This window comes from Actinocrispum wychmicini (assembly GCF_004345645.1).
GTDB lineage: Bacteria > Actinomycetota > Actinomycetes > Mycobacteriales > Pseudonocardiaceae > Kibdelosporangium > Kibdelosporangium wychmicini.
The window spans coordinates 344,991-806,363 of record NZ_SLWS01000004.1 but is presented as its reverse complement, the minus strand read 5'-3'; the positions used below and the strand labels follow the sequence as shown (position 1 = coordinate 806,363).

The window sequence follows — 461,373 nt, the reverse complement described above, 5'->3', positions numbered from 1 at the left end:
CCACCCGGTGCCGCAGATCGGCGAGGCGTGGACCGAACTGTGCGACGCGGTGTTGGCCGGGCAGATCTTCGACCCCGCCGACTACGCGAGCGTTGTCCGCACGTCGGGCCAGCGGGCGGCGTGGGCGGTGGTGGAACCGTTACTGGCCGACCTGCTGACCGCGGACGTCGTGCTGATCGGCACGCCGATGTACAACTTCTCGGTGCCCGCGTCGCTCAAGGCGTGGATCGACCAGGTCACGTTCCCCCGGATGTCCCTGGCCGGGCGGTCGTTCGTGGTCACCGGCGCGCGCGGCGGCAGCTACCAGCCGGGCACGCCACGGGCGCCCTACGACCACGAAGAACGCTACCTGCGGGACTTCTTCGCCGGCCACTTCGACGTCAAGGACGTCACGTTCGTCCACACCGAACTGTCCAACACCCTCCTCGACCCCAAGCTCGCGCACCGCGAAGGGGAGCACCACCAATCGCGGGAGGCGGCACTGCACGCGGTCGACGCCCTGGTCGCCGACCTGTCAACACGTCGGAGGACATGATGGGATGGCTCATCCTCCTGCTCGCCGGGGTCGTCGAGATCGCCTGGGCGCAGAGCATCAAACCGACCGAGAACTTCACCAGGCCGCTGCCGACCTTGATCTGCCTTGTGCTCTGCCTCGGTGCCGTCTACCTGCTGTCGCGCGCGCTCAACACCCTTCCGGTCGGCACCGCGTACGCGGTCTTCACCGGGATGGGCGCCGCGGGCACGATCCTGATCGGCGTGATCGTGAACCACGAGCCGGTCAGCTTCGGCCGGATCGCCGCGCTCGGCCTGATCATCGGCGGGGTCGTCCTCGCCAGGACCACCAGTGCCTAGGTCCGGTGGAGTCCTTGCCGGAGATCGTTCGTCCGGCCGCGGACAGGCTTTCCCCCGTGCCAGTCCCGAACTCGACCCGCTGGTCCGGCGGGCTCAGACCGCCCGTCACCGGAGCGTCCACAGAGGACTGAGAGGAGCAACCGGCGACCAGCACAGCGATCAGAAACACCGCAACCGAACGCACGTGACCCCTGTTCCCCATGGACACACTGCTTCCAGGCTAACGGTTCGACAGGCGCGTCGAACACGGGCACTCTGGTGACATGGACAGTGCGCAGTGTGCCGACGACGGCACCCATGGCCTCGCGGCGGAGCTGTACCGGATCATCCGGGCCACCAACGAGATGGCCGGTGTGCCGCAGGCGAACGTGCTGTCCGACCGGGTCACCGGGCATCTCGGTGTGCCGGTGTCCGAAGTGGTCGTCGTCAGTCGCGGCTGGCCGGGCTGGGAACACGCGAACCTGCAGCGCGGAATCGACGCCTATCTCGCCAGGTACGGCAAGGCGATGGACTGGTTCGGTGTGGTCGGCTCGCACCGGAACTTCGAGGACCTGATCAGCATGCTGGCCGCCGCCGGCACGCAGAACACGTACCAGCTCGGCTCGGTGGACTACACCACCGCCTGGTCGGGCCCGACCAGGCGATCGACGTGGTGCAGCTCGGTCTGGTCGGCACGGTCGCGCCGGACGGCTCCCCGGTGGTCCTCGGGGTCCGTGGCGCGGCCCCGCAGTTCGCCGAACCCGTGTGCCGGGTCGAGGTGCTGGCGACCTCGCAGGTGACTGCGACCGCCGTGCGCGCCGAGATCGAGTCCCTGGTCGCCGAGCACGACGTCCTGCGCGGCCAGGTGCTGGCGTTCGGGGTCAGCGAGCATTTCGGCAACGAGCTGCTGACCTTCCTGCCCCGGCCCGACATCGGCGGCGACGAGGTGGTCCTGCCGGCCGGCGTGTTGGAGTCGATCGAGGCACACGTGGTGGGAATCGCGCGGCACGGCGAACGTCTGCTCGCCGCAGGCCAGCACCTCAAGCGCGGACTTCTGCTGTACGGCCCGCCCGGCACGGGCAAGACGCACACCATGCGGTACTTGATGGGACGGCTGCCCGGCAGCACGATCATCATTCTGACCGGCGCGGCCATGCGGTTCATCGAGAAGGCCGCGATGCTCGCCCGACGCCTGCAGCCCAGCGTCGTCGTGCTGGAGGACGTCGACCTGATCGCGCAGGACCGCGGCTACGACCCGATGGGCACCGGCCAGCCGCTGCTGTTCAGCCTGCTCGACGCCATGGACGGGGTCGGCGGCGACGCGGACGTCACGTTCCTGCTGACCACCAACCGCGCCAGCGAGCTGGAACGGGCCCTGGCCGACCGCCCCGGCCGGGTCGATCTGGCCGTCGAACTCCCGTTGCCGGACGCCGCCGGCCGCGAAACGCTGCTCCAGCTCTACGCGCGCGGCCTGAGACTGACCGCCGATCTCGCGCCTGTCGTCGAAGCGACGGAAGGCGCCCCGGCGTCGTTCATCAAGGAACTCCTGCGGCGGGCCGCGCTACGCTCGCTCGCCGAGAACTCGGACGCCGACGTCCATGTCGGCGACGCGGAACTGACCGGAGCACTGAACGAGATGTATGCCGCACGGAACAACCTGACCAGGGCGCTTCTAGGCAATCCGACAAGTTGATCAGCCGTATCCTCCTGGTAGTGGCCGTCCTGGTCGCCGGCTGCTCGGGCACCAACGTGCCGGTGCCGGACAGGCCCGCGAACGGCTGGTGGCGGCCGCATCCCGGGGTGCGCTGGCAGTACCAGCTGGTGCCGACCACCCGGACCGGGCCGGGGATCGTGAACGGGATCAACCTGCGTCCGGACGAGGTGTGCACACCGCCGCCGAAGGGCGCCGGCCCGGTGTGCCCGGACGTGTACGGCATCGACCTGTGGGTGGATTCGCAGGTCACCGGCTCCGCCACCGACGTCGTCAACACCGAGGCGGTCAAAGCGATCCACAGTTTGTCCGCGCACGCGATCTGCTACTTCTCCGGTGGCACACTCGAAGCGTGGCGGCCGGACGCACGGAAGATCCTCGACTGGGACGCCGCACACCCGGAAGCGCACCTGGTCAGCAAGGCGCTCGCACCGCCGTACGACAACGAACGCTGGTTCAACGTCAAACCCGGCGCCGGGCGTCTCGAGTTCCTGACGGAGATCATGGCCGCGCGGATGAAACTGTGCGCGGACAACGGTTTCGACGCGGTCGACCCGGACTGGCCGGACGCGTGGCTGCACAACTCCGAAGCCGGCTGGTCCGAGCCGGTCACCGCGGCCGACCAACTCGGCTACAACCGGATGCTCGCCGGCGCCGCCCACCGGCTCGGGCTGGGCATCGTGCTGAAGAACGACAGCAAACAGGCCCCTGACCTGGTCGGCGACTTCGACCTGGCGGTGATCGAGGACTGCCAGTGGACCGGCGCGGACATCCAACCGTGCGACCCGCTGACCGCTTTCACCGCCGCCGGCAAACCAGTGCTGCACGTCGAATACCTGGAATCCGACGAGGACCCACCGGAGCGCAACCCGTTGGGCACACCGGCCGCGATCTGCGCCGCGGCCACCCCAGGGTTCGACACCATCGTCAAGAAAGCCAGCAAGACCCTGAACGACCTGCCGTGGACGCCGTGCCGGTGATCACCAGACGGGCCGGAGGGGCGGCAGGGCGTCGCCGGCCATCGTGCGGATCAACCGGGTCAGTTCCGCCCGCAACGCCGCCAGCTCGGCCCCGCCGAACTTCGCGGCCAGGTCGCCCTCCAACCTGGCCAGCACCTGACCGGCCACGGACATGTGCTGCATCGCCTTGTCCGTGAGGATGACGAGCCGACGACGTCCCCCATCGGGGTGCGGGACGCGTCGGACATAGCCGCGGCTCTCCAGGTCGCCGACCATCTGCCCGGACGCCTGCTTGGTCACCCCGAGCCGCTCGGCCAACTCGGTGCTCGTCGCGCCGGCACCCCGCAACGCCTGGAAGACAGCGCCGTGCGCGGGCCGAAGATCGCGGTAGCCCGCCGCCTCGACCTCCTGGACGAAGTCGGCCACCACGAGCTGGAACGCCAACCCGAGCAGGAACGTCAACTCGGTGCGGGCAAGGGGATCCGTCACAAGGCCCACGGTAGAGACTGCCGCCCGTCGGTGCCCGGAACCCCCGCCCGACCCGCGGCCGCCATGCACACCAACGCCTCAGCCGGCCCGCCCACCGGGCGGAACTGCCGAACCTCGTTGGCCCTGAGCAGCACAGCCTGCCCAGCGGAGGCCGTGCTGGTCTCGTCGCCGACAGTGAACGAGAACGTGCCCGAGATCGGCATCCACACCTGGTCGTGGTCGATCAGGTGCACCGGAGACTCCGCCTCGGCCGCCAGCCGAACCCGCCAGGTGCTCACCTGGTCACTCCCCTGGCTGGGCCCGGCGAGCGCGGTCATCACACCGGTCGGGGTCGTGGTGGTCCGCTCTTCGGTCTCGTTGATCACTCGCATGAACACTCCTAAGTCAAGGGGCTTTACTTGTCATGAGTAAAGCCGCCTGACTCGCGCGTGTCAAGGCGCTTTACTCCGACCGCTGGGCACGCCACCGCTCGATCAACGGCTCGACATCGGCCTTGGTCGAGCACCTCACCAGCGTCGAAAACCCCCGGTCGACGACGTCGTACAGGTACGTCGGCCGGGCGGCCAGACGGTCGTTGGCCTGCCACAGAGCCCAGACCAGTTGGCGTACCGCCGCGTCCACGCCTGGCTCTCGGGATACGGCCATCGAGTCAAGCCCGAGCAGCGGCTGGTCCTGCTGGATCGGCGCGGCGGTCACCGAGTCCAGTATGCCCACCCAGTCACTGTGAGCGATCTCGTCGAAGAGTTCGGCAAGCCTCGGCACCACCGCGTCCATGTGCCCCAGAGCGAGCGTGTGGTAAAGCTCGCCTGGTACGTCGTCCCGCCTGGCACAGTCCTCCTGCAGCCAGGAGTGCACCTGTTGCCAGTTCAACGGGTGTTCCGGGGAGCGCGCGGCCAGCCGACGCAGCAACAGCCGACGCAGCATCGGATGCAACGTCGCCGAATCCGACCACCCGATCGGGGTCCACAGATAGGACGGCAAGGCGGACGCGGTCTCTCGCAAGCCCCAACCATGTTCGGCGAACCGCAGAACCTCTCCCCTGTTGCGGGCCGCGGCGCACGTCACCAACTCGTTCACCATGGGCTCTGGTAGGTCGCGGATGAAGGGATGCAGGAGCTTGCCTTCGATGGACGGCTCCTCGACCAGCGGCCACGGGGCCTTCAGGCCAGTGACCTCCGAGCGCATGATCGTGACGACAGACGCGGCGTGTCCGTTGGTGAACCCGTGCAGGATGCTCGATATCGGGAGGCCCTCCATCGCCGCCACGTCCTTCTTGGTGAGATCGGGCAGCGACACCGGGATCATCCGGGTGGCCGCCTGCCTGAAGGTGTTCGTGCGGAGCAACTCCTTCGCGGTGACAACTGTTTCCTTGTGGACTTCCAGCGCGCCGCTGCTGGCGACCAGCACGGTCAGCGGGTCCGGACCGCCCGATCGGCGGACACTCTCCTGGCGTGCGTCGATCAGCTCCTCCAGGACGTGCCGGCCGATCGAGGTGTCCACGTTGTCGATCATGACCACGCAGTTCCACCCCGCCTTCGCCAGACGGCCGCTCCTGAACGTGTCCCGCAGGTCCGCCAAGAACGCCGCCAACAGGGGCCTGGTCACCAGTCCATGGTCCGATGAGTGGTGCGCCCTTCGGCACAGCTCGATCAGCGAGTCGACAGCGCCGCTGTCCGACTCCTGGTTCTGGCCCCACCATTGGACACCCCTGCGGAACACCGCGGCGCGGCTTCGTGGGAACACACTGAGACCTCTGAGGACCAGATCCGGGACGTAGACGTATGTGCGGCGGAACGCCGGATTGGTGACATCCATCAGGACGGACGGGGACGCCGGCCGTTTGCCCACTCGCACCAGTTCGATGAACTGTTCGCGGGCACGTGCGGGATCGTCGGAGGGCGGGGGCTGGCTGATCGCCAGCAAGCCCGTGGCCAGCCGAGGAAAGATCAACCCGCCATCCCTGCTGAGCTCATATGCCAAAGCGGACAGCACTTCGCCCGTGGTCTGCGCAGTCGTTTGCGCACAGTCGAAGTACGCGTAGGGCACTTTCAGCCGGCCGATTCGCCTGGCGAACTCGGTGAGCAATGCCGTCTTTCCGCTGCCTGGCGCGCCGATGAAGGCGAGAACGGGGGCAGTCCAGTCGGGTGGCACGGCGTCCAGGATCGGCCACCTGGCGAACGCCGTCATCAGTTCGAGCTCGGCGTGCCGGCCGACCAGTCTGTCCCCTCGGTCCGACACTGGCCGGAGCCGGAGCTCGGCCACCGACGCCGCCATGTCCACAAAGGAGTCTTGCTGAGTCTCCGACTCGTCGGCGGTTCCTCGGACCGGCAGCTCGAGGGTACGGAACGGGACTCCACCGGCGGTGACCAGGGTCAACGACAGCAGGCACTGGCCGGTCAGCTCTTCCTGCGCCTGAGCCACGAACTTCGCTGGTCCGTACGTGCCGCCGAACCGGTGCACGACGATCGTGGTGTCGCCCACCGACTGGACGTCCAGGGCCGGCCTGCCGTCCAGGACGCAGCCGATCGGGTACTCCTCCTGGTCGTACGGCCAGTCGTCGGCGGTTTCGTCCTGTTCGACGTCCACAGTGATCAGGTAACGTTGGCCTGGCGTGACCTGTCGGGGCCAGCTCACCACCGGGCGCAGGCGGACAACGGATTCGTTCATGGTGTGTCCCCGGTGCGCAGGATGGTGTCCGGGTGTCCGAAGTAGAGATACATGAAGCTGGCGAAGAAGTCCTTGAACTGCTGCTCGGTCCGGTTGTCGGCGGCGCCGGGCCGGTACCGCACCCGGTTGGCGTAGTGTTTCCGGTGTTCTCGCAGGGCTTCGGCCACGTTCACCGGACGACTGTTCGCGTCGCTGAGGAGTCGGACCGCGAAGTCGTGGGAGTGGTTCAGGTCGACGTCGCCGGCCGTGGCGATCACGCCGCCCGCGCCGTACCTGAGGAACACCTCGGCAAAGCTGCGGGTCGCCGTGCTGGGGTGGCGTTCGTCGACGACCGGTCTGCCGGACACGCACGCGTTGAGCAGGACGAGCGCGCCGGACTGCTGGAGCGCGTGCATGGTGAACTCGGTGTACGCGTTCAGCGGCAGGCCGCCGAGTTTGAACTTCCTGGTGTCCCGGGAATACTCCCCGTGGCAGCGGATCACCAGCAGCCCGAACGGCTGGCACGGCCGGTCGAGCCGGCGCATCAACTCCCGCATCGTCCGGGCCCTGGCCTCCAGTTCGTACCGTGCGAAGCCATCCGGCTCGACCCCCATCTTGGGGTCCTCGAACATCAGCAGGCCGCCGACACATTCGCGCTTCCGCGCCGAGAACTGCCACGCCCGTGCGCCATCATGGACCGCCGTCCAACGGATCACCGGGATCAGCTCACCGAGCCAGCCCGCTCCTTCGGCGCCGCCGGAAGGCCGGTGATAGTACAGTTCCCAGGGGATCTCGTAGTCGGTGTTGTCCCACACCACCAGGCGCGGCGCGTCCGGCGCGGCCAACAGGTCACGGATCCACGTCACGAGTTTGTGCTTGGTGTCCGCCCAGTTCATGCATTCCCAGTACGCGTCCTGCCACGGTGTGCCTTGCCCGCGGGTGCGTTCGGCGAGCGTGGCCAGCGCCAGATCCGGCGGGCGTTGGTCGGCGAGGTCGCTTGGTCGCGCGGCTGTCCGCACGCCGCCTCGGTAGTGGAAGTTCAGCACGAAGCTGGGCTGACCGTCCACACTGGTGCCGGTCACGCACAGCATGGCCACGTTGGCGGGCAACGCTTTGGTGAGCTTGACGTCACCTGGGTCGAACTCGGTCGGCTCGGTCTCGACCACGTCGTCGATTGCCGGGCTCGACGGTCGGACCGCGCCTGTGGGTGTCGTGCCCTGGTCGGCGGTGAGGTAGCCACGCAGGCTTTCCGGCTCGGCGCTCATCGGTCCGGCTCCGGCTGGATCACCTTGCCGCCCATGGCGTCGGCGAGGTCGTACGGCAGTTCAGGGTACTGATCGACTCCGGGCGTGATCACCACAGGACGGACACGCGCCAGCGTGCGCACCTTCGCGGCGACCGTGAGGGCGTCGGTGATTCCCAGACGCCCTGTCCGGCCGGCGATCCGTCCGCGCAGACTGGCGTCGAGCGGAACGTTGCCTCGGCCGTCGGTGACGACCACCAGGACGGCTTCGTCGATCGACATCCGGCCCCGCAGGGTGAACCCACGTAGCTCGTGCAGCGCGAGATCCAGGGCATGCGCCAGTGGACTGGCCAGGCCGGGCAGCCGGTTGAGCGCCCCGAGCAGCCGGGGATCCAGCAGGGACGCCGCCCGGAAACGTTCGGCGTTGAGTTCCGCGGCGGTGGCGCGATGTCCGAACTCGATCACCGACACGGCCGCGTTCTGTTCGTACGCCCAACGCAGGTACGGCGCGATCGCCGGACTCCAGTCCCAGCCTTGACGGCAGGAATGGTCCAGTACCAACACAAGCACGCCACCGGACTGCGGCCGGCGGCGGTGCCGTCGTAGGTCGGCCGGACTGATGATGAGCCTGTTCCGCGGACCTGTCGCGTGCCGTCGGCGGACTGCCTGGTACTTCGCCGCCTCGAGCACGGTCGCCACGATGGCGAGGTCGTGCAGTCGCGTCGCGGTCCGCACACCGATCGCGTGCCCTTGTTGGCGCTTGGCGGACGCACGCCGTTGCCCAGGTGCGCGCAGCGAGTGGACTTTCGGCGTGGACTGCGGATCGTCCTCCGGATACAGCGACCGGTCGGGCTCCTCGGCGAACGCCGCTGTCGCCGCCAGGACCTCGGCTGGACCGGAGTACCGCGCGGGCACTATGGCTGGCTCGTCGAGCGCCGGAATGTCCACTATGGACCCGAGTGATTCCTGGCCGTCCGCCGGCTCGACCGGTGGGTCGATCTGTTCTGCGACAACGTCATCAGGGACGTCCGACCGGGGTGTGACGCCCAGCAGATCAGCGGCTTGCGCCACGTGTTCCGGCTGTACCGTGTCCGCGCCGTCGAAGGCGGCAAGCGCACGGGCCACCCGAGCCAGGGTGAGTTCCCTGCGCGGGCTGAGGCCTGGCTCCATGGTCGCCACCACGGCGGCCACAGCTGCCGGAGTCATCGGGAGCGGTCTTGCCGGCAGTATCTGGCTGGTAGCCGGCGGGCATTCGCGCAGGTCAGCCGCGTCCACCCGGATCGGGAACCGGTCGAGCAGATGCGGCGAGAGGTGGCCGACCTCGCCGCGGTCCGCCGCCGCGAGCCACCGGGTCCTCGGGCGCCACCGAATGCTGTGCCCGAGGACTTCCGCGGACGCGCAGTCGGCACCCACCAAGGTCACCGCGGCCCGGGTCACCGGGAGCCCGGCGCGGCACAGGTCGGGGACGACCACCACAGCCGGATCCTCCGCGAGCAGCCCCGGCGACGTGCTGAACTCGTTGCCCGCCAACCGTGTCCGCAGCCACAGGTCCTCCTCGGTGGTCGACGAACCGAGCAGCACCACGTTCCCGGCCAGGCTGTCCGCCAACCAGCGCCCCAGCGGCAGCAGCAGGGACGGGTCGAGGTCCAGCAGGAGCACCCCGCCCAGCCCGGGTTCGGCCGCCACACACCGGAGCACGGTGAGTGCCCTGGTGAGCGGATCGGCGGCGGACCCCATGGTTCAGTCCGCGGTGGCCAGGATCAGGGCGTCCACCCGCGTGTCGTCGTCCGCGGTCCACTCCGGCAAGGTGCCGGAGTCGCCGCGTGCCCGCCGGTGCAGCAACGCGAGTTTCGCGACCTTGCGGACGTGGTCCGGCAGGATCTCGGTGGCCTCCTCGATCGCCGCGCACGCCTGGGCGGCCTGGATCAGCACGAGTTCGCCGCGATGACCGACCAGCTGGAAACCCACGGCGAGCCGGGCGCAGGCGGCGATCGCGTCCGAGGTGCGTTTGACGGTGCCGAGCCGGGCTTTGGCTTGGCTGAGCCGCATCCGTTGCTCGGTGTCCCGGGCGCGCGCCTCGGCCATGAACGGCGAGTTCGGGTCCGCTCGTTCCGCCTCGAACTGCAGGACGCTTTCCACGATCCGCTGCCTGTGCTCGACGTCGTCCAGCTGTGTCACCGGCGCGACCAGGCCGAACCGGTCCAGCAGCTGTGGGCGCAGGCCGCCTTCGTCCGGGTTCATCGTGCCGACGAGCGTGAACCGGACCTCGCGCGGGCCTTCCGCGCGGTGGTCGCGCTGGACGCTGAGGATGCCGGTCGACACCACGTCCAGGATGATGTTCACCAGGTAGTCGTCCAGCAGGTTGATCTCGTCGACGTAGAGCATCCGCGCGGCGGAGGCGGCCGCCTCGACGAGCATGCCGTCCGCTGGCTCGGCCGCGCCCGCCATCAGCTTGTCGATCCGCCAGCCGCCGAGGACCCGGTCGTCCGTGGCGCCGATCGGCAAGGTGACCGGCAGTTCGCCGGCGATCATGTTCGTGAAGGCCCGGACCGTGGTGGTCTTCGCGGTGCCGCGTTGGCCGGCCGCCAGAACGCCGCCGACACTCTCGTTCACGTAGGCGATCTCCAGCGCGGTCCGCAGCTCCTCCTGGCCGACGACAAGGGAGTACGGCAGAACCGACGCGATCGGGTCGGGCACGGTCACGGCTCCTTCTTGTCGGTCACGTAGACGAAGTCAGTCGACAGTGGCACGCCCTGACGCCACAGGTCACACCACCGTTCGTTCGTCTGCCGCTCGGTCTTCGTATTCTCCGGCAACTTCGTCCGCAACGCGGTCAACATGTCGAAGCGGTGCAGGTCGAACGCCACGTGCACGGCCTCGCTGTACGCCAACGCGGCCTGGACCGTGCCCCGGAACGCGACGATCGAGACGACAAGGGGCGCGAGGGCAAGCAGCAACCACCATCCCTGCCAGCCCAGCAGCACCGCGGCCGCCACCGTGGTGATCATCATCGTGACCGCCAACCTCGCGGCCGCGTCCAGCGCGTCGCGGCGGTCGTCAACGATCGCCTTGACCTGCTCGCCGAGCACGGGATACAGCCTCGGCCACGCGGCGACCGCGTCCAGCCCGTAGGCGCGGCCGGCGCTGTCTTCCATTGCCGCAAGGACATTCCCCAACGCGGTCGGTCGCAGCAGGTGATCGGGCAGCGGAAACCGGCGGCGCAGTTCGTCGCCCGCAGCGCCGGCCTTCTGGACAGTGTCGTCGGGCAGCTTCTCCACGCCCTGCGGCAGTTCGGCGGCGGCCACCAGGCGTTCCTTCCGGCACCGCTGAATCCGCAGGCCCAGACCCGCACCCAGCCACTTCGGCCAGGCCCCTTCGAGCACCCGCATCATGGCGAGTTGGAACGGCTGCACCATGAGCGCCACCACCGTGACGGCCACGACGATCGCCACCACTTCGCCCACGCCCAGACCGGTGATCGTCCGCCAGGCCGCGGCGAAGCTCATCGCGTGGTCCAGCCAACCCCACGCGCCCGCCCACACCAGCAACAGCAGATAAAGCAATCCGGCACAGGTGGGCAAATAGCTCACCAGGAAGAACCGGCGGCCTTCCGACAACGGCTTGAGCAACCCGTCCAGTTTCATCGCTGAAGCTCCATCGGGCCGTGTCCGTTCGGGCAGGTAGGTAATTGCCGCTCGTCATAGAAGGAACGAATCGCTGTGCTGTCGTTGTTCCCGCACGAGAACTGGATCGTCCGGTAACGGGTCGAACTGCCCAGCGGACTGGCCCCGTCGCCGGCACCGATCTCGCCGCCGGCCACACCTTCGGCCTCGCGCACCCTGGCCAGGGTGCTCACGCCGACGTGCCGCCCGCGCACCCTGATCATGACCGCGTCCGGCGGCTTTCGAAACCTCTCCGCCAGCCGTGTGCTCACCTCGTCCGCGCGGTCCTCCGGCTCGACGTCCAGAAAGTCGTCGAATTCGACCCTGTCATGGTCGATCAGCCTGCCGTACGCCTCTCGCGCACGGTCAACATCCGCTTCGGCCACGGCACTCCAATCCGAACATCGACGGACCGTACATCGCGCGAATCGAACCGGCGTTAGCGGACGAAAGCGAATTCAGGGTCTGTCCGTTACCAATCGGTGCGCAACTGAAAGAGGTCGGGGCGCGCGTAGTGACCCACCACGTCGAGATCCAGGTACGCGCCGTCGAGGACGTCCAGGTCGATGTCGGCGAACAGCACCTCGCCGCGGTCGAACACCGGACCGGCGACGAACCGGCCGAACGGGTCGACGACACAGCTCCCACCGCGGATCACCGGCCCACCCGCGTCCGCCACGAAACCGGCAGGGTAGTCGTCGGACACCGCGAACTGGTTGGCGGACAACACAAAGCAGCGTCCCTCGACCCCGATGTGCCGCATGGTCGCGGTCCACGAGTCACGCATGTCGACCGTGGGCGCGCAGTAGATCTGCACGCCCTGCTCATACAGCCAGGTCCGGTAGAGCGGCATGTAGTTCTCCCAGCAGATCGCCAAGCCGATCCGGCCCAGATCGGTGTCCACGACCGCCAGGTCATCAGCGCCACCGCGGCCCCAGATGATCCGTTCCATCCCGGTCGGCACAAGCTTGCGATGCCGCGCCAACAGCGTGCCGTCCGGCGCGATCACCAACGCCGTGCAGTACAACGTGTGCCCACCACGCTCGATAACGCCCACAACGACATGGACCTGATGCCGGGCGACGGCGGCACTGATCGCCTCGAACGTCTCGCCCGGGATCTCCACGGCCGACCGCCGATACCGCGCGTACAACGCCCGCCCCTCATCGGTGCGCTCGCCAACGGTCGCCCCAAAAGTCGCCCCCTTCGGATACCCACCAAGGAAAGCCTCCGGGAACACCACCAACTTCGCGCCGTCCGCACAGGCCTTCGCGAGCAGCGTCTCGAACCGGCCGACAGTCGCCTCGACATCGAACAGGACAGGTGCGGCCTGAACCACGGCCACGCGACAAGGTGACATCTCACAACTCCATCCGGTCGGCAACTTCCACCTGCCGGTATACGCGGAAGGGCGGCCGATATCCATGTCATGGTCAGCGACTTCGTCGCACGTCGGCGGTACAGGTGTTCGCGTCGGATCTCCCGGATGATCAGCGCGAACGACGCGGACGCCAGCACCTGCACGATCGCGTACAGCTGAACCGGGATGGGAGGGCGCCGTCGGCGGTGATCACCCGGGTCGCGAACGGCATCAGGACCTGCATGAACAGCCAGACCAGGGTGAGGCCGGTCAGGCGTCCGCTCACCGTGTGCACATAGCGGAAGATCTCGTGGTGGGCCCGCCAGTGGAAGGGTGTCCGGTCGAAGCCGATCGCCGTGGCCATGGCGTCCGGGAAGGCGAGGAACGCGACACCCTTCGACTGGCCGAACTCCTGGAATCCGTGTAGGCGTGGCGCCGGTCAGACTCGCGTGTGGGCCTGGGTCGGGCTGGGCGTTTCGCCGAGTTGTTGGAGGGCGGACTGGGCAGCGGCGATTCCGACTTCGGCGAGCAGTCCGGGCGCGGCGGACTGGTCTGTGGCCACGGCGAGAGTGTTGCCGCGGCGGACGGGTGGGCGGTCGTGCCATGTTGTTCCGGGCAGGTCGATGGCTCCGGTGCAGTTCGTGCGCAGGGCGCTGCGGTGCCACTGCACGGCAGCACGCCAGCCGGGCCAGGTCTGGTCGAGAAGTTGCTGCACTCGGTGTTCGGCGTCGGTTTTTCGCTCGTGGGGGGCGCATGCGGCGGCGACCTGGATGAGGTCGTGCCCGGGCGGGGCCAAGCTGGGGTCGGCGAGGCTGTAGCGGGCGGCGTAGATCCGGTCATCCAGGTCCATGACCCGAAACCAGTCCGGGCCGCTGTCCACCCGCAGGCCCAGGTCGACCGTCGCCACGCGCGTGCCGGGCCAGACGAGCGATCGGTCGCCGGTCAACTGGCGTGCCGTGGCGAGGCTGGTGGCCAGGATCGTCGGGCCCGTGGGCAGGGCGAATATCCGTGTCTGGGCGTGTATCCGCACGCCGAGGCCGGCGGCTCGCTCGGCAAGAAGATCGACCAGGGTGGACCACCCGCCGGCCACGTACCGGGAGCCGCCGGCAAGCGACCGGCGAAGGCGCTGGTGGGTGAACGCGGCCGAAAGCCGCCCAGGGTCGCGGTCGAAGGTGAAGATGAAAGCCACTCCGACGATCGCCTCAGCCATCGCCGCGTCGACGTGCCGAAGCAGCCAGCGGCGGAACGATTCCGCTGTCGGCGCCTCGGCGGGCAGCGCGGCGATGGCCTTGCTGAGTTCGGCCGGCCAGGGACCGAACCGGCCGCCGGCCCGGACGAGGTCGGCTTTGCGCGGCGCCGCCACGATGGGCGGCGTGAGACCGCGGCGCTCCAACCACGCCCACCACGGCCCGTCTGTGTAGATCGCGTGTGGACCGTCGTTGGCCAGGTAGGGAGCCGCCAGCGAGCGTCCCCGCCCGCCCGGCCGGGAATGCGCTTCGGTGACGGTTACCCGCCAGCCACGTTCGGCTGCCTCGATGGCGGCGGTGAGCCCGGTGACGCCCGCGCCGACGATGGTCAGATCTGGTTCCACTGGACATGTCCCTCCGTGTGGTGTCCTTCCGTTCGGAAAGGGGCGGGGAACCTTTGGAAGGTTCCCCGCTACCTTCTTGGTGTGGATCCGGAGATCGTCTCGGCCGCTCAGCACGGGGACGCGCTCGCGTTGGACAGGCTTCTCGACGAACTGGCCCCGTATGTCCGCCGGTTGTGCGCGCGCATCGCCCCGGCGGCGGTCGACGATGCCACACAGGAGGCCCTGCTGGCGATCTTCCGGGGCCTGCCTTCGCTGCGCGCTCCCGAGGCGATCGTGACCTGGATACGGTCGGTCACCGTCCGGACGGCGATCAGCCTCGCCCGCAGGCACGACATGGAGGTCGCCACCGAGGAAACGCGCATGGACCACCACGCCGCTTCGCTCGAAGGGCTGGTGGACATCGATGACGCCCTGGCGCGTCTGCCGGTCCCCCAGCGCGTCGTGCTGGTCCTGCGGACCCGGGAAGGACTCAGCGAGCACGAGATCGCCACCACGTTGGGGATCCCGATAGGGACCGTGAAATCCCGGCTGCATCGAGCCAGGGCCGCGTTCCGGGAGGTGTGGGAATCGTGAACGATCCAGTGGGGCTCCCCGACATCGACCCGATCGACCGCCTCGCCGTTCTCGCGGCCGCCCTGCCCGGCGCCGTCGTTCGGCAGCGGCGCGTCGCCGTGCCCTTCGACGCCGTGTGGCAGGTCATCGCGGACCTGGAGAACGCCACCCCCCGCTACGAACCCGGCGTCGCCCAGGTACGCATCGTCGAGCGGCGGGGCGAGCATCTGCGACTGCTGGTGCAGGACGCTTCCGGCCTCGAGGACACGATGGACGCCAGGCTCCGACCAGGCTGGTGCCTGATGCAGTCCGCCACGATTGTCGTCGCCTTCGCTGCCCGCCCCCTGGGCAACGAAACCCTACTGGCGCATCTTGAACACCGCCGCGGCCAGACCCCGACGCCCGGTCCGGGCGGATCGCACCGCCGCCACGCCGCCTACGCGAAAATCGACCAGGAACTCCGCACCATCGAAAGGCTCGCCACCCACCACGGGCATCAGTGAGCACGCTTCGCGGTCCGTGTGCCCGCTGTGTCAGGGGCCGCGTGCCGTGGCGACAAGATCAGCCCCAGCGCGAGCATCACCAGGTTGACGACCGTGCCGAGCAGGTGTCCGTCCTGGAAGAACATCGGCGTGACCACCCGCCACCACTCGCCGGCGGCCAGTGCGGCCGGGTCGCGGCGGAACTGCTCCAGCAACTGCGGACGCGCCATCTGCGCCACGCCGCCCGCAGTACTGGCCGCAACTACGCATCATCCCCTCCACTTGACCTTCTCAAGCGTGCGTGACAATCTCAAGTTCACCGCACTGCCGAGACAGAGGGGCCGCCATGGCCGATGCCACCGAGAGCGCGCGGCCCGACTGGGTCGACGACGCCCTGTTCCCGTTCGAGAGCCGCTTCGTCGATATCGACGGGCACACCGTGCACTACGTCGACGAGGGGTCAGGTCCCACCCTGCTGCTCCTGCACGGCAACCCGACCTGGTCGTTCCTCTGGCGCGACGTGATCCGCGCGCTGCGCGACGACTTCCGGTGCGTCGCCCTCGACTACCCGGGCTTCGGACTGTCCACACCGAAGCCCGGCTACCGGTACCTGCCCGAGGAGCACGCGGACGTGGTCACCGGGTTTGTCGACGCGCTCGGCCTCACTAGGGTCACTCTGGTCGGGCAGGACTGGGGCGGCCCGATCGGCCTGGCCGCCGCACGTCGTCGGCCTGGCGTCTTCGATCGGCTGGTCCTCGCCAACGCCTGGGCTTGGCCGGTCAACGGCGACCTCTACTTCGAGGCCTTCGCTCGCATCGCCGGCGGACCCCCGATCCGCTTCCTGGCCCGGCGGCTCAACCTCGTCGTCAAGGCGTTCATCCCGATGGGCCACCGCAGGCGCAAGCCGACCGCGGCCGAGATGACCCACTACCGCCGGGCGCTGGACACCCCCGAGCGCCGCCAGGCCTCCGCCGTACTCCCCGGCCGGATCACCGCCAGCCGGGCCTTCTTCACCGAGGTCGAAGCCGGCCTCGCCGACCTCGCCCAACTGCCGACACTGATCGTGTGGGGCAACGCCCAAATCGGCTTCCGTCCCCGGGAGCGCGAACGCCTGGAAGCGACCTTCCCCGACCACAAGACCGTGATCGTCGAGGACGCCGGCCTGTACGTGGAGTCCGACGCGCCCGAGGAGTTCGTCGCCGCCATCCGCGACTGGGCAGCGACGCAGCGCGGAGACGCGAGTCGTGCGGGTGAGAGGGACCGGTAGACCACTCAGTTGGTCCGCTCGGCCAGCGCGACGATGATGCCTGCGGGGCCGCGGAGGTAGCAGAGCCGGTAGCTGTTCTCATACCGCACCAGCTCGCCGAGGAGTTCGGCTCCGTGGGGCCGCAGGCGGTCGAGGATGTCTTCGATGTCTTCGACGGCGAACATGACGCGATGGCCGCCCAGCGTGTTCGCCGGAGCGCGCGGGTCGCCGTTTCGGCTCGACGGCGTGTGGTACTTGGTCAGCTCCAGCCGTCCGTGGCCGTCCGGGGTGCGCATCATCGCGATGTCCGATCGGACTCCCTCAAGCCCGACGAGGCGATCCACCACGCTGCCCTCGACAGTCGCCTCGCCTTCCAGCTCCAGTCCGAGTTCGGCGAAGAACGCCTTGGCGGCCGCGAGGTCGTCGACGACGATGGCGATGTTGTCCATCCGCTGGATCGTCCCGCGCCCAGGGCCTCGCTGGTCGGTGTCGTTCATGATGAACTCCTCAAGTACTCCAATGGGAACCCCTCAGTTGTAGAACCGGCGGGCGCTGGATCCGACGCGGGTGATGTCGGTGCCGTAGATGTGCACGCTGATGGCGATCTCGTCGCCGACGTTGCGGATGCGGTGGATGTCGCCGGGCGGCGCGAAACCGCTGACTTCGCCGGGAGGGTTGTCCCGCGTGCCCGTGGGGTTGAGCGCTTCGTCGAACAGTTCCTCGTGCTCGATGCCCGACAGCACGCCCACGACGCACCAGGTGATGTGGTCGTGGATCCGGGTGGTCTGCCCGGGGCGCCAGACCAGGCCGAGGATGGAGAACGTCCCGTCGGGCTCGGCGTGCAGCAGGTGGCCCGCGACCCGGTCGGGCTGACCGAGACGCTGTTCGGGCGTCAGGATCTCGGGGCCGGGCAGGTGCGCGCGAAGCTGGTCGGCGACCAGTTCCGCGGTGTCCGTCCAGCCGGTCCGCACGTCGATCGCCTGGCGCACCGCCGCGACGAGATCGGTGAGCGTGGTCAGTGAGCGGGTCATGGTCGGGTCCTCCTTGTGTCCCGTTCAGCCTCTAGTCGACGGACTCATTCGTCCAATGACAATACTTGGGCAAACACATGCGTACTATTTATGTATGCTGGATATCCTGCGGTTACGGGTTCTCGCGGCGATCGCCGCGCACGGCTCGGTCACCAAGGCCGCCAAGCACCTGAACTACTCCCAGCCCGCCGTCAGCCACCATCTGGCCAGGCTGGAGGCCGAGACCGGGGCCAGGCTCGTCCAGCGGGTCGGCCGGGGCATCCGGCTCACCCCGGAGGGCGAACACCTGGCCCGCCGCGCCGCCGAGATCGTCGGCCGGGTCGACACCGCCGCCGCGGAACTGTCCGCGATGGTGGGCCTGCGCACCGGCCGCGTCCGGGTCGCCGGCTTCCAGTCGGCGCTCGCCGCGCTGGTGCCGCACGCCGCCGGCACCCTGCGCCGCGAGCACCCCGGCATCGAACTGCAACTGATCGAGGCCCACCCGCGCGTGGCACTCGATCTGCTCCGGGCCGGGCAGGTCGACGTCGCGGTCGTCTTCCGCTACAACGACACGACCCCGGACGACATCCGCGCCACGCACCTGTTCGACGACCCGATGTACCTGCTCAGCCTCGAACCCGGCCAGACACTGGCCGGCAACCGCGACTCCGCCTGGATCGCGGGCTGCGAGAACTGCCGCCGCGAGTTCCTCGACGCCTGCGACAAGGCGGGCTTCGTCCCGCCCATCGCGTACACCAGCGACGACATCATCGTCCAGCAGGCACTGGTCGCCGCCGGCATGGGCGTGACCACCATGCCGGGGCTGGCACTGCGCACCCACCACGCGCCCGGAATCGAGGCCAGCGTCCTTCGCGACTTCCGGCGGCACGTCTACCTGGCCAGCTACGGCGACCCGCCGGACCCGCCCGCGACCACCGCCTTCATCAGCGCACTGCACCACGCCGTCCAGCAGACCCGCCCCGGCGAGCCGACCCCACCCGCAACCTGTCTGTCTCAAGTGGATTGACGCAACTATGTCCAGTTGACGAACGTCGTGGCCGCATCGGCATGTGACGGCGTTGACAACGCGTCCTGTTTCGTTCCCACGATGCATCGTGCCACGCCCGGAACCCGGACCTTGCCGCCCTTCTCGAACGCGCTCGCCTTCGAGATGGCGTGTGCCCGAATTCGCTCCCGCGCCGGTTCGTCGACCTGCGCAAGCGCCGCAACTGCCAGCGAAACGTGCTCGCTGATCATCTCCCAATACTGCTCAGGCGATTCCGTCCTGAGTTCGACGTGGACGTCCCACTCCGCAATGTCGTGCAGCCCCGCGCCTTCGTACAGGGCACTGACATATCCCGGGGCGGCGCACCGAAACATGTTCGGTCCGTCCCGGTCGGGTGCCGTCACCACCGCCTCGGTCGCGATCGCCTGCGTAGCGATCGTCGTCCACGGGTTTGCCTCGGGCCCGACCCAAACCGACGAGCAGAGGCGTCCGCCCGGCTTGAGCACTCGTGCGAACTCGGCCGTCGCCTTGGCCACATCAGGGAAGAACATGTACCCGAAACGCACGGAGACGCTGTCGAATGTGGCGTCGTCGAACGGCAGATCATCGGCGCTACACACCATCGTCTCGATATTTGTGACCCCGCGCGCCCCGGCTCGTCGCACGGCTATGTCCAGCATCTCCGCTACCAGGTCGGTCAGCACGACCCGACCCTTCGGCGACCGTCTCGCGATGCTCAAACCCGGCTCACCCGTGCCCGAAGCGATGTCGAGATGGTGACGACCGTCAGCGATGTCGAGACCCTCGATCATCGCCTCGCTGACCGGGCCCAACTGATCCGTGATGACCGCGTCCCACTTCTCCCAGCCCGCGGAAAGCCCCGCCCACGTCACTCGCTGACCGTCTCGGATCTCATCGGGGCTCGGCATCGGCCCTCCCTGTCCAGCATCCACCGAACACGAAAGCACTCCTGGCAGGAGCCTATAACCCCGTTCGGGGGTCGGACACCGAACGGTTCGGAGTAGTTCACTCTGCTCGTAGTGACTCCACCTTTGTCACCTGTCTCAGCAATGGGAGGGTGCAGGCCGTCACTATGAGGACGGCAAGGAGGGCCGCGCCCGCGAGGGCCCCGATCATGGGTGGGTCTATGTCGATTTTGGCTTCGGCCAGGGTGAGGATCGGGGCGGACAGGCCGATGCCGGCGCCGATCGCGAGGACCACGCCGATCAGGACAGGTAAAGCCGTCTGCCACAGGGAACTGCGGGCCATCACTCCGAGGGGCACACCGGCGGCCGAGAGCGCGGCGAGCGCGCGGCGGCGGTCGGTGATCTGTTCGATGGACAGGATCAGCAGGCTCAACGCGGCCACCATGAGCACGAACATGGACGCTGCCAGCAGGACCGCGCGGAACTGCTGCATCGGTCTCTGGCTGAGAGCGTCGAAGTCCGATGTGGGGTCGGCCAGGGACACCTGGCCCAGCCACGCCAGGCCGCTGACCGCTGTCGCGACCCGGAGGGACAGGGCTTCGGTGGTGCCGGACCCGCCGACGTACACGTCGACCGGCCCTGGCAACGACGGCACCGCGGCCCCTGTGGTGACCAGATAGTCCTGGACGCCCCACGCGGCCTGCGTCACGTCGACGTCCCGGACCCCGGCCGGAACCGTCCATAGTGGACCATTTCGGTCGCCGTCGCTCGAATAGTAGACACCGAGACGGAGCTTGCCCGGCCGCTCGCTGGCCAGAGTGTGGACGGCGAACACGTCCCCGTCGACGCAGGAGCCCAGATTCGCGCGGAGTGCGAGCGCCGCGCATGAGCCGACCTCGATCTGGACATACGTGCCGTCCTCGGCCGTGCCGTGGAGCTTGCGCACCGCTTCGGCCCGGTCGATCCCGGGCAACGCCTTGACTCTGGTCAGCACGTCGTCCTGGTGGCCGAGGTCGGTCTCCACCATGACCGGCGCCGACGGCAGTGCCGGCGGTTGCTGGCGCGCCTGTGCCGCCGGCATGGTGGAGGTCAGCAGGACCTGGGTCATGATCGCGCCGGCCAGCACCACGACCAGCCCAGACACCACCCGGCTGGCCGTGCCGCTGTCCACCTGGAGCCGGCTGATGGCGAACTGCCAGGACGGCGGCCCGCCGCGCAGCCGGCCGGCGACCCGTTCGACCATCCACGGCAGCAGGACGGCCACTCCGACCAACACCAGCGCACTGCCCGCGGTCAACGCGACCATCGAGCTGTATTCGCGCTCGCCGACCAAGGACGCACCCGTGACCAGCAGCGCGCCAATGCCGGTGACCGTCCAGCGCCACCACATCAGCCGGCGTGCCGGGCGGCCCTGCCGCACCACCCCGAGCGGTTCGACGATGATGTTGCGCAGGCCAAAGATCGCCGCCCCGACAGCCAACGCCGGTACCAGCAACACGATCAGCACCACAAGTGGCCACGGCGGCAGGAAGTCCTCACCGAAGACTCGGAACCCGAACAGGTCCGGGGAACCGAGCCACTGCCGCGTCAGGAAGAACAACACGCCACCCACCACCACGCCGGCCGCCGCACCGAGCAGCGATTCAGCCGCCGCCACCCGCCGGATCTGCCGCGCGTCCAGGCCGATCAGCCGCACCGCGGCCAGCCGGCGCTCCCGCTGGGCGGCGCCCATCCGGGACGCCGTGGTGACGAACACCAACAGTGGCAACAACAACGCGACCAGGATCGGCAACAGGACGACGAGCAGCACCATGTTCGCATCGCCCTTCCAGGGCGTTCGGCCGAACCCGCCGACCTTCTCGGCCAGTCTGGCCGCACGCGTCTCCTCCGGCGGCGCCCCGGCCCACACCTTCCGGTCGCTCGCGTCGACCAGGCCCGGCTTGCCGATCACCCCGACCACCCGGCCGGGCAGCCGGGCCCGCAGCGGCGCGCCGTCCGGCGACGCCAGCAGTTCGGCCACCGCCGGCGAGACCACGAGATCACCTGGGCCGGGCAGGGCGGTCAGGCCGGGTGGCATCGGGGCGTTCGGGCCACCGGACACCGAGTGGACCTCGACGTACCCGTCGGGCAGGCGCACGCTCCACCTCACCTGGTACAGCGGGTCCGGATCGGACGGATCGGCGCTGATCGCCTGGTTGGCGGCGGACCGGTCGGTCCGGGCGTTGACGACTGACCCGATCGACACGGCCGGCAGCAACACCGACACCACCAACGCGATCCCGATCGTGGTCATCGCCAGCCGCAGCAGCGCCTGCCCGGAGCTCCGGCTGCCCCCGACAGCCAGCCGGAGCCCCAGGGCGAAGTCCGAGATCATGGGACCAGCTCCCTGCTGATCGCCTTGCCGTCCCGCACGACGACCTCGCGGTCGGCGTACGCGGCGACGCGCGCCTCATGCGTCACCAGCACCACAGCGGTGTCGTTCTGCCGGGCCGTTTCGGTGAGCATCCGCATCACCTTCTCGCCGTTGTACGAGTCCAGCGCGCCGGTCGGCTCGTCCGCGAACACCACCCGTGGCCGGGCGACGAGCGCACGCGCCACGGCCACCCGCTGCGCCTGCCCGCCGGACACGTCCCCCGGCCGGTTGCGCGCCACGTCCTCGACCTCAAGCCGGGCAAGCCAGTCCAGGGCCTCGACGTCCGCCTTGGACCGCTTGACCTTGGCCAGCCGCAACGGCAACGCCACATTGTCCAGACAGGTCAGTTCCGGCACCAGCTGGCCGAACTGGAACACGAACCCGAACTCGGTCCGCCGCAACAGGCTGCGCGCCTTGTCCGACATGGCCGTCAAGTCCCTGCCGTCGTACGTGATCGCGCCGGAGTCCGGCCGCACGATCCCGGCCAGGCAGTGCAGCAGCGTGGACTTGCCCGACCCGGACGGCCCCATGATCGCCAGGACCTCACCGGCTCCCAGCCGGACACTCGCCCCCTGCAACGCCTCGGTCGGCCCGAACGACTTCACCAGGTCCTCGGCCACGAGCAGCGCCTGGCTCATGTCACCACCTCGGCCAGGTCGTCCAGCCGCACCGCGGTCAGTTCGAGCCAGCGCAGGTCCGCCTCCAGGTGGAACAACGCGTGGTCGCAGATCAGCTGCGTGGCCAGGTCCCCGCCGTTCTTGCGGCGGGTCAACGTGCGCATCACGTCCAGGTGTGCGAACCGCTGCGTGTCGAGTAAGGCCGACGCGTCTCGCCCGGACAGCAGCGCGAGCACGACCTTGGTGTACAACGTGTTCTGCAGGTACGGCTCCGGGTTCTCCGGTGTGGCGAGCCAGTTCTCGAAGTCGGTCACGCCGGCGTCGGTGATCATGTACCGCTTGCGTTCCGGGCCTTCGCCGTGCTCGACGCCGGCCACTTCGATCATGCCGTTGCCCAGCAACCGCGACAAAGTGGCGTACACCTGCCCGTACGACAACTGTCGATCACGGCCGAACTGCTCGTCGTACGCCCGTTTCAGGTCGTAGCCGTGCCGCGGCCCGGACTCCAGCAATCCGAGCAGCGTGGTGCCCACCGACATGGGTCCCCCGTCCTGACGAGGCGACCCTCCCCGAGAGGGCCGCTATACGCACGTAGTATACGCACAGAGAATAGTTGTCCGCCAGAGGACCAGCGTGGCGTCGGGACTTGTCCGACCGCGTTCGCGGACACCGAGTGCGTCGCGTTACCGGCCTTGGCGGACGAGCCACCGCCGGTAGACCGGGTTTCGGTCACAGGCCTGGCGATACTCCTCGGTGACCTGCCGGCCGACCGTGTCGCCGGCGGTCGCGAGTGGGCCTTCCCGGTGCCACGCCAGGATCTGCCGGTACTGGATCGGGTTGCCGGCGATGGGGCGGACCGCGATGCCGGGGACCTCGTCGAAGGTCGGTTGGACGAGGCTCACCGCGTGGCCGTGCCGCACGATCTCCACCAGCAGCCTGCCTTCGGCCTCGTACCGGACGCGCATCCGCCTGCCGGTGCCCATCCCGGCCCGCGCCCAGTATTCGGGGGTGCGGTCCTCCGGCCGGGGCACCGCCCAGTCCTGGTCCATCAGGTCGGCGAGGTCCACTTCTTCCTTTGCCGCCAACGGATGCGCTTCGGGCAGCAACGCGAACACCGGCTCGGTCACGACCGGCCAGAGCACTACCCCGGTGGGCGCGGGCAGTTCGTAGCCGGGGCTGTCGCCGACCACGGCCACCTCCAGGCGGCCGTTGGCCACGTCGTCCACCAGCGGCTGGGGCGTGTGGTGGCCGCGTGACGTGATGTCGGCCGCCGGGTACACCGCACGGATCGAGCTGATCAGCCCGCCCAGCAACGGCGAGGACACCGAGCCCAGCCGGAACCGGTGCGGCATCGCGGCCGACCGCTGGGCGACGGCGGCGGTGTTCATCAGATCGTCGAGGGTCGGCAGCACGGCCAGGGCACGGGTCAGGACCAGTTCGCCGAGCGGTGTCGGGACGACGCCGTTCTGTCCTCGTTCGAACAGCCGGCCGCCGAGCATGGTCTCGATCCGGCGCAGTTGCGCGCTCAGCCCTGGCTGGGTCTGGTGCAGCGCCGCCGCCGCGCGGGTCAGGCTGCCGGTCTCCGCGATCGCGCAGATCACGCGCAGGTGCCGGACCTCGAGTTCCATAACCCGATGTTAGGAGAAGCTGGGGGCTCCCCCGCCCGCACCGCACCGACCACTCTGGACAGCATGACCAGACCTGCCCGCCGGGACCCGAGCAACCTGATGAACGCCAAGGGATTCCGGGATTTCGTCCGGTCCGGCTGGGGTGCGGCGGACCGGGCCGTACGGCTGGTCGACGGGGCCGCCGAGGCTGCTGCCCGGCATCGCGACCTGTTGCGGTCCGTGTTGCCGGGTGTGCGCGTCGCGGTCGCGTCCGGCTGGGCACCGGTCCGGTCCAACGACACCGACCACGGCTTCCGGCCGGACAGTGATTTCTCCTGGCTGACCGGGTGTTCCGCGGAGGGCGCGGTGCTGGTGCTCGGCCCGGACGGCGACGCGGAACTGTTCGTGCGCGCCCCCGCCGAACCGGATGAATCGGACTTCTTCGCGAACGCTCGGGACGGCGAGCTGTGGATCGGTCCGACCGCCGGCCCCGCCGAATGGGCCGCCGCGACGGGGTTGCGCTGCCGTCCCATCCACGACCTGCCGTTCGCGTTGCGCGGCAGGCAACCCGCCGTGTACGCCACGTTCGGTGTGGACCCGCTGCTGGACGCGCTGTCCGGCCCGGACCACACCGCTGAGCTGCGGCGCGTGCTGGCCGAGCTGCGGCGGGTCAAGGACGACTGGGAGGTCGGGCAGCTCCAGTCCGCGGTGGACGCGACCGTGCAGGGCTTCGCTGATGTGGCAGCCGAGTTGAAGAACGCCGTCGAGTCCGGTGGGGAACGGTGGCTGCAGGGCACGTTCGACCGCCGTGCTCGCACTGCCGGCAACGGCCCCGGTTACGCGTCGATCGTGGCCGCCGGCCCGCACGCGCCGGTGCTGCACTGGGTGCGCAACGACGGCCCAGTGCCTGAGGACGCCGTGCTGCTGCTTGACGCCGGCGTGGAGATGGACACGCTGTACACCGCGGACATCACCCGGACGCTGCCGGTGTCCGGCCGGTTCACCGACGTCCAACGACAGGTGTACGACCTGGTGCAGCAGGCCATCGAGGCGGCGTTGGCGGAGGTACGGCCGGGTGCGCCGTACCGCGGGTTCCACCGGGCGACGATGCGGGTGCTCGCGACCGGCCTGCACGACTGGGGCCTGTTGCCGGTGCCGGTCGACCAGGCGCTCGACGACGACGGCCAGCAGCACCGCCGTTACATCGTCTGCGGTGTCGGCCATTTCCTGGGGCTGGACGTGCACGACTGCGCCAGTTCGTCGCCTGAGGCGTACCACGACGGGTCGCTCGTGGAGGGCATGACGCTCGCGGTCGAGCCTGGCCTGTACTTCCACCCGCATGACGAGACAGTGCCACCTGAGCTGCGGGGGATCGGGGTCCGGATCGAGGAGAACGTCGTCGTGACCGCGTCGGGCAACCGGGTGCTGTCCGCTGCGCTTCCTCGTGACCCGTCCGGCCTGGAGGGGTGGGTGTCGACCAAGCACTGAATGCTCAAACTTGCAACTTTGGTGCCTTTATCAAACACATTCGATCATCTACCCTCGGGCTGCACACCCCTGCGACCATGGTGGTGATCGTGTGACCCTTTCCCGCCGACTAGCCATCCTCCCGCTCGTCGCGGCCAGCCTGCTGGTGGCACCCGCGGCGCAGGCCGCCGACAACGGCGACAACCTGGCCGTCACCCCGCCGATGGGCTTCAACAACTGGGCGCGGTACGAATGCGGCCTCTCCGAATCCGTCCTGACCCGCAACGCGGACGCCCTGGTCAGCACCGGGCTCGCGGCCAAGGGCTACCGCACGGTGACCGTCGACGACTGCTGGATGACCCACTCCCGGGACGCCGCCGGCAACCTCGTCGCCGACCCGGCCAAGTTCCCGCACGGCATGAAGTGGCTCGGCGACTACCTGCACACCAGGAACCTCAAGTTCGGCATCTACGAGGACGCGGGCACCAGCACGTGCGGTGGGTTCCCGGGCAGTCTCGGCCACTTCACCGCCGACGCGAAGCTGTTCGCCTCGTGGGGAGTCGACTACCTCAAGCTCGACGGCTGCAACGTGCCGGTCCCCCAGGGCAGAACCAAGGAGCAGGCGTACCGCGACCTGTATGCCCAGCAAAGCGCCGCGCTTGGCGCCAGCGGTCGAAGGATCGTGTTCTCCGAGTCCGCGCCGGCCTACTTCTGCTGCCAGAACGCCGACTGGTACCGCACGCTGAGCTGGCTTCCGCAGTACGGCCAACTGTGGCGCGAAGGCTGGGACGTCGCCGTGCACGGCAGCGCCAACAAGTGGGCCAGCCTGATGACCAACTACTCGTACAACGTGCCGCTGCAGCGCTACGCCGGCCCGAACCACTGGAACGACCCGGACTTCCTGATCACCGGCGACGAGATCACCGCTGAGGAGTCCCGCACCCAGGTGGCGCTCTGGTCGATGATGGCCGCGCCGCTCATCCTGTCCACCGACGTCGCCGCGCTGTCCTCGGAATCCGTTGCCGCCGCCGGCAACACTGGCCTGATCGCGATCGACCAGGACTCGCTGGGCCGGCAGGCCGCCCGGGTCGCCACCAGCGGAACAAGCGAGGTGCTCGTCAAACCGCTGGCGAACGGCGACCGCGCAGTCGCCTTCCTCAACCGTGGCTCCGCCTCGGCGACCGTCTCGACCAGCACGCTCGGCTTCACCGGAACCTGTTCGCTGTCCGTCACCAACGTCTGGACGGGCACGACATCGCAGAGCACCGGAACGATCACCGCGTCAGTGCCCGCGCACGGCACCGCCGTCTTCCGGATCACGCCCGGCGCGGGGTGTTCGGTCGTCCCGACCGGCCAGATCGACGGCATCGGCGGCAAATGCGTCGACGACACCAACAGCGGCACCGCGGACGGCACCCAGATCGCCCTCTTCTCCTGTAGCGGCAACGCCAACCAACGCTGGGCGCTGTCCACCGACGGCACGATCCGCACCCTCGGCAAGTGCCTCACCGCCGCGGGAACGGCCGATGGCAGCGCTGTCCAACTTGGCACGTGCTCCGGCTCATCGGCGCAACGCTGGACGTATCAGCAGGCCGGCAACCTCGTGAACACGGCGTCCGGCAAGTGCCTTGACGCGTCCGGTGGCTCGTCGGCCGACCTCACGAAGCTGATCGTCTGGCCGTGCGGGCAGTTCCAGGTCAACCAGACCTGGTCGCTGCCGGTCTGACGTGGAACGTGACCGTGCCCTGGGCGATGAGCATCGCGACCTGCCATGGTTGCCGGAAGAACGTGCGATGCAAGGCGCGGTCGGCAGGCGACAGCGTGGCGGGCGCGTCCGTCGGATGGGTGTGGAACCAGCCGACCACGTCTCCAGTGCGGTCGTCCAGCTCACGGAACGACTCCTCGGTCAGCGTCCAGGTGGTTCTCGTCCCCTGGGCGCTCCGCGGGGTCATCAGCCCGGTGATCTCGACCACGTACCGGTCCTGCTCGGTGATCACGTTGCCCAGCAGGAAACCACCGGTTTCGACGTCGCCGGTCCGGGTCGGCACCTCGGTGCTGACCCGGATGGTGACCGGCAGCGGCGGGGCGGGCTCGTCCATCCGCTGGACATCGAGGCGGACGCGGCCCGGTCGGGCGGAGAACCACGGGATGCCGCCTCGGTCGACGATCCGTTCCTGGCCTTCCGGGGACAACGCCCACGCGGCCGCGGCCAGATCCAGGAAGCCTTCGCCGCCGAAGTCCTCCGGCCGCACGTCGTACGTTCGGTAGCCGGCGAGATCGATGAGGGCCTGGCACAGTGCGGCCAGGTCCGGGCCGTTCGTCCGCAGGCACACCCGGCCGTCGACGACGTTGGGATGGAAGATCGGCGTGAGCCACTCGACCGTGGGATGGGTGACGGGATAGCCAGCGGGAAGGCTGATTCGGACAGTGTGGTCCTGGTGGTCGGGCGGGGACAACGGCCGGGCGGTTCGGTCTGGCGGGCCGAAACTGTTGGCGGTGAAGGCGATCTCGAACCGGGTGGGAAAGTCCGGGTCGTCCACGGCCGCGACGGCGACCCGCGGGAAGTCCTGAAGCTGTTGTCCGGCAAGGGATATCGCCGCCAGCCTGGTCGCGTACAGGCTCGCGCCGGCGGTGGCCCACACGCCGATCCTGAGCCGGTCACCGTCCCTGACTCCCACCTCGTGCAGGCTCTGGTCCGGGTCAAGCCGCCGGCTCCCGCCCTCGTCCGACACCTGGTCGACCACGGTTCGCATGCGGTCGACCTGGGAACTCGAGTTCTCCAGGACCGCGGCGACGACGTCACGCACTCGCGTGACCGACGGCACTCCCTGCAGCACGAAAGGAGTGTCGTCCGGGCCGTCGACCATCAGCTGTCCCAGTAGGGTCGGGCGATAGGAGACCCGTTCGGCCCGCACGTCGATGCCCCGGCCGGTCAGTTCGCCGACCGCGGCGGCGACTTCGCTGTCCGAGAGGTCCCGTGTCAGGATCCCGACGGTGGTCTCGGTGGCGAAGACGATCTGCGCCTCGCTGTCCACAGTAGACGCAACTCGCTGGAGCAGCTGAACGTAACGGTCACTGTGCGGATCGACGGGCGTAGAGGTCCCAACGAACACGACCCAACGCTCTGTTGTCACCGCAGCCTCCCCAGTTCAAGATACCTGGTCACAGTACGTTCACCTCGCCGCGCGACGGGTAGGATCTCATCGCCTGCCACGCCCAGATCCACCAGTTGAGCGGACGGATCCGCCGTGCGCACCAGCGTCGTGCCGCCGGGGAGACTGGTCCAGGTGAACGCCTCCTCCTCGGGGGCGAGCCGCTTCACCACGTCTCCGGCGGTCTCGACCTCGCCGAGCGGTTCCACGTCGTCCGGGTCCAGCCACTCGTGCAGCGGACACTCCGGGTCCTGTGACCGTGTCACGGGCTCGACCACTCCGGTCGACTCGACGCGCAACGTGTTGCCGGCCAAGCGTAGTCCAAAAAGGACTCTCAGGGCCACGGTGGTCTGCCAGGCTCCGAGCAACGCGGAAATCGGTGCCGACGCCCCCGCCGCCACATCCGCGACCGGCTCGTCGCAGCTCCACGGATCGTCGACCACGGCACGTTCACGATCGGTCAGCCCACAAGCCAGGCACGCTCCCCCAGGCGCCACGTAAGTGACCTGACCGCCCCACGGGTGGGTACCGGCGTCGACCAGTCGCGTTCGGACCGCGTTGCAGCGGGCCGTGAGAGCGATCCGCGCGGCCATGCTGTCCAGGCAGCTGACCACCAGGTCCGCGTCCCGCAATCCGGCCAGCCCGAGGCCGTTGAGGTGCGGCGCGGCGACTGTCCGCACCTTGACGGCGGGCGCGAGGTCCGCGAGCGCCTCAGCTGCCGCGTCGACCTTGTTCCGGCCGATGTCCCTGGCGCGGAACAGGACTGTCCGGCTCAGGTTCGACTCGGCCACCACGTCCGGGTCGCACAGCACCAGGTGACCGATGCCCGCCATGGCAAGCGTTCGCGCGACCTCGTTGCCCAGCGCGCCGACGCCGACGATCACCGCGGTCGTCGAGCCGAGCCGGTCCTGGCGCCAGCCGGGAACCAGGTCGTGCCTGGCGAACCGCTCACTCATCGTCGCCCAGGTCGGTCACGACCGCGGCCAGAAGTTCTTGACTGGTCAAGGTGTCCGGGTCGCCGGGGCCGAGTATCCGGGCGCGCTGGGCGACAACCTCGTCGAACACCGCCCTGGCCGACCCGAGGTCACCGAGCGCGGCGAGGGTCACCGCCAGGTTGTGCTGGTTGGTCAACGTGTCCGGGTGATCGGGGCCAAGCGTCCGCGCCCGGATTGTCAACGCCTCCCGGCAGGCGAAAAGCGCTCCCCGCAGGTCTCCCCCGGCGAACATCGCCTGTGCCACGCCCGACAGCAGAACCGCCCGGTCGGGCGAATCGGGCGCGGTCATCGCGACGGCGCGCAGCAGGAGATCGATGGCCTCGGTCCGGTCGCCGTCCCCGCCCCGGACCTGGTAACGGGTCAGCAAAGCCGCGCCCAGGTTCGACAGGGCGACCACGTGCGGTTCCGGTACGGCCACCGCGTCCCGGAACGAGCTGACGGCCTTGTCGAGATCCGCGATGTCACCCGTGTGGTTGAACCGGGTCCGCAGGGCGGCTCCCTGGTTGGACAGCAGTCCGGGCCGGTCGTGGTGATCGTCGGGGATCTCGCGCACCGCCTGGGTGAGCAGGGTGATCCCGCTGTCCAGTTCGCTGGGGTCGCCGGTGGTCTCGAACCGGGACAGCGCCCGTTCGCCCAACCTCGACTTCACGGCGGCCCGCAGCGCGTGCCCGGCCGGCAGGATGTCCGAGGCGTCCAGCAGGAGGTCGACGGCCTTCGCCGAAGCTCCCTGCTTGACCAGTTTGGGCTTGCGGATCGACCTGGTCTTCGAGACTCCGGGCTTCAGGAGGCTGGTGTAGTGGTCGGCCTCGTCGAGGAAGCCGAGTGACTCCTCCCAGCGGCCCGAATCCAGCAGATTCAGGCCGGCGTCCGCGAGGAGGACGGCGAACTCCGCGCCATGGCGCTGCGGGTCGTCGGTGGCCAGCTGGCGGAACCGCGCCAGGGCGGGGTGGTTCTCAGGCATCGCCGAGCCCCCTGCGCCGCAACATCCCTTCGAGCAAGTCCGGGGTCAGCAGTCCGTCGTTGAAGTCCAGCCGGATCGTCTGCGTGCCGTCCAGGGTGGTGGTCAGTTCGTACCGGGACACCGACAGACCCTGGCCCTGGCCGCGTTCCACTGCCAGGGACCAGGTCACGGCCACCGTGGAACGCTGCAGGTCAGCGGGTGCGCCATCGCCGCGCAACAGTCTCGGCAGGCGGCGGCGACGCTCGTCGAACCGCTCCTTGTACTGGGCGTAGTCCAGGCTGTGCGCCCGGATGTACGACACAGCCTGGTCGAGGGCCAGGGGTTGGAAATCGAGATGGCACGCGAACTCGTCGGCCTGCTCGGATGTGACACCCAACTGGGAGACCAGGTAGGCCTGAGCGTCCTCCGGCGAGAACGGGCCGACCTCGATCACTTCGACGTCGTCCCGATCGGCCAGGGCGCCCCAGTGGCTGGTGGTGACGACGACCTTGCCGTTCGGCGGCGGCCACAGCCCGGCCATGTGGCGTTCGTCGGCGAGGTCGTCGATGACCACGAGCCAGCGGTGGTCGGCCGCCGCCAGCCACCGGGAGAACGAGTCGGTCCGCAGCTTCCCCGCGGCCGCCACGTAGCCGTCCTGGACGGATTCCCGGTCCGTGGCCGTGATCCACACGACCAGGTCGATTTCCGAGGCGTCCCACAACATCCGGGCGTACGACGCGGCGAGCTGTGTCTTGCCGACTCCGCCGAGCCCGTGTCGCTGCGGGCTCAGGACGACCGTGCCCGCGCGCTTCATCGCCTCGGCCAGTTCGGTGGCGTACGCCCGATGTTGGTGGTGCGCCGGGACATCCGGAATGGTGCCGATCCGCAGCGGTGCCGGCCGGGGCAACACCGGCAGCTGTGTCCCGTCCACATTCAGTGCCCGCCACCAGTCCGTGGCGTCGGCCAGCCGGCTCACGTGGGTGATCGGCGTCAAGGTGAGTGCGGACTGCCCGGCCCGCACGGGATGAGCCGTCAACACGCCCACGATCCGGCCGTCCGCCACCACGGCCGCCCCGGAGACACCGGACCATGGTGACCCTTGGGCCATCTCCTTCGGCATGTTCGACACGTGCAGGGTCAGCAGATCCGAGTGCAGGTCCTCGGCCGTCCGGATCTCGCCGGAGAGGTGCACGGTCTCCCGGACCGGGGCACCGCCGCCCACGTCGATGGTCTTGAACTCCGGGAAACCCACCGCCCAGCAGCCGTCCACGACCTCGGCACCAGTCCGTCCTATTCGGACGAACTCGATCGGCGGCACCGCGTCGGGACCGCCGTCCACGTCCAGCAGCGCGAGGTCCGCCTGGTCACCCAGCAACCGGATACGGGCCGGCCACAACACTTTCCCACCGTCGTGCAGCCCGCGGACGGCGAGAGTTCCGTCGGCCACCACATGGGCCGCGGTGAGGACCACCCGGTCCCGGATCAGGAACCCGGAACCCACGTTCCACCGCCGCGCGGCGGCCGGCCCACGGTCCGCCAGTACCTCGACAACCCGGTCACGCAGCGGAATCACGGCCTACCCCGGCAGGTCCGCGGACTCGGCCGAGACCGTGATCGGACGCCCCTGGGCGTCAACCGGCGGTTCGAGAACGACCGAAATGGTCTGCACCGACTGCTCCGCGTACTTCTCCGCCGAGCCGAGCTCCAGGATCCACAGCTTGAGCTTCCCGTCCGTGTCGTCCGACCTGGTCAGTCCGACCTGGAACTGCAGCGTCACCTGCCCGACGGGGAACTGGATGTCCGCACCTCGCCCAGCGGCGACCGCGTCGACCAGCTCAGCACGAACCTGCTCGATCGCCTCGACCAACCCGATCTGCGCCACATCCCGGATCATACGGGACCCGGACAGCGCAACGGGATTCCACCGGTCGGACCGACTGGCGGTCGCTCACAGTTCGTCCGGATCGGCGAGGGCGAGGACGGTCCGGGCCTGTTCGACCATGGCGACGTCGAGGAATGTACCGTCGGCCAACGCGATCGCGCCGACGCCGGCCGTGATCGCGTTGTCCAGGCGGGCCATCACCTCCCGGGCACGTTCGATCTCGTCGGCCGTCGGGAGGAAGGCGGCTCGGATCGTGTCCAGTTGTGCGGGGTGGATCGCGGTACGGCCACGGAAGCCGAGCGCGCGGCCGGCCCGGCAGGAGGCCGCCAGCCCGTCGAGATCGCGCACGTTCGGGTAGGCGGACATGACGGGCGGTGGCAGGCGGGCGGCCCGCGCCGCGACGATGATCCGGCTTCGTGCCCAGGTCAGCCCGGTGTCGTCGGCCACCCGAAGATCCGACCGCAGGTCGGCCTCGCCCAACCCGATCGACGTGACCTGCGGCGACGCCGTGGCGATCGCCAACGCCCGTTCGACACCCAGTGCCGATTCGATCAGCAGGTGCAACGCGCGCCCCGGCAACGCGTCGGCCAGCGCGTGCACCTCGTCAGGTGACTCGACCTTCGGAATCCGCGCACCCACCGCGAGCGGCAATCGGGCGATGGCGGCGATGTCGTCGCTGTGCCATGGAGTGCTCGCGTGATTGATGCGGACCTGCACTGGGCGCGATGTCTCAGTGAGCAGTCGCAGGGTTGCTCGTGCCTCGTCTTTCCGCGAAGGCGCCACGGCGTCCTCAAGATCCACGAGGACGACGTCGGCTTCGGAGGTCAACGCCTTGGCCACCCGGTCGGGCCGGTCGGCGGGGACGTAAAGCAGGGTGAGCGGAGGCGCGGTGCTCATATCGCACCCTGCTCGCGGAGTTCGGCGACCCGCGTGGCCGAGAAGCCCAGTTCGTCCAGGATCGCGTCGGTGTCTACGCCGTGCGGCCGTCCGGCGAACTGGATGACGCCGTCGTTGTCCGACAGCCGGAAGAACGGGCTCTGCATCAGTGTCGGGCCTAGTTCGGGGTCTTCGATCTCATGCATCGTGCCGATCGCTTGGAACTGCGGATCCGCGACGATGTCGGACGCGTCGTAGATCGGCGCGACCGCCGCCTGCGCTTCCTCGAAGGCCTCGACGACCTCGGCGCGGGTGCGCTGCGCGATCCAGCCGCCGACGGCTTCGTCGAGTTCGTCGGCGTGCCGCGCCCGGTCGGCGCCGCTCGCGAACCACGGCTCGGCAACGAGATCCGGCCGGCCGACGAGCCGGACGACGCGCTCGGCGATCGACTGGGCCGAAGTGGACACCGCGACCCACTGTCCGTCCCGGGTGCGATAAGTGTTGCGTGGTGCGTTGTTCGTGGAGCGGTTGCCTGTGCGCGGCTCCACGGTACGCAGCTGGTCCCAGCGCGTGATCTGCGGGCCGAGCATCGCCAGGATCGGCTCGATGATCGCGATGTCGACGACCTGGCCATGCCCTGACCGTTCACGTGCCGCGAGCGCGACCATGATCGCGTACGCGGTGGCGAGCGACGCGATGCCGTCCGCGAGCGCGAACGGCGGCAGGGTCGGCGGTCCGTCCGGGTCCCCGGTCATCGCCGCGAACCCGCTCATCGCCTCGGCCAGGGTGCCGAAACCGGGCCGTGACCGGTACGGCCCGACCTGCCCGAAACCTGTGACACGAGCCAGCACGAGCCCTGGGTTGTGGGCCGACAGCTCGTCGTAGCCCAGTCCCCATCGCTCCAACGTGCCCGGCCGGAAGTTCTCAATGACGATGTCCGCTTCGGCGGCGAGAGCGAGGAACACCTCACGTCCGCCGGGATGGCCGAGGTTCGCCGTGACCGTGCGCTTGTTCCGGCCGAGCGTCTTCCACCACAGGTTGACACCGTCCTTCGCCGCGCCATGGGTACGCGACGGGTCAGGCTTGTCGGGATGCTCCACTTTGATCACGTCCGCACCCATGTCACCGAGGTGCATCGCGGTCATCGGGCCGGCGAAAAGCGTTGACGCGTCGACGACACGAAGCCCGGCGAGCGCGCCCACAGCGGGATCACGGGACACCGTCATGAGCGCACCTCCCACGCACACCGGAAACCGACGGTCGCGCTACGCGCCAAACCCAACCCCGGCAGGAGCAGTTTGACCGTGTAGTCAGGATCCTGACGCCCGCCTTCGACGTACCAGTCCGAGCCCTCGGACCGGTGATCGCTGCCGCCCTTCAGCATCACGAACCGCGTCCGCCCGTCGGAATGCTCGCTCTCCGTCCAGTTCCACACGGCCGGCTCGCCGCGGCGCAGGCGACCGGTTTCGCCCGCGAGCTGCCATTCGTCCTCAGTCGGCAACCGCCCGCCTCGCCACGCACAGTAGGCCCGAGCATCCTCGATGTCCACAAAGGTCACCGGCTCGTTTGCGCGGCGGTTCGCCCAGTGCGCGAGAAACCGGTGTGGATATTCAGGTTGGTAGCCTGTGGTGTCAAGGAACTCGGCGAACTCGGCGTTCGTGACCTCGCTCGCGCCAACGGCCACAGCGGAGGTGAGTACACCGTCGCGTTGCAGAGTTCGCGCGTCGTGCAGCCTGGGCGGCAACGGCTTCCACTCGTCGACATAGGGCGCGCCCTGGTACATGCCGGTTTCCCGAGCCCGATACCGCACTGTGAGCACGTAGGGCCCGGCGGGAACGACCACGGCATCCGGCTCGGGCTCGCCAGTCGTCGCTCTGTGCGACTTACGGGCCGCGAGTCGATGCGGGAAACGGGCATCAGGATTGTGTGGCACGCTACGGAATCCGTCCAGCCTGTCGGAGACGAACGCGCCGATCCCACGCGCCGGAACACCGTCGAGGAGGTCGATCGCCTTTGCTACCACAGGTCCGTGATAGTCCGTCTCACCACGGTTCACGACCGTCCACAGTGTCACCCCGTCAAGTTCCCAGCTTGACGCGTAGACGCCGGCTGCTTCGGCTTCTGGGGAAAGCTCGGCGAGGGGTGTCCATGTGCCGTGCAGCAACAGGTCGGCGGCGGCGCGTTGGACGGCGACCATCCGCCGCACGGTCGCGGCGTCACGCAACGACCAGCCGACCCACACGCCGAAAACGACCTCCCACACCATGACGCCGACTCCATTGAGCCAGGCCGATTGCAGTTCCTCGGAGTGATCGCGGTGCCAGCGCCGGACGTGGTGCTGCATGTGCCGCCGCTCGTACCAGTGGGCACGCAGCACGCCCGGCACCGGGGAATCGGCGAAGAACTGGGCCCACGAACACGCGTGGTCCTCGATGCGTTCGACCGCCAGCTTGGACTCGCCTTCGAGCACGATCCCCGGCCGCGCCCGCTCCAGCCGTTCGACGAACGCCGGCTCGGCCTTCTTCAGGGTGTCCAAGAAAACCCCGTCCGCACCAAGGTCAGCGACGAGCGAGGCGAGTTCGGTGAGGTCGTCCTCGCCGGCGTCCCAGGGGTTGTAGTCGACGAACACGTGCAGACCCGCGTCATGCAGTGTGTCCACAAGATCCGTCAGACCCGGGACGTCACGGTAGAAATCCCACTGGTTGCGGTCGTCCAGACCGATCACGGGATACGCGTGCCACAGCACGACCGCGTCCAGCCCGCCGAATCGCTCTTGTGCGTCGGCGAGGAAGCGTTCGGGAGTGAATCGATGTTGCTCAAAGGAATACAGCAGTTCGTCCCACAGCCACACCTGCGCAACCGTGTGACAACGCGCCGCCCAGGCCGCACCTGGGCGGTCGTACGCGGCTCCTGTGTACGCGTGGCGATTCCGCGCGTCCTCCCGCCACAAGCGCAAACGCTCGCGCCACGCGGGCCTGTCGGCTGGGTCGCGTGGTCCGGCGAAGATCTTCGCCTCGTCCAGCAGGACCAGCTGCTCGGGCGTGAGCGGGCCCAGCGGCACCTCGGTCGGGTCGTCGATCGGACGCGGCACGAGCGGGTCGAACGTGTAGATCATGTTTCCTTTCCTCGCGCGAACTCCGCGACTTCCGCCGCGGTCGGGACCGCGTCCTGCGCGCCCGGCCGCGTCACGGCCAAGGCACCCGCCGCGCACGCCAACCGCGCGGCTTCGGAGAGGGGTAACCCACGGGCCAGAGCCGCGGCGAGCACACCGCAGAACGTGTCGCCGGCGCCAGTGGTGTCGACGGCGTTCACCGGGATACCCGGGACATGGACCGGTTCACGGTTCCGTTCGGCGACAACGCAACCATCGCCGCCGAGCGTGACGACAACCGCTGGAACCCGGCCCAGGAGCTTCGAGGCGAGAATCTCCGCCGGACCCGACGTGAGCGCGTAGTCGGCTGCCTCATGTTCGTTGACGATGAGCAGGTCGATCGCTTCCCAGATCGGTTCGGGCAGATCGCGCGCCGGCGCCGCGTTGAGCGCCATGACGGCACCGGCTCGCCGGGCGGAAGCGGCCGCGCGCACCACACCGAGCGGAATCTCCAACTGGGCGAGCACGACATCGGCCTCGGCGATCCGCTCGACCTGCGGAGCGCTCAACGTCAGGTAGGCGTTGGCGCCGGGCGCGACCGTGATCGCGTTCTCACCATCCGGGGAGACTGTGATGAGCGCGGTCCCTGTCGGCGCACCGACCCGGCCGACAAGGTCGGTACGAACCCCGGCGCATTCGAGCGAGAGCAGGAGCAGATCGGCGGAATCGTCATCGCCCAGCGCGCCGATGAACGTCGTGTCCGCGCCTCCCGCCAGCGCGGCGGCCACGGCCTGGTTCGCGCCCTTGCCACCGGGGTTGCGGCGCAAGTCCCCGCCGAGGACCGTCTCCCCGGCCCGGGGCGGCCGGGCCACGTCCACGACGAGGTCGACGTTCGCCGAGCCGACCACCACGACACGACCGTTCACGTGTCCCTCCGCGACACGAGAGCGGCGGTCCGGGCCGCGAGATCGACTATCCGCTGTTCCCCGCCGGGCAACGATGTCGCTATCCGGCCGTCAAGCGGCTTCGTCCACTGTGTACCCATTTCGTCGACGCCAAGAAGCGCGCCCACGACCCCACCGACCGTCGCGGCGGCGGAATCCGTGTCCCATCCTGCCGTCACCGCGATGGACACGCTCGGCCCGAACTCTCCGCCGCCCTTCGCCAGCGCGTACGCGATGACCGCGGCGTTGTTGAGAACGTGCACCCAGTGCAGGTCGCCGTACTCGCCATGCAGGCGGTCCAGGGCGGCGGGCACGTCGTATCTGGCCGCCTCCCGTCCGAACCGGACAGCCCGAGCCAGCCGACTGCGTGGCGGGATCACGGTCTCGGCCGCGTCCAGGACCTCTTCGACGGTGCCGCACACCATCGCGGCCGACGCGAGCGCAGCCGCCCACATGGCGCCGTAGACGCCGTTGCGCGTATGGCTCAGCCGTGCGTCCGTCCACGCCAGACGAGCCGCGGCCCGCACGTCCCCCGGCGACACCCAGCCGAACACGTCAGTGCGGATCAACGCGCCGATCCACTCGCGAAACGGATTGTGGTGCGTGGCTGTCTCGGGGACAGGACGGGCGTCGAGCAGGTTGCGGTAGGCGACGCGCTCGGCCGTGAACACCCGCCCGGCGGGCAGATTGTCCAGCCACAGCTGGGCGACGTCCTCCGTGGTGAAGCCGCGGTCGTGCGTCTCCAACAACGTGAGCGCGAGCATCGCGTAGTTGAGGTCGTCGTCTTCGGGCATCCCGTTGATGTTCTCCGCCAACGAGGTCGCGGCGGACCGACGGTTCCACGGCCAGCGCGCGGCCACGTCGTCGGGCAGGCCGACCGCGGTGAACCACTGGTCCAGCGGCCAACGTCCGGTCGCGCGGAGGATCTCCTCGATGCCCTCACGCGGGATCTTCTCCACCGGCTTGCCGAGCAGACACCCGGCGGCACGGCCGGTCCATGCCCCCAGTATCCGGTCCTTATCGGACAGTCGCAAGTCAGGCGCGGGTGGCAGGAGGGCGAGAATCGCGTCCCAGTCGTCCGGTTCGTCCGGGTCGTCCGGCGTGGGCAGGGCGGCCAGTTCGTCGAGCAACTCACGGGCGAGCGCGCGCAGGGCCGGCGGCGCGGGGTGCGGTCCGGCACCGCTCACCGCCGGGTTGGGGTCGCCACCCGCCGCCGACCAGCGCGCCCACGTCCGGTCGATGTCCCTGCCCTCCACAGCGGACTGGACGAACTCGTGCGCCAGCAGGTCTTCGGGCTGCGCCCAGGTGAGCCTCACACCGACACCCCTTCGAGCGCGTCGAGAGAACGCAGCCGCGTGTGCACCCGCTCCCGGTCGCCCCGGAGGATGTCGGCCGCCGCCGAGGCCATCAGCAGTCCCGTCTCGCGGATGTCCATGCGGCTGGCCGCGCTGACAGCGTCGAGCCACTCGGCGGGCACGACGGCCGACCCGCCGAGCCCGGCGCAGATCGCGGCCGCCATGGTCGCGATCGAGTCGGCATCCCGACCGTAGTTGACCGCGGCGAGGACCGCACCACGGAAGTCACCCTGGTGCCCGAGCACGAGTCCGAGCGCCGCTGGCAACTCCTCGATCGACTTCGTCCGCGACGGCCGCCGCGCGTCCAGCGACATCTCCCGGTAGTGCGGCCCGACCGAGTCGAAGGGAGCGACCGTCTCCCGGACAAGGCGCATGAGAGCCCGCTCGTCGTCCTCGGTCCGTGGCGGCGACCATCCATCCAGGGCCTCGATAACGGCGTGGATCGCCGCCGCTGTCCCGTCGTGCGCGACGTCCACAGCGGACGTGACCACTTCGTCGAGATGAGCGCCGGGCGTGACCGCGGCGGCCACCATCGCCGCGAACACCCCCGCCGCCTCACGCCCGTAACTCGACTGGTGCGCGCCGGTAAGATCGATCGCCTCCGCGTACGCGCCACGCGGATCCCCGGCGTTGGCGAGCCCGACCGGCGCGACGTACATCGCCGCCCCGCAGTTGACCACGTTGCCCACACCGGCTTCGCGTGGATCGACGTGTCCATAGTGGAGCCGGGCGACGATCCACTTCTCCGCGAGGAAGACCCGCTGCAGCAACAACGCGGTCGACTCCAGTTCGGGCACCCACCGCGGCTCGCCGATCATGAGCGGCACCAGGTCCTCGGCCATCGCGTACGCGTCGAGATGCGCCCGGCGTTTGGCGTACACCTCCACCAACGCGCGCGTCATGAGAGTGTCGTCGGTGACATGCCCGTCGCCCTTGTGGTACGGCGCGATGGGACGCGCGTCCCGCCAGTCCGGGTACCACGGCCCGACGATGCCGGTCACCCGGCCGCCGTGCCGTTCCTCGATCTGCTCGGGCGTCCATCCCTCGGTGGCGCCGCCGAGCGCGTCCCCCACGGCCGCCCCCGTGATCACCGCCACCGCTCGGTCTTCCAGCCAGGTCACCGGTTTCCCCTCCCCTTCGCTAGTGCTCGACTACCTTGAAATGGACTGCCAGCCGTCCTGCAGCGCACGGGCCAGACCGGCGGCGTCCAGTTCCTTCCCCAGGAACTTCTGGTACGCCGGCGTCGCCACGGTGTCCTTCCATTGCGCGTACTTGTCCACGAACAGGTACGGCGCCGAGGTGAGGTACTTGCCGGAGGACAGGATGACGTTCCAGCCGTTCTTCGAGCCCAGCTTGGCCATCAGGACGTCCCGCGCGGACGTGGTCCCCGGGATCAGGGCGTCGGCCTCGTTCAGCGCGGCCAGGTTCTCGGTGTTGGTGAAGAAGTCCAGGAAGTCGGCCGCTTCCTTGACGTGCTTGGAGTCCTTGTTCACCGACACGGTCTGCGGGTTGGCGGCCTGGGCCGGGCCGGCGGACCCGCCGGGCGCGGGCAGCACGACCCAGTCGAAGCCGGCGGGCGCGTCCTTGGCGATGTTCGCGGCCTGGAAGGAACCCTGGACGGTCATCGCGACCTGGCCGGCGTAGAACGGCGCCAACGCCTTGGTGCCGGCCTGGGTCAGGGTCACCGGCAGGATCGACTTGTCCTGCTGCGCCATGGTGTCGACGAGCTTGGGCAGCGCCATCTCACCGGCGCCGACGTTGATCTTCGCGTCCTTGCCGGTGCCCTGGAAGTACGTCCCGCCGAAGCCGGGGGCCAGCGCGACGAACGCGGCCGTCGGGCTCTTCAGTCCCCAGCCGAGGCCGTACACGCCGTCCTTGGTGGTGGCCTTGGCGATCTCCCGCACCTGGTCCCAGGTCATCGAGTCGCCGGTGGGGACGGTGACCCCGGCCTTCTGCAGCAGCGCGCGGTTCGCGAAGACCACATAGGACTGGATCTCGGTCGGGTAGGCGATCACCTTGCCGCCCACGGTCACCGAGTCGAGCACGCCCTTGGGGATGTCCGCCCGCTTCTTGTCGGACACGTACGGGGTCAGGTCCGCCAGGTAGCCGTCCGTCGCGAACGGCACGACACCAGCTGCCTCGTAGTGGATGATGTCCGGCGCGGTGTCCGCGTTGAACTGCGTGATGAGCTTGTCGTAGACGCCGTCCCAGCCCGCCTGCACGACCTTCACCTGGATGTCGGCGTGGGCCTTGTTCCAGTCGTCGACGATCTTGTTGGTGGCCGCGATGGCCGCCGGCTGGTCGGACAGGGACTGGAAGGTCAGGGTCACCGGACCACTGGACCCGCCACTGCCGCCACCGCCACCGCAGGCGGTGAGGACCAGGCTCGTGATCGCGATCAGCGCGGCGGTCAGCACACGTCGAGACTTCATTGGGTCGACCTTTCGTGATACGGCAGTCCATGCAAGGACCGGCACGGGGTTCATCCCTTCACCGCGCCGGCCATCAGCCCACCGGTGAGCTTGCGCCGCAAGAGCGTGAAGAAGACGATGCTGGGAATGGCGGCGAGCACGGCGCCCGCGGCGAGCGGACCGAGCGCGACCTTGCCCTCGCCGCCGATGAACATCTTCAGCGTGATGGGCAACGTGTAGTTCTCCGGCGACTGCAACAGAACGAGCGCGAAGAAGAACTCGTTCCACGACGACACGAAGCTGAACATCGCGGTCGCGACGACACCGGGAGCCAACAGCGGGAACACGATCCGGAGCAACACCGTGAACCTGCTGGCGCCGTCCATGGCGCCGGCTTCTTCGAGTTCCACCGGGATCGCGGCGACGTACCCCTGCAGCATCCACAACGCGAACGGCAGCATGTACGTCACGTGTACGAGGGTGAGCCCGGCCAGGCTGTCGGCCAACCCGATCGTCCGCAGGATCAGGAACAGCGGCAGGATCACCAGAACCACCGGGAACACCTGGCTGACCAGGATCCAGCCGACCCCGGCCGCCCGGATCTTGCCGCGCAGCCGGGCGAGCACATAGGCGGCCGGCAACGCGATCACGATCACCAGGGCGGTGGCGGCCAGCGCCACCATCAGGCTGTTCCACGCGGAGTGCACGAGTCCCTGCCGGGACAGCGCCTCGGAGTAGTTCGACCACTGCCACTGCTCCGGGAGCAGGCTCACGTGCAGCGAGTTGAGTTCCCGGGAGGACTTCACCGACGCCGAGATCAGCCACACCAACGGGAACCCGAGGAACAACAGGTACCCGAGCAGTGCCACGTACTGGGCTGCGCGCTTCACGGTTCAGCCCTTCCGCTCGTGCCGGAACTGTGCCCGCAGGTACAGCGCCAGCAGGAACACGACGACGATCACCAGCACGACTCCCATCGCCGCCGCGTAGCCGATGTTGCGGTTCTTGAACGCCTCCAGGTACGTGAACAGCACCGGGACCATGGTCCGGCCGCCCGGCCCGCCCTCGGTGAGTACGTAGACCAGGGCGAACGAGTTGAAGTTCCAGATGAAGTTCAACGACGTGATCGAGCCGACGATCGGCCGCAGGCTCGGCCACGTCACGGCGGTGAACCGCCGCCACGCGCCGGCGCCGTCCATCGACGCGGCCTCGTGCAGCTCGGCCGGGATCTGCTGCAGTCCGGCCAGCAGCGTGACGGTCGTCTGCGGCATCCCGACCCAGATCCCGACCAGGATCACCGCGGGCAGCGCGGTCGAGAAGTCGCCGAGCCAGTTCGTGTCGTCCGGCAGGCCGACGCTGCCGAGGAAGGCGTTGAGCGGGCCGCCGTTGGCCGAGTAGATCATCTGCCACATGATCGCCACGACCACGGGCGGCATCGCCCACGGGATCAGCGCGAGCACCCGCGTCAACCCTTGCAGCCGCAGGCCCGAGTTGAGCAGCAGCGCGAGCCCCATCGACGCGGCGAGTTGCAGGATCGTGACGCCGACCGTCCAGATGAGACCGATCTTCACGGACTCCCAGAACAGACTGTTGTCCGCCAGGCGCACGAAGTTGTCCACGCCGACGAAGTTGTAGTCCGGGTTACGCACCAGCCGGGCGTCGGTGAACGCGAGCGCCAACGCGATGACGAGCGGCGCGACGCTGAGGACCAGGATCGGGATCAGCGACGGCATCACCAGCGCGATCGCCTCACGCCGCCTGGCCCGCACCATCGTGCCCTTGCGACGCGGGGCCGGTCTTGCCACTTCGGGCTTCTTGAGCACGGTCGTCATTGTCCACTCCGGACTGTGGACTCGCGAACGATCAGGGTCGGGCCGACAACGACCTGCTGGGCCTCCTGCTCGGCGCCCTCGGCGAGCCTGAGCATCAGGTCCGCGGCGGCCCGCCCGCGCTCGGTCGACCCGAGGGACACACTGGTCAGGCTCGGATAGAACACGCGCCCGATCTCGGTGTCGTCCATCCCGGTCACGGCGACGTCTTCCGGCACCCGGAGCCCCAGTTCCCGCGCGGCATGGATCACCCCGATGGCCAGCAGGTCGTTGGCGGCGACGACAGCGTCCAGTTCCCGGGTGAGCAGCCTGCGGGCCGCCACCAGCCCGGCCGCGACCGTGAAGTCCTCGGCGACTTCGGCACCCACACCCCGCACCGCCGCGTCGAAACCACGCTGACGGGCTTCACCTGGTGTGGTGTCGAGCGGACCGTTGACGAAGCCGATCCGGCCGCGGCCGATCGCCCGCAGATGACCCACCGCCTGCCCGATCCCGCCCGCGGAGTCGGTGGAGACCGAACTGATGCCGTGGTCGTCCAAGGCCCGGCCGATCACGACCACGGGCACCGGCGCCTGCTGGATCTCCCGAATCAGCCAGTCGTCGGTCCGCAGTGGACTGATCACCATGCCGTCGACGAAGCCACTGTTCAGGCTGTGCACCAACTCGACGGTCGACGTGGTGGTGTCACCGGTCGTCATGACCACCACCCGGTAGCCGTGCGGCGCCAGCACCTCGTGAATCGCTCGCATCATCTCGACGTACACCGGGTTGCCGATGTCCGCCACCGCGAACGCGACCTGAAAGGTCTTCTTCATCCGCAGCGACCGGCCGACCGCGTCCACGCTGTACCCCAACTCGGCCGCGGCGGCCCGGACCCGCTCGACCATCTCCCTGCTGGCCCCGGTGCCGTGCAAGGCCCGGGAGGTCGACGCCAGCGACACCCCGGCCCGCTCCGCCACCTGGGACAACGTGGCACGTGTCGACGTCATCGTCGCGGCTCCGCATCGGTCGTGATCAAGCTGGAAACGATTCCAACGTACCCCTAGCGACACTGGAAACGATTCCAACGGTTGTGTCCGCGGATCATGACACCACTGGGCCGAGCATGTCAACATCGCCGCAGGTCACACGGTGTGTAACCACCCGAACACGCCGTTACCCGAGCCTCGACCCGAGGTCTGCTGCCCCCAATCCCCCCCCCCCCCGGCGACCTGCGCGACCGACTTTCCGGTCTCGGCCACGATGCGCACCGCACCCGCCGGAAACTCCCGGTCAAAACCAGCGTCTTGTCTCTCCCACGACCTGATCATCTCGCTTAATTCAGGTCTGCACGCGACAAGGAGAAGCACAAACCCACATCACACCTAACCTCGTCACCCCACACATCCCACCTCGCCGCGCTCGTTGCGCGAACAACTCCAGCTTCGGCCTTGGACTGCAACGCTGCACAATGGAGTGCACCTCTTGCCCTGAATGATATTCTCGCCTTGATGGGGCCGACCTAGCCCATGAGATCTGCAATGCGTAGACTGAATCTGGGATTTACTTCTGGCGATTCATGTGAAAAGTGGTCAGGGCGCACCCCCAGCGCGCCCTGACCAGGAGAAGTATCTGAACTACCTACGCCTCATGCCCCTCACACTCCCCACACTCCATCATCTTGCCGCCCATGGCCATCGCTGCCAACCGAAGCAGGGCATTCCCCAGATGCATTGCTTCGGTTGGCGCGCACTGCAGCAAGACGTCGCCTGAAGGCCGCTTTCCAATGACCATCCGCGGAACATTGTCTCCCACCTGCTGTTCCAAGTAGACCTCCAGCTCCTTGGGAAGCACGATCGGTACGGTCGTGCCATTGCCTCCGTCCATCATCACCACCACTGGCACCTCCATCGACAATCGCACAAAACACATCCACGCACTGGACAGGTGTTCCGGACAATCTGGATGATCGCCGTCACACCAAACTGGACACGGTTCCTCGGCCCAAGACACCAGAACCTTGGTGTCCGCAACAGGCGGTTCGACAACGGGCAAGGTCAAGGTCTCCGTCATTGTACTTCTGCCTCTCATGTCACTGTTTCAACATCTTGCATCTGCCAGCAATCCTGAGCCAGATCCGCAACCACTCACTGGCCCGTACCCATGCCAGGTCGGCCAGCTCCAGATTGTGTTCGTAGCCGCCTGCCGACACTTCCGCCCACCGGCATGCCCGGAACAACGCCACCCGGCACAGTTGCTCAGCACCAACCGCTGCCAACACTTCGGCAGCCCGCACCCGCACCTCATAGGCTTCCTGGATGTAGGCCGCTTCACGGTTTGGCTGGGAACCGACCGACAGCATGGCAACCTCACCGCCGCCGAGCTCGGCCCTGACGCCGCCACCGCCACACTGCGAACCGCTGACCAATCCCAGATTTCGCCCACAGCCAGCGGACCAGGACAGCGGACCACAACCCCACGGCCAAGGAGATCAGGAGGCAGAAGGGGAGGTCAGACAAGGGCGACGAGACACTCGTTGGCGTCAGCTGGCCAGCGAACACACTTGGCATGACGGCAGCTCCTACGCGCGGACGACAGGTGGGTTGACGGCACCCGCCCCGAACTGACAGGCAGCCAGATTGAGGCTGCGGACGTCAGCGCTTTCTGGCCTGCTCATCCAGAGCATTCCCGCGGCGAGCGCTTGGCTTTGAGCTTTGCCAGCCGGTTGGTTGCGGGGAATGACCTGGCGTTGGCGCGAAAGGACGTAGTGTTGACCTTGCTTCAGCGCGTTACGCTCCAAGTACCTGCTTCGCAGCCCGAGGGGATGGTGATGTTGATGGCCGCCGTTGGTCAATGGACGGGCGCTGAAACCAAGGCGCTACGCCTGGCTATGCGCCTCAGCATCCGCGACTTCGCCCACCGACTCGACGTCGCGCCGCGGACGGTGGCTCGCTGGGAGGCCCGGGGCACCACCCTGATCTTGTCGCATGATAGCCAGGGGCTGGTCGATACCGTATTCGCCCGAGTATCGGCCGAGGTACAGGAGCGCTTCTCCGTCGAGTTGGAAGCAGCGAACCCTGTTGCAAGTGAGGCTCTTGTCCCGGTCTCTACTGACGCGGATGCCACGGTCCAGCTGCCAGTAGTCATCGATGGCCGCTTCCTGCTCGTACCCCTTGATGACGTCGACATGACGGCCGGTGGACTTGAGGCCTTACTTGGCGACGCTACGGGCATGAGGCTGGTGGAGCATTCCATTGCTGCCGAGGCGGACACCATGAACCCACTGGATCGCCGGGCCTTCTTGAAGGCTGGCTTTGGGTTTGCTGCGTGGTCCGCCCTGAACCCGGACGAGCAGGCACATGTCGCTGCGGCACTCGAAACACCCAGTCGGAGCGTTGATCACTCAGTGATCGGCTACTTCGAGCGACAGCTCCATACCTACATGGCCGATGACGGCACGCAGGGACCAGCCAAGACGCTGCCGGCTGCGCTGGGGTTGGTGGCAGCAGTCGAACAGAGCGCACGGGACGTTGACCCAGAGCTGCGCCGCCAACTGCTGGCCGTTGGGTCACGCATCGCCGAGTTCGTCGGCTGGTTGTACCGGGATGTGCACGATCCCTTGAAAGCTGGCTTCTGGCGAGACCAGGCAACTGAGTGGGCACAGGAAGCCGGTGACCCAGCCATGCAGGGCTACATCCTGCTCAAGAAGGCCCAGGCCGCCTACGACGAACGCGACGCCTTGCGCATGCTGACTTTGGCCCAAGCCGTACGCACCGGGCCATGGCGGTTGCCAATGCGCGTTCAGGCTGATGCTGCGCAGCAAGAAGCTCGCGGCTATGCCATGCTCGGCCAGAACCAAGCGCTTGTTGAGCGAACCCTGGATCAAGCCCAGCAGCTGCTTGCTGACGCTCCGGATGCAGCCGACGACGAGGGCGAGCAGCTCGGTGCGCACTACAACGCCACGCTGCTTCGAATGCAGATGGCCATCTGCCATACCGAAGCGGGCCAGCCGCAGCGTGCTGCTGAGCTGTACCAGCAGTGGCTCCAGAACGAGCAGTTCTCGACTCGCGACTACGGCTACTTCTCAGCACTCATGGCCTCGGCGTTGGCATTGGGCGGCGAACCGGACGAAGCGGCACGTGTCGGTCTGGTTGCTTGGCCGCTGGCAGCGGAGACTAACTCCGGACGCACCACGGCAGAACTACAGAAAGTGCTGGAGACCTTGCAGCCATGGCAAGGGCGGGTGGCTGTGCGGGAGTTGCGGGAAGTCATGTCCACACAACAGTCTCAAAGACCAAGCTGCCAACGAATGCCGCACTAAGGCCTTAAGTACGTGTCTTGCTGGTGATCCACTCCGCGACGGTGCGGATCACAAACGCTTGCCACGCCTGGCTTTGCGGGTCCACATAGGTCGGATCGTTACGGATGGCGAAGCCATGTTGGGCTCCTTTGATCTCGACCAGCTTGTGCTCGCACCTCAACTGAGAAGCAGCTGCGCGTGAAGAGTCCACGGGGATGAAGGTGTCCTTGGTGCCGTGGATGATCAAAGTCCGCGCCTGGATCTCGCCGAGCACCGTATCCGGCTGGAGCCAGAAGACCTCGTTGAGGAGCGCTCGGCCAAGCTTGAACGTCGGCGAGTGCGCCACATACCCCTGCTCAGCCAGCTCCTTGCCTGCGGCTTGGTCGATCCGGTTGTCGTGCCAATACGGCTTGTCGTCAATGAAGCGCTTCTTGTAGTTCAACAGCGGGTTGCCCAGCACCAAGTGGTCGACCAACTCCGGACGCTTCGCCGCGAAGTAGCCACAGATGCCGCCAGCGAAGCTGACACCGAAGAGACTGACAGCGGTGGCACCGGTCGTTTCCCGCACGTGCTCGATGGCGGCCTGGATGTCGTTGAGGACCGCCGAGAGCGTCAGGTCCTCCTGGCGGCCCTCACTTTCACCGTGTCCGCGAAGGTCGAAGCGTAGCGAGGCTACACCTGCCTCGCCCACACCATCGGCTAGACGACGGAAGAAGCCGGCTTCCTCACGAGTCACGCCCCCGCCGTGCACGAGGACCAGGGCCTGATCCGTCCTGTTCTCCGGACTGGTGACCGTGCCGACGAGCTGCAAGCCATCGTAGGTGCGGAAGACTGTGGTGGTGCTTCGAAGGGGCACTGGTGCTCCTGTCATCAGCTGGGGAGTTCGGAATCAAGATGTCAGATAGCCGAGTAGCTGCGTATCTATCCCAATCGACGGAAAGAATCTGCTGAGCCGGACTTTAGCTCAACCCGCCGGTTGACACCATTGACACCGACACAGAAGCGTCTGAACCTGGTTCCAAATCGATCGAAACCTCAGTGTCTGGCGTCGCATTTTCTGGAATCTTGGGCCACCTCTTGACGCACACACTCGCCATCACACGTCGAACTACCCCGAGCGTGTACGCTTCATTGCCCAGTGTTACCACCAGGGGTGACTGGAGCCACATATTTCGTACTTCTCTCTCCATGCCGAGCCGACGAATATTCGGTGACGAGAGACCTTCGACCGTCGTATGAAAGCTGGTCTCAGACCATTGGTGCGTGACTACCTTGTTGGTGAGGTACGCGTGGGCAACGTTAAGGGATCGCATTTCTTCGCTGGAGAGTCCTTGCGGGACCGCGAAGTAGACACCACTAACGTGCTGAATGTCGGCGAGTAGGCGCAAGAGACTGGCCATGTCGGAGAACTCATCAGCCTCAGACGCTGGGATCTCAATAGGTGGCCCGGCCTCATGCCCGTTCAATACGATGGTCATGTGCCGCCCGGGCCGCATCTGTCCGAGAAAATGCACTGTTGGCAACAGCACGCCAGGCAGACAGTTTTCCGGCTGATGAAAATTGTAGTGTACGTTGAGGCGCCTTGTGGGAACGTCGAAGCGAGTTGTCACGTTCATGACGCACGTAAGGTCGACAAACTTCAGCTCTCCGCCGCGAAGTCCAGCAGTGCTCTCCGTGCTCCTCAGTGGAATCTGTGCAATTACCAATCCATCTGCATCTTGGATGCGGAGCACTGCATGGAGCTGTTCCGCGGCCATGTTGATGGCGGCACCAAGTTGTAGCCCACCCGTTTCGTAATTGCTGCTGACCGCCAGCGGCACGTCGAACTTGAGGTCCTTTATGTATCCGCCGGGTACAGTTGCTGGCGTACCATAGTTGAAGGCATCTTCAAACGTCTGGGCAGCTTTCTTACCTTCCTCGGTATCGGGAAATTCGAACGCACCACCCAGAGTGATAGCGCGATCCTTTTCGACTCCGCGATAGAACGGCGTAACCGTTATATTTACCGAGCCGTCCGGATGGATACCGAAGCCGAACTCATAGTGCGGATCGAGTTCGTTCAACTGATCTTTAAGCGCCCGCACTCGCTCCACGAGTTCGGGCACGCCCCTCGTCAGTGCAGCTTTCTCATCGTTAACTTGCTTGAGCAGGTCGTAGATAACCTCTTTACTACCCTCCAAATAGTAGCGCGGGAGGTTGGGGTGTGCGGCCATGTGGTCGTCAAGCCAAGTCTTACCTCGCCAAATACACGGGAACGAGTACTCGGCCTTGAGGTCGTTGAACCATTGCAGTTCACCGTCGGTATGGTCAATCGGGACGACCAGATACCAGGCGACCGGATTGCGAGCTGCCGCCCGCTTGAGTGAACGTGCAATTTGGGCGCGCTGACTCCTTCCAACACGCCCGACGAAACGCTTGAGCTCAAAGATCTCAAGTCCGGTTGGCAGCGGAAGCTGCACGTCCCTGCCGCCGTCGCCGCCAGCACCGTCAATTCGCTGCGCCTCTGGGTGAAGGCGGCTGATGAGCACACTGATCATGTCTTCATAGACAGATGACCCGAGGCGCTCGTCTGTCCAGTCAACCCTGTTCTTCATTGGCTCCTCGAGTGTTACTGGCAAAACTTGACGTTTGTCCTACAATCGGCTCATACTCTGTCACACCCGATGCGCGGCACTATCAACTGTGGAGTAGTATGCATGCTTCCTGCATGTGACGATGCATCGCGTGGTCTGAAAACGAGCCGGAGGCGCCTGAAGCGCCGAGCAGCACTCAGCCCGGTCACCATGACAGTAACCGTGCTGATACCAGCTGAACGGCTATGACGTCTCAGGCAACCTGAACGTCTGGTGGATGAAGCGGGCGAGGCGTGGGTTCAAACTGAATCCGCTCACCCCGGGTTCCGGAGATCTTCAAGACCTACCAACCTGGGCTTGGGGTCTTTAAGACCAGCCGCCTGGATGGCTCGGTCGCTGGTGAGGTCGATCGCGATCCGCACCAGGCGGGCTATCGACGGGTCGTTGACGCCGGATCGCCAGGCGATCGCGAGGGTGTACGGGCTGGCGTCGCGCACTGGGCGGTAGGCGATGTCGGGGCGGCGGTTGCGGTCGGCGAGGGAGGTGGGGATGAGGGCGACCGCCTGGCCGAGTGCGACGGTTTCCAGGAGCTGTGCGCTGTCGCGGACCAGGGGTCCATTGGGGACGATCGTCGGCGACAGCACCCGGTCCATTCCCGCCCAGTAGTCGCGCATTGCCGCAGGAGTGCCGGGTGGGCATTGCGGGGTGGGTAGGCCGATGAGGTCCTGGCAGATCAGGGTGGTCCGGCGGGCGAGGGGGTGATCCGCGGGGAGGGCGGCGACCCGGGGTTCGGTGATCATTGGTTCGAGATCCAGTCCGGTGTGGTCGTCGGGTGAGCCGACCAGGGCCACGTCAGACCGGCCGGTGCGCACCAGGTTCGCCTGTTCTCCGTAGCCGCTGACCACGGTTTCGATGGTCAGCGGTTCGGGCAACTCGGCACAGGCGGCGGTGATCTGGCGCAGCAGGTCCGTGGCCACGCCCGGTTTCGCGGTCACGACCAGAGTGGGAGTCGGTTGGGCTGCTCGACGGGTGCGTAGTGCGGCGGCGGACACCGCGTCGAGCACGCGGTCGGCTTCCTGGAGCAGGACCTGGCCGGCGGTGGTCAACGTCACGCGCCCGCCGTCACGGTCGAAGAGTTGGGCGTCGAGCCGTCGTTCGAGTTGCCTGATCGCCCGGGACAGGGGTGGCTGGGCCATCCCCAGGACCTCGGCGGCTCGGGTGAAGTTGAGCTGCTCGGCGACCGCGTGGAAATACCGCAGTTCCCGCACCTCGATATCGGCCATACCCGCAGGGTATCGGGCCGGACCGGATCGATCCTTCTCCAGCGGCGGATCCGGGCGGTTCAGTGGCGGTGTGAAACGCGGGCGTCAGACCGAGCGAGTACTGAAAGGACAATCACCTTGAGCCACAAGCAGACCGTCCAGGACTTTCTCCATCTGGCCTTCAACGAGAAGCAGCCGGAGGCCGCGGTCGAGAAGTATCTGGGCGAGCCCTACACCCAACACAACCCCAGCGTGCCCGACGGCCGGGCAGGCGCAGTCGTCGCGCTGACTGGATTCGTCCGGCAGTTCCCCGAGCTCAGTCTCGAAATTCGTCGGGTCGTCGCGGAGGGGGACCTGGTTGTCACGCACAGCCTGATGAAGCTCTCGCCGACCGACCGCGGCAGTGCCGTCGCCGACGTCTTCCGCCTCGACGGCGACCGGATCGTCGAACACTGGGACGTGCTGCAGCAGGTCCCGGAGTCGTCGGCGAACGGCAACGCGATGGTCTGAGCGCGGAACGATGTGGACACGGTGTCCACATCGTTCTATCCTTCCGCCATGCCCGACACACAACCGCCCTTGGCGCCCGGCCGGTTTCCGGTGACGGCCAAGTGGTCGTACCTGAACAACGCCGGTATGGGCCCCATTGCCACCCCCACAATGGAAGCCGTCACCCAACGGTCGCGGGAACTGGCTGACGACGGCGAACTCGCTTGGGGAGTACACAGCGAGGCCGTCGAACAGGCGCGCGTTCGAGGCGCACAGTTGATGGGCGTGCCCAGTCGGGACGTCGCTTTCGTCAAGAACACGACCGAAGGCGTCGCTTTCGTGGCGAACGGGTTGGCGTGGCGGCCAGGTGACCGCGTCGTGGTGGTGAACCGTGACTTCCCGTCAACGTTGTATCCGTGGACCGCGTTACAGGCCAAGGGGGTTCAGGTCGATCTGGTCGAACCCGTCGGGGTCGAGGAACGGGTGTCCATCGACTCGTTGGCCGAGGTGATCAGGACCGGACCCGCGCCGAAAGTCGTCGCGGTCAGCTGGATCCAGTTCCGGCGGGGATGGCGGATCGACCTGCCGGCGCTGGCGGAGCTGTGCCGTGACGTGGGGGCGTTGTTGTGCGCGGACGTGATTCAGGGGTTGGGTGTCCTGCCGGTGGAGCTGGACCGGTGGGGTATCGACTTCGCCATGGCGGACGGGCACAAATGGCTGCTCGGCCCGCAGGGAAGTGGATTGTTCTACGTCCGCGCGGACCGCCGGGATCTGCTGACGCCGCTGGAGCCGGGGTGGAACTCCATGCGGCACCGCGAGGAATGGGACAACCTCACGTTCGACTACGACGACAGCGCCCGCAGGTTCGAAGGCGGAATGCCCAACATCGCCGGCATCAGCGGCCTGGGCACGTCCATCGGCATGCTCCTGGAAGCCGGCCCCGAGGCCATTTGGGCGCACGTGCGGAACCTGCTGGACCACGCCTGCGAAGGCCTGGAACGACTCGGCGCGGAACTCATCTCGGATCGTTCCGCCGGGCACCGCTCCCCCATCCTGAGCTTCCGGATCCCCGGCCAGGACCCGAACCGGCTGTACGAGACGCTCAAAACCCGGAGCATCGTCTGCGGATCCCGGGGCAACGCCCTACGGATCTCCCCGCACGGATACAACTCGGTGGAGGAGATCGACAACCTGCTGGACGCACTGCGGGATGTGACGCCCCAAGAGGCGATCCCAGCCGCCTCTTAGGGCAGTGCATTGTGACGGGCCGACAGATTTGGGACGAACCTATGCTCAAGGACGGAGGCCACGATGCGATCACTCGACAACCGAGACACCGACACTGACCTGGCCGGCGAGCCGTCCGCCGGGCAGGCCGGACCGCCGGTCCGTGATCACACCGGACTGCTCGCCCTGCAGACCACCGCGGGCAACCAGGCGGTCGGGCGGGCGCTCATGGTGCGACGCGAGCCGAACCAGTCGACCGTGCCGGCCGATCCCAACGCCGATCCGCCGCAGCTGGCCCGGGTGAAGAAGCTCAACGAGTACATCAAGTACGACCCGAGCGGGCCCCGCGAGCCGGGCGCGGGCGGCGAACGGCTGTTCGACTTCATCCACCAGAACCGCTCGCACACCGCCGAGATGGAGGCGGACTACCAGAAGGAGTTCAGCACCACGGTCAAGGCGGACCTGTTCGGCCGTGGAGTGCCGGACGGGGTGCGGGGCTGGGCGTACTGGCGGTTCGGCGAGCTGCGGCCGGCCGACAAGCTGTTCTTCACGCTCTACGGCACCGACTTCGACCTGGAGACGATGCGTCGGGTGCTGCTGGGGATGAAGGACAAGACCGAGGAGGCCGACGCGATCTTCGTGTCGGAGTACCAGGAGCACTTCGCCGGGATCACCGCGATCACGTTGCCCAACAAGAAGACCTCGCTGATCGCCGGCATCCTGGACAGCAAGTGGCTGAAGAAGAAGGCCACCAGTATCGAGATCAACGCGCTGCTGGCGTTCGGCGAGTTCCGGCCGGTGGACCAGATGGACGCGGCCATGCACACCGGGACCGTCTCGGCGGACTGGGAAGGGGTCCTCGGGGTGGTGCAGAAGACGTCCGACAAACCCGGGCTGTGCAAGGACTTCGAGACCTACTACCCAGGCGACTACGCGTTCTGGCTGGGGATGTCGTTCCCCGGCGACGCCACCGACGTGACCGACCTCAGCCTGCTGAACAACAAGCACGAGTTCCTCGCCCGGATGCTGCTGACCAAGGGCGAGATCGGCCTGAACGAGCGGGTCAAGCTGGCGCTCAAGTTCAAGGACGACATGTCGATCGTCTACAACTGGATCATGGGGATGTCCCCGGAGGAGAAGAAGACCGTCCGAGTGACCCAGATCAACAACGAGTACCTGCAGGAGATGGACGCGGACGACCGGGAACGGCTCAGGGCGCTGCTCGCCGAGAACCCGACCGCGGTCCAGCGCCTGCAGGCGGCCGGCGCCGACGACAGCACCAAGATCCTGAAAGTGCTGCACGAGGCCGTCGGTGACGACCGGAAGATGTTCGCCGACGCGTACACCGCCGGGCTCCAGGCCGTCGGCGACCCGTTCATCGACCTGCTGGTCAGGAAACTCGGCGGCGACTTCGGCGGCGTGCAGACCATCCTGACCGGCACCCTGGACCAGCGGCTGCGGCTGGCCATGCAGGGCATGACCGACGACGAGGACTACGTGTTCAACCTGCTCGAGAAGCACGCCACCACGCCGGAGCGGGTGGACATCCTCAAGCAGGACCCGAAGGACGCGGCCACCCTGAACGGCTTGATGCGCAACAAGCTCAGCGCCAAGGAGTACGCGAAGGCGCTGCGGATGCTGCTGACCGGCGCCGAAGGCATGGACCCGGTCGAACGCGCGAAGCTGACGCTCAACTACTCCAAGGAGGAGCAAGAGGCGACGGGCATGCTCGACGGCAGCCTGAACGTGTACGACGCGTTCAAGGACGAGCAGCGCGAACTGCGTTGGGCGGTCCAGGACGCGCCGACGAACATGTCACCCGGCCCAGAGGACGCGGCGAAGCTGAACGCGCTGAGCAGCGGCGTGGTCGCGTCGGCCGAGTCGATGATCAGGACCAGGGACACCCTGAACGACTACGCCGCCCAGGCCATCGGCCTGGCGGTCGGCTCGATCATCGCGTACTTCACCGCGGGTGCCGGCGTGGCCGCGATCGCCGAGCTGCTGCCGATCTTCGAGAGCGTGGCGGTGCGGGTCGGCGTGTCCGCGGTCGCCCGTGGCATGGCCAGGGTCGGCGTGCAGCGGTTCACGAAGGGCTCCAGCTTCGACGTCTTCGGCAACGACGGCGCGAACGCCTTCGCGGTGGGTGCGATCGACGGGATCGTCGAAGTGGTCGCGCCGTCGGTGATCAGGGGTCTGGTCTCCAAGGAGTACCAGGACGCGATGGTGATGCAGGGACGCAAGGCGGCCGAGGCGGTCTGGGAGGGCCAGAAGGCCCTGCACATCAAGACGGCGCTGATCGAAGGCGCGTCCACCGAGGGGTTCTCCAGCATGGTCGAAGCGGTCGGCTCGGACGACACCTGGCGCAACGGCCTCTCCGACGGCGTGATGACCACGCTGGCGAAGGGCGCGCAGGGTGGTGCAATCGCCGCGGTCGGGTTCGCCGGGATCGAGGTGGCGTCCCCGTATCTCACGAAAGCGATCGCCAAGGTCCAGAAACTGGTCAGCTCCGGCGTCCCCGCCGACGTGGCCAAGGGCCTGATCGAGAAGGAGGGCACCTGGGTCGCCGCCCGCACCGGCCGGAAGTCCGTGGTGCCGGACGTGAACACCCAGGCGCTGGACGAAGCCGACATCATCGCCGAACTGAAGGCGAAGAACGTCCCCGACGTCGACCACGCGATGCGCCTGATCCGCGACGAACGGAAGTTCATCAAGGAGTACAACGAGATGCGCAAGGCCCACAACTTCCCGGTCTGGGACAACATGTACGCCCAGCCGCCGGGTGAGCTGCTGGTCGACTCGCTACCGACCGAGGCACCCAGCCACTGACATGCGCTCTCGTGTCCGACGCGGCGGACACGAGAGCGCACAGTCGCTAGAACAGGGTCGCTAGAACAGGAACGCCTGGAACTCGGCGATCCGGACGGTCTGCGCCACGGTGGGGTTGCCTGTGGTGCAGTCGCTGTTCGACCGTGGGTCGTTGTGCTGTTGACCGGCGTACGCGGGCGTGCCCGTGCACTGGTTGCTCAGCACGCGGACCATCAGGTTTGTCGCGAATGTCGGCGGGATCCGGAACGACCGCATGGTCAGGTCCGGTGCGACCGGCCGCGGTATGTCCGCGGGGAACGCGTCGGCCGGACTGGTGTAGACGTGCCGGTACTCCGCCGGATCCTCGCACTTCTTGCCGAACGCCGTGTTGCAGGACAGGATCTCGAACTGCCGCAGCGCGGTGAACCTGTTCTGCCCGCCGACGTCGGCGTCGCCGGCGATCGCGGGCCGCAGCAAGGCACTCACCTGCACCCGGTTCACCAGGTGGGGCCGGTCGCCGGCGAGTTGGATCCGGACGTTCTTCCCGGCGACAGGCGAGCCGACGGACGCCCAGTCGGTCGCCTCGGTGCCGTCGATCAGCTTGTCCAGGTTGACGCCGTCACCTGTGGCCGTGGCACCCATACTCTTCGCCGCGAAGTTGCGGAACATCAACGGCTGCAACCGTTCCCTGTCGCCCGCGTGGATCGTGCGCCGGATCCGGACGCTGCCGAAGCCGTCCGAGGCGACCGTGAAGTCGTATGTTCCCGGCGCGATCTGCAGGGTGTCGGGCAGTGGCGTGGCCGGATCGGTGTCGGCCACCGCACGGGATCTGGCCTCGTAGTCGCCCACGTACAGCCGGGCCGGGCCGGGGGTGACCAGCCGGACGGTCACGTTCTTGGCGAACGGGGACGCGAAGCTCGGGATCGGCGCGAGGTCGTTCGTCCCCTTGCTCGTGGCATCCTTGCCCAGGCCGTGCTGGGCGAAGGCGTTCCACAGCTCGGGCACGTCCGCGCCGCCGAACCGGACGTCGTTGGCCGCGAGGATGGCGTCCCGCATGTCGACGAAGCTGACCGCGCCGGCCGCGTTCAGCAGCAACGCGTCGAACGTCTGCTGCACCCAGCGCCGGTTGCCCGGACAGCGGTCGACCGGCCGCTGGCCGTCGGCGCACTGCCGCTGGATCGCCGGGGTGGCGAGGCCGTACTTGTCGACCATCGCCTGGCGCACGGCGAAGCTGGTGGCGTTCCAGATCTCGCCGTCCGCGTGCACTTCCGGCCCGGTCAGGTCGAACGAGAAGTCGCTGTAGTTGAGCGGGTTGCGGCTGATGTCGTAGTCACGGATGCCCACACGCTTGTTGCCCGTGACGTACCCGCCGGTGACGAACGGTGTGTCGCCGGCCGCGCGGAAGCCGTACTCGTACAGGTACTCCATGGAGAACAGGTCGGACGTCGACTCGTTCATCGAGTTCGCCTGCTGGCCGACCCACCCGCTGTTCGGGCCGGCGATCATCCGGCCGCTGATCGCGTGGCTGTACTCGTGCGCGATGACGGACATGTCGTAGTCGCCGTCCACACAAGGCGCGTAGAAACCGCCGGGTGTGGGCTCCCACAGGTACATGTTCGTGGTCGGCGGGACGCCGTCGGGCGGCGTGGCCTGGTTGGCGTTGTTGCGTGACGGGAACGCCGGCGGCGCCCCACCGGCGCGGCCACCGGACTGGGCCTGGCCGCGTTCGGCGTCGCCGCCCAGCCCGCTGTGGGTGCCGTTGGCGACCTGCATGTTCCAGGTCTCCTCGGTGAACCCGAGGCGGTACGACCAGTCGTGCATCCGGTTGTGCATGGCGAACAGGTTCGCCAGGGCCGCGTCGATGTCGTTCTGCTGCGGGCTGGCGAACACCGCCGGGTCGCACTTCGAGTTGAACCACTGGTTGGTCCACGGGTACACGTAGTCACGCGTCGGCGAGGTGGTCGACGTACGCGTCCCCGCGGTGCCGCCGGCCAGGTCGTCCCACTTCTCGGTGCCGCGCTCGGAATTGCCGGCCGACGTCAGGCTTGGCACCCCTGCGACGGTGTCCCACGCGGAGCCGTCATTGGCGGCGCTGACCGCGCGCTCGCATCCGGGCGCCTGGACGAAGCACCACTTCACCCGGGTGTCGCGGGACGAATGGTTGGTGGGCGGGTTCGACGGGAACGCGGCCCAGTCCGGGTTGGCGGTCTTGCCAGGGTCGCTGTCATTGTCCACGATGCTTTCGCGATACAGCAGCTTGCCCGTCCGGGCGTCCACATAGCTGGTGTATCCCTCGGTGTCGCCGACCGTGACCACCTGGTACGCCGCTCGCGGCGCCGCGTCGGGCATCGGCACCGCGCCCAACTGCACGTTCGTGGTCGTCAACGCCTGCACGGACAGGTTGGCGTCGGACGCGGCCGAGGCCAGGGCGTCGTTCGGGGAGATCGTCGCCGGCTGTGGCTCGCTGTGCTGCGGGCTGAGGGTGGAGGTCAGGAACCGGACGGCGCCGTCGCGGATGCCGAACGCGGCCAGCCCGTCGAGAACGGGCGGCATCGACCCGAACCGCTGCCGCAGCATCACGTACGAGCCCTGCCCCATCGGGCGGCTGACCAGCACGTCCATGCCGTCGATGGCGGCCTGGTCGAGGCCGAACGTGTCCTTGTTGTCGCTCAGGAAACCGCGGGCGGTCGCCACCGGATCGGCCGCGGCCAGGCGGCGCTGTGCGTCTGCCCGAGGCACAAGCGTCGCGGGTGTGCCGTACCGGTTCCATCGGACGGTCGTGCTGCCCCCGTCGGCGAGCGTCCGTTGCCGGTCGGTGGGTTGTGCTGTCGCGCCTCGGTTGTCGACGCTGTGGTTGTCAACATCGGCCTGGACCTCGGGCTGCGCCGACGCCGTGGCTGCGGTTGTCCATTGTAGACCGAACATCAGGGCCGCGGCCGCCCCGAGGGCCGCGGCTCTTCGGAGAGCTAGTCTGCGCATCTGGCGCACCTCTCTCGAATCCGTATCAGACGCAGCCCAGCCTTCCCGTCCGGGTAGTCCCCAGGTAGGTCCGTTCGTCGTCCAGAACCCCTAGGGATCCTCAGCCGGGATGTCGATGAAGGTGTGCCAGGGAGTGACCTTGTCGATGTGCACGACGGCGTCGAACGCCGTCAAGGGACTCACCAGCTGTTTGTACGGGCCCTGCACAGTGCAGTCGATCTCGGCGAACCGGTCGGCGACCGGGCCGTGATCCGGAACCTTGCGCAGGTCGAGCATTGTCAGCGGGTCACCGGTGGTGGCGAGCAGCACGTCCAGACTGTCGGGTTCGGTGAACGGGCCGGTGTCCTCGAAGAACACCTCGGTGTGTCCCGGCCGGCCACCGGGAATCAGGCGGTGCGTGAACATCCGGCCGCCGTTGTAGGTGGTCGCGATGACCACCATCTCGTCGCCGAGCGAGCGGGCCAGGTGTTGACCGAGCACGACTTGGTCCTCGTTGATGATCGGCGGCACGCGGTAGGGCCAGCGTTGCAGATGCCCGTTGGCGGCCCCGATGACGACGCGTGCTTCCCGTTCGAGGATCCATTCGACGTTGTCCGCCATGGCCGCGTCCCGGACGTTCGCGCCGCGGTAGGTGCGTTCCGCGCCCGTGGCCATGTTGGCCAGGAAAGCGTCCGCGTGCCTCGCGGTGACCGCGCACTGCAACGCGATGTCGGCCCGATCTGGGTCGACCGTCGAATAAGGGACGCGCAGAGCCTGCAGCCGTTCGGTCAACTCGCTGATCCGAGCGGTCAGTTCGTATCGATGCGCGACACCGAGGGCCATATACGCCTGCAGCGCGGGCGCGGACCAGGCCAATCCCGTCCGGTCGGTCGGCAGATAGTCGAACAAAGGCAGCAAACGTTCACGGACCGCGGCCGCGTACGCCGGATCCGCGTCGTCCAAGAACGACAACGCGGCCCGAACCCCGGGCAACGCGGACGCACTGGAATCCGGCACATCCATGCCATAGAAATGGATCTTCTCCGCATGCGTGCGATTGTGATCACGCATCCACCGGAGCTGATCCCGCATTTCCGCGCATTTCCCCATGTGATACGTGACTCCGGTGCCGAGCAGATGGTCGAGATCCCCGTCGCCGCCCAGCACCCAGTCGTTCACCGCCCAACCTTCCGGAAACCCGGATTCCATCACGAACGCGGTGAATCCCATCTCGTCGACCAGGAATCGGGTCACCAGGTGGCGGATCTGGTAGAACTCGTGCACCCTGTGCGTGCTCTCGCCGATGGCCACCACCCGGGCGTCGCCGACGATGTCCCGCAACGGCTCCAGGTCGGCGTAGTCGGCGGTCTCCGGGTCGATCGACCGTAGCGGGTCGGTGTTCTCCCTGAGCCAGTTGTCGACGTCCATTCAGGTCCCCTCGTTGTCGCGGGCGGCGCGCGCCCGGCGTAGGTAGTCGATGACCTCGGCGGTGCCACCGGGACCGGACCAGCCGACGCGCCGGTCGAGCTGCGCACCGATCTCGGCCCGGTTGTCCTGCCACAGCGCGCTGATCGCCGTCTCGAACCGCGGGTCGTCGGTGTGGAACGCGGCCGCGATCTTCTGCCATCGCGCCACCAACGCCCGCACCTCGGCGTCCTCGACAGGCGTCCCGTCGAGCACGTGTCGCCGCAGCCTCGTGAACACGTCGACCCAGTCGGCCTTCAACGACTCGGTCGCGTCCCTGCCCAACTCCTCGGCCCGCTCGGCGACGGTCGCCAACTGCGCCTGGGTCAGGTACCGGCCGACGTCCACCGGCATCGGCTCCAAAGTGGCCAGGAACTGTTCCGGCGCCGGCAGTTCGGCCTCGGCCAGCCGGTCGAGCAGGCTCTGGACGCGCTGCGCGGACTCCTTGATCCGGCCGGCCTGGATCTCCAGGTCCGCGAGCTGGGCGGACAGCAGGTCACGCAGCGAGCCGAGATCCTCCGCCCCGTCCCGCAGCACGGCGGCCACTTCCTCCAGCGTCAGCCCCAGCCCGTGCAGGGCCCGCACCCGGTACAGCCGGCGGACGTCCGCCTCGACGTACCGCCGGTGTCCGGACGCGGTCCGTTCGCCCGCCGACACCAGCCCGATCTGGTCGTAGTAGTGCAAGGCGCGCACCGTGACACCGCTGGCCTTGGCCAACTCCCCGATGCTCCACCGACGGTCGCTCACGCCACGACCGTAGAACCTGACGCGGCGTCAGGTTCAACCAGCGCGTCGCCGGGTGACGGTGATGAGGAGCACGCCGGCCAGGATCAAAGCCGCCGCCACATCGAGGAACGGCATGACCGAGACACCCGTCCACGCCATGGCCTCGGGTGTGTCCGGCGCTGGTCCCGGGTTCGGTCCGGGTCCTGGGGGGACCGAGGTGTCCGGGGTGGTGGTGCCGCACCCGGGGTCGGTGGACCCCGGCGGGCAGGTGGGCGGGGTGGTCGGGGTGGTCGTCGGATCCACCACCGGCACGTCGGTCGTGCAGTTCGGCTCACAGGGGCCTGGAACGTCCGACGAGACACCGTTGCGCAGGTGACGGTCGCCCGGATCCGGACTCTTGGTTTTTACACTGTAAAACAACGTCGTCGACGCGCCGACCGGCAGGTTTCCCGTCCACGTCAACTTCGGCGAGGCGAACGAGAACGACCCGGCGATCGGTTTCGCCGAGGCGTCGTTCAGATAGTCGGCGTCGTCCAGCACACCGGACAGGTCGTCGGTCACCTTGACGCCGGTCAGATCCGTCTGGCCGGTGTTGGTCAGCACCACGCTGTACTTGACGGTGTCACCCGGGTTCGCGGTCTGCTTGTCCGCCGACTTCTTGATCGACATCCCGGGCTTGCCGCAGCCGGGCAGGTCGCCGTTGAAGGGGTACGCGTGGAACTCCTGCCCGTTCGACCCGGACGCGCCGTGGGTCAGGCCGCCGGTGGTGAAGAACCGGCCGCCCATCCCGGCCGTCGACACGGTGGTCTGACTGGCCGGATTGCCGACCAGCACGCTGCCCTCGAACTGCGCCGTACCGCCGATGGAGACGTCCGTCGCGTCCGCGAAGTTCCACAGTAGACGGTCCTGGAACGGGACGGTCATCGAGTTCACGCTGATCTTCCGGCTCGCGCCGGTCAGGTTCACCAGCACGGTCGCCCCGGCCGGGATGCCGGTGAACGAAAGGCTTTGCTGCCCGCCGGAGTTGCTCACGAGGTCGAAGTCCACAGTGAACACTTGGAGCTTCGAGGTGCCGTCGCCGGTGAACGTGGTCGCGTACCCCAGGTTCTTCACCGTGCCTGTGGCCGGGCGGTTATCGGCGTAACACTGGCTGGCGTCATGCAAAGCCGGGCTCAGGGACGCGTACGGCTCGGTTGCCTTCGGGTCCTGGACGACCTGCTTCGCGATGATCTCGCCGCTGGTCGTGCCGCCGTACCGGACCACCCCGCCCTGCGCCGAGTCGCCGCGCGCGTCCAGCGCCTGCCCGGCCGCAACAGTCACGTTCCCGCCCGCCACCAACCAGTCGGCGCCGTCGTCCGGCGGCACCCGCGACCCGACCCCGGCCACCCCCACGTTGTAGAGCCGGGACACGCCCTGGGCCTTGTTCTGGTCGAAGTTCCCCAGCACGACCACGCGCCCCTCGGCCTCCGCGGCCGCGTTGCGAACCAGGAAGTCCTTGCCGACGAACACGCTGATGCCGTTGTCCCGGCCCGCGAACGGCCCATTGCCCAGACCGGGGTACGGATCCGGGCACTTGCCAGGCACGCACGGCCCCAGCCCACCCGGCAGCGGGTCGGCCGCGCCCAGCGACCCGGACGCCACAGTCAGCCCGGCGACCAGCAGGGCGACGACGGACTTCCGGTTCGCCAACACGAACCAAGCGTAAGAAGACCTCGATCATCCGACCTGCCGAAACCGACGATCACACCCGATCAGGTATCACCGGCCGAGCAGGCCCGACTCGTAGGCGATGATCACCAACTGGGCCCGGTCGCGGGCGTGCAGTTTGGCGAGCAGCCGGCCGACGTACGTCTTCACGGTGGCCAGCGACAGCCGCAGCCGCTCCGCCAGTTCGGTGTTGGACAGGCCGCGAGCGATGAGCGTCAGCACCTCGCGTTCCCGGTCGGTCAGCACCCGCAGCTCACGGGCCAGCGACGGCGGCTGTTCGGGCTGGCGGGCGAACTCGGCGATCAGCCTGCGGGTGATGCTCGGCCCCAGCAACGCCTCGCCCCGCGCGACCACGTGGATGCCGTGGCACAGCTCGGCCGGCTGGGTGTCCTTGAGCAGGAACCCGACCGCGCCGGCGCGCAACGCCTCGTAGACATGGGCGTCCAGGTCGAACATGGTGAGGATCAGCACGCGGGTGCCCTTGGTCGCCTCCGCGGCGCAGATCTGCCTGGTCGCCTCGATGCCGTCCATCTCCGGCATCCGCACGTCCATCAGCACCACGTCCGGCAGTTTCGCGACCGCCAGGTCAACCGCCTCCTGGCCGGTCGCCGCCTCGCCGACGACCGTCATTCCGGGCTCGTTGTCGATCAGCGCGCGGAAACTGGCCCGCAGCAACGCCTGGTCGTCCGCGATGAGCACCCGGATCGGCTCACTCACGCCGGTCCCCCAAAGCGCAGTGTCGCGGTCACCTTGAACCCGCCGTCCGGGTCCGGTCCCGCGGCGAACTCGCCGTCGTACATCGCCACCCGCTCCTGCATCCCGGTGAGACCGTGGCCCCTCGTGGGAACGCTCGCATGGCGACCGTCGTCGGTCACCTCGATGGACACTATGGCTCGCTCCGCCCGCACGGTGACCCAGCAGCGAGCGGGGGCCGCGTGTTTGATCACGTTCGTCACGGCTTCCTGCACGATCCGATACGCCGCCAGCTGCACGGGCTCCGGCACGTCCCGCGGGTCACCCATGGTCAGCTCGACGTCGACACCCGCCGTGGCCGCTCGCGCGGCCAGCTCGGGCAGACCGTCCAGAGTGGGCGTCGGCGCGAGTTCGACGTCCTGCCGCAGCACGCCGAGCAGCCTACGCATCTCGGTCAGCGCCTCCCGGCTGGTCGCCTCGATGACGCGCAACGCGTCGCGGGCCTCCTCCGGCCGGTCTTTCGCGATGTGGTTCGCGATGCCCGCCTTGACCGCGATCAACCCCATCCCGTGCGTCACCACGTCGTGCAGTTCGCGGGCGATCCGCAGCCGCTCGTCGACCAGAACCTGGTGCTCACGCTGCCGTTCCAGCCGATTCGCCAGCTCGTCACGGTCACTCGCGCTACGTCCCCAACGCCACGCGCACGCCAGCAGCGGCACGCCGAACGCGTACCACCATGCCTCGCCGGGCCGGAGCAGCTCGCCCACGCCGAGCGCGACGACCACCACTCCGGCGCAGGTCATCGCCATCTGACGGGACCGCCGCCACGGCGTGGTCAAGGAGTATGTGTACAGCGTAAACACGGTGGCCAGGAACGGATCCCACAGCACACCCAGCAAGGCCGCCGGCAGCGATATCGAAACAGTGACCACAAGAACACTCAAGGGCCACCGGCGGCGCAGCATGAACCCCAGCGTGAGCACACCCGCGACCGCGATCGACGCGACGAGCCGCCAGGACTCGTCCGGCCGGTCCTTGAGCAGATTGCCCGCGACACCGATGTCCACGGCCAGCAGAACGGCGGCGACCAGCACGTCGTCGACGACCTGCCATCGGGTGAAGGACATGCCTCTTACGGTATCCGTGCAGGTCGGCGGGCCGCGTCCGGCCAGGGTGGATCATCCCCAGGTCTGACCGTGCCCGCAGCAAGTGTCCACAGCGGGCTGATCCGCACCGAGGCCCGGACTGACAGCGTCGGTGGCATGGCACGCGATTACTGGTTCCCGGGGCGTTGGGTCGGCGGAACCTCGATGATTCTCGGTCCGTTGCTCCTGCTCACCGGGACACTGCTGCGGTCACCGTTCCACTTCTTCTATCCACAACAGCTCGCCGCGGCCGTCGAGCACCCGGGCCTGCTGACCGCCGCGTACACCTGTTTCCTGGCTGGGAACGTCCTGATGTGGCCGGCCGTGATCACGTTGGCCGGGAAGATCGGTCAGACGAGACCAGCCTGGGCGGGGTGGGCGGGCACCCTGGTGGTCATCGGCCTGTTCGAACGTACGTTCCACGCCGGAGTCGACCAGGCCGCGGTCAACGTGGCACGACACCAGGGCCTGGCGGCGGCGGCGAAGTTCGTCAGCGACTTCTACCCGGACCTGCATCTCTTCAGCTACCTGTCGTTCACGATCATGTTCGGCTGGTACGTCCTGGCGGTCGCGGCGTATCTCAGCCGGGCGATGGGACTCATCCGCTCGCTCGCCCTCGCCGCGATGGGCCTGTTGCCGCTCGGCGTGCTGAAAGGCACCGAAGTGGTCTCCGTCATCGGGACCGTGGGACTGTGCGTCGCGTTCCTGCCGATGGGCGTCCACCTGCTGCGTACGGCGCCACGACCGACACGTCGGTCAGTTCTGCTCGCGCTACCCGTGACTGTGGGTCTCGCGGCGCTCGCCTATGTCAGCACACTCGGTTGAGCGACCCTGAAGTTACGATGAATATCGTACAATGGCGCCATGACCCAGACGAAGGAGCTCCCGCATCCCACCCGGGAGGAGATCCGCATCGAGGCGGTCCTGCACGCCCTGGCCGACCCGGTCCGCCTGCAGTTCGTCCGGGAACTCAACCGGCTCGGCATCCCGGTCGCCTGCGGCGCGATCCCGCTGCCGGTCAACAAGTCCACCCGAACCCACCACATGCGCGTCCTGCGTGAGGCCGGCGTGACCCATGTCCACCCCGAGGGCACCGCACGAATCACCGCGCTGCGCAAGGAAGACCTGGACGCGTTGTACCCGGGAATGCTCGACGGCATCCTCGGCGCCAAACGCTGAGAAGGCTTGTGCCGCGCCGGGGGGCTGACGCGGCACAAGGGGTCTCCTCAGGTCACGGGGCGATGCCGGTGGTGACGTAGACCCAGCCGCCGTAACGGGTCAGGGTGTGGGTCTTGTCGGCGCCCTGCTCGATCGCCTTCCAAGGGTGGCGGTTGACCAGCATGTCCGGCTTGCCGCCGAAGGGGGCGATGACCGGGCCGAGAGCGGGCACCAGACCACGCGGCCACCAGTCCGGCAGGCGGTAGTCCAGGGCCACCCAACGCCCGCCCGACGCGAGCGCCTTGTAGCCGTTCTTCACGACTGTCTCGTAGCCCTCGATCAGGGTCAGCGCGAAGCAGGCGATGATCGCGTTGACGTTCTGCGGGAACTCGAACGTGGTCAGGTCGGCCTGCTGCAGGGTGACGTTCGTCAGCTCGTGCTCGCGGACCCGGTCCTCGGCCAGGTTCAGCATCGAGTCGGTGAAGTCGACCCCGATCACCTTCCCGTTGGGGCCCACCGCCTTCGACAGGTACGGCAGGTTGTGGCCGGTGCCGCAGCCGGCGTCGACCACGGTGTCGCCCGGCTTCAGCGCCAGCTGGTCGATCGCCAGGTGCTTGTAGTGCATGGTCCGCTGGCCGATGATGTACAGCCGGTTGGACATGATGTCGTAGTTCTTGGCGCGCTTGCGGTACAGGTTCACCAGGCGGGTGGTCTCGCCATTGCCGCTCACTGCGGTCTCCTTGGATTTCGGGCCACGCAGCACGTCAAGGACGACGCTCGGGCGGAAGACGGCTTCGGGTGGGGCCAGCAGGTGGTACGTGTCGAGCAGGGCCATCGCCGCGGGCCCCTTGGTGACGGCCGTCTGCACCAGGCGGCCCATGTAACGCCCGACGAGCCGCGCGGGCAGCGGCAGCGGTCCGGGCGCGGCGCCCGGGTACACCAGGTCGGAGTTGGCGGAGAGCATCCACGCGCCGTCCACCCGGCGGGCGATCGGCTTGCGGAGATCGGCCGCCAGGCCGGCCGGGATCCGCCCGGTGTCCCGGGTGCCGGCCGCCTCGAACGCGTCGTCCATGTCGACGGCACAGGTCGACGCCACCGAAATGCCCTGCCCGTAGGCGGGGTTGAAGCAGCCGACCGCGTCGCCGGTGACCACGAACCGGTCCGGCCACCGGCCGAACCGCTCGTAGTGCCTGCGCCTGTTCTCGGTCCGGCCCGAGCCGTACACCTCGGTGAGCGGTTCGGCGTTCCGGATGTGGTCGTAGATCTCGCTGCTGCGCAAGGACTTGGCGAACTCGATCATGCCTTTGTGGTCGAGTGGCGGACGTTCGCCGCCGACCCCGGACACCGAGACCATCCAGCGGTCGCCCTCGATCGGGTTGAGAATGCCCTGCCGCGGAACGTCCGGAGTGGACTGCAGGACGATGCACTTCCAGTCGGCCTCGTGGTCCGGCGGGATGGCGAAGATGCAGGTGGCGTAGGCGCACTGGGCGTCGACGACACTCTCCTCAACCGTGCCGTAGCCCAACTCCTCCAGCCAACTCGCCGACTTGGAGTTGCGTCCGGTCGTGTCCACGACGAAGTCGGCGGCGAAGTTGTACGGCTCGCCCCAGCCCGTCTTGGCGCTGGAATCGCGGTCCCGCAGCTTCACCCCTACGACCGTGTCCCCTTCCGACAGCAGGCTCAACGCCTCGCATTCCTGCCGGATCTCGACGTTCGGCACCTTGATCAGGTGGTTGCGTACCCGCCAGTCGATCAGGTCGCGGGTGCCGGACAACACCACGTGCTTGCTGGCGAACCGTTCCATCCAGCCGCCCGGGATCATCGCCAGCATGTCCTTGGGCATCCGGACGTCGACGATGCCCTGCTCCCGGAAGTCCGCCAGCAGACCGGGGAACAGTCGATCCAGGGCGCGCTGGCCGGCGCCCAGTAAATTGTGTGTGTGCCGGGCTTGCGGCACGCCACGGCGCCAGTGCGGACCGTCGGGGTAGAGGTCGCGCTCGATCACTGTCACTTTGGCCATGTGCCGGGCGAGCGCGGCCGCCACGCACATTCCCGCGATGCCGCCGCCGAGAACCACGGCGTGGAGGCTGTTTTTGGGGTCCGGCATCTGAATTCCTCCTTCAGGCCGACGGGGTGTAGGGGGATGCTGTGTGAGGTGACTCCGCAGCCCACTTGGCGAGCTGCCGGGACGCCGCCGCGAACCACAGGTGGGCACTGCGGTGGACGTTGATCGAGTGCGCGGCGTCCGGGACGACGAAGAGCTCGACGTCCGGCGCGCCCGGGTAGTAGTCACGTTCCTTCTCGGCGCCGACGAAAAGCTTGTCCTGGGCGCCGACCACCAGCAGCACGGGCACGTCCACGGCAGCCGCGTAGTCCTGCCGGTAGATCTCGTCCACGGTCGCGCCCTCACCGATGGTCACGGTGGACTTGGTGGCCTCGTGGTACTCGGCCGCCGGCTCGTCCACCCCGCCCTCGGCCTCGTAGATCACGCTTCGCTTGCCCGGCTGCGTGGTCAGGTACCCCTCGGGCTCCCCCGCGGCCGGCTGCAGCGACTGCACGGCGTCCGGGTACAGCGGGCCGAGGGTGTGCGACAGGCCGGTCAGAATGAGACTGTTGAAGTCGCGGTACTGGGCCGCGCCGATGATGGCGATGCCCGTGCCGAGCGAATGCCCGACCGCGATCACCTGGGAGAACGGGCGGATGCCGGGAATGCCGGCCCGCAGCGCCTGGACGAGCTCATGCAGGGTGTCCACATTGGCCTGCACGGTGACCTGGTCGGCTGGCGGGCGGCCACTGTGCCCGGTGCCGATCCGGTCAAGTGCGAGCACGGCGTGCCCGTCGTCGACCATGTGCCGTACGTAGTCGCTCGTGCCCGGCACACGCCAGTACCGCCGGTCGTAGGTCAAGCCGGACAACAACACCTGCACGGTGTCCGGCTGCTCACCGGACGGCAGGTACAGCTCGCCTGCGAGCTGCCAGGGTCCGCCGCGACCGTCAGGGCCGGTCACGTCCAGGCGGATGGGGACACTGTCCATCGGTTACACCTTCTTTTGCTTCAACTGACGGTGACTTGCGGTTCGCCGGACACGACGCCTTCGTCCTGCATCCGCTCGGCGATCTTCATCGCCTCCTCGATCAGGGTCTCCACGATCTGGTGCTCCGGCACGGTCTTGATCACCTCGCCCTTGACGAAGATCTGGCCCTTGCCGTTGCCGGACGCCACCCCCAGATCCGCCTCCCTGGCCTCGCCGGGACCGTTGACCACGCAGCCCATCACGGCCACCCGCAGCGGGACCTCCATCCCGTCCAGGCCGGTCATCACTTCCTCGGCCAGCCGGTAGACGTCCACCTGCGCCCGGCCGCACGACGGGCAGGACACGATCTCCAGCCGCCGTTCCCGCAGGCCCAACGACTCCAGGATCTGGGTGCCCACCTTGACTTCCTCGACCGGCGGCGCGGACAGCGACACCCGGATGGTGTCGCCGATCCCCTCGGCCAGCAGCGCGCCGAACGCCACCGCGGACTTGATCGTGCCCTGGAACGCCGGGCCGGCTTCAGTGACGCCGAGGTGCAGCGGGTAGTCGCACTGCGCGGCCAACTGCCGGTACGCGTTGACCATCACGACCGGGTCGTGGTGCTTCACCGAGATCTTGATGTCGGAGAAACCGTGCTCCTCGAACAACGAGCACTCCCACAACGCCGACTCGACCAACGCCTCCGGGGTTGCCTTGCCGTACTTGGCCAGCAGGCGCGGATCAAGTGAACCAGCGTTAACCCCGATCCGGATCGGGGTGCCGTGGTCCTTGGCCGCGGCCGCGATCTCGCGAACCTTGTCGTCGAACTTCTTGATGTTGCCCGGGTTCACCCGCACGGCCGCGCAGCCGGCCTCGATCGCGGCGAACACGTACTTCGGCTGGAAGTGGATGTCGGCGATCACCGGGATCTGCGACTTACGCGCGATCGCCGGCAGCGCTTCGGCGTCGTCCTGGGACGGGACCGCGACCCGGACGATCTGGCAGCCCGACGCGGTCAGCTCCGCGATCTGCTGCAGTGTCTTGTCGACGTCCGCGGTGAGCGTCGTGGTCATCGACTGGACCGAGACCGGCGCGTCGCCGCCGACCGGCACGTCCCGCACCATCAGCTGACGGGACCGGCGCCGCGGCGACAGCGATGTCGCGGCCGGGGTGGGAGTTCCCAAGTTGATAGCTGTCATCCCAGAACTTCCTTCTCCAGCATGGCGTCCAGTGACCCTTGGACCGCGTGCGCGGTGACCGCCTCGGCGATCTGGTCGGCGATCCGACCGGCGGTCAGCCCGCATTCGTCGAGCAGCTCCGCGCGGGAGCCGTGCGCCAGGAACCGCGTGGGCACGCCGAGAACCCGCAGCTCGGCGGGCACGACCCCGGCGTCGCGCATGCTCGCGGCAGTGGCCTCACCGATGCCGCCCGCCCGGATCCCGTCCTCCACGGTCACCACCACGTCGAACCGCTCGGCGAGTTCGACGAGCGCCGGGTTGACCGGCTTGACCCAGCCCGGATCGACCACAGTGCAGGCGATGCCACGCGCCTCCAGCTGCATCGCCGCGTCCAGGCACGGCCCGGCCATCGCGCCGACCGCGATCACCAGCGCGTCATCGCCTTGCGCCACAAGCACATCGACCGGGTCGTTCGAACCCTCAGCGACGATCCGGTCGACCGCGTGGATGTCAGCGCCGAGCGTGCCCTTCGGGAACCGCAGCATCGTCGGCCCGTTCTCGACGTCCAACGCCTCGGTCAGCAGCCGGTTCAGCGTCACCCGGTCGCGCGGTGCCGCGATGCGCATCCCCGGGATGGCCTGGAACACCGCGAGATCCCACACACCGTTGTGGGACGACCCGTCGTCACCGGTGATCCCGGCGCGGTCGAGCACGAACGTCATCGCCAGCCGGTGCAGCGCCACGTCCATCAGGACCTGGTCGAAAGCCCGGTTGAGGAAGGTCGCGTACACGCAGAAGACCGGGTGCAGGCCGCCCATGGCCATGCCGGCGGCCGACGTGACCGCGTGCTGCTCGGCCATCCCGACGTCGACCACCCGGTCCGGGAACTTGTCCTGCAACGGTTGCAGGCCGGTGGGTTCGAGCATCGCCGCGGTCAGCGCGACCAACTTCGGCCGTTCACTCGCCGCGGCAAGCAGTTCCTCGCCGAACACACTTGTCCAACTTGGACCGGAGCTCTTGGCGGACGACGCCCGCACGGCGTGGAAGCAGTCCCGCTCGTCCTGCTCGGCCGGCTCGTGGCCGCGGCCCTTCTGCGTAACGCAGTGCACCACCACGGTTTCACCACGATCCCGGGCATCGTGCAGCGCCGCTTCCACCGCGACGCGGTCGTGACCGTCGACCGGTCCGATGTACGACAGGCCGACGTTCTCGTACATCGACAGCGCGGCTTCGCTTCGACGCAGGTCCCGCAGGTGGTCCGCGAGGCCACCGATGGTCGGCGCGTAGGAACGGCCGTTGTCGTTCACGACCACGATCAGCGGGCGGTCCGGTTCGACCGCGATGTTGTTGATCGCCTCCCACGTCATACCGCCGGTCAGCGCGCCGTCACCGATGACCGCGACCACGTGGGCTTGCTTGTCGCTCAACTGGTTCGCCCGCGCGAGTCCGTCCGCATAGGACAGTGCGGTGGACGCGTGCGAGTTCTCCACCAGGTCGTGCTCGGACTCCTGCCGGCTGGGATAGCCGGACAGTCCGCCTTTGCGGCGCAGGCCGTCGAAGTCCCCGGCCCGGCCGGTGAGCATCTTGTGCACGTACGTCTGGTGCCCGGTGTCCCACACAATGCTGTCGTGCGGCGAGTCGAACACGCGGTGCAGCGCGATCGTCAGCTCGACCACGCCGAGGTTGGGGCCGAGGTGGCCGCCGTTGCGGGACACGTCCACCACGAGCCGGTCACGGATCTCCGCGGCGAGCGCGTCCAGGTCCGGGCCGCTGAGGCCACGCAGGTCGGCGGGCCGCTGGATCTCGTCGAGCATCTCATCCCCCGATCTGGGCCGGTTGCTTTTGTTGGAACACCACGTCCGCCTCGGGCGCGAGCCCCAGCTGCGGCCCGGTCACCAGCTGGGCGGTGGTGACCAGCACGTTGTAGTGGTTGGGGAAGTGGCACGAGTCGAAGCCCAGCACGGTGCCCACCAGCTGCCCGCCGATCCACAGCTCGTCGCCGCGGTCGATCACCCCGGCCCGGTCCACCTCCACGAAGCCCAGGAACCCCACCCGGTCGATCCGGGCGCCCGCCTCGTCGTCGGTCTGGTCGGTGGTGACGAGCTCGTGCACCTCGCCCTGCCGGACGCACCTGCTCGCGAACTCCTCCATCCGCATGCCGCGGTCGACCCGGCTGTGCGTCAGCACTTTGACCAGGGTGCCGCGCACGGCCCGCTTCCCGCCGTCCTCGTTCAGGTTCATCGCGCCACGCTCACTTCCCTGCGGTACACCGCGTCCACGAGTTCCAACGCGGCCAGCCCGTCGGCGGACGAGTCGCAGGTGGCCGACAGGATCTGGTTGAAGTGGTCCAGGACGCCGACGTACTCGTGCACCAGCGACTCCTTGAAGTCGGGGTAGCCGGCGAGCATGTCGGCCCGCAGCCGGGTGCCGTCGGCGAGTTCCACGCTGACGTCCTTGACCTCACCGGGATAACTCCAGTCGAGCTCGACCTCCACCGCGGCCCCGCTGTTGGCCCGCAGGAAGACCCGGGCGCTGCGGTCCACACCGTCCGCGTCCCGCAAGACCTGCGCGTCCTGCAACGTGACGTCACCGAGGAACAGCCGCACGAGGTCGAACGCGTTGGGACCGTTGTCCGCGACGCATCCGCCGCCGCAGCGCGCGGGATCCAGGTACCAGCGGTCCGCGCCGGCGTGCTCCTCGATCTGTTCCAGGTACCGGACGGTCAACGAGGTCACCGGCTGGTCGGACGGCAGGGAGTTGAGCAGCGTCAGGACGTTCGAGTTGTACCGGCGGTGGAACGAGGTGAACAACGGCACACCGCGCCGGGCGGCCAACTCCACCAGCTCACGACCTTCGTCCAGGTCGATCGCCAGGGGTTTCTCGACGCAGACCGCGAGTCCGGCCTCGATGATGTCCCGGCACACCGGCACGTGCACGTCGTTGGGGACGTTCACCACGACCGCGTCAAGCACGGCGTGTTCCAGCATCTCCTGGTGCGACCGGTAGCACTCGACCTTGCCGCTGAACGGTTCCAGGGCCTCCTGCCGCAGGTCGCAGACGGCCGCCAGGTTCAACGACGGCAGTTCGCCGAACGCCTGCACGTAGAACTTGGAGATCACGCCGAGGCCGACGATTCCGATGTGGGTCTGCGTCACTGCACGCCTCCGGTGCGAGGAAGGTCAAGACCGCGCTGCGCGGCCAGGTCACGGAGTTCCCGGTATCGCTCGACCGGCAGGTCCACCCCGTCCGCCGCGGACCGCGCGGCCTGCTCGGCCTCGTGCCAGCCGGGGTAGCTGACCGCCCGGTCCTCGTCCTGCCGCGGGCAGTCCAGCAACGTGCTGAACATGCCGTCCGCCTGGTCCAGGAAGTCGCCGATCGGCCGGAGCGCGCCGGGCGCCACGACCAGCGCGACGAACCCGATGTCGTCGTCGCTGCCGGTCGGCCCGCCGTCGCCGGTCAACGCGGCCGGCTCCGGACCGAGACCCGCGCCGGGCACCAGCGCCGCGAGCACCTCGACGAGCAACCCGAGCCCGTAACCCTTGTACGCGCCGGTCGCCGGGTCGCCGCCGAGCCACCGCAGGTAGCCCTCCCTGCGGTCGAGTGCGCCGGGATCGGTGACCGCGCGGCCGTCGGCGTCCTCCAGCCAACCCTCCGGAATGGCTTGTCCGGCGCGGTGTGCCGCCCGGATCCGTCCAGTGGGGACGACGGTCGTGCTCATGTCGAGGACGTACGGATGGTGCCTGCCCGTGGGAGACGCGACGCTGAGCGGATTCGTGCCGAGGACCGCCGGCCGTCCGCCCGGTGCGCGGGCAATGCGCTGTCGCCCACAGTTCGACGCGAGCAGTGAGACGAAGTGCCGCTGCGCCAACCGTCCAGTGTGGAATCCGGCGCAGCCGAAGTGCGTGGCGTTGCGCACGGACACCATGGCGATCCCGGTTTCCCTGGCGCGGTTCGCGGCTAGGTCCAGCGCGTCCGTGGCCGACCACAGGCCCAACGCCCGCTTGCCGTCGAGCAGCACGGCGGCGCCGGTGTCGGCCAGGACCTCCGGGGTCGCGGCCGGGTCGATCCGGCCCTCGTCGATGGCGGGCAGGTACAGCCGGGTCAGATTGGCCGTGCCGTGCGACGCCATTCCGGCGAGATCGCCGTAGCACAACGCCTCGGCGGCGATGTGCGCCCGTTCGGTCGGGACACCACGGTCCGCGAACACCGCCGCGGCGAACGTCACAAGGTCCCTGTGCGCCATCCGCACAGTCGTGACGCTGTCTGTAAGGTCCGTCACCGCGCCCTCCCCTCCAGTGGTCGGTTTGCTTTCTGATGTGCGAAATGCCGGAGGATCTTGGCGACCGCGGCGGCGAACTCCGCCAGCTCGGCCTCCTCGGCGTACTCCCCTTCGGCGTGCGCGTGGTTGCGGTCGAGCTGTCCCGGCCCGAGGACCGCCGTGTACGCGCCGGGCAGGCCGGCCATCCACAGGGCGTCACAGGTGAACGCGGGCTCGTCATCCGGCCACCGGGTCAGCCCGACGTCCAGCAGGTCCGTGTCCTCGCCGGGCGCGAGCGCGGGCAGACCACGCTTGTGCCATTCGACTTTGGTGATCGCCTGAGCGTCCGCGGCCGTCCGGGCCAGATCCCGGTGGTCGCGGTGGCAGGCGGTGAACTCGCGCAGCGCGGACTCGACCTCGGACTCCAGCACCTTGGCCAGCCGCTCGCCGGTCTCCTGCCGGCCGTACGACAGGTTCAGCATCAACCGGCCGGTGCCGTAGACACGGTTGTGCAAGTGTCCGGTGTGGATACCGGCGACACAGACCCGGCCGTCGACGGCGTGCTCGGGAAGAGTATCGGCGAGGCGTTGGCTGATGTGTCCAAGAAGGACGGTCGCGTTGTGACCAGCGTCGGGGTTGTCGTCGATCGCGTCCTCGCCGTCCACCCGCACACACGCGGTCATCGCCGCAGTGCACCTGGTCAGCAGGCGCATCCCGGTAGGCTCGCAGAAGATGTTGAGCCGGCCGTAGTATCCCTGGCGCACCAGCGGGCGGGTGCCGAAGACACCCATGGCGCCGCCCTCTTCGCCGGCCACCGCCTGGATCAGGATCCTGGTGTCGTCCCGCAACGACGGCTCGGCGACCAACGCGGCACGGATGCCAGCCAGCAGCGCGACCGCAGGGCCTTTCGCGTCGATCGCGCCCCGGCCGTGGAAGACCATGCCGTCGTAGCCGACTGCCTCCAGCCCTGCCACCGTGTCCAGGTGGACGTTGAACATGACCGTGTCCGCCTGCGGCAGGTCCGGCCCGAGCTGAAGCACCAGACTGGGTTGGTCGGCGAGAAACGCGGGATCGTCCGCGGCGGCGAGGCGAACCGACAGCGGAACGTGTTCGCCGACAAGCGTTTCCGGTCCTGGCGCCGCGTGTTGTACGACGGTGAAACCCACCTTGGCCGCGGCTTCGGCGTACGCCCGCTGCGCCGCCCATAACTCGGGACGGGCACCCTCCAGCGGGCCGGCGGTGGGCAGTTCCAGCAAGTGCAGCAACAGGTTCCGGTCGGACTGGGTCAGCACGGAACCCCCTGCGACCCGACGACAAGGCGTTCCATCGCGCGGCCGTACTCGACGAATCTCGTCACCCCGTCCGGACTGGCGTCCGAGCGCCCTTCGTGCGGACGGACTTGCAGGTGCGGCTCCATCGTCCAAGTGCCCGTGTATCCGGCGTCCAGCAACATCCGCACACAGTCCGAGACCCTGCAGATGCCTTCGCCGGGCAACGTGTAGACGACCTCGTCGCCGTCCTTGCGGGCGTCCTTCACGTGGACGTGCTCAACCCACGGTAGCAACGGACCGAGCATCTCGTACGCCTCGTAGCCGTACGCGACGCCGTTGCCGATGTCGAACAACAGGCGCAGCGCGGGGCTGTCGACCTCTTCGATCAGCCGCCGGGCCTTGTACGGATCCGTTCCCGCCCAGCCCGCGCAGTTCTCGTGCAGCAGCACCAGTCCCGCGGCTTCGGCGCGTTCGGCCAGCATCCGCAGCCGCAGCCGGACCTGCGCGCCCCACTCGACGTCGTCCATCCCGTCGTTCGGGTACGACATCACCCGGACATAGCGGGTATCCAGTGCGGCACAACGCTTTGCCAGCCGGTCCAGTTCGATCAGGTCGAGCGCGAAGTCGCCGGTGATCGGCCGCGCCCAGTTGGCGATCTGCGAGTCGACGCACACCACGCGCAGGCCCACCCGGTCGAGCGTGGCCGCGACCTCGTCGAACGCGGTGTCGCTGAGCTCGGCCAACGGCGTGCCGTCCACGTTGCGCAGTTCGATCGTGGACCAGCCGAGCTGCCGGTGCGCCTCGATCTGTTCGGCGAGCGACCGGCCGGCCTCGTCCCCGATGCCGGCGAAGGTGAACGCGCGGTCAGCCGACACTGGCCGCCTCCGTCCCGGTCAGGCACAGGTCCTTGGCCTCGGCGATGAGTTCGACCACCTGGCAGCCGATCGCCAGCTCCGACCGGAAGTCGTCGCCCAGCAGGAAACCCCGGTACGTGTCGCCGACGTACGCCGTCAGCGCGTCGTCCGGGAAGACCTCCCGGGTCGGCGGCCGTCCCTCACCGGCGACGTGCAGGTGCGCGTAGTGGTCGTCCTCGCTGCCCGGGTAGTGGCCGATCACGTGGCCGCCGTCGAAGTCCAGCTCGATCCGGCGTTCCCGGACCGGCGACTCGAGGTCCGAGACGATCCGGGTGGTCGCGCTGTCGTGCTGGAGCATCAGCTCGGCCGAGCCCATGTTGGGGATCACGACCGAGCCGATGGTCATGTCGGACAGGCGCGCGTCGACCAGCCGCGCCGGGCCGGCCAGCCGGAGGCACACGCCGAGCGAGTGCGGCGGCTCGATGTCGAACGCGGTCGGATGCCCGGCGGTCGCCAGCGACCGGTTCAGCCGCGGCTTGCTCTGGTGGATCTCGATGCTGCGCAAGGCACCTAGGGCCTGTATCGAGGTCCCCGTTCGATGAGAGTCGGGATCGGTGCGGTTCCTGGCGTCGCCGCCGGTACGCCGCGAATACTGGTTGTCTTTGGGTGTGCCGGCGGTGGCGTCAGGGACCGCATCCGGCCCGGCTATCGCGGACGGGGACCTCGATACAGGCCCTGGATCCCGTTTGGCCACCAGGTCGGACAGCCGGGCGGTGAGCGCGCTGGCCAGCCAGGGCGCCACCACGGCGAGCTTCAACGCCTCGGCGTCGGCCAGGTTCAGGATGGCCGCCAGCGTCGCCCGGTCGGTGGTGATCGGCTTCTCCATGATGATGTTCCGGAAGCCGAGCTCGGCCAGTTCCCGCAGCAGCTCCAGCCGGACGATCGGCGGCGTGCACACGTGCACCACGGTCCTGGCCGGGTCCAGCAGCCGCGCGGCCTCGGCGAGGGACGCGGTGACACGCACGTCCGGCCCGACCGAAAGGGCGTGCGCCCGCGGATCGACCGCGATGACCGGCGCCGGGTCGAACACGACGTCCTCTTCCCACGCCGGCCGGAGCTTGCGCAGCACGGTCAGGTGCAGGCCGGCACCGGCCCGCCCCAGTCCGATGATCAATGTGCGCAGCACGTCAGTTCGACTCCTTTGACTCCGGTGCGCCGACCGCGGCGGACGGCAGCCCGAAGGTGATGTCCGCCTCCGAGCCGGTGGTCTCCACCTGGATCCGGTCGAAACCGAGCTCGGCCAACCGGTCAAGCAACTGGTCCACCAGGAACTCCGGCGCGCTGGCGCCCGCGCTGACTCCGACCGAGGTGGCACCCGCAAGCCAGCTCTCGTCCAGGTCCGTGATGTCGGGTACGAGGTATGACCGCACCCCCGCGAGCTGCGCGACCTCCACCATCCGCACGGTGTTGCTCGAGTTCGCCGAGCCACAGACCAACACCACGTCCGTGCGCTTGGCGAGCGCCTTCACCCCGTTCTGCCGGTTCTGGCTGGCGAAACAGATGTCGTCGGTCCCTGGGCCGGTCAGGTCGGGGAAACGGGCGGCGATCGCGTCGACGACCTCGCGGGTGTCGTCGATCGACAGCGTGGTCTGCGTGACGTACGTGACCGGCGTGTCCGACGGCAGGTCCAACTGGCGCACCTCGTCCACGGTGGCGACGACATGCGTCCGCTCCGGGGCCTCGCCGTAGGTGCCTTCGACCTCCTCGTGCTCCATGTGGCCGACGAGCAGGACCGTGCGGTCGTCGCGGGCCGCCCGGACCACCTGTTGGTGCACTTTGGACACCAGCGGGCAGGTCGCGTCGATCACCCTGAGATCGCGGGCCTCGGCGGCCTCGCGCACCGCGGGCGCGGTGCCATGCGCGGACAACACGCACACTGACCCGCGTGGGACCTCGTCGGTGGAGCTGACGAAGCGGACATCACGCTGTTCCAGGGCACGGACCACGTGTTGGTTGTGCACGATCTGATTTCGGACATAGATGGGCGGGCCGAACCGCTCCAACGCCACCTCGACAATTTCGATGGCCCGCCGGACACCGGCGCAGAAGCTTCGCGGTTCGGCCAGAACCACTGTTTTCCCGGCAGGACCGGGTTCATTCGCAGAGTCCATCGCATTCCCCGATGAGGTGGGACGGTGTTTTCGGCAAAAACTTCGACAAACCTCGACAAACGCTGTATCCGCGGTCTTCGGCCGACCGGCAAGGCCCCCTCGCTGAACTGACCCAAGGCTCACGTGACCGAACACGGTCCGTCAAGTCCATACCACCGGCCGGACACTGGCCGGAGTGGACAGCCATCCCCGAAGGACCGCGCTGACCAGCGGATATAGGGGTGCAAGTAGGGGGCATGGCTGATGGTTGTCATATCGGTGCCACCGCGCACTCAGGGTATTGCTATTGCCTGACCCGAAAAGCTCCTCATACGTTTCCATCGGACCGCGGCGCACGCCTACCAGGACATTTGGAGGACGACACTTGTGAACTCACCGTCCGCGCCACCCATTCCTTTCTTTACCCAGGCTTCATCTTTCGACCGCCGCTGGCCGCAGATCAGCGGGCACCTCAATGCCCTGTTCGACCGGGGCAAGTACTCGCACGGCCGCCAGGTGGTGGAACTGGAGCGGATGCTGGCCGCCTACACCGGCGCCGAGCACGTGCTGGCGGTCAACAGCGGTACCGACGCGCTGGTCCTGCTGCTGCGCGCGGCCGGCGTGCAGCGCGGCGACGAGGTGGTGGTGCCCGCGTTCAGCTTCGCCGCCACCGCGACCTCGGTCTCGCTCGCCCTGGCCAAGCCGGTGTTCGCCGACATCGACCCGGAAAGCTATTCGCTGGACCCGGATTCGGCCGAGGCCGCGGTCACCGACCGGACCACCGCGATCATGCCCACCCACCTGTTCTGGCAGATGGCCGACATGACCAGGATCGGCCAGGTGGCCGCGCGGCGCGACTTGATCATGGTCGAGGACAGTGCCGAGTCGATCGGCATGCGGTGGGACGGCACGCACGCGGGGCTGTTGGGCAAGGGCGGCGTGCTGTCGTTCTTCCCCACCAAGACCCTCGGCGCGCTCGGTGACGCCGGCGCGATCCTGACCAACGACCCGGACGTGGCCGAACTGGCCGGCATCCTGCGCCACCACGGCCGGATGGGCCGGACCACCGACCACATCGCCGGCATCTCCAACCTGTCCGGCGCGTCCGGCACCAACAGCAAGATGGACGACATCCAGGCGTGTGTCCTGATGGGCAAGTTGCCGCACCTGGACGACGACATCGCCCGCCGGGCCGTGCTCGCCGACGCGTACACCGAGCGCCTGCAAGGCGTTCCCGGTGTGCTGCGGCTGCCGACGCTCGCCAAGCGTGAGGTGCCGGCCGACCCTGTGTACTACGTATACCTCATCGAGGTGGAACGCCGCGACGAGCTGGTCGAACACCTGACGCGGCAAGGCATCGGGACCGAGGTGTACTACCCGACACCGCTGCACCTGCAACCCTGCTTCGCCGATCTGGGCTACCGCCGCGGCGACTTCCCGAACGCCGAGGCCGCGTGCGAGCGCGCCGTCGCGCTGCCGTTCCACCACGACCTCGACGAGGACACCGTCGACCGGGTCTGCGACGTGATCCGCACCTTCTACGCCGGGAGCCGGCCATGACAAGGCTTGTGAAACGCGGGGAGGCGGAACCGTCATGACCACGTTGCCGTTCTTCCCGCCGGACCTGTTCGAGCAGGACCGCGAGGCCCTGCTGGACATCGTGTACCAGCACGGCACCGGGCCGTCGCAGAAGTTCATCCTCGGCGAGCAGACCGCCGCCCTGGAGGAGGCGCTGAAGGCCGACACCGGCGCGCAGCACGTGATCGCGTGCGGCAGCGCCACCGGGGCGTTGGAGCTGTGCGTGCGGGCACTGGGCATCGGGCCGGGCGACGAGGTGATCGTGCCCGCGTTCTGCTGCCAACCGGTGGCCAGCTCGGTCATCAACATCGGGGCGACCCCGGTGTTCGCCGACGTCGACCCGTGGACCATGGTGCTGGACCCGGAGCAGGTGCCGGCGCTGGTCACCGAACGGACCAAGGCGCTGATGCCCGCGCACATCTTCTCGATCATGGCCGAGATGCCGAAGTTCAAGGAACTCGGCAGGCAGTACGGGATCCCGGTGATCGAGGACGCGGCGGTCGCCGAAGGCGCGGTGCTCGACGGCGTCCCCGCCGGCCGGTGGGGCGACCTGGGCGTGTTCTCGTTCTTCCAGGTCAAGGCGTTCGGCACGGCCGGCGAGGGCGGCATGGTCCTCACCGACGACGACCAGCTGGCCACGACCGTCCGGATGCTGCGCAACCACGGACAGGACGGCAAAACCCGCTTCACGCACCACCTGATCGGCCAGAACAGCCGGTTCGACGAGATCCTCGCGTCGTTCCAGCTGCACCGGCTGCCCACGTTCGCGGATCGCTTGGAGCGTCGGGCGAAGATCGCCGACTACTACTCCGAGCGGTTCGCGCCGCTGGCGGACCGCGGCGTGCTGGCCCCGCCCGCAGGCCGAAACGGCCGTTGCTACTACGTCTACTCGCTGCTGGTGAACCGGCGTGAGGACCTGCGCGCGTACCTCAGCGAACGGCAGATCGGCACGCACGTGTACTACCCGGTGCCCCTGCCGTCGCAACCCGCGTTCTCGCCGTGGGCGCCGGAAGGCCAGAGCTGGCCCAACGCCCAGCAGGTGAGCGCGCGCAACCTCGGCATCCCGATCTGGCCACACCTGACCGACCAGAACGTGGAGTTCATCGCGGACTCGGTGTGCGAATTCTTCGAATGAAGGACAGATGACCACCATTTCTGAAAAGGAATACGTCTTCGACCCGACCTGGGTCAAAGAGACCGAACGGCTGCGCACCAACGAGGCGATCTGGGACCCGGGCACGGTCGAGCGGCTGGACCGGCTCGGCGTCACCGCCGGCTGGCGGTGCCTGGAGATCGGCGCCGGATCCGGTTCGGTGGCCCGCTGGCTGGCCGACCGGGTCGGTCCGACCGGCCACGTGCTGGTCACCGACCTGGAGGTGCGTCGGCTGGTGGAGCGCCGGGAGACCGACCTGGCCCTGGCCGAACTGCCGCAGGTGGAGGTCCGCCGCCAGGACGTGCGGACCGACGAGTTCCCCGAGGGTGCGTTCGACCTGGTGCACGCCAGGATGCTCGTCCAGCACCTGCCCGACCGTGCGGACGTCGTCGCCCGAATGGTCCGCGCACTGCGGCCAGGGGGCGTGCTTTTCCTGGAGGACACGGATTCCTCCACACTGTTCCGGAGTTTCCACTCCGAGGACTTCCTGCAGGACATCCGGGCGGCCGGCTACGGCCTGATGCGCCAGTCCGGCCACGACCCGCGGGGCGGCCACGTCGACCTGCGGCTGATGACGGACGCCGGGCTGGACACCTCCGCGGAAGGCCGGGCCGTGATGGTCCAGGGCGGGTCGGACCAGGCCAGGCACTACATGTTGTGGCTGGAGTTCATGCGGCCGCAGATCACCGCCGCCGGACTGCTCGGTGACACCCGGATCGAACTCGCCCTTGAGGAGATGGCCGACCCGGCCAACCACTGGCTCAGCCAGGTGATGATCAGCACCGTGGGCCGCAAGCCCGTACTGGAGGGGGACTCAGTGCGATGACATCGACCACAAGCCCGTCCGGGGAACGGTTACGGGCATACGTCAAGCTCGCCAAACTCTCGTTCTGGGACTACTACACCTGCATCTTCGTGGTGTTCACGCTGCTGGCCCCGGTGGTCCAGAAGGACCCGCGGATCTGGCTCGTGCTGGTGTTGTTCAACCTGGGCTGGGTCGGCGTGGTCGCGGCGACCGTGGCGTTCGACGACGTCACCGGCTTCCGGGACGGCAGCGACGCCCGCAACTACGCGCCCTCCCAGTCCGCGCTGCGGGCCAGGGATCGCAAACCGTTGCTGGACGGCAGGCTCACCGTGACGCAGGCACTGCGGTTCGGCTGGGCCTGCACGTTGGCCGGCCTCGGACTGTGGGCGATCGCGTTCGCCATCGCACCGTATGCGTCCACTTTGGGCCTCATCGCGGCCGCGGTGTGCGCGTTCTGCTTCATCCAGTACTCGTACGGCCTGAAGCTCAGCTACTACGGCGGCCAGGAACTGGCGCTCTGGCTGTGCACCGGCCTGTGCGTCCTGGTGCCGTTCACCATGGTCAGCCCCCAGGTGACCGGGCTGATGTGGCTGGAGTCGTTCCTGTTCGGCCTGTGGAGCCTGATGGTCTCGGTGTACTCCAACATCAACGACGTCGACGGCGACCGGGAGGCCGGCCGGATCAACCTGGCCACTCGGATCTCGCCGGCCGCGTACCGCGGTTTCATCGGCGGGCTGAGCCTGCTGGAGCTCGTGGTCATCGTCGGCGCGCTCGCTTTCGGTGCCGCACCGCTGTGGTTCGGCCTGTTCCTGGTCCCGACGGTCGTGATGCGGGCCAGGCAGGCGCACAACGGCCTGATCGCGGGCCGGCCCCTGGTCGCTCGGAAGGCCGGCGTCACCATCCACCGATGGGGTGTGGTGGCGCTGATGGCCGGAAATCTCGTGGTGGTCCATGTCGGCTGAGGGGGGAGTCATCGAGTCACGACTGGTGGTCGTCGGCCAGGGGTACGTCGGCCTGCCGCTCGCGGTGCGGGCGGCCGAGGTCGGGCACTCGGTGGTCGGATACGACGTGGACACCGGACGGATCGGCCGCCTGGCGTCCGGTACGTCCTATGTGGAGGACATCTCCGACGAACGGCTGGCCGAGGTGCTGGCGGGCGGGCGGTACGTGCCCACGACGGACCCGGGCCAACTGGCCGGGTTCGACGTGGCCGTGGTGACCGTGCCGACACCGCTGCTTGACGACGTGCCCGACCTGTCCTTTGTGGAGAGTGCGGCACTGGCCCTGGCGCCGCACCTGACCCGCGGCGCGCTGGTCGTCCTGGAGTCGACCACGTATCCGGGCACCACCGAGGACGTGTTCGGGGCGTTGCTGGAGAAGGAGAGCGGCCTGGCGCCGGGGACCGACTTCCACCTCGGGTACAGCCCGGAGCGGATCGACCCGGGCAACCAGTACTGGACCTTCGAACGCACCCCGAAGCTCGTGTCCGGAGTGGACGAGGAGTCGCTGCGGCGGGTCCGTGAGTTCTACGACACCGTCGTGGAATCGACCGTGCCGGTGTCCTCGCTCAAAACGGCCGAACTGGCCAAACTGATCGAGAACACCTACCGGCACGTGAACGTCGCGCTCGTGAACGAGATGGCCGTGGTCGCGCACGAGCTCGGGGTGGACATCTGGGACGCGATCGGCGCGGCGTCGTCCAAGCCGTTCGGGTTCATGCGGTTCACCCCGGGTCCCGGGGTCGGTGGCCACTGCCTGCCGGTCGACCCGCGGTACCTGTCGTGGCGGGTGGAACGCCAGCTCGGCCGCCGGTTCCGGTTCGTCGACCTGGCCAACGACGTGAACAACCAGATGCCGCGATACGTCGTGCAGCGGCTGACCGAGGCGCTCAACCAGCGCCAGCGGTCCGCCAACGGCTCCCGGGTGCTGGTGCTCGGCCTGGCGTACAAGCGCAACAGCGGCGACGCCCGCGAGTCCCCCGCGGTTCGCACGGCGGAACTCCTGATCCGCACCGGCGCCGAAGTCCACGCCGCGGACCCGCACGTCCGGGAGACCATGCCGATCGACCCCGCGGTCGTACGCGTGGAGCTGACCAAGGAGGAGATCGTCGCCGCGGACGCCGTCGTGATCGTCACCGACCATGACGAGTTCGACTACGACATGGTCCGCGCGCACGCCCGGTACGTCCTCGACTGCCGCAACCGGTTGGCCCTGGCCGCGCACATCGAACGCCTGTAACCGCTGGTGAGCACTTTTACGAGCATCGACTCGTAAAAGTGCTCACCATGCGATGTCACAGTCGTGGGGTACGCGTGCGTCGGTAAGGGGGAGGTATCGGCGAGCGAGGAGGAACCAAAGGTGGAGAAGCGGGAACGCAGCCCGTGGGTGGTACTGAGCGTGCTGCTCGTGGGCTTCTTCATGACGTTGCTGGACACCACGATCGTGAACATCGCCATCCCGGACATGGTGACCGGGCTGCACGCGTCACTGGACCAGGTGCTCTGGTTCGTCAACGCGTACGTCCTGATGTTCGCCGCGCTGCAACTGCTGTCCGGCCGGCTCGGCGACCGGCTCGGATCCCGGACGATGTTCATCACCGGACTCATCGTGTTCACCGTCGCGTCGGCCGCCTGCGGCCTGGCGGACACGGCCGCGCAGATGATCGTCACCCGGACCGTCCAGGGCATCGGCGCCGCCGTGATGATGCCCCAGACCCTCGCGCTGATCAGCATGGTGTTCCCGCCGGAGAAGCGCGGTGCCGCGTTCGGCGTGTGGTCGTCGGTCGCCGGACTCGCCATCATCGCCGGGCCCACCCTGGGCGGTCTGCTGGTCAGCTCGGTCGGCTGGCGCTGGATCTTCTTCATCAACGTGCCGCTCGGCATCGGCGCCGCGGTGGCCGCGCTGCTGGTGGTGCCGAACGTGAACACCGGCCGGCGGCCCCGGCTGGACGTGCCGGGGGTGCTGCTGTCCACGGTCGGGCTGTTCCTGGTGATCTTCGGGTTGATCGAGGGTCAGCGCTTCAAGTGGGGCACGGTGTTCCCGGGCACTGCGTTCTCGTTCGTCACCATCCCGCTCATCCTCGTCGCCGGGGTCGTGGTGTTCGTCGCCTTCCTCGTCCTGCAGGGCCGCAGGCAGGAACGGGACCCGCTGCTGCCGTTCCAGCTGTTCCGCAACCGGGCGTTCTCGATCCCGGTGACGCTGTCGTCAGTGGTCCTGTTCGCGTCGGTCGGCCTGTTCCTGCCGCTGACCATCTATCTGCAGTCCATCCTCGGGCTGTCCGCGATCGTCGCCGGCCTGGTGCTCGTCCCACCCTCGGTGATCACGCTGTTCCTGTCGCCGTTCGCGGGCAAGCTGGTGGCCAGGTTCGGCGGCCGGGCGGTCCTGTGCACCTTCCTGCTGTTCTACGGCGGCGGCATGGCACTCGCCGGGCTGATGGCGCAGCCCCACGCCAACCCGTGGGTCCTGCTGCCCGGAATGATCCTGTTCGGCATCGGCATGGGTGTCGTGTTCCCCACGATCAACACACTCGCCATGCGGGACGTCCCACAGCAGCTGGCCGGCGCGGCGTCCGGCGTCCTGGCCACGACTCGGCAGATCGGCACTGTGCTGGGCGCCGCCGTGACCGGCGCGCTGTTGCAGAGCCGCCTGGCCGTCGAGGTGACCGACCAGGCCGCCCAACGGCTCGGTGACGTCCCGCCGGAAGCGCGGACCGGCTTCCAGAACAGCATCGCCACCGCCGTCGACCGTGGCCTTGACGTCGGCGCGGGGCAGAGCGGCGGCATCGCGGCGCCGGGCGGCCTGTCCGACCAGGCGACACGGGCGACGGCACGGGTCACGCAGGAGGTGTTCGGCGCCGGCTTCACCACGGCCGCGACCTGGGCACTGGTGCTGACCGGCCTGGTGCAGGTGGTGGGCGCGCTGCTCGCGCTGGGGCTCCCCGGCCGGGCCAAAGCGACGGCGCGGCAGCCGGTGGACGCGCCCGCGCCCGCCGTGGCCACAGGGGAAAGGCAATCGTGAGGCCCGAGCCGTTCGACCTACGGCCGCCGTCGTGGATGGCGGCGCACTATCGGCGTGAAGGGTGGTGGCGCGACCGGTCGATCCTGCATGACCTGGTCAGTGCCGCCGCCACCTGCCCGGACCGGCCCGCGATCATCGCGCACCGCGCGGCCGCGGGCCGGGTCATCACCGTGCGGTACGGCGAACTCCTGCGCTACGTCCGCCGGTTCGCCGGCGGGCTGACCGCACTCGGCATCCGCCGCGGCGACGCGGTGGCGTGGCAGCTGCCGAACTGGTGGGAGACGACCGCGCTCACCTTGGCCTGTATGTGGATCGGCGCGGTGGCCGTGCCGATCCAGACCAGCATCGGGCCACGGGAAGTGGAACTCATCCTCACCGACGCGCAGGCGCGGCTCTGCGTCACGCCGCAGGCGTGGCAGGGTGCCGAACTGGCGTGGGAACTGGAGCGGATGGCGTCCCGGCTGCCCCGGCTGCGCTACCGCGTGGTGTACGGCGACCAGCCCGGCAACGGCGCCATCGACTTCGCCGACCACTTCCTCAACACGCCGCACGAGGACCTGGCCCGGATGCCGCCGCCGCTGCCGGCCGGGCCGGCCATGGACGAGGCCCGGATGCTGATCTTCACGTCCGGCACCACCGGACAGCGGAAGTCCGTGCTGCACACCGAGAACTCGATCTACGCGGGCATCGCCGGGCACGCCACGCCGATCGAACGCGGCTGGGACCACCGCGAGATCTTCTGCACACCGCATCCCATCACCGGGCTCGCCGGCGTGCTGTACAACATCTGGGGGCCGGTCCTGGCCCAGGGAACCGCCGTGTACCAGGACGTCTGGGACGCCGACCGGCAACTCGACCTGATGGCCGCGGCCGGGGTGACCCAGCTGTTCGCGGCCCCGATCTTCTACACCCAGATGGTCGAGGCGCAGCGGCAGCGGCCCCGGCACCTGCCGGCGCTGCGGCTGCTGAAAGCCGGCGCCACCCCCGTCCCCAGCGATCTCGTGCACCAGCTGGCCGACGAGTTCCGGGTGCCGATCCGGGCCTGCTGGGCGATGACCGAGGTCTGCATGGGCATCCGGATCCGGGAGGACGACCCGGACCGGTGGGCGGCGCACAGCGACGGACGGCCGTTGCCCGGCCTGTCCATGGACCTGCGCCCGGTGCCCGGTGTCGCCGGCCTGAACCGGCTGTGGGTCCGTGGACCTTCGCTGTGCACCGCGGTGTGGCAGACCAACGAGGCCGGTGAACGGGACGTGCGCACGCTGTGGGACGCCGACGACGGCTGGTTCGACACCGGCGACCTCGTCCGCGACGACGGCCGCGGCGGGATCCGGTTCGCCGGACGGGCCAGCCGGCGGATCGGCGGCATGTTCATGATCCCGGTCGAGGAAGTCGAGAAGGAACTGCAACAGCACCCGGCGGTCAAGGAGGTGGCGGTGATCGGCTACCCGGCGGCCGACTGCGACGAGCAGCCGTGTGCCGTGGTGGCGTCCCGTGGCCGCTGTCCCTCCTTGACCGACCTGCGTGACTTCCTTGCCTGGCGCGGGATGACCGAGTGGTACCTGCCGACCAAACTGGTGCAGGTGGACACGCTGCCCCGGGACGCCTGCGGCAAGGTCGACTACGACCGGCTACCCACCGTGCTCACCCCGGCGAGCGTGTCCTAGGCCGTCGCCCAGCTTCATCACCCACTGCGCCACGTGGATCCGGGACGGCAGGCCGAGCCGGTGCATGATCTGCCGGACGTGGTTGACCGCCGTCCATTCGGAGATCTGCAGCTGGTGGGCGATCTGCCGGTTCGTCAGGCCCTGGCTGACCAGGGACGCGATCTGGTACTGCCGCGGGGTGAGCTTCGCCTCCTGTTGGGTGGCGGGCGTCCGCCCGCCCCCGGCCCCGGCCAACGTCGGCGCCGACAGCATCTCCGCGACCGTGGCGGCGGAGTCAAGCAGCCGGCCCTCGTGCCACAGCGCCTCGAACTGTGGGCTGCCGAGGTTGCGGCGTAACTGGCGTAACGGCCCGGCGGGCATGGACCGTCTGATCCTCAGCGGCGATGCGTTCGTGGTCTTGCGTAACGCGGAACTCGCCGCCATCACCCGGACCACGCGGTCCTCCTGACCCGGAACCTGTTGCCATAACAGGAATGCGTACGCGTCGAGGACGGTCGGCAGCATCGTGCGCTCGCCGACCGAACGTAACTTCTCCAGACTCAGCCGGAACAACCGCTCGGCCAGGTCGAACTGGCCACGGGCGACCGCGACCTCACCTTGCTCGGCGAGCACGAGGCCGAAGCCGCGGACATCCTGGTGGCGCGCGTAGACAGTCCGTGCGGCCTCAAGCAGTTCCTCGCAGCGGTCCAGATCCTGGGCGGACGCCGTAGCGAGCGCCAGCGCCGCGTCACCGATCTCGATCGGCGCCTCGGCCCGGCCCGCGGACCGGATCACGTAGTCCGTCGACCGGACGTGCAGCCGTTCGCCCGCGTGCTGCAGAGCCGCGTGGCGCTGGGCCAACATGGCCTGCTCCCGGTCCTGGTCGCCGTGCCCCCGGTACGCCGTGCTGGCCCGGTGGAACGTCTCCGCCGCGCGCAGCACGTCACCCATGGCGGCGGCCATCGCGCCCCGGGCCGCGTCCAGCGCGCCGTCGGCCTGCGGCAGCGTCGCGAGGTGCCGGTTCCCGACCTCCAAAGTGCCGTGGACCAACCAGAACCGGTGGATCGCGACCGCCGTTCGCGCGGCCTCGGCCGGCCACCCTTCGTCCCGCAGGAAGTCCAGTGCCTGCTGGAGGTTGTCATGCGCGGCCGACAGTTCGCCCAGCCACTGCGCCTGGTCCGGCCCGGTCAGGTGGGGCTGGGCGCGCTCGGCCAGGGCCTGGAAGTGTTCGGCGTGCCGGGACCGCGCCTCCTTCAGTTCGCCGCGTTCCCTGAGCCGGTCCATGCAGAACACCCGGACCGTCTCCAGCACGGCGAACCGCGGATCGCCCGCGCCGTGCCGGACCGAGACGAGATTGAGGTCCACCAACGGTTCCAGCACCGACTCCGTCTGGTGTGGCGCCAACCCACCGAGATCTTCGACCGTGTGCAGCCCCACGTCCTTCGCGCACACCGCGACCCGCATCAGCATCCGCCGCTGATCTTCGTCCAGCAGCCGGAAACTGGCCTCGGTGAGCGCGTGCACCGACCGGTGCCGGTGCGGTGCGCCCATGTTGCGGCCCACCCCGCCGTAACTTCCCTCGCGCAACCGGGCGACCAGGGTGCCGACCGGGAACAGCCGCAGCCGGGCCGCGGTCAGCTCGATCGCCAGCGGCAGGCCGTCCATCCGGCCGCAGATCTCGGCCACCGGTCCGGCGTTCTCCGCCGTCAGGGCGAACGACGGGTCCACCGCCCGCGCCCGGTCCACAAAGAGCGCCACCGACGGGTATTCCTGCAAGTGGGCCACGTCCTCAGTGAGCGGACACTGTGGCGTCGGCAGCGGTTGCAGCGGAAACAAGCGTTCTCCGTACAGGGTCAACGGCCGGCGGCTGGTGATCAGCACCCGCAGGCGGTTGCGTCGGGAAAGCAGGTCGCGCACGATCACCGCCGCGGTCTCGGTCACCTGTTCGCAACCGTCCAGGACGAGCAGCACATCCCGGTCCGGGATGATCGCCGCGATGTCCCCCCGGGTCACCGGATCCGCCACCGCACCGCCGAAATCGTCGCCGACCGCGCCGGCGATCGACCGCAGCACACCGTCCTCGGTGTCGACGTCGTGCAGGTCAACGAGGACAACGGCGAACGGGCCCAGCCTGGTCAGCTCGTCGGCCGCCGCGGCCGCGAGCCTGCTCTTGCCGACCCCGCCGGGTCCGGTCAACGTGGACAGGTGGCTGTCCGCCCGGCACAGGTGCGCGGTCAAGGTCAACAAATCGGTGTCCCTGCCCAGCAGCGGCGGTAACTGGCCGGAGAATCTCGCCGGCTGGCTCCCGCCGTCCCCCCGCAGCCCGTCCAGCGACGCGCACATATCCGTCATACTTCTGGGTCCCCCCCATTCGGTCCCACCCCAGGATAGTGATCTACCTTTCTACCGAAATCGCCAAGCCACCCGGTCCAGTTGGGTGACATCCGACGCGTCCACTTCGACCATCGGCGTGAAACTGTTGCGTCACTTGCCCTACGGCCGTCCGGCCGGCTGGTTCACGACGAACTCCGCTGCTCCGATTCTCGTTTGTTTCTCCCCATATGTCCACTCTCCCACCCCCCTAGCCCGGACCGGCGATGCGAAACGTCGTCACGGTGCCCGCCGCGACCCGATGTCACAGTCCGGCGCTCTCGTGCGTCGGTCAGGGTACCCACCCAACGGCAGGAGAGAGAACCATGAGTTCGCTGGGAGAGAAGTTCGTCGTGGCATGGGCCACCCAGGACTGGGAGTCCTTCGCCCGTCTTTACGATGAGGACGTCATCCTTTACGCCCCCTTCGCGTGGAAGATCGCGGGCCTGCCGGCGATCCTCAAGGTCGCCGCCGAGTTCCACGAGACGTACCCGGGGTTTCGGGCGGCCCTGCACGACGAGTTCCACAGTGCGGACAACACCCGCGCCGTCTTCCGTTACGCCTGGGACTGGCACAACACTGGCGAGTTTCACGGGCAGCCGCCGACCGACGCACGGGGCACCACGATCGAGACGCACACAGTGCGGCTGCGGGACGGCCGGATCACCGAGCAGATCATCTCCACGAACAACCTGCGGCTGATCAGCCTGCAACTGGAGCGTGGCCTGGAATTCCCGTTGGTCACCCCGGATCCGGCGCTCCAGATCGTTTCCGCGACCAGCTGACCGCCCTGTTTTCCCCGGAGAAAGGCACAGGACACATCTTGAACAGACGGAGTTTCATCACGGGCGTGGCCGGCGCGACCTTCGTGGCCGGGTTTGATCCCATCACCCGACGATGGGTGGAGGCCGACGCCGAGACCGCTGCGACGGAACCGATTCCAGCGCTCGACGGCGCCCTGGTCAGGGCCGACAGCCGAACCGACGAGGGGTTCATCGTCCAGCGGCATCCGTGGGTGGTGCTGCGGCCGGGCTCGGTCGACGACATCGCCCGGATGGTGCGCTTCTGCCGGCGGCACAGCATCCCGGTCGCGGCGCACGGCGCGGGCCACTCGATGTTCGGTCAGTCCCTTGTGGACTCCGGGGTGATCGTCGAGACGCAGGGCATCGCCACCATCCACGCCATCCACGCCGACCACGCCGACGTCGACGCCGGTGTGCTGTGGAAGGACCTGATCACAGCGGCGTTCGCGCAGGGCGTCACACCTCCGGTGTACACCGGGTACACGGCACTGACCGTGGGTGGCACGCTTTCCGTTGGGGGCGTTGGTGTCACGCCACGCAAGGGCGTACAGGTCCAGTGGGTACGCAGGCTGCAGGTGGTGACCGGCGAGGGGCACGTGGTGTGGTGTTCGCCGAGCTCCAACAGCGAACTGTTCGAAGGTGCGCTGGCCGGCGTGGGTCAGCTCGGGATCATCACCCGGGCGGTGGTCGACCTCGAACCCGCGCGGCCGAGGGTGACACAGTGGACACTGGAGTACGCCGACCCGACCGTGTTCTTCCGGGATTTCGAGACCGTGCTGGACCGCGGCGAACTGGAGGTGTCGTACGGCCAGGTGATCACGACCCCGACGGGCGGCCCGGCGCCGTGGATCTTCCAGGTGCAGCTGGCCAAATACCACGGTCAGGACGAAGTGCCGGACGCCGGGCATCTGCTGCGGGGCCTGTCGGACACCCGTGACCACCTGAAAACCGTCGAATGGGCCTATTTGGACTTCGTGCTGCGGATCGACGCGAAGATCGAGGGCCTGAAGGCGTTGGGCAGGTGGACCGGCGTGCCGCACCCGTGGGTCGACGTGTTCCTGCCCGGCCAGAAAGCCGCCGGCTTCTTCACCGACACGTTCTCCCGACTGGCGTACGACGACCTCGGCGCGGTCGGCTACTCGGTCGTGTTCGCGGTCAAGAGAAGCCTGCTGACCAGGCAGTACTTCGCGGTGCCTGAGTCCACAACCGACTGGATCTTCCTGTTCGACCTGCTGACCGCCGCGCCGGCAGCGGGCCCGAACACCGAGTTCGTCGCCGCCAAACTCGCCCGGAACCGGGGGATCTACGAACGGGCCCGTGACATCGGCGGCACGCTCTACCCGATCAGCGCGGTGGAGATGCGCCCGCCCGACTGGGCCCACCAGTACGGCCCGCGATACCAGGACTTCGCGGCCCTCAAGAAGAAGCACGACCCAGCGAGCATCCTGACCCCTTCGCTGCACATGTTCTGACCCGCCCACCCCCACCCCTCGCCGGATCAGGCGGGGGGCACGGGGATGCGGGACAGCTTGTTCTCCTCGCGGATGATCCAGATGGCTTCCACCCGGTCGGCCGGTTCCGGCGCGAAGTCGAGCACGAAGGCCGCGTACACCTCGTCGTCCACAATGAACAGGCCGCTGCCGCTGCCGTTGAGTTCGACGTAGCGCGACCGGATGCCCGCCGGGAACCGGTCGGCGACCCACGCGAAGTACTCGGCGACCGCCCGCGCGCCGTGCAGTGGTTGCCGTGGGCCGCCTTCGGAGCGGCCGTTGGAGTCGACGCACATGGTCACGTCCGGGGCGAGCAGCTCCATCAGCCCGCCGAGGTCGCCGCCGAGGCAGGCGGCCAGGAACCGCTCGGTGATCTGCTTGGTCTCCTTGCCGCCGGCGGAGAACCGGCGGCGGCCCTGCACGTTCGCCCTGGCCCGGCGGCCGAGCTGGCGCACCGCCGCCTCCGTCCGGTCGACCACGGCGGCGACCTCGGGAAAGCTGAACCCGAACACCTCGTTCAGCACGAAGACCGCCCGCTCCAACGGGGACAGTCGCTCCAGCATCACCAGGATGGCCATGGAGACCGAATCGGCCCGCGCCGCGCTCTCCGCCGAATCCGGCCCGGTCAGCAGCGGCTCCGGCAGCCATGAGCCGATGTATTGTTCCCGCCTGGCTTTGGCCCGCCGGAGTTGGTCGATGGAGGTGCGGGTGACCGCGCGGACGAGGTAGCCACGGGGGTCGACGACCGAGTCACGGTCGATCCTGTTCCACCGCAGCCACGTCTCCTGGATGGTGTCCTCGGCGTCCGCGACACTGCCGAGCATTCGGTAGGATATGCCGAACATCAATTCCCGGTATTGCTCGAACACCGTCGTGGACACATCGGTCCCCACATCGGCCTTCATGCCGGTCCCAGTCGGCTCAGCCTGCATATATCCGATAGTACCAGCCGGGACCGCGGCCACCCGCCGGTCATTGTCGCCGTAGCACGGACCGTCACTTTTGTGGCGGGTGATCGACGCCGTCACCTGAACGGCGGCACCGGACCTGTACGCAGCGTCATAAGCGGACGTCCGTCCAGCGCCCCGACCATCCGGTGGCGGCCGCCGCACGACAATTCCCTGAACGATGACTAACAAAGTGAACCGCGCTCCGCCCACGAATCCACTCAAACCTGACGAATCGATCGACCCAAAGTGGGCATTGCACTCAAGCACCGCGAATATGCCCGTCCACGGCTCCTAACAAAATGACCTCGGTCGCCTGTATTAAATGGATCCGGCATGTCACAGAATCGCGCGCCGCTGCGTCGGAACTGGTGAGCGGGAAAGATCCCGCCGTTACCAGCAAACGGTTGGAGCAGATTTGACGACTGAGGCCGAGACGCGATCATTCCCGTTCTCGTGGACCAATCTGGGCGATCCGGCGCCGGAGTACGCCGAGCTGCGGGAGCGGGAACCGGTCGCCCCCATCGTCCTACCCACCGGCCACCGCGGCTGGGTGGTCTCCCGGTACGAGACCGTCCGGTTCGTGGTGTCCGACCTGAGATTCAGCAAGGAAGCCGCGACCCTGCCCGGCGCGCCGCTGCTGGTGCCGGTGTTCGAGGGGTTGCGGTCGATGATCGTGCTCGATCCACCGAACCACACCAGGTTGCGCAAACTCGTGGTGCGCGCGTTCAGTGCCAGCCGGGTCGAACGGCTGCGCACGTGGATCAGGGATCGCTGCGAACTGTTGGTCGGTGAACTGCTCGCCGGCCCCAACCCGGCCGACGTGGTCGAGAAGGTGGCGCTGCCGCTGCCGATCGTGACCATCTGCGAGCTGCTCGGCGTGCCCGAGCCGGACTGGGACCAGTTCCGGGAGTGGGGCGACCTGGCCATCGGCGTGGTCAACAAGTCCGGCGGCGGCGCCGAGGAGCCGAAGGCGGCCGGTCGGGCGCTGATGGCGTACCTCGGCGAGTTGATGCACCTCAAACAGGCCGAGCCCCGCGACGACCTGCTCACCGCGTTGACGCAGGTGCACGACGAGGGCGACCGGCTGAGCACCGAGGAGTTCTGCGGTGTCGGCATGACCCTGCTGCTGGGCGGCTACCACACCACGTCCAGCGGGATCGCGCAGATGATCACGCACCTGCTGCGGGCCAGGGAGCGGTTCGAGGCGGTGATCGCCGACCACGGGCTGATCAACTCCACAGTGGAGGAGATGCTCCGCTACGCCCAGGTCTCCAACGGGCTCGGCGCGCTGCGGGTCGCGTTGGAGGACGTCGAAGTGGAGGGTGTGCTCATCCGCAAGGGTGAACCGGTGATCCCGGCGTTCGGTTCGGCCAACCGGGACTGGCGGGCGTTCGACGAGCCGGACTCGATCGATCTCGCCCGCGCCGACAACAAGCACCTGTCGTTCGGCGCCGGCATCCACTACTGCGTGGGCGGCCAACTGGCCCGCGCCGAGATGCAGGAACTGCTCGGCGTGATCGTCCGCATGGCGCCGGAGCTGAACCTGGCGGCCCCGGAGACCGAGCCGGCCTGGCTGTTCCCGTTCTTCCCGCGACCGGCCGACCTGTACGTCACCTGGTGACCCAGGTCGTGTCTCGGAGTCCCCGTTCGATGAGAGTCGGGATCGAGGTGGTTCCTGGCGTCGCCGCAGGAGCGCCCTAATACCGGGTTGTATTCGGGCGTTTCGGCGGTGGCGCCAGGGACCACCTCGGCCCGGCTATCGCGGACGGGGACTCCGAGACACGGCCTCCCGTCCCGGGGTGCCCGCTTGCCGGGGCATCCCGGGGCTTCGCGGATCGTCCGAGTGTTCGATCTCCGTCCGCGACCAGTCCACCGTGTCCGCGCCGCGCAACTCGGTCGTCAGCCGTTCGCGCAACCGTTGCCACACCCCGGCCCGGTTCCAGTCCCGCAGCCGCCGCCAGCACGTCATCCCGGACCCGTAGCCCAGCTCCTGCGGCAGGAACTCCCACTGGATGCCGGTGTAGAGCACGAACAGGATGCCGCACAGGACTTTCCGGTCGTCCAGACGCTTACGTCCCGGGTGGTCGGGACGTCGCGGCACGACCGGCAACAGCGGTTCGATCCGTGCCCACAGCTCGTCGGGCACCACCCACGGAGGCTGCTCCCCCTTCCGCACACCGGGAGCAACACCGCTGGGGGCTGTCATATTCCGACGATCGCGGATGTTCGTGAGAAGTTCTCCGCCGGGTGGATTCAGCCTCACGTGAATCCGGTTGCCGGGTGAATACCACGCGTCCCAGCATCAGATCGTTGGTTAATCGCCAACATACCCTGCACTGGAGGAGTCGGCAGATGAGACTCAAAGCGTTGGTCCTGACCGCGGTGACCCTGTCCGGCCTGGTCTGCGCACCCCTGACGGCCGGCGCGGCGCCGGCGAAGAACCTGGTCACGCCGCCGGACTGGACTCGGTCGATGCCAGCGCCCGCGAAGGTCGAGGGTGTCCGGGCGATGGCGGTGCTGAACATCCAGTACCAGGTGCAGCAGACCGGGTACTGGTGTGGCCCGGCGGCCACCCGGATCGCGATCTCGGCCCGCGACGGCAACCCGCCGAGCCAGGGGACGCTCGCCGACCAGCTGCCGACCACGACCAACGGCACGGACTGGATCGGCCAGGTCACCCGGGTGCTCAACCAGGACCTCGGCACCGGCTGGTACGAGACCAAGGAGATGCCGAACGACCCGCCCACCCAGGCCCAGCGTGACCTGCTGTGGCGGGACATCGTGCTGGACGTCGACAACGGCTACGCGATCGTGGCGAACATCGTGGCCCCGGCCAGCAACCACCCGCCCGGCTACCCGAACTACACGATCTACCACTACTTCACCGTGATCGGCTACGACAGCTCCGACATGACCGTGGAGATCGCCGACCCGGCCAGCTTCGGCGGTAACCAGATCTACTGGCTGACGTTCAACCAGCTGGCGACGCTCATCCCGCCGAAGGGCTACTCCGCCTGACGGTCCGGTCCTCCGGCGGCGTCCGACGCGCCGGAGGACCAGCGCACGTCCCGCGCCAGCTCGGCCGGACCCCCGGACCGGCCGAGCAACACGGCACCCCGTTGGGACAGTGTGTGCACAGCGGAACCGTTGCGCCGCTGGGTGATCACCAGGCCGGCCTCACGGAGCACGGTGGCGTGCTGGGAAGCGCCCGCGGGTGACGTGCCGGCCGCACGCGCGAGTTCGGTCGTGTTCAGGTACGGCCGGTCCGCGATGGTCAGCAACACCAGGGCTCTCGTCCGGCCGATCAGGGCGACCAGCGAGTCACGGTCGGTCCTGCTGACATCGTGGCGTTTCGCGGTCCAGCCCGGGACCGGGTCCACCGGGTACACCAGCACCGGCTGCAACGCCGGATCCGCCACCGTCATCGACATCCGCCAGCAGAAGAACGACGGGACCAGCACCAGGCCCCGGCCGGCCAGGTACAGGTCCTGGTCGACCGGGTAGCCCACTTCCAGCACGGGTGACCGCCACCGGATCGTCGGGTGCAATGTGGACAGTACGTGCCCGAGGCCGTACGTCATGGCCAGTTCCGCCCGCCTGGCCCAGTCCGCGCGGACATACGCCTGGAGCACCTGCGCGTAGGGCTGCAACGCTTTCGCGTGGTACTGCCGGATGCAGTCGGCGAGCCGGCGCATCATGTCCGCGTCGCCGGCCGCGAGCCGGTTCGCCCAGCTCGGCAACGTGGTCTGGGACGCCAGCCGGGACATGTCGGTGGACAGCGTGTCACTTCCGGTGCGGAGCACGACTTCGAGGCCGGCTTCCAGGTCCGGACTGTCCACGAGCGGGGTGAGGAAGTCCGGCGAGTAGCCCTTCGGCGGCGCGAGCGTGGTGAGGATGTCGTCGGTCGGGCGCAGCGCCGTCCGGACGTCCCGCCGCCAGGCGCCGAACATCAGCACCGCGTGCCGGGTCTGCAGCAGGTGCAGGCTGAGCAGCACCTCCCACAGCGGGTGTGGATCCGAGCGGATCCGGATCCTCGCGAGGTCGTCGTCGGTGAAGTGGATACGCAACATCCGCACCCCCAGCTTGGGCCCCCCTTGCCCAGTACCTTCCAACCCCGGACCGCCATGGTCAACAGCTCGGCGACCACTAAGGCTTGCGGGCCACCCCCGCGTAGGGCAGCGCGTTGATCTCGGGGCTGTCGGAGACGTCGCCGGTGCCCGCCGGGCGCCACTCGGCGCAGCCCACCAGCCCGGGTTCGACCAGGTCGAATCCGGCGAAGAACGGCAGCAGCTGCTCTCTGGTGCGGGGCGTCGGCAGGGTCTGGGTGCTCTTGTACGCCTCGATCGCCTCGGTCAGGCCGGGGGTGCCGCTGTCCGCGGCGACGTGCGAGATCGCGATGTAGCTGCCGGACGCCAACGCGTCCCGGTAGCCGGCGACGATGCCGGCGGGATCCCACTCGTCCGGCACGAAGTGCAGGAGCAGCAGCATGAACAGGCCGACCGGCTGGCTGAGGTCCAGCAGCGGCCGGGCGGCGTCGGCGTTCAGAATGCCGTCGCGGTCCCGCAGGTCGGCCTGGACGACGGCGGCGTTCTTGTTGTGTCCCAACATGAGTTCGCTGTGCGAGACGGCGATGGAGTCGCGGTCGACGTACACCACCCGGCACTCGGGGTCCATCCGCTGGACGATCTCGTGCAGGTTGCCGACCGTGGGGATGCCGGAGCCGACGTCGAGGAACTGCCGGATGCCGGACTGGACCATGAACCGGGCGGCGCGGGCGAGGAACGCCCGGTTGAGCCGGACCGCGTCCCGGATGCCCGGCATGATGGTGAGGACCTGTTCAGCCAGCGTCCGGTCTGGTCCGAAGTTGTGGCTGCCGCCCAGCCAGTAGTCGTAGATCCGGGCCGCGTTCGGCAGGTTCACGTCGACGTCGGTCGGTACCCACGATGAAGTATCGGACACAGCAAACCACCTTACGGTGTCGGTGAAGTCCGGTATGTGTCACCCGATCGTGTATAGATCGGGGACACCACCCTCACCCGTTGCTAGGTTGCTCAGCGTCATCAGTGCACGAGGTGGTGAACGTGACAGCCGCGCGGGGGCTCGCCCCGATCGTTCCTGGCCGTTGGCCCTTGCTGGGCCATACCGTCTCACTCTTACGGGATCCGTTGCGGTTGTTGACGTCCGTGCGCGAGCACGGCGAGGTGGTCCGGCTCTTCCTCGGCCCGATGCCGGTGTATCTGGCGACCACGCCCGAGTTGGCGTGGCAGCTGCTGGTCACCGACGCGGCCAAGTACGACAAGGGCATCGCGTTCGACAAGATGCGCCCGCTGTTCGGCGACGGGTTGGCGACGTCCAACGGCGAGGTCAACCAACGCCACCGACGGATGGTCATGCCGGCGTTCCACCAGGACAGGATCGCGCGGTACGCACGGACCATCACCCGGCTGGCGACCGAACTGGCGGACGGCTGGCAGCCGGACGAGGTCGTCGCCGTGGACGAACGGATGCAGGACCTGGTGTTGTCCGTCGCCGGACAGACCCTGTTCGCCACCGCGCTCGGCCCGGACGTGCTCGCCGAGATCCAGCGCTCCATCCCGATCATGCTGGACACCGTGCTGGTCCGCGCGTTCTCGCCGCGCGTGGTGGAACGGCTGCCGATTCCGGCCAACCGCCGGTTCGACCGGGCGGCCGCCCGGCTGCGGCAGGTGATCCCGGCGGCGATCGTCGCCGCCCGCGCCGACGAGCAGGACCGCGGCGACCTGCTCTCGATGCTGCTGGCGGCGCGGGACGAGGACACCGGCGAAGGCCTGACCGACACGGAGATCCACGACGAGGTCATCACCTTGCTGACCACCGGCGCGGAGACCACCGCGGTGGCGCTGGCCTGGTTCTTCCACGAGATCGCCCAGCGGCGCGAGATCGAACGCCGGTTCCACGCCGAACTCGATCGCGTGCTCGCCGGCCGCCCGGCCGGGTACGACGACCTGCCGCGGCTGGTCTACACCAGGCAGATCCTCAGCGAGGTGGTCCGCCGCAGCTCGCCGCTGATCCTGATGCGCCGGGCCCGGACCGACGTCGTGCTCGGCGGGGTGCCGATCCCGGCCGGCGCGGAGGTCGCGGTCAGCCAGCACACCCTGCACCAGGATCCGCGCTGGTTCCCCGATCCGGCCCGGTTCGACCCGGACCGCTGGACCGCCGACCGGGCCGCGGCGTTACCTCGCGGCGCGTACATCCCGTTCGGCGCCGGTGCCCGGTACTGCCCAGGCGCGACCTTGGCCCAGGCGGAGGTCGCGATCGTCGCGGCGACCATCGGCGCCCGCTGGCGGCTCACCCCGGTGCCGGGCATCCACGTGCACGCCAAGCTGGCCGCGACCATGCAACCCAATCAGCTCCCCATGATCGTCACGTCCCGTTGAAAGGCGCTGTGGTGAAACTCCTGGCCCCTGTGGTGCTGGCCTGTGCCCTCCTGCTCTCCGGCGTCGCCGCCGCGACACCGGACGCAGCCACCTGTTCGGTCACCGAGCTCCCGGTCACCGGCCCCACCGGGCCGGCCACGGTGAGCGGCCAACTGTGCCTGCCCGCCGGCCCGGCACCGAACCTGGTGCAGTTCCTGGTGCACGGCGGCACCTACAACCGCGCCTACTGGGACATCCCCGGCGCGTCGTACCAACGGGACATGGCCGACCACGGCCAGGCCACGTTCGCGGTGGACCGCCTCGGCACCGGCGCGAGCACGCATCCCTTGAGCATCCCGCTGCTGATCAACGTGGAATCCGCCTCGATGCACGAAGTCATCGGCCACCTGCGCGCCGGACACGTCGGCGGCGTCCAGTTCAACCGGGTCGTCATCGTCGGCCACTCGGTCGGCTCCGGAATCGTCGCCGCCGAAGCCGCCACCTACCACGACGTGGACGGCGTGGTCCTCAGCGGCATGACCCACATGCCGTCCGTACCGGCCCTCGTCCTCGGCGCCGCGCTCGGCCTGCAACCCGCCTTCATCGACCCCACCCTGGCCAGCCTGGGCACGGATCCGTTGTACTTCACCACCAAACCCGGCGCGCGAGCTCCCCTGTTCTACAACACCTCCGACGCGGACCCGAGCGTCATCGCGGCCGACGAAGCGACGAAGGACGAGGTCTCGGTGCCCGGGATGGGCACGGTCGCGGTGTTCGGCATCGTGCTGCCCACCACGCTGGGCATCAACGTGCCGGTGTTCCAGGCGGTCGGAAGCAAGGACGTGCTGTTCTGCGGCCTGCTCGCTTTGCGGGACTGCAGCAGCGCGGCCTCGCTGCGCGCACAGGAGGCTCCTTACTACAGCGCGGCGGCTGACCTGACCACGTACGTTCTGCCGGGGGCGGGGCATTCGCTTGCTCTGCACCGGAACGCCAGCGACTACCGGGATGCCACCCGCGCCTGGCTGACCGGGCACTTCGGCGCCTGACACGGCACAGATCACACCGGCGACCGCCAGGCCCTTTGTAGGAACCCCACAACGTGGGGGCGTGGGCATGCGCGAGCGCGACCATTGGTGGATCGAGCAGAATCGATCAGGCTAGTCATGAGGTGGAGGCGACGCTCCGTGACCCGGACGTCGCCTTCTTCGGGTAGGGGACTGTGGGAGGCTCTGCCGGTGTTCAGTCGTGTCGCCATCGTCAATCGTGGAGAGGCCGCGATGCGGCTCATCCACGCTGTCCGGGACCTTTCGGCGGAGACAGGGACGCGGATCGAGACGGTCGCGCTCTACACCGACGCCGACCGGACCGCGACCTTCGTCCGGGAGGCCGACGTCGCGTACTCGTTGGGTCCCGCGTCGGCTCGTCCGTACCTTGACCACGCGGTGCTGGAGCGGGCGCTGGTGGCTACCGGTGCTGATGCCGCGTGGGTCGGGTGGGGGTTTGTCGCCGAGGACCCGGCGTTCGCCGAGCTGTGCGCGAAGATCGGGGTCACCTTCATCGGGCCGAGCGCGGACGCCATGCGCAAGCTGGGTGACAAGATCGGCGCCAAGCTCATCGCCGAGGAGGTGGGTGTCCCGGTCGCGCCGTGGAGTCGCGGCGAGGTGGCCACCCTTGAGGACGCGTTGCGGGCCGGCGACGAGATCGGCTACCCGCTGATGCTCAAGGCCACGGCGGGTGGTGGTGGGCGCGGTATCCGGATGGTCGCCACGCCCGAGGAGCTGGCTGACGCCTATGAACGCACCAGCCAGGAGGCGTTGCGTGCGTTCGGCTCCGGCGTGGTGTTCCTGGAGCGGCTGGTCAGTGGCGCCCGGCACGTTGAGGTGCAGGTCATCGCGGACGGGCAGGGGACCGCGTGGGCCCTCGGCGTCCGGGACTGCTCGGTGCAGCGGCGTAACCAGAAGATCATCGAGGAGTCCGCGTCGCCGGTGTTGACCGTCGAGCAGACCGCCGAGCTGAAGGCGTCCGCCGAGCGGCTGGCGCTGGCCGTGGACTACCGCGGCGCCGGGACCGTCGAGTTCCTGTACCACCCCGGCTGGAAGATGTTCGCGTTCCTCGAAGTCAACACGCGGTTGCAGGTCGAGCACCCGATCACCGAGATCACCACCGGCACCGACCTGGTCCGGCTGCAGCTGCACGTGGCGAACGGCGGGAAACTCGAAGGCACCCGGCCGCCGGAGGCGGGTCACGCCATCGAGGCGCGGCTCAACGCCGAGGACCCGGACCGGGACTTCGCGCCCGCCCCCGGCCGGATCACCCGCCTCGCGCTGCCCACCGGGCCGGGCATCCGCGTGGACACCGGGGTCAGCGAGGGCGACACCATCCCGGCCGACTTCGACTCGATGATCGCCAAGATCATCGCCTACGGCCAGGACCGCGACCAGGCGCTCGGCCGGCTGCGCCGCGCGATGGCCGAGACCATCGTGATCATCGAGGGCGGCGCCACCAACAAGAGCTTCGTCCTCGACCTGCTCGACCAGCCCGAGGTGATCGACGCGAGCGCCGACACCGGCTGGATCGACCGCGTCCGCGGCGAGGGCCGGCTGGTCACCCACCGGCATTCGGCGATCGCCCTGGCGGCCGCCGCGATCGAGGCGTACCAGGACGAGGAACTGGTCAGCCGCCAGCGGCTGCTGGTCACCGCGCACGGCGGGCGCCCGCAGGTGCAGCACGAGAGCGGCCGGCCGCTGGACCTGAAGCTCCGCGGCGTCGGCTACCGGGTGGCCGTGGCCCGGATCGGGCAGAAACGGTTCCGGGTCGCCATCTCCGGCGGCAGCGAGGCGTACCCGGCCGACGTCGACGTCGAGCGGTTCGACGCGCACACCGGCCAGGTCGTGGTCAACGGCCGCAGGTTCCGGCTGGTGTCGGCCACGCACGGCCCGATCCACCTGGTCGAGGTCGACGGCGTCACGCACCGGATCAGCCGGGACGAGGGCGGTGTCGTCCGCTCCCCCGCGCCCGCGCTGGTGGTGGCGACGCCGTTGTCGGTCGGCGACGAGGTCGAGTCGGGCGCGCCGATCCTGGTGCTGGAAAGCATGAAGATGGAGACGGTGTTGCGCGCGCCGTTCCGGGCCCGGGTCCGTGAGTGCCCGGTGTCGGTGGGCAGCCAGGTCGAGACCGGCGCGCCGTTGATGCGTCTGGAGCCGCTCGCCGACGAAGACGCCGAGGAGGAGACGGCGGAGGCTGCGACCGTCGAGATCGACCTGCCCGCCGAACCGTCGGACGTGTCCGCGGCCGACCGCGTCGAGCGCGGCCTGCAGGACCTGCGCAGCCTGTTGTTGGGCTTCGACGTCGACCCGCACGACCGCGAGCGGGTGCTCTCCCGGTATCTGGCCGCACGCGCCGAGTTGGACGGCCGGCCGTTGCCGGGCGAACTGGACCTGCTGACGGTGTTCGCGGACCTGTCGGAGCTGAGCCGCAACACGCCGGCCGGTGAGACGGAAGTCGTGCCGGGCAGCCCGGTGCACAGCCCGCGCGAGTACTTCCACAGCTACCTGCAGAGCCTGGACGTCGAACGCGCCGGCCTGCCCGAGGGATTCCAGGCGAAGCTGAAGCTCGTCCTGCGGCACTACGGCGTGGCCGACCTGGACCGCACACCCGAGCTCGAGTCCGCTGTCTTCCGGATTTTCCTCGCGCAGCAACGGATGTCGACGGACGTCGCGGTCGTGTCGGAGCTGCTGCGGCAGTGGCTGGCCGGGGCGCCGCCGCTGGAGTCGATCAGCGAGCGCGCCGGCCTGACCCTGGAGCACCTGGTGGAGGCCACCCAGATCCGTTTCCCGGTGGTGTCGGACCTGGCCCGCGGTGTGGTGTTCCGTTGGTTCGCCCAGCCGCTGCTGCGTCGCAACCGCGCGCGTGTGTACGCCGACGTCCGCAAGCACCTGCGTTACCTGGAACAGCACCCGGACGCGCCGGACCGCGCCGAGCGGATCGGCGAGATGGTGCGCAGTACCGAGCCGTTGGTGCGGCTGCTCGGCCAGCGACTGGTCCGTGACGACCCGGACAATGCGATCATGCTGGAAGTGCTGACCCGGCGGTACTACGGCAACAAGGGCCTGACCGGCGTCCTCACCAGCGAGGTGGCGGGCTGCACGTTCGTGGTCGCCGAGCGCGCGGGGGCCTGGATCGTCTCCGCCGCCGTCAGCTTCGAAGCGTTGGGCAACGCGCTGCACGGGCTGGCCGCGCTGGCGAGAGGCGACGAGCCCATCGACGCGGACATCTACCTCGCTTGGGAGAACCAACCGGCGGATTCCGACGCGTTGGTGGCCGCGCTGCACGAGGTCATCAGCGCGCACCCGCTGCCGCCGCAGGTGCGCAGGCTCACCACCACCATCGCCGGCCGGAGCGGCGCGGTGATGCACCACCACGTCACGTTCCGCCGGTCAGGCTCCGCGATGGCCGAGGACCGGCTGATCCGTGGCCTGCACCCGTACATCGCGGAGCGGATGCAGCTGGAGCGCCTGGAGAAGTTCGACCTCACCCGGCTGCCGTCGCTGGACGAGGAGGTCTACCTCTTCCGGTGCGTGGCCCGGGAGAACCAGTCGGACGAACGCCTGGTCGCGTTCGCCCAGGTGCGTGACCTGACCGAGCTGCGTGAGCACGACGGCAGGCTGGTCGCGTTGCCGACGGCCGAGGACACCATCAACGCCTGCCTCGACTCGATCCGCCGCGCGCAGGCACAGCGGTCGCCGAGATCACGCGCCAACACCAACCGGATCGTGGTCTACGTCTGGCCGCCGAGCGACCTCAGCCGAACCGAGCTGGAGATGATCGTCGGGCGCGTGCTGCCGACGACCACGGGCGCCGGGCTGGAGGAGATCCTGTTCATCGCGCGGCAACGCGACCAGGAGACCGGCGAGCTGGAGAAGACCGCCGTGCGGATCTCCTTCGACGCGCACGGCACGGTCGAGGTGACCGTCGGCGAGCCGTCGGCCGAGGTGGTCGAGCCGATCGACGACTACCGCCAGCAGGTGCTGCGCGCGAGCGCCCGCAACGCGGTGTACCCGTACGAGCTGACGGGCATGCTGTCCGGACCTGAAGGCACCTTCGTCGAGCACGATCTCGACGACAACGGCTCCCTGGTGCCGGTCGAAAGGCCGAAGGGCAGGAACACCGCCGGAATCGTCGTCGGCGTGGTCACGACACCCACCGGGCGTCACCCCGAAGGCGTCACCCGGGTAGTACTGCTGGGTGACCCGACGAAGGCGCTCGGCGCGTTGGCGGAGCCGGAGTGCACGCGGGTGATCGCCGCGCTCGACTTGGCCGAGCGGATGCGGGTGCCGCTGGAGTGGTTCGCGTTGTCGGCGGGCGCGAAGATCTCGATGTCCTCGGGCACCGAGAACATGGACTGGGTCGCGGCCGCGCTGAAGCGGATCGTGACGTTCACCCAGGACGGCGGCGAGATCAACATCGTGATCGCCGGGATCACCGTCGGCGCCCAGCCGTACTGGAACGCCGAGGCCACGATGCTCATGCACACCAAGGGAATCCTGGTGATGACGCCGGACTCGGCGATGGTGCTGACCGGCAAGCAGGCACTGGACTTCTCCGGGGGCGTCTCGGCCGAGGACAACTTCGGCATCGGCGGGTACGACCGGGTGATGGGCCCGAACGGCCAGGCGCAGTACTGGGCGCCGACCCTGCCGGCCGCCCTGGACGTGCTGATGGCCCACTACGACCACACCTATGTCGTGCCCGGCGAGAAGGCGCCGCGGCAGGCGGCCACGAGCGACCCGGCCGACCGGGACGTCTCCGACTTCCCGCACGTGATCGACGGCAGCGACTTCGCCACGGTCGGCCAGATCTTCTCGGCCGCGCACAACCCCGACCGCAAGAAGCCGTTCGACATCCGCACGGTGATGCGCGCACTGTCCGATCAGGACCATCCGGTGCTGGAACGCTGGGCGGGCATGGCCGACGCGGACACTTCGGCGGTGCAGGACGTGCACATCGGCGGCTGGCCGGTGTGCCTGATCGGGATCGAGTCCCGTGCGGTGCCGCGGCGCGGTTTCCCGCCCACGGACGGGCCGGACACGTACACGGCGGGCACGCTGTTCCCGTTGTCGTCGAAGAAGACCGCGCGGGCGATCAACTCGGCGTCCGGCAACCGGCCGCTGGTGGTGCTGGCGAACCTGTCCGGGTTCGACGGCTCGCCGGAGTCGATGCGCCGGCTGCAGCTGGAGTACGGCGCGGAGATCGGCCGGGCGGTCGTCAACTTCGACGGGCCGATCGTGTTCTGTGTGATCTCCCGCTACCACGGCGGCGCGTTCGTGGTGTTCTCCAAGGCGCTCAACCCGAACATGACTGTGCTGGCGCTGGCGGGTTCGTTCGCCTCGGTGCTCGGCGGCGCCCCGGCGGCGGCCGCGGTGTTCGCCGGCGACGTGAACAAGCGCACCACGACCGACCCCCGGGTGACCGGGTTGCAGGCGCAGCTCGCCACGGCCGGCGGCGCCGAGCGGGCGGCGCTGAACGCCCAGCTCGCCGAGGTGCGGTCGGCGGTCCGGGCGGAGAAGCTCGGCGAGGTCGCCGCAGAGTTCGACCGGGTGCACAGCATCCAACGCGCGGTCGAAGTTGGCTCGGTGGACGCGATCATCAGCACCGCCGAGTTGCGGCCCCGGATCATCGAGGCGATCGAGCACGGCATGAAGGACTGACTCAGAGCGTGGTGCCGAGCGGCGTGATTTTAAGAACTGTGCCGGCACAGACCGGGACCTGCCCGGCCGGCGCGACGATGGGCGTCGCGTCGCCGGGCACCACGACCTGGATCTCGTAGCCCCGCATCGGACAGTGCGGCCATGCCACGGTGGCGGCGGTCTGCTGGCCGGGGGCCAGGGTGACCGTCGCCGCGTTGCCGGGCAGCCTGGTGGTGGGCACGTTCTTGACCGACGTCGTGTCGATCAGCTGGCCGCATGTGGGATCGGGGTCGCTGATCGCGCACCCCTTGATGGTGGCCTCACCGATCACCTTGATGGTCAGCCAGCCCTGGAGCGTGCAGGGTGTGGCACCGGTGTTGGTGAACTGGAAGTCCATACCCGCGGTCACCAGGGACCCGTCTCCGCCGAACTCGATCTGCCGGAACGGGCCGCGATCGAACCGCAGGTCGGTGTGCCGGCACGGGTGAGCCGGTGGCCGCTGCGGCGGTGGCGTCGTCGACTTGGGCGCCGAGCTCGTGGGCGGCTTCCGCGCGGACGGTTGGACCGAGCTGGTCGAGACCGGGGTGTCCACTGTGCTTTCAGCGGCGGCCACGGGTTCGTCGACGACGCCGCGGGGCGGTCGTGCCGCACAGCCGACGACCACGAGCAGCAACAGCGCACAGGAGATCAAGCGATACACCCCCGGCACCCTGACGCCGGGATATTGCGCCCTGTCAACGATCCGGCGAACTACGGACTGCCAGGCAGCGGCGAGGAGGTCCGGGCACCAAGGATGGCGATCGACGCCTGCACCGCGATCTCGGTGATGTCGCCGACCTGTCCGCCGTCTTCGACCGTGGTCGCGATCAGTTCGCGCAGCCCACCCAGCAACATGACCAACAGTTGCCGGGACGGTTGGCCGGCGCCGGAGGACCGCCATTCGTCGGTGTCGCACAGGGCCAGGATCATCGTGACGAACGCCGCCATCCCTTCGCGTTGCAACTCGCGGGCGGCGGCGCCAAGAGATGGCACGTCACGGATCCAGCTGAGGGTGAGGCACTGCTGGGACTCGGCGCAGCCGATCCACGCCTCCACCGCCTGGCGGACCTGGGTCGCCCAGGGCGCGCTCTGGTCGACCGACGCGGCGATCTGGCGGATCATCTCGGCGTTCGCGTCGGTGAGCAGTGCGACGAAACACGTTTCCTTGCTGGAGAAGTGCTCGTAGAAGGTGCGTCGGGAGGTGCGCGCGAGGCGGACGATGTCGGCGACCGTCGTGTTGCGGTAGCCGTTCTGCTCGATCGACGCGGTGAGGCCGTCGAGCAGCCGCTGACGGAACGAGGCCACGTCGACCGACGGTGTCTCCGTCTGGTCGGCCTGGGTTCGAGTCACCGTGGTCACGCTATACCTCTCGGTCGGTCCGCCCTTGAACAGTGATGGTACGCCGGCGTACCGTGCGGGTGGTACGATTGCGTACCACGCCGGGAAGGTAGTGCTCAATGACGACTGCGAAACTTCCTCCGGGGCCGTCGGCGCCGCGCTTCGTGCAGCTCGCGTACGCGCTGACCATGCCCCGACGTGGGATGGGGCAACTGCGCGACCGCTACGGCGACGCCTTCACCGTCAACCTGCCGATCTTCGGCCGCGCGGTGGTCATCAGCGACCCCGCCGAGATCAAACAGCTGTTCCAGGCCGGTCCGGACGCCGCCGACAACCTCGAACGCAACCTCGGGCGGGTGCTCGGTCCCGGCTCGCTGTTCGCGCTGCGTGGCGAGGAGCACCACACGAAGCGCAAGCTCCTGGTGCCGCCGTTCCACGGCCGCCGCCTGGTCGCCTACGAGCAGATCTTCGAAGAGGAGACCGTGCGTGAACTGGCGTCCTGGCCGGAAGGCCGGGCGTTCGCGACGATGCCGTCGATGATGCGGATCACGCTCAACATCATCCTGCGCGCGGTGTTCGGCGCGGAGGGCGCCGAGTTCGCCGAACTGCGGGCCCTGCTGCCGAAGTTCGTCGAACTCGGCTCGCGGCTGGCCGTGCTGCCCATCCCGGACGTCCGCTGGCGGTGGAGCCCATGGGGCCGGTTCCGCGCGATGCGCCGGGACTACGACCTGATCGTGGAGCGGCTGATCGCCAAGGCGCAACGGGACGGGAACCTGGCCGAACGCGACGACATCCTCGCCATGATGCTGCAGAGCCGTTATGAGGACGGCGGGCGGATGAGTCACAGCGAGATCGCCGACCAGCTGCTCACCCTGCTGTCCGCCGGACACGAGACCACCGCGACCACGCTGGCCTGGGCGATCGAGCGGCTCCAACGGCATCCGGCGGTCCTGTACGACCTCGTCGACGAGGTGGACGCGGGCGGCAAAGCCCTGCGGGACGCCACGATCGTCGAGGTGCAGCGGGTTCGGCCGGTGATCGACATGGTGGGCCGGCAGGTGAAGACCGACGGCTTCCAGCTCGGCCGGTGGACCTTGCCCCGGCGGTGCTCGGTGCTGGTGAGCATCATCCTGATCCACGACGACGAGAAACTCTTCCCGAACCCGCGGAAGTTCGACCCGTCGCGGTTCCTGGACGCGAAACCGGATCTGTACCAGTGGATTCCGTTCGGCGGCGGGACCAGGCGCTGTCTCGGCGCGGCGTTCGCGAATATGGAGATGAACGTCGTCCTGCGCACCCTGCTGCGTGACTTCTCTTTGCTGCCAACGAACGAACGCGACGAGCAATGGCATTCGCGCGGGGTCGCCAACGCCCCCGCGAAAGGCGCCTTGGCGGTCGTTCACCGGCGGACCAGGCACGCGGCGACTCCCATTGCGGCGACGACCACCGGAGCGCGCTCATGACCGAGCAGACTGTCGACATCGGACGCGACATTTCCTTGGCGTACGAACAGATCGGCGACCCTGGCGCCGAGCCGCTGGTCCTTGTCGCCGGGCTGGGCCAGCAGATGTACTCGTGGCCCACGGCGTTCTGCGAACAACTCGCCGGGCGCGGCTACCAGGTCACCCGGTTCGACAACCGGGACGTCGGCCGGTCGACGCACATGCGTTTCCGGCCGCCGAACCCGGCCGCGATCCTGCGCAGGCGTTGGCCCGAAGGGCAGTACGACCTCACTGACATGGCCCGGGACACCGTCGGGCTGCTCGACGCGCTCGGCCACGACGACGCCCATCTCGTCGGCGCGTCCATGGGCGGCATGATCGCGCAGACCGTGGCCACGGTGTTCCCGCAGCGGGTGCGGACGCTCGTGTCGATCATGTCCACGACCGGGGCGCGGCGAGTGGGCCGGCCCGCGTTGTCCACGTGGCGGCGGATGATTGCCCGCCCGCCGCGCAACCGGCAGGAGGCCGTGGACCGGGCCGTGCGGATGTTCCGGCACATCGGCTCGCACGGCTTCCCGTTCGACGAGACATGGGTGCGTGCGCAGGCCGGGCTCGCCTGGGACCGGGACCCGTCGACCGGCGGGGTGGCCCGGCAGTTGGCGGCGATCTTCCGGTCCGGCGACCGGACGTCCCGGCTGCGGGCGGTCACCGCGCCGACGTTGGTCCTGCACGGCGACCGCGACCGGATGGTCAACCCGACCGGCGCCGTCGCGACCGTACGGGCGATCGGGGGCGCCACGCTGACGGTCGTGCCCGGCATGGGACACGATCTGCCCAAAGACGCGTGGCCGACCCTGCTCGACCTCATCTCCCAGCACGCGCGGGCAAGGAGCACCGATGCCACGTCCTAGGATCACCGGCCGGCCGGTCATGATCACCGGCGCGGCGTCCGGGATCGGCCGCGGCCTCGCCCACCGGTTGGCGCGGCTGGGTTCGCCGGTGGCCATCGCGGACGTGGACGAGGCCGGGTTGAAGGCGACCGCGGCCGCGCTGCCCGGCCGGGTGCTCACCCGGGTGATGGACGTCCGGGACGCCGCCGACCAGCTCCGGTTCGCCGACGAGGTACGCGAGTGGCTGCCGGCCCCGCTGGCCGCGGTGTTCAACAACGCCGGGGTCGCGGTGGCCTCGTCCGTCCTGGACGCCTCGGTCGAGGACGACGACTGGCTGCACGACATCAACTTCCACGGGGTGGTCAACGGCACCAGGGCGTTCCTGCCGATCCTGGTGGCGCAGGACGACGGCGTCATCGTGAACACGTCGAGCGTGTTCGGGCTGGTCGGCATGCCGTTCCAAAGTGCTTACTGCGCCTCGAAGTTCGCGGTCCGCGGCTTCACCGACGCGCTGCGCCAGGAACTGCGCGGCACCGGCGTCCGGGCGGTCAACGTGCATCCCGGCGGTATCACCACGAACATCGCCCGCAACGCCCGTGTCCGCAAGGACCCGCTGGGGCTCGGGCGGACCCGGGACGAGATGGCCGCGCAGTTCGAGGCGGTGACCATGACGTCGCCGGAGAAGGCCGCCGCGATCATCCACCGCGGCGTTGAAAGCGGCAAGGCCCGTGTCCTGGTCGGGCCGGACGCGTACATGTTCGACGCGCTCGCCCGGATCGCCCCCACGCGCTACTACGACGTGATCGCCCGTATCCAGTCCCGTCTGCCGGCCCGGCCGAAGGAGTCCGCGTGACCACAGAATCAGGCCGTGTCTCGGAGTCCCCGTCCGCGATAGCCGGGCCGGATGCGGTTCCTGGCGCCACCGCCGGAACACCCAAAGACAACCAGTATTCGCGGCGTCCCGGCGGCGACGCCAGGAACCGCACCGATCCCGACTCTCATCGAACGGGGACTCCGAAACACGACCTCGATATCCTGATCGTCGGTGCCGGCCTGTCCGGGATCGGCGCGGCGCACCACATCCAGTCCGCGTTCCCGAACCGGACGTACGCGATCCTGGAGGCACGGGACGCCATCGGCGGCACGTGGGACCTGTTCCGGTACCCGGGTGTGCGGTCCGACTCGGACATGCACACCCTCGGCTACCGGTTCCGGCCGTGGACTCAGGCGAAGGCGATCGCGGACGGCCCGTCGATCCTGCAGTACGTCCGGGACACCGCCACCGACGCCGGCATCGACCGGCACATCCGGTTCGGCCACCGGGTGACCGCGGCCTCATGGTCCACTGAGGACACCCGGTGGACGGTCGAGGCGGTGCACAACGGCTCACCTGTCCGCCTGACCGCCCGGTTCCTGTACGGGTGCACCGGTTACTACGACTACGACAACGGTCACGCCCCGGAGTTCCCTGGCGTCGAACAGTTCGAGGGAACTGTCGTGCACCCGCAGCACTGGCCGGCCGACCTTGACCACACCGGCAAGAAGGTGGTCGTGATCGGCAGTGGCGCGACCGCGGTCACGCTTGTGCCCGCCATGGCCGAGCAGGCCGGTCACGTGACCATGCTGCAACGCTCCCCCACCTACATCATCGCCATCCCGGGCGAGGACGCGATCGCGAACACCCTGCGCCGCGTGCTGGGCCCGCGCCGCGCGTACGCCATCACCCGGTGGAAGAACGTCGCCCTGGCCACCCTGATCTACCAACTCAGCCGGCGCCGGCCGCGTGCGGTCAAGTCGTTCATCCGCAAGGCCACGGCCAGCCAGCTGCCGCCCGGCTACGACCTGGACACCCATTTCAAGCCGCGATACCAGCCGTGGGACCAACGCCTGTGCCTCGTCCCGGACGGCGACCTGTTCCGATCGATCCGCCACGGGAAGTCGTCCGTGGTGACCGACACCATCGACCACTTCACCAGGACGGGTGTGCGCCTGGCCTCCGGCGCCGAACTGGACGCGGACATCGTGGTCACCGCCACCGGCCTGCGCCTGCTGGCCTTCGGCGGCATCCAGGTGACCGTGGACGACCAGCCGGTGAAACTCCCGGAAACCATGGCCTACAAGGGAATGATGCTCAGCGACATCCCGAACTTCGTGTTCACCATCGGCTACACCAACGCCTCGTGGACCCTGAAAGCCGACCTGGTGAGCGAGTACTTCGTCCGGATCCTGCGGCATCTGGACGCCCATGGCTACGACGAGTTCGTCCCTACCAACAACGACCCGACCGTCACCGACCAGCCACTGATGGACTTCCAGGCGGGGTACGTGCTGCGCGCCATCCACGACTTCCCGCGAGCGGGCTCCCGCGCCCCCTGGCGACTCGGCATGAGCTACGCGAACGACGTGGTGAACCTGCGATACGGCAGGGTCGACGACGGCGTCATGCGCTTCTCCCGCCGACCCGCCGTGGTCAGCTCGCCAGCAGTTCCTTGAGGGCCTGGTCGACGAAGCGGGTGTCGTCCGGGTTGCTGCCGCCGCCCGCGAAGTGTCCCCAGATGCCCGGGATCACCCGGAGTTCGGCGTCGGGGATGTGTTCGCACGCCCACGCCTCGTCCTCCGGCGGGAAGTAGAGGTCCTTCTCGGCCGGCATCACGACGGCCTTCGCGGTGATCGACCGCAGGGCCTTCACGGTGTCGCCGTCGAACCCCGGCGTGTTTCCGACGTCGGCGTTCTGCCATGTCCACAACATGGTCAGCAGGTTGTTGGCGTCCCGGTCGTCGAGGAAGAACCCCTCCCAGAAGCCGACCAGGAAGTCCTCCAGCGAGGAGTACCCCATCTGCCGGTAGACCCGGTTCCAGTAGAACGCCTGGGAGAAGCCCCAGCCGGCGTAGACCCGGGCCGCCGCCCGCAGTCCCGTGGTCGGCGGCCGCTCGTACCAGCCGCCCCGGAACGCCTCGTCGGCCGTCAGCGCGGCCTTCACGCCCTCCAGGAACACCTTGTTGTGCTCGCTGGTGACCGACGAGCCGCAGAACGGCGCGATCCGGGCGACCATCTCCGGGTACGACACGGCCCACTGGTAGGTCTGGCCGGCCCCCATCGACCAGCCGGTGACCAACGCCAGCCGGGTCACCCCGAACCGCTCGGTCATCAACTGGTGCTGGGCGCGGACGTTGTCGTACATCGTGACGGCCGGAAACCGGGCCCGGTCGTAGGGCGGTGGCGTGTTGCTCGGCGAACTGGACAGGCCGTTGCCCACCATGTTGGGCACCACGATGAAGTACTTGGCGGGGTCCAACGCCATCCCCTCGCCGATCAGCCACTCGTTGTCCCAGTGCCGACCGGAGTACCAAGTGGGATAGACGATCGCGTTGCTGGCGTCGCCGTTGATCGTGCCGTAGGTCTGGTAGGCGAGATGTGCTCCACGCAGGGTCGCGCCGTGCTGCAGAGTGAAGTCACCTAGCTCGTATGTGCTGTAGTCACTCACAACTTCACTTTGGCACGGCTGCGGCCTTTCACTTAGGTGCGAAGGTCGTGCGGGTGGGGTCGTCGACGGTGGGCATGGTGCCGGTGCGGTGGGCGTGCCGTAAGTCCTCCAGGTAGGCACGGGAGGCCATCGCGGACAGGATCGCGACGCCGCCGCGGTGCACGCGGATCTCGCCGCGGTGGACCCGGCCGACGATCTTGATGACCCGGCCGTCCGGCGACTGGGTGCCGTAGCTGTCCTTGACCCGGCCGCGGCCGGTCCATTCGAGGTGTCCGAAGTGTTCGACGCGGGCGCCGTCGGGCACGAGCAGTTTGAGCATGCCGCGGTCGAGGTCGACGCGGATCTCGATGTCGCCGTCGGGGATGTCCGGCGAACGCAGGTCCACCACGGCGGCGCCGGCGCGGGCGCGGACCTCGAAGACCTGCGAGGTGGTCCAGTTTCCCAGGTGCTTGGTCATGGTGTGGTCGGCGTCGACGCGGACCGGGCTGGTGTTCTCGGTGATGTCCATGGCTCAATAGTGACACATCCTCTAGATGCAATGCAACTAGTTTCTGCGAAGTTAGTGGCGATGTACGATGGGGTGTGCCTCCTCAGTTCCGCCCCTCCCCGCTCGCCCTCGCGGTGCTCGGCCTGCTGGAAGCCGGCCCGTTGCACCCGTACGGCATGCAGCGCCTGATCAAGCAGTGGGGCAAGGACCAGGTCATCAACGTCGGGCAACGCACCAGCCTCTACCGGACGATCGCCCGCCTGGAACAGGCCGGGCTGATCGCCGCGGTGGGCACGGACCGGGACGAGCGCTATCCCGAGCGGACGACGTACGAGGTCACCGACACCGGCCGAGTCACCACCCGGCTGTGGCTGGCCGAGATGGTCGCCACCCCACGCAACGAGTTCCCCGAGTTCCCCGCCGCCCTGTCGTTCCTGATGCTGCTCAGCCCCGACGAGGTCCGCCTGCTGCTGGCCGAACGGCGCCAGAGCCTCACCCAGCGCCTGGCCGAGCTCGACGTGGACCTGGCCACCGAGATCGAGGGCTACCAGCTGCCCCGCGTCACGCTCGTGGAAACCGAGTACCTGCGCGCCGTCACCGACGCGGAACTGCGGTGGACCACCGAAATCCTCGCCGCCCTGGACGACGGTTCGCTGACGTGGAGCCGCGAGGAGCTCGAAGCCCTGGCCGCGATCGACCAAAGCTGAGCATTCTTCGTATCCTGTCGGCGTTCTGCGTCGTTGAACCACGGGCAACCCTCGACGTGGAGGACGTGGCAATGGCGATGCGACAGTGGATCCGGCTCATGGTGGCGGTCGGCACGGTGGCCGGAACCGTCCTGGTCAGCCCCGCGGCTCAGGCATCCGGTCCGCGGTACCGGGAATACGTGGCGATGGGCGACTCGTGGACCGCGGACGTGGTGGTGGCCAGTACCGCCGGCCTGCCGACGAACAAGTACGTGCCGTTGGGGTGCGCGCAGGCCACCTTCGACTATCCCAAGCAGGTCGCGGCCGCGCTCAACGTGCCGAAGTTCTTCGACGCCAGCTGCGGCGGCGCCACCACCGACAACTTCACCAAGCCGCAGTCGCCGCCGCTGCCGATCGGCGGCGACAACCCGCCGCAGTTCGCCCACCTGACGCCGACCACCGACCTGGTGACGGTCGGCATGGGCGGCAACGACGCCGGGCTGGCCGGCGCGGTGGTCGACTGTCTCGACCTGAGCGGCGGGCACGCGCCGTGGCTGCCGTACCCGTTCGGCGGCGCCGGCTGCAAGGCGAAGTGGACCCAGGGCGGGGTGGACCGGATGTCCCAGAACATCGACGCCAGCCAGGCGAAGCTGGTCGCCGGCCTCAACCAGATCCGGCAGATCTCCCCCAGGGCCAAGGTGTTCCTGGTCAACTACCTGGCCGCGGGGCCGACCAAGGGCTGCTACCCGCAGCAGCCGGCCAGTGCCGTCGACCTGGTCTGGATCACGGAGAAGCTCCGCGACCTCAACGCCATGCTGGCCCGTGCCGCCCAAGCCGCCGGCGCGACACTGGTCGACACCTACACGCCGACCGTCGGCCACGACGTCTGCCAGGCGCCGAACGTCCGGTACGCCGAGGGTTTCCTGCCGGTCTCGCTCAACCAGCCGGCGCTCGCCGTGCCGTTCCATCCGAACTCAGCCGGTGCCAACGCCCAGGCCGCCATCGTGACCTCGGTCCTCACCAGGACATCCGTCACACCGGCGACACGGTACTGACCATGTGCTGGTAGACCGCCGCCATCGCCGGCCAACTGTCCACACTGGACGACGCGTAGACGACATAGTCGACTTGGCCGAGCCGCCAGAAACGGCCGATGGCGTGCCGGTTCATGCCGTCCTTGGCCGTGAACACGAACTCCCACACCACCGCGTCGGCACTGTTGTCCACGACGCCGAGTTGCAGGCGCTCGTAGCCGTCGCGGATGGTGGGGGTGTTCGCCTCACTGTCCATCACCGACGCCAGCAGTGTCTTCGACGGGGACGTGCTGCCGCCGAACCGGATCAGGTCACCGACGACCTGGGTGCTGTCGGCCTGCACGTTGGAGGGCACCGCGCCGGGCTTGGTCGGCCAGTCGGCAGGGATCTCCACCGAGATCCCCGCCGGTCCGCTGACCCGTCGCCAGGTCAGTCCGGCCACCGTGGAAGACGGTGTTGACGACGGCACCGATGACGACGTGACGACCGAGGTGGACGTCGTCGTGGCGTACGTCTGCTGCCAACTGGTGGTCGGAACCGACGCGGGCAGCAGGTCGGCGGTCGGCGTCGTGCCACTGCCGCGTACCGCCAGCACCACCACGACGGTCGACACGGCAAGGAACACCGCGGCGCCCGCGATGATCGCCACCAGCGCACCCTGGTTGCGTTTCGGCGGGGCCGGGGCAGGTGCGCCGGCGAAGTTCGGCGGTTCACGGAAAGCCCTGTTCGGAGCCGGGAACAGGTTGCGCTCGGTCGGTTCCGTCATCGCTTCTGCCTCCACCGTTCGTGTCGCTCTTCTCTGTCGGACGGCTAGCCGTCCGACAGTAAGTAGGCGTGGAGGTGCTGTGCAGTTCGTGTGCGAAACCGCTGTCCGAGGGGGGCGGCGGTTGCCCGTCGTGCGGCGTGGCCCGGCCGGAGCGGCCCGTCCCGGGGCGGGTCGCTGTGGGCACGGTCGTGGCGGTCAGTCATCCGCGGGCGGAACCCGTTGTGGATCAACACATTGTCGCGGCGACCAGGGTGCTGGCGGTGCTGACCTGTGTGGGTCTGGTCGCGACCGTCCCGGTCGGCGGAGGCGCCATGTTCGGCCGCGCGCTGCTCGTCGTCGCGGTCGGCCTGGTGTTGTTGCTGGTCACGGGATGCGTGCTGGTGATGGCTGTTCGTCCGGCCGCGGAGGCCGGTGGCACGACGTTCGGGGCGATCACGCGGCCGTTGACCCTGCCCATGCGGTCCGTCGTGCGAGAACGAACCGTTGACGTCTCGTCGTTCTCGATCAAGGAAGTGAGCGGCGCGACCGTGAACTGCGATGTCCGCGGCGCCGTGCGGGCAGCCGCGCCGTCGCGGGGCGACATGGTCGAGGTCTACGGCAAACGCTTGCGAACCGGGGCCGTCCTGGTTCACCAGTTCGTCGACAGGACAAGCGGAACCACGTTGCCGGTGCGGATGCCGGTCGCGTGCGTGACCGCGCGGCTGGCATCGGTCGCCGTCGCCGCGTTGTGGGCGCTGGCCACGCTCGGCATGGCCGTCCTCCTGGTTTTCGGCTGACACCCAACAGAAAGAGCTGCTGACGAATGCCCCGACCGCTGATGAACACCGACGCCGACGCCGCGTCCTCGGGACAGCTGCGGCCGCGACCGACGAAGTCGGTCGCCCGCGATCGGCTACTGACCACGCGCAGGTCAGCGACCTATCTGCGCGCGATCCGCGAGCTGGACGCCGCCGGGCACGTCGCCGCCGTGGACCTGGCCCGGATCGTCGACGACTTCCGCAGGGAGTTCGAGGACGCGAACTGTTCCACGCCGGTCGGCATCGTGTCCCGCTGCTACCTCGGCGCGCCCTACGAGGTGCACACCCTCGCGCTCGATGGTTCGATCGTCGAGCACTACGAGACCGGCAAGCAGCTGCCGGGTGGGCTGGAACGGGCTCGTTCCTACGCCATGTCGGTGGCGTTCGACGCCATCGAGGTCTATCCCGACCGGCTGGTCTGCGTCCGCGTGGACGGCTCGGTGGTCGCGTTGGAGGGTGCCGAGTGAACTCCCCGATCAACCTCAAGCCGCTGGTGAACGCGGTCCAGGCCGTGCAGGACGCGCAGGTGGCCCTCATGCGCCAGCAGGCGGTGATGCAGGACTCGATCGCCCAGGTCGCGGCCACCGGCGACCAGACACAGAACGACCTGCAGTCGCTGTCCGCGCGGTTCGACGAGTTCACCCGCCGCGAGGAGCTGCGGCACAACCTCCAGGTCGCGCACACCGAGATCGTGCAGGTCCGGCAGCAACTGGCCGCCGAGTTCGGGCATTTCGGCGACGTCCGCAGGCTCGCCACGGGAACGCTGCAGGCCCTCGATTCCGGCATCGTGTCGCAGGCGTCGATCCGTCAGCTGTCCGAGGAGCTGATGCTGCTCACGCCGCGCTACTGGCTGGCCCCCGCGCTGGTGGCGCTCGCCGCGTGGATTCGGAACGACCCAGACCTGGCCTACCGGGCGTTGAACGAGGCCGTCCGCCGGGACAACGACAAGGCGGCCCTGTTCTTCGCGATGGTGCTTCGGCGGCACCAACGTGACGAGGCCGCCGTACGCTGGATACGGCAGTACGTGGTGCGTCAGGACCCGGCCAACCTGTCGCGGGAGTTCATGGTCGTGCTCGACGCGGTGAGCTGCGGCGTGTTCGGCGTCGCCGCGAAGCCGCTCGTGCTGACCGAGACGTCCGAGTGGATCAGCCGGTTGTCGGACGATCAGGCCACAGTGGACCGGCAGGTGACCCGCTGGCAGGAGGAACTGGACGCGCTGCGGCGGCCGGTCGACCCGCGCTACCAGATCCTGCCCGCGATCAGCCCGACCTGGCCCCAGCTCAAGGAACTCTACGAGGGCGCGACCGTGCACCAGGCCGCGTTGGAGATGTTCCAGGGTGTGTTCACCGGGCCGGTTCCGCTGGAAGCCGGCCTGCGGGACCGCGTCGACAACATCCTCGACGGGCTGGTGACCAACTACGACATCGAGGAAGCCCCACTGCGGCTCAGGGAAGCCGGCCTGCAGGCGATCATCGACGCCCTGGGCGACCGGACAGCCGCGGACAAGGCGATGCGGACGCGGGAAGCCCTGCACGAGACCACAGTGGACTTCCTGACGTTGATCAGCAACGCGGCGCTGTACCCCGAGCAGGCCGGCGCCTCGCTCGGCACCCGCCGGTTCGCCACCGCGCTGGCCAAGGACTGGATCGTGCAGGCGGCCGGCCGGCTGGAGGCCAGGAACGTGGCGTCGGTGCCACGGTCGGTGGCGGTGGCGATCGAGGGCTGGCAGGCTGAGGTCGACAACAACACGAACCAGGAGGACCTGGCCCGCGATCTGGCCAGGCACATCGACACGGAGACCGAGCGGGCGGTCGCCCAGGTGCGGTTCGTGGGCAAGCCGCTGGGCGCGTCGATCGGCGCGGGGGTGTGCCTGGTGATCGCGTTGACGAGCGCCCTCGGCGGAAGCACTGGCGCCGGGGTGTTCTTCCTGCTCGCGGCGCTGGGTTTGGCGTTGTGGACGTTCCAGATGGCCCGTGGCCTGCCCGCCCGCCGCGCGGAACTGCGCAGGCAGGGCGAGCAGCGCAAAGCCGTCGCGGTGTCGCAGCTGTACGGCGGGATCGCCGAACTCGTGGACTTGAACAAGGAATGGCAGCAGGCGTGCGCGTCCGCCGGAGTGTTGCGCGAGTACGTGGAAAGCTTGCAGTCCAGAGGGTTCATCGCGGACTCGCCGGACCAGAGACGAGGAATGTGATGCCGGGACCGATGATGGAGCCGCAGCAGCCGGTCGGCCGGCACGAACCGGCCCAGTCCACTATGGACACAGAACTGGCGATCGCCCTGCCCGAGTGGAACCTGTTGCCGCCCGCGGAGTTCCTCGACCGGCACCCCAGGCGGTGAGCGGCGTGCTCGGTGCCCCAGGGGCCTACGCGGCGTGGGTGGAGTGGCTGGACGCCTTCGGCCGCGGCGAGGACCGACCGGCCGACCACCTGCGGCCGGTCGACGCCGGGATGGGCCCGCAGATGCTGGACCGGCTGCTCGGTCACGTCCAACGGGTGTTCCGCGAACGACAGCACCGGTGGAACGACGTCCTGCTGCGCGACCTCAGGGCACTCAACGCGCAGTCCACGAGCGCGATCGAGGTCATGCTGACCAGCGCACGGACCCGGCTGGCGCCGTTGCGTGCCTTCGCCGACCATCCAGGCTTCCCGGAGGATCTGCGCGCGCTGTTGCGCGACGGGCTCGCCGAGACCGTGCGCTCGGCGCAGAGCAGCCTGGAGGACTCGACCCGGCGGGCACCGTTCGAGGTCCAGTCGGCCGTGCGCCGCAACAAGATGACTGTCCCTCTCGCTCCCCCACCCACTTCACCGGCGCCAGCACCCGCTCCCGGCCGCCGCGTCATCCTCTGAAGGGACAGCAATGCCCAACGGCCCGGAGACCAAGCAGCTCCTGGAGTCCTATCTGCTCGCGCGGATTCCGTTCGTCTCCGTGCGCACGGTGGAGCGCGGCCGGACCCTGGAGATCCTCGGCGCTCTGGCGGACGAGAAACAGCTCGACGTCAAGGTGCACACGCTCAGCCAGGGCCTGCGGGACGTCCGGACGAAACAGACGGTGTCCGAGGACAAGTCGCTGTTCGGCGCGTTGGAGATGGCCGGGGAGATGTTCCAGTCCCGGTCGAACGTCACGGTCGTGTTCACCGACGTGCAGCATCTCGACGAGGACAACGAGGTGGCCCGCAGGTTCGCCGACCTGGCGACGCTGGCCGAGGAACGCGGCGGCTGCATCGTCGTGATCACCGCGGAGCCGGTGTGGAAGTCGTTGCAGCGCATGGGCATGGCCGTCACGCTCGACCTGCCGGACGTGGACGAGATGCGGTACGAGATCGACGCCTTCCTGCGGCCGTACCGGGGTGCGATCCGGATCGAGTGGGGCCCGGAGGAGTACGACCAGGCCGCGTCCATCCTGGCCGGGGTGACCAAGATCGAGGCGCTGAACATCCTGGCCACCTTCGTGGTGCGGAAGTCGATCGTCAAGGACGACCTGATCGCACTGACCAAGGCGAAGGACTCGATCTTCAGTGAGCTGTCCGGCATCGAACGCGTCCAGCTGACCGCCGGGGAGAACCGGGTCGGCGGGTTGGAGGGGCTGCGCAAGTGGCTGGACCGGAAACGGCCGTTGCTGACCATGGACCTGCGGGACCGCGGCATGCGCCCGCCGCGCGGAGTGCTGCTGATCGGCGTGCCCGGCTGCGGGAAGTCGTTGTCGGCCAAGGCGATCGCGTCGGACTGGCAACTGCCGCTGTACCGGTTGGACATGGCGTCGGTCCTCGGCTCGTACGTCGGCCAGTCGGAGGGCCGCCTGCGGGAGGCCCTGGCCACCGCGGACTCGGTCTCGCCGTGCGTGCTGTGGATCGACGAGATCGAGAAGGGACTCGCCGGCTCCGGCACCGACAGCACCGGCATCACCACCCGTCTGGTCGGCCAGTTCCTGTACTGGCTGCAGGAGTCCCGCGCCCGCGTCTTCGTCGTGGCCACCGCCAACGACGTGCGCAGCCTGCCGCAGGAACTGCTGCGCACCGGCCGGTTCGACGACATGTTCTTCGTCGACCTGCCGGAACCGGACGAGCGCCGCGAGATCATCCAGATCTACGTGCGCAAGTACCTGCGGGTGCCGGTGCCGGACGAACTCGTGGCCGAACTGGTCGACATGAGTGAGGGCTTCGCGGGCTCGGACCTGCACGCCGCGGTGACCGAGATCGGCTACGAGGCGATCCGCGTCGGCGACGAGAACGTGCCGTTCGACTTCTACCGGCGTGCGTTCGACAACATCGTGCCGTTGCTGCGGTCCGCGCCGGAACGCGTCGAGGAGATCCGCCAGTTGCGTGACCGCGCGATCCCGGCCTCCGGACGGGCGCGTGTGCGGGAGAAGGTCGGCGGCCCCCGCCGAGTCGTCCTCGGCTAGGCCGTGTTTCAGGTGTCCCGATCGCGATAGCCGGGCCGGATGCGGTCCCTGGCGCCACCGGCGGAACGCCCAAAGACAACCAGTATTCGCGGCGTCCCGCCGGCGACGCCAGGAACCGCCCCGCGGAAGCCCGATTTCGGCCTCCGGCCGGGGCAGGCTCTCATCGACCGGGACACCTGAAACACGACCTAACCAGCCCGCTGATGGAGATCACGGGCGCCCTCGGTGACGATGTCCATGACCGCCACCGTGATCCGACCGGCTGTCATCTCGTTGGCCAGCCGGTCGGCCAGCCACTCGTCCTCCCACGGCGCGTCGTGCGGTGCCCGGTCGAACCACGTGCCCGCTTGGTCGCCGCAGAACACCAGCCGGAGGACGGACGGCACGACCGAGCGGGGATCCTGGCCGTGCCGCAGCCGGGTCTTGATCACCCTGATGGCCACCCTGGCCAACGCCATCAGCCGCGCGTCGTCGATCTCGTGCTGTCCCACCAGGGCGAGCGGGGTGTCGTCGGGCTGACCGGCCGTCGGCACCTGTTTGCGGCTCAGTGGCCGTTCGACGTGCGCCGCGAACCATTCGGGCCGGGTCCGCATCCGGTCGAGCACGTGATCGACTTCGTCCCGGACGGTTTCCGGCGTGCTGTGCGTCCAGTCGCGGGTCATTGTCACCCGTTGTTCGGCCCAACTGTCCCACGGCCACAAATCGGTGCCGGCGGTGCCGGGCAGGCCGACCCAGACCAGGATCCGGACCGCCAGGTCGAGCAGCCACTGGTCCCCGGCGAGTTCGCTGGCCAGCCATTTCGGCACCCGCGGCCGCTGCAACGCACCTCGTTCACCGCGACGCCGTCGATGGCCGTCAACAGTCGCGGAATTCGTGATGGTTACTATCCACGCCTCCAGGCTCTGAACTTTTGTCGTACCACGACGGATCGCGCCGTCCACCACCGCTACCACGTCGTCGTGAAATCTGTCCAGGCATTCCGCTTTCAAACAGGGCAGACCTCGCGCACAGTCGGTGTGACCGCGGCGCAGTTCCATGCCACGGGTCGTCATGTCGAACACAATCGGCCAGGCGACCTGGTAAAGAGCCTGGTAGACGCCGGCCCGGTCGGCCGGCGCCGCCGTCGCCATCCAGTCGGCGAGCAGCCCTCTCCCGGTGAGTTCCCGTAGTCGCGCCACTGCCTCGGACCGACCACGATTGCTGAACACTCTGATGACACCTCGACATTCGCGCCGAATTCACGCGAGCCCGCTCGCGTGCGTTTCTCCCGATGAGACATGTGCGGTTTCCCGGGATGGTATGGCACGAACACCGACAATTGTCACTCAGCGCAACATGGTTCACCTACTCGGCCTAATCAACCTCACTGGAGGCTAACCATGCGAATCGTTACCGACATTTCTGTAACAGTTGCGCGATCCCGCACTTACACGGGATTGTGTCTCTGTTGAGACGGTTCCACGATCCAGGACTAGGACAGTTGGCGAATCCGCCGGAAGCAGAACACGGTCAGCAGCGCCGACAACAGGAGGAGCAGCGCCGTCTCGATCCACTGTAGCGGCCAGAAATGGCTGCCCGGCTGATAGATCAGGCGTTGGCGGTAGCCGAGGTCGGACAATTGCCCCATGCACTGGGTGACGCTCTGCCGGCTCGGCATGGGATCCTTCGAACCTGGTTTCGGCAGACAGTTCTGCACCACCGCGGGCAGCGGGGTCACCACGTTTCCGGCGGCGTCCAGGGTCTCGTTGGCCAGCACCCACGCACCCGCGGGCCTGGCCACTCCCAGCGACTCCACCACGCCCGCCCTGTTCCCGGTGATCTGGACGATGTTCGAGTCCTTGATCGCGACCAGGTCCGTTGTCGCGGGCACGATGTAGGGGCGGATCAGGAGCGGGACCGCCACCATGACAGCGGCGAGCAGCACCAGGGTGACGGCCATGGCGGCGACTGTGCGACGCAACACGATCCCGACCGCGACCCCGAGGACGAACGCGAAGGCGGCGTATCCGATGGGGACGATCCCCCGCGCGACGAACACCACCGGCGACATGCGCGTCAGCATGCCGCTTCCCGACTGTTGAGCCGCCAACGCGTCGATCGGACTGGCCCACCAGCCGACCGCCAGGCTCAGCAGTCCCGCCGCGACCATCGCGGTCAGCCCGCCGAAGCCCAGCTTCGTCCTGAGCCAACGCTGACGGGTGACGCTCTGGTTCCAGATCAGGCTGTGTGTGCCGGTCTCCAGCTCACGCGTGATCATGGGGACGCCCCAGAAGACGCCGACGACGGCCAGCAACAACAACACTGCCAGGATCGTGCCGCCGTACATGGTCTCGTCGTCGGAGAAGTCCGTGCGGCCCACCAGGTTCGGGCCGGTGATCGCCAGGATCACGCCGATCACGGCCAGGCCGGCGTACACCGACACCGCCGGGATACGGAACTGGCGCCAGGTCAACCACGTCATCGGAGCACCTCCAGGGCGGGGCGGACGGTCACCGGGTTGCTCATGTACTCCAGGACCAGGTCCTCCAGGGTGAGCTCACCGACGGTCCACACGGGATCGAGGATCGGCGCGTCGCTGCGCACCACGACCGTGGTCTGCCGGTCGGTGTGGCGCGCGGAGACGACCTGCTGGTCCGCGGGCAAGGTGTCCAGGTCGCGGCGCGGGCCGCTCAGCCGGTGGTGGGTGGCGAGCAGGTGCTCGACGTCGTCGGCGACCCGGACCTGGGAGTCCACCAGGACGACCAGGTGGTCACAGACCCGTTCCAGGTCGGCAACCAGGTGCGAGGACAGCACGACCGACAGCCCGTGCTCCGCGACCGCCTCCATGAGGTCCTGCAAGAACTCCCTGCGCGCCAACGGGTCGAGCGCGGCGACCGGTTCGTCGAGCAACAGCAGCTCGGGACGCTTCGCGATGCCGAGGGTGAGCGCCAACTGCGCGCGCTGGCCACCCGACAGTTTGCCCGCCTGCTGCTTCGGGTCCAGCCCGATCCGCTCGACGCGCTTGGCGGCCAGGTCGTGGTCCCATCCCGGGTTGAGCCGGGCGCCGAGCCGTAAGTGCTCGTCGACGGTCAGGCCCGAGTAGACGGGCGTGTTCTGGGCGACGTAACCGACCTTGGCCAGTTGCGCCGGACCGCTGCCCGGCACGCCGCCGCACACCTCGATCGTGCCGGTGGTCGGCCTGAGCATGCCGGACGCGATGTTCAGCAGCGTCGACTTGCCGGCGCCGTTCGGGCCGACAAGACCGGTCACGTGCCCGGCGTCGATCTCCAACGTGCAGCCGGCCAAGGCCCACTTGCGGTTGTACTTCTTGCCCACACCCTGGGCACGCAGCACGGTCACGCTATGTCCTCCCTGGCCGCGGCACGAAAGGTGGTCATGAACAACGCCTCGATGCTCTCCTCGTCGAGGCCGGTCCGGCGGGCCTTGGCCAGCCAGCGCCGCAGATCTTGGCGCAGCGGGCCGAACTCGGCCGGCGACGTGCCCGGCAGCGTCGCGGTCACGAACGTGCCGACCCCGGGCCGGGCGGTGACCAGCCCGTCGTGCTCCAGCTCGCGATACGCCTTGAGCACAGTGTTCGGGTTGATCGCCAGGTCCGCCACCACGTCCTTGACCTTCGGCAACTGGTCGCCGGTATGCAGCAGCCCCAACCGCAGCGCGTGCCGCACCTGCCGGACCAGTTGCTGGTACGGCGAAAGACCCGACTTGCCGTCCAGATGAAACTCGATCACGACTTCCTCCATTTATCTATCTAACTAGTACTATAGGGTCATAGTCAGACAGACGGCAAGGAGGCTACGAAACGACGATGGTCAGTGCGATCACGGCGAAGACGACGCTCTGCGCGGAATGCACGGTGATCCCCAGCCACGCGCTGCGGAAGCGTCGAGAGGGATAGGCGAAGAGCAGCCCGGCCAACACGCTCACCAGGATGGACCACGGTTGGTGCACATGGTAAAGACCGAAGATGACACTGTTGACGATCCAGTCGGCCCGGCCGAACGCGCCGCGCATCCGTGGCAGCAACAACCCGCGGAACAGCAGTTCCTCACCCAGCACGGTGTTGAACAGGAACAAGACCAGGATCAGGACGTACAGACCCCAGTTGCCCCGCAGGGCGTCATGACCTTCGGCTGACGACAGGAACTTGCCGAAGTCGTGAGTGGACGGTCCGGACAGTTCTAACGGGACGAACTGGAGCGCGGCGAAGCCGACGACGAACGGCACCGTCCACAGCCACAGCCGGCCGCCACGCCGACCGGTCGAATTCGACGGCGGCGTCAGCCAGAGCGCGTCACGTAACACCGGCCAACGCAGGCTGCGCTGCTCGCGCGCCACAAGCGCGACGACCAGGACGCACTGCCAGATCAACCCCACGGTCAGGGCGACGATCAGCGTCACCGCGGACCGCCGGTCGGTGGCGCCGGGACCGGCCACCGCCGGCGTCACGATCCAGGCGAGCACCCCCATCGGCGCCGCCGCCGCGAGCCACACCGCCAACACCGCCGCACGGGAGTACTGCCGGACTTCCGTGCCGATAGCCGACTTCACCTGGGTCTCCTAGTGGCTCGAACGCTCTCTGTCGGCGTCGAGAATGCTCGCGCGGATCGCTCGATTCGATCCGGCGGACCACCGGAACCCAGGTGAGGCCAGCCATAGGTGGTGCGTCAGTGGTGCGCCGACGCCTCCGCGCCGTCGGTGTGCGGGAGGCGGTTCGGCAGCTTCACCGCGATGAAGACCGTCACCAGGGCGATGACCGCTGCGACGAGGAAGGCCAGACTCAGCCCGCTGATCTGGGCCGGGACGGGGGCGGCCCCGTCGGCGACCAGATGGGTGGCCCGGCTCGACATGACGGTGACTGTGAGCGCGGTGCCGAATGCCGCCGCGACCTGCTGGAACGTGCCGAGCATCGAGCTGCCGTGCGAGTACAGGTGCGGCGGAAGCGCGCCCATGCCGAGGGTGAAGACCGGCGTGAACATCGCCGCCAGGCTCAGCATCAGCAGTACGTGCAGGCCGAGCACCTGCCAGTACGGCATGGTCGCCGAAACCTGGGTCAGGCCGAGCAGGGCGAGCACCATGCCGATCGCGCTGGGCAGCACCAGCGGCCGGCTGCCGAACCGGTCATAGATCTTGCCAGCGGTCGGTCCGAGCAGGCCCATGGCCAGACCGCCCGGCATCACCAGCAGGCCGGTCTCCAACGGGCTGAGGCCACGCAGGTTCTGCAGGTACAGCGGCAGCAGGATCATCGAGCCCATCATCGCCAGGAACCCGATCGCCATGATGGCCAGGGACAGCGTGTACGTGCGCTGCCTGAGGGTGCGCAGGTCCAGCAGGGGCGCGCCGTCGCGTTGCAGCTTGAGCTGGCGGATCACGAACACGGTGATGGCCACGGCACCGGCGACGACGATGCCGATGTTCACCCCGGTGTTGCTGGTGACGTCACCGAACAGGCTCAGGCCGTACACCAGGCCACCGAAGCCGAGCGCGGCCACCACGACGCTGAACCAGTCGATGGAACTCACCTGCGGCTCGCCGATGTTCTCCACCTTGCGCAGCCCGAAGAAGCCCACCAGGCCAGCGATCGGCAGGACGGCCACGAACAGCAGCCGCCAGGAGCCGGCCTGCAGGATCAGCCCGGACACCGTGGGGCCGAGTGCGGGCGCCACCGAGATGGCCAGGGTGACGTTGCCCATCACACGTCCCCGGTCCTGCTCCGGCACCACGGTCATCAACGTGGTCATCAGCAGCGGCATCATCACCGCGGTGCCCGACGCCTGGACGATCCGGCCGAACAGCAGCACCTCGAAGACCGGGGCGACGGCCGAGATGGCGGTGCCGATCAGGAACACGCTCATCGCGATCGCGTAGGCCTGGCGGGTGGTGACTCTTTGCAGGAACCAGCCGGTGACCGGGATCACGGCCGCCATGGTGAGCATGAACGCGGTGGACACCCACTGCGCCGCCTGCTCGGTGATCTTCAACGAATCCATCAGCCGCGGGATCGCGTTGATCATCAGGGTCTCGTTGAGGATCACCACGAAGGTGGCCAGCACGAGCAGCCGCACCACAGTGGGCGTCCGACCGGCCCGCACGGCTGGTCGTTCCGGGGTTACAGCTGACATGGAGAGCACCTCGCTGGTCTTTGGGTGAGCGTCGCCTGGCGGCACGGTCGTGGACACCTATTAAGACCTAGGGGTCCGACAAAACTCATCGATCTGGCGAGTCTTGCGCACTCCAGTGCCGATCTCACCTGAATTTCGGATGCCACCCCAAGCCCCCTGACCTGGACATTCTACCAGGTCAGGGGGCTCGCACCCCGGTGGTGGTCAGCTGGTGACCGGGGTGAGCAGGACGGCCAGCCGCTGGCGGTGGTTGCCCACCGGGGAGGCGGACGCCACGATCTGGCCGGCGTCGTTGATGCCGTACGCGGCCGTGATGGTCAGGCCGCTGGCCGCCGGGATCAGCGTGGTGAGGTCGGTGCGGACACCGTTGCTGTACACCCAGCCGGCGCGGCCGTCACCGACGATCGTGCCGGCCCGGTTGATCGCGTTGGCCGTGCCGGACGTGCTGCCGCCGAGGTCCGGCCACAGGTCGGTCACCGTGCCGCCGGCGAAGACCACCGGGTGCCGCGGCGCGAACTCGCCGCCGCCGACCCCGGCCGCGCCGACCACGGTCCCGGCCGGGTTCATGGCGTGCGCCTCCGACCACGTGCTGCCGGGCAGCGAGCCGAGGTCGCGTGGGGTGCCGCCGCGCCACACGGTGGCCTCGGCCTTGCTCAGGTCGTTGGAGGTCGAGGACAGGCCGAGCACCTGGCCGTCCGCTGAGATGCCGAACGCCTCGGCGGCCTGGCCGCCGGGCAGCGCCGGCAGGACAGTGGTCGTGCCGTTCTGGTACAGCCAGGCGGAACCGGTGTCGAACCCGGTGCCGGCGATCTGGCCGGCGTCGTTGACCGCCCGCGCCTGTACCTGGCCGTCCGCGGGCAGGATGTGCAGGTCGGTCGGCACGCCGTTGTGCCAGACCACCGCGGTCTGCCGGACAGGCAGGGTCTCGTAAGCGGTGCCGACGACGGTGTCGGACGAGTTGATGCCGAACGCCTCGCTGGCGTGGGCCAGGGTCGGGTCGTTGGGCGCGACGCCGGGCAGTTCGGTCAGGTGCGCCGGGTCGGTGCTGACGTACCCGGTCTGGGCGCCGAGACCGGGGAACGAGCCGATGCCAGCGGTGTGGCCAGCGGCGTTGAGCGCGAACGGCAGGTTGCCAAACGCACCGTTCGCGGCTCTGATCATGGTCACCTGGTAGTGGACGGGAGTCGCCGCGGCCGCGTGCGCGGCGGTGGTGGCGGTGGTCGCGAGCATGAGTGGCGCCCCCAGCAGGGCAAGGGCGTGCGTGAGTCGTTTTCGCACGTGTCTCCTCTTTCGAAAAGTGGATCGACACAAGCGAATACACGCCCGGGTTACGCCGACACGAACGCGCGGACCACCGCCTTGTGCCCGTCGAGGGTGAGGTGCACGCCGTCCTCGAGGAGGAACTCCGGGTGGCCGCCGAACCTGGTGTCCACGGTGGGATCAGGCAGTGCACGCAGGAATTCGGCGGTGGCGTCGATGTCCTTGTTGGTCCAGCCGATCCCGGCGCGTTGGAAGTGCGGGTACGCGCGCACCCGCTCTTCGTCCACAGCGGACGGTGTCAGCCAGGTCCACGCCACCGGTCCGGCAAGGTCCCGCAACGTCCGCAGGTTGCGTTCGGTCTCGTCCCGGCTGACCAGCGTCGGCCCGGCCGGGCTCAGCAGCTGGGCGTCGTTGGAGCCGAGCATGCACAGCACCCAGTCGGGGCGCAGGAACCCCAGCGCGGGCACCTGGGCCAGCGCCTGGGTGGTGGTGGATCCGGACACACCCAGGTTGGTCACCCGGACATCGGGGCGGTGCACGGCCAGCACCTGGCGCAGGATCTCGACCCACGACAGCCGGTCAGCGGTCGTGCTCTCGCCCAGGGCGACGATGTGCCGACTGTCCGGCAACCGGTCCACCGCGTTGGCGAAGTCGGGCTCGCCGAGCAGGTCCTCGGCGGCCTGCCGGACCTGGTCGGCGAAATCCGACAGCAGGGCCTGGTACTCGTCCAGGGTGAGGCCGAACAACGCGGCGATCCGGGCCTCGTCCAGCCCTTGGAGGTACGGCATCGACCGATCGGGCCGTTGGAACCGGACCAGTCGGGCGGTGAGTGCGGCGGTCATGAGCGTTCCTTTCGGGTGCGGGGAAGCAGGAAACCGGCGATGACCAGCCACGCGAGGCCGGTGAACCGGGCGATCGGGAGCAGGAACGCCGCGTCGGAGACCAGCAGGGTGAGCGTGGCCAACTCGGCCAGGGCGGCGATGACCAACCCCGCCACGGTGAGCCACCGCGGCAGCAGCCGCGCGAGCATGCCGGGAACCGCGATGCCGGCGACAAGCAGCCCGAGCGGCACGACATGGCCGGGTCCGCCGGTGGCGAAGGCCAGATCCTGCAACGCCCGCACGAGCGCGGGTTCGCCCGCGACCTCAGGGCGGGACAACACCCAGGTGACCAGCCCCGAGCCGGCCAGGAACGCCGCGGCCAGCAGCCCGCCCGCCAGCGTGATGAACGCTCCGGGGGCGCGGACACCGAGCCGGTGCAGACGCGCGGTCGCGGTGGCCGCGTAGATCGCCAACGGGATCGCGGCGGCGAACTGGAACAGCGCGCTGACCTGCACGGCGGACTGGTGGTCGCGGAAGTAGGCGAGGGTGTCGGCGACCGGGCCGAACGGCGACGGGAACGTCGCCCCGCCAGCGAGCACAACGCTGAGCACGAGCCCGGCCACGAACAACGCCGTGAACACGACGGCAAGCACGCCCAGAGGTGGGCCACCTTGCCCACGCGGGCCGCTCGGCCTGGAATCACCTGCCCGTGGATCTGGTCCGGCGTCGCGCCGGTAGTCCAACTGGTCCGTCATCACTTCTCCTCGATGAATCATTCATAGCGATGAATCGTTCTCTATGCAGTACGGTAACCGCCGTGACCGGTTCTCGCAAACAGCTTGGGGGTGTCGCGTTCCTGCTCGCCCAGCTCGGCGCGCACGCCGCTAACCGCTTCGCCGAACGAATCGGTGAGCTTGGACTGACCCCGGTGGATGTCGGACTGCTGCGGATGATCGCCGTCGAACCCGGCCGCAGCCAGCAGTCGCTGGCCGCGGAACTGGGTGTGGTGCCCAGCCGGGTGACCGCGTTGATCGACCCGCTGGACCGGGCCGGGCTGGTGGAACGGCGCCGCAGCAAGGAGGACCGCCGCAACTATGAACTACACCTCACCGACAAGGCGGGCGAGGTCATGGCCGGCATCCGGCAGGTCGCGACCGCCCACGAAGGCGAAATCTGCACGGCGCTGACCGACCTCCAGCGCACCCACCTGATGGGCCTGCTCGAACTCATCGCCGACCAGCAGGGACTCACCCCAGGAGTGCACCCCGGATACCGCCGCCCCTGACCGCCGGTGGGATGTTCATGTTGCGGTGGAACACGTTCGACGGGTCGTACGCGGCCTTGACCGCGCGCAGGCGCTGGTAGTCGGCGGCCGTGTAGGCCGTCTCCACCGCGTGCGGGTCGTGCAGGAAGTTCAGGAACGAGCCGCCCGTGGCGTATGGCCGCAGGCATTCGGCCGCGCCGTCCACCGCGATGGAGAACGGCACGCCACGGTGTCCGGCCGGACCCTCGAAGCGACCGATCGCGCCGCCCCAGTAGCGGACTTCGACCGCGCCGGGAACGTCCACAAGGGACTCGATGAGGCCGTCCGGGATCGCCGCGAACAAGTCGAACTGGCGGGGAGCGGTGCCGGGCACACTCGCCTGCGGGACCGTCACCTCGGCGAAGGTGTCGTGCACGGGGATCCCGGCGCTCAACGGCCGCAGGGCCCGCCGGGCGGTGGCGGCGTCGCCCGCGTACGTCGCCCGGACCGCCACGTGCCCGCCGACCAGGGCGATCGTGCAGGTCAGCTCGTCCGGCATGACCGGCGCGTAGTCGCGGTACCGAGCCAGCAGGTCCGCCGCGCGGTCGATCGGGAACAACGCCTGGCCCGCGTACACCTTGGTCACCGGGTGCAGCCGGATCTCCATCGACGTGACCACCCCGAAGTTGCCGCCGCCACCGCGCACCGCCCAGAACAGCTCGGGCCGGTCGTCCGGGGTCGCCGTGACCGGCTCGCCGTCCGCGGTAACCAGGTCGATCCGCACCAGATTGTCCGCGCCGAGGCCGTACGCGCGCGACAGCGGCCCGAGCCCGCCGCCCAGGGTGAAGCCGGCCACGCCGACCGTCGGCGACGACCCGGACACCGGCGCCAGGCCGTACGGGGCCGCCGCCGCGAGCACGTCACCCCACACCGCACCGGCGCCGACCCTGGCGATCCGCCGGTCCGGGTCGATCTGGACGGTCGCCATCCGAGCGGTCTTCAGCAACAGGCCGCCGTCGGACGCGACCCGCGTGCCGTGCCCGGTCGACTGCACCGCGATCGGCAGGTCGTTCGCCCGCGCCCAGGTCACCGCCGCCCGCACATCGGCCGGCCCGGTCGCCTCGACGATCACGGCTGGCCGGGCGTCGAACGTCGGGTCGAGCGACGCCCGCTGGGTGTCGTAGGCCGCGTCCCCGGGGCGATGCACGGGGCCACGGAACAGGTCTGCACGGCGGGCGGCCAGCTGCTGGGTCATCGGGATGTCCTTTCCGGTCAGGTCACCCCTAAGTCGAACGGCCGCACAGCGGATCGACACACTGCCCGAAATACTTCGGGAAGGTGTCACGAACAACATCCGGGGTACAGTCCAGGGTGCCGAGACAGTGCGACGCCGATGCTGGCGAGAGTGGCCGACGCGACGGTGAACATCGTTCACCCCTGGTCCACCTTCTCGGTTCTTCAGCACGGAACAATGCCGATCTGCGGGCAGACCGAAGCCACTATCTCGGGCAGCCAGTAGCGATACCGAGATGAGCACCGCATGACCACCACGTCTCCCAGTCCTGTCCGGCCACCGGGCAAACCCATGTTCGCCGGCCGGAGCACGCTGGCCGAAACGTTGACCATCAGGACGTTCCTGGTGGTGCCGTTCCTCGTCCTGCTCGCCGCGGTCCCGCTGATGTGGGGCTGGGGTGTCAGCTGGCTGGACCTCACCATGGCCGCGACGCTCTACGTGGTGTCCTGTTTGGGCATCACCGTCGGTTACCACCGGTACTTCACCCACGCCGCCTTCAAGGCGCGCCGGCCCCTGCGGATCGCCCTGGCGATCGCGGGCGGCCTGGCCATGCAGGGACCGGTCACCATCTGGGTCGCCGACCACAGGCGGCATCACGCGTTCGCCGACCGCGAGGGCGACCCGCACTCGCCGTGGCTGTTCGGCACGTCACCGGTCGCCGTCGCCAGGGGCTTCTGGCACGCCCACATGGGCTGGCTGCTGGAACGGGACAAGACCAACATCGAACGGTTCGCCCCCGACCTCGCCGCCGACCGCGACATCCGCGCGGTCGACCGGCTGTTCCCGCTGTGGGCGGCGGTCAGCCTGCTCTCCCCCGCGCTGCTCGGTGGCCTGATCACCATGTCGTGGTGGGGTGTGCTGACCGGATTCCTGTGGGCCGGCCTGGCCAGGATGGCGTTCCAGCACCACGTGACGTGGTCGGTGAACTCGATCTGCCACATGATCGGCGACCGCCCGTTCGCCAGCCGCGACCGCTCGGCCAACTTCTGGCCGCTGGCCATCCTGTCGATGGGCGAGTCCTGGCACAACACCCACCACGCCGACCCCACCTCCGCCCGGCACGGCGTCCTGCGCGGCCAGATCGACATCTCCGCCCGCACCATCTGGCTGTTCGAGAAGCTCGGCTGGGTGTGGAACGTCCGCTGGCCCACGCCGCAGCGCCTGGCCAAACTCGCCCGGCAGCACTAAGTCCCAAGGAGAGCTGCCGATGACCGCACACGAGGGACCGAACACCACCGTCAGCGACTTCGCCCAGAGCCGCCTGGACGCCGCGGCCGAGGAGGATCGCCAACGCGACATGGCGACGCGAACCGTCACCAGCCACGCCATCGACGCGGCCGACTGCCGGACACTACTGGCGATGCTCGGCCTGAGCCCCACCCACCGAACGCCAGCCGGTGGGCCGCAGCCGCGTCTGAGACAACCAGACTGACGTCGCCGGACATGACGAACCCACCGAGATCATCACGGCTCAACCTCAGGGCCGACACGGCGCCGCCCAGCCGGTTCGACGGCGGCTGGTGGCCCCGTTCGACGGACCTGGCGGCCGAGCTGCCTGGGCTCGCCCGCGACCTGGCCGTCCGAACAGGTGGGGTGACGAGAATCCGGTACAACCCCGACAACTGGGGTCTGCTGGCCAGGCACATGACCGTCGACGGCCGCGTCGTCCGGCTTGAGGGATTCACCCGCCTGGACCCGTACAGTCTTCGGATCACCGGCACGGCACCGGGTGTGCTGTGCCTGCTGGTCGTGCCGCCGGACGCCATCGAGCACACCGGGTACGCCGCGTTGGCCGCGGCGGTCACCCAGAACGGACTCTCCCGCGACATCCTCGCGGCCTGCGGGGCGATCCGAACCGCGGACGAGCCCGCCACCTTCACCGGACACTGGTGGCGCGCGTCCCGTTAGGACACTTCGCCCGCGTGGACGGTGGCCCTAGGATTTGGGGATGGACTACGACGACGTCGAGGCTGAACTTCGCCGGCATCCGAAAGTGCGGGAGTGTGTGGTCACCAGGATTCCGACCGGGCCACGGAAGAACACCCTCGTCGCGTACGTCGTCGCCGACGGGAGAGTCCTTCCGGCCGAGATCAGGGCGTTCCTGTCGGCTCCCCGAATGCGGTCCAGCCGGATCCCGCAGGCCGTGATCCCGGTGGACAGCCTGCCCCGCACCGGTTCCGGGGAGGTGGACCGCGACGGCTTACCCCTGCCCGTGCTGCCGGGACAGGCGGCTGGCGGGAAGATGGCGTGGTCCGATCTCGGCGACGGGCAGCTGTGGGTGGTCACGGTGGTCGTCGCGCTGATCTTCGCGTTGTTGGCGTTTCTGCTGACCGACGGGCTGTGGCCGGGGTCCACCGACCTGTCGTTGGTGCCGCAACCGTATGCCGCCCTGTTCAGTGGGCTCTACCTGGCCGAATGGTTGGCGTTCGGGGTGGGGATCGCGTTTCTGTTCATGGGGCGCAGGCGGTTGCGGCGGTTGGGCCGGCCGCAGTGGCTGACCACGCTCGCTCATCTGTCGGTGGTCTGGTTGCTGATCTCCTGGTGGCCGCAGGACAACTTCTACCGGCTCGCCAGCAAGACCGACTGGGGCCGGCAGGCCGCCCTCGTCTACGGCTTCAACATCACCCTGATGATCGCCGCGGTCATCCTGGTCGCCTTCGTGATCCGCGAGCGCCGCGTGGACTGACCGGCAGATCGCCGAACATCTCACCCAGGGCCGCGTTCGCGTCGCGGACAGCGGTCTCCGCCTCGTCGACGGACTGCGTGGTGCGGGCCGCGATCGCCACACCCAGGTACGGGACGGGATCGAACGCGGCGGTGGGGATGGTGACCAGCAAGGTCGCACCGAGCACTCGACATCGCTCGACGATACCGGCGAGGTGGTCACGCAACGCCCCCTCGGGCAGGCGTGCGCCGAGTAGCAGCCGGTCGAGCGTACGGACGACGTGCCGCCCGCCTCGCAACCGGTCCAGCCCAGCCTGGATGTGGAAGGCGACCGCCGGCCCGGTGAGCCGCAGGTTGATCTCCACGGGCGCGAGGCGACCGGACCGGTCGGTGACGAAATCGACGTCGTACCAACCCCTGTAGCCTTCTGCGGCCAACGCCTCGCCCACCGCCACCCCGAACCCGGTGGCCGTGGCGGCGAGTGAATCGGGCACAGCGCCGACGGTGACTCCTTGATAGCTCGTCTCGTCGATGTCCATCAGCCCGACACCGACGGGGTGCACCGCGCCATCAGGGCCGATGACGGCGTCGAAGGTAGGATTACGGTGCGGGCCTGCTCCTTCCACGTACTCCTCCACCAGCAGCACGCCACCCCATCGCCGCGTCACGGCCCGGAGCCCTGGCGTCTCAGGGGACACGATCAGCGTGCCGGACCCGCCGACGCCGTACTCCTTCTTCAACACCGCCCGTCCGGTCAACTCCCGGGCGAACGCGCGACGTGAGGCGACCAGCCGTTGCTCGGGCACGACAATTCCCGGATGGCCAGCCAGGTCACGGAACAACGCGTGCGCGTGCCTCTTGGACTCGTACCGGCTGATGGCCGCAAGTACACCGTCTGGGGTGGGGGCGATCGGGTCGAACACCGCCGTCCGCCCCCACGGCAGCACCGGCGCCCCCTGCGAAGTGAGTCGTTCCACCAGGTCCGGCCGGGTCAGGATGGCCTCCGACACCCGGCCGTCACCGGCGACCCCACTGTGCACCTCCACCTCGCCCCAGCCCAGTACGGCACCGACTTCCCGCACCCACCACTGGCCGACCTGTTCCGGCAGGACGATCATCGCCGGGCGCGGACCGCAGAACGCGGTCAGACAGGAATAGTGGTCAGGACCCCGCACACCGCCGGCGAACTGGCCGTTGAACTCCGCGACGTTCCCGACCAGAACCGTCTGCCCGCCCGCGCTCCACACCACTGACCACGACGGCTCCGGCCGAACTGGCCAGGCCACCAGCACAGGCAAGCCGCTCTCGGCGACGCCGACGCGCTCCGCCCCCATCGCCAGATAGAACCCCTCGGCGTGCGGGTCGGACTCGATCGTCAGCCGACTGAACCCCAGCCGTCCTACCTCCGCCAAGACGTGCCGGTACAGCACGCGCCCCACGCTGCCGCCGATCGCGTCCGGCTCCACGAACAAGAGGCCGAGTTCACCATCCGGCGGCTGACCGTCCAATGTGGCCACACCAACGACCGTTCCGGCCTGCTCAGCGACCACCGTGCGCCGTTCGACGATCTCCGCGCGGCGCAACCGAAGCTGGTCCCGGCAGCCGGCCAGGAACGCCGCGTCATAGCCCCAGTGCGCCTTGGAACGCAGGGTCAGCTCGCTGAGCGCGTCGGCCTCGTCCGGCCGCGCCGCCCTCAGCGTCAGATCTCTCACGTCGGGATGCTCTCACGGCCGCCCCACGGTCAGGTCCATCCGGAGGAACTCGGTGATGCGGAGCATCTTCGGTGGGCGTGCCACGTCGTCGGCGAGGGCCTGGAACGCCTCGTCCTTCCCGACGAGACGGGGCGCGGCCAGTTCCATGTCCTTCCCGTTGACCCGGAGCCGCGCGCTGCCCGCCGCCAGGATGTTGCGCACCCAGTCCGAGCCCGATCCGTACACCAGGATGAACAAGTAGCCGCTGTCGACCGGATGCGCGTCCAGCGGCGTGCGGTACGTCTGGCCTGAGGTGCGGCCGACGTGCGTCAGCACCGGCCACTTCCCGCTCGCGATCGCGCGCGGGTTGAACACCCGCTTGTTGATGTGCCCCCACCATCTCGGCATCGGCATCAGGAACCCTCCCTTGAGTCGCCTTACACTTGTAAGGATGCCTTACAGGTGTAAGATCGTCAACACGTCGACCCCTTGGAGCCCGCATGTCACGGCAACCGCTCAGCAAAGGCCGTGTCCTGGAGGCCGCGATCCGGGTCGCGGACCGCGGCGGCGTGGCAGCGATAACGATGCGAAAGGTGGCGCAGGAACTCGGCGTGGAAGCGATGTCGCTCTACCACCATGTGCCGAACAAGGACGCGATCCTCGACGGCGTGATCGACACGGTGTTCGCGGCGATCGAACTCCCCAAACCCGAGTGCGACTGGCGCGACGCGATCCGTGAACGCGCCTGCTCCGCGCGTTCGGTGCTGTCGCGGCACAGTTGGGCTCTTGGGCTGATGGACTCCCGTCGCACCCCAGGACCGGCGACGCTCCTCCACCACAACGCCGTGCTCGGCGTCCTGCGAGAGGCGGGATTCACGCTCCCGTTGGCCGTGCACGCGGTCTCGCTCATCGACAGCTACATCAGCGGGTTCGTTCTCCAGGAGACGAACCTGCCTGTAGCGACGCCGAACGACATCGAGCAGGTGGCCGGCGGCATCCTCGAACACCTGCCCGCGAACGAGTTGCCATACCTCACCGAGGTGATCGTCGACTACGCGCTGCGGCCCGGCTACGACCACACGAACGAGTTCGGCTACGGCCTGGACCTGATTCTGGACGCGCTCGAAGCCCGCCGGCAGCGGTGAACTCATCGGTGGCCGGCGGCGTATTGACTGCGTCCCCACTGTCGAAAGCCCTTGCCAGGAGGCGTTACGGGCATGGACATTCCAGCTTTTACCAGACGTATCACGCTTTTCGCCGCCGTGGTCCTCGCGGTTCCGGTGCTGGCCGCCGTGCCGGCGGTCGCGCAGCCGGAATCGGCCCATTCGGCGTTCGCCGAACTGGATCTGATCTCCGACCTGCCGGGCCGGGCGCCGTTGGTGGACGCGTCCCTGGTCAACCCGTGGGGGCTGGCGTTGTCCCCGACCGGCCCGCTCTGGGTGGCCAACAACGGGACCAACACGGCCACCATCTACCCCGGCGGTGCCGGTGGGACACCGGTCACCAAGGCCGGACTGACCGTGTCCGTCCCGGGTGGCGCGCCGACCGGCCAGGTGTTCAACGACACCACCGACTTCGTGGTGACCGGACCGGGCGGCGCGGGCCCCGCCGCGTTCATGTTCGTCAGCGAAGCCGGTGACCTGACCGCGTGGAACCCGACCGCGTCCCGGACCGCCGCGATCACCGAGGCGCACGTGCCCGGCGCGGTCTACAAAGGACTCGCGTTGCTGCACACCAAGATCGGACCGTTCCTGCTGGCCGCGGACTTCCACCACGGCCGGATCGACGTGTTCGACAAGGCCTTCCACCGCGTCGCCCTGCCCGACGTGTTCTACCGCGACCGCTCCCTGCCCCGGGGCTACGCCCCGTTCAACGTGGCCGCGCTCGGTGACGTGGTCTACGTGGCGTACGCCAAACAGGACGCCGACCGCCAGGACGAGGTCGACGGCCGCGGACTGGGCTTCGTCGACCGGTTCGACGTGTTCGGCCTTGTGCACCACCGAGTCGCGAGCCGTGGCGCACTGAACGCCCCGTGGGGTCTGGCCATCGCGCCGGCGAGTTTCGGTCGGCTCGCGGGCGACCTGCTGGTCGGAAACTTCGGCGACGGCCGGATCAACGCCTTCGACGCGCGCTCCGGCCACTTCCACGGATCGCTGCGGGACGCCAAGCACAAGCCGATCGCCATCGCCGGCCTGTGGGACCTCAAACCCGGCACCGCCGCGTCCGGCGGCGCCGACAGCCTGTGGTTCAGCGCCGGCACCGACCACGAGGCACACGGCCTGGTCGGCCTGATCCAGCCGGCCCACTGAGCAATTTCGCCGGAAATCGACACACCGCGATTCGTTCGCGAACGAATATGTTGTTCGTCATTGCGACAGGTGAGTGAGAATAACTCACCTGTCGCCGCCGTTGGAGTGAAGCCGACACACGGCTGGAACGAAATCGTCGCCCCTCGCGAATCCGCCTCTGGTCAGGTATTCGCCTGCCGGTGATCCCTTCCGAGAATGGATCACTTCAGCACTTACGAGGGGTCAGATGTGAGTTCAGCAGTCACCGGCTGTCGGTCGTTCCTACCCAGGCTCGGTGCCTGGGTGGGAACGGCCTTGCTTGCCGTCGCCTCAATGGTCGCGCTCCCGGCCGCGACCGCGACCGCGGCGCCTTCCAGCGTCGACGTGTTCGTCGGCTACGCCGACACCTTGCGCGCGAACGTCACGCACTTCCCGACACCTTGGGACGGCGCGCCCGATGTCGTGTTCGCGGGCTGCCACGCGAACTGTACTTTCGACGCCGGCGCGGCGCGTTTCGTCAACAATTCACCGGGCGCGGTCACCATCGATTTCGTACATATCAGACTTAGCACGTGCACATTCGACATGTGGCCGCACGGCACCGTTCTGCAAGAGCACCAACAACTGGTCGTCACCCAGACGGCCACCGGTGCCGCGGACGGCTGTGACAACAGCGCGGGATTCTTCGACACGTCCGACATCGGGCCGAACGGCACCGAGTGGGCCGGGCACTGCGACCAGTCCGGCGTCATCCCGCAGATCGACCTGTCGGTCAACGGGGTGGTCCAGACCTTCACGGACAGCGGCCAGGTGCTCAACACCGGCGGCGTCGACCTCGCGTCCTGCCCGCCGGGGTCCAACGAGTCCACCCAGTGGACCTCGATCGGCAGCGTGCCGTGTCCGGGCGCCACGCTGACGCTCGCGCCTCCCACCCAGACGCAGCCGATCGGGTCGCCGGCGACCGTCCAGGCCACCCTGCAGAACACCTGCGGCACCGGCCTGCAGGGCGCGCCCGTCACCTTCACCGTCCAAAGCGGACCCAACGCGGGCACGACCGGATCCGGGGTCACAGATGTCAACGGCGTCGCGTCGTTCCCCTACACCGGCACGACCACCGGCACCGACACCGTGGTGGCCACCACGACCAACCCGGCCGGCACCATCACGTCGAACACCGTGAACGTGCTGTGGGAACGCAGACACGCGCAGTTGGTGATCACCGGCGGCGCCACCACCAGCGACTTCAACGACCCGGCCACGGTCGCGGCGGTCCTGACCGACAGCCAGGGGCCGCTGCCGGGCCGCACGGTCACGTTCACCCTGAACGGCGCGGAAACCTGCTCAGGGACAACGAACGCCAGCGGTGCCGCGTCATGCTCGCTCACACCAGGTGAACCCGCGGGTCCGTACCCGCTGGTCGCCAGCTTCGCCGGGGACGCGACCGACACCGACGCCAGCGCGACCGCGACCTTCACGGTGACCCTTGAGGAAACGACCCTTGCCTACACCGGACCGACAAGGGCGGCCAACGGTGAACCGATAACGCTGTCCGGCGTACTGAAGGAGGACGGCACCGCCCCGATCAACGGCCGTACGGTGACGTTCACCATTGGCACAGGCGGATCGGCCCAGTCCTGCACGGGGACAACGAATGCCGCTGGCGCCGCGTCGTGCACGATCGCGTCGGTGAACCAGCCGGTGGTGATCACCACCGTCCCGGTCACCGCCGTGTTCGCCGGTGACGCCTTCTACCTGCCGGCGTCAGCGGCTGCCACGTTGCGATTCCAGTACCTGACCGGGCGCGCGTACGGCTTGGCGTCCAGCGGGTTGGTCGGCATCTCGCCCACCCCGGACACCGGATCGGTCTCCACCGCGGGCGCGACCACCGTCGCACCGCCTTGCGTCGCGACCATCGGTGGGCTGATCACCGCACACACGTTGTGCGCCAAGGTGGTCACGTCCCTCAACCCCGGTAAGTCGACAGCCACCGCGTCGCTGCAAGACGCCAGGGTCGGTGTGCTCGGCCTGCCGGTGATCCAGGTCGGTGTGGCCCAGTCCTCGTCGCAGACCACGTGCGCGGGTTCGTCGGGCCAGGCGACGATCACGTCCATCTCGGTCGGCGGCATCCCGGTGAACGTCGACCTGCACCCGGCGCCGAACACCACGGTGACCGTGCTCGGGGTGCAACTTGTGTTCAACGAACAGACCCCGGTGGCTGGCGCCGACCAGGGCCTGACCGTGAACGCGGTGCACATCAAGGCCCTCGGCCTGCTCGACACCACGATCGCCTCGGCGACCAGCGATATCCACAACTGCTGACAGTGGAGCCGTGTTGGCCGGGGTTCACGGCCAACACGGCTCTACTCAGTGCGAACAAAAGGAATCAGCAGGCGCCTTGGTCGCTCCAGACGGCCCAGGACTGCGGGGCGCCCGGCTCGGCACCGGTGGAGAACCAGGTGGACAGCCACTTGTGACCGTTGTGGCTGACCCGGTCGTTCGGCACGTACGAGGTGCTCGCATTCCACTCAGGATCGGGGCAGCCGCCGGTCTGCGGTGTGATCGTCCACGAGAACGAGGCCGATCCACTACGTGCCGGGGAAGCACTGTCCGTCGCGGTGGCGGTAACGTTGTTCGAGCCCGCCGTGGTCGGCGTACCGGAGATCAAACCACCGTCACTGATGGACAAACCAGCGGGCAGACCCGTGGCGGTCCAGTGCAGCGGCGCGGTGCCACCGGTCGCGGTCAGCTGGAGGTTGACCGCGGTGTTGACGACCGTGCTCTGCGCACCCGGGTTGTTCACGGTCGGGCCATCGTTGTTCTGCGGCGTGATCGTCCACGCGAACGAAGCCGAACCACTGCGAGCAGGACTCGAGCTGTCGGTCGCGGTGGCGGTCACGTTGTTCGAACCCGCCGTGGTCGGCGTACCGGAGATCAAACCACCGTCACTGATGGACAAACCGGCCGGCAGGCCAGTCGCGGTCCAGTGCAGCGGCGCAGTACCACCGGTCGCCCTCAGCTGGAGGTTGACCGGCGTGTTGACGACCGTGCTCTGCGCACCCGGGTTGGTGACGACCGGGTTGCCACCGGTCGGGGTGCAGGTCGGGTCGCCGGGCTGAGCGGGCACGCTCACGGCGTCCCAGGCGGCCTTGACGGTGTTGAAGTTGGTGCAGTCGCCCTGGGTCAGGTTCTTGGCGGCCTGCAGGGTCGCGGTCCGGTACCGCAGGTAGGACATACCGGCGGTCTTCTGCAACATGGCGTTGTAGAAGATGGTCACGGCGGTCTGCACGCCCAGGCCGGTGACCCGGGAACCGTTGCAGGTGGGGCTGGTCGGCTGGCCGTTGGTGGGATTGCTGCCCATGGCGGTCAGGTAGAACCAGTGGTTGCCTGGGCCGGCGGCCTTGTGGACCTCGGTGCCCGGGATCGCGTTCGAGTAGCAGTTCGGGTCGTTGTTGACCTGTGACGGGTTGAACATGTTGCGGATCGGGCCGGAGCCGACCAGGTTGATCGTCTCGCCGACCAGGAAGTCCGGCGTGTCGAACGGCGCCGGCTCGTTGGCGAACCACTCGGTGGAAGCGCCGAACACGTCCGCGACGAACTCCTGCGTACCGCTGCCGGAGATGCCGCCCGGGGTGTGGTCGTCGATGCCGTGGCCGTGCTCGTGGGCGACCACGTCAAGCGAGCTGATCCACTGGTTCTGCTGGTTGTGCCCGATCTGGACCTGGCTGCCGTCGTAGAAGGCGTTCAGGTCGTTCAGGCCCACCCGCACCGGCCAGCCGCCGCCGTTGCCGTCGAAGCTGTTGCGGTTCAGCCACTGCGTCAGCATCTTGTTCTCGGTCTGCAGCACGAAGAAGGCGTCGACGCAGCCGGTTTCCTTGCTGGTGGCGTTGCCGTTGCCCCACGTGTCGGTGGTCTTGGTGAACGTGGTGTTGTTCGCCAGGTCCTGACACTGCTCGCTCGGGTGTGCCGGGTCGCGCAGCAGGAAGTTGTTGCCCTGCTTGGTGGTGTCCAGGTGGACCGGCTTCGGGCCGTTGTAGGCCGCGTTGCCGTCGCCCTTCATGACGTGTTCCTGGGTGTTCAGGACCGCGCCGGTCAGCGCGTCCACCACCACGGACAGCCGGCTCGGGCCGTCCTTGTCGGCACCGACGACGGTCGACTCCCAGGCCAACCGCGGCGTGCCGAGCGCGAACACGACCTGCCGGGTGCTCACCACCCGGTCCGCCCGCACCAGTTGCCGCAGCGCGGTCGACTCAGCGGTTTCCTTGCGCACCACCGCGGTGGTGACGGCCAGGTCAATGGTCTGGTCCTGGGCGACCGACGTGTTGAGCACCTGCCCGGCGGCGTTGGTGACCACCACGAAGTCACCGCCGACCACGGGCAGGCCCTTGTAGGTGCGCTCGTAGGGCACGTAGCTCAGCCCAGCGCCGCCGGCGATCGCCTGCTGCTGCACGAACGTGTCGTTCGCACTGGCATGCAACTCGGCCGGCCTACTCGCGACGAGGCCCGACGCCGCGTCAGCCGCTCTGGCGAGCGCACTGGGCGCGGCGGGTGCTGCCGGCTGCGCCGCGGCGACGGGCGCGACGGCCGAAACGGCACCGGCCACGAGCGTGACACCGGCTATTGCCGCGAGTCCCGCTCGTCGAAACATCCGGAATGACATGTGTGTGCCACCCTTCAGGCAGGGAAGTGGTGACCGAAGTAAAGGTCTAGACCTCAATGCCGTCAATACCATCCGGCAACATATGGGCCGTTCGTATGCCTCCGAACGGAGCAGTCCCAGCGAAACGGCGTCGGCACATCGGGCTATTCGGTGGTTCAGACCTTCACGGGGGTCAGCTCACGGCCGGGCGAGGGTGACCGGATCGGCGCTTCGCGCAAGAGTCCATCGTCGGTTTGTCGGCGCGAACCGGAGCTTACTGAGTGTCACAAAGGCAACTCTCCGAAGTCGTCCACTATCGGCATGTCCTTTTCGGACAGGTGGCCGGCTACAGTGGACGGTGCTGGTGGAGGAGTGGGGCCGGCGGGGGTCTTGGCGACGGTGCCACTGCCGTTGCCAATTGGCCCGGTACAACCGACGCCCGATACGGTGGCACTATCCACCATACGGATCCGGCAACAATTGATCTGCGGAGGCGTGATGAGTACAGCCAGATCTCGCGATCCTTGGAAGAGCGCCTGAAATGCAAGGAATCGAGCCGAGAACGGTCATCGAGGCCTGTTTCGATCCGAACGGCGTCGCGTCGCTCGAGCGGGTGTACCGCGTCGCGACAGCAGTCGGCCTGCGGGACCAGCCGGTGCGGCTGGCCATTCTCCGGCTGGCCGCGGCCGGCGTCCTCAGGCAGGAAGGACATGTCCGGAAAGGCCGGCTCGTGCTCACCGATGCCGGCAGGCTCCGGTCGGACACGGATGTCCGGCTCGTCGCGTTCGCGGCCGCGCAAGATGCCGGCCGCATGCCATGGAACGGGCTCTGGCGTCTCTACACGTTCTCCGCGCCCGAACCGCGACGGGCGGAACGCGACTCGCTGCACACCGCGCTGACACGGCTTGGCAGCGCGGCGCTGACACCCGGTGTCTACGTGAGCCCGCACGATCTCCTGCCCGAACTCATCCAGGCGACCTCGGCGGAGACCGTCGGCTCCTACCTGATCATCGCCGAAGCCACGCGCTTGACCGGACCGGGTTTCACCGATCCCGAGTCCACCGCGGAACGCCTGTGGCCCGCGGCCGAAACCATCGCGGCATACAAACCGCTCGCTGACCTACTCAGCGGCGACGTCCTCAACGCCTCCACCGAACTCGTCGCGACGGCTCTTCGCCTTGCTGAAGCCTTCACCCAAGCACTGGAGCACGACCCGCTCCTTCCCCTGGAACTGAGATCCGACCCGTGGCCACCGGTCCGGCTCAGGCACGACTTCCGGGAGGCATGGGCGGCGATCCGCAGCCGCACGCCGGACCTCTCCCTTTTCCGCACTTTCAAGCTAGAGTGAGCGGCGTGCGCTGCGGGGCGCCGCCTGCCCGTGGACAGGGCCAAGCCCACCCGTGACGAGAACGCTGGTATCGGTCTTCTTTCGGCCTGAGGCGACGGGCGCAGGCAGTCATCGGAAGGAGACTGTCATGCCGGTATACCCGTTGCCGCATCGTCCGAACCTCGCCAACATCCGCAAACAGGCCAAAACCCTGCTGGCGGCATGGCAGGCCGGCGACGACCAGGCAGTGACCCGAGTACGGCAAAGCCACCCCCGAGGCGAACGGCTGGAGCGTGTTCGTCTCGCCGACGCCCAGGTGGTGGTGGCGCGCGAGTACGGGTTCGCTTCGTGGGCGCGTCTGGTCCAGCACCTGCGACTGACGCCACAAGCCCAGGCATTGCACGCGATCGACCTGCTGTTCCGGGCCGACAGCGGCGAGCCGAGCACGGTCGGACAGGTCCTCGACCACCGCGTCGACCTGCTCTGGCAGGCACATCTCGACGGCCACCCGGCGGTCGCCGTGCTGCTGACCGGTTCGCCGGTGACCGTTGACGACGTCCGGGCGGCGATCGCCCGCGAGCACGGCTTCGCCGACTGGGCCGCCGTCCCTGACCGGGACCGGCCCGTCGACCCGCACTTCGAAGCCGCGGTCGACGCGATCGTGTCCGGCGAACCGGATGCCTTGCGCGCGTTGCTGACCACCCACCCGGAGTTGGTGTCGGCCCGCTCCCCGTTCGGACACCACGCCACGCTGGTCCACTATGTCACCGCCAACGGTGTCGAATGGAGCAGGCAATGGCAGTCACCGCGCAACGCGGCCGAGGTGATGCGGATCTTGCTGCACCACGGCGGCGACCCGGACGCGATGTGCGACGTGTACGGCGGGTCCACACCCCTGGGCCTGCTGGTCTCGTCGGCGCATCCGGCGAACGCCGGGGTGCAGGCCGCTCTGGTCGAGGAACTGTGCCGTGGTGGCGCCAATCCCAACGGCCTCGACGAGGACGGCATTCCACTGTGGACGGCCATCACGTTCGGATACCCGCCCGCGGTGGACGCGTTGGCCCGTTGCGGCGCCCGGGTGGACAACCTTGTCTTCGCCGCGGCCGTCGGTGACCTGCCCCTGGTCACCGGCTACCTCCGCGATCGCGGGCGGATCACCGCGCAGCGCATCGGAATACGCGGCCCGGTGCTGGCGGCGGACCACATGATCGAGTACGCGCTCATCTACAGCGCCGGCCTGGGTCGCCGCGCCGTCGTGGAACTCCTGCTCGGCAGCGACCCCGACCTCGGCGTGATCGAGCCGAGGTTCCACAGCACGGCCGCCGGCGCGGCCCGCTATCACCGCCGGCACGACATCCTGGCGCTCCTCGAACACCGTCCGACGGGCTTCAGCTGAAGTCGTGCAGCAGGGCACCTGTCGTGTCGGGGTCCTCGAACATGGGGGTGTGGCCGACACCGTCGAGGATCTCGATCCGGGCCTGGGGCACCCGCCGGTACTCCTGGACGGCGAACGGCTGCCACCGCTTGTCCTCGGAGCCGAAGATCACCAGGGTCGGCCGGCCGAGGTCGGCGAGCCGGTCGGGCATCGGCCGTTCCGCCAGGAACGCGGTGGAGGCCTGGTCGGTCTCGGTGAGGCTGCGGTATGTCATCCCTCGGATGTCGGCGACGATCTGGTCGGGGACCCGCACCGGGCGGGTGAACGCCGAGCCCAGCGCGTCACGGATCGTGCTGTCCGAGCGCAGTCGCCAGAGCAGCTGCCCGATCACCGGCACGCCGACCAAGCGCCCCACCACACTGTCGTCGGTGAACGCGGCCATCCGCGGCCCGATGTCGATCACCGCGATCGCCGCCACCAGATCGCGCCGCTGCTCGGCCAAAGCCGTGACGACCGTGCCGCCGGTCGAATGCCCGACGACGGTCGCGCGGCGCACCCCGAGCCGGTCGAGCACGGCCCCGATCCGGCGGGCCTGCTCCGCGATGCCGTAGCCACTGGATGGTTTGGCCGATCCGCCGTGCCCGAGCAGGTCCACCCGCACCACATGCCGGTCCCGCAAGGCGGGCATCACCGGCTCCCACCACGCGGTAGAGCCAGCGAGGCCGTGCACCAGCACCACTGTGGGCGCACCGGGCGGCCCGTCCTGGACGACGTGGATACCGTCCACGATCTGCCCCCCCCCCCCGCCGGCCTCGGCCGTCTCGGTCAGCACCGCCACCGTGTTCGCCGCGAGCAGGACGACGAGCACGCCGCCTGCCAGCACCGTGATCCGCCGCCGTCGACTCCACGTCCGCCATCCCCGTGTCCTGGCGCTCGTTTGTTCCATGACCGCCACCCTCTCGGCCGCCAACGCCAGGCGTCTTGAAGAAATGTCCACGTACAGTTCAGAGGTGCGGACGGCAGACCCCACCGCTTCCTGGCAGATCACGCGGCCGTCGCGGCCCACGCTGCCCGGTGTCGACATGGCCGGATTCCGCATCCACGGCGACCGCGCGATCGAGCTACGAGCCATCCCCCACCCCGCCGTCACCGTGGCCATCGAGTTCGGCGACCGGCCGTTCGACATCCACGGTCGGACGTGGTCGGGCAGTGTGGCCGCCGGGCTCGCCTTCGACCCGTTCCAGGTGCGCGCCGAGGGCATCGAGTGCGTCCAGATACGCCTGTCCCCCATCACCGCGCACGCCGTGCTCGGCGAGTTACGCGGGAATGTCGTCACGCTCGACGACCTGTGGGGCCGCGACGCGACGCGGCTGCGGGAACGGTTACACCACGCGCGAACTTGGCCACAGCGCTTCGCGCTGATCGACGCGGAACTGTCCCACCGACTCAACGCGGGCCGAACGGTCGACCCCGAAGTGGCCTGGGCCTGGCGCCAGATCCTCGCCGGCCACGGCACGGCCCGCATCGGCGATCTCGCCGCCCGGACCGGGTGGAGCCGCCAGCGCATGTGGTCACGCTTCGCCGCCCAGATCGGCCTGACCCCGAAACGCGCCGCCATGCTCGTCCGTTTCGACCACGCCGTCCACCGCCTGATCCGCGGCCACGCGCCCGCGCGGGTGGCCGCGGACGGCGGTTACGCCGACCAGTCCCACCTCCACCACGACGTCCGCGCTTTCACCGGGACAACTCCCACGGCCGCCGCGAACGAGCCGTGGCTGGCCGCCGACACCACGGCCTGGCCAACGAGTTTCACCGCCGCACGGTCATGACTCGGCGAGTGCGGCCAGCCTGTCGAGGGAGGCCCGGAGCATGTCCGGGGTGGTGGCGCGGGCCCGGATGAGGCGCTTCTCGTCGGTCAGCTGGGACCAGTCGTAGGTGTGGGTCACCTTGGTGTGGGTGTCGTCGATCGGGTCGAGTTCCCATCGCCAGAGGTGCCCGGGTGGTTCGTGGCCCGGTTCGGACGGGAGCCAGGCGATGCGGCGTCCCTCGGCGAACTCGACGACGTGGTTGTGCCGGACGCTGCCCTTGGTGAGCGTCATCGTGAACACCTGGCCGGTGCCGTGCACGCGTTGGCCCGCGGGCGCGTCGGCCAGGTTGTCGTTGCCGTCCCATCGGGGCTGGTTCGACGGATCGGCGATCAGTTCGAAGATCTGTTCGGCGCCTGCGGCGATGTCGCGGCAGGTGGTCACCACGGTCGGGTCGGCCATGACCGCATCATGGCGGTTCACCCCGTTGTCCGGCAACCGACGATTGTCAGGAAATATCAGCCACGGCTTTTCTGATGGCGTCGATTTCGGGGGCCGGGCCGGCGAAGTACTCCAATGATGTGGTCCATTCGCGTTTGGCTTGCTCGCGTTGTCCCAAGGCGAGCAATGCGAGACCCTTCACATGGGCGGCGCGGGTCTGACCGTAAGGCGAGTTCACTTTCTGGTGAATCGTGAACGCGTTGTCGGCGTGCCGCAAAGCCTGGTCGTTGTTCCCCTTTTCCAGGGTGATCCAGGCGAGAAGTATCTCGGCGTCACCGCGCAACCGCAGCAGTTCCCCCTGGTGGGCGAGTTCGATGGCGCGGTGGGTGTGTGCCTCGGCGCGGTCGAGCAGGCCGTCGGCCTTGTCGATCGACGCGAGCTGGAGCAGGGCCTCGATGTGCGCCTTCCGGTAGTCCAGCTTTTCGCACATCCTGAGCGCCGAGTCCACATGCGATCGTGCCTGCGCGGTGAGGTCGAGCTCGTGGTAGGTCCCGGCGAGCGAGACCAAGGAGTCGGTGATGTCGTACTCGTCGCCGAGTTCCTCGGCCACCGCCAGCGCCTTGCTCGCGTGCGCGATCGACGCCTGTGGGTTGCCGACCTTCGAGTACGCCTGGCCCAGCCCGCGCAGCGCCTCCGACTCGTAGTGCTGGTCGCCGCTCTGCCGGTAGCAGTCGAGCGCGATCAGGAGCTGTTCGATGGCGGCCTTGAACTCGCCCCGGCGGATCATGATCATCCCGAGCATGGCGTGCACCGCGCCTTTGGTCGAACTGCTCGACGTGGCGTCGATCAGGTCGAACGCGGACAGCACGTACTTCTTGGCGACGTCGAGTTGGTCCCGCCACTCTTCGACGACGCTGAAGTTCAACAGCGCCCAGAGCTGCAGGGCGGTGAAGTCGTGCTGCTCGGCGATGCGCAGGGCCTCGGCGATCTGGTCGGCGGCGTCCTGCAGGTACCCCTGGGTGGCGAGTGCGTCGCCGAGGGCGATGCGAGCACGGGTCTCCCCTTGGGCGAACCCCAGCTCGAGGTACTGGCCCAACTCGGCCCTGAGGTGCGGGAGCGCGCGTTGGATATCCCGAACGCGAATATAGACCGAGGAGAAGGCGGAGTGCATGGCGGCCACCGCGCGGCGGTTCCCGGCGCTCGTCGCGGCCCGCAACGCGACCTCGAAGGCGCCCAGGGCCTCGATCCGGTGCTCGGTGTAGGTCACGACGTAAGGGCGCAACGACTCGGACAGGTACCAGGCGATCTCCACCGGCCCGTAGTGGGCGGTGTAGCGGATGGTCGCGATCAGGTTGAGCGCCTCGTCGCCCATCCACTGCGCGGCGTTCGGCACGACCGGGAACAGCTCGGACGTCACGATGGTGGGGTGGGTGCGCGGCAGGCGGATCCATGTCGGATACAGCGCGTCCGCTGCCTGGTCGGCAGTGGTCACGTAGTAGCTGTGCAGTCGCGAGAGCGCGGCGTCCAGTTCGTCGGGGTCGTCCTCGGTGACGCATCGGTCGTGGGCGTACAGACGCACGAGGTCGTGGAAGCGGTAGTGCCGGGTCCGGCTGGGGAGGATGAGGCTGGCCGCACTGAGTTCACCGAGCAGCAGATCGGCCTGTACGGGAGTGATGCCGGCGACGTGGTGTGCGCAGCTGCGACAGAAATCGGGTCCGGGCACGAGGCTCAGCAGCCGGAACAGCCGGGCGGCTCGGGCGCTGAGCGTCCGGTAGGACAGGTCGAACACGGCACGCACCGTGGCGCGCGGGTCGTCGGCGATCGTCAGCGCGGTGAGGCGGTCGTGCTGTTCCAGCTCGGTGATGAACTCGGGCAGTGGGCGCGCGCTGTGCAGGTAGGCGGTCGCCGCGACGCGCATGGCCAGCGGCAGGTACCCGCACAGCTCAATGATCTGCCCGATGTCGGTGTCGGCCGGCCTCGGGGCGGCGGCCAGGATGGTGCGGACGAGCCGTTCGGAATCGCGTGGCGAAAGCGGTGCCAGCGGCAGCAGGTGGGCGCCGGTCAACGCGGCCAGGCTCGGCATCCGCGACCGGCTGGTGATCAGCACCGCGGACTCGGGTGCGGCCGGGATGAGATCGTGCACCTGCTGGGCGTTCGCCGCGTTGTCCAGGACGAGCAGGATGCGGCGGTCGGCGACCAGGCTGCGGTAGGTGTTGGTGAGATCCTCCAGGTCGGTCGGCACCTGGGTGGACGGCAGGCCCAGCGCGGGCAGGATGCGGCTGAGCACCCGCGCCGGGCTCAGCGGCGTGTGCTCGGAGTAGCCGTGCAGGTCGATGAACAGCTGCCCGTCCGGGAACCGGGTACGGATCTCGTGGGCGAGTTTGACCGCGAACGCGCTCTTGCCCACCCCCGGCATACCGCTGACGACGAGCACCGGCGCACCCGCGCCGGACGGTGTGGTCAACGTGGTTCGCGCCGCGGCCAGCTCACCGGCTCGCCCGACGAAGTCGCTGATGTCGGCCGGGAGCTGGGCGGGAGTGATGTGCACGAGCGGGACGGTGGCCGCGTCGGCGTTGCCGTCGCCGACGTCGTCGAGGGTGCCGGTCAGCACCCCGTGGTGGGTACGTTCGAGCTCAGCCCCCGGAGTGATGCCGAACTCGTCCGCCAAGTAGGCGCGCGCCCGTCGATAGGCCGCGAGCGCCTCGACCCGCTTGCCCGAGCGGTACAGCGCCACCATCAGCTGGGACCAGAAGTGTTCGCGCTCGGGGTAGCGCGCGGTCATCGCACGCAGATCGGTGACCAGCTCGGTGTGCCGTCCGAGACCCAGATACGCGTCCGCACGGTTCTCGACGGCTTGGCAGTACTCCTCGACCAGGGCATCCGCGGCACGCGACTTCGCCGTCCCCGGCGGCAGGCTCGCCAGCGGCTCGTCGCCCCACAGCGCGAGTGCCTTGTCCAGCCGGGCGAGCCGCTCGGCGCCGCGCAACGTCTCGGCTTCCTGCAGGAGCCGCCGGAACCGCGCCAGGTCCACCGCGTCGTCAGGCACGGTGAGGCGGAACCCGTCCGGCATGGCCTCGATCAGGCCGGGCTCCTCCAGCGTGCGACGTAATCGGCGGACGTACGCCTTCGCGCTTTCCCAGGCGTCGCTCGGCGGCTCGTCCTCCCACAGCCACTCGACCAACTCGTTGACCGGCACCACCTGGTTCGCGCGCAACAGCAGGCAGGCGAGCACGACTTGCTGGCTGCCGGCGGGAACATGCACGGGCTTGCCGGCGCGCAGAACGGCGAGCGGTCCCAGCAAACGAAAATCGACTGCAGGCACCTCCGCGCCGCCCCCTTCCCCTAGGCTTCCGACAGTATTCACGCGACGCCTCCGGTTACCCAGTGCACATGTGCCGATGCTGTCGGTTCCCGTAGGATAATCCGCCAGGCACCCACGGGGGTAAGGGGTCACCAAAACTAGAACTGTAGGCCCTGAGGGTTAGGCGATACGTACTAACCACCCGCGCAAAATGCTCCGGCAACAGTATTGAGGTACTCTCAGCAGAAGCTCTGCCTGGGCATGAGGAGCGTGCTATGAACACCACAGCCGTCGACACCGTCGTTACCGAGTTATCCGACGACAACAAGCCCGCCGAGACACTGGCTTCCTGGGCCGAGCGGCCGCGGGACGTCGACTAGCCACCAGCGGGCTGACCAGCACGTGGACGATCTACGACTGCGCATTTCGTCGTACGGCGCCTTGCACTGGCACGCTGATCAGCTGATCTGGCACGACACCCTGGCTCATCGGCGGTTCGCCATCGGCGAGGACGCCGACGTCGTGCTGCGCTGTTTCACCAACTGGCAACCACTGAGCCACGTGCGCAAGCACGCCCGCGATGACGACCACGCGGACTCCTTGGTCGCGATCACCGAGCGACTGCGCGCGGCCGACATCCTCATCACGTGGGACTCGGAACGGCACCGCGTCGAGGATGCGCACGAGGCCGCGTGGCGGCGTTGGGGCCGGCTCGCCGCCCTGTTCCACACCGAGACCCGCAACCTTCGCGACCAGCCGTTCCTGACGACCGAGGCCGACCAGGAACGGCTGCGGGACCGCCTCGACCACGAACCGCCGCCGCCCGTCAGCCGGAAGCTGCCGACAACGCGCCGGGTCCCGCTGGCCGCGGCGAGCACGGTGTCGTTGGTCCGCACCGGCTTCCTGGACGTGCTGGCCCATCGGCGAAGTACCCGCAGGTTCAGCGGCGAAGGCGTGTCGTTCGAGGCGGTCAGCGCGCTGCTGCGGTGGGGTGGCGGGATCACGGAACTCGACGAGCCGACCCAGACCGCCTTCAAGACGTCCCCTTCCGGGGGAGGCAGGCATCCCACCGAGATCTACGTCCACGCGCACCGGGTCACCGGGCTCGCCCCAGGGATGTACCACCTGAACACCGCCAGCGACGAACTCGAACTCCTCGGGCCGCCGCAGAGCCCGGACGATCTGGTGGGGCTCCTGGGCGACCAGGGCTGGGTGGCCGACAGCGGTTGTCTCGTGTTTTTCACATCTGTGCTCGAACGCAGTATGTGGAAATACTCCACCCCGCGGACGTATCGCATGCTTCATCTCGACGTCGGCCACCTCAGCCAGACCTTTTACCTGCTGGCCGCCGCACTCGGGCTCGGAATGACCTTCACCGCGGCGATCCGGGACGAGCGACTGGAGGACTTACTGGGGATTGACGCCGCCCATGAGTTGGTGATGGGCTGTTCGGTGATTGGTGGGATCGGCATGACCTCAACTGAACACATAGAGTAGTTGAAGGAGGGCGCTGGGTGTCGGGGGAGCGCCAAGGCGACGAACGCGTCACTTACGCGGACATTTTCGCCGAGCGCGAGTTCCGGACTCTGTTCATCAGCCGTTCGCTGTCCACCGTCGGCGACTACCTCGCCCGCGCGGCCTTGACCATCGCGGTATTCACCCAAACCGGGTCCGCGGCGCTGATGGGTGTCACCTTCGCCCTGTCCACCCTGCCGGACCTGATTGGCGGCCCGGTACTCGCCGGTCTCGCGGACCGCTTCCCCCGCCGTGCCGTCATGATCACCGCTGACGTCGGGCGCGCGGCGCTCCTGCTGGTCATGGCGATCCCCGGGATGCCGCTGGTCGGGTTGTGGGTGCTGCTCTTCGCGATCCGGCTGATGGACGCACCGTTCAACAGCGCCTACATCTCCACCATGTCCGTGGTCCTGCCGGGCAAGAAGCTGGTGCGCGGGTCCGCGGTCACCCAACTGGTCAACCACGTCTCCTACACGATCGGCTACGGTCTCGGCGGCGCGGTCGTCGTGTTCGCCGGGCTGTCCCTCGTCCTGGTGTTCAACGCCGCCACCTTCGTCCTGTCCGGACTCGTTGTCCTGCTGGGCGTGGTCTCCCGCCCGGCGACCGCCGGTACCGGTTCCCGGCCGACCTTGCTCGGTTCGGCCCGCGCCGCGACCCGATACATCTTCGGCCACCCACGGCTGCGGTTGATCATGCTGTTCCCGTTCGCCATCGCCACCACGCTGGCGACCGAGACGCTCGCGGCACCGTACGCGGCGCAGATCAACTACGGGCCGGCCACCGCCGGCCTGCTGATGGGTGCCAGTCCCGCTGGGATCGTGCTCGGACTGTGGTTGCTGCCCATGCTCATCCCCGACCAACGGACCCGGCACCTCGTCGTCCTGGCGGTCGTCAGCTGCGCCCCGCTGGCGCTGTTCTTCGCCGTGCCCGGGATGGTGGTGGCCGTCGTGGTGATCGTGGTGTCGGGCATCGCCCTGTACTACTGGATCCCGATCGCCGCCGAGTTCACCCAAGCCGTCCCGGACCGGATGCGCGGACAGGCGGTGGGCCTGCTCACCATGATGATGAAGGTCACCCAGGGCATCGCCATCCTGGTGTTCGGGCTGGTCGCGCAGAACACACCGTCCTCCACAGTGATCGCGGTGTCCGGAACGGTCGGAACGGTCATCGTGATTGGACTGTCCGTCGCGTGGGTGGCCGCCGGCCGGTCCGCGCAGGTCGCGACGGCACCCGGCACGATCGGGAAACCCGGCGAAGCAGTCCAGTAACCTCACTAATGGCGATTGCCAGGTCGCTGTCCGTCAGGTGTCCGTGAGCTGTCCGTGCCCGTCGGCAACCTATGAGGTATGCACACAGGGGGTCTCGCCGAAGCAGCCGTTCCCAGACCAAGGGTGGCGGTACCCGCTGTCCTGACGGGGACCATGCTGTCGGGACTTGTGCTGGCCTGGGTGACGACGCCCACGATCTCATGGCCGACGGCACTTGTGTTCACGCTCTGCGGGCTCACACACGCGGAGCTCGCTCGCTACGAGGCACCGCGGTCGGCGCAGCCCGTCGACACGCCGCGCGTATCCGTCGTGGCGGTGTGGGTAGTCGGCTCGGTGCTGACGCTGCACCTCGCGGCGGTCCTGATGGTGTCGGCCGTCCTGCACGCGCACGATCTGCTGCGCGGCCCTGATCCCGGCCGTTCTGGCCGAGTTCTGGCGAGTGTCGGCGGCGCGACGCTCGCGTGGCTGGTGTGGTCGACGGTCAACTCGTCGTCTTCGGCTCCGGTGGAGGTCACGAGTACTTCCACCGTGCTCGCGGCGGGACTCACCGGACTGCTCTGTCTCTTTGTGGCCGATGGGCCGGCGTCCTTGAGGGTTGCTGGTCGGCCCATCTCTGCCGTACACCCCGGGGAGGGGAGCCCCGGGGTGTACGGACAGTTCGTCGCACGCACGGCCCTTGGCGTGCTGCTGGGGCTGTTCGCGCATTTCTCCGTCTTCGCCATCCCCTTCATCCTGCTGCCCGTGGCCTACCTGCAACGGTCCATGCGCGGGCGCGCGTTGCACCACGCCGCGGCGCACGACGCGAAAACGCAGCTGTGGAACCACGCGGCCTGGCAGCAGCTCAGCACCGCGGCGCTCGCCAGCCACCGCACCCACGCGCGCTCGGCGGTGCTCATGGTCGACCTGGACCACTTCAAGCGCCTCAACGACACCTTCGGCCACCACGCCGGCGACGACGTCCTCACCAGCGTGGCGCACGTGCTGCAGACCACCACGCGCCGACACGACATCGTCGCCCGCTTCGGCGGCGAGGAGTTCAGCATCCTGCTTCCCGGTGTCACCGAGGGCGAGGCGAACGACGCCGCCGAACGCATCCGCCACCAGATCGAGGCGCTGGCCGTGATCACCACGAACCTGCACGGCCGGCCCACGACGATCAGCGGCATCACCGCCTCCATCGGCGTCGCCACGACCCATCACGCCGAAGCCGACGCCAACGTCGACGACTTGCTGGTGACCGCCGACCGCTGCCTCTACCAGGCCAAGGAACTCGGCCGTAACCGCGTCTGCGGCCCGACGCTCGCAGCTGTGGCATGAGTCCCGCTCGCGCAGGCGTTCTCACCGGGCTCCTGCTTCCGCCGGCCGGCGTCGCGGTGTTCGCCGGCGTCGTTGTGCCGACCGCGGGAATCGACTGGGCGCGTGCCAGTGTCATCCTCGCGGCGGCGATCGTCACCGTCGAACTCGTGCGCCGGATACACACCGTCCGCCGCAACGATTCCGAGCCGCTCGACGTGACGGCGGTCTGGTCAGTCGCCGCCGCGGTCTCGGTCCACCTGACGCTGGCCATCGCACTCGTGCTGCTCCTGTGCGCGCACCGCGTCCTTCGCGGACGACGCGACCTGGGGTGCACGATCGCGTGGCCGCTCATCGCGGCCCACTTCGCCGCCTCGTCCGGCGCGTGGGCCACGCCGGGCCTGCACGCGGATACCAGCGGGGTGTTCGCGGTCGCCGCAGCGGCAGCCGTGCACCTGATGGTCAGCTACGCACTCACCGCGATGGGGCAATTCCTGCGCGACCGCCGCGTCTCCCCCGCGTCGTACGCGGACATCGGCCTCACGGCGGCACTGCTGGTCATCGGCGCCGTCACCGGCGTGTTCATGACCGGCACGCTCGTCGTGGTGCTGGCCACCATCCCTGTCGTCGTGACCCTGTACAACGCTGCCATGGTCCAGCAACTCGAGGGCGACGCCTTCGTCGACCAGAAAACGGGCCTGGCCAACGCGGCGTCGTGGCAGGCGTACGCCGATCGCGTCGTCACCGACGCCGCACAGGACCGTCGTGAGGTCGGCGTGCTGATGGTCGACTTGGACAAGTTCAAGCGCCTCAACGACACCTACGGCCACTACGCCGGCGACGACGTGCTCGCCGCCGTCGGCGAGTGCCTGCGGTCCACCCTGCGCCAAGCCGATCTCGGTGGCCGCTTCGGCGGTGAGGAATTCACCGTGCTGCTCCCCGACACCAACGTCATCGACACGATCGCCATCGCCGAACGCATCCGCACGTCGATCGCGGCGTTGCGCGTCACGACCATCGACAAGGACGGCCGCCATGTGGTGATCGGCGACGTCACAGCGTCCATCGGAGCCGCCACCCACCCGCACCACGGCGCCACGGTCGAGGACTGCCTGCGCGTCGCCGACAAGTACGTCTACCAGGCCAAGAACCAGGGCCGGAACACCGTCGTCGGGATCGACACCGAGAACATCACCTCCCTGGTGCTCAGCGGAGGTCGCGGATGAGGTCGCCGATGACGGTGTCGACCTTGGCCGAGTCGAACGAGTCCGTGCCGATCAGCAGGGTCACCGCCCGTTGGCCGTCGTCGGTGACGGCGTTCCTGAACTTGTGGCCGCTGGCCATGCTGCCGCTGTGTCCCCAGGTGGCGACGCCGGGGATGTGCTTGTAGCCCTCGACACCGAGGCCGTAGGCCTGGCCTTCATCGTCCACAATGGTCCGTTTCAGGTCGGCGAGTTGGGCCGGTGCCAGCAGTTTCCCGGTCATCAGCGCGGTCCAGAAGGCGGTCGCGTCGGCACCGGTGGAGATCAGCTCACCGGACGCGTCGGCCTCCGAGGTGTTCCACTCCGTCTTGTCCACAAAGGACCCGCGCTGCTTCAGGTAGCCCCGCAGGTCCGGCTGGGGGATCGTGGTCCGGTCGCCGGGCCATGAGGTCTCGCGCAGCCCGAGCGGCTGGACGATCCGCTGGTCGATCTCGGTGGCGATGCAGCGGCCGGTGACCTCCGTGACGATCAGCCCGGCCAGGTTGTAGTTGGTGCTGGCATAGGCGAAGCCCGACGGGGCCCGCTGCGGCCGGGGCAGCGCCAGTGCCTGCTGGACGGTCTGCAACGGCTCGATGTGGTCCCAGCGGTGCGCCTCCTCATTGTTCCAGAACGGCGCGTCCAGGTAGTCGGGCAGGCCGCTGGTGTGCTGCAGCAGCTGCCGGATGGTGATCTTGCGGCCGTCGTAGAGCTTGGTGCGGACGAGGCCGGGCAGGTACTGCTCGACGGTGTCGTCGAGCTTGATCCTGCCCTCGCCGACGAGCTGCAACACGACCGTGGCCGTCCACGTCTTGGTGTCGCTGCCGATCCGGCTGTGCTCGTTGCCGACGACCTTGCGGCCCGTCTTGCGGTCGGCGAGGCCGACACCGCCGTTCCAGACGCCGCAGCGCGGACTCCGCACCGTCACGGAGATCCCCGAGCCGACTTTCTCCAGTGCCTTCAACGCTGTCTGGATCGGCTTGGTGTCACACGCCGGTGCCGCGGTGGCGGCGGCAGGCGCCGCGACCAGAGCGGCGGTAACCGCCAAGGCCATGACAGCACTCGTCTTGTGTCGCATGATGTCTCCTTTGACTACCGCGCGTACAACTTCTGTGTCGAGACGGTGTAACGGCCGAGCGCTGCGGGAAGCACAGTCACGCCCGGATGGTCCGGGACCGCCAGGCAACCGTCTTCGAGGTGGAACGGCTCGGTGATGTCCTCGATGTAGTAGCGGCTGGAAGCCGAGATGTCGCCCGGCAGCACGAAGCCGGGAAGTGCGGCGAGGGCCAGGTTCTGGGCGCGGCCGACACCGGTCTCCAGCGTCCCGCCGCACCAGACGGGGATCCCGTGTGCGGCGCAGACGTCATGGATCCGCCGGGCTTCCAGGTAGCCCCCGACCCGGCTGGGCTTGATGTTCACGACGCGGCAGGCACCCAGTCCGATCGCGGCGGCGGCGTTGCGCGCCGAGCGGATCGACTCGTCCAGGCATATCGGCGTACGCAGCGACTTCGCGAGTTCGGCGTGGCCGCGCAGGTCGTCCTCGTCGAGCGGTTGCTCGATCTGGACGAGGCCGAACTCGTCGAGCCGGCGCAGGTGCTCGGCGTCGGTGAGCGAGTAGGAGGTGTTCGCGTCGACCTGCAGTGCCAACTCGGCACCGAACTCGTGTCGGACCGCGCGGACGGGCCCGATGTCCCAGCCCGGTTCGATCTTGAGTTTGACCCGGACGTATCCCTGCTCCAGGTACCCGGAGACGGTTTCCAGCAGCTCCGGGACCGTGTTCGTGATCCCCACGGACACCCCGACGGGGACGCGGTCGCGCACCGCGCCGAGGTATGTCGCGAGCGGCATCCCGTGCGCGCGGCACTCGGCGTCGAGGATCGCCGTTTCGAGCAGTGCTTTGGCCCTGCGGTGGCCCTTGACCGGGGACATCGCGGCGGCCACCCGGGCGGCGCTCAGCGGGTGCAGCGCGGCGACCCTCGGCACGAGGTGATCGTGCAGGACGTGTTCGGCGGCGGCGGTGAACTCCGGGCTGTACAACGGTTCGGGGTCGCCGCCGAACTCGGCCCAGCCCTCGGCGGCGTCCGTCACCACGCGCAGCAGGAAGGTGTGCCGGTCGGCGTCGGTGCCGTACGCGGTCCGGAACGGGCGGACAAGGGGGAGGCGGATCTCGACGAGTTCGATGAACTCGATCTTCACGACGGGTCCTTCCTGGTCAGGTGGTACCAGCCGGACCTGCTGAACCCGGTCGCGGTGAAGCCCGCGTCGAAGACCGGGAGCAGGGCGTCGCGCACGGCGGCCCGCCACTCGGCGGCCAGCGGCTGGTCCTGGCGGCGGAGGGCGACGATGTCCAGCGGGACACGGCACCAGTGCCCGGTTTCGTCACGCGCCGTGAACGGCTCTCCGTCCGGCGCGGGCCGTGGGTCGAGTTCGGCGCTTCCGAAGTCGGCGCGCGGACCGGGCGGTGGCTCGGCCAGCGGCCACACCGCGGTGAGCCGGTCGGTCTCGTCGTCCGTGTTGACGCCGTCGTCGATCCGGCCGTAGAAGTCCACTGTGTACTCCACGGCGGTCGCGCCGAGCTTGCCGAGGTTGAAATGGGCGTTGCGGCTCACCAGCGGGTCGAAGGTCCAGACCATGGTGGTCGCGCCGCGGTCGAGCGCCCAGGCCCGCTGCGCCTGCTTGAGCGCGAAACCGACCCCGTGCCCGCTGGTGCGGGTGGCCGCGATAGTCGAGTAGACGGCACTGGAAGCCGGCGGGCCGAAGATCAACGCGGACGCGGCCGTGATGCCGTCCTCGTCGCGGGCGTAGTGCACGGCGCCGCCGGCGTGCACGAATGCCCGCAGCACATCGGGCGGGAGCGGCGACCGGGACGCAGGCGTCTGCCAGACGTCGGCGAGGAAGCGCGAGACCAGCCTGAGCGTCGCGAGGTCCTCGGCCGGTTGGATCCGGACACCCGCCCTGCTCGCCGCGAGCGCGGCGGTCTCGGTCGCGCTCACCTGGGCCGATGCGGGTACGGTCGCTGGGGCTGTCCGCGGCACGCTGGCTGGAATGCGCATGCTGGCAGCGTCGCGTCTGTTCCTGGCCGTGCGCATGCGGGGCCGGTCCAGAGATTCCGCGAATGTTTTGTGCGTCTGGCCAAAGAGGTGAGGATGCTCGACCCCGATCTCGGACAAGTCCTCGACAGTTTGGGTGCTTCGCTGCTGCGGCCGTTGACCGAACTGCCGGAGCGGCCCGTACCGATCTCGGGTGTGCTCGTTTTCGAGCGGCGAGCCCCGCTACCGCCCGTGACGGACGCGATCCTGCTCGCCGTCGGCGTCGGGACGGCCGAGGCGCGGGAACTCGTCGGTTCGGCGGCCGAGGCCGGGTACGCCTGCCTGGTGGTGAAGAGCTTCGGCGAGCCGGTCGCCGAGCTGGTGGCAGCCGCTCAACGGTCCCGGATCGTGCTGCTCTCCGCGGACGAGGCCGTGGCATGGCACCACCTGGACGCCATGATCTCCTCAGCCCTCGCCGCCACGGTCCGGCTCGCCCGCGCGCCGACCGTCGGCGACCTGTTCGCCCTGGCCAACGCGATCGCGGGGATGGTGGGCGGCGCCACCGTGATCGAGGATCCGCACCGGCGCATCCTCGCGTACTCCACGTTGGCCGGCCAGGCCATCGACGAGGGCCGCCGCCAGGGCATCCTCGGTCTCCAGGTGCCGGACGGCCCGGACTACGACGCGCAGTACCACACCCTCGTCCGGGTGGGGCGCACCTGCCGGTTCCCACCCGTTCCCGGCGGCCTGCCCCGGCTCGGCGTCGCGGTCCGGGCGGGCAGCGAGGAACTGGGATCGATCTGGGTGGTCGACGCCGACGACTGCCTGGACGCCGCGGCCGAACAGGCCCTGTCCGACGTGGCGGACACCGTCTCGCTGCACCTGCTGGCGGCCCGTACCGCGGACGACGCGGTCCGGCACAGGCGCGCCGGCCTGCTGCGGCGACTACTCGCCGACCCCAGCAGTGTCACCGCGGTGGCCCCACAACTCGGCCTGGACCCGAACCAGCCCGTCGCGGTGGCCGCCTTCGCCGTCACCGCGACCAACGCCGACGACGTCCTCGTCGCCCACGCCGCCACCCGCCTCGCCGACCTGGTCAGCCTGCACTGCGAAGCCCACTACGGCAGGCACGGCTGCGCGTTGATCGACGGAACGGTCTACGCACTGCTGCCGAGCGGCCCGTCGCCGAACGCGCACCGCGAACTCGCCGCCGACATCGCCCGACGAGCCCACAGCGCCCTACGGGTGCCCGTCCACGCCGGACTCGGCTCCCTCGTCCAAGGACTGCGCTCCGTCGCGACGTCACGAGCTGACGCGGATCTCGTCCTGCGCGCCCTCACCGACCGGCCAGAATCCCGTCGGGTGGCCACCATCGACGAGGTGTGGGCCAGCGCGACACTGTCCGCACTGGCCCAGATCCTGGCCACCCAGGAAGCGCTGCCCCGCAGCCTCGGCCCCGCGGTCCGCGCCCACGACCTGCAGCACGGCACCACTTACGCGGCCACCATCCTCGCCTACCTGGAAGCCAACAGCGACATCGCGGTCGCCTCCACTCGCCTGTCCGTGCACCCGAACACGATCCGCTACCGGCTCGCCAGGGCCGAGGAGATCCTCGGGTTCGATCTGGCCGACCCGGACGAGCGCCTGGTGCTGTGGCTACGGCTGCGACTCGGCGACCAACTCGGCTGGTGACCCGGTCGGCGCGCGCCATGCCCACGGCTGGAGGAAGTTGTCGAGCGGTACCCGTCCGGCGACGTTGTCCACCATGCCCACCAGGGCGGCGAAGGCGCACTCGGCCACCACCTCCAGGATCCCGGCGGTGGACAATCCGGCGGTCACCGCCCTGGCCACCGCAGACCCGGCGGCTTTGCCCCGGTGCAGCGCGAGCTCACGCGCCAGGGCGTAGACCGCCGCGGTCGGTTCGTCGGCCGGTTCCTCGCCGGCCCGCATCCGCTTGATCTCCTCCTCGGCGACGTCCAGCCGGCCCAGCACGGTGGAGTGGAAGGCCACCCCGTACTCGTTGTCCACCACGACACCCACAGCCACACCGGCCGCCTCGCGGTGCACCGGATTCAGCTCGCCCGCGCCGATCGCCCGGCGCATGCCGTCGAACGCGGCGAGCAGGGCTGGGGCGGCGGCGATGGCCGCGGCCATGTTGGGCACCAGGCCGACATCGGCGGCGATACCCGCCAGCACCGGCCGGGACGCGCCCGGTGCCGTGTCCACCTGGTGAATGGTCAGCTCCACGCTTCCTCCTGAATTCCTTGACGGGAGGCAAGAATCACCTGCGGCGGGGCATGCGGGCGATTCCCTCGCGGGGAAGTGCGGGCCCTCCTACGATCGCGGCATGAGTGGCCAGACGCTGGGCGAACTACTCCGTTACTGGCGGCGGATCCGGGGCACCAGCCAGCTCGAACTCGCCGTCGCGGCGGCCACCACCCCGCGCTATGTCAGCTTCGTGGAGACCGGCCGCGCGCAACCCAGCCGACAGATGGTGAACCGCCTGGCCGGGGCGCTGGACGTGCCGCTGCGCGAGCGCAACGGGCTGCTGTTGGCCGCCGGCTACGCCCCGAGCCACCCGCACGCCACCCTCGACGCACCCGAACTGGAGCAGGTCCGAGCCGCGCTCACCGCCATGCTCCAGCAACACGAGCCGTTCCCCGCGGTCGTGCTGGACCCCGGCTGGAACGTGCTGCGCGCCAACGGCGGCGCCACCCGGCTCTTCGGCGGCCTGCTCGCCCCGCGGCCGATCCCGGAACCGGCCAACGTGCTGCGGCTGATGATCGAACCCGGCCCGGTCCGCGACGCCGTGCTCAACTGGCCCGAGGTCGTCCCGGCACTGCTCGACCGGGCCCGGCGCGAGGCCGTGGGCGGTGTGCTCGACCTGGCGACCGCCGAGCTGGTCAGCGAACTGCGGGCGCGGCCGGAGGTCGCCGAGCTGCTCAGCGGCGGCGAACCGGCCACCGCCGCGTCACCCGTGCTCGCCGTCCGGTTCATGGTCGCCGACGAAGCCCGCGCGTTCTTCTCGGTCGTGTCCACCGTCGGCACCCCCATCGACGCCACCGCCCAAGAGCTCCGGCTGGAGGCGTTCTTCCCCGCGGACGAGGCCACCCGCCGAAGCTGGGAGTGCACACGTTGACGTTGTTACGGTCCCGAACGGCACCACGTACTACGCGGGCTCGGTCTTCGGCTTGACCGGTTCCGGGTCGGGCTTGGTCCTGCGCGAGACGACCTTGCCGCGTTCGGCCGTCAGCCACTGGCCGACCACCGGGTCCATCACGTCGCCGCCCTGGCGTACGTGCTCGGCGATCGCGTCCCTCAGCCGGACGCTGCCGGCCATGGTCTCGACTTCCAGCACCGTGGTGGAGAACCGGTCCTGCCGCAGCCGCACCTTGCCGGTCTTCTCCCAGACCCCCACGGGTTTCGCCGTGTTCACCACGACCACCCGCGAGCCGATCACCTTGACGGCCCGCAGCAGCAGCGCCACCGGCCACGCCACGAGCAGCAGGGCCAACTCGACCAGCGCGAGGGCGAGCAGGATCAGCGCGAGCGCGAAGAACGGGATGGCGATGACAGCCGAGATGGGGTCGTTGCCCAGCCCGCTCGGCATCACCTCCAACGCCCACATCGCCCGGCTCAGCCGCGGCCAGGCCCCGACCTGCCGGCCGACCGTCCACTTGCCACCCACGGGATCGGTGATCTTCACCCGGCAATGATCGCGCACGGCCGGTCGCCGCGCCGGCGAAACCGCCAAGATCTACGATCCGTACCAGCGACTTGACGAGAAAGGCGAACAATGCGGCCGGTGGAGTCAGGCGCCTACGGGTTCGTGGGAACGGGTGCGATCACCGCCGCCATCGTGGCGGGGCTCAGCGCGGAGGTCGCCCACCCGCCCGCGGTCTTCCTGTCACCACGCGGTCACAGTGTCGGGCAGGAGCTGGCCAGCCGGTTCGCCAACGTGCAGGTGTGCGAGAGCAATCAGGACGTACTGGACAACGCGACGTCGACAGTCGTCGCGGTGCGTCCACAGATAGGTCGTGCCGTCCTGACGGAGTTGTCGTTCCGACCGCACCACGTGGTGATCAGCGCGATGGCCGGAGTGTCACTGGAACAGCTCCATGAGTGGGCCGCACCAGCCGGCCACATCGTCCGGGCCATCCCGCTGCCGTCGGCGGCACGCGCTCAAAGCCTCACCGCGATGTACCCGGACAACGCCGACGCCCGCAAACTGTTCGGCCGTGTCGGCGGCGTCCTCGTTCCGGCCGACGAAACGACCTTGGACGCACTCAGCGCGGCGACGGCCACCTTCGCCGCGCATTTCGACTACCTCACCACCATCGCGGACTGGCTGGCCGGCCACGGCCTGGATCCCGCCGCCGCGACCGCCTACACCACGCACATCTTCGGGCAGCTGGGCCAGTCCTTGTCCCAAGGCACCGACTCACTCGCCACCCTGACCGAGGAACACATGACACCAGGCGGAATCAACCAGCAGCTCATGACCGACCTGCGCCGCGACGGCGTACCCGACGCGGTGCGGCGGGCCCTCGACCGAGTACTGGCCCGCCTGCGGGACTAGCCATCACGACTGCACGACGCCCCGCTCCGGCCAGGCGCCGTCGGTCCGGAAGCGACGAAAGATCATGCCGGCCGCCGCCCTGGCCAGCCCTTCGTTCCGGTCGTCCAGCACGCGGATCTGCTTGCTCTCCTTCTCGATGACCAGGTGCCGGTCCAAGTTGTCCGCAGTCCCGCCGAACGAGTACTCCACTTCGTCCTGGTCGTCGCGAACCCGGCGGTAGAACACCAACAGCGCCATCCGCACCCCTCCTGGTCCGGGAATTACTTCCTGGTGTGTATCGCATATGTCGGATGTGTGCCATCCGGCGCCAGGGTGTGCGGCCGAAAGGAGGGTGTTCCACCCGGGACCTTGAGTACGTTCGGCTGAGCCGTTATGACGGATGTTCACATGGTCCATCGCGGGCGATGACGTTGGCTGAGGGGCTGACATGGCGGTGGAGTTTCAGCTTTTCGGTGACGTTCAGGCAGCTGTCGACGATCAGTTCGTGGACCTCGGTCACGCCCGGCAGCGATGTGTCCTGGCAATTCTCCTGATGGACGCCAACCAGGTGGTGCCGGGAGCTCAGCTGGTGGACCGGGTGTGGAGCGAGCAGCGGTTGCCGGCCCGGCCGGCCAGGGCGTTGCAGACATATCTGACGCTGCTGCGGCGGGCGATCACCGGTTCCGGGGAAGTGAGCATCGAATGGCGCTCACGCGGCTACCGGCTCACCGTTGATCGGAAATGTGTGGATGTGCTCCGGTTTCGCGATCTGATCGCCGAGGCCCGCGCGGTCGACGCTGATGAACGTAAAGCGGAAATGCTGGCGGAAGCGCTGCGGTTGTGGCGCGCGGAGCCGTTCGGCACGCTGGAGACCGGCTGGCTCGACAGTGTGCGAACCTGCCTGGTGAAGGAGCGCCACGCCGCCCGGCTCGACCTGACCGACATCCGCCTGTCCCGCGGCCAGCACGCCATGCTCGTGCCCGGACTGTACGAGCAAGCTGCCGAGTACTCGTTGGACGAGCGCCTGGCCGGGCAGCTGATGCTGGCGCTGTACCGCAGCGGCCGGGTGTCCGACGCGTTGGCCCACTACCAGGACACCCGGCTCCGCTTGGCCGACGAACTGGGCATCGACCCCAGTCAACCGCTGCGGGAACTGCACCAGCAGGTCCTGGCGGCCGACCGGGCGCTCGACGTCCCTCGAACCGCCGTGGCCTCGGCTACACCCGTTGTGCCGCAACAACTGCCCGCGCCGCCGCAGCGCTTCACGGGCCGGTTTCGGGAGCTGCGCCGGCTCGACGAGATGCTGCGGACCCGGGGGGTGGCGGTCTCGGTCGTCAGCGGGACCGGCGGTGTCGGCAAGTCCTGGCTCGCCTTGCGGTGGGCGCACAGGTACGTCGACCGGTTCCCGGACGGCCAGTTGTTCGTGAACCTGCGAGGCTTCGACCCGTCCGGGGAGCCGGTGAAACCGGACGTCGCCGTGCGCGGTTTTCTCCAGGCCTTAGGGTTGACCGCGGCCGAGATCCCGGCCGACCCGGACGCGCGGGCGGCGCTCTACCGGAGCCGGGTCGCCGGCAAACGGATGCTCGTCGTGCTGGACAACGCCCGGGACTCCGGGCAGGTCCAGCCGCTGATCCCGGGCAGCCCGTCCTGCGCCGTGCTGATCACCAGCCGGCGAAGTCTTGGCGGGGTGATCGCCGCGTACGGCGCCCATGCCGTGGAGCTCGACGTGCTCACCGAGCCCGAAGCCCGCACGCTGCTGACCCAGCACGCCGACAGCAGCCGGATGGCCGCCGAACCCGAGGCCGCCGCGGAACTGCTCGCCGCGTGCGCGGGGCTGCCGCTCGCCTTGGCCATCGTCGGTGTACGCGTCGGGCGCACCCCCGGTTTTCCGCTTTCGGTGCTGGCCGACGAGCTCCGCGAGTCCGCCGCCCGGCTGGACGCGTTGGACGGCGGCGACCTGATTGTCAACGTACGAGCCGTTCTGTCGTGGTCGCATGACGCCCTGGACGCGGAGTCCAGGCATCTATTCGCTCTCTTCGGCCTCACGCCCGGCCCGGACATCGGCCTGGCCGCGGCCGGTTCCCTCACCGGGCTGCCGACCGGGCGGATCCGGACGCTGGTTCGCGAACTGGAGAACGCCCATCTCGTCCAGCAGCACGTGCCGGGTCGGTACCGGATGCACGACCTGGTCCGGCTCTACGCCGCCGAACGGGCCGAGACCGTGCTCCCGGCGGACACCCGCGGCGCGGCGGCCCGTCGGGTAGTCGACTTCTACCTGCACACGGCCGTCGGCGGGGAACGGGTGCTCAACCCGCACCGCGACGCTTTGGAAGTCGCGCCGCCCGTCCCGGAATGCCGTCCGGTCGCGCTGCCGGACCAGGCCGCGGCGATGCGGTGGTTCGACGCCGAGTACCCGTGCCTGCTGGCCGCACAGCTGCTGGCCGCGAAGCACGGCTGGCACGACACGGTCTGGCAGCTGCCCTGGGCGCTGAGCACGTTCCACCGCAGGCAGGGCCACTTCCGCCACCAGTACGTGACGTGGCTCGCGGGACTGGCCGCCGCGGAACGTTCGCAGGCCGCCGCGGCCCAGGTGCTCGCGCACCGCAGGATCGCCCTCGCGTGTGCCCGACTCGACCGGCAGGCCGAAGGGATCGACCATCTCGACCGCGCGCTCGCCCTCGCCGAGCGCACCGGCGACCTGCGTGGCCAGGCGCACACCCATCAGGCGTTCGGGCTGATCTGGGACGCCGCGGGCGACGACCGGGCGGCGGTGGCCCATCTGACCCAAGCCGTGCGGCTGTTCCACAGCGTGGGCACACCGGCCCAGGAGGCCGAGGCCCGCAACGGGCTCGGCTGGTATCTGGCGCGGGTGGGCCGGTACCGCCTGGCGCGGATCCAGTGCGGGCGTGCCCTGCGCCTGCTGCGTGCGCACAACCACACCGAGGCCGTGGCGAACACGTTGGACAGCCTGCGTTACGTGTGCCACGAGCTGGGCGAGGTCGACAAGGCGCTCGACTACGGCCGCCAGACGCTGGCCCTCTACCGCCAACTGGGCCACAGCCTGGAGGAGGCGAACACGCTCGACCACATCGCCTGCGCACACCTGGCTCTCGGCCAGCCCGCCAAGGCCCGGCTCTGCTGGCAGGAGGCGCAGGAGCGCTACCGAGGTCTGCACCGGGTCGCCGACGCCACCCGGATCCAGCGAGAACTCGCCAGCCTGGAAGGGAAATCCGATGGTGTCCAGGGCGACCCGGCTGACCTGGTGCGCATTGGCGCTGCTGCTGAGCGCGACGGGTTGTGGGCCGACCAACGGCGGCTCTCGGCCGGGCGGCGAACTGCGGGTCGCGATCGCTGAACCACGCGCCCTGCTGCCCACCAACGTCACCGAGGCCGACGTGGTGCTGATCCTGCACGCGCTCTACGCCGGTCTCGTCGACTACGACCCGACGACCCTGGCGCCGGTCAACGTGATGGCCGAGTCGATCACCACGACCGACCAGCGCACCTGGACGGTCACCGTGAAACCCGGGTGGACCTTCGACAACGGCGAGCCGGTCGACGCCGACGCCTACCTCAGAGCGTGGAACTTCGCCGCCTACGGCCCCAACGCGCAGAACGGGGCGCATTTCCTGGACCGGGTCCAGGGGTACGCCGACGCCCAGGCGGGCCGCGCGGACCATCTGTCCGGGTTGCGCAGGCTGGACGAGCGGCGCTTCGAGGTGGACTTGGCGGCGCCGTTCTCCGCGTTCCCGGCGATGCTCGGCGCCCCGGCGTTCCTGCCCATGGCCAAGGCGTGCGCCGCGGACCCGAAGGCCTGCAACGAGACGCCGATCGGTTCCGGTCCGTTCAAAATGGACGGTCGGTGGGTACACGACCAGCGGGTGCGGGTGGTCCGCAACGACGCCTACCCAGGCCCGAAACCGGTGGTCAACGCGGTCACGTTCGCCATCTACGCGCAGATGGAGACCGCCTACTACGACCTGCTGGCCGGGCAGGTCGACTTCGTCAAGGACATGCCGGCGTCCAAAGTGGACGAAGCCCGCGGCCGGCTGGGCCGCCGGCTGGTCGAGCGGGACAGCCCGGCACTGCGCTACCTGGGCTTCCCGACGTACCGGAAACCGTTCGACGACAAGCGGATCCGGCAGGCGATCTCGCTGGCCATCGACCGGCAGGCGATCAGCGACGCGGTCGTCGGCGGCCGGTTCACCGCGGCCAAGGGGTTCGCCGCCGCCATCGTCCCGGGGGCGGCGCCGGACCGCTGCGGCTACTGCCGGCTGGACGTGGACCGGGCGCGCCGCCTGCTGGCCGACGCGGGCGGCTGGCCGGGCGGCAAGCTCCAGCTCTGGTTCCCGGCCGGCAGCGGCGCCGAACTGCTCATGCAGGCCGTCGGCGACGCCATCCGGAAGAACCTCGGCATCGACTACGAGCTGCACAACGACCTGCGGTCCGCGCGGTACCTGGACGTCCTGCAGGGCAAGAAGGTCACCGGGCTGTGGCGGCTCACCTGGGTGCCGGACTACCCGTTGCTGGAGAACTACCTCAAGCCGATCTTCGGCACCGGCCAGTCCACGAACTACGCCGGCTGGTCGAACGCCGAGTTCGACCGCCTGATCGCGGCCGGCGACAGTGCCCCGGACCAGCGGGAGTCGGCTCGCAACTACGGCGAGGCCGAGCAGATCCTGGCCGAGGAGCTGCCGGTGATGCCGCTCTGGTTCGACCGCGCGGCCATGGCGGTCAGCGACCGGGTCGAGAACCTGACCATCCACCCGCTGACCCGGGCGATCGACCTGATCGCCGTGCGGCTCAAGGGATAGCGTTGGATGCCCGGCATCAGGCGGCTGGCCCAGTTCGCGCCGACCCTGCTCGGCACGTTGTTCCTGCTCCACTACCTGATGGCGCTGGGCATCCAGCTCAACGGCAACCCGGCGCGGGCGATGTTCGGCGACCGGGCGCCGACGCCGGAGCAGTTGGCCGCGATGGCCGACCGGTTGGGCACCGCCGACCCGTGCTTCACCCGGCCCGGCGATCCGTGCCTGGGGGTGTTCGGCCGGCGGCTGCTGCGGCTGGCCGCCGGCGACTTCGGCACCGACTTCCGTGGCCGGGACGTGCTCGCGGCCCTCGCCGACGCCGCACCGGTCACCCTCCGGTTGGCGTTGCTCGCACTGGTGATCAACGCCGCGGTCGGGCTGGGCACCGGGGTTCTCGCCGGGCTGTATCCCGGTCGCGGCCCGGACTACCTGGTCCGGGGCGGCGCGGCGCTGGCCATCGCCGTGCCGCCGTTCGTGCTCGCCGCACTAGCCCAACTCGGCGCGAGCGCATGGCCGCCGGGGTTTCTCGGGGACGTGGTCACCGTGGCGTTCCGGCCCGAACACCCGTGGCTGAGCATGGTCATTCCGGCGACCGTGCTCGGCGTGACCTCCGCCGCAGTCACCACCCGGATCACCCGCGACCGTCTGGCGGAGAGTCTGCACTCGGACTACGTGAAGACTGCCGTTGCCAAGGGGCTCGGCCGGCCCCGGGTCGTCGGGATACACGCGTTGCGCAACTCGCTCATCCCCGTGGTCACCAACCTCGGCTTCGAGTTCGGCGCGTTGATGAGCGGCGCGGTGGTCGTCGAGGGCGTCTTCAACATCCCGGGGGTCGGCCGGCTCATCTTCACCGCGGTCACCGACGGGGACGCGCCAGTGGTGATCGCGGTGGTGACCCTCGTGGTCATGGTCTACCTCGTCGTCGATCTCGCCGTCGACCTGCTCTACCCGGTTCTCGACCCACGGACCGACCATGCGTGAGCGCCCGGCCGTTCTGATCCTGCTGGTGCCGCTCGTTGCCGTGTTCTCGATGGCTGCTTTTCCGTTTCTCTGGACTCGCGCGGATCCCCGCGACTGCGACATCGCGTTGGGCACGCGGGCACCCGATGCGGCACACATCTTCGGCACCAACCCGCTGGGCTGCGACTACTACGCGATGACGGTCTACGGCGCGCGGCCGGCCATTCTCGTCGGGGTCTGCACCACGGCGGTGGTCGTCGCCATCGGCGGACTCGCTGGACTCGTGGCCGGTTACCGCGGCGGCTGGGTCGACGCCGTCATCTCACGGGTCACCGAAATCTTCGCCACTTTGCCGGCGTTGCTCGGCGTGCTCGTCTTCCTGTCCCTGCTGCGCGCCCACTCGATCACGGCTGTGGTCACCGCGCTGGCCCTGCTCGGCTGGCCGCCGATTGCCCGGATCACGCGGAGCGCCGCGATCACCGTAAGGAACGCCGGCTATGTCCGCGCGGCCCGCGGGCTGGGCGCCTCCCCCACGCGCATCCTGCTGCGGCACGTGCTGCCCGACACGCTCGGCCCGGTCATCGCGGTCGGCAGCACCGGGCTCGGCGCCTACATCGCCGCCGAGGGCACCTTGTCGTATCTCGGCGTGGGGCTTCGCCCGCCCGCCGTCTCCTGGGGTGTCATGATCAACCAGGCGCGGGAGCTGACCCTGACCGGACACCCCTATTTGCTGTTGTTCCCCGGCGGGTTCCTCGTCGTCACCGTGGTCTGCCTGGTGCTCGTCGGGGACGCCGCCGGCGCCTCACTCGACCCGCGGTCGCCATCCCACAAGCCGACCAGGTCGCGGTACAGGGCTGACGCGTCCAGCAGCGACGCGTGAGTGCCGTGCCGCACCTCGGTGTCGCCCATCAGCAGGATGTGCCGGGCGCGGCGGGCCGAGGTGATCCGGTGCGCGATGACGACGAGAGTGCCCGGCCGGGCCGCGAACGCCTCCTCCGCGGCGGCTTCGGTCACCGGGTCAAGATGGCAGGTGGCCTCGTCGAGCACGACCACCGGGGCGACACTGAGGTACGCCCTGGCCAGCGCCACCAGTTGCCGCTCGCCAGCGGACAGCACGGTCGGCACCAGTTCCACGTGCGTGCCGCCCAACCGCTTGAGGCCGAACAGGGTGACCACGGTGTCGACCTCGTCCGGAGTGGCGTCCTGCCGCAGGTAGGTGAGGTTCTCCCACAGCGTGCCGGCGAACACGTAGGCCTCCTGCGGGATGAGCACGACCGTGGCGAGCAGGGCCGCCTCGCCGAGCTCGGCCACCGGGACGCCGCCGACCCGGATCTCGCCGGACTGCGGGATCTCCACTCCGGCCAGCAGGTTGGCCAGGGTGGACTTGCCGATGCCGCTCGGCCCAACCACGGCGAGGTGCTCCCCGGCCGGCACGGACAGGCTCAGGTCGCGGATCACGGGCTCGGCGTGCGGGCCGTAGGCGAACGTCACCCGCTCGAGTTCGAGGTCGTGACCGCACGGCGCCGCGCCTGCCACCACCGTTAACTGGGTGTCCACTGTGGACGTTTCGGCCAACCGTCGCAGCGCCACACTGAGCCGGAGCCCGGAGTTGCCCACGGTCTGGACCAGTGAACGCAACGCCGACTCAAGGTTCGTGGTCACGTAGACGATCGCGCCGAGCAGCACACCGACGCTCATGCCGTTCGCGCGCAGCGACGGCGCCGCGGTAAGAATCAGGATCACCGGAACGTAGACACCGCAGGCGAGGATCGGGACCCGCAGCGCGGACGCCCGCGCCAACCTGATCGTGGCACGGAACTGCGCGTCGATGTCCGCGCCGACGGTTGTCCGGACGTACCGTTCCGCGCCGCAGGCCACGACATCCCGCACGTTCTCCACCACTGGCCCAGCCGACGCGGCGAGCCGTTCGTCGGCGAGCACCATGTGGCGTTGCCTGCGGACCAAAACGGTCACGAGAAGGCCGAACCCCACGACCGCGAGCACCAGCGGAGGCGCCACGAGCAACACGATCACCGGGTCCAGCGACAGCAACCCGATCACCGCCGCAGAGATCGTGACCGCGACCCGCCGCACGACGAGCAGTACGCCGGCCGTCACATCCCGGACCGTCTCCAGCTGCCCGGTCATCCGGGCGACCGCGGCCAGGTCCGGCAGGCCACCGGCCGTCGCCCGGCGCAGGGTGGCGTCGACCACGCGGCGCAGCAACACGTCCCGCAGCGACTCGACAATCGTGGCCACCGCCGGGTAGCACCGCCGGGTCGCCTGCGACGCGACCACGTAACAGGCACAGAGCAACAGCAGGTATCCGACACCGATCTCGGGACGGCCGGCGACGAACCCGCGGTCCAAGGCCTGGGCGACGAGCTGTCCGGACAGCAGCGGCGGCAACGCCTCCAGCACCGTCCATCCGGCGAGCCGCACGAGCGGACCGCGTTGCCTACCGACTTCGGCCAGCAACAGCCGGCGGCCTGTCACGGTACGCATGCCGGTTCCTCCCCTGGCTGGAACATGGCGCGGTATCCGGCGTCACGCCAAAGCTCGTGGTGCGGGGCGACAGCCCGGATCCGACCGCTTTCCAGCCAGGCGACCAGATCGCAGCGGGCCGCCACGGCCGGCCGGTGCGCGGTCAACAGGCACGTGCGGCCGACGAGGGTGCCGGTCAGCACCCGGCTGACCTGCAACTCGGTCACAGTGTCCAAATTGGACGTAGCGTCGTCCAGGACGAGCAGCCGGCCGCGGTGGGCGATCGCACGGGCCAGCCCCAGCCGCTGCCGCTCGCCACCGGACATCGGCGCGTCCCGCAACGGGGTGTCGTAGCCGGCCGGCAGCCGCCGGATGAATCCGTCCGCCCCGGCCTCGGCCGCGGCCAGCTCGACCTGGCTCCGGGACGGTCGTTCACCGCCGAACGCGATCGCGTCCGCGACCGTGGTGCCGAACAACCCCGGCCGCTCGAACGCGTAGGTGATCTCGCGACGCAGCACGTCCGGATCAAGGCTCCCCAGTGCAACGCCGTCCAGCAGCACCCGCCCGCTGTCCGGGACGATCAACCGGCCGGCGACCGCGGCCAGGGTGGACTTGCCGGCACCGGACGCGCCGACGACCGCGACCGAGTGGCCGGCAGGCACCCGGAGGGTGACCCGGTCGAGGACGGTCCGCCCGTCCTGCCGCACGGTCACTTCGTCCAGCACCAGTTCAGCCGGGCCGGGCGGCAGCGCGCGGGTGCCCGGCCCGGCCACCGGCTCGTCGAGGATCTCGGCCAGCCGGGCGGCTCCACCGCGAACCTTGGCCACGGTCGTCAGCAGGCTCGTCTGCCCCAGCAGGCCGAACGCGAGCGAGACGTAGCCCGCGCAGGCCAGCAGCTGACCGGGAGTGAGCTGGCCGGCGGCGACCTCGTAGCCGGCCACCGAGAGCACGGCGAGCTGTGTCGTCGCGCTGAACAGGCCGCCTTGCCAGCTGACGCGGCCGATCGCGAGCCACATGCCGTGGCCGACGGTGTTCAGTTCGGACGCGGGTGCCAGAATCCGGTCGACTTCACGGGCCACGGTGCCGGAGACCCGGATCGTGCGGACCCCGCCCAGCGCGTCGACCAGCCGCCCCGAGGTCGTGCCGAGAACGGTCAGGTACCGCCTGATCAGGTGCGAGGTCCGCGCGACGTACCTGCGAACGATGACCAGCCCGACCGGCGCACCGGCCAGGAACGTCAACGCCAGCCGCCAGTCGGTCAGCGCCAGTCCGGCCAGCCCGCCGGCCGACAGGAGAACCGACGACACAAAGTTACTGAGCGTCGGCCCGGCGGCAGCGGTGTCCGCGGTGTTGCCGTCCAGCCGGTTCACCACGTCGCCGGGGGCGAACCGGGCCCGCCCGACCAGCCCGAGGGCCAGTACGTGCGCCAGCAGCCGGTGCCGCAGCACCCTGGTGGCGTTCGCCGTGCAGGCCGCGGTCGCCAGTTGGCTGACCGCGTCCGCGCCGACCAGCACAGCGAGCACTCCGACCAACCCGAGCACGACCCACCCCGACCCCACCCCGCTGATCTGCCGGTCGGCCGCTGTCGCGATCATCGCCGGCAACACCAGCATCCCGCTCGCGTAGGTCACCGAAGCCAGCACCAGGACCGCGGTCGGGCGCCACCCCGCCAGGAGAACCGCACGCACCAACCGGTCGCCGGCCGACCTTTTCCCTGTCCCCTGCGGAAGCATGCCCACCTCATGACCCGGGCCACCGCCGGCGGAGCACATACGTCCCCGCCGGCGACCGTAGTAAATCCCTGACTATCCCTCCGTGCGTCGCGGTCGCACGGACCGGAACCACTTGTCTCAGTTGCAGAGGGTCACGCTCAGGCAACTGCAGCAGTGGTTGCTGAACCAGCTCTCGCCCAGGGCCTCGTCGTTGTTGGCCGGGGCTTCCAGCGTCTGCAGATCCAGTACGTTCGCCATGAATCACCTCCCTTTCTTTGGTCGGGTCAGAGAAAAGGCAGCATGAGCCGGTTGTCGTCGAGCGCCGAGCTGAGCGCGAACAGCACACCGGCGGACCCGGTCGCCAGATCCATCGACAGCCTCAGCAACTGGTCACCGGGAAAGGCGACGTTCCCCCGATACGGCACGATGTGCCAGGAAAGCCGTCGGACGAGCCGGTCGAGCACCGGACCGGACTCCTGCAACGCGCTCAGGAAGGCGATGCACCCCGCGCGGCCGTTGAACAGTCCGGACCCGATGACGAGCTCCGGCTGGGCCGTGCGGCGAATCAGCGCCAATGCCCTGGCGAACTCGCCGTTCTCCCGATGCCGCAGGAAAAGGCGCAGAACAAAGCCCACGCCGATGCTGCCGGTGGCGAGGTACGGCATCGCCCGCCAGCCCCCGTCCACGTGCATGCTGCCGTCCGGCAAGGTGATCAACCGGTCGACGTCGCGGCTCAGGGCCTGCTCGGCGAGATCGAGATAGTGCGGCTCCCCTGTCGCTTCGAACAGCCGCACGAACAACAGCGCATGCCCGGACGGACCGAACATAAGCCCCTTGTCCGGCGGCTCTTTCGTGCCTTCCGCCAGCAGGGTCCCGGCTTCGAGCGCACGCGTACGGAACGACTCGTCACCGGTCGCTTCGGCGAACCGCAGCAGGTTCAGACCCACCCCGGACAGGCCGCTGAACAGGTTGTCCGGCAACGCTTCGAGTGGCACTGCGTTGGTCCGTTCGAGCACCGCCTGTGCTTCGTCCGGCCGGCCCAGCTCAAGAAGCGCGTACGCGACACCGTGCAGGCCGTCGTAGAACCCGATGCGGCTCTGGTCTCCGCGTTCCACCGCGTCAAGCAACCACTGCTCGTGGTCGGGGAACCGGCCCGCGCCGCTTCGCGCCAGTGCGTAGAGCACTCCCGCGGCTCCGTACGCCAACCCGGCCCCACCGCGCGTGAACTGTTCGATGTCGCCTGGGAAGAGCCGGTCGGTCCGGTCCGGGGTGGCACTGGCGAGCACCGCGTCACGAATGGAGTCACGCAACGACGGCCAGTCGAAAGCACCCTCGTCGAGCCGCGCGGAGAACTCGGCGGCCTTGTGCTCCGCCGGTAGGTCGTCGGAGGTCGGACGGCGATCCTGGAGCACCTCGGCGACCCGGGCGACAGCCTGCTCAGGCACCGGATAGCGGCGCACGACGTAGTTCGCCAGCATGGCCGCTTTGGTGCGGTCCAGCGGAAACAGCATGGTGAGTGGCATGAACAGGCCCAGCCACATGCAGGCCATGGCGTAGTTGTCGGCCTCGGCGCCGCGGCGGCCGTCCGGCGCGCGATATCCCGTGGCGCCCAGGCCAGGGAGCATTTCGTCAGCCAGGTAGGAGGCGGCCTCCAGGTCGAGCAGCACGACCCGCCCGTCCTGGCGCAGCATGACGTTGTGCGGATGCAGGTCACCGAACGCGATCCCGGCGTCATGCACCACCCGTAGGCAGCCGGCCACTTTGTCGAGCGTCGCCAGGGCCCACCGGGTGTAGTCCGCGACCTCCGCCTCGTCGATCTCGGGGTGGATCAGCGGGGCGCGGAGCACCATCTCCTTGCCCAGCGGCTGTCCTTCGACGTACTCCTCGACGAGGAAATGGTGTTCCCAGCAAACGAAGTAGTCGTACAGTTCGGGCACCACACCCGTGCCCGCCAACTTCTCCAGGAAGTCGCGTTCCCGGCGCAGTCGCTCGACCGCGTCCGCCCCGAACCTGTCGAGGCCGGCCAGCGGCCGAGCCTCCTTGAGGACGACCACGCGGCCGGTGCGCGTGTCCGTGGCGAGATAGATACCGCCGCCGTTGGAGAAATGCAACGGATGACGGATCTGGAACGGAAATTCGGTGGGGCTGGCCCGCTCGGCCATCGCGGCGGTGAGGAAACCGGGAATCTCCACCCAGGGCGGCACGGCGAACTTCGGCTGCCTAACGTCAGGCACCAATCGCCCGTCCGGATCTGAGATCGCGGGCGTCAAGCTGCCGTCAGCCAGCTTGCAGTAACGCTCGACAAAACCGCCGTAACGAACAAACAGCGGCCCTGACCGCCAACGCAGGTCACTGAGAATGTACGGCCCGGTAAATCCGTCCAGCCTGGCACCGAGTTCCCGCAATGTACGCTCCAACTCGCCAAGGCCGGCCGGATACATGGTGATGAACTTGCCACTGCCCGTGCGGTCGGCGTACTTGGAGTTGCGGAGCAGAAGATTGACCTGGTCGGTGACGAACTTGAACGAGATCCCCTGCCGGACGCAGTAGTCCCAGACGATTCCCAGAATCTCCGACGCGTTGCCGACCGTCGCGGAACAATGGATCTTCCACCCCTGCGCCGGCAGCTCACCCCCGTCCGGCCCGAGAACAGTCCAATCGTCCCGACGGGTCACATGCCAGGAACCGGGAACGGTGAATCCGGCCAGATAACCCTGATCGACCGGCATCGCACGCGCAGGCGAGTCATAGAATACCGGATCCGCCATACAGAACTGGTGATATCGCCGGTCCATGAAAGTTCCCCGCCTCCCCTCGAGAACCCCTCGGCAACGTCCGCGTGCTTCGAGCACTCTCCACCGCGAGACCTTGGGGAAAGTCAAGGCGCGCTCAAACCCCCTGGTCACGGCGCGCCCGGCGGCTTCGGTGTCCCCGGCGGCCCACGTTTGTCCATGATGGACTCTCAACCCAGTCCGACTGTCCACAGCGAACAGAAGGAACCACCCTCGTCACCGCGTTCGAGCGGGGCCAACTGGCCGAACGAACCGCGTGGGCGTTGCCGCGGCACCTCGCCGCCGCCAAGAAGGCGCTCTGCCAGGGTTCAAGCACCTGGCCAACCGTCATCGACGGCAAGCCGGTGCCGTACACACTGGTCTACCGGCGCGAGGACGGTGTATTCCTCGCTGCTCAAGGCGATCCAGGACAGCGTCAACTCGCAGGACACAGTCGCGGCGGACGTACACGCTGCGATCGCGCGCGCCTTCGTCGTCGCTCACAAGGAGCTACGCGAACTCCTGCTACAGCTGGAGTCCGACCTGACTCCTCTCCAGGATCGGCCTACCGGCGCGGCTTCGTCGAGAGACTGATGACCGACGTGCGGCAAAGAGGCCCGGAAACCTAAGTGTCGAGGCCTGCGACAACGGCCGCTGTGTCCATGGTGGTGTGCGAGCGTGAGAGCGTTCATCGACCTCAAAGGCTTCGACGACGTCGCGCCGGTGGCACCGGGGGTGGCGGGTTTCCTGCGGGCGTTGGGTGTCGCCGCGTCGAGGATCCCGGTTGGTCTGGCTGAGCGGGCGGGGTTGTATCGGTCGTTGTCGGCTGATCGTCGGATGCTGGACGGTCCGGCTCTTCGCCAACGAGCTCGCTGGGGAGACAGCACCGCGTTAGGGGTCTTCGGGTGGTTGTGGGGGGCGGGCGGCGAGGGACCAGAGGTAGCTCAGTGGTTCACCGTCGGGTTCGTCGGGGTATTCGGCGATGAGTTCGCGGATGCGGTGGTTGAGGGATTCGATGGAGTGCGGGCGTAGCCGTAGCACGCCGCGGGTGGCGCCGCGGCCGGCGTCGTTGCCCGCGGCGATCATTTCGGCGCGGTGGGCGGCGAGCACGGCGAGGTCGACCTGGTGGGCGAGGCCGGTGTCGTCGTGCAGGATGCTCAGGCCGCGGGTACGGGAGGTGGCGCGGTAAGGGCGCTCCAAGGCGCCGTGGTCGCCCGTGCGGACCGGCTCGGCGGCGAGGAAGTTGGTTTTCACCAGGGCACGGATGTGGCGCAGGGTGGTCGCGGGCGCGAGATCGAGCCAGACCGACAACTGTTTGTTCGTCATCGCCCGGTCCAGGCACAGCCGCAGGATGCGCCAGCGCACGGGGTGCCCGAGCGCTTTGAGTTCGTCGGTCGTCGCGTCCACGGCGGCTAACCCTACCTTGCCAACCCGCCGCTGGTTTGCTTGACTGCTATCGATTTCACTTTTTGCAATCACCTGGGAGGGCACGTGATCGAGCGATTGCGGGACTGGGTAGCCGGTCAGGACCTGGTGAGCGAGCTGGCCGGCTGGATCAGGCAACCAAGCGTGAGCCGCACCGGCCAGGGCATGCCCGAGGCCGCACAGCACGGCCTTGGCCTGTTACGCGCCGCGGGGCTGCAGGCGTGCATGGTGGACACCGGCGGGTGGCCGGCACTGGTCGGGACCGCCGACGGACCAGGGCCGCACGTGCTGATCTACGGTCACTATGACGTGCAACCCGCGGGGCCGCTGGACCAGTGGACCACGCCGCCGTTCGAGCCGACGATCCGCGACGGCCGGATGTACGGCCGCGGCACCGGCGACAACAAAGGCCAGCACTTGGCGCAGCTGTTGGGTTTGCGTGCCCTGCGAGACCTCACCGGCGGACTTCCCTGCCGGGTCACGGTCGTGCTCGACGGTGAGGAGGAGATCGGCAGCCCGAACCTGGCCATCGCGTTGCGCCAGCTCGACCGGCCCGATCTGATGATCTGGAGCGACGGGCCGGTGCACGAAACCGGCGAGCCGTGCGTCGTGCTGGGCGTACGCGGGATCCTGACGTTCGAACTGCGCGCGCGAGGTGCCAACCGGCCACTGCACTCCGGGAACTGGGGCGGAGTCGCACCGAACCCGGCGTGGGCGTTGGTGCACCTGTTGGCCAGCATGCGCACGCCCGACGGAGCCGTCACGATCGACGGGTTCGCCGACGATGCCACACCCTTGACCGCCAGTCAGCGTGCCGCACTGGGTGAGCTGCCGATCGACGTGGCCGCCACCCTCGCGAGCATCGGGGCGACGGGCATGGAACCACCTGCGGAGCCAGGGTTCTACGAACGCCTGACCACACCCACGCTGACCGTCAACTCGTTGAGCTGCGCCGACGGCGGCGACCATCGCACGGTGATCCCCGACGTGGCTGTCGCCCGCTGCGAGACCCGGCTGGCCGGCGGGCAGCGGCCGGAGCGGGCCGCCGAGGCGATCCGCCGGCACGTCGCCCACCACGCCCCCGACATCGAGTTCGTCACCGGCGGGGCGATGGCGCCGTCCACCACCCTGCCCGAAACTCCTTACACAGCAACGATTCTCCAGGCTGTGAACGATGGGCTCGGGGAACGCCCGTTGCTGGTGCCCACTCTCGGCGGTAGCCTGCCAATCGCGGTGCTCACCGAGCAGTTCCCGGTTCCCTGCTACGGCGTGCCGTTCGCCAACGTCGACGAGGCCAACCACGCGCCCGATGAGAACCTGGACCTCAACTGGTTCCACCGTGGCATCGTCGCCGCGGCGGCGATCCAACTCGCGTTGGGAGAGCACGGATGACGATCGCCGGAGCGTGGCCCGCGCAGCGGGGTTTCGCCTTCGTCAGCGACGAGTCCGGCCGGCCGCAGCCGTGGCTGCGGACCTGGACCGGACAGAAGCGGATGCTCCCCGTGGAAGGAGCGGTCATCCGGCTGGCGTGGCGGCCCGACCAGACCCGTCTGCTGGCCGTGACCGACCTGACCGGAGCCGAGGACTACCGACTGGCCGAGCTCGACCCCGACACCGGCCACGTCGACTGGATCGAGGCCAAACCCGGTGTCCGCCACGAGGTTGGCGTGCCGTACTCGACCGAGAGCCAGCCCTACAGCCCGGACGGCCGCTGGCTTGCCTACGCGAGCAACGCCCGTGACATCACCTGTTTCGACGTCTACGTGCGCGACCTGTCGACTGGCACGTCCCGGATGGTCCTGCAGGGCGACGACCGGTACCTGCCGGCGTGTTTCTCGCCCGACTCCCGGCAACTGCTGGTGCTGAGGTTGCACCAGAACACCGACCAGGACCTGTTCGCGCGCGACCTGGACACCGGCCAGACCCGGCACCTCACACCGCACGACGGCCCGGCGAAATATCAGCCGGGTGCGTGGACCGAGGACGGGATCTACGTGTGCACCACCGAAGGACGCGACTATCTCGGCGTCGCGCTGCTGGTTCCCGGCCGGCCGTTGACGTGGGTCGCCACCCCGGACGCGGACGTGGACAACGTGGCCGTGGGCCCGCAGGTCGTCTGGTCGATGACGCAGGACCAGCACACGATCCTCGCCACGCCCACAAGCACGATCGAAGTGCGGGGTATCGCCTCCCAACCGTACGGCCGTGACGGGTTCGTGCCCCGGTTCGCGGGCGACCGCCTGCTCGTGCAGGTCGGTGCCGCGGACCGGGCGACCGAGCTGTGCCTGGTGGATCCGGTGTCCGGCGAGTCACGCCAACTCACCAGCTACAGCGACGACCTGCCAGACGATCTGGTCGCGCCACAAACAGTGTGGTTCACCAACCCCGACGGGCTGGAGATATCCGGGTTGCTCTACCGCCCACGCTCGGCCACCGAACCGGTCCCCGCGGTGCTGCACATTCACGGCGGTCCGGAGGGGGCGGCCCTGCCCGTCCACGACCCGCTGATCCAGCGGCTCGTGCGGGCCGGAATCGCGGTGCTGGCCCCGAACGTGCGTGGCTCCACCGGCCGCGGGTTCGCCTACCAGCGACTGATCTACCGCGACTGGGGCGGCGGCGACCTGGCCGATTTCCAGGCGTGCGCCCACTTTCTGATGAGCCTGGACTGGGTGGACGGCACCCGGCTCGGCGTCTACGGCGGCTCCTACGGCGGGTTCGCCGCGTTGAGCTGCCTCAGCAGGCTGCCGGACCACTGGCGGGCCGGCGTCGCGATCTGCGCACCCGTTGATCTCGCCCAGTCGATCCACACCTTCCCGCCGACCTGGCGCCGCCGCGCGGTGGACTGGATCGGTGACGTCAACGACCCGGCCGACGCCGCCCGGCTGGCCGCGGCCAGCCCACTGACCCACGCCTCGGCCATCAAGGCCCCGCTCCTGCTGGTCCACGGCGCGAACGACACCCGAGTGCGCATCGACGGCACCGAACAAATCCACCAGACCCTCACCAAGCTGGGCCGAACCGTGCGGTTCATCCCACTCACCGGCGGCCACGAAGTCTCCGAACGCACGGAACTGGACCGCATCGACACCGCCACCCTGGAGTGGTTCACCACGCACCTTTAGAGGATGCCTTGGTCGGCAGCGCCTACCGACCTGGTGCGGTAACGCTTATCCGCGTGACGCCGGGGCGAACTTCGCCACGGCCGCCAGTACGGCCGCCGACATCGCCGGACTGCCGGTGTGCCCGGACTCCTCGATCACCTGCAACTCCGCGTCCGGCCACGCCTTCGCCAGCTCCCACGCGGTGATCAGCGGCCCGCCCAGGTCCAGCCGCCCGTGGATCAGCACACCGGGAATCCCCGCCAGCCGATGGGCGTCCCGCAGCAGCTGACCGTCCTGCAGCCACGCGTTGTTGGCGAAATAGTGCGCACAGATCCGCGCGAACGCGACCAACCCCGCGGCCGGGCGGTCACTGTAGGCACCCGGCCTGCCCAACGACTCGTGGGCGATGACGGAGTCCTCCCAGGTGCACCAGTCCTGCGCCGCACGCAACACGACCGCCTGGTCGGTCGACCCGTTGAGGACACGGTTGTAGGCGGCGACAACGTGACCGTGCCGCTCGGTTTCGGGCAGTGCGTGCCAGAAACGGTCCCACGCGTCGGGCAGGAATCGCCCAACCCCGCGATAGAGCCAGTCGATCTCCTCGGGCCTGGTCATCGTGACACCCTGGATGATGATCTCCGTGACCCGCTCGGGATGGCGCTCGGCGTACGCCAGGATCAGCGTGGAACCCCACGACCCGCCGTACAGCAGCCAGCGGTCCACACCGAGGTGCTCGCGCAGCCGCTCCATGTCGGCGACCAGGTGCTCGGTGGTGTTGTGCGCCAGGCTGACCGACACATCACCGGCGTGCGGCAAGCTCTCCCCACAGTTGCGCTGGTCGAACAGGACGACGCGAAAGGCATCGGGATCGAACCTCTCGCGCGCACCCCGCCGGCCACCACCGCCCGGACCGCCGTGCACGCACAGCACCGGCTTGCCCGCCGGGTTGCCACTGGTCTCCCAGTAGATCTGGTTACCGTCACCGACATCGAGCATGCCCTGCGCGTACGGGGTCGTCATGCTCGGCGACAGTAACGGATTCGACCGCCGCGGCGGCCCGCGCACTAGGCGAAGATCGAATACGACGCCAGTGCGAAGTACACGATGCTGACCGGCCACCTCAGTTGCCGGAGTGTCCTTCCGCGACGGCGTAGCCACGAGCCCATGGCGCCGGCCGCGGTGGCGTAGATGATGTCCAGCCCCAGTGCCAGCACGAAGAACACCACACCCAGCACCAGCATCTCGCCACGCGCGGAGCCGGCGGATGCCCCGGCGCTGACGAACTGCGGCAGGAAAGCCAGAAAGAACAACGCGACCTTCGGGTTCAGCAGGTTGACCACGGCTCCGTCGCGGTACGTCCGCCAGATCGGCGTGGTGGGTGTGGCCGCGTCCATGTCGATCGACGGCGGTCGGCACAGGGTGCGTACCCCGAGGTAGACCAGATACACCGCACCCAGGTACTTGATCGCGAAGAACGCGCCGCCGGACTTCGCGATCAGCGACGAGATGCCGAGCGCCGAGGCCGTCACGTAAAGCAGCGTCGCCGTTTCGACGCCCGCCGCCGACGCCAGTCCGGCCCGCGTTCCCTGCGCGATGCTCCGGGTCATGATGTAGATCAGGTTCGGGCCGGGCACGATGATCACCGCGGCGGACGTCAGCGCGAACGCGGCGAGGGTGGCCACACTGGACATCGTCACCCTCGCTCGATCACGGTGTCGAGCAGGCCGAGCGGCGGCGAACCGAAGCTGAGCAGGGCTTTGTGGAAGCGGGACAGGGAGAACCCCGTTCCCCAGCCCGCTTTCGCCCGCTCCCGCAGATCGAGGATCGCCAGCTTTCCCCAGGTGTAGCGGCCGTAGCCCGGGTCGAGCAGCCCGCGCCGGACTTCCGAACGGGTGCCGGGACCGGTGAGATGGGCGTCCCTGGCGACCATCGCGGCGGCCTCGGCCATGGTGAGCTCGCCGGTGTGGATGCCGATCGCGCAGCGAAGCCGGGCGATCCGGCGCAGCGCGTCGAGCGCCATCCCCACGGCGAACACCGGATCGTGGCCGCGAAAGCCCTCTTCGACGGCGAGCTGCTCGGTGTAGTGCGCCCATCCCTCGGTGAAGCCCTCGGACGACAGCGTCCTTCGGACCTCGCCGACGACCCGTCGATGTGCTCGACTGTGCGCGAAATGTCCCGGTGACACCTCGTGGATGGTCATCACCGGCAGGGTGGCCCGGTTGAAGTACGACGCCAGCCAGCGTTCCTGGTCCTCAGTGGACAATGCCGGGTCCGGTGGCGTCACGTAGAATCGGCTCGGCGCATCGGGCTCATTGGGTGCGGCGCCGAACAGGCCCGCCGCCGCCCATCGCTGGGACTCCGGCATGACGGCGACCTCGCACACGCCGTCCACCTCAGGGAACAGGCCGCTCTCGGTGGTCCAGGCGATTGCCTCGGCCATCGCGGCGGAGAACGTCGGTACCAGCGTGTCCGCCGTGGGGTGATCGGCCCGCAGGGCCGCGATCGTGGCGGCCGCGGGTGCGGTGTTGTCCACACGACGACAGGCGTCGTCCAGAAGCTCTTGCATCCGTTGGCATTCCGCCTCGGCCCGCGCGGCGAGTTGGTTGACGGACAACGAACACGCCTCGGATGTGGCGAGCAGGCGCTCGAACGCGGTGGCGCCCATCCCAGGGTCCGGATCGCCGTGCTCGGCGCTGTGTTCCAGGAAACGAATGAGACGTGCGTGGGCCGCTCGCGCGGTTTCCTCGTCGGGGCCGAGGAAACTGGCCAGCCCGCGGGCAAGAGGCAGGGCCGCGTCAGCGACTGCGGCGGGGGGCCGGTCAAGGGACTCGATGGCACCGTCGACGGCGTCCGGCCACTGCGCCACATGCCGGTCACGGGCGGCCGCGCGCTCGGCCGCTGGCGCGTATTCGCGGTCGTAGCAGGACACATCGAGATTGAGGATGTGCCACATCGGATTCACCCGGTGCAGCTCCAACTCGCCGAAGCGGGCCGTGGTCGCGGTGACCGCGGCAGCTAGCTGGGCCTCGTCATGCGGGTCCGACTGCGGAGCCGAAGCGGCCGATGCCAACGCGGCCAGCCCAGCCTTGACTCCGGTGGGCGACAGGTCCTGCACAACGCCGTCGTACCCATGCAAGCCGGAGAACTGGCGGGCGTCGGCGATCGAGAGATCACAGACCGCCCTGAGGCGCTGGTCGGTCAACTGGACCGGTCCAGTCGACAAGTGGTTGGTCATACGTCAAGCTTGACCGGCACTGACCTGCAGAGGGAGTGCCAATGGAGGCCAAAGTGGACCGAAAGGGTCGGGTAGCCGAACTCGCGGACGCCCTCGGTGACTGGGCGGCTGCGCCTGGTCCTCGCTACCGGACCCTCGCGGACGCCCTCGCGTCGGCCATCCACACTGGACTTCTCGGCCGTGGCGACCGGCTGCCAGCCGAGCGGGCCTTCGCCGGCGCGCTCGCGCTGAGCCGCTCCACGGTCGTCGCGGCCTACGACGAACTGCGCGGCCGAGGCTTGGTCACCAGCAGGCACGGCAGCGGCACGACGGTCGCCGCCGCGCCGGGCAGGGGCGCCGACCAAACCGACGGGCGGGTGGCCGGCGGCCAGGCGACCGCGCTGCTCCAACGGCTGGTGGACCGGCCGCCGGACATCATCTCGTTGGCGTACGCGGTGGACGACGGCACGTCCGAACTCGCCGACGAACTCGTCGACCTGGCCCGGACCGACCTGCCACGGCTCCTGCGGGACGCCGGATACCACCCGCACGGGCTGCCGGAGCTGCGTACCGCGATCGCGGAGTACTACTGTCGGTCCGGCCTGCCGACCACCCCGGCGCAGGTGCTGGCCACCACCGGCGCGACCCAGGCCATCGGCCTCGCCACCCAGCTCTACCTGCGTCGAGGCGCCGTGGTCCTGGTCGAGTCGCCGAGCTGGCCGGGATGCCTCGACATCTTCCGGGCGGCGGGCGCCCGGCTGGTCGGTGTTCCGCTGGACGAGGAGGGCATCCAGGCCGACGTACTCGCCTCGGCCATCACCGGCACCCAGCCCGACCTGCTGTTCGTCATGCCCGCCTTCCACAATCCGACCGGCACCCTGATGTCGGCCGCGCGCCGCCGGCAGGTGGCCGCGTTGTGCGACCGGCACCGCGTTCCGGTGCTGGAGGACATATCCCACATCGGTCACCCCACCGCCCTGCCCGCTCCGGTGGCCGCGCACGGCACCGGCGCCGCGGAGACCCTGACCGTCGGCGGGCTCGCGAAAACCATCTGGGGCGGACTGCGGGTCGGTTGGGTCCGGGCGCCGATCGAGATCACGGATCGGCTCACCCGGCTCAAAGCCCTGGCCGACCTCGGCAGCCCAGTCCTCGATCAGGCGCTCGCCGCCCGGCTCCTCCCCCGCGTCGGCGAACTCGCCGACCGCCGACACCAGCTCAGGCGGCATCGCCTGGCCCACGCCACCGAACTGCTACGCACCCAACTGCCGTCCTGGCGTTGGAGAGTGCCGGACGGCGGACCAGCACTGTGGATCGAACTGCCCGGCGCCGACGCCCGCGCGTTCGCGGCCATCGCCGTACGGCACGGCGTGGAGGTCGTGCCCGGATCAACCACGGACAGCGGCGACGAGTTCGACTCCTTCATCCGGCTGCCCTTCACCTTCCCCGAAGAAGTGTTCACCGAGGTCATCTCGCGACTGACCCGGGCATGGGACGAACTCACCAGGCACGGCCCGATGGCCGACCCGCACGGCCCGATCGTCTAGCGGCCGCCCGCGTGGTCGAGGGATTCGAGGATGGGTCGGGCCTCGCTGAGGGCTTCGTCGGCGCGGTGGTGGTCGTTGAGCGCGCGGTAGGTGTCGCTGAGGTGATTGAGAGTCTCGGCTCGGCAGGGGAGGTGGTCGATGTGGCCGTAGACGTCGAGGGCCTCGCGGAAGCAGGTGGCGGCTCGCGCGAACCGGCCGAGGCGATGGTGGATGTAGCCGATGCTGTCCAATGTGGCCGCTTGACCACAGGCGTCGCGGAGTTCTCGGTTCAGGACGAGGGCCTGCTCGCAGAGCCTGAGGGCGGGCTCGTAGCGGCCGAGTTGGGCGTAGCCCCAGCCGACGTTGTTGAGGGCGCGGGCTTGCCCGTACCGGTGGTCGCCCGCTCGGAACAGGTCGAGGGCGTGCCGGGTGTGGCCAATCGCCGTGCGGTGGTCGCCCTGTTGGGTGAACACGAGGCCGAGCCTGAGCCGGGTGGTCGCCGCGGCGGTGTGGTTGTCGTCGGCGGCGAACTGGTCGAGCGCGTGGTGAAGCTCGGTCAGCGCCTCCGGGTAGCGACCCATAGCCGCCAGTGCGTGGCCGAGGCCGTGCCGGGCGTGCGCCTGGCCGACCGGATCCGCCGTGGTCAGGGCGGCGCGCTGGGCGGCTGCCCACTCCCGTAGATAGCCGCGGGCCTCCAGGAAACCGGTCATCGTCCAGGCCAGCTGCCAGGCGTGCCTGGCGAACCCGTGGCAGGCGGCGTGGTCGACGGCGGCCAGCAGGACGGGCCGTTCGGCGATGAACCACTCGGTCGCCCGCCGCCGGTCGGTGAGGTGATCCGGAGTCACTCCGGGCATGCTCGGTTCGACCGTGAGGTGATCCCACGGTCCGTAACTCAGCCGCGCGGCGGCCTGGGCGGTGTGCAGGTAGTGGTCGAGCAGACGGTGTGTGGCCAGCCGCGGGTCATCACCACCGGCGACGCCGGCGAGTTCGGTGGCGTAACCGCGCAGCAGTTCGTGCATCGTGTACCGGCCGGCGGTGTGCTCGACGATCAGGTGCGCACGGGCCAACTCGGCCAGCAGGCCGCGAACGCCGGTGTGGTCGGCCGTGCCGAGCAGGCTGGCCGCGGCAGGAGCGGTGAGATCCGGGCCCGGGGCCAGTCCGGTGAGCCGGAACAGCCTGGCCGCGTCGGCCGTGAGTTCGTGGTACGACCAGGAGAACACGGTACGCAGGTCGCTGGTGGGGTCACCGCCGGTGAAGCCGTCCAGCCGCCGTGCCGCCTGACGCAGTTCGAGCGCCAGCGAGGCGAGCGAGAACTTCGGGTGGAGGGCGGCACGACCGGCCACAATCGCCAGCGCGAGCGGCAACCCACCGCACCGGTTGGTGATCTCCGCGACCGCGTCCGGCTCGGCCTCGATCCGCCCGGGGCTCAGCCGCCGGCTCAGCATCTCCCAGGACTGTGGCGGCGCCAGGAGGTCCAGCACCACCGGGTGCGCGCCCTCACCGGTGACCAGGCCATCCAGCCGGTTACGGCTGGTCACCACGACAGCGCAGCCGGCCGCGCCGGGCAGCAACGGCCTGACCTGCTCGACGTCACGGGCGTTGTCGAGCACCACCAGCGTCCGGGTACCGGCCAACCGGCTGCGGTACAGGGCAGCCTGCTCGTCCAGCCCGGCCGGAATCCGCTCCCGTGGGGTGCCCAGCGCGTCGAGGAGTCCGCGGATCGCGGTGGCCGGGTGCGACACCGACCCGGTCGGCGTGAACCCCCTGAGGTTGACGTACAACTGCCCGTCGGGAAACCGGTCGGCGACCTGGTGCGCCCAGTGCAGCGCCAGCGTCGTCTTCCCGACTCCGGCGGTGCCGGACACCGCGCAGATCACCACGCCGGACGCGGCCAGTGCCGAGTCCAGCTCGGCCAACTCACGGTCCCGACCGGTGAAACCGGCTACGTCCGGCGGCAACTGGGCCGGCCGGAGCGTCCCCTGGGTATGGTGCCCGAGCAGGCTGGGATCGCCGGCCAGCACCTGGCGGTGCACCTGCGCCAACGCCGGCGGTGGATCGATGCCGGCCCGTTCCGCGAACGCGGCCCGAGCCCGGAGGAACGTCTCCAACGCGTCGGCCTGCCGGCCCGCCCGGTACTGCGCGATCATCAACTGCCGCCACAGCCGGTCGTGTCCGGGATGCCGCTCGGTCAACTCCGTCAACTCGGCCACCAGCGACTCGCCCGCCCCGGCCGCGAGCTCGGCGTCCACGCGATCCTCCGTCGCCGCCAACCGAAGCCGATGTAGTCGCGCCCCTTCGGCCCGCAGTGCCGCGGCGGTGCCGAACTCGCCATATGCCTCGCCCCGCCACAACGCCAGAGCGGGGCACAGTGCGTCGGCCGCGGCTGTCGGCCGCCCGTTCGCCAGCTCCGCACGGCCGGCCGTGACCAGCCGTTCGAACACGTCCGCGTCGAGCGCGTCCGGCTCCAACCGCAACAGGTAGCCCGCCGGGCGCGTCACGATCAGCCCCGTACCCACCGGCGCCAGCACCCGCCGCAGCCGCGACATGTAGGTGCGCACAGTCCGGTGGGCATCGGGCGGGGCGTCCACCCCCCACAGCTCGTCGACCAGAGTGCCGACCCGCACCACCCGACCATCGTTGGCCGCGAGCAACGCCAACAACACACGCAACTTCGGCCCGCCGAGGTCAAGCGGCCGGCCCCCGGACCACACCTCGAACGGGCCAAGTACCCGGAACCCGTCCCCGTCGCCGGATCCCTTCCACCGCACCATGAAGTGCAGGAGGCTCCGCGCCGACGCCAGATACACGACGCGGTACGCCGATCGCCGGCCGACCTCACACGGCGTCGGCCGGCGACCACCCCCTGGGCGCTAGGGACAGATTCGCGGTCGTTGACCGACCGTGATGGTGACCGTGGTGCCGACGTTCACCACCGTGCCCGCCCCGGGATTCTCGAACTTCACCAGGTTGATGAAGTTGCAGGTCGGGTCGACGACGTTGGCCAAGATGGCGTTGAGTCCCGCGGCCCGCAGGGTGGACTGGGCGCCGGCCGGGGACGAACCGATGACATCAGGCACCGCCACCTGGGTGGTGAGGGTGAACGGTGTGGTCAGCTGCGTCCTGCTCTCGGTGAGCGACAGATTGCCGGCCTGGATCACGAACGACGTGCCGTCCGAGAAGAACAGGGTCAGTCCGTAGCTGAAATGCCAGGTGTCATGCCCGACGGGGTCGATCGTGATCCGGACCAGGCCGGAGCTCAGCATCGCGGCGGTGACACCGGTGTCCGTACGCATCATGAACGGCCCGCGGACACTGTTGTCCTTGTATTCGGTTCCGACGTCACTGAAGTCAGTGGCGACCCGCCCCGCCGGCGTCTCCACCTGGGCCCGCACCAGTGTGTCGAAGTCCTTGTTGTCGTTGCCCGTCGTGAACGTGACCGCGGCGGCCGCCAGATGGGCGTCCGGCGCGGTCGCCGCCGACGCCGACGCGGCCCATCCGGCCGCGACCCCCACTCCGAGCAACATCGCCGCGCCGATCACTGCCAGCCGACGCACAGTCGATCTCATAACAGTCGTCCTTTCGACAAGGCACCACTGAGGCGCCGCCGATGGACGCTAAGGGCGAGTGGTTGCAACTCGTCGACAATCGGTCGACTGTCGACAGGCAGCACGACTCTTGTTGTCCAGGGGGTCAGTCGTTGCCTTGACGTCGATGTCACGGTTTAGCGTCGTCGCGACGTGGCTTGGGGACGGTCCGGGTCAGCAGTGGCTGGGGGTACAGCGCGGTGAAGTTCGGGATCAGCTACAGCACGCCCTTTTTCGGTGTCGATCCGGACAGGATCACGAGCTACGCGCGGCACGCGGAGGACTGTGGCTTCGAGTCGTTGTACCTGCCGGAGCACGTGGCGCTGTATCCCGGGGCGAAGATCGGGCCGATGGAACTGGCGCCAGCACTGCCCTACGGTGATCCGCTGGATTGCCTGGCGTTCGTCGCCGCGGCCACGCACCGGATCCTGCTCGGCACCGCGGCCCTGCTGCTGCCCTACCACCATCCGGTGACCCTGGCCAAGCGCCTGGCCACCATCGACGTGCTGGCCAGGGGACGCATGCGGCTGCTGACCGTGGGCGTCGGTGCTCTGCCCGGTGAGGCCCAGGCGGTCGGAGTCGACTTCGCCACTCGGGGCCGGCGCGCCGACGAGGCGATCGACGTGCTGCGGCTATTGTGGGCCGGCGGCGAGGAGGGTGTGGGCTTCGCCGGCGAGTTCTTCAACTTCGATGGCGTGTGCAGCTTCCCGAAGCCCGTCGGGGTCGCGCATCTACCGATTCACATCGCCGGGTCGAGCCGGGCCGCGGCACGCAGGGCCGGCCGACGCGGCGATGGCTACTTCCCCGGTGGTGCGCTCACGCCGGACGAACGCCGGATCCAGTTCGAGCTCGCCCAGGCGTCCGCGCTCGAAGCCGGCCGCGGCGTGGACACGCTGGAGTACACCCGGTGGGGATCCATCGACATGTCCCTCGCCGACGTCGAGGCGTTCGCCGCGCGGGGGGTGACACGCGTTGTCGTGAGCCCCGGCACCGCCGACCCCGACCGGCAACGCGCCGAGATGTCCGCGTTCGCCGAGCGATTCGCCCTGGTGGGGTGACCAGGGCGCCGGATCGTCACCACCGCGGTGATGACGATCCGGCCGAGGACCTGTCCACGCCGTCATGACTGGGCCGGCACCAGGATGACCACCTCGGACTCGTCTTGGGGCAGGTAGCGCACCCGCACCACCGCGCCCAGCTGGACGTGGGCCACCATCTCCGGCGCGAGGGTCTTCTCCTGCACGAGGTCGAAGACGCTGCCGTTCGGCCGGGTGACCCGCATGCCCAGGGCCGCCACCGCGCGGCCGCCGCGGATCTCACCGGTGGGCGCCATGGACAGCACCACGGCGCGGGTTTCCACGCCGTGCTCGGCGATCTGCAGTTGACGGGGCGTCACCAGGCCCTTGGCCAGGCGGATCCGGTCGAACGCCTGCTGGAGTTCGTGCTGGGGCGCGTCGGTGGCGATCACGACCTTGTTGAGGCCGGGCACGTAGCGCACCGGGAGCAGGCTGCCGGGCTGGACGGCCTGCATGTCGATCACGTCGACCAGCTGCTTGGCCTGGGCGCGGAAGCTCCGGCCGTCCGGGGTGTCCACGTCCAGGGTGATCAGCAGCTGGGGCTGGTCGTTGATGGACAGTCCGGTGCGGCCCATCGCGACGACCGTGCCCATGCCGATCGGCGCACCCCGGAAGTCCGCCGGGACCTTGCCGCCGTAGCCGGAGTTCTTCAGCAGCGAGCTGACCCGGAACAGCATGGGAACCACGACCAGGGCGCTGAGCGGGCCGGCGATGTAGCCGTTGAGCCAGCGCAACTCGTCCGTGCTGGTGAGGCCCTCCTTGACGTAGAGGAACGTGACGAACAGGCAGCCCAGGGCGACGAGCCAGGCGATGATCCTCATGACTTGCTCCTTTCTCGGATGGCAGAAGTCTCCGGCCGGGTCGCCGGCTACCGATCACAACTTCGGCCCCCACCGCCTAGGCTGCGGGTATGGGGACGGGCGTGGCGACGACGGTGCCGAGGGGTCAGTTGCTGGCCCAGTGCTGGGCGGAACTGGGTCCCGCGGTCGCGCCGCTGAGCAACGGACTGGGCCGCCCGCTGGCGCGTACGGAGAAGCTGATCCTGGACCCGTTGGTGCTGCGGCCGGCGCACAACCCCCGCTTCGCCAGTGGTTCGATCCGCGCCGAGCACGTCGAGGAGCTGCGTGCGATGATCGTCGCGGCGGGGCCCAAGCTCGCCGCCACGGCGGCCTGGTTCACGCTGCTGAAGAAGGCGCGGCGACGGGCCAAGGTCACCGAGGGCAACCCCCAGGATCTCTATTTCCAACGGTGTTTTGAGCTGGCGGCGGAATACGGCGGCCCGGGCGCGCGGCCGGACGCCGAGCGAATCGCCGCGGACACCGTCGCCGAGATACACGAACCCGGCGAGCGGCTGACCGTGACGGAACTGCGCGATTTCGTCCGCACGCACGCCCCTGAGCTGACCGAGTTGCTCACCCGGACCTGGCCCGCGCCCTGGGAGCGCACCGCGCCCGCCGCGCGGCTGGCCGACTTCCTGGCCGCCGACATCCCGGACACCGCCCTGTTCGCCGCGCTGATCACGGGCCGCGCCGGCACCCACGAGTGGGCCGCGGTGGAGCGGCCGGGGGTCGCGCTGGGCTACGGGCTGACCGACTACGAACGGCTGGTCCCGCCGGCGTTGGGCAGCACCGCGTCCAAGAAACGGTTGCCCAAGCCAATGGACCGCTCGATCCTCGAACGCCTTTTCGCCGCCTTCACCAGTGCCTTCCACCGCGAGTCGATGGCGGCGGTGCCCGCATTGGTCCGGCAGGAGATCCACCGCTGCGCGCAGCCGTGGCAGTTGGCCGAGGAGGTCAGCCGGGTGGTGCTGGTGCTGGGCCGGGACGCCACCGACGGCCTCGACGGCAACGGCCCCGCCGCGCCCGGCGCGGCGACCAAGCTGCGGGCCCGCTGGCAGCGGGAGGCGTATGTGCGCCGGGTGCAGCGGCTGCCCTGGGCCGAGGTGCCGGAACGCTCGCGCGCGGACGTCTACGGGGTGCGGCAGGCGTATCTGCGCAGGCTGTGGGTGCGGCTGCACGGGCGGGAGCTGCGGTCGGAGCTGGTCACCGCCGAGCAGGTGTGGGACCTGCTGGACGGGGTGCTGCGGTCGGTGATCATGGACCAGCGGGACCAGCTGCGTTCGGCGCTGACCAGGGAGGCGGGTGCGGCATGACCCATCCCGAGCAGACCGCGTTGGTGGAGGCCGCGGGCGCGCTGGTGTCGTGGGATCTGTTGGGCGGTGGGCAGCCGGTCACCACGGTGCACGACGCCGACCGCGCCGCCGCCTGGCTGTGGGAACTGGACGAGCCGGAAACGCTGGCCGCCGTGCACCGGCTTGCACATCTGAGCTGGGCGCGGTCGTGGTGGCCCGCCTCAACCGTGGCCGACGTGCCGCCGCTGCATCCGGCATTGCTGGCCGCCGAGTACGCGCTGGCCACGGCCGCGGTGAGCCATCTGCTCGACGACGATGAGGCCACCGAACGGGCACTGTCCGCACTGCTGCCGCTCCCCCTCGACGCCCTGGCCGTCGATCCTGATCTGCACGCCGAGTCGCTCGCGCTGGCCGATCGGCTGGCTGAGTTGGCCGAGGACTTCGGTGTCGCGGCACCCGCACCCGCGCCCTTGGCGAGGCGGGCCGACTACGCGCTCGCCGCCAGTGGTGGCGGGCGACCGGATGGCCTTGTGGTGCAACGGGGATCGGCGCCAGTGGACTGGTCACTGGTGCCGCCCGGCGCGGTGGACGCGGTCGCCGAGGCGACCTGGATCATCCTGCGCCGCAACGGGATCACCGTGCTGGAAGCGTCCGTGCCGCCGGGTCCCGGCGGGGTCCCGGCGCGGCTGGCCGCGCGGTTCGGACCGGTCGAACTGGCCCTGGAGCCCACCCCGGCCGGCTCGCTGACCGGGACGGTTCCGTTGCCCGCCAACGTGTTGTTGCTGTCCGCCGACCAGCGCGTGTTCACTGTGTACGCGCCGGGTTTCGCCGAGCCCGTTCCGCCGGATCCGGACGCCCCCGCCCGGCGGTCCGCACTTGTCGAGTTCGCCTTGGCACGACTGGACGATCCGGCCGCCACGCTCACCGAGCGCGCGGCGCGGCTGCTGTGACTACTCCTGCGGGGCCACGGTGGCAGCGGTGGAAGAAACTGCACAACCAGGCCGCGCTGCGAGCCAGCGAAGGCGACTGGAAAGCGGCTGAGTCGTTGGCGCGTAAGGCCTACCAGCTGACCCTGGCCGCGCCCGACGATCCCGAGGCGTTGGCCCGGCGGGCGCAGACGCTGGTCAACCTCGCCGGCGTCACCGAGGGCGACGACGCCATCGACCTGGTCAACACCGCGATCGAGCTGACCCACGAGTGCGAGACGCTGGTGGGCGACGAGTTCGGCACGGTGTCCTTGCGCGCCACGCTGTTCGCCGCCCGCGCGCAGATCACCCTGAACACCGGCGCCTGGCAGGAGCCCATGGCCGACCTGCGGCGGTCGCTGGACATGGAACCGGCCAACCAAACCGCGCAACCCGTCCTCGGCAACCTGATCTCCTGGCACATCCAACTGGCCCACGCGTTGCGCCACCACGCCGATTTCGCCCAGGCCCGGCTGGTGCTGGACACCGGGCTGGAGGCCATCACCTGGTTCCCACTCCCGCAGGAGGCTGGGCTGGCCGCGTTGCGCAGCACCCGGGCCGCCGTGCTGGCCGCCGCGGGTGACTACGCCGAGGCCGCCGCCGACGCGGAGGAGGCCATGGCCCTGGCGGAACAGGCGGCGCCGCACCTCGTTCCGAACATCCACCAGGCACTGGCCGATATCGCCGACGGCACCGGGGATCCGGCCACCGCCGCCGAGCACCTGCACCTGGCCCGGGAGCTGTTCAACGCGATCGGCGAGGGCGACGGCGAGGCGGTCGCGTTGAACAGCCTCGGCAGGCTGGCCCACCTGGCCGGCCGGGATGACGAGGCGCTGGTGCACTACACGGCGGCGGCGCGACTGGGCACCGATCCGTGGCACCGGACGGTCAGCCAGCTTGGCCGCGCGGCCTCCGCGGTCACCCAGACCCACCCGCAAGAGGCGTTGCGGCTGCTGGACGAAGTGCCGGTGGACTCGCCCCGGGTCCGCTCGGCGGTGTTGACAGTGCGTGGCAGTGCCTACGAGTCGATGGCCGAGTTCGCCAAGGCGGACGAGTGCTTCGACCAGGCGCGGACGGTCTGCGTGGACAACGGCCTGTGGCACATGACGTTGACCCTGGACTCGTGGCGGGCGGACGCGCTGTACCGCCGCGTCCTGCATGGATGGTCGCAGGAGGAACTGGCTGCCCGCGCGCTGGACCTGGCCCTGCCCGCCGCACTGGCCGCCGAGGCCGCGCGCAGGCGGTTCCGCGCCGGTCCGCTGCGGGAACGCTGGATCGCGTTGGCCGCGGCCCCCGCCACCAAGGCCGCCCTGGTCGCCATCGGCGCCACCCTGGACGACGCGCTGGCCGCTGCCTACCTGGACCACCTGGCGGCCACGGTGTCCCTGCCCGGTCAGTCCGCCGAACCGGCGAACACCGGCCACACCGAGCTGTTGGCGCTGCCCGACCCGGACGATCTGGCGCTGGCCGCAGGCGGCGAGGGTGAACCGCTGCCGGCGTCGGAACTCCTTGTACCGCCCCGAGTCCGGGCGAATCTCACGGTGCCCTCGGCCCTGGATCCCTGGCTGGATCTGGCTGAGCGGCGCTACGGCATCCAGGTGCGTTCGACGGAAGTGGTGCGCTCATGGTGACCGTGCAGGTGACCTACGTCGACGCGGGCAACCTGTACGTCAGCTGGCGCTGGGAACACGATCCGGACCACCCTCGGGTGCTGATCCTGCCGAGGGACCGGGTCGGTCCGCCGCTGGCCGAGCTGGCCGACGCACTGCCGACCCCACGCCCCGGTGAGTCCGCGTACCAGGCCTTGACCAGGGCGCTTTCGGGGGGCGCGCTGACCGACCGGGATCGCGAACGCGTGCTGGCGACCAATCTGGCCGCCGCCCTCATCCCGGCGCAGCTGGCCCGGGAGTTGGACGCGGTGATCCTGGCGGGCGATCGGCTACACGTACGCGTCCAGCCATCCCCGTCCACCGCACAGGTGCCCTGGGAAGCGCTGCGGGTGGATGAGGCGGAACGCTTCGTGCACAACGCGAACGTGTCCATCCTGACCCCGGCCACGGTCCGCAACGCCCGCGCCCGCCGCTTGTCCCCCAACGTCGGCCCGTTGGCCGCCGCGGTGGACCCGCCCACCCCGCTCGGCCGTGTCCTCGGTGAGGTCCCGGAAGCCTTGGCGACATTGGACGTCCTCGACCGGGACACCCTGCGCCCGGCACTGGCCGAAGCGGGCCGGTTCCTCTACGTCGGGCACGTGACCACCGCCGCGCACGCCCTGGACGCCCGCCTGCACCTGGCCCGGGGCACCCTCACCGCCGCCGACCTGCTCGGCTGGCGCATTCCCAACCGCGCCGCCCTGATCGCCTGCGAAAGCGGTGCCGACCACCGCTACGCCGAACCGTCCGGCCTGGTCGCCGCCCTGGTGCACGGCGGAGCGGAGTACGTGACCGCGACCCGATGGGTGCTGCCCACTGACGCGGGCATGACCCGGCTGTTCCCCGGCTTCCACACCCCGACGTTGGCCGGGGCGGTACTGGCCGTGCACAACGCCCAGGAGCAGGCGGATCCCGTTGCGGCGTTGAACGACTGGCAACGAGAGCAGGCCGATCGCTGGGAGTCCACCGGGGCACCGGAGTTCACGCCGCTGGTATGGGCCGCCCTCGGCGCCACCTACGCACCCGCCCCACCCTAGGCTTCCGCCAGGGCGGCCTCGGCGAGGTGGCAGGCGGATTCGCGGCCGTCGACCGGGCGCAGGAGGGGGATTTCTGTGCGGCATCGGTCTTCGGCGAGCCAGCAGCGGGGGTTGAAGCGGCAGCCCGCAGGTGGGTCGACCGGGGACGGTGGTTCGCCGGCGAGGATCCTGCGCTGGGTCAGGCGACCCCGGGCGGACCGGTCGATCGGTGGGACCGCGGACAGCAGGGCCTTGGTGTACGGATGGGACGGTGAGTCGTAGAGGGTCGTTGTGTCGCCTGTTTCGGCGATGCGGCCGAGGTACATCACGGCGACGCGGTCGGCGAGGTGGCGTACCACCGACAGGTCGTGCGCGATGAACACGAGGGCGACGTCGAGCCGTCGTTGCAGGCCGGCCAGCAGGTTGATGACCTGGGCCTGGACCGAGACGTCCAATGCGGACACCGGTTCGTCGCAGATGAGGACCTTGGGATCCAACGCCAGGGCGCGGGCGATGCCGATCCGCTGCCGCTGACCGCCGGAGAACTGGTGGGGGTAGCGGCTCATCATGTCGGGCGCCATGCCGACCAGGTCCAGCAGCTCGGCGACCCGTTCGCGGCGGCTGGCGCGGGTGCCCGAACGGTTGGCGGCCAACGGTTCGGCCACGATGTCCAGGACGGTCATCCGGGGATCCAGTGAGGCGTAGGGATCCTGGAAGATCATCTGCACGCCCGCGCGCAGCAGGTGCCGGTCGCGGCGTCGGCCCGCGGTGACGTCCTCGCCGTGGTAGCGCAGCCGGCCGCTGTCCGGCCGTTCCAGCCCGACCAGCATCCGGGCCAGGGTCGACTTGCCGCAGCCCGACTCGCCCACCACGCCGAGGGCTTCGCCGCGGCGCAGCCGCAGGCTGACCCCGTCGACCGCCGAGACGTGTCCACGCCGCAGCAGGGATCCGACGGCGTACTTCCGGGTCAGGTTCTCGGCCTCCAGCACGGTCTCATCCGACGGACTCACCGAGCATCACCTCCGCTTGGTGGCACGCGACCGCCCGGTCGGCCGAGACGGCCACCAGGTCCGGCCGGACGGTCGGGCACTGGTCGACGACTCGGTGGCAGCGCGGGTGGAACGGGCAGCCGGACGGCACCGCGGCCGGGTTGGGGGGTGCGCCGGGGATGGTGCGCAGCTCGCTGCCGCGGTGCTCAAGGCGCGGCACGGACTGCAGGAGCGCCTCGGTGTACGGGTGCGCTGGATGGCCCAGCACGGTGTCGGCGTCGCCCTGCTCGACGACACGGCCCGCGTACATGACCGCCAGCCGGTCGGCGACTTCGGTGACCACGCCCAGGTCGTGGGTGATCAGCAGGACGCCCATGTCCAGTTGTTCGCGCAGGTGGCCGAGCAGGTCGAGGATCTGGGCCTGCACGGTGACGTCGAGCGCGGTGGTCGGCTCGTCGGCGATCAGCAGCTCGGGTTCGAGCGCGATCGCCATGGCGATGAGGATCCGCTGGCGCATGCCGCCGGAGAACTGGTGCGGGTAGTCCTTGACCCGCCTGCGGGGTGCCGGAATGCCCACCGTGCCCAGCAGGTCGACGGCCTGCTCCCGGGCCGCCCGCCGCGAGGCTCCACTATGGACCCGGAACAGCTCGCCCAGTTGGTCCCCCACGGTCAGTACGGGGTTCAGCGCGGACAGGGCGTCCTGCAGCACCAGGCTCATCCGGGTGCCGCGCAGGTCGCGGAGCGCCCGCTCGCCGGCCGACAGCAGGTCGGTGCCGCCCAGGGTGATCTCGTCGGCCTCGACCCGGGCGTCCGGCCCGGACAGGCCCATCACGGCGCGGGCGGTGACCGACTTGCCCGACCCCGACTCGCCGAGCAGCGCGACGAGCGAGCCGCGCTCGACGTCGAGGTCGACGTGCCGCACGGCCGGCACCTCGCCGCGGTCGGTCGCGAAGGTCACCGACAGGCTTCTGACGCGCAGGGCCAGGGGATGGTTCACCGGTTCGTCCTCAACAGACCGTGTCGCCGATAAGTTTCATATTGACCGTCATCGACGCCTCGATTCAACGTTCGTATTGACATCTTCGCCGGATAATGATGACACTCTGCTCTATCCACTGGAGACAGTCAACCGCGACCGCCTGGCCCACGAGGCGGCGACAAGGAGGCATCAGCGTGCTGGAACCCGCTGCCCGCTACACCGGCTACACCGCCTACGACTACCTCGAGGCCGGCAAGGACTACCGGGAGTTCACCTACGCCGAACAGGTCGGCCGGGTGCCCGCCTACCAGGGCCTCGACCTGACCCGGGAGCAGGCCGAACGGGCCACCCGCCTGCTGGCCGACAGCATGGTGATCTCGCTGCACGAGCACGTGCAGGTCTTCCCGGCGGACATGACCGACCTGCGCGAGCACATCCGCCAGGGCCGGGAGCCAACGGGCTACGCCGGGCTGGCGCGTTCCGGCCTGACCGCGGTGTTCGACAACGGCATGGACGGTACGTGCTGCATCAGCTCCGACGCCGGCTGGAAGTACCAGGACGTGCTGTTCGACCTCGGCGTGCGGATGGCCGACCTGGCCCACCAGGACTTCGTGGTCAAGGCCGAGACGGTCGCGGACATCGAGGACGCCCAGGCGACCGGCCGGGTCGCGCACATCTTCGCGTTAGAGGCCGCCACCCCGATCGAGAACGAGATCGACCGGCTGGACGTGCTCTACGGCTTCGGCGTGCGGCAGATGGGCATCGCGTACTCCGAGGCGAACCTGCTCGGCAGCGGGCTGAAGGAACGCGGCGACGGCGGGCTCACCTACCTCGGCGACCGGGCCGTGGAACGGATGAACAAGCTGGGCATCGCCATCGACATCTCGCACAGCGGCGACCGCACCGGCCTTGACGTGATCCGCAAGTCCCGCACCCCGGTGTTCATCACCCACGCGGGGGCCCGGTCGGTGTGGCCGACCAACCGGATGAAGGACGACGAGACGATCCGCGCCTGCGCCGAGCGCGGCGGCGTGATCGGCATCGAGGCCGCGCCGCACACCACGCTGTCGCCCGAGCACCCGAAGCACTCGCTCGAGTCCGTGATGGACCACTTCAAGTACTGCGTGGACCTGGTCGGCATCGAGCACGTCAGCTTCGGCCCGGACACCCTGTTCGGCGACCACGTCGGCCTGCACGACGCGTTCGCCGCGAACCTCTCACTCGGCCAGGCGCATGGGGGCGTCGAGTTCGAGAAGGTGCCGTACGTCGACGGGCTGGAGAACCCGGCGGAGGGATTCCACAACATCATCGGCTGGCTGGTCTCGCACGGCTACAGCGACGACGAGATCACCGCGGTCGTGGGGGGCAACACACTCAGAGTCCTCAAGGAGGTGTGGGTCTAGATGCCCCGTCGCCACACGATCACAGCCATCGCCGCGCTCACCGCGATCCCGCTGTTCGCGGCGTGCGCGCCGAGCGCGCCCCAGCAGTCCGGCAGCAGCGGCCAGCAGGCCGTCGACCCCACGTTGACCATCGCCACCACGACTGACGTGGTCAACTACAACCCGTTGATCGGCAACAGCCGCAGCGACTACTGGATCACCAACCTGATGTACCCGCACCTGCTGTCCATCGACGCCAACGGCGCCAAGGGGCCGGAGCTGGCGGAGAAGTGGGGCTACACCAACGACACCACGGGGTTCTACGAGATCCGCGCGGGCATGAAGTGGTCCGACGGCCAGCCGCTGACCGCCAAGGACGTCGCCTTCACGCTCAACGCCACCAAGCGCGACAAGCCGGCCGGCACGCTCACCGGACAGCTCGCCAACTTCGCCTCCGCCACGGCCGTGTCCGACACCCGCGTGGAGGTCAAGCTGACCGCGCCGGACGCCTCGCTGATTCCCGAGATCGGCTTCTGGGGCAACGTCGTGCCGCAACACGTGTTCGAACCGGCCGGCTCGGTGGCCAAGTTCGCCAACGACGGCTCGACCGGCGGCTGGGTTAGCGCCGGGCCGTACCTGCTCAAGACGGTCCAAAAGGGACAGAGCTACACGATGGAGCGGGTGGACAGCTACCCGCTCGTGCCGGGCGGGAAACCGAAGGCCGCCAAGGTCGTCTACCGGGTCTACCCGGACGTGAACACCGAGATCCTGGCGCTGAAGAACGGCGACGTCGACATCATCGCCAACGCCCTGCCACCCACGCAGGTCAAGGAGCTGCAGAACACCAAGGGCGTCAAGGTCGCCGAGGTGCCCGGCCTGGGCTACGCGCACATGACCTACAACATGAAGCGGCCCGATCTCGCCAAGCGGGACGTCCGGATGGCACTCGCGCAGGCCGTGGACTACGAGGCGATCCGCCGGGTCGTGCTGCAGGGCCAGGCGGTGTCCACCGGGTCGAGCCAGCTGATGCCGGTGCTGAAGGACTACTACGACAAGTCGATCACCGAGTACCCGTTCGACCCGCAGGCCTCCCGCCGGCTGCTGACCGGCGCGGGCTACCAGGCCGACGCGAACGGCAACTTCCCGTTGAAGTTCCGGCTGATCTACTCGCTGCAGGACCCGGTCACCGCGCAGTGGGCGAGCCTGGTCAAGGACGGCGCGGCCAAGGCGGGTGTCACGATCGACCTGCAGGGCATCGAGCGCAACACGTACCTGGCCATGACCAACAAGGGCGACTTCGACATCTACGCCGGCAACTTCGCGATCATGGACGACCCGACCACGAACATGTCACTGGCGTACCTGCCGGGCGGCGCGATCAACTACACGTACAACGACGACCCCGCCCTCACCGCCCTGATCAACCAGGCACGGGTGACCTTCGAGCAGGGCAAGCAGATCCCGATCACGCGTGAGGCCGCCAAGATCGTGCGTGACCAGGTCTACGACAACATCATGTACACGCAGAACCTCTACACCGCCTACCGCGACTCGTGGAGCGGGTTCGTGGTCAAGCCGAGCGAGCTGCTGTCCATCGTCAACCCGGTGTCGGTCGCCTCGGCGACCAAGGCGGGCTAGGGCGTCCGGATGTCCCTGACGTTGTTCGTGCTCAAGAGAGTCGGCCGTGGCCTGCTCACCATCTGGTTCGCGGTGACAGTCACCTTCCTGCTGTTGCGGCTGCTGCCGGGCGACCCCGCGCTGGCGATCGCGAGCACGAACATGACGCCGGAGCTGCGGGCGAACCTGCTGGCCCAGTACGGGTTGGACCAGTCGCTGCCCGTGCAGTACGTGAAGTACCTCGGCCAGCTGCTGCAGGGCAACCTGGGGATCTCGTTCACCCAGGGCAGCAGCGTGGTGGACGTCCTGATGCAGCGTCTGCCGTGGACACTGCTGCTGGCCGTCTCGTCGCTACTGGTGACGGTCGTGCTCGGCATCCCGCTGGGCGTGCTCGCCGCGGCGCGGGCGGGCGGCCTCTGGGACCGGACCGTGCAGGTGGTCGCGGTCACCGGCCAGTCGCTTTTCGTGCCCAGCATGGGAATCCTGCTGCTGTACGTGTTCGGGCTGCGGTTCGGCTGGTTCCCGATCGGCGGGGCGTTCACCGACGGCACCTACGGCGGTGAGTGGTACGTCAGCGTGTTGCACCACCTCGTGCTGCCGTGTTTGTCGTTGGTGTTCGCCCAACTGGGGTCGTACGTGCTGACGATGCGCTCGACCCTGATCGACTCGCTGAACGAGGACTACGTCGTCCTGGCCCGCGCCAACGGGCTGCCGTTCCGGCGAGTGCTGTGGAAACACGCACTGCGCAACGCGCTGCTGCCCACCACCACCCTCGTCGGCCTGCAGCTGGGTTTCGTGGTGGGCGGGGCGGTGCTCATCGAGACCGTGTACGCCTATCCGGGGATCGGCCGGGGTGTCTACGAGGCGGTGACGCAGCTGGACTTCCCGGTCCTGCAAGGGGCTTTCATCCTGCTCGCGGCGACCGTGGTGGTCGCGAACATGGTGACCGACATCGTCTACGGCGTGCTGGATCCGCGCGTGAAGGCGTCATGAGAGGCCTGACATGACCGCTACCACACCACACCTGGAGCAGGCCGCCGGCCGGTCGACCTGGCGCGCGTTGCGCCGGGAACCGCTCGGCCTTGGCGCGCTGGCCGTGCTCGTGCTGCTGGTTCTCGTCGCGATCGCGGCGCCGTTGCTGGCCACCTACCCGTCCGGCTACGGCGATGTCGTGCTCGCGCCCCCGTCCGGTGGGCACTGGTTCGGCACCGACAGCCTGGGGCTGGACGTCTACGGCGAGGTCGTCTGGGGAACGCGGCAGAGCCTGTTGGTCGCCGCGGCGGCGTCGCTGCTGGCCATCCTGGTCGGCACGCTGCTCGCGGTGATCAGCGCGTACTTCCCCAAGATCGACGCCCCGATCGGGGTGATCGTCGACCTGACCCTGTCCCTGCCGATCCTGCCGCTGATGATCCTGGTCGCGGCGCTCGCCGGGCCGAGCACCCAGACGATCATCATCGTGATCGCCGCGTTCTCCTGGCCCGAGGTGACCAGAGTCGTGCGGTCGCAGGCACTCGCCGTGGTCCGACTGCCCTATGTGGACGCCGCGCGGCTGATGACCAAGTCGCCCGTGTGGATCATCACCAGGCACGTGATCCCCGCGGTGGCCCCGCTGATCCTGGTGTCGGTGGTGCTCACCGCCTCCCGGGCGGTGCTGTCCGCGGCCGGGCTGGCGTTCCTGGGCCTGGGCGACCCGACGAGCTGGTCCTGGGGCCGCATCCTTTACGAGGCGCAGCAGGCGGGGGCGATGTCCACCGCGTGGTGGCTGCCCTTGTTCCCGTCCCTGGCGATCCTGCTGCTCGTGCTGGCGGCGACACTGCTGTCCACGGCCTACAACGACGCCCGCAACCCACGTCGCCGGAGGGCGAAATGACCTTCTCCCAACGACTCAGCCCAGCTTTCTTCGCCGACGTGCAGGACAAGGTCCGGGCTCGCGCGGCCGAGGACGACCTCGACGCGGTGTTCACCGACGATCCGGAGGACGTCGCGTACCTGACCGGCTTCTTCCACCACCCGTGCGAACGGCCGGTCGCGGTCTGGCTGGAGGCCACCGGCCGCTGCGTTCTGCTGCTGCCTGAGCTGGAACGTGAGCACGCCGAGGCACAGAACGCAGCCGCGGAACTGGTGTCGTACCCGGAGTATCCCGGTGTGCTGCCGCCGTTCGCCGCCCTGGCGAATTTCGTCGGGACCGCGAACCGGCGTGTCGGCCACACCACGTCGATCTCCTACCAGCGGCTGGCCGCCGCCCGAGCCGAACTGTCCACTATGGAGTTTGTGCCGACCGATCTGGTGACGGTCTGCCGGTACGTCAAGACGCCTGAGGAAGTCGCCCTGCACGCGGAGGCCGCGCGGATCACCGACCTGATGCTGACCGCTGGGGTCGAACTCGTCACCGGCGCCGTCGCGGCCGGCCGGGAACTGCCCAGTGAGGCGGAGTTGGCCTCGTACGTGGGCAAGGTCGGCACCGGGACGATGTACGCCGAGCACACCGATGTCGTCGTGGTGTCGATGCTCGCCGGCGGCCTGGTCTACGCCGGGGCCAACTCGGCGTACCCGCACGGCCTGCCGTCCGGTTACCGACTCACCCCGGGCGACACGTTCATGCTGTCGCTCGGATGCGCGGTCGGCGGGCGGTTCGTGGAAGGCGAGCGCACCTTCGTGCTGGGCGAGCCCACCGAAGAGCAGCGTCGTTTTCACCAGGCCGTCTGGGAGGCACAGCAGGTCGGCGGCGAGGCGATCCGGCCCGGCGTCGAGTGCCGCGCGGCGAACGCGACCTGCCTGGCCGTGCTGCGGGACGCCGGTCTCGGCGGGTATCTGCGGCACCGGCAGGGCCACGGGATCGGCCTGGGCATGCACGAGCCGCCGTGGCTGGAGGACGGTGACGACACCGTGCTCGAACCGGGGATGATCGTGTCCAACGAGCCGGGGATCTACGTGCCTGGTCACGCCGGGTACCGCATCTCCGACAGCATGCTCGTCACCGAGGAGGGCGCCGAGCCACTCACCGCCTTCCCCCGCGGCCTCGAAGACTGCGTGATCCCGGTATGACAAAGGAGAAACCAATGTCCACACAGGACTCACCGAAGTTCGCCGCCGCGATCACCGAGGCACAGTTCGTCGAGATCAACGGCAACCGGCTGGCCGTCGAGGTGCTCGGCCCGCCGGACGCGCCGGTGCTGATCGCCCACCACGGCGCCCCCGGACTGGGTTCGCGCGCCGAGCCCCGGGCCAGCTTCGGCCGGCTCGCCGACACCTACCGGGTGGTGGTGTTCGACGCCCGTGGCTCCGGGCAGAGCGAGGGCAAGGGCCCGTTCAGCCACGAGCAGTGGGCGGCCGACATCGAGGGCCTGCGTGAATGGATCGGCGCCGAGCAGATCATCATGGCCGGCGGGTCGTACGGCGGCTTCATGGCCATGGAGTACACGATCCGCCACCCCGACCGCGTGTCCGCGCTCGTGCTGCGCGACACGTCGCCGGACAACTCACACGAGGAAGCCGCGCGCGCCAACGCCTTGGCCTCGGCGCGGGTGCAGGTCGACCCGGACAAGCTCGACCGCATCTTCAACGGCCGCGTACGCGACAACGACGACCTACGCGACTGCTGGCGCGAAATCCTGCCGCTCTACGACTACAACTACGACCCGGCCGCAGTGCAACAGCGCGTCGACGCCACACCGTACCGTTACGAGGCTCACAACTACGCTTTTTCGGTGAACATCCCCGGATACGACATCAAGTCCGCGCTATCGTCCATCAGCTGTCCGACCCTGGTCACCGTGGGCCGGACGGACTGGATCACCCCGGTGGACCGCAGCGAGGCCATCGCGAACCTGGTCGCGGACTCGCGGCTGGTGATCTTCGAGAAGTCGGGGCACTCACCGCAGATCGAGGAGGCCGAGGCGTGGACGAGAACGGTACGGGAGTTCCTCGCGGGCATCGGACAGTGAAGGCGCTCGCCACCCTCGACGACCTCAGCCGCCAGATCATCGTGGCGCTGCAACAGGACGGCCGCGCCAGTTGGACCGCGATCGCGGCGGCCTGCGACACGTCCGTCCCGACGGTGGCCCGGCGGGTGCAGCAGCTGATCGCCGACGGTGTGATGCGCGTGGCCGTCATGGCGAGCCTGGGCAGCACCGGTCCGGTGGAGACGTTCTTCGCGCGGATCGGCTGCCGGCCCGGCACCCAGTTCGAGGTCGCCGAGCAGCTGGTCGGCCGCGACGACATCCGGTACGCCGGCCTGATCACCGGGCCGTACGACATCGCGGTCGAGCTGGTCGTGCCCGCCGGCGCCACCCGCTATCCCCGAACCATGCTGGAAGTCCAGCGCATCGAGGGGGTCGAGCGCTGGTACAGCGACCTGATCCTGCACGTCTACAAGATCACCCACGACTGGAGCCAGCAGCTGCTCGACGCCACCGCGCCGGTGCCCCACCGCGCCACGGAGGAGCCGACGTGCGCCCCGGAGCACCTGGACAAACTCGACGTGGCCATCCTGCGGGTCCTGCGGGAGGACGGGCGGGCGAGTTTCAAAGCCGTCGCCGACGCACTGGAGATCAACGAAAGCACGGTGCGGCGGCGGTTCGAGCGGATGATCAACGACGGCTGCGCGTCCGTGGTGACCCTCGTGCCCGCGGCCGCACTGGGCCTGGAGACCGAGACGCTGCTGACAGTGACCGTCCAGCCCGCGAAGCTCAGTTCGGTGGCGCAGTCGCTGGCCCAACACCGGTCCGTGCGCTACCTGGCGGCGACCCTGGACGGCAACTCCTTACTCTGCGAGGTGATCGCGTCCTCCACCCGCGGCCTGTTCGAGTTCACCACCGCCACCCTCGCGGAACTCGACGGCGTGATCGGGTGGAGCTCCTCGGTGGAGCTGCTGTCGCTCAAACGCGGTTTCGTCGAAGCCCCTTGGTGGCGGGCCCAACTCGCCGAGGACCGGACCATCCGCAACGGCCGCACTCTTCCGCTCGCGGCCGAACCGCGGTGACGCCAGGACTGCGGCTGGACCGGCCACACCGGACTCGGCGTGGCCGATCCGCGCCGGCCTATCCGGTGCAGAACTCCGCCTTGAGGAGCTTCTGGACCGCCTTGGCGCCTTCCGGAATCAGGTCGACGTCTTTGTCCCCGGTGGTCACCGAGGCGGACAGGGTCTTGCGGCCGTCGAGCGTGCTGTACGTCAGCTGCCCGTAGCCGTTGATGAAGCCGCTGATGGCGACGAGAGTGCCGCCACAACTCGGGCCCATGGCCATCATGGTCAACCCGAAGCCGTAGCCGCTCGTCGGATACGGCGTGAGCATCTGGGCCAACAGTGGGGCCGGCAGCAGCTTCCCGCCGAGCAACGCGGCGAGGAACGTGCTGAGATCCTGGGTGGTCGAGATCATGTCACCGCCGTTGGACAGCCACGACGGGTTCTGCCGGGAGACGTCAACCGTCTGCTTCTGCCCGGAGGCGTCCTCGTACCGGTAGTAACCGTGGGCGTGCGGCCCGAGGATCTCCGTCGACCAGAGTTCCGGCGCCTCAGTACCCCAGAGCTTGAGCGGCCACAGGATCCGCCGCTTCACCTCGTCGACGTACGAATGCCCGGTGACCTTCTCGATCAGCAGCCTGATCAGCACGTAGTTGGTGTTGGCGTAGCTCCAGCCCGTGCCCGGCTCGAACCGGGTCGGCTTGGCCAACGCGAACCGGGCCAGCTCCGCCGGCGGATAGACGTGGAACCGGTTGTCCACCCACTCCTCGCCGGTCACCGGGATCCCCGGCTCGAACCGGTCCGGGTAGAACTCGCCGGTGAAGTTGAACAGCCCGCTGGTGTGCTGCAACAACATCCGCACCGTGATCCGCCGGTCCAACCCGTACCCGGGCAGGTAGTCGGCCGCCGGGGTGTCGAGCCCGACCTGGCCGGCGGCCACCAGCTGCAACGCCACCGTCGCGGTGAACGCCTTGGTGGCGCTGCCCACCCGAAACCGCCCGTACGTGGCGGGCTTCGCGGGCTCACCCAGCTTGCTCACCCCGGCACTGCCGACCCACTCGCCCCGCTGGTCGCGCACGCGCATCTGCGTCCCGGCGAAACCCTGGTCGACGATGGACTGGATGGCCGCCTGCAACTCCGGCCGGTCCGGCCTGGCAGCGGCCGTCGCGGGCGCGGCCGCCCCGGCCAGCAACGTGACCGCCAGCGCCGCGACCCCCACCCGCCGGAGGACCCGCGGCGTCCGGACCCTGTTGGTACTCCTGGTTGTTCGCGGCTCCGAGGCCGCGATCGGTGAACTGATCACAGCCGCCACCATCGCCAGCCGTCCTGACACCGAACAGTCACCGGGCTGACACGGCCACCACCCCGGGCGTCATCCGGACGGTCACTCCTGGACGGCCGCGCCGGTGAGGAAGACCGGCCAGCCGACCTCGGTTCGCCATTGTGTCGTGTCCGCTGTGTCGCGCTGGCCGACGACGTAGTACTCCCGGATGGGGCCGTCGACCGAGATGGCGTGGCGGGCCACATAGGTCGCGAGGGCCGAGTAGGTGCGGTCGACATCCGTCGGTGGTCCGTCGTGTGCCATGACCGCCAGTTCGGCGGCCGGGACGAGCTGGGTCGAGACCCGGCCCATCGGCTGGACCGGGCCGGCGCAGGGCAGGAAGATGGTCACCTGGCCGTGGGCGTGGGTGAACACCTCGTCGGCGTAGAGGCCGCCGGCCGGACCGGTGTGGGGAAGTTGTTGCGCGGCCAGCGTCGCGTAGAGCTCACCGAGCGCGCCCTGTTGCCAGGTCGCCGCGTCTTCGGCGGCGACTGTCTCGGTGATCACGGCAGCCGGGACGGCGGGTGCGCTGCGCAGCTCGACGTCGGCGACTCCGCCGGCGGCGTCCCGCACGAGGAGATCACGCAACGTGCCGACGGCTCGCTGCGTGCGCCCGAGGTGTTCTTCCAGGCGCTTGAGATGCATCACGATCCGTTCGGTGCGCACCCGTGGATCGGGTGTGGCCAGGATCGCCTGGATCTCCTCCAGTGGCATGTCCAGGTCGCGGAAGCGGCGGATGACCTGGACCGTGGGCAGTTGTTCGGTGGTGTAGCGCCGGTAGCCGGTGTGCGGATCCACGTCAGCGGGTTCGAGCAGGCCGATCCGGTGATAGTGGCGCAGCGTCTTGATGGTCAGGTGGGTGGCGCGGGAGAAGTCCCCGATCGACAGATGCCCGGTCATGATCCGTAGTGTGCGCCCTCCCCCAAGGGGAGAGTTCGCCCGGAGAACCGGCTTGACCCTGCCGCGGCGGCACCGCCGACCGTCTGTGCCAGCGGCCACCCTGGCCGACGGAAGGGAACACCCAGTCATGTCGAACACGACCGCCGATCCCACCCTCATCGCCACCCGCTACGTCGAGAACGCCCGGATCCGCACGGACTACCACCTGACCACCCAACCGCTGGCCGGCTGAACAACTGCCATGCCGACCTTACGTACTTCGGACGGAACCGAGCTGTACTACCGGGACTGGGGCGCTGGACGCCCGGTCGTGTTCGTGCACAGCATGCTGATGAGTGGCCACATGTGGGAGCACCAGATGCTGCACCTGGTCGAGCACGGGTATCGCGCGGTCGCCTACGACCGCCGCGGTCACGGGCGATCCGACGACCCGGGTAGCGGATACGAGTTCGACACCCTCGCCGACGATCTGGCCGCCGTACTCACCACCCTTGAGCTCACCGACGTCACCCTGGTCGGGCACTCGATGGGCGGCGGCGAGATCGTCCGGTACCTCAGCAGACACGGTGACCAGCGCGTCTCGGGCATCGCGTTGGTGGGTGCCACGGTGCCGAAACTGGATCTCGGTCCCGCCGAGGCGACGCAGTGGCTGGACCAGCTTCGAGACGGCTACGGCCAGTGGGTGGCGGACAGCACCGCGGCGTCCTTCGGCAGCGGGCTACCCAGCCGCGCGATACCCCCGGTGGAAACGCAACGCACCATCCAGGACTGGATGGGGGTGTCACTCAAGGCCGCGGTGGACTGCGCCGCCGCGCACGTGGCGGCCGACTTCAGCGCCGAGATGCGCGAGATCACGGTTCCCGCGCTGGTGGTGCACGGCGACAGCGACCTCTTCGGGCCCTTGGACGTCTTTGGTCGCCGCTCGGCCGAGCTGATCCCCGACAGCAGGTTCCTGGTCTACCGCGACGCGCCCCACATGCTCCAGCTGTCCCACCGCCAGCAGCTCAACGCCGACCTGCTGGCGTTCGTCCGATGCGGACCCGACGATCAGGAGGCACCGGCGGTGACGAGGCCCGACTCGTAGGCCGCGATGACCGCTTGGGCGCGGTCGCGGACGGTCAGCTTGTCGAAGATGCTGGTGATGTGGTTCTTGACCGTGGACAGGCTGATGTCCAGGGCGCGGGCGATCTCGGAGTTGTCCAGGCCGGTGGCCATCAGACGCCACACCTCGACCTCCCGGGGTGTGAGGTCACTGAGGCCGGTGGGGGTCGGTCGGGCAGTGCCGGGTGGTCGTACGTAGGTGGAGATCAGCCGGGTGAGCAGGCGCGGCGCGACAGCGGCCTCGCCGGCGTGGACGGTGCGGATGGCCGCGCTCAGATCCTCCGGGGAGCTGTCCTTGGGCAGGAACCCGTAGGCCCCAGCGCGCAGGGCGCCCACCACGTACTCGTCCATGTCGAAGGTGCTGAGGGCCAGGACCCGGCAGCCGGGCGCGGTGGCGGCGAGTTCCCTGGTCGCGCCGACGCCGTCGAGGCCGGGCATCCGGATGTCCATCACCACCACGTCCGGACGCAGTTGGTGGGCGAGGGCGATCGCCTGCGTGCCGTTCTCGGCCTCGCCCACCACCTCGAACGACGGGTCGGGCGAGAGGATCAGCGACAGGCCGCGCCGGACCAGCGGCTGGTCGTCCACGATCAGCACCCTGATCCGCCCGGACCCGGTCATCGCAGCGCCCCCTCGTGCTGGTCGGTCGGGCTCAGCGGCAGGTCAGCCACCACCGCGAACCCCCCGTCGGCCTGCGGGCCGGCGGTGAGGGTGCCGCCGTGCAGGGCGACGCGCTCGCGCATGCCGATCAGGCCGTAACCGCCCGAGCCCAGCGCCATCTCCTGCGGTGGCGTGTCCCCGCCGTCGTCCCGTACCTCGACGGTGACCCCGTCCTGGCGGTACGTCAGCTGTACGGACGCGCGGGCGTGCCCTGCGTACTTGCGGGCGTTGCTGAGGGCCTCCTGGGCGATCCTGAACACCGTGAGGCCGACGGTCGGCGGCAGCGGACGCCGCGGCCCGCGGACGGTGAACTCGGTCGGCAGTCCGGCCAGACGAGACTCGGCCACCAAGCGGTCGAGGTCGTCGACGCCGGGCTGCGGCAGCGGCGGCGCGGCCTCCGGCTCGTCGTCGGCCCGCAGCACGTCGAGGAGCTGGCGCATCTCGCGCAGCGCGAGCCGCCCGGAGGACTCCAAGGTGACCAGGGCGTCCTGGACCACCTCCGGTTGGGCGATGTTGGCTCGGGCTCCGCCGGCCATCAGCTGCATGGTGGTGATGTGGTGGGCCACGATGTCGTGCAGCTCCCGTGCGATGCGGCGGCGTTCGTCGGCCACCGCACGGTCGGCGAGGAGTTGGCGGTTGGTCGCCACCTCCTGCTGCCAACGGTTGATCACCAGGGCGGCGCCGACGACGATCAGGACGGTGAGGGGCGAGTTGATGAGGTCCGGCCAGGACGGAATCCGGCCGTTGCTCTGGCTCAACAGCGTCAGCGACGCCGTCGCGACGGCCGCGACCGCCGTCACCCAGCCGGGGCGGAACCGGGCGACTGAGTACAGGGCGACCACCAGGACGGCACCGAAGTGGCGGGACAACGGCACGGCCAGGGTGGCCGTCGTGTCGAGGATCAGGACAGCGGCGAGCACCGCCACTGGGTGGGTGCGCCGGGCGAGCAGTGGTACGGCTGCCAGCGCGACCAGGAGGAACCCGGTCACGCTCACGACGTGTTGGTCGTCGGGGGTGTTGAAGAACACGTAGCTGAGCAGGTTCAGCACGCAGGCCCCGGCGGCCACGAGCGCGTCGTTACGGGTCCACGGCGGCTCCCAGGCGTCAGGCCGGCTGTGTCGGCTCCTGGGCATGTCCTGTTCTCCCTGCTTACGGCCCCCTCAGGACAGGGTCGCACAGCACCTGGGCGGCAGCAGCTCGCGGCCATGGGACTAGGACCAGGATCCTGGTCACGGGATGGTGGAGGGGACTCAGGGCCCCGGTTCGGATCATCCGCGGTTACGACGCTTGCCGACCGGTCGGACTGATGGGCTGAAAACCGGCCGGGAACCCCCGGCAGACGCCCGCATTCGCCGGAGGACCTCGTGATCCGCGCCCTGACCGGATATTCCACCCGACACCCGTGGCGGGTCATCACCGCCTGGCTGGTGCTGGGTGTCGCGTTGATCGCGCTGACCCCGACGCTGATCGCCCGCGTCACCCAGCACCAGGCCGGGGACTTCCTGCCCAGCGGCTACGACTCGGCCGCCGCGCTGCGGATCGCCGAGCAGCAGTTCGGGGTGAACCCCGATGCCACCACGGTGACGATGCTGGTGGCCCGCGCCGACGGCAGGGCCCTTGGTGCCGCCGACGAGGAGCGGGTCGAGGCCGAGGCGGCGAAGCTGGCCCAGCGCCGGGTGGTCATGCCGAGGGGCGACGACGACATGCCGCGGTTCCTGGTCCCGGACCACTCCCAGACACCCCGGATCGCCCCGGCCATGACAGCGCCCGACCGGGGTTTCGAACTGCTCTCCGTCCAGCTGACCGGGAATCCCTCGGCCAAGGGGGTGCAGGACGTCTACCGGACCTTCCGGGACGCCGCCCGGACGCAGTTCGCCGAGGCGGGGATGCGCACCGGTTTCACCGGGGGTCTCGCCGACCGAGTCGACACGGCAGATGCCAACGAGACCGCCGCGAAGGTGGGAAGCGCCCTCGTCACGGTGTTCATCATCCTGCTCAACGTGCTGGTGTTCCGCAGCGTGCTGGCGGCCCTGCTACCGCTGCTGGCGGTCGCCGTCATCGGCGGTGTCGCGGCGGGAGCCGTGGCGGGTGCCGCGACGCTCACCGGGCAGAAGCTCGACGCGGGCACCCCGGACCTGATCAACGTGGTCCTGCTCGGCATCGGCATCGACTACCTGCTGTTCCTGCTGTTCCGCTTCCGCGAACACCTGCGCGACCGACCTGAGCAGTCCGCCCGCGAAGTGGCTGGGCAGGTCACCGCCCGGGTGGGCACCGCGATCACTTCGGCGGCGCTGACCATCGTGGCCGCGTTCGCCACGCTGGGCCTGGCGACCTTCGGGCAGTTCCGCTCGCTGGGCCCGGCGATCGCCATCGCGGTCCTGGTGATGCTGCTCGGCAGCCTCACCCTGATGCCGGCGCTGCTCGCGGCCGCCGGGCGCAAGATGTTCTGGCCCTCCAAATCGCTGCGCGACACGCCGCGAGAAGGCCGCGCCGCCCGCCTGGGCGCGCCGGTCACGCGACGACCGTTGATGATGGTGGCTGCCTCCGTCGCCCTGCTTGGCGCGCTGGCCGCGGGGTTGGTCGGCATCCGCATGGACTACGGCCGGGGCGACTCCGGTGACCCAACCCCGGCCGTAGCCACCGCGGCCGAGATCTCCCGCACGCTGCCGGCCGGAGCGTCGGACCCGACTAGCGTCTTCGTCACCGCCAAGGACGGCGGCGCACTGACCACCGACCGGCTGGACGGCCTCGCCCGAGGGCTCGCCCAGGTCAAGGGTGTCGGCCAGGTCGCGAAGACGGTCCTGAACGAGGACCACCGGGCCGCCCGGATCGACCTCTACCTGACCGCCGACCCGCAGAGCCAACAGGCCCGTGACCTGGCCTCCGGACCGGTCCGGGACGCGGTCGCCCGGAACACACCCAGCGGGACGACGGCACACGTCGGCGGGACCGCGGCGATCTTCGCCGACATCGCCACCGCCGTCGACCATGACCTGAAGATCGTGTTCCCGGTCGCGGCCGCGCTGATCGCGCTGATCCTGCTGCTGCTCCTGCGCAGCCTGCTCGCACCGGTGCTGCTGATGCTCTCCGTCGGGCTCGGCTTCGCCGCCACCCTCGGCGCCGCCACCCTGCTGTTCCAGCACACCCTCGGCAACCCAGGCGTCAACTTCACCCTGCCACTGGTGCTGTTCCTGTTCGTCGTGGCACTGGGCACCGACTACAACATCCTGATCACCGACCGGGTCCGGGAGGAGATGCGGCGACCGGGCCCGGCCCGTGCCGCAGTCGCTCGCGCGGTCCGGCACACCACACCGGCCATCGCGACGGCCGGTCTGGTGCTTGCCGGCTCCTTCGCCACGCTCGCCACCAGCCCAGGCAACGAACAGGTCGCCTTCGCGATGGCGCTCGGCATCATGCTCTCCGCGCTCGTCCTTTCGCTGGTGCTGGTCCCCGCGCTGGCCGCCCTCCTCGGCCGGGCCCTCTGGTGGCCAGTCCGCCCGCGGCACAGCGTGCGCACGGACCATTCAGGACACGGGAGCCGCTACGCCGCCGGGGACCGGGAGCAGGTTGCGGATTCGGGTGTTCTGAAAGGATGAGAGCTTCCAGCGACCGTTCTCCCGGACTGCCACATAGGTCTGGCGGGACAGGGCCTCCGGGTGGCATGCCGTCTCACCTGGCCACAGCACACAGTTGTCGCCCACGATCATGACAGCCACCCCAGGCCCGACGAATCGAACGTTCGTCAGTGGCGCCACCGGGTCGGGCGAAAGGCGGGTGCCCTTCATGTACTTGTCGAACCACAACGTGAAGTTTCGATCGATCTGCGCTCGACCGTTCGACAACGTGCCGTCGAACGCGACGTGCACGCCGTTCTCGGTGAACACGGCGGCGAGCGCGTGCCCGTCGTTCCTTGCCCAGGCGTCGTTCTGCTTCTGCAGCAGCTGCCGCAACTCCTCCCGGTCGCGCCTGTGTTGGTCCGCCTGGGATTCCTGCTCGGTTCGTGGTGTTGCCGCGTTCGCCACGGCGACACCCGTACTGAGCAACACCGCTGCCGCGGCGGCAACCACCCGCCAGTGCGACCCGCCCGATTTCCGCAACCGCATGCCGTTTCTCCCTCCAGTATGTCCGTTCGCTGGTAACTTTCGCCGCCGTGCGGCCGTGTTCGCCATCTGCCACCTGGCAGGTTGTGCGAGCGAAGACGCCGCGGTCTCTGCCGAACGGCAGAGCCTCGGCGGCGGGCACGAGGAGTACCGTTGCGGCATGTCGGGGGGCGCGCTGTTCTACTTCGTTCCCGGGGCTTTCGCCGTCCCCACCGCCGTTCTCGTCCTCGGGTTCAGGCGACGGAACTTGCTGGCCGCGGCGACCGGCGTGGTGGCGCTGGTCTCCATCGGCGCGACGTTCGCGGCGCAGGCCTGGGGTGGGCTGACCGCCGCCGGAGCTGTGTTCGGCCTGCTCGAAACCGCGACGCTGCTGCTGTTGATGAACCGCGTGGCGCGGTGGTGCGCCCTGTGGCCGGCTGTGGCCGCGCTCGTCGTCGCCAGCCTGGCGCTGACCGGCGTGATGATCAGGATCGTCGAGCCGGCCACAGTCACCCGGGCACTGCTGGTCCTGGCCTATTGGTTCCTCGGCGGGATCCTCGCGGTCGGGGTCGGTGTGCACCTGCGCTCGGTGGACGTCCGGTGGGCTCAGTCGGTCGCGGCCAAACGCCGGGCCGAACGCCTCGAACTGGCCCGGGACCTGCACGACTTCGTCGCCCATGACGTCAGCGGCATGGTGGTGCAGGCCCAGGCCGCCCGCATCGTCGCCGGCCAGCCCGCGCAGCTCCTGGAAACCCTCGACCGCATCGAACAAGGCGGCCAGCGCGCGTTGGCCGCGATGGACCGCGCGGTGGCGATGCTGCGCACCGGGCCGGAGAACGCGGCCCTCGGCCCGCCGGCCCGGTCCACTCTGGACGATCTGGTACCGCTGCTGGACCGGTTCGCCGCCGAAGGCACCGCGAACGTCCACGTCGACATCGACGACGTCACAGCACCCGGCGAGATCGCGGCCACGGCCTACCGGGTCGTGACGGAGTCGCTGACCAACGTGCGGCGGCACGCACCGGCCGAGTCCCGGGTCGAAGTCAGCCTCACCCGACGTGCCGCCGAGTCGCCCCTCGGTCCGACGCTGGTCGTCGCTGTCACGAACAACGCCGCCGGCGCCCCGCGCCGCCCGGGACTGTCGCCCGGCCTGCACCGGCACGGTGGCCTCGGCCTGCTTGGCCTGGCCGAACGGGTCGAGGCGCTGGGCGGCACCCTGCACGCCGGCCCGTGTGGGCCGGCCGGCTGGCGGGTCGTCGCCGCCCTGCCGCTGCCACCGGACACCGGAGCGCCATGACCGACGCGCCCATCCGCATCCTGATCGCCGACGACCAGGCCGACATCCGCAGCGGCTTCCGGCTGATCCTCAACGCCCAGCCGGACATGCGGGTGGTCGCCGAGACCGCGGACGGCGTGGCCGCGGTCGACCTGGCCAGGGAGCTGCGCCCGGACGTGGTACTGGCCGACATCCGAATGCCCCGCCTGGACGGGCTGGAAGTGACCCGCCTGCTGGCCGGCGCGGACGTCCAGGACCCGACCCGGGTCATCGTGGTCACCACCTTCGACCTCGACGACTACGTGCGGACCGCGTTCCGCCACGGGGCCTGCGGCTTCCTGCTCAAGCGGGCCGGCCCGACCTTGCTGGTCGAGGCCATCCGCGCGGCGATGGCCGGCGACACGCTGATCAGCCCGTCCCTCACCGTGCGGCTCCTGCAGCACCTGACCGGCCCGCATCCAGGCCCGGTGGCCGCCGAGCCGCTGACCAGCCGGGAGACCGACGTCGTGCGGCTCGTCGCGCTGGGCAAGACGAACCCGGAGATCGCCGCCGAGCTGTTCATCGGCACCGGCACGGTCAAGACCCACATCGCCAGCGCCCAGCGCAAGCTCGGCGCGCGCAACCGGGTCGGGATCGCCGCCTGGGCCTGGGAAGCCGGCTACGCCACCCGATGACCGTCAGCCTTCGCGGTGGGCCACAACGGTACGCGGAGTCAGCCGGCCCTTCGGCGGCTCACGGGTGATGGCACCCGCCGACGCGTCCGCGGTCAACGCCCCGACGGCGTCAGCAGGGCGGTAGATCGTCTCAAGCAGTGTGTACTGCTGCAGCTCAGCGACCGGACAACTGCCCCGCCGCGCCAGTTCCGCCAGCAACACCCGGCGCAACGGCAGGAGCTGCGGCGTCAGCGAGATGTCGACCAGGGTCTGCTCGGCATCGCCCGGATCGCGGTAGCGGATCCCCGCGAACTCGTCCGCCGCCCACAGCTCGTTCTTGAAGATCGCCAGGTGCTTGCTGTCCCCGGTGGCGAAGACCAGCAACTGTGCCCGGCCGTCATCGGCGACCAACTCAACGGCGACCGAACACCCCAACCCCATCGCGCGCAGTCGCCCACGGTAATCAGGCCCCGCTGTGGCCAACGTGAGCAGCACTTCCCGCGCCTTGCCCTGGGCCAGCGACGTGACCAGCCGCCATCCGTCCGCCTCGGCAAGCCCGCCGCCCTCGACAACATCCAGATGCACCAGCGCCGGCCCGACCACCGTGACGTCCTCAGGATCAGCAACCCATCGCACCACCAGCCCAGCCGGCGGCTCACCCACCACCGAGTCCGGGGCCCCGACAATCACCATCTCCAGGTGATGCCCGTCAAGCCGATCAGCGGACTCACCGAAGACCTGAAACGCGTCCGCCACGAAGTCATTGTGTCCAGACTCGACATACGTGGCACCGCGACGCGACCCCAGCGCGACCGGCGTCCACGCGTCGAGATACCGCACCAACACCTCACGCTTCACCGCGAGATGCGGGTCACCACGCGCGGACATACCTCTCGTTCTACCGCGCCCATCCACCTCGCGCCAGCTCTGCCGCTGTGGCCGCCGTGTCAGGGGCCGTGTCAGCACGGTGGCCGTGCGCTGTCAGCACGGCCGGCGATCGTAGTCACCGTGATCAGGTCACCGATCACACCCACACCAGATCCTCAGGGAGCACGCCATGCCGAAGTTCGACACCCCCGCCCCGATCTTCACCGTCCTGACCGTCCCCGCCGGCCGCGTCCACCTCGTCGCCACCGAACGGACCGACACCGTGGTCGAGATCCAGCCCGCGGACCCCTCGAAGAACCGCGACGTGAAAGCAGCGGAACACACCACGGTCGACTACACCGACGGCGTCCTCCGCATCCACACCCACACGACCGGCAACCAGTACTTCGGCCCGACCGGAAGCGTGGCCGTCACTGTTCAGCTGCCCGCCGGCTCCCGCGTCGAGGCCATGACCGCCGCCAGCGAACTGCACAGTGTCGGCCGCCTGGGCGACGTCACCTTCGACGGCGCCTACAGTCAGATCACCATCGACCACGCCGCCAGCCTCCGTCTCACCGCGGTAGACGGCGACGTGCACGTCGGCCACCTCGACGGCCCCGCCCAGATCACCACCACCCGCGGCGACATCCACATCACCGAAGCCACCCGCGACACGGTCGTGCTACGGACCCAGGCCGGTGGCATCACCGTCGGCGCCGCTCCCGGCGTCTCCGCCCGCCTGGACGCCGGCACCACCTACGGCCGCATCAGCAACTCGCTGAAGAACAACGGCACCACCGAACTCGACATCACAGCGACCACCGCCCACGGCGACATCACCGCCCACAGCCTCTGAACGGCGGTCTCACAGTGTTCGGGCCCGCTCGATGTCCGGTCCGCGATACAGCCGCTCCGGCACCTGGGCGAGCGTCGACTGGTGCACCCGCGGCCCCAGGCCGTAGAGCTGCTGGAAGCTCATGATCAGCGGACGCCAGGCGTCCGGGTCGATGCGGTCGTTGGTCGCCTCCATCCGAATGTCGTCATGCACATGAACCCGCACGATCCGCAACTCCAACACGAGTATTTTCCCGCGCTGAACGTCATCCTCGGCGGCCAGCGACCGGACATCCTCGACAACGGCCTCCAGATTGACGGGACACTCGGCGACCCGAGGCGGCCCGACGACCTCGGACGCGACCGGAGTCAGTCCCGCGACGCCGAACTTGTCCGGTTCGAACCGGTAGCCGCGCTGCACCTTCACCGGCGGCACCGGGTCGGAACCGGTGGTCAACGCCAACCGGTCGACGTTCGCCGCCATCGCGTCGGACGGGAGGTTCAACACACACTCCCGAGCCCGAACCAGGTTCTCGGTCGTCTTGGACCGGGCGTTCAGCCCGATCACCGCACGCCAACCGAGCCAGAACGCGGACGACATGGGAGCCAGGTTCACTGAACCGTCCTCGTTGTCGGTGGAGATGAGGACCACGGGCGTGCCGAAGTACAAGATCCCGGGCTCAATCGCGGTGTGCAAGGGATCGACAGTCGATGTCATGAGATCCACAGTGTCAGCGGAGTTATCGGCACGCTGGCGGGAATCTGACATCGCGTTGTCCACACTGGCGCGTGGCCCCGCGAAGTCGTTCCCCACGCCGGCCGGATCGGTGTGCCACCCATCGGGACTCTGCCACGACATCGCAGTCAGCTGGGTCCAGAGTCGGCGTGCAGCACCGCATCCACCGCGATGGCCAGCCCGACGGAGGTCATAGCCGCGGCTGCATTGGTGTCGGTCATGCGACACCGCGAATGGGGGTCGTCACAAAGGGTGCTTGTGCATCAGATGATCACAACTAGGACGAAAATCATCCATGTCTTCCGTGGTCTGAAAACCACCCTTTGGCTTGGCCAGTGCCGAACCCAGGTCCTCGGCGAGGTCCTCGGGATCCTCGATGCCGACCGACAGCCGGATCAGGTCGTCGGTGATGCCCGCGGCCAGCCGGGCCTGCCTGGGCACCGGGCGGTGGGTCATCAGGGCGGGGCACTCGATCAGCGACCGCACCCCGCCCAGGCTCACCGCGCACGTGAACAGCGTGGTCGACGCGAGCAGCGGTTCGACCGGGCCGGCGTACCGGAAACTGATCACCGAGCCGGGCGCGGCCATCTGCCTGGCCGCGATGTCGTGGCCAGGGTGGTCCGGCAGGCCCGGATACCGCACCTCGCGGACAGTGGGTGACCCGCGAAGCATGTCCGCCAGCACGCGGGCCGTGCTCACCTGCCGCCCCACCCGCAGGGAAAGAGTCTTCAGGCCGCGGTGCACAAGGAAACAGTCGAGACCGCCTGGGACGTTGCCCGCGACAGTCCGATGCTCGGTGAAGGCGGCGTGCAGGGCAGGGTGGTCGTAGACCAGTGCGCCGCCGAGAACGTCGCTGTGGCCCGCGATGAACTTGGTCGTGCTGTGCAGGCTCACGTCGGCGCCCCAACGCAGCGGCCGTTGCAGCACTGGACTGGCGAAGGTGTTGTCCACCACCACGACCGCCCCGTTCGCGTGCGCGAGCCGGGTCACCTCGGCGATGTCGACGATCTTGAGCAGTGGGTTCGTGGGTGTCTCCACCCAGACCATGTCAACGTCCGTGGCCAATGCGGCGCGGGCTTGGTCGCGGTCGGACAGGTCGACCAGGTCGACCCGCACACCGAAACGGCGCAGACCGACCACCAGGGTGTGCGTGCCGCCGTAGACGTCATCACAGCACACCAGCCGTTGTCCGGGCGACAACAGGGACAGCGCGGTCGTCGCGGCTGCCTGGCCCGAGGAGAAGACCGTGCAGAACCTGGCGTCCTCCAGCGACGCGAGGCACAGCTCCAGCGCCTCCCTGGTCGGGTTCTCCCCTCTGCCGTAGAAGTACCGGACCGGATCCTGGGCGAACCGGTCGTAGGTGGTGCCGACGTGAATCGGCGGGGTCACGTCACCCGCCGGACCGTCCGGTTCCTGTCCGATGTGGACGAGTTTGGTGTCGAACCGCATGGCGGTCACAGAAACCGTTCGTTCGGATGCTCACGGGTCCACGAGCCGGGCTGGACCGTGCGCAGTGCCCGCCCGACGGCGTCCACTTCGGACTCGGTGTTGTAGACCCCGAAGGAGAGACGCACGGTACCGACGACGCCGAACGTGTCCACGAACGTGTTGGCGCAATGCACTCCACAGCGAACGGCGATGCCGTGCGCGTCGAGGTGCCCGCCGATGTCGTAGGGATGGATGCCGTCCACCACGAACGAGACGATCCCGCTCGGCTCCACTGCCGGATCACCGAGGACCCGCGCCCCGGGCAGCCGACCGATCGCGTCGACCGCGGCCCGGACCAACAGCTCGTCGTGGGCTTGGATGGCCTCCCAGCCGAGGTCCGACAAGTAGCCGAACGCCTCGGCCAGCGCGACGGCGCCCGCGACATGCGGCGTGCCGGCCTCCAGCCGTGCGGGCGCGGGGACGTACTGGACCGGGCCCGTCGTACTGACGCCTTTCACCGTGCCGCCACCGACTTGGTACGGAGGCAGCTGGTGCAGCAGGTCGCGGCGGCCGTACAGCACGCCGATCCCCATCGGCCCGTAGGCCTTGTGCCCGGAGAAGCAGTAGAAGTCCGCGCCGAGCTCGCGGACGTCCACCCGCCGGTGCGGCACGGCCTGGGCGCCGTCCACCACGATCGGCACTCCGGCGCGGTGGGCGTGCGCGGCCATCTCGCTGACCGGGTTGACCGTACCGAGCACATTGGACACATGGGTGACCGCGGCCAGCCGGACCCTCGGCCCCATGGCGTCCGCGAACGCCTCGGCACGTACCCGGCCGTCCTGTCCCGCCGGGACGACGACGAGTTCCGCCGCCGCGGCGTCACACAGCCGCCGCCACGGCAACAGGTTCGAGTTGTGTTCCATGCCGGTGACCACCACCTGATCACCCGCGCCGACAATCGCACGGCCCCACGTGTCCGCGAGCAGGTTGAGCGCGGCGGTGGTGCCTGGCACGAACACGATCTCCTCGGCGTGTTCGGCGTTCAGCGCACCTTGGACAACGCTTCTGGCCCGGTCGTAGCTGTCGGTCGAGCGATGGCTGAGCTGGTAGTAGCCGCGCCCGATGTTGGCGTTGGCCTGGTGGTAGTACCCGACCAGGGCGTCGAGTACCCGTCGGGGCTTCTGGCTGGTGGCCGCGTTGTCGAGATAGACGAGCTGATTGCCGCTGAAAGTCGTCGACAGTATGGGGAAATCGGAACGGACCGAATCGCCCAGCGAGGCACGATTCCTGGGCGCCGTCCCCACCAGTTCGACCATTCGGGACCCCCGATTTCAGTTCGTGTCGTTGTGTTCGCCGAAAAGGCCCGCGACGGGATTCCGGACCGGCGGCGCTGAATCGCGCGCAAGCCCGGTGCACCAGTCGGAAGACCGCGGGGCAGGGCGATCACGGACCTGATCGCGTCGCCGCCGGTGGCAATCCCACAGGTTACCAGTGAACTCAGAAGTAAACCAGAGGAATCGACTGCCGCGACAGATCGACAGCATCTCCCCGACTCTGTGCTACGAACGGGCGAATAGCCACGAACTCGCTTGACACCCACCCCTTGGCGGGCGGCAGGATCAGACAAGGTGACTATCTTTTCTGTAAGTTAGTTCTCCTTCGCTGAGATGAGAACACCATGGACGCTGACCGAGCGCACGGTGCTGTGGCACGGCCCGAGAGCGGTCTCACCGCCCGGCGCGCGATCACACCTCAGTTGCCGATGCGGATGGCGGACTTCGCCCGGCGGGGGTTCCGAGTGGACCGCCCCAGACCCCGTGCCGAACTGGAACGGCACGCGCGGTCGTTCCTGTCCGGGTACAACCTGGCCATCGCGCACTGGCCGGACGTCCACGAGGCACTTGGCACCGTGCCCGCCGAAGAACGTGGGTTCGCCTACGAGGGCGCCGCGATGTACGCGGGCCAGCGCGACCTGGTGAGCGTACGGCGGTCCGCCGCACTCACGGCGCTGCTGGCCGAGTCCGGACAGGACTACATCCACCTGATCCACGTCGGCCTCGGGTGGGCACTGAGCCCGTTACGGCTCCCCCTGCGCGTCCGGACGCCCGTGACCCCGCTGCTGCGGTGGCTCGCCCTGGACGGCGCCGGTTTCGCCGACGTCTTCTTCGGCGGGCGCCGGACGCTGGCCCGGCGCGCGCGACGAGCCGGCCGCGACCCCGCCAGGCTGGCCCGGCTGGCCGGGTCCGGCCGAGCGATGTGGTTCCTGACTTCCGCGGATCCGGTGGAGACGCACGAACTTCTCGAGCATGCCCCGGTCGCCGCACAGGCCGCGTTGTGGAGTGGCGTCGGCCTGGCCGCGACGTACGCCGGCGGTGCGGATGAGTCCGAACTGGACACTTTGCGGATCCGGGCCGGCGACCACTGGTCGCACCTGGCGCAGGGCGTGGTGTTCGGCGCCACCGCTCGGACCCGGGCCGGCGTCGTCCCCGCGCACACGGCACTCGCCTGTGCCCGCCTGGCCTCGATCACCCCGGAAACCGCCGCGACCTGGGCACACGAAGCGACACATGGCCTGACTGAACGCCGTGACGTCCAGGCGTACCAGGAATGGCGAACCCGAATCCGGCTGCTCGCGACCGAGTCCGCCGAGAGCTGAGCACCCCGACGCTACCGCGATGTCCGCAGTGAGGTCTTTGATGAATATCCGAACCGTACGACGGTCGGTTACCGCCGTCGTCGCGGGCGCGCTGTGCGTGGCCACGGGCCTGTTCACCGCGTTGCCCCAACTGAGCGACGCGCAGCAGGACACACTGGCGAAGCCGTTCTCCTTCCGCCAGGTGCCGTTGAACACCGTGCCCGCCGGAGCCAAGGACGTCCGGCCGGTGCAGCCCGGCCTGGCCGACATCCGCGGCTGGATCTCGGCGGTCGGCGCGGCGGTGGCCCTCACCGACCTGCGCGGCCTGGGCCGCCCGGCCGACTACTGCCTGGTCGACCCCAGGGACGACTCGATCACGGTCGCGCCGGTGCCCGGCGGGGGCGGCACCGCGTACCCACGGTTCGAACTGCGACCGGCCGGGCTGCCGTACGACGCCACCATGGCCCCCATGGGCTGTGTGCCCACGGACATCAACGAGGACGGCACCGTCGACCTGATCGCGTACTACTGGGGCCGCTCCCCCGTGCTGTTCCTGAACCAGGCCAAGCCGGGCGAGCCGCCCAGCGCAAACGCTTTCCACGCCGTCGAGCTGATGGAACCGATGCAGGTGTGGAACACCACCGCGCTCAACGTCGCCGACATCGACGGCTCCGGGCACCTCGGCATCGTCGTCGGCAACTACTTCCCGGACGGCGCCAAGGTGCTCGACCCGGCCGCGGCCGGCGACGCCCGGATGGCGATGCAGGACGGCATGGGCGACGCGGCCAACGCCGGCCCGAGCCGGGTGCTGCTGACCGTCCCGACCGGTGTGCCCGGAGAGAAGCCACGGATCGCCGACGTCAGTGCCGACCTGCCCGCCGACGCGCTGCGCGGCTGGACGCTGGCCATCGGGTTCCAGGACCTCACCAGCGACGGCTTGCCGTCGATCTACCTGGCCAACGACTTCGGCCCGGACAAGCTGCTGGTCAACCACTCGACCCCGGGACGGGTCCGGTTCACCGGCGTGCGGGCCGGGCGGGACATGGTCACGCCGAAGTCCGAGGTGCTCGGCCGGGACTCGTTCAAGGGCATGGGAGTCGCCTTCACGTATCCGCACGGCACCGGCCTGCCGGAGATCGTGGTCAGCAACATCGCCGAGTCGTACGCGCTGGAGGAAAGCAACCTGCTGTTCGTCCCGGACGGGCCCGCGTCGGACCTGCGGGCGGGCATCGCGCCCTACACCGAGGAAAGCCAGCGCCGGGGCATCGCGCGCAGCGGCTGGTCGTGGGACGTCAAGGCGGGCGACTTCGCCAACGACGGTGTGGACGAACTGACCCAGGCGACGGGGTTCGTGCGGGGTGAGACCGGTCGGAACAGATGGCCGGTGTTGCAGGAGCTGGCGATGGGCAATGCCGAGGTGCTGCACGCCCCGGATGCCTGGCCGAACTTCGTCCCCGGCGACGACCTGTCCGGCAGCCGGGACGAGAACCGGTTCTGGGTGACCAGTCCGGACGGCCGCTACACCGATCTCGCCGGGCGGCTGCGGATCACCCAGCTCGCGCCGTCCCGTGGGTTCGCACTCGGCGACGTCGACGGGGACGGCAAGCTGGACATGCTGGTGGCCAACCAGTGGGCGGACTCCCGCCTGCTGCTCAACACGTCCCCCGATGTCCCGCCCGCGGCCGACCTCGACCTGGTGGTGCCCGGCGCGGCCGGTGGCGATCGGGCGGCGATCGGCGCGCAGGTGGAGGTTCCCGCGGCCGGCGGGGTGCCGGCCCAGAAGTACCAGCTCTACCCGGCCAACGGACACGCCGGTGTGTCCGGCGCGGAGCTGCACCTGGCGTTGCCTCGGGACGGATCGGCCACCGGCACGGTGACCTGGCGGGACGCGGCCGGGCCGCACAGTGCGCCATTGACTCTCGCTCCGGGCCATCGCCGGATCGTTCTGCTGCCCGACGGAAAGGTACGGACGTCATGACGACGGAGATCACCCGGTCACAATCGAACGCCACCGTCGTCACGAGCCCGCCGCCGCTCACGACCGACGTCGCCGCGCCCCGGGATCCGCGCGTACAGGCGTTGCAGCGGTTCGCGATGTCCATCACGGCCTTCAACATCCTCGGCTACACGCTGTTCGGCTTCGAGCAGGCGCCGATCACACCTATCGTCTGCCTGCTGGTCAGCTACGCGACCGCGCTGGTCCTGGAGACGGTGGACGCGTGGGCGCACGACCGGGCACCCGCCTACGCGGGCGGACTCCGTACGCTCGCGATCTTCCTGCTGCCACCGCACATCAGCGGCCTCGCCTGCGGAATGCTGTTGTACGGCAACTCATCTTTGTGGCCGTACGTGTTCGCGGTCGTGGTCGCCAACGCCAGCAAGTACATCGTGCGGGTGCGGGTCAACGGCAAGCTCCGGCACGTGCTGAACCCGTCCAACACCGGCATCGCGGTCACCCTGCTGCTGTTCGACTGGGTCGGCATCGCGCCGCCGTACCACTTCACCAACTGGCTGCACGGCACGCTGTCCTGGCTGATCCCGTTGGGCATCCTGATGGCGGGCACGATGCTCAACGCGGGCCTCACCAAGAAAATCCCGCTGATCACCGCGTGGGTGGGCGGTTTCGTGCTGCAGGCGGTGATCCGGTGGCTGACGCTCGGCGACTCGCTGCCCGGGATGCTGGTGCCGATGACCGGGGTGGCGTTCGTCCTGTTCACCAACTACATGATCACCGATCCGGCGTCGACGCCGGTCGCCCGGCGCGGCCAGATCGCGTTCGGTCTCACCGCCGCCGCGGTGTACGGCATCCTGGTGTGGCAGGGCGTTGTTTTCGGCCTGTTCTTCGCGCTGGTGATCACCTGTTTGCTCCGCGGCGCGGTCCTGGTGGTGACGCGGTGGCGTGACCGGACTTCCGACAGCGGCGGCACGAGATGAGTTCACCGCGGATCGCCGTGGTCGGCATGGCCTGCCACTACCCGGACGCGCACAGTCCGGCCGAACTGTGGCATACCGTCCACACTGGACGGAAGGCGTTCCGGGCGCTGCCGCCGGGCCGGCTCTCCCCGGCGTACCTGGGTGACCGCGGCGACCCGGACCGGACCTATGTGACGCACGCGGGCGTGCTGCGGGACTGGGAGTTCGACCGGGCCCGCTTCCACGTGCCGGTCAACGTCCACCGGGCGGTCGACCACACGCACTGGCTGGCGTTGCAGACCGCCGCGGAGGCGTTCGCCGACGCGGGTTTCCCGGACGCCGACGCACTGCCTCGGGACGAGGTTGGTGTCGTGCTCGGCAACTCGCTCGGCGGCGAGTTCAGTAGAGCCGCGCAACTGCGGGTGCGGTGGCCGTTCTTGGCGGCAGCCGCCGCCGAAGCACTGCGTCGCGGCGACGTCTCGGCTGACCGCACGGCCACCGTGCTCGCCGAACTCGAGCGCGCGGTGAAAGAGCCGTTCCCCGAGCCGACGGACGAGACGCTGGCCGGCGCGTTGGCCAACACGATCGCCGGGCGGATCTGCAACCACTTCGACCTGCACGGCGGCGGGTACACAGTGGACGGAGCGTGCTCGTCGAGCCTGCTCGCGGTGGTCCACGCCGCTCGTGCGGTGGCCACCGGCGAATGGCGGTTCGCCGTCGCGGGCGGTGTGGATCTGAGTATCGATCCGCTGGAACTGGTCGGGTTCGCCAGGGTCGGCGTGCTCGCGGTGGACCAGATGCGTGTGTACGACGCCGATCCGACCGGTTTCCTGCCCGGCGAGGGCTGCGGGGTGGTCATCCTGACCACTGTGGACGAAGCGGACCGGCGAGGCCTGCCGGTGCACGCCGAACTGCTCGGCTGGGGGATCGCGTCGGACGGCGCCGGTGGCCTCACCCGGCCGTCGGTGACCGGCCAGCTCCAGGCGATGCGCCGGGCGTACCGGATGGCCGGGATCGACCCGGGCGCGACAGACCTGGTCGAGGGGCACGGTACCGGCACCGCGGTGGGCGACCAGGCGGAGATCGAGGCGCTGTGCCAGCTTCGGTCGGCCGGCGGCAGGCCCGCCGCGCTCGGCTCGGTCAAGGCGAACATCGGCCACACCAAGGCGGCGGCCGGGGTTGCCGGACTCCTCAAGGCGGTACTGGCGGCTCGGGCCAGCGTGCTGCCGCCGACGAGCGGTTGCGTCGATCCGCATCCCCTGCTCCAAACTCCAGATTGTCCATTGAGGACAGTTATCGAGCCGGAGCCGTGGACCGCGCCGAACCGGTACGCGGCGGTGTCCGCACTGGGGTTCGGCGGGATCAACACCCACATCGTGATCGGCAACCGGACGGCGGCGTCGGCGGCAGTGCCCGCACCGGTGTTCCCAGCGCACCACGCGATCGTGCTGATGGGCGCGGACAGTGCCAGCCAACTGGCCGACTCTCTGGCCACACACGCGCCCTGGTTCGGCCGACTCAGCAGCGCCGAAATGCACGACGTGGCCGCGACCACGTACGGCGCCGCGGCCGACTCGCCCGTCCGGTGTGCCCTTGTCGCCGCGAACCCCACGGAACTGGGCGCGGCAGCGGTCGCGGCGGCTGCGCGGCTGGCTGACTGGGACGGTTCGCTGACAGTGGCCACCGGATTCGTTCTGGCGGCAGGTCCCCCACCACCAGTCGGTCTGTTGTTCCCCGGCCAGGCCGCGCCGGTCCGTACCGAACTGCCCAGCTGGGCGAAACACTTGGCCGTACCGGACATGCCCGCGACCCCAAAGTCTACAGTAGACACTAGCGCGGCGCAGCCCGCGATCCTGCGGCAGTCGCTCGCCGGCATGGCCTGGCTGGCGGCCCTCGGGTGCGAACCGGCCGCGGCGGCCGGGCACAGCCTCGGCGAGATCGCCGCCCTGGTCTGGTCCGGTGCGCTGGCACCGGAAGCGGCGATGGACTTCGTCGCGGCCCGGGGCCGGCTCATGGCGGACCACGGCACACCGGGTACGACGATGGCAAGCCTGGACGCCTCGCCCGCCACCGTGACCGGCCTGATCCGGTCCACCTGGGTGGTCATCGCCTGCCAAAACGGCCCTCGGCGCACCGTCGTGGCGGGGCCCGTCGACGAGATCGACCTGGTGCTGACGCGGGCCCGGTCGGCCGGGATCGCGGCCACCCCGCTGCCGGTGTCCCATGGGTTCCACAGCCCCGCGATGGAACCAGCAATAAGTCCACTTCGGACGCTACTGGCCGGGGTCCGGTTCGACCGGCTACAGCGGCCAGTGCTGTCCACCGTGACCGGACACCTCCTGGCCGACGACACCGACCTGGCCGACCTGTTGCTGACGCAGCTCACCGCGCCGGTCCGGTTCCAGGACGCGCTGGCCGCCCTGTCCGTCCGATGTGGACTCCTGGTTGAGGTGGGCCCCGGGCACACCCTGAGCGGACTGGCCGCCGACTGCGCGCCGGGAACACCCGTGGTCACGCTCGACTGCGGCGGCCCGCCCCGAGCGCACGCCTTGGCGACGGCGGCACTGGTGGCCTGCGGGGCGGGTTCCGCGGCCGTCTGGTTCGCCGGCCGGGGACATCGGCGGCTGCCGCCGGGTACCCCGATGTCGTTCCTGGACAACCCCTGTGAGACGTCGAACGCCGCACCACGGGGCGTAACGCCGACAGCGCAGCCCTCGCCCGCCGTTTCCGACGCCGATCCGATGCGTGCCCTGCGCGATCGCCTGGCCACCGAATGCGACCTGCCCCGGTCCGGGATCACCCCGGCCACCTCGATGTCCCGCGACCTGCACCTGAGTTCGTTGCGAATCATCGCCCTGATCACCGGCGTCGCCACCGAACTCGGCCGCAAAGCCCCGTCGGCGTTGCCTGTCTTCGCGGACGCGACGGTCGGGGAGATCGCCGAGGCGTTGGCGGAACTGGACGTCACCGACGACCACACCGGGGCCGGTCCGCCCGGTGTGCGGGAATGGGTCAGGGCGTTCACGCATCGCTGGGTCCCCTGGACGCCGTCCGGCACCGCGGCCGATCTCGACTGGACCGTGCACGCACCGCACGGCCACTGGCTGCACCAGGTGCTCACCCGGCGACCGGGCCATCGAACGGCGCTCGCCGTTTTCGTCCCTACTGAAGCCGGAACCAGCGAAGTGGCCTCCGCCCTGCGCGCGATCGCCGGTCATCGCCCCGGTGTGCTGCTCGTCGTCCACCACGGCCACCCGGCCGCGGCGGCGGTCGGCCGCAGCGCATACGCCGAGCTGCCCGGGTGCGCCACCACGGTCCTGCGCGTTCCCGCCGAAGCCCGTGACCTCGACACCGGACTGGTCACCGCGGCTGGGTACCGGGAGTTCCAGGCCGGCGCGGACGGCTCGGTCACGCACCCGCGGACCACACCGTTCCCGCTCGTGGCGTCGGCCGACCCGCCGATCGCCCCGGGAGAGGTCTGCCTGGTCACCGGGGGTGTCACCGGCATCACCGCGCACGCCGCGATCGCGCTGGCCCGCCGTACCGGGTGCACGCTGGTGTTCGTCGGGCGACGGCCGGATACCGACCCCACAGTGGCCGAGCGGCTGGCCGTCATCCGCGAGCACGTCGACGCGCGGTATCTCAGCGTCGACGTGACCGACCAGCAAGCCGTGCCCGAGGTCACGGCATACGGGCCGGTACGTGGACTGCTGCACGGCGCGGCGGTCAACGAGCCCCATCCGATGTCCACTGTGGACGATGCTGGTCTGGCCCGGACAGTGGCACCGAAGGCGGACGGGCTGGCGAACCTGCTGTCGGCGGTGGGCGACGGGCTCCGGCTGGTCGTGGCGTTCGGTTCGGTCATCGGCCGGACCGGTCTGACCGCGCAGGCCGAGTACTGCGTCGCCAACGAGTGGCTACGGCACCGGCTGACCGAGTGGGCGGCCGACCGGCCCGGGTGCCGGGCGCACTGCGTCGAATGGTCGTTGTGGTCGGAGATCGGCATGGGCGCCCGGATGGGCGCCGTCGACGGCCTGGCCGCCACCGGGGTCGCCGCCATCCCACCGGACTCGGCCGCCGACGCGTTGGTCACGTTGCTCGGCACGCCGGACGCACCGGTCACGGTGACGGTCAGCGGGCGGCTACCAAGCACGTTCACCGTGGCCGGCCCGGAAGTGCCGCTGGTGCGGTTCCTCGAAGACCTCCCGGCCCGGACACCCGGGGTGGAGACCGTCGCCGAGGCGACGCTGAGCCCAGCCGACGATCCGTACCTGACCGAACACAGTGTCGACGGCGTCACGGTATTGCCTGCCGTGCTGGGCTTAGAGGCCATGGCACAGGCCGTGCACGCGACCACAGGAGAACGCACCGCGTGGTCGTTCCGCGACGTGAACCTGCCGACGCCCGTCGTCATCGGGACCAGCCGGCGGATGCGGGTCGCCACGCTCGCCGACGAACGGGGCCACTCGGTCGAAGCGGTCCTCACCGACGACGGCGACCAGTTCGGCAGTCCGCGAATGACGGCGACCATCGTGCCCGCCCCTCCCCTGCCGCCGCCGGGCAACCCGGGGACGCCCCCGGACCGGCGTGGCGTCCATCCCTACTACGGCCCGTTGTTCTTCCACAGTGGACGATTCGCCCGGCTGCGGGAGTACGAGGCGCTGTCCGCCTTCGAGGTCCGTGCCTGGCTCGACACCTCGGACATGGACTGGTTCGCGGGCATCCATTCGCGCCGGCTGCTGCTCGGCGACCCCGGCCTGCTGGACGCGAGCATCCACGTGCTGCTGGCCTGCCTGCCGCACCGCACGGTACTGCCGGTCGGCGCGGACTCCGTCACGATCTGGCGCAGGCCAAGCGAAGTCGCGTTCGTGCGGGCCCGTGAAGTGCGGCACACCATGACCGACTATGTGTTCGATGTGGACCTTACCGACTCGCACGGGACCGCCGTCGCCCGTTGGGAACGGCTTCGGTTGCACGCCGTGGGCACCCGGAAGTGGGCGGTGCCGTTGCCGGCCCGGCTGGTCGGCCCGCTGCTGACCCGCAGGCTGATCGAGTGCGGTGTGGCCGACGGGTTGGCGGCGTGGACCAGTCCGGACGACACCGGTGGCCTGCGCCTCGAAGTCCGGGCGGACCATCCGGTGTGGACGGCCGTCACCGCGGTCGACGCCGACCCGGGTGCCGAACCCGACCGGCTGAGCCTGGCCCTACGGGACGGGACGACCGACCGCCTGGCCGAGTCCACCGCCCGGTCCGCCGCCATCCGCAAGGCGCTCGCCTCGGCCGGGGTGACCGGCGAGCCCCGGATCCGCCTGGTGAACGGCGACCTCGTGGTCCTCGGCACCGGGGACGGCGTCCAGGTCGCCTGCCTGCTGACCACCTGCGAACCGGCGAACCGCGCCCTCGCGATCGCCGTTGCCCTGCCTGGAATCTGATATGGAATACGCGTACCGGCACCGGGTCACGTTCGACGAGACCAACCTCGTGGGCAACGTGTACTTCGCCCACTACCTGCACTGGCAGGGCCACTGCCGGGAGCACTTCCTGGCCGACCACGCCCCCGGCGCGCTGGCCGCGCTGAACTCGGGTGAGCTGGCGCTGGTCACCGTGTCCTGCACGATGAACTTCTACGCCGAGTGCTTCGCCGCCGACGTGATCGAAGTCGCGATGCGGCTGGGCAGCCATGCAGGCAACCGGATCACCATGGACTTCGACTTCGCCAAGGGCGGGACCACGATCGCCACCGGCTCCCAGACAGTGGCCTGCATGCGGCGGCGGGGCGGGCGGATGGAACCGGTCCAGCCGCCCGCCGACCTGTGCGCCGCCCTGGCCAGCTACACCAGGTGAAGCCTCAGCCCCGCTCGCGGCCGGCGTAGGAGTTGCCGCCGTACCAGTCGCCGCGCCCGGTGGGCAGCAGGTCGAGCACGTGCCACACCGGTGACAGCAGGTCGAACCCGCCCTCGGCGTTGTCCATGAAGTTGGCCCGCTGGGTGTAGAAGTGCCGGACCTGGTCGCCTTCCCTGCGGTACACGCTGACCATCGGCAGCTGGTCGCCCGCCTCGGTCTCGGCGCCCATGTCCGCGTTGAAGGCGGTGCCGTGGCTGGACAGCATCCGCAGGCCGTCCCAGCCGCGGCGGTTCGCCCAGGTGCGGACCGCCGGCAACGGCGCCTTCGCGACAACCGCGAGCGCCATGTGGCGCGTCAGGTGCCGGGAGACGCCGTGCAACCCGTCGATCCACAGTGAACACATCGGGCACGCCTCCTGTTCACCAGGGGCGAGCATCATGTGGTAGACGAACAGCGTGTCGTGCTCGCCGAACACGTCCACCAGCCGGACCTTGGCCACCGGCTCGGTCAGCCCGAGATCCCGGGGGCCCTCGTCGAACACGTAGTCCGCCAGTACCGGGCCGGGTGGCATGTCCCGGCGGAGCGCGGCCAGCCTGGCGACCTCCGCGTGCAGGGCGTGCTCCGCCTTGTCCAGCTCGATCCTCGCCGCGGCGTACTCCTCGCTGGCTCCCGTCGGCCAGATCCGTGCTGACATCTCGCCATCATGCACAGCACTGTCATCCACGGTCGCTCCTCACATTGGCGATCATCCTCGGTAATTGTATCGACACTGTCGGTGATCACTCAGGTGGGTGGAAGCACTGCTCGAACCGGTCCAGGAACCGTTGCGGGTAAAGGAAGACCTTCTGCGCCGGGTACGGCCGCCGGGCCGGGGGCAGCCGGCCGGCGTGCGGACCGAAGAAGAACCAGCAGATCTGGCCGACCTGCTCGGTGAACAGCACCGGCCAGACCTCTCTCGGGTACAACCGCATGTGGCCGTAGGTGGCGGTGAACTCACCGCGCGGGCCGAAGCTCGCACCCAGCGCGACATGGCCGAAGACGTCGTGGACTACGCGCAGAATATCGTTGTGACACAACGGTTCTCCGTCGACGACGACACCCGATGCGGCGCGCATGGGATGATCGTCCGGCGGGCCGGCCGGACCGTGCCCGGTCCGGGAGAGGTAGACCCACAGCGTGCCGGTGCGGGCCACGCGCTCGATCAGCGTGGCCGAGTCCCGGTACGGCTGTCCGGGCCGGCGCCACGGCCGGATCTCAATGCCCGCCGCGCACACCGCCCGGTATTGCCGCAGGTCTTCACGTTGCAGGGCGCGGTACAACGCCGCTGTCCCGGCGCCCGCGGAATGGGGCGCGCGGTCGTAGAACCGGGCCACTGCCCGGCAGAAGTCCTCGTCGAGCCGTGGCCGCACCGGCAGGTACCGCGTTGGCCGGCCGGGAAACCGGGCGCCCAGATACTGCTCCGCCACCGCTCGCAGGTCGGTCACCGCCATCGCGCCCCCGGGGAATCGCGTCGACGGTCAGATTACCATCAGTTTCTGAAGTTAGACCTAGTGCAGACCGAGCATCCGGGTGCAGCGGCGGATGGCGTCGGCCGGGCCCTCGATCTTGATCTGCCCGGCCGCCAGGGCGTCGAACGCGGTGAGCATCCCGGCGCCGATCTGGATGAACGTGTCCGGGTCGCTGGTGACGACGACCGCGGCGGGCCCGCCGGCATCGTCGCCGCCTGCGGGGCCTGGGACGAACGACACCGCCCCACCCTGTACCACCACTCGGAACCGTTCGTCGCCCACCTGGAACTCGTAGGTCTCGTCGACCTCGGGCAGCCGGTCGGTGTCCACCATCGCCTGGACCGCGATGATGCCCCACTCGGGGCGGATCTCGTCGGCCTGGAGGTCCTGCACGGACAGGAACTGCATCCCCCAGCGGGCCAGGCCGAGCACCGGGCCGCGCAGTTGCTGGCCCAGCTCGGTGAGCCGGTACAGCTTGGCCCGGCCGTCCCCGGCGACCGCCAGTTGTTCGACGAGGTCGTGCTCGGCCAGCATCTTGAGCCGCTCGGTCAGCAGGTTGGGGCCGACCCCGGGCAGGTTGTCCAGCAGCTCGTTGAACCGCAGCGGGCTCACCAGCAGCTCGCGGACCAGCAGCAGGGTCCAGCGTTCGCCGATGATGTTCAGCCCCGCGGCGAGGCCGCAGAACTGCCCGTAGTCGCGCTTGCCGGCCATCCAGTTCCTTATCGAGTCACGAACCGGTAATACGTTCCGATAGTAACATCAACTACCACTCGAAGGTAGTAAGTGCTAGCCCGTTGGAGGGATTGGGCGACCACTGGCGAGCAGAGGCCTACCAGCGAGAACGCTAACTGTTATGGTAGCTTTCTCTGTCGAGTGACCAATGGTCGTGGAGGTGCTGCCGTGCCCTCGCCCGACGCTCCCGAACTGGCTCCCGGCGGACTGCCGGTGATCGGCCACGCGATGCGGATGCGGCGCGACCCCAAGGGGTTCCTGCTGTCGCTGCAGGACGGTGACCCGGTCGTCCGGATCCGGCTGGGCGGGCAGACCGTCTACGTGATCAACGACCCGGAGCTGATCCGGACCGCCCTGCGCGACCCGGCGACCTTCGGCAAGGGCGGGCCGATCACCGCGCGGTTCCGGGCGATGTTCGGCAACGGGCTGGGCATCTCCGACGGCGACCTGCACCGCGAGCAGCGGGCGCTCATGCAGCCCGCCTTCCACCACACCCGGATCGTCGGCTACGCCGCGCTGATGACCAAGGAAGTGGCCGCCCGGCTGGAGACCTGGCGCGACGGCGAGCGGCTGGCCGTCGACCGGGAGATGGCCGACCTGGCCATGGCCAACCTGACCCGGGCGATGTTCTCCGCCGGGACCGCGCTCGGCACCCCGCTGGACTTCGACCGGTTCCGCGCGGCGACCGCGACCGTGCTGAACGGACTGTACCGGCGGGTGATGGACCCGACCGGCCTGCTGGCCCGGCTGCCGACCCCGGGCAACGCCCGCTACCGGCGGGCGGAGGCGTTCCTCCGGCGAACCATCGACCGGCTGATCGCCGACTACCGCGCCGACGGCCGCGACCACGGCGACCTGTTGTCGATGATGCTGCCCGCGATGAGTGACCGGCAGCTGCACGACGAGGTCATGACGATCCTGATCGCGGGCGCGGAAAGCATCGCCAACACGCTCGCGTGGGCCTGCCACGAGGTCGCCGCGCACCCGGCGGTGCAGCGGCGCCTGTTCGAGGAGGCCGACGCGGCGCTGGCCGGACGCGCGGCCGAGTACCGGGATGTGGCCACGCTGGAGTACACCCGGCGGGTGGTCGCCGAGACCCTGCGGTACCGCACGCAGGGCTGGGCGCTGAGCCGCACCACCACCAGGGCGACGGTGGTCGGCGGCCGACGTATCCCGGCGGGCGCAGCGATCATGTACAGCCCGCACGCACTGAACCACAATCCCCGTCTGCACAAGGATCCGGACCGGTTCGACCCGGACCGCTGGGCGCCGGACAACGCCGGGAACATCCCCCGCGGGGCCTACATCCCGTTCGGCACCGGGAACCACACGTGCATCGGGGAACCGTTCGCGCTGACCGAGATGACCCTCACGCTGGCGTCGATCGCGGCGCGCTGGCGGCTGGAACCGGCACCGGGCCGGGGGCCACGGCCGAAGGTCGCGCTGACCATGCCGGTCGACGCGCTCCCGATGATCCCCCGGCGACGGTTCCGTCCGGCTGATCAGGCGTCCGATGGTTTGCGGCAGGAGACCACGAGATAGCCGATCTTCGCCTGGCACAGCCGGAACACCATGGTGATGCCTTGTTCGAACATCGCGATCCGTTCCTCGCCGTACACCGACGCCAGCGTCTGGCGCTGCTCGGCGAGCGCGGCGAAGAACTCGTCGTAGGTGCGGCGCACGTTGTCGCTGAGATCGGCGCCGGAGAGGATCTCGAAGCCCGCCGCAGTCGCCATGTTGACGACCGGGGTGAGGCCCGCCGGCGGGTCGTGGATGGTGTTGCCGTGCAGGATCGCCTGCTCGTCCGGGGTGAGCGGGGCCAGCCTCGGGTACTCGGTGAACACGAACCGGCCGCCGGGCCGCAGCACCCGGTGGATCTCGGCGAGCCAGAGCGCCTTGTCCTCGGCGCTGGGCAACGAGTCGAACGCGATGGCCGCGTCGAAGGAGTCGGCCGGGAACGGCTGGGCGCCCGCGTCACCCCATCGCACCGTCACCCGGCCACGCAGCCCCGCGGCGATCACCCGGCGCTCCGCCTCCGCCACCTGCCAGGCGCTCACCGTGATCCCGGTGACGGACACCCCGTACTGCTGGGCGAGCCGGATGGCGGGTTCGCCGACACCCGCTCCGACGTCGAGCAGCCGCTGCCCTCGCCGCAGCTCCAGCCGGTCCCCCACTTCGGCGGTCAGCCGGTGCATCGCCGCCAGGAACGGCGTCCTGTCCGCCTCGGAGTCCCAGTACCCCACGTGCAGGTTCCCGCCGACCAGCTCCACCAGCTCGCCGATGTCGTCGTAGTACTCGCCGACCTGCTCGGCGACCCGACTCGAACGTTCCGCCATGGCACCCTCACAAGACGATTATCACTTTCGACAGATATAGCATTGTCGCGTCGTCTTGGCACACGCAAGCATCTCATGATACTTTTCTGAAGTTATCACTGCGTAGTCAAGCGGTGACGGAGGTCCGAGAGGTGCCAGCGCGTCCGGCCGAGGCCGAAATCCGCCGTACCCTGCCGTTGCCCGGCACGTACCCATGTGGACTGACATGGGACCACGCCACCCTGTGGCACTCCGACCAGCTCGCCGGCGAGATCTACGCGATCGACCCGTTGACCGGCACAGTGTCGCGCACTCTGCGTTGTCCGACCGTACGAGCCGACCTCGCCTTCGACGGCGAGTGGCTCTGCCAGGTCGGCATGCGCCCGAAGCGGCTGGTACTCGTCGACCGGCGAACCGGCGAACAAGCCGGGCTGCGGCAGGTGCTGCCCGCCAACGGCCGGCTCACCGGAATCGAACTGGGCCCGGACGGGATGTGGATGTGCCTGCGCGGTCCCACCGTGCTGCAACTGCGGGACTACCCGGCCATGACCCTGCTCCGGGAGCATCCGGTGGCCGGCTCCGAGCCGTCCGGCCTGACCTGGGCCGACGGCATGGTCCTGCACGCCGACCTCGTCGAGCGCCGGATCCGCGCGACGGACCCGGCCACCGGTACCGAACTCGGCTCCGTGGACGTGCCCGGCAACCCGACCGGGATGACCTGGGACGGTACCCACGTCTGGTACTGCGACTTCCCCGGACGGCGGATCTGCGCGCTGCGCCTCGACGACATCCTCGGCCGGTGAGTCAGACCATGGGATGGCGCGACAGTTCGTGGGACGAGATCCGCGGCATGTTCGCCCTCGCCCCGGACGCGGTGCATCTCAACACCGGCACCGTCGGCGCGATGCCGCACGACGTGCTCGACACGGCCGACCGGGTGACCCGCGAGTGGACCGGCGGGCTGATGGACGTCTACCCGCCGGGGATGTACCCCGGGTACCGCGGCACGATCGCGCAGGCCTTCGGGGTCGACCAGGACGAGATCGTCATCTGCCACAACGCCACCGAGGGCATGGCCCGGGTGATCCACGGGCTCGACCTGCGCGCGGGCGACGAGGTGCTCACCACGACGCACGAGTGCTACTCGGTGCTGTCGAACTTCAACCTGCTCCGCAACCGGCACGGTGTCGTTCTGACCACCGTCACCCTCCCCACCGGGTACGACGTGCGCGCGGAGGAGATCGTCGCGTTGTTCGAGGCGGCGATCACGCCACGGACCAAGGTGCTCGCGTTCGCCGGGATCACCTTGTTCACCGGCACCTTGCTGCCGATCCGGGCGCTGTGTGAACTGGCCCAACGCAACGGCCTGACGACGGTGATCGACGGCGCGCTGGTCGCGGGCATGCTGGACTGCGACTTCCGGGCGCTCGGCGCCGACTTCATCACCTGTTCCGGGTCGAAGTACCAGTGCGGCCCGCTCGGCACCGGCCTGCTGTACGTCCGCAACAAGGTCCACCCCGAGCACAATCCGTTGCCGCTGCCCGAGTTCTGGCCGATCATCTCCACCTGGTACCCGATGAAGGGCGCTCCCCCGCCGCGGACCACGACGGCCGTGGCGAGCTGCAACATGGGCGACTACCTGCAGAGCGCGGGTAGCGCGAGCATCGCCCGCGGTGCCGCGCTGGCCCGTGCCTGCGAGCTGTGGGACGAGATCGGCCGGGACCGGATCGAGCAACGGATCTTCGACCTGGCCCGGCACGCCCGCGACCGGATCGCCGAGCGGTTCGGGGTGGCCGCGATGTACTCGCCGGGCGCGGACCCCCGGCTACGGTCCCCGCTGATCGCCTTCCACCCGTTCCGCGATCCGCGGGACGCGTGGAACGTCAAGAAGGTCGGCGCGTTCGTCGCCCGGCTGGAGGCCGAGCACCGGATCTGGGCCCGGTGGACCGAGTTCGACGTGGCCGGCTCGCCGCACCAGCACTACGCCGCCCGGCTGTGCACGCACATCTTCAACACGCACGCGGAGATCGACCACGCGGTCGACGTGATGGGACAGCTGGCCGACGACATGTCCTGACCACAGGAGACAACGGATGAACCAGCCCCGCTGTGGCGGCCGCCTGCGCCTGCGCGGAGACCAGGAGTTGCCCGAGCCGGTCGCCGCCCACCGGCACCCGATGGCCGCGGTCACCCGGCTGTGTGCCCGGCAGCTGTTCACCTATCGGGGTGATGCCGTGCCCGGCAGCTGGCAGGCGGTGGCGCCCGTGCCGGACCTGGCCGTCGCCGTGCCGTCGATCTACAACGCCGGTGTCGGCGCCAGTTACACGTCGTACGTGATCCACCTGCGGCCGGACGTGTACTGGGACACCGATCCGGTCCGCGCGGTCACCGCGCACGACGTTGTCCGCGGGGTGAAGCGGATGTGCACGCCGTTCTGCCGGCCGACCGCCCTGCCGTACTTCACCAGCACCATCCGAGGGCTGGCCGAGTATCTGGCGGGCCACCCCGCCACCCCGGCCGACCTCGCCGAGTACGCGAACTCGCACGAGATCTCCGGGGTGTTCGCCCTGGACGACCAGACGCTGGTGGTGGAACTGCTCCGGCCCGCCCTGGACCTGGTCGACATCCTCGCGCAGCCCTGCGCCTCCCCGGTCCCCGCCGAGTACGACGCCTTCCTCCCCGACAGCGCCGAGGCGCGGCGGAACCAGCGGAGCACCGGACCGTACCGGCCGGTCATCCGGACGGGTGCGCTCGTGCTGGAACACAACCCCGCCTGGCGTGCCGAGTCCGACCCGATCCGCAAGCGGTACGTCGACTCGATCACGGTCAGCCGGGACGGCGACGTGGACCTGGAGTTGCTCCCGTCCACCAGGGCAACCGGACACCCGGGTCTGGGCCTGGACCCCTACCTGGCCCTCAACACCCGAGGTCCGGGACCGTTGCGCGCCAAGAAAACCCGCCGCGCGGTGGCGAACGCGATCAACCGGGACGCTCGGACGATCGTGCCGCCCGGCAACGACGGGCACCAGCAACCCCCGGCCCCTGCGGACCCGGCCCCGCTGACGGAAGCCGGGATCACGCTGACCGTGGTGCACCCGCCGTCCGGTGCGGCCGCCGCGCAGGCGATCGCCGCCGACCTGGCGAAGATCGACATCACCGTCCACTTCAGACCCCTGGCGGACGACGTGTACGCCCGGGTGCTGACCGACCGCGCCATGGCCGAGGCCGGCGAATGGGACGTGCTGGTCGGTGCCTGGTATCCGGACTGGTCGCACGGCAACGGCCGGGCCTTCCTGCTGCCGCTGTGCCATTCGGGCAGCGTGACCAACCCCGGCGGACACACCGACCCCCGGGTGGACGACCTGATCGACGAGGCGATGGCCAGCCCGGACGAGCCCGGCCGGGCGGGCATCGCCCTGCGGGAGGCCGAACGCCGGGTGCTCGCCGATGCCGCAGTGGTGCCGGTTTCGTTCCGGCCACCGCGCGTTCCAGCGCCGCGTCACGACGGCGTCCACGGTGTCGGCGTGCTCAGCGCGCTCGGCGGCTTGGTGGACCTGTCCGCGGTATGGCTCAGCCCCACTCCCGAACGCGAGAGCCTGGAGGTCCGGACATGACCGACCGTCCCCGCCGTGGCGGTGTCCTTCGGCTCTACGGCCCCGGCAGCATGGACCACGTCGACCCGGCGAGCTCGTTCTTCATGCTGTCCGGCCAGATCATCCGGCTGTTCACCCGGCAGCTGTTCGCCTATCCGCCGATCCGCGGGCTGCGGGACTGGCGCGACCTCACCCCGGTCGCCGACGTCGCCACCGAGATCCCGACCGTGGCCAACGGCGGGGTGAGCGCGGACCGGCTGACCTACACCGTCCGGCTGCGGCCCGGCGTCCGCTGGGACACCACCCCGGAACGCGCGGTGACCGCGCCGGACTTCGTCCGTGGATTCAAACGAATGTGCAATCCGGTTCTCCGCAGCGGCGCGATCCACTATTTCACGAGCACCATCACCGGAATGGCGGAGTTCTGCGACGCCTATACCGCCGCGGCCGGAGATGATCCGACACCGGACGATCTCGCCCGCTTCCAGAACACTCATGATATCTCCGGCCTGACCGCGATCGACGATCAGATCCTACGCTTCCGTCTTATTCGCCCGGCTACGGACTTCATCCACATTCTGGCCACCGCGTTCACCTCGCCGGCGCCGATCGAATACGACGCCTACCTGCCGGACAGCGCCGAGTTCCGGCGCGGTGTGCGGTCCTGCGGGCCCTATCGGCTCACCGCGTACGCGCACGGCGAGATGCTGCACATGGAACCGAATCCAAGCTGGCGCAAGGAATCCGATCCGGTCCGCTGCCAGCATCTGGACGGTGTGCACGTCACGATGGACCGGACGGCGACGCCGCAGGACGTCCGGCGGCGGATCCTCGGCGGCGAGGCCGACCTGTCCTGGGCGTCTCCGGTCACCGAGCCGTACGACGTCAACCCGGCCGACCCGGCGGACAACCTCGGCTACGCGGTCAACCCGTACCTGGTGTTCAACATGGTCAGCCCGAACGCGGCCGGCGCGGTCACCAAGCTGAAGGTGCGCCAGGCGATCAGTTTCGCGGTCGACAAGGCCGCCATGATCGGGATCTTCGACAACCTCAGCGCGGGCACGGTGATGTGGCCCGCGCACACCGCGATCCCGCCGGGCAACTACGGCTACCGCGACTACGACCTCTATCCCAGTGCGGGCGACCGTGGCGACCCCGACCGGGCCCGCGCCCTGCTGATCGACGCGGGCTACGGCGACGGGCTGACGCTGACCGTGGTGCACCGGGACATGGACGCCAACCCGGAGGTCGCCCGGCAGTTGGAGGTCGACCTCGGCAAGATCGGGATCCGGCTGCGTCTCGTCGGCCTCGGGCACGCCGAACACTACCCGCTCCTGCACGACCCGGCGAACGCGCGCGCGGGCACGTGGGACATCGCGGTCGCGGCGTGGACGCCGGACTGGTTCGGCGACAACGGCCGGGCGTTCCTGCAACCGATGTTCCAGACCAACGCGACGCACGGCACCGGGAACTACGGCTGTTACAGCAATCCGGAGGTGGACCGGCTGATCAGCGAGGCGCTGTCGTGCACCGACCCGGACGCGGCGGGGGCCGCGTGGCACCAGGTGGACCTGCGGATCATGCGGGACGCGGCCATCGTGCCCGTCCTTGTACACGCTCCCACGATCCCGCACTTGCGCGGGTCCCGCGTGCGCAACGCGATCGCGATGCCCACTGTGGATCGTTGGTTCGATCTGGCGAACCTGTGGCTGGCCGAGTGAGTGAGTCTATGTTTCGGACACGCCGAATTACTGTGCCCGCAATGGACACAGTGGGTGGTCCCGGGGTGGGTCTGTCCGGGTGACAGTTGTGCCTGAATTGAGGACTTGCCGCAACTTCTTTCTGCGGTAGCATCAATTAGTCAGGGAGGCGACGCACAGCACCGCCGCACACCTCGATCATCGGTCACGGCACTGGACGACCCGGTCGACGCCATTGTCGATGTTTTCGACACCTTTCTCCGGTTTCGAGTGTGATGGGTTTCCGTGAGTGATGATCGATGAATTGACATGCGTTCCCTCTGATCAGTGCACACCCGGACAGGACTGGAGCGGCGACCCTTGACCAGCACGCGGTTCGACCCGGCCCGATTCAAGGCCACCCAGCGCGCGAACTGGAACGCGATGAGCGCGGGCTGGCTCACCTGGCGGGAGAAGTTCGAGCGGGGTGGCACCCCGGTCAGCGAGCGGCTGCTGGAACTCGGCGAGGTCCGGCCAGGCCACCGGGTGCTGGACGTGGGCACCGGGATCGGCGAGCCCGCGGTGCTCCTGGCGAACACGGTCGGGGAACACGGTCGGGTGACGGCGCTCGACCTGTCCGAGGAGATGGTCGAGATCGCCAGGGCCCGGTCGGCGGCGCTCGGCAACGTCGACGTCCTGCGGGGCGATCTGGAGTCCCTGGACCTGCCGGCCGGCGCCTTCGACGCCCTGATCAGCCGGTGGGGCCTGATGTTCGCGGTGGACCACCGGGCGGCGTTCGCCGAAGCGGCCAGGGTGCTGGTGCCGGGCGGCAGGCTGGCCGCCTCGGTGTGGGGGCCGCCGGAGACCGCGCCGATGATCTCCCGCGGGTTCCGGGTCCTCGCCGAACGGCTGGAACTGCCCCAGCCACCGCCCGAGGAGCCCAGCCCGTACAGCATGTCGGACCCGGCACAGGTCGAGCGCGAGCTGCGCGCGGCCGGGTTCGCCGAGGTGTCGGTGACCGGGTTCGACGCGCCGTTCTGGCTCACCGGCACCGACGAGTACGTCGAGTTCTACCGCACGTGCTCGCCGCCGGGCCTGCTCACCATGATCGAGAAACGGTTCGGCAGCAAGGACGATCCCGACACCTGGGCCGCGATCGCGGCGTCGGTGGAGCCGTACCGCCGCCCCGACGGCCGGATCGACCTGCCTTCCCGCACCCTGCTCGTCCGCGCCGTCACCCCGTTGAGCTGATCATGTCCAGCGGCTTCTCCACGGCGGCACCGATCCTGTTGGACGGTGCGGTCGCCACGGAGCTGCAACGGGCCGGGGTGCCGGTCCACGCTCCATGGTGGACCACCGCCGCGCTGCGCACCGTCAAGGGGCGCGAGGTGCTGCGCTCGGTGCACGCCGCCCATCTGCGCGCCGGCGCGCAGGTGATCACCGCGAACACCTTCCGCTGCCACGGCCGGGCTCTTCGGCCCCTCGGTGCCGACCCGGCGGCGCTGGTCCGTACCGCGGTCGGCTTGGCCCGGGATGCCTGTGCCGACACCGGAATCCAGGCACTCGTGGCGGGTTCCGTCGCGCCGGTGGCCGACTGCTACCGCCCCGACCTGGTCCCGCCGGACGCCGAACTGCGAGCCGAACACGGCGCGCTCGCCGCGGACCTCGTCCGCTCGGGCGTCGACCTCGTCCTGGTGGAAACCATGAACACCGTGCGGGAGGCCAGAATCGCGTTGGCGGCGGTGCTCGACGCGGGTGCCCGCGGCTGGGTCTCCTTCGTCTGCGGGCCGGACGGCCGGCTGCTGTCCGGCGAGCGGTTGCGGATCGCCGCGCGTACCATCGAACGGGACGGCGCGGACACCGTCCTGGTCAACTGCACATCGCCCACGGACACCACCCGGTGCCTGGCCGAACTGCGGTCCGGATGCGCCGGCCGGATCGGCGCCTACCCCAACATCGAGGACCGGTCGGGGGTCGACGGCCACGTCGACTCCCACCTGCCGGCCGAACTGTCCCCTGTGGACTTCGCGAACCTGCTGGCCCGGTGGCGGGCCGAGTTCGGCCCGGACGTCCTCGGCGGGTGCTGCGGCACCTCGCCGGACCACCTGCGAGCCGCCGCCGCCCGCCTGCGCATGGAGGTCGTGGCATGACCAGCCAGAAACAACGGAACCTCGCGGCGATGTTCGAGATCTTCGACGTCGACGCGGACGGCCACATCACCGCGGCGGACTTCGCAGCGCACGCCGACAACACGTGCGGCGCACTGCGACTGCCCGCCGGATCGCCGCACTGGCGCACCATCCACACGGCACTCGACGCCTGGTGGCACCACCTGCGGCGACACAGTGCGGATATCAACAGTTCGGACATCAACAGCGCGGACGTCACCGGCCGGATACCGGCGGCCGACTGCGTCACGATCATGGAGACGCGGCTGGTCGACGACGACACCTTCTTCGACTCGACGGTCGGCCCGATCGCCGAGACGGTCTTCCACGTGCTGGACACCGACGGCGACGCCGTGATCTCCACGGCCGAGTACGTGGCGATCTACCTCGCCTCCGGGCTCAGCGAACAGATCGCGCTGGACGCGTTCGCCCGGATCGACACCGACGGCGACGGCCGCATCGACATCGGCGAGTTCGTCGCCGTGGTCCGGGACGCGTTCACGTCCGACGACCCCGACTCGCCCGGAGCTTGGTTCTTCGGCACACCCCCAGGCTGACGGCAGGCAACGATTGGAGAGACAAATGCCCACCCAACTACAAAAACGCAAGTACGAGAAGGCATTCGACCGCTTCGACGTGAACCGCGACGGAGTCCTGCAGGAGAACGACATCACCGCGATGGCCAAGATCTGGTGCGAGACGTTCAAAGTGGGACCGGCGTCCGGTGACGCGGCCCGGATCAACGACCTGGCCACCAAGCTGTGGGCGGACATCACGGCCGCGACCGACACCGACCAGAGCGGCACGGTCAGCAAGTCGGAGTGGAACGCCGCCATGGAGAAACCGGACTTCGTCGACCGGGTGGCACTGCCGTTCGCGCTGGCCGTCTTCGACGTGGCCGACCGGGACAAGAGCGGCACGCTGTCGGTGCACGAGATGATCGCCGGGCAGAGCCGGGCCGGGATCACCGAGGACGAGACCCGCCGGATGTTCGAGGCGCTGGACACCGATCACGACGGTACGGTGAGCCGGGACGAGTACGCCGCGGCGATCCGGGAGTTCTACCTCAGCGACGACCCGAACGCGGTCGGCAACCTGATGGTTGGCGACCTGCCCTGAGTGGTCCTGAGCTGTCCTGAGCTGTCCTGAATGGACACCTCCGCCCCGGATGGCGCTCTTGTGGCCGGGGCGGAGGTCCGCGCCGGGTGGTCAGCTCGTCCTGGTTCCCGTGGTGATCAGGGTTTCGCCGGTCATCACCACCGGGCCGGTTGGGAAGGCCGACCTGAGCTCGCGGATGGCGTCCGCCCGGATGGCGTCCCGCAGCCGCGGGCTGATCGACCGGAGCAGCAGGATGAACGGCCCGGCGCTCTGTTCGCACACGTCCCAGTACTCCTCGGCGCTGCCCGCCCGGACGATCGGGTGGTCGGCGATCTCCGTCGTCACGTCGGTGAAGCCGGCGGCGTGGTAGAGCCCTTCCAGGTCGGCGGGGTCGGACAGGGACACGGTGCCCGGCACCTCCGGGTCCGGGTCGGGGATCAGGGCGGGCATGTCGATGTGCCGGGCGACGACGTCCTCTAGCAGACGCAGGGAGGTGCAGCGCTGTGGCGACCCGACGGTCATCGCCACCAACCGTCCACCCGGCTTCAACGCCTCGTGCACCGCCCGCACCGCGCGGCCGGGCTCGACCATGTACTGCAGTCCCGCCCGGCAGGTCGCCGCGTCGAAGCCCGCCGCGGGCAGGTCGAACTCGTACTCCGTCGGGATGGTCCGGAACTCCACATTGGTCACCGCGTGCGCGGCAGCCCACCTCCGCGCGCCGGCGACCATGGCTTCGGCGATGTCCAGGCCCAGCACGAATCCCGTGGGGCCGACGGCATCGGCGAGGTCGAACGCTGGAACACCGACACCGCAGGCGAGATCGAGCACCCGCCCGCCGGGCGCCGGGCGCGCCAGCTGGATCATCCGCCGCACGCTGGGCACGCCGGCGTCGGCGAAGCTGGATCGGTACTTCACCCACCCGACAGCGGAAAGCTGCCATTCCTCCCGTTTGTCCGCACGAAGCGTGGCCACGCTCATTCGCTTCCTCCATGGGGGTTTCCTTGTACGCTACGGAAAGTACCTCCTCGCGGCATCAGGTGACAGGTCCGGCGGCGAGAGAGGAACGGATGTCCAGCAGACGCGAGTACGGACCGGGGTGCGGCCTCGCCGTCGGCCTAGACGTGATCGGCGAGCGGTGGACCCTGCTCGTGGTAAGGGAGTTGCTCATCGGCCCGGCGCGGTTCACCGCGCTGCTGGCGAACATGCCGGGCATCGGCCCGAACCTGCTCGCCGACCGGCTGCGGATGCTGGCCGGGCACGGTGTGCTCGAACGGGTCCCGATGCCCGGCGGCGACCGGGCGATGTGCTACCAGCTCACCGAGCTCGGCGAACAGCTCAGGCATCCGCTGCTGGCACTGGCCCGGTGGGGGATGGGGTTTCTGCGGGAGGACGACCGCGGCGGCGTGATCCGCCCGGAGTGGGGCTTTCTCGCGGTGCAGTCGATGGTCAGCCGGGACGCGGTGCCGGATGTGGACGACACGTACGAGTTCCGTGTGGACAGTCAGACCTTCGTCATCGAGGTCCGCGACGGCGCGGTGCGGTTCAGTCGGGCGCCCGCGGCCGCCCCGGACATCACCGTGGACTGTGACGCGGACACGTTCATCCGGGTCGGCGCCCGGATGCTCGCCCCCGGCGAGGCGGTCGCCACGGGCAAGGTCCGGATCACCGGTGACCCGCCGGCCGCGCGGCGGTGCATCCGGATGCTCGGCTTGGACTGGTAGGGCACTCCCCAAAAAAGCTTCACTAGAATATAGTGAGCTTGCCGATCCACCCCCATCCGGCGCGGCTGTCGAGGGAGTGCGAATGTTCGAGAGGTTCACCGACCGCGCGAGGCGGGTGGTTGTCCTGGCCCAGGAAGAGGCCCGGATGCTCAACCACAACTACATCGGCACCGAGCACATCCTCCTGGGCTTGATCCACGAGGGTGAGGGTGTCGCGGCGAAGGCGCTCGAGTCGCTGGGGATCGCGTTGGAGGGCGTGCGGCAGCAGGTCGAGGAGATTATCGGCCAGGGTCAGCACGCGCCGAGTGGGCATATCCCCTTCACGCCTCGGGCGAAGAAGGTGTTGGAGCTGTCGCTGCGGGAGGCGTTGCAGCTTGGGCACAACTACATCGGCACGGAGCACATCCTGCTCGGGTTGATCCGGGAGGGTGAGGGTGTGGCCGCGCAGGTGCTGGTCAAACTCGGCGCTGATTTGAACCGGGTCCGCCAGCAGGTACTACAGCTCCTGTCGGGGTATCAGGGTAAGCCGGAGGCTGAGCCGGGCGCTCGGGGTGAGGGCACGCCGTCCTCGTCGCTGGTGTTGGACCAGTTCGGCCGCAACCTCACGGCCAGTGCCCGGGAGGGCAAGCTGGATCCGGTGATCGGTCGCTCGAAGGAGATCGAGCGGGTGATGCAGGTGCTGTCGCGGCGCACGAAGAACAACCCGGTGTTGATCGGTGAGCCCGGGGTGGGCAAGACCGCGGTGGTTGAGGGTTTGGCGCAGATGGTGGTCAAGGGCGAGGTGCCCGAGACGTTGAAGGACAAACAGCTGTACACCCTGGACCTGGGTTCTCTGGTCGCCGGGTCGCGGTATCGGGGTGATTTCGAGGAGCGCCTGAAGAAGGTGCTCAAGGAGATCCGGACCCGCGGGGACATCATCCTGTTCATCGACGAGATCCACACGCTGGTGGGTGCGGGGGCGGCGGAGGGTGCGATCGACGCGGCGTCGATTTTGAAGCCGATGTTGGCGCGGGGTGAGTTGCAGACCATCGGGGCGACCACGTTGGAGGAGTACCGCAAGTACGTGGAGAAGGATCCCGCGTTGGAGCGGCGGTTCCAACCGATCCAGGTGGGTGAGCCGAACCTGGAACACACCATCGAGATCCTCAAGGGCCTGCGGGACCGCTACGAGGCCCACCACCGGGTCTCCATCACCGACGGCGCCCTGGTGCAGGCGGCGACGTTGGCGGATCGGTATATCAATGACCGGTTCCTGCCGGACAAGGCGATCGACCTGATTGATGAGGCGGGGGCGCGGATGCGGATCCGGCGGATGACCGCGCCGCCGGATTTGCGGGAGTTTGACGAGAAGATCGCGGATGTGCGTCGGGAGAAGGAGTCGGCGATCGACGCGCAGGACTTCGAGCGGGCGGCGAAGTTGCGGGATCAGGAGAAGCAGCTGCTGGGGCAGAAGTCCGAGCGGGAGAAGCAGTGGAAGGACGGCGACCTGGATGTGGTCGCCGAGGTGGACGAGGAGCAGATCGCCGAGGTGCTGGCGCACTGGACCGGGATCCCGGTGTTCAAGCTGACCGAGGAGGAGACCACCCGGCTGTTGCGGATGGAGGACGAGGTCCACAAGCGGATCATCGGCCAGGAGGAGGCGGTCAAGGCCGTCTCCAAGGCGATCCGCCGGACCCGCGCCGGGTTGAAGGACCCGAAGCGCCCGTCCGGGTCGTTCATCTTCGCCGGCCCGTCCGGGGTGGGCAAGACCGAACTGTCCAAAGCCCTCGCCAACTTCCTGTTCGGTGAGGACGACGCCCTGATCCAGATCGACATGGGCGAGTTCCACGACCGGTACACCGCGTCCCGACTGTTCGGTGCCCCACCCGGGTACGTCGGCTACGAAGAGGGCGGCCAGCTGACCGAGAAGGTGCGGCGTAAGCCGTTCTCGGTGGTGCTGTTCGACGAGATCGAGAAGGCCCACCAGGAGGTCTACAACACCCTCCTGCAGGTCCTGGAAGACGGCCGGTTGACTGATGGTCAGGGCCGGACGGTGGACTTCAAGAACACGGTGATCATTTTCACGTCGAACCTGGGTACCCAGGACATCTCCAAGGCGGTGTCGTTGGGGTTCGCCGGTGGTGGTGAGCAGTCGAACAACTATGACCGGATGAAGCAGAAGGTCCTGGATGAGCTGAAGAAGCATTTCCGGCCGGAGTTCCTCAACCGGATCGATGACATCGTGGTGTTCCACCAGCTGACCCGCGAGGAGATCATCAAGATGGTGGATTTGATGATCACCAGGGTGGAGGGTCAGCTGCGCAACAAGGACATGGCGTTGGAGTTGACCGACAAGGCGAAGGCCCTGTTGGCGCAGCGTGGGTTCGACCCGGTGTTGGGTGCCCGGCCGTTGCGGCGCACGATCCAGCGGGAGATCGAGGACCAGCTCTCGGAGAAGATCCTGTTCGGCGAGGTCGAACCCGGCCAGATCGTGCTCTGCGACGTGGAAGGCTGGGAAGGCGAAGGCACCGCCGACGACAGTGCCGCCAACGACAGGGCCCACTTCGTCTTCCGCGGCGAACCGAAACCCGCGGTGGCACTGACCCGGTGACGACGCGGAGGGAACGCCATGAGTGAACGCCCGCTGCTGCTCCTGGTCGGCATCGGGTACGAGCCGCACCGCGGGTACCTGCTCCGGTCCATCGCACAGACCACCGACGTGTGGCTGCTCGACCACGAGCCGGTGACGTGGGAAGCCCCTTACGTCATCGGCGGGACGGCCGTCGACATCCGGGACGGCGCGGCTTTGCTTGCCGCGGCCGAGGATGTCGCCCGCAGCCGGCACGTCGACGGCGTGTTGTGCTGGGACGAGCTGAAGATGGCGAACACCGCGCGGGTCGCGCAACGGCTCGGCCTGCCGGGCGTGTCCCCGGACGTGATCGACCGCTGCCGGGACAAGCATCGCACCCGGACCCTGCTGGCCGCCGCCGGTGTGCCGCAGCCCCGCTCGATCCTCGTCGGCTCCCCCGCCGCGGCGGGGGAAGCGGCGGACCGGATCGGCTACCCGGTCGTGTTGAAGCCGCGGGCGTTGGGGGCGAGCATGGGCGTGACCCTGGTCGGGCGCCCGGACGAACTGCCGGCCGCGTACGACCACACCCGGGCCCAACACGTCGACCAGGCGCGGTACTACGACGCCGGTGTGCTCGTCGAGCAGTACGCCGACGGCCCCGAGTACAGTGTGGACTCCGCTGTCGTCGACGGCGTTGTGACGCCGTTGTTCTTGGCCCGCAAGACAAGTGGCTTCCCGCCGTACTTCGAGGAGGTCGGTCACGTCGTGGCCGGGGCCGACCCGCTGCTGGCCGATCCCGAGCTGCGGCGTCACCTGGCCATGGCGCACGAGGCGCTGGGTTTCGACTCCGGGATGACCCACATCGAACTGCGTCGCACACCGACGGGCTGGTCGGTGATCGAGGTGAACTGCCGTCTCGGCGGCGACCTGATCCCGTTCCTCGGCCTGGAAGCCACCGGCGTCGACGCCGGCCAGATCGCGGCGGCGGTCGCGTGTGGACGCACCCCACGGCTGACCGGCGACCCCGACCGGGCCGTGGCCGCCGTCCGGTTCTTCTATCCCGACACCGCCATCGTGGTCGGCGAGGTGCGGATCGACAAGTCGATGCTGCCACCGGGCACAGTCCTCGCCGCGCCGTTGGCGGAGCCGGGTACCGAGGTGGCGCCGCCTCCCGTCGGCCACGTGTGGGGCCGCTACGCGATGGTCGTCGTGCGCGGGACCTCGATCGGGGAATGCCAGGCCCGGCTGGCCACCGCGGCGGCCGCCGTGTCGCTCCGCCCCCGTTGACTATTACTTGAAAAACATATAGCGTCATCGGCGATGGGTACCGCGCGCGGCGCCGCTCACCGTGATCCACCCCAGTCGAACTCCTCACTGGAGGCCAAAAGTGGAACGGGAAACCTACGAGTCGCTGAACCTCGCCCCCAAGCCGCTCCGCCCGCACATCCTGGCCGCCGCCACCATCGTCTACGGCGACGACTACTACAGCGGCAAACGCGAGACGATCAACCTGTCCGGCTTCGTCCAGATGAACAAGTGGCCGATGCCCGGCTTCGAGCACCGAGTGGACGAGAAGGGCCGCGCGGAGTTCGACACGGAGCTGATCAGCGCGCCGGAAGTCGGTATCAAAGGTTACAGCTACGAGCTCGACGACCGCATCCAGATCCTGTCCAACCCGTTGCTGCCCAACACCGGCCACGTGCGCCAGGTCGCGCCGGGACAGAACTTCCCGGCCGAGTTCCACATCCAGCGCTTCGGCATCCTGGAGACCAGCACCCTGCGGCTGGTGCACCGCAACGTCATCGACATCTACGGCGTGGTGGACGCCATCCCGCCGTTCAAGAAGCCGCTGTCCGGTGGCTACCTCGGCGTGCCGCGCGGCGACCACCCGATGGAGCTGGTGCCCGCCCCGAACGTCGTGCGCGGAACCACCTTGCCCGAGGCGTGGTACCCGTCGACCGACGACAACCGCCCGATCGGCATCACCCCGACCGTCTTCTTCGCGTCCAGCCCGGCGGCGTGCATGTCCATGCTGGTCGACCCGACCATGATCATCCAGACGTCCACCGAGGCCGCCTTGACGCTGGAGGTGGCCGGCCGGACGGTCCGGGTCGACCTGGCGGGCGACCACACGTTGGCCGCGGGCATGGAGGTCCTGCTGTTCGGGCCGGAGAAGCACGAGGAAGGTGTGGGTGTGCTCGCGCAGCTCGCCCGGATGGCGATCGTCGGCCAGTGCCCGGAACTGGGCGGCCGGGTCATGCTGCGGGCCAGCTGGCCCAAGCCGTCCGGCGGGAACCTCGGCGACGGCACCGAGGAGACGCTGTCCCGCGTCCGGTTCCCCGGCGAGCTGCACTTCGACGCCGAGTTCGAACTCGTCACGCCGCACGGAGTGCTCTACGCGACCAACCCGGTGCACGTCTCCGGCCAGCTGAAGGACATCCAGCCGGACGGCACGAACCTCACCATGTCCGGCCAGGGCACCGCGCTGGTGACCGCGGCCGACGAGCCGAAGGCCCGGATCACCGGCCTCACCGTGGCGATGCGTGAGTCCATTGTGGGCGAACACGCCACCGTCAACGTGTGACACGGCACGAGCCGGCCGCCTCTTCCGGGTCCGCCACCGCGGGCCCGGAAGAGGCCAGTGTCCCGCGCCGGAACGCTAGAGGAGTACCCGGAGTCGATTGTGGACAGTCGGACACTCGTGACGCACCAGGCGATGCTCGCCGACCGCACCCGGCTGCACGCCTACGACCAAGCGCTCGCGCACGCGGTGCGGCCAGGTGACGTCGTGCTCGATGTGGGTGCCGGGCTGCTGGTGCTGAGTGTGATGGCGCTCCGGCACGGCGCCGCGCACGTCTACGCCGTGGAGGGTGACCCGGTCACCGCCGCGATGGCCGCACGGATCGCCGACGACAACGGCCTGAGCGGGAAGATCACGGTGATCGAGGGAGACGCGCGAACAGTCGCCCTGCCGCGAAAAGCGGACGTGATCGTGGCCGAACTGATGGGGAACATCGGGCCGGAGGAGCAGATGCCGGAGATCCTCGCCGAGGTCGCCCGGCGGGCGCTGAGCCCCGGTGGGCGAATCATGCCGAGCCGGCTGACCACGACGCTGACCGCGATCGAGTTCGCGGACGAGGGCTGGGGAGTGTGGAGCGGGGACTCGTTGGGCTACCGGCTGGACGTCGTGCAGGACCACGTTGAGCCAGTCGCCCATCTGCATTTCTTCCAACGGATGCCGAGGCTCCTCAGCAAGCCGGTGTCCATTGGGGACAGTGTGCTCGGGTCGTCGGCGCGCGGTGTCACGGACTCCTCGAAACGGCTGCGCGTGTGCCGGGCGGGCACTCTGCACGCGGTGATGGGTTCGTTCACCGCGACCCTGGCACCGGGCGTCACGCTGGCGAACTTCCCGTCCTACCCGGGATGCAACTGGGGAGTCTGGATCTGGCCGCTGCGCCACACCCCCGTCGTCGAGGGTGACGCGCTGCGGGTGCGGGTGGTCGTGCCGGACAACGTGCGCGTGGCCACTGACTGGCGCCTGGAATGCGGGATCAGCCGACGGGAGGGCCGCTCGTGACCATCCTGGCCGGAATCGTCCGCGACCTGCCGGTACGCGCGCTGGACCTGTGCGGGCTGACGTGGACCGGGGAGTTCCTGTGGTTCTCGGAGGCGTTCAGCGGGCTGATCCGCGCGATCGACTCGCGCACCGGCGAACTCGCCGACGAGGTCGCCTGCCCGGCGATCCGGGCCGATCTGACCACACTTGACGGGCACCTGCTCCAAGTGGTCGGCGACGGACGCGACCTGGTGCTGCTCGACCCGCAGGACGGACGGCAGGTGGGCGGCTTCGCCAACCCGCACCCCGGGCACGTCCTCGCCGGGATCGAGGCGTGCCGGGACGGCCTGTGGCTCGGCTACAGCGACCTGCGCGTGCTCGAACTGCGCGACCCCCACAATCTAGAGCTGCTGGACTTCGTGCCGATCCGTCGCCCGGTCGCCGGTGTCACCGTGTCCGACGGCTTCGTCGTCTACTCCGATCCCCGCGGCGCGATGATCACCCTGGTCGACCCGCGTGAGCGGCGGGAACTCGTCGCCGTCCGGGTGTGGGGCAACCCGACCGGGCTGACCTGGGACGGCAGCCTGATCTGGTACTGCGACGACGCCACGCTGCAGTTGCGTGCCGTGGAACTGCCCGGTTTCCAGTGAGGTCCGAGATGCGAGACACCGGCCGCGCCTTGCGGATCATCGGAGTGACCGTGGTGATGCTGCTGCCCGTCGTGGTCACGGGTGCGGTGACGGCGCTGGTTCGCGGCCGGCAGGCGGCGAGGGCGCATGTCTACCGGCGGGTCGGCCGGTGGCTGATGGCGCTCGGCCCCGCGTTCGTCAAAGCGGGACAGGTGCTGGGGACGCGGCGCGACGTGCTGCCGCCCGCGCTGTGCACGGAACTGGAGGTGTTGCAGGACTCGGTGACGCCGCTCGACCCGGAGCGCAGCCGGGCGATGCTCGGCGCGGTCTACGGCCCTGGCCTGGACGCCTTGTTCCCGGAAATCGATTACCGGCCGGTGGCGGGCGGCAGCGTCGCCTGCGTGTACCGGGCCACCGATCAACTGGGACGGCTGGTGGCGCTGAAGGTCCAGCGGCCGGAGATCCGCCCGGTGCTGGAGACCGACCTGCGGATCATGCTGCGTGGCGCCCGGCTGGCCGCGCGGCTGCCGATGCTGCGTGGGGTGCCGGTCACCGAGGTGGTCGGCGCGATCTGCGACGCGGTCCTCGCGCAGCTCGACTTCCCCCGGGAGGCGGCGAACCTCGTCCGGTTGCGGAGCGAGCTGGGTGTCATCCGACGGGTGTGGGTGCCGGAGGTCTACCCGGAGCTGTGCCGTCCGCTGTGCGTGGCCATGGAGTTCGTCCCGGATCTCGACGTGCGTACCGCACAACGATGCCCGGTCGCACTCCGGCGGCAGTTCGCGCGGTCCGGGCTGGCGGCGATCTACCAGATGCTGTTCGTGAGCGGATTCGTGCACTGTGACCTGCATCCGGGCAACCTGTACTTCACCAGGGGCGGCGAGGTGGTGGTGCTCGACGCGGGGTTCAGTGTCCAGCTGACCGACCGGCTGCGGCGGCTGTTCGCGGAGTTCTTCCTGAACATGGCGGTCGGCCGCGGCGAAAGGTGCGCACGGATCGTGGTGGAGAGTTCGTCGGGGTTGCGGCCGGACGCCGACCTGGCCGGTTTCCTGCCGCGGATGGCCGCGCTCGTGGTGCGCAACCACGGCCTGCCCGCCAAGGACTTCAGCCTGATGGCGTTCGCGACCGAGATGTTCGACCTGCAGCGCCGCTTCGGCGTGCACGCCGCGCCGGAACTGATCTTCCCGTTGCTGTCGCTGCTGGTGATCGAGGGCACGATCCGGGACCTCGACCCCGGGATCGACTTCCAGGAGACGGCCAAACCCGTGCTGAACAAAGGACTGTTCGGCGTACGGCGTTCCGGTTGAGAGGAGACCGCTGATGCGGCGTGGCGGGATACTCACCATGGTCGGCGCCGGCGACGTCGACAACCTCGACCCGTCGGTGGCCGTGCACACCGTCACCCGGGGGATCCTGCGCGCGTGCACCCGCCAACTCGTCACCTACCGGGCCGGCCGGGATCAGCGCACCGCGGGCGACGTGGTGGCGGACATGGCCACCGAGGTGCCGACGTACGCGAACGGCAGGCTCGACCGGAGCGGCCAGGAGTACGTGTTCACCATCAAGGAAGGCGTCCGGTGGGACACGTTCCGCCAGGTCACGGCGGCCGACCTGGCCAGGGGCCTGAAGCGGCTGGCGCACCCGTCGGCGCCAGGGCCGGCGCTGACCTACTTCACGAGCACCATCCGTGGCCTTGCCCGGTTCCGGGACGAGCTGGACCAGGCCAAGGACGTCGCGGAGATGATCGAGACCGGTACGGTGGAGGGCATCCAGGTGCTCGACGAGCGCACCATCGCGCTGCGCACAACCGGGCCCGCGGTGGACTTCCTCAACATCCTGGCCCTGCCGAGCGCCAGCCCAGCCCCTGTGGAGTACGCCGGGCTCGTGCCGGGCAGCCGGGACGTCACCGGGCGGCTCAGGTCCAACGGGCCGTACCGGGTGGAGAACCACCTGCCCGGCAAGGAGATCCTGCTGGGCCGCAACCCGGCGTGGGATCCGGCGACCGACGACGTCCGCGCCGCCAACATCGACGGCGTGTCAGTCCGCATAGGACTGTCCGAAAGAGACGCTTTTGACCTCGTCGACCGTGGCGACGCGGACATGCTTTGGGACATCCAGCCGATCACCGCCGAACTGCCCCGACTGTTGGCCGATCCCCGTCTGGAGATCCATCCGGCCGGGTTGCTGAGCCCGTACCTGGTGGTGAACATGCTCAGCCCCAACGAGAATCGGGCCACTGGCAAGCTCGGTGTCCGCCAGGCGGTGTCCGCGGGACTTGATCGCGCCGCGGTGTCCGAGGTGTGGGGCGGCGCCCGGCTCAACGACCTGACCTGGCGGATCCTGCCGCCGCTGTGCTCGGCGTACATGCCGCACTCCCCTGTGCCCGACGGCCGGCCGGCGGGAGACCCGGATCTGGCGCGGCGCCTGCTGGCCGACGCGGGCTATCCGGACGGGCTGACCCTGCGGATGGTGCACCGGGACCGGGACATCCACCCCGAGTCGGTGCGTGCGATCGGTGCCGCGCTGTCCCGCGCGGGCATCCGGCTGATGCCCGTACCCGTCCCGATCACCGAGCTGTTCAGCACCTACTTCGCGTCCACGGAACCCGCCGCGCGCGGTGACTGGGACCTGGCGTTCACCGGCTGGGAACCCGACTGGTACGGCGAAAACGCCCGCACCTACCTACAACCGCTTTTCCAGAGCGCCCAAGGCGGCTGGAACCTGGGTTTCTACGCCAGCGAAATGGTGGACCGGCTGCTCGCCGCGGGCCGTGCCGCCACAGACCGGGAAACGGCCCACACCGCCTATCGCGCAGTGGAGGCGGAGGTCCTGCGCGACATGGCTGTGATCCCCGTGCTGTTCGCACACCAGTACTGGTTCCACTCGCCCAGGGTCCGCGGCTGGGAGCCCTATCCGGTGCTCAACGGCGACCTCACGAACCTGTGGCTGGCGCCGTGACCATCGCCCGCAGATGCCCGGCTGTCGTGCCGCAACAGCCACCCACCAGTTCGAGGCAGTAGTCGGTACGCCATCGGACACAGGCACGTGCCAAGTCGTCAGCGGCATCCGGGCGCGCTCCCAACGGGCCGTCGTACCGTTCGCGGACCGCCTGGAGCACGGCGTCGATCCGTTCGACCGTCGCACAGCTCACCGAGACGAGGTCAGCACCGCATTCCCGCACCGCACACACAGCGTCCACAACGGACTCGTCGGTCTCCGGGCAACGCAGGCTCACCCACGCCGGCAGGCCCGCGTTGGTCGCGAGGTCCACCACGACGGCGGCCTCCGTGACCGACGACATGGACTCGGCGTGCACCACGTCCACCCCACACCGAGCCAGTTCGGTGACCAGCCAGCCGTGCTCGGCACGCAGCCGCTCCCGGTCCTGGTGTCCCAGCGGCCCGACCGCCCCGGCGACCATCACCCCGGGTCGCGCTCCTGCCGCCGCCCGCGCCACCCCCACCGCGGCGTGCACCATCCACGCCGTGCCAGAGCCGGGAGCCAACCCCAACCCCAGCAGTTCCTCCCGCGAACACCGGTACGTCGCCGCGGTGAGCACATCCGCCCCCGCGTCGAGGTGTGCCTGGTGGATCGACCGCACCACCGCCCGCCCACGCCCGGCCATCAGCGCCCGGTTGGTCCACCACGGCGCGTCCACCGCGTGGCCCACCGACCGCAACTCCGTGGCCACACTCCCGTCCAGCAGCACGCGACACCTCCCCGGCAGCCTGACGAGATTACCATATGTTTGTTAAGTGACATTCGGCCTCAGGTCCCCAAGTCGGTGTGGATCGGCAGTGCCAGGCTGAACGTCGCGCCGCCGCCCGGAGTCCCCGACACGTGGATGCTGCCTCCGTGCGCGGAGGCGAGAGACTCTGCGATCGCGAGACCAAGGCCGGCCCCGCCACCGGCACCACGACTACGCGAAGCGTCCGTGCGGTAGAAGCGTTCGAAGACCCGTTTCGCCTGTTCGCCGGTAAGGCCGGGACCGGCGTCCGCGACCTCGAGGATCGCGTGACCGGCCACCACGCCGACGCCGATCCGCACCGGGCTGCCCACGGGAGTGTGGGCGACCGCGTTGCCGATGAGGTTGGACACCACCTGACGCAGCCGCTCCTCGTCACCGATGGTCGGCGCGGCGCTCATCGGCTCGCTTCCGGGCCCGGTCAGCTCGACGTGGCGCGAGGGGTCGAGCGCCCGTAGGTCGTGCAGCGCGTCGACGGCCAGTGAGCGAAGGTCCATCGGCGCCAGCCGCAGACCGAGGCCGGTCGGCCCGGCGGCTTCGTCGAGCTGCGCGAGCAGCAGCAGATCGTCGACAAGCCGGGAAAGCCGGCCGGATTCGCGTTCGATCCGGTCCATCGTGCGGTCGACGTCCGCGCGTTCCGGCAGCGCCCCCATCCGGTAAAGCTCGGCGAAGCCTTTGATCCCGGACAATGGCGTCCGCAGCTCGTGGCTGGCGTCGGACACGAACCTGCGCACTTTCGCCTCCGACGCGGCCTGCGCCGCGATCGCGGCTTCGATCCGGGCGAGCATCCCGTTCAACGCGGTGCTGAGCCTGCCGATCTCGGTGTTCGGCGCGGCGGTGTCGGGTATCCGGCTGGCCAGGTTTCCGCCGGCGATCGCCGCGGACGTCTCCTCGATTCGCCGCAGCGGCCGAAGTCCCGCCGTCACAGCGAAAAACCCGAGCACCGCCAGCAACCCGAGCACGAGCAGCCGGATGGCCAGGCCGCTCGCTTGGACCCTGTCGACCGTCGAGTTCACCTCGGTGAGCAAGGCGGCAACGACGACGCTGGTCCCGTCGTTCGCCGACCGGGGCAGGGTGAGCACCCGCCATCCGGTGCCGTCGGCGGACGAGGTCTCGAACGGCTTGCCCGCCCGGAGTGCGACGGCGGCTGAGTCCAGCGCCGGCAGGTCCGGGCCGGGAGCGTCGGCGTGCGCGCCCGCCCGCATGACGTCGTCGAGGTGACCGGTGGGCGAGAGGTAGGCGACATAGAGGTCGCTGACCAGGTCGATGGTAAGCGCGCCCTGGTGAACGCTTTCGAGGAAACTCGGCGGCACCTTGGTCACCAGGTTTCCGGTGGTGCGCAGTTGATTGTCGACGCGGTCGACGAGCGGGGTGCGGAGGGACGCGACGACGACGGCATTGCTGACGAGCAATCCGATGGCGAACAAGCCAACGGTAAGGAGCAGCAGCCGGGCGCGCAGGGACAGCTTGCCGATCAGGCGACTCGGCAGCCCGCCGGTCATGTCCGCGGCCGCCGCAGCACGTATCCGATTCCGCGGACGGTGTGGATGAGCTTGGGCTCGACCTGATCCACCTTTCGCCGCAGGTAACTGACGTAGGACTCGACGATGCTCGGGTCGCCGCCGAAGTCGTACTGCCAGACGTCGTTGAGGATCTTCGCCTTGTCCAACGTCTGGTCGGCGTGCGCCATCAGGTAACGCAGCAGCTTGAACTCGGTGGGCGACAGCTCGATCGCCTCGCCCGCGCGGGTGACCAGATGGGCGTTCACGTCGATCTCGAGATCGGCGACGGTCAGCGTGTTGTCGCTGGGCTGGCCCTGTGCCCGGCGGATGATCACCCGGATTCTGGCGATCAGTTCGTCGAGCTGGAACGGTTTGGTGACATAGTCGTCGCCGCCCATCGACAGGCCGTTCAGCTTGTCCGTCGGGTCGTCGCGGGCGGTGAGGAAGAGCACCGGGGTGGTGCCGGACCGGCCGTCCGCCGAACCGCTCGACTGCTCCCGAAGCCGCCGGAGCACCTCGAAGCCGTCCATGTCGGGCAGCATCACGTCCAGTACCACGAGGTGCGGCCGGTCCCGCATCGCGATGACAAGCGCCTCCTCCCCGGTCGCCGCGGTACGTACGTGGAAACCGGCGAAACGCAGGCTCGCGGCGAGCAGCTCCCGGAGGGTGGGTTCGTCCTCAACCACCAGCAGCGAGTGTACGGTTTGGTCTCCCGGCGTCACCCGATCATCCGATCACACGTCGCGCGAGCGGAACAACAGGAACGCGATCGCGACGACCATCGCGACGAAACCGCCCAGCACCCCGTAGCCCGCCCACGGACCGAACACGTCCGGCGAACGTTGCACGGCCATGATCTGACTGCCCGCGTTCGTCGGCCACCACTTCTGGAACGCGTTCTCCCACGTGTCCGGCAGCGCGGTGGCAAGCGTTGGAAGGAGCAGCGTGACGGCCACCAGCACCACGAGCGCGCCGGCGGTGGCGCGAAGAATGGTGCCGAGCGCGACGCCGAGCAAGCCGATGACGGCGAGGTAGAGCCCGCAGCCGAAGACCGCGCGCAGCACATTCGGCTCACCGAGCGTGACGTGCGGGACGTTCTGGGCCGCCAGGACGGCCTGTCCGACGAAGAAGGCCGCGAACCCGACGATCTGGCCGACGGCCAGCGCCACCACCGCGAACACGAGTGCTTTCGCCGCGAGCAGCCTGCCCCGGCGGGGTACCGAGGTCACGCTGGTCCGGATCATGCCGGTCGCCCACTCCGAGGTGACCACGAGCACGCCCAGTACCCCGACCGCCAGTTGAGCCAGGATGTAACTCTTCATGCTGGTGGACGTCGGATCGAAGGCGGCCTGCTCAGCCGGGCCGGCCGTCTTGTACCTGGCCGCTCCGGCCGCACTGAACAGCAGCCCGAGTCCGACGCCGAGCGCGATCGTCACCAGCAGGGTGTACGAGGTCGACCGCAGGGTGCGGAGCTTGGTCCATTCGGAAAGCAGCAAGTCGGTCGCCCTGTGCCAGGTGTTCATGCCACTCCTTCATCCACGTTGTACTCGACGCTGTCGCGCGTCAACTCCATGAACGCTTCCTCCAGCGAGGTGCGTTGCGGGGTGAGTTCCGCCAGCACGACACCATCGGCCGCGGCCAGCTTCCCCACCTCGATGCTGTCCATCCCGGACACGATGAGAACACCGGCTTGGTCGGTGCGGACGTCCGCGCCGTTCGCCAGGAGCAGGCGGGCGAACTCGTCCACGAACGGGGTACGGACCAGGACCGTCCGTTCGGAGCTCTCCTCAACGAAGTCCCGCAGGCTGCTGTCCGCGACCAGCTTGCCCCGGCCGATCACGATCAGGTGATCCGCGGTCAGGGCCATCTCACTCATGAGGTGGCTGGAAACCAGGACCGTGCGACCTTCGCCGGCGAGTCGGCGCATCAACTGCCGGATCCAGCGGATGCCTTCCGGGTCGAGGCCGTTGACGGGCTCGTCGAACATCAGGACCTCCGGGTCGCCGAGCAGTGTGCCCGCGATGCCGAGCCGCTGGCTCATCCCGAGCGAGAACTTCCCCGCGCGCTTGCCCGCCACCTCGTCGAGGCCGACGATGCCCAGCACCTCGGCCACCCGGCGCTTCGGCAGACCGTTGCTCTGGGCCAGGCAGAGCAGGTGGTTGTAGGCGGTCCGGCTCGGGTGCACCGCCTTGGCGTCGATCAGCGCGCCGAGCGTCCGCATCGGCCGGGGCAGGTCGACGTACCGCTTTCCCCGCACGGTGGCGATCCCGGCTGACGGGGTGTCGAGCCCCAGGATCATCCGCATCGTGGTCGTCTTGCCTGCCCCGTTGGGGCCGAGGAACCCGGTCACCTGGCCGGACCGCACCGTGAAACTCAAATCGTCCACGGCGACCTTGGCACCGTAGTTCTTTCTCAGCCCCCGCACTTCGATCACCTGACGGCCTCCTTGCCCTGTCGCGAACGCATGCTGACACGGTGTCCCAGCCAGGTAACCGATTACTGGGCGTTTCCTGAATGCCGGCTCCATGTCCGCCGCCTCGCACCGCCGATCCCGCCGTCGGCCTGAGGGAATGCGCCACCACGTTCAGGGAGTCCCCAGAAAACTCCCAGCCCACCCGACCAGGTGTCGCAATCGACGACCGTGACGTTCATCGGCTGTCGGTAGCCGGTGCGTGGGGCAGGAAGACAGTCTGTCCACCATGAGCAAGGTCTACGTCATCGGCGTCGGCATGACGAAGTTCGAGAAACCCGGCCGCCGGGTGGGCTGGGACTACCCGGCGATGGCCCGGGAGTCCGGCACCAAGGCGCTGGCCGACGCCGGGATCGCGTTCGAGGCGGTCGAGCAGGCCCACGTCGGGTTCATGTTCGGCGAGTCCACGTCCGGCCAGCGCGCGGTCTACGAGCTCGGCATGACCGGGATCCCGATCACGAACGTGAACAACAACTGCGCCACCGGGTCGACCGCGCTCTACCTGGCGGCGAACGCGATCCGCGGCGGCCTGGCCGACTGCACGCTCGCACTGGGCTTCGAGAAGATGCAGCCCGGTTCGCTGAGCGTGACGTACGAGGACCGTGAGTGGCCCCTGAAGAAGCACGTCCAGGCGCTGGCCGAGATCCGTGAGTTCGCCTCCCCGCCGGCCCCGTGGATGTACGGTGTCGCCGGGTTGGAGCACAACGAGAAGTACGGCTCCACGCCGGAGCACTTCGCTAAGATCGCCGCGAAGAACCACCGGCACTCGGCGAACAACCCGTACGCCCAGTTCCAGGACGTCTACTCGGTCGAAGACGTCAAGCACGCCAAGATGGTCTACGCCGACGCGGGCCTGACCAGGCTGATGTGCTCGCCGACGTCCGACGGCTCCGGCGCCGCGGTGCTCGCCAGCGAGCGGTTCGTCGAGCGGAACGACCTCGGTGACCGCGCGATCGAGATCGTCGGCCAGGCCATGGTCACCGACATGCGCTCCACCTTCGACAGCGCGGTCAACCTGGTCGGCACGGACATGAGCCGGAAGGCTGCGGAGCAGGTCTACGCCCAGTCCGGGCTCACCCCGGCCGACGTCGACGTGATCGAGCTGCACGACTGCTTCGCCCCGAACGAGCTGTTCACCTACGAGGCGCTTGGCCTGGCCGACGAGGGCGAGGGGCACAAGCTGGTCGACAGCGACGACACCACCTACGGCGGCCGCTGGGTGGTGAACCCGTCCGGCGGCCTGATCTCCAAGGGCCACCCGCTCGGCGCCACCGGCCTCGCCCAGTGCGCCGAGCTCACGTGGCAACTGCGCGGCGAGGCCGACGCCCGTCAAGTGGCGGGCGCGACCGTCGCCCTCCAGCACAACATCGGACTCGGCGGCGCCGTCGTCGTGACCGCATACCGGAGCGGGACGCTGTGACCCCGCTGGCGTTTGGCGACACCGAAGGTCAGCCGGTCGCTTGCTACGACGCCACGGCCGTGACCCATGCCGCGTCGCAGATGCGCGAGGTGCCCGCCCTGATGGCGGACACCCTGGAAGAGATCCGACGTGACTATTTCGACGTGCATGCCGGGGATCCCGGCGCGATCGTCGCCGTCCTGGTCACGCCCGTCGACAGCGACGCGGATCACGGGCTGGTCTTCGTGGCCGCCGACGGACCGCTCGGTGGCTGCGGTGAGGCGAGCATGTTCGCCGCGATGCTCGTTCTCGAGTCCCGACCTGAGGTGCGGCTGGAGACAGGCGCGGGCTTGATCACCGCTCGGTCCGCAAAGGACGCCCGCGTCGTCCTCACCATGCCTCCGGGGACCTCTCGGGTCGACGTCGCCGAAGTCGACTACGAAGGCAAGCGACTCCGGGTCCGTACCGTGTCGGTTGGCGGCAACGTCTTCGCCGCGGTGTCCGCCGCCGAGCTGGCGGTCGAGATCTCCGCCGCGGCGGCGCACACTCTCACCGAGCGTGGCTCAGCTCTCCTCAAAGCCCTCAGCGCGGGCCCAGCGCGCCCGAACATGCTCCTGCTCACCACACCGGTGAAGTCCGCACGCACGACGAGCGCGGTGATCTGGGGCGACGCGATCCTGAACCTGGGACCGTGCGGCACTGGCACGTGTGCTCGCTACATCCTGGCGGTCGAGGACGGCGACGTGGTTCCGGGCAGCCGCCTCGTCCACGTGAGCCCGTTCGACAACGTGTTCACGGCGTCCTCTGTGGACGATCCGGGCGGCTCACGGGCGATCCAGATCTCCGGCCGGCCGGCCGTGACCGGGTAGGCGTCAGGGCGCTCGCAGCCCGAGGAGGGTCGCGATCTTGAGGCCGAGATGGAACGCCAGTCGATCCTCGCCGTTCGACAGCCGGGCGCCGGTCAGCTCCTCGATCCGCTGGAGTCGGTAGTAGAGGGTGGTCCGGTGGACGAACAACTGCTCGGCGGTCGCCGGCCCGTCGCCGGCGTTGTCGAGATAGGCCTCAAGCGTGTCAATCAGCTGCTTGCCCTTGGCGCCCAAGCCCAGGAGGTCAAGGAGCCCCGGCGGCACGGTCGACGCGTCCAGGTCCTCCGCCGGGATGCGGGCGAGCACACCGTAAACGCCGAGCTGGTCGGCTCGCACGATCGACCCCACGCCGTCGACGAGACGAGCGACCCGCACCGCCCGCTCGGCGTCACGATGGGAACGGTTGGCGTCCGCGAGGTCGTCAACGACGTCGCCGATCCCAACCAACGGGCTCGTCCCCGGCAGGTCGCGGACCAGGTCGGCGAGCAGGTCCTGATAGAGCAGATCCCGGGCGCGGCCACCGATCAGCGGATCCCGGCCGGAGAGCACCAGGATTCCGTGGTCGCGCCGGGACAGCGCCAGCTGCCGCCGGTCACTGAGCCTGCGACTGACGCGGTCGAGCAGGCCGTCCAACGTACCGCGCTCCTCATCGGACATCGCTCTGCGATCCGCGTGCAGGGAGACGACGAGGACGAACAGCGGCTCGTTCGGCACGAAAAGCTCGGCCTCCAACACCTTCTCGGCCGCCGCCCGCCGCGCGGACGCGTCCGCGGCGAAGATCAGCTCGGTCGCCAGCTCCCGCACCTGGGCGCGGCGGACCTCACCGGCCAACTGCTCGCGCCGCATGACCACCGCGAGACTGTCGACCGCGCTGAGTACCGTGGCGAGTTCGTCGTCGGAGACAGCGTCCGTCCCCTCCATCACCCACAGGAAGCCGACCAGCAGCCCGTGGTGCCGAATGGGGAGGCACAAGCGCTGCTCGGTCGCGCCGATGGCCTCGTTGAGCGGCGGCCGCAACGGCCCTTGGGCGTTGAAAGCACCGGCGGCGCGGAGCCACGCAACCACCTCGGGAGGCAGGTCCTTCCGCAGGATCGACCGTTGCCGGAGCAGGTCGATCGGTTCGTACACATGGGACGAGAACGCGATCTGGTGCATCGTCGGGTCGTCGACGGACACGTTGCGCTTCAGGCTGTGGCCGAGCGCGTCAGCCAGACGCTGCAGCTCGGACACCATGGTCACCATGGTATCCACCCGAGCCGTTCTCACACCCCGGATCGGCCCTCACCCCATCCCACCAGGTGGTCGGGAACGGGCATCCCGGTCGGCACGTGGTCGTCCGGCACCGGGGCACCGGCGACCACCCGGAGCGGAAGCTGACCCGCCCAGACCGGCCGGGATCGGTCGGCGTCCACATCGTGGGCGTCCCCGGTGCGTACCTTCGCCGACACCTCGGTGATCGGGACCGAAACGAGCAGCACGGATCGCAGCTCGGCGTCGGTGAGCGGACGAAGGAACGGGAGCCGGCCCGGAGTCCACTTGTCGATGAGCGCGTGCATCCGCGGCAGCACCTCGTCCGGATCCTCGACAGCTCGCCCCTCGCCCATCACGACGGCGGATCGATAGTTGACCGAGTTCTGCAGAACGCTGCGTCCCAGGACGAGCGAGTCGACCACTGTGGCCTCGACGCACACCGGTGCCCCGGCCGCGACCCTGGTCATCATCCTGTTCTGCCGGGCGCCATGGATCAGCAGCTCGTCCCCGATCCGGACGTGCAAGGTCGGCAGGACGACCGGATCACCGGCGTCCACTAAGGCCACATGGCAGAGCAGCGCGTCGTCGAAGATCGAGCGAACCAGGTCCAGGTCGTACGATCCGCGCGCGGGACGTCGCCGGATCCGGACCCGCTCACTGGCCGGAGTGGGTTTCATGGTGTGGATGCTCCCGGACCGCGGGCCGCGGCTGAAACGACGAGCGTCGAAAACTTCGGTGCGCCGCCTCGACACGCGACGCAAGTCAAGGCGACACCCGCTTGAGCGTGACCGGCCCGGTGGGCACCGCGGAGCAGGCCAGCACTCGCGAACCCGGCGGCAGCGCCGGATCGACGAGATACGAGACGTCGCCCCGCACCAGGTCGAGCGCGCAGGTGCCGCAAGCGCCGGCGCGGCAGGAGAAGGGCACTGGTATCCCGTGGTGCTCGGCCAGTTCAAGGAGTGTGCCATCGGCGTCCGTCCAGGTTGCCGTCGTGCCTTCGGGCAGGTACGTCACCGGGTGTGGGCCTGGAGTCGGCGCGGGTCGTCGGACAGGTGGGTCGGTCGCGGGCGAGAGGAACGGGTCGGCATGGATCCGGCCCGCGTCGACCCCAGCTCCTTGGAGGGCCCGGGACACCATGTCGACGAAGTCGGTCGAGCCGCACACGAGTGCCTGTGCGTTGCCGGGCAGGATGTCGACGATGTCGCGCGCGGTGGGACGTCGTGCGGCCGTCCTTGTCTCGAAGAGCGTGGCCGTCCCGCCGGATCGCCGGGTGTGCTCGGCAACCTCGGGCCACAGCGCCGCGCTTTCCTTGCTGGCGTCGACGTGCAGCACGGAGACCGGGCGGCTGTCGGCGGCCGCCACCAGCTGCTGCACCACCGCGGCCACGGGGGTGATCCCGATGCCGGCACTGACCAAGTACAACGGCAGCTGCTCTCGGGAGAACGCAGGGGCTCCGTACGGACCCGAGACGAGCAAGCGGTCGCCGCTGGCCAGCGACGCGAGGCGCTTCGAGACCAACCCGCGCAGCCGTACCGTGATCCGCAGCCGGTCGTCCCGCCGGCCGGAGACGCTGTAGGCGCGCCAGGTCAGCCCGCCGTCCGCGGTGGGCAGGTGCACCCGGACGTGCTGGCCGGCCGTCACCGGGAGCAGGTAGGGGTCGCGGAGCCACAGGCTGACCGTCCGGGCGTCCTCGCGAACCGTCTCAAGGACCTCGGCCTCCCGCGGCCAGGTGTGCGTCGCCTCATCCCGCAGCCCGTCAACGCCACCCACGGCGACTGTAGCGCCGACGCGAAGCCGCGCGGGCTCGACCAGGCGCGCGTAGACACCCATGTTCGGGTGGCCGACGGCGCGGGCGAGCAGGGAAGGGAGCTCGACGTCCCGCTCCCCCGTACTCGGGTTCGCGGACGTCGCACGGCAACGCTGGATGGGTCGGATCACCTCGACTTCGCAGTCGCCGAGCCGGATCCGCCGCCCCACCCAGGACAGTTCGGCGAACGCGGACAGGCCGTCCAGGTGGACGTTGGCGCGGAATCGCCGGGGGTCGAGCGCACGGCCGGCCATTCCTTCGAGCGCACGCACCGAGGCCAGATTGAGCAGCGACAGTTCGGCGTCCACACAGTCCCACAGGCCCGTCGTGTCGGCGTGGACGAGACGCAGCCCAGGCTCCCCGAACCACTGGCGCAGAACGGCTTCCTGGTCTTCATCAGGCTGGTCCGAACGCACCCCGTCCGGGTGAGCGCGGTGGCGTAGCTCGACCACGTCGGGTCTGAGCATCGTCACCGTCACCTGTGTCATGTCCGGATCGCGGGCCACCTGCTTGAAGGCCGATCGCGGCCGCCACGTCGTCCGGGGCGGCACGGACTGGTCGCCGCGCGCGATCGCCAGTGAACGGTCGTGCAGCGCGCCGGTGCTAGGCAGGACGTCGACCTCGCCGACCGGCACGCCCACGGCGCCCTTGACCGGGTACACCCACAACGAGTCGACGACGCCAGCGGTCATCGGTGGTCTCGATAGACCGGCGCCCGCTTCTCGCGGAGCGCGGCGACGGCTTCCTTGGCGTCGGGCTCGGCGGCGAGCCGCCCAGTCATCCGTTGCTCGAACTCGTAGCCGGCCTTCAGGTCCATGAACTCGACGGTGTTCAACGACTCCTTGGCGTGGCGCAGCGCGGCCAGGCTGTGCCGCGTCATCTTCTCGGTCAGGCCGAGCGCCGTGTCCAGCACTTCGTCGTCCGGGACGACCCGCAGCACGGACCCGAACCGGACGAGGTCGGCGGCGGGCCACGGTTCGGCCGTGAAGTACATCGCCCGCACGACCGGTTGCGGAACCAGGCGGCCGAGGTGGGCGGCTCCGCCCATCACGCCGACGCTCACCTCGGGCGTCCCGAACCGAGCACTTTCCCCGGCCACGACCACATCGCAGCTCGCCGCGATCGCCAGACCGGTACCCAGCGCCGCCCCACGGACCGCGCCGACCACCGGAACCGGGCAGTCGTAGATCGCCGCGAAGGCGTCCCGGACCAGCCGCATCCGTCCCGCCGCGTTGGCCTCGGACAGGGTGAAGAACTCCTCGACCTCGTTCCCGGCGCAGAAGTGCTTGAGGGCGCTGGTGAGCACGACCGCCTTCACCCCGGACAGCACTTCGTCGAACCGGCCGAAGAGGTCGCGGATCTCCTCGTACATCGCCAGGTTCACCGCGTTGACGGGTGGCTTGTTCATCGTCACGACGGTGGTCGCGCCGTGTTCCTCCACGGCCAGGTACTGGTAGGACATTCGATCCTCGACGCTCACGTGGCCGGACAGATGGGCAGTACTACGTGTGAGGGGTGCGCCGCGTCCCGGTGGACGATCTGGGTCGCCGCGACCGGATCTCCTGACGCACCACCCAGGTTGGTGTTCCGGTCGAACCGCGGGAAGTCCGCGGAGCTGATGTCGACGCGGATCCGATGGCCGGCCCTGAACCTGTTCGCGGTCGCCCACATGTCGACCTCCAGCCGGTAGATCTCGCCGGGCACAAGCGGTTCGGCGCCACGGTCAAGGTCGCGATACCTCGCCCGCAGTAGACCGTTCTGCAGCTGGACGGCCCGCCCGTCCGGGGCGACATCGCTGAGCCGCGCGACGAAGTCAGTGTCCACTGCGGACGAACTCGCGTAGAGCACCATCCCCAGTTTGCCCACGACGTCGACGTCATGCTCCAGCGGCTCGGTCGTGTAGGTGAGGACGTCGTCACGCTGCTGGACCACACTGACGTCCACGCTTCCAGGTGGATAGACCCAGGAGACGATGCTGCCGCCCACGGTCGGGGTCGGGTCCAGCGGGTCGTAGACGTACTGGTCCGCGGCCTGCTGCGCCAGCGGGGCCGCCGTGCTCAGCGTCCCGTCGGCGCCCAGGTAGTACCGTGTTTCCACGGCCTCAGGAAGCGGCCAGTCGTCCGCGCCGCGCCACTCGTTGGCGCCCATGAGGTAGTAGATGACGCGCGGCCAGTCGTCGATGGAGCCCTCCCGCACGGTCTGGTACCAGCTCAGCGTGAAGTCCACATTGGACCAGTGGTTGTGCTGCAGTTCCGGGTGTTCCCCCATCCGTTCCTTGTACCCGGGTTGGTTGTGCGCGGACGGGGTGATGACGATCCGGGCCTGGGAGCGCAACGGTTCGGGCGCGTGCTCGCGCAGAAGCTCCCAGGTGGCCAACGCGTCGTTGACGAACCAGTCGTACCAGCCGGTGCGCAGCAACGGGATCGCCTGGAAGTCGGCGACCTGCCGGGCCGGGTCGACCGCGGGCAACGTGTGCCGGTCGATCGAGACGCCCTGGCCGAGCAGCGGCCCGATCTGCTCGACGTCCACCATGGTGACGTGGGTCGACCCGGTGACGCCACGGATGAAGTCGGCCCGTTCCGCGCACGTCAACGAGCAGTAGTGCGCCCACAACCAGGCCTGCGCCTCAACCGGGGACAAGCCCTTGAGCGCGGGGAACGACTCCGCCAACTCGGCCAGCGACGGACTGTCGAACGGCTCGTTGAACAAGCCGGTCGACAACGTCTCGGCCAGCATCATCGGCTCCAACTGCCAGAACGGGATGTCCGTCTTGCCCTCACCGTGGCCGATCGAGCGCGCGAGGGCGTTGAGCACCATGTGGTACGACGCCGTCTTGACCCCGACCCCGATCCCGCTGACCTCCGGCAGGATCGTGGTCATCTTCGGGTGGGTCGCCATCGGCCACTGCACCTGGCCGACGTACGAGCCGCCGACCGACCCGATGAACCCGTCGCACCAGCCCTGGACGCTGACCCACTCGACGAAGTCGTACCCGTCCTCGGGCTCGAACATGTAGAAGTCGTGGTCCTCGGGTTCACTGTCGCCCGTGCCGCGAAGGTCTTGCACCGCAACGACATAGCCTCGGCGCGCGAACGCGATGAAGACCGCCACCAGCCGGTCGGCGTCACGACCGTACGGTGTACGCACCGCGATCACCGGGGCGGGCGACTCCGGCGGCAGGTACAGATCGGTGGCGAGCCGCACGCCGTCCCGCATCGTCACGGACACTGTCTCGATCGTGATGTCGGCGACGGCGAACGTGGCCGGCGTGCGCGGCTCCCTGCTCCTCAGCACGTACTGGAGCTCGTCTGAGACGGTCATCTGGTCGGTTTTCCCATCACCTCACGGAGAACGCGCAACACGTTCTCGCCGAGCACCTTGCGGATGTCCGACTCCGCGAACCCGCGGCGCACCATCACCTCGGTGATCTTCGGCAGGTCCGAGGGGCGGGCGATCTCGGCCGGCCGGTACGAGTGGCCGTAGGTCGGGGGAGCCCAGCCGCCGACCCAGCCGCCGAGCACATTCTGGTAGTAGTCGTCGATGAAATCCGGCCCCAGGCCCACGTGATCGATGCCGGCCACGTCGATGACGTGCTCGATGTGGTCGACGACGCGGTCGGCCGACGGACTGGTCGGGTCGATGAAGAACGGGATGGCGGCCGCGACCCCGATCACCCCGCCGAGCCCGGCGATCGCCTTGATCTGCTCGTCGCCGAGGTTGCGGTGGCTGTCGGTGATGCCGAGGCACGCCGAGTGCGTGGCCAGGAACGGCCGCGTCGCCAGGGAAAGCACGTCCTCGACGCCGGCGATGCCGAGGTGGCTGATGTCGAAGACGATGCCCACCTCGTCCATCTCGCGAAGCGCGGTGACACCCTCCGGAGTCAGGCCGCCGCGCGAGGTCGCGTCCAGGCCGCTGCCGTCGGCCAGGAAGGTGCGGCCCAGGTGCGCGATGGACACCACCCGGACACCCACCCGGGCCATGGTGCGCACCAGTGCGGGGTCCTGCCCGATCGCATGGGCGCCTTCCAGGGCGATGATCAGGGCGATGCGCCCGGACGCGGTCGCGGCGTCGACGTCGGCGCCGGTCAGGCACACCGCCACGTCGTCGCTGTGTTCGGCGGCGAGCTCATGGATCCGTTCCACCAGCAGCAACGTCCGGCGCAGCGCCCCCTCGGACTGGAACTCAAGGTCGATGCAGATGGGCAGCACCTGCACGTCGACGCCGCCGGCCCGCAGCTCCGGCAGCCAGAACTGGGCGAAATGGTCACGTTGGTGCCGTCGGTCGAAGTGGTCCACCAGCAGGATCAGGTCGTTGTGCGTGTCGACCACGACAGCGTCAGTGTGCAGTAGACGGGGATCGGTCATGGGTGCCAGCACCTTCCGTTCAGGTCAGGGTTGCCGGGTCGCTGTTGCCGCCGCACACGACCACGGCGACGCGTTCGTTCGCCGCGGGCACGTAGCCTCCGTCGATGAGGGCGGCGAGCGGCGCGGCGGCGCCTGGCTCGGCGCAGATCCTCAGCTCGTCCCACAGGCGTTGGCGCGCATCGAGAATCGCCTCCCCCGGCACGACCACGACGTCGTCGATAGCGCGCTGGGCGATCTCCCACGCGATGGCGCCGATCTGGCTCGCGCCCAGCGCGTCGGCGGCGACACCGCCGACGCTGATCGTCACCCGTTCACCTGCCGCGCGGGCCGCGGCGAGCGTGGGTGAGCCCGCCGCCTCGACGGCCACCACACGCACGCGGCCGTCGAACCAGGCGGCTATCCCGCCGACAAGACCGCCGCCACCGCACGCCACGAGCACTGTGTCGACGTCCGGGCACTGCTGCTCCAACTCCAGTCCGACAGTGCCCTGGCCGGCGACGACCGCCGGCTGGTCGTAGGCGTGCATGAGCAGGGCTCCGGTCTCGGCTGCCCTGCGCTCGCACGCCACCACGGCCTCCGCGAAATCACGGCCGACCTGGTGCACGGGCGCACCGTAGCGGCGCAACTTAGCTATCTTGACCGCCGGTCCAGTTTCCGGAACGAACACTTCGACGGGATGGCCGAGCTGCCTGCCCACGTGCAGCAGGGCGAGCGCGGCGTTCCCGCCCGAGGCGATGACCATGCCCGCAGCGGGCACGTCCTGGGTCAGGGCCCGGTTGAAGATTCCCCGGGGTTTGAACGACCCGGAGTGCTGTAACAGTTCGAGTTTGAGCACCAGCGGTGCGTCGACGCCGAACGTCCCGGGCGAAACCTCGATGACCGGTGTCCTTCGCACGTGACCGTGAATCCGGTCCGCGGCCGCCGCGACATCGTCCGAAGTGGGCACTTTCATAGCGATCGGGCGATGAGGTCCTTCATCACCTCGTTGGCTCCGCCATAGATCTTCTGGGCGCGCGCGTCGGCGTACAGGCGGGAGATGAGGTACTCCCGCATGTAGCCGTACCCGCCGAACAGCTGGAGACACCGATCGACGACGTCGCACTGGTTCTGGCTCAACCACCACTTCGCCATCGACGCGGTCGCCGGATCGAGCGTGCCGGCGACGAACCGCTCGACGCAGTCGTCCAGGAAGACCCGGGACGTCCGGACCACGGTTGCCAGCTCGGCGAGCTCGAACTTGACGTGCTGCATGGCGAACAGCGGCGCGCCGAAGACTTCACGGGTCTTCGTGTAGGCGATGGTCTCCTCAAGCGCGCGTTCCATGGCCGCCACCGCGTTGACGGCGAGCACCAGGCGCTCCCTGGGCAAGTCGCGCATCAGCATGCTGAATCCCGCGCCCTCCTCGCCCAGCAGGTTCTCCGGCGGCACCCGCACGTCGTCGAAGAACAGCTCCGCGGTGTCCTGGCTGTGCATGCCCAACTTGTCGAGCACCCGCCCACGCCGGAATCCGGGCGTGTCCGCCGTTTCCACGACGAGCAAGGAGATCCCGTGGCGACCCGCGGACGGGTCGGTCTTGGCGACCACGATGACGAGATCGCATTGCCCACCGTTGCTGATGAACGTCTTCGACCCGTTGAGTACATAGTGGTCGCCCACGCGCGTGGCACGTGTCGTGACGTTCTTGAGGTCGGTGCCGGCCCCGGGCTCGCTCATGCCGACCGCGCCGATGATGTCGCCCGACGCCATCCCGGGCAGCCAGCGCATTTTCTGCTCCTCGGAGCCGTAGGCCACGAGGTAAGGGGCGACCACCCCGCTGTGGACCGAGTTGCCCAGCCCGGTGTCGCCGGACCGGGCTTGCTCGCTGAACACGACGGCATCGTGCGCGAACGTGCCGCCTCCGCCGCCGTACTCCTCGGGCACCTCGCAGCACAGCAGCCCGAGCGCCCCGGCCTTGCGCCACACCTCCCGGTCCACGTACTTCTGCTGGTCGAAGCGTTCGAGGTGCGGGACGACCTCGGTGTGGAAGAAGTCGCGGGCGACCGCGCCCAGTGCGGCCCCCTCGTCATCGACCCAGCGCGGCCGTGCGACCGTTGCGGTGCTCATCGATTCTCCTCAGTTCACGGCTCGGTCGCGGTCGCCCCAGAAACGCGCCCGCAGTTGCTTCTTGTCGATCTTGCCCAGGCCGGTGAGCGGCAGGGCGTCCATGAATTCGAGGCGTTTCGGGGCGTGCACGGGTCCCTTGAGCTCGCGGACGTGGGCGATGAGCTCCTCGGGTGTCACGGTCGCACCAGGGGTCCGGACGACGAACGCCATCACCGCCTCGCCCCACTTCGGGTCCGGAACACCGATCACCGCCGCTCCCGCGACCGCCGGATGCGTCGCCATCGCGTCCTCGACTTCGCGCGGATAGACGTTGAACCCGCCGCTGATCACCAGGTCCTTCTTGCGATCGGTGAGATACAGGAAGTTGTCCGCGTCGAAGTAGCCGACGTCGCCGGTGTGCAGCCAGCCGTTGCGGAAGGTCTCCGCGGTCACCTCGGGCTGCTTCCAGTAGCCGTCCATGACCAGCGGACCGCGCACGCAGACCTCACCCCGCTCGCCGACTCCGCAAGGCTGGTCGTCGTCGTTGAGGACGGCGACGTCCAGCGTCGGGTGCGGCTTTCCGCAGGAGGCGAGCCGCTCGGGCCGCCCCAGGTCGTGATCCTCCTTGCGGAGGGCCGTGACGGAGTTCGGCGCCTCGCTCTGTCCGAAGAACTGCACGAACACCGGCCCGAACACGTCGAGAGCCTGCTCCAGCCGGTCGGGTGACATCGGCGCCGAGCCGTAGAGGATCGTCTGCAGGCTCGACAGATCCGCGGGGTGCTCGGCGAGGTGGTCGAGCAGCACGTAGATCATGCTCGGCACCAGCATGGTCGCCGTGATCCGGTGTCGCTGGACGGCCTCGCAGAACTCCACTGGATTGAAACCCTTGGCGAGCACCATACTTCCGCCCTGGTGCAGCACCGTCGGCACGACGCCCGCGAGCGCGTGGGTCAACGGCGTCGTGCCGAGGAACCGGATCTCGGTGGGCAGCTGCCAGTGCGCCAGAGCGAGGTGGAGGTGCGTGACCAGCGAACGATGCGGGAGCATCACGCCCTTGGGCCGGCCGGTGGTCCCGCCGGTATAGCCGAGCATCCCGATGTCGGACTCGCGCGCCAGCGCGGGAATGGGCTCGTCCGTATCGGGGCCGGCCAGCACGTCCGACGACGAACCGCCGCCGATGTGCAGCACCTGCGGACGCAGTTCCAGGTCGGCCGCGAGAGCCGCGGCGTGTTCGCCGTACCGCGACCAGTCAGCGACGATCGTCGTGATCTCGGCGTCGGCGCAGACGGCGACGTGGTCCGCCAAGGAGCCCATCGGATGCAACGGGGTGTACCGCGCTCCCAACGACATCGCGGCGATCAGCGTGGCGAACGCCTCGGGTCGGTTGGGGGCGACCATGGCCACGCCGTCCCCCGACTTGACCCCGGCGTCCTGCATGGCGAACGCGATCCGGGCGATCAGCCGGCGCAGCTGTTCGTACGACATCTCACCGGTCGCGGTGATGAACGCGACGCGATCCGGTTCGAGCTGCAGCGAGCGCGAGACCATGTCGGGGAAGGTCGGTCGACGATAGAGGTCTGTCAGCTGAGCCGTCACTGCTTCTGTCCAGCCTTTCGTTTGATTCGCCGCAGCTCGGTCTCGAACCCGTCGAGCAGCCGGTCGAGCCCGAACATGAACTGCCCCTCCGGGTCCACGGAGAGGACTTCGCCGAGGCGGCGCAGCGGCGAGTCCACCGGTGTGTCCTCGTGCACGAACGTGTCGGACACCTGGTGGGCGAACTCCTCGCCGCCGCCGCGGAACCTCGAGACCTCCCAGGCCATGGCGCCGAGGAGGTAGTTGCGCAGCGCCATGAACGCGCGGATCGACGAGTCCTCGTCGAACCCGGCCTGGTGCAGCAGGTCGATGACGTCGAGTCCGACCGCGGCCGCGCCCGGCCCGCGGACGGTGTTCTCCAGGTGGATCTCGATGAGGGCCGGGTGCCGCAACGCGTTCAGCCGGGACTCCGACGCGAACTCCTCCAGACGCACCCGCCAGGGCCGGCCGTCCTGAGCGATCCGCGGCGACTCGGACAGCGCGAGGTCGACCACGGCGTCCAGCAGTTCCTGCTTGTCGTTCAGGTGCCGGTAGAGCGACATCGGGCTGCCCCCCAGCGCCTCGGCCACCCGGGCCATCGTGACGCCGCTGAGACCGTCGCGATCCGCGATCTCCAGCGCGGCGGCGATCACCGTGTCCCGGTCGAGCGCACCGCGTGGCAACCGCTGCGACTTCTGCACCTTCGGTTGTGGCGTCAAGACTTGCCCCCTGTTCGATCCGGCGTCGGCGGCGCCCTTGCGCAGCCTTGCGTACGATCATAGTGTATGTCTATACCCAGACGAACGGTTCGGGTGGAAAAGTCCACGAACGCCTGAAGGAGCACCCTGCCCATGACCGCCCGGCTCTGGCTCAACGGCGCCACTCTGATCACCGCGACCGGGCCCGACCCCGAAGTCGCCGGACTTCTCGTCGAAGCCGGGCGGATCGCCCAGATCGGCGGAACCGCCCCGGCCGACGCCGAAGTCGTCGACTGCGCCGGCCTCACCGTGACCCCCGGCCTGATCGACGCCCACGTGCACATGGGTTTGGCCAGCCGGTTGGAGGCAAGCGTCGGGTTCGGCATGTCCGTCGCGGAGATCGCCGCCGACATGTTCGCCAACTGCGCCCAGACCCTGCGCACCGGTTTCACCACCGTGCGGGACTGCGGCGGCATCGACGCCGGCCTCGCCCAGGTCGTCGCGTCGGGCAAGATCGCCGGGCCCCGGATCGTGCAGTGCGGCCCCATCCACTGCCAGACCGGCGGACACGGCCACTACGCGGCCGAGTGGGAGCCCGCCGAGATGTGGCAGGGCCGGGTGGTTCCCGGCCTGCGGTCACTGGCGACGCTCTCGGACGGGCCCGACCAGATGCGGAAGAACGCCCGCGAATCCTTCCGGAGCGGTGCCGAGTTCCTCAAGCTGTGCGTCACCGGTGGCGTCATCTCCAAGCACGACAAGCTGACCGACACGCAGTTCAGCTTCGACGAGATCGCGGTGGCCGTCGCCGAGGCCACCGCCCGAGGCACCTACGTCACCGTCCACGCCCACAACGTCGAAGGCATCCGCAACGCCGTCCTGGCAGGTGCGCGATGCGTGGAACACGGCACCGGCATCGACGAGGAGACGGCCGCGCTCATGGCCGCCCGCCAGGTCTCCCTCGTGCCCACGCTCGCCGCCGTCGAAGCGGTGATCAGGAACGTCGACGGGCTCGGCCTGCCCACCGAGTTCGCCGAGCGAGCGGCACAGGTGCGCGCCGCGATGACCGACGGACTCCTCGCCGCCAAGGCCGCCGGTGTCCGAATCGGACTCGGGTCGGACATCATCGGGCCCGACCAGAGCCGTCGGGGGGAAGAACTGACCCTGCGAGCAGCAGTCGAATCGCCCATGGCAGCGCTGATCGCGGCCACGCGAGTCAACGCCGGCCTCCTCGGGCTCGACAGCGAGATCGGCACCCTGGAGGTCGGCAAGCAGGCGGACATCGTCGCGTTCGCCGAGAACCCCTTGGAAAACCCCGCCGTGTTCGCCGAGCCGGACAGTGTCGTGCTCGCGCTGCAGAACGGGGTTGTCGTCAAGGACGAGCGAGCGTCCTGACTCGCGAGGCGCGCTGCTCATCAGGATCGAGCAGCGCGCCTCGGCACAACAGTGGGTCAACCGCAGACGGCTTCCATCACGCGCAGGAAGTTCGTGCCGAGGACCTTGGCGATGTCCTCGTCCGACCAGCCGCGCCCGACGAGGCCGCGGGTGATGTTCGGGAAGTCCCGGTAGTCGTCGAACCCGATCATTCCCTGGGTCGCGACCAGGCCGTCCTCGGGCCGGAAGCCGGTCTCGGCGAAGATCGGCTGGACGAGATCGCGCAGCATCCACTCGGGCAGCTGCAGGGGCCAGTCGGTGCCGATCCCGACATGGTCGACGCCGGCCACTTCGGCGACGTACTCGATGTGGTCGAGCATCGAGTTGATGGTGACCGACGATCCCGTGGCGAGGAAGAAGGGAACGGCCACGACGCCGATGAACCCGCCCGTGCCCGCGATCGCACGTAACTCTTCGTCGCTCTTTCCGCGCGCGTGTTTGAACACGCCTTGCGCCGCGGTGTGTGAGGCGACGACTGGTTTCTCCGACACCTCGCACGCGTCGAGTGTGGTCTGCCGGCCGACGTGGCCCGTGTCGACGATGATGCCGAGTTCGTTCATGACCTTGACGCTCGCGACGCCGAACGACGACAGGCCGGCGTCAGTGCGCTCCGTGCAGCCGGCCCCGACCTTGGTCATGTTGTTGTAGGTGAGCTGGCACATCCGCAGGCCGGCGTCGTGCGCGTAGCGCAGCATGTCGAAGTCACGCCACGGACCCAACATGACCTGGCTGCTGACCAGGCCGGCGTGGGTGCCGGTCTGGTGCGCGCGGCGGATGTCGGCGGCGGTCAGCGCCTTGGTCAGCCACGGGAAGTAGTCGAACTGCTTCTGCATGAACCCGAAGCTGAGCTGCCAGGAATCGTGATCGTCCGCCAGTTCCACCTGACGGTTGCCACAGGTGATGCCGCTCGCGTCCCAGTGGTCCTTCACCGCGTCCAGCCGACCCTCGAACGCCCGGCGGACGGGCAGCATCAGGCCGTCCCCGAAGGTACCCAGCTTGTCGCCGCCTCGCGCGGCCAGTGCCGAACGCAGCTCCTTGTGCATCTCCTCGTCGAACACCCGGTACCCGACCGGGCCCTGGAACAGGGCATCGACGATGACGCACTCGCGATGCAGCCGTGCGGCACGCTCCTCCTGCGCCTCGGCCAGGCCGAAGTCGAACGTGCCGAACTGTTCGGTCATCAAGATCCTCCAGAGCTTTCGTCGGTGTCAGCTGTCGCCCACGCGGCGGACGAGCCGGTCCATCAGGAACAGGAACTCCGGGTGTCCGGTTCCGTCGTCCCCGACGCTGTAGCCGAACGGCGGTTGGTTGGGGTGGTCGGCCATGGCCAGGCCGTGTTCGCCGACCGGTCGCAGCCGGACCGGCGGCGGATCCGACCGGTTGCGGCCGAGCACCGGGTCGGTGAACCTGGCCTGATAGGACAGTGCGTCGCCGTCGTCGGTGATCACCAGTTCGCAGCCCCAGCAGACGTACCGGCCGTGGTACCGGCTCGGCGCCGGCGCCGGGCCGGAAACGTCCGGGGCATCCAGTGTGGACAGACCAAACCGGTCGTGCCACAGTGCCTCGGCGAGATCCTGGTGGAACGGCATCGACGCCGCGCCCCCGTTCGCGTAGGCGATGTAGGCGGTGCCGCTGTCCGGGAGGGCGCCGACCATCGCGACGCCGCCGTAGGAGCCCCCGCCGTGGGTGAGCGCGACGCGATCGCCGTACTGCTTGCGCAACCAGCTGAGCCCGACCGAACCGGTTTCCGGCACCGGGAAGTCGAGGTGGTGGGCGGCCATCCGGTCGACCGACTCGGGGTTGAGCAAGCGCTTGGCCGCCGGATGGGTCGGCAGGTGGCTGGCCACGAAGGTCAGCGTGTCCTGCACGGAGGTGATCAGCGTCGTGCCCGCCGGGCCAAGGCATTCGGGCAGCATGAACAGTTTGCTCGGCACCATGCCGCCCTCGCCCGGCGAGTGGCCGATCGCCGTCCGGTGCAGGATCGCCTCCTTGGCCGTGAACATGCTGCGTTCCAGACCCAGCGGCGCGAACACCCGGTGCCGCATGGCGGTGGCGAAGCTCTCCCCGGTGACCACCTCGATGATCCGGCCGGCCAGCACGAAGCCGGCGTTGTTGTAGGAGAAGTACTCCCCCGGCGCGAACAGCTGACCGACATCGCGCAGCAACGGCACCCAGTTCGCGATCGCCGCGTCGCCGTCCCCGACGTCGGCGATCAGGTCCGACGCGTCGATTCCGGTCGAGTGGGTGACGAGGTGTCGGACGAGGAGGGCGTCCGCGACCCCGGGGTCACGCAGGACGAGATCCGGCAGGTAGCGCCGCACCGGACTGTCGAGGTCGACCAGGTCCTGCTCGACGAGCGACATCAGCAGCGTCGTGGTCCAGACCTTGGTGATCGATCCGGTCAGGAACAGCGTGTCCGGCGTCATCTCGACGCCGCTGTTCAGGTTCGCGACGCCGGCCGCCGCGGTCTCGACCCGGCCGTCCTCAAGGACGCCGACCACCGCACCGGGGACACCGGACCGGGCGACCAGCTCCCGCACTGTCTCCTGGAGTTCCGTCATGCGAGGTATCCCATCACCCGAGGCAGGACCGGACCGCGTCAGCGAGGTCGCGGGCCCGCCGGTCGCCGGGCGCGAAGGAGTACAGGTTTGTGACGTAGCCGAAGCCGACCTCGGCATCGGGTTCACCGAAGGCGATCGATCCGCCGGAACCCGGGTGGCCGAACGACTTCGGCCCCGCCATCTGCATCGGCGGGCAGGCTCGCCAGAACCCGAGCGACAGGTAGAAGGACCGGTCGGCCGGCAGGTCCAGGTCCGCGGGCAGGCCGTGCATCCGGGTCCGGTCGGTCTGGACTTCGATGGCCCGCTCGACGGTGGCCGGACTCAGCAGCCGCACGCCGTCGACCTCGCTGACGGTGGCGGCGTACATGCGTGCCAGCGATCGCGCGTCCGTGAGCATGTTCGCGGCCGGGAACTCGGCGGCGCGGTAGGCGCGCGAGTGCATCACCTCGGCGATGTTGTCGAAGGCGCCGCCGAGCGAGCCGGCGCGTGCCTGGATCGAGCCCTCGCCCCACACGGCGGTGATCCACCTGGTGACCGTGTCGGCGTCGAGTCCGGTGGTCTCGATCATCCCGGCGGTCAAGTTCTCCATGGTGGGCGGGACGGCCTGGTCGATCCGGGCGACCTTCGCTTCCTCCTCCTCGGGCAACCCGATGTAGGCGTTCAGGCCGAGCGGAGCGGCCACCTCGTCGGCGAAGAAGGTGCCGAGCGACTTGCCGGAGATCCGACGCACCACCTCGCCGACCAGATACCCGTAGGTGAGGGCGTGGTAGACGTGCTCGGTTCCGGGCTCCCACTCCGGCCGCTGAGCCTCCAGCGCACGGAGCACCAGGTCTCCGGCACACGCCTCCTCGAACGTGAACCGACCGTCGACGACCGGCAGGCCGGCCTGGTGCGAGAGCAGCCAGCGCACCGGGATCCGGTCCTTGCCGTTGGCGCCGAACTCCGGCCAGTACTTGACGACCGGGGCGTCCAGGTCCAGCTCACCACGCTCCACCAGCATGTGCGCACAGATCGCGGTCGCGCCCTTCGTCGTGGAGGCGGGCAGGGAGATGGTGTCCTTCTGCCAGGGGCGCTGGGTTTCGCTGTCGGCCAGCCCGCCCCAGAGGTCCACGACGGGACGACCACCGACGTAGACGCAGCACGACGCGCCCACCTCGCCGGGACTCCCCTCGAAGTTCGCGCGGAACGCGTCCGCGACCTTGCCCCAGCCGTCCTCGGTGTGTCCCCACATCGCTGTCTCGCTCTTCGTGTTCATGTCCGTCCTTAACCGATCGGCCCTGCTGGGGTCGTGTACTTGAAGCACTTGCAGCCACTGTCGAAACTGGACACGGCGGTCAGCTCCATGCCGTCGTGCCGGCCGGGCCCGAACTTGGTGGCACCGTCCACGGTGAGGGCGCTGACGAAACCCGTCCCGATCTGCTCGATGCCGGCCACGAGCTTCTCGGTCCCGCCAAGGCCGCCGCTGTTGGTCAGCCCCTGCTGCAGCAGCCGCACGGCGTCGCACGTCTGGTAGACCGTGATCTCGTCGATGATCTTCTGGACCGACAGGCCGGCGGCGCGGGCGTCCGCCATGCAGGTGTCACGCACCGCGGCCTGCGCCGCGGACGGCGCCGGCGGCTCGGTCACATCCATGATGGGGAAGCCGCCGAAACCGCGCATGTTCGTCAGCTGCTCGGGCGGGATGATGGCCATCTGGGCGGAACTGGCCTGGGGGTGGAAGAGCAGGTACTGCGGCGACCAGTTCTGCGCGTGCGCGCCCTGCGCGAAGTAGTAGATGATCCCGTTCTCGTACAACGTCAGCAACATGACGCTGTCGACGTTCTGGGACTTGAACTTCAGCGCGAACGACTGGATCAGGGCGAGGGTCGGCCCGTTGTCGGCGTACCCGTGGGCGCACTTGACCTCGCCCTTGACGAGTTCGATGCCGCCCCTGTCGGCGATCGGCTTCAGGGTCTCGTTGTAGGCGCGCTCGTTGTAGGGGCAGTCCTCGACGAGGACGCCGATCTTGCTGCCGCGGGGCAGGTACTTGGCCGCGATGGCCTTGTTCATGATGGTCTCGACGCGGCGGGTCACACTCACCGCGTTGACCGCGATCAGGCCGGGGTTGTCCTTGAACGCCTTCGCGTCGCCCACGGTCGATCCGGTCTGGCCCATGTAGAGGAGCGGCACGCCGGCCTTCGTCAGGCAACTGTTGAAGCTGTCGTTGTAGATGACGCCGTCGTAGACCACGGCCTGGACGTTGTTGTCCTTGGTGAACCGCTGGCAGACCGCTTCGAACGCGGTGTCGTGGTTGGGGGCGCTGAAGTCGATGACGTCGTCGACGACCTTGATCTGCCGGCCCTTGACGCCGCCGCCGGCATTGACCTTGTCGACCATGGCATGCGCCTCGTCGCGGTACGGACTCACGGTCCCGACGCCGTTGCGCGCGACTTCGGCGCGGGTGTCGGTGACCAGCATCCCGATCTCGATTGGACCGTCGGTGGTCGGTTTGAAGCCCGAACCGCCGGCCTTGGCATCTTTGCCGCCGCCCCCGCACGCGGCCAGGACAACAGCGCCGCAGACCGCGAGAACGGTCATCCGTGTACGCATCATCGATCCTGACTCCTCAACTCAACACCGGAGGGCTGTCGCCACGGTGGTCAACGTATGCAGATACACTATGGAGATACGCCTGCGAATGGCAAGGCCTCCGCGGCAATCTCCGCGCCGCGGGTTAGTGCCGGCGGACCACTCGGGTGGCCAGCTCCGTCAGCTTTTCGACCGTGCCGGCGCCGTGGAACGACAGCGAGTACCAGGTGTCACGATCCAGCACCTGCACCTCACTGACGGAGGCGAAAGCCTTGTCGCCCAAGTCAATGGCCTTGGCGTTCGGATACGCGAGCTTGGCCTGCTCGAACAGGTCGGCCACCTTCATGCCGTTGCTCTTGAACGCGCCGGCCAGACGGTCCTGGCTCAGCACGGTGATCGAGAAGGTCCCGCCCGAACTCGTCCAGACACACTGGTCGGCACCGGTGTCGTCCTGGTGGGTCGGCTTGCCGTCGCGGAACGGGCTGTCGAACGTAGCCTCCAGGTCACTGGGGGTCAGCAGCTTGCAGGCGCCGACCCCCTCTTCCGCGCTCTTGCCACCGCAGCCGGTGACAGTGAGCGCGAGGGCCAGTGCGGAAAGACCAATGAGGATCCTCATGGGCGGACCTCCCTCATCACGTATGGGCATACACTACGCTGATACGCCTACGATGGCGCAAGACTGCCGCGGAAGCGAGCAGCCCCGATTCTGGAGGACACAGTGGATTCCCTCTCCGGCCGCACGGCCTTCGTCACCGGTGGAGCGAACGGCATCGGGCTGGCCATCGCGTGCGCGCTCGCCAGCTGGGGTGTCTCGGTCGCGGTGGCCGACCTCGACGAACCGGCCCTGCGACGAGCCGAGGCCGAGCTGTCGACGGTGACGCGTGCCCGGTCCTACCGGCTCGACGTCCGCGATCGGCAGCGGTATGCCGAAGTCGCGGACACCGTGGAGGCGGAGCTCGGCCCGGTGAGCATCGTCGTCAACAACGCCGGCATCCTCGACTCCGTCTCGCCGGCACGGATGGACCACACCCTGTGGGACTACGTCATGGGAGTCAACGCGAACGGCGTCTACAACGGACTCCAGGCGTTCGTGCCGCGGATGATCGAACGCGGGCTCGGTGGACACATCGTCAACACCGCTTCGGCCGCCGGTCTCTTCGTCGACGGCCAGTCCCTGCTGTACAGGTCAGGATTCCTCTACCACGCCTCGAAGTTCGCGGTGGTCGGCCTGAGCGAGTCGCTGCGCGTGGAGCTGGCCCACCACGGGATCGGCGTCAGCGTCCTCTGTCCCGGGCCGGTGGCCACTGACGGCCTGGACAACGCCCGGCGGCTGCGTCCGGCGGACGCGCCGGAGCGTTCGGCGAAGGTCGAGACGATCCTGGCAGCTGCCCAGAACATGGTGCGCGATCAGGGTGTTCAGCCGTCGGTCGTGGGCGAGCTCGTCGTCGACGCGATCATCCACAACCGGCCCTACATCCTCACGGCCGCCGACAACGCCGCCCCGATCCGGGCCCGGATGGAAGCGTTGCTCGACGCCGTTCCGACAGACCGGCTCGAGTAGCCCGCACCCGTCAGAGGGCCGCGCCGGAACGCTCGATCGCGGTGATGCTCCCGCCCAAATACGCGTCAACGACTCGCGGGTGGGTACGGACGACGTCCGGTGGGCCTTCGGCGATGAGACCGCCGTCGGCCATCGCGATGACGCGATCGGAGATCCCCATGATCAGCGGGATGTCGTGCTCGATGACCACGAGGGTCAGGTCGAGCTCGCGCTTGAGCTCGACCAGCAGGTGCCCGAGCGCCTCGGTCTCGCGCTGGGCGACGCCGCTGGACGGCTCGTCGAGCAACAGGCACGTCGGCCGCAGCGCCACGAGGCAGGCGATCTCGGTGATGCGGCGGGTGCCGGTCGAGAGCTCCTGGATGGGTTTGTCCCGATAGCGGTCGAGGCCCATCGCGGCGATGAGAGCACGGGCCTGGCGTTCCTTCTTCCGTTCGCCGAGCATCACGCCCAGCGTCGACGTCAGGAAGCCGGTCGGTTGCACCCGCTCAAGCGAGAGCATGACGGTCTCTTTCACGGTCATCGTCGGGAACAGCGCGGCGTCCTGGAACGACCGGATCAGTCCGCGCCGCGCGCGTCCCTCCGGGCCGACCTTGCTGATGTCCGTGCTGTTGAAGAAAACCTGACCGTTGTCCGGTTTGGTGAAGCCGCCGAGCAGCTCGAAGGTCGTCGTCTTGCCGGCGCCGTTCGGACCGATCAGGCCGACCGTCTCGCCGGCACGTACCTCGAACGACACCCCGCGTACAGCGTGCACGCCGCCGAAACTCTTCCGAAGATCGCGCGCTTCAAGCAGCGTCACGCCCTTGGCAGGAGCCGGACCGGGCTCGCTGACGCGCAGATCGCTGATCCGGACGCCTTGGGCCGTCACTGTCGGGTCAGCCGGGTCGTCGCCGGCGTACAACGGTTCGGGGTCGATGCCGTGCCGTCGGGCGATGAACTTCACGATCCAGTCCCGGACCGGGGCGAAGACCTGGATCAGACCGCCGGGCTTCCACAGGATGAGGAGCAGCACGCCGAACTTCGTCGCGGCCAGCCCGATGTTGCCGATGTCCAGCAGCGGCAGGCCGAGTACCCAGATCGCCCCCAACACCGGCCCGATCAGCGCGGACATGCCACCGAGCACCGTCATGACGGCGATGTCGATGCTCGCGGTCGTCGGGAACGACCCAGCGCTGATGCTGGACAGGGAGTGCGCGTAGGTCGCGCCGCCGATGCCGGCGATGAACCCGCCGACCAGATAGCCCTGGAGCTTGACGAGACTCGTCCGCACGGCGAACGCGCGCGCGTTCTCCTCGTTGTCGCGGACGGCGACGAGCAGGCGGCGGAAACCGCTGCGTCGGATGTTCCACGCCAGGGCCAGGGATACGACGAACAGCGCCAGCGCGAAGTAGTAGTAGTCACCACCGGTGTCCAGCGGGCCGTCGAGCGGCCAGCCGGCGGGTTTCCCGGGATCCTGCCCCTCCCCGAGCATCCACTGCTGGGTGAGCAGCCACGCCGGGGCGGCGAGCGCGAAACCGAGCGTGGTGACGGTGAGCATGAGGCCACGGATGCGGAGCGCGGGCAGGCCGATCACGACCGAGACGAGCCCCGCGCCAAGGCCGGCAAGGAGGAGCGCGAGCGCGAAGTTGCCGGAGGTACTCGACACCTGGAACGAGATGACCGCGCCGATCGCGGCGACAGCGAACTGGCCGAGCGTCAGTTGCCCACCGAGGCCGGTCAGGACACCGATCGACAGGCCGACGATCGAGAAGGCGATGATGCCGGTGAGGGTCACCGCCAGGCTGTTGGAGACGAAGAGCGGCACGATCGCGAGCGCCGCGATGGCCGTGATCGTGAAGGTCGGGCCCAGTGCGCGAACCGCCCACAGGCCGCGTAGCTTCTCCGGGACCGCGCGCAGGCCCTGCACCGCGGCCCAGCTGCCCTTCTCCTCGTCGCGACCTCCTCGCCGGCGCTGCACCAGCAGCGTCACAAGAATAATGAGGAACATGGCCACCTCGACGAGCCCCGACTGCGGGTAGTTCCACAGCAGCAGCTGTTCGAGGACGCCCAGACCGACACCGCTGGCCAGAGCGATCGGCATGCTCCGCATCCGGCCGATGACAGCGGCGGTCAGTGCGCGCAACAGCAACGCGGGACCGAAGCTGTCAGCACCGACGAAGCCCTGCGTCGGTGCGGTGAGGATCGCGGTGAAGGCCGCGAGGGCACCGGCGATCGCCCAGGCCAGCGTGGACATCCGGCTCGCGAAGATGCCGGACATCCGCGCGGCTTCCGGGTTGGCCGCCGACGCGCGGACGGCGAGCCCGAACCGCGACCGCTTCAGGAACACCACGATCGCGAGAACGACCAACGGCGACAGGAACAGCATGCCGGAGTAGGCCTGCGTCACGTGCAGGTCACCGACGTCGAAGGCGGGCAGCCACGCCGGTTGCGGGTACAGCGGTCCGGACGCGGTGGAGTTGATGAGCGTGGCGACGACCGCCAGGAGCTGGCCGACGCCCAACGTCGCGACGATGGACACGATCCGCGGTGCGCTGCGCAGCCGCCGTACGACGCCTGTCTCGGCAGCGGCCGCGGTCGCCGCGGACACGATAAGCGCCATCGCGAACGCGATCCAGTACGGAATGTGCCACTGCACAGCGGCGACGCCGAAGAACGCCGCTCCGAACGCGCCGATCTGCCCGTGCGCGAAGTTGATGATGCGGTTGCTCCGGTAGACCAGCACGATGCCGACCGCCAGCAGGCCGTAGGTCATCCCGACGATCGCGCCGAGCAGGATCACCGGGAGCGGTGTCGCTGCCTGGATGACGTCGTACTCGTCGAGGATCGCGGACACGATCTTGGTCAGGACGACCGCGACCACGAACGCCAGGATCTGCAGCAACGGCTTGCGTGCGCGCCGGAGCAGGGCGGTCACTTCGCTGCTCCCGCGCCGTGCAGGAAGACCGCGCGCAGCAGGTCGTCGCGGGCCAACAAGTCATCTGCACGGCCGTCGAAACGCATCTCGCCCTTTTCCATGAAGTACGCGTGGTCAACGAGGTTCAGCGCGATGTTCACCGACTGCTCGACCAACACCACCGCGGTGCCGTCGGCGTTGATCCGCCGGACCATGTCCAGGAGCTGGCCGACGATCACCGGGGCCAGGCCGAGCGAGAGCTCGTCGATGAGCAGCAGCCGCGGCCGGAGCATCAGCGCCTTGGACAGCCCGAGCATCTGTTGCTCGCCGCCCGACAACGTCGAGGCGACCGAGTTGCGGCGCTCATACAGGCGCGGGAACGCCTCGAAGCACGTCTCGATCCCTCGCTCGACCGATCCACGCTCCATTGTGTACCCGTAGCTGCGCAGGTTCTCCACGACCGTCATCGGCCCGAAGACCGCGCGCCCGCCGGGTATCTGCGTGATGCCCAGCCGCATCCGGCGTTCGGCGTCGAGGTAGGTGATCTCCTGCCCGCGGTAGCGCACGCTGCCCGCGGTGGGCAGGCCGATTCCGGAGATGACCTTGAGCAATGTCGACTTCCCGGCACCGTTGACACCGAGCAGCGCCACCATCTCACCGTCGTCGATGGTGAAGTTCACGTCGAAGAGGACCTGCAGCTGGCCGTAGGAGAAGTCGACACCGCGGCAGGACAGCATCGGCAGGTGCCCGCCGCTGTGCTTGATCCGGCGGATCTCCTCGTCCTCGACCACCTCGTCGATCATCCGGTCCAGGTCGTTCTCGATGAACCGGCCGGCGCTGGCGATGATGAACGCGCCGATCACGCCGGGGACGGCGATGGCGACCATCGTGCCGCCGACCCCGAACTGGTCCTGGACGCCGGTCAGCAGCACGGCGCCGACCGCGCCGCCGACCGCGATGAAGATCCCGGCAAGCGCTTGCGCGTGCGGTCGCATGTGCGCCGGAATGATCGAGAGCATGGAGATGCCGAGCATCGGCTGCAGCAGCCCGAGGCAGCCGCCGGCGATCCCGAAGGAGAGCAGCATCGGCACAAACGCCGGCATCAGCCCGCCGAGCGCGGCGAAGACGACGGTCCCCGCCAGGAGGAAGCCGGCAGCCCGCAGTACCCGCACCGGCGAGGCACGGAACTGCCTTTCGCCGCGGCTGCCGTAGACGAGCAGCGCGATGACGCCGATCCCGAAGAACATCGAGAAGAACAGACCGCGTTGCCCCGGCCCGAGGTTCCACCGCTGTTCGAGGAACACCGAGGTGAACGTGCCGAGCGGCACGGTGAGCACGCCGTACACCGCGAACCCGGCGTAGACCCGCCGGGTGGTGGGAATGAGCAGGACACGGCGGCAGATCTCCCAGAACCCGAGCGCGACGTCCTCGGCGGACAGTGCGTCGGCCGCCTCGCCGTGCTCCTGACGCACCCTGGCACGCAGCTGTTCGGTGTCCCACTTCCCGTAACCGGGGTCGCGCAGCCTGATGGCACAGAGGGTCAAGAGGAGCGAGGTGATGCCAAGGGCCAGGAAGACGCCACGCCAACTGAGGCCGGCGACGGAGGCGAGAATGCCCACCAAGAGAGGCGCGAGCGCTTGGCCGAAGGTGCCGATCGCGGTGTACGCCGTCAGCGCGCGTACCCGCGCGGGCGGCGGGTAGCTGTCGACGATGATCGGTGCGTGCAGGGCGTGGACCGACCCCGTGGCGAGCCCGTCCAGACAGAGGATGAAGATGAGCGTCACCAGCGAGGTGACGAATCCGGTTGTCAGCGTGATGGCGCTCCACGCGATCCCGGTGAGGATGCAGAGCAACGCTCGCCGCGCCCGGGACTGCGACAAACGCGCTATCGGCAGCGGTGCGACCGCGATCGCGAGCTGGAACAGCGCGCGTGCGCCGACGACGGCTCCGATGGAGATGCCAAGCGTGCGGCTGATCTCCGGGGTGAGCACCGTGAACGCGTAACTCTGGAAAGCGCCGGTGACGAACAACAGTCCCAAAGCGACGACCGGGTAGTAGCTCAGACCGTGCTTCCGGACCAACGCCCGGAAACTCTCCGTCTTCCCGTCGCCGGTGACACCCAGCGTGGCTCGCGCCTTCTCGCGCAGCGCCGCGCTCGTCCGTTCGACTTCCGTGAGGTCAGCATCGTCGCTCACCCGCGGGTGTGACACGTCAGAAACCCACCTTCTTGATCCGGAGAGCGATCTCCCACGCCGACTCACCGATGCGACGTCCGGCGGTGTCCATCAGCACGATCGTGACGGCGTGCAGTTGCAACTCCTCCTTGCTCCCCGGGAGATTCGGGATCTGGGGAATCTCGAACGACTGGTTCGTCGTGGTGTAGACGCCGTGGTTGGCCAGGTAGGTCTCGTTCGGACAGTTCGGCGCCCCTTCGCACAACGTGTCGCCTTCGGCCACGTCGGCCAGCGTGTGGCCGGGCTTGACGGTCTTCTGGTCGACGAAGATCGCGAAGTACCCGACGCCGCGCGACGGTGGCTCGCTGCCCTGCCCCGCGATCCGGAAGTCGTCCATCTGCCAGGCGATGGCGACCGGTGGCCGCACGGTCGACCGGACCTCCGGGCTGACGAAGTGCAACCGATCGTCAACACGGAAGTTCAGGTCGGCCAAACTGGTGCCACATCCCGCCAACGCGACAACAGCGAAGACCGCCGTCAGGCCGCGAACTGGCCAGCGTCCACCTTGCACAGTGCACCCTTCGCGTCGATCACGTATAGACGTACACTATGACGATACGCCTCAGATTGCGCAAGCCTCCGCGACAACGTCACCCCACGTCAGCACACGGTTCAACGGCGGCGAGCGGTGACGATCCATGCCCGCGAGTCGAAGTAGACGCCGCCGTCGGTGGTGTGGGCGTCGAGGGTGGCGCGAAGCCGTGCGCGTGCTTGTTCCGCCGCCGCGGCGTCGAGGTCTTTGAATTCCCACAGGCGGAGCACGGCATCGAAGGCGGTGGCACTGTCCGGGCCGTAGTAGACGGGCTCGTGCACGTCGGTGAAGCTGACTTCGGCGAAGCCGGCCGCCGCCAGGACGCCTTCCGTGACGGCCGGGTCGGCGAGTGAGAACGGGTCGCCTGACGCGGCGGTGAAGGTCGGGCGGATCGCAGTGGCCCACTCATTGCGGTCGTGCTGTTGCCAGACCAGTAGCACCAGGCGCGCCGCGGGACGCAGAGCGCGCCCGATGTTGGTGAACGCGGCGACCGGGTCGGCGAAGAACATCGTTCCGAACCTGCTGATACAGAGGTCGAACCGGCCCGGTGGAAAGCGGTGCACCTGGGCGTCCGCCTGCTGGTAGGTGACGTTGGCCAGGCTCTGGTCGTCGCTGAGCCGACGGGCCCGTTCGAGCATCGGCGCGGAGAGGTCGACGCCCACCGCGCTTCCGGCGATGGCGGCACGGGCGGCCTCACGCGTGGACTGGCCTGTGCCACAGCCGATATCGAGCACACGGTCGCGAGGGCCGGCCCCGGCAGCGGCGCGGAAGAGTTCGTTGTGCGGGCGCAATTCCGCGTCGTAGTCGAACAGCGCCGTCACTGGATGCCCTCGGCCGGGCCGTCGCGGAGTACGCCTCGCACCTGGTCCAGCGACACTGTGTCCGGCTCGAACTCCGCCAGCCACCACGTGGCGCCCGCCTTGGCGTAGGGCGCGGGATCGGTGCCGGGTGGGAGGGCGGCGGCGATGTCGAAGGGCGCCGTGGCGTCCTGGCGGAGGCCGGTGATGGTGGCGACGACGTCGGCGAGCTGTTCCGGGCGTTCGAGATTGACCGGGAAGAAACCGTCGTGCCGGGCGGCGCGGCGCAGCGGTTTGACGTTACCGGGAAATCCCGCGGCCCACACCGGCACACCGGGGCGCTGAACCGGCCTGGGCAGGAAGGAGACGCCGTCGACGGTGTAGTGCCGGCCGTGGTGGTGCACCGGCCCGCCGGACCACGCGGCGGCGAGAATCTCCAGTGACTCGTCGAGCATCTGGCCCCGCTGCCGATCATCCAGCTCCTCGCCGGTCGCGGACAGCTCCTGGGCGAAGCGGTCGCTGCCGAGACCGACACCGAGCGTGAGGCGGCCACCGCTGAGCAGATCCAGCGTCGCGGTTTCCTTGGCCACCTTGGCCGGCCGGCGGCGGGCAAGCGGGGTGACCATGGGGCCGAACCGCAGGCGTTCGGTGGCGGTGGCGATCGCGGCCAGCGTGATCCACGGGTCGGCCACCTGCCGGACCGGCTCCCGCCAGCGCACGTGGTCCCAGACGAACACGCCGTGCCAGCCCGCCTCCTCCGCCTCGGCGGCGAGCCGTGCGACCACCACCGGATCGGCGAGTTCGTCGAAGATCGGCAGCCAGAGCGCCGACCGCAACCCGGTCATCGTCCGCCGCCTCGGGTGTGCTGGAGCAGAGCCGGGACGACCACGTCCCACAGTGGGTGATCTTTCATAATCGCCACACTAGGCCAGGCTGTTTATCATCAAAAGCGATAGTTTTCGATCGATTCAATCGTACTTGGCGATAAATAAGGTGGTCGCGGAGACCGGCAGGATGAGTCGTCGCTGATCGGCTGAACCCTTTTCGGTAGGTGTCGAACCACAACATGTCGGACAAGGAAATGCTGACACAGTCCGGAAAAGGGATACCGTTGACGGCATGCCGGTTGATGTGCCGTACTCCTTGCGAGTGATGGCGCGGGAGCGGCGCGGGGCGTGGCAGTTGCGTCTCACGCCGGGAAACGTCCCGGCTGTGCTCGCGCCGCTGGTGTGGGTCCTGATGATGATGACCAACGTGTTCGTGGGGACCGCCGCGGTCGCCGCGGCCCTGCTACCGTTCGCCGGTCTCTATTGGGATCTCCACGCTCCGAGCGCACCCCCCGTCCTCAGCGAGGTCGCGTTGCTCCCGGCGGTGCTGTTACCGTGCTGGCTCGTCAGTGCCCTGGTCGCGTGCTTGGCCAAGGCGATGGTGTTGTTCACCGTGGGGTTTCGGCAGATCGAGCTGTGGCCGCTGGCCGCGCCGACGCGGGTGGTGGTGACCGGCTGGGTTCGCCGGGTGGTGATCGACAGTGCCGATCTGACCAGTGTCCTGGTCCGCCACCGGACCGGTTTCTGGGCAGAGTCGTGGGACTTGGTGCTGCGCGCCGGCACCGTCACCGTGGTGTGTCGGCCCACGATCATCTTCACCGTCCTCGGACCACGCAGGCACGTCGAAGCCGAGGTGCTGGCCGACTGGCTCCGCGAGGTCCTCGGCCCCGCTGAAGTCATTGTCCGCCACTACGATCCTGGCTCCGGCTCCCGCCGGTTCGGCGCGACCTGGGTGTCAGCGAACACGGCCGCCACGATCTTGGGGATTCCCAAGTACAAGGTCCCCGCCCTTGCCGACTCCGATGGTGTGTACGCCATCACCAGAAAAGGCACGCGAGTGTTCAACCGCTACGACATCGAGGACTGCGCCAGTCGAGCACGAGCGATCGAGCAAGGTTGACGTCGATTCCCTCCGGCGGTGGACGTTCCCGGTGACTCGGCCGCCGGGTAACCCGTTTGCTTCGACACGCCACCTGGTCAGGTGACGTGCGTGTCGCTGTGCATGGCCAATCCGCTGAATCTCCCGCGATTCTCCGGCCAAACCGGTGAAAGTCCGGTTCCGTCTTCCGGGACAGTGCCTTCGCTGGCGCCCAGTCCTATCATTTGGGGTATGGCCCGACAGCCTGCCTGACTGATTCGCGTTGCCGACTCCCGCGATTCGAAAGGGGCGGCGTGTGCTCAGCCAATTCGACGATCTGGCGGAGTTGTACGAGCAGTTCTCCACGCAGCCGTTCCGGCGTGAACTGGAGTTCACATCGGTCCTGGCGACACTCGGCCGCACCGAAGGCACGCGAGTGCTGGATCTGGGGTGCGGCAGCGGTGTGTACACGCGGCTGCTCGCGGGTGCGGGAGCGGACGTGGTGGGGCTGGACGAATCGGCCGGCATGGTCGACTTCGCGCGTCGCCGCGAACGCGAACGGCCGTGCGGGGCAACGTATCTCACCGGGAGCTTGCCCGCGGACCAACATGGCCGCTTCGACCTGGTGTTGGGAGTGTACGTGCTGCCATATGCGACAACCCGCGCCGAGCTGGCCGAGTTGTGTGGCGTGGCGGCGGTGGCGTTGCGGCCGGGCGGGCGGTTCGTCACTCTTCCGATTCACCCTGGGTTTCATCGCGATCCGGCCTACTACGCGCCGTACGGGTTCCGGCTGCACGCTTACGACCCTCTCGACGGCGCGCCGGTGATCCTGAACCTGTGGGCGGGGTCGCGTGAGGCGACTGTGACCGCTCGCTACTGGTCGGCCGCCACGCTGAACCATGTCCTCGCCGAGGCCGGCTTCGCGCGGGTGACATGGCTGCCGCATTCGGTGAGCGAGCAGGGAATGGCCGAGTACGGCCGGGGCTACTGGGCGCCCTACCTGACAGTTCCGCACGCCGCGTTGCTGGACTGCACGAAGGGTTGAGAGAACAGGAGGCTTCCATGGTGTCACCCGATGTGCTGGTCAGCCGCAGCAACGTGTTGATCGAACGTGGCCGGTTCATCACGCTCGCCACCCACGGCTCCGACGGCGTCTGGGCGTCCACAGTAAACTTCGTCCCGTTGCGGAAACCGTTGCGGCTGCTGTGGTATTCACAGCGGCGGGTACGGCACTCCCGGAACGTCGCCGAGGCGCCAGCGGCGGCGGGCACCATCTTCCTGACCGGCCTCACGACCGAGTTGGGGCTCGACGGCGCACAGCTCACAGGTACCGTGCGAGCCGTCGAGGACAAGGACGAACTGGCCGAACGCGCGGAGTTCTACTACCTCCGCAACTTCCCCGACGACCAGGTCCGGGCCCGGTGGCGGCTCCCGCTGACCGAGTTCCGCGGCGCGGGACACCGCCGGTTCTACGAGCTGACCGTCACCGGATGGTGGCTCCTGGACGTCGATCACTGGCTGGCCACCATGAACGACCAACGCGTCGCCGTGGACCTGTCCGCGTTGCACCGGCCACCGCCCCAGGCCGACCGGTGAACGCCGTCCCCACCACCATGGCCGCGCTCGTCAAGGACCACGCTGGTCCGGGTCTGGAGCTGCGCAAAGTACCGGTGCCGCGACCGGCGGTCGGGGAGGTACTGGTGAAGATCCTGCGGACCGGCATCTGCGGCACCGATCTCCAGATCCACCGCTGGTCCTCCTGGGCCCAGCGCACCATCGACCCGCCGATGATTCCCGGGCACGAGTTCGTGGGCGAGATCGTTGCGGCCGCAGCGGAAACCGGCGGGTTCGTGCCGGGGCAACTCGTCGGCGCGGAGGGACACATCGTCTGCGGACGATGTCGCCACTGCCGTGCCGGTGATGGCCATCTCTGTCCGGAGACCCGTGGGTTGGGCGTCGGCCGCGACGGCGTGTTCGCCGAGTACGCCACGCTGCCCGCCACCGCCGTGTGGCGGCACCCGCCCGACATCGATCTCGACACCGCCACCATGTTCGACCCGTTCGGCAACGCCGTCCACGCCGCCACGCAGTTCCCCGTGCTCGACCAGACGGTGGCCGTCACCGGCGCCGGCCCAATCGGACTGATGGCCATTCCCGTGCTGCAGCACCTGCACGCCCGTGCGGTGGTGGTCGCCGACCCCAGCGAGTTCCGCCGCGACCTCGCCATCAAGCAAGGGGCGTCGGCGGTCTGCCTGGCCGGGCCCGAACCGCTCGCGTCCGCCGCCAAGGAACTGGGCTGCCCCGAAGGGTTCGACATCGGCCTGGAGATGTCCGGGCATCCGGACGCCCTGGGCGCGCTGCTGGCCACTGTGGCCACGGGCGGCCGGGTCGCGGTGCTCGGGCTGCCGGCCCAGGCGGTCCGCACCGACTGGGCGGACATCTCCACCCGGATGCTCACCGTGCAGGGCGTGTCCGGCCGGCGGATCTTCCACACCTGGCACCAGATGGCCGCGCTGGTGGACGCCGGGATCACCCCCGCGTCGGTGGTCACCCACCACTTCGCCCACACCGACCACGCCACCGCGTTCGACCTGGCCGCCTCCACCAGCGCCGGCAAACTCATCCTCACCTGGAGTGAGCGCGGCCGTTGACGCGCCCGACCGACCGTCCATAAAGGATCAATCATGGCGTACACGGTCCAGATCACCGAGCACATCGCCGACGTCGGCGACGAATGGGACGCCGTCGTGCACGACACACACGCGCCCCTGTTCTACCACCGCCAGTTCCTGGAAGCGTTCGAATGCAACCCGTTGCACCCGCTGGAACGCGCCGCCTACCTGACCGTGCGAACACCCGGAAAGACCGCGGTGGCCGTGCTGCCCGCCTACCTCCAACGCGGCACCGACCCGATGGGGGTACTCGCCACCCACTTTCCGGACAGCCTCGGCCAACCGGTTCTGCTCAGTCACGTCTGGCACTCCTACGAATCGACCCTGCCCACCCACCCGGACCACTATCCCGAAGCCGCCCACGCCGCGCTGGCCACGCTCAACGACCTCGCCCTGCACTGGCACGCCACCGTGTGCGGCCTTGTCAACGTGGACCAGGCCGACCCACTGTCCACAGTGCTCACCGACAACGGCTATCCCGGCGCCACCATCGAAACCGGCTGGCGGATGCGGGTGGACGGATTCCACGACCTGGACGACTGGCTCGCCACCCTGAGCAGCAAACACCGCGCGACCATGCGCGTCGAACTCCGGCGCGCCACCGAAGCCGGCTTCACCGCCCGCAGGTTCCCCGTCAACGACGCCGACATGGACGGGTTCATGCGGCTCGCCCGGCACGCCGCCGCCAAACACAACAACGCCGACTACTACATTCCTGGTGTCTTCCCCCGATTCCTGCGCCACCTCGACGAGCACATCCAGATGCTCGAACTGCGCGCGCCACACGGCGAACTGGTCGGCTCCGCACCCCTGTTCCACGACGACAGCCGGGCCCACGTTCCCTTCTGTGGCTTCGACCTCGCCGCCTGTCCAGGCTTCAGTCCCTTCTACGTCCTGGTCGCCCACATCGTCCTCAGCGCCATCCACCAACGGCGACCATGGCTCTGTTTCGGCCGCCGCAACCCGGACTTCAAACGCCGGTACGGATTCACCCCCAGCCCGCTGCAAGCCCACCTGTGTCAGGTCACCACCGGCTGAACCCTCGTCAAGGCAGAATCTCGACGTACCCGTCGCTGCCGTGCACGCGGATCCGCTGCCCGTCGGGAATCAGCCGGGTGGCGTCCACCACCCCGACGACAGCCGGCAGGCCGTACTCCCGTGCGATCACCGCGCCGTGTGTCATCAGTCCGCCGACCTCTGTCACCAGGCCGGTGATGCCGACGAAGAGGGGTGTCCAGCTCGGGTCGGTGTGCGCCGTGACGAGGATGTCACCCGGTTCGAGGTCGGCCTGGGCCATGTCCAGGATGACCCGGGCGCGCCCGTCGACGGTCCCGGCGGAGACCGGTAGGCCGATCAGGGCGCCGGTCGGCACGTCGTCGCGGCGGTACGCCCCGGTGACGGCCTCGCCGTCCGATGTCAGCACCCGGGGCGGCGTAAGCGCCTGGTACGACTGGAAAGCGTCCTTGCGCTGCTGGATGAGCTTGTCGTCCACCTGGTTCGAGCGCACGACGTCGTGGAGTTCCTGGAACGTAAGGTAGAAGACGTCCTCCTTGTCGAGGAGCACGTTGGCCCGCACGAGGCGCTCGGCTTCGTGCAGCAAGGCCTGTTTGTAGACGAAGTAGCGGCTGATGATGCCGTACTTCGGGTACTCCCGGTAGCCGATGAACGTCCGGACCCGGTCGATCATCCGCTTGGTCTCGTCGGCTTTCCGCGCCCCGTCCGGCAGGGCCCGCAGGCGTGCCAGCACGTCCTGTTCCTTCTGCCGCGCCTTCAGCCGTCCTTGTTCGAAGCGCTGTTCGGCGGCGCCTGGCTCGAAGTTCCTGACGTTGTCGAGGATCGCGGGCACAAGCGTGGTGGGGCGTTCACGCCAACGCGGCCTCGTGATGTCGATCTCGCCGACGCAGCGCATGCCGTACCGGTCGAGATACGCGTCGATGGCTTGGCGCGCTTCGGTTCCGCCCGCGAGCTTCGGCAGCTCCTCCAGGAAACCGTCGTCCTTGACGTCCTGCAGGAACGCCACCACCTCCGGATGCGGTCGGATCACGTCGGCGACGTCGAGCAGCGCCAGGCCCATCTCCGACGTGATGTTGCCGGGGGCGGACAACGTGAGCGTGTCGGCCGCGTTCTTCTCGCCCAGCCACTCCCGCAGGTTGTCGTTGAGCCACCAGGTGGCGTCCATCCCCGCCATGATCGCCTGGAAGTTCAGCGGATCACTGAGGACTCGCTTGTGCTCCTGGAACGCCGCCAGCAGGAAGTCGAACAACGCCGGTCCGGTCTTCGTCCGGATGTCGCGCTCCAGGGCCGCGATGGAGGCCTGGCTGCGCTCGATCAGCTCGGTGACGATGGCCGGATCGGTCTCGATCGGAGCGGACGCGCCTTCGGCCGGCGGCCCGGCGGGACCCGCGTCCGGGAGCGTCGGGACGAAGTCGTCGCGGTCGAGGACGGTCTCCAGCGCGTCCCTGGTCAGCGGGTCGCCTCGGCCCATAACGTCCAGGAGGCCGGCTCGGCTCGCGGGCGCGGCCAGGCGCCGGGTGACGTCGACGAACAGCCTCCCGCCGGCCTCGTGCATCGGCGCCATCGCCGTCAGCTGCCACATGGAGACCCCCAGTGGCTTCATGGGGTCGGTCATCATCTGCCCGTGACCAACGGAGACGTAGACGTGATTGTCCTGGTCGCCGGTCTCGGGGATGGGGATGGGGAACAGCGTGGTGATCGGCCGGCTCTGCACGATCTGGAAGTCATCGTCCACCAGGCACCATTCGATGTCCTGCGGGCGGCCGAAATGCGCTTCGATCCGTCGCCCAAGCCGCACGAGCCGCACGACCTGCGCGTCCGTCAGCGCCGGCTGCTCCTGCCGCCGCGGGTCGATCGCCACTTCCTGCGTCCCGCCGGCCGGTAGAGCCCGCACGGCACGTTGTTTGGCGGCGATCGTCTCGGCGACGACCTCGCCGTCGCGCACCTTGAAGACGTCCGGGTTCACCAGGCCGGACACCAGGGCCTCGCCGAGGCCGAAGCTGGCGTCCACGGTGGCGACCTTCCGGTTGCCCGTGACGGGGTCGGCCGTGAACAGGATGCCGGCCACGTCCGGGAAAACCATCTGCTGCACGACCACCGCCATGTGGACCGTACGGTGGTCGATGCCGTTGCGCAGGCGGTAAATCACGGCCCGTTCGGTGAACAGCGACGCCCAACACCGGCTGACATGCCGAAGGACCGCCGCCGGCCCCACGACGTTCAGGTACGTGTCCTGCTGGCCGGCGAAGGACGCCGTCGGCAGGTCCTCTGCCGTCGCGCTGGATCGCACGGCGTAGGCGGCGTGCTCACCGAGCCCGCGGGTGATCGCCGCCGCCAGGTCGCCCGGGATCGCAGTCCCTTCGATGGCCCGGCGGATCTCCGCGCTGAGCGTGCGGATCGCCTCCCGGTCATCCGCGTTCAGGCGCGACAGTTGATCGAGCCGACCGTCGATCGACGGCGCGTCCGCCATGACCCGTCGGAAGGCGGCCGTCGTCACGCACAACCCAGCCGGCACGCGGACACCGTCGATCCGCGACAGCCCACCCAGATGCGCGCCCTTGCCGCCGACAACCGCGACCTGCGTCTCGTCAACCGATTGAAGATCCACCACGAACTGCTCGATCATTGCGACGTCGTGCCCCTTTTTCCTGGTCAGTGCCGGGTACGGCCGCCGATTCTGCGGCAGGACCCGGGTCTTGCCGCAAGCCCCCCTGTGCGCTATATGGTGAAAGTGGCAGGGAGTGGAATCTCCTTGCCTTTTCTTTTGTCCTCCGCCGCGGGCTCCCCCATCACTGTCCGTCAGTGTCAACCCAGCGTGACTCTGTCAAGGCAACTTTCGTGTCAGGGTCAGCTTGACACGCTCAGGACGTAAAGCCTAACTTGACAGACATGAACGACGAGCTGGCCGAACTGGCCGCCACCATCGAGGCCGACGCGGCGAGGTTGGGCGAGGCTGCACGCGCCGGCGCGATGGTGTCCACCGAACTGGCCGCGGTGCGGATGGCCAGGGAACTGAGCGCGCTGACCGAGACCGCGATGCGGATCAGCGTGCGGCGCGCACGTGCGGCCGGCCACACCTGGCAGGAGATCGGCGATGTGCTCGGTGTCAGCCGGCAGGCCGCGTTCCAGCGGTTCGGCCAGCCGGTCGACCCGCGCACCGGCCAGGAGATGAGCCGGGACCTGCTGCCGGGTGCCGCCGATCGCGCGGTCGTCATTCTCGGCGATTTCCTCAGCGGCCGGGCTGACGCTGTCGTCGCCGAGTTCGCTCCGGAGACCCTCGCGAAGCCCGAGGCCGACCCCGACGCCATCGCCTCGGCGAGCGCGCAGGTCGCCGGCCTGGTCGGCGCCTTCGAGCGGATGGGCGAACCGGTGGTGTCGCCGCTCGGCGACTACACGCTGGTCAACGTCCCGCTGTCGTTCGAGGCCGGGGAGATGAAGGGTCGGGTGTCGTTCACCGCGGACGGCAAGGTCAGCGGGCTGTGGGTGCTGCACCCCGACGCGCCGTAACCCCGCACACCCCAGCACACCCGCACACGGCCCGGAAAAGGCCGTGCCCCAAGGAGTTCACATGTCGTCCATCCCGTGGGCCGCCCTGATCCCGGCGATCGTCCTGTATCTGGCCCTGGTCATCTACTGCCTCGTCGACCTGGCGCGGCATCCACACACCCGGCTGCTGCCCCGGTGGGCGTGGGTCGTGATCTGCGTTGTCATCTCCACGCTGGGCGCCATCGCCTACCTCGTGGCCGGGCGGGAGCAGAACCGGTGAACGGCGTTCTAGTCCGCACCGAGTGCCTGGTCCGCGACTACGGCAACGGCGCTGGCCTGCACGGCGTGGACCTCGCGGTCCCGCACGGCGGCGTCTACGGGCTGGTGGGCCCCAACGGCGCCGGCAAGACCACCCTGCTGTCGATCCTGGCGGGGCTGCGCCGCGCCGACGCCGGACGTCTCGACCTGGCTGTCGGCCGCGACCGGATCGCGATGTGCCCGGACACCCCGCAGTTCGAGCCCTGGCTGACCGCCGCCGAGGTGGTCGGCCAGTCCCTTGGGCTGGTCGGGCGCGACGCCGGCCCGGATGGCACGCGGATCGCGGACGCGTTGGCCGACCTGGGGTTGGCCAACGCGGCGAACCGACGCGTCGGCGGGTTCTCCCGGGGCATGACGCAACGGCTCGGCCTGGCCGTCGCCCTGGTGCTGGACCCGGAACTGCTGATCCTGGACGAGCCGACCAGCGCGCTGGATCCGGTGGGCCGGGCGGAGGTGCTGACGCTGGTCGCCCGGCTCGGCCGGACCAGGACCGTGATCTTCTCCAGCCATATCCTCGGCGATGTCCAGCGGGTCGCGGACACCGTCGGCATCCTCGCCCGGGGGCGGCTGCTGCGCCAGGGTCCGGTCGGCGAACTGATCGAACAGTTCGTCCGGCCCACCTGGGAACTGCGCGTCAGGGGCGACGCCGACCGGCTGTGCGAGTTCCTCCACGCCCAGAACTGGGTCACCGCGGTACATGCGCGGCACGACGGCGCGCTGCGGGTCGAGGCGACCGACCGGGACACCGGCGAACGGCACCTGCCCGCGGCGATCAGCGCCACCGGCGCCGCGCTGGTGGACCTCAATCCGGTCGACGCCGACCTGGAGTCCGTGTTCCTCGCCCTGACCGGCGCGACGGCATGACCGGGCTTTCGGTATGGCGGGTGGAATGGCTGCGGCTGGTGCGAACCCGGCGGCTGCTCGCGCTCGCCGGCGTGTTCGTGTTGTTCGGCGTCACCGGCCCGCTGCTGGCACGGTACCGCGGCGAGTTGGTCGGCCACCTGGCCACGCCCGGCTCGAACGTGACGATCATCTTTCCGCCGCCGGTGCCCGCGGACGGCATCACCGGATACACCCAGAACGCCCTACAGATCGGCCTGATCGTGGCGGTCGTCATCGCCGCGTCCGCGTGCGCGCTGGACGCGAGACCCGCCCTGTCGATCTTCTACCGGACCAGGGCCCGGACCTTCCGCCAGCTGCTGCTGCCCAGGGCGGTGATCTCGGCCGCCGCGGCGGTGGCCGGCTACCTCGCCGGCACGTTGGCCGCCTGGTACGAGACCGCGGTGCTGATCGGCGCGCCCGATGTCGGCGCCCTTGCCGAGGGCGCCGTCGCGGACGCGGTCTACCTGGTGTTCGCGGTGGCCATCACCGCGCTCGCCGCCACGCTGGCGCGCGGTCCACTAGGGACAGTCGGCATCGCACTCACTGTCGTGTTCGGCGGGCCGTTGCTGGGCCAGGTGCCCGCGCTGGCGCACTGGCTGCCCTCCGCACTGCTCGACGCGTCCAACGCCCTACAACGGCACACCGCCGAGGATCACCACCAACGGGCGCTGGCGGTGACCGCTGCGCTCATCGTCGCCTGCGTCGCGTTCGCGGTCATCCGGGGCGCCCGACGCGAGACACCCCAGTCCGACAACGCCTGACGCGCATGGCCCGATCCTTGCACAGGATGACCATCAGGCCACTTCCCGCCTCCTGCCGGCTCAAGCACGCTGGTCGCGCACCACAGCGAAAGGAGCGGCGGATGTACCAGGTGAACGGTGAGTCATTCTTCGTGGTCGACAGCCACGTGCACTTCTGGGACGCCAGCAGGGAAAACTACCTCGACGAGAAGTACGCCGACGGCTGGATCCACAGTTTCTACGACTACCACAGGAACCTGAGTCCCGAGGACTACGTGTGGCCGCTTGAGAAGTACCGGAAGTACACCGAGAGCGACCTCATGCGTGACCTCTTCGAAGTGGGATACGTGGACAAGGCCATCTTCCTGCCCACCGGCCTCAAGGAGTTCTTCAAGAACGGCTTCAACACGGTCGAGCGGGACGCCGTCCTGGCCGAGAAGTATCCCGGCAGGTTCATCGTGAACGGCCGGTTCGACCCGCGGGACGGCGACGCCGGTCTCAAGCTCTTCGAGGAAGAGGTCAAGCGCTACGACCTCAAGGGTGTCAAGCTCTACACCGCCGAGTGGCACGGCGACTCGAAAGGGTGGAAGCTCACCGACCCCTGGTCCAAGCGGTACCTCGACAAGTGCGCCGAGCTCGGCGTGGTGAACATCCATGTCCACAAGGGACCGACGATCTGGCCGCTCAACATGGACGCCTTCGACGTCCGCGACATCGACGAGGTCGCCACCGAGTACCTCGACGCGGGCCTGCGGTTCATCGTGGAGCACTGCGGACTGCCCCGGCTGGAGGACTTCTGCTTCATCGCGACGCAGGAGCCCAACGTGTACGGCGGCCTCTCCGCGGTGATGCCGTTCATCCACGCCAAGCCGTACTACTTCGCCGAGTGCCTGGCCGAGATGCTGTTCTGGCTCGGCGAGGACCGGTTGGTCTTCTCCTCGGACTACGCGATGTGGCACCCGAAGTGGCTGATCGAGAAGTTCATGGCGTTCGAACTGCCGGCGGAGGTCAAGGAGAAGGTCGGCGTCGACCTCACCATGACCGCCAAGCGCAAGATCCTCGGGCTCAACGCAGCCGCCCTCTACGACATCCCAGTGCCCGAGGAGGCGCAGCTTCCTCGGGCCGGCGAAGAGGTATCCGCATGAGCCTCCCGGCCACGCTTAGCGAACGGGAGGTACTGACGGCCGTCCGCGGCGTTCTTGACCCGGAGCTCGACGAGTCCATTGTGGACCTTGGCTTCCTCACCCGGGTGGATGTCCATGGCGACGAGGTCCGGCTCGAACTTCGGCTCCCCACGTACTGGTGCGCGCCGAACTTCTCCTGGCTGATGGCCGAGGACCTCCGGCAGGCCGCACTCGGCGTGCCGGGCGTCCGCCAGGCCACCGTCCACCTGCTGGACCACCATGCCGGCAACGAGATCTCGGCCGGGGTGAACAGCGGTCGCAGCTTCGCCGAGACCTTCGGCGAGGACGCCACCGCCGAGACGCTCGGTCCGTTGCGCCAACTCTTCCGGCGGAAGGCCTTTCTGGCACGGCAGGTCCGGTTGCTGGCGACGCTGCCGCGGGAGCGGCTGGACGGGCTGCGGATCGGGGATCTCCCGGACACGGCACACGCCCAGGCCTACCTGGCGGTACGGGCCGAGCTGGGGCTGGACTGCACGCCGGCCGCCCCGGTGATCACCGACGCGGCCGGCCGCGAGGCCACCGACATCGACGCACACATCCGTGCGGCACGTCTGGTGCGTGTGTCCACGGACGGGAACACCGCCCTCTGCCGTGGCGTGTTCCAGACCCGTTACCCACGCGGCTCTGGTTGATCGAGTCGAAGAGATCCGGGGGCGGTGTCGGATCGAGGCAGGGGTGTTCGTAGTAGGGGTGAGGCCCGCCCACGAGGGGCCCGCGTCGACTACGACAGGACCAGATCATGCCCACTGCGAACACGAGGCCCGGAGCGGGGCGGCGGGAATGGGTCGCGCTGGCCGTGCTCGGCCTGCCCACGTTTCTCGTCACGATGGACTTCTCCGTGCTGTACCTGGCCGTCCCGCACCTGACCGCCGACCTCGCGCCGAGCGGCGTCCAGCAGCTGTGGATCGTGGACATCTACGGCTTCCTGATCGCCGGTTTCCTGGTCACCATGGGCACCATCGGTGACCGGATCGGCCGGAAGAAACTGTTGCTGATCGGCAGCGCCGTGTTCGGCGTCGCCTCGGTGGCGGCGGCGCTGTCCACCAGCCCGGCGATGCTCATCGCCAGTCGGGCCCTGCTCGGGGTGGCCGGCGCCGCGGTGATGCCGTCGGTGCTGGCCCTGGTCACCGGCATGTTCACCGACCAGGGGCAACGCCGCCGCGCCCTCGCCATCTACCTGACCTGCTTCATGGCCGGGCTGACGCTCGGCCCGCTCGTCGGTGGCCTGCTGCTCGAGTACTTCTGGTGGGGTTCGGTGTTCCTGGTGGCCGTGCCGGGGATCGTGGTGCTGCTGGTGTTCGGCCCTTCCCTACTGCCCGACCAGAAGGCACCGCGGGCGGGCAAGCTCGACCCGGTCAGCGTCGTGCTGTCCCTCGCGACGATCCTGCCGTTCGTCTACGGGCTCAAGGAGCTGGCTCGCCACGGCTGGGAGTGGTTCCCCGCGGTGGCGCTGGTGTTCGGCATCGCGGTCGGGGTGGTGTTCGTCCGGCGGCAGCGGCACCTGGAGCACCCGCTGCTCGACCTGCGCATGTTCGGCAACCGCACGTTCACCTCCGCGCTGGCCCTGACGTTCGCGACCAGTGTGGTGGGCACCGGCATCCTGCTGCTCGTCACGCTGTACCTGCAGAACGTCACCGGCCTCACCCCGCTGGCGGCCGGCCTGCTCCTGGTGGCACCCAACGTGCTGATGATCATCGGCACCCTGGCCAGCCCACCGCTGGCGAACCACGTCCGTACCGCGTACCTGATCGCGGGCGGACTGTTCGTCGCGGGCGTCGGCTACGTGATCTTCACGCTGGCCGACTCGACGTCCGGCCCCGCGACGATCGTCATCGCGATGTGTGTCGCCATGCTCGGCACCGGGCCGCTGGCCGCGTTCTGCAACCACCTCGCCATGGGGGCGGTGCCGCCGGAGAAGGCCGGCTCCGGGGCCTCGATCCTGCAGACCACCAACGAGTTCGGGCTCGGGCTGGGCATCGCCACGCTCGCCACGCTCGGGACCGTGGTGTACCGCGACAACGTGGAGAGCGCGCTCGGCAGCCTGCCACCCGACACGGCGAACGCCGCCCGCGAAAGCGTCGACCGCGCGGTCGACGTGGCCGGTCACCTACCCGCGGTGCAGGGCAGCGACCTGCTGGCCGCGGCCCGCGACGCGTTCACCTCCGGCGTGCACACAGTGGGCATCGTCAGCGCCATCCTCTACGTCGGCCTGGCCGTACTCGCCTTGCGGACGTTCAAGCACGTGCGGAACTCGACCACACACAGGAGATGATCCTCAGATGCGCTATCTGGTTTCCGTGATCGACGACGAGACGACCGCCCCCACCCCGGCCGAGCTGGCTGCCACCGACGCGTTCAACGACCGGCTCAAGGCCGATGGCCACTGGGTCTTCGTCGGCGGCCTCGCCTCGCCCAGCACGGCCACCGTGATCGACAGCCGGGGTGCGGAGGTGGTGTTCGCCGACGGGCCCTTCCTGGAGTCGAAGGAGTACCTCGGCGGCTTCTGGATCATCGAGGCGCCCGACCTCGACGTGGCGCTGAAACTCGCCGCTGAGACATCGAAGCACTGCAACAGGAAGGTCGAGATCCGGCCGTTCCTGGACGAGTGAGCGTGGCGCGCGGGCGAGCCCCGGCTTCGAGGCTCGCCCGCGCTCTTGAACACGTTGGTCAGCGTGACTGGAAGTTGGCGAACGCGCCGAACCGGTTGTCCCCGGCGTCGGACTCCGTGAAGAAGCCGCCGAACATCAGGTTCCCGACCGAGGTACCCATGTCGTTCGTGCCGACCCACATCGTGTAGGTCTGGCTCACCGACGAGGAACCCAGCGGGCGGACCAGGGTGAGGGTCCGACTGCCCGGCTCCCACGTGCCGCCCAGGAACTCATCCGCCCCCCGCACGAAGTAATGCATGTTCGCGATCACGCGTCCCTGCGCCGCGGTCAGGATCCGCAAGGTGCCGGTCGAACCGTTCCCGTTGAACTGGTAGAGCCCGGTGATGTCCACGTCAGCGCTGGCAGTCGCCGCCGGCTTCGCCTTGTCCACGGCGCCCGACGCCGACCCGCTCGTGAGTCCGGCCACCGCCGCGACCATCACCACGACCACGGCGATACCCTTACGCCATCGGTTTTGAGGCATGCTGGTCCTCCCCTTCCGGTCCTTCTTGTCGAGCAACAGATTTGTTGACCAAGAGGCACGTTAGGCGTGGTAGCGGGCCCACAGCATCCGGGAACCCCGCAAGATGCGGCGAGCGAGATCCGACCCGAAGTGGTCAGACGTTGGCGGCGCGAAGTGCGCCGGGGATATCGCTGAAGTCCGCGGCATGGTCGCGGGCCCACTGCGCGAAGGTCCGTGCCGGTTGGCCGGTGACGACCTCCGCTGTGGGCAGCGGGCCGAACTGCGCCGGATCGACATCCGCCACCGCGTCCGGGTCGGCCGGATTTCCGTCGTAGTCGGTGAAGCCGAGCAGGAAATCCGCGGCCGCCGCGGCGAAACCACCCTGCGCGAGGTACACCTGCCGGGCCTCGGCCGGGCTGAGCGCCTCGAAGCGGATCTCCTCGCCGATCGCCGCCGCGATGGCACGCACCTGGTCACGAAGGCTGATCATCGCCGGCCCGTTGATGTCGTAGACGTTGCCGACATGCACGTTCTGCAGCAGTGCCGCGATCGCCACGTCGGCGATGTCCTGCTCGTGCACGGGAAACCACCCTGAGTCAGGGTTGGCGTCCCGCACCACCCGCTCCGCTCGGATGGACGGGCCCCACAGCGACAGCTTGTTCGCCGCGAACTCGCCTGGCCGTACGTGTGTCCACTCCAGCCCGGACTCCTCCACCGCCCGCTCCACGGGCAGGTGGATCGTCGTGTCGTAGCCGGCGGTCACCGCCCCTGACGACAACACAACCACGCGACGCACCCCCGCGCGCGTCGCCAGGGCGACCACTTCCCGTGCCGTGGCGGCTTCGGGAAACAGGTACATCCGGTCGACATCGGCCATGGCCGGTCCCACCGTGCTCGGTTGGGTGAGGTCGCCCGCCATGACGTCGACACCGTCGGGCAGCACGGCCCTGGCCGGATCCCGCGTCAGGGCGCGCACATCCACCCCCGCGTCGAGCAGTCCCTGGGTCACAAGTCGCCCCACATTGCCGGTCGCGCCGGTCACCAGCACTCGCATCCGCTGAGCCCTCCCATAATTTCCGTACCATCTACGGATAAACAATACCGTAGCATATACGGAAATTGGATGCGAGGAGACCTGATGGAACGCAGTGGCGGCGGCGACCCCAGCGCGACCCTGCGGCTGCTGTGGCGTGGCGCCGCCGTGGACACCGGCCGGCCCACCCGCGGCCGGCCACCGAAGATCACCCTCGAACAGATCGTCACCGCGGCGGTCACCGTGGCCGACCGCGACCAGCTTGAGGCCACGACCATGGACAAGGTCGCCAACGAACTGGGCGTCGGCACGATGTCGCTGTACACGCATGTCCCCGGCAAGGCCGAACTGATCGACCTGATGGTGGACGCCACCTGGGGTGAGCTGGCCCTGCCGTACGGCGCGGATCCACGGCCGGACGGCTGGCGGGCACAGGTGGAGCTGTACGCGCGTCAGGCCGCGGCACTGCACGAGCGCCATCCCTGGCTGCGTGAGATCTCGACCGTGCGTCCACCACTGGGCCCCGGCCTGCTGGCCCGGCAGGAGTACCTGCTGTCCGCGCTGTCGGGCACCGGCCTGGATCCCGTTCAGGCGGCGGCCGCGACCGACGCGATCGTGACCTTCGTGGACGCGGCCGCCGGCGCGCAAGCCGAACACGCGCACGCCGAGCAGCTCAGCGGCCAGTCCGACCCCGACTGGTGGGCGGCCCGACAGGCGTTCTGGACGGAGATCTTCGACGTCACCCGCTATCCCGCCATCGCGCGCGCCTGGGCGGACGGCGGTTTGAGCCGCAACGCCGCTGAGGCCTCCGCGCTGGCGTTCGACCTCGGCCTGCGCAGCCTGCTGGACGGGATCGAAGTGCGCGTGACATCCGGTTCGTGATCACCCCGGGTCACGCCCCGTCCAGCAACGCGATCATCCGCCGGAGCCGAAGGTCCACGATCTTGCCCAGCTCCGCGCGCGCCACCCGCGCCTCGGCATCCTTGGGGTTGCCGAGGCGCTCGGCGATGTCGTCGACGATGCCCGGGAGGGTACGGCCGTCGGCGGCGACCAGGTAGGTGAAGCCGAACCGGGCGCGGTAGCGGTCGTTCAGGTCCGCCAGCCCTGGGCCGTGCTCGACCGTGATCCGCAACGACGCCTGTTCGATCGTCGAGAACTTCGCCGGCAGGTCGGCGTCGTCGGTGGGCGCGCCGATCTCCGGGTGCTTGTTCACCAGGTCCACCAGCGCGTCGTCACCCAGCCTGGCCAGCTCCGCGCCGGCGGCGGCCAGCAGCGCGTCGAGGTCACCGAACGGCCGTTGAACGCTCAACCGGTCCGCCCACCTCGCCCAGCCACAGCAGGCGTACAGCAACTCGACCGCGCGCCTGTGGTCGGCGGCGTCGAACCGTTCGATCCCAGAGGTCCGCAGCCCGGCAAGCGTCCGGCAGAAGACCTGGATCGCGGTGTCCGACGTCAGCCAACGCGGATACGTCCGGATCCCAGCGACTTCCCGGTCCAACGCCGCCCGGATCGTGCTCGCCTCGTCCGTGCTCACCGGCAGCCCCAACGACTCACCAAGCGCGACCACCATCGCGTCGGTGGACAGGCTGTCCCAGACCCAGCTCATCTCGGCCCCCACCAGGTGCGGCGACACACAGGACGCCGCCGGTGGGAACGCGTCCGGGCCGTGCCTGAGCACGGTCTCCACATCCCTGGGCATGTGCCGGAGGAACGCGTACGCGCCGACCACCGGCTTCAGCGGCGAAATGGGCACACCGGACTCCTCAGCGACCGTCCGGGCCAATGAGGTCAGTCGGGTCATGTCGATGCCGGTCCGGACGCCGTAGAGCACTTCCAGGGCCAGCACGACCTCCTCCATGGCCGCGAACCCCGCCCGGTAGGAGACGCCGCCGACCGCGACGTCCGGTGACGCCCCTGCCGTGGCCGCCGCGATCGTGCAGGCCGTGGCCAGGCCGAAGTCGTCGTGGGTGTGCATGGTCAGCGGCACCGGCGCGACTCGTTGCCGGAACCGGCCGAGGAACACCTTCATGGCTTCCGGGCCGAGGCTGCTGAGCGAGTCCATCAGGTCCAGCCGCACCGCCCCCAGTTCGACGGCCCGGTTCGCCACGGTCACCAGCTCGTCGAAGTCGCGCAGGCCGGCCTGGGCCAGGGTGATCGTCACCGCGACGCCGAGACTCCCCGCCACATCGAACAGTTCGGCCAGTTCGTCGAGTTGACGCGCGCGGGCATCGTCGTCCGGCGCCGGCACGATCCCCGGCGCGAGCGTGTCCGCGCCAAGGTCGACAAGCAGTTCGGCGGTCTCCCGCATGCCGACCGGCTGCGGGTTCCGGCCGTCGGACAGCAGGGTGTCGGCGTACACGTTGAGGGTGAACCCGAAGTCCCGGGCGCCGATGGCGCGCAGGAGTTCGAGCTGACGTTCGACCGGCGCGCGGCCGCCGGCCCAGTCCACGTTCAGGCTCTCGTGCCGGACTCCGGCGAGCGCGAGCTGGTCCGCGATCCGCAGGAAACCGTCCATTGTGGTCAGTGAGCCCGCGGTGAACAGCGTCTTGCGCAACGTGCTGTCGATGATCTCGATAGGTTCCGGCCAGTCAAACCCATCTTGGATGTTGAACGGACTGACCCGCCAGCTGTCACCGGACACGACGCAACCCCCACCGCTCCAGGCCCGTCGCCGCGACGAAAGCGAGGACGGCGAGGACTGTCGCGACCACACCGGTCCCCCAAGCCCTGGCGTACTGGGCGTACGACACCGAGTCGACGAACAGGAAACCCAGGCCGCTCTTGCCGATCAGGAACTCGGCCAGCATCGCCGACAGGATCGTGCTCGGCGCCGCGATCCGTACGGCCACCAGGAGGTTGGGCGCGGCGCTCGGCACGAACAGCCGGATCAACGACCGCCACTTCGAGGCACCCAGGACCGTGAACAGGTCCCTGCTCGCCGGCGACGCGGATCGAAGGCCCGACCCGACCAGGCTGAACGCCGGGAAGAACGTGACGATCGCGGTGATCGCGACGACCGTGGGCTTTCCGGTGCCGAGCACGCCGATCAGCACCGGCACGATCGCCACCACCGGGACTGAGCGCATCAACACGGCCGTGGGCGTGAGCACCGCCGTCAGGATCCGTGACGCCCACACCAGGACGGCGAGCACGAACCCAAGAGCCGTACCAAGCACCAGTCCCGCGAGCGCGGTCCACATGGTCGTCAACAACGCGCCCAGATAGGCGCCAGGATGCTGGACGAGATCCGCCAGCACACGTTCCGGCAGCGGGGCGACCAGCTCGGTGTAGCCGTTGGCCAACACCCAGACCCGCCAGCCGACGACCAGCACGATCAGCGGCCAGGTCAGTTCCAGGACCCGCGACAGAATCCGCACCCGATGCCTCCTCAGGTGAACCGGCGCACGGCCGCTTGACGAACGCCCGCCAAGGCGCCGTACATGACCAGCGACAAGATCGACGTACCCAGCGCGGCCGCCCAGAGCTGCTCCACCTTGTAGTTCTGCATGGAGCTGACGAGCAGCACACCGATCCCCCGGGCCGCCCCGAACCACTCCCCCACCACCGCGCCGAGCAACGCGGCCGGCGCCGCGAGCGCCAGGCCGTCGAAGAAGGCGGGCACGGACGCCGGCGCGGTGAGCCGTGCCAGGGTCTTCAGCCTGGACGCGCCCAGGACCCGGAACAAGTCCTGGGTGTTGTCCGCCGGCCGGGAGAACGCCGACGACATCGCGACGAACACCATGAATCCGGCGCCGAGCGCGGCGATCACGGCCGGTGTCCGCTCACTGCCGACGGTGGTGATGAGGATCGGCCCCAGCGCGATCAGCGGAACCGTGCTCAGCACGATCGCCACCTGGCTCATCCCCGCGCGCAGCCACGGCACCAGCAGTCCGAACGTGGCGGCCACCAGCCCGGCGACCGTCCCGATCAGCAGACCGCTCAACGCCTCGCCGACGGTGGCGGCGACGGCCCGGCCGAGGATCAGCCGGCCCTGGTCGCTCCCGCTGTAGGCCACCACGTCCGACAACGGCGGCCAGATCGGCCCGGCCAGCCGGAACCGCCCGACGACCTCCAGCACGGCCAGCAGGATCACCACACCGGCCACGTTGACCCCGAGCTTGCGCAGCACGGTCATCGCGTCTCCGAGTTGTCCAACATGGACGTCAGCCGGTCCACGGTCCGGTGGAACTCCGGGGTCCGGGTGAACTCCTCGCCACGCGGTCGAGCCTTGTCGACGGTCTCGATGTGCGCACACGATCCCGGGCGGCCGGTCATCACCACGACCCGGTCGGCGAGCAACACCGCCTCGGGCACATCGTGGGTCACCAACACAGTCGTCGTGCGCTGCGCTGCCCACACCCCGCCGAGCTCCAGGTTCAGCCGTCGGCGGGTCACCGCGTCGAGGGCGCCGAAGGGCTCGTCGAGCAGCAGGACGTCCGGGTCCAGCGCCATCGAGCGGGCGATCGAGATCCGCTGCTTCATGCCGCCCGACAACTGCCGCGGCCGGGCCTTGTCGAACCCCGTCAACCCGACCGTCTCAAGCAGACGCCGAACGCGCTCGGCCGGCACCGGTCGGCCAGCCAGCCGGAACGGCAGTGCGACGTTCTCCCACGCGCTCGCCCACGGGAGCAACGCGGAATCCTGGAAGGCCACCCCCAGCCGATGTTGCTCGATCAACGCCGACGGTGGACCACCCTCCACCCGCACAGTGCCGGAAGTGGGCGTCTCCAGGCCCGCGATCATCCGCAGCACCGTCGACTTGCCGCAGCCCGACGGTCCGAGAATCGCCACGAACTCGCCTTGGTCCACGGCCATGTCGAAACCGTCCAGGGCACGGAAGGAATCCCGCTTCCGGCCCAGCGTGAACTCCTTGGACACCGCGGTCAGCTCCACCGACCGGGTCGACGCCGTTCGGTCGAATATCCCCGCGGCCGGGGCCGAGCTGCTCACAGCCGGGCGCCGTTCTTGAACACGTCGGCCAGGATCGACGTGTCGATGACATGCCTGGGGTCCGGCAGCGACGACGCGCCCGCCAGGCGCAACCATGTGTACATTGTCGACTCCACGACGCCGGGATCCATCCGCAGGATCCCGTTCGCCTTGGTCAGCGTGCTCTCGGTCAACGGCACCTGCAACTGGTTCTGCCTGGCCTGCTGCTTCTCGTTCAGTCCGAGGTCGACACCGTACTTCTGGATGACCAACTTCGCCGCCGCGTCCGGATCCGCCGCGTTGTCCTGCCAGCCGCGAGCCGACGCGCGCATGAACCTGACCACCTGGTCCCGTTTCTCCTGCACCAGGGACCGCTTGCAGCAGATGACGTTCGCGTAGGCCGGGCAGCCGAGTTCGCTGTAGGTCACCACTTCGTACCCGGACCCGCGCTTGAGGCCGAACTGCTCCTCCAGGATGATCGGCTGGTTGGTGACGAAGCAGTTGTACGCGTCGCCCTGGCCCTGGACCAGCGCGCCGGGGTCGAACCCGGTGGGGATGAACTCGAAGTCCGGCGGCAGACCGTTCGCTTTGTACAGTCCGTTGAGCAGCGGCTGCGTACCCTGCTGGCTGAGGATCCGCAGGCCTTTCAGGTCCGCGGCCGTCCGGACCGGTCGCTTGGCCAGCGACAGCAGGCCGTTGGGATCGGTCTGGAACTGCGCGCCGAGCATCACCAGGTCGTTGCCCTGGCCGATCACCTCAAGGACCTGACGCATGTTGGGATCGACCGTGAGATCCACGGCGCCCGACGCGAGCTGCACGTGCGGCAACGGCGTGTTGGTCCCGCCGCCCTTGAACGTCACGGCCAGCCCCTCGTCCCGGTAGTAGCCGCGGTCGGCGGCGAGGAAGAACCCGGCGAACTCCACGTCCGTGATCCAGCCGAGGGCGACCTTGAACGCGGTCGTGCCGCCGCTTCCCGCGCCACCGCCACAGGCTGCTGTCCCCAGCATGACTCCCCCGGCGGCCAACGCCTTGAGGAAACCGCGGCGCGATCCAGTTCTTTCGGTGAGTTCTTCGAACACGATTCACGCCCTTCGTGAGGTGGGTTGGGGAACGGCCAAGGAGCGCAGGCCACGGGCGGAGCGCGTCAACCACACACCGCCGGCCGCGGTCACGCGCGCCATGTCGCCGGCACACACATGCCCCAGTCCCGGCACCGAATAGTTGGGATGCACCTCGATCACCATGTCCTGCGCGAAAACCACGTCCGCGAAGCGTGGATCGACCTGCGCGACACCGGAAACGCCCCGCATGCCCGGCTCGGAGTAGCTCAGGCCGAGCCCGTGACACAGCTGGAACCGGAACGGGTCGGTCCCGTCGTACGGACACGCGTCGTCGACCATGTCCGTGATCCGCCGCGCGAAATCCCGCAGCGACACACCCGGCTTCATCAGACGCGCGGCGACGTCCTGGATCTCAGTCAGCCGCGCCGCGTGTTCCGCGAGCAACGCGGTGGGTTCGCCGATCACGCCCATTCGGAGGCTCTGCCCGAAGAACCCCTCGTACGCGACCGTCGTCCCGATCTGGACCCGGTGTCCCTCGGCCACCTCCGCCCGCAGCTCGGTGAGCTCGAAATAGGTGGTCTCCGGTCGCGTCCCCGTGGCCAGCCAGCACCGCGCGTAGTCCGCGCCGAGCGAACGGCCAACCTGCTCAGTCAACGTCATCAGGTCGGCGCCGGTACACGGCCGCTCGGCCGCGGCTGTCAGCACGGCTTCGACCATCGCGTCCGAGATCGCGGCGACCGTCTCGGCCAGCCCGATGAACTCCCCGTAGTGGTTCAGCCGCAGCTCGTGGAGAACTCCGTCGTACGCCACGCCACTCGGCACCACCGACGCCAACGGGTTCGCGAGCTCGGACAGCCCCGCGACGCCGACGCGCCGCGTCGTGCCCAGTACGTCCGAGATCGCCTCGGCGAAGGGCGCCGGGCCACCGGCGATCCGACGGACGTCGAAGATGTCGCCGGCCCGGGAGGCGAAGCCGCGGGTGTCGTGCGGGCCGACCGCGATCACCACGGCCTGATCGTCGCACGGCACAACGACCACGGCCGGGCTGTAGAGCGCCATCCACCCGGTCAGGAACCGAACGTTTCCCGGCGAGTCGGCGACGGGACCCAGGCAGGCGGGAGCCCCTACGACCACGACGGCGTCCAAGCCGTCGGCCTCAGCCCGCCGCCGGAGCGTGGCCAAGCGGCGTTCGAGCACATCCGTGGCGATCATCCGGCCCTCCCGACACCCGGCAGCGACCTGAGGTACGCGGCGCTGGACTGCAGGAAGTCGACGGCCTCGGCATGGCCGAACGGGCGGGCGGCGACGGTGGCCATCGAGTCGGTCTCCCCCGCCGTCACGCGGCGGCTGCCCTCGACTCCCAACCGGACGGTGCCGGCCAGTTCGGCCGGGCTCAGGTCCTGGTGCTGCGCGTGCCAGGCCGGGTCGTAGATCTCGATCACGAGCGGCCGCAGGTACGGGTGCGGTTCGGCGGACTCGCCGGGCGCGGTCACGGTTTCCAGGCTCAGGTGGACAGGCATGCCGGCCAGAACTTCGAGGATTCCGGCGATGTCGACGACCCCGTGGCCGACCGGGGCCAACTGGTAGAGCAACCCCTCGTCGGTGATCGTGAGCAGGCAGTCCTTGACGTGCGTCTGCCGTACGTACGGGGCGACCCGGCGCGCCGTCCCGATCGGGTCCTCGCCGCGCTGCAGCAGGTTCGTGGTGTCGAAGGTGACGCCCAGGACGTCCGGGCCGACCTGGTCGATCAACCGGACCAGTTCGAAGCTGGTGATCTCCTCGTGCGTCTCCAGGTTGAGGTGGACACCGTTCGCCCGGCAGATCGGCGCCAGCCGCGCGAGGAAGTCCGCCGTCTGGGCCAGCTGGTCCGCCCACTCGACATCGGTGCGGAACCGGTCGTAGGCGAACCGACCGGGGTAGTTCTTGAACCCGCCGGTGACCACCCAGAGCTCGACGCACCCGATCCCGGCGGCCGCCTCGATCGCCCGACGGAACCCGAGCAGCGTGTCGCCGTCGCCGGCGCGCCGCAGGTGCGGATGCTCGGCCATGGCGTAGGGGTTCACGTTGCCGATCCCGGCTTCCAGATACAGGCCGAGCTCGTCCGCCCGGTCCCGGAAGCCGCTCAAGGCACCGGCGTCGAGATCCGGATCCATGTCGAAGACCGTCCGGTAGAACACGCCGTCCAGCCCCATCTTCTTCGCCAGGTCCAGCCGTTCGATCGCCGGCCGTCCGTTGGCGCCGGGGACCTTGCGTCCGTCGATACCGACAAGCATGCACACTCCTTTACGGGGTGACCGTGATCCGGTCGCACACGGACCGGATGTGGTCGCGGCTCGCCAGAAGGGCCGCGACCGCTTCGGCGTGGCCGAAGTCCACCTCCGGCGAACACCCCTCGTGCTCGCCGACGATGCTCGTGAACGCGGCGAACTCCTCGACCGTCAGGTGGCCGTGCGACGTCACGAAGTCCGGGTCGGCGATCGGCAGGACCGTCACCGGCGCCGGCCCAGGAAAGTCCACACGGGACTCCTGGTTCTCGATGGTGAGCGTCACGTTCGGCCGGCCGGCGGACACAGCCGACACGACGTACTCGAAGTCGACCAGGCCCTCGCCGCAGGGCACCAGATCGAACCGGTATCCGTCGCCGACGCGCGTGACCGTGCAGTCCTTCAGCTGTGTCTGACGCACGTAGGGCGCGACGCGGTCCGTGGTACGGCGGGGATGTTCGAGCCGCTGCAACGGGTTCGCGGTGTCGAAGACGATCCCGCACACGTCCGTCCCGACGGCCTCGACCAGCTCGACCAACTCGAACGAGGTGATCTCCTCGTGGGTCTCGAGGTTGACGTGAATGCCGAGGTCCTTCGCGACCGGCCGCAGCTTCTGCAGGAATCGGCGGGTCGCGGTCAACTGGTCCGGCCAGCTCACGTCGGTGCGGAACCTGTCCCACACGAACTTCCCCGGGTAGCCCAGCTGGTAGTTGGTGGTCGCCGCCCACAGTTCGACGCACCCGATCTCGGCGCAGGCCACCATCATCCGGCGGAACCCGAGCAGGATGTCCCCGTCGCCGGCCGCGCGCAGCTCGGGCATCTCCGGTGTGGCGAACGGGTTCACCTTGCCCAACCCGGCTTCGAGATACATCCCGAGGTCGTCGGCGTGCGCGCGGATGTCCCGAAGCTCGCCGAGGTCCAGCGCCGGGCTCATGTCGAGAACGGTCCGGAAGAAGACACCGTCGAAGCCCAACGCCGCCGCGTCGTCCAGGGTCCCGTGCGGACCTCGGGCCGCGGCTCCGGGGAACTTGCGCCCGTCGACCCCGACGCGTGGCCTGGTGACTTCTTGGCACATCGCTGGGCTCCTTGGTAACATCGTCGCAAACTGGTATGACCGCTCTTACCAATTCGGGGACGGTAGCAACGAGGTGATCCGTTGTCCAGCGTTTCGCCAGGTCGTCTGGTCCGCGGGTATGTTGTCCGTGACCGGCCGACCGCTTTCAGGCAGGAGACCGAATGAGCTCGGGCACCCAGCGCGCCAGGGTCGCCGACCAGTTGCTGCGGGACATCCGGGCCGGCCGCTACGAGGCGGGTGCCCGGCTGCCGTCGGAGCGGCAGATGTCCGAGGCGCTCGGCGTCTCCAGGCCGGTGGTCCGTGAGGCGCTCGGCATGCTCAGCTCACTCGGCCTGGTCGACGTCCAGATCGGCCGCGGCGCGTTCGTCACCGCGAAGGACGTCACCGTCCAGTCACAGAACGCCCAACGCTCACTCATCGACGTGACGGTCGTCCGGGAGGTCCTGGAAAGCGGCGCCCTCGAACTGGCCGCCCGCCGCGATCCGTCCGAAGTGGACATCGAACCGGTCCGGGCGGCCCTGGCGGAACTGGAACGCTGCGTCGAGCGCGGCACCCACGCGACGGCCGCGGACCACGAACTGCACCGGGCCATCGTCGCGTCCGCCCGCTCGGCAACGGTTCTACGGCTGTGGGACGAGCACACCCAGGAGATCTCGAACGTCATCCGGATCAGCCCAAGCGGCGGCACCATGGACGAGTCGACACTGGACCGCCACCGCACACTGGCGAACGGTCTGCTGACCGGCGACGCCCAGGCCGCGCTGGCCGCGTGCCACGACCTGCACGAGGACTACCGGCGGTTCCTGCGCGACCTGCTGGACTAGGCCGCCGACCTCGGAGACATGCCAGTCACGGTGATCTCCGGGCAACGCACCGGAACGGCATGAACGCGAAACTCTGCGAACGCCGCCCACGCCTTCCGGGCCGCACAAAGCCCACGCGGACGACACATCCTCGCCGAACGATCCGGCCACTACGTACCCATCACCCAACCGGACATCGTGGCCAGCGCGATCCACCACCTCCTCGCCAGCGAAAACGGGCGGCCGCCCAGTCAAGTTCGGATCGGCCGCTCAGTCTCGACGGCCGAAGCGAAGCGGGAGCGCGTTCGGGCCGTGGATTCCGATGGGTGGGCGCCAGGTGAGCGGGCCGTCAATCACCGGCGGCCCCAACCGGGCCGCGAGCACGGGAAGAGCCTCGCTCATCTCGGCCCGCGCGAGCGCGGCACCCAAACAGTGATGCGGTCCGGCGCCGAACTGCAGGAGGGCTGACCCCGGCCGGACGGCGGTGATGTCGAACCTGGCACCGTCAGCGAAGACCCGCGGATCACGCTGGGCGATGGTCACGCACATCGTGATGAACGTGTCCTTGGCGATGTGCAGGCCCTGGTAGTCGAAGTCCTGTGCGGCGAACCGATAGAGGGTCGTCGCCGTCGGAATCCACCGGATCACCTCCTCGACGGCCTGGTCGGCCAACTCTGGCCGGGCAGCCAGCAGGTCCCACTGCTCGGGGTGCCTGGCGAAGGCGACCATCGCGTTGGCGAGCTGATGGCGAGTGCTGTCGTGTGCCGCGAAGACCAGGGTGACGATGAGGTTGGCCAACTCCGCCCGACTGACCCGGCCGTCATCCCGTTGCGCCACTACCAACGCAGAGATCAGATCGTCGCCCGGCGTGGCCGCCTTGGCCGTCATCAGGGCGTCGACGTAACCAGTCAGGCCGACCAACGCGGCCTCGACCCGGGCCCGGATGTCCCCACCGTGCGCCAGGCTGAAGACCAGGCCGACATCCGTGGTCCAGACCCGGAACGTGTCGTAGTCCTCGGCCGGCACGCCGAGCAGTTCGCACATCACCGCGAGCGGCAACGGATTGCCGAAGTCCGCGATGAACTCACACACCTCGACGGACGCCAGCTCATCAGTCAACTGCTGTGCCTTCGCCCGGATGAACGGCCGCAGCCCATTGATCATCCGCGGGGTGAACGCCTTGCCAACCAGGCCACGCAGCCGATGATGGTCCGCACCGTCATGGTTCACGATCATCGGAACGAACCAGTCATAGATCGGGCCATCGAAAACGCCGTTCATCTCCAGATAGCGTTTGCCGTTGTGGTCCAGCCGCTGATCCCGCAACAACGCGTTGGCCTCGGCATAACGCAGAACCAGCAGACCGATCGGACTGTCCGCGTACCAGCTCTTCGCCTGCGCTTCGACGACCAACGAAGCAGTGAAGTCGAATTCTGGATCAACAATGTTGAGAAACGGAACATCACTCGACTTTGATACACCATCCACCACAGTTGACATTTCCACGTCCTCCCACCGGAATCACCTCCACCATGTCGCACAGCCACCCGTGATCGGAAGAGCACAACCGACCACATTTGCTACGGACGCAGGCCCGCGTCCCGAGCGATCAATGCGGCCTGGACCCGGTTGGCCGCGTCCAGCGCGGTGAGGATCCGGCTGATGTGCGCCTTGACGGTGCTTTCCCGCATGCCGAGCGCGGCGGCGATCTCGGCGTTGGTGGCGCCTTCGGCAAGGTGGCCGAGCACATCGGTTTCGCGTGGGGTGAGGCGGTCGATACGGGCACGGGCGGCGGTGCTGAGCGGGCGGCTGGTGCGGCGGTAGTGGTCGATGAGCCTGCGGGCGGCGGCTGGATGCAGCATGGGTTGGCCGCCGGCCACCACCCTGACCGCGCGGACTATCTCGGCCGGATCGGTGTCCTTGAGCAGGAAGCCGGCGGCTCCTGCCTCGATCGCGCGGTAGACGTACTCGTCGATGTCGAAGGTGGTCAACGCGATCACCTGGGCGGGGTTGGGCATGGCCCGCAGGCGCGCGGTCGCGGCGATGCCGTCCATCCTTGGCATCCGCAGGTCCATCAGCACCACGTCGATGTTGTGGGACATGGCTTGGTCGACCGCGCCGAGCCCGTCGGCCGCCTGCGCGACCACGGTGATGTCCGGTTCGTCCGCCAGCACGTCGCACAGGCCGAGACGGACCAGCGCGTCGTCGTCGACGATCAGGGTGCGGATCATGGATCGGGTGTCTCGTTGTCGGTCGTGGCGCTGTGGCCGGGGGACGGTACCGGGAGGCGGGCGGTGAGGTGCCAGCCGCCGTCGTCGAGACCGTAGTCGATCGTGCCGTGCAGTGCGTGGATCCGCTCTCCCAGGCCGATCAGGCCGTAGCCGGGTGATCGGGCCGGGGGCGCCGAGGCGAAGTCGTTGGTGATCCGCACGACGGTGGCCGGTGGTCCGTAGCGCACGGCCAGTCGCGCTGGTGCCCCGTCGGCGTGCTTGCGGACGTTGGTGAGCCCTTCTCGGGCGATCCGGTGCACCGCCAGTCGGTGACTGGCCGGGACGGCGTCCGGATCGCCCTCGACGACGGCGTCGATCACCTGTCCGGCCGCGCGCGTCTCGGCCAGCAGCGCGGGCAACTCCGGGACGCTCGGGACCAGGCCTGCCTGCGCGGTCATAGCTGGATCCCGCAGCGCGCCAAGCAGATCACGCAGATCGTCCAGCGCCTGGGTCGAGGTCGTGCGCAGCAGGTCGATGCGGGTGGCGACCTGCGGCGGCAGCGTCGCGGCCCGGCGGCGCAACGCGCCGGTGTGCAACGCCAGCACGCTCAGTCGGTGCGCAAGGACGTCGTGCATCTCCGCGGCGATCCGGGCGCGCTCGGCCATCCGGGCGCGCTCGGCACGCAGCGCACGTTCGGTGCGTAACCGCGCGACCTGGTCCGCCAGCGCGGCCACCAGTCGACGTCGCCCGCCTGCCCACATGCCCAGTGCCAGCGGCAGAACCAGCAGGATCACCGGGCCGGGATCGTGCGGCGCCCACAGGCTGAACTCGGGCCCCATGAGCAAATTCCCCGACACCGCGGTGACGGCCGCCGCCACGCTCATCGTGATCCGGTTCGCCGAGGCCAGATGGAACAGCATCACCACCAGCGGCAGTGCGGCGCCGAGCAGCGCCGCCGCCAGCACCGCCAGCACCGCCGCGAGCCCCGGCCACCGGTGTCGCACCAGCAACGCCAGACTGGCCACGACGGCAAGCGCCACCGCAGGCGCCATCATCGGACCGCCGCGCGCGTGGGTTTCCTGTGCCGACATGACACCTACGACCAGGGTGAGCAGCCCGTCGTCCCACCACGGCCACTTCCGTTCCAGGTCGCCGATCATGCGCGCAATCGTAGGCGGCGCCCGGACACGGCACCCTCGACGATCGACGACCGCCACCCTCGACTTTCGTCGTAGGACGGCGTCGCACAATGGCCGATCAATCCTGCTTCCGTCCGCTCATAGCGTGGCCGTCATGAAAGCAAATGTCCCCCGCCGCGGCATTGTCGGAACCACGCTGGCGATAACGGCGATGGCCGGCGCCACCCTACTTTCCGGCTCCGCCACCGCCGGACAGGATTTCGCCGGGCCGAAGCCGACCATCTTGCTGGTACACGGCGCGTTCACCGACGCAAGCAGCTGGAGCGGGGTCATCACGAACCTCCAGCACGCCGGCTATCCCGTTGTCGCGCCGCCCAACCCGCTGCGTGACCTCACCACGGACGCCGCCTACATCGCCGGGATCACGCGGAACATCAAGGGCCCGGTGATCATGGTCGGCCACTCCTACGGCGGCGCGGTGATCACCAACGCCGCCCGCGAAGCCCCCAACGTCAAGGGCCTGGTGTACGTGGCCGCTTTCGCCCCGGACAACGGCGAAAGCACCGGCGACATCAACAAGCGCTACCCGGACACCCCGATCAGGACCAGCATCGTCCCCCAGCTGTACCCCGACGGCACCGTGGACCTGTACATCGACCCCGCCAAGTTCCGCGACGTCTTCGCCCAGGACGTCCCGGCCGACCGGGCGGCGGTGATGGCGGCCGTCCAGCGCCCGCTCAACGCGCCGGCCGGCGACCGCCCCTCCGGCGAGCCCGCCTGGAAGAAGCTGCCCAGCTGGTTCCTCACCGCGACCGAGGACCACGCCATCAACCCCGCCGCCGAAGCCGACATGGCCAAACGCGCACATGCCGTGCAGACCGTCAAGATCCGCGGCGGCCACGCCCTGCCCGTGAGTCACCCCAACGACGTCGCCCGCCTGATCCGAACAGCGGCCTGCCAGACCCGCCAACAGTGACAGGCATCAACCGCCGGGGGTAGATGTGGACTGACCGGGGTTGACTCCGAGGCCAGGGTGGGTCTCCGGGATCAACCGGATGTACCGGGAACCTGTGCTTGACAGCGTCAACAGGCATGATCAGAAACATCATCGCGCTCACCGCGATCGGTGTCCTCGCGGTCGCGGCTCCCGCGACCGCTGAGGACACCCACCCGTGCGCGCGGGCGACGCAACGCTGCGACGCAGCGATTCAGGTTCCGCTCAACTGGGACGATCCAGGGTCGGAACGCATCACTGTCCCGTTCACGTGGTTACCCCACACCGATCAGACCAGGCCGTCGGCCGGCGTGATCGCCGGGCTGGACGGCGGGCCCCAGCCAGTGGCCCGTTCCGACCGGGCGTTCACCGACGCACTGGGGCCGGTACTGGCCGACCACGACCTGCTGATCGTGGAACGCCGGGGCTTCGGCGCGTCGAGCCCGTTGCGGTGCCCGGACCTGCAGATCGAGAAACCCGACACCGTGCGGGCCTGTGCGAACCAACTCGGACCACGCGCCCAGTTCTTCAGCACCGATCAGCGAGTGGCCGACGTTGACGCGGTACGGCGCGCCTTGGGCGTGCCATCCCTCGCGGTCTACGGGGATTCGTACGGAACCGTTGACGCCGTGGCCTATGCAACGCGGTTCCCGGCACACACGTCCGCGGTCGTGGCGGACAGCCCGCTCATGTCCGATCGCAGCGGCCACCTCATCGACACCACCTACCAGGACTTCCTGCGCAACGCCTTGAACACCGTCGGCACGCCCTGCCAGGCTTCCCAGGCGTGCCGCCGGGAGCATCCACGGCCCGCCGCGGAGATCTTCGACCTCGTACGGACACTGCGCGCCCATCCCGATCCGAAGATCTCCATGTCTACTGTGGACATATTGTTGCGGACACAGGCCGTGGCGGGGCGTGGTCGCGAAGCCGTGGCCGCGGTCGCCGACTACATCGACGGAGATCAGGTCCCGCTGCACAGGCTGGCCGCGTACATCAACACGGACCGGGGAGGCCGCGACGAGTTCTTCCGCACCAACACCGCCGTCCTGACGTACCAGTGCAACGATGACGCGCTGCCCTACGACCGCGACGCGTCACCTGACGTACGAGCCAGGCAACTCGCCGACTACCGCGACCGGTATCCGCAGCGGCCCATCGCCGCCGCCGAAGTCGGTGGCAACAACGAGGATTTCTGTCTCAACTGGCCACTGCCCCGCCAAGCACCGCCCGTACCGGCTGGCGCGGCGTACCCGGACGTGCCGGCGTTGACCCTCGGCGGAACCACGGAACCCATGTTCGGCGGCAATGTCGTGCCACTGGCCAAGCGGTTCCCGCACGGCCAGTCGGTGCTGGTGCCCTTCGGCGGGCACGCGGCGTCGATGTCCGGCAACCCCGCCTGCGCGGCGGAACTGGTCCGGTCCTTCCTCGTCGAGCCGGCCAAACCGGTCCACGCCACCTGTACCGCGGAGACCTACCGGGCGATGGGCCACTTCCCCCGGACCAGTGCCGAACTGCCGGCCACGCGGGTGCCCGGCCTGGCCGCCGCGTTCATGACCGCCTCCGACCTCCTCGGCCAGGTCGGCCCCAGCGGCCTCGGACCAGGCCCACAACTGCCGGGTCTGCGCGGGGGAACGTTCACCGGCGACGCCAACGGAGTCCTGCACCTCACCAGCGTCCGCTATGTCGACGACATCGCGGTGTCCGGTGACATCCGCCTCGTGAACGGCACCGCTGAGGCCGACCTCACCCTCGACAGCGGACCGAAACTGCACCTGTCCTGGCGCCCGTTCCAGGCCCAGGACAAGACCACCGTGACCGGATCGACAGACGGACACCCGTTCACCGTGTGCCCGCCCACCACAACCTGATTGCCAAGGATGGGACACCGGACGAAGTCCGGTGCCCCATCCAACTCAACAGTGCAGGTCGTGGTCGTCAAGCTGAGTTGACATGATCGAGTGTCAGGCTAGACTGACACCATGGACACGGACGAACTCACCCAGCGGATCCGGTCGACCGACCCCGCGGTCGGGTTACGAGCCGTGGGCGCCCTGCACCGGCTGGCCGAACAGGTCGAGGCGGCCGCGGTCGCCCGCGCGCGACAGCAGGGCTGGTCCTGGGAGCAGATCGGCGACGCACTAGGCGTGTCACGGCAATCGGTGCACGCCAAATACGGCAAGGAGCACGGCCATGGGTAAACAACTCAGCAACTCCGTCCGAACCCGGGTGGTCCTGGCCGCCATGGCGGAGGCCCGGCGACGCGGCGATCGCCGCCTGGGCACCGAACACCTGTTGCTGGGCCTGCTGCACGAACGCGACTCAGCCGCGATCCAGGCGCTCGGCGTCGACCTCGACGCCGCGCGGACCGGCTTGGACGCCCTCGACCGGGCGGCGCTGGTCGCGATCGGCATCGACGTCGGCGACCTCCCTTTCACCGGCCACATCGCGTCCGGCAAACGCCCACCGCTGACCTCCGCCGCCCGAGCCGTGCTGCTGCACGCCATCAAGCCGACCCCACGCAGCAAAGCCCGCCATCCCACCGCCGAGCACCTGCTGCTGGCCCTGCTGGCCGGCCACCAGCCCGATCCCGCCGCCGATCTGCTGGCACAGCTGGACATCGACCTGGATGCCGTGCGCAACCGACTGGACCAGCCATGACCACGCCCGTCGACACCGCGTCCCGGACATGGACAACCCGCCTGCTGCGCTGCGGGGTGGTCGCCGGACCGCTGTTCGTCACCGCCTTCCTCCTCGAAGGCGCCACCCGCGCCGACTACCACCCGCTGCGCCATCCAGTCAGCACCCTCGAACTCGGCGGCACCATCGGCATCACCCAGGTGGCCAACTTCATCGTCGGCGGATCGCTGATGCTCTGCTTCGCCCTGGGCTTACGCCGAACACTGCGAGCCCGCCACCGACCCTCCACCTGGGGACCGTTGCTGATCGGCGCCGCCGCCATCGGGCTGATCGGCGCCGGCATCTTCATCAGCGACCCGGTCAGCGGTTACCCACCCGGCACCCCCGGAGCATCTCCCTACAGCTGGCACGGTGCGCTGCACGACCTGTTCTCGGTACCCACCTTCCTGGGCTGGCCGGTCGCCTGCCTGGTCTTCGCCCGCCGCTTCGCCGGCTGGCGGCAACCCCGCTGGGCCATCTACTCCGCGGCCACCGCGGTGTTGTTCGCGATCGCATTCGTCCTGACCAGCCAAGGCTTCGGCCAAACCCCCGGCCTGGTCGACATCGGCGGACTACTCCAACGACTCACCATCACCATCGGCTGGACCTGGCTCACCCTCCTGGCCGTCCACCTGCTCAAGACCCAGCCAGAGCAGCGGTGAGCAGGCTCAGCGCGCAGGCGCGGGGGGTGGCGGGCAGTGCGAGTGCGGCGGGGACGCGGATCGGTGGGTCGGGCTGGACGAGGGCGACGGCGGTCGAGTCCTTCGAGACGAGGCCGGCGGGGAGCAGGGTCCAGCACGCTCCGGAGGCGACGGGGCCGGCAAGGAGGTCCTGGACCCGGGTCAGTGTCGGCCCCACGCGGGGGGTGAACCCGGCCGCTTGGCAGGCGGCCGTCATCAGGTCGTAGGTGCCGGGGTTGTCCGCGTGGGCGGACCGGGCCAGGGGGAGGTCAGCGAGCGTGGCGAGGTTGCTGGCGGTGCGGGCGTACGCGGCGGGAACCGCCAGGAGTAGTGGCTCGTCCCAGAGGTGATGGACCCGCACGCCCGGGGTGTCCGGTGGCGCTGCCACGAACGCGGCGTCGAGGTCGTCAGCGGCGAGGGCGGCGAGCTGACCGGTCGTCGAGGCGGAGCTTGTCACCTGGAGCGTGATGCCGGGGTGGGCGGCGCGGACGGCGGCAAGAGCAGCTTCGATACGGGGGCTGAAGACGACGCTGCTGCCGATACGCAGGACACCGGTGGTGCCGGCGGCGATTTCGACGGCGGCAGCGGCGGCACGGTCGATGCCGCGTAGTGCGCGGCGCGCGTGGACAAGGAATGCCTGACCATCCGGGGTGAGCCGGGCCCGACGGTGGGACCGGTCGAACAAGGTCAGTCCGAGTTCGCGTTCCAGCCGCGCCACCTGCTTGCTGACCGCGGATTGAACGATGTTCAGTGCCTCCGCGGCCCGGCCGAAGTGTTCACACTCGGCGACAGCGACGAAACAGCGCAACTGCCGGACCTCCATCGCCCCCGCCCTCCGCGCCTCGATCGATTCCGTTCGGTGATTGTTCCATGGCCGGGTTGGTCATTGATCGACCCCGGTCAGACCGGCTGGAATAGAGCGTGTGAGGAGACATCCAGAGTGTTCGGCCGCGGCGACGACGATCGTGAACGCGAAGGTGTTCGACGGGACGAGGTCACGGGACTGGACTTCGGTCCGGTTCGCTGACGGGCTGATCACCGAGTGCTCGGCGGCCTCGGCCGCCCAAGAAGGCGACGAAGTGATCGACGCGGGTGGCGGGACGGTGCTTCCGGGTCTGATCGACGCGCACGTGCACCTCGTTCCCGGCGCACTGGCGCAGTCGTTGACCTTCGGCGTCACCACCGTTCTCGACATGTTCAGCAAACCCGACCTGGTGGCCAGGGCCAAGGAGCAGGCCGGCTCCCGGCCGGACGTGGCCGACGTGCGGTCCTCGGGGGTCGGTGCCACCGCGCCCGGCGGGCACCCGTCGATGATGTACGCCCCGTTCCCGACGTTGACCGGCGCTGACCAGGCCGAGCAGTTCGTCGCGGACCGGATCGCGGCGGGCTCGGACTATCTGAAGATCTTCGCCGGCACCGGGGGCCTGTGGCCGTCGCTGGACTTCGAGACCATCAAGGCACTGGTCACCGCCGCGCACGCCCGCGGCCTGGTCGTCGTCGCTCACGTGAGCTCGGTGGCTGGTGTCGAGGAGGTCGTGTCCGCCGGCGTCGACGTGGTGGCCCACGTCCCCGCGGACGCCGAGCTGGACAAGGCCCTGGTCGACCGCATGGCCGAGGCCGGCATCGCGGTCGGTCCGACGCTGGCCACCATCGAGAACACCCTCGGGCCGCCCTACTCGCGGGCCGAGGACAACGTGCGGCGACTGGCCGACGCGGGGATCACTGTGCTGGCGGGCACCGACGCCCCGAACCCGGGGACCGTGTTCGGCGCGAGCCTGCACCGCGAGCTGGAACTCCTTGTCCGGTGCGGCCTCAGCCCGGTGCGGGCCCTGGCGGCCGCCACCACCGAACCGGCACGAGTGTTCGGCCTGGCCGACCGAGGACGTGTCGCGGCCGGGCAACGCGCGGACCTGGTCCTCGTGTCCGGTGACCCGTTGACGGACATCACCGCGACACGCGCGATCGAGCGGATATGGCGCGCGGGCACAGCCTGCGACCGACGCGCCTTCGTCGCGAGCGCCGCCGAAGCCGAGCAGCTTGACGCGTTCAACGCCCAGGTCGCCAAGGTCGTGGCAGCCGTGCGCGAACGCCGATCCGCCTTCGGCTGAACGCGGGCAGGCGGGTCATCGGTGCGCGCAGAGGTCCTGGACGTCGCCGGCACAGGCGTAGTAGTGGAATCCCTCCATCGTGTTGCGTCCTTCGGGAGTGAGCACGTAGTTCCGGAACGCTTCGGGCAGCGAACCCGGCTCGAGCGGGCCGGAGCTGTACACGTATTCGACCGTCCAAAAAGGATAGCCCGCGCGGATGTCGGTGAGAGTCGGGCCCAGCCGGTCCAGAACGACCTTCTTCACCCCGGTGGACTGCTCCACATCGGACACGTCCGCGTAGCCGATCGCGCCGTCCAGGGTGGCCACCCGGTCGATCACGTCCCCGGTCGAGCCCTCCTCACAGACGATCGGCAGCTTGGCCGGGACACCGGGCAGGCGGGTGCGGCACGTGTCCGAAGTGGACTGGACCTGGGCGGCGCCGAGAACGTACCGTTCCAGGGTTTGCCTGGTCCCGGAGGCGGAGGACCGCACCACCACGCGGATCTCCGCGGTGTCACGCGGGTCTCCAGTGATGTCGCTCCACACACGGGCCGCCCCGGTGAATATCCGCCGCGCGTCGGTGAGGGACAGGGCGCCGACCGGGACCTTGTCGTTGACCGCGAACGTGAACGGGACGATCGCGAGCGGCGCGGACACCAGCGAGGCGAACTTCGGATCGTTGAACCTGCCGTCGGAGAGCGCGAGGCGCTGCCGGAGGTCCTGGCCGGCGTCGAGCAGCCGCTCCAGGCCCTCCCGGCTGCCCGGCGTCCCGACCTTGATGGCCGACCCACGGCAGTACGCGCCGTAGGATCCCGCCAGTTCCGTCGCGGCCCGGCCGAACGCGCTCGAACCCTCCACCGTCAGGGAACCGGGCACGCACGCCAGGCCGGCCGGGAGCCTGGTGAACGGAGTGACGTTGTTGAGCAGCAGCACCACTCCGAGCGCCCCGGCGCAGAGAGCTGTCAGGCCGCTCCAGGCGAGGGTGGCCGGCTGGACCCGCTCCCTGCCCTCCCGCGTGGTGATCCGGCCGTCCCGCAGGCCGCCGTCGACCTCGACCCGGTGCTTCTCCCCCGCCTTCGTCCCGGAGAGCACGATCACCAGCTTGAACGAGTCGCCGACGTCGAGCGCGATCATGGGCAGTCTCACCCGGTCCTGTTCGATCGCGAAGTCCGGCAGCCCGGCCATCACCCGTTGCAGTTCGGTGGGCTTGAACTCGGTGGCGTCGACGGAGACCACCGTCCGGCCGGGGAACCGCAGTCCGAGCGGCGACACGTAGTCGTCCGGGTCGATCGGCGTGCCTCCGGTGTTCTTCACGCGCACCACCACCACGCCAGGATCGGCCACGGTGTCATGCTCGCCCTCCATCCGGACGGATTCGCCGATGTCCACGCCGAAAGGAGCGTCGATCCGGACGCGGCAGGACAGGATGCGCAGACGACGGGACCGCACGTACGTGACGACCGCGCCAACGACGGACACGGCGATCGCGGCCAGCAGGCCACTGACGCCGATCGTGCTGATGGCGGCCTCGGCGAACCACTTCCGTTCGGTGACTCCCAGGACGGTCCCCGCGACCACGACCAAGGCCAGCCCAAGCCACACGGCGACTCGCGAGCCCCTGCGCCCGCGTGGGGCGGCGTGGTTGACCACCGCGTCGGACAGTCGCCGGGCACCCGCAGCCGTCGACGGCTGCTCCTTCTTCGCCCGGCTGATCCGGTCCCGGGCCAGTGTCGTCTGTTCGCCGACCCATGAGGCGTCCTGATCGGGGTACGCCGCCTCGAACAGCTCCTTGGTGACGTCCTCGACGCTCTTCTGTGGTTTCCGGTCAGGCATCGGTACCGGTCTCCTCGTCCGTGTCACGCCCGCATCTCGGGCACCTGCCGGACATCCCGTCCAGGACGTACGCCGCCTCGAGGACGGCCTCCCACATGGCCTGCTTCGACCCCCTGGTCCGGTCGGCCTCCCTGGCGGTCAGGAACTTCTCGACGATGATCTCCCAGTGGTCCTGGGCGATCTTCCACGAGCCGTCGTGGCGCAGCACGAACCGGATCGCGAAGTAGTGCGGGATCTCGAAACCGTGCCTGCTGTACTGCAGGCGGTCGAGCCGGGGGATGGGGCCGATCCGCCGCGTGGTCGAGCGCCCGCGCAACGCCCTGACGTTCCGGTTGTCCGTCACCTCGGTGACCACGTATCCGGCCACGGCACCGGCGAACCCGGTCACCACCAGCCAGCCGGACAGCGAGAGCGGCAACGCCAACAAGGGAATCCTGGTGTCCCATGGCGAGTCGATCTGGACGGTGACGTTGTAGGCGACCTGTCCGCCGATGAACACCCAGTTGAACCCGAACAGGGCGACGAACCCGGCGAGAATGTAGTACCCGCGCACGCGCAGCCAGTACTGGATGCCGGTGTGCCTGGCCAGGGATCGGCGCCGGCGCCGGACCAGTTCACGCAGGGATTCCCACCGTGGCGCGGCGACGTCGGGCTCTGCCATGCGTCGTGTCGATCTCGTGCCGGGCAACGACGAACCGCCGTGTCGCGCCCCCTCTTCGCGGCCCACGGGCGAAACCTACCCGGCACAGGTGAACAACAAGGGTCGCTCGCCGGCTGCCGGCGACCGCCACCCCGGACTTTTCTTTATCGTATCAGCGGAACAGCAGTGCCGCCGCGAAGAAAAAACCGCGTTGGGTTTCAATCAGTGAAACAGGCCGGGATTTCTTTGACACCGCCTGCCGGGCGAGTTGTTGCCATCTTTCCCATTAGGACCGAGCCATCGGCGGATTCACCCTGGTCGTGGTGATTATGGTACGACGTGCCGGGGTTCTGCCCGTACTCGTGAGTGTTTTCTGTCATTGTTCCGATTCTGTCGTTGGTTTTAACGTTCCCAGTTACGAGCACCTCGGCGGGGCGCGCCGGACCACCGTTCGTCACTCCCCCGTTCGTGCCTGGTCAGGCACGTCTGCCTCCCCACCCTCGAGAGGTCGGCAACCCATGCCCCTGAACGAGTTCAAGAGTCATGCGATCAGCCGCCGTAACGCACTGAGAGCCGGATTCGGGCTCGCGGCCGCCACCCAACTGGCCTGGATCGAGTCCGCGGCCGTCACCCCGTACCGGGCGTCGGCCGACACCGTGGCCCCGCTGCCACCGATTCAGTTCGACATCGGCAACTTCATCAAGGCCCCGACCAGTATCAACGACGGCGCCGGCAGCGTCACCGTCCAGTTCGGGCCGGTGTTCACCTATTTCGTCCCCGTTGTTCTGACGCGCACCCCGAACACCACCGACCAACGGACCCTCAAGGACGCCCTGAACACGATCGAGCAGTTCTATCCCTTCAGCCCCAGCGGGGTCTTCGTGTTCGTCGCCTACAGCACCCGGTACTTCAACCGGCTGCCGGGCGGGCTGAACGGTTCCCTGTGCCATTCGTTCATGCCGCAACTACTGTCGGGTGTGAACCCCGACCGCACGACGAACGCACTCGCCCCCGCGGTGGCCGGGCCCACCGACGTGATCGGCGGCGTGGTTGGTGGGCCGGGCGCGCCTACCAAGAACGTCACCAAGGAACGCTTCAACGTCAACGTTGTGCTCGAGAACAACGACATGGTGTTCCAGATGCGCAGCGACTCCACGACCAACCTGAACGACGTCCTCGCGTGGCTCAAGGGAAGCAACCGGCTGGCCGGCTTCAGCGTCCGCTCGCCCGTGTTCAACGGCCTGATGCAGTTCCAGACCACTCGCGTGCAGTTCGTCCAGCCAGGCATGCCCCGGACGTCCGCCGAGAACAACCACTTCTCGTTCGCGCCCCTGGTCAACCCGAACTCGCCGATGTGGATGGGCTTCGCGGACCAGCAGGTCGACTCGAGCGGCCCGGCCCAGATCTGCACCTTCGCCGGCAACGCCTCGGCCCGGCTCACCAACGCGGCCCCGAACGACTACTTCGGGCTGGGCGCCGTGATGCACTTCTCGCACGTACTGCTGGACCTGTACCAGTTCTACTCCAAGCCCGGCCAGGACCCCCGGCACCCCGACGGTGAAGGCGCCGACGAACGCATCATGTACATGTTCCGGGCCAACCAGATCCGGTCGACCGAGGGCCTCCCCACGCCGTTCAACCCCACCGACCCGTACACCAACGGCGGCTGCCCGGCCTACGTCAACAACACGTTCCAGGGCAAGACCGACGCCAGCCTGTCCGCCCGGAACGCCGGCGGCAAGTACAACCCCGCCCATCCGACAGCCACCCAGCAGACCGAGACCTTCACCGGACTGCCCAGGATCGGCCACGAAGCCGCGCTGCAACGCTCCTCCCGAGCCAACGACGGCACCCCCATCCACATCCGGATGGACGGGCCCGGCCTGGGCGGCATGGACGTCCCCGCGTTCCAGAGCTACCCCGGCGGCGCCACCGTGCCCGCCGGCAGCAGCCAGCCGAAACTCGAGTTCGCCATCTTCGTGCCCACATCGGAGTTCTTCCGCCGGCTGCGCACCGACGTGGCGGCCCAGGACCTCCAGGTCCAGTTCAAGGTAGACCCGGAGGACAACGGGCTGGAGCGGTTCATCACCACCACCCGCAGGCAGAACTTCCTTGTCCCGCCCCGGTCCGTGCGTGCGTTCCCGCTGGTCGAGTTCGCCGGCCCGGCAGTGGCGTCCGCGACCCCACCCGACCCACCCGGAGCCGGCTGACCTGACCGGAAGGCTCCGCCCAAGGTGTTCGTCAACGCCGGCCCGACCAGGCCGGCGTTGGTTCTTCGCCCTACCCCCAGGGTGCGTTGAGGTAGGTGAGGACGGCGAGTACGCGGCGATTGCTGTCGATGTCGTCGGTGATGCCGAGTTTGGCGAAGGTGGAGGTGGTGTATTTGCTGATCGTGCCTTCACTCAGGAACAGTCGTTTGCCGATGGCCGCGTTGGACAGGCCTTCGGCCATCAGGGCCAGGATGTCGCGTTCGCGTTCGGTGAGCTCGCCGAGCCGGGCGGCCGGTGGTGTCGCGGTGAGCAGCCGCGCGATGACCGCGGGATCCATCGCGGTGCCACCGCTGGCGACGCGGTCCAGGGCGTCGAGGAACTGGTCGGCGTCGAAGACGCTCTCCTTGAGCAGATACCCGACGCCGCCGGCCCGGTCGGCCAGCAGTTCGCGGGCGTAGAGCTGTTCGACGTGTTGGGACAGGATCAGCACAGGCAGACCGGGGACGACGCGGCGCGCTTCCAGGGCCGCGCGCAGGCCCTCGTCTTTCTGGGTGGGCGGCATCCGGACGTCGACGATCGCGACGTCCGGGCGGCGGGTGACGAGCACGTCGAACGTCTCCGGGCCGGTGGTCGCGGTCGCGACGACGCGGTGCCCGAACGATTCGAGCAGCCGGACGATGCCGTCGCGCAGCAGGTAGAGGTCTTCGGCTACGACGATGTCCACGGCACCACCATCCGGGCGCGGGTGGGGCCACCGGCCGGGCTGTCCAGCGACAGTTTCCCGTCGAACACGGCGAGCCTGCGGCGCAGGCCGGCGAGACCACCGGTGGCCGACGACGTCGCGTCACCGCGTCCGTTGTCGGCGACCTCGACCACGACAGTGTCGCGCTGGCGGCACAGACGGATGGTCACGCTGCTGGCGTGCGCGTGTTTGACGGCGTTGGTCAGCAGTTCGGCGGTGCCGAAGTAGAGGGCCGATTCGATCGGCGCGTCCAACCGTGTGTCGAAGCCGGGTTCGGCCTCGACCGACACCGGCAGTGGGGTGTCCAAGGCGAGGGCGCGCAGCGCGTCGGTCAGCCCCCGTTCGCTCAGTACCGGCGGAGTGATCCCACGCACCAGTTCGCGCAGCTCGCGCAGGGCCGCGCTGGTCGTGGCCTTCGCCTCGCGCAGCAACGCCTTGGCCTGTTCGGGATCACGGTCGACGGCCCGCTCCGCCGTCGTCAGGGCCAGGCCGAGGGCGACGAGGCGGGCCTGCGCGCCGTCGTGCAGGTCGCGTTCGATCCGGCGGATCTCCGCGGCCTGCGCGGCGGTCGCGTCGGCGCGCTGCTCGGTCAGCTGCGCCACTCGCTGAGACAGCACGGCCGTGGGCGAGGGTCGCAGCAGCCCGATGAGGACCAACACCGCGATGTGCCACACGTACGGCGCTGTCCCTATTCCCGCCACGAGGGACAGCAGCCCGACCAGACGGATTTCCGTCTGGGTCAGCGCCCAGATGCCGGCGGCGACGCCCGCCACCGGAAGGGCGGCGACCACCCCGACCCCGAACGGGGCCGCCAGCAGCGCTCGGCGGTCGTGCCACGCGGCGGGGTCGCGCACCTGCCGGTGCACCCACCGGTTCACGCGCGACACGCCGCGGAAGCGCTTGTATCGGTAGCCGTTCCACCAGTATCCGGTCGACAGCCGCACGATCGACGTGATCGGCCGGTACCCGTGCGCCAGGGCGGTGCCGGTCCACCGGCGTACCAGCAACCGCAGCAGGCCGCAGATCGGGCCGGACGGTACGACGACGCCGATCGCGCCGGTGAACAGGGCGAGTACTGCCACGGTGTCCCACCGCCCACGGGCGACAGTGGTGGCTTCGAGCCAGACCAGCCCGGCCGCCAGCACCCATGCCGTCGGGTACAGGACGCTGACCACCAGCAGGATCACTGAGCGCGCCAGTCCGAGGCCCACACGGGCGGGCCATCGGACGGTGCGGGACACCCACTGTGCTGTCATCAACGACCAGCTTCCCACCGCACGGCCTGCCAGTCCGCGCGTGCGGTCAGGAGTGGGTCCAGCCCCACCCGGCGATGGGTCCAGCCATGTACCGGTGATCCGACGGTCTCCCTAGCGTCGACGCGCACGCGGCGCGACGGGCACCGCGCGGACACGAAAGAGCAGCCATTGTTCACACCAGCACCACCCGCCGCGTCACGTCACGTCCTGGAGGTGCGTGAGCTGACCGTGCGCTACGGCTCCCACATCGCCGTGGACCAGGTCGGCTTCCACGTCGAGCGCGGCGAGGTCGTCGGACTGCTCGGGCCGAACGGAGCCGGCAAGACCAGCACCCTCAGCGCGATCGAGGGACTGATCACCCCCGCCCACGGCACCATCACCGTCGACGGTGCCGACGTGGCCCGCCAGCCGATCGAGGCGAACGCACGGCTGGGCGTGCACCTGCAGGCGTCCAGCTTCCAGGCGGAGCTGTCGATCGAGCAGATCGTCCGGCTGTACGCGGGCCTCTACGGTGTGCGGCTGTCCCACGGCCAGATCACCGACCGGATGCGCGACATCGGGCTGGCCGGTGAGCTGGGCAAGCCATTCAAGAAGCTCTCCGGCGGGCAGCAGCAACGACTGTCCCTGTTCATCGCCGTGATCCACCAGCCCAGCCTGCTCCTGCTGGACGAGCCGACCGCCGGCCTGGATCCCCAGTCCCGCAGGCAGCTCTGGCAGCGCGTCGACCAGTTCCGCGCCGACGGCAGCGGCATCGTCCTCACCACGCACTCGATGGAGGAGGTCCAGGCGGTCTGCGACCGGATCGTGATCATCGACCACGGCCGCGTCCTCGCCACCGGCACACCCGCCGACCTGATCGCCGCCCACCGCGACGACCGCCGTGTCCGGGACCTCGCCCACGGCGAGGTCACCCTCGACGACGTGTTCATCGCACTGACAGGAGCACAGACCCGTGACTAGCACCGCGTCCGTCCGACCACCACTGGGCCTGGTTCTCGGGTCACTGCTGCGAGCCGACATCGCCGTGCTGCGCCGCAGCTGGCGGCAGCAGATGCTCAGCCTCGGCCTGCCGCTGGTCGTGCTCGGCGCCTCCTGGTTGCAACGCCACGGAAAGCCCCCGGACGTGGATTTCGCGGCGACCCTGGTGGGCATCGCCATCACCGCCGGGCCGCTCGCCGCCGGCGTCATGGGCTACCCGCTGATCATCGCCCGGGACCGGGAGAGCGGCGTGTTCCAACGCCTGCGCGTCACGCCCGCCCCGAACTGGACGATCATGGCCAGCCGACTCGTCCTACACCTGGTGGTGTACATCGTGGTCGCGGTGATCGTGGCGACCCTCGGTGCGATCGCGTACGGGCTCCCGCTCGGCGTCGTGCCGTACCTGCTACTGATCCCCGCCGCGATCATCGCGGGCGCGGTCTTCCTCAGCATCGGGCAGGCGATGGCCGGGCTGCTCACCTCCGCCACACTGATCAACGCGGTCGGCCGCGTCGTGCTCGTGGCCCTCTATCTCGTCGGTGGGCTCGGCCTGACCGGCGGTGCGGGCACCACGTTCGAGACCGTCGCGCGGTGGTCCCCGATGGGATCGACCGAGGAGCTGTTCCACGCCACCCTCGTCCACACGGGCTGGACCACCGCCGACACCCACGCCATGCTGGCCTGCCTCGGCTACATCCTGGTTTTCAGCATCCTGGGCATCCGCTGTTTCCGCTGGGACGCACGCTGATCGTGTCCTGAGCCCGACTGTCTCCTGTGGACCGACGGCCGCGCTCACCGACCTACCCGGCGTCGCCTGGGCAGACTCCCAGTTCGCCGTGAAGACTGTCAAGCGGTGACCGGAGCCTGGCCAACGCGATTCGGATCTGCGCGGCCTCGGGCACACCCAGCGACTCGTAGAGCGCCTGCGCCTGACCGAACAGGACGACAGCCTGGCCGGTGTCGTTGGTACGCAACAAGCTTCGCGCCTGCCCGGCCAGGGCGCGGGCTTCCTGTTTGGTGGCGCCGATGTCGCGGGCGACCGCGCCGGCCTGTCCAAAGTAGACGGCCGGATCGCCCGCGGCGGGGTGGTCCAGGGTCAGGTCGCCCAGGTTGTTGAGGGTCTCGGCGGTGCCGTCGGGGTCGCCGAGTCCGGCGTACAGCTCAAGCGCACGGGCGAAGTTCTCAGCCGCGGCCGCGTACCTGCCTCGTTGACGCCGCACGGTGCCGAGGTGCGTCAGTGCGGTGGCCTGCCCCCATCGATACCCCAACGCGTCGCACAACCGCAGGGCATGGGTCAGATCGAGGTCCGCCGCGTCGTACTCACCGCGCTGGCGCCGAACGCTGCCAAGACCGATCAGGGCGTTGGCCTGCCCTCTTCGGTCGCCCGACGCCGTGCACAACTCCAGGGCGCGGGTGAACTTGCCGGCAGCCTGCTCGTACTCACCGCGGAGGAAACGCACGCCGCCGAGGCCCATCAGGGCGTTGACCTGGCCGCGGCGATCACCCAGTGCGGCGTACAACTCCAGAGCGTGGGTGTAGTTGTCGGCAGCTTGCTCGTACTCGCCCCGTGGATACCCGACGGCACCGAGGTTGGTGAGGGCGGTGGCCTGACCTCTCCGGTCACCCAAGGTGACGTACAGCTTCAAGGCGAGGGCGTGGTTGTGGACCGCGGCGTCGTATTCGCCTTGCTGGCGTCGGACGTCGCCGAGGTTGTCGAGGGCGTTCGCCTGCCCCAGTCGGTCGTTCAGCTCGACGTACAGCTTCAAAGCCTGGGCGTGGCTGTGGACCGCGGCGTCGTACCGGCCTTGCAGGCGTTGCACGTCGCCGAGGTTGTCGAGGGCGTTCGCCTGCCCCAGTTGGTCGTTCAGTTCGGTGTACAGCCGCAGGGCACGAGAATGGGTGTCGGCCGCGGCGTCGTATTCGCTCTGTTGGTACTGCAGACGGCCGAGGTTGATGAGAGTGTTGGCCTGCCCCTGCCGGTCGCCGAGATGGACCGCCGCGGCGAGGGCGGTCTGGTGGATGTGCCGGGCTTGTCCGGTGTAGTCGTTGAGGCGCAGGAAAGGTTGCAGCGACGCGGCCAGGTGAATGACGTGATCCTTGGCTGCCGCGGCGTGCTGGACGCAGGCGGTCAAGGTGGGCAGTTCGGCGGTGAACCACGCCTGTGCGTCGGCACTGTCGGCCATCGGCGGCATGTCCGCCGGGGCGATGGTGACCTGGGGGCTCGTGGCAGTGTGATACGTGGGCAGGTATGTGTTGGCGGTTTGGGCCATGGCTCGGTAATAGGTCAGCACCCGGTGCAGGGCCTGCCGGCGGTCGTCAGGGTCAAGCTCGGTGGCCAGCGTGGTCGCGTAACTGCGGACCAGGTCGTGTAGTTGGTATCGGCCGGGGGCGGTTTCCTGGATCAGGTGGTACGTGTACAACGCTTCCAGCAGCCGTTGTACTTCTCGCACAGGGGCTTCGGCGAGGGCAGCGGCGGCATGGGCGTCGATCTCCGGCCCGGGATGGACGCCCAGCAACCGGAACAGGCGCTGCTGGGCGACGGGCAAGTGGCGCAACGACATCGTGAACGCGGCGCTCACCGATCGGTCGCCGGCCGCGAGGTGCTCAAGCCGTTCGTGTTCGCCGGCGAGCAGGTCGGCCAGGTACCGCGCGGTCCACCGCGGATGGGCGCGGAGTTGGGCGCCGGCCAGGGAGATCGCGAGCGGAAGACACCCGCACCGCGCGACGATCTCCGCCACAGCGTGCTCGTCGTGCCGGTCGCCGGCCAGTCGTTCCAGCAGGTTCACCGCCTGCGCCGGCTGCAGCACGTCCAGTGTCAGTGTCGACACGCCGTCCAGGGCGGGCAGGCGGTGCCGGCTGGTGACCAGGACCAGGCTGCCCGCCGGGCCCGGCAGCAGCGGCCGGACCTGGTCGTGGTCGGCGGCGTCGTCCAGGACCACGAGGATCTTCCGGCCCGCCGTCCGGTCCCGCCACAGCCTGGCCCGATCCTCCAGCTTGGGCGGGATCATCGTCGGGTCGACGCCGGCGGCCCGTAACAGCGAGTCCAGTGCCTCCACCGCGGCGACCGGTGTCCGGCCCGGCGTGTGGCCGTGCAACTCCACGAACAGCCGGCCGTCGGGAAACCGGTCGGCGAGGTGGTGTGCGGCATGAACGCTGAACACGGTCTTGCCGACGCCCGCCATGCCGTCCACGGCATGGATCGCGATCGCCCGCACCTCGCTGTCCAAGCCGTCCAGTGCCGCGGCCACCAGGCTGTGCAGCTCGTCTGTCCGCCCGGTAAACGTCGTGATGTCCGTTCGCATGCTGAACATCGCCGTCGGCACCGGTGTCCGGTGGATCGGCAGGGTCGTCAACCGGTCGATCTCGTCGAGCACCTCGGCCGACGGGACAACGTCGACAGTCGCCCGCATCCGCTGGGTCACCCGCGTGACCCAGCCACGGATCGCCGTGTGCCGGCCACTCCCAGCCAGACCTTGGGCGCCAAGCAACAGCAGTCCGTCGGTCGGCGTGCTGTTCTCGACCAGATCCGTCACCGTGCGGACGACCTGGGCGTGCTGTCCGGCGGCCAGTTCATGACGGAGCAGATCCTCGTACGTGGCAAGGCGTTCGGATTCGAGGATGTGCCGGCGGTGGTCGGCCCAATGACCGCTGACATCCGCCAACGCCGGTCCCCGCCACCGCGCCAGCGCCGCCCGCCACGCCGCCGGATCGTCGTCCCGCCGGGCGATCGCGGCCTCGGCGGCGAACTGGTGGTAGTCCACCCACGCCGGGTCGATGTCCAGCGTCCACGAACGGGTCGTCCGGTCGTAGCGCAGCCAGCCGGCCTGGCCACCCGCCTGTTTGATGGCCGCCCGGACGCGGCGCAGGTAGCTGCCGACGGTGTCGATGGACTTGTCGGACTGCTCGGACCCGGACCACAGGTGGTCCACCAGGGCCGAGACCGTGACCGGCGACCTAGCGTTGAGCGCGAGAATGGCGAGCACGCACCGCTCGGCGGACCGCCGTGGCCGCAGCACACCGTTCTCGCCGTGGATCTCCACGTTGCCCAGCAACCGAATCTCCACCTTCGCAGTGTTCCAGTGATCGACTGGTGAGGGGAAGACGGCATTTTCACCCGTTCGGCCGCGTGCTGTCCCACATGGTGTCCCGTTCGGTGTCCTGTTTCGTCTGCGACGCTCCCGATCTGCCAGATCAACATCCTGATTGGGAGCTGTCTGTGAAGAGACGGATACTCGGCCTTGTCGCCGCGGTGACCATCGGCGCGACCGCGTTGGGTGGCGCCCCGGCATCCGCTTCGACCGTCAAGCCCGCCGTGGACCCCGGCACGGTCGTCACGATCATCAAGGGCGCCTACGACATCTACAAGTCGTTCACCTCGGGTGGCACGTCCATCCAGGCGGCCACCGCCCAGATCCTCGCCGCCATCAACAGTGCCAAGACCGACATCATCAACCACATCGACGCGATCGCCACCGCCGAGGCCAAGGCGTGCGCCCAGGACGCCGTCGTCGACTTCCCCAACTTCGAGTTCCTGAGCCCGGACAACAAGCAGGTGTTCGCGCTGAACACCACGCACTGCGTCAACCTGATCGACAGCCTGCTCACCGCGGTGAGCAGCAAGGCGTCGATCGACCAGCTCGGGTTCGCGCTGAACTCGATCGGCCCGATCGCGCTGATCACGCGCAGCCGCAGCGGCATCCCCAACACCAGCCTGACTCCCGTGCTGGTGCACAGCAACCGGCAGGTCCAGTCCCTGCTGGCGCCGACCTGCCGGCCGGTCACCATCGAGCGCCGCACCGAATGGGTCTGCAACGCCTACAACGGCGACCAGTTCGGCCCGGACGTCCCGGTGGGCGTCGTCCAGGCCAAGGCGGGCGCACGCACCAGCTGGGCCGTGGCCCAGGCTGTCCTGCCCACCCTCACCACGCTGTGAAGCGCTGAGCGAACCGCAGCCGGGAGGCGACCCCTCCCGGCTGTCCTGTTTGGACGGTCACGGATCTCCCGGCGGACGCGTCTCCGGCCGGTAGCAGGCAAGTGCCCGGCGGCGCCACTCAGCCGGCGAGAGACCGGCGAAGCGCCCAGGGTCAAGCGGACCGACCGCGGCGCGTTGGTCGAACATCAAGGCCACCAAGGTATGTGCGGCACCAGCCGCGTGGGTGACCCATACCGCTTCGGCCGCCCACAGCCCGTCGACGCCGCCCAACGGCCCGAGCAGGGGGGCCTTGTCCGGGGTGATCGACTGAACGCCGTTGAGTCGTTCGACCGGGTCCCACCGGTGCTCAGAGGGCAGCAGCGCCAGTGCCCTGGCGACGGCCCGGTCGAGTTCCCCACCTGGCCATGGCAGCTCCGCTTGGTCGACGCACGACGGCGTCGGTGGATCGTGGTCGGACGTGCCCAGGCCGTCCCGGTCGCCGTGATCACGCGCGTAGACGCCGTGCTCCGGCCAACGCACGAGCGGAGTCGCCAGCCCCCAAGCCGCTCGCCGTCGGCTGTACACGTACGGATGCGCGATCGGGACAAGAGGCAGCGAGACGCCGACCAGGTCGGCCACTGCCGGTCCCCAGAAGCCGCAGGCGATGATCACGTCGTCGGCGCCAAGGACGTCGTCGGCCGTACGCACCGCGGTCAACCGGTTTCCGCGCACGTCGAAGCCGAGGACGTTGGCGTTCGGGACAAAGCGCACCCCGGTCGCCTCCGCGTCCGCTCGCAACGCCGCCGTGATCACCCTCGCGTCGGCCGCACCGTCCCACGGCAGATGAAGCGCCGCCTCGACCCGCGCCTGAGCCACCAGACGCGGAGCCATCCGCGCGGCTTGCCCAACGGTCACCAGGGCTGCCGGGACGTCATGGTCGGCCGCTGCCTCCGCGCGCCGGGCCAACCGGTCCGCGGTTTGCGTCGTCGACGCCAGTTCCAGCGCGCCGACCTGATGGAAGGCGGGCGGATGCCGGCGGGCCAGGTCGCGGTAGACCGCGACGCTCATGCGTGCCAGCTCGGTCAGTACCGGGTTCTCGGCGAGGACGCCGACGAAACCCGGTGCGTGGCCGGTGGATCCGGGCAACCGACCACGTGCGGCACGGTCGACGACGGTGACCGCGCAGTCTCGCCGGCCACCGAGCCGCTCGGCGACGGCCGTGCCAACGATGCCGGCGCCTATTACCACGATCCGACGCACCGCGGCCACGTTCAGCTCCACCTCTCCACCGCGGGGGCAACAGTTTCCGACGTGCTCCTTTCCGACGAACAATCGTGGACGGCCGGCCGTGATCACGTCAACAAATGATCAGACGCGCGACATATCGGGTCGAGACAATCGTAGCGATGATCCGCATCCCAGTCTTGCCTTTGATCTCCGCCCGTGCCAAGTTGTTGAAGCAAGCCCGCGACGCCGCGTGCACCTGGGGAGACATACCGCACGCCCAAGGGGGGAGTCACAGTATTGGGTTTGGATGACGCCAAGACGCCGAACGTTACCAGCGAAAACGTTCGCACGATCGGCGACGAGGGGGTGTTCGGCACAGTCGGCGTGGGGTTCGGACCGGCCAACATCGCGCTGGCCGTCGCCCACGCCGAGTGCTCCAGCCAGCGCTCACTCGCCTTCGTCGAGGCCAACGCGGGGCCGGTGTGGCAGCCGGGCATGATCATCGACGGCTCGGACATCCAACACAACCCGCTCCGCGACTTCATCACCCCGAAGAACCCGCGAAGTCCCTATGGATATCTCAGCTTCCTCAAGAGCCAGGACCGCCTGTTCAATTTCCTGAACCTCGACGCGCCCTATCCGCCGCGGTCGGACTACGCCCAGTACGTCAACTGGGTCGCCGGTCACTTCGCCGACAAAGTCCGCTACTCGCAGACGGTGGCCACAATTTCGCTGGCCGACGAATGGGACGCGGCGACCGGCCGGCGCCTGATCGAGGTGCGGACCGACGCGGGCACGCTGGTCGGCCGTTCACTTTCGTTCGCGCCCGGCCGGTCGAAGAACATTCCACCGGTCTTCCACCCGGTTCTCGGCGACCGGGTGTTCCATTTCACCGACTACACGGGCCAACGGGACAAATGGAAGGCCAACGGCGCGCCCGGCGCGGTCGCGGTGATCGGGTCGAGCCAGAGCGCGGTGGAGATCCTGCTCGACCTGCACGCGACCCTGCCGCAGACGACGTTGCACAGCGTGTTCCGCAACTTCAGCTACGTGCTGAAGGACACCAGTCCCTTCACCGAGGACCTGCTGTACCCGTCGCACACGGACTACTTCTTCAACGCGTCACCGGAGTCGAAGCGGCGCCTGACCGAGCAGGTCCTGCGCAGCAACTACGGTTCGGTCGACCACGACATCCTCAAGAAGCTGTACTTCTCGCTCTACGAGAACCGGGTGCACGGCGACGAGTCGATCGTGCTCCGCAACAACTGTCACGTGTCCGAGGTGGTGCAGGACAACGACGGCATCACCCTGGCATTGCGCGACGAGCACACCGGACTCATGAGTGACCTGCGGGTGGACGCCGTCGTGTTGGCGACCGGGTTCCGCAACTTCGGTGTCGCGGAGAACGAGGAACTCTGCCACCCGTTGTTGGTCGACGTGGCCGCGCACTACGAGAAGAACGCGGACGGAACGCTTCGGGTGTCCCGCGGCTACCAGTTGATCCCGGCCGACGGCGACCCGACACTGCCGCCGGTCTTCCTGAACGGCCTCTGCGAGTCGACGCACGGACTCGGCGACGCGGGCTCGTTCAGCCTGCTTTCCTACCGTGCCTTCGACATCGAGCGCGCCCTGACGGCGTGCCTGTGACCTGGTCCGCGGTCCAACGCCGGCTGAGTTCCCCCTTCGGAGCATCATGCACGTAGCGCAGTTCAACATCTCGCGGGAACGCAACCCGCTGGACCACCCCGACATGGCGGACTTCGTCCGCCGGCTGGACGTGGTCAACGCGGCGGCTGACGGGTGGGCGGGTTTCGTCTGGCGGCTGCACGACGAGAGCGGCAACGCCACAGCCATTCGGGCGTTCGAGGACAAGACCATCATCTTCAACCTCTCGGTGTGGCGTTCGGTGCCGGAGCTGAAGGAGTTCGTGTACCGCTCAAGCCACTACGACGTGCTCAAGCGACGACTGGAGTGGTTTCACCGGATCGTGGAGCCGAGCTACGTGTTGTGGTTGGTCGACGACGACCACCGGCCGTCGGTGGACGAGGCCAAGCAGCGCTTGGCCCATCTGCGCGAACACGGTCCCAGCGACCACGCTTTCACGTTCGACTCGGTGCCCGGCGGGAGTGTGCCGTGAACACGTATCTGACCGAGCGGTACGCGACCCGCGACCCGGACAGGATCCTGGCGTTCGTCGCGGAGTTCCCGTTCGCCACGCTGATCCCGCAGGGCGAGGTGCGCGGTGCCCTGCCGTCACTCCCGGTGTTGTTGGACGTGCGAGCCGGCTCGCGGATCGTGTTCTACGGCCACCTGGACCGCGAGAACCCGTTCGCGGTGCGGTTGGACCGCAGCCGGGTGACCGCGCTCTTCCAGGGGCCGAACGGCTACATCTCGCCGCGGGACTACGTCTCACGGCAGTTCCCGACCTGGAACTACGCGGTGGCCCAGGTGACCGGCGTCTGCCGGCTCGTCGACGAGCCCGACCGGAAGCTGGCCTACATGATCCGGATGGTCGAGGACCTGGAGCGGCACAACGGTTCGGACTACCGGCTGGACGGATCCGACAACCGGGTCCGCCGGCAGATCGACCTGGTGACCTTCTTCCAGCTCGAGGTCGACTCGGTGCACGGCACGTTCAAGTTCGCCCAGGAGAAGACCGTCGAGGACCGCGTCCGAGCACGCGACAGACTCATTGACAAGTTGCACAGCGGCCAGAGCCGGGCGATACCCGTGCTCGCCGACCTGGACCCAGGAGAGCGGCCATGACGCACGCGACAGCGCCCGAGCGGCATAGTGCGGTGCACGACACCGTGCTCGGCGCCATCGGCAACACCCCGATCGTGCGGCTGAACCGGGTGACCGAGGACGTCGACGCCGAGGTGTACGCCAAGCTGGAGTTCACCAACCCGGCGGGCTCGGTCAAGGACCGGATCGGATTCTGGCTGATCGAGGACGCCGAGCGGCGCGGTGTGCTGCGGCCCGGCGGGCTCGTGGTCGAGGGCACCGGCGGCAACACCGGGATCGGTCTGGCGATGGCCGCGGCCGTCAAGGGCTACCAGTGCGTCTGCACCGTGCCGGACAAGATGTCCGAAGGGAAGATCAAGACGCTCCGGGCGTTCGGCGCCGAGGTCGTGGTCACGCCGACGGTGCCGCCCGAGGACTCCCGGAACTACTGCAACGAGGCGCGGCGGATCGCGGCACGCGAACCCAACGCCGTCTACATCGACCAGTACAACAACCTCGCCAACCGCGAGTACCACTATCTGCACACGGGTCCGGAGATCGCGCGTCAACTGCCGGACGTCGACGTGCTCGTCGCCGGGCTCGGTACCGGCGGGACGCTGTGCGGCACCGGGAAGTTCCTCAAGGAACACCGGCCAGGACTGCGGGTGATCGGCGTCGATCCGGTCGGCTCGATCCTGTACGACGCGTACAAGCACGGTAGGCGGGTACCGCCGGCGCCGTACCTCATCGAGGGCATCGGCAAGGACTGCGTTCCGGCGAACATCGACTTCGACCTGATCGACGACGTGGTCCAGGTGGCGGACCGGGAGAGCTTCGCCATGACCCGCCGGATCCTCAAGCAGGAAGGCATCTTCGCCGGGGTCTCGTCCGGCAGCGTCACGGTCGGCGCGCTGCGCTGGATCGTCGAGGGCGACTCGGACCTGGCCGGCAAGAAGGTGCTGGTGATCTTCCCGGACAGCGGCAGCCGGTACGTCAGCAAGGTCTACGACGACGAGTGGATGAGCGCGAACGGGCTGCTGGACGACGAGCCGAACGGAGGCGTCGCACGATCATGACCTGGGACAGCGTGGACCGGGTCGGCCCGATCGACCGGGCCGACTTCTACGGCGGGTTCGTCGCCAAGGGCCGGCCGGTGGTGATGGAGAAGCTGACCGCGGAATGGCGGGCGCTGGAGTGGGGTCCGGACTTCTTCCGCCGGATCGGACACTCGACGCGTCTCGCGATCAAACAGGGTGACGTCGCCGACGGGCGGCGGGAAAGCCTGCCACTGGCCGACTACATCGACGCGCTGGTCGAACACGAGGCGCGGGTCCAGGCAGGGCAACCGGTTCAGCGACCGGGCTACCTGCACGACGTGCCGTTGTTCCGGTTCTTCCCGGCTCTGCTGGCCGATGTCACGCCGTTCCCGCTGCACCTGCTCCCGGACTGGTACCGGCCGAACTGGTCGGAGTACACCCAGCACTTCATGGGGCCGACCGGAAGCGTCACGCCACTGCACTTCGACACGCTGCTGACCAACAACCTGTTCTTCCACCTGTCCGGGCGCAAACAGTTCACGCTGATCCCGGCCGAGCAACGGGATCTGTGCTACCCACGCGGCTGGCGGTGGGCCAGGTTCGATCCGACCGCTCCGGACTTCGAAACGTTCCCGCTGGCCGCGCAGGTGTCACCGGTGACGGTCGTGCTGGAGCCGGGCGACGTGCTCTACATGCCGCCGGGCACGCTCCACCACGTGGCCAACCTCAGCCTGTCGGTCTCGTTCAACATCGACTGGCACACCGCCGACAGCGCCCGCCGCGGCCTGGCGAGCGTGCTGCATGGGGCGCCGTGGAAGAACGGCTACTACAACCTACTGTCCTACCTCGGCCTCAGACTTGGCGTCCCGGAGCGGCTCGTTTTCCGTTTCTACCGTTCGTATCTCACGTATGTCAGCTGACGCCCGCGTGTTCCGGAGGGGAGGACGATCACTGTGGCTCGATCCGACGTGAGCTTCACCAGGCCTGTCACCGTCGTGGCCGACGGTTCGGAGCTGGAATCGGAGGTGCGTTCCTACAGCCGCGCCTGGCCGACGACATTCGCCACCGCGGGCGGCGACCGGCTGCGTTCCGCCGACGGTAAGTCCTATTTGGACTTCTTCACCGGCGCGGGCGCGCTCAACTACGGACACGACAACCCAGCGCTGCGCGAACCGCTGGTCGAATACCTGACCGGCGGTGGGCTGGTGCACAGCCTGGACATGATGACCGAGGCGAAAGCCGCGTTCCTGCGCGTGTTGCGGGACATCGTGCTCGCTCCGCGCGGACTGGACTATCGCGTACAGTTCACCGGGCCGACAGGCGCCAACTCCGTCGAAGCCGCCCTGAAGCTGGCCCGCAAGGTGACCGGCCGGCACACCGCGGTCGCGTTCACCCGTTCGTTCCACGGCATGAGCCTCGGCGCGTTGGCGGTCACCGCCAACAGCGACAAGCGCGCGGGTGCGGGCGTGCCGCTCGACCACGTGCTTCGGTTGCCCTACGAGGGTTTCGGACGCCATGGTGTGTCCGGTTTGGACCTGTTGGAGGACCTGCTCGCCGATCCGGGCAGCGGAGTCGACATGCCCGCCGGCGTGATCGTGGAGACCGTGCAGGGTGAAGGCGGGGTCAACACGGCCAGCGCGGCGTGGATGCGACGGCTGGCGAGCCTGTGCGCCCGGTTCGAGGTCGTGCTGATCGTCGACGACATCCAGGCGGGCTGCGGCCGGACCGGCCCGTTCTTCAGTTTCGAGTACGCCGGCATCACCCCCGACATCGTGTGCCTGTCCAAGTCGCTCAGCGGGTTCGGCCTGCCGATGGCGATCACGCTGTTCCGGCGCGAGCTGGACGTGTGGAGCCCCGGCGAACACAACGGCACGTTCCGCGGCAGCAACCCCGCGTTCGTCACGGCGACGGCCGCACTGCGCGAGTACTGGTCGGACGAACGGCTGCGGCACAGCACCGAGCAGAAAGGCGCGGTGGTGACCGACAACCTCACCACCCTCTGCCACCGGCACGTGGCCGCTGGTGCGGTCCATCGCGGCCGCGGCTTGTTCCACGGTGTCGAGTTCGCCGAACCCGGACTGGCCGCGAACGTCTGCCGGGCCGCGTTCGACCGCGGTCTGCTGGTCGAGACGTCGGGTCCGCGCGACGAGGTCGTCAAGCTCCTGCCGTCGTTGCTGATCTCCCAGGAGAACCTCGCCGAGGGACTGCACATCCTGGACGCTGCCGTCGCCGCGGCGACGGCGGCGTAGAAACGGTCGGAGGTCCCGATGTCACATACCGCTCGTGGGGTTTACCCGGTCATCGGCTACGCGTTCATGACGGCGGTCGTCAACGTGTACGCCGGCGCGGTCTTCCAGACGCTCAGCCCGGTCACCATCGCCGCGATCTCGTTCACGCTGGCCGGCTTGGTGTTCCTCACCCTCGGTACGATTCGGCTGGGCCCCGGCGTCCTCGACCCGCTGCGCAGCCATCCCCGTGAAGTGCTCGCGCTGAACGTGACGACCGCCGCCGCCTGGTTGACCGTGCTGTTCTCGCTGAAGTACCTGGAACCCGCGGTCGTCGGCGTGATCAGCCTCGCCGTCACCCCGGTGTTCCTCGCGCTGGCCGGCACCTGGCTGCGCCGCGGGCACCCGGTGGTCCTGGCCGAGATCGGCGCGTCGGTCGGCATCTTCGCCTTGATCGTCGTGCTGACCTGGGGTTCGGTGACCGGGCACAGCGCGGTCGGCGACATCGGGTTCCGCAGCGCGGTGGTGGGGGTCGCCCTCGCCGTGGTGTCCGGCCTGGCGTCCGCCGGGAACATCGTGTTCTCCAAGCGACTGAGCGAGAACGGGTACTCCCCCAGTTCGGTGATGTCGGTGCGGTTCTTCCTGATGATCGTGGTGAGCTGGGCCGCGGTGGGGGTGACACCCCGGCCGGCGGTGGTCGAGTCGCTCGGCCCCGGCCTCGTGCTCGCCGTCATCTCCGTGGTCGTGCCGCTGTACCTGTTGCAGATCAGCGTCAAGCACGTCGAGCCGACCACTGTGTCCCTGCTGATCTGCCTCGGCCCGGCGTTCACCATCGGCCTGGAGTCCCTGGATCCACGGCTGCACGTCGCTCCCCTGTCCCTGCTGGCCGTGCTCGGCATCACCGTCCTGGTCGCAGTGGGAGTGCTGGCCCGTCACCGCGCGGAGATCCGCGCCCGGCCGCGCCGAGTCGCCGTTGTCGACGCCTACTCCACCGCCAGCCATCTGCCGGCGGCACTGGCCGCCCAAGACGCCGAATGCGTGCACGTGCGGTCACCCCGACCGGACGTGCACCTGACGTTGACCGCGGCTGGTTTCGCGGCCGACGTCCAGCATGACGGCGACATCACGGCCACCGCGGCGGCGTTGCGCAGGCTTCGCGTCAGCCAGGTCATCGCGGGCGCGGAGTCCGGCGTCCTGCTGGCCGACCACCTGTCCGCCGAGTTGGGCACGCCGGGCAACGGGATGAGCCGTCCCGCGGCCCGTCGGAACAAGCACGACATGGTGTTGGCTCTGCGTGACGCCGGCCTGGCGCACGCGGCCACGATCGTGTCCGCCGACGTCGACGAGCTGATCGCGTGGGCGCGGACCGAGAACGGCTGGCCTGTCGTGCTGAAACCGGTGGCCAGCGCGGGCACCGACAACGTCGTAGTCTGTTCCGGACCGGACGAGGTCCGCGAGGTGCACCAGCGGATCATGGCCAGCGCGGACCGCTACGGGCAGGCCAACACCGCGGTGCTCGCGCAGGAGTTCCTGGCCGGCGACGAGTACTTCGTCAACACGGTGAGCCGCGAGGGCCGGCATCACACCGCGGAGATCTGGCGGTACTACAAGCGACGGCTGCCCGACGGGCACGTCATCTTCGACTACCACGAACCGCAGTCACCGGACGATCCAGACGCCGTGCGCGTCGAGCGGTACACCCACCAGGTGCTGGACGCGCTGCAGATCCGCAACGGCGCGGGGCACACCGAGGTGATGCTGACCGAACGCGGGCCGGTGCTGGTGGAATGCGGCGCCCGCCTCGGCGGCGGACAGGTGCCGGAGATCAACGTCCGTTGTCTCGGCACCAGCCAGGTCGACCTGCTGGCGCTGGCCGCGGCGAAACCCGCTGAGTTCGACCGTCTCCCCCGCACCGCGTACCGGCTGCTGCAACGACCGCGGCACGTGTCGTTGATCAACCCCATCGACCACGGCGTGATGCCCGCCGACGAGGCTCTCGCCGCGCTGCGCGCACTGCCGTCATACGCTTACATGGTGATGGCACACCCGCCCGGGCATCCACTGACACGCACCATCGACGTCGTCACGTCACCCGGGTTCGTCTACCTGATCTCGGACGACCCGGACCAGGTCCTGGCCGACTACCACCAGCTGCGGCAGATCGAACACCGCCTCTACGACCGCAGCGCACCAGCGATGCGCCGATGACCACGGAAGTCGACGTGCGCGCCGCGCTCGCCCGACTCGGGATCGACGAACCGGTGCGCGCCGACCTGGCGGGACTGCGGACTGTACACCGCGCCTGGTCGAGCACGGTGCCCTACGAGAACATCGACATCCAACTCGGCCGCCCGGTGTCCCTCGCGCCGGACGAACTGATCGACAAGCTCATCACCCGGCGTCGCGGCGGGTTCTGCTACGAACTGAACGCCATGCTGGCGCTGGTCCTGCGAGCACTCGGCTTCTCGGTCATGGTCGTCGAGGCCGCGGTTGACCGGGAGATCCGCGGTGAATCCGCTTGGCGCAACCACATGCCGCTGCTGGTCGACCTGGCCGGCGAACGGTGGATCGCCGACGTCGGCCTGATGGACGGATTCCTGCTGCCGGTCCCGCTGCGGCCGGGCGTGCACCGACAGAGCCGGTTCTCCTACGAGGTGCGGCACCTCGGCGACGACCTGTGGCAGTTCCGCCACCACCCGAACAGCGCTTTCACGTCCTTCGACCTGCGGTGCGCGCCGCTGGAGGTGGCGGACTTCGTCGAAGCGTGCGCGTGGCGGGTGGACTCGCCGGACTCCATGTTCGTCCAGACCCTGCTGGCCGGGCGAACCGAGGTTGATCGCACCGCGGTGCTCCGGGCTCGGACGCTCACCCACGCCGGCCCCGCGGTCCCCTATGGACAGCACCGGCGGGTACTCGACTCGATGGACGACCTCGCCGACGTCCTGGCCAACGAGTTTCTTATTCCGCTCGACGGCATCGACGTCGCCGGCCTGTGGGACAACGCCTGTCGTCAGCACGAAACCTGGCTGGCCGACGCAGCCCGTTCCTGAGGCGTCCGCGAGCTCACCGCGTAGGCCACCCGTCCGCCGCGAGACCTTCAGCGATGAGGTCCTGTTCAGCGGTCAAGGCGAGCGCGCCTGCCTCAAGCGGTGTCGCGCCGGTCACCGCGAGCATTCCCCAGCGTCCGGGAACCGTGGCGATGAGTTCGCGGCGGGTGCCGCCGGCCGGCTTGGTCGACAGGTGGTGCTGGACAGCGGACGGGGTGGCCGAGGCGGCCGGCCGGAAGACTCGTGTCGCGGCTCCGGCGCTGGTGTCGATGGGGTGCCGGGCCATGAACTCGCGCAGGAGCACCGCTCCGGTCAGCTTGGCGTTGATGTCCTGAATCGCGACGACGACCGTGTCCTCGAACCTGCCGCCCAGGGTGCCGACGGCGAAGTCGATGCCCGCCTGGACCAGTCCATGGTGGCGCAGCCGACCGGTCAGCGCGGCCATCTCGGCGCGGATCTCGTCGTACGCGGCGCGACCCAGCCCGAGCGCCTGCCAGCCTGGGCGGTCGACGTAGATGTTGCCCTTCCAGGACGGTCCGCGCATGAACTGCAGCGTCAGACCGTCCAGCACACTGCCGTCCCGGAGATGGGTTGACGGAGCCACCGGGATCCGCTCGCCGTTGACGTCCCGTTGCAAGTAGGTGACGTGTGCCTCGATGACCTGGTCGCCGCCTGACGTCCAGGCGCGGGAGGCGAGTTCCGCGAGGCGGGCATGGTCGGCGAGGTCGATGCCGACGACAATCCGTCCGCCGTCGCCCCCCTCGGACGGTTTCAGACACGCCTGTGTCAGGCCGTAGCGCTCGCTCAACAGCTTTCCGGCGCGCAAGAAGTCCTGGTGGAAGGCGTCGCGGCCGGAGTGCCGGGTGACCGTGTAACCCGGGAGGACCGCGAGTGGTTCGCCCAGGATCCGAAAGGCGTCGCTTGCTCGGCGCTCCAGGTCAAGTGCCCGCGTCGGGTCAGCAGTCGGGTCGACGTCGACCGCCAGCGCCGCCTCGACGGTGGGGTGCAGCGTTCCCTTGCGGTTCCACGCCACGAGGCGGGGGTCGTTGGCGTCGACGCGGACCCGGTGGACTCCTGCTCGTCGCGCCAGCCACGCGACCAGCAGTTGCAACTCCGGCTCGAAGTCGTACACCGAAAGCACCGTCGCCCGACGTTCACGCAGCCAGGCGATCAGCCGAGCCAGAACAGGATCCCGCTCACCCCGGTTGACGGCTCGGTGCAGCAAAGCGTGGGACATGTAGTAGTGATCCGTGTCGTCCAAGGCGAGTCGCTCGACGCCGGGCGCAGTGGGGGCGAGCCGCCACGGCCGCAGCCGGCCGACGGCCAGATCGCCGGGGCGGGCCAGGTAGAGCGCACGGGTCTCGGTGTAGGTGGTGATGTCAACCGGAACCCGTCCCTCCGCCATGGCCGCGAGATCGGTCTCGAAGCCGCGCGTGGTCGGCGTGGTGGAATGGAGGATGATCCGCCGCTCGGGCCCATCCGCGGAGCCGATCTCGGCGTGGTCCAGTGCGACGTCCGGCACGTCCGCCGGCTCGATCGCGAGCAGCGTGCGGCACGCACCGGCGAAGTCGGCCTGACTCAGGCGAAGTGGACCGGCATAGCTGGTCCACGGGATCGACCTGCCCTCGTCCACAACGACCCATTCGTGTGACTCGCCGGTCAATGGATGGAGTGACGAGCGCGCGACGCGCCGACAGTCGATCATCTAGCAGGCCCACGCGAGGTAGACCGAGCGGCCGGCCACGCTGGCATATCTTCAACTTATCAGCAGCGGTGCGACCGGCCCGCTCTCGCGCGAAAGAACACTCCATCGAGTGACGCGGGTCGGGACCGTTGAACGCTGAGGTCGCGGCGGGACGGGTCGGCCCGAACGCCACCCCCTGCGACATCGGCGTCCGGTCGGTGTGTTCACGACGCGGGGCCCGTCCCGCCGCGTCCATCACCCTGCTGGGCTGATCGGGGGGAAACCTGCGAGAAACCTGCAACCCGCGGGCGCGTCTTGCTAAGCAGACACCCAGGGTCGCCGGCGGGTGAGGGGATGTCAGCGATGACGGTGGAGTTCCGCGTGTTGGGCCCGGTGGAGGCGTGGGTCGACGGTCGGCAGGTCGAGTTGGGCCATGCTCGGCAGCGGTGGGTGCTGGCCGTGCTGCTGATCGAGGCCAACCAGTGGCTGTCAGCCGATCAGCTCCTCGACCGTGCTTGGGGCGAGCGGATTCCGGGCGGCGGCCGAGCCACGCTCTACGGCTACCTGTCCCGCCTGCGCCGGGCTTTGCACACGGCCGACGAGGTCCGTATCGCGCGCAGGGTTGGCGGGTACGAGCTGGTCGTCGACGAGGACACGGTGGACTTGCACCGGCTGCGTCGACTGCTCGCCAACGCCCGCGCCGGTGACGACGACCGCGCGCCGGCCTTCTTCCAGGAGGCGTTCGGGTTGTGGCGGGGGGATGTGTGCACAGGTCTGGACACGCCGTGGATCAACACCGTCCGCGCCGACCTGGACCAGCAGCGGTTGGCCGCTGAACTGGACCACGTGGACCTGCGGCTACGCGTCGGTCAGCACACCGGGTTGCTCTCCGACCTGACCGCCTTGGCCGTCGCGCACCCGTTGGACGAGCGGGTGGCCGGACAGCTCATGCTCGCGTTGTATCGCAGCGGTCGCCAAGCCGAAGCCCTGCAGCACTACGACCAGGCCCGCCGACGGCTGGCCGAGGAACTCGGCACCGACCCCAGTCCGGTGCTCCAGCGACTGCACCAGCTGATCCTGACCGCCGACTCCACCGTGACGGTCCCCACCAACCCACCGAAATCCGCACGGTCACCTATGCCGCGGCAGCTACCCGCCTCGCCGCGGTTCTTCACCGGCCGCGCCGGCGAACTGGCCGCGCTCACCGACGCGATGGCCGCCCGAGTCGACGCCGGCGGCACGGTGGTGATCTCCGCCATCGGCGGCACCGGGGGCATCGGCAAGACCTGGCTCGCCCTGCACTGGGCGCACGTCAACGTGCACCGGTTCCCCGACGGGCAGTTCTTCGTCAACCTGCGCGGCTTCGACCCCACCAGCCACCCCCTCGACCCGGCGGTCGCGCTACGTGGGTTCCTGAACGCCCTCGGCGTCGAGCCGGCCGCGATCCCGCAGGAGCTGGACGCCCAGACGGCGCTGTACCGCAGCCTGATCGCCGACAAACGCATGCTCGTGCTGCTGGACAACGCCCTCGACACGGCTCAGGTCACCCCGCTGCTCCCCGGCAGTCCCACCGTCACGGTGGTGATCACCAGCCGCAACACCCTGCCCGCCCTCATCACCAGCCACGGCGCCCGCCCCCTCGCCCTCGACGTGCTCACCGACGACGAGGCACGCCAACTCCTGAGCACCCACCTGGGCGCGGACCGGGTCGCCGCCGAGCCGCACGCCGTGGCCGATCTGCTCCAGCACTGCGCCGGCTTCCCGTTGGCCCTGGGGATCATCGCGGCCCGCGCGACCACCGATCCGGCCCTGCCGCTGGCCACTCTGGCCGCGGAGATCCGGGACTCGGCCACCCGGCTGGACGCTCTGGACACCGGGGAACTACCTGCCAGCCTGCGCGCGGTGTTCTCCTGGTCCTACCATGCCCTGCCGCCGGACGCGGCTCGCGCGTTCGGACTCCTCGGGCTGGCGCCCGGACCGGACATCAGCCTGCCCGCCGCCGCGAACCTCACCGCACGGCCCACCCAGCGGATCCGCCCCCTGATGCGGGAACTGGAAACCGCGCACCTGATCGACCAACCGGTTCCGGGGCGCTACCGCATGCACGACCTTCTTCGCCTGTACGCCACCGAACAAGCCAACACCGACCAATCCGACGACGTACGGGACACCGCACTGCGGCGACTGGTCGACTTCTACCTGCGCACGGCGTTGGCCGGCGACCGGCTGCTGGCCCCGCACCGCCCGGCGATCCACCTCAAGCAGCCGCCCGACTGCCACCGCCAGCCGTTCCCCGACCACACGGCCGCGTTCACATGGTTCGACACCGAGCACCTCAACCTGCAGGCCACCCACCACCTCGCCACCACACTCGGCTGGCACCAGGCCGTGGGGCACCTGAGCTGGGCCCTGACCACGTTCCGGGAACTGCGCGGGCACCTGCACGACAACGTGGCCGCCTGGCGAGCCGGACTGGCCGCCGCCGACAACCTCGCCGACCCCGCCGCCCGACACCTCGCCCACCAACAACTCGGGCACGCCTGCGCCAGGGCAGGCAGGCACGAGGAAGCCCTGCATCACCTGGGGCGGGCCCTGGCCCTGGCCGAGGACATCGGAGACCGGCCCGGTCAAGCCCACACCTACGGGCTTCTCGGGTGGGCCTGGGAACAACGAGGGGAGGACCGGCGGGCGCTGGAACACGCCACCCAGGCACTGAACCTCTACCAAACCCTCGACAATCCGGTGTGGAAGGCCCACTCGCTCAGTCAGGTGGGCTGGCTCCAAGCCCGGCTGGGCGACTACGACCTGGCCCGCGTTTCGGTCGAGGCCGCCCTCGCGGGGGTGCGCAGCCACCGCAACCGCCACGGTGAAGCCAGGAACCTGGACAGTCTGGGCCTGATCGCCTACCAGACCGGCCAGTACATCCTCGCCCTGGACTACTACCAGCAGGCCCTCACACTGCACCGCGACCTCGGCAACTCCTGTGAGGAGGCTGACATCCTCGACCGCCTTGGCCATCCGCACAGTGCTCTCGGCCACTACGAGCAGGCCCGCGCCGCCTGGCACCAGGCGGTGGGGCTGTACCAGGCGCAACACCGCACTGAGGACGCCGCCCGTGTCCAACATGAACTCGACGCCCTGCGGGGGCGCACCCCTTGAGCGCCACGCTGGTCAACGCACCCAACTGATGGCGTCCTTGGCGGCGGCCGTTGCCGCGGCCTCGGCGTCCTGTTGCGAGACCGGCGCGGTCTCATTGTCATTCTTGCGGACGTACCCCCCGTGGCTGGCGGTGACCATTACGTTGCGGACACGGACCACGATCTCCGCATCGCCAAAGGTCGTTGCCCCGTCTGGTTGATCGTTGCTCTCCCAGTAGAAGACGTGCGCGTCGTCGCCGAGCTGGATGACCGGGCGGTCGTCCCGGAGGATACTGTGCGGGGAGGGTGACGGCCGCGTCGGGACTTGTTCCTTCTCCTCCTCGAAGCTGGCCACCGGGTCGACGCCGTCGCTGAGGACGATGAGGGAAACGACCAGTGACACATACCCGTGCTGATAATCGCCGGGATCCGGGTACCAGGAGGCTGTCTTCAAAGTATCGGAGTTGAGCTTTGCCTCGCAGGCGACTCCGCGGACATAGGTGTCGATTGTCGCCCGTGTGACCAGTGAGCAGGCGTCCGCGGCAACGCGGGTGACCACGTTTCGAGCCGGTGTGGAGTGGTCAACGCTGCTCGCGATGACCACTCCCGCGACCACCGCCGCCACCAGGGCGGCCCCACCGATCAGCCAAGCCCACCTGGTGCGCGGACGGCGGTAGCCGGGCCCGGCCCAACCGCCTGGGGGCATCGTGGGAGGTATGTCACTCATCAGTGCTCACCTTCTGCTCCAGCGGCCGGCGGGGCTCTGCACAGCCGCAGCCGGCTTCATTCCTGCTGGGTTGATTCTTGATCGCGGAACATGAGATGGCGATGACACAGTCTCATTCTCCTACCACTCATCTCTCAGACCGAACGCCCTTGCTTGACGCACATGCGGGCGAAACTGCTACGAATTGGTTGGACGCCTCGGACGTGCACCCAGGAAGGGACGCCTACGATGCCGCTGACGACCACACGGGCGGAACTCGACCGACGATTTCCGATCCCGCCCGAGATCGCACCCACACTGGCCACGTCCGAGCAGAACAAGTTCGCCGTGGAATTCACGAAAGTAAGGGATTTCGTCGAGCGCCGGTTGTACGCCGAGGAAGACAAGGGCGTCACACCGAGCGCGCGCGGAAACGCCTTCCTCAAGGCAGCGATCCGGTCGTCGCTGGGGAAGCCGCTTCAGGATGAGGACTGGTTCCACGAGACAGTTGCGCGTCTGCTGCGCCGCGCGTGGTTGAGCCTGAGTCTCGGCGTGTACACAAAGGACATATCCACGTGTCCCGACCCGGCCGCCCGCTTGCATCTGGCGCAGGTCAACACCGTCGATCTGGCCTGGCAGCCGGCGGTCAGCCAACCGTCCGGCGGTCTCATCGTCGAAATCGGCACCGGCCGGGGAAATTCGGTACTGCGGCTCGCTCGCCTGCTGCCTGACACTCGGATCGTCTCGATCGGGATCAGCCGGAACCAGGCTCGGACCGCCGAACAGCTGGTCACCGAGATGGCGCTGCCCAACGTGGAGATCCGGTGCGGAGACATCTACGACCCGACAGTGTGCGCCGACCTGGTCGGTCAGGCCGACGCCGTCGGTGCGATCGAGGTGACCGGCCACTTCCCGGCCGAGCGCAAGCAGGAGGGCATCGGCATCCTGGCCGGCCTGCTGAAACCGGGCGGGTCTCTGTCCCTTATAGACAGGGCGGTGATCGACAGCCGACGGCCGCTGTCCGAACACTCCGCCAACCAGGGCATCTTCCTGGACAACCGGGCCGGCTACCTGACCGCCTTGTCGATGTCAGGGCTGACGCCCGAGGCCTTCATCGACTACACAGCCGATTCTCTGCAGACCTTCATCGACACAACGAAGGTCCTGCGCCGTCGCCGCCGCGAACTTCGTGCGGAGTTCGGCTGGCCGCTGTCCCTGGTGTGGCCCGCGGTGCCGAAGTACGTGCACCTGCCGGTCTCCCGGCAGGTGCAGTACGCGCACATCGTCGGCGTGAAACCGGCGTGATCTAAATTGTTGCGCACATATCTCGGCCCGCAGCGAGGTGCGGTCGCGCTGATGGCACTCCTGTTGGTCACCAGCATCGTGCTGGAGATATCCGAGCCACAGATCATCGCTGTGTTCATCCGGTCCGTGCAGGAAGGTACCGCGCAGTCTGTGCTTATGGTGACGGCACTGGTCTTCCTCGCTGTCGCGTTGACTCGGCAATGCACTCGGGTGTTCGCCGCGTACGCGAGCGAACGGGTGGCATGGACCGCGACGAACAAGGTCCGCGAAGACCTCGCCACGCACGTGCTGGGACTCGACCTGGCCTTCCACGCCGTACACCCACCGGGTGAGCTGGTCGAACGGATCGACGGCGACGTCAACCAGGTCGCCGAGTTCTTCTCCGCCATGATCGTTCAGCTGATCGGCAACGCGTTGCTCATCCTGGGCATCCTCGGCGCGTTGACGCTGGCCGACTGGCGCATCGGCGTGACGTTCACCGCGATCACCCTGCTCGGCTACGTGCTGCTGGCCAAAGTCAGCGTGATCGCCAGCGGTAAGTGGGAGGCCGACCGCGACCAAAGTGGACGGTTCTTCGGCTACGTCGGCGAAACCATCCGCGCCACCGAGGACCTCAAGTCCGCACACGCCATCGAGTACGCGATGACCGGGTTCCACCGGCACCTCCGGGCGTGGCTGCCGGTCAAGTTCCGGGCGGAGACGTGGGCGAGCCTGATCTGGGTGGTGCTCACGTTGGTGTTCACCGCGGGCACCGCGGTGGTCTTCGGGTTCAGCGGCTGGTTTGCCCAGAACGGCACGATCTCGCTGGCCAACGTGTACCTCGTTGTCGCGTACGCGACAACGATCACCGTTCCGTTGGAGGTTCTGCGGGAGAAGATGCAGGGCCTGCAACAGGCCAGGGCGTCGCTGCGGCGCATCGCGCGCTTGTTCGCGGTACGGCCGACGATCGGTGAGGGCACCCGATCACTGCCCGAGGGACCGTTGTCGGTGGAGTTCGACCACGTCCGGTTCGAGTACAAGCACGACGACGTCCCGCAGTTGACCGAGATTCAGGCGGAACCACCCAGCCGCAAAGAGGTGCTGGGCGACCTGTCGTTTCAAGTGCCGGCGGGGACGTCGATGGGTCTGGTCGGGCGGACAGGTGCGGGCAAGACCACCATCGCGCAGTTGCTGTTCCGGCTCTACGAACCAAGTGGCGGCCGTGTGTTGGTCGACGGGGTCGACGTCCGGGAGGCACGATCGTCCTCCGTGCGCACCCGCGTCGGCCTGGTGACGCAGGACGTCCACGTGTTCGACGCGACCCTCCGCGACAACCTGACCTTCTTCGACGACAGCGTCCCGGACGACAAGCTCGTCGAGATTCTCGACACGTTGGGCATCCGACCGTGGTTCGCCGGATTGACCGCGGGACTGGACACACCGCTGTCGCCCCGGTCGATGTCCGCGGGCGAGGCGCAGGTGCTGGCCCTCGCCCGGGTCTTCGTCAAGGATCCCGGACTGGTCATCCTCGATGAGCCGTCGAGCAAGCTGGACCTGTTCACCGAGTCGATGCTGCAACGGGCGTTCGACGTCCTGCTCGCCGGCCGGACGGTCATCGTGATCGCCCACCGGCTGGACACCATTCGTCGCACCGACACCACGATCGTGTTGGACGACGGCGCCGTCGTGGAAAGCGGATCAACAGCGGAGTTGCTCGACGATCCCGGTTCGCGGCTCGCCGAACTGTTCCGGATCGGAGAGGTAAGTCGCCGGTGACCACCACGAAGCCTCGCGCGACACCGCCAACGCTGCGGTTCCTCGGAAAGCTGATCTCCTACAGCCCGCTCCGCTTCACCCTGGCAGCCGTCGGCTGGCTGTTGTTCCACCTGTGGCCACTGCTGCCAGGTGTGATGGGCAAGGCCCTGTTCGACGTGCTCGAAGGGCGGGCCGCGCCCGGGTTCACCATCGTCTCGGTCGTCGCGATCCTCGTCGCGGGCGGCATGGCCAGGTGCGCCGCGATCCTGTGGGCCACGATGGCCTACAGCGGGTGGTACATCCGCATACGTGGGCTGGTGCAGCACAATCTGCTGCGCACGATCTTCCGCCGCCCCGGCGCACAGGCGCTGCCGGGCAGCGCGGGCGAGACCATCTCGACGCTCCGCGACGACAGCGACGCCATCGCGATGATGGGCGGCTGGAGCTTCGACATGCTCGCCGCGCTGGTCTTCGCGTTCGGCGGCATCGCGATCCTGCTCAGCGTCGACGTGCGGGTCACGCTGGTCGTGATGGTGCCGCTGATACTGGTGCTCTGCCTGGGGCAGTTGGCCCGCAACCGCGCGTATCGGGTCCGGGAACGCAGTCGCGAAGCCACCGCGAACGTCACGGCCGCCATCGAGGAGATGGCCGTCGCGGTCCGCGCGATCAAAGCAGCCGACCGGGAGGACGCGGTCGTGGCCCGGCTGCGCGCCCGCAACAGCGTCCGCAAGGACGCGATGATCCGGGACAAGGTGCAGAGCATCGCACTGGACGCGTTGTTCTCCAGCACGGCCGGCATCGGTGCCGGGCTGACGCTGCTCGCGGCCGGCGGACGGATGGCCAGCGGCGACTTCAGCATCGGCGACTTCGTCCTGTTCTCCACCTATCTCATGCAGGTCTCCGAGTACACCGGATTCATGGGCTACCTGGTGCGCACCTACCAGCAGTCCGGGGTGGCCTTCAGCCGGGCGACCGCGCTGCTCCAAGGCACGCCACCGCTCACGCTCGTCGACCACCACCCGCTCTACCTGCACAGCGAACCGCCGGCACCACCCCCACCGCCCGCAGTGGAACCGTTGCGGGAGCTAAGGATCGATGGACTGACACACATCTTTCCGCACACCGACAAAGGCATTCGGGACGTGACGCTCACCATCCCGGCGGGCGGCACAACCGTGATCACCGGAGAAATAGGTTCCGGCAAGACAACCCTGCTGCGCGCCATCCTCGGCCTGCATCCCGCCCACGGCGGCGAGATCCGCTGGAACGGTGACGTCATCGACAACCCAGGCGAGTTCATGGTTCCGCCCAGGGTCGCGTACACCGCGCAGAACCCCGTGTTGTTGTCCGGAACCATCCGGGAGAACATCCTGCTCGGCCTGCCGGACGAGTACAACGTGGTGCACCAGGCGGTCAAACAGGGAGTACTGCTGCCGGACCTGCAGCACTTCGACGACGGCTTGGACACGCAGATCGGCGTCGGCGGCGTACGGCTGTCCGGCGGTCAGATCCAGCGCACCGCCGCGGCTCGGATGTTCGTGCGGCAGCCGTTCCTCCTCGTGATGGACGACCTGTCCAGCGCGCTGGACGTGGACACCGAGCGGGATCTTTGGGCGCAGCTGTTCGCGTTGTCCGTCACGTGTCTCACGGTGTCGCACCGACCCGCGGTCCTGCAGCGCGCCGACCAGGTGGTGTTGCTCAAGGCAGGCCGGGTGGACGCCGTGGGCACGTTCGCGGAACTGCTTGAGAATTCGGAGGACATGCGCAGACAGCATCGGCGGTCGCCGTGACCGACACGTGCTGCTGTGTGTCTCAACCTCGTGGTCAGTTCAGGACGACGGTAGGAACTCCTGGATCCGGGTGAGGGTGTCTCTGGTGTTGGTGTGCACGTGGCCGGTCATGCCGAGTGATCTCGCGGTGGCGACGTGTCCCGGGGTGTCGTCGATGAAGAGCGTGTCCGCGGGACGGGCGCTGACACGTTGGAGGGCGGTGGTGTAGATGCGGGGGTCGGGTTTGGCGAACCCGACTTCGCAGGACAGGACGATGGCGTCGACCATGTCGAGCAGGCCGGCGTTGGCCATTGTGGTGCGCATGTGTGGCCAGGTGTTGCTGACGATGGCGGTCTTCGCGCAGCCGCGGAGGCCGCGTAGGCCTGCCACGAGGGTGTCGTCCCAGGTCTGTCGGGCGGTCAGATCGGATCGGATCGTGGCGATCAGGTCGCGGTCGATGCCGAGCCGGTTGCCGACGATGCTCCACCAGGACTCCTCACTGGTGCGGCCGATGAGTACCTGGTCGTCGTTTCCGCCGTACAGCGCGGCAAGGAAAGCGGGTGGGGAGATCCCGAGTCGGGTGCTCCACTCGGTTGCGGCTGTGGACGGATGGTCGGGGACGAGGACGCCACCGATATCGATCAAGATCGCGGGCCGGTTCACGCGACCACTCCCTTGGGGCGCTCGATGAGGTGACCGGGTTCGAACCGGCAGGGGCACGTGCCGAGCTTCAGTTACCGGCCGGCCAGGTGCCGGTCCACCCCGATCCCGTCCAGCAGGCGGCCAAGGCCGAACTCGAACAACTGGTCCAGGTCCGGCTGCAGGTCGCTGTCGACCAGCCGGGTCAGCAGCGGGAAGTCGCCGGCGGCGGCGATGACGCGGAAGCCGTGCTCCTGGGTCTGCGTCCACTCGTCGCTCGTCAGCCCCGAGTCCTGCTCGGCCTGGGCCTCGGCCTCAAGGTTGAGAGCCAGGCCGCGCACGTGGCTGACGATTGTCCCGTGGATGGTCATCATCTCCTGGATCGTCAGGCCCAACCCGTCCAGCGCGCGGAGCGCCCATTCGGTGTGCCGCATCCCGTTGAGGATCAGCTGCGGGCGGGTGATGGACAGCGCCGGGGCGAGCCACGGGTGGCGGCGGAACACGCGCCACTGGATGCGGGAGCACAGCTCCAACTGGGCCCGCCAGCCCTTGGGCGGCTTGGCCGGCAGGGGATCCTCGCCGAGCGCACTGTCCATCATGGACACCAGCAGGTTGTCCTTGCCGTCGACGTGGCGGTAGAGGGACATCGGGGCCGTGCCCAGCTCGGTCGCGATCCGCCGCATGGACAACTGCGCCAGCCCTTCGGCGTCAGCGACCCGGATGGCCGCCGCCACGATCCGCTCGCGGGTCAGGTCGGGGTCGCCCTCGTTCCGGCGTGCCGCCGGCTGGGCGGGGACGGTCGGGTCGGCGACCAACGTGCCCCGACCCGGCAGCGGGCGGGTCACCCCCTCGGCGTTCAGGGTCGCGAGCACCTTCGTCGCGGTGGCCAGGGCCACGCCCCACTCGCGGGTGATACCGCGTGCTGACGGTACCGGGTCGCCAGGTCGCAGTTCGCCATTGGCGATCCGGGCGCGGATCTCGTCGGCGATGCGCCGGTACGGCGGCTGGGCCATCGATCGCTCCTCCCTTTCCCCGTACTAGTACACCAAGCGGCTTGACTAGTACACGTACGGTGTACGCATGAGTTGGTACATCGTACGCGACAAGGAGTCATAGCAATGGTCAACCGGACGGTACTGATCGCGGGCGCTGGCATCGGTGGGCCGGCGCTCGCGTTCTGGCTGCGGCGGCACGGCTTCACATCGACGGTCGTGGAGGTCGCGCCCGCGCCCCGACCCGGCGGGCACGCCGTGGACCTACGCGGCGCCGGGCGCGAAGTGGTTGAGCGGATGGGGCTTCTCGACACGGTCCGGGCCGAGAGCGTCGACGAGCGCGGATTCGCGTACGTGGACCGGCGCGGCCGGTGGACCACGAAGATGCCGGCCGACCTGTTCGACGGCGAGGGGATGGTCGCGGAGATCGAGATCATGCGCGGCGACCTGGCCCGCATCCTCCACGACGCCACCCGCGACGGCACCGAATACCTGTTCGACGACCGGATCGCCGAGCTGACCGAGGACGGGGACGGCGTCAAGGTGACGTTCGCCAGCGGCACCGTACGACGGTTCGACATCGTGGTCGGCGCGGACGGGCTGCATTCCGGGGTACGCCAGCTCGTGTTCGGGCCCGAGCAGGAGTTCGTGCGGCACCTCGGCGGGTACATGGCCTACTTCACGGTCCCGGACCCGGGCGACCTGGACAACTGGTTCCTCATGCACGGCGCGCCCGGCGGGCTGGTCGCCGGGATCCGGCCGGAGAACGGTGGCACAGCCAAGGCGATGCTCGCCTTCACCTCCCCGCCACTGACCTACGACCGGCGCGATGTGCTTGCCCAGCAACAGATCCTGCGCGCCAAGTTCACCGGAGCGGGCTGGCTGGTACCGCAGATGCTGGCCGCCATGCCCGGCGCCGGAGACTTCTACTTCGACTCGCTCAGTCAAGTCCACATCGGACAGTGGCACCGCGGGCGGACGGTGCTGCTCGGCGACGCCGGCTACTGCGGCTCGCCGCTGGCCGGGCTCGGTACCTCGTTGGCACTCGTCGCCGCCTACGTGCTCGCCGGCGAACTGGCCGCGACACCGGACGACCACAAGGCGGCGTTCGCCCGCTACCAGGACGAAATGCGCGGCTACGTGAAACAGTGCCAGACCCTGCCACCCGGTGGCATGAAGAGCTTCGCGCCGAACAGCGCGCTGATGATCCGGATGCGCAACGTCTCGATGACCATGATGACCCGCTGGCCACTGCGCGCGCTCGCCGCCAAACAGTTCCAGAAGGCCGACGCGATCACACTCAAGGACTACTGACGGTTATGTCATGGTCTTACTTGTCGGCTGGTGCGTAACACAGTTCGAGGATCCCGGACGACGCGAAGGCCTTGCTTTTCACCAGACGCAGTCGCACAGCCTCGTCCAGTTCCGGGAACAGCGCCGTGCCCTTGCCTGTGACGGCGGGGAGCACCCACAGCCGGTACTCGTCGACCACGCCGAGCTTGATCAGGGAGTGTGTGAACTCGTTGCCGGCGCAGGCGACGAGGTCCCTGCCGGGCTCGGCCTTGAGCTTGGCGATCTCCTCCGCCGTGTCACCGCTGGCGATTCGGGCGGGCCAGGCGTCGTCGGATTGCACCGTACGGGAGAACACGACCTTGGGGATCTCGTTCATGGCCTTGGCGGACGGGTGATCGGAGGTGGGCCAGTACCCTTTCATCGCCTCGTAGGAGTTCCGGCCCATCAGGAAGGCCCCGGCCTCCCACAGTTGGCTGGCGTAGTACTCCTCCTGTTCGGTGTCGTCCATGGCGTCCATGACGTCGCGGATTCCGTTGTCCGCGTCGGCGCTCTTGCCGTCGAGCGAGACGTAGTAGGTCAGGATCAACTTGCGCATCTCAGTGCCTCCATGTGCGTTTCGTACGTTTTCATGCCGGCGTCACGGCGGCCGACGCGAGCCAGGACCGCCACACCGACTCGATCTCCTTCTCGTCCTCGTCGTCGGAAAAGCCGTGATATCCGACGACGAGCGTGTCCTGATAGCCCTTGATCAACGTGTGGATGCCGTGCGGGGTGCGCACACCAACGAAATGCGGCTCGCTGAGGAACTCGACCACACCGTCGGTGGCGGGCAGGCCGGGCACGTTCAGCCGCACGGGCGCACCCTGGGTGATGTCACCGGTCAGCGACAGTGCGGCCGCGAACCGCGACCACACCCGCTCGTTGTCCGGCACGGCCGGGCCGAGCAGGAACAGGTTGCGGGTGGCGTAGCGGCCCGGGAAGTACTTCACGTAAGTGGCGAGCTGCCTGAGGTACATCAGGTCGCCGGCCTTCATGCTGTCGTAGTACTCCGCATCCCAGTCGCCACCCAGGATGCCGTTGTGCACGAAGCGCAGGACGGTGCTGCCGCCGTCCCGGCCTTCCAGCAGGTACTCGAAGGCCGTGAACGTGCCGTCCGGGCTGTCCTCTCGGAAGGCCAGGCGCTTGCCCGGCTCCCACGCGGTGATCGTGGACTTCTGGACGAACCCCATCGCGTCCGTCATGTCCAGGCTGTTCGTCCCTCCTGCCCCGGGTGCGATCTCGGTGCGTCCCATGAACCAGGAGTCGACGCCGGGGCCGGTGGCGATGGCGTCCCACACCTGCTCCGGGGTGGCCGCCATGGCGATCTCGTCGGCGATCTCGAAGTCGTGCGACATGTCAGGAGTCCTTGTCCTGGTTGGTGGTGCTGGGGCTCGCGTCCGGTTTGACGCTGGGGTGCAGGGCGATCACGATCCGGTGGTCGCGGCCGCCGGGCGCGTTCTCGTCGTGGTACCGGCTGATCAGCGCGGCGACCGTGGTGGTCAGCTCCTCGGCGAAGGCGGCCCGGTCGGCCGGGCCGGCGAAGCGCACCTGGGCGTCCAGTCCGAAGGTCGCCAACGGTTTACGGGCCTTGGCGGCGCCGGCGATCAACGCGCCGACCTCACGCACCATCCGCGCTGCCAGCGCGAGCAGCCAACTGGCCGACAGCCGGTCCGGCGAGCGCGCCGGGTCGGGCTGCACGGCCGCCAGCACGACGGGTGAGATCACGTAGGACAAGGCCGTCGCTCGCATGAGGCGCTCGGTGACGTTGCCCTTCCTGCGCTCCTCGACCAGCTCGATCAGGCCGTGCCGTTCCAGTTCCCGCAGGTGGTAGTTGACCTTCTGCCGAGCGAGTCCGACCCGCGCGGCCAGCATCGTGGCCGACGCCGGCTCGACCAGTTCGGCGAGCAACCGCGCCCGCATCGGGTCCAGCGTGACCTCGGCGGCGGCCGGGTCGTCGATCACTGCCACGTCCAACATGCGACAACCCTGACGCCGACAACCGTAGATGTCAAGACAAATTTTTTTGTCGGTGTTGGGCATGAGAGAGGACCCAAGCTGGGACAGGCAGCCGCTGATCGGTCAACGGGGCCCTCAGACGGCCCTAGCCGCCAGCGTGCTCAGGGCTACCGCTGACGGCCGTCAGGCGTCACCTCTGGCGGCTCAGGGCGAAGACCGGGATCCGCCGCTCGGTCTTGGCCTCGTACTCCGCGAACCCGGGCATGACCGCGACCATCCGGGCGTAGAGGTCGTCGCGTTCCTGCCCAGTCACCTCGGCGGCCGTGGCCTCGAACTTCTCGGTGTCCTGCTCGACGGTCAGCGCCGGGTTGGCCTTGAGGTTGAAGTACCAGTCCGGGTGGTTGTCAGCGCCACCGTTGGACGCGATCACCACGATCCGGTCGCCGTCCGGCAGGTACGCCACGGGGTTGACCCGCGGCTGGCCGGACTTGGCGCCGACGGTGTTGAGGAGAACGAGGTTCGCGCCCTCGAACATGCCCCCGACCTTGCCCTTGTTGGCCCGGAACTCCTCGATGATCGCCTTGTTGAAGTCAGACATCCAGCATCCTTCCGAGTTGGGACCTTCTCTTCTCGGATGAACACGTGACCTGGTGACGATGTTCCCGAGCTGGTCGGTGCCAAGATCCAAGATCGAACCCCGGCGTACAAGAGCTCCGCAGACCGCTCAGCCAACTCGCCTACGAAAGCCAACACCTGGACTCGACGGAGGAACTGGCCAAAGGTTGGGCATCGCAGGCAAGAACCGCATGCGCCTGTGCCCCGACCTCGCGTCTATTGTCGACGGATCGGTCAGCGCGAATCAGTCGAATAACAAAAGCGACCCATCGCATCGAACAGGGCACCTCCGAGCAGCGGATCAGCAATGCCAACGCCAACGTCACGGCGCTCGCGAACAACAGAAGCCGCCTTTCTAGCCGCAACTCCTGCGCACGCTCCGCCGCAGCCCTCTGACCGTAGTGGCGCGGCATGTCCTCCAACGACCAGCCCATCAACATCATGGTCCTTGGTCACCCCGGCGGGGTTCTTGGCCCCGTCATCGGCGTCCGGCCCACGTCGCAGACAGGCCCGCGGTCAGCTTGGGAAGATCAAGAGGTGACATTCGGAACCCTCCTTGCCCCCAGAGTCGTCCATAAAGGACCACGTTCTGTAGGAACACCACCGCTCGACATATGTCCGTTCAGGACAGTTGGCGCCAGCTGACGGCAGGTCACATCACCAGGTGTCGGGTGGCCCGGCGGGCCTCGGGCACGACCTGCCGAGAAGGTGATCACGTGTCGAACGATGAGCTGCCAGCCTCCTACGCCTCTTCATGCCGGATACCACCAGAGCGGCAGACAGGCGTCCCCCTGGCTCATCCCGGAACCGCTCTGCCATCCCGGTTTCGATGGCACCTACGAGCTTCGACACGTCACCAAGCGTTCGGTTTCACTCGGCGCCACGATCTGCCCACCGGCACGATCCACACCTGACACACTCACGGCGCACCTTTTCCGCAACGCTCACCACCCGGCTCTTGACCGACGCAGCTTGCGGTGGTTCACAGTCTCTGCCTGCGCGGCGGCTACGGAGGGCCCACTTCCATCTCTCACACAGCCGCCACCAGCCCACCGACCAGACCTACCCAGCCAGCGACTGCCGTTCAGGACAGACGAAAGCCGTGGCTGGCGTGAGCATCTCCGCATCCGCACACCGCCGGCGATTCTCCACCGCAGCGCGGCAGTTTGTCGCGTTCGACTGTGCTCATCCCGTCGGTCCGCAAGATGAACCTCCTTCTCAGCGACTCGCACCCCTGATCAGAGATATCGCTGGAAGCCCCGATGCCGACCGGTTGGCCTTGCCCAGACAGATTGCACGTCGTTGTGTAGTCAATCGACTGCTAAGGGCTAGACGACACGCACGTGATATTGGCAACAGTGGGAAAGCTATTGGATGCATAATCTGCTTCCTGCTCAATATAGTTGTTCGAGGAAGTGGTGTAACAGCTTGTGTCAGAACGACGACGACCGGGGGTGAGCACGCGTGATGGCGACGACATAGGAGCCGTCGTGATTGATCAGGTTCGCTGGAGCAGCCGGAGCGGGTGGGCCAGACGCGCCGTGTCGAGGGGGATGACTATGCAGGTAGTGGCAAACTTATGTAGCATCGCACCGTCAAGCTTGCTCGTTACACGACCGGGTCGACCTCTTGTGTCCACCACGCCGTCGGTGGTGCCGTCATGGTAGACACTAGCGTAGGGTGCACAGTTGATTACGCAGAGGCGTCGGGTCGGGAGCGGTGATGACCGGATCAAACTCTGGCAAGACCGCGCCGTCCGGCACTGCCAATTCGATGTCCGCCGACGCCGTCGGAGCGGCCATCCAAGCAGGGTCGATCACAGGCAATGTGAATGTGGTGGTCCATCAACGGTCTGACGAGAGGTCGCGGGTACCGTGGCAAGTGCCGGCTCCTCCTGACGGCTTCGTCGATCGTGGCGAACAATTGACAGAGTTGGCAGATTGGCTGCGGGTAACAGGATCCGGCCCGGCCCGGATCACAGTCATCAGCGGCCAGCCAGGTGTCGGCAAAAGCACGCTGGCCAGGCATCTGGCTGCTCAGCTGGCCGAGAGATACCCGGGCGGCCAGCTTTATGTCGACTATGGCGCATTGCGGACAGACGACGGCGCCGCGATCGGTGACGCGTTGGCGGACTGTCTCCGGTCGCTGGGTGTACGTACGGAAGAGATTCCCTCACGGCTTGGCGCACGCGCCAATATGTTTCGTACCAGGACTGCCACGGAACCGGTCCTGGTAGTTCTTGACGACGTCGACCAGCCTGCACAGGTTCGTCCGTTGGTCCCGAACTCCGTTGGCAGCGCTGTGCTGGCCACCAGCAACGCACGTTTGTCCGAGTTGGCACTGGACGGCGCCCAGTTGGTGACCCTGCCTCCGATGAACGAGGCGCAGGGGATCGCCCTGCTGCGAACGATCTGCGGATCCGAACGGGTGCACAACGAACCGGATGCCGCGGTTCGGCTGGTCAGGTTGTGCGGTGGATTGCCGGTAGCGATCCAGGTCGCGGGCGCGCGACTGGTAGCGCGGCAGCGACTCTCGATCACCGGGCTGGTGGACGAGTTGGCGGACGAGGATCAGCGGCTCGATGTCCTGTCGGTGCGGGGTGTCCGGCTGGTGTCGTCGATCTTCAACAACGCGTACCACGCGTTGCCGCCGGAGGCGGCTGAGTTGTACGGGCGGCTGGGTGTGGTTCCTGGCCACACGATCCCGGTCGATGCGGTGGTGGCGGCGAGTGGCCACGACCGCGCCGAAACCCTGCGCCTGCTTGACCTTCTCGTCGACGCCAATCTGATCGACGACACCGAGGCCGGTTTCCGCTTCCACGACCTGGTACGCCTGCACGCCAGGGAGAAAGCCGTGAACCGGGGGGCCGAAGTGGTCGATGCGGTCGTGTGTGCGGTGAGCAGGTACTACCTGAGCATGGCCGCGTTTGCCGACCGCGCGATCATGGGTGCCCGGACTCGGATCGGCGATCATGAGGATCTGCTCCGAGGGCTGCAGGACCCGTTCGAAGGAGAGGGCAGCGCCGGCCCGGCTTTGGAGTGGATGGCCGCCGAGCGATCGAACTTGCTGGCTGTGGTCCAGGCGACGTCCGATCGAGGCTGGCATGACCTGTCGTGGCAACTGGCCGAAGCCATGGTGCCGTTGTTCCTCAACCGTCGTTACCTCGACGACTGGCTTGAGACAACGGATCTCGGAGTTGCCGCTGCCGAACGTGCCGCGAATCCGGCGGCTGAGGCACGGCTGAGGTCCCTGGTCTCACGCGCTTATCTCGATCTCGACTTTCCCGATCGTGCGTGGGAGCACCTGAACAAGGCGTTGTCATTGGCCGAGGAGTCCGGAAACGCCGTCCTTGTGGCGTCGGTCTGGGAGTTCATCGGGCGCGCGCGAGCACACAGCGGAGATCATTTCGGTGCGATCGAGGCCTACCGGGAGGCCGAACGCCGCAATCGCGATGCCCAGGAGCCGAGAGGTGCGGCTCTGGCGCAGTTCTTCATGGGCAGGGAGATGCACGCGGTTGGTGACAAGGACGGTGCGATGAGGGTGCTCACCACCGCACGAGACCAGTTGCGCGCGATGGGAGACCTGCGGATGGCAGGGCGAGGGTCGATCAGTCTGGGCGAGTTGCTGACCGACCAGGAGCAGTACTCCAGGGCGCAAACCGAACTGGAGGCCGCGGTACGTGCGTTCTCGGAGTCGAAGGCGTCGCACTACCAGGCACAGGCCGAGGACGCGCTCGCGAGCCTGCTGGAGAAGATCGGAGACCCGGCGGCGGCGAAAGAGCATGTCGAACGCGCGATCAGGCTACGTGCCCAGAGCACCACCTAGCGCACGCGCCGGATGTCCACCACATCCTCCTTGCCGTTGACCACGACCAGGTGAGTTCCCTCGAGTGTGGGGACATCGTCAGCCTTCATCAGAGGCAACATCACGACCGGTAGTATGCCGAACGGCAGAATGCCCTTTGCCGAGGTGAGTTCGAACCGCTGGCCCGGATGTCGGATGTCCGTATCGGACACCTGTACCTCACATCTGAAGGGACCGCGCGCCAGAGCGGCCAACGTGTAACCGTTTCCCTTGTGACCTGCTCCTTCGAGCCACCCGTCCAGGGTACCGTCATACGGGTCGCCCCTGACGATGACGGACGCGTTGTTGAAGACCCGCATGTCGCGTTCTCTTTCGTCGGACACCAGAAAGGGCTCGGGAACCTGCTCGCGGGTGATGTCACGTTCATGGGCGGCCCATGGAGTCCAGCTGATCACGACACGGGGGGCGAGGTACTCGGCTGTCACACGGTACGAATGGACGTCGCACACGATCGGCCGCGGGTCGGGCGCCGCGACGATGTGTTTGTCGCTCCTGAGCGGGAAGAAGTTCAACACTTTGTAAAACAGCGTGCGTAGCATCTGTACGCCTAGGTCGAAGGGCGCCACTACTGTCCTTGCGATGTGTTCGGCGTGAATCGGATCCGCCTTGGCGATTGCGGCTTCGACCTGCGGCGGCAGCGGTTCATCGTGATTGAGCCGGGGTGCTGTACACCCGAGCTTGTCCATGGGTGTATCCTTGACCACCTCAGAGTCGCTGAAACTGGCCAGCAGTAACGGTTTTCCTGCCATGGCCGCGTAGAGAGCCAGCGAACCGTGATCCGAGATCACGACGTCGGCGGCGACCATTGCCGCTTGCCAGTCCTCCGGCCGGATCAACACAAGGCCTGCGTTCATCGCGTCCTGAAGCTTGCGCAGCAACTCGTCGGCGCCGTCGCGAGTCCACACATTGCAGTGAGCCGCCAGGCCGATCTGGTACTCCCCCATGGGCAGCTCGGCCAGCAGACGGGTCAGGAGCCCGAACACGGTGCCCAGAACCGAGTCGTGCCCCCAGGTCGACATGACCATGATCAGAGTTCGATCGCCGGTGCCAAGGCATCTCCGGTAGCGATCGATGTGACGCGCTTCGTTCGAGGCGAGCAGGGCCGCGTAGCTCGTGTCCCCGACGACCACTGTGCGGCCGATGGTGTCCGGGCACAACCTGTGCAGCAGCTTCTCCTGATCCGGATGGGTGACGAGCACTGTCACCCGGCGCTTCCGGAGTATCTTCGGGTTCGGGAGCCCGGAGAGAACTTTGCCACGTCTGCCGGCTCGCCGTACCCACTTGTGGTTGCCGAGACCATGGGGCACAACGATGATCGGTCCGCGCCATCGGCGAAAGTCGGCGTTCTCACTCGCGGACACAACGAGGTGGTACCTGAGGTGTCGCGCCTGTGCCCGGGTCAGGACATATCGCCCCTGCCTTGACGACCACTCGCCAAGCCAGCCGCTGAAGGCCGAGCCGTCGTCGAAGACGTAAACCAGGCGGATACGGTGCTCGCCGCCAAAGACGAAGCTGAGGAGTTCATGAACACGGAGCGCCGAGGTGAGAGTGCGCACCAGCACCACGACGGTCCTGTCCGCCATCGGCGTGTCGCGATTGGGATCATGACGCCCCCGAGCGTTCGACCTCGATCGGCCTGCGCTCACGGCAGCCGGCTCGGTTCACCGCGGAGACACGGGCCGTCGGCCTCTGGGCGCGGGGATGCGTTCGGCCTCGCGTCCGGCACTTCACGGCGCTGACGCGGGTCGGTCGGCGGTGTCCACACCACTGCGGGCATCTCCCCTGCGCTCCCTTGACTCAAGGTCATGATGCACGACACTTCAGGATGACGCCAGTACCTCTCGATACTGGGCATCTCCCTTCGAGGTGATCCGCTGTAGCGCTCTGTGTCTGAAATACACTCGAAAGTGAAGTTAAGCTAGGAACGTAGCGGCGGCTCGGTGAGCAGGCCGAGTGCCATCGCGCCACGGGCTCCAGCGAGATCGCCGAGCTGTGCACCGACGATCCGGAGCGGCGAGTCGTGGGTGAACATTCCGGCGAGCCCGTACTCGCGGATGCTCGCGGTGAGCGGGTCGATCAGCATGTCGGCCGCCTTGCCCAAGGTGCCGCCGAGCACCACCGTCTCCGGATCGGTGATGTTGCTGGCGAGAGCCAGCGCGAACCCGATATCGCGGGCAGCGTCCTTCAGGACCCGGCAGCACACTGTGTCACCGTGCCGCGCGCGCGTGATCAGTTCATCGAGGTTTGCCGGAGGGGTGGTGCCATAAGGCTCGTACGCCTCACGGACCCGCGCGAGCAGGCGTGGACCGGCCGCCACTGTTTCCAGGCAGCCGCGGCTGCCGCATCGGCAGATCACGCCGTTCCTGTCGATCGTCAGATGCCCCAACTCACCGGCGAGACCCCGTTTGCCCCGCTTGATCACTCCGTAGGCGACATACCCGGCGCCGATCCCCGACGATGCCTTGACGTATACCATCGATTTCGCGTCGTGACCCGCGCCGTGCAGGTACTCCCCGTATGCGGCCAAGTTGGCGTCGTTGTCGGGAATCACTGGGACGTCAGGAAACCAGTCGGCGAACCAGGTCGCGGGATGCCCGGTGAGATCCCACTGGGATGTGGCCACCACCTGCGTAATCTTCGCCGTCCTGGGGTCGATGGCCGCGGGCAGGCCGAGCCCGATGGAGATGACATCGTCGAGAGTCAGGCCGATCTCGGCCGTGAGGTCCTTGATCATCTCCTGGACCTTAGCCATCCAGGCCTCGCGAGGGTGTTGAGCGCCGATGCCGGCCTCGGCCGTGACCAAGTCGGTCGCGTCGACCCGGCGAGCGGCGACGATGACCCTCTGGTGTCCCACGTCGACGCCCACAGCCGCCCCGGTGATGTTGCCGAGATGGACCCTGTTCCCCCGTTCGCCCTCGGCGCCGGTGACTCGGAGAACCCCCTCCCGTTGGAGATCCTGTACCACCCCGGACACTGTCGCCTGGGACAGGCCGGTCGTCGCGGCGATGGCAACCTGCTGGGTCGCTGGAGCAAGCATCACCGCACGGAGGACTCGTCGCCTGCTGGCCTCCCGGTTCGTATCGGCTCGTGGAAGCAGAAGGTCTCGAGCTCGCAAGGTTTCTCCGTCACTCACGGGCATGGCGCTCCTCCCTACGGCCGACACTTCAGTTTGAAGAGTCAGAACCCTGACGTTGCCTGTATACACTTCAGTCGACACCCTGTCGAGAACATGATCGGGGTGCGGGACGTCGGCTCCCCAATGACCGCTCCTGGTGGTCTCGTATAACCGCGAGTAATCTCAGCATTTGTTAGTCGCACGGGGAGGGCAACTATGAACGAAGGTAATTCGCTGCCAAGCGATCGATCGGATGCGAGGGCTTACGACTACGAGTCACCGACCGTCCTTGATCTCGGCAAGGTGTTCGATGTGACGTCGGGCGAGAATCTTGGCACGGGAGATGAGAGCGGCCAAAGAGCATGCTGACACAGTTTTCGTGATGCACACAATCGCACCTGGTGATAACTGCCAGCTGTGACTGTGTGGCGAACCTCTGTGCACGTCCTGGCGGTTATGCGGATGCGACGCGACCATCGGGAACAGACGGCGACAGATCGTGGAATCGGAACAACCTTGCAGGCCAAGGCGGTCCCGTGAGCTGCCAGACGAACGCTCCGCTCAGGTCAGCTCAGGCCTCGGCATGCCCTCATGGTCAATATGGAGTCGCTGTTGGCGTTCACTGACGTCCCCACCTGAAGGATCCCGACTCTGCGTTAACGACGGCCAGAAATAGTTCCAACTTTAGGGCGCATGATCGCCGACTTGACCGTGCTCGCCGCTGGAACTGTGGTGTGCCGTCTCATATTCCGCACGATGACCCGTTCTACGGATGGGGCTCCAGGTGGACAAATTCTGGCCAGAACATACTCATGAGGTTGCCCCGAAGTGGTGGTCGCGACATGCGGGCGAGCGCGTCACGAAACGCCGGCAGGTGCAGGTGGCCGTTGACGCGGCGGAACTGCTTGCCCGCTTCGGCCATCCCGGCCGCGCACCACCGCAACGCCGTCTTCCCGTCACCCCAGACCTCGCCTCTCCTGGCCGGACCGTGCGGTCCTGGCCGCGCTTGCCCGGACGCTGCCGAAGGCCCTGCGCGCCCATGACTCCGTTCAGCGTCTCGGCGGACTGCTCACCGAGTACCGGCTCGCCGCGACCAGTACAGGTTCAGGTCAGGCAAGGCGGGACACGAGGCCGGCCAGTGCGTTGGCCGCCTGCTCGACCTCGGTGAGGTAGAAATGGCCGCCCCGGAACTCCCGCGTGACCACCGGTTTCGTGGTGGCCGCGGCCCAGCCGGCGAGCTTCTCAGTCGCCAGCCGGCTGTCGTCGTGGCCGAACCACACGTGGTAGTCGGCGTCGACGGGGGCCGGTGGTGGGTGGTAGGTGTCCACGAGGTGCAGGTCCAGGCCGAACAGGGTGATGGTCTCGGCCAGCCATTCGGGGTCGTCGAAGATCTCGGCCGGGGTGCCGCCCAGTTCGCGCAGGTCGCCGAGCACGGACTCGCGGGTCCGCACCTGGAACGGCGAACCGGGATGGGTGGCCGCCTGGGCGGCGTCCTGGGGTGACTGAAACGCCGACACCACAACGGCTTTGACCTGCGTACGCTGGGGTGTCGGCAGGCTCGCGACGAGGCTGTGCGCCACGAGCGCGCCCAGGCTGTGCCCGACGACGACGGTGGGTCGGTCCACAATCGCGGTCATCGTGGGCAGGGTCTGTTCGATGGCGGTGGCGAAGTCCGGCGCCGGGGGGAGCGTGTCGAGCGAGCCGCGGCCGGGCAGGTCGAGCAGGCACGGCTCGCAGCTCACCGGCAGCCGCTGCGCCAACGGCAGGTACGACAGCGCGGATCCGCCGGCGTGGTGCAGCACGGCGACCCGGAGTGTCGCGTTAGGACGCTCCACGAGCACGTACCCGTCGGCCAGTTTCACGGCGCCGCCATCTTCACCGGCAGCCGGGTGATGCCCTGGATGAAGTTGGACCGCAGCCGCACGACCGGACCGTCCACAGTGAACCGGATGCGGCGTTCGGCCAGCCGCCGGAACAGGATCGGCAGCTCGACCTGCGCGACGACCGACCCGATGCACCGGTGGATACCCACGCCGTACGCGATGTGCCGGTTCGGCGACCGGTCGACCACGAACCGGTCCGGGTCGGTGAACTGCCTCGCGTCCCGGTTCGCCGACACGTTCCACAACGTCACCAGCTGGCCGGCTCGGACGACCTGGTCGCCGATGGGCACGTCCTGGGTCGCCACACGCAGCACGTACGCGTTGCTCGTGGCCCAGCGCAGCATCTCGTTCACAGCCAGGTCGAGCACTGCCGGGTCGTCGATGAGCCGCTGGTGCTGATCGGGGTTCTCCACCAACGCGAGCACGCCGGCGACCGCGGTGTACGACGATGTCTCGTTGCCGCCGACGGCCACATTCATGCAGTTGTAGAGGATGTCCTCCTCGGGCAGCGGCCGGCCGTTGACCTTGGCCGCGGCGAGCACGCTGACCAGGTCCTCGCGCGGGTGGCGGCGCCGGTCGGCCAGGATGTCGGCGAAGAACTCGAAGATCTCCGCCTGGATCATGGCCAGCCGCAGCCGTTCGTCGTCCGAGGTGTCCACCCAGGTGGGGTCGCGGAACCCGATCATCCGCCTGGTCATGCCGATCAGCTGGCCAGCCTGCTCACGGGACACCCCGGCCATCGCCATCAGCGCGCGGGCCGGGAGTTCGGGCGCGATGTCGGTGGCGAAGTCGCAGCCGCCGTCGGCCAGCGCCCGGTCGATCACCTCGTCGACACCGACGGTCACCTCCTCGGCGACCCGCTGCACGAACTCCGGGGAGAACACGGTGTGCATCATCTGGCGGAGCATTCGGTGCCGGGGCGGGTCGGACGCGACCAGCATCCGGTTGGCCGCGGTGTCGGTGGCGTCGCTGGAGAACGACCCGCCCAGCATCGGGCCGCCGACCGAGCTGAACGAGGTGTGGTCGTTGTAGGCGGTCACGATGTCCCGGTATCCCGTCAACGCCCAGAATCCGCCGTCGTCGGCAGTCGCGTGCCAGTGGACGGGGTCGTTGTCCCGCAGCCACGCGAACATCCCGTGGTGCCGTCCGGTGATGAACGCGTCGACGTCGGTGAGGTCGATGACGGGTGCGTTCACGGTGACCCCGTGCCCTTCCGGTCCTGGATGAGGGTGGCGAGCCCGCGCAGTTCGCTGTTGGCCAGTACGTCCTGTGGCCGCAGCGGCACGCCCAGCTCGCGGGTGATCCGGCGTTGCACCCGGAACGCCAGCAACGAGTTGCCGCCCAGCGAGAAGAAGTCGTCGGTGGCGCCGATCCGTTCGACCGCCAGCAGGTCCTCCCACAGTTCGGCGAGATAGTGCTCGATCTCGCCGTCGGGCGCGACCCGCGAGCCCTGCCGTCGCAGTTGCTCGTCGGCCAGCTCCCGAAGCCTCGCGATGTCCCGCTTGCCGTGCTCGTTCGCGGGAATCCCGGGCACCAGCAGGAAGGAGCTCGGGACCATGAACTCCGGCATCCGCTCGGCCGCGTAGTCCCGCAGCTCCCGTGGACTGGTGCGGTCGTAGCAGACGACCACCGCGACGAGGTGCTTGTCCTGCTCGTGGCCGGCGACCAGGACCGCGACGTCACGGACCTCGGGATGCCGGCCGAGAGTGCGCTCCACCTCGCCCGGCTCGACCCGGTAGCCGCGCACTTTCACCTGGTTGTCGGCTCGGCCAAGGAATTCCAGCACGCCGTCGGGTCGGCGCCGGGCCAGGTCGCCGGTCGCGTACATCCGGCCGCCGGCGAACGGGTCGGTCAGGAACTTCTCGGCGGTCAGCTCCGGCTGGTCCAGGTAGCCACGGGCGACGCCGGCACCGCCGATGTGCAGCTGGCCGACTTCACCGGGAGCGACCTCCTTGAGCTGTTCGTCAAGCAGGTAAACGCGTTCGCCGGCGAGCGGGAGTCCAATGGGGACGGCGTCGGCGTCGAGGTCCGCCTTGGTGACACAGTGCGCGGTGCTCGCCGTGGTCCCTTCCGTGGGCCCGTACAGGTTGACGAATTCGCCCGTGAACTCGCCGCCGAGCAGTTCACGGCAGGCGGCCGGGGAGATCACGTCGCCGCCCGTGCACAGCACCCGCAGGGCCGAGAAAGCGTCGAGGTCCTCGCGCAGCACATGGTTGACCGCCATGGTCGGGACCAGCATCGCGGTGATCTGGCGGCGCTTGAGCTCACGCCGGATGTCGCTGCCCAGCAGGTCCGCCATGGCCGGCAGCACCACGATCTCGGCACCGCCGGCGAACGCGCACCAGGTCTCGAATCCGAAGGCGTCGAAGGAGATGCTCGACACCTGGCCGACCCGGTCGGTTTCGGCCAGCGCCGGCAGCGCCGGGTTGGTCGCGAAGCTCACCAGATTGTCGTGCTGCAACACGACGGCTTTGGGGCGTCCTGAGGAGCCCGACGTGAACAGCACCGCCGCCGCGTCCTGCGGCCGCACGTCCGGCTGCCGCACGGGCGCTGTCCTGGCGATGTCGACGTCGATCACCGGGACGTCGACCGGGACGGTTCGATCGGTGACCAGCGCGGCCGGGCGGCTGTCGGCGATCAGCAGGTCCCGCCGGGCGTCGGGATATCGGGTGTCGACCGGGACATAGGCCGCGCCGGCCTTCAGGATCCCGAGGATGGCGACGAACAGTTCGGCGCCACGGTCGAGATGGCAGGCGACGCGGTCCTCCCGGCCGACACCGAGCGCCCGCAGGTCCTCCGCGACGGCCTCGGCGCGGACGTTCAGCTCGGCGTAGGTCAGCCGGTGGTCACCGTCGTTGACCGCCGGACGATCCGGGACCCGGGCGACGGTCCCGGCGAACATACTGACCAGCGTCGCTGGTGGTGTCTCCCCAGTCACTTCGGACTCTCCTTGGTTCTGCTCGGCGGCGACTCGTCGAGGACCGCACGGACGCGGGCGGCCAGCACGGCGGCGTGTCGTGGCCGGAGCATCGAGTGGTGGTCACCGGGCACGCCGACCAGGCGGATGCCCCTCGGACAGGTGGTGGACGTCTCCCGGCGCACCCGGCGCCGGACGTGCTCGGTCAGGCCGGTCTTGAAGACCACGGCCGGGCAGTCGACCGGCCTGGGCACGTACCGCAACATCGCGCGGACGTTCGCGTTGTACACGCGGACATACGCCGGACCCAGTTCCTGGACGCCGGCCAAACCGAGTGCGGCACCGAGATTGCCCGACTTGTCCACCGGAAGCGCGGTCTGCAGCTGGTACCACAGGCCTCGGGCGAGGTAGCCCGGGCGGGACCCGACAGGTCCGAACCATGTCCGCGGCGCGAAACTGTCCACGCACAGCAACTGGTCCACCTGTTCACCCTGGTCCAGCAGCTGGGCCGCCATCTCGTGGGCGATCATCGCGCCGATCGACCAACCGCCGACGCGATACGGGCCGTGCGGCTGGATCTCCTTCAACAGCAGCAGGTTCGCCGCTGCCATGTCCTCGATCCGGTTCAGCGGCTCGGCGTCGTCGTGCAGGCCCGGTGATTCGAAGCCGTACACCGGTTCCCGACCGCCCAGCTCGGCTATCAGATGCCGGTAGCACAGTGTGCTCCCAGCCCCGGGCGCGGCGAGGAAGAGCGGCACCCCGTCGCCGGTCTCGTTCAGTCGCAGTATGTTCGGTGACGTGGGTCCGTGGCTGGCACGGATCTTGTCCAGCAGTGCGCCGAAGGTCGGGGCGGCCGCGAACTCGGTCATCGGCACGCGCACCCCGGTCTGCTCGTGCACACGGCCGAGTAGGTGCACGATCCCGAGCGACTCGCCGCCCAGCCGGTAGAAGTCGTCGTCCGGCGCGGCTGAGCTGACGCCGAGCGCCGAACACCACAGGGCGGACAGCTCCGCTGTCAGTGGATCTCCCGGAACGGTAACCGTGCGCCGTTCGTCCACAATAGACGACGCGGGCGGCGGCGCCGAGGGTGTCTGGCGGGCGATGTCGGCCATCGGCTCGCGCAACCGGTCCCGGTCGGCCAACGTGGCGACGAGCACCGCGTGATCGGCGTTCCCGGTCGGGCCTTCGGCCGTGGTGAGGTCGAAGCCGCCGCTGGTGAGTGCCTTGGTCCAGCCGGCGATGTCGAGCTGTGGGAACATGCCACGCAGGTCGTCGGCCGCGTTCCACCAGCCGGGCGCCAGGCCCCAGACCACGTGCGTCCAGATCTCCGCTCGGGTCAGCTCGACCAGACACAATGTCCCGTCAGCACGCAGAAGTCTGCGCAAGTTGTTCAGTGCCAGCGGCACGGAGGGTGCAACATGCACAACGTTGTACCCTAGGATCAGGTCGTACGTGCCGGACACCAGGCGTTGGGCCGCGGGATCGGCGGTGATGTCGAAGACTCTGGCCCGCACCCTGGGTTCGCCGCGTTCCTTGATTCGACTGTCCAGTTCGGACACCAGATGCGGGCTGACATCCGTGACGTCGTACTGGACGTGCTCACGGTCGGTCCACGCGTCCAGCAGCGGCCACGTCAAACCACCACGGCCCGCGCCGATCTCCAACACCCGCAGCGGTTCGCCGCCGTGCCAGGCCGGTATCGAGCGTCGCACGGCTTCGAGGCAGGATTCGCTGTCACTGACCGGCACTTTGTTCCCGGTCAGCAGCTCGTGCAGCATCCGGTCCGAACCGTGGGGATACAGCACGGACACCGGCTCGACCCGGCCGGCCAGCACGTCCGGATAGGACTGGGCGCAGTGGCGGACCAGGTCACGCAACCCGGCGACCTCGTCGAGCGCGCTCAGGTCCACCGGACCGGCCGGCGGGATGGTCCGCACGAACTCGGCCAGCCGGCCGGAGCCCGACGTGTCGACGGCCAGCAGGCTGGCGGCGTAGTTGTCCAAAGCGGCGACGAGATCCGGCCGACTGGACAGGCTCGGCCCGCTGTCGGGCCAGTTCAGCGGCCCCGCCAACGGTTCCCTCGGCGTCGTCACGTGTACCGCGGTCACCTGGGCGCCTTGCGCGACAAGGTCTTCGGCGACAGCCGGGTCGCCGACCACCACCATGCCGTGGGTGGACGGCGGCCGCGTTGGGGCGTCCACCGGGCACGGCCGCGAGTCGAGCTGGACGGGCGGCAGCGAGCACCGCACCGGCCGCTCGGTGAACAGCGTGTCCCAGCCGACGGGCACGCCCGTCTCCCAGAGCCGGCCCAACGCACCGAGTAACGCCTCGTGCCGGGGCTCGGTGGCCCGGCCGATGACCGGGACCGCCGTCGCCGCCCACTGTTCGTGCCGGCGTAGGCCACCAGACATGGTCTGGCCGGGCCCGAGTTCGATCACCACGGCACAGCCCTCGTCGAGCAGCGTGGCCATGCCCTCGGTCAGCCGCACCCGGCCGCACATGTGGTCGGCCCAGTACGCCCGGTCGGCCAGCAGCTGCGGGTCGGCCAGCCGGCCGGTCAGGTTCGACACGACCGGGAGCCGCGCCTGGCCGGGAGGCGAACGGTCCAGTGCCGCGCGCAGTTCACCGGCGGCGGGCCGCATCGCCTCGGTGTGAAACGGCCGGTCGGCGTCCAGCACGGTCGCGTTCACGGAGGTGCCGGCAAGCCGCGCGGCCAGCCGCTCGACCGATTCGGTGCCGCCGGCCAGCACGACCTGGCCCGGTCCTTCGGTGGCCACCGTGAGGTCGTACCCGGACGCGAGTTCCGCGACTTCCGCCGGCGACGCGTACACCGCGATCATCCCGCCAGGCGGCCCCTGGCGCATGGCCTGTGCCCGCGCGGCCACCAATGCCAAGCCGTCAGCAAGATCCCACACCCCGGCCAGCGCCGCGGCCACGTACTCGCCGGCGCTGTGCCCGAGCATCGCGACCGGCCGCACACCCCAGCTGAGCACCTCACGCCCGAGCGCGTAGCCGATCGAGAACAAGCCCAGTTGCTGAACCAGACTGTCCCGCAACGGTTCCTCGGGCGCACCGGGCGCGATCATGGCCCGCAGGTCGATCCCGTGGTGCTCGCGCACCACCTCGGCCGCCTCATCGAACACCTTGCGGAACAACGGAAGCACGTCGTACGCGGCCTCGATCGCACCTGGGTACAGCGCACCCTGGCCAGGGAACACGAACGCGACACGACCGCTGCCCGCTTCGACGCCGTCCAGGTCACGCAAGGAATTGGCGTCCGTGACCGAAGCGCGGTACGGCAACGAAGGCCGCCCGCTGGTGAGCGTCCAGGCCACCGAGACGGGGTCGTGCGGGTTATCGAGCCGGTCGGCCAGTGCCGCACCGGCGCGTTTCAAGGCGTCACGGGAGGACGCGGACAGGCAGAACACCTTCGGGCCGCGGCCGCCGCGCGCACTGCGAGGCGGAGTCTCCAGGACGGCATGCGCGTTGGTGCCGCCGATCCCGAACGAACTGACCGCCGCGAGTACCGGGCCGTCTTCCGGGAGCGGTCGCGTCTCGGTGATCACCTGAAAGGGGGAACTGTCCAGGTCCAGCTTCGGGTTGGGCCGCGCGAAGTGCAGGCTGGGCACCAGCTCGCGGTGCTCCAGCTGCAGCACGGTCTTGAGCAGCCCGGCGACGCCCGAGGCCGCGCCGGTGTGCCCGATGTTGCTCTTGACCGACCCGATCCAGCAGTCGCCGACCCGGTCGGTGGACTGCCGGAACGCCGATGTCAGCGCGGCCAGCTCCACCGGGTCGCCGATCTGCGTCGCGGTGCCGTGTGCCTCGACGTACGCCAGGTCCGCCGGGTCCACATCGGACTGGGCGAGGGCCAGCCTGATCACGTCCCGCTGTCCGGTCAGCGACGGCGCGGTGTAGCCGATCTTCTCGCCGCCGTCGTTGTTCAGCGCGGAACCGCGCAGCACGGCCATGATCCGGTCGCCGTCGTCGATCGCGTCCGACAGCCGCCGCAGCATCACCACGGCCGCGCCGTTGCTGGACACCGTGCCGGAGGAGTCGGCGTCGAACGGGCGGCATCGCCCGTCCACCGAGAGAATGTGGTCCGGTTCGTACCGGTAGCCGGTGTTCTGCGGCAACCACAGCGACACGCCGCCGGCCAGCGCCGCGTCACACTCGTGGTTGAGCAGGCTCTGGCTCGCCTGGTGCACGGCCACCAACGACGTGGAGCACGCGGTCTGCACAGTGATCGCCGGCCCGCGCAGGCCCAGCTTGTAGGCGACCCGCGTGGCCAGGAAGTCCTTCTCGGCGCCGATCACGCGCTCGATCGTCAGCGGGCCGCCGGTCCCGGTCGTCGTCACGTCACCACCGGCGAAAACCCCGATCCAGCCGGGGAACCGGGCCGGATCGACACCGGCGTCGTCACACGCGGCCCGACACACCTCCAGGAACACCCGCTGCTGCGGGTCGATGGTCCGGGCCTCGGCCGCGCTGTAGCCGAAGAACCGCCAGTCGAAGTCCTCACCACCGGCCAGCACACCTCTCGCCGGCACGTAGTCCGGGTCGGCGATCAACTGCTCGCTCACGCCCGCGGCACGCAGCGTGCCCGGGTCGAACCGACTGATCGAGTCGGTGCCCGCGCGGAGGTTGCGCCAGAACTCGGACACGGTCGCGGCGCCAGGCAGCCGGGCACCGGCCCCGATCACGGCGATCGCCTCGAAGTCGGCCGTCATCGGGTGCCACGCCTTGCTCGGGTCCGCTTCGCACGGGCCAGGATCGGATCCTCGACGGGATCCGGGGCCTCCGCGCTGAGATGCGCGGCGAGCCCGCGAATGGTCGGGAACTCGAACAGCACGTGGATCGGCACCGGTTGGGCCAGCGCGGTCTCCAGCCGGGCGTGCAACGTGGACAACAGCAACGAGTTGCCGCCGAGGTCGAAGAAGTTGTCCTCGGTCCCGATCTCGTCGAGGGTCAGCACCGCCGACCACACGCCGGCGATCGTCCGCTCCAGGTCGGTTCGTGGGCTCGTGACACCGCCGGACCGCCGCACGAGGTCGGCCCGTCCGGCCCTGGGCAGCGCCGACGCCTCGATCTTGCCGTGCACGGACGTGGGCAGTTCGTCCAGCCAAACCAGCGCGTCCGGCACCATGAACGCCGGCAGGCGCGCGGACAAACGGGCCGCGACGGCCGCGGTGTCCCGATCCGTGCCAGCCGCGACGACGTAGCCGACCAACGCGGGCGTCGAGCCGGGGAACCCGGCCACGAGTGCCTGCCGGACCAACGGATCCGCCTGCAGCGCGACCTCGATCTCCTGCGGCTCGATCCGGTAGCCGCGGATCTTGAGCTGCCGGTCGATCCGGCCGAGGAACTGCAGGTGCCCGTCGGCCGTCCAGCGGCCTTGGTCGCCGGTGCGGTACCACGGGCCAGGCAGGAACTGCCGGGCCGTCAGCTCCGGGCGCCGCCAGTAGCCGTTGGCCACGGCGACACCGCCGAGGTGGATCTCACCGGGCACACCCACCGGCACCCGCTGGCCGGCAGGGTCCACAAGGGACACCGAGGTGCCCTGGATCGGCCGGCCGACGTCGTTGGCGGGCAACGTGTTGTCCCGGTCGATCAGCAGGACCGAGCCGACCACTGTGTTCTCGCTCGGGCCGTAGGCGTTGCAGGCCCGGTAGACCGCGTCCGGCGGCAGCCGCGTGGTGAAGGTGGTGCCGCCCATGGTCAGCCACCGCAACGTCTTCGGCTGCACGCGGCCGGCCACCAGTACCTCGGCCAGCGGGGTCGGCATGAAGCACATCGTGATCTCGGCGCGGTCCAGCCACGCCACGACCTCGGGCACGACGATCGGGCGTTCATACGGCAGTACACAAGCGCCGGCCACGAGATACGGCCACAGCTCCCACTGCGCGCCGTCGAAGCCGACACTGGCCAGCAGGCTCGCCCGGTCGGTCTCGGTGACGGCCATCGTGTCCACGTGCCACCGCGCCAGCTGGGCGATGCCGCGATGCCGCCAGACCGAGCCCTTCGGCTGTCCGGTCGTGCCCGAGGTGTAGATCAGGCAGGCGGGCGCGTCCGGATCCGGCAGGACCACCGGTTCGTCCCCGGTGGCGGAGCCGACCTCGTCCGGCCGGACCACGGGCACGTCGCACTGGGCGGCCAGGTCCGCCAACCCGGCCTGGTCGGTGACGGCCGCAACGGCCGCGAGGTCGGCCAGCATGAACCGGATCCGCTCGGCCGGGTAGCCGGGGTCGATCGGGCAGTACGCGAAGCCCGCCCGCCACGCGGCCAGCTCGCTGACGACCATCGCTTCGCCGCGCCCGAGCAGGACGGCGACCACCGGGCTGTGCTCGCCCAGTTGAGCGACCGAGCGCAGCCGGTGTGCCATGGCCGAGACCTTCGCGTCCAGCTGGGCGTAGGTCAGTTCACCGGTCGACGAGACGACGGCCGGCCGGTCCGGGAACTCGCGGACCCGGGCGGCGAACAGGGCCGGGACGGAGTCGGGCGGGGCCGCCGCCGGGCCGGCCTCCATGGCCAGGAGCCTGACCAGCTCCCCGTCGGTCACAAGGTCCACAGTAGACAGTTTGGTGCCCAGGACGTCCGGCAGGATCGTCAGCAGGCGGGCGAACAGCGACGCGAGCTGACGGGCGTCCGCGGCGGCGATCCGGTCACCCCGGTAGGCGAGCATCGCCCCCAACGACCCGGCCTCTTCGGTGACCGTGACAGTCACGCCGAACTTGGTGTCGTACGACCACTGACTGTCCACAGTGAACGGTGCCAGGGCGTGGGCGTCGAGTCGCGTCGTCATGCCGTTGCCGGCGTTCACGTTCAGCATCACGTCCGCGTACGGTGTCCACCCGGGCCGGCGCGGCGGGTTGAGCCGATCGACCACGTCCTCAAACGGAATTGCCTTGTGCTCCAAGGCTTCCAGGACTCGTTCGCGGGTGTCGGACAGCAGTTCGCCCATCGTCAGCTCGGCCGAACCGTGTGACCGCAACGCGACCGTGTTCAGGCACGGTCCCACGAGGTCGCCGCCGGAGTCTCGGTTGTCGACGGTCACCCCGATCGTGACGTCATCGGTGCCGGTGAAGCGGCGCAGCACGCCACACAGCGCTGTCGCGGCGGCCATGAACCAGGACACGCCGTGCCGTGTCTGCAGGTCGGACAGGCGCCGGGCCAGATCGTCCGGCAGCGGAACGCGCACCGCGCCGGACTCCACGGCCTGCCCGGGAGCGGCGAACGGCAGGTACGCGGGAGCGCCCTGCAACGTCTCCGCCCAGTAAGCCAGGTCGGCAGCCGCAGCCGGGCTGTCCCGGAACTGGTGCTGCGCGGCCACGAAGTCGCGGTACCGGCCGGCCGGCGGAAGCTCCACATCGGACTCGTAGTAGTGGCTCAGGTCGCCGAGCAGCACCGGCGCCGACGCCAGATCCCAGGCCAGGTGGTGCACCAGCAGCGCGAGCACCTGATCCGCACCCACGGTCAGCAACGCGCAGGTCAGCAGCCGCCCGGACGCCGGGTCGACCGGCTTCGACAGCCGTCCGGTCAGCCAGTCGTCGAGATCGGTGACGGACTCCTCCTCAACGATCGGCTGCCACGCGGCGCCGACGATCTGCCGGAGGCGCCCGTCGTGGACCTCGAAGCGGGTACGCAGGATCTCGTGCCGCCGCACCAGCCCGGCCAACGCGCTGGCCAGCCGCCGGGCATCCAGCTTCCCGGACACCCGCCACAGCAACGGCACGACGTACCGGTGCGCGTCCGGATCCACGCGTTCGGCCAGGAAGATCCGCTCCTGGAAGCTCGACGCGGCCAGCTCGTCCTCGGTCTCGACGACGACCGGAGCCTCGGCGGCGGCCGAAGCCGTCACGTCGATGGCGTCCGCCAGGTCCTGCAGGCGCGGGTGCTCGAACAGCAACCGCAGCGGCAACGGCTTGCCCACCAGGGCGGACAGCCTGGCCAGCAGCTTCGCCGCGAGCAGCGAGTGCCCGCCGAGATCGAAGAACGAGGACTGACCGGACAGGTCCGTGACGCCGAGCAGGTCCGTCCAGATCTCCGCGACCGCCCGCGCGGTCGGCCCGACCAGGTCGCCGCCGCCACCGCCGGCCGTCGGGACGGCCAGCCGCGACAACGCCCGCCGGTCCACCTTCCCGTTGCTGGTCAACGGGATCTCCGTGACGAGGTGGAACCGCGCCGGCACCATGTACCCGGGTAGCTTGCTCGCCAGGTGACCCCGAAGTTCGCTGTCCGTCAAGGGTTTCGCTGTTTCGACGTACGCGACGAGGTGCCCGTCCGAGCCGCCGTCCAGCAGCACCACGGCCTGTGTGATGTCCGGATGCCGCCGCAGGCACGACTCGATCTCACCGGGTTCGATCCGGTAGCCACGCAGTTTGACCTGGCTGTCCGCCCGGCCGATCACTTCGAGCGACCCGTCCGGCCACCACCGGCCGAGGTCACCGCTGCGGAACAGCACCTCACCCGGCTGGAAAGGACTGTCCACGAACCGTTCGGCGGTCAGCGCCGGGCGGCGCAGGTACCCGGCGGCGGTTCCCGCGCCACCGACGTACAGCTCGCCCACGGCCCCGGTCGGCAGCAACCGCCGGCCGGTGTGCCGGTCCAGCACGTACACCCGCGTCGTCGGCAGAGGGTGGCCGACCAGGCCACGGCCGTGTGCCAGGTCGTCCTCGGTGATCGTGTGCGCGGTGACGTGCACGGTCGTCTCTGTGATGCCGTACATGTTCACCAGCCGAACACCGGGATGCGTGGCCGCCCAGCCGGCGATCCGCGCGGTGTCCAGCCGGTCGCCACCGAAGATCACGTACCGCAGGTCGGGCAGGTCCGCGGCGACCGTGGTCAGCTGGGCGAACGCGCCGGGAGTCTGGTTGAGGACCGTGACCCGCTCACCGCGGAGCAGTTCGGCGAACCGCTCGCTGTCCCGGGTCTCATCGGAGGTGACCACCACCAGCCGGCCGCCGTGCGCGAGACAGCCGAAGATCTCCCAGACGGAGAAGTCGAAGTGGTAGGAGTGGAACAGCGTCCACACGTCCGTCGGGCCGAACTCGAAGCCGAACCTGTCGTTGGCCAGCAGCCGGACCACGTTGCGGTGGCTGATGACCACACCCTTGGGCTGCCCGGTGGTGCCGGAGGTGTAGATGCAGTACGCCGCCGAGTCCGGTGACACCTCGGGCAATGACGTTTCGTCGAAGCCGGTCAGCTCGGCGGGCGTGAGCACGCGGACGCTGTCCATCGCGAGGTCGTCGGCGACGACGTGGTCCACCCGGGCGTCCGCGAGGATGAACTGCTTGCGCTCGACCGGGATCTCCGGGTCCACGGGCAGGTATCCCGCGCCGGCCAACAGGACCGCCAGGATCGTCCGCACCTGATCGGCGCCGCGGCCGATGTGCAGGCCGACCAGCTCACCGGGTCGCACGCCGGCGGCCAGCAACCCGTGCGCCATCTCCTCGGCCGACGCGAACAGCTCGCGGTAGCTGACATGGACGTCGCCGTCGGTCAGCGCGATCGCGTCAGGCGTCCGTTGTGCCTGCTGCCGAACCAACTCGGTCACCGTGACCTGCGGGTACGCCGAGTCGGTGTCGTTCCAGGTCACCAGTTGCCGGTGCTGTTCGGCGTCCGTGACCGGCGCCAGGTCGCCCAGCGCGCGGCCGGGGTCGTCGGCCGCCTGGTCGAGCACGCGGCGGAGGTGGACCGCGAAGTCCTCGAACTGGTCGCGGTCGAAGTAGCGGGCGTTGAACACCAGCCGGCCGTGCGTGCCGGCGACCGCGAGATGCAGGTCGTACTTGCCGGCGCCGGAACCCAGCAGCCGCAGGTCCGTGTCGCTGTCGAACGGGCTGAACAACACGTCGAACAGGGCCGTGCGGCTCATGTCCTTGCCCGGGTCGAGCACCCGGACGAGATCGTCGAACGGCGCCATCGCGTGCTCGCCGGCGAAGTCCAGCTCGACCTGTGCCTGCGCCACCAGATCCGCGAACCTGACGTCGGCGCCGGTCCGCAGCCGTACAGGGACCAAATTGGACAGTGGACCGACCGTCGCGGTCTCCCGCGCCGGCTGAGTGGTCCCGATCACCAGCTCGTCCTGGCCGGTGTACCAGGCCAGCACCGCCGCGAACCCGGCCAGCGTCAACGCTTCCTCAGCCGCCGGCAGGTCGACGGCGACCGTGTCCTCCTCGTACACGTGGACAGCGTCCCGCTGCCGCCGTTCAGGAAGGCGGATCGGCTCGATCTCACCGGCCAGTTTCTCGTGCAACTTCTCGTACAACGCCGCCAGGTCACGGGCGACGCGGTCGGTGCCCCGGTTGTGGTCGAGCCATTCGCGGTACTCGGGCGCGGGTTGTGGCGTGCCGCCGAGTAGCTGGTCCGCGATCATCCGGAGCGACGCATGGTCGACGACCGCCTGGTGGCCGACGAGCACCAGCGTCGCACCACCATTCGGCGCTGGTTGGACGGCCGCGCGGATCAGCAGGTCCTCGGCCAGGTCGAACGGCTGATTGATCCACTCGGCCAAGCCGTCTTCGAGCCGGGTCACCGTGGTGCGTTCAGCCGGCCGGACGCGCTGGCGGAAACCGTCCTCGGTGAACACGAAGTTGGTCCGCAACACCTCGTGGGCCGCCAGCACGGCGGTGAACGCGTCGGTGATGTCGGCCTGGGACGGCACCGAAGGCAGGGCCCGGACATACGGGAGGTTGTGGTAGACCGGCGGTCCGTCGTAGACCACGTCGGTCTCGAACCGGTCGACGAACCCCATCCGTTCCTGGTGGGGTGACGGGTCGTCGCCGGTGACGTCGGGGTGCAGCCGGTCCAGCATCGCCCGCCCGACCGCGACGAGCTGCCTGGCCGGGCCGATCGGCCGGGCCGGGTCCGTGACCAGGTCGGTGAGGGTGGCGACGTAGTCCTTCGCCAGCGTCGCCATCGTGCTGGCGCCCAGCTCGCCCGTGGTGTCCTTCCAGGACACCACGAAACCGTCGCGGTCCTCCCGGACCAGGGTCTGCAGCCGGTATCCGGCGACGTCGTGCGGCGGCAGCAGGCTCAGCGAGCACCCGTCGGCCAGCGTGACGTCGAACAGGTCGACGTCGTCCCGGGTGAACGACGTCCAGTACTGGAAGATGGTGGCGCTCACCACATCCGTGCCACCGGGCAGGCCGGCCGCGCGCAGGATCGCCGGTTGCGGCAGGTCGGCGAACTTCACACAGCGGCGCACGTCACCGCCGAGCCGTTTCGCCACCACGCCATAAGTGTCCTTATTGGACAGGCGTTGGCGGATCGGGACGGCGTTGGAGAAGAAGCCCACCGCGTCGCGCAGGCCGGGATGGCCACGGCGGCCGTGTGTCGGCAGGGACACGACGAGATCGTCCTGCCCGGTGTGCCTGCGTAACAACACCAGGTAGGCCGCGTACAGCACCACCGTCGGGGTCAGCCGCAGCTGCCGCGCCACCGCCCGAACCCGGTCCACCAGCTCGCCGGGCAGGGCGGCGGTGCGCATCTGGAACCCGTCGGACGGATCCGGCCCGACCGGCAGGGCCATCGTCGGCGCGTCGGCACCGAGGTGCGCACGCCAGAACTCGCGGTGCTCCGCGCCGGCCGGGCCGTCCGCGAGTTCGTGCTGCCTGCGGTTGAACGCGACTATGTCCGCCAAATCATCGGGCGCACCGACCGGCTCGCCGCGGTACGCCGCCCGCAACGTGCCCACCATGTTCGGCAAGGACACGCCGTCGTACACGAGGTGCGCGATGGTGACCAGCAGCACGGTCTCGTCGGCCGAGTACAGCAGCTCGAACCGGGCCGGCGGGCCGTTCTCCAGGTCGAGCGGGACCTTGGCCGCGGTGAGGATGGCCCGTTCCATCGGTTCAACCACGTGCCGCAGGCCCAGCCGCAACGGCGGCTGACCGGCCCACGACAGCACGGGAGCACCGTCCCCCTGCCGGACGACACCGCGCAGGCCGGGAAAGCGCTCGCCGACGGCGGCCACAGCGGCCTGCAGGCGCGTGACGTCCACCGTTCCGCGCACGGTGAACGGCGTGACGATCATGTTGAGGAAGGCGTCCCGGTTGAGCTGCCAGGACACCCAGAGCGCCGCCTGGTTGACCGACAGGGGAATCTCGGTGATCACCGGCTGGTCTCCCGTCCGGACACGAGGTCCTGGCCCGGCAGGTCCTGGCTCAGCCAGCGGGCGGTGACGGCCGCGTGGTCCGGCGCGTCGGCCTCCGCCGCGGCGAGCCAGTGCCCGGCCAGCCGCAGCCGGGTGGCCGCGCAGTAGACGTCCGCCAGCTCCTGCGGCTCGTCCCCGGATTCGCTGGCGGCCCGGGACAACACGAGCGCGCACGTCGCCAGGTCGTCCAGAACCCGGTTCAACGCCACCAGACGCGCCTGCTGTCCGGCCAGCTCGGCCCGGGAGTGCTTGCGGCTCAAGGCGTGGACGGTTCGGGAGAAGCGGTGCACCTGGCGGGCCACCTCGGCGAGGTGCTCCTGGTTGCGGGCGGTCAGCGCGGTCGTCGCGCACCACGACACGTCCGGTTCCGGCTCGGCCTCGGGTGGCTCGGGGTAGTAGTGCGACAGCGTGAACATCACCGACGCCCAGTAGTCCAGCAGGAAGTCCACACCGCCGGAGATCCGGAAGCCACGGGCGTCGCGGTAGGCGCGTTCCAGCGGGAGCGGCGGGGCGCCACGGGCCGCCTTGCTCGCCGCGGTCTCGAACCCCTCACCGGCCAGCAGCGACATGGTCCGGTCCAGCACCCGCCAGCACGTCACCGACGCGATGTTCTTGGCCGCCATCTGTTCCAGCAACGGGTTGACCGGACCGCCGTGCAGCGCCCAGCGGGCGACGGTGTCGATGGCGAACGTGTCCGCGAGGTTCTCCGCGATCAGCCGTTGGACCAGGTCGTAGGCGGCCAGCGGGCGGCCGTCGATCACCCTTGGTCCGGTGAACTCACGCGCCCACTGCGTGCAGCGGCGCGCGATGGCCAGCGACGGCGCCGCGATCAGGTACATCCGGCCGGTCACGACCAGTTGCAGCAGGGTCGGCGTCAGGCGGGTGCCGGTGTCCGTCGCCTCCCGCAGGACGTGCTCGACGGGTACGTGGACGTCGGTGAAACCCAGGGCGGCGATCGGAAACCCGTGCAGGCCCATGAACTCGTGCGTGGTGCCCAGCCGGAACCCCGGGCTGTCGGTGTCCACGAGGAACAGCCGCCGGGTGGGTGTGCCGTCCGGGGTCTGCGCCGGGACGGTCGCGGACACGATCAACGTCCGCGCCACCGGACCGTTGCCGATGTGGATCTTCTCGCCGTTGAGCAGGTAGCCATCCGCCACCGGGGTCGCGGTGGTGTCCCGGCCCTGGTTGGCCGCGCCGCCGGGTTCGGTGTCCGCCGACCCGGAGACCACCCCCTCGGCGACCCGGGCCCGCAGGTGATCCCGCAGCGGGCCGTCCGCCACCACGGGCAGCAGCGCGTCGACGCCGATGGCCGCCTGCACGGCCATCACCTGGGCGATCGGCACCGACCAGCTGGCGGCCGCGTGGATCACCCGGAACACGTTGCGCGCGGACAGGCCGCGACCGCCGGACTCCGGTGGTCGCGCGAGCGCCAACCAGCCGCCCTTGCCCAGCTCGGCGAGGAGATCCTCGGGTATCCGCGCGGTGCGCTCGATCGCTTCGGGATCGGCCTGCTCGGTGAGCAGGCGGGACAGCTCCGCGACGGCACGGTCACCCTCGTGCAGGTCGGTGTCGTCCTGGTTGGGAAACGGTGTTATCACATTCCACGGCAGCCTGCCGTTCGCCAGCTCCTCCAGCAGACTGGGTATCCCGGGAACATTCAGAACATTCTTCGCACGAGCTTCCACTCGTCAGCTCTCCCTCGTCGTTGGCACGCCGAGAGCGACAAACACCGACAAATCCCTAAAACAACGACATGTCGGCGCCACTCAGACAGGTTTGTGCCCCAGCACCGCACAGCGGCGGCCATTTTCGCGCGACCAAAACCGCCTTGTCCCGATGCGCGTCGAAATCACCGGGACAGGTTCCCTCTATAGCGCCGATGCTACCAGGATAATGGAATATCGGATGACGACATTGGCCGCCATCCGATATGTGGGACTACGCCGGCCGCACGGCCAGCGCGTGTCGGAACACGTCACGCGGATCATATCGGGACTTGATTCGCTGCAACCTCGGATAATTACCCTTGTAGTACAGGGTGGACCACGGCACGCCGGACGTGTTCTGGGCCGGATCGGCCAGATCCCGGTCGGGATAGCTGATGTAGGCGCCGTCCCGCGGGTCCGGCACGCCGCCGGTTGTCGCGTACACGGCGCGGTACAGCTGGCGGATCCACTCGTCATGCAGGGCGTCCTGGGTCGGATCCTGCCAGGCCGCCACGTAGGTCAGCTTGATGATCGCGTCCCGGGTCGCCGTCGCGGTCGCGGCGGCCGGCACCGCGTTGATCTGGCCGCCGTACGTGGCCAGGCCGACCGAGCCGATCAGCAGGTCACCCGGGTGGTCCGCGGTCAGCTGCTGGTAGATGGTCGCCGCCTGCTCGTCGGTGAACCGGTTGCGCAGGTACGCCGACTTGACCTTGAACCGGAACGGCTTGGACTGGTCCGGGCCGGCCTGCGCGGTGGCGAACCACGGGCCCCAGTTGCGCACGACGTTCTGCGCGGGCCCGACACCCTCGCTCAGCGCGGCCAGGTAGTCGTCCAGCAGCTTGTCCGCGTTGGGCCCGTAGACCTGGCCGATCAGGCCCTGCTTGCCGAAGGACGGCCGATAGAAGATCAGCTCGCCGTACAGCGGGGCGGTCGGGGTGCCTGGCGCGGTGTTGCGCTCACACCACTCGCCCTGGTTGCGCATGAGGCGGGCGAACTTCGCCTGGTCCATGCCCGCCCACGGCCACTCGGCGCTGAAGTCGAGCATCCGGCCGGGCGGCTTCGGCAGCAGCGTGGACGGGTCGCCGGCGGCGCCCGGCGAGCGCATCCAGTACTTGGTGACCACGCCGAAATTGCCGCCGCCACCACCGGTGTGCGCCCACCAGAGGTCGTAGTTCGGGTCGTTGGGGTCGCGCGTCGCGACCACGGCCCTGGCCTTGCCGAAACTGTCGACCACGACCACTTCGACCGCGTACAGATGGTCCACGACCAGGCCGAACGCCCGTGACAGGACGCCGTAGCCGCCGCCGGAGATGTGGCCGCCGACGCCGACGCTCGGGCACCAGCCCGCCGGCACGGTGACGCCCCAGCCGAGGAACAGGCGCCGGTACACCTCGATGAGCAGGGCGCCGCCCTCGATGGCGAACGCGTTCATGGCCGGGTCGAAGTATACGCCGGTCATCCCGGACAGGTCGATGACCACCTTGACGGCCGGGTCGTCGACGAAGTTCTCCAGGCAGTGCGCGCCGCCGCGGACGGCCACCCGCTTGCCGGCGGCCACCGCGTCCTGCACTGCCTGCACGACCTGGGCTGTCGAACCGACCACCCGAAAGTAGTCGGGCGCGACCGTATAGCGTTTGTGGCCGCGTTTGGCTAAATCCTCATACCGCGTGTCACCAGGGAGAACGGTTGTCGGGCCGAGTGGCGCCGGACAGCTATTCCCTGATTCGTCGGCGACGGCGGACTCTGGCACGAGCACCGGTCCGACCGCCAATCCGGCGACGGCAAGTGCGGTACTGCGAAGAATTGTTCGTCGGTCACGTTCGGACATCTAGTGAGCCTCCCCAGGCGCACAGCGTGCGTGATCCACAACTACCAGACGAATTCATCCTACCAGTGCTCGGCCGCGTTTGCGCAAGGATCAAAAAGCGCGCGCGGCCGGGTTACCGCTCGGCGGTGTCCATCTGATGATCAAAATCCGCAGGCTATTGCCGCGGCACGGACCGGGCGCCGCCCGGATCGCCGTGCCGGTCGGAAACAACCGATCGGGCTATTGTGCCGGTCTCTTCGCTGCTGTACCTGCGATATCCGTCGGCGTTCACGGTGGCCAGCGTCGGGAAGATCTCGCGGACGAGGTCCGGGCCACCGGTCGCGCTGTCGTCGTCCGCCGCGTCGTACAGCGCCTCCACGCACATCCGGGCGGCCTCACTCTCGGTGGCGCCATCGCGGTACAGCTTCTTCAACGCGCCCTTGGCGAAGTAGGAGCCCGAACCCACCGACTCGTAGTCCCTGTTCTCCGAGACGAACCCGGTCACGTCCGTGCTGAAGATCCGGCCGACACCCTGGCGGTCGTCCCACACGGCGTACAGCGGGATCACCGCGAGCCCGGCCTCGGCCTGCGCCAGGTTCGCCCTGATCATCGCGCCGAGCTTGTTGACCTTGCCCTCGATCGACAGCGGCACGCCCTCGACGCGCTCGTAGTGCTCCAACTCGATCTGGAACAGCTTCACCAGGTCGACCGCCAGCCCCACGGTGCCGGCGAAGGCGATCGCCGAGTGCCCGTCGGCCGGGTACACCTTCTCCAGGTCGCGCCGCGCGATCTGGTTGCCCATCGTCGCGCGCCGGTCGCCGGCTATCAGCACACCGCCCGCGTAGATCACGGCCAGCACGGTCGTGCCATGCGGCACCGCGTCGACGGGCTTCGCCGGCCGCCGGTTCCACGGCAGGCGTTCAGGCGCGTGGGTCTGGAGATACCGGAAGAACGAGGAGTCCGTCGCATCAGTGGTCAGACCGGGAACGGGGACTCCTGGGTACTCCACCACACTGTTCCTTTCCGTTGGCCGTACCGCACCAGCCTAGCGAGTTCAGCCTACGGCCGGTAGCGTGGACAGTGCCCGCGAACAGGGGAAGTGAGTCGCCACAGTGAGATGATCTCCGCGGTCCGGTACTCCGCCAAGGGATCCGACTGGTGGCGTGTTCGGTGCCGAGGCCGGGTGTCGAGCCGGTCGGCCACACACAGTCCTGCTGTGGCGAGCATTTCCGTCAACTCCTGGCGAGTGCGCAGGCCAAGTCGTTCCGCGAGGTCGGAGAGGACCAACCAGGCTTCGCCGCCAGGGGCCAGATGATCGGACAGTCCATAAAGGAATCGACGCAGCATGCGGCCGCCTGGATCGTAGATCGCGGCATCGAGCTCGGAAGTGGGAACGGCCGGCAGCCACGGCGGGTTGCACACGACCAAGTCCGCACGGCCAGGTGGAAACAGGTCTGCCTGTTCGATCCGGATGTTGTCCGCCAGACGGAGTCGGTCGACGTTGTCCTGGGCACAGGCGACCGCACGGGCCTGGATGTCGGTGGCCACGACCTGTCCCGCGCCGCGCTGGGCGAGCAGCACGGCGAGCACTCCGGTGCCGGTCCCGACATCGAAGGCGGTCGTCGCCCGTGGCCATGGCGCCGCGGCGACGAGGTCGAGATATTCCTGACGTGTCGGGGCGAACACCCCGTAGTGCGGGTGGATCCTTTCGCCGAGGACAGGTACCCGGACTCCGCGCCGCCGCCACTGATGGGCGCCGAGCACACCCAGAAGCTCCGACAGGGGCGTGACGAGTCGTTCGGTGGCAGGACCGTAGGCCTGCAGGCACGCCTGGGACACGTCGGGAGCGTGGGGAAGATCGAGGTGGTAGCCCGGCCCGAGTTCGATCAGCACCCGGCTCACGATGTGGGCGCGGTCGGCCGTCGCCCGCCGATACTGGTGGAAGGCGTCCGCCGGGGTGCCGTCATGCGGGACCGGGCGCCGGTCCAGCCGCCGTTTCACCGCGGCGAGCAACTGCCGCGCGTTGCGGTAGTCACCGCGCCACAGCACGGCTCGGTTCCGGCGAGCCAGCGACATCGCTTGCTCAGCACGAAGTTCATCGCCCGCCACAACGATGTCCGCCGCAACGAGATGGCGGTGTGCGGCTCCCCAGCGGGCGGACCGGACGCAACCGTCCTCACGCCACTGAACGTAGTGGTGCTCCACAAAGACTCCCAGGCACAGGGAGCCGTCTTCGTCGAGCGAGAGCGTTCGACAGAACGTCGAGGCGTGTGGCCGTCCGAAGACGGCCCGATTCGGTACGTACGCGAACAGCCGTCAGTCGGACGACGCCCGCCACACCACCGAACCAACAACCATGGACAGAACCGTACCAGCCCGCTTGCGACGGACGGTCATGCCGGGCCGGCGGTGCGAAGGTGCACCCGCAACAGTTCGCCCAGGTGCGTGCGCGCATCGTCCAGCGGCCGCGTCGACCTCGTGGCGCGGGCCTGGATGATCGCCCCTTCCAGGGCGCTCACCACGAAGCCGGCCAGCGAGCCGGCGGTGTCAGCGGCCAAACCCGCCTGTGCGAGCGCTCCAGCGAGGCGACTTCGCATCGCGTTGAAGACCTCGGCCGCGGCCTCGTGCAGCGTGGGTTCGTCCGAGCTGGCCAGGGCGGCGGCCGCGACCGGACAACCGGCCCTGAACGAGGTGGTCTCCAGGACGTCGCGCCACCACTGGATCAGCCCGTCGAGCCACGCCTGGGGGGACCGCGTGGTGGTCAGTGACCGGAGCAGCGCGTCCATCTGCTTGCCGGCGACCAGCGTGGCCGCCTCGACGAGTTCCGTCTTCCCGCCGGGAAAGTGTTGATAGATCGACCCACGCGCGGTACCGCTGTGCTCCAGCAGGTCAGTGAGGCCGGTCGCGTGCACGCCGCGCTCCCGCACCAGGGCGATCGCGCTGGTGATCAGCCGCTCCCGTGGGCCTGGTGTCATCCACATCTCCTAGACCGATCGATCTATGTGTGATGTCATGCTACGACATAGACCGATCGATCTACACCCGGAAGGCCGACCTATGAGCACCACATGGGCCAACGAACTGTCCGGCCTGGACGCACTGCGGGCCATGCGGTCCCTGCCCGAGCCCCCGCCGAGCATCGGCGTCCTGCTCGGCTTCCAGATCGACGAGCTCGAGTTCGGGCGCGTCGTCTTCAGCCTCAGTACCCGGCCGGACTTCGCCAACCCGCTCGGCACCGTGCACGGCGGCATCTGCGCGACCCTGCTGGACTCGGTGATGGCCTGCGCGGTGCACTCGACCCTGGAACCAGGCGCCGGTTACGGCACGCTCGAACTGAAGGTCAACTACATCCGGTCGGTGTCGACCGAGGGGCGACGCTTGATCGGCACCGGCAGCACCATCCACGTGGGACGCACCACCGCGACGGCGGAGGGCCGGGTGGTGGACGACGCAGGCAAGCTTGTCGCCCACGGCAGCACCACCTGCGTGATCCACCGCGCGAGCTGACTACGGAACGGTTCCCGCACGACGTGCGTGCGGGAACCGTTCCTCCTTGGGGTTATGGGCGGTTGATGTTGACTGTCGTCACGGCGTTGTCGCCTGGCTGGTAGGGCTTGCCCCAGACGAACACCGCTTTGGCCACGAAGATCACTGTGGTCCGCTGGTTGTTCACCGGGGTGGACGTGACCGAGCAGGTGCCTTCGGTGTTGGTGACGCAGAAACCGGGCAGAGTGACCAAGGACCCGGTGATCCAGTCGCCGTAGACGACCGCGCCCTTCACGGGTTTGCCGTCCTGGTCGACGATCTGTGTTGTCGCGGTGCCCGTCCACTTCGTTCCGGGACCTTTGGACGCGGTGCCGGTGAGCGCGCCGACGTGTGTCGACGGCGCCTTGGTGGTGACGCGCAGGTCGTCCACTGCCCAGTACCAGTCGCCGCCGGTGCCGGTGAGCCGGAACTTCACCTTCATCGACCTCGCGCCGGACGGCACCGGCACCACCAGTGACCTGCGGGCGGCCAACTCGTCCTTTGTGTACGTGTAGACCTGTTGGTCCGCCTTGCCGTCGAAGGACACCAGCACGGTGCCCTGCTGGGTGGTGCCAGCGCGGTAGTGCGACGCGAAGTCGACCGTGGCCGACGCCTTACCGGACACGTTGTAGCCCTGGGACACCAGTGTCGAGTCGAACTTCTTGCCGGAGCCGGACGGATTGCCTGTGGCGTTCCAACGTTGCGGGTCGGCCACCGCGAACGCCCCGCGCTCACGGACGTTCAGTTCACGTGACTGGTCGCGGCCCGCGCGGGTCCAGAAGTCGTCGGTGGTGAACGACCAGCCCCGCCACTCCGTGGTACCCACGTCCATCGGCTGCTTGGCGTTGTCGATGCTCCACCCCGCCGGGGTTTCCTGGGTGTATCCCTTGATTCCGGCCGGGATCCCCTTTTCGTCCTGGCGTTCCTTGAGCTTCGGCGTCAACGTCTCGAACGGGTCGGGGTCGGCGTCGGTCACCGGACGGCCGTCCAGCCCCCACGCCGGGTCGATCGTGACGCCCAGGTGGCGCAGCGCGGTCGGGGCCACGTCCACCAGCCGGGTGGTGGTGGGTTTGGCGCCGGCCGGGACTCCCTTGCCGTTGGCGATGACGAAGTCGCCGCGCTCCTCAGGTGAGGAACCGCCGTGCCCGCCTTTGTCGGTGTGGCCGTGGTCGGCGGACACCATCACGAGCCAGTTCTCGTCCTTGGCGGTCTTGCGGGCCTGGATGGCGTCCAACAGTTGGCCGATCTGCCTGTCCGCGGTTTCGACGGCCTTCTTGTACTCCGGACTGGCTCCGCCCTTGTCGTGTCCCCACTCGTCGATGTCGGCGAAGTACACGAATGCGGCGTCCGGGTTCTGCTCGGTCAGGTACTTCGCGGCGGCGTTGGCGATCTGCTGGTCCTGCACGGTGTAGTTGGCGTCCTGCAACGCGACGCGCACGTCCGCGCCGCTGCCGATCACCGGCTTGTCACCGAGGCCGATCGGCGCCCAGTCGGAGAAGAACCCGGTCGACAGGTTCGGGTTGGCCCGCTTGGCCAGGGTCAGGAAGTCCGGGTACTTCGCGAACTTGGGGTCGGCGAAGCTGTTGTCGCGCACGTTGTGCTTGTCCGGCCACACCCCGTGGGTCATGGTCGACCAGCCCGGCCCGCTGGAGGTCGCGGCCATCGGCTGGGCGTAGAGCGCGTTGGTGCCGAACAGGCCGGTGTTGATCAGTCGCTTCAGGTTGGGCGTGTCCGAGCTGAGGATCTTGTCCCAGCGCGCGCCGTCCAGTCCGATCAGCAGCACCTTGTCCTTGCTGACCCCGTTCGGCCCCTGCGGCACGTTCAGCGGTGGTGGGTCGACCGGGATGGCCTGGCTGGCCACCCGCACGTCGTCGATCGCCCAGTACCAGTTGTTGCCAGCGTCGAACAGGCGCCATTTCACGGTCATGTTCTTCGCGCCGGCCGGCACGTCCACGCCGAGACTGACGAAGTCGTTCTCCAGGTCCTTGCCCTGGTTGTCACTACCGGCATCGGGGCCGTAGCTCCGCACGACCTTGTCCTGGCCGCCGTCGAAGGACACCGACACGGTCGCCTTCTGCGGGCCGTCCTGCCGGTAGTGCGAGGCGAAACCGAGGTAGGCCTTGGTCAGCCCGGCCGGGATGTCGAAGGGTTTGGACACCAGTGTGCTGTCGAAGTTGCCCTTGGCCGAGGGCGAACCCTTGTCGTCCCACTCGTCCGGGTCGGCGACCGCGAACACCTTGTCGGCCCGGGTGAAGTTCTCCCGGTCCTGGCCGGCTTCGGCGCCCTTCCAGAACGGCATGGTGGTGAAGGACCAGCCCTGCCACTCGGTCACCCCCTGCGGCATGCCCGGCGCGAGCTGCACGCTCCAGCCGGCCGGTGGCGTGTGCGTGAATCCCTTGACCTCAGGGGGAATCCCGGTCTCGTCCACCCGGCTGCCCAGGGTCGACTCCAGCGAGTCGAAGTTCTCAGTCGCGATCATTCCTCCAGCCGGTGCGGCGGCCGCGGGGATGCCGACGCCTCCCGCGCACGCGGCGGCGACCGCCAGCGTGGTCAGCACTCTCCATCGAGTTCGACGCATGGTCGACCCTTCTCGAAAGGTGTCATGGACCCCGCCGACGGTAGGACTTGTCATGACAAGTTACGCGAACGTGAGGTGAACCCTCCCGGTGATCATCGTGAACATCCGATCATCACAGACACTGAGCCCGGTGAACTTGTCCATACCAGCTACCGACCCAGGACACGGAACATCAGACAGCCGCTCGTGAACGGAACCGACATCACCCCACGCACAGATTGTTCAGTGCCTCGTCGATCAGCGGGCCGGTGGCGGGCCAGTCGAAGTCTGGTTTGGTCAGGCGAAGGTTGGCCAGGCCGTGCACGACGGACCACAGCCAGATCGCCGCGTCGCGCGCGTCGATCTCGGGCACGCATGCCGCGGCGGCGTCGACCAGGGCGACGAACGACGCTCGTTCGTCGCCCGCTCCCAGCTTGGCTGGTCCGATACTGAACACCACGCGGTACAGACCGGGGTGGGTGGCCGCGAACTCAAGGTAGGCGCGGCCGAGCCCGCGAATGCGCTCCGCGGGCTCTTGGACACGCGCGATCGACTCGGTGAGGTGGTGGTCGAACATCCCGAAGCCGCGTTCAGTGATCGCGGACAGCAGCGCGGCCCGAGTGGGGAAGTGCATGTAGACCGAGGGCATTGTCACACCGACCGCGTCGGCGACGGCCCGGACCGTGAACTGGCGCTCGTCGACGGCGGCCGCGAGCAGTCGCTGGCCCGTAACGATAATCTCGTCGCGCAGACGCCGGCCCTGCCCCTTGGGGTTGCGCAACCGTGCCACACCGCACCTCTCGTCGGACGACGGTGGCTTGCAACCAGCAAGTCACTCCATCTACCGTAGAGGGGCGACTTGTCAGTAGCAAGGGACGGAGGGGCACGGCCACGCCTGCCACAATTGATCTCGTGTCACACACGTCGACCGCGGAGCATGTCGACGCCCAGGTCGCGGGTGTCCGCGACGATCCCATAGCGCGCTTGGCGTTGCTACGTCGCCTGTACGAGATCCCGGTCGGGCAGGACCGGGCCCGACTGCCCTTCCGGCGCGCGGCATCCGCCTTCATGGGCTGGCAACTGCGCCGAGGGCTGCTCAACCCGCTGACCGGCCCCCGGCCCGGCAGCCCGTGGTGGCGAGCAGTGAACGAAGCGCTCCTCCGCGACACCTGCGAGGCCCACTCACTCGCATTCGACCACAACGGACAACCCAGCGGACCCGGCGTGCGAGCGACCCTCGACTTCATCACCCGCCCCACCGCACGCAACTGGTACCGCGCGCACAACACCACCATCGTCAACGCCTACCTGACCAACGAGAAACTGGCCTATGCCGAAGGACGCGTCGAGCGGTTCTTCATCAACCTGGTGCTCGTGCGCGTGCTGTACACCCATGCCCTGGTGGCCGCGCCGCGTCTCGCCTTGAACTGGCTGGCTCCCCTGGCCCGTCCGCTCGGCGATCCGCGCCTGGGCATGACCGGCCTGTTCCTGTCCCTCTCGCGCGTGCTTCCCGCCTACTATCCGCTCGGTGACGACGTGCACCCGTACGTCGACGCGGAGAACGGCTTCGGCCACATGCTGGACGTCGGTGTCATCCTGCCCAGACTCCGGCAACTCTACGAATGGTCCGCCGGCGAACTCGGCCAGCCGGCACTCCGCGAGCTGCTCATCGACCGCACACCCAGCTACGCCTGGGGCCTCGAAGACGCCGAAGTGTGGCATCCGCGACCGCTGCGTCTGGCCCGCGTCGCCCGCTGGATGATTCCCGTTCCGAGCCGGTCGTGGAAGGCGTAGCATCCTGTTCCGAACGACGGGATGGGAGTCCGTATGTCAGACCAGACCTCGCTCGGCAAGGGCCTGCGGCTGCTGGACGTGCTGAGCGCCGCCGACGGTGCGCTCGGGCTGACGGAGCTCAGCCGCCGGGCAGCGATACCCAAGAGCTCCGCGCATCGCCTGCTCACGTCGCTGGTCGCCAGCGGTCTGGTGATACAGGACGCGACCGGTCACTACGGACTGGGTTTGCGGCTGTTCGAACTCGGCAGTCGCGTCGCCGCGCGCCTGGACGTGCGCGCGATCGCCCGACCGTTGCTGGAGGAACTGCGCGACGTGACAGGGGAAACGGCACACCTAGGGGTGCTACTCGACGACGAAGTGGTCTACCTGGAGAAGGTCGAAAGCGCGCGCATGGTCCGGATGAGTTCGCGCCTGGGCGGTCGAAATCCGTTGCACCGCACGGCACTGGGCAAGTGCCTGCTGGCCTTCGGATCGGCGGGGTTGCGTGAGCGGGTGCTGGCCGGCCCGTTGACCGCGCGCACGCCGGGTGCCGTGGTCGAGCCGAAGCGCCTGGTCGAGCAGCTCGCGCGGGTCCGGGCTCAGGGATGGGCGCTGGACGACGAGGAATCGGACGAGGGCCTGCGGTGCATCGCGGCGCCGGTGATCGACGCACGCGCACAGGTCGTCGCGGCGGTCTCGATTTCCGGCCCGACGACGCGAGTCACCAAGGCGCAGGTGCAGCCGTTGGCCGCGCACGTCGTGCGGTGCGCCACCGAAATCAGCCGAGGCGTCGGCGGCGGCACAGCGACAGTGGCATGAGCGACAACCCGCCGCGGCGACCGTTCGCCCACCTGCCCACCCCGTTGGAGCCGGCACCGCGGTTCAGCGACGCGCTCGGCGTCGAGGTGTGGGTCAAACGCGACGACATCGGCAGCCTTCCCTTGGCCGGCAACAAAGTCCGCAAGCTGGAGTACCTCGTCGCGGCCGCCATCGCCGAAGGCGCCGACACGCTGGTAGCCCAGGGTGCCGCGATCTCCAATGTCACGCGCTGCACCGCCGCGGCGGCCGCGGCGGCGGGGATTGACTGCCACCTCGTCCTCGGCGGCGGCGAACCCGTTGAGGCCAACGGGAATCTGTTGCTCTGTCGGCTGCTGGGCGCCCAACTGCACTTCGCCGACATCCCGTCCTTCGACGGCGCCCAACACTGGGGACAGCTGCACGCGCACACCGAGAAGCTGTGCGCGCACCTACGCGACGCGGGCCGACGCCCGTTCATGATGCCCGTGGGGTGCTCGGCACCGCACGGGGCGCTTGGTTTTGTCGTTGCCTACGGCGAACTGCTGGCACAGCTTGACGAGCGCGGGCTGACGCCGACCCAGATCTTTCACGCCAGCACCTCCGGGGGTACGCACGCGGGACTCGTGCTGGGGCGCCATCTGCACGCTCACGGACCGCACGTCGTCGGGGTCGGTGCGGCCGTGGTCTATCCCGATCTCGGCAAGCGCCTCGACGAACTTGCCGTTGGTGCCGCGCAGTTGCTCGGCCACCCGGTGCGGCCCGGCGAACTGACCTTCAACGTGCGCTTCGACCAACTCGGCGACGGCTACGCGCGGCCCACCGATCAGGCCAACACGGCCTTGCGGCTGCTGGCCCAGACCGAGGGCATCCTCACCGACCCGGTGTACACCGCGAAAGCGCTCGCCGCACTGGTCGGCGACGCCCGCGCGGGTGACCTGACGGGTCCCGTGGTCTTCTGGCACACCGGAGGGCTGCCAGGCCTGTTCGAACCGCAAGCCGCCGGGCCGTTGTGGCGCGGCGGTGTCGGTGAGTCGTGAGTTGGACACGCGGCGGTGGCGGCTCCGGACAAGCCGACCGGCCCTTCCAGTGCCATTACTCCGCACGCCCGGTGCGGTACCCCCAACCCATAAAAGGGAATAACGCCGATACTTCAGTTACCTGCCAAGTGAATACCTGGATGATGCGATGCTCCCCTGATCACTGCTGCGTATGATCGGATTGGCTTCACCAAGCCCCCTGATTACCAAAAGTGAGGTAGGCTTACGTGCACCTACGCCTTTTGTCACGCCGTCATTTCTCGGTCACGGCAGTGCTCGTCTCGCTTCTTTCGTTGATCGGTGTGACGACCACCGCCCAAGCCGCTCAACAGCCCAGCGCGCAGGCATCCGCACCACGGATCCTGACGTTCGCGAACAAGTGTGTCGACGTCCAGGGCGCGCACACCGAAGACGGCGCGCTCATCCGCCAGTGGACATGCAACGGAACAGTCGCACAGAACTTCACCATCGTGCCCCTCGGCGACGGCCGCGTCACCATCAAGACGTTCGCCAACAAATGCGTTGACCTCCAAGGCGCCCACTCCGAAGACGGCACCTGGCTCCGGCAATGGACGTGCAACGGAACAGTCGCACAGGCCTTCACCATCGTGCCGCTCAGCAACGGCCATGCCACCATCAGAACATTCGTCAACAAGTGTTTCGACGTCCAAGGCGCCCACACTGAAGACGGCACGTGGATCCGGCAGTGGACGTGCAACAGCACAGTCGCACAGGAGTTCACGGTCTAATCTCTGACCGGCGTGTCCACCATTCCGGGACCATGAAATTCCCCGTCGGCGTCCGCGTTGGGGAATTTCATGGTCCGGGAACGCGCGACACGGCGTTCAGAGTGTGGACGCCAGCGTCCGCACCAGGCTTCGAGCGAAAGCCGCCGGCTCGGTGATGTGGGCCAGGTGGCCGCCTGGGAACTCGGCGATCGGGAGGTCGAGCTGGCGGGCGAGCTCCGCGGTCGCCCGGTAGCAGGGATACCCGCGTGACTCCCGCCCGACAGCCGGGATGATCTTGGCGCGGTGGGCCCTCAACGCGGTCAGATCGAGCGGCGTCGCAGGGTACTGGCGAAGCTCATAGTCGAGCCAGTGGGCGAAACTGGCTCGTATCGATGGCGTGACCAGTTGCAACCACACGCCGCGACGCATGGCCTTGCGGTCGGATTCGGCGAAGGTCCTCTCCCTGAACAGCTTCAGCGCGGACCGCATTCCGTGATGGTGATACGTATCGTGCACTCGATCGAATATGTCGATCCACTGCTGAGCGTCGGGCAGCAGGCGCATCGCCGGCGGCTCGAAGGGCACGACGGTACGGACGCTGTCGGGGTGGCGAGTGAGCAGTTCCAGCGCAACCAGTGCGCCGGAGCTCTCGCCGAGCACGGCGGCGGGCCGGCCGCCGAGATGCTCGATCAACCCGGCGGCGTCGTCCGCGTCAGCGGCCAGTCGACTGCCGCGGTCCGGTGGCTGGTCGAGGTGGCTGCGAGAGAAGCCGCGACGAGCGTAGCGGACAACGCTGTAGTGGGCGGCCAGGCGCTTCGCGACTCGGACGAAGGCGAGCCCACTGCCGCCTGCGCCGGGTATCAGCAGCAGGGTCGGACCGCTGCCAGTCCTCCTGTACGACAGCCCAGCACCGGGAACCTCCAGCACAGGCATTGACTCCTGCCCTCCTTTCGGGGCGGTGAGAGCACCGTTCCGGCACCCTAGGAGACACTACGACTATGGTCAAGACACTCTGTCTACAGGTGTTGCGTTGTGTATGATCGAGTGGTGGCCGCGCAGTGGAACGAGATCGTCGAGGCGCATCGCCGCGACGCCCGCGAGGCGATCCTGGACGCCGCGGCGACGCTGGTCACCGAGCATGGGGCGGCCGCGGTGACGATGTCGCGGATCGCCGCCACAGCCGGTATCGGGCGGGCGACGCTGTACAAGTACTTTTCCGACCTCGACGCGGTTCTGAGCGCGTGGCACCAACGCCATGTGGACAACCATCTCCACGAACTCAGCCAGGTCCGAGACCAGCACACGGACCCGGGCCAGCGCCTGAAGGCCGTGCTGACCGCGTGCGCCCACCTTGTCCACCATCGCCCAGGCGCCGATCTGGCCTGGCAACTGCACCACAACCCGGACGTCGCCCGCGCCTACCGTCATGTCCACAACCTGGTCAGCGACCTGATCGCCGAGGCCGCCGAGGCCGGTGCCGTCCACGCCGACGCCACACCCGACGAGTTGGCCGCGTACTGCCTGCACGCGCTCACCGCAGCCAGCGCCCTGCAATCCAAGGCCGCGGTGGACCGACTGGTCGCCGTCACCCTGAACGGCCTCACTCATGCCGATGAGCGGACACCCGGGATGCCTGGATAATCACGATCATGGACCAGGTGCGACTGCGGGCTGCCGAACCTCACGAAGCGGACAACATCACGGCGCTGGCGCGCCGGTCGAAGGCGCACTGGGGGTATGAGCAGGAGTTTCTCGACCGAGTTCAGGACGTGCTGACCGTGCGGCCGGAGCAGATCCACGGTGAACAGGTCATCGTCGCTGAACGCGGCGAGAGACTACTCGGGTACTACCAGCTCGGCGGTACGCCGCCGGACGGTGAGCTGGTCGACCTGTTCGTCGAGCCCGACGCGATCGGTACCGGCCTGGGACGCAGGCTGTGGGACCACGCCACCAGCGCGGCCAGGAAACGCGGCTTCCGCACGCTGGAGCTGGAGTCCGATCCGCACGCTGAGGCGTTCTATCTGCACATGGGCGCCCAACGCGTGGGTGAACGTGAAGTCGACACCGGACGCCAACTGCCCGTTATGAGAATCGTTCTTGCCAACGCTGCCCGAGGACACTGACCAATGTTCGCCAGTCACTTCGCCTCACGGTCGCACTGGTGACACCGACTTGATCCGTTCCACCCTGAACTGTCGGTCGGCCTCCCGCATGTGGCACCACGCCAACAGGAACGGCCCGTCCCACCCGATCGGTGTGATGGTGCGGCTGGAGGATTCGCCCTTCCCGTCGACGTAGTCGATGCGCACGTCGGACTGCTCGTCGATGGCCCCGGCCAACAGCGCCACCGCCTTCTTCGACAACCTCCGGTTACGTCCCCGCACGATCTGCGCCGTGGACGGCTCGGCCGCGTCCAGGTCAGGGAGGTCCACTGGCTCCGCCTCGTCCACCGGGGCGGCCACTGGCGCCCGCCGAACCACAACACTCCCCGACGACGGGTCCTCGACCACCGCGAACCCTTCCGCCTGTAACTGCGCGACCAACTCCGTAGACGCCATCACGCTCCCGGCTACGGTCGGCGCCAACTCGACAAACCCGGGCAACCGCACCACCTCCGCGATGACTTGTGCCTCGGCCACCACGCAGCACCCCACCTCCCGCACCGACACCTGCCCCCGCCCGCGCTCTCCCAACAGCGCCCGCAGCGCCCACGGCACGTTGTGCTGCGTCAGCTCGTTCAACGAGGCCAGCAAGGACTCCCCGGTCCATCCCTGGGCGAACGCCGCCCGCACGCTCGCCGTGGTGAACTGCCACACCCGCGCCCCGTCCTCCACCAGGCTCTCCGCGGACGCCTCCAACACCCGTGCAGCCTCCACCGTCAACTGCCCGAACACCACAGCCTTCAGGTCGTCCAGCACCTGCAGCTCACACTGCATCGGCACCACCACCTCGGCCACCGAAGCGGCCAGCGCCTCCGCGTTGCCAGCGGACAACAACGCCTCCCCGCACACGCTCAGCGCATCCCCCGCCACCACCCCCACCATCACCGCCTCACGAACAACCCCCTCGACGTACTGGTGCACCGTCGGGCAGAACCAGTAAGCGGCGGCAGCAACGCCCTCAACCGACAACCCGCCCCGTCCCGCCCGCAACATCGCCCACCGAGCTGCCCGACAACGCGACGACTCGACCTTCGACACCGCCGCGCTCTGCCGGGCAGTCGGCGAGTGGGGCAACCAGAACCACGCCCACGCCAGCTCCGCCCATTGCTGGGCAGGCGTCGCCTCCCGCCACCGCTCATACCGCGCGGTCACCCCGAACGCCGTCCCGGACTGGACCAACAACCCGGCCGCGAACAGCACGTCCAGCACCAGCAACAGGTAGTCATCGCCCAACCCGAGCGCCGCCCCCCACCGCTGCCGCTCCTTGACCCCCACCCCACCCCGCCGCAACCCCACGATCGGCCTGCTCGTGTCCAACAACGCATAAGCCGCACGCAGTAGGTGCTGCACCGAAGACCGCTGCTCACCGTCCGTACCGCATCGACCAAGCTCAACCGCGGGCCGTCCGGTCACCGCCAACCGGCCTTTCGCCTGCTTCCACCGCTGCAGAACCGGCGGCACCAGACACACCACCTCGCCATCCGGCCACGCCACCCCCACCCGACGCAGTTCGCCCAGCGCAGACCGGACCGCTTCCCTGCTCCCCCCGGTCAACGCCGCCACGGCGGCGACGGTGGCCCCAGACCCCAACCCAGCCGCCGCCTGCCCCGCCGCCACCGCGTCCCGGCTCACCAACCGCACCGCGGCCAACGACCCGCGATCACTCAACCGCACCGCCAGTGCCTCAGGCCCATCCGGCACCGGCGCCACCCGCACCTCCGGCCGAACCCGTAACACCTCAGCCAACTCCACCCGGTCCATCCGACCGAGGTACCGTGCGAACGAACCGGCGTCCATACCAGGAATTCTGCCCAGAGCCAGGATTCCACGTCGCCCGATTCGACAATCCAGTCACCGGCCGATCCCGCGTACCGCAGGACGGATCAGCCGATCGCGGAGTTCACGGGTGGGCCGGAGAGCGCCAGCGCGCGGCCGGGTCGCGCATGCCGGCCACGAGTACGCAGATCCCGCCGAGCAGAATGCCCGACCATCGCAGGTGCGCCGGGGTCCATTGTGGCCCGGAGCCGACCAGCATCGGTGCCCATGGGATCGATGTCGCCAGCACCAGCGAGGCCAGGAGTGCGGGAGTGGTGATGATGCCGGGGTGCTCGAATCCGTGGCGACGGCCCCACACGGCCACGGCCCAGATCACGGTGAGTGCGGCGGCGAGTTCGACCGTGAGGCCCAGGCCGAGGGCCCACCGATCGCCGGCCGGCGCGGCGGGAAGGAAGCGGGCGAGGATAGCCGTCCACAGTGGAATGACAGCGGTTGCGGCGCAGCCGATGCGCAGCCAGAGCCGGCGGGCCAGACTGTACGGGCTGGCCTGCAGGGTGACCGCCGCGCCATCGTCGAGCACGTACCCGCTACCCAGTGCCAACAGCAGGCCCAGTACGCGGAGGTCTGTGATGACGTCGTGTGTGTCGCCGCTTCGCACCGCCAGGAACGCCACGACGGCGGCGGCGCCGGTCACGAAAGGCGCCACGCGCAGGCTGCGCACCAGGTGGCCGCTGCGGACGAGTTCCCAGGCCACGGATGGTGTCATGACAGTTGGAGCCAGCCGAGGGTGAGGGTGGCGGCCAGGACCGGCCCACCGACGAGGGCCAGTCGTGGCCATTGCGCGCGATCGCGGTACACGGCGGCGACGGCGGCGCAGGCGCAGAGTCCGGCCAGGTAGGCGACATGCAGCCACGGGTCGCCAGGCACTGCTGCTGGTGCCCGTTCCCCGATGGTGGTCTCTGTCGTCCACCACATCCACCAGATGCCGGAGTCGAACCGCCCGAACAGGACGATACCGCCCAGGGTCGCGACCACGAAAGTGATCAGTACGCCGCCCGCGAAGGGCAGCCAGCGGGCGGTGAGGACGCCGAGCAGCCCGGCGCCGGCCAGGACGGGCGGGATCTGGGCGAGCTCGGCGGCGGTCAGCAGGTCCTTGGGCGGGATGGTGGTGACGCTGTCGATGAGAGCCATGGCACCCGCCCCGATGGCGCCGGCTCCGGCCAGTGGGAGCGCGACACCGAGGCTCATCGCCCAGGTCCGGCGCGTGTCCGTGGTCGGCGTGACGTTCAGCATCTCCTCGGCCCGGCTGCGGCGGGCACTGCTGGCGACCAGGTTCGCCGCGAAGAGGACGAACATGGGCCCGAAGAACGCGACGGCGATGAAGATGGTGCCGTACCAGTAGCCAGCGGTCCGGCCGCCGCTGGCCGTGTCGACGGCGCTGGTCACGATGACGACGGCGGGTACCAGCCACAGCGCGGGATGCCGGGCGAGGCGGCGGGCCTCCCGGCCGACCAGTGGCGCCATGTGGCTGGAGACGGCTGTGTCCACAGTGGTCATGGGTGGGTGACCTCCAACTCGGGTTCGCCCATGAGCAGGAGGTACGCGTCCTCCAGCGTGGGTGAGATCAGCTCGACGCCTGCGGGCGGGTCGCCGACGTTGCGGTAGGTGCCGTCACCGGTGCGCCACGCCGCGAGTGCGGCGGGCGACCGCTGCGTGTCTGTCCACACGCGACCCGCGGCCTGCGCGGTCAGCTCGGTGGGGGTACCGTCGAATCGGGCTCGGCCCTGGTGGATCACGGCGATCCTGGTGCACAGCGCGGTGATGTCCTCGGTCTGGTGACTGGACATGACCACCGTGCGCCCCTCACCGGCTTGCGAGATCATCTCCCGGAACCGCAGTCGCTGCTCGGGATCGAGGCCGACCGTCGGCTCGTCGAGGACGAGCAGGTCGGGATCGCCCAGCATGGCCTGGGCCAACCCGACCCGCCGGCGCATGCCGCCGGAGAGGGCTCGGATCCGCTTCGCGCTGACGGATGCCAGCCCGGTCAGCGTGATGACCCGGCGGACTTCGTCATGCCTGGCCCGCCGGTCCGTCATCGCCTTCAGAATCGCCACGTAGTCGACGAACTCGAAGACCGTGAACCCCCGATGGAAACCAGCATCCTGGGGCAGGTAGCCCAGGCGTTCGCGGATCCGCGTACGGTCGTCGGGCCGCGACGGGTCGCGGCCCAGCAGGGTCACCGTGCCCCGATCCGGCGCCAGAACAGTGGCGATCATCCGGAGCAGAGTTGTCTTTCCCGCCCCGTTCGGGCCGAGCAGTCCGGTCACCCCTGGGCCGGCTTCGAGGTCGATGCTGTCCAGCGCCCTCGTACGACCGAAGGACTTGGTCGCGTCATGCACGCGTACTGTGGTCATGCGCTTCTCCCCAGCTTGATCGTGACTGTGTTGCGGAAGACGGCGAGCCAGGTGCCGCCGCTGATGGCCACGGCGAGCCAGAAGACCTGGGCGCCGATCCCGAAGGCGAGGTCGAGGTGACCGGCGATGGTGGTCGGGGCGGTCACCAGCACCCATATCGTGGCCACGACGCCGACCGCGGCCACGGGCGTCATGCGAGCGGTCAGAGCCAGCGCGGCGCAGGTGAGCCCGGCGGTGGGCAGGAGCCAGGCGACGGCCAGCCAATTCGAGCCGGGTAGCGCGAGTCCGGCCGCGGCCACGATCGGAACGGTGACCGTCAAGACCGCGGCCGTGCGGATCAGCAGTAGCCGCAACCCTGAGTACGGCGCGGCGAGCCCGATCTCCCGAGTCGGGTCCAGGCCGCCCGCGAAGGCCACCGCGACACCCGCCAGCGGCCCGAGTGGGGCGACCACGAGAAACATTCGTAGGAAACGCTCATCGACCTGAGCCGCCCAAGCCGCGAGCGCGAGTACCCCGGCGACGGCCAGTAACCACGGCCCCCGCAGGGTCGGCGTCGCGGCTATGAGGCGTGCTGTCGCCTCGCCGACGCCGAGCCGGGCCAGCATCCGCTCGGGCCCGCTCCGCCGGGGTGCGTCGACCCGGTCGACCACCTCATGCCAGATCGTCGCCACCCGTCGAGCGTCCACATAGGACGAGATCATGCCCCGGCAGGCCGCGCATCTCGTCAGGTGCGCCTCGGCGGACGCGGCCAGGTCCGGCGGGGCGGCTCCCTGCGAGTACCGGCGGATCGTCTCCGGATCCAGGTGCCAACCGGTCATCCCAACCTCCCCGTCATGCCAGCCGCTCCCGCAACAGAGCGCGGGCGCGCATCATCCGTGTCTTGACCGTGCCAGGCGGGATACCCAGCAACTGGGCGGCCTCCCGCGTCGTCAGTCCATCCAGGACAGTCGCCTGCACGACGGCCCGCAGCTCCGGTGACAGGCTCGTCAGTGCCGCACCCACGTCGCCGTACTGGACGGCGAGCAGCACGTGCTCCTCGGCTGACGTCTCGACGCCGGCGAACGTCGTCAGCCCATCGGCCGGCGGCCGGCTACGCCGCAGCGCGTCGACCAGACGGCGGATCCCGATTCCCCAGATCCACGCGGCCACCTCGCCCCGGCGATCCCACCGCCCCGCCGACCGCCAGACCGCCACGAACGTGTCCTGCACGACCTCATCGACCAGCTCCGGCGACGAGCACCGCCGCCCCAGCCGCACCAACAGCCACGGCAAGTGCCGCCGATACAGCTCAGCGAACGCCTCCCTGTCACCGTCGGTGATCGCCGCAAGCAGCTGGGAGTCCGCTCGCGGATCCGGTGGCCGCGTCACCATGCGTGACCTCCCGATACCCGTACCTCGACACCGCCGTAGCAGGCGGTGGCCGAGTCGGTCTCGGTGGCACGAGCCATAGTGCCGTCCCACGAGGCCCAACGATCGAGGTAGCTCCCATCCACACCTTGTTCGTCGTACCGAGCGGGGCGAACGGTTCACCAGGACCCGGTTGGAATCGCCACGACCGACCTGTACCTCGCCTCAGGGCCGAGTGATCGGTCGTCCGGCTGACTCAGGACGCGGCGGTCACGTAACACCCGTAGCCCTCCCAAGGCAATCGGACGGGAACAGCCGCCCTGTCCCTTGCCGGGCATCGCCGCGCCCAGTCCCGTGCGACCTGGAACGGCGCGAAGCGTTGGGCCACAGGCATCATCTCGATCACATGATGCTCGTGTCGGACGCACATGCCGATGATCGGATCACCTGATGTTCAACCGGCGACGCATTCATCGCTGGACACGAGCGCTCTGGTGACTCCGGCAAGCAGCGTTGATGGTTAGGTGAGCCGTCCGCGTTCAGGCAATACTCGACCGAGGAGCGACGGCGTAGTGACTGACCCTGAGATGTCGGCGGCCGTCGGTCCGCAGACTCCGGCTGGCTTGCGCCGCCAGCAGGTGTACCTGCTGGTCGGGGTGCTTCTCCTGCTGGCCAACGTGCCGCTGGCCTGCCTGATCTGGCTGTGGCCGGATCGGACTGATCTGGCCGGTCCCCACCAGATGTCGCTGTTCTGGTGGTCGTTCACCATCTCACCCGAGCGCCGGATCCTGCTCTGTGTGGCGTTCTGTGGGCTGCTCGGCGGGTCGATCCGCATGCTGCTGCGGATCCGTGGCGACTTCACCTCACCGAACGTCAGCCCCCGTTACGTGCCGTGGTACTTCCTGACGCCGCCGATCGGCGCCATTCTGGCCATGGGTTTCTACCTCGTCGTCCGCGGCGGCTTCCTCGCGAGTGGGACTTCGGCCGACAACGTCAACGTGTTCGCGTTCGGCGGCACAGGCGTTCTGGTCGGTCTCTTCGCTGAGAAGGCCACAGATCGGTTGGAAGCGGCGTTCGGCGGAGCCTTCGCGTCTCGCCAGCATCGATCACAACCACGGTCAGGACACACGTCCGGCGATCCCGAGCCGACCGGGACGCACGCGGCGAGCGATAGTGCCGAGGAACCGTCCTAGCGGGCATCACGCCGGGGCGCGAGTGGGCTGCGCGCGCCCGAGTGTGCGTCCGTGGCAGAGCCGAGGCGATGCTGAGCAGCTTCGCGCCGCTGATGACATGGACACCGCGCCGCGGGACCGCCGAGGCGGGTCGAGTCTGGCCGCGTTGATCGGTTCGACCAGGGCCACGCTCCTGGAGTGTGTCGCGGACGAGCGATGAGTTCCCGCTCGCTGCCAAGTCTTCAGATACGACCACCGTCCGCGCGAATCTGGAGGCCTCTGTGAAACTCCTGCTTACCTCAGGTGGCGTCACGAACCCGAGTATCCATGCGACGCTCGTGCAGCTTCTCGGTAAGCCGATCTCCGAATGCCGAGCCCTCTGCGTCCCGACAGCACAGTGGGGTCACCCGAAGTGCGATCCGACATCGGTGCGAGGATTCCTCGCCGCCGAGCCCCGATGGCAGCATTCCTCCGGCCTGGGCTGGGCGTCGCTCGGCGTCCTCGAACTCACCGCACTGCCCACCATCGGCGCGCAACGATGGATTCCCTGGATCCGGGAGGCGGACTTGCTCCTGGTCGACGGCGGCGACGCCACGTACCTCTGCCACTGGATGCGGGCGTCCGGACTGGCCGATCTGCTGCCGTCGCTACCCGACACGGTCTGGCTGGGAGTGAGTGCCGGCAGCATGGTGCTGACCCCCCGGATCGGAACGCACTTCGTCGAATGGCCGTCCGCGCCGGACGACCGCACCCTGGGAGTCGTCGACTTCTCGATCTTCCCGCACCTGAACGCCTTCCCAACGAACACCCTGGCCGACGCCCAGCGGTGGGCCGCCGACATCGGCGTCCCGGCCTACGCCATCGACGAACAAACCGCCATCAAGGTCGTCGACGGCTGCGTCGAGGTGGTCTCTGAAGGACAATGGACGAAGTTCGGGCCATAACCGCGTTCGCCGCTCAGAACAAGGTCGCGGGCTCAACCGGCTCGGGCTCGGGCAGCGTGTCGAGGCCGGGCACGAGCGTTCGCACGTCGTCGTGGAATCGGCGGGCGAGCGCGGGCGCGTCGTCGTTGTCGGGGGTGTGCAGGAAAACCGTCGGCGACCGGCCCTCGCGCAGCCAGCCGGCGACCACCGCGGTCCAGGGCCGCCACCCCTCAACCGTCTCCTCGACCGAGTCCCGGCCCAGGTAGCGGACAATCGGCTGGTCGGTCAGTGCCCGTGTGCGCCGCGGCAGCCGCGGTTTCTTGGCCCAGGCATCCTGCTCGGCCTCGCTGGTCGGCGGGCTCTGGAAGAAGACTGTGGTGTCGAAGGGCACCCATTCGGCGTTCGCCTCAGCGAGCGTCCCCTCCAGCAGCGACGTCGAGCCGGCGTCGGTGAAGAACCCGGGGTGACGCACCTCCACGGCGCGCCGGCGGTCGGCTGGCAGCCTGCGCAGGAAGCGGCCGAGGGCGTCGACATCCGAAGGGCCGAACGAGCCGGGCAACTGGGTCCACAGGACCGCCCGTTCGCCAAAGGGTTCGATCGCGTCCAGGAACGCCCGCATCTCGGCCTCGACACCGACCAACCGGCACTCGTGCGTGACGACCTTGGGCAGCTTGACCACGAACCGGAAGCCGGGATCGGTTTGCCGCGCCCAAGTCTCGACGGTGTTCCGGGCGGGGGTCGCGTAGAAGGTGGTGTTGCCCTCGACCGCGTTGCACCAGCCGGCATAGGCCCGCAGGCGCTCCCTGGCCGGCAACGACTGCGGCAGGAACCGCCCGAGCCACGCCTTGTGAGTCCACATCGCACAGCCGACATGAAGACGTGCCACTCCGCCAACTCCCCTCGATCACGAGTGAAGATAGCTTGTTGCCAGCTCGGCGGGACGGCGGCAGCCGAACATCCGCTCTTGCCACGCGATGTCCGGTGGTTTCCGCGGTCGTTAGTCCGAAAGCCCGCGGTCCAGCAGCAGCACCAGCAAGCCGGCGGCCAGCAAGGTGAGGCTGGCCAGCAACGCGCCGAGAGCGACGGCGAACACCTTTGCCCTGGCCGGCTTGCGCGAGGCGACTACCAAGCCGCCCAGCGCCCCCAACGCGGGCAGTGCGGGCAGCAACACCCAGGGCATGCCGAACTGCCACAGGGATCGGGGATGAACAAAGCCCGCCAGGCAGGCGAAGAACAAGGCCTCGGACAACGCCACGCCCGCGCCCATAACCGCCACCTGACCGCCCACAGCCTGTTTCGAGCCCTCGTCGTTGGACATCGAACCTCCCTCTGCCGGGCAATCCTCGCCGCAGGGATGGCGGCCGGCCAGAGTGGTTCTACCTAGGTTCGCCTACCCTGGATGGCGGTGACTCCCCTGGTGTAGAAAAGGATCAACAGTACTCGGGGCGGGGGTGGGCGGCGGTGACCAGGCCGGAGAAGGGTGTGGCCGTCGGCATCGACCTGGGTACGACCAGTTCGTCGATCGCCGTTCTTGACGACGGCAGGCCGATCGCCATCCCCACCCCGGAGGGCGCCGTGAAGACGCCGTCCGTGGTGGCGTTCGCCGCGAACGGGGATGTGCTGACCGGGCAGCCCGCGTCCAACCAGACGGTGACGAACGCCGGCCGGACGTTCCGGGCGGTCAAACGCCATATCGGCACCCAGTGGACGACTGGGGACATCGATGGCCGGAAATATCTCCCGCAGGAGATCTGCGCGCAGATCCTGATCAGGCTGAAACACGACGCGGAGCAGTACCTGGGCGTGCCGGTGTCCGGCGCGGTGATCACGGTGCCGGCGTTCTTCGACGACGCCCAGCGCCAGGCCACCCGAGAGGCCGCCCGGATCGCCGATATCGAGGTCCTGCGCCTGCTCAGCGAACCGACGGCAGCCGCACTGGGTTTCCGCCTCGAACATCAGGAGACCAGGACGCTGGTCCTGGATCTGGGCGCGGGAACGTGCGACGTGTCGCTGGTGGAGACCGGCGAGGGTGTGGTCGAGGTACGGGCGATCAGCGGCGACAACGGTCTCGGCGGCGACGACTGGGACCAGCGAATCGTGGACTGGCTGGCCCGCCGGTTCCGCAACGCGAAGGGCGTCGACCTGGCCGCGGACCGGGTGGCGGTGCAGCGCCTGCGCGAGGCGGCGGAGAAGGCGAAGATCGAACTGTCGGTGTCGACGGCCGCCACGGTCACCATCCCGTATGTCGCCATGGACGCCTACCGCAACCCGTTGACGCTTGAGGAATCGCTGTCCCGCGCGGAGTTCGAGGAGATCACGGCCGACCTACGGGACCGGGTGAAGGCGCCGATCATGTCGGCGCTGGAGCATTCGTACTGGGCCGAAACGGACAAGTTCGACGTCCTGTTGTCCGGCAGTGCCGGGCGCATGCCGGGTATCCAGTCGCTCCTGCGGGAGCTGCTCGGCAGCAGATGCCTGAGCATGCGCGTCGCGCCGGGCGAGATCGTCGCCGCGGGCGCGGCCCTGCAAGCGGGGATCCTGGAAGGCAAGGCGCACAACGTCCTGCTGATGGACGTCACCCCGCACTCGCTGGGAGTCGGCACCGGCGCCGGGACGATCACGAAGATCATCCCGCGCAACACCACGATTCCCACCAGACGCTCGGAGATCTTCACGACCGCCGAGGACGGCCAGTCACGCGTGCGATTCAAGGTGTACCAGGGCGAACACGAGACCGCCGAGGAGAACACGCTGCTCGCCACCGTCGAACTGACCGGCGTCAAGCCCGCCCCGAAGGGCGAGGCGAAGATCGAGATGACCCTGGACATCGACAGCAACGGCATCATGCAGGTCAGCGCCAAGGACCTCACCGCCGGGCACACCCAGTCAGTCACCGTGACAAGCAAGAGCAGCCTGCCGGAGCACGTTGTCGAACGGCTGAGGGGCCGCGCCAGGAGGCTGGCCGCGCGGACCAAGCGACGGGCAAGCGAAACCGGCTGAGCCGATCCGTCTGTCATTGATAGGGAGGTCGGTGCTGAGCGCCGTCGTTCTTGCTCCCCACGGTCTGTTTGGTACTCACGGACTGAGCGTTCGCTGTCACGAAGGGTGAGCGACGCCCGTCAAATGGTCTGGACCACGGCCGACTGGAGTATTGCCACCGACCGAACCCCGGGGCAGAATTCGTGGTGCGGCGGCCAAGTCCTCCTGTTCCAGAGAGGCTCTCTTGCACCCAGCGGTTGCAGCATTGTTCTCGCCGCCCAAAACAAACCGAAACTGTGTTGTCCAGCCTGTGTCCGCCGGGCAACACAAACACACATGGTTCCGCGGCATATCGAGCTCCGGGTTCGCACCGGGCCGTTCCGCTGACCAACATGGAGGAGGATCGCTTGCGTAACAAAACAAAGACGGTCGGTACCGCGATTGTCGCGGTCGCCACAGCCGGGATCCTGGTCGCCACAGCCACCAACGCCTTGGCCACGCCCGGCAACTGCGCCGTCACCTTCCCCAGCGCGAACTACGTGAGCAGCCTGTGCACCACCGGCACCGGCCACCACCGGGTCCACATGATCCTTGACAGCTCGAACCCCGAGGCGGGGCGAACGGCCGTGATGGGCGACTGGGCATCAGTCGGACAGTATTCCACCGCCCGTTACCCGTCCTGGAACATCGTCACCTATTGGACTGAAGTCAGCAACACGTGACACGGAGATCCAGTGGGTAGAAAAGAAACAGCCTGTGCGAAGACCTGGATTTGACTGTCCGGCACCTGATCAGCGCTGCCCGGTGCGGTCGGCTGCGAAGTCGGCATCGGGCAGCGCGAACAGCAATGACCCCTCCAGTTGCTGACGATCGGGCGGTTCGCCCGGCTGACCGGGTTGTCGATCCACGCGCTGCGCCATTACGACGACGTCAGCCTGTTGATTCCAGCCCACACCGATCCGCGGACCGCCTCGCCGGAAGATTTCGGCGAAATCCTGCGTGCCGGTGTCGGATCGGGTCAGGGGCGTTCGTAGTGGGGCTGAGAGGCTGCCCAGGAGGGGCGCCCCTGGGCAGCGAAGGACGTTCCTCATGACTACCGTGACGGAACCGGGCACAGTCACCGCACACCGCTCCAGTCGCCGGATGTGGGCGATCCTGGGGCTGGTTTTGCTGGCCGACGCTCTTGACGTGATCGATGGGACCGTCACGAACATCGCGGCCCCCACCATCGCCGGCGAGCTCCACGGCGGTGAGGGTCTGATCAAGTGGTTGGGACCGGCGTACATGCTCGCCATGGGTGTGCTGCTCGTGGTCGGCGGACGGCTGGGGGACAAGTTCGGCCAACGCAGGCTTTTCCTGATCGGCATGGGCGGGTTCACCCTGGCCTCGGCAGTCGCCGGGTTCGCACCCGACCCGACCCTGCTCATCGGCGCCCGGGTCGCTCAGGGAGCGTTCGGGGCTCTGCTCATCCCGCAAGGCATGGCGATCATGACGAAAGCGTTCAGCCGCGACATGCTCGCCAAGGCGTTCGGGCTGTTCGGCCCGGTTCTCGGTCTCTCCAGTGTCGGCGGCCCGGTCCTGGCCGGTTTCATCATCAGCGCCGACGTGTTCGGTCTGTCCTGGCGCCCGATCTTCCTCATCAACATCGTCCTTGGCGTTGTCGGGCTGGTCGTGGCCGCCAAGATCCTGCCGCGTGACGACGACGGCGACCGGTCCACCGTCGTCGACGGTTGGGGCTCCGGCCTGCTTGCGGTCACCATGCTCGGGCTGCTGTACGGCCTGATCGAGGGCTCGACCAACGACTGGGGCGTCATCCCGATCGTCTCGATCGTCGTCGGCGTCCTGTCTTTCGCTGCCTTCGCGTACCGCCAGCGCACCGCGACCCACCCGCTCATCAAGCCCTCGCTGTTGAAGAACCGGGGTTTCACTTCCGGATTGCTCGTGTGCCTCGTCGCTGCTGCCGCCGGCACCGGCCTGCTCTTCGTGCTGTCCCTGTTCCTGCAGGAGGGGCTGCACGCCAGCGCGCGGGACACCTCGCTCGGTCTGGTGCCGCTCACCTTGGGGCTCGTCGCCGCCGGGTTCGCCGCCATGGGTGGCCTGGTCGCCAAGCTCGGTCGCCGGCTCGTCTTCATCGGCCTCACCGTCGACCTCGTCGGTTGCGGTTGGGTACTGGTCCTCGTCGCCTACTCCGGGACGGACGTCAGCCTCTGGGCGCTGGCCCCGGCGTTCTTCGTCATCGGCGTCGGCATGAGCCTCAGCTTCGCCACGATCCCCGTCGTCGCTCTGGGCGACGCGAAACCTGACGAAGCCGGCAGCGCCAGCGGCTCGTTCAGTTCGATCCAGCAACTCGCTTCAGCGATCGGCTCGGCCGCGGTCACCTCGATCTTCTTCCAAGCCGCAACCTCCGGACTGGACCACGCCATGAAGGTCACCCTTGTCGTCGTCCTGGCCGTCACCGCCCTCAGCCTCCCGATCGTCGCCCTGATGCCCCGCAAGGCACCATCAGAACCCCACCAGTGAGACCTGGCCATTTGGCCAACCGATTGACGTATGGCCAACGGTCCTGCCCTGATGGCATCACGATGGCAGCGCGGGCGATCACACTGCCGTTCGGAACTCGATGGGGCTACACGCGGCTGGGAGCGTGCTGTGGAGACAGTCGGGAACACGGGAGCTGAGTCGGCACCACCGGACGAGTGGCTGGCGCGACAGTTGACCGGGGCGGTGACGACGAAGATGCCGATCGACACCATCGTCGGGTCGATGTCACCGCGGCTCACCGGGGAGAGCGAGGACCACGTCCGGTTGCTGGCGGAATCAGAGGCGAAGCTGCCGCCGATCATCGAGCACCGCGCGACGATGCGTGTGATCGACGGCATGCATCGGTTGCGGGCGGCCATGTTGCGCGGTCAACACGAGATCAACGTGCGGTTCTACGACGGTGCGGAGACGGACACGTTCGTGATCGAGCGGAGCAGTCCCGTGCTACCGGCCCTTTGAACGCAGGAGGTTGAGGCGACCGGGTCGACCGGCTGAGCGAGCCTCTTGCGCAGATCGACATTCCTTGTCCTCTTTGGCCGGCGCGCCATCGCAGTTGGTCGAGATCCGGTCGCGGCCCGAGGTCTTGGCACTGAGCAGCGCGGCATCCGCTGCCAGCAGCAGCTTCAACAGGTCACCGCCGCGCTCCCGGGGATTGGTCGCCATCGTCCGCATCTGCGAGTCGATCTCGGACTGTCGGTGGTGTGATCGTTGCGGGTATGTTCCGCGGTATCCAACCTATTGATTTGGGGTCGGCATGAACCCGGAGATCGACTGGGCCGACTGGCTGCGGCGCTGGGACGCACAGCAAGAGGGCTACGTTCCTGAGCGCGAAGCCCGCTTCACGGCGATGTTCGACGCGTTGGCCGAGTTGCTGCCCGCGTCGTTCGTGGCGGTGGACCTCGCCTGCGGGCCAGGATCGATCAGCCAACGACTGCTCGCCCGCTTCCCCGGCGCGCAAGCGATCGCGGTCGATATCGATCCGGTGATGCTGGCGGTCGGACAAGGCGCGCTCGGCACGGTCAACGGCCGACTTCGCTGGGTCCAAGCCGATCTGGCGTCGCGTGACTGGCTCAAGGCTTTGGGCGAACCACAGGTGGACGCGGTACTCAGCACCACCGCGCTGCACTGGCTGGAGCCGACGCCGTTGGCCCACCTCTACCAGGACCTCGGCCGCCTGCTGCGCCCTGGCGGGCTCTTTCTCAACAGCGACGCCATGACCTTCGACTCGTCGGCGCCGACCTTGGCACGGCTGAGCCAGCGCGTCCTCGACGAGCAGTGGACAGACACAGCCTTCGCCGCACGCGGCATCGAAACAGCTGAGCAATGGTGGGACGCGTTGGCCGGGGACCCGGCGTTCGAGACGCTGCTGGCCGAGCGAACCGCCTGCTTCGCCGGCAAGCACCGACAGGAGTCGCCGCCCGGCTTCGACGTCCACGTGGCAGCGCTGCACGACGGCGGTTTCCGCGAAGTCGGCACCATCTGGCAGGTGCTCGCGAGTCGAGTGTTGCTCGCCGTACGTTAGGCGCCAGGGTGGCCCTACAGCGATTCGGTGAAGCTCACGAACGCGCGAGCCAGTGAGCTGACTGCTTCCGGTGACCGCCACACCAGGCCGAGATGGCGCCACATCACGGGATCGACCAGCGGGATCGCCACGATCCGCCGCTTCGCGTTGGCTGCCACCGACTCAGGCAGCAGGCAGATGCCGATGCCTTCGGCCACAAGGTCGATGACGTCGGCGATGCCGGAGACGTCGCAGACGATCCGCGGGTGCGTGCCCAAGTCCGTGAAGGCTCGGTCGACCATCGACCTGTTCCCGGTTCCCTCCCGCAACGTCACCAGCGCCTCTTGGGCGATGTCCGCGAAGCGGAGTTCCCCGCGTTCCGCCAGGGCGTGGTCTGGTGGGACGACGACCACGACCCGTTCGCTGGACTGCAGCCATCGCACCGCCACGCCAGGCGAAGTGGCGGTGTCGCCGAACGAGAGGAACGCGACGTCGATGGTCCCGGAGCGGACCAGTTCGAGCAGGTCCTCGGAGCCCGCCTGACGGACCGAGAGGGTCACGTCCGGGTGCCGCCGGTGGAACCGGGCCAGCAGGCTGGGCACGCCGAGCGGTTCCACCGCATCGACCACGCCGACGTGCAGGGCGCCCCGCAGACCACCGCTGACAGCGGCGACCTCTGCGTACCCGATCTCCACGGCACGCAGCGCCGCCTGTGCGTGCGGCAGAAACATCTCGCCCGCGCGGGTCAGGCGTACAGACCTCGCGTTGCGTTCGAACAACGGTTGGCCCAGGAGCCGCTCCAGTTTCCGGATGTGCTGGCTCACTGCGGGCTGGGCGATGCGCAGCCGGGCAGCGGCACGGGTGAAGTGCCGTTCTTCGGCGACCACGACGAACGTCCGCAGCTGGTGGGGCCTGGTCGTGTTCACCACCGCGTCAGTCGCCTGTGGACTGGCCGGGACGGTTCCGGTGCTGGTCGCGCTGCGGATGGTGCAGGGAGCCGGTGCGTCGCTGCTCAATCCCGTCGCGGTGTCGATCATCAGGCACGCCTTTCCGGACCGTCGGGAGCGGGCGAAGGCGGTCGGTGTGTGGAGCGGTGTGGCCGGTATCAGCATGGCGGCCGGTCCCGTGATCGGCGGGATGCTCGTCGACGGCCTCGGCTGGCGCTCGGTCTTCTGGGTCAACGGCCCGGTCGGCGTGCTGGCGCTCGTGGCCGCCAGCGTGTTCGTGGCCGAGTCCCGCGCCGCCCAAGCCCGTCGCCTTGATCTGCCCGGGCAAGCCCTGGTCGTCTGCGCGCTGGGGTTGACGACGTACGCGCTGATCGACGGCCCGGCTGGCGGCTGGCGTGGTCCGCTCGTGCTCGTCGCTGTTCTGGCCGCAGCGGCCTGGGTCGGTCTCGCCCTGGTGGAACGCCGTGTGCCGCAGCCGCTCATAGATCCGCAGGTGTTCCGGCGTGCGGCCGTGTTCGGACCGATCGTCATCGCGTTGTTCGCCGCCGCGGTCTTCAACGGTTCGTTGTTCGTCGGTGTCGTATATCTCCAGCAGGTGCTCGGCAAGTCGGCCCTCGCCGCGAGCCTGATCCTGATGCCGGGAACGGCGGCGATAGCCCTGGCCAGCCTCGCGTCAGGAGCCATGGCCGGCCGCTGGGGCCTCAGACTCCCCCTCGTGGTGGGTGGCGCCTTGCTGGTCGGTGGATCGATGGTGCTGACCTGCCCGACCCCCACCGTCCCGCCCGCCGTCGTGCTCGTCGGTGGGGTGCTGTTCGGTCTCGGGCTGTCCATGGCCGGTGCTGTGCTCTATCGCGAGAACGCCGCCCGTCACCCGTTGGTGTTCCTGCACACCATCACCGTTCCCGAGGCCCTCCGGTCGCTGATGCGTTACATACCAGCCCATTTCCAAACAATGTCCTACGCCTTCACATGGCAGTACGTTGCCGCGATGGTCTCCATCTACGGCCGCGAGACAGACGAGCCCGCGACAGAGCTCGACGAGCCCGGATCCGTGGCCGACGTCATCGAGCGAAGTGTCGAAACCGGAGATGAACACGCCTTCAAACTGACGGCCGCGTGTGTACGAGAGTACGGACGACACAAGAACCCGATCTATCTCGCCGTAGCCGACGACTGGAACAAGAAGATGTTGCGAGCTCGAGGATGGGACCATCAACGCATGCGGATCGCCGTGTGGATGAGTCTCGATTCATGCACTAGCTTCGCCACATGCGTTGTGCACCAATAGGTTTACTCCCGCTGGCCGTGCTGGTGGTCGCCACTGCCGCGACCGGCTGCCAGCGGAGCACTACCGGTTTCGCGATCACCAGTGAATCCGCCGCGGCGACGACTGCGGCTCCAACCATTGTCGAAGACAGCTTCACCCTGCCCCCGCAGTGGCAGGTGAAGTACGACCAGGACAGCAACGCCTACGCAGCGGTGGATCTCGCGGCGTGCGCGACGCGGACGTCCGACGCCGTCGGCAAGAGGTGCGCCAACTACACAGTCCATCTTGGCCATCAGCCACCCGGACGTCCTACTCAACGTCGCCGCCAAACCGGCCAGTTCGACCTTCATCGCGGTGATCTCGGGCGGCTCGCTCTCGCCCTCCATGAACAAGATCCCCGTCATCGCGACGACAGCCGCGCCGTTCAGATCCTCGCATCCCGCCGCCGCGAACGCGGGATCGTCCCGCACTGCCGCGTTCTCAGGTGCGTCAGAGGCCGTAAGCAGATGATCCGCAGCAGCCCGTCCCGGATATCCTCGGTGATCTCCTGGTGACCCACAACACTCCCCGTACGACCGCGCAACAACGACCGGTCGAACACTAAGTCCACATCGCGACACGTGACATCCGAACGACGGCCGTGCGGCGAAACTGAGCGAGTCACCGCCCACTCTGGACGGACCCACGGGAACGACCGGGCGTGCGACACGGCGGATCCGGCGCCGCAGATACCAGTACCGGATGGAGCGGGTGGCCCACGTCGTCAACAGCCACGCCCCGGCCGCCACCCCGAGCGGGATCAGGGAGAAGTCGGTGATGGGCCAGAACGTGGCGATCAGGCCGAGGATGACCCATCCCGGCGCTCGTCTCGGCGAGTGGGATGACGTCGCGTCACGTGTCCTTGCTGTGGTCGCGACGCAGGATCTTGTCCTCGGCGTTCTTGCGTGGGAAGCCGTCCACGTCCACGCAGATACCGAACACGCGGTCTCTGCTGGTCCACCCGTTGATCCGGCCCCGGTTGTTCCCGATCTGCACTCGCTGTCCGGCGAGCGCGGTCACCCGATGCAGGTAGAGCGTTCCGGACACCCGGACCAGCACGATGTCGTCCACGTCCAGCTTTGCCGGATCGACCGGTGCGACGGTCACCAACTGGCGGCTACGGATCAACGGCACCATGGACGACCCGGTCGGCCGGAACCGCACCGTCTCGCCTCCCGCGACCCGGGCGGCGGCGGCATCCAACACACCCACGCACGGCAGCCTTCAACAGTCGGCCGGACCTACGCAACCCATTTGCGCTCGCTGGTCCGTGACCGGGCCGGATGATGCCGGCGTCGAGGTTCTCCAGCGCGGTGCGGTCGCCGTGGCGGACCATCGTCGGCAGCGGTTGCGGTCCGTGGGTCACTGAGTCCGACATGGCCTGGACGCTGACCGGGTGCCAGGGGCATTGGTCAGTGTTTGGTCAGCGCATGGTCAGCGCGCCCCAGGACGCTGCCGACATGAACACCTCGTTGACCCCCGACGTGATCTCGAACGGACGCAAGTGGGGCACGCTGGTCATCGCGTGCCTGGCCGTGCTGCTGCTGGCACTCGACCTCACCGTGCTTTTCCTCGCCATCCCCAAACTCACCGAGGACCTGGCGCCCTCATCCACCCAACTGCTGTGGATCAGCGACATCTACGGCTTCGCGTTGGCCGGTTTCCTGATCATCATGGGCAACATCGGCGACCGGATCGGACGCAAGCGGCTGCTGCTCATCGGCGTGGTCGCGTTCGGCGTCTCGTCCGCGCTGACCGCCTTCGCCTGGTCACCGGAGACGCTGATCGCGGCCCGCGGCCTGTTGGGGGTGGCGGGCGCGACGATCATGCCGTCCACCCTGTCGATCATCCGGAACGTGTTCACCGACCCCAAGCAGCGCACCACCGCGGTGGGCATCTGGGGCGCGATGGCCGCGGGCGGCTTCTCGCTCGGCCCGGTGGTCGGCGGCGTGCTGCTGAACAACTTCTGGTGGGGCTCGGTGTTCCTGATCAACTTGCCGGTGATGGTGGTGGTGTTCGTGGCGGCCCTGATCGTGCTGCCGGAGTCGCGCAACCCGCGGCCCGGCCGGCTGGACCTGTTCAGCGCGCTGCTGTCGTTCGTCGGCGTCGTGTCGGTGACCTACGCGATCAAGGAGGGCGCCAGGCAGGGCCTCGGGCACACCGAGGTGATCGTGACCGGTGCCGGCGGGCTGGTGCTGTTGGTGGTGTTCGTGGTCCGGCAGCTGCAGTTGACGCATCCGCTCCTTGACGTGCGGCTGTTCCGGCTGCCCGCGTTCTCCGCGTCGGTCGGGACCGTGGTGGTGTTGATGTTCGCCAGCACCACGTTGATGTTCGGGATCGCCCAGTACCTCCAGTTCGTGGTCGGCTGGTCGCCGCTCAAGTCCGGACTGGCCGGGATGCCGGGCGGGGCGGCCGGGATGGTCGGTGGTGTGCTGGCCAGCCTGCTGGTGCAGTGGTGGGGCCGGGCCCGGGTGGTCGCCGTCGGTCTGATCCTGGTCGGCGCCGGGTTCGCGGTCTTCGCCGACGCGATGAGCACCACCGTCAACTACCCGTACCTGTTGGTCGGCATGGTCGTTCAGGGGCTGGGCCTCGGGTTCGCGCTGGCGATCACCAGCGACACGATGCTCGCCACGGTGCCCAGGGAGCGGGCCGGCGCCGGGTCGGCGATCTCGGAGACCGCGCAGGAGCTCGGCGGCGCGTTCGGCATCGCCATCCTCGGCAGCGTGTTGACCACGATCTACCAGAACAAGCTGGTGTTGCCGGCGGGGGTGCCGGCTGAGGCGGCCGGCCCGATCCGCGAGTCACTCGGCGGCGCCGTGAGCACCGCCGGCCAGCTGGGCGACGTCGGCCCAGCCGTGGCCAGCGCGGCCAAACAGGCGTTCGTGGGCGGATTCCAGACGACCTCACTGGTCGGCGCCGGACTGATCACGGTGATGGCCCTGGTCGCGTTGATCGCCCTGCGCAAGGTGCCCAAGGAGATCCCCGATCTCGAGCCCGCGCCAGCGTAGCCCGAGCCCTGCTCCGCACTGTCCACAAAGGAACAACAGGGGGTCGATTCGGGTAGATCCGTCCACACCGGACCAATGCCCGAAGTCACATGATCGCCACCCCAGTTTCGCCGACGCGAGGATCGGGTAACCCATCACCGTAGCGGCGAACTGGAAGGACTGATCATGGCCGAACTCACCCGCCTGCCAAACCCGGTGGCCGAGGCATGGGACTGGCAGATCCGCGGCGCCTGCCGAGGCCAGGACAGCCAGTACTTCTTCCACCCGGAACACGAACGCGGTGTCGCCCGCGCGACCAGGGAAAAACGTGCCAAGGAAATCTGCCAGACTTGCCCGGTGCTCGTCCAATGCCGGGAGCACGCCCTCACCGTGCGGGAACTGTACGGCATCTGGGGCGCCATGGGCGAAGGTGAGCGCCGCGAGGCACTCAACCACCGCAGACAGGCCCGCCGCACACGGGCAACTTCTTGACCGCGACCGGTGGAGCGCCGGCTCGCCGAAGAACAGGGGGCAAACGTTGCGCGGCGCGCCTCGGCCAACGACGCGGTGCGCGGCGTGAATTCGCTGCCGTATGAACGGTTACGCGTGGCCTTCGATCGCTGTCCAACGCGCGTTGGTCAAAGAACGGCTTTAGGCCGTGTCTCGAAGTCGTAGCCACTCGTTGATCGCTGCGACTGTGACGGTGGCCTCGTAGCGGACGGCGAGCTTGTCATACCTTGTCGCGACTGCACGGTTGCGTTTGAGTCGGTTGATCCCGCACTCCACGGCAACGTCAAGTCCGGCGGGTCCGCGCCTTCCTCGTGCTGGGTCAGGGTGCTGCCAACGGAAGGTCCATGATGCCGGTGGCTTGCGACCAGACACAACGCCACGTGCCGCTGGCATTGGTGTAGACGTCGGTGTGCCAGGCATCGTGCCGCGGGATGTCCGCGCCGTCGACGGTGAGTTCGATAACGCACCGGTAGCGGAGGACGACGACGTCGGTGCCGACGATGGCGTCCACGTCGCCGGTCAGCCCCAGTTCCCGGTAGGCGACCCGCCCGGTGGTGAGGAGATCCAGGTATTCGGCCTTCGTCCACACGGTGCCGGTCGGGTTGCACAACCGGTACTCCGCGGCGTGCAAGCGGTCGTAGGTGCCGCGATCCACGTCGAGGAGACATTGGATCCGATCCTGCTCAGCCATGATCACTTGGCTGGCCACATCGTCGGTCATACCCGCTCCTATTCACTCGTTCGGTTCTGGTCGGCGACATGTGCGCCTACAACCAGGTCAGAGGGCGTAGAGGTGGTCTCTCGCTGACGCCATCTGTGCCGGCGCCGAGCCCTTGAGCATGGCCGTCGGCTACACGGTATCGGGAGACCAGGAGTACGTCACGGCTCGCTGCTCGCCGAAGAGTGGGTAGGTGAACTGGTCTCCTTCTGTAGAGGTACTGCACCTCCGACGAATGGAAGACACCCACGACGCCACGTGCGCGCACGACCAGGAACGCGCGCTCCGCACGTTCGACGACATCGTGGGTTGGTTCACGCACGAAGGGGGTGTCGACCACGTGCCCGCTGCTCCAGCCGGTGCGAAAGCGGCCCGGGCGGCGAACGTTGAGCTGCCCGATGTCCGGCCGTACCCATGCGAAGGCTGGTGAGCGCGGGAAAGCCAGCTTGACCCGAGCTGCTGGTTGGCGACTTCTGTGCGTTCGGATCGGCCTGTGCCTCACGACAGAAGATGTCCGCGCCCACCACACCGATTCCGGGAAACTCCTGCAGTTCCCAACGGATGGACCGCAACCTGCGCAGATCGCCACGCCAACGGTCGAGCAACAGCTGCGCGCCCTCAGCCAGCCGAGTTGCCGTGCTTTTCGTCGTAACGCGCGTACCCACCTCGCCCCAATGCGTCGACCCGTTGCTGCCATGTGGAATCCGCCATGCGCCGCGGTGTGTACCAGCCTGCCGCGAACAGCTCGCGGGCCGTCGCGACAGCGATACCCGCACAGATCCGAGTCGACAACAACATCGACAACACCAGCCGCTGATACAGCGGGGATGGCTTGTCACGCAGGTGGATTCCGGCTTCCTCGGCGTAGGTCCGGCTACATGTCATCGAAACCGGCGTGACAATGTTGACGGGTCGGCATGGTGAACGTCTCGATGCACGGATCGCCGCGGCAGAAGCGGATGACTTCCGCAGTTGTTCGCGAATCGCGAGAGCTGTCAGTCGTCCGTCGCCGATGGCGAGACCCCGGTCACGGCGATCGCCCGTCCCGGCGGGAACACCGTGCTGAGGGTCCGCTTGTCGCCCTTGAGGTCTCCCAGGGACAGGGCCTGCTCGATCGTGAGCCCGCCTGCCGCGAGCCCGATGACGACCTCGGGCGCGGCGGTGAAGATCGTGTCAGGCTGCTGGTCGGGCCCGACGATCGCACTGGGGCCGTCCTCGTCGATGCGCAGGACTATGAGGAATCCGTCCGTCTCGACGCCGAGCTCCACCGGAGGAGTCGCGGTGATTCCCCGGAGCAGGCCGGGGAGGGCGAGCACCAGCCAGCGCGGCTGGAACGAATCGTCGTTGCGTCCTGTCATCACCAGCGGCGCGCCCCACCTGCCAAGCGCCTCCATCGGTTCTCGGAGTGCCGCACCCCACGGCGTCAGGGCGTAGAGGACTCCCGCATCGCCCAGCCGTCGCTGCACGATGCCGTTCGACTCCAGAGCCCGCAGCCGCTCCGCCAGGAGGTTGGTCGCGATCCCCCCGAGCGAGGTCTTCAGCTCGGTGTAGCGCATCGGGCCGGGGAGCAGCTCGCGCACAATCAGCAGGGTCCAGCGCTCGCCCACGATGTCCAGGGCGCGCGCGAGGGCACAGAACTGCCCGTAGGAGCGAGGGCTCTTCGAGTCATGCTGGACTTTGTCCATCGAGGTTGATTGTATCAACTGTGCAGACGGACGTCGAGCAGATGGCCATCTGGCTGGCCGCTGTTCCTGATGCAGCGGTCGAGATGAGCGAGTTGCCGTCCCGGTCCAAGGGGCGGCAACTCGCGGTGTGTCGGCGGCACGACTCAGTGGGTCGGATCCACGATCTCGACGTCGGGGAACCGGGGCGACGGACCGTCGAGCAGCGGCTCGTGGCGATGACGCAGAGTCAGGTCTGCCCACGCACCCAGGTAGGTGCGCATGAGCTGGACGGCCCGCTTGCCGGAGACCGGCGTGAGACCGCCCGACGGCGGCCGGGGCGGCAGGTTGAGCTGGTCGAGGATGACGCCGACATCACTGAAGAAGGCGTGTCCGATGCCCGGCATGTGCAGCCAGTGCTTGGTGCTCGTCAGATGGGCCCACGTCTGGTCCCAGTCGGGGATGGTGATGTTCCCAGGAACCCGGTCCTCCCCGCTGACCATCAGGAACGGGCGGGCCAGATCCTGGGTGATCGGCGGGAGGAACGTCCCGTCCATGTTGAAGCCGGCGTCCACCCGCGGGTCCGCGACCATGGTGTTGGCGGCGGCCGCCCCACCCAGCGAGTGCCCCCCGACGAGGATCTCGTGTCGGTCGATCATTCGCCCGTAGTGTTTGTCGGCGAGCAGGCTGTCCAGAACGAACGAGAGGTCCAGCGCCCGGCTGGCGGCGATCGCCGCGTCGCGCACCTCACCACGGCAAACCTGGCACTCGGCCACGTGGCCGCCGGGGAACGTGACCGCTGCCGCTTCGTAGGTGTGGTCGACGAGGGCCACGACATACCCATGGCTGGCCAAGTCCTCGCCCACCGTCGTGAGCGTCCAGCGGGGGAAGCCTTTGCCGGGCGACAACACGACGAGCGGCGACCGGCCGGGCAACGCGGGCGCGCCCACCCGCGCGTTGGTGCGGACGCGGGCCATCGTGTCGCCCGGTGCGCCGGAGGCTGGGAACAGGCCCAGCATCAGCCGGGACTCCGCCTCGCTGGCGTAGGGCGCCCGGTCACCGCGTGCCACGGTGGCCGGATACAGCATCGAGACCATCAACTCCCGTGGCCCGGTCGGCACCCACGGGTCGGTCCGCTTCTTGTCGACCAGGTGCAACGCCTGCCAGCCGACCGGATGCGGCCCGGTCGGTGCGGGCAGGACGACCGGATTGGGCGTTGTCGCGGAACCGGCCGGCCCGGCACTCGACGGCGCGGCACTGGCCGCCCCGGCGAACGCCATGGCCGCTGCCGAAGCGGCGAGCAACGGTACGAGCTTGTGGATCAATGCCCATCTCCCTCATCGTGACATCCACATCGGACACTCAGCACGTGAAACCCTTTACGTTTCTTCGGTTTTGACGATACGAGCAGGGCCCCGTCGCGACATTGGTCCGCCGTCGGGCCGGCACCCTGACTTTCGTCAGGGGCGCGCTGATCCGTGTCTCTTGTATCGTGGGCCGGGTGCGATACCGGCGGACGGATCTGTTCTGGGCGCCGGTGTTGGTCCTGTCGGCCGCGCTGTCCCTCGCGGCGGTGCTGATATTCGAGGACGGCGGCTGGCTGCTGATACCGGTAGCCATGCTCGCCTATCCAGCCGGCTGCCGGATCGCGTCGCTTTCGCTCGCGCTGTGGGTGTTCACCGCCGTGACGTTGGTCGGCCTCGCGTGGGCCTTCTGGCACCCGCCCGATCCGCTGACGAACCGGCTGTCGGCGGTGCTCGTCGAGTTCGCCGCCTCGGTGCTGCCCTGGTGGGTCGGCCGCTACCGCCGCTTGCGCGCCGAACAGCGCGAGCACGAACACGACATCGTCGCCGAGCGGGCCCAGCTGCACGAGCGGGCCAGGATCGCGCAGGACATGCACGACGTGCTCGGGCACGAGTTGGCCCTGATCGCGCTGCACGGCGGCGCGCTGGAGCTCGCGACCGGCCTCACCGACGAGCAGCGCCACACGGCGAGACAGCTACGCGCCGGCGCCACCCGCGCCACGTACCGGCTGCACGACATCGTGCGGGTGCTCGGCAGCACCGACGCCGCAGCCGGCCGACGACCAGCCGACGAAACCATCGACGACCTGGTCCAGCGGGCCGCCTCGGCCGGCATGCCAGTGCGCCTGCGGCGGGACGGCCCGGTTCCCCTGTGGTCACCGATGGTGAGCCAGGCAGCGCGCCGGGTGGTCCAGGAGTCGCTGACCAACGCCGCCCGGCACGCGCCCGGCGCGCCGGTGACCGTGCTGCTGTCCCGGCGCGACACCGACACCCGCGTCGAGATCGCGAACGACGCACCGACGCACCCCGGCGGCGACACGGGCAACGGGCAGGGACTGATCGGGTTGGACGAGCGGGTCCGGCTGGTCGGTGGCTGGCTGGCGGCAGGCGCCCGGTCGGACGGCGGCTGGACGGTGACCGCGCTGCTGCCCGACGACGCCGGACCACGCCACGATGCCGACAGCCGGCCCGATTTCGAGCTTCGGGTGAGCAAGCGACTGACCCGGCGCCGACTGCTCCAGACCGCCACGTTCCCCCTCGGCATCGGGCTGGCGATCATCGTGGTGATCGTCGTCATCGAGATACTCTCCCTGACGCGGACCGGGCTCGCGACCGACCGCTACGACCAACTGCGCCCGGGACAGCGTCGCGTGGACGTCGAGCGGCTGTTGCCGCCGCACGCCGTCGACCGGCCACGATCGGTGCGGGCGGAGCCGCCCCAACCGGCCGGCGCCGCGTGCGTCTACTACCACGCCGGCGACGGCCCGCTCACCGTCTCCGAGGACCTGTACCAGCTCTGTTTCGTCGACGGTGTCCTCGTCTCGAAGGACCGGTTGGGGCGGTGATCCGGGTGCTGGTGGCCGACGACGATGTCCTGGTCCGCGCCGCGGTCCGCGCGATCCTGGCCACCGACGGCGGCATCGAGGTCGTCGCCGAGGCGGCCGACGGGCATCAGGCCGTCGAGCAGGTGCGGGCGCACCACCCGGAGGTGGCGCTGGTGGACATCCGGATGCCCCGGCTCGACGGCCTCAGCGCGGCGGACGAGATCGCCACGGTCGCACCGGCGACAAAGGTCGTCATGCTGACCACGTTCGGCCAGGACGACTACATCGCGCGGGCACTCGGTGGCGGCGCAGCCGGCTTCTTGCTCAAGGCATCCGATCCGCGCGAACTGATCACCGCCGTACACGCCGTCGCCGACGGAGCGGCATTCCTGTCGCCCCTAATCGCACACCGCGTCATCCGCGACTACCGCGCCGCCGGAGCGTCGACGACCCGGGCACGGCAACGGATAGCGGCGCTGACCGAACGCGAACGCCGTGTCCTCGCCCTGCTTGGCGCCGGGCACTCCAACAGCGAGATCGCCGGCGCCCTTCACATCGTCGAAGGCACGGTGAAGGCCCACGTCAGCTCCATACTGGACAAACTCAACGCTCGCAACCGCGTCCAGGCCGCCATCCTCGCCTACGAGGCCGGGCTGACCTGATCCGTCCGCCACACCAGGTGAAACGGCATGACCCCCGTTGAGGTGATCCAGGTTGAGTCACTCGCCACCCACGTGAGCAGGTCGTGCGCCTATTCGCCCAGGCCGACCGGCCGCTGGCCGAGGGCAAGGACATCGCCGATGTCGGCCCGAAACTCCAAGCCAGCGAGCCCACGGACAACCGGTGGCGCAACCACGTCGATGACCTTCTCCACGAACAGCGGGTCGGTGGACAGCTTGAACTTGTCGGACCGGTGCGCCATCGACGTGCGTGACCAGTGGGTGGCGTTGCGGGGTGTCTGTTCCAGCGTGGCCACGACGACCTCCGCCACCTGGTCCAGGGAGATCGAGGGCGGCCGACCTGGCCGGTCACGTCTCACGTTCCTCACCGCTGAGGACCAAATCGACCTTCGACCAGAGACCCGAGAAAGACCCTTTGACCAGGTGTTTCACTTGGAACAGAGGGTCTTTCTCACCCCTCGGAACGACAGAGATCTGAACCTGCGCCCCGTTGACCTCATTCGACAGCGCATGGTGAAGGATGGGCCCTTCAATGCGCGTTGTTCGACAGGGGATGGTATGGAACTGCGCGAACTGCTGAGGAGCATCGCCGACGGCTACGACCGCGAACTAGGGCGAGGGCAGCCAGCGATGCGATTACTTGAATCCGCCAGCGAGCACATCGCCGACTACGTCCCGGTGACTCACCTCGCGAAGGGCAGCACAGGAGTAGGCGGTCTCCCGTTCGTGCCCTGGGTCGCCGTCTTTGATCCTGACGAGACCGACACCGCTCAGCGCGGCATGTACGTGGTCTACCTCTTCGCGGCAGACGGAACGCGATTATATCTGAGTCTTAACCAGGGCAGTGACGACCTCAGAAACAAACGAGGCAAGGCGAGAAACGCGGCACTTTCGGTTCCCCAGCTGCTCAGGACCCAAGCCTCAGCGATTCGCGACCGGTTAGCACTCTCCGACCAAACAGGGTGGCTCGACGGCATCGACCTCCGTGCACCCCGCGACAAACAGCGACCGCGGAACTACGAAGCAGGAAACATCATCGCGAAGGCCTACGACACGAAGGCCCTTCCTGAAGACAGCAAGCTACGAACCGACCTTGACAGCTTCCTAGACCTCTACGCCGTCGCCCTCGACGTCCGACAACAGCTTGCCCTCACCGAACCGGGAGTCATCGCCTCGCCACAGCGACATCCGAGAACCGGTAGGTCCGAGGAATTCAAACCGACGGACGGCCGCGACTACTACGTGAAGATCCGCGCGCGAGACGAGCGGCGCAGCCGCAAGCACGTTCCGCTGATAGCTGCATTCGCGGAACATCTCACGGACATCGGCTACAAGCCGAGCAACCAGGGGATTCACCCACGCGACCTCACCGCCACGAAGGACGGGCAACACTGGCTCATCGAGGTGAAGGTGGTAAGACGAGGCGATGGCCAGCAGGCTTCAAGAGAAGCAGTCGCGCAACTCTTGGAGTACAGACGTTTCTGCTACCCGGATGAGGATCAGCTACATGTTCGGATGCTGGCCGTCTTCAGTGAGAGTATCGGGCCCGCCTTCGTCGCACACCTCGAATCCCTCAGCATCGCCAGCATGTGGGCACAGGAGAAGCGTTGGCTAGGGTCTCCATCCGCCTTGGCCGCCGGCCTGTGCTCCTGATTCGCCACTGTCGAAGCAGACCGCAACCGAGGGCTGACTCCTGCACCTGGCGAACCCCAAGACGCTTAGTGGCGTCTCGATCACGCCATTCAGGCCACGGTCTCCCAGCCGCCGCGCCACCCTGACCACCGCGTTGGGAACGGACACCAGAAGAGCGAACGCCGCCCGTGACTGGCACAAAGCGGAAGCCGTAGTCGCTCAGTTTGTCATTCACACTCGTGTGAGACGACGACAAGATCAAGGAGCATGATCGTCGCATGATACTAGAAGAGCCCGCTGACCATGTGTCCGTTCAGGACAGTTGACGTCAGCTGACAGTAGGTCAGTGTGCGTTCACCGCTCCAGTTTCGCTCCTGCTCCAGCCTTCATGCGGGCCGCGCAGTCGGCCGATACATCATTCTTGACCGGTCGCACCGGTCGGCCGACGAGCCCACCAACCAAAGCACACACCCTTTGCCAGAACCGAGCGCGTTGCCAACGTCCGCTTCTGCCGATTTCAGAGCGTCCCGGCTTCGGTCTGGTCATTGTGCCCGGTGAACAGTGAGTAGCCAGGCTCGATCCGGTTGACTGACAGATCGGAGAAGACAAGCGAGATGCTGTGGCCGTTGGTCTCGATCACCGCCTCGTGGAACGGCAACCCCACTCGCGCGGACCAGGCGTCGGTCTCCGCCGTGCCGGGCAGCAGCTTCATCCCTGGGTAGAGCGCCTGCCACCGAACGCCCCAGACGTAGCCGTCGAGGTCGTGACCCTGCTCGAAGTCGATCAACCTATCGTCCAGCGACCGACGCCACACCTCCGGAGACACCGTCGAGGTCACCGAGGCACGGACGCAGTACTTGAAGCGGTAACGCAGGTACTCCGGCGAGATCCCGGTGCGGGGATCAGCAGTCGCGTAAACGAAGACGTCGTAATCGCGCATGTAGTCGGCGAAGCCATGGAAGACGAGCGCTTGGTCGAAGACGTCTTCGAACGCGTCACTGATCCGGTGAACATCCACACGAGGCATCCTGCCCCACCCACCACGATAGACATCCGCTGAGCGACAGTCCGTGCAAGCACGCCCATGCCGAACAGTGTGGGTTCATTCTGGGGGTTGCGGGCCTTGGGAGGGCTCTATCTCAAGTCGGGTGGTTACGCCGCCGGTGATCTGGTGGCGCTGGGTGATGGTGTGGTCGAGCTGCTGGGCCAGGCGCGGGATGGTGGTCGAGGTCAGGTAGGTCTCGGCGCCCGCGTCGAGCATGCGGCGGACCGGGCCGCGGTAGCTGACTCCGAGGGTGTCGTCCTCGATCTCGGCGATGATGACGCGGGCCTTCGGGAACATCGACCGGAGGCCTCCGATCAACTGCGGGCTGGCCGGCGGCGCCAGCAGCACATCGGCTGTCGTCGGCGCCGTGTGCAGGTCCAGCACGATGTAATCCGCACCGAGCTGGGCGGACAATGCTGTTCTGGCCGAGGTCGACAGCTTCATCGCGGTGGCGACCACTGTCACGTTGTCGTAGTCCATCACTGGTTGTTCGGCCGCCTCGTCTGGTGAGCCGGGCTCGATGATGGCTCCGTCCAGCGCGCCGCGCGTGCTGGAGATCACCGCGACCGGGTCGCCGTCCCGCATGATGACCAGGTCCTCGCCGGGCCTGAGGGCGTCGATGAGTTCCACGACGTCATCAGGCAGGCGCGACACGTCGATCCGCCACGTCGGCACGGTGCGTTCGTCGGTCATGAGGCGCGGAACCAGCGCAAGGTGGCGGCGGTGAGAGTCTGCTGGGCGTCGTGGGCCTGGCCGGTGTCGACCTCTCCCTCGGTGGACAAAGTCGGCAATGTCGTCATGGAACTCTCCCGCACTGGCCGGATCACTGTCTGACGCTCGTCTCTGCGGCAGACGGCATCCGTCAAGACGCTCGGCGGCAGTGCCGGGTTGCCTGGGGGCAAAGTAACCGCTGGTGGACATGAGCACTCCGGGTAGGCGACAGTGGCGCGATGGGGAGACGGTGGGTTCGTCGTCATAGGGTCCTGTGAGCCGGACGTCGCCGTTGCGGCGGTTGCCTGGATACGGCCGGTTCTGGGCCGCGTCGACCGTGTCGTCCTTCGGCACGCCCGTCACCGCGTTCGCCCTGCAGATCATCGCGTTGGAGACGTTGCACGCCAGTACCGCCCAGCTTGGTCTGCTGAACGCGGCGCGCTGGGCGCCGTACCTGCTACTGGGTCTGGTTGCCGGGGTGCTGGTGGATCGGTATCGGCGCAAGCCGGTCCTGGTGGCGACCGATCTCGGCCGGGCCGCGCTGCTGTGCGTGCTCCCGGTGCTGGCGTTCGCGGACCTGTTGACCATGCCGGCGCTTGCGGTGGTCGTGTTCGCGTTCGGGGCGTTGTCACTGCTGTTCGACGCGGCCGACCAGTCGTTCCTGCCCCGGCTCGTGCCCCAGGAGTTGCTCACCACCGCCAACGCCCGGCTGGAGCAGTCCGATGCCGCCGCCCAGACCACCGGCCCCATCCTGGCCGGCGGACTGATCAAGCTGGTCGGTGCGCCGGTGGCGATCCTGCTGGACGCGGTCTCCTACCTGGTCTCCGGCCTGCTGCTGGCGTCGATCCCGGTGACCGAACCGGCACCCCGCCACCGCGAACGCAGGCCGATCTGGGCGGAACTGCGTGAGGGCCTGACCTACGTCTATCGGCATCGGATGCTGGCCCCGGCGGCGCTGTCCGGCCATCTGTGGTTCCTGGCCAATAGCATGCTCGGCACCGTCTACCTCGCCTACGGCCTGCGTGAACTGCGGCTCGGGGCGTTCTGGCTGGGCGTGACCCTGGCCAGCGCAAGTGTCGGCGCCGTGCTCGGTGGGACGTGTGCGCAGTGGGCCGGGCGACGGTTGGGCGCGGGCCGCGTGAGCATCGTGGCGCATATCGTGATGCCAGTGGCCTGGGTGTTGGTCCCACTCGCCCGCTCCGGTCCCGCGGCAGTGGCCCTGCTCGCCGCGGCCCAGTTCATCACCTGGGCGACGATGGGCGCCGCCAGCCCGAACGAGATGGCCTACCGGCAATCAGTGACCCCCGACCGCCTGCAAGGCCGGATGAACACCACCATTCGCTCGCTCAACCGCGGCATGATCGTCGTCGGTGCGCCGTTGGGTGGGATCCTCGCCGACACCGCCGGCTACCGCACCGCGTTGTGGACCGGTATCGCCGGACTGCTCGGCGCGGCCCTCATCCTGATCTGCTCCCCGTTCCGACACGCCCAGGTCCAGACCACCTCGGCGAGCACGGTTCGCCCGCTGGGAAACGATGATTGTTAGCGTGGGAATGTTCCGCGGACATCGCATATGTGCGCATCAAGCACCGTCGTTCCATCGGCACGACCTCGAAGGGAACTGGAATGGGGGCGTGGCCGCTGACCGGCCGGGACGGTGAACTGGCTGAGTTGACGCGGCTCTGGTCAGCGGGCCGAGGGCTGGTGATCGTCGGCGACCCAGGCGTCGGCAAGACGCGGCTGGCTGAGGAGTTCCTGGCGACCTTGGCTGGGGGCCACCAGGTCGGTCGGATGACGGGATCCGTTGCCACGGCCGGCATTCCGCTCGGTGCGGTGGCTGCGCTCGTTCCGGAGGGGGTCGAGTTCTCCGATGCGGTGTGGTGCTTCGCGGCGGTCGCCACCGGTCTCAACAACGGCGACTGGGTGTTCCTCGTGGACGACCTGCACCTGTTGGACCTGGCCGAACTCGATCCGACGGCAACCGGCGCCCTCCTGGAGACCGCGCTGGACGGCCCAGTCGACCGCCAGTCCGTCCTGCTTTTCCACACGATGTCCGTTGGCACGGCTGGCCGACGGCGGCCTGTTGAGATCCATAATGGACGTTCGTGGGGTCGTCTTGTCGTTGGCGCATCCCCTTTACGGCGAGGTCGTGCGCGCCGGTGGTGGTGCTGGACGACCTGTCGACCGGCTTCGCCGAGAACATCCCCGCCGGTGTGGAGTTTCACCGGCTGTCGGTGCACGACGTCGCCCAGGTGCTCACCCTCGATGCGGGGTTCGACGGAGTGCTGCACTTCGCCGGCAGGATCGAGGTCGCGGAGTCGGTGGCGCGGCCGGACGTGTACTGGCACAACAACGTCCAGGGCTCGCTGGCCTTGCTGGCGGCGGTGCGGGCGGCCGGCACGCCGCGGTTGATCTTCTCGTCGACCGGGTCGATGTATCAGGCCGAGGGCACCGAAAAGCTCACCGAGGACGCGCGGGTGCGCCCGCGCAATCCGTACGCGGCCACCAAGCTGATGGTGGACATGATGCTGGCCGGCGAATGTGGGGCATTCGGGCTGGGAGCGGCCAGCCTGCGCTACTTCAACGCCGCCGGGGCGGTGGGCAGGCTGGGCGAGCGGCATGACCCGGAGAGCCACCTGATCCCGATCGTGCTGCAGGTCGCCGCCGGGCAACGCGACGAACTGCTGCTGTACGGGGACGACTACCCGACCCCGGACGGCACCTGCGTGCGGGACTACATCCACGTGTCCGACCTGGCCACCGCCCACCTGCTCGTGCTGGAGACGATCCAGCCGGGCCCGCACGAGGTGTACAACCTCGGCAATGGCAACGGCCACAGCAACAAGCATGTGGTCGACGCGGTGCGGGACGTGACCGGGCGGGCGGTGCCGGTCAAGCTCGCGCCCCGACGGGATGGCGACGCGGCCGCGACGGTCGCCTCCAGCGAGAAGGCCCGCCGGGAACTGGGCTCGCAGCCCGCGAAACCCGAACTGCACCGCATCGTCGCTGACGCCTGGGCCTTCCACCGCGCCCGTCACTAGGAACGGTCGGGCGCGGAGCAGGCCAGAGCGGCGAGGAGGCTCGCCAGTGCCGCGTGCAGATCGCCGTTCGCCGGAGGTGCTGGCACAGACACGGACGCCGGCGCAGTCGCGGAGCTGGCGGTTTCGGCCCAGCCGTCGGTGTCGTGTCTGCTGCGGAGGAGGTACCCGAGCGCGAGGAGGAGGTGGTCGCTTGTCGTCGCCGGTTCCGCCGTGTCGACGAGTGTGGCGGCCACAGCAAGGAAGCGATCCAGCCAAGGCAGTTCATCGTCGGTGAGAAGGCGCTGTGCGGCGCAAGACGCGCGGCCGTGCGGGCCACATGCGGATCGTCTTCGAGGAGCACCTGCCACACACGCTGACGCAGGCCATCGGCCGCGGTCAGGTGTGCGGCCGTCTGAACCCGGCGAACTTCGACTGGAGCGCAGCGAGTTGATGATCGCCCAACTGGGGTGCGTCGGCCCGCCGGCGATCTCGCGGGCCTCCTCCAACGCGGCCACGGCCTTGTCCAGCAGTTCCACATCCGCCGTGATCTCAACATGCTCAATTATTGCCGCAGCCAGCGAGTTCAGGCTCAGCACCCGGCGCGGATCGGTCGGCTCGACCAACCGCGGCACCTGCTCGAAATGCCGGATCGCCGCCTCGATTCCGCCAACGTCCTGCCGTGCGGTGTGTTTCAGTCGCTCCTGGCCGAGGATGAGATGGAAGGTGGCGCTGTAGGCAGGCAGCATGTCCGCACGCGCGGCCAGGCGTTCCAGCAGAGTGATTTCCGCGGGCTCGAGTACGGCCGCGACATCGTCCTCCTCCACGAACAACGACGCCTGGTATGCCCGCGCTACGGCCAACGTCCACACCGCCATGTCGTCCGGGTCAAGGCCGGGCCAGGATCCGCGCCGTCAGCTCGCGGGCCCCCGCCTCGTCGCCCCGCACTCTTGCGGCTTTGAGCGAGTGGACCTCCCGCATTATCTCGAGCGCCTGACGTTGGCTTACGGAGTCCGTGCCGGGCAGGTCCAAGTGGGAGAGATCGAAGCCCGCCCGTCCGATCGCCGACTCACGACCTTCGAACCCGGCACGCGCGAACGAACACGCATCCTGAAGCGCGGACAGCGCCTCGGGACTGAGGAAACCTGGTTGTAAGGCCGAAACCGCGGCGGACAGCTGGTCTGGATCCGGCAGGTCCCCTTGCTTGAATGACGCCGCCATCCGGAGGGTGGACTCGGCGGCGGCCCGGCCCTGCGGCCAGAATGGCAAAGCCGGCGGATGCTCATCCGCGATGCCGATCAGCTCGGCGATCGCTCCCGGCTGATCCAGCCAGGCCTTGCCCCCCTGGCCGAGGAGCGCCAGCACCATCGCTGCGCCGACCTGGCTGCGCAGGGGACTGCTCGCACCCAACCCCTTCACTCGGCTGAGCATCTCGTCGGGGTCGCCGACGTGCCGAGCATCCCGAGGATGCCCCCGATGTCCGGACCAGCCTCAGGATCCACGCAGCACGCGGCCGCAGAGCCATGGACGTCCCACTTGGATCAGTCGAGCATCAACGCGGTGGACCGCTTGGCGACGGACCGGGCAGGTGAAGGCCCGGGTGACCGGTACGGTCCGTCGAACGGGTTTATGTGGGTTCGGTGGACCCGATGACCGGCGGTGCCACCGAGTCCGTGCCGTCGTTGAAGATCTCGTCGAACTGCTCGACGACCCCGTACTTCCGCTGGTGTTCCTTGTCCGTCTCGCCGGCCGCCCGGGCGCCACCCATGCCGCCCAGCGGGGCGCCGCCGCGCGTGCCGTTTCCGCCGGTCGGGGTGTTGGCCGGCGCTTGCCTGCGGTCTTGACGCACGGTGTCGGCGCCACGGCCGGCGCCGGTGCGGGCGCCACCGCCGAGGCCGGCGGCACCGATCGGGACCGCGCCGCCAGGTGCGGCACCGGTGGACCCGCTGGCGTGGCTTGGGTACTGGGGCGCGTTTGGCATGGTTTCGTGGGACAGCGGAATCGCGCCGGTCGATTGGGCGGCGACTCCTAGCGGGGCGGCACCCGGCACCGCCGAGCCATCCGGTGTGGAAGTGTGACCCGGCAGGGGCGCGCCGCCGCTGAAACCGCGGGCGCTCGACGACGGGGCCGATGCGGCGCCTCTTCTGGAATCCGTAGCGCCCATGGCGTTTCCGGGGTTCGCCGCGGCCATGGAGCTCGCGGGGCTGCCGGCTTGCGGTTGATCGGCACCGGCGCTCGGGTTGGGCTCCGCGTCGGGCCGAACACTCTGCTGGCTGATGCTCGACAGCGCCGTCTTGATCAGGTCCACGACGCCCATCGCGCCCTGCACGAGCTTCATCAGGTTGTCCCCGCTGGCCAGCAGCGCCGCCAGCTTCGCGGCACACTTCGCCGCGGCCGCCGCGGCGATCCCCACGCACGGCGGGATGGCCTGCGGGACGGCCCCGGGGTTTGTCTCCGACTGCGCCACGGCCTGGGTCATGATCGGAACGATCTCCCCGACCGCCTCGGAGATGATCTCGGTGACCTCCGCGACCGCCTGCGCCACCACCTGGCCCGCGCCGATGATCGCGCTGCCTGTCGTGGTACTCGCGTGGCCGAGGCCAGCGACGCCGTTCGCATGCTGCGTAGCGGTGGCCCGATAGTCCGACGCGGCCGCACCGGACCAGCCGGTGGTCTCCGCGCTGATCGCGCCCTTGTACGCGCCGGCCACACCGTCCATGTTCTGCCCGGCCTCGTTGAAGCTCTGCGACCCGGACGTGACCGAGGCCGAGTTGCCGCCCTGCAGTTGGCTGAGCGGCTCGCCGAGGAACGACACCATCGGCCCGAACCAGCCGAGGCCGGCCGTGACGAGCGTGGACAGCGGGTTGAGGGTCGAGGTCAGCAGGCCGAGCGGCGAACCCGGCACGCCGAGTCCGGGCGACACCCAGCCCATCCCGCGCACAGCGTCGTTGGACGCCGAAAGGTCGGCGACCATCTGGGCGGTGTTCGTGTTGGTCATCAGGGGTACTCCCGGTTCAGGTTGCTGGCGTTGGCCTCGTCGGTGTGCTCGTAGTGGGCGGCAGCGCGGGAGATGCCTGTGCTCACCTCGGCCACCGAGGACGACGCGTCCGTGATCGTGTTCGCGACGTGCGTCATGGCGCCCTGTAGGCCGGTCGCGAGGAACCCGGCGAACAAGCCGAGCGCGAGGTCGGCGAGGCCGCTCGGCAGCTGCCCACCGATGGCGGACAGCTGGTCGGCGACGTCTCCGACACTGCCGGCGTGCTTGCGGAGTTGCTCGTGGTCGACGACGAACTGGTCAGATGGGCTCATTGGTGATCTCCGGTGGGTTGGCGAAGTAGTCGTCGTCATCGCGTTTCCGGCCCACCGGCACACCGGCCGGCAGGTGCTGCTTGATCACGTCCAGCGCGGGGCCCTCGCCGAAGTACTCGGTCGAGATGCCGACGATCTGCGCACCGGCCGTGTGCTGCGCCTGCCGCGTGGTGTCCAGGATGAGCCGCGCGAGCTCGTCGGATTCGAGCGTGCGGGCAGCCGGGGTGAGGGTGAGGTCCTCCAGCGTGCCACCGGCGCCGACCCGCACTGTGACCTCGCCGCGCGGGGAAGTTGCCGTCCCGCCGACCTGCCGCAGCCGCGCGCCGGCTTCCTTCGAGCGCGCCACCACGTCGGCGAGCTGCTTTTCGTACTTCGCGAGCCACTGTTCAGGATCCATCGTGTTCTCTCCTTGCGATCATGGCCAAGTCGTCGAGCGTGAACCGAATATCGTTATGCCGCAACGGGTTCATACTCAGCCAGCCGTCCGCGGTGTGGTCCAGCCGGACCCGGCCGCGTGGACTGTCCAACCAGGACAGTTCGGTCCCCGACCGGGTGGCGACGCCGGCGACGCGGCGGGTCGCGCCGAGTTGCCCCCGGCCGGTCAGTTCGGGGAGCAACTCGCCGAGTTCGTCGAGCACGGCGGGATCGGCGTGATCGACGCTGTCCGACGGGAGCGTGATCGGCATGGCCTGGGCCGGCGCGACCTCGGGCACCATCTCGATCAGCGCGTCGGCCAGCGCGTTCTGGGCCACCCGGCGGACCAGCACCAGAGCCGCCGGGTCGCCGGTCTGCGGCTGGCCGCAGATCAGCGCCCAGTTCCGGTAGACCATGGCCACGACTCCTACCACCGCTTCTGGAGCGGCCAGCACGAGATCGACCGTGCCCCGGAACTCCCGCAGGGCCGTGACCACCTCGGCCGCCGGGCCGACCGGCCCGCGCTCGCTGGCCAACCCGCGGCCTCGAAGGGTCGAGCCCGCCGCGGCCAGCAGCACCTGCCGCTCGCCCTCGATCCGGCCGAACTCCGGCACCCGCAACGGGAACGGGAACCGCGCGCCGGCGTGCGCGGCGAGCAGGTCCAGCTCGACGAGTCCGAAGTAGACGCCGGAGCCGATGTCGTGCGCGACCGCGGCGGTCACGTCGAGGTTCCCTTGTCGTTGAACTGCAAGGAACCGGCATCGTCGCCGGCCTTGTACCGGTCCACGGCCGTCCGCAACGCCTTGTGGTAGCTGGCCAGTTCGGCGTCGGCCGCGGTGACCTCGCCGGTGAGCCCGGCCGGGCCGGCCGCCTCGAGCAGCCGCTTCGCCAGGTACATCGCGGGCGGCGCGGTGCCGAGCAACGGCTTGTGCTCGGCCAGCCGTTGGGCCGACGACACCAGGCCGTTCGTCTGGTCGCCGATGTCGACCAACGCCTTGACCTGGCCGATCAGCTCGTCGGTCAGCAGCTGAAAGCCGTGGTGGGGTGCCTTTCTAGCGGCCACCGTCACGCTCCTCGTCCGTCAGGTCCCCGATCACCGGGACGCTGCCTCGCTGGTCCGGCTTGAAAAGCCGGTGGTCGACGGTGGGCAACCGGTTGCCTCGCCGTTCGCGCTCGTCGTCGCCCGCCCGTCCGGCCATGCCCGGCGACATGAAGCCACCGGGCCCCGCCGCCCCCCTGGCGGCGGCCAACTCGGACAGCACGGTGTTCTCCGCGGCCAGCACGCCGGGCAGGACCGTCGGGCCGACTCCGGTCAGCCCGCCGAACCCGGCCGCGCCGCCACCCCCGACCAGCCGGGACCACGGCACACCGCCAGTACCACCGACCGCGCCCCTGCCGGCGAACGCCCCGACGTCGCCGCCGAACCCGGCCGTGGTGGTCCCCGCCCCCTCCAGCCCGTCCACCTCGTACGTCCTGGACTTGGTGGAGTCGGACTGCGCCGGCACGACCTGGTGGCCGCTGCTCGTCAGGCTTGTCTCGTAGCGCTGCATCACCCGCACCGCCTCGGCCTTGGACGCGCCCGCCACGGCGTCGCCGGTGAACAGCCGGGCGCCGCCGACGAACACCGCCTCGATCGGGTTCATCGGTCCGGCGCCGACCGCGCTCGACATCAGCGTCATCGGGTCCGGCGGCGGCGGTGGCATGGTGTTCCGGGCGAGGGCCAGCGCATCGCCGGCGTCATTGGCCGCCTTCTGGACCGCGCCCGCCCGGGCACCGACGTTCCAGATCCGGTCACTGAGCTCGGCGAGCCGGTCCGCGGCCAGTTCCGACGCCCGACCCTGCCAGTTCGCCCGCAGCGCCGACCCCTGGCCACGCAGGGCGTCCGCGAACCCGGTCAGCGCGGTGCTGTGTCGTCCCCATTCGGCGGCGACCGCGCTGACGTCCGCGACATCCGCGTCCTGCCACAGCATGCGGTACAGCTGCTCGTGGCTGTAGGCATTCCAGTTCATGCCGCCCGGCGGGGCCGGCGAACCAAAGAATTCCGCCCACACGCTGTCCAGGGCGTCGGTGAGGCCTTGGGTCAGCTGCGCGAGCGGCCCGGCCGGACCCAGTACGGAGGTGACCGCGCTCGTCAGTTCCTCGACGGTTTCGAACACGTCGCAGATGCTCGTGCGGACGGTGGGAGCGGACCAGGCTAGCGGACCGGACACCTATGTCCGGCGGCCGAATCCGCAGCTCAGCCCGTCAGGTGATCGTGGAGTCGGGCGTGCCGGAACTGGTACACCGCACCGACATGGCGCAGTACCCCGCGCTGGCACGCGTCGTCAAGGAATGCGATCAAGGCCCAGGGCAGCCGTCGGTGCAGCGGCAACCAGATACGCGCCAGCGCCAGCCACTGACCCCAGGCGGTCAGGCTGAGCGTGACGCCGAGCCCGACCGCCAGGCCGAGCACGAGCCCGTAGGAGACCCCGTGCAGCAACCCGTACCGTGCTCCGTGCATCAGCCCGGCCATGACTCCGTACGCCACCGCGGACACGAGTCCGAGAACTACCGACTGAAAGATCACGGTTGCCCGGTTGGTGGTCAGCAGGTCGGTGGGGTTGACCGCGGTTCTGACATCGAGGGGTGCCTCGAAGCGGGCCATGAGCCCCCAGACCAGCCCGATCAGCGGGCCGATCACCAGCCCGGCCAGAACCCCGTACCAGGGCCCGGGGCCGAGTTTGCCCACGATCCAGAAATGGATCCCGAGCACCCCCGCGAGCCCGAGGCCGCCCGCGAGCGCGAGCCCGACCGTCACCCCAACCATGAACCTGCGGATGAACCGCACCCCCAGCCGCCGCTCCCCGCCGTGCAGCCGCATCTGCACGCGGAAAGGTTTGATCGCCGCGCCCCCGAAGGCGAGCCCGACTCCGCGCGCGAGTCCGACGGCCAGTGCGGCGGCGAGCCCGTCCAGGGGACCGGCGGTGAACGCGTCGGCGGCTTCGGTCTCGAACCCGAGTCCACCCATCAGCGTGGCCACGAGCCCCGCCGCGAACGCGAAGGCCACCCCCGCCACCAGACCCACCACGAAGAGTCGCCGCAAGGGGCGCATGGTGCTGCCCAGCTGCCACCAGGTCAGGTCGCGGGTGCCGAGCCGATTCAGGTGCCGGGCGAGGTAACGCAGCCAGCGCTGGACGCCGTCCGGATCCCAGCGCCGGCGGCCGGGCTGATCACGGTAGACCGTCGGGATGAAACTGCTCAGCAGGTGATCTTCGAGGGCGTACTGGCCGTCGAACCGATCCGTGTCCAGCAACTCCTGCGGATCGTGGCCGGCGGGGTCGCTGTAGATGGCGCGCGCGAGTCCGATCATCAGTGGGGTGGTCAGCACCGCGCGGAGGTTGACGCTGGCCGGATGCTCGGGATGGTCACGCAACTCGTTGAGGACCGGCTCCCACCCGGTCGCACCGCTGGTCCTCGGCAGGTAGTTGACCAGATCGGACACGGTGAGATCGGTCAACGAGACGGCGGCGGCGGCCGTCAGCGCGTCGCTTCGGGCCACGGTCGCGTACTCGCCTGGGCGGCTGGTCAGCAGCAGCGGCAGGGTGGTGGCGTTGAGCGCGTCCAGGGCGGCCCGGTGCAGCCCCTCGGCGAGCTCGTCGAACCCGTCCAGAACGGGCAGGATCCGACCGGCCTCGACCAGTGCGCAGGCCAGCGTCGATCCGTCGCGGCCGGTCGCCGAAAGCCCCGGATGGTCACGCACCAGCCGGCCGGCCAGCCAGTCCCGGAACCCGGTCGTGGTCGGGTTCCACGACCCGAGGCTGAACACCACCGGCACGGCCCCGGCGCGGGGGCGCGTCCGCAACATGTCCAGGACGAACCGCCCGGCCAGCACCGACTTGCCCGATCCCGCCCGACCGAGCACGACCAGCCGGCCCGACGGTATCCGCCCGTAGAAGTCGGCGATCTCAGGCAGGTGCCCGGCCAGGTCCAACGGTGTCGCGGACTCACCCGGCGCGGCACGGCAGATGTTCGCCCAGTGATCCATCACGTCGTCGGGCGCCAACTGCCAGCGGACCGGCAGCGGGAACGGATCCTGGATCCGCCGCAGTTCTTCTTCCCTCTCCCAGCGCGCGCGGACCGCGTGCGCCAGATCATCTGTGGCCTCCGCCAGCCCGCGCTCGAACGACGACACCAGTGGGATTCCGTTGTCACTGGGCGGATCCGGCGGCGTCTGACCGGCGGCAACGGCCAACAACTGGGCCCGCTCATCCGGTTTGAGGCGCAGCGCGTCGGCGAGCAGCCGCACCGTTTCCACTTGCGGGTTGGCACTCTGCCCGGTCTCCAACCGGCGAATGGTCCGTACAGATAAGTCAGAACGTTCCGCCAGAACCTCCTGTGTCAATTTCGTCTGCCGCCGAAACTGTCGAAGTAGCGCACTGAACTGACTCGTCACACACAGCACTCTATCGAGCGCACCCAGCCACCATTGGTGGATTCAGGCCATTGGCGGACGGAGAGGCATGACCAGCTACTGGGTGAACACGACGTCCACCCAGTAGTTGGTGTCGCTGAAGGTGCGGTCCGGGAACCCGGATGCGCCCACTTTGTAGACGCCGTTGGGGCTTGTTGCCGTGCTTTGCAATGCCTTCAACGGTTCCAGCCCGACCGCCGAGTTGGTGAAGTAGTCGGAGTCAGCCGCGTATCGCCCGGTGTTCGTGTGGTACGAGGCGATGTACGTGGTGTTGGCCGTGATCGGCACGGGCTTCGAGAACGTGAGCGTCTGCCATCCCTGCGTCGTCTCGCCGGTGAACTTCCCGGTCGCCAGCAACTGGCCGGTCGCGGTCCACAGTGTACCGGTGTGCGTACCGGTGTTGCCTTGTCCTTTGTAGAACTTGACGCTTCGGATGTTGCCGGCCGCCTGTGCCTGGAACTTCACCCCCAACTCCACCGCGGTCGAGTCGTTGGCCGCCGGCACGCCAGGTACCGTGCTAGTGGACCAGATACTGCACGGGCACGGTCGCGGACTCACGACAAGGGCCTGGCTCACAGGCGCGGACAGGTTGGCGGAGTCGTCCACCGCCCGTACCCGGACCGTGCTCGGGCCCGAGGCTGACGGCGTGAACACGTACTGCCAGGTGCTCCCGCCGGCCGGCCAGTCGGCGGCATGCCAGGTGGTTCCGTCGACCGAGACCTCAACTCCCGCGACCTTGCCCGCGATGTCGGAGACCGTCCCGCTGGCGGTGTACGGCGAGCCAACGACAGGCGGGAGCGACGGGGTGATGGTCACCACCGGCGCGGCGACGTCCGTGGACGCGGTCGCCAGGACCAGCCCGGGCATCAGCGTGCCGGGTTGTACACCCATGTCGGCGAGGAGGTTCACCGTCGCCTGCTGCATCCGGACGTCCGCGGTCGGTGTCCCGGTGGCGAACAGATGCTCGTTGTCCAGTCCCCACGACCACTGCACGGTCCCCGCCGCGAACACCAAAGCGCCGCTCGACTGATCCCGGTACATGGTCAACGCGTGGACCTTGGTGCCTGGACCGTACACGTCACCGTAGTTCTGGAGCACGAACTCGCCGGTCATGGTCACGGACGTGCGCGACAACTGAGCCACACCAGGCGGCTGGAACCCGTTGTCCTCCACCGAATCCCACTCATACCCGAGAGTTCCCGGCCGGAAGGTGTAAGTGGTGTTCGAGGTGGCCAAGGAGGTGTTGCGCCACAGCCGCATCTTGCCGTACGCGGCCGGCACGGCCAACGAGTCGTTTCGGACACCGTTCACCGTGAATATCTGCCCCAGCAGGGAGTTTTCCGGCCGCCCGCCGTCCTTCGGCGGACTGAACCGCGGATCGCGCCAGGTACCCGTCCACACCGTCGGGTTCGGGTCGACCTGACCTGGTTTGGTTTCCTTGTAGCAGACCAGAGTCCGCCAGTTCGTGTGGGACGCGTCAGTGCTCGCTTCCCACCGGGTCTTCCAGAAGATGTCGTTGCCGGTCAGGAACGCCATGTTCACGCCCGCGGCCCTCGCCGCCTCCACGTTGGCGCGTTGCTCGTTCGACCAGTACTCGTCATGCCCGACCGGCATGAAGACCTTGTGGTTCCGGATCAGGTCACCACGCCGCGCACTGTCCACATCGGTCGTGTAACTAATGTCATAACCGTTGCGCTCCAGGAACTTCAGCATCGGGAGCTCGGCGTTGAAGAAGAAGTTGTTCTCGCCCTGACCGGCGACGATCGGCCGGTTGTAGCTCACTTTGTACGCCGACCCACCGTTGCCGGGCCCGGTCCCGTTGTACAGGCTGCTGCCCGTCGGGTTGCTGGTGCCGTTGCCGTAGGTGTTGTACGCCTGCCAGGTCGAGTCAGCCGTCTGGAACAGGACGTCCGACCGGCTCACGTCGTCCCGTACGACGAACACGATCTCGCTCTCCCCCATCGTGTCCAGCCGATGCAGAACAGCGTAATAGACGCCGGACACCGCTGTGGCCGGCAGCGTGTAGCTGACCGAGGTCGCCCAGTTCCCGCAGTCGACCAGCCCGGTGGAATCACCGTCCAGGCAAGGCGGCTGGGTCTGTGGCGTGGTTCGCTGCACGGTGCCGACGAGTCGTGCGCCCGCGTTGTTGTAGTAACCAAGCCGGTAAACAGAAATCTGGTAAGCGCTGGCCGTGGTCTTCACCTTGAAGTTGACCGTCGCGCCAGGTGAGTAGCTGATGTCGTCGGTGAAACCGACAATCGAGTCGTCAATGGCGGCGACCTGCCAGTCGGGGTTTCCCGGCAGCGTGTTCTCGCAGGCGACCTTGCTGGCAACCGGCGGATCGCACGGCTGCGCGACCGCTGAAGACGCCGATACCAGCACGTTCGACCACAGGAGCGTACCGACCACCACGAAAACCGAAAGGAGACGAACGAACCTGGACACTGGCAACCTCCACCGCCCGGCCGAACAGCCCATCGCCGTCACCATGACGAATCGTGGCCCAGCGGTCGAGCGTTACGACCGGCCAGAACCGGGGCCATCCCGGAGTGATCGGGTCAGTGGGCGATCCGCTTCATCAACGCGTCGACGTAGGCCGTGTACCGGTCGATGAGATCGCCGACCGGGTGCATCAGGCTGGCGACGTTGGCGCCAATGGCCACCGAGATGATCTCGTCCGCGAACACGCCGACAAGGGGCGCGGACGGCCGCTCGCCCTTGTCCCGGGCCGCCGCGATCCTCCTGGTCAACTCGCCCCGCCAGTTCGTGAGCAGGTCGCGGTACTGCCGGGCCAGGTCGGGGTTCGCGACCGAGTGCTCCCACAGCACGAGCAGCACCCGCGCGGACGTGATCCGGTGCGCGTCCAGCGGCATCGCGGCCTCGACGAAGCCACGCAGCGCCGCCAGTGGGCTCAGGTCGGGGTCCAGCGCCAGCATGTGCTGCTCGGTCTCCTTCAGCACACTCTCGAACGTCGCCGCGATGATGCTGTCCTTGCTCGCGAAGTAGTGCTTGAGGGCGCCGTTGGCGAAACCGGCCGCGGTGACGATGCTGCGCATCGTCGCCGCCTCGAAGCCGCCCTCGATGATCAGTTTCTTCGCGACTTCGACGATTTCCCGACGCCGCTGATCGTGATCGATGACCTTCGGCATGACTGGTGACTCTAGTTCAGGCCGGTTCGCGCAGGCCAAGCCACGTGTTGCGGCGTTCGGCCTGGCGGACCGGGTCGGCGACGGGCGACGCGAGCAGCAAGCGTCGGGTGTACGGGTGTACGGGCTCGCGTGTGACCGGTCCGGTGGCCCCGGACTCGACGATCTCCCCCTGGTACATCACGGAGACGCGATGGCAGACACGACGCACGACACCGAGGTCGTGCGAGACGAACAGGTACGACACGCCGGTCTCCCGTTGCAGGTCGATGAACAGGTCCAGGATGGTGGCCTGGGTGGTGAGGTCGAGCGCGCTCACCGGCTCGTCGCACACGATCAGCCGGGGCCGCCGCACGAGTGCCCGCGCGATGGCGACGCGCTGGCGTTGCCCGCCGGAGAACTCGCTCGGGTACCGGTGCACGGAGTCGGCGGCCAGCCGCACGCGGTCGAGCATCTCCGCGACGACCGCCTTCGCCTGTGTCACCCCGGCCACCACGAGCGGCTCCGCGAGGATCTCGCCGACCGTCATCGTGGGATCCAACGAGCCGTACGGGTCCTGGAACACGACCTGGATGTCGTTGGCCAGCCGCCGCCGGGCCGCGCCGCGCAGGTGCGTCACGTCCTGACCGTCGAACATGATCTGCCCGGACGTCACGGTGGCGAGCCCGAGCACGGCCTTGCCGAGCGTGGACTTCCCGGACCCGCTCTCGCCGACCAGGCCGACGCACTCCCCCGGCCCGACCGACAGCGAAACCCCTTTCAGGGCACGGAATCTGGACCGACGGCGGAGCCGGTAGTCGACGACCAGGTCGTCGATGGCGAGCAGGGCGCTCATCGACCAGTCTCCTCTCCGCCCGTGCGGGCCGGGCTCCGGTCCGGCGCGGGGTGGTCCCGGGTCCACCGATCGTCCAGTTCGTCGCGGCCGTCGGCGTCGTCCAGGGACGCGCTGATCAGCTCGGCCGTGTAGGGGTCCTCGGGCTGCCGGAAGATCCGCTCCACCGGGCCGGTCTCCACGATCCGGCCGTCCTTCATCACCGCGACCCGGTCGCAGATGTCCGCGACGACCCCGAAGTTGTGCGTGACGATCACCAGCGCCATGCCGTACTCCTGCCGCAACTCCCGCAGCAGCTCAAGCACTTCGGCCTGCACGGTGACGTCCAGGGCGGTCGTGGGCTCGTCGGCGACGAGCAGCGACGGCCGCCCGGCCACGGCACCCGCGATGAGCACGCGCTGGGCCATGCCGCCGGAGATCTGGTGCGGGTAGCACGAGAGCACCCGGTCGGGGTCGGTGATGCCCACCCGCACGAGCACCTCACGGGCGCGGGCCCGGGCCGCTGCCTTCGACAGGCCGTGCACGTGCCGCAGGGGTTCGACCAGCTGCCGTTCGATCGGGTAGCACGGGTCGAGGTTGGTCATGGGCTCCTGGGGGACGTACCCGATCGACCGGCCGAGCAGCGCCGCACGCTCCTTCGGCGGCAGGCCGCCGACTTCGCGGCCGTCCACCCAGATGCCGTCCGCAGCCGCGGTGCCGCCGGCGGGAAGGAGGCCGAGGACGGCGAAGATGGTCTGTGTCTTGCCCGACCCGGACTCGCCGACGATGCCGAGGACCTCACCCGGGGCGGCGTCCAACGACACCCCGCGGACCACCTCCTTCACTCCGGCCGGCGCCGAGTACCCGACGCGCAGGTTCTCCACCCGCAGCGCGCATTCCTCGGCGGAGTGGGCGTGTTGGCCGCTCGGGCCCCGATCCGGCAAGCCCACGGGCGCGACGAGGGCTTCCCGAACCCGGGCCCGAGCCCGTCTGGTGGGTTGTTCGACGCGGACACTGACCAGGTCCGCCAGGGTGGAGCCGATGAACGCCAGCGCGGCGATGGTGACGCCCAGCGCGATCGACGGCCACAGCAGGATCAACGGATACGTCAGGATGTTCTGGAAGCCGTCCAGCATCATCTGGCCCCAGCTCGGCGTGTACGCCGACCCGATGCCGAGGAACTGCAGGCCCGCCTGCAAACCGATGGCGATCCCGGCAGTCAGCGCGGTCTGCACGATGATCGGCGCGTACACCGCGCGCATCATGTGCGTACGCAGGATGCGCGGGGTGGTCACGCCCGCGACCCGGGCGGCGTCGATGTACGGCTCCTTGCGAACGGCCAACGCCCGCGCGCGGGTGATCCGGTAGTAGCCGGGCGCGAAGAACACGCCCAGCGCGATCATCAGGACCGTGAAGTTCTGCCCGGTGCCCGCCGCGACGACCAGCAGGACGATGATGACCGGCACCGACTGCAACGCGTCGCTGATCCACGAGCAGATCCGGTCGGTCGCGCCGCCGAGGTACCCGGCGGTGACGCCTGCCGGGACACCCAGCAGCAGACCGGCGACACACGTGATCACCGCGCCGTACAGCGTGGTCTGGGCGCCGTAGAGCAGACGGCTGAACAGGTCCCGTCCGGCGGTGTCGCCGCCGAGCGGATGACCGTTACCGGGGGCGGCGTGGGTGAGGGCGAAGTCGACGTGGTTGGGGTCGAACGGCGCCAGCAACGGCGCGAGGGCCGCGAGGGCGACGACGACCACGAACACAGCGAGGGCGGCCACCCCAACCGGCCGCCGAAAATACCGCCGTACCAGCGAGATCCGCTTGACGGGCGCCAGGGTGGCGGGGAACGGGGCTGCGGTCATCGCTCGCGCACCTTCGGGTTGACCCACCCGAGCACGAGATCGAGCAGGAAGTTGACGATGACGACGAACACCACGGTCACGGCGGTCAGGCCGAGCAGCACCGGGATGTCCCCGATCTGGGACGCGGACTGGGTCAGGCTGCCGATCCCGGGCAGGTTGAACACGATCTCCACGACGATCGCCCCGCCGAGCAGCCCCACGAACATCAGCGCCAGCACGGTCAGCGCGGCCGGTGAGGCGTTGCGCAGCACGTGCATCGTGACCCGCCGCTTCGACAGGCCACGGGCTCGCAGCGTGCGGACGAAGTCCTGGCCGGCGACCTGGAGGAACCCGTTGCGCAGCTGCTCGGCGACCATGACGATCGCGCCGAGCGCCAGCGACACCGACGGCAGCGTGATCGACCGCAGCCACTCACCCACCGAACGGTCCGGCGAGACGTACCCGACCGCCGGAAACCACTTCAGCTGGATGCCGAACCACGTCACCAGCACCAGGCTGATCCAGAACCCGGGCAGCGCGAACAGCACCACGGACGCGAGCTTGAGCCCGCGATCGAGCAGGCCGCCGGGCCGCAGCCCAGTCGCCACACCGACGACCAGGCCGAGCACGGCGGCGAGCAGCGTCGCGAACGCGACGACCGACAGTGTCACCGGCACCCGCAGCGCGATCTGGTCGCCGACGGGCTGGAAGTTGCGCCACGACGAGCCGAAGTCGCCGGTGATCGCGTGCGAGAACCACGTGCCGAACTGGCTCAGCAGCGGCTGGTCGTACCCGATCTTCGCGCGCAACGCGGCCTGCTGGGCCGGCGTCGCGCTGTTGCCGAGCAGCCCGGCGGTCGGATCGCCGACCGCCAGGTGCGCCAGGAAGAACGTCGCACTGGTGACGACCACGAGCAGCAGAATCCCCGACACCAGGCGTTTCGCGACGAACGTCAGCATTTCCTGCTCCTCACCGGCCGATCTGTCCAGTGTAGACAGATCGGGCCGGCCGGGTCGGGCGCGTCAGCCGCGCTGGATGAACCGGAGCGTCGGGAACATCATGCCGGTGATCGGCGTGACCGTGATCCCCTTGACACTGAAGTACATGTTGTTCGCCTGGTACCAGACATCCCACCAGGCCAGGTCGACCAGCTTGGCGTTGAGCTGCTTGAGCAGCTGCGCCTGCGCCGGGCCCGGGTCCGCCTTCTCGACCTGGTCCGCCAGGGCCTTCACCTCGGGGAACTTGTCAAGAGACGGGTTCGGGTTGTACCACTGCGCGGACGTGACCTGGTCGGTCAGCGTGGCCATGTCGTTGGCGTCCATGGCGATCACCGCGAGGAACATCGGGTACGTGGGCGCGTTCTTCTGGTAGTCCGGCATCTGCATGTTCTGCCAGTCGACCTTGACACCCAGCTCGCCGAACGTCTGGTTCGCGGCCGGCTGCCACGCCTGGAAGATCGGCGACATCGGCATCTTCACCGAGAAGCCGTTCGGGTAGCCCGCGTCGGCGAGCAGCTTCTTCGCCTTGGCCATGTCGGTCTTGTACTTGTCGTTCATGGACTTGTCGTAGATCGGACTGTCCACAGGCCACAGTTGGTCGGTGACCGTGCCGGAGTCGTTGCCGACCGCCTTGAGGATGCCCGCCGCGTCGAACGCATAGCCGATGGCCTGCCGGACGCGCTGGTCACCGAGCGCCTTGACCTGTGCGCCGGTGCGGTCGGCGAACTGCACGCCCACCCACGACGACGCCTTCTGCGCGACGTTCCAGCCGTTCTGCTGGGCCTTCGGCAGGTTGGCGGCGTTGGCGAACTGGACGTTGAGCTGGCCGGACAGCATCGCGTTGAAGCTGGCCGTCTGGTCGGTGATCGGCAACAGCCGTACCGTCTGGAACGGGTACGTCGTGGCGTCCCAGTGTTCCTTCTTCTTGGTGAAGACGTACTGGGACTGCGGCGTCGACTGCGTCTTGTCATAGGTGTACGGGCCGGACCCGGCCGGGCCGTTGGCCAGCGAGCCCGCCTGGATCGCCGCGGGCGAGGCCATCCAGCTGCGGCCAAGGCCCATGAAGTACAGCAGCGCGTCGTCCCGTTTGGACAGATGGACGTCCACCGCGTCCGCGCCCTTGGCCTCGACGCCGGCCACGTTCAGGTACGCCTGGCCGGACCGCACACCCGACTTGAGGTGCTGCAGGTTGGCGACCGCCGCGGCGGCGTCGAACTTCTGGCCGTCGTCGAACGTGACGCCCTGGCGCAGATGCAGGGTGAGGGTGAGCCGGTCGGGCGACCAGTCCCAGGACGTGGCCAGCGCGGGCACCGGCTGGGCGTCCTTGTCCAGCGCCACAAGCGGATCGTAAACGGCGGACAGGTACGGCCCGTCGAAGCCGATGTCCGCGAGGGCCGGGTCCCAGGACGTCACGTCCAGGAACACCCCGGCCTTGAGTTCGTCGGTACCCGCGCCGCCCCCGCCGCCGCTGGTGTCGCCGCTGGAGCTGGTGCATCCGGCGAGCGCCATGGCGGCCGCGAGCACCGCTGCGACCAGCGCCGCTGTCCGTGTCCTCGTCATCGAGTCCTTCTCTCGGGGAGCTGGAGTTCGGGTTAGTCTACGACTGTCGGCAAAAAAATCAACGGGTCACCGACCAGCCGTTATCCGCCTGATAACCGATCGTCTACGAGCGTTGACGTGGGATGTTCGTTCTGGCAGGTCGCGGCTCAGACCGCTTCGGCGACCAGCACGCGCGGACTGCCGGGCAGGACCAGGACGTCCCGTTGCCGCCAGCCGGCACCGGCCAGCCACTCCCGTACCTCGGCCTCAGGATGGACCACGGTGCCGTCGATGACGAAGTACTCGCCCGCGTGCAGGGCGTCGATCCGGCGCTGGCGGGCGTCGCCGTCCAGGAAGAAGTCGAGCAGCAGGAGGGTCGCTCCCGGGTTCGCCGCCGCACGGGCGTTGGCGAGGATCGTCCGGTTCTGCTCGGCGGTGAAGCGGTGAACGACGTGGTTGACCATGACGATGTCGTGCTCGCCCACAGGGGCGGCCGTCTCGGTGGCGGCCGGTTCGACGGTCGCCCGATCGCTGAACCCGGCCGCCGCGAGCGCGTCCGTGATGCCCTGCGTGGCCATGTCCGCGAAGACGAAACGCACGGTCAGGTCCGGGTTGGCCCGCAGCGCGCCGATGGCGAACTCCGGCGACAGTCCGCCCAGGTCCAACATGGACTTGTACGGCGTGAAGTCGAAGCCGCGGGCCAGCATCGCCGCGTGCAGCGCGTTGTACCGCATCACCCCGGCCATGAACGTGCCCCACCGGGCGTCGTCCATCCGCAGGTCACCCGGTGTTGTCGTGTCCACTGTGGAGTCGAACTGCAGCCAGTGGCCGTAGCTGATCTCGTTGAGGAACGTCAGGAACGGCGCCAGGTCGGTCACTCCCGCACCGCCGAGGTACTCCGCCGAGTCGTCGGCCAGCGCGTAGCGGCCGTTGTCGCGGTCGAGCAGGCCCTGGGCGTTCATGGCGTCGGCCAGGGTCCGGACGATCTGCTCGCTCACGCCGGTCGCCTCAGCGAGTTCCGCGACCGTACGTGAACCGTCGGCGAGCGAACGGAAAAGCCCGATGCGGGACGCGGCGAACAACTGCTTGGCACCCATGTAGCCAATCGCGATGTCGACGATCCGGTCGGGGGTGGGGACGGCCATGCTGGCTCCTCTCGCAAGTTTCTACGAGCGTAGGCAATAAACCCGGCGACCACCAGGCTTGCCCGGCCATCACTTCGCGTGCACGACCCGCCCGCCCAGAACCGTCATCTCGACGTCCACATCGGGCAGTTCGGCGGCGGTCAGCGCCAACGGGTCAGCGGCCAGCACACACAGGTCCGCCACCATCCCCTCGGCCAGCGTGCCCTTCCACGACTCGGCGCCGTCCTGGCGCGCTGAATGCACTGTGTAGCAACGAAGCAGCCTCGCCACACGTTCCCGGGGATTCGCGGCCGGACCCAGAAGCTCGTCCGCGGCGGCGATCTCACTACGCCAGTCCGGTGAGAGTACGGGCGCGTCCGACGACAGGCACAGCGGGACGCCCGCGTCGAACGCCTCCTGCAGCGGCCACGTGCTCCGGTCCGGCCCGAGCGCGGCGGTGACGAGATCCGCGGTACGGACCGCGATGCCCGCCTGGGTCGACAGTCCGACGCCCAGGGTGGCCATTCGCTTGAGCTGCGCGGGACTCACGAGGTCGCCGTGGATGACGTAGTGCCGCAGATCGGACTTCCCCGCCTGCTGCACGGCGTCCAGGAACAGTTCGATGGCGTGGTCGCCGGTGGCGTGCACGCCGACCTGGAGCCCGGCCTGGTGCGCGGCCAGGATCATCCGCCTGAGGTTGTCCTCGCGCTCAGCGGAGTTCTCGCCCGCGACGAGCAGGTCCGGCCGGGTGCCGTCGGGGTAGCACGTGCAGGCGGTGCGCATCGGCGGAATGCCGTCGGCGAAGATCTTCACACCCGCGAACCGCAGCAGCCGCGGGTCGGGCGTGGACATGTCCATCGCGGCCAGTCCGGCCCGGAAATCCGCCAGCGTGCTCGGCCCGTCCAGTTCGCCGTACAGCCAGAGGGTGGTGACCCGCGCCCGCAGCTTCCCCTCGGCCGCCAGCGACCGGTACTGCGCCACGACCGACGAGCCGAACGCGCCCGTGGCGCCCTCGTCCTCGCCGGGGCCGAGGCCGGGTTCGGTGTAGCTCGTGATTCCCAGCCGGGCCAGCAGATCACCCGCGCGGAGGATCGCCGCCCGCTGGTCCTCGACCGTACGCAGTGGACGCTCGGGAGCCGGGCCTGGTTGTTCGCCACCGAACAGGGTGTCCGGCCACAACGCGCCCAGCCAGGTCGCGTGCAGGTGGGCGTCGTTGATGCCGGGGATGACCGCGCGGCCGTTGAGGTCGACGACCTCGGTGCGCGGGCCGACGAGGTCGGTGCAGTCGGCGGCGTCGCCCACCCGCTGGACGTGCCCGGCGTGGACGGCGATGGCGGTCCCCGAGCCGGCGCCGGCCATGGTGTGGACCGGTCCGCCGCGCAGGACAAGATCCGCGTGGGGTAACGGCACGGGAGCTCCCAGAGGTGTCACAGGGTCTCGACATTTTTGTCGACACCCGTAGACTAAACCATCACGTGGCCAGGTTGTCACCGGAAGGAGCCTGATGACCGTCCCGACCTCACGTTCGCCGGCGGGGATGCCGTGGGACACACTGTTCGGCGGCCTGTCCCAGGCGTCCGACCGGATCGCGGCCATGCACCGGCTCGACGAGGTCAAGGGCCGTCATCGACCCCCGTCTCCCCTGACCGATCCGCCGACCTGTGGAAGGGCCGTGATGACCGAGTACACCCCTGTTCCGTTCGATCCCGAGATCGAACCCGCGCTGGCCGAGATCGTGCCGCAGGATGCCCCGCCGTTCACGCCTGAGACCGTCCCAGCGATACGGCAGGCCATGGCCGCGATGTTCACACCCGCGGCCGAGGCCGTCGGGGACGCACCCGTCACCGTCGAAGAGCGGACGATCCCGGGGCCGGAGGGCGCGCCCGACCTGACGGTCACGATCATCTCACCGCGCGACTTCGACCGGCCGGTTCCCGGCCTGTACAACATCCACGGCGGCGGCATGATGGTCGGCCACCGCGACATGGACGTGCCCCGGCTGCTCGCCCTGGTCCTGGAACTGGGCGTGGTCGCGGTCAACGTCGAGTACCGGCTCTCCCCCGAACACCCGCATCCGGCACCGGTCGAGGACTGCTACGCGGGTCTGGTGTGGACCGCCAAACACGCGTCGGAGCTGGGCATCGACCCGGACCGGATCGTGGTCATGGGCGGCAGTGCGGGCGGCGGCCTGTCCGCCGGGGTCGCGCTGCTCGCCCGGGACCGCGGCGGCCCGCACGTCGCCGGGCAACTGCTGCTGTGCCCGATGATCGACGACACCAACACCACGGTCGCCAGCCACCAGTACGCCGGGATCGGGACGTGGACCCGCGAGTCGAACATCGCGGGCTGGCAGTCCCTGCTGGGCGCGGACGCCGGGACGGACGCGGTGTCGCCGTACGCCGCCCCGGCCCGCGCCACGGACCTGTCCGGGCTGCCGCCCGCGTTCATCGAAGTGGGCAGCGCGGAGCCGTTCCGGGACGAGGACACTCAGTACGCCCTGCGGATCTGGGCCACCGGCGGGCAGGCGGAACTGCACGTGTGGAGCGGTGCGTTCCACGGGTTCGACATCTACGTCCCCGAGTGGCACATCAGCAAGGCCGCGCTGGCGACGCGGAACTCGTGGCTGCGCCGGGTGCTCGGGTTATGACCACCCCTGTCCCCTATGACCCGGAGCTGGAGCCGGGCCTCGCCGCGTTCCTGGACCTGGTGGAGCGGATCCCGTTGCGCGCGGACACGATCCTCGCCAACCGCGCGCACTTCGACACGATCATCCCGCCGGTCGCCGACATGATCGGCGACCACCCGGTCGATGTCGAGGACCGGACCGTGCCCGGCCCGCCGGGTGCCCCGGACGTCACCGTGACCATCGTCCGCCCGAAGGCACCGATCGCGGACGCGCCCGCCCTGTACAGCATCCACGGCGGCGGAATGGTGCTGGGCAACCGGTTCTTCGGTCTGGACGGGCTGATCCAGGACGTGCTGAGGTTCGGCGCGGTCGGGGTCACCGTCGAGTACCGGCTGGCGCCGGAGAATCCCGCGCCCGCCGCGGTCGAGGACTGCTACTCGGGTCTGGTGTGGACCGCCAAGCACGCCTCGGAGCTGGGCGTCGACCCGGACCGAATCGTGGTGACGGGCGCGAGCGCCGGAGGTGGACTGTCCGCCGGAGTTGCTTTGCTGGCCCGGGATCGCGGCGGTCCGGCCATCGCCGGGCAGATGCTGCTGTGCCCGATGATCGACGACCGCAACACGTCGGTGTCCACCCGGCAGTACGACGGGCTGGGCGCGTGGGACCGCAACAACAACGACACCGGGTGGAACGCCCTGCTCGGCCCGTTGCGCGGCACCGACGAAGCTTCGCCGTACGCGGTGCCCGCCCGCGCTCCGGACGTCTCCGGTCTGCCGCCCGCGTTCATCGACGTGGGCGCGGCGGAGATCTTCCGGGACGAGGCGACCGACTACGCGCTGCGGATCTGGGCAACCGGTGGTCAGGCGGAGTTGCACGTGTGGGCGGGCGGGTATCACGGCTTCGCGGGCTTCTCCCCCGACGCCGAGGTGTCCCGGTCGGCCGTGGCCGCCCGGTTGTCGTGGTTGCGGCGGATCCTGCGAGCCACATGAGCGTGCCGCAGGTCGCCACCCGGGTGAGTCCACGGCGGATGGCGGTCGTTCTCGGGATGCTGGAGATCTTCGGGCCGATCTCGATGGATCTGTATCTCCCGGCACTGCCCCGGCTCGCCACCGACCTGCGCACGAGCGAGAGCCTGGCGCAGGCGACGATGTCGGTGTGCATGTTGGGGCTGGCGTTCGGCCAGCTGGTCGTGGGTCCGCTCAGCGACCGGCTCGGCCGACGCCGTCCCCTGCTGGCCGGTGTCGGGCTGTTCGCCGTACTGTCGTTGGTGTGCGCGGTGGCGCCGTCGATCTGGCTGTTGCTGGTGGCGCGGTTCCTACAGGGGCTGTGCGGGTCGGCGGGCATCGTGATCTCGCTGGCCGTCGCGCGCGACCTGGCGCACGGTGTCGAGCTGGCGCGGCTGCTGGCGTTGTTGACGACGGTGGGTGCGATCGCGCCGATCGTGGCGCCGGTCGTCGGTGGGCAACTGGCGGCGGTGATGGACTGGCGGGGGATTTTCGTTGTGCTGGCGGGGATCGGCGTCGCACTGTTCGTGCTGGCGTTGACGTGCCTGCCGGAAAGTGCCCCGCCGAAGTCCGCCGGCCGCGAGTTCGGTGTGCTGCTGCGGGACCGGCTGTTCCTGCGCTTCCTGTTCGTCAACATGTTCGGGGGCGCCGCGTTCTTCACGTATCTGGCGTCGGTCAGTTTCGTCCTGCAGAACAGTTACACCCTGACACCGCAGTGGTTCAGCGTCTGCTTCGCCGCGAACGCGGTCATGGCCGTCCTCGGCGCCCAGCTCAACCGTGCCCTTGTCCGGCGGTTGGGCCTGGTTCGCATGTACACCGTCGCCACAGTCACCACCGCCCTGGCGGGGACGGCCATGCTGGTCACGGTCCTGTTCGACGCCGGCCTGGTGGCGTTTCTGATTCCGTTGGCCCTGCTGATGTTCGCGACCGGCGGCGCCCAGTCCAACGGCTCCGCCCTCGCACTGGCCGACCACGGCGACCGCGCGGGCACGGCGGCGGCTCTGCTCGGGACGTCGTTGTTCGCCCTCGGCCCGGTCGTGGCGCCCCTGGTGTCACTGGGTGGCGCCGGGCCGCTGTCCATGAGCCTGACGATGACCGCGGGCTACGGCCTTGCGGCGGCGTTGGTCTGGGGTGGCCCGCGGCGTTGAGCGGGTTCACCTGACCAGCGTCTGCCCATGCTGGTCAGGGACAGGATACGACGATCTCCCAACACTGAGACGACGCGCCGGTTGTGGCTTGGAACCCAAACTCCTGCGGCCACGCCTGTATTCACCATCGCCGGACGCCTGGCCACCCACTCACCCGGGTCCCCGTGACAGTCACCGCACTGCCCGCCGCGGTGACTGACCGCACGGGCCCGTGGAACCCGACGGAACCGGCCGTTGACCACAACGTAACTGTCTTACTCACCAGGCAGAATCACCCATCACGACCGGCCGACCACCCGGCCATTAAGCCAACGCGGCATCCAGGCCGACCTCCGCGCCGCGTGGGAAGAACTGGTCAAGCCGCACGACTGACACAGTCCACAGGTGACATTCAGTCGTGGCGGCCGAAGCGAAGCGGGAGTGCGTTCGGGCCGTGGATTCCGATGGGTGGGCGCCAGGTGAGCGGGCCGTCAACGACCGGTGGTCCCAGCCGGGAGGCGAGCACGGGAAGAGCCTCGCTCATCTCGGCCCGCGCGAGCGCGGCACCCAAACAATGATGCGGTCCGGCACCAAACTGCAAGAGGGCCGACCCCTTCCGGACAGCAGTGATGTCAAACCTGGCACCATCAGCGAAAACACGCGGATCACGCTGGGCGATGGTCACGCAGATCATGATGAACGTGTCCTTGGCGATGTGCAGGCCCTGGTAGTCGAAGTCCTGTGCGGCGAACCGGCGAACGGTCGTTGCCGACGGGATCCATCTCATGACCTCCTCGACGGCCTGGTCGGCCAGCTCGGGCCGGGCGGACAGCAGATTCCACTGCTCGGGGTGCCTGGCGAAGGCCACCATCGCGTTGGCGAGCTGATG

395 protein-coding genes and 7 pseudogenes (2 of these 402 running past the window's edge) are annotated in these 461,373 nt (G+C 68.9%); 180 read left to right on the top strand and 222 right to left on the bottom strand.

The genetic code is table 11. The features are described from left to right. The 5 genes from EV192_RS21650 to EV192_RS21635 all read left to right on the top strand — a co-directional run. On the top strand, window positions 1–535 hold the 3' portion of the coding sequence (locus EV192_RS21650) for an FMN-dependent NADH-azoreductase (protein ID WP_132118070.1). 128 nt of this gene lie to the left of the window's left edge; the window shows 535 of its 663 coding nt (coding positions 129–663); its start codon lies beyond the left edge, outside the window; the stop codon is at window positions 533–535. Then, complete coding sequence (locus EV192_RS21645) at window positions 535–852, top strand: DMT family transporter (protein WP_132118068.1); 318 nt, start codon at window positions 535–537, stop codon at window positions 850–852. Before EV192_RS21650 ends, EV192_RS21645 begins: the two co-directional genes overlap by 1 nt. A gap of 263 nt (window positions 853–1,115) precedes the next feature. Continuing rightward, a complete protein-coding gene (locus EV192_RS55930) occupies window positions 1,116–1,631 on the top strand; it encodes a hypothetical protein (protein ID WP_243726977.1) in 516 nt (171 codons plus the stop codon). Between the two features lie 293 nt (window positions 1,632–1,924). Beyond that, complete coding sequence (locus EV192_RS55925) at window positions 1,925–2,524, top strand: AAA family ATPase (protein WP_341770888.1); 600 nt, start codon at window positions 1,925–1,927, stop codon at window positions 2,522–2,524. Window positions 2,525–2,544: 20 nt separating this feature from the next. Further along, entirely contained in the window at window positions 2,545–3,522 is a 978-nt protein-coding gene (locus tag EV192_RS21635; protein WP_165960532.1) for an endo alpha-1,4 polygalactosaminidase, read from the top strand. Here the strand turns inward: EV192_RS21635 and EV192_RS21630 are convergent, their stop codons facing one another. The 11 genes from EV192_RS21630 to EV192_RS21580 all read right to left on the bottom strand — a co-directional run bounded on the left by EV192_RS21630 (window position 3,523) and on the right by EV192_RS21580 (window position 14,492). Further along, window positions 3,523–3,990 (bottom strand): MarR family winged helix-turn-helix transcriptional regulator, encoded by a 468-nt coding sequence (locus tag EV192_RS21630; RefSeq protein WP_207926167.1) that lies wholly within the window; start codon window positions 3,988–3,990, stop codon window positions 3,523–3,525. After that, window positions 3,987–4,361 (bottom strand): cupin domain-containing protein, encoded by a 375-nt coding sequence (locus EV192_RS21625; protein WP_132118064.1) that lies wholly within the window; start codon window positions 4,359–4,361, stop codon window positions 3,987–3,989. The genes EV192_RS21630 and EV192_RS21625 overlap by 4 nt, the downstream gene beginning before the upstream one ends. 70 nt (window positions 4,362–4,431) lie before the next feature. Next, a complete protein-coding gene (locus EV192_RS21620; RefSeq protein WP_132118062.1) occupies window positions 4,432–6,657 on the bottom strand; it encodes an ATP-binding protein in 2,226 nt (741 codons plus the stop codon). Beyond that, the gene (locus EV192_RS21615) at window positions 6,654–7,901 is read right to left on the bottom strand and encodes a CHAT domain-containing protein (RefSeq protein WP_132118060.1); all 1,248 of its coding nucleotides are present in this window, start codon (window positions 7,899–7,901) and stop codon (window positions 6,654–6,656) included. Before EV192_RS21615 ends, EV192_RS21620 begins: the two co-directional genes overlap by 4 nt. Further along, on the bottom strand, window positions 7,898–9,616 hold the full coding sequence (locus tag EV192_RS21610) for a hypothetical protein (protein WP_132118058.1): 1,719 nt from the start codon (window positions 9,614–9,616) through the stop codon (window positions 7,898–7,900). The genes EV192_RS21615 and EV192_RS21610 overlap by 4 nt, the downstream gene beginning before the upstream one ends. A 3-nt stretch (window positions 9,617–9,619) precedes the next feature. Continuing rightward, on the bottom strand, window positions 9,620–10,582 hold the full coding sequence (locus tag EV192_RS21605) for an AAA family ATPase (protein WP_132118056.1): 963 nt from the start codon (window positions 10,580–10,582) through the stop codon (window positions 9,620–9,622). Further along, window positions 10,579–11,523: a hypothetical protein gene (locus EV192_RS21600; protein ID WP_132118054.1), complete on the bottom strand. Its 945-nt coding sequence runs from the start codon at window positions 11,521–11,523 to the stop codon at window positions 10,579–10,581. The genes EV192_RS21605 and EV192_RS21600 overlap by 4 nt, the downstream gene beginning before the upstream one ends. Beyond that, complete coding sequence (locus EV192_RS21595; RefSeq protein ID WP_132118052.1) at window positions 11,520–11,927, bottom strand: hypothetical protein; 408 nt, start codon at window positions 11,925–11,927, stop codon at window positions 11,520–11,522. Before EV192_RS21595 ends, EV192_RS21600 begins: the two co-directional genes overlap by 4 nt. An 86-nt stretch (window positions 11,928–12,013) precedes the next feature. After that, complete coding sequence (locus EV192_RS21590; protein ID WP_165960531.1) at window positions 12,014–12,886, bottom strand: carbon-nitrogen hydrolase family protein; 873 nt, start codon at window positions 12,884–12,886, stop codon at window positions 12,014–12,016. 145 nt (window positions 12,887–13,031) lie between these two features. Further along, the gene (locus EV192_RS21585; protein ID WP_424923368.1) at window positions 13,032–13,265 is read right to left on the bottom strand and encodes a TMEM175 family protein; all 234 of its coding nucleotides are present in this window, start codon (window positions 13,263–13,265) and stop codon (window positions 13,032–13,034) included. A 75-nt stretch (window positions 13,266–13,340) separates the two neighbouring features. Next, a complete protein-coding gene (locus EV192_RS21580) occupies window positions 13,341–14,492 on the bottom strand; it encodes an FAD-dependent oxidoreductase (RefSeq protein WP_165960530.1) in 1,152 nt (383 codons plus the stop codon). 81 nt (window positions 14,493–14,573) lie between these two features. Here EV192_RS21580 and EV192_RS53960 point away from each other — a divergent pair, with 81 nt between their 5' ends. Then, on the top strand, window positions 14,574–15,065 hold the full coding sequence (locus EV192_RS53960; RefSeq protein ID WP_243726976.1) for an RNA polymerase sigma factor: 492 nt from the start codon (window positions 14,574–14,576) through the stop codon (window positions 15,063–15,065). After that, the gene (locus tag EV192_RS21575; RefSeq protein WP_132118046.1) at window positions 15,062–15,547 is read left to right on the top strand and encodes an SRPBCC family protein; all 486 of its coding nucleotides are present in this window, start codon (window positions 15,062–15,064) and stop codon (window positions 15,545–15,547) included. The genes EV192_RS53960 and EV192_RS21575 overlap by 4 nt, the downstream gene beginning before the upstream one ends. On the opposite strand, the gene EV192_RS21570 is transcribed toward EV192_RS21575, so the two are convergent. Beyond that, on the bottom strand, window positions 15,541–15,765 hold the full coding sequence (locus EV192_RS21570; protein WP_132118044.1) for a hypothetical protein: 225 nt from the start codon (window positions 15,763–15,765) through the stop codon (window positions 15,541–15,543). The two genes, EV192_RS21575 and EV192_RS21570, sit on opposite strands and share 7 nt — an antisense overlap. Before the next feature lie 107 nt (window positions 15,766–15,872). Here EV192_RS21570 and EV192_RS21565 point away from each other — a divergent pair, with 107 nt between their 5' ends. Further along, window positions 15,873–16,793 carry an alpha/beta fold hydrolase gene (locus tag EV192_RS21565; protein WP_132118042.1) on the top strand — a complete coding sequence of 307 codons (921 nt, stop codon included), beginning with the start codon at window positions 15,873–15,875 and terminating at the stop codon, window positions 16,791–16,793. 5 nt (window positions 16,794–16,798) lie between these two features. Here EV192_RS21565 and EV192_RS21560 read toward each other — a convergent pair whose 3' ends face one another. Together EV192_RS21560 and EV192_RS21555 are read right to left on the bottom strand one after the other, a co-directional pair. Then, the gene (locus EV192_RS21560; RefSeq protein WP_132118040.1) at window positions 16,799–17,269 is read right to left on the bottom strand and encodes a VOC family protein; all 471 of its coding nucleotides are present in this window, start codon (window positions 17,267–17,269) and stop codon (window positions 16,799–16,801) included. A gap of 33 nt (window positions 17,270–17,302) precedes the next feature. Continuing rightward, window positions 17,303–17,803: a cysteine dioxygenase family protein gene (locus EV192_RS21555; RefSeq protein WP_132118038.1), complete on the bottom strand. Its 501-nt coding sequence runs from the start codon at window positions 17,801–17,803 to the stop codon at window positions 17,303–17,305. A 94-nt stretch (window positions 17,804–17,897) separates the two neighbouring features. Here EV192_RS21555 and EV192_RS21550 point away from each other — a divergent pair, with 94 nt between their 5' ends. Then, window positions 17,898–18,809: a LysR family transcriptional regulator gene (locus tag EV192_RS21550; protein ID WP_132118036.1), complete on the top strand. Its 912-nt coding sequence runs from the start codon at window positions 17,898–17,900 to the stop codon at window positions 18,807–18,809. A 5-nt stretch (window positions 18,810–18,814) separates the two neighbouring features. Here the strand turns inward: EV192_RS21550 and EV192_RS21545 are convergent, their stop codons facing one another. The 5 genes from EV192_RS21545 to EV192_RS21525 all read right to left on the bottom strand — a co-directional run bounded on the left by EV192_RS21545 (window position 18,815) and on the right by EV192_RS21525 (window position 24,372). Continuing rightward, window positions 18,815–19,681, bottom strand: a complete 867-nt coding sequence (locus EV192_RS21545) for a class I SAM-dependent methyltransferase (protein ID WP_165960528.1) — start codon at window positions 19,679–19,681, stop codon at window positions 18,815–18,817. A 133-nt stretch (window positions 19,682–19,814) separates the two neighbouring features. After that, window positions 19,815–22,088 (bottom strand): FtsX-like permease family protein, encoded by a 2,274-nt coding sequence (locus EV192_RS21540; protein ID WP_132118032.1) that lies wholly within the window; start codon window positions 22,086–22,088, stop codon window positions 19,815–19,817. Continuing rightward, window positions 22,085–22,765, bottom strand: coding sequence for an ABC transporter ATP-binding protein (locus tag EV192_RS21535; RefSeq protein ID WP_132118030.1), 681 nt, complete (start codon window positions 22,763–22,765; stop codon window positions 22,085–22,087). The genes EV192_RS21540 and EV192_RS21535 overlap by 4 nt, the downstream gene beginning before the upstream one ends. Next, window positions 22,762–23,283 carry a PadR family transcriptional regulator gene (locus EV192_RS21530; RefSeq protein ID WP_132118028.1) on the bottom strand — a complete coding sequence of 174 codons (522 nt, stop codon included), beginning with the start codon at window positions 23,281–23,283 and terminating at the stop codon, window positions 22,762–22,764. Before EV192_RS21530 ends, EV192_RS21535 begins: the two co-directional genes overlap by 4 nt. Window positions 23,284–23,427: 144 nt before the next feature. Next, a complete protein-coding gene (locus EV192_RS21525) occupies window positions 23,428–24,372 on the bottom strand; it encodes a LysR family transcriptional regulator (protein WP_132118016.1) in 945 nt (314 codons plus the stop codon). A 63-nt stretch (window positions 24,373–24,435) separates the two neighbouring features. Here EV192_RS21525 and EV192_RS21520 point away from each other — a divergent pair, with 63 nt between their 5' ends. Both EV192_RS21520 and EV192_RS21515 read left to right on the top strand, forming a co-directional pair. Continuing rightward, window positions 24,436–25,839, top strand: coding sequence for an aminopeptidase P family protein (locus EV192_RS21520; protein WP_132118014.1), 1,404 nt, complete (start codon window positions 24,436–24,438; stop codon window positions 25,837–25,839). Between the two features lie 91 nt (window positions 25,840–25,930). After that, window positions 25,931–27,544: a ricin-type beta-trefoil lectin domain protein gene (locus tag EV192_RS21515; protein WP_132118012.1), complete on the top strand. Its 1,614-nt coding sequence runs from the start codon at window positions 25,931–25,933 to the stop codon at window positions 27,542–27,544. Here EV192_RS21515 and EV192_RS21510 read toward each other — a convergent pair. From EV192_RS21510 to EV192_RS21430, 17 genes are all read right to left on the bottom strand, one after another. After that, window positions 27,516–28,853: a Mov34/MPN/PAD-1 family protein gene (locus EV192_RS21510; protein ID WP_132118010.1), complete on the bottom strand. Its 1,338-nt coding sequence runs from the start codon at window positions 28,851–28,853 to the stop codon at window positions 27,516–27,518. The genes EV192_RS21515 and EV192_RS21510 overlap by 29 nt on opposite strands. Window positions 28,854–28,948: 95 nt before the next feature. Further along, complete coding sequence (locus tag EV192_RS21505; protein ID WP_132118008.1) at window positions 28,949–29,926, bottom strand: HesA/MoeB/ThiF family protein; 978 nt, start codon at window positions 29,924–29,926, stop codon at window positions 28,949–28,951. After that, complete coding sequence (locus tag EV192_RS21500; protein WP_132118006.1) at window positions 29,919–30,926, bottom strand: tetratricopeptide repeat protein; 1,008 nt, start codon at window positions 30,924–30,926, stop codon at window positions 29,919–29,921. Before EV192_RS21500 ends, EV192_RS21505 begins: the two co-directional genes overlap by 8 nt. Continuing rightward, window positions 30,919–32,478 (bottom strand): S1 family peptidase, encoded by a 1,560-nt coding sequence (locus EV192_RS21495; protein WP_132118004.1) that lies wholly within the window; start codon window positions 32,476–32,478, stop codon window positions 30,919–30,921. Before EV192_RS21495 ends, EV192_RS21500 begins: the two co-directional genes overlap by 8 nt. Before the next feature lie 3 nt (window positions 32,479–32,481). Beyond that, complete coding sequence (locus EV192_RS21490) at window positions 32,482–32,787, bottom strand: trypco2 family protein (RefSeq protein WP_132118002.1); 306 nt, start codon at window positions 32,785–32,787, stop codon at window positions 32,482–32,484. Between the two features lie 66 nt (window positions 32,788–32,853). Beyond that, window positions 32,854–33,684 carry an HpcH/HpaI aldolase/citrate lyase family protein gene (locus tag EV192_RS21485; RefSeq protein ID WP_132118000.1) on the bottom strand — a complete coding sequence of 277 codons (831 nt, stop codon included), beginning with the start codon at window positions 33,682–33,684 and terminating at the stop codon, window positions 32,854–32,856. Continuing rightward, the gene (locus tag EV192_RS21480) at window positions 33,681–34,889 is read right to left on the bottom strand and encodes a CaiB/BaiF CoA transferase family protein (RefSeq protein ID WP_132117998.1); all 1,209 of its coding nucleotides are present in this window, start codon (window positions 34,887–34,889) and stop codon (window positions 33,681–33,683) included. Before EV192_RS21480 ends, EV192_RS21485 begins: the two co-directional genes overlap by 4 nt. After that, complete coding sequence (locus EV192_RS21475; protein ID WP_132117996.1) at window positions 34,886–36,778, bottom strand: SUMF1/EgtB/PvdO family nonheme iron enzyme; 1,893 nt, start codon at window positions 36,776–36,778, stop codon at window positions 34,886–34,888. The genes EV192_RS21480 and EV192_RS21475 overlap by 4 nt, the downstream gene beginning before the upstream one ends. Next, window positions 36,775–37,680, bottom strand: coding sequence for a ribokinase (locus EV192_RS21470; RefSeq protein WP_132117994.1), 906 nt, complete (start codon window positions 37,678–37,680; stop codon window positions 36,775–36,777). Before EV192_RS21470 ends, EV192_RS21475 begins: the two co-directional genes overlap by 4 nt. After that, the gene (locus tag EV192_RS21465; RefSeq protein WP_132117992.1) at window positions 37,677–39,014 is read right to left on the bottom strand and encodes an ADP-ribosylglycohydrolase family protein; all 1,338 of its coding nucleotides are present in this window, start codon (window positions 39,012–39,014) and stop codon (window positions 37,677–37,679) included. The genes EV192_RS21470 and EV192_RS21465 overlap by 4 nt, the downstream gene beginning before the upstream one ends. Continuing rightward, on the bottom strand, window positions 39,011–40,174 hold the full coding sequence (locus EV192_RS21460; protein WP_132117990.1) for an ADP-ribosylglycohydrolase family protein: 1,164 nt from the start codon (window positions 40,172–40,174) through the stop codon (window positions 39,011–39,013). Before EV192_RS21460 ends, EV192_RS21465 begins: the two co-directional genes overlap by 4 nt. Before the next feature lie 30 nt (window positions 40,175–40,204). Next, window positions 40,205–41,485, bottom strand: coding sequence for an ABC transporter substrate-binding protein (locus EV192_RS21455; RefSeq protein WP_165960527.1), 1,281 nt, complete (start codon window positions 41,483–41,485; stop codon window positions 40,205–40,207). A 50-nt stretch (window positions 41,486–41,535) separates the two neighbouring features. Further along, complete coding sequence (locus EV192_RS21450) at window positions 41,536–42,354, bottom strand: carbohydrate ABC transporter permease (RefSeq protein WP_132117988.1); 819 nt, start codon at window positions 42,352–42,354, stop codon at window positions 41,536–41,538. Between the two features lie 3 nt (window positions 42,355–42,357). After that, a complete protein-coding gene (locus EV192_RS21445) occupies window positions 42,358–43,296 on the bottom strand; it encodes a carbohydrate ABC transporter permease (protein WP_132117986.1) in 939 nt (312 codons plus the stop codon). Beyond that, window positions 43,293–44,282, bottom strand: a complete 990-nt coding sequence (locus tag EV192_RS21440) for a LacI family DNA-binding transcriptional regulator (protein WP_132117984.1) — start codon at window positions 44,280–44,282, stop codon at window positions 43,293–43,295. The genes EV192_RS21445 and EV192_RS21440 overlap by 4 nt, the downstream gene beginning before the upstream one ends. 631 nt (window positions 44,283–44,913) lie before the next feature. After that, the gene (locus EV192_RS21435) at window positions 44,914–45,345 is read right to left on the bottom strand and encodes a hypothetical protein (protein WP_132117982.1); all 432 of its coding nucleotides are present in this window, start codon (window positions 45,343–45,345) and stop codon (window positions 44,914–44,916) included. A gap of 19 nt (window positions 45,346–45,364) precedes the next feature. Continuing rightward, complete coding sequence (locus EV192_RS21430) at window positions 45,365–45,634, bottom strand: hypothetical protein (RefSeq protein ID WP_132117980.1); 270 nt, start codon at window positions 45,632–45,634, stop codon at window positions 45,365–45,367. 408 nt (window positions 45,635–46,042) lie between these two features. Between EV192_RS21430 and EV192_RS21425 the strand changes: the two genes are divergently transcribed. Continuing rightward, window positions 46,043–47,593 carry a helix-turn-helix domain-containing protein gene (locus EV192_RS21425; protein ID WP_132117978.1) on the top strand — a complete coding sequence of 517 codons (1,551 nt, stop codon included), beginning with the start codon at window positions 46,043–46,045 and terminating at the stop codon, window positions 47,591–47,593. A 4-nt stretch (window positions 47,594–47,597) separates the two neighbouring features. Here the strand turns inward: EV192_RS21425 and EV192_RS21420 are convergent, their stop codons facing one another. From EV192_RS21420 to EV192_RS21410, 3 genes are all read right to left on the bottom strand, one after another. Then, window positions 47,598–48,428 (bottom strand): alpha/beta hydrolase, encoded by an 831-nt coding sequence (locus EV192_RS21420; RefSeq protein ID WP_243726975.1) that lies wholly within the window; start codon window positions 48,426–48,428, stop codon window positions 47,598–47,600. A gap of 103 nt (window positions 48,429–48,531) precedes the next feature. Continuing rightward, window positions 48,532–50,166, bottom strand: a complete 1,635-nt coding sequence (locus tag EV192_RS21415; protein ID WP_132117974.1) for a hypothetical protein — start codon at window positions 50,164–50,166, stop codon at window positions 48,532–48,534. A gap of 293 nt (window positions 50,167–50,459) precedes the next feature. Continuing rightward, window positions 50,460–51,428, bottom strand: a complete 969-nt coding sequence (locus tag EV192_RS21410) for a LysR family transcriptional regulator (protein WP_132117972.1) — start codon at window positions 51,426–51,428, stop codon at window positions 50,460–50,462. 117 nt (window positions 51,429–51,545) lie between these two features. On the opposite strand from EV192_RS21410, the gene EV192_RS21405 reads away from it, so the two are divergent. The 3 genes from EV192_RS21405 (at window position 51,546) to EV192_RS21395 (ending at window position 55,949) form a co-directional block, all read left to right on the top strand. Continuing rightward, entirely contained in the window at window positions 51,546–51,917 is a 372-nt protein-coding gene (locus tag EV192_RS21405) for a nuclear transport factor 2 family protein (protein ID WP_243726974.1), read from the top strand. A 48-nt stretch (window positions 51,918–51,965) separates the two neighbouring features. Then, complete coding sequence (locus EV192_RS21400) at window positions 51,966–53,144, top strand: aminotransferase class V-fold PLP-dependent enzyme (protein ID WP_132117970.1); 1,179 nt, start codon at window positions 51,966–51,968, stop codon at window positions 53,142–53,144. Window positions 53,145–53,207: 63 nt separating this feature from the next. Beyond that, window positions 53,208–55,949, top strand: a complete 2,742-nt coding sequence (locus EV192_RS21395) for a hypothetical protein (RefSeq protein ID WP_132117968.1) — start codon at window positions 53,208–53,210, stop codon at window positions 55,947–55,949. Window positions 55,950–56,009: 60 nt separating this feature from the next. Here the strand turns inward: EV192_RS21395 and EV192_RS21390 are convergent, their stop codons facing one another. From EV192_RS21390 to EV192_RS21365, 6 genes are all read right to left on the bottom strand, one after another. Then, window positions 56,010–58,907: a M36 family metallopeptidase gene (locus tag EV192_RS21390; RefSeq protein WP_132117966.1), complete on the bottom strand. Its 2,898-nt coding sequence runs from the start codon at window positions 58,905–58,907 to the stop codon at window positions 56,010–56,012. Window positions 58,908–58,997: 90 nt separating this feature from the next. Next, entirely contained in the window at window positions 58,998–60,314 is a 1,317-nt protein-coding gene (locus tag EV192_RS21385; RefSeq protein WP_132117964.1) for an erythromycin esterase family protein, read from the bottom strand. Next, entirely contained in the window at window positions 60,315–61,097 is a 783-nt protein-coding gene (locus EV192_RS21380; RefSeq protein ID WP_132117962.1) for a MerR family transcriptional regulator, read from the bottom strand. A gap of 33 nt (window positions 61,098–61,130) precedes the next feature. Beyond that, on the bottom strand, window positions 61,131–62,768 hold the full coding sequence (locus EV192_RS21375; RefSeq protein ID WP_132117960.1) for a choice-of-anchor A family protein: 1,638 nt from the start codon (window positions 62,766–62,768) through the stop codon (window positions 61,131–61,133). Window positions 62,769–62,834: 66 nt separating this feature from the next. Beyond that, window positions 62,835–63,500 carry a response regulator gene (locus EV192_RS21370; protein WP_132117958.1) on the bottom strand — a complete coding sequence of 222 codons (666 nt, stop codon included), beginning with the start codon at window positions 63,498–63,500 and terminating at the stop codon, window positions 62,835–62,837. Beyond that, the gene (locus EV192_RS21365) at window positions 63,497–64,603 is read right to left on the bottom strand and encodes a sensor histidine kinase (protein WP_132117956.1); all 1,107 of its coding nucleotides are present in this window, start codon (window positions 64,601–64,603) and stop codon (window positions 63,497–63,499) included. The genes EV192_RS21370 and EV192_RS21365 overlap by 4 nt, the downstream gene beginning before the upstream one ends. A gap of 135 nt (window positions 64,604–64,738) precedes the next feature. On the opposite strand from EV192_RS21365, the gene EV192_RS21360 reads away from it, so the two are divergent. Beyond that, on the top strand, window positions 64,739–65,446 hold the full coding sequence (locus tag EV192_RS21360) for a hypothetical protein (RefSeq protein ID WP_132117954.1): 708 nt from the start codon (window positions 64,739–64,741) through the stop codon (window positions 65,444–65,446). 39 nt (window positions 65,447–65,485) lie between these two features. Continuing rightward, window positions 65,486–65,800 carry an ArsR/SmtB family transcription factor gene (locus EV192_RS21355; protein ID WP_132117952.1) on the top strand — a complete coding sequence of 105 codons (315 nt, stop codon included), beginning with the start codon at window positions 65,486–65,488 and terminating at the stop codon, window positions 65,798–65,800. 52 nt (window positions 65,801–65,852) lie between these two features. Here EV192_RS21355 and EV192_RS21350 read toward each other — a convergent pair whose 3' ends face one another. From EV192_RS21350 to ispH, 11 genes are read right to left on the bottom strand one after another with little or no spacing between them, the layout of a single operon-like run. After that, the gene (locus EV192_RS21350) at window positions 65,853–67,886 is read right to left on the bottom strand and encodes a class I SAM-dependent methyltransferase (RefSeq protein WP_132117950.1); all 2,034 of its coding nucleotides are present in this window, start codon (window positions 67,884–67,886) and stop codon (window positions 65,853–65,855) included. A gap of 13 nt (window positions 67,887–67,899) precedes the next feature. Further along, window positions 67,900–68,814, bottom strand: coding sequence for an alpha/beta hydrolase (locus EV192_RS21345; RefSeq protein WP_132117948.1), 915 nt, complete (start codon window positions 68,812–68,814; stop codon window positions 67,900–67,902). A gap of 20 nt (window positions 68,815–68,834) precedes the next feature. Then, on the bottom strand, window positions 68,835–69,992 hold the full coding sequence (ispG, locus tag EV192_RS21340; protein WP_132117946.1) for a flavodoxin-dependent (E)-4-hydroxy-3-methylbut-2-enyl-diphosphate synthase: 1,158 nt from the start codon (window positions 69,990–69,992) through the stop codon (window positions 68,835–68,837). Next, entirely contained in the window at window positions 69,989–71,785 is a 1,797-nt protein-coding gene (locus EV192_RS21335; RefSeq protein ID WP_132117944.1) for a 1-deoxy-D-xylulose-5-phosphate synthase, read from the bottom strand. The genes ispG and EV192_RS21335 overlap by 4 nt, the downstream gene beginning before the upstream one ends. 1 nt (window position 71,786) lies before the next feature. After that, window positions 71,787–72,212, bottom strand: a complete 426-nt coding sequence (locus tag EV192_RS21330; RefSeq protein WP_132117942.1) for a DUF6917 domain-containing protein — start codon at window positions 72,210–72,212, stop codon at window positions 71,787–71,789. Next, window positions 72,209–73,126: a Gfo/Idh/MocA family protein gene (locus tag EV192_RS21325; RefSeq protein WP_132117940.1), complete on the bottom strand. Its 918-nt coding sequence runs from the start codon at window positions 73,124–73,126 to the stop codon at window positions 72,209–72,211. The genes EV192_RS21330 and EV192_RS21325 overlap by 4 nt, the downstream gene beginning before the upstream one ends. After that, window positions 73,123–74,250, bottom strand: coding sequence for an Ldh family oxidoreductase (locus tag EV192_RS21320; RefSeq protein ID WP_243726973.1), 1,128 nt, complete (start codon window positions 74,248–74,250; stop codon window positions 73,123–73,125). Before EV192_RS21320 ends, EV192_RS21325 begins: the two co-directional genes overlap by 4 nt. After that, window positions 74,247–75,521 (bottom strand): M20/M25/M40 family metallo-hydrolase, encoded by a 1,275-nt coding sequence (locus EV192_RS21315; RefSeq protein ID WP_341770884.1) that lies wholly within the window; start codon window positions 75,519–75,521, stop codon window positions 74,247–74,249. The genes EV192_RS21320 and EV192_RS21315 overlap by 4 nt, the downstream gene beginning before the upstream one ends. Then, the gene (locus EV192_RS21310) at window positions 75,515–76,375 is read right to left on the bottom strand and encodes a sugar phosphate isomerase/epimerase family protein (RefSeq protein WP_132117938.1); all 861 of its coding nucleotides are present in this window, start codon (window positions 76,373–76,375) and stop codon (window positions 75,515–75,517) included. Before EV192_RS21310 ends, EV192_RS21315 begins: the two co-directional genes overlap by 7 nt. Beyond that, a complete protein-coding gene (locus tag EV192_RS21305; RefSeq protein ID WP_165960526.1) occupies window positions 76,365–77,540 on the bottom strand; it encodes a Gfo/Idh/MocA family oxidoreductase in 1,176 nt (391 codons plus the stop codon). Before EV192_RS21305 ends, EV192_RS21310 begins: the two co-directional genes overlap by 11 nt. Before the next feature lies 1 nt (window position 77,541). Next, window positions 77,542–78,525 carry a 4-hydroxy-3-methylbut-2-enyl diphosphate reductase gene (ispH, locus tag EV192_RS21300; protein WP_132117935.1) on the bottom strand — a complete coding sequence of 328 codons (984 nt, stop codon included), beginning with the start codon at window positions 78,523–78,525 and terminating at the stop codon, window positions 77,542–77,544. Window positions 78,526–78,891: 366 nt separating this feature from the next. Between ispH and EV192_RS21295 the strand changes: the two genes are divergently transcribed. The 7 genes from EV192_RS21295 to EV192_RS21265 all read left to right on the top strand — a co-directional run bounded on the left by EV192_RS21295 (window position 78,892) and on the right by EV192_RS21265 (window position 87,724). Further along, window positions 78,892–80,064, top strand: a complete 1,173-nt coding sequence (locus EV192_RS21295) for a DegT/DnrJ/EryC1/StrS family aminotransferase (RefSeq protein WP_243726972.1) — start codon at window positions 78,892–78,894, stop codon at window positions 80,062–80,064. A gap of 34 nt (window positions 80,065–80,098) precedes the next feature. After that, window positions 80,099–81,217 (top strand): DegT/DnrJ/EryC1/StrS family aminotransferase, encoded by a 1,119-nt coding sequence (locus EV192_RS21290; RefSeq protein WP_132117933.1) that lies wholly within the window; start codon window positions 80,099–80,101, stop codon window positions 81,215–81,217. A 7-nt stretch (window positions 81,218–81,224) separates the two neighbouring features. Beyond that, on the top strand, window positions 81,225–82,061 hold the full coding sequence (locus EV192_RS21285) for a class I SAM-dependent methyltransferase (protein ID WP_132117931.1): 837 nt from the start codon (window positions 81,225–81,227) through the stop codon (window positions 82,059–82,061). Beyond that, window positions 82,058–83,002, top strand: a complete 945-nt coding sequence (locus EV192_RS21280) for a UbiA family prenyltransferase (protein WP_132117929.1) — start codon at window positions 82,058–82,060, stop codon at window positions 83,000–83,002. Before EV192_RS21285 ends, EV192_RS21280 begins: the two co-directional genes overlap by 4 nt. Beyond that, window positions 82,992–84,278 carry a nucleotide sugar dehydrogenase gene (locus tag EV192_RS21275; protein ID WP_132117927.1) on the top strand — a complete coding sequence of 429 codons (1,287 nt, stop codon included), beginning with the start codon at window positions 82,992–82,994 and terminating at the stop codon, window positions 84,276–84,278. The genes EV192_RS21280 and EV192_RS21275 overlap by 11 nt, the downstream gene beginning before the upstream one ends. A gap of 120 nt (window positions 84,279–84,398) precedes the next feature. Beyond that, window positions 84,399–86,057 carry an MFS transporter gene (locus EV192_RS21270; RefSeq protein WP_132117925.1) on the top strand — a complete coding sequence of 553 codons (1,659 nt, stop codon included), beginning with the start codon at window positions 84,399–84,401 and terminating at the stop codon, window positions 86,055–86,057. Then, complete coding sequence (locus EV192_RS21265; RefSeq protein WP_132117923.1) at window positions 86,054–87,724, top strand: AMP-binding protein; 1,671 nt, start codon at window positions 86,054–86,056, stop codon at window positions 87,722–87,724. The genes EV192_RS21270 and EV192_RS21265 overlap by 4 nt, the downstream gene beginning before the upstream one ends. Here the strand turns inward: EV192_RS21265 and EV192_RS21260 are convergent. Continuing rightward, a complete protein-coding gene (locus tag EV192_RS21260) occupies window positions 87,689–90,055 on the bottom strand; it encodes an ATP-binding protein (protein ID WP_132117921.1) in 2,367 nt (788 codons plus the stop codon). The genes EV192_RS21265 and EV192_RS21260 overlap by 36 nt on opposite strands. A gap of 344 nt (window positions 90,056–90,399) precedes the next feature. On the opposite strand from EV192_RS21260, the gene EV192_RS21255 reads away from it, so the two are divergent. After that, a complete protein-coding gene (locus EV192_RS21255; protein ID WP_165960525.1) occupies window positions 90,400–90,858 on the top strand; it encodes an ester cyclase in 459 nt (152 codons plus the stop codon). A 38-nt stretch (window positions 90,859–90,896) separates the two neighbouring features. Beyond that, window positions 90,897–92,348 (top strand): FAD-binding protein, encoded by a 1,452-nt coding sequence (locus EV192_RS21250; protein ID WP_132117917.1) that lies wholly within the window; start codon window positions 90,897–90,899, stop codon window positions 92,346–92,348. A 26-nt stretch (window positions 92,349–92,374) separates the two neighbouring features. Here EV192_RS21250 and sigJ read toward each other — a convergent pair whose 3' ends face one another. Continuing rightward, window positions 92,375–93,298: an RNA polymerase sigma factor SigJ gene (gene sigJ / locus EV192_RS21245; RefSeq protein WP_207926164.1), complete on the bottom strand. Its 924-nt coding sequence runs from the start codon at window positions 93,296–93,298 to the stop codon at window positions 92,375–92,377. Window positions 93,299–93,731: 433 nt separating this feature from the next. Here sigJ and EV192_RS21240 point away from each other — a divergent pair, with 433 nt between their 5' ends. After that, window positions 93,732–94,937, top strand: coding sequence for a cytochrome P450 (locus EV192_RS21240; protein ID WP_165960524.1), 1,206 nt, complete (start codon window positions 93,732–93,734; stop codon window positions 94,935–94,937). 254 nt (window positions 94,938–95,191) lie between these two features. Here the strand turns inward: EV192_RS21240 and EV192_RS21235 are convergent. Continuing rightward, window positions 95,192–95,522 (bottom strand): annotated as a pseudogene (locus tag EV192_RS21235) (transposase); the annotation flags it as partial. A 146-nt stretch (window positions 95,523–95,668) separates the two neighbouring features. Between EV192_RS21235 and EV192_RS21230 the strand changes: the two are divergent. Continuing rightward, complete coding sequence (locus tag EV192_RS21230; protein WP_132117911.1) at window positions 95,669–96,334, top strand: C39 family peptidase; 666 nt, start codon at window positions 95,669–95,671, stop codon at window positions 96,332–96,334. Here the strand turns inward: EV192_RS21230 and EV192_RS21225 are convergent. Together EV192_RS21225 and EV192_RS21220 are read right to left on the bottom strand one after the other, a co-directional pair. Then, window positions 96,322–97,386: an ArsR/SmtB family transcription factor gene (locus tag EV192_RS21225; RefSeq protein ID WP_132117909.1), complete on the bottom strand. Its 1,065-nt coding sequence runs from the start codon at window positions 97,384–97,386 to the stop codon at window positions 96,322–96,324. The two genes, EV192_RS21230 and EV192_RS21225, sit on opposite strands and share 13 nt — an antisense overlap. A 76-nt stretch (window positions 97,387–97,462) precedes the next feature. Beyond that, a complete protein-coding gene (locus EV192_RS21220; RefSeq protein ID WP_132117907.1) occupies window positions 97,463–98,275 on the bottom strand; it encodes an SAM-dependent methyltransferase in 813 nt (270 codons plus the stop codon). 122 nt (window positions 98,276–98,397) lie between these two features. Here EV192_RS21220 and EV192_RS21215 point away from each other — a divergent pair, with 122 nt between their 5' ends. The 3 genes from EV192_RS21215 (at window position 98,398) to EV192_RS21205 (ending at window position 106,418) form a co-directional block, all read left to right on the top strand. After that, window positions 98,398–99,732 carry a cytochrome P450 gene (locus EV192_RS21215; protein WP_165960523.1) on the top strand — a complete coding sequence of 445 codons (1,335 nt, stop codon included), beginning with the start codon at window positions 98,398–98,400 and terminating at the stop codon, window positions 99,730–99,732. A gap of 11 nt (window positions 99,733–99,743) precedes the next feature. After that, a complete protein-coding gene (locus tag EV192_RS21210; RefSeq protein WP_243726971.1) occupies window positions 99,744–100,757 on the top strand; it encodes an alpha/beta hydrolase in 1,014 nt (337 codons plus the stop codon). Window positions 100,758–100,946: 189 nt separating this feature from the next. Next, window positions 100,947–106,418, top strand: a complete 5,472-nt coding sequence (locus EV192_RS21205; protein WP_132117903.1) for an ATP-binding protein — start codon at window positions 100,947–100,949, stop codon at window positions 106,416–106,418. Between the two features lies 1 nt (window position 106,419). Here the strand turns inward: EV192_RS21205 and EV192_RS21200 are convergent, their stop codons facing one another. Beyond that, a complete protein-coding gene (locus EV192_RS21200; protein ID WP_132117901.1) occupies window positions 106,420–107,097 on the bottom strand; it encodes a DUF4232 domain-containing protein in 678 nt (225 codons plus the stop codon). Between the two features lie 50 nt (window positions 107,098–107,147). After that, a complete protein-coding gene (locus EV192_RS21195) occupies window positions 107,148–107,786 on the bottom strand; it encodes a TetR/AcrR family transcriptional regulator (RefSeq protein WP_243726970.1) in 639 nt (212 codons plus the stop codon). Between the two features lie 107 nt (window positions 107,787–107,893). On the opposite strand from EV192_RS21195, the gene EV192_RS21190 reads away from it, so the two are divergent. From EV192_RS21190 to EV192_RS21175, 4 genes are all read left to right on the top strand, one after another. After that, the gene (locus tag EV192_RS21190; RefSeq protein ID WP_132117898.1) at window positions 107,894–109,237 is read left to right on the top strand and encodes a cytochrome P450; all 1,344 of its coding nucleotides are present in this window, start codon (window positions 107,894–107,896) and stop codon (window positions 109,235–109,237) included. After that, window positions 109,234–110,127, top strand: a complete 894-nt coding sequence (locus EV192_RS21185; RefSeq protein WP_132117896.1) for an alpha/beta fold hydrolase — start codon at window positions 109,234–109,236, stop codon at window positions 110,125–110,127. Before EV192_RS21190 ends, EV192_RS21185 begins: the two co-directional genes overlap by 4 nt. Next, on the top strand, window positions 110,114–110,959 hold the full coding sequence (locus EV192_RS21180) for an SDR family NAD(P)-dependent oxidoreductase (protein ID WP_132117894.1): 846 nt from the start codon (window positions 110,114–110,116) through the stop codon (window positions 110,957–110,959). Before EV192_RS21185 ends, EV192_RS21180 begins: the two co-directional genes overlap by 14 nt. Before the next feature lie 179 nt (window positions 110,960–111,138). Beyond that, the gene (locus EV192_RS21175) at window positions 111,139–112,599 is read left to right on the top strand and encodes a flavin-containing monooxygenase (protein ID WP_132118294.1); all 1,461 of its coding nucleotides are present in this window, start codon (window positions 111,139–111,141) and stop codon (window positions 112,597–112,599) included. On the opposite strand, the gene EV192_RS21170 is transcribed toward EV192_RS21175, so the two are convergent. Both EV192_RS21170 and EV192_RS21165 read right to left on the bottom strand, forming a co-directional pair. Further along, window positions 112,577–113,590: an alpha/beta fold hydrolase gene (locus EV192_RS21170; protein WP_132117892.1), complete on the bottom strand. Its 1,014-nt coding sequence runs from the start codon at window positions 113,588–113,590 to the stop codon at window positions 112,577–112,579. The genes EV192_RS21175 and EV192_RS21170 overlap by 23 nt on opposite strands. A gap of 28 nt (window positions 113,591–113,618) precedes the next feature. Then, window positions 113,619–114,098 carry a hypothetical protein gene (locus EV192_RS21165; protein ID WP_132117890.1) on the bottom strand — a complete coding sequence of 160 codons (480 nt, stop codon included), beginning with the start codon at window positions 114,096–114,098 and terminating at the stop codon, window positions 113,619–113,621. Window positions 114,099–114,172: 74 nt separating this feature from the next. Here EV192_RS21165 and EV192_RS21160 point away from each other — a divergent pair, with 74 nt between their 5' ends. Together EV192_RS21160 and EV192_RS21155 are read left to right on the top strand one after the other, a co-directional pair. Continuing rightward, window positions 114,173–114,784, top strand: a complete 612-nt coding sequence (locus EV192_RS21160) for a PadR family transcriptional regulator (protein WP_132117888.1) — start codon at window positions 114,173–114,175, stop codon at window positions 114,782–114,784. 71 nt (window positions 114,785–114,855) lie between these two features. Then, a complete protein-coding gene (locus tag EV192_RS21155) occupies window positions 114,856–115,818 on the top strand; it encodes an SGNH/GDSL hydrolase family protein (RefSeq protein ID WP_132117886.1) in 963 nt (320 codons plus the stop codon). On the opposite strand, the gene EV192_RS21150 is transcribed toward EV192_RS21155, so the two are convergent. Beyond that, window positions 115,796–116,563, bottom strand: coding sequence for a hypothetical protein (locus EV192_RS21150; protein ID WP_132117884.1), 768 nt, complete (start codon window positions 116,561–116,563; stop codon window positions 115,796–115,798). The two genes, EV192_RS21155 and EV192_RS21150, sit on opposite strands and share 23 nt — an antisense overlap. Before the next feature lie 221 nt (window positions 116,564–116,784). On the opposite strand from EV192_RS21150, the gene EV192_RS21145 reads away from it, so the two are divergent. The 6 genes from EV192_RS21145 to EV192_RS21125 are packed head-to-tail and all read left to right on the top strand — an operon-like array spanning window position 116,785 to window position 121,758. Next, window positions 116,785–117,339, top strand: coding sequence for a hypothetical protein (locus EV192_RS21145; RefSeq protein WP_132117882.1), 555 nt, complete (start codon window positions 116,785–116,787; stop codon window positions 117,337–117,339). 26 nt (window positions 117,340–117,365) lie between these two features. Continuing rightward, on the top strand, window positions 117,366–117,827 hold the full coding sequence (locus EV192_RS21140; RefSeq protein WP_132117880.1) for a hypothetical protein: 462 nt from the start codon (window positions 117,366–117,368) through the stop codon (window positions 117,825–117,827). Next, window positions 117,824–119,551 (top strand): hypothetical protein, encoded by a 1,728-nt coding sequence (locus EV192_RS21135; RefSeq protein ID WP_132117878.1) that lies wholly within the window; start codon window positions 117,824–117,826, stop codon window positions 119,549–119,551. Before EV192_RS21140 ends, EV192_RS21135 begins: the two co-directional genes overlap by 4 nt. Next, window positions 119,551–119,697 (top strand): hypothetical protein, encoded by a 147-nt coding sequence (locus tag EV192_RS53955; RefSeq protein ID WP_165960522.1) that lies wholly within the window; start codon window positions 119,551–119,553, stop codon window positions 119,695–119,697. Before EV192_RS21135 ends, EV192_RS53955 begins: the two co-directional genes overlap by 1 nt. Before the next feature lie 5 nt (window positions 119,698–119,702). After that, window positions 119,703–120,206: a hypothetical protein gene (locus EV192_RS21130; RefSeq protein WP_132117876.1), complete on the top strand. Its 504-nt coding sequence runs from the start codon at window positions 119,703–119,705 to the stop codon at window positions 120,204–120,206. 10 nt (window positions 120,207–120,216) lie between these two features. Beyond that, complete coding sequence (locus tag EV192_RS21125; RefSeq protein ID WP_132117874.1) at window positions 120,217–121,758, top strand: AAA family ATPase; 1,542 nt, start codon at window positions 120,217–120,219, stop codon at window positions 121,756–121,758. Window positions 121,759–121,946: 188 nt separating this feature from the next. Here EV192_RS21125 and EV192_RS21120 read toward each other — a convergent pair whose 3' ends face one another. The 9 genes from EV192_RS21120 to EV192_RS21080 form a co-directional block, all read right to left on the bottom strand. Next, window positions 121,947–122,966 (bottom strand): hypothetical protein, encoded by a 1,020-nt coding sequence (locus EV192_RS21120; protein ID WP_207926163.1) that lies wholly within the window; start codon window positions 122,964–122,966, stop codon window positions 121,947–121,949. Window positions 122,967–123,229: 263 nt separating this feature from the next. Further along, window positions 123,230–124,219, bottom strand: a complete 990-nt coding sequence (locus EV192_RS21115; RefSeq protein WP_132117872.1) for an ABC transporter permease subunit — start codon at window positions 124,217–124,219, stop codon at window positions 123,230–123,232. After that, window positions 124,216–125,097 carry an ABC transporter ATP-binding protein gene (locus EV192_RS21110; RefSeq protein ID WP_132117870.1) on the bottom strand — a complete coding sequence of 294 codons (882 nt, stop codon included), beginning with the start codon at window positions 125,095–125,097 and terminating at the stop codon, window positions 124,216–124,218. Before EV192_RS21110 ends, EV192_RS21115 begins: the two co-directional genes overlap by 4 nt. Beyond that, window positions 125,094–125,486, bottom strand: coding sequence for a GntR family transcriptional regulator (locus tag EV192_RS21105; protein WP_165960521.1), 393 nt, complete (start codon window positions 125,484–125,486; stop codon window positions 125,094–125,096). The genes EV192_RS21110 and EV192_RS21105 overlap by 4 nt, the downstream gene beginning before the upstream one ends. A 64-nt stretch (window positions 125,487–125,550) precedes the next feature. Then, entirely contained in the window at window positions 125,551–126,306 is a 756-nt protein-coding gene (locus tag EV192_RS21100) for a CPBP family intramembrane glutamic endopeptidase (protein ID WP_207926162.1), read from the bottom strand. Between the two features lie 116 nt (window positions 126,307–126,422). Next, complete coding sequence (locus tag EV192_RS21095; RefSeq protein ID WP_132117866.1) at window positions 126,423–127,877, bottom strand: MDR family MFS transporter; 1,455 nt, start codon at window positions 127,875–127,877, stop codon at window positions 126,423–126,425. Between the two features lie 204 nt (window positions 127,878–128,081). After that, on the bottom strand, window positions 128,082–129,155 hold the full coding sequence (locus EV192_RS21090) for a hypothetical protein (RefSeq protein ID WP_132117864.1): 1,074 nt from the start codon (window positions 129,153–129,155) through the stop codon (window positions 128,082–128,084). Window positions 129,156–129,205: 50 nt separating this feature from the next. Next, a complete protein-coding gene (locus EV192_RS21085) occupies window positions 129,206–129,979 on the bottom strand; it encodes an SGNH/GDSL hydrolase family protein (protein ID WP_132117862.1) in 774 nt (257 codons plus the stop codon). After that, window positions 129,976–130,713 carry a DUF4386 domain-containing protein gene (locus tag EV192_RS21080; RefSeq protein WP_243726969.1) on the bottom strand — a complete coding sequence of 246 codons (738 nt, stop codon included), beginning with the start codon at window positions 130,711–130,713 and terminating at the stop codon, window positions 129,976–129,978. Before EV192_RS21080 ends, EV192_RS21085 begins: the two co-directional genes overlap by 4 nt. 62 nt (window positions 130,714–130,775) lie before the next feature. Here EV192_RS21080 and EV192_RS21075 point away from each other — a divergent pair, with 62 nt between their 5' ends. Then, window positions 130,776–131,243, top strand: coding sequence for a MarR family winged helix-turn-helix transcriptional regulator (locus tag EV192_RS21075; protein WP_243726968.1), 468 nt, complete (start codon window positions 130,776–130,778; stop codon window positions 131,241–131,243). On the opposite strand, the gene EV192_RS21070 is transcribed toward EV192_RS21075, so the two are convergent. Next, window positions 131,206–132,456, bottom strand: a complete 1,251-nt coding sequence (locus EV192_RS21070; protein WP_132117858.1) for an FAD-binding oxidoreductase — start codon at window positions 132,454–132,456, stop codon at window positions 131,206–131,208. The genes EV192_RS21075 and EV192_RS21070 overlap by 38 nt on opposite strands. Window positions 132,457–132,786: 330 nt before the next feature. Here EV192_RS21070 and EV192_RS21065 point away from each other — a divergent pair, with 330 nt between their 5' ends. Genes EV192_RS21065 through EV192_RS21050 form a run of 4 tightly spaced genes read left to right on the top strand, consistent with a single transcriptional unit; the run spans window position 132,787 to window position 135,181 of the window. Beyond that, the gene (locus EV192_RS21065; protein WP_424923371.1) at window positions 132,787–133,683 is read left to right on the top strand and encodes an acyl-CoA desaturase; all 897 of its coding nucleotides are present in this window, start codon (window positions 132,787–132,789) and stop codon (window positions 133,681–133,683) included. Window positions 133,684–133,702: 19 nt separating this feature from the next. Further along, window positions 133,703–133,927 (top strand): hypothetical protein, encoded by a 225-nt coding sequence (locus EV192_RS21060; RefSeq protein WP_132117854.1) that lies wholly within the window; start codon window positions 133,703–133,705, stop codon window positions 133,925–133,927. Between the two features lie 11 nt (window positions 133,928–133,938). Continuing rightward, window positions 133,939–134,403 carry a DUF5994 family protein gene (locus EV192_RS21055; RefSeq protein WP_132117852.1) on the top strand — a complete coding sequence of 155 codons (465 nt, stop codon included), beginning with the start codon at window positions 133,939–133,941 and terminating at the stop codon, window positions 134,401–134,403. 40 nt (window positions 134,404–134,443) lie between these two features. After that, window positions 134,444–135,181 (top strand): AMP-binding enzyme, encoded by a 738-nt coding sequence (locus EV192_RS21050; protein WP_132117850.1) that lies wholly within the window; start codon window positions 134,444–134,446, stop codon window positions 135,179–135,181. Here EV192_RS21050 and EV192_RS54840 read toward each other — a convergent pair. Next, window positions 135,138–136,871, bottom strand: a complete 1,734-nt coding sequence (locus EV192_RS54840; RefSeq protein ID WP_207926161.1) for a GNAT family N-acetyltransferase — start codon at window positions 136,869–136,871, stop codon at window positions 135,138–135,140. The two genes, EV192_RS21050 and EV192_RS54840, sit on opposite strands and share 44 nt — an antisense overlap. A gap of 12 nt (window positions 136,872–136,883) precedes the next feature. Then, window positions 136,884–137,264: a nitroreductase family deazaflavin-dependent oxidoreductase gene (locus tag EV192_RS21040; RefSeq protein WP_132117848.1), complete on the bottom strand. Its 381-nt coding sequence runs from the start codon at window positions 137,262–137,264 to the stop codon at window positions 136,884–136,886. Between the two features lie 86 nt (window positions 137,265–137,350). On the opposite strand from EV192_RS21040, the gene EV192_RS21035 reads away from it, so the two are divergent. The 3 genes from EV192_RS21035 to EV192_RS21025 all read left to right on the top strand — a co-directional run bounded on the left by EV192_RS21035 (window position 137,351) and on the right by EV192_RS21025 (window position 141,457). After that, window positions 137,351–137,995, top strand: a complete 645-nt coding sequence (locus EV192_RS21035; RefSeq protein ID WP_132117846.1) for a TetR/AcrR family transcriptional regulator — start codon at window positions 137,351–137,353, stop codon at window positions 137,993–137,995. Between the two features lie 72 nt (window positions 137,996–138,067). Beyond that, entirely contained in the window at window positions 138,068–139,159 is a 1,092-nt protein-coding gene (locus EV192_RS21030) for a TIGR03118 family protein (RefSeq protein WP_132117844.1), read from the top strand. A gap of 282 nt (window positions 139,160–139,441) precedes the next feature. Next, window positions 139,442–141,457, top strand: coding sequence for an Ig-like domain-containing protein (locus tag EV192_RS21025; RefSeq protein WP_165960520.1), 2,016 nt, complete (start codon window positions 139,442–139,444; stop codon window positions 141,455–141,457). 64 nt (window positions 141,458–141,521) lie between these two features. On the opposite strand, the gene EV192_RS21020 is transcribed toward EV192_RS21025, so the two are convergent. Next, window positions 141,522–143,783 (bottom strand): putative Ig domain-containing protein, encoded by a 2,262-nt coding sequence (locus EV192_RS21020; RefSeq protein ID WP_132118288.1) that lies wholly within the window; start codon window positions 143,781–143,783, stop codon window positions 141,522–141,524. Window positions 143,784–144,315: 532 nt separating this feature from the next. Here EV192_RS21020 and EV192_RS21015 point away from each other — a divergent pair. Both EV192_RS21015 and EV192_RS21010 read left to right on the top strand, forming a co-directional pair. Continuing rightward, window positions 144,316–145,122, top strand: a complete 807-nt coding sequence (locus tag EV192_RS21015) for a PaaX family transcriptional regulator (protein ID WP_132117840.1) — start codon at window positions 144,316–144,318, stop codon at window positions 145,120–145,122. Window positions 145,123–145,249: 127 nt separating this feature from the next. Continuing rightward, on the top strand, window positions 145,250–146,497 hold the full coding sequence (locus EV192_RS21010; RefSeq protein ID WP_132117838.1) for an ankyrin repeat domain-containing protein: 1,248 nt from the start codon (window positions 145,250–145,252) through the stop codon (window positions 146,495–146,497). On the opposite strand, the gene EV192_RS21005 is transcribed toward EV192_RS21010, so the two are convergent. After that, a complete protein-coding gene (locus EV192_RS21005) occupies window positions 146,490–147,422 on the bottom strand; it encodes an alpha/beta fold hydrolase (protein ID WP_132117836.1) in 933 nt (310 codons plus the stop codon). The two genes, EV192_RS21010 and EV192_RS21005, sit on opposite strands and share 8 nt — an antisense overlap. Before the next feature lie 64 nt (window positions 147,423–147,486). On the opposite strand from EV192_RS21005, the gene EV192_RS21000 reads away from it, so the two are divergent. After that, a complete protein-coding gene (locus EV192_RS21000) occupies window positions 147,487–148,305 on the top strand; it encodes a helix-turn-helix domain-containing protein (RefSeq protein ID WP_243726966.1) in 819 nt (272 codons plus the stop codon). On the opposite strand, the gene EV192_RS20995 is transcribed toward EV192_RS21000, so the two are convergent. Continuing rightward, window positions 148,300–148,743, bottom strand: a complete 444-nt coding sequence (locus tag EV192_RS20995; protein ID WP_132117834.1) for an SRPBCC family protein — start codon at window positions 148,741–148,743, stop codon at window positions 148,300–148,302. The two genes, EV192_RS21000 and EV192_RS20995, sit on opposite strands and share 6 nt — an antisense overlap. A gap of 46 nt (window positions 148,744–148,789) precedes the next feature. Beyond that, window positions 148,790–152,044, bottom strand: coding sequence for a BTAD domain-containing putative transcriptional regulator (locus tag EV192_RS20990; RefSeq protein WP_165960519.1), 3,255 nt, complete (start codon window positions 152,042–152,044; stop codon window positions 148,790–148,792). Between the two features lie 381 nt (window positions 152,045–152,425). On the opposite strand from EV192_RS20990, the gene EV192_RS20985 reads away from it, so the two are divergent. The 4 genes from EV192_RS20985 to EV192_RS20970 all read left to right on the top strand — a co-directional run bounded on the left by EV192_RS20985 (window position 152,426) and on the right by EV192_RS20970 (window position 157,325). Further along, window positions 152,426–153,520 carry a SagB family peptide dehydrogenase gene (locus EV192_RS20985; protein ID WP_132117830.1) on the top strand — a complete coding sequence of 365 codons (1,095 nt, stop codon included), beginning with the start codon at window positions 152,426–152,428 and terminating at the stop codon, window positions 153,518–153,520. 17 nt (window positions 153,521–153,537) lie between these two features. Continuing rightward, window positions 153,538–154,806, top strand: coding sequence for an MFS transporter (locus tag EV192_RS20980; RefSeq protein ID WP_132117828.1), 1,269 nt, complete (start codon window positions 153,538–153,540; stop codon window positions 154,804–154,806). Between the two features lie 180 nt (window positions 154,807–154,986). Then, a complete protein-coding gene (locus EV192_RS20975; RefSeq protein ID WP_165960518.1) occupies window positions 154,987–156,123 on the top strand; it encodes a GGDEF domain-containing protein in 1,137 nt (378 codons plus the stop codon). Then, a complete protein-coding gene (locus tag EV192_RS20970; protein ID WP_132117825.1) occupies window positions 156,120–157,325 on the top strand; it encodes a GGDEF domain-containing protein in 1,206 nt (401 codons plus the stop codon). The genes EV192_RS20975 and EV192_RS20970 overlap by 4 nt, the downstream gene beginning before the upstream one ends. Here the strand turns inward: EV192_RS20970 and EV192_RS20965 are convergent. From EV192_RS20965 to EV192_RS20955, 3 genes are read right to left on the bottom strand one after another with little or no spacing between them, the layout of a single operon-like run. Then, window positions 157,306–158,415: a serine hydrolase domain-containing protein gene (locus EV192_RS20965; RefSeq protein ID WP_243726965.1), complete on the bottom strand. Its 1,110-nt coding sequence runs from the start codon at window positions 158,413–158,415 to the stop codon at window positions 157,306–157,308. The two genes, EV192_RS20970 and EV192_RS20965, sit on opposite strands and share 20 nt — an antisense overlap. A gap of 14 nt (window positions 158,416–158,429) precedes the next feature. Beyond that, window positions 158,430–159,533, bottom strand: coding sequence for an o-succinylbenzoate synthase (gene menC / locus EV192_RS20960; RefSeq protein WP_132117823.1), 1,104 nt, complete (start codon window positions 159,531–159,533; stop codon window positions 158,430–158,432). Further along, window positions 159,530–160,390, bottom strand: coding sequence for a hypothetical protein (locus tag EV192_RS20955; protein ID WP_243726964.1), 861 nt, complete (start codon window positions 160,388–160,390; stop codon window positions 159,530–159,532). Before EV192_RS20955 ends, menC begins: the two co-directional genes overlap by 4 nt. A 93-nt stretch (window positions 160,391–160,483) precedes the next feature. Between EV192_RS20955 and EV192_RS20950 the strand changes: the two genes are divergently transcribed. Then, window positions 160,484–162,058: a PucR family transcriptional regulator gene (locus EV192_RS20950; protein WP_132117821.1), complete on the top strand. Its 1,575-nt coding sequence runs from the start codon at window positions 160,484–160,486 to the stop codon at window positions 162,056–162,058. Here EV192_RS20950 and EV192_RS20945 read toward each other — a convergent pair. After that, window positions 162,023–162,613 (bottom strand): carboxymuconolactone decarboxylase family protein, encoded by a 591-nt coding sequence (locus EV192_RS20945; RefSeq protein ID WP_132117819.1) that lies wholly within the window; start codon window positions 162,611–162,613, stop codon window positions 162,023–162,025. The genes EV192_RS20950 and EV192_RS20945 overlap by 36 nt on opposite strands. Before the next feature lie 100 nt (window positions 162,614–162,713). Between EV192_RS20945 and EV192_RS20940 the strand changes: the two genes are divergently transcribed. Next, the gene (locus EV192_RS20940; RefSeq protein WP_132117817.1) at window positions 162,714–163,505 is read left to right on the top strand and encodes a helix-turn-helix domain-containing protein; all 792 of its coding nucleotides are present in this window, start codon (window positions 162,714–162,716) and stop codon (window positions 163,503–163,505) included. Window positions 163,506–163,535: 30 nt separating this feature from the next. Here the strand turns inward: EV192_RS20940 and EV192_RS20935 are convergent, their stop codons facing one another. After that, window positions 163,536–164,072, bottom strand: coding sequence for a hypothetical protein (locus EV192_RS20935; RefSeq protein WP_132117815.1), 537 nt, complete (start codon window positions 164,070–164,072; stop codon window positions 163,536–163,538). 99 nt (window positions 164,073–164,171) lie between these two features. Between EV192_RS20935 and EV192_RS20930 the strand changes: the two genes are divergently transcribed. Beyond that, the gene (locus EV192_RS20930; protein WP_424923367.1) at window positions 164,172–164,945 is read left to right on the top strand and encodes an NAD(P)-binding domain-containing protein; all 774 of its coding nucleotides are present in this window, start codon (window positions 164,172–164,174) and stop codon (window positions 164,943–164,945) included. Window positions 164,946–164,948: 3 nt separating this feature from the next. Here EV192_RS20930 and EV192_RS20925 read toward each other — a convergent pair whose 3' ends face one another. Then, window positions 164,949–165,182 (bottom strand): hypothetical protein, encoded by a 234-nt coding sequence (locus EV192_RS20925; RefSeq protein WP_132117813.1) that lies wholly within the window; start codon window positions 165,180–165,182, stop codon window positions 164,949–164,951. A gap of 190 nt (window positions 165,183–165,372) precedes the next feature. Here EV192_RS20925 and EV192_RS20920 point away from each other — a divergent pair, with 190 nt between their 5' ends. Genes EV192_RS20920 through EV192_RS55915 form a run of 4 tightly spaced genes read left to right on the top strand, consistent with a single transcriptional unit; the run spans window position 165,373 to window position 171,572 of the window. After that, window positions 165,373–168,279: an AfsR/SARP family transcriptional regulator gene (locus EV192_RS20920; RefSeq protein WP_132117811.1), complete on the top strand. Its 2,907-nt coding sequence runs from the start codon at window positions 165,373–165,375 to the stop codon at window positions 168,277–168,279. Continuing rightward, window positions 168,161–169,738 (top strand): peptide ABC transporter substrate-binding protein, encoded by a 1,578-nt coding sequence (locus EV192_RS55920; protein ID WP_243726991.1) that lies wholly within the window; start codon window positions 168,161–168,163, stop codon window positions 169,736–169,738. The genes EV192_RS20920 and EV192_RS55920 overlap by 119 nt, the downstream gene beginning before the upstream one ends. Before the next feature lie 6 nt (window positions 169,739–169,744). Further along, the gene (locus EV192_RS20910; protein ID WP_132117807.1) at window positions 169,745–170,713 is read left to right on the top strand and encodes an ABC transporter permease; all 969 of its coding nucleotides are present in this window, start codon (window positions 169,745–169,747) and stop codon (window positions 170,711–170,713) included. Continuing rightward, window positions 170,706–171,572: an ABC transporter permease gene (locus tag EV192_RS55915; protein WP_132117805.1), complete on the top strand. Its 867-nt coding sequence runs from the start codon at window positions 170,706–170,708 to the stop codon at window positions 171,570–171,572. The genes EV192_RS20910 and EV192_RS55915 overlap by 8 nt, the downstream gene beginning before the upstream one ends. Before the next feature lie 161 nt (window positions 171,573–171,733). On the opposite strand, the pseudogene EV192_RS57145 reads toward EV192_RS55915, so the two are convergent. The 5 genes and pseudogenes from EV192_RS57145 to EV192_RS20880 all read right to left on the bottom strand — a co-directional run. Further along, window positions 171,734–172,840 (bottom strand): annotated as a pseudogene (locus EV192_RS57145) (ATP-binding cassette domain-containing protein); the annotation flags it as partial. Between the two features lie 344 nt (window positions 172,841–173,184). Next, window positions 173,185–174,909, bottom strand: coding sequence for an ABC transporter ATP-binding protein (locus EV192_RS20895; protein ID WP_132117801.1), 1,725 nt, complete (start codon window positions 174,907–174,909; stop codon window positions 173,185–173,187). A 117-nt stretch (window positions 174,910–175,026) separates the two neighbouring features. After that, window positions 175,027–175,146 carry a SapB/AmfS family lanthipeptide gene (locus tag EV192_RS20890; RefSeq protein ID WP_132117799.1) on the bottom strand — a complete coding sequence of 40 codons (120 nt, stop codon included), beginning with the start codon at window positions 175,144–175,146 and terminating at the stop codon, window positions 175,027–175,029. A gap of 26 nt (window positions 175,147–175,172) precedes the next feature. After that, the gene (gene lanKC / locus EV192_RS20885) at window positions 175,173–177,683 is read right to left on the bottom strand and encodes a class III lanthionine synthetase LanKC (protein ID WP_132117797.1); all 2,511 of its coding nucleotides are present in this window, start codon (window positions 177,681–177,683) and stop codon (window positions 175,173–175,175) included. Between the two features lie 867 nt (window positions 177,684–178,550). Further along, window positions 178,551–179,066 carry an ArsR/SmtB family transcription factor gene (locus tag EV192_RS20880; protein ID WP_132117795.1) on the bottom strand — a complete coding sequence of 172 codons (516 nt, stop codon included), beginning with the start codon at window positions 179,064–179,066 and terminating at the stop codon, window positions 178,551–178,553. Between the two features lie 84 nt (window positions 179,067–179,150). On the opposite strand from EV192_RS20880, the gene EV192_RS20875 reads away from it, so the two are divergent. Both EV192_RS20875 and EV192_RS20870 read left to right on the top strand, forming a co-directional pair. Beyond that, window positions 179,151–180,476: a M20/M25/M40 family metallo-hydrolase gene (locus EV192_RS20875; protein ID WP_243726963.1), complete on the top strand. Its 1,326-nt coding sequence runs from the start codon at window positions 179,151–179,153 to the stop codon at window positions 180,474–180,476. Next, on the top strand, window positions 180,473–182,206 hold the full coding sequence (locus EV192_RS20870) for a S9 family peptidase (RefSeq protein ID WP_132117793.1): 1,734 nt from the start codon (window positions 180,473–180,475) through the stop codon (window positions 182,204–182,206). The genes EV192_RS20875 and EV192_RS20870 overlap by 4 nt, the downstream gene beginning before the upstream one ends. A 45-nt stretch (window positions 182,207–182,251) precedes the next feature. Here EV192_RS20870 and pip read toward each other — a convergent pair whose 3' ends face one another. From pip to EV192_RS20855, 3 genes are read right to left on the bottom strand one after another with little or no spacing between them, the layout of a single operon-like run. Beyond that, entirely contained in the window at window positions 182,252–183,205 is a 954-nt protein-coding gene (pip, locus tag EV192_RS20865) for a prolyl aminopeptidase (RefSeq protein ID WP_132117791.1), read from the bottom strand. Between the two features lie 44 nt (window positions 183,206–183,249). Further along, a complete protein-coding gene (locus EV192_RS20860) occupies window positions 183,250–183,876 on the bottom strand; it encodes a LysE family translocator (RefSeq protein ID WP_243726990.1) in 627 nt (208 codons plus the stop codon). Between the two features lie 2 nt (window positions 183,877–183,878). Then, window positions 183,879–185,420, bottom strand: a complete 1,542-nt coding sequence (locus EV192_RS20855; protein WP_132117787.1) for a DUF885 family protein — start codon at window positions 185,418–185,420, stop codon at window positions 183,879–183,881. A gap of 53 nt (window positions 185,421–185,473) precedes the next feature. Here EV192_RS20855 and EV192_RS20850 point away from each other — a divergent pair, with 53 nt between their 5' ends. After that, window positions 185,474–186,943, top strand: coding sequence for an aminotransferase-like domain-containing protein (locus EV192_RS20850; protein WP_341770880.1), 1,470 nt, complete (start codon window positions 185,474–185,476; stop codon window positions 186,941–186,943). Here the strand turns inward: EV192_RS20850 and EV192_RS20845 are convergent. Beyond that, on the bottom strand, window positions 186,940–189,693 hold the full coding sequence (locus EV192_RS20845; RefSeq protein ID WP_132117783.1) for an AfsR/SARP family transcriptional regulator: 2,754 nt from the start codon (window positions 189,691–189,693) through the stop codon (window positions 186,940–186,942). The genes EV192_RS20850 and EV192_RS20845 overlap by 4 nt on opposite strands. Before the next feature lie 99 nt (window positions 189,694–189,792). Further along, window positions 189,793–190,488, bottom strand: a complete 696-nt coding sequence (locus EV192_RS20840; protein ID WP_132117781.1) for a PASTA domain-containing protein — start codon at window positions 190,486–190,488, stop codon at window positions 189,793–189,795. A 218-nt stretch (window positions 190,489–190,706) separates the two neighbouring features. Here EV192_RS20840 and EV192_RS20835 point away from each other — a divergent pair, with 218 nt between their 5' ends. Beyond that, entirely contained in the window at window positions 190,707–191,564 is an 858-nt protein-coding gene (locus EV192_RS20835; protein ID WP_132117779.1) for a TIGR03619 family F420-dependent LLM class oxidoreductase, read from the top strand. 62 nt (window positions 191,565–191,626) lie between these two features. Here the strand turns inward: EV192_RS20835 and EV192_RS20830 are convergent, their stop codons facing one another. Further along, a complete protein-coding gene (locus EV192_RS20830; protein WP_132117777.1) occupies window positions 191,627–192,403 on the bottom strand; it encodes a hypothetical protein in 777 nt (258 codons plus the stop codon). Between the two features lie 89 nt (window positions 192,404–192,492). Between EV192_RS20830 and EV192_RS20825 the strand changes: the two genes are divergently transcribed. From EV192_RS20825 to EV192_RS20810, 4 genes are read left to right on the top strand one after another with little or no spacing between them, the layout of a single operon-like run. Beyond that, on the top strand, window positions 192,493–193,734 hold the full coding sequence (locus tag EV192_RS20825) for a hypothetical protein (RefSeq protein WP_132117775.1): 1,242 nt from the start codon (window positions 192,493–192,495) through the stop codon (window positions 193,732–193,734). After that, window positions 193,731–194,663, top strand: coding sequence for a hypothetical protein (locus tag EV192_RS20820; RefSeq protein ID WP_132117773.1), 933 nt, complete (start codon window positions 193,731–193,733; stop codon window positions 194,661–194,663). The genes EV192_RS20825 and EV192_RS20820 overlap by 4 nt, the downstream gene beginning before the upstream one ends. Next, window positions 194,660–196,309, top strand: a complete 1,650-nt coding sequence (locus EV192_RS20815) for a tetratricopeptide repeat protein (RefSeq protein ID WP_132117762.1) — start codon at window positions 194,660–194,662, stop codon at window positions 196,307–196,309. Before EV192_RS20820 ends, EV192_RS20815 begins: the two co-directional genes overlap by 4 nt. Further along, entirely contained in the window at window positions 196,303–197,364 is a 1,062-nt protein-coding gene (locus tag EV192_RS20810; RefSeq protein ID WP_132117760.1) for a CHAT domain-containing protein, read from the top strand. Before EV192_RS20815 ends, EV192_RS20810 begins: the two co-directional genes overlap by 7 nt. Here the strand turns inward: EV192_RS20810 and EV192_RS20805 are convergent. Next, complete coding sequence (locus tag EV192_RS20805; protein WP_132117758.1) at window positions 197,361–198,353, bottom strand: ABC transporter ATP-binding protein; 993 nt, start codon at window positions 198,351–198,353, stop codon at window positions 197,361–197,363. The genes EV192_RS20810 and EV192_RS20805 overlap by 4 nt on opposite strands. Further along, window positions 198,337–199,329: an ABC transporter ATP-binding protein gene (locus tag EV192_RS20800; RefSeq protein WP_207926159.1), complete on the bottom strand. Its 993-nt coding sequence runs from the start codon at window positions 199,327–199,329 to the stop codon at window positions 198,337–198,339. The genes EV192_RS20805 and EV192_RS20800 overlap by 17 nt, the downstream gene beginning before the upstream one ends. A 176-nt stretch (window positions 199,330–199,505) precedes the next feature. On the opposite strand from EV192_RS20800, the gene EV192_RS20795 reads away from it, so the two are divergent. From EV192_RS20795 to EV192_RS20765, 7 genes are read left to right on the top strand one after another with little or no spacing between them, the layout of a single operon-like run. Continuing rightward, window positions 199,506–200,714 (top strand): dipeptidase, encoded by a 1,209-nt coding sequence (locus EV192_RS20795; RefSeq protein WP_132117756.1) that lies wholly within the window; start codon window positions 199,506–199,508, stop codon window positions 200,712–200,714. Then, window positions 200,715–202,331: an ABC transporter substrate-binding protein gene (locus EV192_RS20790; RefSeq protein WP_132117754.1), complete on the top strand. Its 1,617-nt coding sequence runs from the start codon at window positions 200,715–200,717 to the stop codon at window positions 202,329–202,331. A gap of 9 nt (window positions 202,332–202,340) precedes the next feature. Beyond that, window positions 202,341–203,303, top strand: a complete 963-nt coding sequence (locus EV192_RS20785) for an ABC transporter permease (protein WP_132117752.1) — start codon at window positions 202,341–202,343, stop codon at window positions 203,301–203,303. 10 nt (window positions 203,304–203,313) lie between these two features. Continuing rightward, window positions 203,314–204,180 (top strand): ABC transporter permease, encoded by an 867-nt coding sequence (locus tag EV192_RS20780; RefSeq protein ID WP_132117750.1) that lies wholly within the window; start codon window positions 203,314–203,316, stop codon window positions 204,178–204,180. After that, window positions 204,177–205,355: a M24 family metallopeptidase gene (locus tag EV192_RS20775; RefSeq protein ID WP_132117748.1), complete on the top strand. Its 1,179-nt coding sequence runs from the start codon at window positions 204,177–204,179 to the stop codon at window positions 205,353–205,355. The genes EV192_RS20780 and EV192_RS20775 overlap by 4 nt, the downstream gene beginning before the upstream one ends. 14 nt (window positions 205,356–205,369) lie before the next feature. Beyond that, window positions 205,370–206,254: an alpha/beta fold hydrolase gene (locus tag EV192_RS20770; RefSeq protein WP_132117746.1), complete on the top strand. Its 885-nt coding sequence runs from the start codon at window positions 205,370–205,372 to the stop codon at window positions 206,252–206,254. After that, window positions 206,209–207,291, top strand: a complete 1,083-nt coding sequence (locus tag EV192_RS20765; RefSeq protein ID WP_207926158.1) for an Lrp/AsnC family transcriptional regulator — start codon at window positions 206,209–206,211, stop codon at window positions 207,289–207,291. The genes EV192_RS20770 and EV192_RS20765 overlap by 46 nt, the downstream gene beginning before the upstream one ends. A 58-nt stretch (window positions 207,292–207,349) precedes the next feature. Here the strand turns inward: EV192_RS20765 and EV192_RS20760 are convergent, their stop codons facing one another. Both EV192_RS20760 and EV192_RS20755 read right to left on the bottom strand, forming a co-directional pair. Beyond that, window positions 207,350–208,573, bottom strand: coding sequence for a serine hydrolase domain-containing protein (locus tag EV192_RS20760; protein ID WP_243726962.1), 1,224 nt, complete (start codon window positions 208,571–208,573; stop codon window positions 207,350–207,352). A gap of 81 nt (window positions 208,574–208,654) precedes the next feature. Continuing rightward, window positions 208,655–209,491, bottom strand: a complete 837-nt coding sequence (locus EV192_RS20755; RefSeq protein WP_132117744.1) for a MerR family transcriptional regulator — start codon at window positions 209,489–209,491, stop codon at window positions 208,655–208,657. 241 nt (window positions 209,492–209,732) lie between these two features. On the opposite strand from EV192_RS20755, the gene EV192_RS20750 reads away from it, so the two are divergent. Then, window positions 209,733–210,575 carry an alpha/beta fold hydrolase gene (locus EV192_RS20750; RefSeq protein WP_132117742.1) on the top strand — a complete coding sequence of 281 codons (843 nt, stop codon included), beginning with the start codon at window positions 209,733–209,735 and terminating at the stop codon, window positions 210,573–210,575. Here the strand turns inward: EV192_RS20750 and EV192_RS20745 are convergent. Beyond that, the gene (locus EV192_RS20745; protein WP_132117741.1) at window positions 210,539–211,213 is read right to left on the bottom strand and encodes a response regulator; all 675 of its coding nucleotides are present in this window, start codon (window positions 211,211–211,213) and stop codon (window positions 210,539–210,541) included. The genes EV192_RS20750 and EV192_RS20745 overlap by 37 nt on opposite strands. Further along, on the bottom strand, window positions 211,210–212,385 hold the full coding sequence (locus EV192_RS20740) for a sensor histidine kinase (protein WP_132117740.1): 1,176 nt from the start codon (window positions 212,383–212,385) through the stop codon (window positions 211,210–211,212). Before EV192_RS20740 ends, EV192_RS20745 begins: the two co-directional genes overlap by 4 nt. A 231-nt stretch (window positions 212,386–212,616) precedes the next feature. Between EV192_RS20740 and EV192_RS20735 the strand changes: the two genes are divergently transcribed. Then, on the top strand, window positions 212,617–214,848 hold the full coding sequence (locus EV192_RS20735) for an MMPL family transporter (RefSeq protein ID WP_132117739.1): 2,232 nt from the start codon (window positions 212,617–212,619) through the stop codon (window positions 214,846–214,848). On the opposite strand, the gene EV192_RS20730 is transcribed toward EV192_RS20735, so the two are convergent. Next, window positions 214,777–215,355 (bottom strand): SgcJ/EcaC family oxidoreductase, encoded by a 579-nt coding sequence (locus tag EV192_RS20730; protein WP_165960517.1) that lies wholly within the window; start codon window positions 215,353–215,355, stop codon window positions 214,777–214,779. The two genes, EV192_RS20735 and EV192_RS20730, sit on opposite strands and share 72 nt — an antisense overlap. A 157-nt stretch (window positions 215,356–215,512) precedes the next feature. Here EV192_RS20730 and EV192_RS20725 point away from each other — a divergent pair, with 157 nt between their 5' ends. Together EV192_RS20725 and EV192_RS20720 are read left to right on the top strand one after the other, a co-directional pair. Continuing rightward, window positions 215,513–216,628, top strand: coding sequence for a sensor histidine kinase (locus EV192_RS20725; protein ID WP_165960516.1), 1,116 nt, complete (start codon window positions 215,513–215,515; stop codon window positions 216,626–216,628). Next, a complete protein-coding gene (locus EV192_RS20720) occupies window positions 216,625–217,281 on the top strand; it encodes a response regulator (RefSeq protein WP_132117736.1) in 657 nt (218 codons plus the stop codon). Before EV192_RS20725 ends, EV192_RS20720 begins: the two co-directional genes overlap by 4 nt. Before the next feature lie 3 nt (window positions 217,282–217,284). Here the strand turns inward: EV192_RS20720 and EV192_RS20715 are convergent, their stop codons facing one another. Further along, a complete protein-coding gene (locus EV192_RS20715) occupies window positions 217,285–218,148 on the bottom strand; it encodes a hypothetical protein (RefSeq protein WP_132117735.1) in 864 nt (287 codons plus the stop codon). A 169-nt stretch (window positions 218,149–218,317) separates the two neighbouring features. On the opposite strand from EV192_RS20715, the gene EV192_RS20710 reads away from it, so the two are divergent. After that, window positions 218,318–218,983, top strand: a complete 666-nt coding sequence (locus tag EV192_RS20710; RefSeq protein WP_132117734.1) for a DUF4097 family beta strand repeat-containing protein — start codon at window positions 218,318–218,320, stop codon at window positions 218,981–218,983. Window positions 218,984–218,992: 9 nt separating this feature from the next. On the opposite strand, the gene EV192_RS20705 is transcribed toward EV192_RS20710, so the two are convergent. The 3 genes from EV192_RS20705 to EV192_RS20695 form a co-directional block, all read right to left on the bottom strand. Continuing rightward, window positions 218,993–219,679 (bottom strand): flavin reductase family protein, encoded by a 687-nt coding sequence (locus tag EV192_RS20705; RefSeq protein WP_207926157.1) that lies wholly within the window; start codon window positions 219,677–219,679, stop codon window positions 218,993–218,995. A 261-nt stretch (window positions 219,680–219,940) separates the two neighbouring features. Then, a complete protein-coding gene (locus EV192_RS20700) occupies window positions 219,941–221,146 on the bottom strand; it encodes a trans-sulfuration enzyme family protein (RefSeq protein WP_132117732.1) in 1,206 nt (401 codons plus the stop codon). Window positions 221,147–221,151: 5 nt separating this feature from the next. Then, entirely contained in the window at window positions 221,152–222,441 is a 1,290-nt protein-coding gene (locus EV192_RS20695; RefSeq protein ID WP_132117730.1) for an aminotransferase class V-fold PLP-dependent enzyme, read from the bottom strand. Between the two features lie 362 nt (window positions 222,442–222,803). Here EV192_RS20695 and EV192_RS20690 point away from each other — a divergent pair, with 362 nt between their 5' ends. From EV192_RS20690 to EV192_RS20670, 5 genes are read left to right on the top strand one after another with little or no spacing between them, the layout of a single operon-like run. Further along, a complete protein-coding gene (locus EV192_RS20690) occupies window positions 222,804–223,781 on the top strand; it encodes a DUF1702 family protein (protein ID WP_132117728.1) in 978 nt (325 codons plus the stop codon). A gap of 40 nt (window positions 223,782–223,821) precedes the next feature. After that, window positions 223,822–225,738 (top strand): FG-GAP repeat domain-containing protein, encoded by a 1,917-nt coding sequence (locus tag EV192_RS20685; RefSeq protein ID WP_132117726.1) that lies wholly within the window; start codon window positions 223,822–223,824, stop codon window positions 225,736–225,738. Further along, window positions 225,735–226,694: an enediyne biosynthesis protein UnbU gene (locus EV192_RS20680; RefSeq protein ID WP_207926156.1), complete on the top strand. Its 960-nt coding sequence runs from the start codon at window positions 225,735–225,737 to the stop codon at window positions 226,692–226,694. The genes EV192_RS20685 and EV192_RS20680 overlap by 4 nt, the downstream gene beginning before the upstream one ends. Further along, on the top strand, window positions 226,691–232,105 hold the full coding sequence (locus EV192_RS20675; protein WP_132117724.1) for a type I polyketide synthase: 5,415 nt from the start codon (window positions 226,691–226,693) through the stop codon (window positions 232,103–232,105). Before EV192_RS20680 ends, EV192_RS20675 begins: the two co-directional genes overlap by 4 nt. A 1-nt stretch (window position 232,106) precedes the next feature. Continuing rightward, a complete protein-coding gene (locus EV192_RS20670; RefSeq protein ID WP_132117722.1) occupies window positions 232,107–232,517 on the top strand; it encodes an acyl-CoA thioesterase in 411 nt (136 codons plus the stop codon). Window positions 232,518–232,521: 4 nt separating this feature from the next. Here EV192_RS20670 and EV192_RS20665 read toward each other — a convergent pair whose 3' ends face one another. The 3 genes from EV192_RS20665 to EV192_RS20655 form a co-directional block, all read right to left on the bottom strand. Next, window positions 232,522–233,211: a DUF899 family protein gene (locus tag EV192_RS20665; RefSeq protein ID WP_132117720.1), complete on the bottom strand. Its 690-nt coding sequence runs from the start codon at window positions 233,209–233,211 to the stop codon at window positions 232,522–232,524. 85 nt (window positions 233,212–233,296) lie between these two features. Further along, window positions 233,297–234,001 (bottom strand): crotonobetainyl-CoA--carnitine CoA-transferase, encoded by a 705-nt coding sequence (locus EV192_RS20660; RefSeq protein ID WP_207926155.1) that lies wholly within the window; start codon window positions 233,999–234,001, stop codon window positions 233,297–233,299. Between the two features lie 63 nt (window positions 234,002–234,064). Then, complete coding sequence (locus tag EV192_RS20655) at window positions 234,065–234,736, bottom strand: winged helix-turn-helix transcriptional regulator (RefSeq protein ID WP_132117718.1); 672 nt, start codon at window positions 234,734–234,736, stop codon at window positions 234,065–234,067. 189 nt (window positions 234,737–234,925) lie between these two features. On the opposite strand from EV192_RS20655, the gene EV192_RS20650 reads away from it, so the two are divergent. Further along, a complete protein-coding gene (locus EV192_RS20650; RefSeq protein ID WP_207926154.1) occupies window positions 234,926–236,299 on the top strand; it encodes a cytochrome P450 in 1,374 nt (457 codons plus the stop codon). On the opposite strand, the gene EV192_RS20645 is transcribed toward EV192_RS20650, so the two are convergent. Further along, window positions 236,260–237,093 carry a class I SAM-dependent methyltransferase gene (locus EV192_RS20645; RefSeq protein ID WP_132117716.1) on the bottom strand — a complete coding sequence of 278 codons (834 nt, stop codon included), beginning with the start codon at window positions 237,091–237,093 and terminating at the stop codon, window positions 236,260–236,262. The genes EV192_RS20650 and EV192_RS20645 overlap by 40 nt on opposite strands. Before the next feature lie 131 nt (window positions 237,094–237,224). Here EV192_RS20645 and EV192_RS20640 point away from each other — a divergent pair, with 131 nt between their 5' ends. The 8 genes from EV192_RS20640 (at window position 237,225) to EV192_RS20605 (ending at window position 245,631) form a co-directional block, all read left to right on the top strand. After that, the gene (locus EV192_RS20640; RefSeq protein ID WP_132117714.1) at window positions 237,225–237,875 is read left to right on the top strand and encodes an NHL repeat-containing protein; all 651 of its coding nucleotides are present in this window, start codon (window positions 237,225–237,227) and stop codon (window positions 237,873–237,875) included. Next, a complete protein-coding gene (locus tag EV192_RS20635; protein WP_243726961.1) occupies window positions 237,872–239,149 on the top strand; it encodes an aminotransferase class V-fold PLP-dependent enzyme in 1,278 nt (425 codons plus the stop codon). The genes EV192_RS20640 and EV192_RS20635 overlap by 4 nt, the downstream gene beginning before the upstream one ends. 16 nt (window positions 239,150–239,165) lie before the next feature. Further along, window positions 239,166–240,686: an ABC transporter substrate-binding protein gene (locus tag EV192_RS20630; protein ID WP_132117712.1), complete on the top strand. Its 1,521-nt coding sequence runs from the start codon at window positions 239,166–239,168 to the stop codon at window positions 240,684–240,686. After that, a complete protein-coding gene (locus EV192_RS20625) occupies window positions 240,683–242,386 on the top strand; it encodes an ABC transporter substrate-binding protein (protein WP_132117710.1) in 1,704 nt (567 codons plus the stop codon). The genes EV192_RS20630 and EV192_RS20625 overlap by 4 nt, the downstream gene beginning before the upstream one ends. A 339-nt stretch (window positions 242,387–242,725) precedes the next feature. Next, entirely contained in the window at window positions 242,726–243,595 is an 870-nt protein-coding gene (locus tag EV192_RS20620) for a class I SAM-dependent methyltransferase (RefSeq protein WP_132117708.1), read from the top strand. Between the two features lie 2 nt (window positions 243,596–243,597). Then, the gene (locus EV192_RS20615) at window positions 243,598–244,494 is read left to right on the top strand and encodes a homocysteine S-methyltransferase family protein (RefSeq protein ID WP_132117706.1); all 897 of its coding nucleotides are present in this window, start codon (window positions 243,598–243,600) and stop codon (window positions 244,492–244,494) included. Next, window positions 244,491–245,069, top strand: coding sequence for an EF-hand domain-containing protein (locus EV192_RS20610; protein ID WP_132117704.1), 579 nt, complete (start codon window positions 244,491–244,493; stop codon window positions 245,067–245,069). Before EV192_RS20615 ends, EV192_RS20610 begins: the two co-directional genes overlap by 4 nt. 25 nt (window positions 245,070–245,094) lie before the next feature. After that, the gene (locus EV192_RS20605) at window positions 245,095–245,631 is read left to right on the top strand and encodes an EF-hand domain-containing protein (RefSeq protein WP_132117702.1); all 537 of its coding nucleotides are present in this window, start codon (window positions 245,095–245,097) and stop codon (window positions 245,629–245,631) included. Window positions 245,632–245,721: 90 nt separating this feature from the next. Here the strand turns inward: EV192_RS20605 and EV192_RS20600 are convergent, their stop codons facing one another. Beyond that, the gene (locus EV192_RS20600) at window positions 245,722–246,588 is read right to left on the bottom strand and encodes a class I SAM-dependent methyltransferase (RefSeq protein WP_132117700.1); all 867 of its coding nucleotides are present in this window, start codon (window positions 246,586–246,588) and stop codon (window positions 245,722–245,724) included. An 89-nt stretch (window positions 246,589–246,677) separates the two neighbouring features. On the opposite strand from EV192_RS20600, the gene EV192_RS20595 reads away from it, so the two are divergent. The 8 genes and pseudogenes from EV192_RS20595 to EV192_RS20560 all read left to right on the top strand — a co-directional run bounded on the left by EV192_RS20595 (window position 246,678) and on the right by EV192_RS20560 (window position 257,019). After that, complete coding sequence (locus EV192_RS20595; protein ID WP_132117698.1) at window positions 246,678–247,331, top strand: winged helix-turn-helix transcriptional regulator; 654 nt, start codon at window positions 246,678–246,680, stop codon at window positions 247,329–247,331. Window positions 247,332–247,413: 82 nt separating this feature from the next. After that, window positions 247,414–249,900, top strand: a pseudogene (locus EV192_RS20590) (ATP-dependent Clp protease ATP-binding subunit); the annotation flags it as partial. 39 nt (window positions 249,901–249,939) lie between these two features. Then, window positions 249,940–251,166: an ATP-grasp domain-containing protein gene (locus tag EV192_RS20585; RefSeq protein ID WP_132117694.1), complete on the top strand. Its 1,227-nt coding sequence runs from the start codon at window positions 249,940–249,942 to the stop codon at window positions 251,164–251,166. Window positions 251,167–251,266: 100 nt separating this feature from the next. After that, window positions 251,267–252,463: a DUF6004 family protein gene (locus EV192_RS20580; RefSeq protein WP_132117692.1), complete on the top strand. Its 1,197-nt coding sequence runs from the start codon at window positions 251,267–251,269 to the stop codon at window positions 252,461–252,463. A 99-nt stretch (window positions 252,464–252,562) separates the two neighbouring features. Next, window positions 252,563–253,456: a class I SAM-dependent methyltransferase gene (locus EV192_RS20575; RefSeq protein ID WP_132117690.1), complete on the top strand. Its 894-nt coding sequence runs from the start codon at window positions 252,563–252,565 to the stop codon at window positions 253,454–253,456. Beyond that, entirely contained in the window at window positions 253,453–254,085 is a 633-nt protein-coding gene (locus tag EV192_RS20570; protein WP_207926153.1) for an NHL repeat-containing protein, read from the top strand. Before EV192_RS20575 ends, EV192_RS20570 begins: the two co-directional genes overlap by 4 nt. An 8-nt stretch (window positions 254,086–254,093) precedes the next feature. Continuing rightward, entirely contained in the window at window positions 254,094–255,368 is a 1,275-nt protein-coding gene (locus EV192_RS20565) for an ABC1 kinase family protein (RefSeq protein ID WP_132117686.1), read from the top strand. Between the two features lie 13 nt (window positions 255,369–255,381). Next, window positions 255,382–257,019 (top strand): ABC transporter substrate-binding protein, encoded by a 1,638-nt coding sequence (locus EV192_RS20560; RefSeq protein WP_132117684.1) that lies wholly within the window; start codon window positions 255,382–255,384, stop codon window positions 257,017–257,019. On the opposite strand, the gene EV192_RS20555 is transcribed toward EV192_RS20560, so the two are convergent. The 5 genes from EV192_RS20555 to EV192_RS20535 are packed head-to-tail and all read right to left on the bottom strand — an operon-like array spanning window position 256,994 to window position 261,742. Beyond that, entirely contained in the window at window positions 256,994–257,770 is a 777-nt protein-coding gene (locus EV192_RS20555) for a homocysteine S-methyltransferase family protein (protein WP_165960515.1), read from the bottom strand. The two genes, EV192_RS20560 and EV192_RS20555, sit on opposite strands and share 26 nt — an antisense overlap. A 59-nt stretch (window positions 257,771–257,829) precedes the next feature. Beyond that, the gene (locus EV192_RS20550; RefSeq protein ID WP_132117680.1) at window positions 257,830–259,308 is read right to left on the bottom strand and encodes a HAMP domain-containing sensor histidine kinase; all 1,479 of its coding nucleotides are present in this window, start codon (window positions 259,306–259,308) and stop codon (window positions 257,830–257,832) included. Continuing rightward, on the bottom strand, window positions 259,305–259,994 hold the full coding sequence (locus EV192_RS20545; protein ID WP_207926152.1) for a response regulator transcription factor: 690 nt from the start codon (window positions 259,992–259,994) through the stop codon (window positions 259,305–259,307). The genes EV192_RS20550 and EV192_RS20545 overlap by 4 nt, the downstream gene beginning before the upstream one ends. A 48-nt stretch (window positions 259,995–260,042) precedes the next feature. Further along, window positions 260,043–260,831, bottom strand: coding sequence for an ABC transporter permease (locus EV192_RS20540; RefSeq protein WP_132117676.1), 789 nt, complete (start codon window positions 260,829–260,831; stop codon window positions 260,043–260,045). Next, complete coding sequence (locus EV192_RS20535) at window positions 260,828–261,742, bottom strand: ATP-binding cassette domain-containing protein (RefSeq protein WP_207926151.1); 915 nt, start codon at window positions 261,740–261,742, stop codon at window positions 260,828–260,830. The genes EV192_RS20540 and EV192_RS20535 overlap by 4 nt, the downstream gene beginning before the upstream one ends. 265 nt (window positions 261,743–262,007) lie before the next feature. Between EV192_RS20535 and EV192_RS20530 the strand changes: the two genes are divergently transcribed. After that, complete coding sequence (locus EV192_RS20530) at window positions 262,008–263,198, top strand: lipid-transfer protein (protein ID WP_132117672.1); 1,191 nt, start codon at window positions 262,008–262,010, stop codon at window positions 263,196–263,198. Beyond that, window positions 263,195–264,046 (top strand): proline racemase family protein, encoded by an 852-nt coding sequence (locus EV192_RS20525; RefSeq protein WP_165960514.1) that lies wholly within the window; start codon window positions 263,195–263,197, stop codon window positions 264,044–264,046. The genes EV192_RS20530 and EV192_RS20525 overlap by 4 nt, the downstream gene beginning before the upstream one ends. A 3-nt stretch (window positions 264,047–264,049) precedes the next feature. On the opposite strand, the gene EV192_RS20520 is transcribed toward EV192_RS20525, so the two are convergent. The 10 genes from EV192_RS20520 to EV192_RS20475 form a co-directional block, all read right to left on the bottom strand. Continuing rightward, window positions 264,050–265,276, bottom strand: a complete 1,227-nt coding sequence (locus tag EV192_RS20520; RefSeq protein ID WP_165960513.1) for a PucR family transcriptional regulator — start codon at window positions 265,274–265,276, stop codon at window positions 264,050–264,052. A gap of 29 nt (window positions 265,277–265,305) precedes the next feature. Next, window positions 265,306–265,971, bottom strand: a complete 666-nt coding sequence (locus EV192_RS20515; protein WP_132117666.1) for a pyridoxamine 5'-phosphate oxidase family protein — start codon at window positions 265,969–265,971, stop codon at window positions 265,306–265,308. A gap of 85 nt (window positions 265,972–266,056) precedes the next feature. Further along, window positions 266,057–267,793, bottom strand: a complete 1,737-nt coding sequence (locus EV192_RS20510; protein WP_132117664.1) for an MOSC domain-containing protein — start codon at window positions 267,791–267,793, stop codon at window positions 266,057–266,059. After that, window positions 267,790–268,563, bottom strand: coding sequence for an enoyl-CoA hydratase-related protein (locus EV192_RS20505; protein WP_132117662.1), 774 nt, complete (start codon window positions 268,561–268,563; stop codon window positions 267,790–267,792). The genes EV192_RS20510 and EV192_RS20505 overlap by 4 nt, the downstream gene beginning before the upstream one ends. 14 nt (window positions 268,564–268,577) lie before the next feature. Continuing rightward, window positions 268,578–270,422, bottom strand: coding sequence for a CocE/NonD family hydrolase (locus tag EV192_RS20500; RefSeq protein WP_132117660.1), 1,845 nt, complete (start codon window positions 270,420–270,422; stop codon window positions 268,578–268,580). After that, window positions 270,419–271,465: a dipeptidase gene (locus tag EV192_RS20495; protein WP_132117658.1), complete on the bottom strand. Its 1,047-nt coding sequence runs from the start codon at window positions 271,463–271,465 to the stop codon at window positions 270,419–270,421. Before EV192_RS20495 ends, EV192_RS20500 begins: the two co-directional genes overlap by 4 nt. A gap of 19 nt (window positions 271,466–271,484) precedes the next feature. After that, window positions 271,485–272,417, bottom strand: coding sequence for a threonine/serine dehydratase (locus tag EV192_RS20490; protein ID WP_132117656.1), 933 nt, complete (start codon window positions 272,415–272,417; stop codon window positions 271,485–271,487). Continuing rightward, on the bottom strand, window positions 272,414–273,568 hold the full coding sequence (locus EV192_RS20485) for an acyl-CoA dehydrogenase family protein (RefSeq protein ID WP_132117654.1): 1,155 nt from the start codon (window positions 273,566–273,568) through the stop codon (window positions 272,414–272,416). Before EV192_RS20485 ends, EV192_RS20490 begins: the two co-directional genes overlap by 4 nt. A 9-nt stretch (window positions 273,569–273,577) precedes the next feature. Continuing rightward, entirely contained in the window at window positions 273,578–275,095 is a 1,518-nt protein-coding gene (locus EV192_RS20480) for an AMP-binding protein (protein ID WP_132117652.1), read from the bottom strand. A gap of 44 nt (window positions 275,096–275,139) precedes the next feature. After that, the gene (locus EV192_RS20475; protein WP_165960512.1) at window positions 275,140–275,838 is read right to left on the bottom strand and encodes a TetR/AcrR family transcriptional regulator; all 699 of its coding nucleotides are present in this window, start codon (window positions 275,836–275,838) and stop codon (window positions 275,140–275,142) included. A gap of 132 nt (window positions 275,839–275,970) precedes the next feature. On the opposite strand from EV192_RS20475, the gene EV192_RS20470 reads away from it, so the two are divergent. Next, on the top strand, window positions 275,971–277,209 hold the full coding sequence (locus EV192_RS20470) for a metal-dependent hydrolase family protein (RefSeq protein WP_132117649.1): 1,239 nt from the start codon (window positions 275,971–275,973) through the stop codon (window positions 277,207–277,209). A 56-nt stretch (window positions 277,210–277,265) separates the two neighbouring features. On the opposite strand, the gene EV192_RS20465 is transcribed toward EV192_RS20470, so the two are convergent. From EV192_RS20465 to EV192_RS20445, 5 genes are all read right to left on the bottom strand, one after another. Further along, entirely contained in the window at window positions 277,266–278,429 is a 1,164-nt protein-coding gene (locus tag EV192_RS20465; RefSeq protein WP_132117647.1) for a dipeptidase, read from the bottom strand. A gap of 27 nt (window positions 278,430–278,456) precedes the next feature. Further along, window positions 278,457–279,809, bottom strand: coding sequence for a serine hydrolase domain-containing protein (locus EV192_RS20460; protein WP_165960511.1), 1,353 nt, complete (start codon window positions 279,807–279,809; stop codon window positions 278,457–278,459). A gap of 13 nt (window positions 279,810–279,822) precedes the next feature. Next, window positions 279,823–281,064: a serine hydrolase domain-containing protein gene (locus tag EV192_RS20455; RefSeq protein ID WP_132117643.1), complete on the bottom strand. Its 1,242-nt coding sequence runs from the start codon at window positions 281,062–281,064 to the stop codon at window positions 279,823–279,825. Between the two features lie 8 nt (window positions 281,065–281,072). Beyond that, window positions 281,073–282,398 (bottom strand): ABC transporter substrate-binding protein, encoded by a 1,326-nt coding sequence (locus EV192_RS20450; protein ID WP_207926150.1) that lies wholly within the window; start codon window positions 282,396–282,398, stop codon window positions 281,073–281,075. A 124-nt stretch (window positions 282,399–282,522) separates the two neighbouring features. Further along, window positions 282,523–282,993 (bottom strand): hypothetical protein, encoded by a 471-nt coding sequence (locus tag EV192_RS20445; RefSeq protein ID WP_132117639.1) that lies wholly within the window; start codon window positions 282,991–282,993, stop codon window positions 282,523–282,525. Window positions 282,994–283,095: 102 nt separating this feature from the next. Here EV192_RS20445 and EV192_RS20440 point away from each other — a divergent pair, with 102 nt between their 5' ends. Next, the gene (locus EV192_RS20440; RefSeq protein ID WP_132117637.1) at window positions 283,096–283,938 is read left to right on the top strand and encodes an SDR family oxidoreductase; all 843 of its coding nucleotides are present in this window, start codon (window positions 283,096–283,098) and stop codon (window positions 283,936–283,938) included. A gap of 10 nt (window positions 283,939–283,948) precedes the next feature. Here EV192_RS20440 and EV192_RS20435 read toward each other — a convergent pair whose 3' ends face one another. The 5 genes from EV192_RS20435 to EV192_RS20415 form a co-directional block, all read right to left on the bottom strand. Then, entirely contained in the window at window positions 283,949–286,849 is a 2,901-nt protein-coding gene (locus tag EV192_RS20435; RefSeq protein ID WP_132117635.1) for a branched-chain amino acid ABC transporter permease/ATP-binding protein, read from the bottom strand. Further along, the gene (locus EV192_RS20430) at window positions 286,846–289,023 is read right to left on the bottom strand and encodes an MFS transporter (RefSeq protein WP_165960510.1); all 2,178 of its coding nucleotides are present in this window, start codon (window positions 289,021–289,023) and stop codon (window positions 286,846–286,848) included. Before EV192_RS20430 ends, EV192_RS20435 begins: the two co-directional genes overlap by 4 nt. Before the next feature lie 16 nt (window positions 289,024–289,039). Then, entirely contained in the window at window positions 289,040–289,573 is a 534-nt protein-coding gene (locus tag EV192_RS20425) for a hypothetical protein (protein ID WP_132117631.1), read from the bottom strand. A gap of 101 nt (window positions 289,574–289,674) precedes the next feature. Then, on the bottom strand, window positions 289,675–290,415 hold the full coding sequence (locus tag EV192_RS20420) for a class I SAM-dependent methyltransferase (protein WP_207926149.1): 741 nt from the start codon (window positions 290,413–290,415) through the stop codon (window positions 289,675–289,677). Then, window positions 290,412–291,236 carry an LLM class flavin-dependent oxidoreductase gene (locus EV192_RS20415; RefSeq protein WP_132117629.1) on the bottom strand — a complete coding sequence of 275 codons (825 nt, stop codon included), beginning with the start codon at window positions 291,234–291,236 and terminating at the stop codon, window positions 290,412–290,414. Before EV192_RS20415 ends, EV192_RS20420 begins: the two co-directional genes overlap by 4 nt. A 274-nt stretch (window positions 291,237–291,510) precedes the next feature. On the opposite strand from EV192_RS20415, the gene EV192_RS20410 reads away from it, so the two are divergent. The 5 genes from EV192_RS20410 (at window position 291,511) to EV192_RS20390 (ending at window position 296,006) form a co-directional block, all read left to right on the top strand. Continuing rightward, complete coding sequence (locus tag EV192_RS20410) at window positions 291,511–292,338, top strand: hypothetical protein (RefSeq protein WP_132117627.1); 828 nt, start codon at window positions 291,511–291,513, stop codon at window positions 292,336–292,338. Between the two features lie 274 nt (window positions 292,339–292,612). Further along, window positions 292,613–293,341, top strand: coding sequence for a class I SAM-dependent methyltransferase (locus EV192_RS20405; protein ID WP_165960509.1), 729 nt, complete (start codon window positions 292,613–292,615; stop codon window positions 293,339–293,341). 17 nt (window positions 293,342–293,358) lie between these two features. Beyond that, the gene (locus EV192_RS20400; RefSeq protein WP_132117623.1) at window positions 293,359–293,892 is read left to right on the top strand and encodes a pyridoxamine 5'-phosphate oxidase family protein; all 534 of its coding nucleotides are present in this window, start codon (window positions 293,359–293,361) and stop codon (window positions 293,890–293,892) included. Further along, window positions 293,889–294,947, top strand: coding sequence for an L-threonine 3-dehydrogenase (gene tdh / locus EV192_RS20395; protein ID WP_243726960.1), 1,059 nt, complete (start codon window positions 293,889–293,891; stop codon window positions 294,945–294,947). The genes EV192_RS20400 and tdh overlap by 4 nt, the downstream gene beginning before the upstream one ends. A gap of 33 nt (window positions 294,948–294,980) precedes the next feature. Continuing rightward, the gene (locus EV192_RS20390) at window positions 294,981–296,006 is read left to right on the top strand and encodes a GNAT family N-acetyltransferase (RefSeq protein WP_132117621.1); all 1,026 of its coding nucleotides are present in this window, start codon (window positions 294,981–294,983) and stop codon (window positions 296,004–296,006) included. Between the two features lie 7 nt (window positions 296,007–296,013). Here EV192_RS20390 and rph read toward each other — a convergent pair whose 3' ends face one another. Next, on the bottom strand, window positions 296,014–298,608 hold the full coding sequence (rph, locus tag EV192_RS20385; RefSeq protein WP_132117619.1) for a rifamycin-inactivating phosphotransferase: 2,595 nt from the start codon (window positions 298,606–298,608) through the stop codon (window positions 296,014–296,016). A 263-nt stretch (window positions 298,609–298,871) separates the two neighbouring features. Between rph and EV192_RS20380 the strand changes: the two genes are divergently transcribed. The 8 genes from EV192_RS20380 to EV192_RS20345 all read left to right on the top strand — a co-directional run bounded on the left by EV192_RS20380 (window position 298,872) and on the right by EV192_RS20345 (window position 305,201). Then, on the top strand, window positions 298,872–299,489 hold the full coding sequence (locus tag EV192_RS20380; protein WP_132117617.1) for a DUF3887 domain-containing protein: 618 nt from the start codon (window positions 298,872–298,874) through the stop codon (window positions 299,487–299,489). A 61-nt stretch (window positions 299,490–299,550) separates the two neighbouring features. Next, window positions 299,551–299,748: a PLD nuclease N-terminal domain-containing protein gene (locus tag EV192_RS20375; RefSeq protein ID WP_132117615.1), complete on the top strand. Its 198-nt coding sequence runs from the start codon at window positions 299,551–299,553 to the stop codon at window positions 299,746–299,748. Further along, on the top strand, window positions 299,745–300,650 hold the full coding sequence (locus EV192_RS20370; RefSeq protein WP_132117613.1) for an ABC transporter ATP-binding protein: 906 nt from the start codon (window positions 299,745–299,747) through the stop codon (window positions 300,648–300,650). The genes EV192_RS20375 and EV192_RS20370 overlap by 4 nt, the downstream gene beginning before the upstream one ends. Beyond that, entirely contained in the window at window positions 300,647–301,429 is a 783-nt protein-coding gene (locus EV192_RS20365; protein WP_132117611.1) for a hypothetical protein, read from the top strand. Before EV192_RS20370 ends, EV192_RS20365 begins: the two co-directional genes overlap by 4 nt. Window positions 301,430–301,530: 101 nt before the next feature. Continuing rightward, entirely contained in the window at window positions 301,531–302,553 is a 1,023-nt protein-coding gene (locus EV192_RS20360) for an amidohydrolase family protein (protein WP_132117609.1), read from the top strand. After that, window positions 302,550–303,224 (top strand): iron-sulfur cluster assembly protein, encoded by a 675-nt coding sequence (locus tag EV192_RS20355; RefSeq protein ID WP_132117607.1) that lies wholly within the window; start codon window positions 302,550–302,552, stop codon window positions 303,222–303,224. Before EV192_RS20360 ends, EV192_RS20355 begins: the two co-directional genes overlap by 4 nt. Before the next feature lie 107 nt (window positions 303,225–303,331). Beyond that, complete coding sequence (locus EV192_RS20350) at window positions 303,332–304,864, top strand: MFS transporter (RefSeq protein ID WP_132117605.1); 1,533 nt, start codon at window positions 303,332–303,334, stop codon at window positions 304,862–304,864. 7 nt (window positions 304,865–304,871) lie between these two features. Next, window positions 304,872–305,201 carry a YciI family protein gene (locus EV192_RS20345; RefSeq protein ID WP_132117603.1) on the top strand — a complete coding sequence of 110 codons (330 nt, stop codon included), beginning with the start codon at window positions 304,872–304,874 and terminating at the stop codon, window positions 305,199–305,201. Window positions 305,202–305,259: 58 nt separating this feature from the next. On the opposite strand, the gene EV192_RS20340 is transcribed toward EV192_RS20345, so the two are convergent. After that, entirely contained in the window at window positions 305,260–305,724 is a 465-nt protein-coding gene (locus EV192_RS20340; RefSeq protein ID WP_132117601.1) for a hypothetical protein, read from the bottom strand. 133 nt (window positions 305,725–305,857) lie between these two features. Then, entirely contained in the window at window positions 305,858–306,757 is a 900-nt protein-coding gene (locus tag EV192_RS20335) for an SDR family oxidoreductase (RefSeq protein ID WP_132117599.1), read from the bottom strand. Window positions 306,758–306,841: 84 nt separating this feature from the next. Between EV192_RS20335 and EV192_RS20330 the strand changes: the two genes are divergently transcribed. Then, complete coding sequence (locus tag EV192_RS20330; protein WP_132117597.1) at window positions 306,842–307,618, top strand: TetR/AcrR family transcriptional regulator; 777 nt, start codon at window positions 306,842–306,844, stop codon at window positions 307,616–307,618. 10 nt (window positions 307,619–307,628) lie between these two features. Here EV192_RS20330 and EV192_RS20325 read toward each other — a convergent pair whose 3' ends face one another. Genes EV192_RS20325 through EV192_RS20290 form a run of 8 tightly spaced genes read right to left on the bottom strand, consistent with a single transcriptional unit; the run spans window position 307,629 to window position 316,065 of the window. Further along, window positions 307,629–309,377, bottom strand: coding sequence for a 2-oxo-4-hydroxy-4-carboxy-5-ureidoimidazoline decarboxylase (locus EV192_RS20325; protein ID WP_207926148.1), 1,749 nt, complete (start codon window positions 309,375–309,377; stop codon window positions 307,629–307,631). Further along, a complete protein-coding gene (locus EV192_RS20320) occupies window positions 309,367–310,113 on the bottom strand; it encodes an ABC transporter permease (RefSeq protein ID WP_132117595.1) in 747 nt (248 codons plus the stop codon). Before EV192_RS20320 ends, EV192_RS20325 begins: the two co-directional genes overlap by 11 nt. A gap of 11 nt (window positions 310,114–310,124) precedes the next feature. Beyond that, window positions 310,125–310,871: an ABC transporter permease gene (locus tag EV192_RS20315; protein WP_132117593.1), complete on the bottom strand. Its 747-nt coding sequence runs from the start codon at window positions 310,869–310,871 to the stop codon at window positions 310,125–310,127. After that, on the bottom strand, window positions 310,868–311,686 hold the full coding sequence (locus EV192_RS20310) for an ABC transporter ATP-binding protein (protein WP_243726959.1): 819 nt from the start codon (window positions 311,684–311,686) through the stop codon (window positions 310,868–310,870). Before EV192_RS20310 ends, EV192_RS20315 begins: the two co-directional genes overlap by 4 nt. Continuing rightward, complete coding sequence (locus EV192_RS20305) at window positions 311,683–312,744, bottom strand: ABC transporter substrate-binding protein (RefSeq protein WP_132117589.1); 1,062 nt, start codon at window positions 312,742–312,744, stop codon at window positions 311,683–311,685. The genes EV192_RS20310 and EV192_RS20305 overlap by 4 nt, the downstream gene beginning before the upstream one ends. Before the next feature lie 3 nt (window positions 312,745–312,747). After that, entirely contained in the window at window positions 312,748–313,938 is a 1,191-nt protein-coding gene (locus EV192_RS20300) for a M24 family metallopeptidase (RefSeq protein WP_132117587.1), read from the bottom strand. After that, entirely contained in the window at window positions 313,935–314,999 is a 1,065-nt protein-coding gene (locus EV192_RS20295) for a sugar phosphate isomerase/epimerase family protein (protein ID WP_132117585.1), read from the bottom strand. Before EV192_RS20295 ends, EV192_RS20300 begins: the two co-directional genes overlap by 4 nt. A 10-nt stretch (window positions 315,000–315,009) precedes the next feature. After that, the gene (locus EV192_RS20290) at window positions 315,010–316,065 is read right to left on the bottom strand and encodes a sugar phosphate isomerase/epimerase family protein (protein ID WP_132117583.1); all 1,056 of its coding nucleotides are present in this window, start codon (window positions 316,063–316,065) and stop codon (window positions 315,010–315,012) included. 161 nt (window positions 316,066–316,226) lie between these two features. On the opposite strand from EV192_RS20290, the gene EV192_RS20285 reads away from it, so the two are divergent. Then, entirely contained in the window at window positions 316,227–316,889 is a 663-nt protein-coding gene (locus EV192_RS20285) for a FadR/GntR family transcriptional regulator (protein WP_132117581.1), read from the top strand. Window positions 316,890–317,138: 249 nt separating this feature from the next. Here EV192_RS20285 and EV192_RS20280 read toward each other — a convergent pair whose 3' ends face one another. From EV192_RS20280 to EV192_RS20270, 3 genes are all read right to left on the bottom strand, one after another. Further along, window positions 317,139–318,281, bottom strand: a complete 1,143-nt coding sequence (locus tag EV192_RS20280; RefSeq protein ID WP_243726958.1) for a cytochrome P450 — start codon at window positions 318,279–318,281, stop codon at window positions 317,139–317,141. Between the two features lie 167 nt (window positions 318,282–318,448). Then, a complete protein-coding gene (locus EV192_RS20275) occupies window positions 318,449–319,099 on the bottom strand; it encodes a response regulator transcription factor (protein WP_132117577.1) in 651 nt (216 codons plus the stop codon). Further along, window positions 319,096–320,238 (bottom strand): sensor histidine kinase, encoded by a 1,143-nt coding sequence (locus EV192_RS20270; RefSeq protein WP_132117575.1) that lies wholly within the window; start codon window positions 320,236–320,238, stop codon window positions 319,096–319,098. The genes EV192_RS20275 and EV192_RS20270 overlap by 4 nt, the downstream gene beginning before the upstream one ends. Window positions 320,239–320,371: 133 nt before the next feature. On the opposite strand from EV192_RS20270, the gene EV192_RS20265 reads away from it, so the two are divergent. The 5 genes from EV192_RS20265 to EV192_RS20245 all read left to right on the top strand — a co-directional run bounded on the left by EV192_RS20265 (window position 320,372) and on the right by EV192_RS20245 (window position 324,552). Beyond that, complete coding sequence (locus tag EV192_RS20265; RefSeq protein WP_132117573.1) at window positions 320,372–321,193, top strand: alpha/beta fold hydrolase; 822 nt, start codon at window positions 320,372–320,374, stop codon at window positions 321,191–321,193. A 116-nt stretch (window positions 321,194–321,309) separates the two neighbouring features. Then, the gene (locus EV192_RS20260) at window positions 321,310–323,082 is read left to right on the top strand and encodes an alpha/beta fold hydrolase (RefSeq protein WP_132117571.1); all 1,773 of its coding nucleotides are present in this window, start codon (window positions 321,310–321,312) and stop codon (window positions 323,080–323,082) included. A gap of 111 nt (window positions 323,083–323,193) precedes the next feature. After that, complete coding sequence (locus EV192_RS20255; RefSeq protein WP_132117569.1) at window positions 323,194–323,412, top strand: helix-turn-helix domain-containing protein; 219 nt, start codon at window positions 323,194–323,196, stop codon at window positions 323,410–323,412. Next, window positions 323,405–323,872, top strand: a complete 468-nt coding sequence (locus EV192_RS20250; protein ID WP_132117567.1) for a Clp protease N-terminal domain-containing protein — start codon at window positions 323,405–323,407, stop codon at window positions 323,870–323,872. Before EV192_RS20255 ends, EV192_RS20250 begins: the two co-directional genes overlap by 8 nt. After that, window positions 323,869–324,552: a DUF998 domain-containing protein gene (locus EV192_RS20245; protein ID WP_132117565.1), complete on the top strand. Its 684-nt coding sequence runs from the start codon at window positions 323,869–323,871 to the stop codon at window positions 324,550–324,552. The genes EV192_RS20250 and EV192_RS20245 overlap by 4 nt, the downstream gene beginning before the upstream one ends. On the opposite strand, the gene EV192_RS20240 is transcribed toward EV192_RS20245, so the two are convergent. Then, window positions 324,527–325,393: a LysR family transcriptional regulator gene (locus EV192_RS20240; RefSeq protein ID WP_132117563.1), complete on the bottom strand. Its 867-nt coding sequence runs from the start codon at window positions 325,391–325,393 to the stop codon at window positions 324,527–324,529. The genes EV192_RS20245 and EV192_RS20240 overlap by 26 nt on opposite strands. A 100-nt stretch (window positions 325,394–325,493) precedes the next feature. Between EV192_RS20240 and EV192_RS20235 the strand changes: the two genes are divergently transcribed. Further along, complete coding sequence (locus EV192_RS20235) at window positions 325,494–326,678, top strand: amidohydrolase family protein (protein WP_132117561.1); 1,185 nt, start codon at window positions 325,494–325,496, stop codon at window positions 326,676–326,678. A 15-nt stretch (window positions 326,679–326,693) separates the two neighbouring features. Here EV192_RS20235 and EV192_RS20230 read toward each other — a convergent pair whose 3' ends face one another. Together EV192_RS20230 and EV192_RS20225 are read right to left on the bottom strand one after the other, a co-directional pair. After that, entirely contained in the window at window positions 326,694–328,490 is a 1,797-nt protein-coding gene (locus EV192_RS20230; RefSeq protein WP_132117559.1) for a PstS family phosphate ABC transporter substrate-binding protein, read from the bottom strand. Continuing rightward, complete coding sequence (locus EV192_RS20225; RefSeq protein ID WP_132117557.1) at window positions 328,483–329,151, bottom strand: DUF6313 family protein; 669 nt, start codon at window positions 329,149–329,151, stop codon at window positions 328,483–328,485. Before EV192_RS20225 ends, EV192_RS20230 begins: the two co-directional genes overlap by 8 nt. A 497-nt stretch (window positions 329,152–329,648) precedes the next feature. Between EV192_RS20225 and EV192_RS20220 the strand changes: the two genes are divergently transcribed. Next, window positions 329,649–331,340, top strand: a complete 1,692-nt coding sequence (locus EV192_RS20220; protein WP_207926147.1) for a hypothetical protein — start codon at window positions 329,649–329,651, stop codon at window positions 331,338–331,340. Window positions 331,341–331,410: 70 nt separating this feature from the next. On the opposite strand, the gene EV192_RS20215 is transcribed toward EV192_RS20220, so the two are convergent. Both EV192_RS20215 and EV192_RS20210 read right to left on the bottom strand, forming a co-directional pair. After that, a complete protein-coding gene (locus EV192_RS20215; protein WP_132117555.1) occupies window positions 331,411–332,064 on the bottom strand; it encodes a response regulator transcription factor in 654 nt (217 codons plus the stop codon). Beyond that, window positions 332,049–333,338 (bottom strand): sensor histidine kinase, encoded by a 1,290-nt coding sequence (locus EV192_RS20210; RefSeq protein WP_132117553.1) that lies wholly within the window; start codon window positions 333,336–333,338, stop codon window positions 332,049–332,051. Before EV192_RS20210 ends, EV192_RS20215 begins: the two co-directional genes overlap by 16 nt. A 168-nt stretch (window positions 333,339–333,506) precedes the next feature. Here EV192_RS20210 and EV192_RS20205 point away from each other — a divergent pair, with 168 nt between their 5' ends. Further along, window positions 333,507–334,298, top strand: a complete 792-nt coding sequence (locus EV192_RS20205; protein WP_165960507.1) for an ABC transporter ATP-binding protein — start codon at window positions 333,507–333,509, stop codon at window positions 334,296–334,298. Beyond that, window positions 334,291–335,064 (top strand): ABC transporter permease, encoded by a 774-nt coding sequence (locus tag EV192_RS20200; RefSeq protein WP_132117549.1) that lies wholly within the window; start codon window positions 334,291–334,293, stop codon window positions 335,062–335,064. The genes EV192_RS20205 and EV192_RS20200 overlap by 8 nt, the downstream gene beginning before the upstream one ends. 52 nt (window positions 335,065–335,116) lie before the next feature. Here the strand turns inward: EV192_RS20200 and EV192_RS20195 are convergent, their stop codons facing one another. Further along, window positions 335,117–338,380, bottom strand: coding sequence for an AfsR/SARP family transcriptional regulator (locus EV192_RS20195; RefSeq protein WP_165960506.1), 3,264 nt, complete (start codon window positions 338,378–338,380; stop codon window positions 335,117–335,119). A gap of 152 nt (window positions 338,381–338,532) precedes the next feature. Between EV192_RS20195 and EV192_RS20190 the strand changes: the two genes are divergently transcribed. Then, a complete protein-coding gene (locus EV192_RS20190) occupies window positions 338,533–339,249 on the top strand; it encodes a hypothetical protein (protein WP_132117545.1) in 717 nt (238 codons plus the stop codon). Window positions 339,250–339,306: 57 nt separating this feature from the next. Here the strand turns inward: EV192_RS20190 and EV192_RS20185 are convergent, their stop codons facing one another. After that, window positions 339,307–340,509 carry an NAD(P)/FAD-dependent oxidoreductase gene (locus EV192_RS20185; RefSeq protein ID WP_207926146.1) on the bottom strand — a complete coding sequence of 401 codons (1,203 nt, stop codon included), beginning with the start codon at window positions 340,507–340,509 and terminating at the stop codon, window positions 339,307–339,309. Window positions 340,510–340,758: 249 nt separating this feature from the next. On the opposite strand from EV192_RS20185, the gene EV192_RS20180 reads away from it, so the two are divergent. The 8 genes from EV192_RS20180 to EV192_RS20145 are packed head-to-tail and all read left to right on the top strand — an operon-like array spanning window position 340,759 to window position 349,491. Further along, entirely contained in the window at window positions 340,759–342,102 is a 1,344-nt protein-coding gene (locus EV192_RS20180) for a SidA/IucD/PvdA family monooxygenase (RefSeq protein ID WP_165960505.1), read from the top strand. Between the two features lie 46 nt (window positions 342,103–342,148). Beyond that, window positions 342,149–342,592 carry a DUF3291 domain-containing protein gene (locus tag EV192_RS20175; protein ID WP_132117541.1) on the top strand — a complete coding sequence of 148 codons (444 nt, stop codon included), beginning with the start codon at window positions 342,149–342,151 and terminating at the stop codon, window positions 342,590–342,592. After that, window positions 342,589–343,221, top strand: a complete 633-nt coding sequence (locus tag EV192_RS20170; protein ID WP_165960504.1) for an FMN-binding negative transcriptional regulator — start codon at window positions 342,589–342,591, stop codon at window positions 343,219–343,221. Before EV192_RS20175 ends, EV192_RS20170 begins: the two co-directional genes overlap by 4 nt. Beyond that, window positions 343,218–344,255 carry a PLP-dependent cysteine synthase family protein gene (locus EV192_RS20165; protein WP_132117537.1) on the top strand — a complete coding sequence of 346 codons (1,038 nt, stop codon included), beginning with the start codon at window positions 343,218–343,220 and terminating at the stop codon, window positions 344,253–344,255. The genes EV192_RS20170 and EV192_RS20165 overlap by 4 nt, the downstream gene beginning before the upstream one ends. Next, window positions 344,252–345,136 carry a cupin-like domain-containing protein gene (locus tag EV192_RS20160; protein WP_132117535.1) on the top strand — a complete coding sequence of 295 codons (885 nt, stop codon included), beginning with the start codon at window positions 344,252–344,254 and terminating at the stop codon, window positions 345,134–345,136. The genes EV192_RS20165 and EV192_RS20160 overlap by 4 nt, the downstream gene beginning before the upstream one ends. A 33-nt stretch (window positions 345,137–345,169) precedes the next feature. Then, window positions 345,170–346,465, top strand: a complete 1,296-nt coding sequence (ectB, locus tag EV192_RS20155; protein ID WP_165960503.1) for a diaminobutyrate--2-oxoglutarate transaminase — start codon at window positions 345,170–345,172, stop codon at window positions 346,463–346,465. Window positions 346,466–346,483: 18 nt separating this feature from the next. Further along, complete coding sequence (locus EV192_RS20150; protein ID WP_132117533.1) at window positions 346,484–348,649, top strand: EamA family transporter; 2,166 nt, start codon at window positions 346,484–346,486, stop codon at window positions 348,647–348,649. Beyond that, on the top strand, window positions 348,646–349,491 hold the full coding sequence (locus tag EV192_RS20145; protein ID WP_132117531.1) for an arylamine N-acetyltransferase family protein: 846 nt from the start codon (window positions 348,646–348,648) through the stop codon (window positions 349,489–349,491). The genes EV192_RS20150 and EV192_RS20145 overlap by 4 nt, the downstream gene beginning before the upstream one ends. 13 nt (window positions 349,492–349,504) lie before the next feature. Here the strand turns inward: EV192_RS20145 and EV192_RS20140 are convergent, their stop codons facing one another. Beyond that, window positions 349,505–351,151 (bottom strand): hypothetical protein, encoded by a 1,647-nt coding sequence (locus EV192_RS20140; protein ID WP_132117529.1) that lies wholly within the window; start codon window positions 351,149–351,151, stop codon window positions 349,505–349,507. Window positions 351,152–351,535: 384 nt separating this feature from the next. Here EV192_RS20140 and EV192_RS20135 point away from each other — a divergent pair, with 384 nt between their 5' ends. After that, window positions 351,536–354,331 (top strand): AfsR/SARP family transcriptional regulator, encoded by a 2,796-nt coding sequence (locus tag EV192_RS20135; RefSeq protein ID WP_132117527.1) that lies wholly within the window; start codon window positions 351,536–351,538, stop codon window positions 354,329–354,331. A 12-nt stretch (window positions 354,332–354,343) separates the two neighbouring features. Here the strand turns inward: EV192_RS20135 and EV192_RS20130 are convergent, their stop codons facing one another. After that, complete coding sequence (locus EV192_RS20130; RefSeq protein WP_132117525.1) at window positions 354,344–354,934, bottom strand: hypothetical protein; 591 nt, start codon at window positions 354,932–354,934, stop codon at window positions 354,344–354,346. Window positions 354,935–355,264: 330 nt separating this feature from the next. Here EV192_RS20130 and EV192_RS20125 point away from each other — a divergent pair, with 330 nt between their 5' ends. From EV192_RS20125 to EV192_RS20115, 3 genes are read left to right on the top strand one after another with little or no spacing between them, the layout of a single operon-like run. Next, window positions 355,265–356,320, top strand: coding sequence for an SAM-dependent methyltransferase (locus EV192_RS20125; RefSeq protein WP_165960502.1), 1,056 nt, complete (start codon window positions 355,265–355,267; stop codon window positions 356,318–356,320). Between the two features lie 51 nt (window positions 356,321–356,371). Next, a complete protein-coding gene (locus tag EV192_RS20120) occupies window positions 356,372–358,075 on the top strand; it encodes an ABC transporter ATP-binding protein (protein WP_132117521.1) in 1,704 nt (567 codons plus the stop codon). Next, entirely contained in the window at window positions 358,072–359,844 is a 1,773-nt protein-coding gene (locus tag EV192_RS20115) for an ABC transporter ATP-binding protein (protein ID WP_132117519.1), read from the top strand. The genes EV192_RS20120 and EV192_RS20115 overlap by 4 nt, the downstream gene beginning before the upstream one ends. A gap of 39 nt (window positions 359,845–359,883) precedes the next feature. Here the strand turns inward: EV192_RS20115 and EV192_RS20110 are convergent, their stop codons facing one another. Next, complete coding sequence (locus EV192_RS20110; RefSeq protein ID WP_132117517.1) at window positions 359,884–360,486, bottom strand: HAD family hydrolase; 603 nt, start codon at window positions 360,484–360,486, stop codon at window positions 359,884–359,886. Between the two features lie 71 nt (window positions 360,487–360,557). Further along, window positions 360,558–361,475 carry a TetR/AcrR family transcriptional regulator C-terminal domain-containing protein gene (locus tag EV192_RS20105; protein ID WP_132117515.1) on the bottom strand — a complete coding sequence of 306 codons (918 nt, stop codon included), beginning with the start codon at window positions 361,473–361,475 and terminating at the stop codon, window positions 360,558–360,560. Between the two features lie 105 nt (window positions 361,476–361,580). Here EV192_RS20105 and EV192_RS20100 point away from each other — a divergent pair, with 105 nt between their 5' ends. Beyond that, window positions 361,581–362,768 (top strand): FAD-dependent monooxygenase, encoded by a 1,188-nt coding sequence (locus tag EV192_RS20100; RefSeq protein ID WP_132117513.1) that lies wholly within the window; start codon window positions 361,581–361,583, stop codon window positions 362,766–362,768. A 16-nt stretch (window positions 362,769–362,784) separates the two neighbouring features. Here the strand turns inward: EV192_RS20100 and EV192_RS20095 are convergent, their stop codons facing one another. From EV192_RS20095 to EV192_RS20080, 4 genes are all read right to left on the bottom strand, one after another. Beyond that, entirely contained in the window at window positions 362,785–363,342 is a 558-nt protein-coding gene (locus EV192_RS20095) for a dihydrofolate reductase family protein (RefSeq protein ID WP_132117511.1), read from the bottom strand. Between the two features lie 31 nt (window positions 363,343–363,373). Then, window positions 363,374–364,141, bottom strand: a complete 768-nt coding sequence (locus EV192_RS20090; RefSeq protein ID WP_132117509.1) for an SRPBCC family protein — start codon at window positions 364,139–364,141, stop codon at window positions 363,374–363,376. 1 nt (window position 364,142) lies between these two features. Beyond that, entirely contained in the window at window positions 364,143–364,763 is a 621-nt protein-coding gene (locus EV192_RS20085; RefSeq protein ID WP_207926145.1) for an ArsR/SmtB family transcription factor, read from the bottom strand. A 169-nt stretch (window positions 364,764–364,932) separates the two neighbouring features. Continuing rightward, on the bottom strand, window positions 364,933–365,340 hold the full coding sequence (locus tag EV192_RS20080) for a nitroreductase family deazaflavin-dependent oxidoreductase (protein ID WP_132117507.1): 408 nt from the start codon (window positions 365,338–365,340) through the stop codon (window positions 364,933–364,935). Between the two features lie 1,739 nt (window positions 365,341–367,079). Between EV192_RS20080 and EV192_RS57685 the strand changes: the two are divergent. Continuing rightward, window positions 367,080–367,613 (top strand): annotated as a pseudogene (locus EV192_RS57685) (AAA family ATPase); the annotation flags it as partial. Window positions 367,614–367,631: 18 nt separating this feature from the next. Further along, on the top strand, window positions 367,632–369,182 hold the full coding sequence (locus EV192_RS20075) for a hypothetical protein (RefSeq protein WP_481729283.1): 1,551 nt from the start codon (window positions 367,632–367,634) through the stop codon (window positions 369,180–369,182). Here EV192_RS20075 and EV192_RS20070 read toward each other — a convergent pair. The 13 genes and pseudogenes from EV192_RS20070 to EV192_RS20005 form a co-directional block, all read right to left on the bottom strand. Continuing rightward, the gene (locus tag EV192_RS20070; protein WP_132117503.1) at window positions 369,179–370,804 is read right to left on the bottom strand and encodes a hypothetical protein; all 1,626 of its coding nucleotides are present in this window, start codon (window positions 370,802–370,804) and stop codon (window positions 369,179–369,181) included. The genes EV192_RS20075 and EV192_RS20070 overlap by 4 nt on opposite strands. 335 nt (window positions 370,805–371,139) lie before the next feature. Beyond that, a complete protein-coding gene (locus tag EV192_RS20065; protein ID WP_243726957.1) occupies window positions 371,140–372,258 on the bottom strand; it encodes an ROK family protein in 1,119 nt (372 codons plus the stop codon). An 844-nt stretch (window positions 372,259–373,102) separates the two neighbouring features. Further along, window positions 373,103–373,318, bottom strand: a pseudogene (locus tag EV192_RS55905) (hypothetical protein); the annotation flags it as partial. Window positions 373,319–373,445: 127 nt separating this feature from the next. Continuing rightward, on the bottom strand, window positions 373,446–374,198 hold the full coding sequence (locus EV192_RS20050; protein WP_132117499.1) for a thioesterase II family protein: 753 nt from the start codon (window positions 374,196–374,198) through the stop codon (window positions 373,446–373,448). Next, on the bottom strand, window positions 374,195–375,415 hold the full coding sequence (locus EV192_RS20045) for a cytochrome P450 (protein ID WP_207926144.1): 1,221 nt from the start codon (window positions 375,413–375,415) through the stop codon (window positions 374,195–374,197). The genes EV192_RS20050 and EV192_RS20045 overlap by 4 nt, the downstream gene beginning before the upstream one ends. Further along, complete coding sequence (locus tag EV192_RS20040; protein WP_207926143.1) at window positions 375,412–377,157, bottom strand: non-ribosomal peptide synthetase; 1,746 nt, start codon at window positions 377,155–377,157, stop codon at window positions 375,412–375,414. Before EV192_RS20040 ends, EV192_RS20045 begins: the two co-directional genes overlap by 4 nt. After that, window positions 377,154–381,863, bottom strand: coding sequence for a type I polyketide synthase (locus EV192_RS20035; RefSeq protein WP_132117497.1), 4,710 nt, complete (start codon window positions 381,861–381,863; stop codon window positions 377,154–377,156). Before EV192_RS20035 ends, EV192_RS20040 begins: the two co-directional genes overlap by 4 nt. Continuing rightward, window positions 381,860–389,245, bottom strand: a complete 7,386-nt coding sequence (locus EV192_RS20030) for a non-ribosomal peptide synthetase (protein ID WP_165960500.1) — start codon at window positions 389,243–389,245, stop codon at window positions 381,860–381,862. Before EV192_RS20030 ends, EV192_RS20035 begins: the two co-directional genes overlap by 4 nt. Beyond that, window positions 389,242–390,969: an acyl-CoA dehydrogenase family protein gene (locus tag EV192_RS20025; RefSeq protein ID WP_132117493.1), complete on the bottom strand. Its 1,728-nt coding sequence runs from the start codon at window positions 390,967–390,969 to the stop codon at window positions 389,242–389,244. The genes EV192_RS20030 and EV192_RS20025 overlap by 4 nt, the downstream gene beginning before the upstream one ends. Before the next feature lie 253 nt (window positions 390,970–391,222). Beyond that, window positions 391,223–392,818, bottom strand: coding sequence for an FAD-binding oxidoreductase (locus EV192_RS20020; RefSeq protein ID WP_132117490.1), 1,596 nt, complete (start codon window positions 392,816–392,818; stop codon window positions 391,223–391,225). A 154-nt stretch (window positions 392,819–392,972) separates the two neighbouring features. Next, a complete protein-coding gene (prcB, locus tag EV192_RS20015) occupies window positions 392,973–393,806 on the bottom strand; it encodes a proteasome subunit beta (RefSeq protein ID WP_243726955.1) in 834 nt (277 codons plus the stop codon). A 50-nt stretch (window positions 393,807–393,856) separates the two neighbouring features. Beyond that, the gene (locus EV192_RS20010) at window positions 393,857–395,002 is read right to left on the bottom strand and encodes a methyltransferase (protein WP_243726954.1); all 1,146 of its coding nucleotides are present in this window, start codon (window positions 395,000–395,002) and stop codon (window positions 393,857–393,859) included. A gap of 188 nt (window positions 395,003–395,190) precedes the next feature. Continuing rightward, on the bottom strand, window positions 395,191–395,772 hold the full coding sequence (locus EV192_RS20005; protein WP_132117484.1) for a TetR/AcrR family transcriptional regulator: 582 nt from the start codon (window positions 395,770–395,772) through the stop codon (window positions 395,191–395,193). An 82-nt stretch (window positions 395,773–395,854) separates the two neighbouring features. On the opposite strand from EV192_RS20005, the gene EV192_RS20000 reads away from it, so the two are divergent. Next, a complete protein-coding gene (locus EV192_RS20000; protein WP_132117482.1) occupies window positions 395,855–396,304 on the top strand; it encodes a PaaI family thioesterase in 450 nt (149 codons plus the stop codon). A gap of 52 nt (window positions 396,305–396,356) precedes the next feature. Here EV192_RS20000 and EV192_RS19995 read toward each other — a convergent pair whose 3' ends face one another. After that, on the bottom strand, window positions 396,357–398,900 hold the full coding sequence (locus EV192_RS19995; RefSeq protein WP_132117480.1) for an alkaline phosphatase family protein: 2,544 nt from the start codon (window positions 398,898–398,900) through the stop codon (window positions 396,357–396,359). Between the two features lie 202 nt (window positions 398,901–399,102). After that, window positions 399,103–399,669: a TetR/AcrR family transcriptional regulator gene (locus tag EV192_RS19990; protein ID WP_132117478.1), complete on the bottom strand. Its 567-nt coding sequence runs from the start codon at window positions 399,667–399,669 to the stop codon at window positions 399,103–399,105. Window positions 399,670–399,791: 122 nt separating this feature from the next. On the opposite strand from EV192_RS19990, the gene EV192_RS19985 reads away from it, so the two are divergent. The 4 genes from EV192_RS19985 to EV192_RS19970 all read left to right on the top strand — a co-directional run bounded on the left by EV192_RS19985 (window position 399,792) and on the right by EV192_RS19970 (window position 403,236). Then, on the top strand, window positions 399,792–400,673 hold the full coding sequence (locus EV192_RS19985) for a hypothetical protein (RefSeq protein WP_132117476.1): 882 nt from the start codon (window positions 399,792–399,794) through the stop codon (window positions 400,671–400,673). A gap of 33 nt (window positions 400,674–400,706) precedes the next feature. Next, complete coding sequence (locus tag EV192_RS19980) at window positions 400,707–401,471, top strand: IclR family transcriptional regulator (RefSeq protein ID WP_165960499.1); 765 nt, start codon at window positions 400,707–400,709, stop codon at window positions 401,469–401,471. Then, the gene (locus EV192_RS19975) at window positions 401,468–402,487 is read left to right on the top strand and encodes a pyridoxal-phosphate dependent enzyme (protein WP_132117472.1); all 1,020 of its coding nucleotides are present in this window, start codon (window positions 401,468–401,470) and stop codon (window positions 402,485–402,487) included. Before EV192_RS19980 ends, EV192_RS19975 begins: the two co-directional genes overlap by 4 nt. A gap of 302 nt (window positions 402,488–402,789) precedes the next feature. After that, entirely contained in the window at window positions 402,790–403,236 is a 447-nt protein-coding gene (locus EV192_RS19970) for an RICIN domain-containing protein (RefSeq protein ID WP_165960498.1), read from the top strand. Between the two features lie 96 nt (window positions 403,237–403,332). Here EV192_RS19970 and EV192_RS19965 read toward each other — a convergent pair whose 3' ends face one another. After that, complete coding sequence (locus EV192_RS19965) at window positions 403,333–404,148, bottom strand: alpha/beta fold hydrolase (protein ID WP_132117468.1); 816 nt, start codon at window positions 404,146–404,148, stop codon at window positions 403,333–403,335. 114 nt (window positions 404,149–404,262) lie between these two features. Here EV192_RS19965 and EV192_RS19960 point away from each other — a divergent pair, with 114 nt between their 5' ends. Next, window positions 404,263–404,856 carry a TetR/AcrR family transcriptional regulator gene (locus tag EV192_RS19960; protein WP_132117466.1) on the top strand — a complete coding sequence of 198 codons (594 nt, stop codon included), beginning with the start codon at window positions 404,263–404,265 and terminating at the stop codon, window positions 404,854–404,856. Between the two features lie 8 nt (window positions 404,857–404,864). Continuing rightward, window positions 404,865–405,338, top strand: coding sequence for a GNAT family N-acetyltransferase (locus EV192_RS19955; RefSeq protein WP_132117464.1), 474 nt, complete (start codon window positions 404,865–404,867; stop codon window positions 405,336–405,338). A 24-nt stretch (window positions 405,339–405,362) separates the two neighbouring features. Here EV192_RS19955 and EV192_RS19950 read toward each other — a convergent pair whose 3' ends face one another. The 6 genes from EV192_RS19950 to EV192_RS19925 form a co-directional block, all read right to left on the bottom strand. Further along, complete coding sequence (locus tag EV192_RS19950) at window positions 405,363–407,174, bottom strand: helicase-associated domain-containing protein (protein ID WP_132117462.1); 1,812 nt, start codon at window positions 407,172–407,174, stop codon at window positions 405,363–405,365. 103 nt (window positions 407,175–407,277) lie between these two features. Next, a complete protein-coding gene (locus EV192_RS19945) occupies window positions 407,278–407,907 on the bottom strand; it encodes a hypothetical protein (RefSeq protein WP_132117460.1) in 630 nt (209 codons plus the stop codon). Window positions 407,908–407,915: 8 nt separating this feature from the next. After that, on the bottom strand, window positions 407,916–408,710 hold the full coding sequence (locus tag EV192_RS19940; protein WP_132117458.1) for a hypothetical protein: 795 nt from the start codon (window positions 408,708–408,710) through the stop codon (window positions 407,916–407,918). Then, window positions 408,707–409,567, bottom strand: coding sequence for an ABC transporter ATP-binding protein (locus EV192_RS19935; RefSeq protein ID WP_165960497.1), 861 nt, complete (start codon window positions 409,565–409,567; stop codon window positions 408,707–408,709). Before EV192_RS19935 ends, EV192_RS19940 begins: the two co-directional genes overlap by 4 nt. Continuing rightward, window positions 409,564–410,385 carry a cupin domain-containing protein gene (locus tag EV192_RS19930; protein ID WP_132117456.1) on the bottom strand — a complete coding sequence of 274 codons (822 nt, stop codon included), beginning with the start codon at window positions 410,383–410,385 and terminating at the stop codon, window positions 409,564–409,566. Before EV192_RS19930 ends, EV192_RS19935 begins: the two co-directional genes overlap by 4 nt. A 13-nt stretch (window positions 410,386–410,398) precedes the next feature. Further along, window positions 410,399–410,938, bottom strand: coding sequence for an RNA polymerase sigma factor (locus EV192_RS19925; RefSeq protein ID WP_132117454.1), 540 nt, complete (start codon window positions 410,936–410,938; stop codon window positions 410,399–410,401). A gap of 548 nt (window positions 410,939–411,486) precedes the next feature. Between EV192_RS19925 and EV192_RS19920 the strand changes: the two genes are divergently transcribed. Together EV192_RS19920 and EV192_RS19915 are read left to right on the top strand one after the other, a co-directional pair. Further along, on the top strand, window positions 411,487–412,107 hold the full coding sequence (locus EV192_RS19920; RefSeq protein WP_132117452.1) for a hypothetical protein: 621 nt from the start codon (window positions 411,487–411,489) through the stop codon (window positions 412,105–412,107). A gap of 260 nt (window positions 412,108–412,367) precedes the next feature. Continuing rightward, on the top strand, window positions 412,368–413,030 hold the full coding sequence (locus EV192_RS19915) for a Type 1 glutamine amidotransferase-like domain-containing protein (protein WP_132117450.1): 663 nt from the start codon (window positions 412,368–412,370) through the stop codon (window positions 413,028–413,030). A 13-nt stretch (window positions 413,031–413,043) separates the two neighbouring features. Here EV192_RS19915 and EV192_RS19910 read toward each other — a convergent pair whose 3' ends face one another. Both EV192_RS19910 and EV192_RS19905 read right to left on the bottom strand, forming a co-directional pair. Further along, the gene (locus EV192_RS19910; protein WP_132118246.1) at window positions 413,044–413,868 is read right to left on the bottom strand and encodes a DUF72 domain-containing protein; all 825 of its coding nucleotides are present in this window, start codon (window positions 413,866–413,868) and stop codon (window positions 413,044–413,046) included. Window positions 413,869–414,006: 138 nt separating this feature from the next. Then, on the bottom strand, window positions 414,007–414,327 hold the full coding sequence (locus tag EV192_RS19905; protein ID WP_132117448.1) for a hypothetical protein: 321 nt from the start codon (window positions 414,325–414,327) through the stop codon (window positions 414,007–414,009). Between the two features lie 143 nt (window positions 414,328–414,470). Here EV192_RS19905 and EV192_RS19900 point away from each other — a divergent pair, with 143 nt between their 5' ends. The 5 genes from EV192_RS19900 to EV192_RS19880 all read left to right on the top strand — a co-directional run bounded on the left by EV192_RS19900 (window position 414,471) and on the right by EV192_RS19880 (window position 418,988). Continuing rightward, entirely contained in the window at window positions 414,471–416,009 is a 1,539-nt protein-coding gene (locus tag EV192_RS19900) for an Hsp70 family protein (protein ID WP_165960496.1), read from the top strand. Between the two features lie 386 nt (window positions 416,010–416,395). Further along, the gene (locus tag EV192_RS19895; RefSeq protein WP_132117444.1) at window positions 416,396–416,710 is read left to right on the top strand and encodes a hypothetical protein; all 315 of its coding nucleotides are present in this window, start codon (window positions 416,396–416,398) and stop codon (window positions 416,708–416,710) included. A 138-nt stretch (window positions 416,711–416,848) separates the two neighbouring features. Continuing rightward, complete coding sequence (locus tag EV192_RS19890) at window positions 416,849–417,022, top strand: MerR family DNA-binding transcriptional regulator (protein WP_132117442.1); 174 nt, start codon at window positions 416,849–416,851, stop codon at window positions 417,020–417,022. 55 nt (window positions 417,023–417,077) lie between these two features. Continuing rightward, window positions 417,078–418,508, top strand: a complete 1,431-nt coding sequence (locus EV192_RS19885) for an MFS transporter (RefSeq protein ID WP_132117440.1) — start codon at window positions 417,078–417,080, stop codon at window positions 418,506–418,508. A 129-nt stretch (window positions 418,509–418,637) separates the two neighbouring features. Beyond that, on the top strand, window positions 418,638–418,988 hold the full coding sequence (locus EV192_RS19880; protein ID WP_243726953.1) for a ParB/RepB/Spo0J family partition protein: 351 nt from the start codon (window positions 418,638–418,640) through the stop codon (window positions 418,986–418,988). Here EV192_RS19880 and EV192_RS19875 read toward each other — a convergent pair. Next, the gene (locus EV192_RS19875; protein WP_132117438.1) at window positions 418,974–419,192 is read right to left on the bottom strand and encodes a hypothetical protein; all 219 of its coding nucleotides are present in this window, start codon (window positions 419,190–419,192) and stop codon (window positions 418,974–418,976) included. The genes EV192_RS19880 and EV192_RS19875 overlap by 15 nt on opposite strands. Window positions 419,193–419,283: 91 nt before the next feature. On the opposite strand from EV192_RS19875, the gene EV192_RS19870 reads away from it, so the two are divergent. Next, window positions 419,284–420,051, top strand: a complete 768-nt coding sequence (locus EV192_RS19870) for a class I SAM-dependent methyltransferase (protein WP_132117436.1) — start codon at window positions 419,284–419,286, stop codon at window positions 420,049–420,051. 14 nt (window positions 420,052–420,065) lie between these two features. Here the strand turns inward: EV192_RS19870 and EV192_RS19865 are convergent, their stop codons facing one another. Then, the gene (locus EV192_RS19865) at window positions 420,066–420,956 is read right to left on the bottom strand and encodes a LysR family transcriptional regulator (protein ID WP_165960495.1); all 891 of its coding nucleotides are present in this window, start codon (window positions 420,954–420,956) and stop codon (window positions 420,066–420,068) included. Here EV192_RS19865 and EV192_RS19860 point away from each other — a divergent pair. Both EV192_RS19860 and EV192_RS19855 read left to right on the top strand, forming a co-directional pair. Next, window positions 420,949–422,265, top strand: a complete 1,317-nt coding sequence (locus EV192_RS19860; RefSeq protein ID WP_165960494.1) for an MFS transporter — start codon at window positions 420,949–420,951, stop codon at window positions 422,263–422,265. The genes EV192_RS19865 and EV192_RS19860 overlap by 8 nt on opposite strands. Before the next feature lie 17 nt (window positions 422,266–422,282). Next, on the top strand, window positions 422,283–422,798 hold the full coding sequence (locus EV192_RS19855) for a hypothetical protein (protein WP_132117430.1): 516 nt from the start codon (window positions 422,283–422,285) through the stop codon (window positions 422,796–422,798). A 337-nt stretch (window positions 422,799–423,135) separates the two neighbouring features. Here the strand turns inward: EV192_RS19855 and EV192_RS19850 are convergent, their stop codons facing one another. Then, the gene (locus EV192_RS19850) at window positions 423,136–423,495 is read right to left on the bottom strand and encodes a S26 family signal peptidase (protein ID WP_132117428.1); all 360 of its coding nucleotides are present in this window, start codon (window positions 423,493–423,495) and stop codon (window positions 423,136–423,138) included. 248 nt (window positions 423,496–423,743) lie between these two features. Here EV192_RS19850 and EV192_RS19845 point away from each other — a divergent pair, with 248 nt between their 5' ends. Then, window positions 423,744–425,291: an MFS transporter gene (locus EV192_RS19845; protein ID WP_132117426.1), complete on the top strand. Its 1,548-nt coding sequence runs from the start codon at window positions 423,744–423,746 to the stop codon at window positions 425,289–425,291. Between the two features lie 165 nt (window positions 425,292–425,456). After that, window positions 425,457–425,762, top strand: coding sequence for a WhiB family transcriptional regulator (locus EV192_RS19840; protein WP_132117424.1), 306 nt, complete (start codon window positions 425,457–425,459; stop codon window positions 425,760–425,762). Between the two features lie 159 nt (window positions 425,763–425,921). Here EV192_RS19840 and EV192_RS55900 read toward each other — a convergent pair. Together EV192_RS55900 and EV192_RS19830 are read right to left on the bottom strand one after the other, a co-directional pair. Then, window positions 425,922–426,056, bottom strand: a pseudogene (locus EV192_RS55900) (IS5/IS1182 family transposase); the annotation flags it as partial. Between the two features lie 43 nt (window positions 426,057–426,099). Further along, window positions 426,100–426,501 (bottom strand): nuclear transport factor 2 family protein, encoded by a 402-nt coding sequence (locus EV192_RS19830; RefSeq protein WP_132117422.1) that lies wholly within the window; start codon window positions 426,499–426,501, stop codon window positions 426,100–426,102. 232 nt (window positions 426,502–426,733) lie between these two features. Between EV192_RS19830 and EV192_RS53950 the strand changes: the two genes are divergently transcribed. Further along, window positions 426,734–426,928, top strand: a complete 195-nt coding sequence (locus EV192_RS53950) for a hypothetical protein (protein WP_165960458.1) — start codon at window positions 426,734–426,736, stop codon at window positions 426,926–426,928. Between the two features lie 188 nt (window positions 426,929–427,116). Here EV192_RS53950 and EV192_RS19825 read toward each other — a convergent pair whose 3' ends face one another. From EV192_RS19825 to EV192_RS19815, 3 genes are all read right to left on the bottom strand, one after another. Then, window positions 427,117–427,383 carry a hypothetical protein gene (locus tag EV192_RS19825; RefSeq protein ID WP_207926142.1) on the bottom strand — a complete coding sequence of 89 codons (267 nt, stop codon included), beginning with the start codon at window positions 427,381–427,383 and terminating at the stop codon, window positions 427,117–427,119. Window positions 427,384–427,493: 110 nt separating this feature from the next. Next, window positions 427,494–428,183: a winged helix-turn-helix transcriptional regulator gene (locus tag EV192_RS19820; RefSeq protein WP_132117420.1), complete on the bottom strand. Its 690-nt coding sequence runs from the start codon at window positions 428,181–428,183 to the stop codon at window positions 427,494–427,496. Window positions 428,184–428,326: 143 nt separating this feature from the next. Then, window positions 428,327–429,484, bottom strand: coding sequence for an alpha/beta hydrolase family protein (locus EV192_RS19815; RefSeq protein ID WP_243726952.1), 1,158 nt, complete (start codon window positions 429,482–429,484; stop codon window positions 428,327–428,329). Between the two features lie 176 nt (window positions 429,485–429,660). Between EV192_RS19815 and EV192_RS19810 the strand changes: the two genes are divergently transcribed. Next, window positions 429,661–431,028 (top strand): sensor histidine kinase, encoded by a 1,368-nt coding sequence (locus tag EV192_RS19810; RefSeq protein ID WP_132117418.1) that lies wholly within the window; start codon window positions 429,661–429,663, stop codon window positions 431,026–431,028. Then, window positions 431,025–431,669, top strand: coding sequence for a response regulator (locus EV192_RS19805; protein WP_132117416.1), 645 nt, complete (start codon window positions 431,025–431,027; stop codon window positions 431,667–431,669). Before EV192_RS19810 ends, EV192_RS19805 begins: the two co-directional genes overlap by 4 nt. 89 nt (window positions 431,670–431,758) lie before the next feature. Here the strand turns inward: EV192_RS19805 and EV192_RS57430 are convergent, their stop codons facing one another. Then, complete coding sequence (locus EV192_RS57430; RefSeq protein WP_424923366.1) at window positions 431,759–432,046, bottom strand: hypothetical protein; 288 nt, start codon at window positions 432,044–432,046, stop codon at window positions 431,759–431,761. A 199-nt stretch (window positions 432,047–432,245) separates the two neighbouring features. Here EV192_RS57430 and EV192_RS19795 point away from each other — a divergent pair, with 199 nt between their 5' ends. Next, window positions 432,246–433,340, top strand: a complete 1,095-nt coding sequence (locus EV192_RS19795) for an MrcB family domain-containing protein (RefSeq protein ID WP_165960493.1) — start codon at window positions 432,246–432,248, stop codon at window positions 433,338–433,340. Between the two features lie 496 nt (window positions 433,341–433,836). Here the strand turns inward: EV192_RS19795 and EV192_RS19790 are convergent, their stop codons facing one another. Together EV192_RS19790 and EV192_RS19785 are read right to left on the bottom strand one after the other, a co-directional pair. After that, window positions 433,837–434,337, bottom strand: a complete 501-nt coding sequence (locus tag EV192_RS19790; protein ID WP_207926141.1) for a YxiG-like protein — start codon at window positions 434,335–434,337, stop codon at window positions 433,837–433,839. A gap of 84 nt (window positions 434,338–434,421) precedes the next feature. Next, the gene (locus EV192_RS19785; RefSeq protein WP_132117410.1) at window positions 434,422–435,057 is read right to left on the bottom strand and encodes a hypothetical protein; all 636 of its coding nucleotides are present in this window, start codon (window positions 435,055–435,057) and stop codon (window positions 434,422–434,424) included. 292 nt (window positions 435,058–435,349) lie between these two features. Here EV192_RS19785 and EV192_RS19780 point away from each other — a divergent pair, with 292 nt between their 5' ends. From EV192_RS19780 to galE, 3 genes and pseudogenes are all read left to right on the top strand, one after another. Next, window positions 435,350–436,621: an MFS transporter gene (locus tag EV192_RS19780; protein ID WP_132117408.1), complete on the top strand. Its 1,272-nt coding sequence runs from the start codon at window positions 435,350–435,352 to the stop codon at window positions 436,619–436,621. Between the two features lie 80 nt (window positions 436,622–436,701). Further along, window positions 436,702–436,863 (top strand): annotated as a pseudogene (locus tag EV192_RS57425) (ATP-binding protein); the annotation flags it as partial. 371 nt (window positions 436,864–437,234) lie between these two features. Continuing rightward, entirely contained in the window at window positions 437,235–438,116 is an 882-nt protein-coding gene (gene galE / locus EV192_RS19770) for a UDP-glucose 4-epimerase GalE (protein WP_243726951.1), read from the top strand. Here galE and EV192_RS19765 read toward each other — a convergent pair. The 17 genes from EV192_RS19765 to EV192_RS19685 all read right to left on the bottom strand — a co-directional run bounded on the left by EV192_RS19765 (window position 438,113) and on the right by EV192_RS19685 (window position 457,137). Further along, a complete protein-coding gene (locus tag EV192_RS19765; protein WP_132117402.1) occupies window positions 438,113–438,970 on the bottom strand; it encodes a hypothetical protein in 858 nt (285 codons plus the stop codon). The two genes, galE and EV192_RS19765, sit on opposite strands and share 4 nt — an antisense overlap. Window positions 438,971–438,980: 10 nt before the next feature. Further along, window positions 438,981–439,511, bottom strand: coding sequence for a hypothetical protein (locus EV192_RS19760; protein WP_132117400.1), 531 nt, complete (start codon window positions 439,509–439,511; stop codon window positions 438,981–438,983). Window positions 439,512–439,719: 208 nt separating this feature from the next. Next, window positions 439,720–441,090 (bottom strand): WXG100 family type VII secretion target, encoded by a 1,371-nt coding sequence (locus EV192_RS19755; protein WP_132117398.1) that lies wholly within the window; start codon window positions 441,088–441,090, stop codon window positions 439,720–439,722. Next, complete coding sequence (locus tag EV192_RS19750; RefSeq protein WP_165960492.1) at window positions 441,090–441,401, bottom strand: WXG100 family type VII secretion target; 312 nt, start codon at window positions 441,399–441,401, stop codon at window positions 441,090–441,092. The genes EV192_RS19755 and EV192_RS19750 overlap by 1 nt, the downstream gene beginning before the upstream one ends. Next, entirely contained in the window at window positions 441,388–441,798 is a 411-nt protein-coding gene (locus EV192_RS19745) for a YbaB/EbfC family nucleoid-associated protein (protein ID WP_132117394.1), read from the bottom strand. Before EV192_RS19745 ends, EV192_RS19750 begins: the two co-directional genes overlap by 14 nt. Next, window positions 441,788–442,537, bottom strand: a complete 750-nt coding sequence (locus tag EV192_RS19740; protein WP_243726950.1) for an ESX secretion-associated protein EspG — start codon at window positions 442,535–442,537, stop codon at window positions 441,788–441,790. The genes EV192_RS19745 and EV192_RS19740 overlap by 11 nt, the downstream gene beginning before the upstream one ends. Then, window positions 442,534–442,878 carry a hypothetical protein gene (locus EV192_RS19735; RefSeq protein WP_132117392.1) on the bottom strand — a complete coding sequence of 115 codons (345 nt, stop codon included), beginning with the start codon at window positions 442,876–442,878 and terminating at the stop codon, window positions 442,534–442,536. Before EV192_RS19735 ends, EV192_RS19740 begins: the two co-directional genes overlap by 4 nt. Further along, window positions 442,868–443,971 (bottom strand): WXG100 family type VII secretion target, encoded by a 1,104-nt coding sequence (locus EV192_RS19730; RefSeq protein WP_243726949.1) that lies wholly within the window; start codon window positions 443,969–443,971, stop codon window positions 442,868–442,870. Before EV192_RS19730 ends, EV192_RS19735 begins: the two co-directional genes overlap by 11 nt. An 80-nt stretch (window positions 443,972–444,051) precedes the next feature. After that, complete coding sequence (locus tag EV192_RS19725) at window positions 444,052–446,247, bottom strand: helix-turn-helix domain-containing protein (RefSeq protein WP_132117390.1); 2,196 nt, start codon at window positions 446,245–446,247, stop codon at window positions 444,052–444,054. A 75-nt stretch (window positions 446,248–446,322) separates the two neighbouring features. After that, on the bottom strand, window positions 446,323–448,674 hold the full coding sequence (locus EV192_RS19720) for a DUF4082 domain-containing protein (RefSeq protein ID WP_243726948.1): 2,352 nt from the start codon (window positions 448,672–448,674) through the stop codon (window positions 446,323–446,325). Window positions 448,675–448,823: 149 nt separating this feature from the next. Next, window positions 448,824–449,414, bottom strand: a complete 591-nt coding sequence (locus EV192_RS19715) for a TetR/AcrR family transcriptional regulator (protein WP_132117388.1) — start codon at window positions 449,412–449,414, stop codon at window positions 448,824–448,826. A 16-nt stretch (window positions 449,415–449,430) separates the two neighbouring features. Next, window positions 449,431–450,246: an ATP-binding cassette domain-containing protein gene (locus EV192_RS19710; RefSeq protein WP_132117386.1), complete on the bottom strand. Its 816-nt coding sequence runs from the start codon at window positions 450,244–450,246 to the stop codon at window positions 449,431–449,433. Continuing rightward, a complete protein-coding gene (locus EV192_RS19705) occupies window positions 450,243–452,087 on the bottom strand; it encodes a dipeptide/oligopeptide/nickel ABC transporter permease/ATP-binding protein (RefSeq protein ID WP_132117384.1) in 1,845 nt (614 codons plus the stop codon). The genes EV192_RS19710 and EV192_RS19705 overlap by 4 nt, the downstream gene beginning before the upstream one ends. Continuing rightward, window positions 452,084–453,025 carry an ABC transporter permease gene (locus EV192_RS19700; protein WP_132117382.1) on the bottom strand — a complete coding sequence of 314 codons (942 nt, stop codon included), beginning with the start codon at window positions 453,023–453,025 and terminating at the stop codon, window positions 452,084–452,086. Before EV192_RS19700 ends, EV192_RS19705 begins: the two co-directional genes overlap by 4 nt. Window positions 453,026–453,088: 63 nt before the next feature. Continuing rightward, the gene (locus EV192_RS19695) at window positions 453,089–454,624 is read right to left on the bottom strand and encodes an ABC transporter substrate-binding protein (protein ID WP_132117380.1); all 1,536 of its coding nucleotides are present in this window, start codon (window positions 454,622–454,624) and stop codon (window positions 453,089–453,091) included. A gap of 146 nt (window positions 454,625–454,770) precedes the next feature. Next, window positions 454,771–455,748: a methyltransferase gene (locus tag EV192_RS19690; protein ID WP_132117378.1), complete on the bottom strand. Its 978-nt coding sequence runs from the start codon at window positions 455,746–455,748 to the stop codon at window positions 454,771–454,773. A 69-nt stretch (window positions 455,749–455,817) separates the two neighbouring features. Beyond that, window positions 455,818–457,137 carry an amidohydrolase gene (locus EV192_RS19685; RefSeq protein WP_243726947.1) on the bottom strand — a complete coding sequence of 440 codons (1,320 nt, stop codon included), beginning with the start codon at window positions 457,135–457,137 and terminating at the stop codon, window positions 455,818–455,820. Window positions 457,138–457,402: 265 nt separating this feature from the next. Here EV192_RS19685 and EV192_RS19680 point away from each other — a divergent pair, with 265 nt between their 5' ends. Genes EV192_RS19680 through EV192_RS19670 form a run of 3 tightly spaced genes read left to right on the top strand, consistent with a single transcriptional unit; the run spans window position 457,403 to window position 460,505 of the window. Next, window positions 457,403–458,374: an alpha/beta hydrolase gene (locus EV192_RS19680; RefSeq protein ID WP_132118232.1), complete on the top strand. Its 972-nt coding sequence runs from the start codon at window positions 457,403–457,405 to the stop codon at window positions 458,372–458,374. Continuing rightward, on the top strand, window positions 458,371–459,342 hold the full coding sequence (locus tag EV192_RS19675) for an alpha/beta hydrolase (protein ID WP_132117376.1): 972 nt from the start codon (window positions 458,371–458,373) through the stop codon (window positions 459,340–459,342). The genes EV192_RS19680 and EV192_RS19675 overlap by 4 nt, the downstream gene beginning before the upstream one ends. Then, window positions 459,339–460,505, top strand: a complete 1,167-nt coding sequence (locus EV192_RS19670; protein WP_243726946.1) for a multidrug effflux MFS transporter — start codon at window positions 459,339–459,341, stop codon at window positions 460,503–460,505. The genes EV192_RS19675 and EV192_RS19670 overlap by 4 nt, the downstream gene beginning before the upstream one ends. A gap of 391 nt (window positions 460,506–460,896) precedes the next feature. Here EV192_RS19670 and EV192_RS19665 read toward each other — a convergent pair whose 3' ends face one another. Then, window positions 460,897–461,373, bottom strand: the end of a protein-coding gene (locus tag EV192_RS19665; protein WP_132117374.1) for a cytochrome P450. Its footprint extends 753 nt past the window's final position; the window shows 477 of its 1,230 coding nt (coding positions 754–1,230); its start codon lies off the right edge, out of view; the stop codon is at window positions 460,897–460,899.

Excerpts from the sequence above, each read along its gene's own strand:
- EV192_RS21645 (WP_132118068.1), top strand. The coding sequence starts at position 535 with ATGGGATGGCTCATCCTCCTGCTCGCCGGGGTCGTCGAGATCGCCTGG.
- EV192_RS55930 (WP_243726977.1), top strand. The coding sequence starts at position 1,116 with ATGGACAGTGCGCAGTGTGCCGACGACGGCACCCATGGCCTCGCGGCG.
- EV192_RS55925 (WP_341770888.1), top strand. The coding sequence starts at position 1,925 with ATGCGGTACTTGATGGGACGGCTGCCCGGCAGCACGATCATCATTCTG.
- EV192_RS21625 (WP_132118064.1), bottom strand. The coding sequence starts at position 4,361 with ATGCGAGTGATCAACGAGACCGAAGAGCGGACCACCACGACCCCGACC.
- EV192_RS21620 (WP_132118062.1), bottom strand. The coding sequence starts at position 6,657 with ATGAACGAATCCGTTGTCCGCCTGCGCCCGGTGGTGAGCTGGCCCCGA.
- EV192_RS21615 (WP_132118060.1), bottom strand. The coding sequence starts at position 7,901 with ATGAGCGCCGAGCCGGAAAGCCTGCGTGGCTACCTCACCGCCGACCAG.
- EV192_RS21610 (WP_132118058.1), bottom strand. The coding sequence starts at position 9,616 with ATGGGGTCCGCCGCCGATCCGCTCACCAGGGCACTCACCGTGCTCCGG.
- EV192_RS21600 (WP_132118054.1), bottom strand. The coding sequence starts at position 11,523 with ATGAAACTGGACGGGTTGCTCAAGCCGTTGTCGGAAGGCCGCCGGTTC.
- EV192_RS21585 (WP_424923368.1), bottom strand. The coding sequence starts at position 13,265 with ATGGCCACGGCGATCGGCTTCGACCGGACACCCTTCCACTGGCGGGCC.
- EV192_RS21565 (WP_132118042.1), top strand. The coding sequence starts at position 15,873 with ATGGCCGATGCCACCGAGAGCGCGCGGCCCGACTGGGTCGACGACGCC.
- EV192_RS21560 (WP_132118040.1), bottom strand. The coding sequence starts at position 17,269 with ATGAACGACACCGACCAGCGAGGCCCTGGGCGCGGGACGATCCAGCGG.
- EV192_RS21555 (WP_132118038.1), bottom strand. The coding sequence starts at position 17,803 with ATGACCCGCTCACTGACCACGCTCACCGATCTCGTCGCGGCGGTGCGC.
- EV192_RS21550 (WP_132118036.1), top strand. The coding sequence starts at position 17,898 with ATGCTGGATATCCTGCGGTTACGGGTTCTCGCGGCGATCGCCGCGCAC.
- EV192_RS21540 (WP_132118032.1), bottom strand. The coding sequence starts at position 22,088 with ATGATCTCGGACTTCGCCCTGGGGCTCCGGCTGGCTGTCGGGGGCAGC.
- EV192_RS21535 (WP_132118030.1), bottom strand. The coding sequence starts at position 22,765 with ATGAGCCAGGCGCTGCTCGTGGCCGAGGACCTGGTGAAGTCGTTCGGG.
- EV192_RS21530 (WP_132118028.1), bottom strand. The coding sequence starts at position 23,283 with ATGTCGGTGGGCACCACGCTGCTCGGATTGCTGGAGTCCGGGCCGCGG.
- EV192_RS21525 (WP_132118016.1), bottom strand. The coding sequence starts at position 24,372 with ATGGAACTCGAGGTCCGGCACCTGCGCGTGATCTGCGCGATCGCGGAG.
- EV192_RS21520 (WP_132118014.1), top strand. The coding sequence starts at position 24,436 with ATGACCAGACCTGCCCGCCGGGACCCGAGCAACCTGATGAACGCCAAG.
- EV192_RS21505 (WP_132118008.1), bottom strand. The coding sequence starts at position 29,926 with ATGAGTGAGCGGTTCGCCAGGCACGACCTGGTTCCCGGCTGGCGCCAG.
- EV192_RS21500 (WP_132118006.1), bottom strand. The coding sequence starts at position 30,926 with ATGCCTGAGAACCACCCCGCCCTGGCGCGGTTCCGCCAGCTGGCCACC.
- EV192_RS21485 (WP_132118000.1), bottom strand. The coding sequence starts at position 33,684 with ATGAGCACCGCGCCTCCGCTCACCCTGCTTTACGTCCCCGCCGACCGG.
- EV192_RS21480 (WP_132117998.1), bottom strand. The coding sequence starts at position 34,889 with ATGACGGTGTCCCGTGATCCCGCTGTGGGCGCGCTCGCCGGGCTTCGT.
- EV192_RS21475 (WP_132117996.1), bottom strand. The coding sequence starts at position 36,778 with ATGATCTACACGTTCGACCCGCTCGTGCCGCGTCCGATCGACGACCCG.
- EV192_RS21455 (WP_165960527.1), bottom strand. The coding sequence starts at position 41,485 with ATGAAGTCTCGACGTGTGCTGACCGCCGCGCTGATCGCGATCACGAGC.
- EV192_RS21445 (WP_132117986.1), bottom strand. The coding sequence starts at position 43,296 with ATGACGACCGTGCTCAAGAAGCCCGAAGTGGCAAGACCGGCCCCGCGT.
- EV192_RS21440 (WP_132117984.1), bottom strand. The coding sequence starts at position 44,282 with ATGACGTCGACACGTGCCACGTTGTCCCAGGTGGCGGAGCGGGCCGGG.
- EV192_RS21435 (WP_132117982.1), bottom strand. The coding sequence starts at position 45,345 with ATGACGGAGACCTTGACCTTGCCCGTTGTCGAACCGCCTGTTGCGGAC.
- EV192_RS21430 (WP_132117980.1), bottom strand. The coding sequence starts at position 45,634 with ATGCTGTCGGTCGGTTCCCAGCCAAACCGTGAAGCGGCCTACATCCAG.
- EV192_RS21415 (WP_132117974.1), bottom strand. The coding sequence starts at position 50,166 with ATGAAGAACAGGGTTGACTGGACAGACGAGCGCCTCGGGTCATCTGTC.
- EV192_RS21410 (WP_132117972.1), bottom strand. The coding sequence starts at position 51,428 with ATGGCCGATATCGAGGTGCGGGAACTGCGGTATTTCCACGCGGTCGCC.
- EV192_RS21400 (WP_132117970.1), top strand. The coding sequence starts at position 51,966 with ATGCCCGACACACAACCGCCCTTGGCGCCCGGCCGGTTTCCGGTGACG.
- EV192_RS21395 (WP_132117968.1), top strand. The coding sequence starts at position 53,208 with ATGCGATCACTCGACAACCGAGACACCGACACTGACCTGGCCGGCGAG.
- EV192_RS21390 (WP_132117966.1), bottom strand. The coding sequence starts at position 58,907 with ATGCGCAGACTAGCTCTCCGAAGAGCCGCGGCCCTCGGGGCGGCCGCG.
- EV192_RS21385 (WP_132117964.1), bottom strand. The coding sequence starts at position 60,314 with ATGGACGTCGACAACTGGCTCAGGGAGAACACCGACCCGCTACGGTCG.
- EV192_RS21365 (WP_132117956.1), bottom strand. The coding sequence starts at position 64,603 with ATGTCCTTCACCCGATGGCAGGTCGTCGACGACGTGCTGGTCGCCGCC.
- EV192_RS21360 (WP_132117954.1), top strand. The coding sequence starts at position 64,739 with ATGGCACGCGATTACTGGTTCCCGGGGCGTTGGGTCGGCGGAACCTCG.
- EV192_RS21355 (WP_132117952.1), top strand. The coding sequence starts at position 65,486 with ATGACCCAGACGAAGGAGCTCCCGCATCCCACCCGGGAGGAGATCCGC.
- EV192_RS21350 (WP_132117950.1), bottom strand. The coding sequence starts at position 67,886 with ATGCCGGACCCCAAAAACAGCCTCCACGCCGTGGTTCTCGGCGGCGGC.
- EV192_RS21345 (WP_132117948.1), bottom strand. The coding sequence starts at position 68,814 with ATGGACAGTGTCCCCATCCGCCTGGACGTGACCGGCCCTGACGGTCGC.
- ispG (WP_132117946.1), bottom strand. The coding sequence starts at position 69,992 with ATGACAGCTATCAACTTGGGAACTCCCACCCCGGCCGCGACATCGCTG.
- EV192_RS21335 (WP_132117944.1), bottom strand. The coding sequence starts at position 71,785 with ATGCTCGACGAGATCCAGCGGCCCGCCGACCTGCGTGGCCTCAGCGGC.
- EV192_RS21330 (WP_132117942.1), bottom strand. The coding sequence starts at position 72,212 with ATGAACCTGAACGAGGACGGCGGGAAGCGGGCCGTGCGCGGCACCCTG.
- ispH (WP_132117935.1), bottom strand. The coding sequence starts at position 78,525 with ATGGACTCTGCGAATGAACCCGGTCCTGCCGGGAAAACAGTGGTTCTG.
- EV192_RS21290 (WP_132117933.1), top strand. The coding sequence starts at position 80,099 with ATGACCACGTTGCCGTTCTTCCCGCCGGACCTGTTCGAGCAGGACCGC.
- EV192_RS21285 (WP_132117931.1), top strand. The coding sequence starts at position 81,225 with ATGACCACCATTTCTGAAAAGGAATACGTCTTCGACCCGACCTGGGTC.
- EV192_RS21280 (WP_132117929.1), top strand. The coding sequence starts at position 82,058 with ATGACATCGACCACAAGCCCGTCCGGGGAACGGTTACGGGCATACGTC.
- EV192_RS21275 (WP_132117927.1), top strand. The coding sequence starts at position 82,992 with ATGTCGGCTGAGGGGGGAGTCATCGAGTCACGACTGGTGGTCGTCGGC.
- EV192_RS21260 (WP_132117921.1), bottom strand. The coding sequence starts at position 90,055 with ATGACGGATATGTGCGCGTCGCTGGACGGGCTGCGGGGGGACGGCGGG.
- EV192_RS21255 (WP_165960525.1), top strand. The coding sequence starts at position 90,400 with ATGAGTTCGCTGGGAGAGAAGTTCGTCGTGGCATGGGCCACCCAGGAC.
- sigJ (WP_207926164.1), bottom strand. The coding sequence starts at position 93,298 with ATGCAGGCTGAGCCGACTGGGACCGGCATGAAGGCCGATGTGGGGACC.
- EV192_RS21230 (WP_132117911.1), top strand. The coding sequence starts at position 95,669 with ATGAGACTCAAAGCGTTGGTCCTGACCGCGGTGACCCTGTCCGGCCTG.
- EV192_RS21225 (WP_132117909.1), bottom strand. The coding sequence starts at position 97,386 with ATGTTGCGTATCCACTTCACCGACGACGACCTCGCGAGGATCCGGATC.
- EV192_RS21190 (WP_132117898.1), top strand. The coding sequence starts at position 107,894 with ATGACGACTGCGAAACTTCCTCCGGGGCCGTCGGCGCCGCGCTTCGTG.
- EV192_RS21185 (WP_132117896.1), top strand. The coding sequence starts at position 109,234 with ATGACCGAGCAGACTGTCGACATCGGACGCGACATTTCCTTGGCGTAC.
- EV192_RS21180 (WP_132117894.1), top strand. The coding sequence starts at position 110,114 with ATGCCACGTCCTAGGATCACCGGCCGGCCGGTCATGATCACCGGCGCG.
- EV192_RS21165 (WP_132117890.1), bottom strand. The coding sequence starts at position 114,098 with ATGGACATCACCGAGAACACCAGCCCGGTCCGCGTCGACGCCGACCAC.
- EV192_RS21155 (WP_132117886.1), top strand. The coding sequence starts at position 114,856 with ATGGCGATGCGACAGTGGATCCGGCTCATGGTGGCGGTCGGCACGGTG.
- EV192_RS21150 (WP_132117884.1), bottom strand. The coding sequence starts at position 116,563 with ATGACGGAACCGACCGAGCGCAACCTGTTCCCGGCTCCGAACAGGGCT.
- EV192_RS21140 (WP_132117880.1), top strand. The coding sequence starts at position 117,366 with ATGCCCCGACCGCTGATGAACACCGACGCCGACGCCGCGTCCTCGGGA.
- EV192_RS53955 (WP_165960522.1), top strand. The coding sequence starts at position 119,551 with ATGCCGGGACCGATGATGGAGCCGCAGCAGCCGGTCGGCCGGCACGAA.
- EV192_RS21125 (WP_132117874.1), top strand. The coding sequence starts at position 120,217 with ATGCCCAACGGCCCGGAGACCAAGCAGCTCCTGGAGTCCTATCTGCTC.
- EV192_RS21115 (WP_132117872.1), bottom strand. The coding sequence starts at position 124,219 with ATGACGTGGTTGACCTGGCGCCAGTTCCGTATCCCGGCGGTGTCGGTG.
- EV192_RS21095 (WP_132117866.1), bottom strand. The coding sequence starts at position 127,877 with ATGTCAGCTGTAACCCCGGAACGACCAGCCGTGCGGGCCGGTCGGACG.
- EV192_RS21085 (WP_132117862.1), bottom strand. The coding sequence starts at position 129,979 with ATGACCGCCGCACTCACCGCCCGACTGGTCCGGTTCCAACGGCCCGAT.
- EV192_RS21080 (WP_243726969.1), bottom strand. The coding sequence starts at position 130,713 with ATGACGGACCAGTTGGACTACCGGCGCGACGCCGGACCAGATCCACGG.
- EV192_RS21070 (WP_132117858.1), bottom strand. The coding sequence starts at position 132,456 with ATGACCCAGCAGCTGGCCGCCCGCCGTGCAGACCTGTTCCGTGGCCCC.
- EV192_RS21065 (WP_424923371.1), top strand. The coding sequence starts at position 132,787 with ATGTTCGCCGGCCGGAGCACGCTGGCCGAAACGTTGACCATCAGGACG.
- EV192_RS21060 (WP_132117854.1), top strand. The coding sequence starts at position 133,703 with ATGACCGCACACGAGGGACCGAACACCACCGTCAGCGACTTCGCCCAG.
- EV192_RS21055 (WP_132117852.1), top strand. The coding sequence starts at position 133,939 with ATGACGAACCCACCGAGATCATCACGGCTCAACCTCAGGGCCGACACG.
- EV192_RS21050 (WP_132117850.1), top strand. The coding sequence starts at position 134,444 with ATGGACTACGACGACGTCGAGGCTGAACTTCGCCGGCATCCGAAAGTG.
- EV192_RS21040 (WP_132117848.1), bottom strand. The coding sequence starts at position 137,264 with ATGCCGATGCCGAGATGGTGGGGGCACATCAACAAGCGGGTGTTCAAC.
- EV192_RS21035 (WP_132117846.1), top strand. The coding sequence starts at position 137,351 with ATGTCACGGCAACCGCTCAGCAAAGGCCGTGTCCTGGAGGCCGCGATC.
- EV192_RS21030 (WP_132117844.1), top strand. The coding sequence starts at position 138,068 with ATGGACATTCCAGCTTTTACCAGACGTATCACGCTTTTCGCCGCCGTG.
- EV192_RS21020 (WP_132118288.1), bottom strand. The coding sequence starts at position 143,783 with ATGTTTCGACGAGCGGGACTCGCGGCAATAGCCGGTGTCACGCTCGTG.
- EV192_RS21015 (WP_132117840.1), top strand. The coding sequence starts at position 144,316 with ATGCAAGGAATCGAGCCGAGAACGGTCATCGAGGCCTGTTTCGATCCG.
- EV192_RS21010 (WP_132117838.1), top strand. The coding sequence starts at position 145,250 with ATGCCGGTATACCCGTTGCCGCATCGTCCGAACCTCGCCAACATCCGC.
- EV192_RS21005 (WP_132117836.1), bottom strand. The coding sequence starts at position 147,422 with ATGGAACAAACGAGCGCCAGGACACGGGGATGGCGGACGTGGAGTCGA.
- EV192_RS20995 (WP_132117834.1), bottom strand. The coding sequence starts at position 148,743 with ATGGCCGACCCGACCGTGGTGACCACCTGCCGCGACATCGCCGCAGGC.
- EV192_RS20970 (WP_132117825.1), top strand. The coding sequence starts at position 156,120 with ATGAGTCCCGCTCGCGCAGGCGTTCTCACCGGGCTCCTGCTTCCGCCG.
- EV192_RS20965 (WP_243726965.1), bottom strand. The coding sequence starts at position 158,415 with ATGCGACACAAGACGAGTGCTGTCATGGCCTTGGCGGTTACCGCCGCT.
- EV192_RS20955 (WP_243726964.1), bottom strand. The coding sequence starts at position 160,390 with ATGCGCATTCCAGCCAGCGTGCCGCGGACAGCCCCAGCGACCGTACCC.
- EV192_RS20950 (WP_132117821.1), top strand. The coding sequence starts at position 160,484 with ATGCTCGACCCCGATCTCGGACAAGTCCTCGACAGTTTGGGTGCTTCG.
- EV192_RS20940 (WP_132117817.1), top strand. The coding sequence starts at position 162,714 with ATGAGTGGCCAGACGCTGGGCGAACTACTCCGTTACTGGCGGCGGATC.
- EV192_RS20925 (WP_132117813.1), bottom strand. The coding sequence starts at position 165,182 with ATGGCGCTGTTGGTGTTCTACCGCCGGGTTCGCGACGACCAGGACGAA.
- EV192_RS20920 (WP_132117811.1), top strand. The coding sequence starts at position 165,373 with ATGGCGGTGGAGTTTCAGCTTTTCGGTGACGTTCAGGCAGCTGTCGAC.
- EV192_RS20910 (WP_132117807.1), top strand. The coding sequence starts at position 169,745 with ATGCCCGGCATCAGGCGGCTGGCCCAGTTCGCGCCGACCCTGCTCGGC.
- EV192_RS55915 (WP_132117805.1), top strand. The coding sequence starts at position 170,706 with ATGCGTGAGCGCCCGGCCGTTCTGATCCTGCTGGTGCCGCTCGTTGCC.
- EV192_RS20895 (WP_132117801.1), bottom strand. The coding sequence starts at position 174,909 with ATGCTTCCGCAGGGGACAGGGAAAAGGTCGGCCGGCGACCGGTTGGTG.
- EV192_RS20890 (WP_132117799.1), bottom strand. The coding sequence starts at position 175,146 with ATGGCGAACGTACTGGATCTGCAGACGCTGGAAGCCCCGGCCAACAAC.
- lanKC (WP_132117797.1), bottom strand. The coding sequence starts at position 177,683 with ATGGACCGGCGATATCACCAGTTCTGTATGGCGGATCCGGTATTCTAT.
- EV192_RS20870 (WP_132117793.1), top strand. The coding sequence starts at position 180,473 with ATGACGATCGCCGGAGCGTGGCCCGCGCAGCGGGGTTTCGCCTTCGTC.
- pip (WP_132117791.1), bottom strand. The coding sequence starts at position 183,205 with ATGACGACCCCGTACGCGCAGGGCATGCTCGATGTCGGTGACGGTAAC.
- EV192_RS20860 (WP_243726990.1), bottom strand. The coding sequence starts at position 183,876 with ATGTCCAGTGTGGCCACCCTCGCCGCGTTCGCGCTGACGTCCGCCGCG.
- EV192_RS20855 (WP_132117787.1), bottom strand. The coding sequence starts at position 185,420 with ATGACCAACCACTTGTCGACTGGACCGGTCCAGTTGACCGACCAGCGC.
- EV192_RS20845 (WP_132117783.1), bottom strand. The coding sequence starts at position 189,693 with ATGGTGCGGTGGAAGGGATCCGGCGACGGGGACGGGTTCCGGGTACTT.
- EV192_RS20840 (WP_132117781.1), bottom strand. The coding sequence starts at position 190,488 with ATGAGATCGACTGTGCGTCGGCTGGCAGTGATCGGCGCGGCGATGTTG.
- EV192_RS20830 (WP_132117777.1), bottom strand. The coding sequence starts at position 192,403 with ATGAGGATCATCGCCTGGCTCGTCGCCCTGGGCTGCCTGTTCGTCACG.
- EV192_RS20825 (WP_132117775.1), top strand. The coding sequence starts at position 192,493 with ATGGGGACGGGCGTGGCGACGACGGTGCCGAGGGGTCAGTTGCTGGCC.
- EV192_RS20820 (WP_132117773.1), top strand. The coding sequence starts at position 193,731 with ATGACCCATCCCGAGCAGACCGCGTTGGTGGAGGCCGCGGGCGCGCTG.
- EV192_RS20810 (WP_132117760.1), top strand. The coding sequence starts at position 196,303 with ATGGTGACCGTGCAGGTGACCTACGTCGACGCGGGCAACCTGTACGTC.
- EV192_RS20790 (WP_132117754.1), top strand. The coding sequence starts at position 200,715 with ATGCCCCGTCGCCACACGATCACAGCCATCGCCGCGCTCACCGCGATC.
- EV192_RS20785 (WP_132117752.1), top strand. The coding sequence starts at position 202,341 with ATGTCCCTGACGTTGTTCGTGCTCAAGAGAGTCGGCCGTGGCCTGCTC.
- EV192_RS20780 (WP_132117750.1), top strand. The coding sequence starts at position 203,314 with ATGACCGCTACCACACCACACCTGGAGCAGGCCGCCGGCCGGTCGACC.
- EV192_RS20775 (WP_132117748.1), top strand. The coding sequence starts at position 204,177 with ATGACCTTCTCCCAACGACTCAGCCCAGCTTTCTTCGCCGACGTGCAG.
- EV192_RS20770 (WP_132117746.1), top strand. The coding sequence starts at position 205,370 with ATGTCCACACAGGACTCACCGAAGTTCGCCGCCGCGATCACCGAGGCA.
- EV192_RS20755 (WP_132117744.1), bottom strand. The coding sequence starts at position 209,491 with ATGACCGGGCATCTGTCGATCGGGGACTTCTCCCGCGCCACCCACCTG.
- EV192_RS20750 (WP_132117742.1), top strand. The coding sequence starts at position 209,733 with ATGCCGACCTTACGTACTTCGGACGGAACCGAGCTGTACTACCGGGAC.
- EV192_RS20745 (WP_132117741.1), bottom strand. The coding sequence starts at position 211,213 with ATGACCGGGTCCGGGCGGATCAGGGTGCTGATCGTGGACGACCAGCCG.
- EV192_RS20740 (WP_132117740.1), bottom strand. The coding sequence starts at position 212,385 with ATGCCCAGGAGCCGACACAGCCGGCCTGACGCCTGGGAGCCGCCGTGG.
- EV192_RS20730 (WP_165960517.1), bottom strand. The coding sequence starts at position 215,355 with ATGCGGTTGCGGAAATCGGGCGGGTCGCACTGGCGGGTGGTTGCCGCC.
- EV192_RS20725 (WP_165960516.1), top strand. The coding sequence starts at position 215,513 with ATGTCGGGGGGCGCGCTGTTCTACTTCGTTCCCGGGGCTTTCGCCGTC.
- EV192_RS20720 (WP_132117736.1), top strand. The coding sequence starts at position 216,625 with ATGACCGACGCGCCCATCCGCATCCTGATCGCCGACGACCAGGCCGAC.
- EV192_RS20715 (WP_132117735.1), bottom strand. The coding sequence starts at position 218,148 with ATGTCCGCGCGTGGTGACCCGCATCTCGCGGTGAAGCGTGAGGTGTTG.
- EV192_RS20710 (WP_132117734.1), top strand. The coding sequence starts at position 218,318 with ATGCCGAAGTTCGACACCCCCGCCCCGATCTTCACCGTCCTGACCGTC.
- EV192_RS20705 (WP_207926157.1), bottom strand. The coding sequence starts at position 219,679 with ATGACATCGACTGTCGATCCCTTGCACACCGCGATTGAGCCCGGGATC.
- EV192_RS20700 (WP_132117732.1), bottom strand. The coding sequence starts at position 221,146 with ATGCGGTTCGACACCAAACTCGTCCACATCGGACAGGAACCGGACGGT.
- EV192_RS20695 (WP_132117730.1), bottom strand. The coding sequence starts at position 222,441 with ATGGTCGAACTGGTGGGGACGGCGCCCAGGAATCGTGCCTCGCTGGGC.
- EV192_RS20690 (WP_132117728.1), top strand. The coding sequence starts at position 222,804 with ATGGACGCTGACCGAGCGCACGGTGCTGTGGCACGGCCCGAGAGCGGT.
- EV192_RS20685 (WP_132117726.1), top strand. The coding sequence starts at position 223,822 with ATGAATATCCGAACCGTACGACGGTCGGTTACCGCCGTCGTCGCGGGC.
- EV192_RS20680 (WP_207926156.1), top strand. The coding sequence starts at position 225,735 with ATGACGACGGAGATCACCCGGTCACAATCGAACGCCACCGTCGTCACG.
- EV192_RS20675 (WP_132117724.1), top strand. The coding sequence starts at position 226,691 with ATGAGTTCACCGCGGATCGCCGTGGTCGGCATGGCCTGCCACTACCCG.
- EV192_RS20670 (WP_132117722.1), top strand. The coding sequence starts at position 232,107 with ATGGAATACGCGTACCGGCACCGGGTCACGTTCGACGAGACCAACCTC.
- EV192_RS20665 (WP_132117720.1), bottom strand. The coding sequence starts at position 233,211 with ATGTCAGCACGGATCTGGCCGACGGGAGCCAGCGAGGAGTACGCCGCG.
- EV192_RS20655 (WP_132117718.1), bottom strand. The coding sequence starts at position 234,736 with ATGGCCGGCAAGCGCGACTACGGGCAGTTCTGCGGCCTCGCCGCGGGG.
- EV192_RS20645 (WP_132117716.1), bottom strand. The coding sequence starts at position 237,093 with ATGGCGGAACGTTCGAGTCGGGTCGCCGAGCAGGTCGGCGAGTACTAC.
- EV192_RS20630 (WP_132117712.1), top strand. The coding sequence starts at position 239,166 with ATGAACCAGCCCCGCTGTGGCGGCCGCCTGCGCCTGCGCGGAGACCAG.
- EV192_RS20625 (WP_132117710.1), top strand. The coding sequence starts at position 240,683 with ATGACCGACCGTCCCCGCCGTGGCGGTGTCCTTCGGCTCTACGGCCCC.
- EV192_RS20615 (WP_132117706.1), top strand. The coding sequence starts at position 243,598 with ATGTCCAGCGGCTTCTCCACGGCGGCACCGATCCTGTTGGACGGTGCG.
- EV192_RS20610 (WP_132117704.1), top strand. The coding sequence starts at position 244,491 with ATGACCAGCCAGAAACAACGGAACCTCGCGGCGATGTTCGAGATCTTC.
- EV192_RS20605 (WP_132117702.1), top strand. The coding sequence starts at position 245,095 with ATGCCCACCCAACTACAAAAACGCAAGTACGAGAAGGCATTCGACCGC.
- EV192_RS20600 (WP_132117700.1), bottom strand. The coding sequence starts at position 246,588 with ATGAGCGTGGCCACGCTTCGTGCGGACAAACGGGAGGAATGGCAGCTT.
- EV192_RS20595 (WP_132117698.1), top strand. The coding sequence starts at position 246,678 with ATGTCCAGCAGACGCGAGTACGGACCGGGGTGCGGCCTCGCCGTCGGC.
- EV192_RS20585 (WP_132117694.1), top strand. The coding sequence starts at position 249,940 with ATGAGTGAACGCCCGCTGCTGCTCCTGGTCGGCATCGGGTACGAGCCG.
- EV192_RS20565 (WP_132117686.1), top strand. The coding sequence starts at position 254,094 with ATGCGAGACACCGGCCGCGCCTTGCGGATCATCGGAGTGACCGTGGTG.
- EV192_RS20560 (WP_132117684.1), top strand. The coding sequence starts at position 255,382 with ATGCGGCGTGGCGGGATACTCACCATGGTCGGCGCCGGCGACGTCGAC.
- EV192_RS20550 (WP_132117680.1), bottom strand. The coding sequence starts at position 259,308 with ATGACCGGCGGGCTGCCGAGTCGCCTGATCGGCAAGCTGTCCCTGCGC.
- EV192_RS20540 (WP_132117676.1), bottom strand. The coding sequence starts at position 260,831 with ATGAACACCTGGCACAGGGCGACCGACTTGCTGCTTTCCGAATGGACC.
- EV192_RS20530 (WP_132117672.1), top strand. The coding sequence starts at position 262,008 with ATGAGCAAGGTCTACGTCATCGGCGTCGGCATGACGAAGTTCGAGAAA.
- EV192_RS20520 (WP_165960513.1), bottom strand. The coding sequence starts at position 265,276 with ATGGTGTCCGAGCTGCAGCGTCTGGCTGACGCGCTCGGCCACAGCCTG.
- EV192_RS20515 (WP_132117666.1), bottom strand. The coding sequence starts at position 265,971 with ATGAAACCCACTCCGGCCAGTGAGCGGGTCCGGATCCGGCGACGTCCC.
- EV192_RS20510 (WP_132117664.1), bottom strand. The coding sequence starts at position 267,793 with ATGACCGCTGGCGTCGTCGACTCGTTGTGGGTGTACCCGGTCAAGGGC.
- EV192_RS20505 (WP_132117662.1), bottom strand. The coding sequence starts at position 268,563 with ATGTCCTACCAGTACCTGGCCGTGGAGGAACACGGCGCGACCACCGTC.
- EV192_RS20500 (WP_132117660.1), bottom strand. The coding sequence starts at position 270,422 with ATGACCGTCTCAGACGAGCTCCAGTACGTGCTGAGGAGCAGGGAGCCG.
- EV192_RS20495 (WP_132117658.1), bottom strand. The coding sequence starts at position 271,465 with ATGACCGATCCCCGTCTACTGCACACTGACGCTGTCGTGGTCGACACG.
- EV192_RS20490 (WP_132117656.1), bottom strand. The coding sequence starts at position 272,417 with ATGAAAGTGCCCACTTCGGACGATGTCGCGGCGGCCGCGGACCGGATT.
- EV192_RS20485 (WP_132117654.1), bottom strand. The coding sequence starts at position 273,568 with ATGAGCACCGCAACGGTCGCACGGCCGCGCTGGGTCGATGACGAGGGG.
- EV192_RS20480 (WP_132117652.1), bottom strand. The coding sequence starts at position 275,095 with ATGGTCTCGCGCTCGCTGCAGCTCGAACCGGATCGCGTCGCGTTCATC.
- EV192_RS20470 (WP_132117649.1), top strand. The coding sequence starts at position 275,971 with ATGACCGCCCGGCTCTGGCTCAACGGCGCCACTCTGATCACCGCGACC.
- EV192_RS20465 (WP_132117647.1), bottom strand. The coding sequence starts at position 278,429 with ATGACCGAACAGTTCGGCACGTTCGACTTCGGCCTGGCCGAGGCGCAG.
- EV192_RS20460 (WP_165960511.1), bottom strand. The coding sequence starts at position 279,809 with ATGACGGAACTCCAGGAGACAGTGCGGGAGCTGGTCGCCCGGTCCGGT.
- EV192_RS20455 (WP_132117643.1), bottom strand. The coding sequence starts at position 281,064 with ATGAACACGAAGAGCGAGACAGCGATGTGGGGACACACCGAGGACGGC.
- EV192_RS20450 (WP_207926150.1), bottom strand. The coding sequence starts at position 282,398 with ATGCGTACACGGATGACCGTTCTCGCGGTCTGCGGCGCTGTTGTCCTG.
- EV192_RS20445 (WP_132117639.1), bottom strand. The coding sequence starts at position 282,993 with ATGAGGATCCTCATTGGTCTTTCCGCACTGGCCCTCGCGCTCACTGTC.
- EV192_RS20415 (WP_132117629.1), bottom strand. The coding sequence starts at position 291,236 with ATGACCGGGTTGCGGTCGGCGCTCTGGCTGCCGATCTTCGACGAACTC.
- EV192_RS20410 (WP_132117627.1), top strand. The coding sequence starts at position 291,511 with ATGCCGGTTGATGTGCCGTACTCCTTGCGAGTGATGGCGCGGGAGCGG.
- EV192_RS20400 (WP_132117623.1), top strand. The coding sequence starts at position 293,359 with ATGGTGTCACCCGATGTGCTGGTCAGCCGCAGCAACGTGTTGATCGAA.
- EV192_RS20390 (WP_132117621.1), top strand. The coding sequence starts at position 294,981 with ATGGCGTACACGGTCCAGATCACCGAGCACATCGCCGACGTCGGCGAC.
- rph (WP_132117619.1), bottom strand. The coding sequence starts at position 298,608 with ATGATCGAGCAGTTCGTGGTGGATCTTCAATCGGTTGACGAGACGCAG.
- EV192_RS20380 (WP_132117617.1), top strand. The coding sequence starts at position 298,872 with ATGAACGACGAGCTGGCCGAACTGGCCGCCACCATCGAGGCCGACGCG.
- EV192_RS20375 (WP_132117615.1), top strand. The coding sequence starts at position 299,551 with ATGTCGTCCATCCCGTGGGCCGCCCTGATCCCGGCGATCGTCCTGTAT.
- EV192_RS20365 (WP_132117611.1), top strand. The coding sequence starts at position 300,647 with ATGACCGGGCTTTCGGTATGGCGGGTGGAATGGCTGCGGCTGGTGCGA.
- EV192_RS20360 (WP_132117609.1), top strand. The coding sequence starts at position 301,531 with ATGTACCAGGTGAACGGTGAGTCATTCTTCGTGGTCGACAGCCACGTG.
- EV192_RS20355 (WP_132117607.1), top strand. The coding sequence starts at position 302,550 with ATGAGCCTCCCGGCCACGCTTAGCGAACGGGAGGTACTGACGGCCGTC.
- EV192_RS20350 (WP_132117605.1), top strand. The coding sequence starts at position 303,332 with ATGCCCACTGCGAACACGAGGCCCGGAGCGGGGCGGCGGGAATGGGTC.
- EV192_RS20345 (WP_132117603.1), top strand. The coding sequence starts at position 304,872 with ATGCGCTATCTGGTTTCCGTGATCGACGACGAGACGACCGCCCCCACC.
- EV192_RS20340 (WP_132117601.1), bottom strand. The coding sequence starts at position 305,724 with ATGCCTCAAAACCGATGGCGTAAGGGTATCGCCGTGGTCGTGGTGATG.
- EV192_RS20335 (WP_132117599.1), bottom strand. The coding sequence starts at position 306,757 with ATGCGAGTGCTGGTGACCGGCGCGACCGGCAATGTGGGGCGACTTGTG.
- EV192_RS20330 (WP_132117597.1), top strand. The coding sequence starts at position 306,842 with ATGGAACGCAGTGGCGGCGGCGACCCCAGCGCGACCCTGCGGCTGCTG.
- EV192_RS20315 (WP_132117593.1), bottom strand. The coding sequence starts at position 310,871 with ATGACCGTGCTGCGCAAGCTCGGGGTCAACGTGGCCGGTGTGGTGATC.
- EV192_RS20300 (WP_132117587.1), bottom strand. The coding sequence starts at position 313,938 with ATGATCGCCACGGATGTGCTCGAACGCCGCTTGGCCACGCTCCGGCGG.
- EV192_RS20295 (WP_132117585.1), bottom strand. The coding sequence starts at position 314,999 with ATGCTTGTCGGTATCGACGGACGCAAGGTCCCCGGCGCCAACGGACGG.
- EV192_RS20290 (WP_132117583.1), bottom strand. The coding sequence starts at position 316,065 with ATGTGCCAAGAAGTCACCAGGCCACGCGTCGGGGTCGACGGGCGCAAG.
- EV192_RS20285 (WP_132117581.1), top strand. The coding sequence starts at position 316,227 with ATGAGCTCGGGCACCCAGCGCGCCAGGGTCGCCGACCAGTTGCTGCGG.
- EV192_RS20275 (WP_132117577.1), bottom strand. The coding sequence starts at position 319,099 with ATGATCCGCACCCTGATCGTCGACGACGACGCGCTGGTCCGTCTCGGC.
- EV192_RS20270 (WP_132117575.1), bottom strand. The coding sequence starts at position 320,238 with ATGATCGGCGACCTGGAACGGAAGTGGCCGTGGTGGGACGACGGGCTG.
- EV192_RS20265 (WP_132117573.1), top strand. The coding sequence starts at position 320,372 with ATGAAAGCAAATGTCCCCCGCCGCGGCATTGTCGGAACCACGCTGGCG.
- EV192_RS20260 (WP_132117571.1), top strand. The coding sequence starts at position 321,310 with ATGATCAGAAACATCATCGCGCTCACCGCGATCGGTGTCCTCGCGGTC.
- EV192_RS20255 (WP_132117569.1), top strand. The coding sequence starts at position 323,194 with ATGGACACGGACGAACTCACCCAGCGGATCCGGTCGACCGACCCCGCG.
- EV192_RS20250 (WP_132117567.1), top strand. The coding sequence starts at position 323,405 with ATGGGTAAACAACTCAGCAACTCCGTCCGAACCCGGGTGGTCCTGGCC.
- EV192_RS20245 (WP_132117565.1), top strand. The coding sequence starts at position 323,869 with ATGACCACGCCCGTCGACACCGCGTCCCGGACATGGACAACCCGCCTG.
- EV192_RS20240 (WP_132117563.1), bottom strand. The coding sequence starts at position 325,393 with ATGGAGGTCCGGCAGTTGCGCTGTTTCGTCGCTGTCGCCGAGTGTGAA.
- EV192_RS20230 (WP_132117559.1), bottom strand. The coding sequence starts at position 328,490 with ATGCCTGACCGGAAACCACAGAAGAGCGTCGAGGACGTCACCAAGGAG.
- EV192_RS20225 (WP_132117557.1), bottom strand. The coding sequence starts at position 329,151 with ATGGCAGAGCCCGACGTCGCCGCGCCACGGTGGGAATCCCTGCGTGAA.
- EV192_RS20220 (WP_207926147.1), top strand. The coding sequence starts at position 329,649 with ATGCCCCTGAACGAGTTCAAGAGTCATGCGATCAGCCGCCGTAACGCA.
- EV192_RS20210 (WP_132117553.1), bottom strand. The coding sequence starts at position 333,338 with ATGACAGCACAGTGGGTGTCCCGCACCGTCCGATGGCCCGCCCGTGTG.
- EV192_RS20175 (WP_132117541.1), top strand. The coding sequence starts at position 342,149 with ATGCACGTAGCGCAGTTCAACATCTCGCGGGAACGCAACCCGCTGGAC.
- EV192_RS20165 (WP_132117537.1), top strand. The coding sequence starts at position 343,218 with ATGACGCACGCGACAGCGCCCGAGCGGCATAGTGCGGTGCACGACACC.
- EV192_RS20160 (WP_132117535.1), top strand. The coding sequence starts at position 344,252 with ATGACCTGGGACAGCGTGGACCGGGTCGGCCCGATCGACCGGGCCGAC.
- EV192_RS20150 (WP_132117533.1), top strand. The coding sequence starts at position 346,484 with ATGTCACATACCGCTCGTGGGGTTTACCCGGTCATCGGCTACGCGTTC.
- EV192_RS20145 (WP_132117531.1), top strand. The coding sequence starts at position 348,646 with ATGACCACGGAAGTCGACGTGCGCGCCGCGCTCGCCCGACTCGGGATC.
- EV192_RS20135 (WP_132117527.1), top strand. The coding sequence starts at position 351,536 with ATGACGGTGGAGTTCCGCGTGTTGGGCCCGGTGGAGGCGTGGGTCGAC.
- EV192_RS20125 (WP_165960502.1), top strand. The coding sequence starts at position 355,265 with ATGCCGCTGACGACCACACGGGCGGAACTCGACCGACGATTTCCGATC.
- EV192_RS20120 (WP_132117521.1), top strand. The coding sequence starts at position 356,372 with ATGGCACTCCTGTTGGTCACCAGCATCGTGCTGGAGATATCCGAGCCA.
- EV192_RS20105 (WP_132117515.1), bottom strand. The coding sequence starts at position 361,475 with ATGGCCCAGCCGCCGTACCGGCGCATCGCCGACGAGATCCGCGCCCGG.
- EV192_RS20100 (WP_132117513.1), top strand. The coding sequence starts at position 361,581 with ATGGTCAACCGGACGGTACTGATCGCGGGCGCTGGCATCGGTGGGCCG.
- EV192_RS20095 (WP_132117511.1), bottom strand. The coding sequence starts at position 363,342 with ATGCGCAAGTTGATCCTGACCTACTACGTCTCGCTCGACGGCAAGAGC.
- EV192_RS20090 (WP_132117509.1), bottom strand. The coding sequence starts at position 364,141 with ATGTCGCACGACTTCGAGATCGCCGACGAGATCGCCATGGCGGCCACC.
- EV192_RS20085 (WP_207926145.1), bottom strand. The coding sequence starts at position 364,763 with ATGTTGGACGTGGCAGTGATCGACGACCCGGCCGCCGCCGAGGTCACG.
- EV192_RS20080 (WP_132117507.1), bottom strand. The coding sequence starts at position 365,340 with ATGTCTGACTTCAACAAGGCGATCATCGAGGAGTTCCGGGCCAACAAG.
- EV192_RS20070 (WP_132117503.1), bottom strand. The coding sequence starts at position 370,804 with ATGGCGGACAGGACCGTCGTGGTGCTGGTGCGCACTCTCACCTCGGCG.
- EV192_RS20065 (WP_243726957.1), bottom strand. The coding sequence starts at position 372,258 with ATGCTTGCTCCAGCGACCCAGCAGGTTGCCATCGCCGCGACGACCGGC.
- EV192_RS20035 (WP_132117497.1), bottom strand. The coding sequence starts at position 381,863 with ATGACGGCCGACTTCGAGGCGATCGCCGTGATCGGGGCCGGTGCCCGG.
- EV192_RS20020 (WP_132117490.1), bottom strand. The coding sequence starts at position 392,818 with ATGTCCGAACGTGACCGACGAACAATTCTTCGCAGTACCGCACTTGCC.
- EV192_RS20005 (WP_132117484.1), bottom strand. The coding sequence starts at position 395,772 with ATGACACCAGGCCCACGGGAGCGGCTGATCACCAGCGCGATCGCCCTG.
- EV192_RS20000 (WP_132117482.1), top strand. The coding sequence starts at position 395,855 with ATGAGCACCACATGGGCCAACGAACTGTCCGGCCTGGACGCACTGCGG.
- EV192_RS19995 (WP_132117480.1), bottom strand. The coding sequence starts at position 398,900 with ATGCGTCGAACTCGATGGAGAGTGCTGACCACGCTGGCGGTCGCCGCC.
- EV192_RS19980 (WP_165960499.1), top strand. The coding sequence starts at position 400,707 with ATGTCAGACCAGACCTCGCTCGGCAAGGGCCTGCGGCTGCTGGACGTG.
- EV192_RS19975 (WP_132117472.1), top strand. The coding sequence starts at position 401,468 with ATGAGCGACAACCCGCCGCGGCGACCGTTCGCCCACCTGCCCACCCCG.
- EV192_RS19965 (WP_132117468.1), bottom strand. The coding sequence starts at position 404,148 with ATGCCTGTGCTGGAGGTTCCCGGTGCTGGGCTGTCGTACAGGAGGACT.
- EV192_RS19955 (WP_132117464.1), top strand. The coding sequence starts at position 404,865 with ATGGACCAGGTGCGACTGCGGGCTGCCGAACCTCACGAAGCGGACAAC.
- EV192_RS19950 (WP_132117462.1), bottom strand. The coding sequence starts at position 407,174 with ATGGACGCCGGTTCGTTCGCACGGTACCTCGGTCGGATGGACCGGGTG.
- EV192_RS19940 (WP_132117458.1), bottom strand. The coding sequence starts at position 408,710 with ATGACCACTGTGGACACAGCCGTCTCCAGCCACATGGCGCCACTGGTC.
- EV192_RS19935 (WP_165960497.1), bottom strand. The coding sequence starts at position 409,567 with ATGACCACAGTACGCGTGCATGACGCGACCAAGTCCTTCGGTCGTACG.
- EV192_RS19930 (WP_132117456.1), bottom strand. The coding sequence starts at position 410,385 with ATGACCGGTTGGCACCTGGATCCGGAGACGATCCGCCGGTACTCGCAG.
- EV192_RS19925 (WP_132117454.1), bottom strand. The coding sequence starts at position 410,938 with ATGGTGACGCGGCCACCGGATCCGCGAGCGGACTCCCAGCTGCTTGCG.
- EV192_RS19910 (WP_132118246.1), bottom strand. The coding sequence starts at position 413,868 with ATGTGGACTCACAAGGCGTGGCTCGGGCGGTTCCTGCCGCAGTCGTTG.
- EV192_RS19905 (WP_132117448.1), bottom strand. The coding sequence starts at position 414,327 with ATGTCCAACGACGAGGGCTCGAAACAGGCTGTGGGCGGTCAGGTGGCG.
- EV192_RS19885 (WP_132117440.1), top strand. The coding sequence starts at position 417,078 with ATGACTACCGTGACGGAACCGGGCACAGTCACCGCACACCGCTCCAGT.
- EV192_RS19875 (WP_132117438.1), bottom strand. The coding sequence starts at position 419,192 with ATGGCGACCAATCCCCGGGAGCGCGGCGGTGACCTGTTGAAGCTGCTG.
- EV192_RS19870 (WP_132117436.1), top strand. The coding sequence starts at position 419,284 with ATGAACCCGGAGATCGACTGGGCCGACTGGCTGCGGCGCTGGGACGCA.
- EV192_RS19845 (WP_132117426.1), top strand. The coding sequence starts at position 423,744 with ATGAACACCTCGTTGACCCCCGACGTGATCTCGAACGGACGCAAGTGG.
- EV192_RS19840 (WP_132117424.1), top strand. The coding sequence starts at position 425,457 with ATGGCCGAACTCACCCGCCTGCCAAACCCGGTGGCCGAGGCATGGGAC.
- EV192_RS19830 (WP_132117422.1), bottom strand. The coding sequence starts at position 426,501 with ATGACCGACGATGTGGCCAGCCAAGTGATCATGGCTGAGCAGGATCGG.
- EV192_RS53950 (WP_165960458.1), top strand. The coding sequence starts at position 426,734 with ATGGAAGACACCCACGACGCCACGTGCGCGCACGACCAGGAACGCGCG.
- EV192_RS19825 (WP_207926142.1), bottom strand. The coding sequence starts at position 427,383 with ATGACATGTAGCCGGACCTACGCCGAGGAAGCCGGAATCCACCTGCGT.
- EV192_RS19820 (WP_132117420.1), bottom strand. The coding sequence starts at position 428,183 with ATGGACAAAGTCCAGCATGACTCGAAGAGCCCTCGCTCCTACGGGCAG.
- EV192_RS19795 (WP_165960493.1), top strand. The coding sequence starts at position 432,246 with ATGGAACTGCGCGAACTGCTGAGGAGCATCGCCGACGGCTACGACCGC.
- EV192_RS19785 (WP_132117410.1), bottom strand. The coding sequence starts at position 435,057 with ATGACCGACGAACGCACCGTGCCGACGTGGCGGATCGACGTGTCGCGC.
- EV192_RS19765 (WP_132117402.1), bottom strand. The coding sequence starts at position 438,970 with ATGGCGGTGTGGACGTTGGCCGTAGCGCGGGCATACCAGGCGTCGTTG.
- EV192_RS19755 (WP_132117398.1), bottom strand. The coding sequence starts at position 441,090 with ATGACCAACACGAACACCGCCCAGATGGTCGCCGACCTTTCGGCGTCC.
- EV192_RS19750 (WP_165960492.1), bottom strand. The coding sequence starts at position 441,401 with ATGAGCCCATCTGACCAGTTCGTCGTCGACCACGAGCAACTCCGCAAG.
- EV192_RS19745 (WP_132117394.1), bottom strand. The coding sequence starts at position 441,798 with ATGGATCCTGAACAGTGGCTCGCGAAGTACGAAAAGCAGCTCGCCGAC.
- EV192_RS19715 (WP_132117388.1), bottom strand. The coding sequence starts at position 449,414 with ATGCCGAAGGTCATCGATCACGATCAGCGGCGTCGGGAAATCGTCGAA.
- EV192_RS19710 (WP_132117386.1), bottom strand. The coding sequence starts at position 450,246 with ATGAGCGCCCTGCTCGCCATCGACGACCTGGTCGTCGACTACCGGCTC.
- EV192_RS19705 (WP_132117384.1), bottom strand. The coding sequence starts at position 452,087 with ATGACCGCAGCCCCGTTCCCCGCCACCCTGGCGCCCGTCAAGCGGATC.
- EV192_RS19700 (WP_132117382.1), bottom strand. The coding sequence starts at position 453,025 with ATGCTGACGTTCGTCGCGAAACGCCTGGTGTCGGGGATTCTGCTGCTC.
- EV192_RS19695 (WP_132117380.1), bottom strand. The coding sequence starts at position 454,624 with ATGACGAGGACACGGACAGCGGCGCTGGTCGCAGCGGTGCTCGCGGCC.
- EV192_RS19690 (WP_132117378.1), bottom strand. The coding sequence starts at position 455,748 with ATGGCCGTCCCCACCCCCGACCGGATCGTCGACATCGCGATTGGCTAC.
- EV192_RS19680 (WP_132118232.1), top strand. The coding sequence starts at position 457,403 with ATGACCGAGTACACCCCTGTTCCGTTCGATCCCGAGATCGAACCCGCG.
- EV192_RS19675 (WP_132117376.1), top strand. The coding sequence starts at position 458,371 with ATGACCACCCCTGTCCCCTATGACCCGGAGCTGGAGCCGGGCCTCGCC.
- EV192_RS19670 (WP_243726946.1), top strand. The coding sequence starts at position 459,339 with ATGAGCGTGCCGCAGGTCGCCACCCGGGTGAGTCCACGGCGGATGGCG.